At 71.3% G+C, this 456,414-nt stretch carries 389 protein-coding genes, 8 tRNA genes, 3 rRNA genes, 5 pseudogenes and 2 riboswitches (1 of these 407 cut by a window edge); of the genes and pseudogenes, 141 read left to right on the forward strand and 264 right to left on the reverse strand.

Annotation, left to right across the window (positions count from 1 at the left end):
* Positions 1-177: 177 nt before the first annotated feature.
* Positions 178-918, reverse strand: coding sequence for an SDR family NAD(P)-dependent oxidoreductase (locus tag OHB41_RS10310; RefSeq protein WP_266697535.1), 741 nt, complete (start codon positions 916-918; stop codon positions 178-180).
* A gap of 157 nt (positions 919-1,075) precedes the next feature.
* Between OHB41_RS10310 and OHB41_RS10315 the strand changes: the two genes are divergently transcribed.
* The 4 genes from OHB41_RS10315 (at position 1,076) to lnt (ending at position 5,954) form a co-directional block, all read left to right on the forward strand.
* Positions 1,076-2,521 (forward strand): glyceraldehyde-3-phosphate dehydrogenase, encoded by a 1,446-nt coding sequence (locus OHB41_RS10315; RefSeq protein WP_266697536.1) that lies wholly within the window; start codon positions 1,076-1,078, stop codon positions 2,519-2,521.
* 196 nt (positions 2,522-2,717) lie between these two features.
* Entirely contained in the window at positions 2,718-3,713 is a 996-nt protein-coding gene (locus OHB41_RS10320; RefSeq protein WP_266697537.1) for an LLM class flavin-dependent oxidoreductase, read from the forward strand.
* 93 nt (positions 3,714-3,806) lie between these two features.
* The gene (locus tag OHB41_RS10325; protein WP_266697538.1) at positions 3,807-4,292 is read left to right on the forward strand and encodes a nuclear transport factor 2 family protein; all 486 of its coding nucleotides are present in this window, start codon (positions 3,807-3,809) and stop codon (positions 4,290-4,292) included.
* A gap of 69 nt (positions 4,293-4,361) precedes the next feature.
* Positions 4,362-5,954 (forward strand): apolipoprotein N-acyltransferase, encoded by a 1,593-nt coding sequence (gene lnt, locus OHB41_RS10330; protein ID WP_266697539.1) that lies wholly within the window; start codon positions 4,362-4,364, stop codon positions 5,952-5,954.
* On the opposite strand, the gene OHB41_RS10335 is transcribed toward lnt, so the two are convergent.
* Positions 5,872-6,783: a Gfo/Idh/MocA family protein gene (locus OHB41_RS10335; RefSeq protein ID WP_266697540.1), complete on the reverse strand. Its 912-nt coding sequence runs from the start codon at positions 6,781-6,783 to the stop codon at positions 5,872-5,874. The two genes, lnt and OHB41_RS10335, sit on opposite strands and share 83 nt — an antisense overlap.
* Positions 6,784-6,903: 120 nt before the next feature.
* Between OHB41_RS10335 and OHB41_RS10340 the strand changes: the two genes are divergently transcribed.
* The 3 genes from OHB41_RS10340 (at position 6,904) to OHB41_RS10350 (ending at position 8,387) form a co-directional block, all read left to right on the forward strand.
* Positions 6,904-7,416, forward strand: a complete 513-nt coding sequence (locus tag OHB41_RS10340) for a DinB family protein (RefSeq protein ID WP_266697541.1) — start codon at positions 6,904-6,906, stop codon at positions 7,414-7,416.
* A 170-nt stretch (positions 7,417-7,586) separates the two neighbouring features.
* Complete coding sequence (locus OHB41_RS10345; protein WP_266697542.1) at positions 7,587-8,060, forward strand: hypothetical protein; 474 nt, start codon at positions 7,587-7,589, stop codon at positions 8,058-8,060.
* A gap of 78 nt (positions 8,061-8,138) precedes the next feature.
* Positions 8,139-8,387 carry a hypothetical protein gene (locus OHB41_RS10350; protein ID WP_266697543.1) on the forward strand — a complete coding sequence of 83 codons (249 nt, stop codon included), beginning with the start codon at positions 8,139-8,141 and terminating at the stop codon, positions 8,385-8,387.
* A gap of 172 nt (positions 8,388-8,559) precedes the next feature.
* Here OHB41_RS10350 and OHB41_RS10355 read toward each other — a convergent pair whose 3' ends face one another.
* Both OHB41_RS10355 and OHB41_RS10360 read right to left on the reverse strand, forming a co-directional pair.
* Positions 8,560-9,123 (reverse strand): hypothetical protein, encoded by a 564-nt coding sequence (locus tag OHB41_RS10355; RefSeq protein WP_266697544.1) that lies wholly within the window; start codon positions 9,121-9,123, stop codon positions 8,560-8,562.
* A 145-nt stretch (positions 9,124-9,268) separates the two neighbouring features.
* Complete coding sequence (locus OHB41_RS10360; RefSeq protein ID WP_266697545.1) at positions 9,269-9,952, reverse strand: uracil-DNA glycosylase; 684 nt, start codon at positions 9,950-9,952, stop codon at positions 9,269-9,271.
* A 479-nt stretch (positions 9,953-10,431) separates the two neighbouring features.
* Here OHB41_RS10360 and OHB41_RS10365 point away from each other — a divergent pair, with 479 nt between their 5' ends.
* The 3 genes from OHB41_RS10365 (at position 10,432) to OHB41_RS10375 (ending at position 13,284) form a co-directional block, all read left to right on the forward strand.
* On the forward strand, positions 10,432-11,403 hold the full coding sequence (locus OHB41_RS10365) for a 3-hydroxyacyl-CoA dehydrogenase NAD-binding domain-containing protein (protein ID WP_266697546.1): 972 nt from the start codon (positions 10,432-10,434) through the stop codon (positions 11,401-11,403).
* 52 nt (positions 11,404-11,455) lie between these two features.
* Positions 11,456-12,358: an SMP-30/gluconolactonase/LRE family protein gene (locus OHB41_RS10370; protein ID WP_266697547.1), complete on the forward strand. Its 903-nt coding sequence runs from the start codon at positions 11,456-11,458 to the stop codon at positions 12,356-12,358.
* 128 nt (positions 12,359-12,486) lie between these two features.
* Positions 12,487-13,284, forward strand: coding sequence for a crotonase/enoyl-CoA hydratase family protein (locus OHB41_RS10375; RefSeq protein ID WP_266697548.1), 798 nt, complete (start codon positions 12,487-12,489; stop codon positions 13,282-13,284).
* A gap of 200 nt (positions 13,285-13,484) precedes the next feature.
* On the opposite strand, the gene OHB41_RS10380 is transcribed toward OHB41_RS10375, so the two are convergent.
* The 4 genes from OHB41_RS10380 to OHB41_RS10395 form a co-directional block, all read right to left on the reverse strand.
* Positions 13,485-14,246 (reverse strand): SDR family oxidoreductase, encoded by a 762-nt coding sequence (locus OHB41_RS10380; protein ID WP_266697549.1) that lies wholly within the window; start codon positions 14,244-14,246, stop codon positions 13,485-13,487.
* Between the two features lie 17 nt (positions 14,247-14,263).
* Entirely contained in the window at positions 14,264-15,025 is a 762-nt protein-coding gene (gene fabG, locus OHB41_RS10385; protein WP_266697550.1) for a 3-oxoacyl-ACP reductase FabG, read from the reverse strand.
* A 159-nt stretch (positions 15,026-15,184) separates the two neighbouring features.
* Positions 15,185-15,568, reverse strand: coding sequence for a DUF3037 domain-containing protein (locus OHB41_RS10390; protein ID WP_266697551.1), 384 nt, complete (start codon positions 15,566-15,568; stop codon positions 15,185-15,187).
* Positions 15,565-16,428: a HipA family kinase gene (locus OHB41_RS10395; protein WP_266697552.1), complete on the reverse strand. Its 864-nt coding sequence runs from the start codon at positions 16,426-16,428 to the stop codon at positions 15,565-15,567. The genes OHB41_RS10390 and OHB41_RS10395 overlap by 4 nt, the downstream gene beginning before the upstream one ends.
* Positions 16,429-16,980: 552 nt before the next feature.
* Between OHB41_RS10395 and OHB41_RS10400 the strand changes: the two genes are divergently transcribed.
* The gene (locus OHB41_RS10400) at positions 16,981-17,697 is read left to right on the forward strand and encodes an N-acyl homoserine lactonase family protein (protein WP_266697553.1); all 717 of its coding nucleotides are present in this window, start codon (positions 16,981-16,983) and stop codon (positions 17,695-17,697) included.
* A 113-nt stretch (positions 17,698-17,810) separates the two neighbouring features.
* Here OHB41_RS10400 and OHB41_RS10405 read toward each other — a convergent pair whose 3' ends face one another.
* From OHB41_RS10405 to OHB41_RS10420, 4 genes are all read right to left on the reverse strand, one after another.
* Positions 17,811-18,599, reverse strand: a complete 789-nt coding sequence (locus tag OHB41_RS10405) for an ABC transporter permease (RefSeq protein ID WP_266697554.1) — start codon at positions 18,597-18,599, stop codon at positions 17,811-17,813.
* The gene (locus OHB41_RS10410) at positions 18,596-19,579 is read right to left on the reverse strand and encodes an efflux ABC transporter ATPase subunit, DrrA-related (protein ID WP_266705765.1); all 984 of its coding nucleotides are present in this window, start codon (positions 19,577-19,579) and stop codon (positions 18,596-18,598) included. Before OHB41_RS10410 ends, OHB41_RS10405 begins: the two co-directional genes overlap by 4 nt.
* Before the next feature lie 97 nt (positions 19,580-19,676).
* Positions 19,677-20,522, reverse strand: a complete 846-nt coding sequence (locus OHB41_RS10415; protein WP_266697555.1) for a DUF4097 family beta strand repeat-containing protein — start codon at positions 20,520-20,522, stop codon at positions 19,677-19,679.
* An 86-nt stretch (positions 20,523-20,608) separates the two neighbouring features.
* Positions 20,609-21,139, reverse strand: a complete 531-nt coding sequence (locus OHB41_RS10420) for a toxin-antitoxin system HicB family antitoxin (protein ID WP_266697556.1) — start codon at positions 21,137-21,139, stop codon at positions 20,609-20,611.
* Between the two features lie 738 nt (positions 21,140-21,877).
* Between OHB41_RS10420 and OHB41_RS10425 the strand changes: the two genes are divergently transcribed.
* The gene (locus tag OHB41_RS10425) at positions 21,878-22,390 is read left to right on the forward strand and encodes a Rieske (2Fe-2S) protein (protein ID WP_266697557.1); all 513 of its coding nucleotides are present in this window, start codon (positions 21,878-21,880) and stop codon (positions 22,388-22,390) included.
* A gap of 12 nt (positions 22,391-22,402) precedes the next feature.
* Here the strand turns inward: OHB41_RS10425 and OHB41_RS10430 are convergent, their stop codons facing one another.
* Positions 22,403-23,041: a cysteine hydrolase family protein gene (locus tag OHB41_RS10430; protein WP_266697558.1), complete on the reverse strand. Its 639-nt coding sequence runs from the start codon at positions 23,039-23,041 to the stop codon at positions 22,403-22,405.
* 143 nt (positions 23,042-23,184) lie between these two features.
* On the opposite strand from OHB41_RS10430, the gene OHB41_RS10435 reads away from it, so the two are divergent.
* Positions 23,185-23,652 (forward strand): pyridoxamine 5'-phosphate oxidase family protein, encoded by a 468-nt coding sequence (locus OHB41_RS10435; RefSeq protein ID WP_266697559.1) that lies wholly within the window; start codon positions 23,185-23,187, stop codon positions 23,650-23,652.
* A gap of 109 nt (positions 23,653-23,761) precedes the next feature.
* Here OHB41_RS10435 and OHB41_RS10440 read toward each other — a convergent pair whose 3' ends face one another.
* Positions 23,762-24,664 (reverse strand): LysR family transcriptional regulator, encoded by a 903-nt coding sequence (locus tag OHB41_RS10440; protein WP_266697560.1) that lies wholly within the window; start codon positions 24,662-24,664, stop codon positions 23,762-23,764.
* A 75-nt stretch (positions 24,665-24,739) separates the two neighbouring features.
* Between OHB41_RS10440 and OHB41_RS10445 the strand changes: the two genes are divergently transcribed.
* Entirely contained in the window at positions 24,740-25,762 is a 1,023-nt protein-coding gene (locus OHB41_RS10445; RefSeq protein WP_266697561.1) for a DMT family transporter, read from the forward strand.
* Between the two features lies 1 nt (position 25,763).
* Here the strand turns inward: OHB41_RS10445 and OHB41_RS10450 are convergent, their stop codons facing one another.
* A complete protein-coding gene (locus OHB41_RS10450) occupies positions 25,764-27,095 on the reverse strand; it encodes an aminotransferase class I/II-fold pyridoxal phosphate-dependent enzyme (RefSeq protein ID WP_266697562.1) in 1,332 nt (443 codons plus the stop codon).
* Between the two features lie 35 nt (positions 27,096-27,130).
* Here OHB41_RS10450 and OHB41_RS10455 point away from each other — a divergent pair, with 35 nt between their 5' ends.
* Entirely contained in the window at positions 27,131-27,820 is a 690-nt protein-coding gene (locus tag OHB41_RS10455; protein ID WP_266697563.1) for a pyridoxamine 5'-phosphate oxidase family protein, read from the forward strand.
* 118 nt (positions 27,821-27,938) lie between these two features.
* Here OHB41_RS10455 and OHB41_RS10460 read toward each other — a convergent pair whose 3' ends face one another.
* Together OHB41_RS10460 and OHB41_RS10465 are read right to left on the reverse strand one after the other, a co-directional pair.
* A complete protein-coding gene (locus OHB41_RS10460; RefSeq protein ID WP_266697564.1) occupies positions 27,939-28,976 on the reverse strand; it encodes an EamA family transporter in 1,038 nt (345 codons plus the stop codon).
* A gap of 129 nt (positions 28,977-29,105) precedes the next feature.
* Positions 29,106-29,690 (reverse strand): peptidase, encoded by a 585-nt coding sequence (locus tag OHB41_RS10465; protein ID WP_526024907.1) that lies wholly within the window; start codon positions 29,688-29,690, stop codon positions 29,106-29,108.
* A 295-nt stretch (positions 29,691-29,985) separates the two neighbouring features.
* Between OHB41_RS10465 and OHB41_RS10470 the strand changes: the two genes are divergently transcribed.
* On the forward strand, positions 29,986-30,414 hold the full coding sequence (locus tag OHB41_RS10470) for a type II toxin-antitoxin system Rv0910 family toxin (protein ID WP_266697566.1): 429 nt from the start codon (positions 29,986-29,988) through the stop codon (positions 30,412-30,414).
* A gap of 101 nt (positions 30,415-30,515) precedes the next feature.
* On the opposite strand, the gene OHB41_RS10475 is transcribed toward OHB41_RS10470, so the two are convergent.
* Positions 30,516-31,160: a PadR family transcriptional regulator gene (locus OHB41_RS10475; protein ID WP_266697567.1), complete on the reverse strand. Its 645-nt coding sequence runs from the start codon at positions 31,158-31,160 to the stop codon at positions 30,516-30,518.
* 668 nt (positions 31,161-31,828) lie between these two features.
* On the opposite strand from OHB41_RS10475, the gene OHB41_RS10480 reads away from it, so the two are divergent.
* Positions 31,829-32,644 carry a PhzF family protein gene (locus OHB41_RS10480; protein ID WP_266697568.1) on the forward strand — a complete coding sequence of 272 codons (816 nt, stop codon included), beginning with the start codon at positions 31,829-31,831 and terminating at the stop codon, positions 32,642-32,644.
* Between the two features lie 104 nt (positions 32,645-32,748).
* Here OHB41_RS10480 and OHB41_RS10485 read toward each other — a convergent pair whose 3' ends face one another.
* Positions 32,749-33,549, reverse strand: a complete 801-nt coding sequence (locus OHB41_RS10485; RefSeq protein ID WP_266697569.1) for a CPBP family intramembrane glutamic endopeptidase — start codon at positions 33,547-33,549, stop codon at positions 32,749-32,751.
* A gap of 195 nt (positions 33,550-33,744) precedes the next feature.
* On the opposite strand from OHB41_RS10485, the gene OHB41_RS10490 reads away from it, so the two are divergent.
* Positions 33,745-35,514: a substrate-binding and VWA domain-containing protein gene (locus tag OHB41_RS10490; protein ID WP_266697570.1), complete on the forward strand. Its 1,770-nt coding sequence runs from the start codon at positions 33,745-33,747 to the stop codon at positions 35,512-35,514.
* Positions 35,515-35,703: 189 nt separating this feature from the next.
* Here the strand turns inward: OHB41_RS10490 and OHB41_RS10495 are convergent, their stop codons facing one another.
* A complete protein-coding gene (locus OHB41_RS10495; RefSeq protein WP_266697571.1) occupies positions 35,704-37,221 on the reverse strand; it encodes a glutamate-cysteine ligase family protein in 1,518 nt (505 codons plus the stop codon).
* Between the two features lie 541 nt (positions 37,222-37,762).
* On the opposite strand from OHB41_RS10495, the gene OHB41_RS10500 reads away from it, so the two are divergent.
* From OHB41_RS10500 to OHB41_RS10510, 3 genes are all read left to right on the forward strand, one after another.
* Complete coding sequence (locus tag OHB41_RS10500) at positions 37,763-38,347, forward strand: hypothetical protein (protein WP_266697572.1); 585 nt, start codon at positions 37,763-37,765, stop codon at positions 38,345-38,347.
* Positions 38,348-38,781: 434 nt separating this feature from the next.
* The gene (locus OHB41_RS10505; RefSeq protein ID WP_266697573.1) at positions 38,782-38,988 is read left to right on the forward strand and encodes a DUF5999 family protein; all 207 of its coding nucleotides are present in this window, start codon (positions 38,782-38,784) and stop codon (positions 38,986-38,988) included.
* A gap of 427 nt (positions 38,989-39,415) precedes the next feature.
* On the forward strand, positions 39,416-40,675 hold the full coding sequence (locus tag OHB41_RS10510) for a M23 family metallopeptidase (protein WP_266697574.1): 1,260 nt from the start codon (positions 39,416-39,418) through the stop codon (positions 40,673-40,675).
* Positions 40,676-40,837: 162 nt separating this feature from the next.
* On the opposite strand, the gene gcvP is transcribed toward OHB41_RS10510, so the two are convergent.
* Positions 40,838-43,723 carry an aminomethyl-transferring glycine dehydrogenase gene (gene gcvP, locus OHB41_RS10515; protein WP_266697575.1) on the reverse strand — a complete coding sequence of 962 codons (2,886 nt, stop codon included), beginning with the start codon at positions 43,721-43,723 and terminating at the stop codon, positions 40,838-40,840.
* Positions 43,724-43,901: 178 nt separating this feature from the next.
* Positions 43,902-43,997, reverse strand: a riboswitch (glycine riboswitch).
* A gap of 114 nt (positions 43,998-44,111) precedes the next feature.
* Here gcvP and OHB41_RS10520 point away from each other — a divergent pair.
* Entirely contained in the window at positions 44,112-44,483 is a 372-nt protein-coding gene (locus tag OHB41_RS10520) for a PRC-barrel domain-containing protein (RefSeq protein ID WP_266697576.1), read from the forward strand.
* Positions 44,484-44,590: 107 nt separating this feature from the next.
* On the opposite strand, the gene OHB41_RS10525 is transcribed toward OHB41_RS10520, so the two are convergent.
* The 13 genes from OHB41_RS10525 to OHB41_RS10585 all read right to left on the reverse strand — a co-directional run bounded on the left by OHB41_RS10525 (position 44,591) and on the right by OHB41_RS10585 (position 60,249).
* On the reverse strand, positions 44,591-45,997 hold the full coding sequence (locus OHB41_RS10525) for a DNA polymerase IV (protein WP_266697577.1): 1,407 nt from the start codon (positions 45,995-45,997) through the stop codon (positions 44,591-44,593).
* A 121-nt stretch (positions 45,998-46,118) separates the two neighbouring features.
* On the reverse strand, positions 46,119-46,793 hold the full coding sequence (locus tag OHB41_RS10530; protein WP_266697578.1) for a MerR family transcriptional regulator: 675 nt from the start codon (positions 46,791-46,793) through the stop codon (positions 46,119-46,121).
* Between the two features lie 269 nt (positions 46,794-47,062).
* The gene (locus OHB41_RS10535) at positions 47,063-47,536 is read right to left on the reverse strand and encodes a bifunctional nuclease family protein (RefSeq protein ID WP_006123076.1); all 474 of its coding nucleotides are present in this window, start codon (positions 47,534-47,536) and stop codon (positions 47,063-47,065) included.
* A gap of 85 nt (positions 47,537-47,621) precedes the next feature.
* The gene (gene ftsR / locus OHB41_RS10540) at positions 47,622-48,362 is read right to left on the reverse strand and encodes a transcriptional regulator FtsR (RefSeq protein ID WP_266697579.1); all 741 of its coding nucleotides are present in this window, start codon (positions 48,360-48,362) and stop codon (positions 47,622-47,624) included.
* Positions 48,363-48,404: 42 nt separating this feature from the next.
* Entirely contained in the window at positions 48,405-49,370 is a 966-nt protein-coding gene (locus OHB41_RS10545; RefSeq protein WP_266697580.1) for an FHA domain-containing protein, read from the reverse strand.
* Between the two features lie 61 nt (positions 49,371-49,431).
* Positions 49,432-50,292 (reverse strand): DUF881 domain-containing protein, encoded by an 861-nt coding sequence (locus OHB41_RS10550; protein WP_266697581.1) that lies wholly within the window; start codon positions 50,290-50,292, stop codon positions 49,432-49,434.
* Positions 50,293-50,297: 5 nt separating this feature from the next.
* Positions 50,298-50,630, reverse strand: coding sequence for a small basic family protein (locus OHB41_RS10555; protein ID WP_148007916.1), 333 nt, complete (start codon positions 50,628-50,630; stop codon positions 50,298-50,300).
* Positions 50,627-51,523: a DUF881 domain-containing protein gene (locus OHB41_RS10560; protein ID WP_266697582.1), complete on the reverse strand. Its 897-nt coding sequence runs from the start codon at positions 51,521-51,523 to the stop codon at positions 50,627-50,629. Before OHB41_RS10560 ends, OHB41_RS10555 begins: the two co-directional genes overlap by 4 nt.
* Positions 51,524-51,677: 154 nt before the next feature.
* A complete protein-coding gene (locus tag OHB41_RS10565; RefSeq protein ID WP_266697583.1) occupies positions 51,678-54,173 on the reverse strand; it encodes a mannose-1-phosphate guanyltransferase in 2,496 nt (831 codons plus the stop codon).
* Between the two features lie 116 nt (positions 54,174-54,289).
* Positions 54,290-54,898, reverse strand: coding sequence for a cardiolipin synthase ClsA (gene clsA, locus OHB41_RS10570; RefSeq protein ID WP_266697584.1), 609 nt, complete (start codon positions 54,896-54,898; stop codon positions 54,290-54,292).
* 184 nt (positions 54,899-55,082) lie between these two features.
* A 5S ribosomal RNA gene (rrf, locus tag OHB41_RS10575) occupies positions 55,083-55,199 on the reverse strand.
* Between the two features lie 86 nt (positions 55,200-55,285).
* Positions 55,286-58,409: ribosomal RNA gene (locus OHB41_RS10580) — 23S ribosomal RNA — on the reverse strand.
* Between the two features lie 314 nt (positions 58,410-58,723).
* Positions 58,724-60,249, reverse strand: a 16S ribosomal RNA gene (locus OHB41_RS10585).
* Together the 16S, 23S and 5S rRNA genes form the textbook arrangement of a ribosomal RNA operon.
* A 667-nt stretch (positions 60,250-60,916) precedes the next feature.
* On the opposite strand from OHB41_RS10585, the gene OHB41_RS10590 reads away from it, so the two are divergent.
* Together OHB41_RS10590 and ptsP are read left to right on the forward strand one after the other, a co-directional pair.
* Positions 60,917-61,366, forward strand: coding sequence for a PTS sugar transporter subunit IIA (locus OHB41_RS10590; RefSeq protein ID WP_266697585.1), 450 nt, complete (start codon positions 60,917-60,919; stop codon positions 61,364-61,366).
* Between the two features lie 77 nt (positions 61,367-61,443).
* Positions 61,444-63,114: a phosphoenolpyruvate--protein phosphotransferase gene (gene ptsP, locus OHB41_RS10595; protein WP_266697586.1), complete on the forward strand. Its 1,671-nt coding sequence runs from the start codon at positions 61,444-61,446 to the stop codon at positions 63,112-63,114.
* A gap of 71 nt (positions 63,115-63,185) precedes the next feature.
* Here ptsP and OHB41_RS10600 read toward each other — a convergent pair whose 3' ends face one another.
* Together OHB41_RS10600 and OHB41_RS10605 are read right to left on the reverse strand one after the other, a co-directional pair.
* Positions 63,186-64,079, reverse strand: a complete 894-nt coding sequence (locus tag OHB41_RS10600; protein WP_266697587.1) for a DUF8829 domain-containing protein — start codon at positions 64,077-64,079, stop codon at positions 63,186-63,188.
* A 249-nt stretch (positions 64,080-64,328) separates the two neighbouring features.
* On the reverse strand, positions 64,329-66,296 hold the full coding sequence (locus OHB41_RS10605) for an acetoacetate--CoA ligase (protein WP_266697588.1): 1,968 nt from the start codon (positions 66,294-66,296) through the stop codon (positions 64,329-64,331).
* A gap of 213 nt (positions 66,297-66,509) precedes the next feature.
* Between OHB41_RS10605 and OHB41_RS10610 the strand changes: the two genes are divergently transcribed.
* Positions 66,510-68,876, forward strand: a complete 2,367-nt coding sequence (locus OHB41_RS10610) for a glycoside hydrolase family 31 protein (RefSeq protein WP_266697589.1) — start codon at positions 66,510-66,512, stop codon at positions 68,874-68,876.
* A gap of 27 nt (positions 68,877-68,903) precedes the next feature.
* Here OHB41_RS10610 and OHB41_RS10615 read toward each other — a convergent pair whose 3' ends face one another.
* The gene (locus OHB41_RS10615) at positions 68,904-69,437 is read right to left on the reverse strand and encodes an NUDIX domain-containing protein (RefSeq protein ID WP_266697590.1); all 534 of its coding nucleotides are present in this window, start codon (positions 69,435-69,437) and stop codon (positions 68,904-68,906) included.
* 127 nt (positions 69,438-69,564) lie between these two features.
* Positions 69,565-70,374, reverse strand: coding sequence for a M15 family metallopeptidase (locus OHB41_RS10620; RefSeq protein WP_266697591.1), 810 nt, complete (start codon positions 70,372-70,374; stop codon positions 69,565-69,567).
* 278 nt (positions 70,375-70,652) lie between these two features.
* Between OHB41_RS10620 and OHB41_RS10625 the strand changes: the two genes are divergently transcribed.
* The 5 genes from OHB41_RS10625 (at position 70,653) to glpK (OHB41_RS10645) (ending at position 76,807) form a co-directional block, all read left to right on the forward strand.
* Positions 70,653-71,078: a Zn-ribbon domain-containing OB-fold protein gene (locus OHB41_RS10625; protein ID WP_266705767.1), complete on the forward strand. Its 426-nt coding sequence runs from the start codon at positions 70,653-70,655 to the stop codon at positions 71,076-71,078.
* 26 nt (positions 71,079-71,104) lie between these two features.
* On the forward strand, positions 71,105-72,295 hold the full coding sequence (locus tag OHB41_RS10630; protein ID WP_266705769.1) for a lipid-transfer protein: 1,191 nt from the start codon (positions 71,105-71,107) through the stop codon (positions 72,293-72,295).
* 99 nt (positions 72,296-72,394) lie between these two features.
* Positions 72,395-74,020: a GGDEF domain-containing protein gene (locus tag OHB41_RS10635; protein WP_266697592.1), complete on the forward strand. Its 1,626-nt coding sequence runs from the start codon at positions 72,395-72,397 to the stop codon at positions 74,018-74,020.
* 512 nt (positions 74,021-74,532) lie between these two features.
* A complete protein-coding gene (locus OHB41_RS10640; protein WP_266697593.1) occupies positions 74,533-75,273 on the forward strand; it encodes an MIP/aquaporin family protein in 741 nt (246 codons plus the stop codon).
* A 13-nt stretch (positions 75,274-75,286) separates the two neighbouring features.
* Positions 75,287-76,807, forward strand: coding sequence for a glycerol kinase GlpK (gene glpK, locus OHB41_RS10645; RefSeq protein ID WP_266697594.1), 1,521 nt, complete (start codon positions 75,287-75,289; stop codon positions 76,805-76,807).
* Between the two features lie 118 nt (positions 76,808-76,925).
* Here glpK (OHB41_RS10645) and OHB41_RS10650 read toward each other — a convergent pair whose 3' ends face one another.
* From OHB41_RS10650 to OHB41_RS10670, 5 genes and pseudogenes are all read right to left on the reverse strand, one after another.
* Positions 76,926-77,531, reverse strand: a complete 606-nt coding sequence (locus OHB41_RS10650; protein ID WP_266697595.1) for a GTP-binding protein — start codon at positions 77,529-77,531, stop codon at positions 76,926-76,928.
* Positions 77,512-81,148, reverse strand: a pseudogene (locus OHB41_RS10655) (hydantoinase B/oxoprolinase family protein). The gene OHB41_RS10650 and the pseudogene OHB41_RS10655 overlap by 20 nt, the downstream one beginning before the upstream one ends.
* Positions 81,149-81,172: 24 nt before the next feature.
* Positions 81,173-81,568 carry a DUF742 domain-containing protein gene (locus OHB41_RS10660; RefSeq protein ID WP_266697596.1) on the reverse strand — a complete coding sequence of 132 codons (396 nt, stop codon included), beginning with the start codon at positions 81,566-81,568 and terminating at the stop codon, positions 81,173-81,175.
* A gap of 9 nt (positions 81,569-81,577) precedes the next feature.
* Positions 81,578-82,018 carry a roadblock/LC7 domain-containing protein gene (locus OHB41_RS10665; protein WP_266697597.1) on the reverse strand — a complete coding sequence of 147 codons (441 nt, stop codon included), beginning with the start codon at positions 82,016-82,018 and terminating at the stop codon, positions 81,578-81,580.
* Positions 82,015-84,927 carry a nitrate- and nitrite sensing domain-containing protein gene (locus OHB41_RS10670; RefSeq protein ID WP_266697598.1) on the reverse strand — a complete coding sequence of 971 codons (2,913 nt, stop codon included), beginning with the start codon at positions 84,925-84,927 and terminating at the stop codon, positions 82,015-82,017. Before OHB41_RS10670 ends, OHB41_RS10665 begins: the two co-directional genes overlap by 4 nt.
* 823 nt (positions 84,928-85,750) lie before the next feature.
* Here OHB41_RS10670 and OHB41_RS10675 point away from each other — a divergent pair.
* Positions 85,751-86,236, forward strand: coding sequence for a hypothetical protein (locus OHB41_RS10675; RefSeq protein ID WP_526025040.1), 486 nt, complete (start codon positions 85,751-85,753; stop codon positions 86,234-86,236).
* A 270-nt stretch (positions 86,237-86,506) separates the two neighbouring features.
* Here the strand turns inward: OHB41_RS10675 and OHB41_RS10680 are convergent, their stop codons facing one another.
* Together OHB41_RS10680 and OHB41_RS10685 are read right to left on the reverse strand one after the other, a co-directional pair.
* Positions 86,507-87,772 (reverse strand): NAD(P)/FAD-dependent oxidoreductase, encoded by a 1,266-nt coding sequence (locus OHB41_RS10680; protein WP_266697599.1) that lies wholly within the window; start codon positions 87,770-87,772, stop codon positions 86,507-86,509.
* Positions 87,769-88,089 (reverse strand): bifunctional 3-phenylpropionate/cinnamic acid dioxygenase ferredoxin subunit, encoded by a 321-nt coding sequence (locus tag OHB41_RS10685; RefSeq protein ID WP_266697600.1) that lies wholly within the window; start codon positions 88,087-88,089, stop codon positions 87,769-87,771. The genes OHB41_RS10680 and OHB41_RS10685 overlap by 4 nt, the downstream gene beginning before the upstream one ends.
* Positions 88,090-88,302: 213 nt before the next feature.
* Between OHB41_RS10685 and OHB41_RS10690 the strand changes: the two genes are divergently transcribed.
* From OHB41_RS10690 to OHB41_RS10725, 8 genes are all read left to right on the forward strand, one after another.
* Positions 88,303-89,124 (forward strand): IclR family transcriptional regulator, encoded by an 822-nt coding sequence (locus tag OHB41_RS10690; protein ID WP_266697601.1) that lies wholly within the window; start codon positions 88,303-88,305, stop codon positions 89,122-89,124.
* Positions 89,125-89,461: 337 nt separating this feature from the next.
* Positions 89,462-90,547 (forward strand): S-(hydroxymethyl)mycothiol dehydrogenase, encoded by a 1,086-nt coding sequence (locus OHB41_RS10695; RefSeq protein WP_266697602.1) that lies wholly within the window; start codon positions 89,462-89,464, stop codon positions 90,545-90,547.
* A 187-nt stretch (positions 90,548-90,734) separates the two neighbouring features.
* The gene (locus OHB41_RS10700; RefSeq protein ID WP_266697603.1) at positions 90,735-93,188 is read left to right on the forward strand and encodes a GcvT family protein; all 2,454 of its coding nucleotides are present in this window, start codon (positions 90,735-90,737) and stop codon (positions 93,186-93,188) included.
* A 38-nt stretch (positions 93,189-93,226) separates the two neighbouring features.
* Positions 93,227-94,381, forward strand: a complete 1,155-nt coding sequence (solA, locus tag OHB41_RS10705) for an N-methyl-L-tryptophan oxidase (RefSeq protein ID WP_266697604.1) — start codon at positions 93,227-93,229, stop codon at positions 94,379-94,381.
* An 11-nt stretch (positions 94,382-94,392) separates the two neighbouring features.
* Complete coding sequence (locus tag OHB41_RS10710) at positions 94,393-95,538, forward strand: aromatic ring-hydroxylating oxygenase subunit alpha (RefSeq protein ID WP_266697605.1); 1,146 nt, start codon at positions 94,393-94,395, stop codon at positions 95,536-95,538.
* Positions 95,531-96,991, forward strand: coding sequence for an aldehyde dehydrogenase family protein (locus OHB41_RS10715; RefSeq protein ID WP_266697606.1), 1,461 nt, complete (start codon positions 95,531-95,533; stop codon positions 96,989-96,991). The genes OHB41_RS10710 and OHB41_RS10715 overlap by 8 nt, the downstream gene beginning before the upstream one ends.
* 202 nt (positions 96,992-97,193) lie before the next feature.
* Positions 97,194-98,756, forward strand: coding sequence for an APC family permease (locus OHB41_RS10720; RefSeq protein ID WP_266697607.1), 1,563 nt, complete (start codon positions 97,194-97,196; stop codon positions 98,754-98,756).
* A 49-nt stretch (positions 98,757-98,805) separates the two neighbouring features.
* Positions 98,806-100,356 carry a GMC family oxidoreductase gene (locus tag OHB41_RS10725; RefSeq protein ID WP_266697608.1) on the forward strand — a complete coding sequence of 517 codons (1,551 nt, stop codon included), beginning with the start codon at positions 98,806-98,808 and terminating at the stop codon, positions 100,354-100,356.
* 84 nt (positions 100,357-100,440) lie between these two features.
* Here the strand turns inward: OHB41_RS10725 and OHB41_RS10730 are convergent, their stop codons facing one another.
* The 4 genes from OHB41_RS10730 to OHB41_RS10745 form a co-directional block, all read right to left on the reverse strand.
* On the reverse strand, positions 100,441-105,192 hold the full coding sequence (locus OHB41_RS10730) for a coiled-coil domain-containing protein (RefSeq protein ID WP_266697609.1): 4,752 nt from the start codon (positions 105,190-105,192) through the stop codon (positions 100,441-100,443).
* Between the two features lie 61 nt (positions 105,193-105,253).
* Positions 105,254-106,135 (reverse strand): hypothetical protein, encoded by an 882-nt coding sequence (locus OHB41_RS10735; protein WP_266697610.1) that lies wholly within the window; start codon positions 106,133-106,135, stop codon positions 105,254-105,256.
* Between the two features lie 133 nt (positions 106,136-106,268).
* Entirely contained in the window at positions 106,269-107,786 is a 1,518-nt protein-coding gene (locus OHB41_RS10740; protein WP_266697611.1) for a hypothetical protein, read from the reverse strand.
* Between the two features lie 116 nt (positions 107,787-107,902).
* Positions 107,903-108,607, reverse strand: coding sequence for a GntR family transcriptional regulator (locus OHB41_RS10745; protein WP_266697612.1), 705 nt, complete (start codon positions 108,605-108,607; stop codon positions 107,903-107,905).
* A gap of 203 nt (positions 108,608-108,810) precedes the next feature.
* Here OHB41_RS10745 and OHB41_RS10750 point away from each other — a divergent pair, with 203 nt between their 5' ends.
* From OHB41_RS10750 to OHB41_RS10770, 5 genes are all read left to right on the forward strand, one after another.
* The gene (locus OHB41_RS10750) at positions 108,811-110,130 is read left to right on the forward strand and encodes an MFS transporter (protein WP_266697613.1); all 1,320 of its coding nucleotides are present in this window, start codon (positions 108,811-108,813) and stop codon (positions 110,128-110,130) included.
* A gap of 122 nt (positions 110,131-110,252) precedes the next feature.
* A complete protein-coding gene (locus OHB41_RS10755; protein WP_266705773.1) occupies positions 110,253-111,050 on the forward strand; it encodes a putative hydro-lyase in 798 nt (265 codons plus the stop codon).
* Between the two features lie 30 nt (positions 111,051-111,080).
* Positions 111,081-111,839 (forward strand): LamB/YcsF family protein, encoded by a 759-nt coding sequence (locus OHB41_RS10760; protein WP_266697614.1) that lies wholly within the window; start codon positions 111,081-111,083, stop codon positions 111,837-111,839.
* Positions 111,836-112,450 (forward strand): 5-oxoprolinase subunit B family protein, encoded by a 615-nt coding sequence (locus OHB41_RS10765; RefSeq protein ID WP_266697615.1) that lies wholly within the window; start codon positions 111,836-111,838, stop codon positions 112,448-112,450. Before OHB41_RS10760 ends, OHB41_RS10765 begins: the two co-directional genes overlap by 4 nt.
* Entirely contained in the window at positions 112,450-113,319 is an 870-nt protein-coding gene (locus OHB41_RS10770; protein ID WP_266697616.1) for a 5-oxoprolinase subunit C family protein, read from the forward strand. Before OHB41_RS10765 ends, OHB41_RS10770 begins: the two co-directional genes overlap by 1 nt.
* A 33-nt stretch (positions 113,320-113,352) precedes the next feature.
* Here the strand turns inward: OHB41_RS10770 and OHB41_RS10775 are convergent, their stop codons facing one another.
* The 5 genes from OHB41_RS10775 to OHB41_RS10795 form a co-directional block, all read right to left on the reverse strand.
* Positions 113,353-114,270 (reverse strand): SGNH/GDSL hydrolase family protein, encoded by a 918-nt coding sequence (locus OHB41_RS10775; RefSeq protein WP_266697617.1) that lies wholly within the window; start codon positions 114,268-114,270, stop codon positions 113,353-113,355.
* Positions 114,267-115,421, reverse strand: coding sequence for a glycosyltransferase (locus OHB41_RS10780; protein WP_266697618.1), 1,155 nt, complete (start codon positions 115,419-115,421; stop codon positions 114,267-114,269). Before OHB41_RS10780 ends, OHB41_RS10775 begins: the two co-directional genes overlap by 4 nt.
* Entirely contained in the window at positions 115,418-116,581 is a 1,164-nt protein-coding gene (locus OHB41_RS10785) for a glycosyltransferase family 4 protein (RefSeq protein WP_266697619.1), read from the reverse strand. Before OHB41_RS10785 ends, OHB41_RS10780 begins: the two co-directional genes overlap by 4 nt.
* 139 nt (positions 116,582-116,720) lie before the next feature.
* Positions 116,721-118,139: a HEAT repeat domain-containing protein gene (locus tag OHB41_RS10790; protein ID WP_266697620.1), complete on the reverse strand. Its 1,419-nt coding sequence runs from the start codon at positions 118,137-118,139 to the stop codon at positions 116,721-116,723.
* Positions 118,140-118,439: 300 nt separating this feature from the next.
* Entirely contained in the window at positions 118,440-118,832 is a 393-nt protein-coding gene (locus OHB41_RS10795; RefSeq protein WP_266697621.1) for an ankyrin repeat domain-containing protein, read from the reverse strand.
* A gap of 384 nt (positions 118,833-119,216) precedes the next feature.
* On the opposite strand from OHB41_RS10795, the gene OHB41_RS10800 reads away from it, so the two are divergent.
* Together OHB41_RS10800 and OHB41_RS10805 are read left to right on the forward strand one after the other, a co-directional pair.
* Positions 119,217-119,411, forward strand: a complete 195-nt coding sequence (locus OHB41_RS10800; protein ID WP_168527119.1) for a hypothetical protein — start codon at positions 119,217-119,219, stop codon at positions 119,409-119,411.
* 37 nt (positions 119,412-119,448) lie between these two features.
* On the forward strand, positions 119,449-121,014 hold the full coding sequence (locus OHB41_RS10805; RefSeq protein WP_266697622.1) for a hypothetical protein: 1,566 nt from the start codon (positions 119,449-119,451) through the stop codon (positions 121,012-121,014).
* Positions 121,015-121,059: 45 nt separating this feature from the next.
* Here the strand turns inward: OHB41_RS10805 and OHB41_RS10810 are convergent, their stop codons facing one another.
* A complete protein-coding gene (locus OHB41_RS10810) occupies positions 121,060-122,559 on the reverse strand; it encodes an SCO1417 family PLP biosynthesis transcription factor (RefSeq protein WP_266697623.1) in 1,500 nt (499 codons plus the stop codon).
* A gap of 138 nt (positions 122,560-122,697) precedes the next feature.
* On the opposite strand from OHB41_RS10810, the gene yczE reads away from it, so the two are divergent.
* The 4 genes from yczE (at position 122,698) to OHB41_RS10830 (ending at position 126,320) form a co-directional block, all read left to right on the forward strand.
* Positions 122,698-123,510, forward strand: coding sequence for a membrane protein YczE (gene yczE, locus OHB41_RS10815; protein ID WP_266697624.1), 813 nt, complete (start codon positions 122,698-122,700; stop codon positions 123,508-123,510).
* Positions 123,507-124,274 (forward strand): glycerophosphodiester phosphodiesterase family protein, encoded by a 768-nt coding sequence (locus tag OHB41_RS10820; protein ID WP_266697625.1) that lies wholly within the window; start codon positions 123,507-123,509, stop codon positions 124,272-124,274. The genes yczE and OHB41_RS10820 overlap by 4 nt, the downstream gene beginning before the upstream one ends.
* Before the next feature lie 63 nt (positions 124,275-124,337).
* Positions 124,338-125,690: an MFS transporter gene (locus OHB41_RS10825; protein WP_266697626.1), complete on the forward strand. Its 1,353-nt coding sequence runs from the start codon at positions 124,338-124,340 to the stop codon at positions 125,688-125,690.
* Positions 125,691-125,945: 255 nt separating this feature from the next.
* On the forward strand, positions 125,946-126,320 hold the full coding sequence (locus tag OHB41_RS10830; protein ID WP_003977404.1) for an RNA polymerase-binding protein RbpA: 375 nt from the start codon (positions 125,946-125,948) through the stop codon (positions 126,318-126,320).
* A gap of 1,076 nt (positions 126,321-127,396) precedes the next feature.
* On the opposite strand, the gene fxsA is transcribed toward OHB41_RS10830, so the two are convergent.
* The 4 genes from fxsA to OHB41_RS10850 form a co-directional block, all read right to left on the reverse strand.
* Positions 127,397-127,981 carry an FxsA family membrane protein gene (gene fxsA, locus OHB41_RS10835; RefSeq protein WP_266697627.1) on the reverse strand — a complete coding sequence of 195 codons (585 nt, stop codon included), beginning with the start codon at positions 127,979-127,981 and terminating at the stop codon, positions 127,397-127,399.
* Positions 127,982-128,086: 105 nt separating this feature from the next.
* Complete coding sequence (locus OHB41_RS10840; RefSeq protein ID WP_266697628.1) at positions 128,087-128,881, reverse strand: polyprenol monophosphomannose synthase; 795 nt, start codon at positions 128,879-128,881, stop codon at positions 128,087-128,089.
* A gap of 542 nt (positions 128,882-129,423) precedes the next feature.
* Positions 129,424-131,046, reverse strand: a complete 1,623-nt coding sequence (locus tag OHB41_RS10845; RefSeq protein ID WP_266697629.1) for an amidohydrolase — start codon at positions 131,044-131,046, stop codon at positions 129,424-129,426.
* A 47-nt stretch (positions 131,047-131,093) separates the two neighbouring features.
* Positions 131,094-131,534: an Lrp/AsnC family transcriptional regulator gene (locus tag OHB41_RS10850; RefSeq protein ID WP_168527124.1), complete on the reverse strand. Its 441-nt coding sequence runs from the start codon at positions 131,532-131,534 to the stop codon at positions 131,094-131,096.
* Positions 131,535-131,802: 268 nt separating this feature from the next.
* On the opposite strand from OHB41_RS10850, the gene OHB41_RS10855 reads away from it, so the two are divergent.
* Positions 131,803-132,240, forward strand: a complete 438-nt coding sequence (locus tag OHB41_RS10855) for a hypothetical protein (protein WP_266697631.1) — start codon at positions 131,803-131,805, stop codon at positions 132,238-132,240.
* 13 nt (positions 132,241-132,253) lie between these two features.
* Here the strand turns inward: OHB41_RS10855 and OHB41_RS10860 are convergent.
* The 4 genes and pseudogenes from OHB41_RS10860 to OHB41_RS10880 all read right to left on the reverse strand — a co-directional run bounded on the left by OHB41_RS10860 (position 132,254) and on the right by OHB41_RS10880 (position 136,326).
* A pseudogene (locus OHB41_RS10860) lies at positions 132,254-133,367 on the reverse strand (phosphotransferase family protein).
* Between the two features lie 29 nt (positions 133,368-133,396).
* Positions 133,397-134,523 (reverse strand): annotated as a pseudogene (locus OHB41_RS10865) (Rv3169 family protein).
* Positions 134,524-135,397: 874 nt separating this feature from the next.
* A complete protein-coding gene (locus tag OHB41_RS10875) occupies positions 135,398-136,057 on the reverse strand; it encodes a TetR/AcrR family transcriptional regulator (protein ID WP_266697634.1) in 660 nt (219 codons plus the stop codon).
* Positions 136,058-136,179: 122 nt separating this feature from the next.
* A complete protein-coding gene (locus tag OHB41_RS10880) occupies positions 136,180-136,326 on the reverse strand; it encodes an SCO1431 family membrane protein (protein WP_266697636.1) in 147 nt (48 codons plus the stop codon).
* Positions 136,327-136,551: 225 nt separating this feature from the next.
* On the opposite strand from OHB41_RS10880, the gene OHB41_RS10885 reads away from it, so the two are divergent.
* Entirely contained in the window at positions 136,552-138,051 is a 1,500-nt protein-coding gene (locus OHB41_RS10885) for a M1 family metallopeptidase (RefSeq protein WP_266697637.1), read from the forward strand.
* 37 nt (positions 138,052-138,088) lie between these two features.
* Here OHB41_RS10885 and OHB41_RS10890 read toward each other — a convergent pair whose 3' ends face one another.
* Positions 138,089-139,456, reverse strand: coding sequence for a C39 family peptidase (locus tag OHB41_RS10890; RefSeq protein ID WP_266697639.1), 1,368 nt, complete (start codon positions 139,454-139,456; stop codon positions 138,089-138,091).
* A 431-nt stretch (positions 139,457-139,887) separates the two neighbouring features.
* Here OHB41_RS10890 and OHB41_RS10895 point away from each other — a divergent pair, with 431 nt between their 5' ends.
* Both OHB41_RS10895 and OHB41_RS10900 read left to right on the forward strand, forming a co-directional pair.
* Positions 139,888-140,541, forward strand: coding sequence for a uridine kinase family protein (locus OHB41_RS10895; RefSeq protein WP_266697640.1), 654 nt, complete (start codon positions 139,888-139,890; stop codon positions 140,539-140,541).
* Between the two features lie 436 nt (positions 140,542-140,977).
* Complete coding sequence (locus OHB41_RS10900; RefSeq protein ID WP_266697641.1) at positions 140,978-142,843, forward strand: AAA family ATPase; 1,866 nt, start codon at positions 140,978-140,980, stop codon at positions 142,841-142,843.
* Positions 142,844-143,184: 341 nt separating this feature from the next.
* On the opposite strand, the gene OHB41_RS10905 is transcribed toward OHB41_RS10900, so the two are convergent.
* The 10 genes from OHB41_RS10905 to OHB41_RS10950 form a co-directional block, all read right to left on the reverse strand.
* Positions 143,185-144,273, reverse strand: a complete 1,089-nt coding sequence (locus tag OHB41_RS10905) for a hemolysin family protein (RefSeq protein WP_266697642.1) — start codon at positions 144,271-144,273, stop codon at positions 143,185-143,187.
* Complete coding sequence (locus tag OHB41_RS10910; protein WP_266697643.1) at positions 144,270-145,604, reverse strand: hemolysin family protein; 1,335 nt, start codon at positions 145,602-145,604, stop codon at positions 144,270-144,272. Before OHB41_RS10910 ends, OHB41_RS10905 begins: the two co-directional genes overlap by 4 nt.
* A 199-nt stretch (positions 145,605-145,803) precedes the next feature.
* Complete coding sequence (locus OHB41_RS10915; protein ID WP_266697644.1) at positions 145,804-146,259, reverse strand: PH domain-containing protein; 456 nt, start codon at positions 146,257-146,259, stop codon at positions 145,804-145,806.
* 14 nt (positions 146,260-146,273) lie between these two features.
* Positions 146,274-147,131 (reverse strand): ATP phosphoribosyltransferase, encoded by an 858-nt coding sequence (gene hisG, locus OHB41_RS10920; RefSeq protein WP_266697645.1) that lies wholly within the window; start codon positions 147,129-147,131, stop codon positions 146,274-146,276.
* Between the two features lie 67 nt (positions 147,132-147,198).
* Positions 147,199-147,471, reverse strand: a complete 273-nt coding sequence (locus tag OHB41_RS10925; RefSeq protein WP_266697646.1) for a phosphoribosyl-ATP diphosphatase — start codon at positions 147,469-147,471, stop codon at positions 147,199-147,201.
* Positions 147,472-147,505: 34 nt separating this feature from the next.
* On the reverse strand, positions 147,506-147,991 hold the full coding sequence (gene ribH / locus OHB41_RS10930) for a 6,7-dimethyl-8-ribityllumazine synthase (protein WP_266697647.1): 486 nt from the start codon (positions 147,989-147,991) through the stop codon (positions 147,506-147,508).
* A 112-nt stretch (positions 147,992-148,103) separates the two neighbouring features.
* The gene (locus OHB41_RS10935; RefSeq protein ID WP_266697648.1) at positions 148,104-149,441 is read right to left on the reverse strand and encodes a bifunctional 3,4-dihydroxy-2-butanone-4-phosphate synthase/GTP cyclohydrolase II; all 1,338 of its coding nucleotides are present in this window, start codon (positions 149,439-149,441) and stop codon (positions 148,104-148,106) included.
* Positions 149,438-150,082, reverse strand: a complete 645-nt coding sequence (locus OHB41_RS10940; RefSeq protein ID WP_266697649.1) for a nicotinamide mononucleotide transporter family protein — start codon at positions 150,080-150,082, stop codon at positions 149,438-149,440. Before OHB41_RS10940 ends, OHB41_RS10935 begins: the two co-directional genes overlap by 4 nt.
* Complete coding sequence (locus OHB41_RS10945) at positions 150,079-150,714, reverse strand: riboflavin synthase (protein WP_266697650.1); 636 nt, start codon at positions 150,712-150,714, stop codon at positions 150,079-150,081. Before OHB41_RS10945 ends, OHB41_RS10940 begins: the two co-directional genes overlap by 4 nt.
* A gap of 153 nt (positions 150,715-150,867) precedes the next feature.
* Positions 150,868-150,998, reverse strand: a riboswitch (FMN riboswitch).
* Positions 150,999-151,493: 495 nt separating this feature from the next.
* On the reverse strand, positions 151,494-152,705 hold the full coding sequence (locus OHB41_RS10950) for an ROK family transcriptional regulator (RefSeq protein WP_266697651.1): 1,212 nt from the start codon (positions 152,703-152,705) through the stop codon (positions 151,494-151,496).
* Positions 152,706-152,873: 168 nt separating this feature from the next.
* Between OHB41_RS10950 and OHB41_RS10955 the strand changes: the two genes are divergently transcribed.
* Positions 152,874-154,106: an MFS transporter gene (locus OHB41_RS10955; protein WP_266697652.1), complete on the forward strand. Its 1,233-nt coding sequence runs from the start codon at positions 152,874-152,876 to the stop codon at positions 154,104-154,106.
* Here the strand turns inward: OHB41_RS10955 and OHB41_RS10960 are convergent.
* Together OHB41_RS10960 and OHB41_RS10965 are read right to left on the reverse strand one after the other, a co-directional pair.
* The gene (locus tag OHB41_RS10960) at positions 154,066-154,524 is read right to left on the reverse strand and encodes an acyl-CoA thioesterase (protein WP_266697653.1); all 459 of its coding nucleotides are present in this window, start codon (positions 154,522-154,524) and stop codon (positions 154,066-154,068) included. The genes OHB41_RS10955 and OHB41_RS10960 overlap by 41 nt on opposite strands.
* A gap of 98 nt (positions 154,525-154,622) precedes the next feature.
* Positions 154,623-155,897 (reverse strand): alginate lyase family protein, encoded by a 1,275-nt coding sequence (locus OHB41_RS10965; RefSeq protein WP_266697655.1) that lies wholly within the window; start codon positions 155,895-155,897, stop codon positions 154,623-154,625.
* A gap of 121 nt (positions 155,898-156,018) precedes the next feature.
* Here OHB41_RS10965 and OHB41_RS10970 point away from each other — a divergent pair, with 121 nt between their 5' ends.
* The 3 genes from OHB41_RS10970 to OHB41_RS10980 all read left to right on the forward strand — a co-directional run bounded on the left by OHB41_RS10970 (position 156,019) and on the right by OHB41_RS10980 (position 159,328).
* Positions 156,019-157,425: a uracil-xanthine permease family protein gene (locus OHB41_RS10970; protein ID WP_266697657.1), complete on the forward strand. Its 1,407-nt coding sequence runs from the start codon at positions 156,019-156,021 to the stop codon at positions 157,423-157,425.
* Positions 157,426-157,632: 207 nt separating this feature from the next.
* Complete coding sequence (locus tag OHB41_RS10975) at positions 157,633-158,328, forward strand: DUF5995 family protein (RefSeq protein ID WP_266697658.1); 696 nt, start codon at positions 157,633-157,635, stop codon at positions 158,326-158,328.
* A 70-nt stretch (positions 158,329-158,398) separates the two neighbouring features.
* A complete protein-coding gene (locus OHB41_RS10980; RefSeq protein WP_266697659.1) occupies positions 158,399-159,328 on the forward strand; it encodes an LLM class F420-dependent oxidoreductase in 930 nt (309 codons plus the stop codon).
* An 86-nt stretch (positions 159,329-159,414) separates the two neighbouring features.
* Here OHB41_RS10980 and OHB41_RS10985 read toward each other — a convergent pair whose 3' ends face one another.
* The 7 genes from OHB41_RS10985 to OHB41_RS11015 form a co-directional block, all read right to left on the reverse strand.
* Positions 159,415-161,109 carry a flavin monoamine oxidase family protein gene (locus OHB41_RS10985; RefSeq protein ID WP_266697661.1) on the reverse strand — a complete coding sequence of 565 codons (1,695 nt, stop codon included), beginning with the start codon at positions 161,107-161,109 and terminating at the stop codon, positions 159,415-159,417.
* A 47-nt stretch (positions 161,110-161,156) separates the two neighbouring features.
* On the reverse strand, positions 161,157-161,945 hold the full coding sequence (locus OHB41_RS10990) for a carbon-nitrogen hydrolase family protein (protein WP_266697662.1): 789 nt from the start codon (positions 161,943-161,945) through the stop codon (positions 161,157-161,159).
* 450 nt (positions 161,946-162,395) lie between these two features.
* Positions 162,396-163,892 (reverse strand): HAD-IA family hydrolase, encoded by a 1,497-nt coding sequence (locus OHB41_RS10995; protein ID WP_266697664.1) that lies wholly within the window; start codon positions 163,890-163,892, stop codon positions 162,396-162,398.
* A gap of 49 nt (positions 163,893-163,941) precedes the next feature.
* The gene (locus OHB41_RS11000; RefSeq protein WP_526024908.1) at positions 163,942-165,021 is read right to left on the reverse strand and encodes an ABC transporter ATP-binding protein; all 1,080 of its coding nucleotides are present in this window, start codon (positions 165,019-165,021) and stop codon (positions 163,942-163,944) included.
* Positions 165,022-165,023: 2 nt separating this feature from the next.
* Positions 165,024-165,857 (reverse strand): ABC transporter permease, encoded by an 834-nt coding sequence (locus OHB41_RS11005; protein WP_266697668.1) that lies wholly within the window; start codon positions 165,855-165,857, stop codon positions 165,024-165,026.
* On the reverse strand, positions 165,842-166,744 hold the full coding sequence (locus OHB41_RS11010) for an ABC transporter permease (RefSeq protein WP_266697669.1): 903 nt from the start codon (positions 166,742-166,744) through the stop codon (positions 165,842-165,844). The genes OHB41_RS11005 and OHB41_RS11010 overlap by 16 nt, the downstream gene beginning before the upstream one ends.
* The gene (locus OHB41_RS11015) at positions 166,741-167,898 is read right to left on the reverse strand and encodes an ABC transporter substrate-binding protein (protein WP_266697670.1); all 1,158 of its coding nucleotides are present in this window, start codon (positions 167,896-167,898) and stop codon (positions 166,741-166,743) included. The genes OHB41_RS11010 and OHB41_RS11015 overlap by 4 nt, the downstream gene beginning before the upstream one ends.
* Before the next feature lie 211 nt (positions 167,899-168,109).
* On the opposite strand from OHB41_RS11015, the gene OHB41_RS11020 reads away from it, so the two are divergent.
* Positions 168,110-168,850 (forward strand): GntR family transcriptional regulator, encoded by a 741-nt coding sequence (locus OHB41_RS11020; protein WP_266697671.1) that lies wholly within the window; start codon positions 168,110-168,112, stop codon positions 168,848-168,850.
* Positions 168,851-169,073: 223 nt separating this feature from the next.
* Here the strand turns inward: OHB41_RS11020 and OHB41_RS11025 are convergent, their stop codons facing one another.
* The 9 genes from OHB41_RS11025 to fmt all read right to left on the reverse strand — a co-directional run bounded on the left by OHB41_RS11025 (position 169,074) and on the right by fmt (position 179,006).
* A complete protein-coding gene (locus OHB41_RS11025; protein WP_266697673.1) occupies positions 169,074-169,526 on the reverse strand; it encodes an Lrp/AsnC family transcriptional regulator in 453 nt (150 codons plus the stop codon).
* Positions 169,527-169,536: 10 nt separating this feature from the next.
* Positions 169,537-171,003: an amino acid permease gene (locus tag OHB41_RS11030; RefSeq protein WP_266697674.1), complete on the reverse strand. Its 1,467-nt coding sequence runs from the start codon at positions 171,001-171,003 to the stop codon at positions 169,537-169,539.
* A 384-nt stretch (positions 171,004-171,387) separates the two neighbouring features.
* Complete coding sequence (locus OHB41_RS11035; protein WP_266705775.1) at positions 171,388-172,830, reverse strand: GuaB1 family IMP dehydrogenase-related protein; 1,443 nt, start codon at positions 172,828-172,830, stop codon at positions 171,388-171,390.
* A 106-nt stretch (positions 172,831-172,936) separates the two neighbouring features.
* Positions 172,937-173,314: a barstar family protein gene (locus OHB41_RS11040; RefSeq protein ID WP_266697676.1), complete on the reverse strand. Its 378-nt coding sequence runs from the start codon at positions 173,312-173,314 to the stop codon at positions 172,937-172,939.
* Positions 173,311-173,730 carry a guanyl-specific ribonuclease gene (locus OHB41_RS11045; protein WP_266697678.1) on the reverse strand — a complete coding sequence of 140 codons (420 nt, stop codon included), beginning with the start codon at positions 173,728-173,730 and terminating at the stop codon, positions 173,311-173,313. The genes OHB41_RS11040 and OHB41_RS11045 overlap by 4 nt, the downstream gene beginning before the upstream one ends.
* A gap of 145 nt (positions 173,731-173,875) precedes the next feature.
* On the reverse strand, positions 173,876-174,919 hold the full coding sequence (locus OHB41_RS11050; RefSeq protein WP_266697680.1) for a sugar-binding transcriptional regulator: 1,044 nt from the start codon (positions 174,917-174,919) through the stop codon (positions 173,876-173,878).
* A 78-nt stretch (positions 174,920-174,997) separates the two neighbouring features.
* Complete coding sequence (gene rpe / locus OHB41_RS11055) at positions 174,998-175,684, reverse strand: ribulose-phosphate 3-epimerase (RefSeq protein ID WP_266697682.1); 687 nt, start codon at positions 175,682-175,684, stop codon at positions 174,998-175,000.
* Between the two features lie 165 nt (positions 175,685-175,849).
* Positions 175,850-177,283, reverse strand: coding sequence for an RsmB/NOP family class I SAM-dependent RNA methyltransferase (locus OHB41_RS11060; RefSeq protein ID WP_266697683.1), 1,434 nt, complete (start codon positions 177,281-177,283; stop codon positions 175,850-175,852).
* Between the two features lie 790 nt (positions 177,284-178,073).
* A complete protein-coding gene (gene fmt, locus OHB41_RS11065; protein ID WP_266697685.1) occupies positions 178,074-179,006 on the reverse strand; it encodes a methionyl-tRNA formyltransferase in 933 nt (310 codons plus the stop codon).
* Between the two features lie 395 nt (positions 179,007-179,401).
* Between fmt and OHB41_RS11070 the strand changes: the two genes are divergently transcribed.
* Positions 179,402-179,944 (forward strand): hypothetical protein, encoded by a 543-nt coding sequence (locus tag OHB41_RS11070; protein ID WP_266697686.1) that lies wholly within the window; start codon positions 179,402-179,404, stop codon positions 179,942-179,944.
* A 75-nt stretch (positions 179,945-180,019) separates the two neighbouring features.
* Here OHB41_RS11070 and OHB41_RS11075 read toward each other — a convergent pair whose 3' ends face one another.
* From OHB41_RS11075 to pyrR, 14 genes are all read right to left on the reverse strand, one after another.
* Entirely contained in the window at positions 180,020-182,167 is a 2,148-nt protein-coding gene (locus OHB41_RS11075; protein WP_266697691.1) for a primosomal protein N', read from the reverse strand.
* Positions 182,168-182,645: 478 nt separating this feature from the next.
* Positions 182,646-183,854 carry a methionine adenosyltransferase gene (gene metK, locus OHB41_RS11080; RefSeq protein WP_266697692.1) on the reverse strand — a complete coding sequence of 403 codons (1,209 nt, stop codon included), beginning with the start codon at positions 183,852-183,854 and terminating at the stop codon, positions 182,646-182,648.
* 241 nt (positions 183,855-184,095) lie between these two features.
* The gene (gene coaBC, locus OHB41_RS11085) at positions 184,096-185,298 is read right to left on the reverse strand and encodes a bifunctional phosphopantothenoylcysteine decarboxylase/phosphopantothenate--cysteine ligase CoaBC (RefSeq protein WP_266697694.1); all 1,203 of its coding nucleotides are present in this window, start codon (positions 185,296-185,298) and stop codon (positions 184,096-184,098) included.
* 114 nt (positions 185,299-185,412) lie between these two features.
* A complete protein-coding gene (gene rpoZ, locus OHB41_RS11090; RefSeq protein WP_189930582.1) occupies positions 185,413-185,685 on the reverse strand; it encodes a DNA-directed RNA polymerase subunit omega in 273 nt (90 codons plus the stop codon).
* A 37-nt stretch (positions 185,686-185,722) separates the two neighbouring features.
* On the reverse strand, positions 185,723-186,280 hold the full coding sequence (gene gmk / locus OHB41_RS11095; protein ID WP_266697699.1) for a guanylate kinase: 558 nt from the start codon (positions 186,278-186,280) through the stop codon (positions 185,723-185,725).
* Between the two features lie 37 nt (positions 186,281-186,317).
* Positions 186,318-186,641: an integration host factor gene (locus OHB41_RS11100; protein ID WP_016638838.1), complete on the reverse strand. Its 324-nt coding sequence runs from the start codon at positions 186,639-186,641 to the stop codon at positions 186,318-186,320.
* Positions 186,642-187,006: 365 nt separating this feature from the next.
* Complete coding sequence (gene pyrF, locus OHB41_RS11105) at positions 187,007-187,849, reverse strand: orotidine-5'-phosphate decarboxylase (protein WP_266697700.1); 843 nt, start codon at positions 187,847-187,849, stop codon at positions 187,007-187,009.
* A complete protein-coding gene (locus tag OHB41_RS11110; protein WP_266697701.1) occupies positions 187,846-188,952 on the reverse strand; it encodes a quinone-dependent dihydroorotate dehydrogenase in 1,107 nt (368 codons plus the stop codon). Before OHB41_RS11110 ends, pyrF begins: the two co-directional genes overlap by 4 nt.
* Before the next feature lie 71 nt (positions 188,953-189,023).
* Positions 189,024-192,332 carry a carbamoyl-phosphate synthase large subunit gene (gene carB / locus OHB41_RS11115; protein WP_266697702.1) on the reverse strand — a complete coding sequence of 1,103 codons (3,309 nt, stop codon included), beginning with the start codon at positions 192,330-192,332 and terminating at the stop codon, positions 189,024-189,026.
* Complete coding sequence (carA, locus tag OHB41_RS11120) at positions 192,325-193,482, reverse strand: glutamine-hydrolyzing carbamoyl-phosphate synthase small subunit (RefSeq protein WP_266697703.1); 1,158 nt, start codon at positions 193,480-193,482, stop codon at positions 192,325-192,327. The genes carB and carA overlap by 8 nt, the downstream gene beginning before the upstream one ends.
* Positions 193,479-194,114 carry a PH-like domain-containing protein gene (locus OHB41_RS11125; RefSeq protein WP_266697704.1) on the reverse strand — a complete coding sequence of 212 codons (636 nt, stop codon included), beginning with the start codon at positions 194,112-194,114 and terminating at the stop codon, positions 193,479-193,481. The genes carA and OHB41_RS11125 overlap by 4 nt, the downstream gene beginning before the upstream one ends.
* Positions 194,111-195,397, reverse strand: a complete 1,287-nt coding sequence (locus OHB41_RS11130) for a dihydroorotase (RefSeq protein ID WP_266697705.1) — start codon at positions 195,395-195,397, stop codon at positions 194,111-194,113. Before OHB41_RS11130 ends, OHB41_RS11125 begins: the two co-directional genes overlap by 4 nt.
* Positions 195,398-195,402: 5 nt before the next feature.
* Positions 195,403-196,380 (reverse strand): aspartate carbamoyltransferase catalytic subunit, encoded by a 978-nt coding sequence (locus OHB41_RS11135; RefSeq protein ID WP_266697706.1) that lies wholly within the window; start codon positions 196,378-196,380, stop codon positions 195,403-195,405.
* A gap of 127 nt (positions 196,381-196,507) precedes the next feature.
* Positions 196,508-197,098 carry a bifunctional pyr operon transcriptional regulator/uracil phosphoribosyltransferase PyrR gene (gene pyrR, locus OHB41_RS11140; RefSeq protein WP_266697707.1) on the reverse strand — a complete coding sequence of 197 codons (591 nt, stop codon included), beginning with the start codon at positions 197,096-197,098 and terminating at the stop codon, positions 196,508-196,510.
* Positions 197,099-197,351: 253 nt separating this feature from the next.
* On the opposite strand from pyrR, the gene bldD reads away from it, so the two are divergent.
* Positions 197,352-197,852, forward strand: coding sequence for a transcriptional regulator BldD (gene bldD, locus OHB41_RS11145; protein WP_148007825.1), 501 nt, complete (start codon positions 197,352-197,354; stop codon positions 197,850-197,852).
* 190 nt (positions 197,853-198,042) lie between these two features.
* Here the strand turns inward: bldD and nusB are convergent, their stop codons facing one another.
* The 13 genes from nusB to OHB41_RS11210 form a co-directional block, all read right to left on the reverse strand.
* Positions 198,043-198,477, reverse strand: coding sequence for a transcription antitermination factor NusB (nusB, locus tag OHB41_RS11150; RefSeq protein ID WP_168527171.1), 435 nt, complete (start codon positions 198,475-198,477; stop codon positions 198,043-198,045).
* A 2-nt stretch (positions 198,478-198,479) separates the two neighbouring features.
* Positions 198,480-199,046 carry an elongation factor P gene (efp, locus tag OHB41_RS11155; protein ID WP_010988257.1) on the reverse strand — a complete coding sequence of 189 codons (567 nt, stop codon included), beginning with the start codon at positions 199,044-199,046 and terminating at the stop codon, positions 198,480-198,482.
* A 57-nt stretch (positions 199,047-199,103) separates the two neighbouring features.
* Positions 199,104-200,210 carry an aminopeptidase P family protein gene (locus tag OHB41_RS11160; protein ID WP_266697708.1) on the reverse strand — a complete coding sequence of 369 codons (1,107 nt, stop codon included), beginning with the start codon at positions 200,208-200,210 and terminating at the stop codon, positions 199,104-199,106.
* 479 nt (positions 200,211-200,689) lie between these two features.
* Positions 200,690-201,568 carry a Pro-rich N-terminal domain-containing protein gene (locus OHB41_RS11165; RefSeq protein ID WP_266697709.1) on the reverse strand — a complete coding sequence of 293 codons (879 nt, stop codon included), beginning with the start codon at positions 201,566-201,568 and terminating at the stop codon, positions 200,690-200,692.
* A gap of 203 nt (positions 201,569-201,771) precedes the next feature.
* Complete coding sequence (aroB, locus tag OHB41_RS11170) at positions 201,772-202,863, reverse strand: 3-dehydroquinate synthase (protein ID WP_266697710.1); 1,092 nt, start codon at positions 202,861-202,863, stop codon at positions 201,772-201,774.
* Positions 202,860-203,378 carry a shikimate kinase gene (locus tag OHB41_RS11175; protein ID WP_266697711.1) on the reverse strand — a complete coding sequence of 173 codons (519 nt, stop codon included), beginning with the start codon at positions 203,376-203,378 and terminating at the stop codon, positions 202,860-202,862. The genes aroB and OHB41_RS11175 overlap by 4 nt, the downstream gene beginning before the upstream one ends.
* Complete coding sequence (gene aroC, locus OHB41_RS11180) at positions 203,375-204,559, reverse strand: chorismate synthase (RefSeq protein WP_266697712.1); 1,185 nt, start codon at positions 204,557-204,559, stop codon at positions 203,375-203,377. Before aroC ends, OHB41_RS11175 begins: the two co-directional genes overlap by 4 nt.
* Before the next feature lie 198 nt (positions 204,560-204,757).
* A complete protein-coding gene (locus tag OHB41_RS11185; protein WP_266697713.1) occupies positions 204,758-205,597 on the reverse strand; it encodes a shikimate dehydrogenase in 840 nt (279 codons plus the stop codon).
* A complete protein-coding gene (mltG, locus tag OHB41_RS11190) occupies positions 205,578-207,356 on the reverse strand; it encodes an endolytic transglycosylase MltG (protein ID WP_266697714.1) in 1,779 nt (592 codons plus the stop codon). Before mltG ends, OHB41_RS11185 begins: the two co-directional genes overlap by 20 nt.
* A 123-nt stretch (positions 207,357-207,479) precedes the next feature.
* On the reverse strand, positions 207,480-207,944 hold the full coding sequence (gene ruvX, locus OHB41_RS11195) for a Holliday junction resolvase RuvX (RefSeq protein WP_266705777.1): 465 nt from the start codon (positions 207,942-207,944) through the stop codon (positions 207,480-207,482).
* Positions 207,945-207,997: 53 nt separating this feature from the next.
* Positions 207,998-210,670 carry an alanine--tRNA ligase gene (gene alaS / locus OHB41_RS11200; protein ID WP_266697715.1) on the reverse strand — a complete coding sequence of 891 codons (2,673 nt, stop codon included), beginning with the start codon at positions 210,668-210,670 and terminating at the stop codon, positions 207,998-208,000.
* Positions 210,670-211,008, reverse strand: coding sequence for a DUF6167 family protein (locus OHB41_RS11205; protein WP_266697716.1), 339 nt, complete (start codon positions 211,006-211,008; stop codon positions 210,670-210,672). The genes alaS and OHB41_RS11205 overlap by 1 nt, the downstream gene beginning before the upstream one ends.
* Before the next feature lie 7 nt (positions 211,009-211,015).
* Positions 211,016-211,450 (reverse strand): DUF948 domain-containing protein, encoded by a 435-nt coding sequence (locus OHB41_RS11210; RefSeq protein WP_266697717.1) that lies wholly within the window; start codon positions 211,448-211,450, stop codon positions 211,016-211,018.
* A gap of 160 nt (positions 211,451-211,610) precedes the next feature.
* On the opposite strand from OHB41_RS11210, the gene OHB41_RS11215 reads away from it, so the two are divergent.
* On the forward strand, positions 211,611-213,779 hold the full coding sequence (locus OHB41_RS11215) for an ATP-binding protein (protein WP_266697718.1): 2,169 nt from the start codon (positions 211,611-211,613) through the stop codon (positions 213,777-213,779).
* A gap of 33 nt (positions 213,780-213,812) precedes the next feature.
* Here the strand turns inward: OHB41_RS11215 and rpsD are convergent, their stop codons facing one another.
* The 5 genes from rpsD to OHB41_RS11245 all read right to left on the reverse strand — a co-directional run bounded on the left by rpsD (position 213,813) and on the right by OHB41_RS11245 (position 219,311).
* Positions 213,813-214,427, reverse strand: coding sequence for a 30S ribosomal protein S4 (rpsD, locus tag OHB41_RS11220; RefSeq protein WP_153291663.1), 615 nt, complete (start codon positions 214,425-214,427; stop codon positions 213,813-213,815).
* Between the two features lie 340 nt (positions 214,428-214,767).
* Entirely contained in the window at positions 214,768-216,123 is a 1,356-nt protein-coding gene (locus OHB41_RS11225) for a replication-associated recombination protein A (RefSeq protein ID WP_266697719.1), read from the reverse strand.
* 44 nt (positions 216,124-216,167) lie between these two features.
* Positions 216,168-216,803: a vitamin K epoxide reductase family protein gene (locus tag OHB41_RS11230; RefSeq protein WP_266697720.1), complete on the reverse strand. Its 636-nt coding sequence runs from the start codon at positions 216,801-216,803 to the stop codon at positions 216,168-216,170.
* A 518-nt stretch (positions 216,804-217,321) separates the two neighbouring features.
* Positions 217,322-218,584, reverse strand: coding sequence for a histidine--tRNA ligase (hisS, locus tag OHB41_RS11240; protein ID WP_266697721.1), 1,263 nt, complete (start codon positions 218,582-218,584; stop codon positions 217,322-217,324).
* 10 nt (positions 218,585-218,594) lie between these two features.
* Entirely contained in the window at positions 218,595-219,311 is a 717-nt protein-coding gene (locus OHB41_RS11245; protein WP_266697722.1) for an MBL fold metallo-hydrolase, read from the reverse strand.
* 180 nt (positions 219,312-219,491) lie between these two features.
* Between OHB41_RS11245 and OHB41_RS11250 the strand changes: the two genes are divergently transcribed.
* Both OHB41_RS11250 and OHB41_RS11255 read left to right on the forward strand, forming a co-directional pair.
* On the forward strand, positions 219,492-220,340 hold the full coding sequence (locus tag OHB41_RS11250; RefSeq protein WP_266697723.1) for a peptidylprolyl isomerase: 849 nt from the start codon (positions 219,492-219,494) through the stop codon (positions 220,338-220,340).
* Positions 220,341-220,476: 136 nt separating this feature from the next.
* The gene (locus OHB41_RS11255; protein WP_266697724.1) at positions 220,477-221,706 is read left to right on the forward strand and encodes a DUF349 domain-containing protein; all 1,230 of its coding nucleotides are present in this window, start codon (positions 220,477-220,479) and stop codon (positions 221,704-221,706) included.
* Between the two features lie 87 nt (positions 221,707-221,793).
* Here the strand turns inward: OHB41_RS11255 and OHB41_RS11260 are convergent, their stop codons facing one another.
* The 15 genes from OHB41_RS11260 to pgsA form a co-directional block, all read right to left on the reverse strand.
* Positions 221,794-224,313: a RelA/SpoT family protein gene (locus OHB41_RS11260; protein WP_266697726.1), complete on the reverse strand. Its 2,520-nt coding sequence runs from the start codon at positions 224,311-224,313 to the stop codon at positions 221,794-221,796.
* A 224-nt stretch (positions 224,314-224,537) separates the two neighbouring features.
* Positions 224,538-225,086 carry an adenine phosphoribosyltransferase gene (locus OHB41_RS11265; protein WP_266697727.1) on the reverse strand — a complete coding sequence of 183 codons (549 nt, stop codon included), beginning with the start codon at positions 225,084-225,086 and terminating at the stop codon, positions 224,538-224,540.
* Positions 225,083-226,207, reverse strand: a complete 1,125-nt coding sequence (secF, locus tag OHB41_RS11270) for a protein translocase subunit SecF (RefSeq protein WP_266697728.1) — start codon at positions 226,205-226,207, stop codon at positions 225,083-225,085. Before secF ends, OHB41_RS11265 begins: the two co-directional genes overlap by 4 nt.
* Position 226,208: 1 nt before the next feature.
* Positions 226,209-227,978 (reverse strand): protein translocase subunit SecD, encoded by a 1,770-nt coding sequence (gene secD, locus OHB41_RS11275; protein WP_266697729.1) that lies wholly within the window; start codon positions 227,976-227,978, stop codon positions 226,209-226,211.
* 142 nt (positions 227,979-228,120) lie between these two features.
* Positions 228,121-228,621, reverse strand: coding sequence for a preprotein translocase subunit YajC (yajC, locus tag OHB41_RS11280; RefSeq protein WP_266697730.1), 501 nt, complete (start codon positions 228,619-228,621; stop codon positions 228,121-228,123).
* Positions 228,622-228,784: 163 nt separating this feature from the next.
* Positions 228,785-229,855, reverse strand: coding sequence for a Holliday junction branch migration DNA helicase RuvB (gene ruvB, locus OHB41_RS11285; protein ID WP_266697731.1), 1,071 nt, complete (start codon positions 229,853-229,855; stop codon positions 228,785-228,787).
* Positions 229,856-229,934: 79 nt separating this feature from the next.
* Positions 229,935-230,543 carry a Holliday junction branch migration protein RuvA gene (gene ruvA / locus OHB41_RS11290; RefSeq protein ID WP_266697732.1) on the reverse strand — a complete coding sequence of 203 codons (609 nt, stop codon included), beginning with the start codon at positions 230,541-230,543 and terminating at the stop codon, positions 229,935-229,937.
* Positions 230,540-231,133, reverse strand: a complete 594-nt coding sequence (gene ruvC / locus OHB41_RS11295) for a crossover junction endodeoxyribonuclease RuvC (protein WP_266697733.1) — start codon at positions 231,131-231,133, stop codon at positions 230,540-230,542. Before ruvC ends, ruvA begins: the two co-directional genes overlap by 4 nt.
* Before the next feature lie 128 nt (positions 231,134-231,261).
* Entirely contained in the window at positions 231,262-232,014 is a 753-nt protein-coding gene (locus OHB41_RS11300; RefSeq protein ID WP_266697734.1) for a YebC/PmpR family DNA-binding transcriptional regulator, read from the reverse strand.
* Between the two features lie 74 nt (positions 232,015-232,088).
* Positions 232,089-232,694, reverse strand: a complete 606-nt coding sequence (gene pdxT, locus OHB41_RS11305) for a pyridoxal 5'-phosphate synthase glutaminase subunit PdxT (protein WP_266697735.1) — start codon at positions 232,692-232,694, stop codon at positions 232,089-232,091.
* Between the two features lie 12 nt (positions 232,695-232,706).
* Entirely contained in the window at positions 232,707-233,630 is a 924-nt protein-coding gene (gene pdxS / locus OHB41_RS11310) for a pyridoxal 5'-phosphate synthase lyase subunit PdxS (RefSeq protein WP_168527196.1), read from the reverse strand.
* 473 nt (positions 233,631-234,103) lie between these two features.
* Complete coding sequence (locus OHB41_RS11315; RefSeq protein WP_266697737.1) at positions 234,104-234,649, reverse strand: LemA family protein; 546 nt, start codon at positions 234,647-234,649, stop codon at positions 234,104-234,106.
* Between the two features lie 286 nt (positions 234,650-234,935).
* Entirely contained in the window at positions 234,936-236,096 is a 1,161-nt protein-coding gene (locus tag OHB41_RS11320; RefSeq protein WP_266697739.1) for a glycosyltransferase family 4 protein, read from the reverse strand.
* Positions 236,093-237,019: a phosphatidylinositol mannoside acyltransferase gene (locus OHB41_RS11325; RefSeq protein WP_266697740.1), complete on the reverse strand. Its 927-nt coding sequence runs from the start codon at positions 237,017-237,019 to the stop codon at positions 236,093-236,095. Before OHB41_RS11325 ends, OHB41_RS11320 begins: the two co-directional genes overlap by 4 nt.
* Positions 237,016-237,735 carry a phosphatidylinositol phosphate synthase gene (gene pgsA, locus OHB41_RS11330; RefSeq protein WP_266705779.1) on the reverse strand — a complete coding sequence of 240 codons (720 nt, stop codon included), beginning with the start codon at positions 237,733-237,735 and terminating at the stop codon, positions 237,016-237,018. Before pgsA ends, OHB41_RS11325 begins: the two co-directional genes overlap by 4 nt.
* Positions 237,736-237,977: 242 nt before the next feature.
* Between pgsA and OHB41_RS11335 the strand changes: the two genes are divergently transcribed.
* Together OHB41_RS11335 and OHB41_RS11340 are read left to right on the forward strand one after the other, a co-directional pair.
* Entirely contained in the window at positions 237,978-240,176 is a 2,199-nt protein-coding gene (locus tag OHB41_RS11335) for an elongation factor G-like protein EF-G2 (RefSeq protein ID WP_266705781.1), read from the forward strand.
* Positions 240,177-240,386: 210 nt separating this feature from the next.
* Positions 240,387-242,096, forward strand: coding sequence for an AbeC-like domain-containing protein (locus OHB41_RS11340; RefSeq protein WP_266697741.1), 1,710 nt, complete (start codon positions 240,387-240,389; stop codon positions 242,094-242,096).
* Positions 242,097-242,708: 612 nt separating this feature from the next.
* Here the strand turns inward: OHB41_RS11340 and OHB41_RS11345 are convergent.
* The gene (locus tag OHB41_RS11345; protein WP_266697743.1) at positions 242,709-243,269 is read right to left on the reverse strand and encodes an HIT family protein; all 561 of its coding nucleotides are present in this window, start codon (positions 243,267-243,269) and stop codon (positions 242,709-242,711) included.
* 67 nt (positions 243,270-243,336) lie between these two features.
* Here OHB41_RS11345 and OHB41_RS11350 point away from each other — a divergent pair, with 67 nt between their 5' ends.
* On the forward strand, positions 243,337-243,993 hold the full coding sequence (locus OHB41_RS11350; protein ID WP_266697744.1) for a potassium channel family protein: 657 nt from the start codon (positions 243,337-243,339) through the stop codon (positions 243,991-243,993).
* 79 nt (positions 243,994-244,072) lie between these two features.
* Here the strand turns inward: OHB41_RS11350 and thrS are convergent, their stop codons facing one another.
* The 3 genes from thrS to OHB41_RS11365 form a co-directional block, all read right to left on the reverse strand.
* On the reverse strand, positions 244,073-246,058 hold the full coding sequence (thrS, locus tag OHB41_RS11355) for a threonine--tRNA ligase (protein WP_266697746.1): 1,986 nt from the start codon (positions 246,056-246,058) through the stop codon (positions 244,073-244,075).
* A 105-nt stretch (positions 246,059-246,163) separates the two neighbouring features.
* A complete protein-coding gene (locus OHB41_RS11360; RefSeq protein WP_266697748.1) occupies positions 246,164-247,381 on the reverse strand; it encodes a hypothetical protein in 1,218 nt (405 codons plus the stop codon).
* Positions 247,378-247,944, reverse strand: a complete 567-nt coding sequence (locus OHB41_RS11365; RefSeq protein ID WP_153291635.1) for a DUF4365 domain-containing protein — start codon at positions 247,942-247,944, stop codon at positions 247,378-247,380. Before OHB41_RS11365 ends, OHB41_RS11360 begins: the two co-directional genes overlap by 4 nt.
* A 170-nt stretch (positions 247,945-248,114) precedes the next feature.
* Here OHB41_RS11365 and OHB41_RS11370 point away from each other — a divergent pair, with 170 nt between their 5' ends.
* Positions 248,115-248,840: a 3'-5' exonuclease gene (locus tag OHB41_RS11370; RefSeq protein WP_266697750.1), complete on the forward strand. Its 726-nt coding sequence runs from the start codon at positions 248,115-248,117 to the stop codon at positions 248,838-248,840.
* Positions 248,841-248,955: 115 nt separating this feature from the next.
* Here the strand turns inward: OHB41_RS11370 and OHB41_RS11375 are convergent.
* The 5 genes from OHB41_RS11375 to OHB41_RS11395 form a co-directional block, all read right to left on the reverse strand.
* Positions 248,956-249,027: transfer RNA gene (locus OHB41_RS11375), tRNA-Val, on the reverse strand.
* Positions 249,028-249,066: 39 nt separating this feature from the next.
* Positions 249,067-249,513: an SRPBCC family protein gene (locus tag OHB41_RS11380; RefSeq protein WP_266697752.1), complete on the reverse strand. Its 447-nt coding sequence runs from the start codon at positions 249,511-249,513 to the stop codon at positions 249,067-249,069.
* A gap of 143 nt (positions 249,514-249,656) precedes the next feature.
* Positions 249,657-249,791, reverse strand: a complete 135-nt coding sequence (locus tag OHB41_RS11385) for a hypothetical protein (protein ID WP_266697753.1) — start codon at positions 249,789-249,791, stop codon at positions 249,657-249,659.
* A gap of 660 nt (positions 249,792-250,451) precedes the next feature.
* Positions 250,452-250,523: transfer RNA gene (locus OHB41_RS11390), tRNA-Val, on the reverse strand.
* A gap of 106 nt (positions 250,524-250,629) precedes the next feature.
* Entirely contained in the window at positions 250,630-251,064 is a 435-nt protein-coding gene (locus OHB41_RS11395) for a TIGR02611 family protein (RefSeq protein WP_266697754.1), read from the reverse strand.
* 191 nt (positions 251,065-251,255) lie between these two features.
* On the opposite strand from OHB41_RS11395, the gene OHB41_RS11400 reads away from it, so the two are divergent.
* Positions 251,256-251,669, forward strand: coding sequence for an SsgA family sporulation/cell division regulator (locus OHB41_RS11400; protein ID WP_003959770.1), 414 nt, complete (start codon positions 251,256-251,258; stop codon positions 251,667-251,669).
* 451 nt (positions 251,670-252,120) lie between these two features.
* The gene (locus OHB41_RS11405; protein WP_266697756.1) at positions 252,121-252,678 is read left to right on the forward strand and encodes a CGNR zinc finger domain-containing protein; all 558 of its coding nucleotides are present in this window, start codon (positions 252,121-252,123) and stop codon (positions 252,676-252,678) included.
* Positions 252,679-252,797: 119 nt separating this feature from the next.
* Here OHB41_RS11405 and OHB41_RS11410 read toward each other — a convergent pair whose 3' ends face one another.
* Positions 252,798-252,950 carry a hypothetical protein gene (locus OHB41_RS11410; protein WP_194280740.1) on the reverse strand — a complete coding sequence of 51 codons (153 nt, stop codon included), beginning with the start codon at positions 252,948-252,950 and terminating at the stop codon, positions 252,798-252,800.
* Positions 252,951-253,111: 161 nt separating this feature from the next.
* Entirely contained in the window at positions 253,112-253,558 is a 447-nt protein-coding gene (locus OHB41_RS11415) for a hypothetical protein (protein WP_266697758.1), read from the reverse strand.
* Between the two features lie 206 nt (positions 253,559-253,764).
* Between OHB41_RS11415 and OHB41_RS11420 the strand changes: the two genes are divergently transcribed.
* Positions 253,765-254,283, forward strand: a complete 519-nt coding sequence (locus tag OHB41_RS11420) for a DsbA family protein (protein ID WP_266697759.1) — start codon at positions 253,765-253,767, stop codon at positions 254,281-254,283.
* A 5-nt stretch (positions 254,284-254,288) separates the two neighbouring features.
* Here the strand turns inward: OHB41_RS11420 and OHB41_RS11425 are convergent, their stop codons facing one another.
* From OHB41_RS11425 to OHB41_RS11435, 3 genes are all read right to left on the reverse strand, one after another.
* Positions 254,289-255,113, reverse strand: a complete 825-nt coding sequence (locus tag OHB41_RS11425; protein WP_266697761.1) for a GNAT family N-acetyltransferase — start codon at positions 255,111-255,113, stop codon at positions 254,289-254,291.
* A 135-nt stretch (positions 255,114-255,248) separates the two neighbouring features.
* Positions 255,249-256,070 carry an aminotransferase class IV gene (locus OHB41_RS11430; RefSeq protein ID WP_266697762.1) on the reverse strand — a complete coding sequence of 274 codons (822 nt, stop codon included), beginning with the start codon at positions 256,068-256,070 and terminating at the stop codon, positions 255,249-255,251.
* Positions 256,067-257,110, reverse strand: a complete 1,044-nt coding sequence (locus tag OHB41_RS11435) for a chorismate-binding protein (protein WP_266697763.1) — start codon at positions 257,108-257,110, stop codon at positions 256,067-256,069. Before OHB41_RS11435 ends, OHB41_RS11430 begins: the two co-directional genes overlap by 4 nt.
* A gap of 156 nt (positions 257,111-257,266) precedes the next feature.
* On the opposite strand from OHB41_RS11435, the gene OHB41_RS11440 reads away from it, so the two are divergent.
* The 5 genes from OHB41_RS11440 (at position 257,267) to OHB41_RS11460 (ending at position 257,749) form a co-directional block, all read left to right on the forward strand.
* Positions 257,267-257,339, forward strand: a tRNA-Gly gene (locus OHB41_RS11440).
* Positions 257,340-257,379: 40 nt separating this feature from the next.
* Positions 257,380-257,453 (forward strand) — tRNA-Cys (locus OHB41_RS11445).
* 1 nt (position 257,454) lies between these two features.
* Positions 257,455-257,526 (forward strand) — tRNA-Val (locus tag OHB41_RS11450).
* Between the two features lie 37 nt (positions 257,527-257,563).
* A tRNA-Val gene (locus OHB41_RS11455) sits at positions 257,564-257,635 on the forward strand.
* 39 nt (positions 257,636-257,674) lie between these two features.
* A tRNA-Val gene (locus OHB41_RS11460) sits at positions 257,675-257,749 on the forward strand.
* An 83-nt stretch (positions 257,750-257,832) separates the two neighbouring features.
* Here the strand turns inward: OHB41_RS11460 and OHB41_RS11465 are convergent.
* The 4 genes from OHB41_RS11465 to OHB41_RS11480 form a co-directional block, all read right to left on the reverse strand.
* Complete coding sequence (locus OHB41_RS11465) at positions 257,833-258,138, reverse strand: TFIIB-type zinc ribbon-containing protein (protein ID WP_266697764.1); 306 nt, start codon at positions 258,136-258,138, stop codon at positions 257,833-257,835.
* 74 nt (positions 258,139-258,212) lie between these two features.
* Entirely contained in the window at positions 258,213-259,151 is a 939-nt protein-coding gene (locus OHB41_RS11470; protein ID WP_266697765.1) for an aminoglycoside phosphotransferase family protein, read from the reverse strand.
* Positions 259,152-259,383: 232 nt separating this feature from the next.
* Positions 259,384-259,593 (reverse strand): hypothetical protein, encoded by a 210-nt coding sequence (locus tag OHB41_RS11475; protein WP_148007775.1) that lies wholly within the window; start codon positions 259,591-259,593, stop codon positions 259,384-259,386.
* 240 nt (positions 259,594-259,833) lie between these two features.
* Entirely contained in the window at positions 259,834-260,067 is a 234-nt protein-coding gene (locus OHB41_RS11480; RefSeq protein WP_081223398.1) for a DUF8836 family protein, read from the reverse strand.
* Between the two features lie 196 nt (positions 260,068-260,263).
* On the opposite strand from OHB41_RS11480, the gene OHB41_RS11485 reads away from it, so the two are divergent.
* Complete coding sequence (locus OHB41_RS11485; protein WP_266697767.1) at positions 260,264-261,604, forward strand: serine/threonine-protein kinase; 1,341 nt, start codon at positions 260,264-260,266, stop codon at positions 261,602-261,604.
* A 278-nt stretch (positions 261,605-261,882) separates the two neighbouring features.
* On the opposite strand, the gene OHB41_RS11490 is transcribed toward OHB41_RS11485, so the two are convergent.
* The 9 genes from OHB41_RS11490 to OHB41_RS11530 all read right to left on the reverse strand — a co-directional run bounded on the left by OHB41_RS11490 (position 261,883) and on the right by OHB41_RS11530 (position 274,554).
* Positions 261,883-262,701, reverse strand: a complete 819-nt coding sequence (locus OHB41_RS11490; protein ID WP_266697768.1) for a TrmH family RNA methyltransferase — start codon at positions 262,699-262,701, stop codon at positions 261,883-261,885.
* A 64-nt stretch (positions 262,702-262,765) separates the two neighbouring features.
* Positions 262,766-264,022, reverse strand: coding sequence for a uroporphyrinogen-III C-methyltransferase (gene cobA, locus OHB41_RS11495; RefSeq protein ID WP_266697769.1), 1,257 nt, complete (start codon positions 264,020-264,022; stop codon positions 262,766-262,768).
* Positions 264,023-264,250: 228 nt separating this feature from the next.
* The gene (gene cobT, locus OHB41_RS11500) at positions 264,251-268,108 is read right to left on the reverse strand and encodes a nicotinate-nucleotide--dimethylbenzimidazole phosphoribosyltransferase (protein WP_266697770.1); all 3,858 of its coding nucleotides are present in this window, start codon (positions 268,106-268,108) and stop codon (positions 264,251-264,253) included.
* Between the two features lie 344 nt (positions 268,109-268,452).
* Positions 268,453-269,664, reverse strand: a complete 1,212-nt coding sequence (cbiE, locus tag OHB41_RS11505) for a precorrin-6y C5,15-methyltransferase (decarboxylating) subunit CbiE (protein ID WP_266697773.1) — start codon at positions 269,662-269,664, stop codon at positions 268,453-268,455.
* Between the two features lie 291 nt (positions 269,665-269,955).
* Positions 269,956-270,594: a GNAT family N-acetyltransferase gene (locus OHB41_RS11510; RefSeq protein WP_266697774.1), complete on the reverse strand. Its 639-nt coding sequence runs from the start codon at positions 270,592-270,594 to the stop codon at positions 269,956-269,958.
* A 188-nt stretch (positions 270,595-270,782) separates the two neighbouring features.
* Positions 270,783-271,610 (reverse strand): MetQ/NlpA family ABC transporter substrate-binding protein, encoded by an 828-nt coding sequence (locus OHB41_RS11515; RefSeq protein WP_266697775.1) that lies wholly within the window; start codon positions 271,608-271,610, stop codon positions 270,783-270,785.
* A gap of 111 nt (positions 271,611-271,721) precedes the next feature.
* Complete coding sequence (locus OHB41_RS11520) at positions 271,722-272,492, reverse strand: methionine ABC transporter permease (protein ID WP_266697776.1); 771 nt, start codon at positions 272,490-272,492, stop codon at positions 271,722-271,724.
* The gene (locus tag OHB41_RS11525; protein WP_266697778.1) at positions 272,489-273,523 is read right to left on the reverse strand and encodes a methionine ABC transporter ATP-binding protein; all 1,035 of its coding nucleotides are present in this window, start codon (positions 273,521-273,523) and stop codon (positions 272,489-272,491) included. The genes OHB41_RS11520 and OHB41_RS11525 overlap by 4 nt, the downstream gene beginning before the upstream one ends.
* A 383-nt stretch (positions 273,524-273,906) precedes the next feature.
* A complete protein-coding gene (locus OHB41_RS11530) occupies positions 273,907-274,554 on the reverse strand; it encodes an HAD family hydrolase (protein ID WP_266697779.1) in 648 nt (215 codons plus the stop codon).
* Between the two features lie 68 nt (positions 274,555-274,622).
* On the opposite strand from OHB41_RS11530, the gene OHB41_RS11535 reads away from it, so the two are divergent.
* Positions 274,623-274,982 (forward strand): hypothetical protein, encoded by a 360-nt coding sequence (locus OHB41_RS11535; RefSeq protein ID WP_266697781.1) that lies wholly within the window; start codon positions 274,623-274,625, stop codon positions 274,980-274,982.
* A gap of 79 nt (positions 274,983-275,061) precedes the next feature.
* Positions 275,062-275,430 (forward strand): hypothetical protein, encoded by a 369-nt coding sequence (locus OHB41_RS11540; RefSeq protein WP_266705783.1) that lies wholly within the window; start codon positions 275,062-275,064, stop codon positions 275,428-275,430.
* Between the two features lie 93 nt (positions 275,431-275,523).
* On the opposite strand, the gene OHB41_RS11545 is transcribed toward OHB41_RS11540, so the two are convergent.
* From OHB41_RS11545 to OHB41_RS11555, 3 genes are all read right to left on the reverse strand, one after another.
* Positions 275,524-276,021: a GNAT family N-acetyltransferase gene (locus OHB41_RS11545; RefSeq protein WP_266697782.1), complete on the reverse strand. Its 498-nt coding sequence runs from the start codon at positions 276,019-276,021 to the stop codon at positions 275,524-275,526.
* Between the two features lie 58 nt (positions 276,022-276,079).
* On the reverse strand, positions 276,080-276,574 hold the full coding sequence (locus tag OHB41_RS11550; RefSeq protein WP_266697784.1) for a sigma-70 family RNA polymerase sigma factor: 495 nt from the start codon (positions 276,572-276,574) through the stop codon (positions 276,080-276,082).
* A gap of 73 nt (positions 276,575-276,647) precedes the next feature.
* Positions 276,648-277,829, reverse strand: a complete 1,182-nt coding sequence (locus OHB41_RS11555) for a glycerophosphodiester phosphodiesterase (RefSeq protein ID WP_266697785.1) — start codon at positions 277,827-277,829, stop codon at positions 276,648-276,650.
* Between the two features lie 343 nt (positions 277,830-278,172).
* On the opposite strand from OHB41_RS11555, the gene OHB41_RS11560 reads away from it, so the two are divergent.
* A complete protein-coding gene (locus OHB41_RS11560) occupies positions 278,173-278,862 on the forward strand; it encodes a lysophospholipid acyltransferase family protein (RefSeq protein ID WP_266697787.1) in 690 nt (229 codons plus the stop codon).
* 147 nt (positions 278,863-279,009) lie between these two features.
* On the opposite strand, the gene OHB41_RS11565 is transcribed toward OHB41_RS11560, so the two are convergent.
* The 5 genes from OHB41_RS11565 to OHB41_RS11585 form a co-directional block, all read right to left on the reverse strand.
* Positions 279,010-280,572, reverse strand: a complete 1,563-nt coding sequence (locus OHB41_RS11565; RefSeq protein ID WP_266697788.1) for an MFS transporter — start codon at positions 280,570-280,572, stop codon at positions 279,010-279,012.
* A 2-nt stretch (positions 280,573-280,574) separates the two neighbouring features.
* Positions 280,575-281,120 carry a TetR/AcrR family transcriptional regulator gene (locus tag OHB41_RS11570; protein ID WP_266697790.1) on the reverse strand — a complete coding sequence of 182 codons (546 nt, stop codon included), beginning with the start codon at positions 281,118-281,120 and terminating at the stop codon, positions 280,575-280,577.
* A gap of 80 nt (positions 281,121-281,200) precedes the next feature.
* Complete coding sequence (locus tag OHB41_RS11575) at positions 281,201-282,172, reverse strand: aldo/keto reductase (RefSeq protein WP_266697792.1); 972 nt, start codon at positions 282,170-282,172, stop codon at positions 281,201-281,203.
* 213 nt (positions 282,173-282,385) lie between these two features.
* On the reverse strand, positions 282,386-283,819 hold the full coding sequence (gene argH, locus OHB41_RS11580) for an argininosuccinate lyase (protein WP_266697794.1): 1,434 nt from the start codon (positions 283,817-283,819) through the stop codon (positions 282,386-282,388).
* A 99-nt stretch (positions 283,820-283,918) separates the two neighbouring features.
* Complete coding sequence (locus OHB41_RS11585; protein ID WP_266697795.1) at positions 283,919-285,112, reverse strand: argininosuccinate synthase; 1,194 nt, start codon at positions 285,110-285,112, stop codon at positions 283,919-283,921.
* Between the two features lie 162 nt (positions 285,113-285,274).
* On the opposite strand from OHB41_RS11585, the gene OHB41_RS11590 reads away from it, so the two are divergent.
* Together OHB41_RS11590 and OHB41_RS11595 are read left to right on the forward strand one after the other, a co-directional pair.
* Positions 285,275-285,862, forward strand: a complete 588-nt coding sequence (locus tag OHB41_RS11590; protein WP_266697797.1) for a pyridoxamine 5'-phosphate oxidase family protein — start codon at positions 285,275-285,277, stop codon at positions 285,860-285,862.
* Positions 285,863-285,865: 3 nt separating this feature from the next.
* Positions 285,866-286,555 carry a L,D-transpeptidase family protein gene (locus OHB41_RS11595; RefSeq protein WP_266697798.1) on the forward strand — a complete coding sequence of 230 codons (690 nt, stop codon included), beginning with the start codon at positions 285,866-285,868 and terminating at the stop codon, positions 286,553-286,555.
* A gap of 42 nt (positions 286,556-286,597) precedes the next feature.
* On the opposite strand, the gene OHB41_RS11600 is transcribed toward OHB41_RS11595, so the two are convergent.
* On the reverse strand, positions 286,598-288,133 hold the full coding sequence (locus OHB41_RS11600; protein ID WP_526024909.1) for a sensor histidine kinase: 1,536 nt from the start codon (positions 288,131-288,133) through the stop codon (positions 286,598-286,600).
* The gene (locus OHB41_RS11605) at positions 288,130-288,882 is read right to left on the reverse strand and encodes a response regulator transcription factor (RefSeq protein WP_266705785.1); all 753 of its coding nucleotides are present in this window, start codon (positions 288,880-288,882) and stop codon (positions 288,130-288,132) included. Before OHB41_RS11605 ends, OHB41_RS11600 begins: the two co-directional genes overlap by 4 nt.
* 187 nt (positions 288,883-289,069) lie before the next feature.
* On the opposite strand from OHB41_RS11605, the gene OHB41_RS11610 reads away from it, so the two are divergent.
* The 5 genes from OHB41_RS11610 (at position 289,070) to OHB41_RS11630 (ending at position 294,043) form a co-directional block, all read left to right on the forward strand.
* The gene (locus tag OHB41_RS11610; RefSeq protein ID WP_266697800.1) at positions 289,070-290,440 is read left to right on the forward strand and encodes a ferredoxin reductase family protein; all 1,371 of its coding nucleotides are present in this window, start codon (positions 289,070-289,072) and stop codon (positions 290,438-290,440) included.
* A gap of 7 nt (positions 290,441-290,447) precedes the next feature.
* Positions 290,448-290,951: an FMN-binding protein gene (locus tag OHB41_RS11615; RefSeq protein ID WP_266697801.1), complete on the forward strand. Its 504-nt coding sequence runs from the start codon at positions 290,448-290,450 to the stop codon at positions 290,949-290,951.
* An 84-nt stretch (positions 290,952-291,035) separates the two neighbouring features.
* Positions 291,036-292,415 carry a ferredoxin reductase family protein gene (locus tag OHB41_RS11620; protein ID WP_266697802.1) on the forward strand — a complete coding sequence of 460 codons (1,380 nt, stop codon included), beginning with the start codon at positions 291,036-291,038 and terminating at the stop codon, positions 292,413-292,415.
* 19 nt (positions 292,416-292,434) lie between these two features.
* Positions 292,435-293,262, forward strand: coding sequence for an FMN-binding protein (locus OHB41_RS11625; protein WP_266697803.1), 828 nt, complete (start codon positions 292,435-292,437; stop codon positions 293,260-293,262).
* A 43-nt stretch (positions 293,263-293,305) separates the two neighbouring features.
* The gene (locus OHB41_RS11630; protein ID WP_526025041.1) at positions 293,306-294,043 is read left to right on the forward strand and encodes an FAD:protein FMN transferase; all 738 of its coding nucleotides are present in this window, start codon (positions 293,306-293,308) and stop codon (positions 294,041-294,043) included.
* A gap of 173 nt (positions 294,044-294,216) precedes the next feature.
* Here the strand turns inward: OHB41_RS11630 and OHB41_RS11635 are convergent, their stop codons facing one another.
* The 6 genes from OHB41_RS11635 to OHB41_RS11660 form a co-directional block, all read right to left on the reverse strand.
* The gene (locus OHB41_RS11635) at positions 294,217-294,753 is read right to left on the reverse strand and encodes an arginine repressor (protein ID WP_266697807.1); all 537 of its coding nucleotides are present in this window, start codon (positions 294,751-294,753) and stop codon (positions 294,217-294,219) included.
* Positions 294,754-294,770: 17 nt separating this feature from the next.
* Positions 294,771-295,961: an acetylornithine transaminase gene (locus OHB41_RS11640; RefSeq protein ID WP_266697809.1), complete on the reverse strand. Its 1,191-nt coding sequence runs from the start codon at positions 295,959-295,961 to the stop codon at positions 294,771-294,773.
* Positions 295,958-296,869 carry an acetylglutamate kinase gene (gene argB / locus OHB41_RS11645; RefSeq protein WP_266697811.1) on the reverse strand — a complete coding sequence of 304 codons (912 nt, stop codon included), beginning with the start codon at positions 296,867-296,869 and terminating at the stop codon, positions 295,958-295,960. The genes OHB41_RS11640 and argB overlap by 4 nt, the downstream gene beginning before the upstream one ends.
* Positions 296,866-298,017: a bifunctional glutamate N-acetyltransferase/amino-acid acetyltransferase ArgJ gene (argJ, locus tag OHB41_RS11650; RefSeq protein WP_266697812.1), complete on the reverse strand. Its 1,152-nt coding sequence runs from the start codon at positions 298,015-298,017 to the stop codon at positions 296,866-296,868. The genes argB and argJ overlap by 4 nt, the downstream gene beginning before the upstream one ends.
* The gene (gene argC / locus OHB41_RS11655; RefSeq protein WP_266697813.1) at positions 298,014-299,042 is read right to left on the reverse strand and encodes an N-acetyl-gamma-glutamyl-phosphate reductase; all 1,029 of its coding nucleotides are present in this window, start codon (positions 299,040-299,042) and stop codon (positions 298,014-298,016) included. Before argC ends, argJ begins: the two co-directional genes overlap by 4 nt.
* Positions 299,043-299,379: 337 nt before the next feature.
* Complete coding sequence (locus OHB41_RS11660; protein ID WP_266697815.1) at positions 299,380-299,784, reverse strand: DUF5997 family protein; 405 nt, start codon at positions 299,782-299,784, stop codon at positions 299,380-299,382.
* Between the two features lie 58 nt (positions 299,785-299,842).
* Between OHB41_RS11660 and OHB41_RS11665 the strand changes: the two genes are divergently transcribed.
* Positions 299,843-300,652 carry a LysR substrate-binding domain-containing protein gene (locus OHB41_RS11665; protein ID WP_266697816.1) on the forward strand — a complete coding sequence of 270 codons (810 nt, stop codon included), beginning with the start codon at positions 299,843-299,845 and terminating at the stop codon, positions 300,650-300,652.
* 7 nt (positions 300,653-300,659) lie between these two features.
* A complete protein-coding gene (locus OHB41_RS11670) occupies positions 300,660-301,109 on the forward strand; it encodes a DUF6314 family protein (protein WP_266697818.1) in 450 nt (149 codons plus the stop codon).
* Between the two features lie 56 nt (positions 301,110-301,165).
* Here the strand turns inward: OHB41_RS11670 and OHB41_RS11675 are convergent, their stop codons facing one another.
* The 3 genes from OHB41_RS11675 to OHB41_RS11685 all read right to left on the reverse strand — a co-directional run bounded on the left by OHB41_RS11675 (position 301,166) and on the right by OHB41_RS11685 (position 304,322).
* Positions 301,166-301,750 (reverse strand): histidine phosphatase family protein, encoded by a 585-nt coding sequence (locus OHB41_RS11675; protein WP_266697819.1) that lies wholly within the window; start codon positions 301,748-301,750, stop codon positions 301,166-301,168.
* 62 nt (positions 301,751-301,812) lie between these two features.
* On the reverse strand, positions 301,813-302,250 hold the full coding sequence (locus OHB41_RS11680; RefSeq protein ID WP_266697821.1) for a GNAT family N-acetyltransferase: 438 nt from the start codon (positions 302,248-302,250) through the stop codon (positions 301,813-301,815).
* Positions 302,251-302,885: 635 nt separating this feature from the next.
* Entirely contained in the window at positions 302,886-304,322 is a 1,437-nt protein-coding gene (locus OHB41_RS11685) for an aminotransferase-like domain-containing protein (RefSeq protein ID WP_266697822.1), read from the reverse strand.
* On the opposite strand from OHB41_RS11685, the gene OHB41_RS11690 reads away from it, so the two are divergent.
* Complete coding sequence (locus OHB41_RS11690; protein ID WP_266697823.1) at positions 304,321-305,250, forward strand: DMT family transporter; 930 nt, start codon at positions 304,321-304,323, stop codon at positions 305,248-305,250. The genes OHB41_RS11685 and OHB41_RS11690 overlap by 2 nt on opposite strands.
* 92 nt (positions 305,251-305,342) lie before the next feature.
* Positions 305,343-305,537, forward strand: coding sequence for a DUF1918 domain-containing protein (locus OHB41_RS11695; protein WP_168527246.1), 195 nt, complete (start codon positions 305,343-305,345; stop codon positions 305,535-305,537).
* 77 nt (positions 305,538-305,614) lie between these two features.
* Here the strand turns inward: OHB41_RS11695 and OHB41_RS11700 are convergent, their stop codons facing one another.
* Positions 305,615-306,874 carry a glycoside hydrolase family 10-like protein gene (locus OHB41_RS11700; RefSeq protein ID WP_266697826.1) on the reverse strand — a complete coding sequence of 420 codons (1,260 nt, stop codon included), beginning with the start codon at positions 306,872-306,874 and terminating at the stop codon, positions 305,615-305,617.
* 172 nt (positions 306,875-307,046) lie between these two features.
* Between OHB41_RS11700 and OHB41_RS11705 the strand changes: the two genes are divergently transcribed.
* A complete protein-coding gene (locus tag OHB41_RS11705) occupies positions 307,047-307,907 on the forward strand; it encodes a 3-hydroxybutyryl-CoA dehydrogenase (RefSeq protein ID WP_266697827.1) in 861 nt (286 codons plus the stop codon).
* A 204-nt stretch (positions 307,908-308,111) separates the two neighbouring features.
* The gene (locus OHB41_RS11710; protein ID WP_153291574.1) at positions 308,112-308,369 is read left to right on the forward strand and encodes a hypothetical protein; all 258 of its coding nucleotides are present in this window, start codon (positions 308,112-308,114) and stop codon (positions 308,367-308,369) included.
* 104 nt (positions 308,370-308,473) lie between these two features.
* Here OHB41_RS11710 and OHB41_RS11715 read toward each other — a convergent pair whose 3' ends face one another.
* From OHB41_RS11715 to infC, 10 genes are all read right to left on the reverse strand, one after another.
* Positions 308,474-309,019 (reverse strand): NUDIX hydrolase, encoded by a 546-nt coding sequence (locus OHB41_RS11715; protein WP_266697829.1) that lies wholly within the window; start codon positions 309,017-309,019, stop codon positions 308,474-308,476.
* Between the two features lie 99 nt (positions 309,020-309,118).
* Positions 309,119-310,459, reverse strand: coding sequence for an NsdA family TPR-like regulatory protein (locus OHB41_RS11720; RefSeq protein ID WP_266697831.1), 1,341 nt, complete (start codon positions 310,457-310,459; stop codon positions 309,119-309,121).
* Between the two features lie 358 nt (positions 310,460-310,817).
* Positions 310,818-311,990 (reverse strand): PP2C family protein-serine/threonine phosphatase, encoded by a 1,173-nt coding sequence (locus OHB41_RS11725; RefSeq protein WP_526024910.1) that lies wholly within the window; start codon positions 311,988-311,990, stop codon positions 310,818-310,820.
* Between the two features lie 413 nt (positions 311,991-312,403).
* Positions 312,404-314,914 (reverse strand): phenylalanine--tRNA ligase subunit beta, encoded by a 2,511-nt coding sequence (pheT, locus tag OHB41_RS11730; RefSeq protein ID WP_266697832.1) that lies wholly within the window; start codon positions 314,912-314,914, stop codon positions 312,404-312,406.
* The gene (gene pheS, locus OHB41_RS11735; protein WP_266697834.1) at positions 314,914-316,038 is read right to left on the reverse strand and encodes a phenylalanine--tRNA ligase subunit alpha; all 1,125 of its coding nucleotides are present in this window, start codon (positions 316,036-316,038) and stop codon (positions 314,914-314,916) included. The genes pheT and pheS overlap by 1 nt, the downstream gene beginning before the upstream one ends.
* Positions 316,039-316,226: 188 nt before the next feature.
* Complete coding sequence (locus OHB41_RS11740) at positions 316,227-317,405, reverse strand: sensor histidine kinase (RefSeq protein WP_266697836.1); 1,179 nt, start codon at positions 317,403-317,405, stop codon at positions 316,227-316,229.
* Between the two features lie 93 nt (positions 317,406-317,498).
* Complete coding sequence (locus tag OHB41_RS11745; RefSeq protein WP_266697838.1) at positions 317,499-318,359, reverse strand: TrmH family RNA methyltransferase; 861 nt, start codon at positions 318,357-318,359, stop codon at positions 317,499-317,501.
* A gap of 369 nt (positions 318,360-318,728) precedes the next feature.
* Entirely contained in the window at positions 318,729-319,112 is a 384-nt protein-coding gene (rplT, locus tag OHB41_RS11750; protein WP_148007733.1) for a 50S ribosomal protein L20, read from the reverse strand.
* Positions 319,113-319,207: 95 nt separating this feature from the next.
* Positions 319,208-319,402, reverse strand: a complete 195-nt coding sequence (rpmI, locus tag OHB41_RS11755; RefSeq protein WP_003947156.1) for a 50S ribosomal protein L35 — start codon at positions 319,400-319,402, stop codon at positions 319,208-319,210.
* A 154-nt stretch (positions 319,403-319,556) separates the two neighbouring features.
* On the reverse strand, positions 319,557-320,294 hold the full coding sequence (gene infC / locus OHB41_RS11760; protein ID WP_266705789.1) for a translation initiation factor IF-3: 738 nt from the start codon (positions 320,292-320,294) through the stop codon (positions 319,557-319,559).
* A gap of 356 nt (positions 320,295-320,650) precedes the next feature.
* On the opposite strand from infC, the gene OHB41_RS11765 reads away from it, so the two are divergent.
* Positions 320,651-321,007 (forward strand): DUF1844 domain-containing protein, encoded by a 357-nt coding sequence (locus OHB41_RS11765; protein ID WP_168527253.1) that lies wholly within the window; start codon positions 320,651-320,653, stop codon positions 321,005-321,007.
* 84 nt (positions 321,008-321,091) lie between these two features.
* On the opposite strand, the gene OHB41_RS11770 is transcribed toward OHB41_RS11765, so the two are convergent.
* Positions 321,092-321,823 (reverse strand): SseB family protein, encoded by a 732-nt coding sequence (locus OHB41_RS11770; protein ID WP_266697844.1) that lies wholly within the window; start codon positions 321,821-321,823, stop codon positions 321,092-321,094.
* Positions 321,824-321,972: 149 nt separating this feature from the next.
* Here OHB41_RS11770 and OHB41_RS11775 point away from each other — a divergent pair, with 149 nt between their 5' ends.
* Positions 321,973-322,938, forward strand: coding sequence for a serine hydrolase (locus OHB41_RS11775; RefSeq protein ID WP_266697846.1), 966 nt, complete (start codon positions 321,973-321,975; stop codon positions 322,936-322,938).
* Positions 322,939-322,990: 52 nt separating this feature from the next.
* Here OHB41_RS11775 and mycP read toward each other — a convergent pair whose 3' ends face one another.
* Positions 322,991-324,199, reverse strand: a complete 1,209-nt coding sequence (gene mycP / locus OHB41_RS11780; protein ID WP_266697848.1) for a type VII secretion-associated serine protease mycosin — start codon at positions 324,197-324,199, stop codon at positions 322,991-322,993.
* A complete protein-coding gene (locus OHB41_RS11785; protein ID WP_266697850.1) occupies positions 324,196-325,179 on the reverse strand; it encodes a hypothetical protein in 984 nt (327 codons plus the stop codon). The genes mycP and OHB41_RS11785 overlap by 4 nt, the downstream gene beginning before the upstream one ends.
* Positions 325,180-326,750: 1,571 nt before the next feature.
* Between OHB41_RS11785 and OHB41_RS11790 the strand changes: the two genes are divergently transcribed.
* A complete protein-coding gene (locus tag OHB41_RS11790) occupies positions 326,751-327,953 on the forward strand; it encodes an amino acid deaminase/aldolase (RefSeq protein WP_266697852.1) in 1,203 nt (400 codons plus the stop codon).
* A gap of 12 nt (positions 327,954-327,965) precedes the next feature.
* On the opposite strand, the gene OHB41_RS11795 is transcribed toward OHB41_RS11790, so the two are convergent.
* The 5 genes from OHB41_RS11795 to OHB41_RS11815 all read right to left on the reverse strand — a co-directional run bounded on the left by OHB41_RS11795 (position 327,966) and on the right by OHB41_RS11815 (position 333,852).
* Complete coding sequence (locus OHB41_RS11795) at positions 327,966-328,883, reverse strand: DUF2510 domain-containing protein (RefSeq protein WP_266697854.1); 918 nt, start codon at positions 328,881-328,883, stop codon at positions 327,966-327,968.
* 42 nt (positions 328,884-328,925) lie between these two features.
* Entirely contained in the window at positions 328,926-330,182 is a 1,257-nt protein-coding gene (locus tag OHB41_RS11800; protein WP_266697855.1) for a haloacid dehalogenase-like hydrolase, read from the reverse strand.
* Positions 330,183-330,206: 24 nt separating this feature from the next.
* Entirely contained in the window at positions 330,207-330,974 is a 768-nt protein-coding gene (locus OHB41_RS11805) for a 3-oxoacyl-ACP reductase (protein ID WP_266705791.1), read from the reverse strand.
* Between the two features lie 65 nt (positions 330,975-331,039).
* Complete coding sequence (locus OHB41_RS11810; RefSeq protein ID WP_266705793.1) at positions 331,040-332,395, reverse strand: aldehyde dehydrogenase family protein; 1,356 nt, start codon at positions 332,393-332,395, stop codon at positions 331,040-331,042.
* Between the two features lie 86 nt (positions 332,396-332,481).
* A complete protein-coding gene (locus OHB41_RS11815) occupies positions 332,482-333,852 on the reverse strand; it encodes a glutamine synthetase family protein (RefSeq protein ID WP_266697857.1) in 1,371 nt (456 codons plus the stop codon).
* A 96-nt stretch (positions 333,853-333,948) separates the two neighbouring features.
* On the opposite strand from OHB41_RS11815, the gene OHB41_RS11820 reads away from it, so the two are divergent.
* Together OHB41_RS11820 and OHB41_RS11825 are read left to right on the forward strand one after the other, a co-directional pair.
* Positions 333,949-334,695: a FadR/GntR family transcriptional regulator gene (locus tag OHB41_RS11820; RefSeq protein WP_266705795.1), complete on the forward strand. Its 747-nt coding sequence runs from the start codon at positions 333,949-333,951 to the stop codon at positions 334,693-334,695.
* A gap of 97 nt (positions 334,696-334,792) precedes the next feature.
* A complete protein-coding gene (locus tag OHB41_RS11825; protein WP_266697859.1) occupies positions 334,793-335,476 on the forward strand; it encodes a gamma-glutamyl-gamma-aminobutyrate hydrolase family protein in 684 nt (227 codons plus the stop codon).
* 550 nt (positions 335,477-336,026) lie between these two features.
* Here OHB41_RS11825 and OHB41_RS11830 read toward each other — a convergent pair.
* Positions 336,027-337,016 carry a LysR family transcriptional regulator gene (locus tag OHB41_RS11830; protein ID WP_266697860.1) on the reverse strand — a complete coding sequence of 330 codons (990 nt, stop codon included), beginning with the start codon at positions 337,014-337,016 and terminating at the stop codon, positions 336,027-336,029.
* 70 nt (positions 337,017-337,086) lie between these two features.
* Between OHB41_RS11830 and OHB41_RS11835 the strand changes: the two genes are divergently transcribed.
* Positions 337,087-338,211 (forward strand): TDT family transporter, encoded by a 1,125-nt coding sequence (locus OHB41_RS11835; protein ID WP_266697861.1) that lies wholly within the window; start codon positions 337,087-337,089, stop codon positions 338,209-338,211.
* Between the two features lie 2 nt (positions 338,212-338,213).
* On the opposite strand, the pseudogene OHB41_RS11840 reads toward OHB41_RS11835, so the two are convergent.
* Positions 338,214-338,294, reverse strand: a pseudogene (locus tag OHB41_RS11840) (winged helix-turn-helix transcriptional regulator); the annotation flags it as partial.
* A 29-nt stretch (positions 338,295-338,323) separates the two neighbouring features.
* On the opposite strand from OHB41_RS11840, the gene OHB41_RS11845 reads away from it, so the two are divergent.
* On the forward strand, positions 338,324-338,467 hold the full coding sequence (locus OHB41_RS11845) for an SDR family oxidoreductase (protein ID WP_266705797.1): 144 nt from the start codon (positions 338,324-338,326) through the stop codon (positions 338,465-338,467).
* Here the strand turns inward: OHB41_RS11845 and OHB41_RS11850 are convergent.
* The gene (locus OHB41_RS11850) at positions 338,464-340,524 is read right to left on the reverse strand and encodes a restriction endonuclease (RefSeq protein WP_266705799.1); all 2,061 of its coding nucleotides are present in this window, start codon (positions 340,522-340,524) and stop codon (positions 338,464-338,466) included. The genes OHB41_RS11845 and OHB41_RS11850 overlap by 4 nt on opposite strands.
* A gap of 337 nt (positions 340,525-340,861) precedes the next feature.
* Between OHB41_RS11850 and OHB41_RS11855 the strand changes: the two genes are divergently transcribed.
* Complete coding sequence (locus tag OHB41_RS11855) at positions 340,862-341,041, forward strand: hypothetical protein (RefSeq protein ID WP_266697862.1); 180 nt, start codon at positions 340,862-340,864, stop codon at positions 341,039-341,041.
* A gap of 194 nt (positions 341,042-341,235) precedes the next feature.
* Here the strand turns inward: OHB41_RS11855 and OHB41_RS11860 are convergent, their stop codons facing one another.
* From OHB41_RS11860 to OHB41_RS11875, 4 genes are all read right to left on the reverse strand, one after another.
* Positions 341,236-341,976, reverse strand: a complete 741-nt coding sequence (locus tag OHB41_RS11860) for a helical backbone metal receptor (protein ID WP_266697864.1) — start codon at positions 341,974-341,976, stop codon at positions 341,236-341,238.
* A gap of 197 nt (positions 341,977-342,173) precedes the next feature.
* Positions 342,174-342,755, reverse strand: a complete 582-nt coding sequence (locus tag OHB41_RS11865) for a helix-turn-helix domain-containing protein (RefSeq protein ID WP_266697866.1) — start codon at positions 342,753-342,755, stop codon at positions 342,174-342,176.
* 761 nt (positions 342,756-343,516) lie between these two features.
* Positions 343,517-346,129 carry an ABC transporter permease/substrate binding protein gene (locus OHB41_RS11870; protein ID WP_266697867.1) on the reverse strand — a complete coding sequence of 871 codons (2,613 nt, stop codon included), beginning with the start codon at positions 346,127-346,129 and terminating at the stop codon, positions 343,517-343,519.
* Complete coding sequence (locus tag OHB41_RS11875; protein ID WP_266697869.1) at positions 346,122-347,201, reverse strand: quaternary amine ABC transporter ATP-binding protein; 1,080 nt, start codon at positions 347,199-347,201, stop codon at positions 346,122-346,124. Before OHB41_RS11875 ends, OHB41_RS11870 begins: the two co-directional genes overlap by 8 nt.
* A gap of 193 nt (positions 347,202-347,394) precedes the next feature.
* Between OHB41_RS11875 and OHB41_RS11880 the strand changes: the two genes are divergently transcribed.
* Together OHB41_RS11880 and OHB41_RS11885 are read left to right on the forward strand one after the other, a co-directional pair.
* Entirely contained in the window at positions 347,395-348,324 is a 930-nt protein-coding gene (locus OHB41_RS11880) for a 5'-3' exonuclease (RefSeq protein WP_266705801.1), read from the forward strand.
* 193 nt (positions 348,325-348,517) lie between these two features.
* Entirely contained in the window at positions 348,518-349,366 is an 849-nt protein-coding gene (locus OHB41_RS11885; protein ID WP_266697870.1) for a siderophore-interacting protein, read from the forward strand.
* A gap of 156 nt (positions 349,367-349,522) precedes the next feature.
* On the opposite strand, the gene OHB41_RS11890 is transcribed toward OHB41_RS11885, so the two are convergent.
* Positions 349,523-349,696, reverse strand: a complete 174-nt coding sequence (locus tag OHB41_RS11890; RefSeq protein WP_266697871.1) for a hypothetical protein — start codon at positions 349,694-349,696, stop codon at positions 349,523-349,525.
* A 509-nt stretch (positions 349,697-350,205) separates the two neighbouring features.
* Here OHB41_RS11890 and OHB41_RS11895 point away from each other — a divergent pair.
* Both OHB41_RS11895 and OHB41_RS11900 read left to right on the forward strand, forming a co-directional pair.
* Complete coding sequence (locus OHB41_RS11895) at positions 350,206-351,756, forward strand: amino acid permease (RefSeq protein WP_266697872.1); 1,551 nt, start codon at positions 350,206-350,208, stop codon at positions 351,754-351,756.
* Between the two features lie 122 nt (positions 351,757-351,878).
* Complete coding sequence (locus OHB41_RS11900; protein ID WP_266697874.1) at positions 351,879-352,820, forward strand: RluA family pseudouridine synthase; 942 nt, start codon at positions 351,879-351,881, stop codon at positions 352,818-352,820.
* A 22-nt stretch (positions 352,821-352,842) separates the two neighbouring features.
* On the opposite strand, the gene OHB41_RS11905 is transcribed toward OHB41_RS11900, so the two are convergent.
* From OHB41_RS11905 to OHB41_RS11930, 6 genes are all read right to left on the reverse strand, one after another.
* A complete protein-coding gene (locus OHB41_RS11905; protein WP_266697875.1) occupies positions 352,843-354,345 on the reverse strand; it encodes a cytochrome P450 in 1,503 nt (500 codons plus the stop codon).
* 83 nt (positions 354,346-354,428) lie between these two features.
* The gene (locus OHB41_RS11910; protein ID WP_266697876.1) at positions 354,429-355,049 is read right to left on the reverse strand and encodes a GTP-binding protein; all 621 of its coding nucleotides are present in this window, start codon (positions 355,047-355,049) and stop codon (positions 354,429-354,431) included.
* Positions 355,030-355,485, reverse strand: coding sequence for a DUF742 domain-containing protein (locus OHB41_RS11915; RefSeq protein ID WP_266697877.1), 456 nt, complete (start codon positions 355,483-355,485; stop codon positions 355,030-355,032). Before OHB41_RS11915 ends, OHB41_RS11910 begins: the two co-directional genes overlap by 20 nt.
* Positions 355,482-355,889, reverse strand: a complete 408-nt coding sequence (locus OHB41_RS11920; protein ID WP_148007708.1) for a roadblock/LC7 domain-containing protein — start codon at positions 355,887-355,889, stop codon at positions 355,482-355,484. Before OHB41_RS11920 ends, OHB41_RS11915 begins: the two co-directional genes overlap by 4 nt.
* A complete protein-coding gene (locus tag OHB41_RS11925; RefSeq protein ID WP_266697878.1) occupies positions 355,886-357,472 on the reverse strand; it encodes a sensor histidine kinase in 1,587 nt (528 codons plus the stop codon). The genes OHB41_RS11920 and OHB41_RS11925 overlap by 4 nt, the downstream gene beginning before the upstream one ends.
* Positions 357,473-357,766: 294 nt before the next feature.
* Positions 357,767-358,393: a TetR/AcrR family transcriptional regulator gene (locus OHB41_RS11930; RefSeq protein ID WP_266697879.1), complete on the reverse strand. Its 627-nt coding sequence runs from the start codon at positions 358,391-358,393 to the stop codon at positions 357,767-357,769.
* Between the two features lie 216 nt (positions 358,394-358,609).
* Here OHB41_RS11930 and OHB41_RS11935 point away from each other — a divergent pair, with 216 nt between their 5' ends.
* From OHB41_RS11935 to atzF, 4 genes are all read left to right on the forward strand, one after another.
* Positions 358,610-359,434, forward strand: a complete 825-nt coding sequence (locus tag OHB41_RS11935; protein WP_266697880.1) for an urea amidolyase associated protein UAAP1 — start codon at positions 358,610-358,612, stop codon at positions 359,432-359,434.
* On the forward strand, positions 359,431-360,048 hold the full coding sequence (locus OHB41_RS11940) for an urea amidolyase associated protein UAAP2 (protein WP_266697881.1): 618 nt from the start codon (positions 359,431-359,433) through the stop codon (positions 360,046-360,048). The genes OHB41_RS11935 and OHB41_RS11940 overlap by 4 nt, the downstream gene beginning before the upstream one ends.
* Positions 360,045-363,560, forward strand: a complete 3,516-nt coding sequence (locus OHB41_RS11945; RefSeq protein WP_266697882.1) for a 5-oxoprolinase/urea amidolyase family protein — start codon at positions 360,045-360,047, stop codon at positions 363,558-363,560. The genes OHB41_RS11940 and OHB41_RS11945 overlap by 4 nt, the downstream gene beginning before the upstream one ends.
* A 136-nt stretch (positions 363,561-363,696) precedes the next feature.
* Positions 363,697-365,403 (forward strand): allophanate hydrolase, encoded by a 1,707-nt coding sequence (gene atzF, locus OHB41_RS11950; protein WP_266705803.1) that lies wholly within the window; start codon positions 363,697-363,699, stop codon positions 365,401-365,403.
* 185 nt (positions 365,404-365,588) lie between these two features.
* Here atzF and OHB41_RS11955 read toward each other — a convergent pair whose 3' ends face one another.
* The 12 genes from OHB41_RS11955 to OHB41_RS12010 form a co-directional block, all read right to left on the reverse strand.
* Positions 365,589-368,450 (reverse strand): DEAD/DEAH box helicase, encoded by a 2,862-nt coding sequence (locus tag OHB41_RS11955; RefSeq protein ID WP_266697883.1) that lies wholly within the window; start codon positions 368,448-368,450, stop codon positions 365,589-365,591.
* 41 nt (positions 368,451-368,491) lie between these two features.
* Positions 368,492-369,382 (reverse strand): diacylglycerol kinase, encoded by an 891-nt coding sequence (locus tag OHB41_RS11960; RefSeq protein ID WP_266697884.1) that lies wholly within the window; start codon positions 369,380-369,382, stop codon positions 368,492-368,494.
* Between the two features lie 31 nt (positions 369,383-369,413).
* Complete coding sequence (gene tatC, locus OHB41_RS11965; protein ID WP_266697885.1) at positions 369,414-370,358, reverse strand: twin-arginine translocase subunit TatC; 945 nt, start codon at positions 370,356-370,358, stop codon at positions 369,414-369,416.
* A gap of 47 nt (positions 370,359-370,405) precedes the next feature.
* Positions 370,406-370,690 carry a Sec-independent protein translocase subunit TatA gene (tatA, locus tag OHB41_RS11970; RefSeq protein WP_168527282.1) on the reverse strand — a complete coding sequence of 95 codons (285 nt, stop codon included), beginning with the start codon at positions 370,688-370,690 and terminating at the stop codon, positions 370,406-370,408.
* 257 nt (positions 370,691-370,947) lie between these two features.
* Positions 370,948-371,142: a hypothetical protein gene (locus tag OHB41_RS11975; RefSeq protein WP_168527283.1), complete on the reverse strand. Its 195-nt coding sequence runs from the start codon at positions 371,140-371,142 to the stop codon at positions 370,948-370,950.
* A gap of 9 nt (positions 371,143-371,151) precedes the next feature.
* Positions 371,152-371,412, reverse strand: coding sequence for a hypothetical protein (locus OHB41_RS11980; RefSeq protein ID WP_266697886.1), 261 nt, complete (start codon positions 371,410-371,412; stop codon positions 371,152-371,154).
* A gap of 131 nt (positions 371,413-371,543) precedes the next feature.
* Complete coding sequence (locus OHB41_RS11985) at positions 371,544-372,566, reverse strand: helix-turn-helix transcriptional regulator (RefSeq protein WP_266697887.1); 1,023 nt, start codon at positions 372,564-372,566, stop codon at positions 371,544-371,546.
* Between the two features lie 16 nt (positions 372,567-372,582).
* Positions 372,583-373,560: a helix-turn-helix transcriptional regulator gene (locus OHB41_RS11990; RefSeq protein WP_266697888.1), complete on the reverse strand. Its 978-nt coding sequence runs from the start codon at positions 373,558-373,560 to the stop codon at positions 372,583-372,585.
* Positions 373,561-373,862: 302 nt separating this feature from the next.
* Positions 373,863-374,234, reverse strand: coding sequence for an FKBP-type peptidyl-prolyl cis-trans isomerase (locus tag OHB41_RS11995; RefSeq protein ID WP_266697889.1), 372 nt, complete (start codon positions 374,232-374,234; stop codon positions 373,863-373,865).
* Positions 374,235-374,313: 79 nt separating this feature from the next.
* Positions 374,314-375,315 (reverse strand): FKBP-type peptidyl-prolyl cis-trans isomerase, encoded by a 1,002-nt coding sequence (locus OHB41_RS12000; RefSeq protein WP_266697891.1) that lies wholly within the window; start codon positions 375,313-375,315, stop codon positions 374,314-374,316.
* A gap of 128 nt (positions 375,316-375,443) precedes the next feature.
* Positions 375,444-376,805, reverse strand: coding sequence for a Pup--protein ligase (gene pafA, locus OHB41_RS12005; RefSeq protein ID WP_127181046.1), 1,362 nt, complete (start codon positions 376,803-376,805; stop codon positions 375,444-375,446).
* Positions 376,806-376,814: 9 nt separating this feature from the next.
* Positions 376,815-378,074, reverse strand: a complete 1,260-nt coding sequence (locus OHB41_RS12010) for an MFS transporter (RefSeq protein ID WP_266697892.1) — start codon at positions 378,072-378,074, stop codon at positions 376,815-376,817.
* Positions 378,075-378,195: 121 nt separating this feature from the next.
* Between OHB41_RS12010 and OHB41_RS12015 the strand changes: the two genes are divergently transcribed.
* Complete coding sequence (locus tag OHB41_RS12015) at positions 378,196-379,206, forward strand: LacI family DNA-binding transcriptional regulator (RefSeq protein ID WP_266697893.1); 1,011 nt, start codon at positions 378,196-378,198, stop codon at positions 379,204-379,206.
* 150 nt (positions 379,207-379,356) lie between these two features.
* Here OHB41_RS12015 and prcA read toward each other — a convergent pair whose 3' ends face one another.
* The 6 genes from prcA to arc all read right to left on the reverse strand — a co-directional run bounded on the left by prcA (position 379,357) and on the right by arc (position 385,343).
* The gene (prcA, locus tag OHB41_RS12020) at positions 379,357-380,103 is read right to left on the reverse strand and encodes a proteasome subunit alpha (protein ID WP_266697895.1); all 747 of its coding nucleotides are present in this window, start codon (positions 380,101-380,103) and stop codon (positions 379,357-379,359) included.
* A 57-nt stretch (positions 380,104-380,160) separates the two neighbouring features.
* Positions 380,161-381,006 carry a proteasome subunit beta gene (gene prcB / locus OHB41_RS12025; protein ID WP_266697896.1) on the reverse strand — a complete coding sequence of 282 codons (846 nt, stop codon included), beginning with the start codon at positions 381,004-381,006 and terminating at the stop codon, positions 380,161-380,163.
* Entirely contained in the window at positions 380,958-381,209 is a 252-nt protein-coding gene (locus OHB41_RS12030) for an endonuclease VII domain-containing protein (protein ID WP_323138369.1), read from the reverse strand. Before OHB41_RS12030 ends, prcB begins: the two co-directional genes overlap by 49 nt.
* A gap of 237 nt (positions 381,210-381,446) precedes the next feature.
* Positions 381,447-381,665, reverse strand: coding sequence for a ubiquitin-like protein Pup (locus tag OHB41_RS12035; protein WP_127181041.1), 219 nt, complete (start codon positions 381,663-381,665; stop codon positions 381,447-381,449).
* A 165-nt stretch (positions 381,666-381,830) separates the two neighbouring features.
* On the reverse strand, positions 381,831-383,342 hold the full coding sequence (gene dop, locus OHB41_RS12040; RefSeq protein WP_351722054.1) for a depupylase/deamidase Dop: 1,512 nt from the start codon (positions 383,340-383,342) through the stop codon (positions 381,831-381,833).
* A 234-nt stretch (positions 383,343-383,576) separates the two neighbouring features.
* Positions 383,577-385,343, reverse strand: a complete 1,767-nt coding sequence (arc, locus tag OHB41_RS12045) for a proteasome ATPase (protein ID WP_099923559.1) — start codon at positions 385,341-385,343, stop codon at positions 383,577-383,579.
* A 253-nt stretch (positions 385,344-385,596) separates the two neighbouring features.
* Here arc and OHB41_RS12050 point away from each other — a divergent pair, with 253 nt between their 5' ends.
* Positions 385,597-385,902, forward strand: coding sequence for a ferredoxin (locus OHB41_RS12050; protein WP_266697900.1), 306 nt, complete (start codon positions 385,597-385,599; stop codon positions 385,900-385,902).
* A gap of 48 nt (positions 385,903-385,950) precedes the next feature.
* Here the strand turns inward: OHB41_RS12050 and OHB41_RS12055 are convergent, their stop codons facing one another.
* The 3 genes from OHB41_RS12055 to OHB41_RS12065 all read right to left on the reverse strand — a co-directional run bounded on the left by OHB41_RS12055 (position 385,951) and on the right by OHB41_RS12065 (position 389,430).
* A complete protein-coding gene (locus OHB41_RS12055; protein ID WP_266697902.1) occupies positions 385,951-386,526 on the reverse strand; it encodes a hypothetical protein in 576 nt (191 codons plus the stop codon).
* A 227-nt stretch (positions 386,527-386,753) separates the two neighbouring features.
* The gene (locus tag OHB41_RS12060) at positions 386,754-387,656 is read right to left on the reverse strand and encodes a tRNA (adenine-N1)-methyltransferase (protein WP_148007688.1); all 903 of its coding nucleotides are present in this window, start codon (positions 387,654-387,656) and stop codon (positions 386,754-386,756) included.
* Between the two features lie 133 nt (positions 387,657-387,789).
* The gene (locus OHB41_RS12065) at positions 387,790-389,430 is read right to left on the reverse strand and encodes a site-2 protease family protein (protein ID WP_266697904.1); all 1,641 of its coding nucleotides are present in this window, start codon (positions 389,428-389,430) and stop codon (positions 387,790-387,792) included.
* A gap of 175 nt (positions 389,431-389,605) precedes the next feature.
* Between OHB41_RS12065 and OHB41_RS12070 the strand changes: the two genes are divergently transcribed.
* Both OHB41_RS12070 and OHB41_RS12075 read left to right on the forward strand, forming a co-directional pair.
* Positions 389,606-390,511: a RecB family exonuclease gene (locus tag OHB41_RS12070; protein ID WP_266697905.1), complete on the forward strand. Its 906-nt coding sequence runs from the start codon at positions 389,606-389,608 to the stop codon at positions 390,509-390,511.
* A gap of 14 nt (positions 390,512-390,525) precedes the next feature.
* On the forward strand, positions 390,526-391,197 hold the full coding sequence (locus OHB41_RS12075) for a response regulator (protein WP_010988071.1): 672 nt from the start codon (positions 390,526-390,528) through the stop codon (positions 391,195-391,197).
* Positions 391,198-391,291: 94 nt separating this feature from the next.
* Here the strand turns inward: OHB41_RS12075 and OHB41_RS12080 are convergent, their stop codons facing one another.
* The 5 genes and pseudogenes from OHB41_RS12080 to metH form a co-directional block, all read right to left on the reverse strand.
* A complete protein-coding gene (locus tag OHB41_RS12080; protein ID WP_266705807.1) occupies positions 391,292-392,875 on the reverse strand; it encodes an ABC transporter substrate-binding protein in 1,584 nt (527 codons plus the stop codon).
* An 82-nt stretch (positions 392,876-392,957) separates the two neighbouring features.
* On the reverse strand, positions 392,958-394,565 hold the full coding sequence (locus OHB41_RS12085; protein WP_266697906.1) for an ABC transporter substrate-binding protein: 1,608 nt from the start codon (positions 394,563-394,565) through the stop codon (positions 392,958-392,960).
* 447 nt (positions 394,566-395,012) lie between these two features.
* Positions 395,013-395,714 (reverse strand): HAD family hydrolase, encoded by a 702-nt coding sequence (locus OHB41_RS12090; protein ID WP_266697907.1) that lies wholly within the window; start codon positions 395,712-395,714, stop codon positions 395,013-395,015.
* A 471-nt stretch (positions 395,715-396,185) separates the two neighbouring features.
* Positions 396,186-396,296: pseudogene (locus tag OHB41_RS52025) on the reverse strand (hypothetical protein); the annotation flags it as partial.
* A gap of 111 nt (positions 396,297-396,407) precedes the next feature.
* The gene (metH, locus tag OHB41_RS12095; protein ID WP_266697908.1) at positions 396,408-399,938 is read right to left on the reverse strand and encodes a methionine synthase; all 3,531 of its coding nucleotides are present in this window, start codon (positions 399,936-399,938) and stop codon (positions 396,408-396,410) included.
* A 271-nt stretch (positions 399,939-400,209) separates the two neighbouring features.
* On the opposite strand from metH, the gene OHB41_RS12100 reads away from it, so the two are divergent.
* From OHB41_RS12100 to OHB41_RS12135, 8 genes are all read left to right on the forward strand, one after another.
* The gene (locus OHB41_RS12100) at positions 400,210-400,974 is read left to right on the forward strand and encodes an IclR family transcriptional regulator (protein ID WP_168527299.1); all 765 of its coding nucleotides are present in this window, start codon (positions 400,210-400,212) and stop codon (positions 400,972-400,974) included.
* Between the two features lie 539 nt (positions 400,975-401,513).
* Entirely contained in the window at positions 401,514-402,302 is a 789-nt protein-coding gene (locus OHB41_RS12105; protein ID WP_266697910.1) for an MIP/aquaporin family protein, read from the forward strand.
* A 160-nt stretch (positions 402,303-402,462) separates the two neighbouring features.
* Positions 402,463-404,001, forward strand: coding sequence for a glycerol kinase GlpK (gene glpK, locus OHB41_RS12110; RefSeq protein ID WP_266697911.1), 1,539 nt, complete (start codon positions 402,463-402,465; stop codon positions 403,999-404,001).
* Between the two features lie 15 nt (positions 404,002-404,016).
* Positions 404,017-405,633 carry a glycerol-3-phosphate dehydrogenase/oxidase gene (locus tag OHB41_RS12115; protein ID WP_266697912.1) on the forward strand — a complete coding sequence of 539 codons (1,617 nt, stop codon included), beginning with the start codon at positions 404,017-404,019 and terminating at the stop codon, positions 405,631-405,633.
* Positions 405,634-406,007: 374 nt separating this feature from the next.
* A complete protein-coding gene (locus tag OHB41_RS12120; protein WP_266697913.1) occupies positions 406,008-406,679 on the forward strand; it encodes a FadR/GntR family transcriptional regulator in 672 nt (223 codons plus the stop codon).
* A 448-nt stretch (positions 406,680-407,127) separates the two neighbouring features.
* Positions 407,128-408,135, forward strand: coding sequence for a PAC2 family protein (locus OHB41_RS12125; protein ID WP_266697914.1), 1,008 nt, complete (start codon positions 407,128-407,130; stop codon positions 408,133-408,135).
* Positions 408,136-408,621: 486 nt separating this feature from the next.
* Positions 408,622-410,370, forward strand: a complete 1,749-nt coding sequence (locus tag OHB41_RS12130; RefSeq protein ID WP_266697915.1) for a S8 family peptidase — start codon at positions 408,622-408,624, stop codon at positions 410,368-410,370.
* 41 nt (positions 410,371-410,411) lie between these two features.
* Entirely contained in the window at positions 410,412-411,020 is a 609-nt protein-coding gene (locus OHB41_RS12135) for a hypothetical protein (protein WP_266697916.1), read from the forward strand.
* Between the two features lie 75 nt (positions 411,021-411,095).
* Here OHB41_RS12135 and mshC read toward each other — a convergent pair whose 3' ends face one another.
* The 4 genes from mshC to OHB41_RS12155 all read right to left on the reverse strand — a co-directional run bounded on the left by mshC (position 411,096) and on the right by OHB41_RS12155 (position 414,929).
* Entirely contained in the window at positions 411,096-412,325 is a 1,230-nt protein-coding gene (gene mshC, locus OHB41_RS12140) for a cysteine--1-D-myo-inosityl 2-amino-2-deoxy-alpha-D-glucopyranoside ligase (RefSeq protein ID WP_266697917.1), read from the reverse strand.
* Positions 412,326-412,739: 414 nt separating this feature from the next.
* Positions 412,740-413,567, reverse strand: a complete 828-nt coding sequence (locus tag OHB41_RS12145) for an Rv2133c family protein (RefSeq protein ID WP_266697918.1) — start codon at positions 413,565-413,567, stop codon at positions 412,740-412,742.
* The gene (locus OHB41_RS12150; protein ID WP_266697919.1) at positions 413,531-414,121 is read right to left on the reverse strand and encodes an Rv2134c family protein; all 591 of its coding nucleotides are present in this window, start codon (positions 414,119-414,121) and stop codon (positions 413,531-413,533) included. The genes OHB41_RS12145 and OHB41_RS12150 overlap by 37 nt, the downstream gene beginning before the upstream one ends.
* A 121-nt stretch (positions 414,122-414,242) precedes the next feature.
* Entirely contained in the window at positions 414,243-414,929 is a 687-nt protein-coding gene (locus tag OHB41_RS12155; RefSeq protein WP_266697920.1) for a histidine phosphatase family protein, read from the reverse strand.
* Between the two features lie 98 nt (positions 414,930-415,027).
* Between OHB41_RS12155 and corA the strand changes: the two genes are divergently transcribed.
* On the forward strand, positions 415,028-416,026 hold the full coding sequence (corA, locus tag OHB41_RS12160) for a magnesium/cobalt transporter CorA (RefSeq protein ID WP_266697921.1): 999 nt from the start codon (positions 415,028-415,030) through the stop codon (positions 416,024-416,026).
* 133 nt (positions 416,027-416,159) lie between these two features.
* On the opposite strand, the gene OHB41_RS12165 is transcribed toward corA, so the two are convergent.
* Both OHB41_RS12165 and OHB41_RS12170 read right to left on the reverse strand, forming a co-directional pair.
* The gene (locus tag OHB41_RS12165) at positions 416,160-416,948 is read right to left on the reverse strand and encodes a ferritin-like domain-containing protein (protein WP_266697922.1); all 789 of its coding nucleotides are present in this window, start codon (positions 416,946-416,948) and stop codon (positions 416,160-416,162) included.
* Between the two features lie 237 nt (positions 416,949-417,185).
* Entirely contained in the window at positions 417,186-418,241 is a 1,056-nt protein-coding gene (locus tag OHB41_RS12170) for an LLM class F420-dependent oxidoreductase (RefSeq protein WP_266697923.1), read from the reverse strand.
* Between the two features lie 151 nt (positions 418,242-418,392).
* On the opposite strand from OHB41_RS12170, the gene OHB41_RS12175 reads away from it, so the two are divergent.
* Positions 418,393-419,376 carry an aldo/keto reductase gene (locus tag OHB41_RS12175; protein ID WP_266697924.1) on the forward strand — a complete coding sequence of 328 codons (984 nt, stop codon included), beginning with the start codon at positions 418,393-418,395 and terminating at the stop codon, positions 419,374-419,376.
* Positions 419,373-421,709, forward strand: a complete 2,337-nt coding sequence (locus OHB41_RS12180) for a helix-hairpin-helix domain-containing protein (protein WP_266697925.1) — start codon at positions 419,373-419,375, stop codon at positions 421,707-421,709. Before OHB41_RS12175 ends, OHB41_RS12180 begins: the two co-directional genes overlap by 4 nt.
* Positions 421,710-421,823: 114 nt before the next feature.
* On the opposite strand, the gene OHB41_RS12185 is transcribed toward OHB41_RS12180, so the two are convergent.
* Entirely contained in the window at positions 421,824-422,531 is a 708-nt protein-coding gene (locus OHB41_RS12185; protein ID WP_266697926.1) for a hypothetical protein, read from the reverse strand.
* A gap of 47 nt (positions 422,532-422,578) precedes the next feature.
* On the opposite strand from OHB41_RS12185, the gene OHB41_RS12190 reads away from it, so the two are divergent.
* Entirely contained in the window at positions 422,579-422,767 is a 189-nt protein-coding gene (locus OHB41_RS12190) for a DUF5703 family protein (protein ID WP_215186758.1), read from the forward strand.
* Positions 422,768-422,913: 146 nt separating this feature from the next.
* Here OHB41_RS12190 and OHB41_RS12195 read toward each other — a convergent pair whose 3' ends face one another.
* From OHB41_RS12195 to OHB41_RS12205, 3 genes are all read right to left on the reverse strand, one after another.
* Positions 422,914-423,870 (reverse strand): chaplin, encoded by a 957-nt coding sequence (locus OHB41_RS12195; protein WP_266697927.1) that lies wholly within the window; start codon positions 423,868-423,870, stop codon positions 422,914-422,916.
* 181 nt (positions 423,871-424,051) lie between these two features.
* Positions 424,052-424,285 (reverse strand): chaplin ChpH, encoded by a 234-nt coding sequence (gene chpH / locus OHB41_RS12200; RefSeq protein ID WP_266697929.1) that lies wholly within the window; start codon positions 424,283-424,285, stop codon positions 424,052-424,054.
* Between the two features lie 144 nt (positions 424,286-424,429).
* Positions 424,430-425,755: a M20/M25/M40 family metallo-hydrolase gene (locus OHB41_RS12205; protein WP_266697930.1), complete on the reverse strand. Its 1,326-nt coding sequence runs from the start codon at positions 425,753-425,755 to the stop codon at positions 424,430-424,432.
* Positions 425,756-425,944: 189 nt separating this feature from the next.
* Between OHB41_RS12205 and OHB41_RS12210 the strand changes: the two genes are divergently transcribed.
* The 4 genes from OHB41_RS12210 (at position 425,945) to OHB41_RS12225 (ending at position 432,181) form a co-directional block, all read left to right on the forward strand.
* Positions 425,945-426,029, forward strand: a tRNA-Leu gene (locus tag OHB41_RS12210).
* A gap of 305 nt (positions 426,030-426,334) precedes the next feature.
* Positions 426,335-430,210, forward strand: a complete 3,876-nt coding sequence (locus OHB41_RS12215) for a Pls/PosA family non-ribosomal peptide synthetase (protein ID WP_266697931.1) — start codon at positions 426,335-426,337, stop codon at positions 430,208-430,210.
* Between the two features lie 74 nt (positions 430,211-430,284).
* Positions 430,285-431,664 carry a M1 family metallopeptidase gene (locus OHB41_RS12220; RefSeq protein ID WP_266697932.1) on the forward strand — a complete coding sequence of 460 codons (1,380 nt, stop codon included), beginning with the start codon at positions 430,285-430,287 and terminating at the stop codon, positions 431,662-431,664.
* A gap of 142 nt (positions 431,665-431,806) precedes the next feature.
* Entirely contained in the window at positions 431,807-432,181 is a 375-nt protein-coding gene (locus tag OHB41_RS12225; protein WP_266697933.1) for a YchJ family protein, read from the forward strand.
* Positions 432,182-432,208: 27 nt separating this feature from the next.
* On the opposite strand, the gene OHB41_RS12230 is transcribed toward OHB41_RS12225, so the two are convergent.
* Complete coding sequence (locus OHB41_RS12230) at positions 432,209-432,910, reverse strand: FadR/GntR family transcriptional regulator (protein ID WP_266697934.1); 702 nt, start codon at positions 432,908-432,910, stop codon at positions 432,209-432,211.
* 130 nt (positions 432,911-433,040) lie between these two features.
* On the opposite strand from OHB41_RS12230, the gene OHB41_RS12235 reads away from it, so the two are divergent.
* Genes OHB41_RS12235 through OHB41_RS12250 form a run of 4 tightly spaced genes read left to right on the forward strand, consistent with a single transcriptional unit; the run spans position 433,041 to position 436,845 of the window.
* Positions 433,041-433,559 carry a gluconokinase gene (locus tag OHB41_RS12235; protein WP_266697935.1) on the forward strand — a complete coding sequence of 173 codons (519 nt, stop codon included), beginning with the start codon at positions 433,041-433,043 and terminating at the stop codon, positions 433,557-433,559.
* 41 nt (positions 433,560-433,600) lie between these two features.
* Positions 433,601-434,998, forward strand: coding sequence for a GntT/GntP/DsdX family permease (locus OHB41_RS12240; RefSeq protein ID WP_266697936.1), 1,398 nt, complete (start codon positions 433,601-433,603; stop codon positions 434,996-434,998).
* Positions 434,999-435,008: 10 nt separating this feature from the next.
* Positions 435,009-435,767, forward strand: a complete 759-nt coding sequence (locus tag OHB41_RS12245) for an SDR family oxidoreductase (RefSeq protein ID WP_266697937.1) — start codon at positions 435,009-435,011, stop codon at positions 435,765-435,767.
* 34 nt (positions 435,768-435,801) lie between these two features.
* Entirely contained in the window at positions 435,802-436,845 is a 1,044-nt protein-coding gene (locus OHB41_RS12250) for an L-idonate 5-dehydrogenase (protein ID WP_266697939.1), read from the forward strand.
* A gap of 111 nt (positions 436,846-436,956) precedes the next feature.
* On the opposite strand, the gene OHB41_RS12255 is transcribed toward OHB41_RS12250, so the two are convergent.
* From OHB41_RS12255 to OHB41_RS12275, 5 genes are all read right to left on the reverse strand, one after another.
* The gene (locus tag OHB41_RS12255; protein WP_266697940.1) at positions 436,957-437,652 is read right to left on the reverse strand and encodes a cytochrome b/b6 domain-containing protein; all 696 of its coding nucleotides are present in this window, start codon (positions 437,650-437,652) and stop codon (positions 436,957-436,959) included.
* Complete coding sequence (locus tag OHB41_RS12260) at positions 437,636-438,313, reverse strand: molybdopterin-dependent oxidoreductase (protein ID WP_266705809.1); 678 nt, start codon at positions 438,311-438,313, stop codon at positions 437,636-437,638. Before OHB41_RS12260 ends, OHB41_RS12255 begins: the two co-directional genes overlap by 17 nt.
* Before the next feature lie 302 nt (positions 438,314-438,615).
* Positions 438,616-440,205, reverse strand: coding sequence for an APC family permease (locus OHB41_RS12265; protein ID WP_266697941.1), 1,590 nt, complete (start codon positions 440,203-440,205; stop codon positions 438,616-438,618).
* 52 nt (positions 440,206-440,257) lie between these two features.
* On the reverse strand, positions 440,258-441,217 hold the full coding sequence (locus tag OHB41_RS12270; RefSeq protein ID WP_266697942.1) for a hypothetical protein: 960 nt from the start codon (positions 441,215-441,217) through the stop codon (positions 440,258-440,260).
* A 213-nt stretch (positions 441,218-441,430) separates the two neighbouring features.
* Positions 441,431-443,086 carry an FAD-binding dehydrogenase gene (locus OHB41_RS12275; RefSeq protein WP_266697943.1) on the reverse strand — a complete coding sequence of 552 codons (1,656 nt, stop codon included), beginning with the start codon at positions 443,084-443,086 and terminating at the stop codon, positions 441,431-441,433.
* A 290-nt stretch (positions 443,087-443,376) separates the two neighbouring features.
* Here OHB41_RS12275 and OHB41_RS12280 point away from each other — a divergent pair, with 290 nt between their 5' ends.
* The 7 genes from OHB41_RS12280 to OHB41_RS12310 all read left to right on the forward strand — a co-directional run bounded on the left by OHB41_RS12280 (position 443,377) and on the right by OHB41_RS12310 (position 448,783).
* Positions 443,377-444,270: a DMT family transporter gene (locus OHB41_RS12280; RefSeq protein ID WP_266697944.1), complete on the forward strand. Its 894-nt coding sequence runs from the start codon at positions 443,377-443,379 to the stop codon at positions 444,268-444,270.
* A gap of 269 nt (positions 444,271-444,539) precedes the next feature.
* Complete coding sequence (locus OHB41_RS12285) at positions 444,540-445,055, forward strand: NUDIX domain-containing protein (protein ID WP_266697945.1); 516 nt, start codon at positions 444,540-444,542, stop codon at positions 445,053-445,055.
* A 61-nt stretch (positions 445,056-445,116) separates the two neighbouring features.
* Entirely contained in the window at positions 445,117-445,509 is a 393-nt protein-coding gene (locus tag OHB41_RS12290) for a YidH family protein (RefSeq protein WP_266697946.1), read from the forward strand.
* Positions 445,506-445,835, forward strand: a complete 330-nt coding sequence (locus tag OHB41_RS12295) for a DUF202 domain-containing protein (protein WP_266697947.1) — start codon at positions 445,506-445,508, stop codon at positions 445,833-445,835. The genes OHB41_RS12290 and OHB41_RS12295 overlap by 4 nt, the downstream gene beginning before the upstream one ends.
* Positions 445,836-446,028: 193 nt before the next feature.
* A complete protein-coding gene (locus OHB41_RS12300) occupies positions 446,029-446,328 on the forward strand; it encodes a hypothetical protein (protein ID WP_266697948.1) in 300 nt (99 codons plus the stop codon).
* A 211-nt stretch (positions 446,329-446,539) separates the two neighbouring features.
* Entirely contained in the window at positions 446,540-447,562 is a 1,023-nt protein-coding gene (locus OHB41_RS12305; RefSeq protein WP_266697949.1) for a phosphotransferase family protein, read from the forward strand.
* A gap of 6 nt (positions 447,563-447,568) precedes the next feature.
* Positions 447,569-448,783, forward strand: coding sequence for an acyl-CoA dehydrogenase family protein (locus OHB41_RS12310; RefSeq protein ID WP_266697950.1), 1,215 nt, complete (start codon positions 447,569-447,571; stop codon positions 448,781-448,783).
* Positions 448,784-449,024: 241 nt separating this feature from the next.
* Here OHB41_RS12310 and OHB41_RS12315 read toward each other — a convergent pair whose 3' ends face one another.
* The 3 genes from OHB41_RS12315 to OHB41_RS12325 all read right to left on the reverse strand — a co-directional run bounded on the left by OHB41_RS12315 (position 449,025) and on the right by OHB41_RS12325 (position 452,132).
* On the reverse strand, positions 449,025-449,618 hold the full coding sequence (locus tag OHB41_RS12315; protein ID WP_266697951.1) for a TetR/AcrR family transcriptional regulator: 594 nt from the start codon (positions 449,616-449,618) through the stop codon (positions 449,025-449,027).
* 91 nt (positions 449,619-449,709) lie between these two features.
* Positions 449,710-451,371, reverse strand: a complete 1,662-nt coding sequence (locus OHB41_RS12320; protein ID WP_266697952.1) for a class I adenylate-forming enzyme family protein — start codon at positions 451,369-451,371, stop codon at positions 449,710-449,712.
* Positions 451,368-452,132, reverse strand: a complete 765-nt coding sequence (locus tag OHB41_RS12325; RefSeq protein WP_266697953.1) for an SDR family oxidoreductase — start codon at positions 452,130-452,132, stop codon at positions 451,368-451,370. The genes OHB41_RS12320 and OHB41_RS12325 overlap by 4 nt, the downstream gene beginning before the upstream one ends.
* A gap of 275 nt (positions 452,133-452,407) precedes the next feature.
* Here OHB41_RS12325 and OHB41_RS12330 point away from each other — a divergent pair, with 275 nt between their 5' ends.
* Positions 452,408-453,661, forward strand: coding sequence for an exo-beta-N-acetylmuramidase NamZ family protein (locus OHB41_RS12330; RefSeq protein ID WP_266697954.1), 1,254 nt, complete (start codon positions 452,408-452,410; stop codon positions 453,659-453,661).
* Between the two features lie 81 nt (positions 453,662-453,742).
* Here the strand turns inward: OHB41_RS12330 and OHB41_RS12335 are convergent, their stop codons facing one another.
* On the reverse strand, positions 453,743-456,414 hold the 3' portion of the coding sequence (locus tag OHB41_RS12335) for a penicillin acylase family protein (RefSeq protein WP_266697955.1). 121 nt of this gene lie beyond the right edge of the window; only the last 2,672 of its 2,793 coding nucleotides appear in the window; its start codon lies beyond the right edge, outside the window; the stop codon is at positions 453,743-453,745.

Here is a 456,414-nt window from a genome sequence, read left to right on the forward strand (position 1 = left end):
ACGCTCGCACGGAAGCGGCCACGTTCCCAGGGCCGCGGGGGCAGAGTTGCAGCCCCAAAGGCGGTCGTCACCACGTCCGTACGGTCTTCGGCCGAACCCCGGCGGCGAAGTGGATCTGCGCCGGCACCCGCCGAAAACGCCCCGCGAGCCCCGTACCGCCGCGCGTGCGCCGGTGGCTCACCGGCCTCCGGACACCCGCAGCACCGCTCCCGTGGCGTACGAGGCGTCGGGCGACATCAACCACGCGACGGCGGCGGCGACTTCCTCCGCCCGGCCGACCCGGCGCAGCGGGATCGAGGAGGCGGCGCGCTCGGCGCGGCCCGGGTCGCCCATGGCCGCGTGCATCTCGGTGTCGATCATGCCGGGCGCGACGGCGTTGACCCGGATGCCGTCCGGGCCGAGTTCCTTCGCGAGGCCCACCGTCAGGGCGTCGACGGCGGCCTTCGTGGCCGCGTAGTGGACGAACTCCCCGGGACTGCCGAGGGTCGCCGCCGCCGAGGACACGTTCACGATGACGCCGCTCCCCCGGGCCGCCATGGACCGGGCGGCCCGCCGCGAACACAGCAGCGTGCCCAGCAGGTTGACGTCCACCACGCGCCGCAGGTCGGCGGGGTCGGTGTCCGCGAGCCGTCCGAGCGGACCGGTCACACCGGCGTTGTTCACCAGCCCGCTGACGGGCCCGAGACGGTCCGCCGCCGTGTCGAAGAGCCGCTCCACGTCGTCCGCGTCGGAGGTGTCCACCCGTACCGTGACACAGCGCGACCCCGCCGCACGGACGGCCGTCGCGGTCGACTCCGCGGCCGCGCCGTCACGCACGTAGCCCACCACCACATCGTGTCCGTCCGCCGCCAGGCGGGCGGAGATCGCGGCGCCGATCCCCCGGCTGCCACCCGTGACCACAGTGACCGGGCGTGTCATGCGTACCTCCTCCTCGCGGGCACTCCCACATTACGCCCGCTCCCGATCATGACTCCGACCCGCGCACCCCTCCACGACACCGGCCGTACACCCCTCGGATGATCAGAACATCGGACGGGTTACCATATGAGCGCCGCCTAGCTCGAAAGATAGACCTGTGACTGTCAACGACGACTCGTTCACCAACTGGAAGACCCGCGAGGAGATCGCGGAGTCGATGATCCCGATCATCGGGAAGCTGCACCGGGAGCGGGACGTCACGGTCCTCCTCCACAGCCGCTCCTTGGTGAACAAGTCGGTGGTCAGCCTTCTCAAGACCCACCGGTTCGCCCGGCAGATCGCCGGTGCGGAGCTCTCCGTCACCGAGACGCTGCCGTTCCTCCAGGCGCTGACCACGCTCGATCTCGGGCCCTCCCAGATCGACCTCGGCATGCTCGCCGCGACGTACCGGAGCGACGACCTCGGGCTCTCCGTACAGGAGTTCACCGCCAGGGCCGTCGCCGGCGCCACCGGCGCGGGCAAGATCGAGCGCCGCGAGCCGCGCGACGTCGTCCTCTACGGTTTCGGCCGCATCGGCCGGCTCGTCGCCCGCCTGCTGATCGAGAAGGCCGGCTCCGGCAACGGTCTGCGGCTGCGCGCCGTCGTCGTCCGCCAGGGCGGGGACCAGGACATCGTCAAGCGCGCCTCGCTGCTGCGCCGCGACTCCATCCACGGCCAGTTCCAGGGCACGATCACCGTCGACGAGGCGAACAGCACGATCATCGCCAACGGCAACGAGATCAAGGTGATCTACGCCGGCGACCCGAGCGAGGTCGACTACACGGCGTACGGCATCAAGGACGCCATCCTCATCGACAACACCGGCAAGTGGCGTGACCGCGAGGGTCTGTCGAAGCACCTGCGCCCCGGGATCGACAAGGTGGTGCTCACCGCGCCGGGCAAGGGCGACGTCCCCAACATCGTGCACGGCGTCAACCACGACACGATCAAGCCGGACGAGCAGATCCTGTCCTGCGCCTCCTGCACCACCAACGCGATCGTCCCGCCGCTGAAGGCGATGGCCGACGAGTACGGCGTCCTGCGCGGTCATGTGGAGACCGTCCACTCGTTCACCAACGACCAGAACCTGCTGGACAATTACCACAGCTCCGACCGCCGGGGCCGCTCCGCGCCGCTCAACATGGTCATCACCGAGACGGGGGCGGCCTCCGCCGTCGCCAAGGCGCTGCCCGACCTCAAGGCCCCGATCACGGGCAGCTCGATCCGTGTCCCGGTGCCGGACGTCTCGATCGCCATCCTCAGCCTGCGGCTGGGGCGCGAGACCACCCGCGAGGAGGTCCTCGACCACCTCCGCGAGGTGTCGCTGACCTCGCCGCTCAAGCGCCAGATCGACTTCACCACCGCCCCCGACGCGGTGTCGAGCGACTTCATCGGCTCACGCCACGCCTCGATCGTCGACGCCGGTGCCACCAAGGTCGACGGCGACAACGCGATCCTCTACCTCTGGTACGACAACGAGTTCGGCTACTCCTGCCAGGTCATCCGGGTCGTCCAGCACGTCTCCGGGGTCGAGTACCCGACCTATCCGGTGCCGGCCGTCTGATCCGGGCTCAGGACCTGGCGTCCGTACCCGACGTCCCGGTCCCGCGCCTCGTCCGGCCCGTGGGGCAGCCGCGTACCGAACGCGGTTGCCCCCGGCGCCCGTTCGGCCTTCGCGGGCAGGGGGTGGACGCCGAACCGGGCGGACCGGGGCCGGCGGACGCCCACGGCCGCTGAGGGTCGTTTTCTATACTGAGCGGATGATCACTGTGCCGCTCAGCGCGCTGGAAGTAGCCATGGTCCAGACGGACGCCGCGGCCGCCGACACGTTGCGCGACACCACCGAGTTCGCCCGGCGGCTCGAAGACCTCGGATACCAGCGGCTCTGGTATGCCGAACACCACCACTCCCCCGCCATCGGAGCGTTCCCGCCGGTCGTCCTGACCGCGCACGCGGCCGCGTCGACCTCGTCCCTCCGTATCGGATCCGGCGGCGTACTCGCCCCGAACCACGCTCCGATCATGCTCGCGGAGCAGTTCGGCACGCTGGCGGCACTGCACGCGGGCCGGATCGACCTGGGCATCGGCCGCGGACCGGGCACCTTCGACGAGTCCACGGCGCGGGCCCTGCGACGCGGGGCCGGACCGGCCACCGACGACGAGTACCGCGAAGACGTGTCGGAGACCCTGCGGCACCTGGTGGAGGAGGTCGCACTCGACCCGCTCCCGGAGCCCTGGCTGCTGTCCTCGAGCACCGCCGGTGCCGCGCTCGCCGCGGAACTGGGGCTGCCGATCGCCTTCGCCCATCACATCCGTCCCGACAACACCCTCGCCGCGCTCCACCACTACCGGGAGCACTTCTCCCCCTCCCGCTGGTGCGACCGCCCCCGCGTACTGGTCTGCGTGGAAACGGTGTGCGCCGACACGCGGGAGGAAGCCGCCCGGCTCGCGGGCCCGATGGATGTCGTCAAGGCCGGACTGCTCAAGGGGCAGGGCGACATCCCCTTTCCCACGCCCGAGCAGGCGGCCGCCCACTCCTTCACCGCACCGGAGGCGCGGGCCCTGGCGAGCTTCCGCTCCCACCAGGCACACGGCACCCCCGACACCGTCGCGACCCAGCTGACGGACCTGGCGGACGCGACCGGTGCGGACGAACTCATGCTGGTGACACCCGTCTACACGCTGGCCGAGCGCCTGAGGTCCTACGCACTGGTCCGACAGCACGTCATGACGCCGGCGCAGCAGCTCCCGCAGTAGATCGCGGGGTGCGCCGCGGACACTCACGGTCCGGGCGACGAATGTCGCTGCACGCCCCTTGGCTGCGCAGGCCCGGTGGCCAACACTGAGCCGATGACGCAGCGTGTGGAGCTCGCGACCGTGATGGACCGGTTCGCCGTGGACGAACTCGTCACCGAGTACGCGGTGGCCGTCGACGACGGCGACTGGGGGGCGTACCGGCGGCTGTTCGCGCCGGACGGCCGCGCGGACTATCGCTCCGCAGGGGGTATCGAGGGGGACGCCGACCAGGTCGCGGGGTGGCTCGCGCGGAGCATGGAGCTGTTCCCCATGCGCCAGCATCTGATCGTCAACCGACGCGTGCGGTTCGGCGTACTGGACCAGGACAGGGGCGACACGGCCCGGGTGCGGGCCGACTACGTCAATCCGATGCGCCTCGCGGGCGACGACGGGGTATCCACCGCACCGGACTTCGTGTGCGGCGGCCGGTACGCCTTCGGACTGGTGCGTACGGAACTCGGCTGGCGCCTGCGCGAGGTGGTCGTCCAGGAGAAGTGGCGCCGCATGCCGCAGCCGCGTCAGGAACCCGCGGTCACCTGACCGGACGCGCCCTGTCGGAGATCGTCCCCGAAGCGCACACTGGAGGCACCACCGGGGAGGGAGGCACCCATGACGAGGTTCGACCGCTGGCTCACCTCCCCCTGGCGACGTGCGATCGTCGCCGTACTGGCGGGCTCGCTGCCGGTGTTCGCCTTCCCGGCCCCGTCGTGGTGGTGGTTCGCCTACGTCGCCCTCGTGCCCTGGATCCTGCTGGCCCGCACCGCCCCGACGGGGAGACGCGCCGCGTACGACGGCTGGTTCGGCGGCCTGGGTTTCATGCTGGCCGTGCACCACTGGCTGCTGCCCAGCCTCAATGTCTTCACGGTCGTGATCGCGGGACTGCTCGGGACGCTGTGGGCGCCCTGGGGCTGGCTCGTACGACGGTTCCTCGGCGGTGTGCCCTCGGCGGGGCAGGTCGGGACCGCGCTCGTGGTGCTGCCGTCGAGCTGGCTGAGCGTCGAACTCGTCCGGTCCTGGCAGGGATTGGGCGGACCGTGGGGCCTGCTCGGGTCGAGCCAGTGGCAGGTGACGCCCGCGCTGCGGCTCGCCTCGGTCGGCGGGGTGTGGCTGCTGAGCTTCCTGGTGGTGGCCGTCAACGTCGCGGTCGCGGTTCTGACGGCCGTGCGCCGGTCGCGTATGCCCGCCGTCGCCACCGCCGTCACCGGACTCGTCGCCACCGCCGCCGCCACCTCGGCGGCCTGGGTGTGGTCCCCGCGCCCGGACACCGACAGCCAGGTGCGCGTCGCCGTCGTCCAGCCCGGCGTCATGGGCGGCGGCGCCGGAGCGGGCGCGGAGAAGCGCTTCGCGCGCGAGGAGGCCCTCACCCGCACACTCGCCGGGCGCCACGTCGACCTCGTCGTCTGGGGCGAGAGCAGCGTAGGAGTCGACCTGGCGGGCCGCCCCGACCTGGCGGACCGGATCACCGCCCTGTCCCGCGAGACCGGCGCCGACATCCTCGTGAACGTCGACGCGCGGCGCTCCGACCGGCCGGGGATATACAAGAGTTCGGTGCTGGTGGGACCGCAGGGACCGACCGGCGCCCGCTACGACAAGATGCGTCTCGTCCCCTTCGGTGAGTACATACCGGCGCGTTCCCTGCTCGGCTGGGCGACCTCGGTCGGCAAGGCGGCGGGTGAGGACCGCAGGCGCGGCACCGAGCAGGTGGTGATGGACGCCGGGCACGGACTGCGGGTCGGACCGATGATCTGCTTCGAGACGGCGTTCCCGGACATGAGCCGGCATCTCGCGCAGGACGGCGCCGAAGTGCTGCTCGCCCAGTCGTCGACCTCGTCGTTCCAGGACAGCTGGGCGCCCGAGCAGCATGCCTCGCTGGCCGCGCTGCGGGCCGCCGAGACCGGCCGCCCGATGGTGCACGCGACCCTGACCGGCGTCTCCGCCGTCTACGGGCCGAGCGGCGAGCGGCTCGGCTCCTGGCTCGGCACGGACGCGAGCGAAGCGGCGGTGTACGAGGTGCCACTGGCGCGGGGGGTCACCCCGTACGTCCGGTACGGGGACTGGCCGGTGCACGGGGCGCTGCTGGTACTGGCGGCGCTGTGCGCCACGGAGGGCGCCCGCGCGCTCAGGCTGCGGCGGACCGCTCCTGGACCGCTCGCACCACCCGCTCGCACAGTTCATGAGTCGCCAGTGCGTCCCGGGCGCTGAGCACCTTGCCCGCGCGTACGGCGTCGAGGAAGACGAGCACACCCTGCTCGATGCCGCGCTGGCGGGCCACCGGCACCCAGTCCCCGCGCCGTCGCACGCTGGGCTGCCCCTTGTGGTCGATCACCTCGGCGAGGTTGAGCACCTGACGCTTGGTGTCCTGGCCGGACACCTCGAGGATCTCCTCCGCCGAGCCGCTGAGCCGGTTCATCACACCGAGCGCGGTGAAGCCGTCGCCCGCGAGCTGGAGTACGACGTGGTGGAGCAGTCCGCCCTCGACGCGGGCCCGTACCGTCACGTCGTCGACCGGCCCCGGCGCCAGGAACCGCAGGGTGTCCACGACGTGGATGAAGTCGTCGAGGATCATCGTGCGCGGCGCCTCGGGCAGTCCTATGCGGTTCTTCTGCATCAGGATCAGCTCACGCGGATGCTCCAGGCACTGCGCGTACCCAGGTGCGTGGCGCCGGTTGAAGCCGACCGCGAGGCTGACGTCGCGTTCCTCCGCGAGCCGGACCAGTTCCTCCGACGCGTCGAGTTCGTAGGCGAGCGGCTTGTCGACGAACGTCGGTACGCCCGCCTCCAGGAGCCGCGCGACGATCTCGGGGTGCGCCACGGTGGCCGCGTGCACGAACGCCGCGTCGAGATCCTGGGCCAGCAACTCCGTCAGGTCGGTGTGCCGCTGCCCCTGGGGAAGGTGGAGGCCGTCGGCGACCCGGGCGAGCGTCACGGACGTCCGGGTCTGCAGATGCAGCTCGACCCCCGGCTGGACCCCGAGCACCGGCAGGTACGCCTTCTGCGCGATGTCGCCGAGTCCGATGCAGCCGACCTTCACGAGGTCTCCTTCGTTCGCCGATGCGGGCCTGGTCAGAAGCATACGGGCGTCACGGATGCCACCGGTTCCGGGAGGTAAATCCCGTGGCGGCCACCGGCCCCGTCCATGGAAGATGCGGGCATGACAATCAAGCGCACCAAACCCGCCACCGACGCCGGCGAACGAGCCATGCTGGAGGGCTGGCTCGACCACCACCGCCAGACCCTTGAGGCGAAGTGCGAGGGCCTGGACGACGCGCAGCTGAGGACCGCCTCGGTCAAGCCGTCCGAGCTGTCCCTGCTCGGTCTGGTGCGGCACATGGCGGAGGTGGAACGAAGCTGGTTCCGCCGGGTTCTGGTGGCCGACGACGCGGGCCCGATCTACTACAGCGACGAGGACCGGGACGGGGAGTTCCATCTCACCGAGGCGGACACCTGGGACGAGGCGTACGCCACCTGGCAGGCAGAGATCGCGGTCGCCCGGGTCAACGCGGCCCGCTTCGCGCTGGACGACACCACCGAGGGCAGGAGCAGGTTCACCGAGGCCCCGCTCAACCTGCGGTGGATCTACACCCACATGATCGAGGAGTACGCCCGTCACAACGGTCACGCCGATCTGATCCGTGAGCGGATCGACGGAACCACCGGCGAGTAGGACGTGCCGGGCGCCGCGAGGCAGGCGGGACATGCGCAACACGCTCGGGTGCCGCCGCGGGTCATCCTGCGGCCGCCGGCACCCGCCGGAGGAGCGGAAGGATCACCCGTGCGGGGCATCCTGCGCTTGTCGGCTCCCCAAAGCGGCCCGGACGCAGCAGAGTTGCGCCCGTGCATCGAACGACGACGACCGCGACGCTCCTGGTCACCGTGGCGGTCACCGCCCTCGCCGGCTGTGTGACCGTCCAGCGGCCCTCCACTCCCGGCCCGCCACCCGCTCCCTCCCCGTCGTCGCCGCGTCCGGACGACAGAGCCGGGGAGCGGGTCGTGCAGGCTCCGGCGCGGGAGGCGCTCGAGCTCGTCGGACCGCCGCGGAAGCCTTCAGCGGGACCGTCCCGTGCCGCGGCACGACAACACCCCGCTGCGCCCGCCCAGGCCGCACCTCGGGTGCCCGCCCCACGCCACGCCCCCGTCGCGCCGCACCTCCAGCCGAAGCCGCACCGGCCCGCCCACCACGCCGCCGCACCGTCCCCGGCTGCGAAGCCGCCGAAGGTCCAGGACGTGTGCGCCCTCGGCAGGAAGTACGGGGGGTGGAAGCCGGGCAGTCCCGAGGCGGTCATCTGCAAGGGAACGTACGGGAATTGACCCGCCCGTCGCCCAGCCTCCGGCCTCGGCCCCCAGAGGCCCCGTGCCCCACGACCGGCAGCCCCCTCCGACGCCACCATGTCCGACGCCACCACGTCCGGCGGCACCATGTCCGACGCCACCACGTCCGACGCCACCACGTCCGGCGGCACCATGTCCGACGCCACCACGTCCGGCGGCACCATGTCCGACGCCACCACGTCCGGCGGCACTACGCCCGGTGACGTCACGTCCGGCAGCTCGCGTCCGGCGGCCCCGGTCCGGCAGCTCATGTCCGGCGTCACCGCTCGTGGCGCCAACCACGGGACGCCGAGGGCTGTCCCATGAAGGGGCCGTTCCGTGATTCCCGCTGGATCAACGCGTGACGTCGGATGCGGGTGGCCCGCGCGGCGGAGGGACGGCCGTCCTCGTCCGGGCGTGATCGGGCGTGTTAGGGCGTGTTCGGGCGATCCGACGGCGCGGCGGGCTGCCGCAGCCGTCGTCGCGCGCCCGGCGCGGATCAGGGTCGCCGGCGCGGTGGCCCCAGCGTCTCCCCGCCCGGCCCGCCGAACCGGCCGGGGCCCTCCCCCGGCGTCCCCTCCGGCGGTTCTTCCCCGTCGAGCCTCAGCTCCAGCCGGCCGATCGCCGCGCGCACCCCGTCTCCGTAGCGGTCGTCACCGAGGAAACCGACCGCGCCGCGGGCCCGGCGCAGGTGGCTGCGGGCCGCGTCGGAGCGGCCGAGTTTCACGTAGTCGGCCGCCAGGTTCAGGTGCAGCGACGGGTAGAACGCGCGTACCGCGGGCGACCGGTGATGCTCCGCGACCCTGTCGTCCCCGAGTTCGTCGGCCGCCGACAGTGCGCGCAGGTCCCACGCCAGCTCGTCCGAGGGGTCGTCCTGGGTGTCCGCCAGGTAGTGCGCCAGGGTGCAGCGGTGCAGCGGGTCGCCGTCCTCACCGATCTCCGACCACAGGTCCAGAAAACGGCCCCGGGCCTCCTCGCGGTCGCCTCCGTGGTGCAGCATGACGGCCTGGCCGATCCGGGTCATCATGGCGTCCGGCGCCGTCTGCTCCTGCTGCTCCGCCACCGTGTCCTCCAGGCTCGTTCACTGTCTCTTCCGACGCTAACGGCAGCCACTGCCAAACCGGCTCAGGCGCCCCCGTACGCCGCCGGACCGGGCCGGGGAGGGCCGGACCGGCCCCCCGCCCGGCCCAGCCGTCCCGCACCCCGGGTCAGCCGAGGTCCGGGATCCGCCAGTCGATCGGCTCGTGGCCCTGCTGGGCCACGGCCTCGTTGATCTGTGTGAACGGCCGGGAGCCGAAGAACTTCTTGGCGGAGAGCGGCGAGGGGTGCGCGCCCTTCACCACGATGTGCCGGTCCTCGTCGATGAGGGGGAGCTTCTTCTGGGCGTAGTTCCCCCACAGCACGAAGACCGCCGGGTCGGGCCGGTCGGCCACAGCGCGGATCACCGCGTCCGTGAACCTCTCCCAGCCCTTGCCCTTGTGGGAGTTGGCCTCACCGGAGCGCACGGTCAGCACCGCGTTGAGCAGCAGGACGCCCTGCTCGGCCCACGGCATCAGATAGCCGTTGTCCGGGATCGGGGTGCCGAGCTCCTCCTTCATCTCCTTGTAGATGTTCCGCAGGGAGGGCGGGGTCCGCACTCCGGGGCGCACCGAGAAGCACAGGCCGTGTCCCTGGCCCTCGCCGTGGTACGGGTCCTGGCCGAGGACCAGCACCTTCACCCGCTCGTACGGGGTCGCGTCGAGCGCGGCGAAGACCTCCTCGCGCGGAGGGTAGACGGGACCCCTGGCTCGCTCCTCCTCGACGAACTCGGTGAGTTCCTTGAAGTAGGGCTGCTGCAGTTCGTCGCCCAGGACGCCGCGCCAGGACTCGGGCAGCATGGCGGTGTCGGTCACGTCAACTTCCTCCGATGTACGGTCACTTCCAGGCCTCAGAACCTACAGGCGACCACTGACACCGGAGCCCGCACCCCTTGCCACCAGCGGATCCTCCCCTGTCACCCGGCGGATCCCGCCTCCGCGACCGGCAGCTCCGGCCGCCGTCTCCGCCTCCGCGTCCACCCCGCTACCTGGTGGTCTCACGGTGCGGCTCGCACATCACCAGGGTCGTCGACGACGACCCGCCGGGCCTCCGGGGACCGCTTGACGACGGCTCCCCGGCGGCCCCCGAGATGCCCCGGGCGAGCAGGCGCCGCACCCTGGAACTGAGCCCTTACGGCGTCACCGAGCTTCTCCCCCGACGTGGCGGGGCGGGGCTCCCTGCCTGCGACCTACCTACCGGCCGCGCCGCACGACCGGTCCGCCCGCGGACTGCCGCCGCCCGCGTCGCCCGCACCCTCCACAGTCCGCCCGACCCCCAGGAGCGACGACGAGCCATGAACGCACACGGACCCGTCCAACGCGTAGCGATCGTCGGCACCGGCACCATCGGTGCGAGCTGGGCGACGCACTATCTCGCCCGGGGCTTCGACGTCACCGCGACCGACCCCGCCCCCGCCGCGGAGGAGGCGCTCAGGGCGTACGTGGCCGAAGCCTGGGACGCGGCGGCCACGCTCGGTGCCGAGCCCGGGACCTCACCCGACCGTCTGCGGTTCACCTCCGACATGCGGGAGGCCGTCGCTGACGCCGATTTCGTCCAGGAGAACGCGCCGGAACGCCCGGAGCTGAAGGTCGGCCTGTTCGCCGACATCGACGACGCGACGCCGCCGGGCGCGATCATCGCGTCGAGCTCGTCGGGCATCACGATGAGCGTCATCCAGGCCGAGTGCCGGAATCCGCAGCGCACCCTCATCGGGCATCCCTTCAACCCCCCGCACATCATCCCCCTCGTCGAAGTCGTCGGCGGAGCGAAGACCGCCCCGGAGACCGTCCGGGACGCCATGTCCTTCTACACCGCGATCGGCAAGAAGCCGATCCACCTCAAGAAGGAGCTCCCCGGTCACGTCGCCAACCGGCTGCAGGCCGCGTTGTACCGCGAGGTCGTCCATATGATCGATCAGGGGGTGCTGGACGTCGCGGACTCCGACGACGCGGTGTCCTGGGGTCCAGGACTCAGGTGGGGTGTCATGGGCCCCAACCTGCTGTGGCATCTCGGCGGAGGCGCGGGCGGCATCCAGCACTTCATGGAGACCCTCATGCCGGGTATGGCCGGGATGTGGCGGGAACTGGGCGATCCGGAACTCACGCCCGAGCTCAAGGAGAAGATCGTCGGCGGGGTGCTGGAGGAGGCGGACGGCCACTCCGTCGACGAACTGGCCGCCCAGCGGGACGCGATGCTGCTCAGTCTGCTGGCCGTGCGGGCATCCGGCCCGCCCGCCGACACCCTCGGCCTCGGCGGGCAGGCATGAGACCGCACGCGTCATCCCCGGGGCGGCGGGCCCTCGCCCGGGAGGAGGAACCGTGACAGATCGGCGGCAGAAACTGTTCGTGCTCGAACTCAGCGGTGACGGCCGCGTGTTCTCGGTGAACCCCGACGGCACCGACAAGCGGATCGTCGTCTCGGGATGCAGGTTCCCCGATGGTGTGGCCGTCGACGCCGAGGCGGGGCACGTCTACTGGACGAACATGGGTTCCCCGCCGGTCGACGACGGCTCGATCGAGCGTGTCGACCTGGACGGAGGCAACCGGACGACGATCGTTCCCGACGGCGGCACGCACACGCCGAAACAGCTGCACCTCGAGGCCGTCGGCCGCAAGCTCTACTGGGGTGACCGCGAGGGGATGCGCGTCATGCGCTGCGACCTCGACGGCTCGAACCTCGAGACGCTCGTACAGACGGGCCGGACGGACAGCGACCGGCGCGACGAGACCAGGTGGTGCGTCGGAGTCGCCGTGGATCCTGACGGCGGGCACCTGTACTGGTCGCAGAAGGGACCGAGCGACGCGGGACTGGGGAAGATCCTCCGGGCCGGGATCGACCTGCCCGCCGGCGAGTCCCCGGCCGGCCGGAGCGACATCGAGGTGCTGCTCCAGGGGCTGCCGGAGCCGATCGACCTGCAGCTGGACCTGACGGAACGCACGCTGTACTGGACCGACCGGGGGGACCCGCCGCGAGGCAACTCCGTGAATCGCACGCCGGTGGATCCGCCCGGCGGGCAGCGGGAGCCCGAGATCCTGTGGACGCACCTGATGGAAGGCATCGGCATCGCTCTCGATCTGGACGACGGCCGCATGTTCGTGACCGACATGGCCGGGACCGTCTACGCGGCCGACCTCGACGGGTCGAGCCGCCGGGAGATCCTCATCGCGCAGGGCAACCTCACCGGGATCGCCCATGCCGTGCTTCCCGCCGAGGAGCCGTAGCCACGGGTCGCCCGGCAGTGGGCGGGTGACGCCGCCACCGCGGTCCCGAAGCCGAAGGCCGCCACGAACACCCCGAGCCGTCAACGGTCAACAGCCAAGCCCGGGCGGCGAGACAAGGAATGTCCGACATGAACACCGAACCCCCCACCGACACCCCGACCGGCACTCCCACCGTGCGCACCGAAGAGCACGGCGCGGTCTTCGTGATCACGATAGACCGACCGAGGGTACGCAACGCTGTCGACGGCGCCACCGCGCGGGCCCTGGCAGACGCCTTCGACCGACTCGACGCCCGCGACGACCTGCTGGTCGGTGTGCTCACCGGTGCCGGCGGCACCTTCAGCGCGGGCATGGACCTCAAGGCGTACGCGGCCGGAGACACCCCGATCATCCCGGGGCGGGGCTTCGCCGGACTCACCCGGACCCCGCTTCGCAGCCCGCTCATCGCGGCCGTCGAGGGCTGGGCGCTGGGCGGCGGCACCGAGATGGCCCTCGCCTGCGACATGATCGTGGCAGCCCAGGACGCCACCTTCGGCCTCACCGAGGTGACGGTCGGCCTGGTCCCCCCTGAAGGCGGAATCGTGCGTCTGCCCGAACGCATCCCCCGCAACATCGCCGTCGAGGTCCTCCTCACCGGCGATCCCCTGCCCGCCGAACGGGCCCATCAGCTCGGCCTCGTCAACCACCTCACCCCCTCCGGCGAGGCGCTCGCCAAGGCCGTGGAGATGGCTCACCGCATCGCACGGAACGCGCCGCTGTCCCTCGCAGCGGTCAAACGCGCGGTCAACGAGCGGACCGCGTACGGCGACCAGGACGCGTTCCGCCAGCAGGATCAGCTCGTCGCACCGGTCCTCGCGTCCCACGACGCACAGGAAGGGGCCCACGCCTTCGCCGAAAGGCGCTCACCCCACTGGGAAGGCCGCTGACCGCAGTCCCCTTCCCCCGGTCTCGGTCCGCCACGACCAGGCCCCGGCAGATCGTACGGCGGTGCCCCGCCGGGCAACCCGTGTTCCCGGCGGGGCACTTGATCAGCGCGTAGATGACTGCGCAGGCGTGACGGCGGGCGTCCGCGGCGCCCGGACGCGGGCGCCGCCCGGGTCCGTCCACGCCCGCGTCCGGGCGTCCGTCAGCCCACTCCGGCGTTCAGGAAGATGCCGCCGTCGACCACGAGCGTCTGCCCGGTGATCCAGTCCGACTGCGCCGAGGTGAGGAACGCGGCGGCGCCCCCGATGTCGGAGGGCACGCCGAGCCGGCCCAGCGGGTAGGCCGCGGCCGCCTCCTCCTCACGGCCCTCGTACAGGGCCTGCGCGAACTTGGTCTTGACGACGGCGGGCGCGATCGCGTTGACCCGCACCTTGGGCGCGAACTCGTGCGCCAGCTGCACGGTCAGGTTGATCATCGCGGCCTTGCTCATGCCGTACGCGCCGATGAACGGCGAGGGGGAGATGCCCGCGACGGACGCGATGTTGACGATCGCGCCGCCGTTCTCGCTCTGCCAGGCCTTCCAGGTCAGCTGGGCGAAGCCGAGCGCCGAGACGACGTTCGTCTCGAAGACCTTGCGCGCCACGTTGAGGTCCAGGTCGGCCATGGGGCCGAACACCGGGTTCGTACCGGCGTTGTTGACCAGGTAGTCGACGCGTCCGAAGGCCTCCATGGTGCGCTCGACGGCGACGGCCTGGTGGGCCTCGTCGTGCGCCTTGCCCGCGACACCGATGACGCGGTCGGCACCGAGTGTCTCGACGGCCTCCTTGAGAGCGTCCTCGTTGCGGCCGGTGATGCACACACGGTCACCGCGGGCGATGAGGGCCTCCGCGACGCCGTAGCCGATGCCGCGGCTCGCGCCGGTGACGAGGGCGACCTTGCCGGAGAGTTCGGGAAGTGCGGTCATTGTCTTTGTCCCCGGCCTTAGTTGAGCGGTCCGCCGGCCACGTACAGCACCTGGCCGGAGACGAATCCGGCGGCCTCGCCGGTGAAGAAGGCGATGGCGTTGGCGATGTCGTCGGGGTTGCCGACGCGCTGCACGGGGATCTGGGTGGCGGCCGCGGCCTGGAAGTCCTCGAAGCCCATGCCGACGCGGGCGGCGGTGGCGGCGGTCATGTCGGTGGCGATGAAGCCGGGCGCGACGGCGTTCGCGGTGACGCCGAACTTGCCGAGCTCGATGGCGAGCGTCTTGGTCAGGCCCTGCAGACCGGCCTTGGCGGCGGAGTAGTTGGCCTGGCCGCGGTTGCCGAGAGCGGAGGAGGACGACAGGTTGACGATCCGGCCGAACTTCGCCTCCACCATGTACTTCTGGCAGGCCTTCGACATCAGGAAGGCGCCGCGCAGGTGCACGTTCATGACGGTGTCCCAGTCGGACGCGGCCATCTTGAACAGCAGGTTGTCGCGGAGCACGCCCGCGTTGTTCACCAGGATCGTCGGCGCACCGAGCTCCTCGGCGATCCGCTCGATCGCGGCCTCGACCTGGGCCTCGTCGGAGACGTCGCAGCCGACCGCGAGAGCCCGGCCACCGGCAGCGGTGATCTTCTCCACGGTGTCCTTGCACGCGGCCTCGTCGAGATCGATCACCGCGACGGCGCGGCCCTCGGCGGCCAGTCGTACGGCGGTCGCGGCGCCGATGCCGCGCGCGGCACCGGTGACTACGGCGACACGCTGCTCAGTGGTGGACATTGCTGGTTCTCCTCGCCCTTGAAAAGCCCTGCGGCCTGACATGCCCTGCGGCTCACACGGTACGCCCGTCCGGTGAGCGACCGCTTAGTACCTTCAGCAGACGTGACGCTAGAAGCCCTGGCACCCGGTGTCAACGGCACACGGCACGGGTGTGATCCATTACCTGACCAGCAGCGCGAGCAACCGCTCCGTCTCGGCCTCCGGATCGGCGGTGAGCCCCGTGTGCACGGGCCCGGGCTGCAGTACCGTCGAGCGCGGCGCGATCAACCAGCGAAAGCGCCGACCGGCATCGTCCCCCGCAGCCTGACCTGCCGCTTTCCCACCCGCGCAGACCCCTTCCACGGCGCGCAGCGCGGCCCGTACGCCCGCCACGTCGGCCTCCGGGTCCAGTGCCCGCAGCTTCGTCTCGTCCAGATGGGTGCGCGCCGCCACGAAGGACTTGGCGCGGCAGTACACCAGTACGCCCGCGTTGAAGTACTCGCCGCGTTCGACGCGCGGCACCACCCGCAGCAGCGCGTACTCGAAGACGTCCCGCTCGCTCACTCGTCCCCCTCGGTGACCCTGGTGCCCTTGACTCCCCCGCCGTCTCCGGGGCCCGCGGTGCCGCCGGGACGATCGCCGCTCGCGCGGCCCTCCCCGGCTCCGCGGCCCTCGATTCCCCTGACCCGCTCGTGGATGACGGGGGCGCGGGCGAGCAGCGGCTCCGCGTAGGCGCGCCGCAGCGCCTCGGTGGAGTCGAAGCCCGGCTCGTCGGCCAGCCACTCCTCCGGGATCGCGGCGGTCACCTCGGCGAGCAGTTCCGCGGTCACCAGCGGCGCCAGCTCGGCCGCCGCCGCGGCGACGTCCGGGCCGAAGGGCGCGAGCGCGTGGTCGGAGGCGTCGTACGGCTTGGCGGCGGAGGCCTGGGCACCGGGCCAGTGGTGGTGCCAGATCATGGTGGCGCCGTGGTCGATGAGCCACAGGTCGCCGTGCCACATCAGCAGGTTGGGGTTGCGCCAGGAGCGGTCGACGTTGTTGACCAGCGCGTCGAACCAGACGATGCGTCCGGCCTCCCGGGCACTCACCTCGAAGGCGAGGGCGTCGAAGCCGACGGCGCGGGAGAGGAAGTCCATGCCGAGGTTCAGCCCGCCGCTGGACTTGAGCAGTTCCTGGACCTCCTGGTCGGGTTCGCCGAGCCCCATGACGGTGTCGAGGCCGATCGTGACCAGACCGGGCACGCGCAGGCCCAGCCGACGGGCGAGTTCAGCGCAGACGACCTCCGCGACGAGCGTCTTGCGCCCCTGCCCCGCGCCGGTGAACTTCATGACATACGTCCCGAGATCGTCGGCCTCGACGAGCCCCGGCAGCGAGCCACCCTCACGCAGCGGCGTGATGTAGCGGGTCGCGGCGACCTCTTTCAGCACTATCCCCGGCCACCCATCTCTTCAACTCTGCCATCCACGGCCGATTCCACAGGGCTCGGCAGCGGGAACCTCCCGTCGCCGGGCCCGGGGAGAATCCGGGGAGTCTCGGCCGGTCTGCCGATCGCCCCGCTCTCCCCGCTCTCCAAGCAGTCCATCGACGCCAGTGCGTCCCTTGATGCCCGCCTCCGGCACGGAGTGAGCATAGTAACCGAGGGTGATCGCGGGCGAGGAGTGCCCGATCGGCGGGAACACCTTGAGGTGACGTTGCCGTGTGACCGACTCCAGCCCGGATCGTGAGGCCCTACGGCGCGGGTGACTCAGGTGTGGGCAGGGGGCCGTGCGGTCCTCTCCCGGGAGCATTCAGGCGTGCCGCTCGGTGACGCGCGTCTCCGGCTCCACACCGATGCCCTTCCGGTAGACGCGTGCCCCCTCGCCACGGGCACGTAACTGCCTTACGGGAACGGCCCGGTGGCTGTCGCTCGACGTCGTAGTCGCGACTCTGCTGTCGGCAGACCCGCTGGACGGCACATCTCTGCCTGTCAGGATGGCCGCATGGGGAAGAATTCGGCGGTCCGGCGACTCGACCTGGGGTACTTCATCCGGCCGGCTTCAGAGACGGGCGACCCGCAACCTCGGGTTGAACCCGTGCTCGCCTATCTGGTGCGACACGACCAGGGACTGATCCTCTTCGACACCGGCATCGGCAGCGCCGACTCCGAGACCGAGGCGCACTACCGACCCCGGCGCCGTGCACTGCAAGAGGCACTGTCGACCGTTGGAGTCACCCTCGGCGACATCTCTCTGGTCGTGAACTGCCACCTTCACTTCGACCACTGCGGCGGGAATCCCCTGCTGGGCGGCAAGCCGATCCTGGTCCAGGAAGTCGAGCTGGCCACCGCCCGCCGGGGCAACTACACCCTCGACGAGCTTGTCGACTTCCCCGGCGCATCGTACGAGGAACTCGCCGGTGAGACCGAGGTCTGGCCGGGCGTCTGGATCATCCCGACCCCCGGGCATACCCGAGGACATCAGTCGCTGGTCATTCGGCAGGGCGACGGCACCGTGATCCTCGCCGGCCAGGCACACGACTTCGCATCCCAGTTCGCGTCGGGCCAACTGGCCCGCCAGGCCGCACTTCACGGCGTCGAACAGCCGCTTCCCGACTATGAGCATTGGTTGGAGCGACTTGCCGACTTCGACCCGCGACGTGTGCTCTTCGCCCACGACTGCTCGATCTGGGAACCCTCGGACAGCGTCTTCCGGAACTGACCCAGCGACGCCGAACCGCGTCGTTCAGATGTTGCGGTGTCGGAGTACGCCGCCCTGGAGCGGACGGTCCGCGGGCTGCGGCCCACTGACCGCAGCCCGCTGCCCGCTGCCCGCTATTTCGGGTCCCGGTTGAAAACCGACTTGGACCACACGTAGCCGAGCGCGGCCAGTCCCAGGCACCAGCCCACGGCCAGCCATCCGTTGTGGCCGATCCCGGTGCCCAGCAACAGCCCGCGCAAGGTCTCGATGGCCGGGGTGAACGGCTGGTACTCGGCGATCGGCCGGAACCAGCCCGGCATCGCGTCGACCGGGACGAAGGTGCTGGAGATGAGCGGCAGGAAGATCAGCGGCAGTGCGTTGTTGCTGGCGGCCTCGGCGTTCGGACTGACCAGACCCATGCCGACCGCGATCCAGGTGAGCGCCGTGGCGAAGAGCACGAGCAGTCCGAACGCCGCCAGCCACTCCAGGACGGTGGCATCGGTGGAGCGGAAGCCGATGGCCACGGCGACGGCGCCGACGACGACCACGCTGATGACCGACTGCAGGACGCTGCCGATGACGTGTCCGATGATCACGGAGCCGCGGTGGACAGCCATGGTGCGGAAGCGGGCGATGATGCCCTCGGTCATGTCGTTGGAGACGGAGACCGCGGTGCCGATCGTGGTACTGCCGACCGTCATCAGCAGGAGGCCCGGGACGAGATACGCGACGTACTCGGAGCGGTCGGCGCCGCCACCGATGCCCGCGCTCATGGTGTCGCCGAAGATGTAGACGAAGAGCAGGAGCAGCATGACCGGCGTGAGCAGCAGATTCAGCGTCATGGACGGATAGCGCCGCGCGTGCAGCAGGTTCCGCCGCAACATCGTGGACGAGTCACGCACGGCGAGGGGGAGGGAGCTCATCGGACGTCCTCCTTGGTCTTGTCGGGTGTGCCGGAGCCGGTCAGGGCGAAGAACACGTCGTCGAGGTCGGGGGTGTGCACGGTCAGCTCGTCCGCCTCGATGTCTGCCGAGTCCAGCCAGTCGAGGATCGAGCGCAGCTCGCGCTGGCTGCCGTCGCTCGGGATCCGCAACGACAGTGCTTCGTCGTCCCGGGTGGCCTCGCGCAGCGTGGAGGCGGCGGACCGGTACGCGGTCGGGTCGGTGAAGCGGAGGCGGACGTGTCCGCCGGGGATCAGTCGCTTCAGTTCCTCGGCGCTGCCCTCGGCGGCGATCTTGCCGTCGTGCAGCAGGGCGATGCGGTCGGCGAGTTCGTCGGCCTCGTCCAGGTACTGGGTGGTGAGGAAGACGGTGACGCCGTCGGAGACGAGAGCGCGGATGATCTGCCACATGTTGTGGCGGGCGCGCGGGTCGAGGCCTGTGGTGGGTTCGTCGAGGAAGATGATCCGCGGGCTGCCGACCAGGGTCATGGCGATGTCCAGGCGGCGTTTCATGCCGCCGGAGTAGGTGGAGGCCGGTTTCTTCGCGGCCTCGGTGAGGTCGAAGCGCTCGAGGAGTTCGGCGGCGACGCGTCGGCCCTCGCGCTTGGACAGGTGGTGCAGGTCCGCCATGAGGAGCATGTTCTCCTCGCCCGTGATCAGGCCGTCGACGGCGGAGAACTGGCCGGTGACACCGATCGCGGCGCGGGCGGCCTGCGGGTCGACGGCCAGGTCGTGGCCCGCGACGTGGGCCTGGCCGCCGTCGGCGGTGATGAGTGTGGACAGGATCTTCACGGCGGTGGTCTTGCCGGCGCCGTTCGGGCCGAGCAGCGCGAACACGGTCCCGGCCGCGACGGCGAGGTCGATGCCGTCGAGCACGGTCTTGTCGCCGTAGGCCTTGCGCAGCCGGACGGCGGAGACGGCGGCGGACGGCTGCCGCCCGTCGCCCTGTCTGGGCATGGGCATGGACATGGGCATGACAGAAGAAGGCATGGAGTCCTCCCGGTCGAAGGGGTGGTGAGCGGTCGAGTGGCCTTGGCTGTGAAGCGGTCGGGCGGGCGGGTCAGGGCCGGGCGCGGCGGATGTCGATGTTGCCGTAGCGGGTGCGGGCCTTGACCTCGACGGTGTCCTCGGACTCGTCCGGGCTGTCGGACGCGGTGAGCGCGTTGCGTACCTGCCCGTTGGCCGAGCTGACGTCGAGCCAGGCGGCCGTGCCCTTGCGGATGCCGACGTCGATGGCGCCGTAGGAGGTCTCCAACTGGACGGTGCCACGGGCCACGTCCCCCACCCGCAGGGTGCCGTGGGCCGTGGTCGCGGTGACCGAGCTCTCGGCGCGCTGGATGTCGATGTCCCCGTTGGCTCCGCTCACCCGCAGCTCGCCGATCGCGGCGCCGACGGTCGTGCTGCCGTGCGAGTTCTTCAGGACGGCCGGGCCGTCCACCGTACCGACCCGCAGGCTGCCCGAGCTGGTGGTGATCTCGGCCAGGCCCTCGATCTGGTCCACGGTGATCGAGCCGTGCGACGCGGTCAGTTGCAGCGGGCCCGTCGCATCCAGGCGGACGTCACCCGACGATGTCTTCACGCGGACCTCACCGAGCCGGCCCTCGCCGAGCACCTGGGTCCAGGAGCCGGTTGTGTCGACGCGGGAGCCGGTGGGCAGTTCGACCGTCACGTCGACGCTGCCGGTGGGACCGACGAGGTAGCGCCCCTTGGGCGTCCTGATGGTCAGCACGCCGTTCGCGTACGTGACCTCGGTCTGCTCGGCGACCCGCACGTCCTTGTCCTTCTTCGGGTCGCGGGGTCGCACCTCGACGACCGTGTCGAGGCGCTCGCTCGCGGAGAACTGGATGGATCCGGCGGCCACGTTGGCGGTGACCGAGACCGGCTGGGGAGTGTCGAAAGAAGGCATGGCTGTCCCGTCCTCTTGGGTCTTGGCGGTGTCCCTGCTGGTGGGACCTGGTGTGAGTGAAGTGGAGTGGACTTGCCTCGTCCCGGCTAGCGCACCCAGCCCGTGAGGCTCTGTCCGACGGTGCGGGTGGTGCGGGTCTTCTCCGGCGTACGCGGCTGGGTGCCACCGTCGACCGCGGCCGACACGGCTCGTACCAGCCACGCGTTGACCGACAGGCCCTCGCGGCTCGCGGCCTCCTGGGCGCGCGCCTTGAGGTGGGCGGGCAGGCGCAGATTGACGCGGGCGGTGCCGCCGTCGTCGCCCTCTGTGGGCGCCGGTGCCGGGGCCCTGAGCGGCTCGGCGGGCCCGCCCGTGTCCTCGTACACCTCGTCGGCCGCCGGCCGCGTCACCACGAAGTCGGGGTCGAGGCCGCGCAGTCGTACGTCGACCGAGCCGGGGGCGAGTTCACGGGTGATCTCGTCCATCGCGGCGGAGAGCACGTTGAGCAGCGTCAGGCGGGTCGCCGACTCCAAGGGAGCGGTGAGCCGCTCGGCCAGCTCGCGCGCCTCTTCGCCGCCGGCTTCGGCGGCCACCGCGAGTTCACGGCGGAGGTTGTCGACATACGGCATCAGGTCCATGACGCCATAATGGCACCATCATGGCGTCACACGCAAGCAGGTAGAGCGAGCGATCGCGGGTCAGCACCGACCTCATGGCGCTGAGCTGCGAAAACATGCCCGTCATGGAGTTGCATCAAGGCGGCGCCACTGCATTTTCGTGACCCCTCCACAGCCCGACACCGCGAGCGGCACGCGCGCTGCCATCAATGAAGCCCGATGACACCACGCTCGTGCCACTGTGGCGCCACTGGAGGGCGCAGCCCTCCGACCGCATCTGACCGCGATGCACCCCTGAAAGACGCCGAAAGACGCCCGGGGCTCCAGGAAGTGCGCGTCGCGGCTCGTCCCCGTTCTCGCTCCACACCTTCGACCCCAAGCCGTAGGTGGCCGTCGGCGAGCTCCCCTGCCCCCCGTACCGGTCACAGGACTCGTGGTCGCCACAGCCATACGTGCACCATGTGGTCGCCGTCCGCGTGGTGCAATCCACGCTTTTCCGGCGTTGTCGTAGTCTCCCGACGTCGTCCGTCACCACTCCCCCGGCCCGTGACGAGGGTCATTCCGGACGCTGCCCGTGGGCGTCCGGCACACCCGGACACCCTGGGGGCCTCAGCTGTCGGCAAGCTCTCGACCGGGGCGGACAAGCTGTCGGCCCGCTGTGCATCGGGTCAAGAAGTCACCGCCTTCTGAACAGGTCACGACGGCGGGACGTACTTCTGTACGGATCAACCCATCACACCCATCGGAGGGAAAGTCAGCATGACCAGCGAATCGCTTCACCCCGCCCCGGCTCCGGCACGTCGCACCGTCGTGGCGGCGGTCGGCGCGGCAGGGCTCGCCGTCGCGCTGACCGCGTGTGGGTCGGACGACAAGTCCTCCGGCTCCTCCTCCAGCGCGAGCAGCGCCAGCAGCGCCAGCAGCGCGAGCAGCGCGAGCAGCGGAGGTTCGGGCGGCGGCGACAACGGCGAGGCCGGGAACGCGGGCGGCTCGGTCCTCGCCAAGACCGCCGACATCCCGGAGGGCGGTGGCAAGGTCTTCGCCGACCAGGGCGTGGTGGTCACGCAGCCGACGGCGGGCACCTTCAAGGCCTTCTCCTCCAAGTGCACCCACCAGGGCTGCGCCGTGAAGGACATCGCGAACGGCGTGATCACCTGCCCCTGCCACAACAGCCAGTTCTCCGCCACGGACGGCAGCGTGAAGAAGGGGCCCGCGACGCAGGCCCTGGCGGCCGCCGACATCAGCGTGGACGGGGACTCGATCAAGCTCGCGTGACCCCGGCGGGCTTCAGCGGCGCGGTCGCACGAAACAGGCCAGCACGTCTTCGGTGGCGGTGACGGTGGCGACCAGGGCGAGCGTGTTGCGGACCATCGCGGGGGTGTAGTCGGAGGGCACTCCCGCGATGGCATCCGCGGGCACCACGACGGTGTAGCCGCGGTTCACGGCATCGAACACGGCATTCGGGACGGCCACGTTGGCGGAGACACCGGTCACCACGAGGGTGCGGCAGCCCAGGTTGCGCAGCAGCGCGTCGACGTCCGTCCCCGCGATCGGTGACAGCCCGTGCAGACGACGTACGACGAGGTCCTCCTCGGCGACGTCGATCGGGGCGGCGACCCGGACCGCCGCCGTCCCCGACAGCTGGCGCACGGGAAGCCGTTCGGCCGCGCGGAAGAGCCGGGCGTTGCGATTGGCGCCGCGCCCGTCGGGCCGCCGCTCCGCGACCGCGTGGATCACCTGCACCCCGCTCTCGTGCGCCGCGGCCACCAGCCGGGCCACCTGCGCCAACGCCCCCGAGGAGCGGGCCTCTTCGGCGAGTTCGGGCAGTGCGCTGCCGGGGCCCACCACACCCTGCTGGCACTCGACGGTGAGCAGCACGGTGGTGGCGGGAGCGAGGAGCTCACGGAGCTGTTCGTACGACGGCACGGTTCCCCCTTGTCGTCGAGGGTCGGGGCGGGGGAGCGTAACGACCATTGCGTGGGGACGGAAGACACCCCATCCTTTTTCTGACGCGACGTCAGAGGATCTCTGTCGACGTACCAGGCCGACGTGGAAGAAGAGGTGACCGTATGACCGTCACTCAGCGCAGGGGTCGGAAGATCATGATGACTCCCGCCGAGCTGGACGAGTTCCTCACCACCCAGCGCACGTGCCGCGTCGCGACGGTGTCGCAGGACGGCGTCCCGCATGTGAGCGCCCTCTGGTTCGCCTGGGACGGCACCTCGCTGTGGCTGTACTCCGTGGTACGCAGCAAGCGGTGGGCCCAGTTGCGGCGTGACCCTCGGGTCGCGGTGGTCGTCGACTCCGGGGAGGAGTACGACCAGTTGCGGGGCGTCGAGCTGTCCGGGACGGTGGAGTTCGTGGGCGAGGTCCCCCGCACCGGGGATCTGCGCGCCGAACTCGATGTCCCGGAGACCCTGTTCGCCCGCAAGAACTTCGGTCTGGAGGAGATGCCGCACGACGGCCGTCACGCGTGGGCGCGGCTGACTCCGGCGGCGATCGCCTCCTGGGACTTCCGGAAGCTGCCGCCGCTGTAGACAGACGAGGCGGAGGCGCGGACGTCCGGCATCACTCCAGTCGGTCGGGTCGGGTCGGGTCGGTCAGGGGGCCAGGCGCCATGCCCGCCGGCCAGGCCGGTCAGTCAGGTCAGCGGACCCCTGCCCCGGCCGCCCGCAGTGCCTCCACCGCCGCCCTGATGGACGGGCGGCGGTCGGCGTCCGCCCGCCAGACGACGTACACATGGCGCCGGACGCGCTGGCGCAGCGGCACCGTGACGACCCCTTCCGCCATCGGACGACGCCCGAGCACCGGCGCGATGCAGACGCCGAGCCCCGCGGCGACCATGCTGAGCTGGGTGTGCGTCTCGGCGGCGCGGTGGCCGACGTGCGGCTCGACGCCCTTCGAGCGCAGCGTGAACATCAGCCACTCGTGACAGAACTCGCCCTCGCCCCAGGTGATCCACTCGTCCTCGGCGAACTCGGCCAGGTCGACCTCCGCGCGGTCCGCGAGCCGGTGGCCGACCGGCACCGCCACATCGGCCGGGTCATCGAGGATCGACGCCTTCACCAGGCCGTCGGGCAACGGCATCGGCTTGTTGTACCAGTCGAGCACCACCGCGAGGTCGAGGTCGCCGCGCACCACACCCGCGACGCCGGCCTCGGGTTCCAGTTCGCACGAACGCACGCGCAGCCCGGGGTGGTCGGCGCGCAGTGCGGCGAGCGCGGTGGGGAACAGCCCGCGCGCGGCGGTCGGGAACGCCGAGAGCCGCAGCTCACCGACTACCTGGCCGCGCTGTGCCTCCAGGTCGGACTGGGCGAGTTCGACCTGCGAGAGGATGCGCGCCGCGTGGTCGGCGAGAAGCCGGCCCGCGTCCGTGAGCCTGACCCCCCGCCCGTTCTTGGCGAGCAGCTGCTGCCCCACCTCGCGCTCCAGCTTGGACATCTGCTGGGACACGGCCGACGTCGTCACATGCAGCCCTTCGGCCGCGCCGCTCACCGAGCCGTGCCGGGCGAGGGCGTCGAGGGTGCGCAGGCGCTCCAGATTCAACATGTAAGCAATACTACGAGATATCGGTCGAGAAATCTCGCTTGTGCTACGAGATCGTTCTGCTGCATCGTTACGTCCATGACCACCGTCGCCACGCCGGGCACCGCCTCCCCCGAACCGGACTCCCTCGAACCGACCTCCCTTCAACCGGCCTCCGCCGAGCCGATCTCCGCGGAGCCGGCCTCCGCCGCCCCGACCGCGACCGGCCGCGCGCCGGCCCGCCGTGCCGCGCTCGACTGGCGGGTCCGCTTCGGCGCGCTCTCGCTCATCTGGGGGTTCAGCTTCCTGCTCATCAAGGTCGGCACGGAGAGCTACGCGCCGTTCCAGGTCACCCTCGGGCGGCTGGTGTTCGGAACCGCGGTACTCGCAGCCGCGATGGCGGTGAAGCGGGAGCGGCTGCCACGCGGCGCCCGCACGTGGGGACATCTCGCGGTCGCGGCCCTCCTGCTGAACGCGCTGCCGTTCTCGCTCTTCGCCTACGCGGAGCTGTCGATCCCCTCCACGCTCGCGGGCATCTGCAACGCGACCTCGCCGCTGTGGGGCATGGCCCTGTCCCTGGTGGCCCTGTCCGAGGACCGGCCGACCCGGCGCAGGGTCGCTGGTCTGGGCCTCGGCTTCCTCGGCGTCCTGACGGTCCTCGGCGCGTGGCAGGGTTTCCACGGCCTGGACGCCACGGGTACGGCGATGGCCCTGCTGGCCTCGCTGAGCTACCCGGTCGGCTGGATATACGTCCGCCGCACCCTGGCCGGCTCCGACCACTCGCACCTGTCCATGACCGGCGCCCAGCTGCTTCTGGCCACCGCCCAACTGGCCCTGGTCACCCCGCTGTTCACCACCGTGCCGAGCCACTTCCCGCTGATCCCGCTGCTGGCCACGGCCGCCCTGGGTGCCCTCGGCACGGGCTTCGCCGTCCTCGTCCAGTACGGCCTGGTCGCCGAGGTGGGCCCGACCACCGCGCAGATGGTCACGTACTTCATCCCGGTCATCGCCACCGCGGCGGGGGTCGCCGTCCTCGGCGAGTCGCTGACCTGGTCCACGCCGGTCGGCGCGGTGATCGTCCTGGCCGGCGCGGCGCTCACACAGACGAGGGCCCGCCGGTGACTCACACGTAACGGCGGGCGGGCGCGGGACCGGCGGCGGAGGCGACTGCGTCCGCCAACGGTCCGATGTCGTCCGGCGTGAGCGTCGAGACGGTGATCCGGATGCCGGGCGGCGCGCTCATCCGGAAGCGTGCCCCCGGTGCGACCGCCCAGCCCGCGTGCAGCAGCCGCGCGACCGCTCCGGTCTCGTCCGGGACGGGAATCCAGACGTTCATCCCGCTGCGCCCGTGGGCCTCGATGCCACGCTCCGCCAGGGCGGTGATCAGCGCGTCCCGGCGCCGCCCGTACGCGGCCGCCACCGCCGGCACGTCCACCGCACCGCTCGCCCACAGGTGTGCGACCGCCCGTTGCAGCAGCCGGCTCACCCAGCCGGGGCCGAGCCGCTGCCGCCCGTGCACGCGGTCCATGGTGACGGCGTCCCCGGTGAGCACGGCGAGCCGAAGGTCGGGGCCGTACGCCTTGGCCACGGAGCGCACCAGGGCCCAGTGGTGGGTCACCCCGGCCAGCGGATACAGGGGCAGGTCGACGATCCGGTGTCCGTGGTCGTCCTCGACGAGCAGGGTGCGCGGGTACTGCGCCAGCACGGAACGCAGCGCACGAGCGCGCGTGGAGGTCACGGCGGCGCCGGTCGGGTTCTGCGCCCGGTCGGTGACGATCAGCGCGCGGGCGCCCGCCTCCAGCGCACGTCGGACGTCGTCGGGCAGCGGGCCCTCGTCGTCGACGCGCACCGGGACCGTGCGCAGTCCGAGCGCGGGCGCGAGGTCGAACACGCTGCCCCACCCCGGGTCCTCCACGGCGACCGCGTCGCCCGGTTTGAGATGGGCCGCCAGGACGCGCTCGATGCCGTCGAGCGACCCGGACGTGACGACGACGGGGCCCTCCGGCACCCCGTCCGCGTCGAGGTCGGCGCGCGCGAGCCGGCACAGTTCCGGTTCCACGGCGGCGTCCCCGTACAGCACGGGGTCCCGGTCCGACTGTCCCGCCGCCGCCGCGAACGCCTCCGCGAGGCCGGGCAGCAGAGCGCGGTCCGGGTTGCCGTCCACCAGGTTCCGCACACCGTCCGGCACCTCGACCCGGATGTACTCGCGCCCCGTGGTGACGGGCTTGGAGCGGACACGGCTGCCTCGGCGGCCGTCCGTCTCGATCACCCCGCGTTCACGCAGCACGCGGTACGCGGCGGCCACGGTATTGGGGTTCACCCCCAGCTGCGCGGCCAACTCCCGCATCGGCGGCAGCAGTTGTCCCGGTTCGAGCGCACCGGCGCCCACCGCACGCTCGACGCTCGCGGAAATGTCGGCTGCGCGGCGCCCTTCGATCCGATACTCTCCTAGCACAAACCAGATTATGCACTAGTGCAATGGGGAGCGCAATGCCGGAGACGAGCACACAGCCAGGGACGGCACGGCCCGCCGCCTACACCCCGACCGACCGCACCGTCCCCACACGTTCCAAGGAGCGCGCCGCGTACGACCATGAACTGGTCCACGCGATACTCGACGAGGGTTACGTATGCCACCTCGGCTTCGTCCGGGACGGCGCGCCGGTCGTGCTGCCCACCCTCTACGCGCGAGTGGGCCAACGCCTCTACGTGCACGGCTCGACGGGCTCGCGGCCCCTGCGCATGACCGGCGGGACCGAGCCCGGTCTGCCGGTCTGTGTGACCGTCACCCATGTCGACGGTCTGGTCCTGGCCCGGTCCGCCTTCCACCACTCGATCAACTACCGCTCCGTGGTGGTGCACGGCGTCGCCCAGCAGGTGACGGATCCGGACGAGAAGCGGGAGGCCCTGGACGCCCTGGTCGAGCAGGTCGTCCCCGGCCGCTCGTCCGACTCCCGCGCGGCCAACGCCAAGGAACTGGCCGCCACCGCGGTGATCAGCCTCGACCTGGACGAGGTCTCCGCGAAGCTGCGCACCGGCGACCCGAGCGACGACCCCGAGGACCTGGCCCTCCCCCACTGGACCGGCGTCGTGCCCGTCACCAAGGGATACGGCACCCCGGTCCCGGCCGCCGACCTCGCCCCCGGCATCGAGCTCCCCGACTATCTGACGGGCATGTAGCGAGGCACGTCGCGCGGAGGCGTCGCTCCCGCCGCCGCGTCCCCGCCACCCGGTGAGCGTGGTCGCCGGGCGTGACCCTCCCGAGGACGGGAGTCCAACCCGTCCATGACGACGGCCGTCAGTTCCGGGCCTGGGCCGTGCCGCCCCGGGCAGCCAACTCCCTTGCGGGATCGTCCGCCTCGACACCGGCCGCTCCGCCCGGGACCGGCCCGTCCGAAGGCTTCACCGGCGCCGACGACTGCGCGATGAAGGCGCCGGCCAGCACGACGGCACCGCCGACGATCTGCGGAGCGGACAGGTGCTCACCCAGCAGGACCCAGGCGAGCACCGTGGCGATGACCGCCTCCAGACAGGCCACGACGCCCGCCACCTGTGGGGAGAGCCTGCGCACGGAGAGCACCCCGGTGACGTAGGCGACGACGGTCGCGATCAGCACGATCCAGCCCAGGAGCAGGGCGGCCGGAACGGACGTCCCGTTCATGTCCGCGTCGCCGCCGAGGACCGACCAGTCCATCGTCCAGGGCCGTGCGACGACCGTCAGCACGAACGAGCCGACGAGCAGTCCGTACGCGATGACGCCGAGCGGGTCCGGTGCCTCGTCCCCCGCGTCGCTGCCCTGGTCGGACAGCACGAAGTAGCCGACCTGACAGCAGGCGGCGACCAGCGCGAGCAGCAGCCCGAGGGCGTCGAAGCCGAGCCCGGACCACACCTCGACGACACAGGCGAGTCCGCCCACCGCGAGGACGACCCCGAGAGCCGCGGCACGCGTCACGGGCCTGCGCTGCACGAACCGCACCCAGCCGAGCACGAGCGCGGGCGCCAGGTACTCGACGAGCAGCGCGACGCCGACGGGTATCCGGGAGATCGCCGCGAAGTAGCAGGCCTGGACGCCGGCCACGGCGAGCAGACCGAACCCGGCCAGCAGCGCGGGGCGCCGGCGCGGCAGCGCGCGATGGCGTACGGCCAGCGGCAGCATCACCAGGGCGGCGCCCGTGACCCGCAGCCACACCACGTGGAGCGGGTCGAGACCCGCCTCGATCAGCGGTTTCGCCGCGACACCCGATCCACCGAAGGCGACCGCCGACGCGAGGGCGAGGCCCAGGCCGACGCCCTTTCCACGATTGCCCTGACTGCCCTGAGACGTATGCACCGGCACATGATGACAGGCGACGACATGAGCGTCACCCTCGATGACTCCTGTCTCAACGGCTGGACTCCGCGCTCCCGACCCCGCCCGCGTAGCCGTCCCGAACCCGTCGGCTTGTTCGTCCCGGTACCGGTGGACCTATTCGTCCGCGGGTCCGTCCACGTATTCGTCGCGCAGCGCGCTCTCGATCCGCGGCAGCAGCACCCGGACGTCCGCACCCGCGCGCCGGAGCACCTCGACGGCCCGTGCCTGCGGATCGGCGACGATCGCGGCGAGCAGGTCGAGGCAGTGGGCCCGTGCCTCACCGCGGAGTCCGGCGCGTGCGCAGGCACCCTCCATGGCACCGGCCGCCACCGGGGACCAGCCCGCCTCGACCACCACCGGTACGGCACCGGATTCCTCCACGGCGCTCTGCCAGCGCAACCCGTATCCGATGCTGCGCTGGACGAGGTAGCCGAGCAGCCGGGCGACCTGAGGGGCACCGTCGAAGACGGCGCGCACCCGCGGGTCGGACTCCAGCAGCGAGTGCAGCAGATGGGCCGTGTCGATCTGCCGGTCCCCGTCCCGCAACGCCCGCCTGCGCGCGGCGGAGACCACCGAGGCGAGCTCGTCACTGAGCCCTGCCTCGAGTTCCGTACGGTGGGAGCCGCTCTCGGCGGCCGACTGCGAGGAGATACGGGGTGGCACATACCCCACCCCATCAGCCCCCCGGGCCCTGGTCATCCCCGGAGGGCACCATATCCACGTCCCACACAGGGTGGGCAACCATGAGCGAGTTCTCCTCCTCAAGGATGACTTCGCACGGATTTCTCCCCCGGGCGCGCGCCGCCTTGCGCCGCGCCCCGCACGCGACGGTGCCACGGCGGACTGACCGCCGGCCCGCCGTCGCTCACCGCGCTCTCCCCGACGCCTCTGATTTCTGACGGTTCATCAGTCTTGAATCCTCCAGGGCCTGCGGCTACCTTCCGCGACACCGTAGTTGCGCCGGGCGCAGCGCCCGACACGAAGGGGTGGTCACATGGCCGAAGTCAGCGCGGAAGCACGCATTGAGGCGCCGGCCGAGAAGGTGTGGGCGCAGCTCACGGACTTCTCCTCGTACGGCGAGTGGAACTCGACCCACACGAGCTTCCCCAAGGGCGGTCCCGCCTCACTCGAGGTGGGCGGGACGTTCGAGGAGAACATGAAGCTCATGGGGTTCCCGGCCGAGGTCGGCTGGACCATCGAGGAACTGGAGCACGCCCGCGTCCTGGCCATCCGCGGAAAGGGTCCGATGGCCGTCACCGTCGCCACCCGCTACACGCTGACCCCCGACGGCGACGCCACCTCGTTGCGCATCGACGGGGAGTTCACCGGCGCGGCCGTCTCGCTGATGGCCGGCAAGCTCAAGGACTCGGCGACGGCCGCCCTCAACGAGTCGTTGCGCAAGCTGGGCGGACTGGTGACCTGAGTCCCGCACCTGTTCCGAGGCCCGCGCCCAGCTCCCGTAGGCGGAAAGGCGCCCCGCGAAAACACTTCCACGGGGCGCCGTCAGGTACCACAGCATGCCCGTCAGTCCTCGTCGGCGAGGATCAGGTACAGCTTCTTGCGGGCTTCGTTGATGACCGCCAGCGCCTTGTCGCGCTGATCCTTGCTGCCGGTCTTCCAGACCTGGCCGAAGGCCTCCATGAGACCGAAGCCCGCCTGCCGGATCTCATGCAGCGTCTCCCAGTCGACCCCGCGCCCGGCCTCTTCCCAGGGAGCGTCGGGCCCCTCCTCGGCCGCGCCGCGGCCTTCCTCGGTGAGCGAGAACAGCTTCTTGCCGCCCTCGGCCGCGCTCGTGATGAGACCTTCGTCCTCCAGCAGCTGGAGGGTCGGGTAGACCGAACCCGGGCTGGGCTTCCACGCCCCGCCACTGCGCTCGGCGATCTCCTGGATCATCTCGTAGCCGTGCATGGGCCGGTCCTTGAGCAGGGCCAGGATCGACGCGCGTACGTCACCGCGCCGCGCCCTTCCCCGGGGGCCGCCCCGGCCACCGCGCCCGCCGCCCCAGGGGCCCGGGCCGAAGCCGGGTCCGCCGAAGCCGCCGGGGCCGCCCGGACCGAAGGGCCCGAAAGCCCCGCGCCGCCCCTCGAAGAGACCCCGGCCCCGCTGGCCGTGTCCGCCATGTCGGCCGTGTCCACGTTCGAATCCGAATTCCTGTTCTCCGGAACGCATCGCCATCACTCCATCAGTCTGTTCGTTGATCGACCCATCTGTTCGCTGATCGGTCGCGATGCGTCAACGATATATCGGAATAGCTCGCTCGACAACCCTCGGACGCCGGGTGCGTCTGACCTGTCTCAGCGAAGGCGACACGGTTCTCACCGAAGATGAAGGGATGGAAGTTCGTCTCACTGAAGGTTGATCGCGCAGGTCAGAGCCTGCCTCGCCGGATTCGCCACAAGCGGCTGCCCGGTAGCGGCTGGCTCAGCATCACCGGCGCCACCCCTCATCCAGGCCCGCCATCCACCTCGCGGCCTCCGTTGTCCCGCTGACCAGGGCCGGTTCATCTTCGGTGAGACGAACCAGGATCCGTTCACCTTCGTTGAGAACCGCTCAACGTCCACTGAGACGGGTCAGCGTCGGGGACCCGGCGCGGGAGGTTGCCGCCTGCGCATGCGGCCGGAACGAAGGCCGCGGGGACCGCGACGCGGGAGCGACAGCCGACGGGGCGAGCGGGCTCGACCCCGGGCGGTGACCCCGATGCGGGAGCTGGAACACAGGCGCGAGAGCCGGAACCAGGGCCAGACGGCTGGGAACCCGTTCGAAGGGCGGCCCGAACCGGGCCAGAACCCCGGAATTGGCCTTGTCCCCCGGCTCCCCGCGGCGGCTAGCGTCGGGGCATGCGGATTCGAATCGTCGACGCCTTCACCGACCGTCCCTTCACGGGCAACCCGGCCGGGGTCCTCCTCCTCGGCCCCGAAGGCTTCCCCGAGGACGACTGGCTGCAGAACGTGGCTCTGGAGGTCAATCACGCGGAGACGGCGTTCGCGCATCCCCTGCCCGAGGGCGGTGACGCCGACTGGGCGCTGCGCTGGTTCACTCCCGCGAGCGAGGTCGCGATGTGCGGGCACGCGACACTGGCCACCGCACACGTCCTGCGCACGACGGGCACCCACACGGGACCGGTGCGGTTCGCCACCCGCAGCGGCGTACTCCTCGCCACGCCCCAGGAGGACGGGACTCTCACGCTGGACTTCCCGACCGCGCCGCTGACCCCGGTCGACGTACCGGACGGTGTCGCGGAGGCACTCGGCGCCGACCCGCTCACGGCCTTCGACACGGGCCCGAACACCGGAGACCTGCTGATCGAGGTCGCCGACGAGGAGACGGTGCGCGGGCTGGCTCCCGACCTCAGGGCCCTGGCCCGGTACTCGGAGCGCGGCATCATCGCGACGGCCCGCTCAGCGGACCCCGCCCGGGGCTACGACTTCGTCTCGCGGTGTTTCTTCCCGAACGTCGGCATCGACGAGGACCCGGTCACCGGCAGCGCCCACACGGCTCTCGCGCCCTACTGGTCCGAGCGTCTCGGCCGCCCCGACCTGACCGGTCTGCAGGCTTCCCCGCGCTCCGGTCTCGTCCGCACCGGGCTGCGCGGCGACCGTACCCTCCTGACCGGGAGCGCGGTCACGGTCGTCGAGGGCGAGCTGCTCGTCTGACGGTGTGCGGACGACACGCCGACGTCATGCGGACGGCGACGGACGGCGTACGGACGAGACCGGCGCAGCACCCCGCGGCGCGCCGTTCGGGCCGTTCGGGCCGTTCACGCCGTGGGCAGCCACCCCACCTTCCCCGCCAGCAGCGCGTACCCGACGAACGCCCCGATGTCGAGCAGTGAGTGCGCGACCACGAGCGGCCCGACCCGGCCCCACCGCCGGTACAGGTAGACGAAGACGACGCCCATCACCATGTTGCCGACGAAGCCGCCGATGCCCTGGTAGAGGTGGTACGAGCCACGCAGTACCGCGCTCGCCACCAGGGCGGTGCCCGGCGTCCAGCCCAACTGGCCCAGCCGGCGCAGCAGATAGCCGACGACGACGACCTCTTCCAGCACGGCGTTCTGCACGGCCGACAGGATCAGCACCGGGTACTTCCACCACACGTCGGGCAGCGCCTCGGGCACGACCGTGAGGTTGGCGCCGAAGCCGCGCGCCAGCAGATAGAAGGCGATACCCGTGCTGCCGATCACTGCCGCGACCGCGGCCCCGCGTCCGAGGTCGGGCCAGGGCCGCGTGCGGTCGAACCCGATCACGCGCAGCCCCTGGCCCTCCCGCAGCAGAAGGTGCGCGACCAGCGCGACCGGCACCAGGGCCGACGCGATGCCGAACAGCTGCCACGCCAGATCCAGCCAGGGCCGGCCCGGCGCGGCCGAGGCGTTCAGCGTGGCGGCCTGGTCCTTGAGACCGCCCGGTTTGGTGACCGATCCGACAAAGCTGATCAGCGCGGACACTCCGCTCGCACCGAGCGAGAGCCCAAGGACGAGCAGAGTCTCGTCCCGGAAAATCCTTCGCGTCAGCCGCTCCCCAGGAAAAGAACCGGCCGGCGACCCCGCCTCCACCTGCACTCCCGCCTCCAGTTGAGTAATCCCGCCTCATCCCCATCTTCGCCCCGCTAGGGTCTCGAAAGAAGTTGCGAAGATCGTGCGCGACAGGCCGTCGGGGGACGGACGCCGTACGGGCGTGCCTCCCCTTCTCGCCCTCTCCCGGCCTTCATACGGCTGTCTCGCGGCACCGGCTCACCCACGGAGGGCACCACCGTCATGGGACGTCACAGCTTGCCCCACCCTTCCGGGGCGGGCGCGGCCGACCCCCGTCCGCGCCCGCGCCGCCGCACGGTGGCCGTCGCGACGGTGCTGGTCCTGACAGTCGTCGCGGGCGCGGCGGCCGCGGTCAACGGCGGTCTGTTCTCCTTCGGTTCGTCCTGCCAGGACAGCGCCGTGCACGTCACGGTCGCCGCGTCGCCCGACGTGGCGCCCGCCCTGAAGGCCCTCGCCGACCATGCCCGAGAGCGCGACATCACGTCCGACGGGCACTGCATCGACGTCACCGTGACCGCCCGCGAGTCGTACGAGGTCGCCGACTCGCTGCGGTCGGGCAAGCGGGCCGGCATCCAGGCGTGGGTGCCGGACTCCGACGTGTGGGTGGACGGGGTCACCGCACGAAGCGGGGCGACCCAGGTCACCAAGGCGGGCAACGTCGCGTCCTCACCGGTCGGTGTCGCGATGGTCCCGTCCGCCGCCGCGTCGCTCGGGTGGCCCACCAAGACCTACACCTGGGCCGAACTGGCCGACGCCTCGATGCGGGACGACAAGCTCAGGCTGGGCGCGGGCGACCCGGCGCGCAGCGCGACCGGTCTGCTCGCCCTGACCCGGCTCGGCGGCGCCTCGGACGGGAGCGAGGGCGGCGGCATCCGGGCCGCTGCCCTGGCCAAGACGCTCTCGCCGCGCACGTCCGACAACGACCGCCAGGTACTGGACACCCTCCCCCGCGACTCCTCCGGTGCCGAACAGAGCGACCCGAAGCACAACCAGGCACTGTTCCTCTCCGAACAGTCGGCGTTCGTCCACAACTCCTCGTCCGACCGCGGGCTCGGGCTCGACCTGTTCTATCCCAAGGACGGATCACCGCGGCTCGACTACCCCTTCGCCCTCGTCGACCGGCCACGGCTGAGCACCGACGAGAGCCGGGCCGCGCTGCGCTTCATGACGCTCTCGGGCGAGTCGGAGGGGCAGCGGATCCTTCAGCGGTCCGGGTTCCGCACGGACGACGACGAGGTGTCCGGCGCGCTGGTCGCCAAGGCCGGCGGCCGTGCCCCGCAGCCCTTCGACCGCGCCGCGGCCGACCCCCTCCCGGAGAAGGCGGTCGAAGAGACGCTCGGCACGTGGACGATCACGGTACAGAGCGCCCGGATCACCGCCGTCGTCGACGCCTCCGCGTCCATGTCGCAGCCGGTGCCGGGCACCGACCGGACCCGTATGGACGTCACCAAGGCCGCCCTGCTCCAGGCGCTCGGCACCTTCACCACGGAGGACGAGATCGGGCTGTGGAAGTTCTCCACCCGTCTCGACGGCGACCGCGACTACCGGGTGCTCGTGCCGACGGGACGGCTCGGCGACCGCGAGGGCGGCAACGCCCAGCGGGCGAGACTGGCGGCGGCCTTCAACGCCCTGAATCCCGTGCCGAACGGGGCGACGGGCCTGTACGACACCACCCTCGCCGCGTACAAGGCGGCCACCTCCGGCTATGCGAAGGGCAGGTTCAACGCACTGGTCCTGCTGACCGACGGCGTCAACGAGGACCCGGGAAGCATCTCGCGCGCCGCTCTGGTTTCCCGGCTGAGGCAGCTCGCCGACCCGCGGCGCCCGGTGCCGCTCATCGCCATCGCGGTGGGCCCGGACGCGGACAAGGCGGAGGTCGAGGCGATCGCCAAGGCGACCGGCGGCTCGGGCCAGGAGGTCAGCGATCCCTCACAGATCCACTCGGTGATCCTCAGAGCCATCGTGCGGGCGGCCGCCCGCAGCCAGAACTGAAGGCGGTACCCACGGCCGCGGCCGGGGCTGTGGGGGAACCCACACCCGCGGCCGCGGGGCTGCACGCGGTACCCACACCCTCAGCCGCCGCAGGCCGTACCCACACCCTCAGCCGGGACCGCGGTACTCACACCCTCCAGCCGGGGCCGCAGGCCGTACCCACACCCTCAGCCGGGGCCGAGGCGGTGCTCACCCGAGGGGCGCGGGCTCCGGCAGCCCCACCGGCCAGGTGTGCACCGGCTCCCCGAGGTGCATCAACTCGCCGTAGCGCCGGGTGGTCGCGGCCAGCGCGGCCTCCCGGCCCAGTCCCTTCTCCAGGGCCTGGTGGAAGGTGGCCGCCTGCCAGGTCGCCCCGTTGACGCGCAGCCGGCACCGGTCCTCGATCACTCCGAGGTAGAAGTCCCGGTCGACGGGCTCCACCCCCCAGGCGTCCAGCCCCACGGCGGCGAGCGGCAGCAGTTCGTCACGGACCAGGGTGACGGCGTCGACCTCCGCTATGCCGCCGTACCTGCCCCGTCGCGGCCACTCCAGGCGCGCGTCGATGCCGTGGCGGCAGGCGGCGTCGAAGTTCGCGGCGGCGGACGCGAACGGCAGCCGTGTCCACACCGGCCTCGCCTCCTCGGCGAGGGCGCGGACGAGCCCGTAGTAGAAGGCCGCGTTGGCGACGACGTCGGTGACACTGGGACCCGCGGGCAGCACACGGTTCTCGACGCGCAGGTGCGGGACCCCGTCGGCGATGCCGTACACGGGCCGGTTCCAGCGGTACACCGTGCCGTTGTGCAGGACGAGTTCGGCCAGCTTGGGAACGCCTCCGGCGTCGAGGACCTCGAGGGGGTCCTCGTCGTCGCAGATGGGCAGCAGGGGCGGGAAGAAGCGCAGGTTCTCCTCGAAGAGGTCGTACGCCGAGGAGATCCACCGCTCGCCGAACCAGGTACGCGGCCGCACCCCCTGGGCCTGCAGTTCGGGCGGACGGGTGTCGGTGGACTGCTGGAACAGCGGCGGCCTGGACTCGCGCCACAGCTCACGGCCGAACAGGAAGGGCGAGTTGGCGCCGACCACGACCTGCGCGGCGGCCACCGCCTGCGCCGCGTTCCACACGTCCGCGAAGCGTCCGGGGGTGACCTGGAGGTGCAACTGCACCGAGGTGCAGGCGGCTTCGGGCGCGATGGACTTCGACGTACACACCAGGCGCTCCACACCGTCGATGTCGAGCGCGAACTCCTCACCACGGGCGGCCACGATCTGGTCGTTGAGCAGGGTGTAGCGGTCACCGTCCGACAGGTTCGACGACACCAGGTCGTCACGGTCGATCGTCGGCAGAATCCCGATCATCACGATGCCGGCGTCGACCTCGGCGGCTTTCCGGTGCGCATATGCCAGTGAAGTACCTAGCTCCTCCGCGAGCTGGTCGAATACCCGGCCGCCCAACCGGTGTGGAGCTATGTTGACTTCCAGATTGAACATGGCAAGTTCTGTTTGGAAATCGCGGCTGGCAATCCTTTCGAGTACTTGCGCATTCATCATCCTGGGCATGCCGTCGGGTCCGGCGAGATTCAGTTCGATCTCCAGACCCATGAGATTCTTCGGGCGATCGAACCGCTTCTCCTCCAGCAGCCGCGCCAGCCCCGCCAGACACTCCCGGAGCTTGCCGCGGTAGCGCTGGCGATCGGACAGGTCGAACGACCCTGCCACGACCTTCTCTCCCATCGAAGTGTCCCTCCTCGAAGGGCGGGCCGACCCTCGGACCCCCGCCGTCCCGGTGGATAATGCCCCGGCAGGCCGATCGATAACGCCCTGGAGGGCCCCGTCGGCCGCTACGCTGTGAGCAGGGTGTCCAGCGGCACATTCACGAGGCATGGACCACTGCCTGTTTTCAGCCTGACATGATCTCGTGAAAAACGCCGACGAGAATCGGCCGACCGCTCGCGCGAAGTATTCCGAGGTCATCGTCGCACATCGCCGTGGAACCGGGATGAACCCTCTGCTTTCGCCGACCGAATACCGCCTTGCTCTTCATATTCGGACCGACTAGACGAAACACCGTCTGAACACCTGTCGTATAAACTCCGCAAACGAGGCAGAGAGTTGGCGCTCGCGGTCCCAGGTCCTGCCGTCGAGGTGACACGCGGCAGGCGACACCCCCGTCGGCAGATCCAGACCCCCCGCCCCTCCGACCCCGAGAGCTGACAGCGCCGTCCGCCCCCGCCCCCTCGCGCCACTGTGCCTGTCGAATGAGAGGCGACCCACCATGCCGCTGCACGTACCTCCGGCTCCCGCGCCCGCCCTGCGCACCGTTCTCACGGCACTCGGTTCCCCCACCGCAGTCCGCGAGGCCCGCACCCCGTCCCTGCGGATGGCCGAGGGGCCGGTCACCCCCGAACTCCCTCTGCCCGTACATGTCCTGGACCGGAGCGATCCGGCGGGCACGTCCACCACACGACTGGCCGCGTGGCGCTTCCTGATCCGCTGCGGAGAGCGCTCGGTGGCGGCGGCCGACACCATGCTCACCCCCGACGGCTGGGCCTTCTCGCACTTCTTCGAAGGTCCCTACATCACCGCCACCGAGCGCGCCCTGCGTCAGGCGGAGAACATGAAGCAGTCGTTCCAGGCGCGCCTGCTGTCGGTACCCGAGCTCTACATGCTCACCCTCTGGCTGCACGGGGACTGCGCCGCCGACGGCGCCACCGGCCATCCGGCCCCCACCGACCTCCTGGTGCCGCTCGCACCCGCGCCGCCCGGCATCGCCTCCCACCGCCCGCACCGCGTGGCCGAGTTCCTGCCGGTCCTCACCCATCGCCTCACCGCCGCACCACTGCTCAGCTCCCCCGCGTAGTCAGTCGCGCCCGTCACTCACGTCCGTCATCACGTCCGTCCGCGTGCCCCGCAGCCGTTCCTCCGGCCGCGGGGCACGTCGCCGCGCCGCGCGGCGGCCGGCCGGGACACGCGCGGACCGGGTCCGAACCGGCCCGCTCGTTCGGGCCCAGCCCTGCTCGTACGAGGGAGAACGCGTCTGTGACCGTGCCTGACTAGCCCCATCCGACCACCGCGAACCCCCCGAAGGGACCGTGCAGTTGCGATGAACCGTCCGCGCGGGTGACGCGTCTCCAACCTGTGAGGAGCGCTGCTGCGAAATCCCTGCGGATTGACGCCCGTAGGGCAACACTGGGTTCCAAACACACACCACGGGGGGCGGCCATGATCAGTTCGAGCCGCGAATCAGACACCACGACCAGCACACACCTCTCAACCCAGCGAAAGATCCCATCCATGTGCCAGCACCAGCCACCCTGTCCGTCAGCCGAATCAGCCGACCGGGAGTCCGCGCGCCTCGCGGCGCACCACCCGGAGCAGGGATGGAGCCTGCTGTGCAACGGCGTTCTGCTCTTCGAGGACACCGGTGAGCTCCTGCCGGACGGCCAGATCATCGCGCCGCACCGCCCGCTGGGCAGCGAGCACGTGATGACGGCCGCCTGAGCCGCACACACGAAGGGCGAAAGCCCGGACAGAACGAGGGGCCGGCCGGAGACCCACTCTCCGCACCGGCCCCGACGCATGTCCGGACGTGATCACTCTGCGTGACTCGCCGGGAACCCTCCGGTCCGGACGTCCGGACGGGGTCCACGCGCCACCCCGCCCCCCCGCGCCTGCCTGCCTGCCTGCCTGCCTGCCTGCCTGCCTACCTACCTGCCTGCCTGCCTGCCTACTACGGTCTGCCCGAACGGACATCCCCCTCTGCCTCTCCACCTCCTGAAGTCCCGCGGACGAAACGCTAGCGTCCCTTCGTGAGCGTCCCGGCGTCCGGGGAACCGTGCCGGCCCCGGCCCCGACCCCGGCCCCGGCCCCGGCCCCGACGGCATCCGGTTCACCTCTACGGACCTCCCCAGAAGCGAGCAAGGCGGTCATGGGACTCCTGCACTCCCCCGATCGTGGGCAGCACCACCCGACGTCCGGTGACCGCACGGCCCAGGAGGATCCCGCGGCGCACGAGGCACTGGCGAACGATTCGGCGCTGGGCGCGGCTCGAACGGGCGCGCCACCGGTGGGCGTGGGGCCTGCCGGCGTCGGGCCGGTGAGCGGGGCGCCGTCGGACGAGCGACCCGAGCGCACGCGACGTCGTCGCCGCCCCGGCCCGTTCACCCTGCTGGCGCTGCCCGGGCTGACCGTCGTGCTGGGCTTCGCGGGGTTCATGGCCGCGACGGGCCATCTGCCCTCGGCCTGGTCGGAGGACTCGGACTCGCACGCGACGACCGCGGGCAACACTGAGACGGACCGTGTCGACGCGTCTTACCTCCCGTGGCTGCGCGAGGCGGCCAGGACCTGCGCCCTCCTGAAACCGTCCGTCCTCGCCGCCCAGATCGACCGGCGTTCCGGCTGGAACACCGACCCGGCCACGCTCTCTGGCACCGTGGGCATCGCCGGGTTCACCGAGAGCCAGTGGCGGACCTGGGGCAAGGACGCCGACGGCAACGGAAAGTCCTCGCCGCGCGACCCCGTGGACGCCATCATGGCGCTGGCCCGGCAGGACTGCGCTCTCGCCGAGGACGTCACCCGGCTCAGAACCCGTGGCACCGTGTCGGGGGACCTGCTCGACCTCACCCTGGCCGCCTACACGGTGGGCACGGACTCCGTGACACGGGCGGGACGCGTGCCGGTGACGGCGCGGAGCTATCTCACCGAGGTCAAGGGCCTGTCCGCGCGGTACAGGAGCTTCGACCGCGAGGAGAACACGAACCCCGGCAGCGGCAAGACGAGCGGAGTACTGGCACCGCCGGTGACCACCCTGGTGATCAGCTCCCCCTTCGGATCGCGCAAACACCCCCTCACCGGCGTCACCAAGCTGCACACCGGCGTGGACTTCGCCGCTCCGCGGAACGCGCCGGTGTCCGCCGCACGGCAGGGCCGGGTCGTGTTCGCGGGAATGACCAAGGCGTACGGCAACCGCGTCGTGATCGATCACGGCATGATCGGCGGCAGGCGGCTGGAGACCACGTACAGCCACATGTCGTCCCTGCTGGTCAGGGCGGGTCAGAGCGTCGAGAGCGGAGCCGCGGTCGGGTTCGTCGGCTCCACGGGCCTGTCGACGGGCCCGCACCTGCACTTCGAGGTGCTCGTCGACGGCGCGTACTCCGACCCGATGCCATGGCTCGCCGTCGCCCACTGACCGGCGGAAAGACGGACGCGGAAAAGGGGACGTGCCCCGGCAGGAGCCGGGGCACGTCCCCTTCTGGTCCCGAACGAGTCCGGTCCCCTGAGCTGAGGGTCCCGTAAGTCGTTCTTGGTCCGTGAGGGCCGGTCCTCAGGTCTTCGGCCGGCCCTCGTCGGCCTAGTCCTCGTAGGCGTCCAGCGGCGGGCAGGAGCAGACCAGGTTCCGGTCGCCGTACGCCTGGTCGATTCGGCGCACCGGCGGCCAGTACTTGTCCGCGGCCGCGACACCGGCCGGGAAGACGGCCTGCTCACGCGTGTACGCGTGCTTCCACTCACCGCCGAGCGCGGCGGCGGTGTGCGGCGCGTTCCGCAGCGGGTTGTCGTCCACCGTCCAGTCGCCCGAACCGACCTTCTCGATCTCCGCGCGGATGGCGATCATCGCCTCGCAGAACCGGTCGAGCTCGACCAGGTCCTCGGACTCGGTCGGCTCGATCATCAGCGTGCCCGCGACCGGGAAGGACATGGTGGGCGCGTGGAAGCCGTAGTCGATGAGCCGCTTGGCGACGTCGTCGACGCTGACGCCGGTCGCCTTCGTCAGCGGACGCAGATCGATGATGCACTCGTGGGCGACGAGCCCGCCGGGACCGGTGTACAGCACCGGGTAGTGCGGCTCCAGACGCTTGGCGATGTAGTTCGCCGACAGCACGGCGACCTGCGTCGCCCGCTTGAGGCCCTCGCCGCCCATCAACCGGACGTACGCCCACGAGATGGGCAGGATGCCCGCGGAGCCCCAGGGCGCGGCGGAGATCGGGCCGACACCGGTCTCGGGACCGGCGGCGGGCTGCAGCGGGTGGTTCGGCAGGAACGGCGCCAGGTGCGCGCGCACGCCGACCGGGCCGACGCCCGGACCGCCGCCGCCGTGCGGGATGCAGAACGTCTTGTGCAGGTTGAGGTGCGAGACGTCACCGCCGAAGTGGCCCGGCTTGGCGAGGCCCACCAGCGCGTTGAGGTTGGCGCCGTCGACGTACACCTGCCCGCCCGCCTCGTGCACCTGGGCGCAGATGTCGGCGACATGCTCCTCGAACACACCGTGCGTCGAGGGGTACGTGATCATCAGCACGGCGAGCTCGTCGCGGTGCTGCTCGATCTTGGCACGCAGGTCCGCGATGTCGATCTCGCCGTCTTCGGCGGTCTTCACGACGACGACCTTCATGCCGGCCATCACGGCGCTCGCGGCGTTCGTGCCGTGCGCCGAGGACGGGATCAGGCAGACGGTGCGCTGCTCGTCGCCGTTGGCCCGATGGTAGCCGCGGACCGCGAGCAGACCGGCCAGCTCGCCCTGCGAACCGGCGTTGGGCTGCAGCGACACCTTGTCGTAGCCGGTGACCTCGGCGAGCCGCGTCTCCAGCTCCTCGATGAGCGTGAGGTAACCCTGCGCCTGCTCGGCGGGCACGAAGGGGTGCAGCTGGCCGAACTCGGGCCAGGTGACCGGCTCCATCTCGGTGGTCGCGTTGAGCTTCATGGTGCAGGAGCCCAGCGGGATCATGCCGCGGTCCAGCGCGTAGTCGCGGTCGGAGAGTTTGCGCAGGTAGCGCAGCATCGCGGTCTCGGAGCGGTACTGGTGGAACACCGGGTGCGTGAGGTAGTCGTCGGTGCGCAGCAGCGCCGCGGGCAGGGTGTCCTCGGTGCTCTCGTCCAGCGCCTCGATGTCGCCCTCGACGCCGAACGCGGCCCACACGGAACCCAGTTGCCTGCGTGCGGTGGTCTCGTCACAGGCGATCGACACGTGGTCGGCGTCGACGAGGTGGAGGTTGACACCCTGGTCTCGCGCGCTCGTCACGATGTCGGCGGCGCGGCCCGGCACGCGGACGGTCAGCGTGTCGAAGTACGCGCCGTGCACGACCTCGACGCCGCCGGCCTTCAGCCCCTCGGCGAGGAGCGTGGCGTAGCGGTGGGTGCGACGGGCGATCGTCCGCAGTCCGTCCGGCCCGTGGTAGACGGCGTACATGCCGGCCATCACGGCGAGCAGCACCTGCGCGGTGCAGATGTTGCTGGTGGCCTTCTCACGGCGGATGTGCTGCTCGCGCGTCTGCAGAGCGAGCCGGTACGCCTTGTGCCCGTCCGCGTCGACGGAGACGCCGACCAGCCGGCCGGGCAGGCTGCGCGCGAACTTCTCGCGAACCGCCATGTATCCGGCGTGCGGACCGCCGAAGCCCATCGGAACGCCGAACCGCTGGGTGGTGCCGACCGCGATGTCGGCGCCGAGCTCGCCGGGCGAGGTGAGCAGGGTCAGGGCGAGCAGGTCGGCGGCGACGGTGACGACCGCTCCGAGCTCGTGCGCCTGCTCGATGACGGGCTTGAGGTCGCGTACGGCACCGGAGGCACCCGGGTACTGGACGAGCACGCCGTTGATCTCGCGCTCGGCGATCTCGGCCGGGATGCCCTCGCTCAGATCGGCGACGACGACCTCGACGCCGGTGGGCTCGGCGCGGGTCTCGATGACGGCGACGGTCTGCGGCAGGGCGTCCGCGTCGATCAGGAAGAGGCCCTTCTTGTTCTTGCCCATGCGCCGGGACAGCGCCATCGCCTCGGCGGCCGCGGTGCCCTCGTCGAGCAGCGAGGCGCCGGAGGTGGGCAGCCCGGTCAGCTCGGCGACCACGGTCTGGAAGTTGAGCAGCGCCTCCAGGCGGCCCTGCGAGATCTCCGGCTGGTACGGCGTGTAGGCGGTGTACCAGGCCGGGTTCTCCATGACGTTGCGCAGGATCACCGGCGGCGTGAAGGTGCCGTAGTAACCGAGGCCGATCATCGGGTCGAGAACCTGGTTGCGGTCCGCGAGGGAGCGCAGCTCGGCCAGGACCTCGGCCTCGGTGCGCGCGCCCGGGAGCTCGAGCGCCTCGGCGTTCTTGATCACGTCCGGCACGGCGGCGGCCGTCAGCTCGTCCAGCGAGCCGTACCCGACCTGCGCGAGCATCTTGGCCCGTGCTTCCGGGGCGGGCCCGATGTGGCGCTGCTCGAAGGGGATTCCCTGTTCGAGCTCGGAGAGCGGAATGCGATGGGCGGTCATTGCGGAGGCCTCCTGGTCACACACGACCTTCGAGGGGCACCACGGCGCGGGTGCCCCGACGGCCTCCCCCTCTGTCATCTGACCTGAGAGCTTCACCGGTCCGCCCGCTCGCTGCGACCCGGCTTTCACCGTCGGTGAGAGCGGAAGGCGTCAGCCCCGCCCTGCTTTCCAGAGTGACCTCGTCCGTGCGGTACGTGAGCCTGAGAGATTCCGGGGAGGATTTGCTCCTTCGGCGCCTCCGATGGTGTCTGGAGGACTCTCCCGCACGGGATCAGCAGCCGCTTGCCAGGGTACCAGCGAGAACAACGCACGGGCTTTCGAGTGGCCACCGTCACGAATGTGCTCTTTCGTAGTGCCTACGGATGAGTTGCAATCGAGTGGAGGGCCCGTGCAGACCGACATCGATCCGCGCAATCTGATCGGCCGCAAGGCGCTCGACCGCAATGGCGCCAAGATCGGCACGGTCGACGAGGTCTATCTGGACGACGCGACCGGCATACCGGAGTGGGCCGCCATACGTACGGGCCTGTTCAGCAGGGACGCCTTCGTGCCGCTGGAGCCCAGCGAGTTCGTCGAGGGCAGCCTGCGCGTCCCCTTCGAACGCGCCCTGATCAAGGACGCCCCCGATTTCGGCGTGGGCCGTCATCTCTCTCCGGAGCAGGAACTCCAGCTGTATCACCACTACGGTCTCGACGTGACGCCCCCGGCTCCTCCGCCGGACCGCGACTTCGGCCGTCTGGCGGGAACGGACGATGCCTGAGGCACCCCTTCGGCAGCGCGGGTGACCGCCTCCGGCCTACGGCGGACCGGGCGACCGTCCGGGAACGGCCCGCGGTGCCCGGCCCGTCGCCGGTGCCGTGCCGGGTCTCATGCCCTCCCGGGCGCACCGGCGGACACCCCTGACGAACCCTCGGGTCTTCGGGGCACCAACGGCAGGGGATCCGCCGGCTCCAAGGCCGCGTCGTCCGTACGGAACGTCCGCACCCGCCCCGGTTCCGAGTCGGGCGTCTCGAATCGCACCGTCACCCTTCCCAGCCCGCTGCCCTGCACCCACCCGTGCCCGTACTCGGCGTGGTGCACGTCGTGCCCCGCGGGCCAGCGCCGCTCGACCGCCGGCACCTGCTCGACGGCCGACTCCTCAGCCGCCTCCTCGTCGGGGTGCTCCTGCGCCGCCGTCTCCTCCTCCGCGGCCCTGGCCTGCGCCTGGGCCTGCGCGAAGAGGTCCTCCTGCGTGTAGTCGGCGAGCCCCGAGACACCGACACCCAGCAGGCGTACGCCCCCCGTCGTGTCCACCGCCTCCAGGAGCCGCCCGGCCGCCTCCCGGACGACCGCGGGGTCGTCCGTGGGCCCCCGAAGCGTCTCGGACCGCGTCAGCGTCGAGAAGTCGTACCTGCGCACCTTCAGCACGATGGTCCGTCCCGACAGCCCCGCCCGGCGCAGCCGCTGCACACACCGGTCAGCGAGCCGCTGCACCTCGAGCCCGACCCGCACCCGGTCATGGATGTCCACGTCGTACGTGTCCTCGACCGACACGGACTTCGTCTCCCGCTCGGCCACCACGGGCCGCTCGTCGCGCGCCAGCGCCATCGCGTACAGCGCGTGGCCATGGGCCTTGCCCAGCAGCCGTACGAGCTCGTCCTCCCCCGCCTCGGCGATCTCGTCGACCGTGTTGATCCCGCCCCGCCGCAGATGGTCCCCGGTGGCGGGCCCCACGCCCGGCAGGGTCCGCACCGGCATCGGTCCGAGCATCGCGCGCTCCGTCCCCGGCTCGATCACCACCAGGCCGTCGGGCTTGGCCTGCTCGGAGGCGATCTTGGCGAGCATCTTGGAGGCCGCGAGCCCCACGGAGCCCGTCAGGCCCGTGACGGCCCTGATGTCCGCGCGCAGCTTCACCCCGGCCAACCTCGCCGAGGCGTCGTCCCAGGCCGTCCCGCCGGCCTCCAGATCGACGAACGCCTCGTCCAGGCTCAGTGGCTCCACCAGGGGGGACAGCGTCCGCAGCAGCCCCATCACCTGGTCGCTGATCTCCCGGTAGAGCCCGAAGCGCGGCACGAGATACGCCGCGTTCGGTGCGAGCCTGCGCGCCTGGGCCATGGGCATCGCCGAGTGCACCCCGAAGACACGGGCCTCGTAGGAGGCGGTGGCGACCACGCCGCGCAGCCCGAGGCCGCCGACGACGACGGCCTTCCCCCGCAGGCTCGGCTTGGACGCCTGCTCCGCCGAGGCGAAGAAGGCATCCATGTCGAGATGCAGGATCGTGGGCGCGTTTCTCACACCCCCGATGCTGCCCTACGCCACTGACATTGCCCCGGGACTCCGGCGCCCCGCCCCACCGCGCCGCCCACCGGACCGCACCGGCCCCCGGGCCGCGCGGACCGTCGGGCCGCCCCGCCCGTCAGACCGCGCGGTTGCGCCGACGTGCCAGCTCGTCCGCGGGGTTGTGTCCGACGAGCGTCTCGCCCGTGTCCACCCGCTCCCCGTGCAACTGTGAGAGGGCGTTCTCGACGTCCCGCCACACCACGCCCACGGCGATCCCGAAAACGCCCTGGCCGCCCTGGAGCAGGGCGTGGACCTCGTCGGGCGAGGAACACTCGTAGACGGTCGCGCCGTCGCTCATCAGCGTCATCCGCTCCAGGTCCCGGAAGCCTCGCTCCCTGAGGTGCTGGACCGTGGTGCGGATGTTCTGCAGCGACACTCCCGTGTCGAGGAACCGCTTCACGATCTTCAGGACCACCACGTCCCGGAAGCTGTACAACCGCTGCGTCCCCGACCCGTAGGCGGGCCGCACACTCGGCTCGACCAGACCGGTCCTCGCCCAGTAGTCGAGCTGCCGGTAGGTGATGCCCGCGGCGGCACACGCCGTGGGCCCCCGGTAGCCGATCTCCTCGGCCGCCGTCCCGCCCTCGCCCGGCACCGCTGTCGGCCGCTGTGGAGCGTGGTCGGCCGTGCTGTCGTGGTGGGGGTACCCCCTGCTCGAGCCGAGCCGAGAGCTTGGGGGAGGGTACGGGCCGCTCTCCCCCAGACCGCGTCCGGGGGCACCCCCAGCCGTACCGTCGCCGCTGCTTCTCACGCCGACCTCCGTCCTTGACCTGCCTTCTCGACGGTAGGCAGTCACCAGGGGCGCGTCAACGATCGCCACACTCGGCACGCCGAGTGATAATCACCCTGAGAGTGGTTTCCCGTGTCCCACCGCGGGGAAAGGCTAGCCGAATGCTCTCGGAGTGAGCCGCAGCGCGCCACAGTCGCCACGGGCAATTGCCGCCCGGACTACTCCGATCCCGTGACACGGCACAGCTGCGGGAACGGGTGTCCGGGCGCCCGCCGGGGGCACCCGGCCCGTCACTGGCTGTTGGTCCCGAAGTCCTCGGGCGAGATCTGGTCGAGGAACTCCCGGAACTTCTCCACCTCGTCCTCCTGCTCGTCCGGAATCGCGATTCCCGCGTCGTCGAGCACCCCGTCACTGCCGTAGATCGGCGTTCCGGTGCGCAGCGCCAGCGCTATGGCGTCGGACGGACGGGCGCTGACCTCGACCCCGCTGGCGAACACCAGCTCCGCGTAGAAGACCCCCTCGCGCAGATCGGTGATGCGCACCTCGGTGAGCTCCTGGCCGACGGCTTCCAGCACGTCCTTGAACAGGTCGTGGGTCAGCGGTCGCGCGGGGGCCATGCCCTGCTGGGCGAAGGCGATCGCCGTCGCCTCCCCCGGTCCGATCCAGATGGGGAGGTAGCGATCGCCTCCCACTTCACGCAGGAGCACGATCGGTTGGTTGGAGGGCATTTCGACCCGGACACCTACGACATCGAGCTCGTTCACACAGCAACCCTAGGCCGTGCCCGGGACGTTTGGGTAGTCGAGCACAGAACGGGTGGGCGATCCGGCCGACTGTCAGGGCCCGAGGTCAGGGCAGCCTTACGCCCAGCGCGGTCTGCACGAGTGCGGCGTGCAGCCTCACCGTGAGCCCCGCCAGCTCCTTCGTACGCGCTTCCGCGTGCGCCCTGGTCTGCGGATTGCGGTGGCGCCTCAGCGGGGCCACCACCTGGTCCACCAGCCCCGCGTCCCGTTCGGCCGCGGCCTTCATCGCCCGCAGATGGCGTGGCTCGATACCGAACCGCCCCAGCTCGACGACGAGCGCTGCGACCGTCACCGCCTCGGCGTCGTACGTCCCCTCCGCCAGTGGGGCGATGAGCCCGTACGACTCCCACTCCTGCAGTTCCCGCTCGCCGATCTCCGCGGCGGCCAGCAGCTCCGAACGGCCCACCCGCACCGCCGTGGGCGCGTCGGGCTCCGGCAGCTCCGCGTCGCCCCCGTCGCGCTGGCGTCCCAGGGACGGCAGCCGTACGGGCTCGCCGCGCTCCAGGGCGTCCAGATGCTCGCGGATGACCTTCAGCGGAAGATAGTGGTCCCGCTGCATCCTCAGGACGTGCCCGAGCCGCTCGACGTCGTCCGCGCTGAACTTGCGATACCCCGAGGGTGTCCGCCGCGGCTCGATGAGCCCCTCCGACTCCAGGAACCGGATCTTGGAGATGGTGACCTCGGGGAACTCGTCACGCAGCGCGTTCAACACCGCGCCGATACTCATCAGCCCACTGTCCGCTGCGGCGGTACCGTTGCCGGCACCGCCGCTCGGTGATCGAAGCATGGACCTTCCTGGGGGTCCCCCCGGACGGAGTCTGGGGAAGGGTCAGATACCCCGCTGGCTCGCGTAGAAGACCAGCCGGTACTTACCGATCTGCACCTCGTCGCCGTTCGACAGCGGAACCGAGTCGATCCGCTCCCGGTTGACGTACGTCCCGTTCAGGCTGCCCACGTCGGCGACCGTGAACGAACCGTCCGCGGCACGACGGAACTCCACATGACGACGCGACACGGTCACGTCGTCGAGGAAGATGTCGCTCTGCGGATGGCGCCCGGCCGTGGTCAGCTCACCGTCCAGGAGGAAGCGGCTGCCCGAGTTCGGACCGCGGCGGACCACCAGGAGCGCCGAGCCGAGCGGCAGGGCGTCCACGGCGGCCTGCGCCTCCGGAGAGAGCGTGGGCATCTGCGTCTGACCGGTGACCTCGGCATCGTAGGCCTCCAGGCCCGAGATGGAGATCGTCGACGTCGTCTCGGACGCACGCTCCGGGACGGCCCCGGGCCGCAGCGGCGCACCGCAGTTCGAACAGAAGCGGCTGTTTTCCGCGTTGCGGTTACCGCACCTCGTACACACCAGGGCCGACATGGGATCCTCCTGCCGCGGCTGCCCCCCGGGGACATGAGACGCGTACGGGTCGGCAGCGAACCCTCCACCCGTACTTGAGGCTGACGGTTCCCCGAAACCTATGCGGCCGGACTGGGCAGGGTCAACAGACGGCGCGCCCTGACCACCGGAAATGTCGCCGCCCGGACCAGCGACCTGGTCCCGGAACAGCGGGCGCTCGCCACCCTGGCCCTCCACGTCTCCATGGCGTGGTGCACGGTGCCGGGCGTTGTCGCCGCCCTCGCGTGCGCTCTTGCCGAACAACTTCGCAAACAACTTCACGGGCGATTCCCCTTGACCGAAACAGACCCGCCCGTGGGGCAGGACGAACCCTGATTGCACACACCGGTCGACCCGGACATCCTCACAACGTCCGTATCCACCAGACAGTTTCCACCACGCACCACCCATTCGGTGCGCCGACCCCCCGCAACCTCATGCCCTCGCCGCACCACCCGCATGCGCCCCCGGCTCACTGGGAGGAGGACCGAGCGTAGTCAGGCAGCTTCGCGGCCCGCAAGGCGTCCACAACGATCTTCGTCGCACGCTCCACCGTGACGGTGGCCTGCTCCTTCTCCAGAGTCTGCACCACGCCTCCGGGGATGTTGAGCGCCGGCTCGAGGTCCTGCGGCTTGCCGATGACCTTGAAACGATAGGGCTGGGTGATCTTGTTCCCGTCCACGCTCACGCCCTTCCCGGAGTCGCTCAGATACGTGCTGGCGACGACCCGCACACCGTTCACCTGAATCGCCTCCGCACCGGCCGCGCGCAGCTCCTGGATCGCGTCAAGCAGCATGTCCGCCTTGACCGTCCCCTTCGTATCGTTGATCGTCAGCGTGATGCCGGGTCCCTGCGCCGCCACCGTGCCCGCCAGAATGCCGAGTTGCTTCTCCTTCTCGGCCGTCTGCTTGCGCGCCTCGGCAGCCTGGTTCGAGCTGTTCTCCAGCTCGGTGCGCTGATCTTCGAGACCCTGCTTCTCGTCTTCAAGACGCTGAGTACGGTTGTCGAGTTCATCGAGGATACGTACGAGATCTTCTTGACGTGCGCCACGCAGCGCGCTGCCGCTGTCGCTGTTGGACGCCACCTGGACGGCCAGACCGAAGCCGAGGCCGAACAGCAGCAGCGCGACGATGAGTTGCGCACGGGACACTCTCGGCGGCCACAGCCCCTTCACCAGCCGCTGACGGCCGGTCAGCGCCGTGGCGGCCTCCGCGTCCTCCGGCGGGGGCGCGCCCTGCTGCTGGGGAGCCGAGCTCTCGGCGGCCGCGGCCGGAACCTCTTCGGGAAGTTCCCTGCGCAGTCGGTTGTCGGGGGTCTCACCCTCGTTGCTCATCGGCCTCACGCCCGGAACACGTGCCGGCGGATCGCCGCGGCGTTGGAGAAGATACGGATACCGAGGACGACCACGACACCGGTGGAGAGCTGGGCGCCGACGCCCAACTTGTCGCCCAGGAAGACGATCAGCGCGGCGACGACCACGTTCGACAGGAACGAGACGACGAAGACCTTGTCGTCGAAGATGCCGTCGAGCATCGCGCGCAGGCCTCCGAAGACGGCGTCGAGCGCCGCCACGACGGCGATCGGAAGGTAAGGTTCCACGATCACCGGAACCTCGGGCCGGACCAACAATCCAGCCACGACTCCCACGACGAGGCCCAGTACGGCGATCACGATGTGCCCTTCTCTGTGCTCGGCTGTGCTGTACGTACGATCACACTTGGTGCAGCGGACAACCGGACGTCGTCGTCGACGGAGATGCTGGTCCGGATGCCGTAGTTCTCCTGAAGGGCGTGAAGATACAGCCCGTCGGCACTGTTCTGGAACCTGGTGCTGAGCCGCTCGCCGTCCCCTACCGCGAGCACCGTGTAGGGCGGCACCAGCGGCTTGTTGTCGACCAGTATCGCGTCTCCCGCGGCCCGGATCGCCGAGAGCGCCGTCAGCCGCTGTCCGTTGATCGACACGGCCTCCGCACCGGACTCCCAGAGCCCGTTGACGACCCGCTGCATGTCACGGTCACGGACCCGGCCGGTATCCGAGAACCCGTTGGTCTCACGCGGATCGCCGTCACCGCCCTGGGTGGCTTCCTTGGCGTCGTTCACGACCAGCTTCACGCCGGGACCGTGCACGGCGACGGCACCCGACAGGATGCCGACCAGGTCGGCCTGGTCGCCGCCCCCCTGCTTTTTCAGCGCCTCGCGCTGCCGGGCGCTCACGTCGTCGCGCAGGGTGTCGACACTGCTCTCGAGCTTGTCCGCGGACGAGGTCTCGCGCTGGATCCGGTCGATGAGTTCCTGGCGCTCCTTGGCCACCACGGGCGCCGCGATCCGGGCGTTGGCCGCTCCCACGGTCACGACCAGGGCGGCGAGCACGAGACCGGCGGCGAGACCGAGCTTCGCCCGTACCGTCTTCGGCATGCCGCCGGCGCCTTCGGTCTTCCTGCGGGCGGCCGCCTCGGCGTATCCGTCGTCGAGGCTGTGGTCCATGACGTTGGTGAGCAGCGACATGGAGGCGTCCGGGCGCGGGGGGCGCGGAGGTGTGCTCCGAACGGGGGGCTGCTGCGGCATGCCGCACATCGTCGCACGTCGTGGGTGCTACCTCCGAATGGCCCCACCCGCGTGCCGGACAGGCCCCCCTTGGGGACACCTGTCCGGCACGCGCGTGTGCCTGCCTCGAACCAGGCGACGCTCGCGCGACGGGGCGAACGCCGCCTGTTTGCGGCTAGCGGCCGGCGCTGTCCACGACGGCCGCCCACTCGTCGAGCAGGGCCTCAGCCGACGCGACGTCGGGACCTTCGGCCCAGAGATGCGTCACGGCCTCGGCGGGGTCGGGCAGCACCATCACCCAGCGCCCGTCGGCCTCCACGACCCGAACACCGTCGGTGGTGTCCACGAACCGGTCCCCCGCCTCCTCCACGACTCGGCGCATCACGAGGCCCTTGACCGCCCAGGGAGTCGCGAGGTCCCGCTTGAGGACGTGCGCCCGCGGAATCCGCGCGTCGATCTGGCTGAGCGTGAGCTGCGTCCGCGCCACCAGTCCGATGAGGCGGACGAAGGCGGCCGCCCCGTCGAACACACTGCTGAACTCCGGGATGATGAAGCCGCCGCGGCCGTCACCACCGAAGATCGTCGACTCGTCCCGTCCGACCCGGGTCAGGTCGTCCGGCGACGTGGTCGTCCACTCCACCTGGGTACCGTGATAGGCCGCCACCTGCTCGGCGATGCGCGTAGTGGTCACCGGCAGCGCCACTCGCCCGCTGCGCCGTTCCGCGGCCACCAGGTCGAGCATCACGAGGAGAGCCCGGTCGTCCTCGACGATCCGTCCCTTCTCGTCGACCAGCGAGAGCCGCTCGCCCACCGGGTCGAAGCGCACTCCGAACGCGGCGCGCGCGGACGCGACGATCTCGCCGAGCCGCACCAGTCCGGCCCGCCGGGTGTCGGCGGTTTCCGTCGGCCTGGACTCGTCCAGGCCGGGGTTGATGGTCAGGGAGTCGACACCGAGCTTGCCCAACAGGCTGGGAAGCACCAGCCCGGCACTGCCGTTCGAGGCGTCCACGACGACCTTCAGCCCCGACTCGGCGACACCCGTCGTGTCCACGTTCCTGAGCAGGGAGCCCGTGTACGAGTCGAAGACGCTGGCCGGGAAGTACAGATCCCCGATCTCACCCGGGAACGCGCGCCGGTACTCCTGTCGCGCGAACACCCGGTCGAGCTTCCGCTGCCCACCCTGTGACAGGTCGGCACCTTCCCCGTCGAAGAACATGATGTCGACGGAGTCCGGCACCCCGGGTGTCGTGCGGATCATGATCCCGCCCGCGCTGCCTCGCGCCGTCTGCTGCCTGGCCACAGGCAGCGGTACGTTCTCCAGGTCGCGTACGTCGATGGCGCTGGCCTGCAGCGCCGAGATGACCGCCCTCTTCAGCGCCCGCGCACCTCGGGAGTGGTCACGGGCAGTGGTGACCGTGGAGCCCTTCTTGAGCGTCGTCGCGTAAGCGCCCGCGAGTCGCACCGCCAGTTCCGGAGTGATCTCCACATTCAGGATGCCGGACACACCGCGCGCTCCGAAGAGATGCGCCTGACCGCGCGACTCCCAGATCACCGAGGTGTTGACGAAGGCGCCGGCCTCGATGGTCTTGAAGGGATAGACGCGTACGTTTCCCTGAATGATCGATTCTTCGCCGACGAGGCATTCGTCGCCGATGACGGCGCCGTCCTCGATCCGTGCGGCCCGCATGATGTCGGTGTTCTTGCCGATGACACAGCCCCGGAGATTGCTGTGCTGGCCGACGTACACGTTGTCGTGCACGACGGCTCTGTGCAGGAAGGCACCGCTTTTGACGACGACGTTGGAGCCGATGACCGTGTGTTCACGGATTTCGGCGTCCGCCTCGACCTTCGCGTAGTCCCCGATGTAGAGCGGCCCGCGCAGCACGGCGTCGGGGTGCACTTCGGCGCCTTCGGCGACCCACACGCCCGGGGAGATCTCGAAGCCGTCGATCTCGACGTCGACCTTGCCCTCCAGGACGTCGGCCTGCGCCTTCACGTAGCTCTCGTGGGTGCCCACGTCCTCCCAGTAGCCCTCGGCGATGTATCCGAAGACCGGCTTTCCTTCCTTCATCAGTTGAGGGAAGACATCGCCTGACCAGTCGACCGAGACATCCGCCTCGACGTAGTCGAAGACTTCGGGCTCCATGACGTAAATACCCGTGTTCACCGTGTCCGAGAAGACCTGACCCCAGGTCGGCTTCTCCAGGAAGCGCTCGACCTTGCCCTCTTCGTCCACGATGGTGATGCCGAATTCGAGGGGGTTGGGGACACGCGTCAGGCAGACGGTGACCAGCGCACCCTTTTCCTTGTGGAAATTGATGAGATCGGTGAGGTCGAAGTCGGTCAGGGCATCGCCGGAGATCACCAGGAAGGTGTCGTCCTTCAACGCCTCTTCGGCGTTCTTGACGCTACCGGCAGTACCGAGTGGCTTCTCCTCATTGGCATAGGTGAGCTCCATGCCGAGCTCCTCGCCGTCACCGAAGTAGTTCTTGACCAGAGAGGCCAGGAACTGAACAGTCACAACGGTCTCGTTGAGCCCATGCCTTTTGAGCAGCCTGAGCACGTGCTCCATGATCGGGCGGTTGGCCACGGGCAGGAGCGGCTTGGGCATGCTTGAGGTCATGGGACGAAGGCGAGTACCTTCGCCTCCGGCCATCACTACGGCCTTCATGTCGGAAGCGTCCTCCTTTAAGAGACGACGGACTAGCCGACTTCACCCGTCCAGATTGTCCCGCAGTTTTCGAGCGCGGGCCATCGGGGCGCTTCAACTGCCCCCTCGGGCCGAGCTCAATCGGCGATGGTGTCCGCCCGGACAAGCCGGCGGACCTGCACCATGTACAGGACTCCTGCCCACCAATAGAGGGTTGTACCCCACCCGGCGAACGCCCATCCGAAAATCGCACCGAGTGACGCGATCCATCCGTGTCCGTCGCTGAGCAGCAACAACGGGAAGGCGTACATCAGGTTGAAGGTGGCTGCCTTCCCCAGGAAGTTCACCTGCGGCGGCGGATAGCCGTGGCGCCTGAGGATGCCCACCATGACCAGCAGTACCAGTTCACGCGCAAGAAGTGCGGCGGTCAGCCAGATCGGCAGAATCTCGCGCCAGGTGAGGCCCACGAGAGTGGACAGGATGTAGAGGCGGTCGGCCGCGGGGTCCAGCAGCCGGCCGAGGCTGCTGATCTGGTTCCAGCGCCGTGCGAGCTTCCCGTCGAGATAGTCACTGATGCCGCTCAGCATGAGCACGAGCAGGGCCCAGCCGTCGCTCTTGGGGCCTCCGAACTCCGGCCTGAGGATCAGCCACAGGAAGATGGGTACGCCGACCAGGCGTGCCATGCTGAGGATGTTCGGGATGGTGAGGACCCGGTCCGTCTGAACGCGGGTCTCCTGGACCTCCACCCGGGGGCCTCCTGTGGGAAATGTGCCAACGATGCCCCCTGACCTTACCCGCAGCCCTGACACCGCGACGCGGCGGGTGTGCGCCCCGCCGCAAAACGCGTTGCGAGGACGGCTGGGAAAGCCCGGAAAACAAAAAAGCTCCGGCTCTCGAGCGTATTGCCCGAGAGCCGGAGCTCTAAATTTTGTTCGGCGGCGTCCTACTCTCCCACAGGGTCCCCCCTGCAGTACCATCGGCGCTGTAAGGCTTAGCTTCCGGGTTCGGAATGTAACCGGGCGTTTCCCTCACGCTATGACCACCGAAACACTATGAAACTGTCAACCGGAGCCGTGGCAAAGCTACGACGGTTGTTCGTGGTTTCAGAACCAACACAGTGGACGCGAGCAACTGAGGACAAGCCCTCGGCCTATTAGTACCGGTCACCTCCAGCGGTTACCCGCCTTCCAGATCCGGCCTATCAACCCAGTCGTCTACTGGGAGCCTTAACCCCTCAAAGGGGGTGGGAATACTCATCTCGAAGCAGGCTTCCCGCTTAGATGCTTTCAGCGGTTATCCCTCCCGAACGTAGCCAACCAGCCATGCCCTTGGCAGGACAACTGGCACACCAGAGGTTCGTCCGTCCCGGTCCTCTCGTACTAGGGACAGCCCTTCTCAATATTCCTACGCGCACAGCGGATAGGGACCGAACTGTCTCACGACGTTCTAAACCCAGCTCGCGTACCGCTTTAATGGGCGAACAGCCCAACCCTTGGGACCGACTCCAGCCCCAGGATGCGACGAGCCGACATCGAGGTGCCAAACCATCCCGTCGATATGGACTCTTGGGGAAGATCAGCCTGTTATCCCCGGGGTACCTTTTATCCGTTGAGCGACGGCGCTTCCACAAGCCACCGCCGGATCACTAGTCCCGACTTTCGTCCCTGCTCGACCCGTCGGTCTCACAGTCAAGCTCCCTTGTGCACTTACACTCAACACCTGATTACCAACCAGGCTGAGGGAACCTTTGGGCGCCTCCGTTACTCTTTAGGAGGCAACCGCCCCAGTTAAACTACCCATCAGACACTGTCCCTGATCCGGATCACGGACCCAGGTTAGACATCCAGCACGACCAGACTGGTATTTCAACGACGACTCCACCATGGCTGGCGCCATGACTTCAAAGTCTCCCAGCTATCCTACACAAGCCGAACCGAACACCAATATCAAACTGTAGTAAAGGTCCCGGGGTCTTTCCGTCCTGCTGCGCGAAACGAGCATCTTTACTCGTAGTGCAATTTCACCGGGCCTATGGTTGAGACAGTCGAGAAGTCGTTACGCCATTCGTGCAGGTCGGAACTTACCCGACAAGGAATTTCGCTACCTTAGGATGGTTATAGTTACCACCGCCGTTTACTGGCGCTTAAGTTCTCAGCTTCGCCAAACCGAAGTTTGACTAACCGGTCCCCTTAACGTTCCAGCACCGGGCAGGCGTCAGTCCGTATACATCGCCTTACGGCTTCGCACGGACCTGTGTTTTTAGTAAACAGTCGCTTCTCGCTGGTCTCTGCGGCCACCCCCAGCTCACCGAGTAAATCGGATCACCAGTGATGGCCCCCCTTCTCCCGAAGTTACGGGGGCATTTTGCCGAGTTCCTTAACCATAGTTCACCCGAACGCCTCGGTATTCTCTACCTGACCACCTGAGTCGGTTTAGGGTACGGGCCGCCATGAAACTCGCTAGAGGCTTTTCTCGACAGCATAGGATCATCCACTTCACCACAATCGGCTCGGCATCAGGTCTCAGCCTTGATGTGCGACGGATTTACCTATCACACGGCCTACACCCTTACCCCGGGACAACCACCGCCCGGGATGGACTACCTTCCTGCGTCACCCCATCACTCACCTACTACAGGTCTGGACCATCGGCTCCACCACTCCCCTTTGCCCGAAGGCTCCAGGGCGGCTTCACGGACTTAGCATCGCCTGGTTCAATGTTTGACGCTTCACAGCGGGTACCGGAATATCAACCGGTTATCCATCGACTACGCCTGTCGGCCTCGCCTTAGGTCCCGACTTACCCTGGGCAGATCAGCTTGACCCAGGAACCCTTAGTCAATCGGCGCACACGTTTCTCACGTGTGTATCGCTACTCATGCCTGCATTCTCACTCGTGAACCGTCCACCACTGCCTTCCGGCGCGGCTTCACCCGGCACACGACGCTCCCCTACCCATCACAGCAGGCGTTGGCCCTATTGCTGCAATGACACGACTTCGGCGGTACGCTTGAGCCCCGCTACATTGTCGGCGCGGAATCACTAGACCAGTGAGCTATTACGCACTCTTTCAAGGGTGGCTGCTTCTAAGCCAACCTCCTGGTTGTCTGTGCGACTCCACATCCTTTCCCACTTAGCGTACGCTTAGGGGCCTTAGTCGATGCTCTGGGCTGTTTCCCTCTCGACCATGGAGCTTATCCCCCACAGTCTCACTGCCGCGCTCTCACTTACCGGCATTCGGAGTTTGGCTAAGGTCAGTAACCCGGTAGGGCCCATCGCCTATCCAGTGCTCTACCTCCGGCAAGAAACACACGACGCTGCACCTAAATGCATTTCGGGGAGAACCAGCTATCACGGAGTTTGATTGGCCTTTCACCCCTAACCACAGGTCATCCCCCAGGTTTTCAACCCTGGTGGGTTCGGTCCTCCACGACCTCTTACAGCCGCTTCAACCTGCCCATGGCTAGATCACTCCGCTTCGGGTCTTGAGCGCGCTACTAAATCGCCCTATTCGGACTCGCTTTCGCTACGGCTTCCCCACACGGGTTAACCTCGCAACACACCGCAAACTCGCAGGCTCATTCTTCAAAAGGCACGCAGTCACGACGCACTGAGTAAACTCAATGCGCGACGCTCCCACGGCTTGTAGGCACACGGTTTCAGGTACTATTTCACTCCGCTCCCGCGGTACTTTTCACCATTCCCTCACGGTACTATCCGCTATCGGTCACCAGGGAATATTTAGGCTTAGCGGGTGGTCCCGCCAGATTCACACGGGATTTCTCGGGCCCCGTGCTACTTGGGTGTTTCTCAAACGAGCCGTTGACGTTTCGACTACGGGGGTCTTACCCTCTACGCCGGACCTTTCGCATGTCCTTCGCCTACATCAACGGTTTCTGACTCGTCTCACGGCCGGCAGACCGTGAAAGAGAAATCCCACAACCCCACATACGCAACCCCTGCCGGGTCTCACACGCATATGGTTTGGCCTCATCCAGTTTCGCTCGCCACTACTCCCGGAATCACGGTTGTTTTCTCTTCCTGCGGGTACTGAGATGTTTCACTTCCCCGCGTTCCCTCCACTTGCCCTATGTGTTCAGGCAAGGGTGACAGCCCATGACGACTGCCGGGTTTCCCCATTCGGAAACCCCCGGATCAAAGCCTGGTTGACGACTCCCCGGGGACTATCGTGGCCTCCCACGTCCTTCATCGGTTCCTGGTGCCAAGGCATCCACCGTGCGCCCTTAAAAACTTGGCCACAGATGCTCGCGTCCACTGTGCAGTTCTCAAACAACGACCAACCACCCATCACCCTGCCCCGAAGGGAAGTTCACTGGGGCCGGCACTGAAGGCAGCCAACAATCGGCCGTACCTTCAGACACCCAACAGCGTGCCCGACACCCTCGCCACTCATGATCAGCTTTCCACGCTCCGAAGAGCAGTACTGGCAGCCCGAGATGACTGAAAGTGCCGAATAATCAACGTTCCACCCATGAGCAACCACCGTCGAACGTGTGCCGACGTAATGGCCCTGGACCACCAGGCAAGCCTGGCAGCCTAGATGCTCCTTAGAAAGGAGGTGATCCAGCCGCACCTTCCGGTACGGCTACCTTGTTACGACTTCGTCCCAATCGCCAGTCCCACCTTCGACAGCTCCCTCCCACAAGGGGTTGGGCCACCGGCTTCGGGTGTTACCGACTTTCGTGACGTGACGGGCGGTGTGTACAAGGCCCGGGAACGTATTCACCGCAGCAATGCTGATCTGCGATTACTAGCAACTCCGACTTCATGGGGTCGAGTTGCAGACCCCAATCCGAACTGAGACAGGCTTTTTGAGATTCGCTCCGCCTCACGGCTTCGCAGCTCATTGTACCTGCCATTGTAGCACGTGTGCAGCCCAAGACATAAGGGGCATGATGACTTGACGTCGTCCCCACCTTCCTCCGAGTTGACCCCGGCAGTCTCCTGTGAGTCCCCATCACCCCGAAGGGCATGCTGGCAACACAGAACAAGGGTTGCGCTCGTTGCGGGACTTAACCCAACATCTCACGACACGAGCTGACGACAGCCATGCACCACCTGTACACCGACCACAAGGGGGGCACTATCTCTAATGCTTTCCGGTGTATGTCAAGCCTTGGTAAGGTTCTTCGCGTTGCGTCGAATTAAGCCACATGCTCCGCTGCTTGTGCGGGCCCCCGTCAATTCCTTTGAGTTTTAGCCTTGCGGCCGTACTCCCCAGGCGGGGAACTTAATGCGTTAGCTGCGGCACCGACGACGTGGAATGTCGCCAACACCTAGTTCCCACCGTTTACGGCGTGGACTACCAGGGTATCTAATCCTGTTCGCTCCCCACGCTTTCGCTCCTCAGCGTCAGTAATGGCCCAGAGATCCGCCTTCGCCACCGGTGTTCCTCCTGATATCTGCGCATTTCACCGCTACACCAGGAATTCCGATCTCCCCTACCACACTCTAGCTAGCCCGTATCGAATGCAGACCCGGGGTTAAGCCCCGGGCTTTCACACCCGACGTGACAAGCCGCCTACGAGCTCTTTACGCCCAATAATTCCGGACAACGCTTGCGCCCTACGTATTACCGCGGCTGCTGGCACGTAGTTAGCCGGCGCTTCTTCTGCAGGTACCGTCACTTTCGCTTCTTCCCTGCTGAAAGAGGTTTACAACCCGAAGGCCGTCATCCCTCACGCGGCGTCGCTGCATCAGGCTTTCGCCCATTGTGCAATATTCCCCACTGCTGCCTCCCGTAGGAGTCTGGGCCGTGTCTCAGTCCCAGTGTGGCCGGTCGCCCTCTCAGGCCGGCTACCCGTCGTCGCCTTGGTGAGCCACTACCTCACCAACAAGCTGATAGGCCGCGGGCTCATCCTTCACCGCCGGAGCTTTCAACCCACCCAGATGCCCAGGCAGGTATTATCCGGTATTAGACCCCGTTTCCAGGGCTTGTCCCAGAGTGAAGGGCAGATTGCCCACGTGTTACTCACCCGTTCGCCACTAATCCACCCCGAAGGGCTTCATCGTTCGACTTGCATGTGTTAAGCACGCCGCCAGCGTTCGTCCTGAGCCAGGATCAAACTCTCCGTGAATGTTTTCCCGTAATCGGGACGACACCACGAGAGCGGAACCAGGAAGAGGAATAATCCTCCCGGTTCACAGCGTCCTCGCTGTGCGCCTACCCCGAAGGGGCAGGACTTTTTCAAAGGAACCTCGTCCCAGCCGATCGGCCGGAGACGGGGTATCAACATATCTGGCGTTGATTTTTGGCACGCTGTTGAGTTCTCAAGGAACGGACGCTTCCTTTGTACTCACCCTCTCGGGCTTTCCTCCGGGCGCTTCCCTTCGGTCTTGCGTTTCCGACTCTATCAGACCGTTTCCGTATCCGATTTCCTCGGTGCTTTCCAGGTTTCCGCTTTCGCGTTTCCCTTTCCGGCGGTTCCAAAACACTATCAGTGTTTTTCCGTCTCTCTGACCACCATCCTGCAGACATGCAGAAGAGGACCCCGAGATAGGATCTGACAAGTTGGGTGCTGCCAGGCAACGACGCTTGGACGCGCCGCTCAGCCTCAAGCAGGAGTACGACTGTACAGGGGGCCTCGGAGCGGGCGCAAATCGTTTGCGCCGTGCTCTACGTCTGTCAACCGGAACCTCTCGTGCAGAACCGGCACTTCATATGACATACCCTGCTCAAACAGTGCGCCGTCCCGGACAGGCAGTGACGGCCCCTCATGAATCTCCACCTCTGGGAGGCTTCCCATGACCACCGTTACGTCCCCTCTTGCGGGACGCGCCATCGGACTCGCCGCGGTACCGGACCCCGTCTTCTCCGGGGCGATGGTCGGCCCCGGTACGGCGATCGATCCCCTACGTGAGCCCTCGGAGGCCGTCGCTCCCGTGGACGGAGTAATCGTGTCGCTCCACCCCCACGCCTTCGTCGTCGTCGACGACCAGGGTCACGGGGTGCTCACGCACCTGGGCATCGACACCGTGCAGCTCAACGGCGAGGGCTTCGAGCTGCTCGTCAACAAGGGAGACACCGTGACGCGCGGTCAGGCCGTGTTGCGCTGGAACCCGGCTGCCGTGGAGCAGGCCGGCAAGTCGCCGATCTGCCCGGTCGTCGCACTCGAGGCCACGGCCGACTCCCTCTCCGACGTCCGCGAGGACGGCGACGTGAAGTCCGGCGACACCCTCTTCGCCTGGCAGTGACCTCTGTGCCGTCCTCGACGGCACATCGCAAAACCACCGCGGCGGCGGGACCCGCCGCACTATCGGAGACGGGTGAGATGGAGACAACGCTGCGAGGCGTCGGCGTGAGCCACGGTGTGGCGATCGGCGAGGTTCGGCACATGGGAACGGCGGTCCTCGAACCGCCTGCCAAGCAGATCCCGGCAGAAGACGCGGAGCGCGAACAGGGGCGCGCCCGCAAGGCCGTCGAGGCCGTGGCGGCCGACCTGGTTGCGCGCGGGAATCTGGCGGGGGGCGAGGCCCAGCACGTGCTCGAGGCGCAGGCCATGATGGCCCAGGACCCCGAGCTGATGGCGGACGTCGACCGGCGTATCGCCGTCGGCAGCACGGCCGAGCGCGCGGTCTACGACGCGTTCGCCTCCTACCGGGCTCTGTTGGCCGGTGCCGGCGAGTACCTCGCCGGTCGTGTCGCCGACCTCGACGACGTGCGGAACCGCATCGTCGCCCGGCTGCTCGGCGTGCCCATGCCGGGTGTCCCGGACAGTGACGAGCCCTACGTCCTCATCGCCCGTGACCTCGCCCCCGCGGACACGGCGCTGCTCGACCCCACCCTCGTGCTCGGCTTCGTCACCGAGGAGGGCGGACCGACCAGCCACAGCGCGATCCTGGCGCGGGCACTCGGCGTGCCCGCCGTGGTCGCACTGCCCGGCGCCGGCGAACTCGCCGAGGGCACCGTGATCGCTGTGGACGGCAGCACCGGTGAGATCTTCGTGGAGCCGAGCGCGGAGAAGAAGGCGCAGCTTCAGGCCGCCGCCGAGGAACGCAGGGCGGCGCTGTCCGTCTCGACCGGTCCCGGCGCCACCTCCGACGGACACAAGGTGCCGCTGCTCGCCAACGTCGGTGGACCCTCGGACGTGCCGGCCGCTGTGGAGGCCGGCGCCGAAGGTGTCGGTCTGTTCCGTACCGAGTTCCTCTTCCTGGACGACAGCAAGCAGGCGCCCTCGGAGGAGAAGCAGGTAGAGGCGTACCGGCAGGTGCTCGAGGCGTTCCCCGAGGGGCGTGTCGTGGTACGGGTGCTGGACGCGGGCGCGGACAAGCCGCTCGAGTTCCTGACTCCGGCCGACGAGCCGAACCCGGCGCTGGGCGTGCGCGGTCTGCGTACGCTGCTCGACCACCCCGACGTGCTGCGCACGCAGCTGACGGCGCTGGCGAAGGCTTCGGAAGGGCTGCCGGTCTACCTCGAGGTGATGGCTCCGATGGTCGCGGACCGGATCGACGCCAAGGCGTTCGCCGACGCGTGCCGTGCCGCCGGACTGCGAGCGAAGTTCGGTGCCATGGTGGAGATCCCGTCGGCAGCGCTGCGGGCGCGATCGATCCTCCAGGAGGTCGAGTTCCTGTCCCTGGGCACGAACGACCTCGCGCAGTACACCTTCGCCGCGGACCGGCAGGTGGGCGCGGTGTCCCGGCTGCAGGATCCCTGGCAGCCGGCGTTGCTCGACCTGGTCGCGCTGTCCGCCGAGGCGGCGAAGACCGAGGGCAAGAGCTGTGGTGTCTGCGGTGAGGCCGCATCGGACCCGCTGCTCGCGTGTGTCCTGACCGGCCTGGGGATCACCTCCCTGTCGATGGGTGCCGCGTCGATTCCCTACGTCCGGGCGACGCTCGCCAAGTACACGCTCGCGCAGTGCGAACGTGCCGCCGCGGCCGCACGTGCCGCGGACACGGCCGAGGAGGCGCGCACGGCGGCTCAGGCGGTGCTCTCCGGCGAGTGACGGGACTCCTCGCCCAGCGAGGGTCGTCCGACGAGGGGCGCTCCACCTGCGGGTGGGGCGCCCCTTCGCGTTCAGTGGGTGTGGTCCGTCGTCCCTCCTTCGGGTCCGAGGTCGGGCGGTACGCAGTAGTCGACGCCCGATTCCGGCGGGACGAGGTCTCCGGACACGGCATCGGTGCAGTAGGCGTCGAAGACCTCGCCGGCGGTGAGGGGCTCCAGTCCGTCGGCGCGCAGGCGCCATCCGTAGACGCGGTCGGTCGTGCCGGGGGCGGTGGTGCGCATGACGAGGCCGCCGGCGCTCCCGGTGGCGATGCCGAGGGCGAGGACCGTGGTGAATTCCAGGGCTTCCGCTTCGTCGAGGCGGGCGGTGCCCTCGGCGTCGTCGTGGGCTCGGAGCGCAGCGACGAGTGCTTCGGGTGCCGTCGAGACGCTGCACACGAGATGGCGCTCGCCGGGACCCGCGGTGTCGAGGACCCGGGCGAGAAGGTGTGAGGCCCGCGCGAAGGACGCGCGTCCGATGTCCTCACCGCAGGAGGCGCAGTTGCCGACGCGGGCCAGGAGCGTCGTCGCGTACTCCCAGGTCGCTTTGCGGACGGCTTCGTCGATCAGGTCCGGGACGAGTTCGGCGAGAGGCTGGCCACGATAGGGAACGGTGGAGCCGGTGGAGGCCAGTTCGGCGGTGAAACGGGTGCGGCTGGCGGCGGCGTCGGGTTCCAGGCCGTTGTGGACGCAGAACTCCGCGTACTCCTCGGGGTCGAAGAGTGCCACCGTGGTGTGGCTGCCCTGGGCCGCGAGGGTCCGCAGCAAGGATTCCACCTGCTGGAGGTAGGCCGTGTGGTCGTCGAAGGTGAAGGTGCGGTAGCGCCGCATCGCCGTGAAGTCGTGCGCGTCGGTCAGGAGACCGATCGTGCCGGCGATTTCACGGCGCAGGACGCGTCGCATGGTCTGGTGTTCGGTGTGCGCCATTGTTTCCCCCTGTGTGCACAGTCGATCAATGCTCACTCACAGTAACCGGCGGCACTGACAACGGCCCGGGGGCGACGTGCCCGTGGCCCATTCCGTGAGGGAACAGGCAGGTCACGGGGGTGGACGTGTCGCGACCGTCCAGCCGACGGGCGCGGCTGGACGGTCGCGGTGACAGCGAGTGGACCGGTGCCGCGCCGGGCGGACGGTGCGAGTCCGAGGCCGCCCGAGCGGGTTGGCCGCGCAGGCTGGTCAGCCGCGCTTGCGGGCCAGTTCCTCGTAGAACCTCAGCAGTTCGACGTTGTCCACGGAGCCGACGTTCACCGCCTTGTCCAGAGGAGCGCCCTGCAGCAGGCGCTTGACCGGGACCTCGATGCGTTTGCCCGTGAGCGTGTGCGGGACGCCCGGGACCTCGATGACCTCGTCGGGGACATGGCGCGGGGAGAGCTGTTCGCGGATCGTCCGCTTGATGCGGTTCAGCAGGGCTTCGTCGAGTGCGGCTCCGGGGACGAGGTGGACGAAGAGGGGCATCCAGTAGCCGCCGTCGGGCTGTTCGATGCCGATGACGAGCGACTCCTTGATCTCGGGGAGGCGTTCGACGGCTTCGTAGATGTCGGCCGACCCCATGCGCACGCCCTGGCGGTTGAGCGTGGAGTCGGAGCGGCCATGGATGATCACGGAGTCCCGCGAGGTGACGGTGATCCAGTCGCCGTGACGCCACACTCCGGGATAGGTGTCGAAGTAACTGTCGTGGTACCGGCTGCCGTCGGGGTCGTTCCAGAAGCGGATGGGCATGGAAGGCATCGGGTTGGTGACCACGAGCTCACCGACTTCGTCGATGAGGGGCTTGCCGCTGGGGTCCCAGGACTGGAGGTCCGTGCCGAGGCCCGCCGCCTGGAGCTCGCCGATGTACACCGGGAGGGTGGGCACGGCTCCCGCGAAGCAGGAGCACACGTCGGTCCCCCCGCTGACGGAGGCGATCCACAGGTCCTCCCGCACCTCGTCGTGCAGCCAGCGGAAACCGTCGGGCGGCAGGGGCGAGCCGGTGGTCGCGACGCATCGCACGCGCGTGAGGTCGACGTCGCGCGAGGGGTGCACCCCCGCCTTGCGGCACGCCATGACGTACGCCGCGGACGTACCGAAGAGGGTCGCTCCCGTACGTTCGGCGATACGCCACTGGGCGCCGGTGTCCGGGTAGCCGGGGCTGCCGTCGTACAGGACGATCGTGGTGCCCGTGAGCAGGCCGGAGACGAGGAAGTTCCACATCATCCAGCCGGTGGACGTGTACCAGAAGAAGCGGTCCTCGGTGCTCAGGTCGCAGTGCAGCCCGAGCTGCTTGAGGTGTTCGACGAGGATGCCGCCCTGGGACTGGACGATCGCCTTGGGCAGGCCGGTCGTTCCCGAGGAATAGAGCACCCACAGGGGGTGGTCGAACGGCACCGGCTCGAAGACCGGTTCCACGTCGGCGGAGGTCAGCGTGGACCAGTCCAGGGCTCCTTCGGGGGCCTCGGTGCCGAGCAGCGGGATGTGCACGACGGCGCGCAGGGTGGGCAGTTCGCCACGCAGCTCGGCGACCACGTCGCGACGGTCGTGTTCCTTGCCGCCGTAGCGGTAGCCGTCGACCGTGAAGAGCACGACGGGTTCGACCTGCTGGAAGCGGTCGAGGACGCTGCGGGCTCCGAAGTCGGGAGCGCAGGAGGTCCACACGCCTCCCACGGCGGCCGTGGCGAGCAGGGCGACCACGGCCTGCGGAACGTTCGGGAGATAGCCGCTGACGCGGTCGCCCGGGTGTACGCCGAGGGCGCGCAGCTCGGCGGCCAGGGAGCCGACCTGGCGGCGCAGCTCGGACCAGCTCACGGGGGCCGGCTCGTGGGTCTCGTCGACGTACAGGAGCGCCGGTTCGTCCGCGCGGGTTCCGGCCGCGCGCAGGGCGTGCTCGGCGTAGTTGAGGGTCGCTCCCGGGAACCATTCGGCGCCGGGCATCGACCGGTCGCCGAGCACGCGCGCGTAGGGGGTCGAGAAGCGTACGTCGAACCACTCGGTGACGGCTTTCCAGAACGTGTCCAGTTCGTCCACCGACCAGCGGTGCAGTGCCGCGTAGCCACCGTGGGACGGGGCTCCGTGGTGCTCGGCCGCCCAGGCCTGGAACTTCGTGATCCGTGCCTGGGCGATGCGCTCCGGATCGGGCTCCCAGAGCGGTGAGGGGTTCGCGGTGGACATGGGGCGGCTCCCGGACTGTGCGCGTCGTGTGCGTCGGTCGCGCACGAGCTGGGGTGTGCGCGTCGCGCGGCTGACAGGGACGATGCCATGTGATCGACTTCAGCACCAGGGTGCGCCACACATAGTCGCCGACGTGAAGATGTGCCCTCACCACGGGTGAACGGAAGTTGAACGACTCACCCGTTCGGTGGAGGCAATGGCAGGGTGAGCAGCATGGATGGTCGTGACCTGGTGCGTTCGGTGAAGGCGGTCGGTTCGACGGGGGCGGCCCAAGGGTTGCGGACCGTGCGGGCCGCATGGCGCAGGCGGCGTGCCGATGCCGCCGGGCTGCCGCGACGGGGAGCCGAGCGTGCGCGGGTACCGGGCCCGGTGCAGGCCGTGGAACCTGGGCCGGGCGGCGGTGTCGTCCGGTTCACCCGATCCGAACTGCGGATCATGGTCGCGGTGAGTGGGGCGGTGTTCTGGGGCTGGGACGGCGCCGGTCCGGAGCCGTCGTACGGGCTCGCCGGCCGTTGTCCGGAGCCGGACCCGCGGGCCGTCCTGGAGCCCGACAAGGACGGCGGGTGGCGGGTGGTGGCCGAACGGGTGACGGTCGTCGTCTCGCGGCACGGCGCCGTCGAGGTGCGCACCCCTGGTGGGGTGATCCTGCGCCGCGACCCGCCGCCCCGCTGGTGGGAGCCGGTCGGCGGGGGTGCGGCGCGCTGGATGCAGCGTTCGGAAGTGGCCGCCGACGCCCGGTTCTTCGGTCTGGGCGGGCGGGCGGCGGGTCCCCGGCTGCGCGACGGCACGTACCGGTTGTGGAACACCGATCCGCGGCGCGCCTTCGCGCCCGGCGAGGACCCGCTGTACATCACCATGCCCGTGCAGATGGTGGTCGCGGACGCGGGCACCCATCTCGTGTTCCACGACACCTCGTGGAACGGCACCGTGGCCCTGCGCGAGGGCGAGGAGGGTGCGGGCTCCGGCCATGACCGGGCCGGGACGTGCGAGCTGCGAATGGACGGCGGGCCACTGCGCTGCTGGGTGATAGTGGGCACCCCGGCGCGCGTACTGAACGCCTGGGTGTCGCTGGCCGGGGCGCCCGCGCTGCCGCCCGCCTGGGCGCTGGGGCACCATCACGCGCGCTGGGGCTTCGGCAGCGAGCAGGAGGTGCGGCGGATCGTCGCGGGCTACCAGGAGCGTGATCTGCCGCTCGACGCGGTTCATCTGGACATCGACCACTACGACGCGCATCAGGTGTTCACGGTCGACCGGGAACGGTTCCCGAAACTGCCGGCGCTCGCCGGGGATCTGCGTCGTGACGGCATCCGGCTGGTGTCGATCGTCGACGCGGCCGTCAAGGCCGAGCCGGGCAACGCGGTGTACGACAGTGGCGTCGCGGAGAACGCCTTCGTGAGGGATGCCTCGGGCCGGCCCGTACGCAGCGTCGTGTGGGCCGGGGACTCGGTCCATCCGGACTTCACGGACGCGCGCGTGCGGGAGTGGTGGGGCGGTCTCTACGAGGAGCGGCTCGCGCAGGGGTTCGCGGGGTTCTGGCACGACATGAACGAGCCGACGTCGTTCACGGCCTTCGGGGAGTCGACGCTGCCGCGGTCGGCGCGGCACTCTCTGGAGGGGCGCGGGGGTGACCATCGGGAGGCTCACAATGTGTACGCCCTGGGGATGGCCCGGGCCGCGTACGAGGGTCTGCGCCGGCTGGCTCCCCAGGAGCGGCCGTTCCTCTTCTCGCGCTCCGGGTGGGCCGGAATGCAGCGCTACGGAGGGACCTGGTCCGGGGACGTGGCCACCGGCTGGCCGGGTTTGCGGGCGTCGCTGTCGTTGGTGCTGGGGCTCGGTCTGTGCGGGGTGCCGTACTCGGGGCCGGACGTGGGGGGCTTCGACGGGAGTCCGTCGCCGGAGTTGTATCTGCGGTGGTTCCAGCTCGGCGCGTATCTCCCGCTGTTCCGTACGCACGCGGGTCTGCGGGCGGGGCGCCGGGAGCCCTGGGAGTTCGGTGCCGACGTTCTGGAGCACGCGCGTGCGGCGCTCGTCGAGCGGCGGCGGCTGTTGCCCTACTTCGTGACGCTCGCGCATCTGGCGGCCCGTACCGGAGCACCGTACGTGCGTCCGGTGTGGTGGAGCGCGCCCGAGGACCGGGCGCTGCGCGACTGCGAGGACACCTTCCTGCTCGGTGACTGTCTCCTCGTGGCACCGGTGCTGGACCACGGGGCGGACCGGCGTGCGGTCCAGCTGCCGCGGGGGCGCTGGTACGACACCGTCACCGAGGAGGCGTACGAGGGGCCGGCCCAGGTGCTGCTCGACGCCCCCTTGTCGCGGATTCCGGTTCTGGCGCGCGCGGGTGCCGTCCTGCCCGTCCGGGGCGATGACGGCGCTCTGGAGCTGGAGGTGTGGGCTCCCGCGCGCGGGCGGGCCGGTGGTGGCCTCGTGGTGCCTGACGAGGGCGACGGCTGGGAGGAGCCGGAGGTGGAACGCTATGTGACGCGCTGGGAGGGGAAGCGCGTGGTCGTCAGGCGGGAAGGGGACAGCGGCACGAGCGAGCCGGGGCGTCCCGTTCGGATGCGGGGCCTCGGGACGCTCTGAAGGGCCCTGCGGGGGCCGAGGAGCCCCTCAGTACCGTCCCTCGAACCATGCCCTGGCCGCCAGAGTGTGCAGCGGGAAGGCGAGTTCGGCCGGTCTGCGCAGCAGGTGCCAGCCCTCGGTCTCGTCCGTGGCGGCGGAGGCAGGAAGGTCGGCCGCCGGGCGCTCAGGGAGGAGGCCGAAGAGCAGCAGGTGGCCGGCGGGAGAGCTCATCGCGTCGGCGAGGCGTACCTCGCGGCTGGCGGCGTCGATGCCCGTCTCTTCCCTGAGTTCCCGGACGACGGCATGTCGCCAGTCCTCCCGGTCGTCTATGAAGCCACCGGGCAACGCGATGCCCCCGCGCGCGGGGGTGATGGTCCGGGTGATGACGACCAGGGCGGTGCCCTGGGCGTCGTAGACGGGTTGCAGGGCCACCGCGACCGGCAAGGGGTTGCGGTAGGCGACGGCTCCACAGGCGGCACAGGTGCGGGGCCAGCCGGAGATGCCCTCTCCGTAGGGTGCTCCGCAACTCGAACAGTGCGAGTCGGGGGCGAAGTCGGCAGGCGGGTGCGGGGTTTCGGACACGCCGGGACTGTAGCCGATCACCCGGCTCCGGCTTCGGGCGCCTCCGTCTTCGGTGCGCCTTCGGTCCGTCCTCGGCCGCGGTGCCGTACGGCGTGCCCGCCCGTCGTCACGGGGCGGGCGGACCGGCTCAGCGGGTAGAGGTCAGCGACCTCTCGGACACGGGGAAGTCGAAGTAGGTGTCCGGATAGGGCTCGGGCTTGTAGGTGTAGTGCCACCATTCCTCGGCGAGGTTGACGAACCCGAGGCCTTCGAGGGTGTCCTTCAGGAGCAGCCGGTTGGCGCGCTGCACTCCCTGGACGCGCGGGTCCAGGGTGTGGGCGAGCGTGTCGAAGCAGTCGAAGCCGGTGCCCATGTCCAGGGAGTTGTCCGGGAAGCGCTCGCCCTTGGACGCGTAGCAGGGCACGAGGGGCTGTCCGGGAACGTAGGGCCTGGTGGGCTTCGCCGGCAGTCTCACGATTGTGAGGTCCATCGTCGAACCGCGGCTGTGTCCGGACTTCTCGGCGATGTAACCGTCCTCGAACAGACGGGTCTTGTCGACCTGCGGATAGAACTCGGGCTTCATCGTCTGGTCGTCGAGGTCCTCGGCCCAGCGGACGAAGTGGTCGACGGCCCGTTGCGGCCGGTAGCAGTCGTACACCTTGAGGGTGTAGCCCCGTCGCAGCAGTCGCGTCTGGGCCTTGTGGAGGGCCTCGGCGGCGGGCCGGGTGAGGATGCAGACGGGCTGCCGGTAGCCGTCGATCCGTTCGCCCACGAAGTTGTGCGGGGTGAAGTAGCGCATCTCCTGGACGATCGTCGGGTCCACGGACCTCAGGGCGACGAAGCCGTCGGGGGCCTTCGGCTCGGGCGTCGCACGGGCGGTGGCGGAGGCGGCGGTCACGGCCAGCAGGGCGGCGAGTGTGGTCATCAGGCCGCGCACGGCGCTGGAGAGTCGTGTCATGTCCCCTGCGTCTACCAGGTGAGGGCTTCGACGGGGAAGAGGCCGTGTACGGCCGGGCCGTGTCGAGCGACCGATTCGCCGCGGGTCCCGAGCCTCACCGCCGGAGCGACGGCCGGAACCACCCCCGTGGGCCCCGGCCGCCCCTCCTGTACTCCGACGCCCCGGAGGTCCGCGTGGTTCTCTTCCGACGCTGCCCATTTTCCGTTGCCCGTGGCACACTTCTGACGTTCCGTCAGATCCACTGCCATGGAGGGGTCTTGTCGCGTACACGCACACCCGTGGTCGCCGGATGGTTCGCCGGAGACGGGGACGGGTTCCACCTGCTCGGCACGCGCTGCTCGGCGTGCACCTCGGTCTTCTTCCCCCGCGAGGACGCTTTCTGCCGCAATCCCGGCTGCCCGGGCGGCGACCTGACCGAGGTCCCGCTCTCCCGACGCGGTCGTGTCTGGTCCTACACGGACAGCCGGTACCGGCCTCCGTCACCGTATGTGACCGATCCGGAACTCTCGTGGGAACCCTACGCGTTGATCGCTGTGGAGCTGGAATCCGAGCGGATCGTCGTCCTCGGCCAGACGGTTCCCGGTGTCTCCACCGTCGATCTGGCGGTGGGCATGGAGGTGGAGGTCGTCCCCGGCGTGCTCAACGAGGACGAGGAGACGACGTGGACGACGTGGCACTGGCGGCCGACAGGGGTGACGGCATGAGCGGCATGCGGCACGGGGGTGACGGCTTGAGCGGCGAGGTGGCGGTGCTCGGCGCGGGCATGCACCCATGGGGCAAGTGGGGACATCGCTTCGTCGAGTACGGGGTCGCGGCGGCCCGCGCGGCGCTGGCCGACGCGGGAGTCGACTGGCGCGACGTCGACTCGGTCGTGGGCGCGGACACCGTGCGCGGAGGCTATCCCGGGCACGTGGCGGGCGCGACCGTCGCGAAGGCGCTCGGCTGGCAGGGTGCCCGGGTGACGAGCGTGTACGCGGCGTGCGCCTCCGGAGCGCAGGCCGTCGGCACCGCGCGGGCGCAGATCCTGTCGGGTCTCGCGGACCTGGTGCTCGTGGTGGGCGCGGACGCGGCGCCCAAGGGGTTCTTCCGTCCGGCGGGCGGGGACCGGCCGGACGATCCCGACTGGCTGCGGTTCCGTGTCCTCGGCGCGACGAATCCGACGTACTTCGGGCTGTACGCGCGCCGGCGGATGGCCGTGCACGGGGACACGCTGGAGGACTTCGCGCAGGTCAAGGTGAAGAACGCCGCCTTCGGGGCGCTGAACCCGAACGCGCGGTACCGCAGGAGGGTCACCGCCGAGGAGGTGGCCGGCTCCGCGGTCGTCGCCGATCCGCTGCGGCTGCTCGACATCTGCGCGACCTCCGACGGTGGTGCCGCCCTGGTGCTGTCGAGCATGGAGTTCGCACGACGGCACGGGACACCGGACCCCGTGCGGATCCGCGCGGTGTCCACGGTGACGCCGCGGTATCCCAACACCGTGCTGGATCTCCCGGACATCGCCACGGACTCCGCGGTCGCGGTGGAGCCCGCGGCGGACACCTTCCGCGCCTCGATCGCGCGAGCGGCCTACGAGGAGGCGGGCATCGGCCCCGAGGACCTGTCGCTGGCCGAGGTGTACGACCTGTCCACGGCGCTGGAGTTGCAGTGGTACGAGGATCTCGGACTGTGCGCGGAGGGCGAGGCGGCGAAGCTGCTGCGGGAAGGCGCCACGGCGCTCGGCGGCCGGATACCGGTCAACGCCAGCGGCGGCCTGGCCTCGTTCGGTGAAGCCGTGCCTGCACAGGCCATAGCCCAGGTGTGCGAGCTGACCTGGCAGCTGCGGGGCCACGCGGGCGACCGGCAGGTCACGGGAGCACGCGTGGGGATCACCGCGAACCAAGGGCTGTTCGGACACGGGTCGTCGGTGGTCGCCGTCCGCTGAGTCGGCAGACTTTCGCACTCTCTGTGACGACTCGGGAATCCCGCGTGAACAGCTCGTGAATCGAGCCCGGGCACGCGCGTACGGCGCCAGTATGCTTCCGTGCCCTCCTGGACGGATACTGTCCGCTTCGCCTTCCAGCCGGTCGTCAACCTGACGACCGGAGGGGTCGCGGCGCTGGAGATGCTCGCCCGTCCGGAGGCCGGCGACATCCTCGCGCAGGCCCGTCGCGATCCCGAACTCGACGGCCGGCTGGCCGCGTTGGCGATTCGCGCGGCGGCCCGCAAGGAGACGCTGCTGCCGCTGCACGTCAACGTGTTCGCCGGGACGCTGGCCGATCTCGGCGGCCTCGCGGCGCTGCGCGAGACGGTCCGCGCGGCCGGGCGGCTGCCGTGGGAGGTGACGGTCGACATCGGTCCGCCGTACACCCATGTCCCGCAGCACGCCCTGCTGGAGGCGGTCGCCACGCTGCGCGGCGACGGCTTCCGGATCTGCGCGGACGGCGTGGGGGACGGCGACGTACCGCTGCGCCTGCTCACGGATCTCGCACCCGACCTGGTAAAGCTCGACGTGTCCCTGCTGGCGCGCCCCGCGGCCGTACGGGCGATGCGGACGCTGTGCGAAGAGTTGGGCGCGCTGTTGTCCGTGGAGGGCGTCGAGACGGAGCTGCAGTGCGCGGCCGCGGTGTCGGCGGGCGCTCAGCTGGCGCAGGGCGACCTGTTCGCGCCGCCCGCCCGGCTGCCCGCCGCTGACGTATACGTTCCGGCCCTCTCTCCCGGCGTCACCCCGACGCCCCCGTCCGGGCCTTCGGTGCTGCAGTTCGTCCGGCCCGCCGCGCTGCTGCCCGCGACGGCGTCCGCGGAACGGGTACGCGCGCTGCTCACCGGGTCGCCCGACGTGTCCGGGGTGTTGCTCGTGGACTCCGCCGGTATCCCGGTCCGCTCGGTGCACCGGTCACGATTCCTGTTGTCCATGTCCGGTCCCTACGGGCACGCGCTGTACGCCGACCGCCCGGCCGCCAAGCTCGGTGATCCGCCGCGCACGGTCGGCGTGGACGCCACCGCGTGGGAGGTCCTCGACGTGGTGGCGGACGGGGAGCGGGACCGTACGTCCGACGATGTGGCGGTCGTCGACCGCTACGGGCGGTGCGTGGGGGTCGTACGCCTGGCCGATCTCGTACGAGCGCTCTCCGAGAGCCGGGTCGAGGAGGCGGCGGGGCTCAACCCGTTGACGAGGCTGCCCGGTTCGGACGCGATCACCACGGAGGTGGACCGGCGGATCGCCCACGGCCTGGTGTTCGCGCTCAGCTGGCTCGACGTCGACCATTTCAAGCAGGTCAACGACGGGGCCGGGTTCGCGGCCGGCGACGAGCTGATCCGCGCGGTCGGGCGGGCTCTGCAGCTCGCGGCGTCCGAGGCCACACGAGTGGGGCACATCGGTGGCGACGACTTCCTGGTCCTGGCGGACCCGGACATGCTCGACCCGCTGGCCAGTTCCGTGCTCGACGCGCCCTGGTCGGCGGGCGGACGGTCCGTCACGCTGTCGCTGGCCACGGTCCTGTGCGCGCCGGGAAGCGTGAGCGACCACCGGCAGGCGGCGGCCTGCCTGGCGCCGCTCAAACAGGCGGCGAAGGCACTGAACGGGGCGAGCTGGGTGCTGGGGCGTGCGGGTCTGCCGGGCTGTGAGGTCCGCCGCGGCTCGGGCGCGGCGGCGGCGCAGGCGGGCTGAGCGGCATGGCGGCCGGGGAGGCGTGATTCTCCCGCGGGCCGGTGCGGCGGCCGGGTACCGGGTGACTTTCGGGAACGCGGGAGCCGCACGGAGCGTGGGGACACGAGAGCCGCGTGACGGGCGAGGACACGGAAGCCGTGGGACGGGCGGTGCCCTGGGGGCGGTCGGCCCGGGACGAGTGGGCCGGAATGCCCGTGCCGCGTGCCGATCTTGGCTCGTTCACGGCCCTCAACCGTTCCCGTCACCGACCTTGACGCCCCCTGGGCACCGGTGAACACTTCCGGGTGTCAGTCGGCATCGCCGCGTTCGGGCCTCTCCAGGCAACGCGCCGCTCGGGTTCCCGACCTGTACCAAGGCCGTACCCCCACAGGCGATTCCGCTGCGACGGCACGCTCGTCACGGACGCCGGGCGGGGCGCGGGATCTCCCTGCCCTCGGCTGAAGTAGCCATGGGAAACGCACCCTGCACGGTGGCCCGGGGCGGTCCGCTCCGGGCGAGGCCTAGGAGCCGCCATGAGCAACGGCGACATATTTGTCGGCGAGTTGATCGGCACTGCGATTCTGATTCTGTTCGGCGCGGGCGTCTGCGCCGCTGTCACACTCGACAAGTCCAAGGCGCAGGGCGCCGGCTGGGTCGTCATCGCCTTCGGGTGGGGATTCGGCGTGCTCGCCGGCGCGTACACCGCCGCTCCGCTGTCCGGGGGCCAGATCAACCCGGCCGTGACCATCGGGTTCGCCATCGAGGGCTCGACCAAGTGGGAGGACGTGCCCTTCTACCTCCTGGGGCAGTTCGCCGGAGCCGCCATCGGCGCCACGCTCTGCTGGCTGCTCTACCTCGGCCAGTTCAACCTCAACGCGGACGAGGACAACGCCATCGAGACGCTGGGCATCTTCTCGACCCGGCCCGAGATCGACAACCCGGTCCAGAACCTCATCACCGAGACCATCGCCACCGTCGGCCTGATGCTGCCCATTCTGGCCATGGTCGGCGGCCACAAGCACGTGGCGGGGATCGGCGACGCGGGACTTCCGGTACAGCTCATCGCGTTCCTCGTCGTCGGTATCGGCCTCTCGCTGGGCGGCCCCACCGGGTACGCCATCAATCCGGCCCGCGACCTGGGACCACGCCTCATCCACGCACTGCTGCCGATTCCCAACAAGGGCACCTCGCAGTGGAGCTACTCCTGGATCCCCGTGGTCGGCCCGATCGCGGGTGCCGCCATCGGGGCCGCGATCTACAACGCAGCCTTCTGACGAAGGGGACGTCATGACGGACAACGCCGAGAAGTACGTCGCCGCAATCGACCAGGGCACCACCTCGAGCCGCTGCATCATCTTCGACCGGGGCGGCGCGATCGTCGCCGTCGACCAACGCGAGCACCGCCAGATCTTCCCCAAGCCGGGGTGGGTGGAACACGACGCCACCGAGATCTGGTCCAAGGTGCAGGCGGTGGTGGCCGGCGCGATCGCCAAGGCCGGCCTGCGCGCCGACCAGCTGAGCGCGCTCGGCATCACCAACCAGCGCGAGACGACGGTCCTGTGGGACCGCGCCACCGGCAAGCCCGTGCACAACGCGATCGTCTGGCAGGACACCCGGACCTCCGCGCTCTGCCACGAACTGGGCGGCACGGACGGCCAGGACCGCTTCCGCGAGCAGACCGGTCTGCCGCTGGCCAGCTACTTCTCCGGGCCCAAGGCCGCCTGGCTGCTGGACAACGTGCCGGGCCTGCGCGCGCGTGCCGAACGCGGCGAGATCGCCTTCGGCACCATCGACTCCTGGCTGATCTGGAACCTGACGGGCGGCACGAACGGCGGACGACACGTCACGGACGTCACCAACGCCGGGCGCACCATGCTGATGAACCTGGAGACCCTCCAGTGGGACCCGTCCATCCTCTCCGCGATGAACGTCCCCGAAGCGGTGCTGCCCGAGATCAGGTCCTCCGCCGAGGTGTACGGCACCGCCGTGGGCCAGCTCGCGGGCGTCCCCGTGGCGTCGGCGCTCGGCGACCAGCAGGCGGCGGTCTTCGGGCAGGCCTGCTACGACGTGGGGACGGCCAAGAACACGTACGGCACGGGCAGTTTCCTCCTGCTCAACACCGGCAACCGGCCCGTCCCCTCGAAGAACGGGCTGCTCACCACCATGGGGTACAAGATCGGCGGTGAGGCGCCCGTCTACTGTCTCGAGGGGTCGATCGCGATCACCGGCGCCCTGGTGCAATGGTTCCGCGACCAGCTCGGCATCATCCGTACCGCCGACGAGATCGAGCCGCTGGCCGCGAGCGTCGAGGACAACGGCGGCGCGTACATCGTGCCCGCGTTCTCCGGCCTGTTCGCTCCCTACTGGCGCTCGGACGCCCGCGGTGTCGTCACCGGCCTCACCCGGTACGTCACGAAGGCGCACCTCGCCCGTGCGGTCCTGGAGGCGACGAGCTGGCAGACCCGGGAGGTCGTGGACGCCATGTTCCAGGACTCCGGGGTACAGATCACCACCTTGAAGGTGGACGGCGGCATGACCAAGAACAACCTGCTGATGCAGCACCAGGCGGACGTCCTCGGCGTGCCGGTGATCCGTCCGAAGGTCTCCGAGACGACGTGTCTGGGAGCGGCCTACGCGGCCGGGCTCGCCACCGGCGTGTGGAACGACCTCGACGAGCTGAAGTCGCACTGGCAGAAGGACGTCGAGTGGACACCGGCCATGGAGGCCTCCGTACGCGACCGCGAGTACCACAACTGGCGCAAGGCGGTGGAGAAGAGCTTCGGCTGGCACACGGACGACGTCGGCTGATGACGAGGTCCACGCGCGCGTGGCCCGGGTGAGGAGCACGCGCGCGTGCGCAGCTGCGGCCCGTACCCCGGTCGGCGGGGGTACGGGCCGCGTCCGCCGTGCCGCCCGTGGACCCGGGTCAGATCGTGACCGGTTCGCGTCGGTCGGCCGCGGTGGTCAGCGCGTGCTGAACGACCTCGATGAGAACCTCCTTGGCCGACTCCCGGTCCCGTGCGTCGCACAGGACGAGCGGCACGTCCGCGTCGAGGTCGAGGGCCTGACGCACCTCTTCGACCGGGTGGCGTGCCACTCCTTCGAAGCAATTGACCCCCATCACGAACGGAATGGAGCGCCGCTCGAAGTAGTCGACGGCGGCGAAGCAGTCCTCCAGGCGGCGGGTGTCGGCGAGCACGATCGCGCCGAGCGAACCGGTGGCCAGTTCGTCCCACAGGAACCAGAAGCGGTCCTGTCCGGGCGTCCCGAAGAGGTACAGCACCAGGTCCTCGCGGAGCGTGATGCGGCCGAAGTCCATGGCGACGGTGGTGGTGTTCTTGCCCTCCACACCGCTGGTGTCGTCGACGGGCCGGCCCGCCTCGGTGAGCACCTCCTCGGTGCGCAGCGGTTTGATCTCACTGACCGCGCCGACCAGGGTCGTCTTGCCCACGCCGAAGCCGCCGGCCACCAGGATCTTGAGCGTGACGGGTTCGACCGGGGGCTTGCCGCGCTCAGAACGCCCGAAGATCATCGATCTCTACTCCTGCTTGATGGGGAACCGTGCGGCGGTGGTGGGCCGTAGCCCCCGCCGCCAGGGGTTTCGATGACGAGTACGTCGCCGGGGCCGACATCCGTCGTAGCACTTCCGCCAAGTTCGGTGACCGTGCCGTCGGCGCGCTCCACCCGGCCCGCGCCGAGTGCCCCCGGCTCGCCGCCCGCCATGCCGTAGGGCGCCATCCGGCGGTGCTGGGAGAGCGTGGAGACGGTCATCGGCTCGAGGAAACGGATCCGGCGCACGGCACCGTCCCCGCCGTTCCAGCGTCCCCGGCCTCCGCTGCCGTGCCGGACCGCGAACTCGTCGAGCCGGACCGGCAGCCGCCATTCCAGCACCTCGGGGTCGGTGAGCCGCGAGTTGGTCATGTGGGTCTGCACGACGGACGCCCCGGGGAAGCCGTCGCCGGCGCCCGATCCGGAGGCCACGGTCTCGTAGTACTGGTAGCGCTCGTTGCCGAACGAGACGTTGTTCATCGTGCCGGAGCCCTCGGCCTGTACGCCCAGGGCTCCGTACAGCGCTCCGGTGATCGCCTGGGACGTCTCCACGTTGCCCGCGACCACGGCGGCCGGGGGCTCGGGGGCGAGCATCGAGCCGGGCGGCACCACGATGTCGAGGGGCCGCAGACAGCCTTCGTTGAGTGGGATGTCGTCGTCGACCAGGGTGCGGAAGACGTAGAGGACCGCGGCGTCGACCACGGAGAAGGGCGCGTTGAAGTTGGTGGTGAGTTGCGCGGACGTACCCGTGAAGTCGATGGTCGCGGAGCGCTCGCGGCGGTCCACCCGCACGCTGACCCGGATGACGGCCCCCGAGTCGGTCTCGTAGGCGAACTCGCCGTCCTCCAGGGCGTCGATGACGCGTCGCACGGCTTCCTCGGCGTTGTCCTGCACGTGGCGCATATACGCCTGGACGACGTCGACGCCGAAGTTCTCGATCATGCGGGCGACTTCGGTGACGCCCTTCTGGTTGGCGGCGATCTGGGCGCGCAGGTCGGCGAGGTTGGTCTCCGGGTCGCGCGAGGGGTAGGGCGCCTCGGTCAGCAGGGCCAGTGTCTCCGCCTCGCGGAACCGGCCGTTCTCGGCGAGCAGCCAGTTGTCGAAGAGGATGCCTTCCTCGTCGATGGTGCGACTGTTCGCGGGCATGGAACCCGGCGCGATGCCGCCGATCTCGGCGTGGTGGCCGCGCGAGGCGACGTAGAAGAGGATCCGGTCACCCTCCGTGTCGAACACGGGGGTGATCACGGTGACGTCCGGCAGGTGTGTACCGCCGTGGTACGGGTCGTTGACCGCGTAGGTGTCGCCGGGCCGCATGCTGTCGCCGCGCCGCCGGACGACCTCCTGCACGCTGGTGCCCATGGAGCCCAAGTGCACCGGGATGTGCGGTGCGTTGGCCACCAGGCTGCCGTCGGGGTCGAAGAGGGCGCACGAGAAGTCCAGGCGCTCCTTGATGTTCACCGACTGGGCGGTGGACTCCAGTCGGGCGCCCATCTGCTCGGCGATGGACATGAAGAGGTTGTTGAAGACCTCCAGGAGGACCGGGTCCGCTTCCGTGCCGAGATCGGAACTCTGCGTAACCGCCACGCGTTCCATGACCAGATGCCCGTCGTCGGTCGCCGCGGCCCGCCAGCCGTCGTCGACGACGGTCGTCGCGCTGGACTCCGTGATGATCGCGGGTCCGGTGACGGTCTGCCCGGGGGGCAGTTCCTCGCGGCGGTGCAGGGGCACGTCGCGCCAGGCGCCTCCCGTGTGGAGGCTGACCGTCTCCGGCGTACCGGGGGCGGACGAAGAGGTGACGAGGGCGGAGAGATCGGGGGGTTCGGTGAGACCGGTGGCCTCCACGGACAGGGCTTCCACGACGACCGGACGATCGAGGGTGAAGGAGTAGGTGGCGCGATGGAGTTCCTCGAAGGCCCGGGTCATGGTGTCGGGCCGCGTCAGCTCGACGGTGAGCGCCGTGTCGGTGCCGTCGTAGCGGAGCTGGGCGCGGCGGGTGACACGGATGCGGTCCCCGGGCACGTCCTCGGCGAGGAGTTCGGCGCGCGCCGCGCCTTCCAGGTCGTCGGCGGTCTTGAGGACGCCGGGCATCGCGGAGGCCGCCAGGGGTACCTCCACGGACTGCTCGCGCATGGCCGTGGTGTCGGCGAGCCCGATGCCGAGGGCGGAGAGGACACCGGCCATGGGCGGTACGAGGACCGTGCGGATGCCGAGCGAGTCGGCCACCATGCACGCGTGCTGACCGCCCGCGCCGCCGAAGGTGGTGAGCGCGTACCGGGTGACGTCATGGCCCTGCTGGACCGAGATCCGCTTGACGGCGTTGGCGATGTTGGCCACGGCGATCCGCAGGTACCCCTCGGCCACCTGTTCCGGGGTGCGGTCGTCGCCGGACTTCTCGCGGATCTCGCGCGCGAGAGCGGCGAACCGGTCGCGGACGAGAGTGTCGTCGAGGGGCTGGTCGCCCTCGGGGCCGAACACCTTGGGGAAGTACGTCGACTGGATGCGGCCGAGCGCCACGTTGGCGTCGGTGACCGTGAGCGGGCCGCCGCCGCGGTAGGAGGCGGGGCCGGGAGCGGCGCCGGCCGAGTCGGGTCCGACGCGGTAGCGGGAGCCGTCGAAGTGAAGCACGGAGCCGCCCCCGGCGGCGACGGTGTGGATGTCCAGCATGGGCGCGCGCAGCCGGACCCCGGCGATCCGCGTGGTGAAGACGCGTTCGTACTCGCCCGCGAAGTGCGAGACGTCCGTGGAGGTGCCGCCCATGTCGAAGCCGATGACGCGGTCGAAGCCGGCGAGCTGCGACATCCGGGCCATGCCGACGATGCCACCCGCGGGCCCGGACAGGATGGCGTCCTTGCCGCGGAACTGGCCGGCTTCGGTGAGCCCTCCGTTGGACTGCATGAACATCAGCCGTACGCCGCGGAGTTCGTCGGCGACGTGCTCGACGTAACGGCGCAGCACCGGCGACAGGTACGCGTCCACGACCGCCGTGTCGCCCCGCGGCACCAGCTTCATCAAGGGGCTGACCTCGCTGGAGAGCGAGATCTGCGGGAATCCGACCGTGGCGGCGAGTTCGCCGACGGCCTGTTCGTGGGTGGGGTGGAGGTGACTGTGCATGCAGACGACGGCGACGGCGCGGATGCCGGCGTCGTACGCCTCCTGGAGGGGCGCGGCGAGGGCGTCGAGGTCCGGGGCGCGCAGGACGGTGCCGTCGGCGGCGATCCGCTCGTCGACCTCGACCACGCGTTCGTACAGCAGCTCGGGCAGTTCGATGGCGCGGGCGAAGATGCGGGGGCGGTTCTGGTAGGCGATGCGCAAGGCGTCCCGGAAGCCGCGGGTGATGACGAGAAGGGTGCGTTCTCCCTTGCGTTCCAGGAGGGCGTTGGTGGCTACGGTGGTGCCCATGCGGACGGCGTCGACGGGCGTGACCCGGGGATCCCGGCCGTCGTCGCCCAGGAGTTCGCGTACGCCCGCCACCGCCGCGTCGGTGTACCGGGCGGGGTTGTCGGACAGCAGTTTGTGCGTGAGCAGGCGGCCGTCCGGGCGGCGCGCGACGATGTCGGTGAAGGTGCCACCCCGGTCGACCCAGAACTGCCAGCCAGTCACTTATGTTCCCCGCTTCCGCCCAGCTCAGAGCGCTCGGAGGCCGTTGATCACGTCGCGCAGAATACTCTCGTCCGGAAGCTCGGCAGGGGGTACGGGACGTGTCACATGGACCATTTCCTCGTGCACGAGGTCGCCGATCAGGACCCGTACCACCCCGATGGGGAGGTCGAGCTCGGCGGCGAGTTCGGCGACCGACTGGGGCGTGTCGCGGCAGAGTTCCACGATGTCCACGTGTTCCGGGGACAGGTTGTGGTCCGCTTCGGGGTCGTCCGCGTGGGGTTCGGCGACGACCACGGCGATCAGGTCGAGGCGGTGCTGGGCCGGGCTGGTGGTGCGGCCGCGCGTCATCGCATAGGGCCGGACCACCGGTCCGGCGTCGTCGTCGAACCAGTGGCTTCTTCCCTGACCGTCTCCGCTCATGCCATCCCACTACCCGCCGGAGGGCAGATCGGTGCGTGGAGCGGCGGCCAGATGTGCGCCGACCCGCTTCACCAGGAGTGTCATTTCGTAGGCGACCTGCCCTACGTCGGAGTCGGCGTCCGAGAACACGGCGAGGCAGCTGCCGTCGCCGGCTGCCGTGACGAAGAGGAAGGCGTTCTCGAGCTCGACGACGGTCTGCCGCACGCCGCCCGCCTCGAAGTGTCGTCCGACCCCCTTGGCCAGGCTGTGGAAGCCGGAGGCGACGGCGGCCAGGTGCTCGCTGTCCTCCCGGGTCAGGTCCTTGGACGCCCCGGTGGGCAGGCCGTCACCGGAGAGCACGATCGCCTTGCGGATACTGGCGACGCGGTCCACCAGATCGTCGAGGAGCCAGTTGAGCTCTCCCGCCGCCGTGCCGGTCTCGGTGGGCCCTGTTGTCTTCGGCGCGGTCATCGGCCGTCCCCCTCTGTGGTTCCTGGTGCTGTGCCGTCCTGGGCCTGGTCGCCCACGGCATTCTCCTCGCGGCCGCGCCGCCAGCCACGCTGGAGCGAGGCCATCCGGTTGCGTACCTCTTCGGCGTCACGGTCGGCGGGCTCCGGCCCACGGAGGGCGCCGGCCCCCTCGCGCTCCCCGCGCCGCTCGGGTCCGTCCTTCAACTGCGGTGCCAGATGGGCCTGTCGGACGCGACGGGGCAGCGGGCTGGTACCCGGTTCGGCCCCTTCGGGCACGGTGTCGGAACCCGGGCCGGTCCCGGGCGTACCCGGTCGGGAGGTGCGACGGGTGCGTCTCGGCAGCGCGGGGGTCTCCTGGCCCGGGCCTGGAGTCTCGGACCGGGGGCCCGGCAGGCCGGAGCGGGGACCCGCGCCCTGGGCGCGTTCGCCGTTGCGACGCGCAGAGGTGTCCGTGCGGTCGGCGCGCCGGACGGCCGTCGGCTTCGCGCTCTCGCGCTCGGTCACGCCCGCGACACCGGGCAGTTCGACCGGCTCCGGGCCCTTGGCCGGATCCGAAGCCTCGGCGGTCCGCTCGTCCGTCTCAGCCGTCCGCTCGTCCGTCTCGCCACGACGGGGCCGCGTCCGGGTCACGGGACGACCGTGCGAGCTGACCAGTTGGGGGGACCTGCGCCGCGGCAGCGGCACCGGGGCGCCCGGACGGTCCTCATCGGTGCGGGCCGTCTCGTCCTGCCCCTCGGGGGCCGGCTGCTGGTGCTCGACCGGTCCACCGGCGATGGAGCGGCGCGGCCCGAACAGACCATCATGTCCGGCGTCCTCGTCGAGGGCGTCTGGGAATCCGCCGAGGGCGTCCAGCTCCACCGGCGCCTCCAGTTCGACCGGCCCGTCCAGGATCGAGGCGGGCAGGCCGGGCAGGCGCACCGGGACCTCGGACAGCGCGGTCTTGCGGTCCGCCTCGGCCTTGCCCTCCTTCGAGGGCAGCGTGCGGTCCAGACGGAAGCCGATGCCGTTGGTGTCCGGGACGTCGTCCGTGAGCAGCGCGTCCGGAAGGAAGACGATGGCGGTCGTACCGCCGTACGGGGACGGCTGGAGGGAGACGCGCACGTTCTGCCGCTGGGCGAGCCTGCTGACGACGAAAAGACCGAGCCGGTCGGTGTCGGAGAGCTCGAACTCGGGGGTTTCGGCGAGCCGCAGATTGGCGTCGAGGAGTGCTTCGGCCGCCATACCGAGGCCGCGGTCGTGGATCTCCAGGGTGAAGCCGTTGGCGACGCGTTCGCCGATGACCTGCACGGCCGTGTGCGGGGGCGAGAACACCGTGGCGTTCTCCAGGAGTTCGGCCACGAGGTGGGTGATGTCGGCCACCGCCGGTCCGGTGGCGGCGACGCGGGGCAGCCGGCGCACCTCGATGCGCTCGTAGTCCTCCACCTCGGCGACGGCGGCGCGGACGATGTCCATGAGCTGAACAGGCTTGCGCCACTGTCGGGAGGGGGCGGCGCCGGAGAGGATGACCAGCCCCTCGGCGTGCCGGCGCATGCGCGTGGTCAGGTGGTCCAGGCGGAACAGGTCGGCGAGTTCGTCGGTGTCCTCGGTCCTGCGCTCCATGGTGTCGAGGAGGGTGAGCTGTTTGTGGAGCAGGACCTGGCTGCGGCGGGCGAGGTTGACGAAGACCTCGGAGACGCCGTCGCGCAGTTCGGACTGTTTGACGGCGGCCTCGACGGCGGCGCGCTGGAGGGTGTTGAGGGCCTGGCCGACCTCGCCGATCTCGTTCTTGTCGTACTCAAGGCGCGGTGCTTCGGTCTCGACGTCGACCTGTTCGCCCGCGGAGAGCCGGCGCATCACGCTGGGCAGCCGGACGCCCGAGACCTCGTGGGCCTCCAGGCGCAGTCGGCCCAGGTCGCGGATGAGGCCCCGGCCGATGCGGACGGACATGATGACCGAGACCAGCAGGGCGACGAGCCCGAGGACGCCCGCGATGGCCGCCTTGACGACGACTCCCGTGGCCACGGGCCGGACCCGGTCGTGATAGCGGTCGCCCGCCGTGTCGTCGAGGTCGCCGAGTTCGTCGAGCACATGCCCGGCTGCCCGGTCCCAGCTCTTCGCGGTGACGCCGTGGGGCGATCCGGCAGGGGAGGTGACGACGGCTTGCTCGGCGACGCGCAGGGGTGCCGTGTCGGCGTTCTTCCAGTAGCTCTCGTAGCGCTCGCTCTCCGATTCGGGCAGCAGCGGCAGGCTGACGTCGTAGAGCAGCGTGCGCTGGGCCACGAGATCGGAGATGTCACGGATCTCGTCGCCGGTGACGCGGCCCGCGACCAGCGCGGAACCGAGGAGGGCGTCCTCGCGGGAGAGCAGCTCGCGGGCGATGTCGATGTTGACGAGGGCGCGGCCCTGCTTGTCCATCTCCACGTTGTCGACGAGGTGGAGGTTGGAGACCAGGGTGTAGCAGGGATCGACGAGACGGTTGTAGAGGTCAAGGGCCTGGGCCCGGTCGACGGTGCCCTCCTCGACGCTGCGGCGCAGCGAGTCGATGCCGTCGAGGGCGTCCAGCATGACGGTGAGGCGCTCGGCGGTGCCCGCGCCCATCTTCTCGTGCATGCCGTCGCTCTTGGCGTTCCTGCGGACCTTCGCCACGGCCCGGTCCGTGACGGTCCGGCTGTGCCGCAGCGCCGCGAGCGCGTCGGACGCGCGGGGATCGGCGAGATAGACGAGTGTCTGGCGGCGCTCCTGCTGGAGGACACCGACGGCGTCCTCGGTGGGGTAGCCGATCTTCTCGACGACGTCGGACACGTTGAACAACTGGTTCGCCTCGCGCCCGGTGATGACCGTCGCGAAGGCCCAGATACCCGTCAGGGAGAGGAGCGGCACGAGGAGCAGCGCCACGATCTTCCGGCGGATGGACTTCCCGCGAAAGCGCATGGCCTCCCCCAGCTCGGCCCCCTCCGGCCCGGGGGCACACCTGTGCGTCAACAAACGGCGTGAGCCTACTACTGACTCACAGGTAACTCGAAGGGCTGTCCGGGCGGCCGCCCGGCGCGAAGGTCACGGACCTACGCGCTTCCGGGAACCGGAGATGGGCAGTTGTCCGTTCATTGGGGGAGATTGCCTCCCCGATTCCAGCACGCGTGAGCGAATCGCATCGGACCGGTGAACTTGGTCAGTTGGCCGGATTTTTTCTCTGGTTGGGAATCTTCGGGGCACTCCGTTCGTCTTTCTTTGCGGGAGATGGGGGCGGAATCGGCCACAGGGGTCGCATGCCGCGTCCAGGCGGCGTAAAGCAGCGCAAGCCGGGCAGCCACTGGGGAGCAGGTGTCGTACGGCACCCGTGCGAGAGGTCTGCTGGGCGGTGGGGAGTGACGAGTTGATGGGCACGGCGGAGCGGCACGGGACGTCCGGGAGCGGTGTTGCGGCACCGGTGGCGGAGCGTGGAACCGCACAGGCACCTGATCGCGACAGCCCGTTGGACGGGCGCGACGGAGTGGACGGGCGGCACGCGGCGACGGGCGGAACCGGCGAAGCGGGCGGACAGGGAGTGGCCACGGCCGAGCGCGAGCGGTCGAGCGGGCGGGGCACCTCGCATCAGGAGCAGGACCCCGTGATCGGGCGGCAGGCCGCCTCCCGGGACGGAGGCACCCACACCGGCGTCGGGAGTGGAACCGCACGACGGGGTGGCCCTGCCACGGCGTCGCGTGAGCACGAGCACGCGGGCAGACCGGGCGGTGCGGCCGACGGATACCGGCATGTGAAGGAGACGGGAGCGGCCGCCGGGGTGCAGGGGGCGGCGAGCGGGCGCGGCGCGGTCGGCCGGGGCATCGCCGCACACGAAGAGCAGGCGTACTACCGGCCGTTGTGGATCGAGGAGCCGGCGCGCCGTCGGCGGTTGCCCGACCCGGTGAGGACGGCGGCGGTGCGGGCGGTCCTCGTCATCGCCGTGACACTGATCCAGGCCGTGACCGCCTTCCTGTCCACGATGGCGGAGTCCTGGCTGGCCTTCCCCATGGTCCTGAGCAGCGTGGCCAGCACGGTCGTGGCGACCTGGGCCGTGCTCGACGTCTGGGTCACCCGACAGGTGTGGAACCAGCGGAACGGGGTCGTGTCGGAGCCGAGCAGCACCGCCAGGGCCCTGCGGCGCGAGCGTCGTCGGGCGCGGCGCCAGGCGCGCTCGACGGAGCGGGCGCAGGAGCGGATACAGCGGCGGGGCGGCGCCGGGCGGTTGTCGCACCCCTGAGGCGGAGGCCCTGAGGTCGGCGTCGTCGGCACCTCTGAACTCTGGGGTTTACGCCCCGAGGTCGGCATGGTCGACAGCTCTGATGTCCGTGCCCGACGCCGGCTCTCGCGACGCGGGACTCCGGGGGCTCGCGCTCCCGGGGTCGCGTCCCGGACACCGGCCCTGGGCCGGTCGGTCGGTCGGACCGGCCCGCGCCTCGCGCTCGCCCGGCCGCCGGGCCGCCGGGCCGCCGGGCCGCCGGGCCGCCGTCAGATCGTCGTCGAGACGCCGTCAGAGGTTCGCGGCGGCTTCGACCTGCTCCACCGGGCCCTTGTCGTAAGCCAGTTGACGCCGCGCCCTCATGAAGGGGCGCGGGCGGTCGACGGAGAGCACGGCGGTGGTGCGGCCGTCGCGCTCGTACAGGGCGAGGAGGCCGCCCTCGCCCGGTGCGCCGTCCTCGACGGTGCCCTCGGCGATCCGGACGGTGTCCGCCTGCTGGCGGCGCCCCGCGAACTGGATGCGCGCACCGTACTGATCGGACCAGAAGTAGGGCAGGGAGCGTACGGTCCCGACGGTGCGTCCGGCGAGCAGGTTGCCCACCGCGACGCGGGGTTGTTCCGTGGCGGAGGTCCAGTGCTCGGCCCGGGTGCCTCCGACGCGGGCGACGTCTCCGACGGCGACCACTTGGGGCAGCCCGGTGACGCATCCATCGTCGCACAGCACGCCGTCGTGCAGTGCGAGTGTCGAGCCGGCCAGCCAGCCGGTGTTGGGGGTGGCGCCGATACCGACGATCACGACGTCGGCGGGCAGGACCCGGCCGTCGGAGAGTTCCACTCCGGTGACGGTGCGACCGGCCGGGCCGTCCTGGGCGCGCCCCGGACCGGTCGTGTCCCGGTCCCGGCTCACGCCGGCTCCGTTCCTCCCCCGCAGCGCGGCGACCCCGGTGCCGGTCACCAGCTCGACGCCGCCGCGCCGGTGCAACGCGGCGCACAGCGTGGCCATTTCGGGGCCGAGTGGGGCGACGAGAGGCAGCGGGGCGGCCTCGACGACGGTGACCTCGTGACCGAGTCCGGCGCAGGAGGAAGCGGTCTCGGCGCCGATGAAGCCGCCTCCGACGACGACGACGCGGCGCGGACCCTGGATGAGTTCCTCGCGCAGGGCGCGGGCGTCGTCGAGGGTGCGCAGGGTGTGCACACCGGTGAGGCCGTCACCCGGAAGACGGCGGGCCGAGGCGCCGGTGGCGATGACCACGCCGTCCGTGGAGACGGTACGGCCGTCACCGAGGAGGACGGTGCGGCCGCGGGCGTCGAGGCCGCGGGCACGGACGCCGAGCAGCCACTCGGCGTCGAGTCCGGCTCTCTCCTCGGCGTCGGTCAGGGCGAGTCGGGCCTCGTCGGCGCGGCCGGTGAGGAAGTCCTTGGACAGGGGCGGACGGTCGTACGGGGCATGGGCCTCGTCGCCGACGATCACCAGGCGGCCGTCGAAGCCCTGGGCCCGTAGTTCCCGGGCGGCGTACAGACCGGAGAGCGAGGCACCGACGACGGTCACGGTCCTCATGCGGCGGTGCCCTCCTCCGCGACCAGGTGGACATGGATGATTCCGTCGTCGACGGTGACGCGGTGGGTGCGGACGGGGCGCCGTGCCGGAAGACATGTCGGCTGCCCCGTACGGAGATCGAAGGAGGCGGCGTGCAGGGGGCACTCGACCAGACAGCCCTCCAGCCAGCCCTCCGAGAGGGAGGCGTCCTGGTGGGTGCAGGTGTCGTCGACGGCGTAGAGCTCGCCGTCGGCGTTGAACACGGCGATGGGTGGCGTGGTGTCGACACGGACGGATGCGCCCGCGGGGAGGTCGGCAAAGCGGCAGACGGGAATCATGGGCCCCCCTCTCGGTCCGGGACTCTGCGTCCGGACCTCCTGGTCCAGATGGTCCGGACACCTTTCCGGTTCCGGACGCTTCGGTAACATGATGTTTCGCATGGCGCACGAGGGAGCGCTATGCGCAACAGAATCCGTGCGGGGGTCCCGTCACGTCAAGGGCTTCCCGCAGATGCGGCCCAAACAGGGCTGCCAGGTGGTGAGAGTTGAGCTATGACCCGCACGCAGAAGCAGGCTGAGCACTCCGAGGGTTTTCCCGAGAAGCGGAACGGCAGGGGCGCGGGCAGTGCCGTCCAGTCGGTGGACCGCGCCGTGAGCGTGCTGGAGATCCTCGCCCGGCTCGGCGAGGCCGGTGTCACCGAGATCGCCGAAGAGCTGGACGTGCACAAGTCCACCGCCTTCCGCCTCCTCGGCGTCCTGGAGAACCGCGGTCTGGTGGCCCAGGCCAAGGACCGCGGGAAGTACTACCTGGGGGCCGCCGTACTGCGCCTGGCGGGAGCGGCGGCGGTGCGTCTGGACATCTCCCAGGAAGGCGTCCCGGTCTGCCGCGAACTCGCCGACGAGCTGGGCGAGACGGTCAACATCGCGGTCCTCGACGACGACGCGGCGGTCAACATCATGCAGGCCCGTGGCACCGCGTCGGTCACCGCGCAGAACTGGCTGGGCAGACGCACCCCGCTGCACGCCACCTCCAGCGGCAAGGTGCTGCTCGCGCACATGCCGCCCACGCTGCGCGAAGGCCTGCTCGCGAGGCCGCTGCCGCGCTTCACGGAGCGGACGATCACGGGCCCCTCCAGCCTGCGCGCCGAGTTGGAGGCCGTGATCGAGCAGGGCTACGGCGTCACCATCGAGGAACTGGAGTTGGGACTCGCCGCCGTGGCCGCGCCGGTCCGCGCGCACGACGGCAAGGTGATCGCCGCGATCAGCGTGTCGGGGCCGGTCTACCGGCTGAACGCCGACCGCCTGCCGGAGCTGTCCAAGCGGACGGTGGCTGCGGGGGCCGAGTTGTCGCGGCGTATGGGGTACGGCTTCTGAGAGTCGCCCAGGTCGCCGGCGGGACCGCCGCGCGGACGGGGACACCGGCGACGGGACATGCACCGGTTCCGGCGCATCCCCTCGCCCCGTCGAGGCCCGCGCGCGACCCCCAAGGGGCGGGCGCCGCGGCGGAATCGAGCGGATCCGCCGCCTCACCACCACACGGGGCCCGGGCCGGTACCGGGCCCCGCCGCCCTGTGTGTCCGTCAGGTTTCGGGCACCCCGTTCCTTTTGCCAAGGGTTAACTCCCACCTCTTGACGGCTCGCTGACGGCGTTCTCAAGATGTTCCTCATCGCGCAACCCATAGTGCAATGCGCAACAGCAGAGGAGCTTGTCGTGCCACACGAGGTCCGTGCCGTAGTCGCTGTCAAGAAGGGTGCACCGGTGGAGGTGCGGACCGTCGTCGTCCCCGACCCGGGCCCCGGCGAGGTGCTCGTCGACGTCCAGGCCTGCGGGGTGTGCCACACGGATCTGCACTACCGGGAGGGCGCGATCACCGACGACTTCCCCTTCCTCCTCGGCCATGAGGCGGCCGGCACGATCGAGGCGGTCGGCGAGGGCGTCACCGACCTGGTCCCCGGCGACTACGTCGTCCTCGCCTGGCGGGCACCGTGCGGAACCTGTCGCTCCTGTCGCCGTGGCCGCCCCTGGTACTGCTTCGACTCACGCAACGCCACCCAGCCCGTGACGCTCCTCGACGGCACCGCGCTCAGCAACGCCCTCGGCATCGGCGCCTTCGCCGAGAAGACCCTCGTGGCGGCCGGACAGGCGGTGAAGATCGACCCGGCCGCCCGCCCGGAGGCCGCGGGCCTGATCGGCTGCGGTGTGATGGCCGGATACGGCGCCGCGGTCAACACCGGCAACGTGGGCCGTGGTGACACCGTCGCCGTCATCGGATGCGGCGGTGTCGGCAACGCGGCGATCGCGGGCGCCTGTCTCAACGGCGCCATGAAGGTCATCGCCGTCGACATCGACGACAAGAAGCTCGACCAGGCGGAGAAGTTCGGCGCGACCCACACGGTGAACTCGCGCGGCACTGACCCGGTCGAGGCCGTGCGGGCCCTCACCGGCGGCTTCGGAGTCGACATCGCCATCGACGCGGTGGGCCGCCCGGAGACGTACAAACAGGCCTTCTACATGCGCGACCACGCGGGTGTGCTCGTCCAGGTCGGCGTCCCCGACCCCGAGATGAAGATCGACCTTCCGCTGATCGACCTGTTCTCGCGCGGCGGGGCGCTGAAGTCGTCCTGGTACGGGGACTGCCTGCCGAGCCGGGACTTCCCGTACCTCATCGACCAGTACCTGTACGGACTGCTGGACCTCAACGCGTTCGTCTCCGAGACCATCGCGCTCGACCAGGTGGAGGAGGCGTTCGCGAAGATGCGGCGGGGTGAGGTGCTGCGCTCGGTGGTGGTCCTGTGACCGCCGCGGCCGCCGAGCGGTCCGACGCCCTCGCTTCCTAGGTCCCACCCGGTCCCGCACCCACGCCCGTTCCCACATCCACCCCCGTTCCCACATCCACGCCCGCTCCGGTCGGCGTCCGCTCCACCGGGGCGCTCCCCGCCCGTACCCCCAGCGCGTTCCGCTCCCCACCCCGGCAAGGAGGGGCATGTCCAGCACGCCCGCAACCCGTCCCCGTGTGGTCGTCATCGGCGCCGGCATCGTCGGCTGCTCCCTGGCCGACGAGCTGACCGCCCGCGGCTGGACGGACGTCACCGTTCTCGACCAGGGGCCGCTACCCGCCCCGGGCGGCTCCACCTCGCACGCGCCGGGCCTGGTGTTCCAGACCAGCCCGTCCAGGACCCTGACGGCGTTCGCCCGCTACACCGTGGAGAAGTTCACCTCCCTCCAGGTCGACGGCGTCGCCTGTTTCGACCCGGTCGGCGGTCTGGAGCTCGCCACCACGCCGGAGCGCCTCGCCGACCTGCACCGCAAGGCCGGTTACGCCGCCGCCTGGGGCGTCCGTGGCGAGATCGTCAGCGCGGCGCGCTGCGGGGAACTGTGGCCGCTCATCGACCAGTCGGTGGTGCTCGGGGGTTTCCACACCCCCGACGACGGCCTGGCCCGCGCGTTGCTCGCGGCCCGCGCCCAGATGGAGCGCGCCACCACGCGGGGCGCCCGCCTCCTGGACCGCCACACGGTCGTCGGCATCGAGCGGGAGGAGGGCAGGGTCACCGCCGTCGTCACCGACCGTGGCACCTTCCCCGCCGACCACGTCGTCTCGGCGGCCGGATTCTGGGGGCCGGTCATCGGGCGGATGGCCGGTGTCGACGTACCCCTGCAACCGCTCGCACACCAGTACGCGAAGACCAAGCGGCTCCCCGAGCTGGCCGACGCCACCGCCGAGGCCTCGAAGCCCATCCTCCGCTTCCAGGACCGCGACCTCTACTTCCGCGAGCACACCGACCGCATCGGCATCGGCAGCTACGCCCACAAGCCGCTGCCCGTCGACCCGTTCGGCGTCCTCCCCTACGACGAGGCGCGCGCGAACGACATGGCGATGCCGTCCTCGTACCCCTTCACCGAGGAGGACTGGGCGCCGAGCTGGGAGGACTGCCGCCGGCTGCTGCCCGCCCTGCGCGGGACGGAGATCGAGGAGGGCTTCAACGGCGTCTTCTCCTTCACCCCGGACGGCATGCCGGTGCTCGGCGAGTCGCGCGCCCTGCGCGGCTTCTGGCTGGCCGAGGCCGTCTGGGTCACCCACTCCGCGGGGGTGGCGAAGGCCGTCGCCGAATGGATGGTCGACGGTCGTGCCTCGCTCGACCTGCACGAATGCGACCTCACACGCTTCGAGGACGCGCAGCGCTCACCGTCATACGTCCGTGAGCGCGGTGCGCGGCAGTTCGTCGAGGTGTACGACGTGCTGCATCCGCTCCAGCCGATGGAGGAGCCCCGGCCACTGCGCGTCAGCCCCTTCCACACGAGGCAGCGGGAGCTCGGCGCGTACTTCCTGGAGGGCGGCGGCTGGGAGCGCCCGCACTGGTACGAGACGAACGCCCCCCTGCTGGACGGCCTCGAACTCCCCGCACGCGACGCCTGGTCGTCGCGCTACTGGTCGCCGATCGCGGCGGCCGAGGCGAAGGCGACCCGCGAGAGGGTCGCGCTGTACGACATGACCCCGCTGCGCCGCCTCGAAGTCACCGGTGCCGGTGCCCTCGACTTCCTCCAGCGCATGACCAGCAACAACCTCCGCAAGAAGCCCGGCTCGGTCACCTACACCCTGCTGCTCGACGAGACGGGCGGCATACGTTCCGACCTCACCGTCGCGCGCCTCGCCCCCGACCGGTTCCAGGTGGGCGCCAACTCCCCCGCCGACCTGGACTGGCTGACCCGGCACGCCCCCGGCGACGTGCACATCCGGGACATCACCTCCGGCACCTGCTGCATAGGCGTCTGGGGCCCGCTCGCCAGGGACCTCGTCCAGCCACTGACGCGCGACGACTTCTCGCACGAGGGCTTCGGCTACTTCCGCGCGAAGGAGACGTACCTGGGGCACGTCCCGGTGACGGCGATGCGGCTGTCGTACGTGGGGGAGCTGGGCTGGGAGCTGTACACCACCGCGGATCTGGGGCTCAGGCTCTGGGACACCCTGTGGGAGGCGGGGCAGCCGCACGGCGTGGTCGCGGCCGGCCGGTCGGCCTTCAACAGTCTGCGGCTGGAGAAGGGGTACCGGGCCTGGGGCACCGACATGACGGACGAGCGCAACCCGTTCGAGGCGGGCGTCGGCTTCGCGGTCCGTATGGACAAGGACGGTTTCGTCGGCCAGGAGGCGCTGCAGGGCCTCGCGACGGCGGAGCCCGCCCGCCGGCTGACCGCGCTGCTCCTGGACGACCCGGCGTCCGTCGTGCTCGGCAAGGAGCCCGTCCACGTCGACGGCGCCCCGGCGGGGTACGTGACCAGCGCCTCCTACGGCTACACCCTGGGCCGCTGTGTCGCCTACGCCTGGCTGCCGGCGCTCCCGTCCGGCACAGGCGTGCACATCGAGTACTTCGGCGCGAAGATGCCGGCCACCGTCGCCGACGAGCCGCTCTTCGACCCGAAGATGACCCGCATCCGCCGCTGAGAAGCCCGCACACGCCCCAACACGCCCAGGAGGTCCCTGTGTCCCCCACCTACGACGTGATCGTGATCGGTCTCGGCGGCATGGGCAGCGCCGCCGCCCACCATCTGTCGGCACGCGGCGCCCGCGTGCTCGGCCTGGAGAAGTTCGGCCCGGTCCACAACCGCGGCTCCAGCCACGGTGGTTCGCGCATCACCCGGCAGTCCTACTTCGAGGACCCGGCGTACGTACCCCTGCTGCTGCGCTCCTACGAGCTGTACGAGGAGTTGGAGCGGGCGACGGGCCGGGAGATCGCCACGCTCTGCGGCGGTGTGATGATCGGCCGTCCCGACTCGCGGACGGTCTCCGGCTCGCTGCTCTCCGCCCAGCGGTGGGGCCTGCCCCACGAGATGCTGGACGCCCCGGAGATCCGCCGCCGCTTCCCGACCCTGAACCCGGACGACGACGAGGTCGCGCTGTACGAGGCGCGGGCCGGGCTCGTCCGCCCCGAGAACACCGTCGCCGCGCACCTCCAGCTCGCCACCCGGCAGGGCGCCGACCTGCACTTCGAGGAACCGATGACGCGCTGGGAGCCCTACCGGGACGGGGTGCGCGTCCACACCGCCGAGAACACCTACACCGCGGGCCGGCTGGTGATCTGCCCGGGTGCCTGGGCGCCGCGGCTGCTGACCGACCTCGGGGTGCCGTTCACCATCGAGCGGCAGGTCATGTACTGGTTCCAGCCGAAGGGCGGGGTCCGGCCGTTCCTGCCCGAGGACCATCCCATCTACATCTGGGAGGACGCCACCGGGGTCCAGGTGTACGGCTTCCCGTCCATCGACGGGCCGGAGCTGGGCGCCAAGGTCGCCTTCTTCCTCAAGGGCGTCGTGACCACCCCGGAGACCATCGACCGGACGGTCCACGAGGACGAGATCCACGCCATGGCGGATCACATGTCCCGCTGCATCCCCGACCTGCCCGGCGCCTTCCTCAAGGCCGCCACCTGCATGTACTCCAACACCCCCGACGAGCACTTCGTCATCGCCCGCCATCCCGCGCACCCGGAGACCGTGACCGTGGCCTGCGGGTTCTCCGGGCACGGCTTCAAGTTCGTGCCTGTCGTCGGCGAGATCCTCGCCGACCTCGCGCTGACCGGCACCACCGATCACCCGATCGGGTTGTTCGATCCCCACCGCCTCGCCGCCGCGCCCGCCTGAGGAGTACGCACGTGACGACGATCCCCGTCTCCCGGTCCCCTCTCCCCCCCAGCCTGATCGCCACCCTGCCCGGCCACTACTACACCGACCGGGAGATCTTCCGACAGGAACAGGAGTCCCTGTTCGAGTCGATGTGGTTCTGTGCCGTCCGCTCCGCGGACCTCGCGCGGCCCGGTGCCTTCCGTACCGTGCAGGTCGGCCGGGAGAGCGTCCTGATCACCCGCTCACGCACGGGTGAACTGCGTGCCTTCCTGAACGTCTGCCGGCATCGCGGGGCCCGGCTGTGCACGCAGGAGTCGGGCGAGGTCCGCCGCAATCTCCAGTGCCCGTACCACGCCTGGACCTACGGCCTCGACGGGAAGCTGGTCGCCGCGCCGAACCTGGTGAAGATGCCGGACATCGACCGCGTCGCGTACGGCCTGATCGGGGTGGCGCTGCGGGAGTGGCTCGGCTACGCCTGGGTGTGCCTGGCCGACGAGCCGCCCTCCTTCGAGGAGACGGTGCTGGGCGCGGCCGTGGAGCGACTGGGCGACGCGGCCGCGATCGAGCACTACGGCACCGAGCAGCTGGCGCTCGGCAGGCGCGTCCGGTACGACGTGAAGGCGAACTGGAAGCTGATCGTCGAGAACTTCATGGAGTGCTACCACTGCGCCACGATCCACCCCGAGCTCACCGACGTGCTCCCGGAGTTCGCCGAGGGGTACGCCGCCCAGTACTACGTGGGGCACGGCGCCGAGTTCGGCGAGGACGTCCGGGGGTTCACGGTCGACGGCAGCGAGGGCTTCGGCCGGCTGCCGGACATAGCGGACGACCAGGACCGCCGCTACTACGCGATCACGGTGAAACCGACGGTCTTCGTCAATCTGGTCCCGGACCATGTCATCCTGCACCGCATGTTCCCGCTCGCCGAGGACCGCACGGTCGTCGAGTGCGACTGGCTCTACGCGCCGGAGGTCGTGGAGTCCGGCGCCGACGTGTCCAGGTCGGTCGAGCTCTTCCACCGGGTCAACGAACAGGATTTCGAGGCCTGCGAACGTACCCAGCCGGCCATGGCGTCGCGGGCCTACCGGAACGGTGGTGTCCTGGTGCCCACCGAGCATCACATAGGGATCTTCCACGAGTGGCTGATCCGGCAATTGGGAGGCGCCAGTGCCTGACCTGTTCATCGACGGTACGTGGCGGGGCGCTCTCGACGAGCGCACCCGGGAGATCCGCTGCCCCGCCGACGGCTCCCTGGTCGGGGTCGTCGACGAGGCGGGCGGCAAGGACACGGTGGAGGCGATCGCCGCGGCGCGCCGTGCCTTCGACGAGGGGCCGTGGCCCTCGACCCCGGCGACGGACCGCGGCGACCTGCTGCTGCGCGTCGCCGACCTCCTCGTACGGGACAAGGACGCGCTCGCCCGCGCCGAGTCGCTCGACACCGGCAAACGGCTCGTCGAGAGCGAGTACGACATCGACGACATCGCGAACTGCTTCCGCTACTTCGGCCGGGCCGCCTCCGCCGAGACGGGCCGGGTCGTGGACACGGGCACGGCCAGCGTCGACAGCCGGGTCGTGTACGAGCCCGTCGGGGTCTGCGCGCTGATCACGCCCTGGAACTATCCGCTGCTGCAGACGGCCTGGAAGGTCGCTCCGGCGCTCGCGGCGGGCAACACCTTCGTGCTCAAGCCGAGCGAGCTCACCCCGCACACGGCTATCCATCTGATGCGGCTCCTCGAAGAGACCGGGCTGCCGGCCGGAGCGGCCAACCTCGTGCTGGGCGCGGGACCCGAGGCGGGCGCGCCGCTCGCCGACCACCCGGACGTGGACCTCGTCTCCTTCACCGGCGGCCTGCACACCGGGCGGCGGCTGATGGCCGCGGCGGCCAGGACGGTGAAGAAGGTCGCCCTGGAGCTCGGCGGCAAGAACCCCAACATCGTCTTCGCCGACGCGGACTTCGAGACCGCGGTCGACATGGCGCTGACCGCGGTCTTCCTGCACTCCGGGCAGGTCTGCTCGGCGGGGGCCCGGCTGCTGGTCGAGGACACGCTGCACGACCGGTTCGTCGACGAGCTCGTCCGCAGGGCCGAGCTGATCCGGCTCGGCGGACCGTTCGACGAGCAGGCGCAGACCGGGCCGCTGGTCTCGGCGGCGCACCGCGCCAAGGTCGAGGCGTACGTCGAGCGGGGCGTCGCGGAGGGCGCGGCGCTGCGCTGCGGCGGAAGGCGACCCGAGGGGCTCGACGAGGGGTTCTACTATCTGCCCACCGTGCTGGACGAATGCACGGGTGACATGTCCGTGGTCCAGGACGAGTCCTTCGGTCCGGTGCTGACCGTGGAACGCTTCCGCGACGAGGCGGACGCCGTGCGGCTCGCCAACGACACGATCTACGGCCTGGCCGGCGCCGTGTTCACCACGGACGAGGCCAAGGCACAGCGGGTGGCGGCGCGGCTGCGGCTCGGGACGGTCTGGATCAACGACTACCACCCGTATGTCCCGCAGGCCGAATGGGGTGGCTTCAAGCAGTCCGGTTTCGGCCGGGAGCTCGGACCGGCCGGCCTCGCCGAGTACCGCGAGGCGAAGCACATCTGGCGCAACACCGATCCGTCTCCGCAGGGCTGGTTCGCGTGATCCACCGGTGATCCCCTGACGGTCGCCCGATCCACCACCCGGATCCAACACCTGGATCCATCACCCTGCCGCCGCAACCTCCCGAGTCCCCCTGTCCCCCTCTGTCTCCCTGTCACCCGACTCCCCTGTCCACGCACCCGCCGCCACCCCCCGACTCCACCCGCACGAGCCGCGTCCCTCTCCCCGATCCAGGAGGCCGCTCATGACCACCCTTCCACCGACCACCGACCAGAACGACGACGCCGAACTCTCCGAGTTCGGCTACAAGCCGGAGCTGAAGCGCACCCTCGGCAACTTCCACACCTTCGCCGCGGGCATCAGCTACATCTCCATCCTCACCGGTACCTTCCAGCTCTTCTACTTCGGCTACGGCAGCGGCGGTCCCGCCTACTGGTGGTCCTGGCCGATGGTGTTCATCGGCCAGTTCATGGTCGCGCTCTGCTTCGCCGAACTCGCCGCCCGCTACCCGGTGGCCGGTTCCGTCTACAACTGGTCGAAGAAGGTGGGCAATCCGCACATAGGCTGGCTCGCAGGCTGGATGATGCTGCTCGCGTCGATCGTGTCGATCGCGGCCGTCGCACTCGCCTATCAGCTGACGCTTCCGCAGATCTCCTCCACCTTCCAGTTCGTGGGCGACGGCACGGGAAAGTACGACGTCGCCACCAACGCCGTACTGCTGGCGGCCGTACTGATCCTGTTCACCACCCTGGTCAACGCGTTCGGCGTGAAGCTGATGGCGACCATCAACACCGCGGGTGTCTTCATCGAGCTGATCGCCACCGTCGTGCTGATCATCCTGTTCGCGGTGCACATCACACGCGGCCCCCAGGTGGTGATGGACACCCAGGGCACCGGCGACGGGCAGTCGTTCGGCTATCTCGGCGCGTTCCTGGTGGCCTCGCTGGCGTCCGCCTACGTGATGTACGGCTTCGACACGGCCTCGTCGCTCGGTGAGGAGTGCCTCGACCCCTCGCGGAACGCGCCGCGCGCCATCATCCGCGCCATCGTCGCCTCCTTCGTCCTCGGCGGGCTCGTGCTGCTCCTCGCGCTGATGAGCGTCTCCAGCCTGAAGGGCGAGAAGCTCTCGACGGACGGGCTGCAGTACATCGTCCTCGACGTGCTCGGCCCGACGGCCGGCAAGGCGATGCTGTGGTGTGTGCTGATCGCGGTCACGGTGTGCGCGCTGGCCGTGCACACGGCGGCGGTCCGGCTGGCCTTCGCGATGGCCCGCGACACCAACCTGCCCGCCTCCTCCAAGCTGGCAAAGGTCAACCCGCGGTTCCGGACGCCTGTGCTCCCGACCGTGATCATCGGGCTCCTCGCGCTGGCGATCCTGGTGGTCAACATCCGTCAGCCGCAGATCTTCACCGTGGTCACCAGCATCGGCATCATCATGATCTACCTGGCGTACCTCATGGTCACCGGGCCCATGCTGGTCGCCCGGCTGCGCGGCAAGTGGCAGCCGGCGGGCGACGGCAAGTTCTCGCTGGGGCGCTGGGGGCTGCTCGTCAACATCGTCGCCGTCGTCTGGGGCGCGGCGATGACGGTCAACCTCATCTGGCCGCGTTCCGCGGTCTACAACGCGAGCGCCCCGTACCACTGGTACCTGCGCTGGGGCGCCGTCCTGTTCGTGGCCGTCGTCGCCGGCGGCGGCTTCGCCTACTACTGGTTCGTGCAGCGGCACCGCACCGGGGTGCTCGCCGAGCACCAGCTCCGGTCCGACACCTCAGCCGCCACCCCCCTGATCGCCCCCGCCGCCGAGTGAGGTCCGGCGGACAACCGGCCGAAGAGCAACCCGAGGAGGTCGACTCTCCATGAGTGTCGATGAGTTCGACTATGTAGTGGTAGGCGGCGGTACGGCGGGCAACGTGGTGGCGGCCCGGCTCTCGGAGGATCCCTCCGTCACCGTGTGCGTGCTGGAGGCGGGGCCCAGCGACGTCGGCGACGACGACGTCCTGAAGCTGGAACGCTGGATGGGACTGCTGGAGTCCGGCTACGACTGGGACTACCCCGTCGAACCGCAGGCCAGCGGCAACAGCTTCATGCGGCACGCCCGCGCCAAGGTGCTCGGGGGCTGCTCCTCGCACAACTCCTGCATCGCCTTCTGGGCCCCCGCGGAGGACCTGGACGACTGGGCCGCGGCGGGTTGTACGGGATGGAGCGCGGCCGAACTCTTCCCGCTCTACCGGCGGTTGGAGTCCAACGACGCTCCCGGCGACCACCACGGCCGCACCGGCCCGGTGAAACTGCGCACGCTGAAGGGCGAGGACCCGTGCGGTACCGCACTCCTCGAGGCGTGCGCGCAGGCGGGCATTCCGACCACGGCCTTCAACACCGGCACGACCGTGGTCCGAGGCGCCAACTGGTTCCAGATCAACTCCGACGAGAACAACATCCGCCAGTCCTCGTCGGTCGCGTATCTGCACCCGGTCATGGGCAAGCGGCCGAACCTCTCGGTACGGACGGGGGTGCGCGCCAAGAAGCTCGTCCTGGAGGGGCGGCGGTGCGTGGGCGCCGAGTACCTGGACCCGGACCTGATCCACACCCGGGCGGTGCGCGCCCGCCGCGAGGTGATCGTGTCCTGCGGGTCCATCGACACGCCCAAGCTGCTGATGCTGTCGGGCATCGGGCCGGCGGCGCATCTGCGCGAGGTCGGTGTCGACGTCGTGGTGGACTCGGCGGGTGTCGGCGAGAACCTCCAGGACCATCCCGAGGGCGTCATCATGTGGGAGGCCCGGCAGCCGATGACCACCACGTCCAGCCAGTGGTGGGAGGCGGGCATCTTCTACGACACCGAACCGGGCCTGGACCGGCCCGACCTGATGTACCACTACGGCTCGGTGCCGTTCGACATGAACACCGCGCGGCACGGATTCCCCACGACCGAGAACGCCTTCTGCCTGACCCCGAACGTCACCCGCGCGAAGTCACGCGGCACCGTGCGGCTGCGCACCCGCGACTACCGGGACAAGCCGATGGTCGATCCGCGCTACTTCACCCACGAGCACGACGTGCGCGTGATGACGTACGGGCTGAGGCTGGCCCGGGAGATCGTGTCGCAGCCCGCGCTGAGCGGCTGGGCGGGGGCCGAACTGGCCCCCGGCCCGGACATCCGGACGGACGACGAACTGCTCGACTACATCCACAAGACCCACAACACCGTCTACCACCCGTCCTGCACCGTGAAGATGGGCGCGGACGACGACACCTCGGCCCCGCTCGACGCGCGACTGCGGGTCAAGGGGGTCGAGGGTCTGCGGGTCGCGGACGGCTCGGTGATGCCGGATCTCATCTCCGTCAATCCCTGCATCACGACGATGATGATCGGCGAGAAGTGCGCGGACCTGTTGAAGGAGGACGCGTAGGAGCACTCCGCAAGGGGCGCGGGGCCGTGGCCGCCATGCGGCGGTGCCGCGAACGGCCCGCGGCTCCCCACGGCCCTCCTCCCCCTAGGGAGCGATCGGCGCCGGGCGCTTGAACATCCGCGTCGCCGTGATCTCCGTGTGCACGGCCTCCCCGGCGGGAGCCTCACGCGGAAGTCCCGGCCGGAGGTGTTCCTCCACGCTGATGTACTTCAGCCCGGCGCGCAGGTCGGCGTCGTTGCGCAACCGGATGACGAGGGGGAACTCGGCGAGCGCGGTCGTGTCGAACAGGCCGGTGGTGTAGAGGAGTTGGACGCCGAGCGCGTCCGAGACGGCCCGCTGCAGCTCCAGCAGGTACGTCGCGTTGGCGCGCCCGATGGGGTTGTCGAGGAAGAGCGTGCCGGCGTGCCGGTGCTTGTCGCGGCCCCGATCGTTGCTGCGCAGTGCCGCCATCGTGCAGTAGAGCGCGATGGCGGCGGTCAGCAGCTGCCCGCCGGAGAACACGTCGCCCATCTGCCCGACGGGTACCCGCTCGGCGCGCAGCACCGCGTCCGGCTTCAGGATCTCGACCGCGACACCCTTGGGCCGGAGCGCCGCGCCGACGCCCCTCAGCAGGAGCGACATGCCGTCGCGGCGCATGTCGGAGTTCTTCTTGACCGCCGCGCGGGTGGCCTCGTCGACGACCTCGCCGAGCCGTTCGGTCAGCGTGGCCTGGTCGGGCTCCTCGAAACGGATCCGCAGGAACTCCTGGCCTGACCACTCGCCGAGCCCCTCGGGCAGCCGGGACAACCGCTGGGCGGAGCGCAGGGTGGCGAGGGAGGACTCCACGAGCCCGCGCAGCCGGTCGACGATCGAGTCCCGGTTGCGCTCCAGCTGCTCCAACTCGTCGGTGAGGACCCGCAGCCGGGGCGCGAAGGCGTCCGCCCACTTCTGGGCGTGCTCAGGCAGCGCGGACGCGGGCAGCTCGCGGATCTGCTGCCGGGCGGGCGTGCGCACCTGCTCGTAGCGCGTGGAGTTGGCGTGCCGTACGAGGATGTCGCCGGCCTCACGGACGGCGCCCTCGGCGGCGGAGAGGTCGGCGGCACAGCCGCGCAGGGAGCGGCGGGTCTCGGTGGCGGCGTGCCGTGCCTCTTCGAGACTGCCGGGGTAGGGCTCCTGCTCGTCCTGCTCCTCGTCGGAGTGCTCGCGCAGCAGGTCGCGCAGGAGGGCCGCCGTCTCGTCGAAGCCGCCGGCCGCGTCCTCGGCGGTGCGGTGGGCGTCGAGCAGTTCGGCGTGCGCCGCCCGGGCCTGGTTCAACGCCTCGGCGCGGGCGGCGAGTTCACCGGTGGCCGTGCGCAGCAGGGTCTGGGCGTGCTCGGCGTCGCGCGGGACCAGCTCCTCCGACAGTTCCGTGTGGACACCGCCGTCCTCCGGCGCGTGCCGTTCGGCCTCGCCGCGCAGCCGCCCGAGCTGCTCGCTCGCGGTCGACATCCGGGTCTCCAGGAGCTGTACGAGCTCCTCGGCGCGGGCGGCGGCGGCCTGCCGGGACGGCCCGTCGGAGCCGTCCGGAGACTCCAGCAACTGTGCCGCGCGGGTGCGGACCTTGTTGCTGAGCCGGTCCAGTTCGGCCAGTGCCGCGCTCTCGTCGCTCTCGGCCCGCGCCTGCTCGGCCCGCAGGTCGGCGCCGACACCGACCTTCTCGTACAGCTGCGACGCGGCTCGGTAGGCCTCGCGCAGGGCGGGCAGCGACGACTTCGCGGCGTCGGGCGCGTCCTGCGGTACGTCGTCGGGGGCGCCGGCGATCTCCGCGCGCTCGGCGCGCAGCGCGCGGGCGGTGCGGCGGGCGTCGTCGGCGGCGCGCTGGGTGGCGCGGCGGTCCTCGTCGGCGGCGCGGGCGCGCTCCAGGCAGGCCTGGGCGCGGGCCTCCGACTCCGTTGCCTCGTCGGCGAGTTCGCGCAGCTTCACCTGCCAGCCCGCGCGTTCGCGGAGCCGGAAGGCGAGGCCCGCGAGCGCGTCGGCGGCGCGCCGGGCGCGCTGGGCGGTGTCCTGGCGTTCGTCGCGTACGAGGGCGGCCTCGGCGGCCGTCTCGTCGGCCTCGGCCCGCACCGTACGCGCCTCCGCGAGTTCGGCCTCGGCCTCCTCGGCGAAGGCGCGGGCTTCCTGGGCGGCGCCGGCGAGTTCGACGAGCCGGCCGGACGGGCATCCGGTGCGCCAGGACGCGAGCCGCGCCGCCAGCTCCCGGTCCTTGGCGAGGCGGCCGGCCAGGACGCGGATCTCCTCGTCCCGACCGGTGGCGCGGGCACGCAGCGTCTGCCGTTCCTCGTCGGCGGCGTGCTCGTCGTGCATGGCCGGGTTCGGGGGGACGAGGAACACCCCGCTGTCTCCGGCGCCGACGGCCGGGGTCGGGGCGAGCAGCGCGGCGGCGGTGCCGACGGCGACGGCGGAGCGCGGCAGCAGCGCCGCCTCTCCGAGTGCCTCGCGGGCCCGTGCGTGCGTGTCCGGGTCGGTGATGATCACGCCGTCGACGAGTTCCGGGCGGGCGGCCAGCACCCGCGCGTGGTCGACCGGGTCGACGGCCTGGGCGAGATAGCGCCAGCCGGGCAGTGCCGGGATGCCGTGCTCGCCGAGGTACTCCACCGTGGCCAGCACGTCCGGGCCGGGCGGCAGCAGGCCGCCGTCACCGAGGGCACCGAGGATGCGTGCGTCGTCGGCCGCGGCGGTCCGCAGCTCGAACAGCTGGCGTTCGGCGGAGGAGACGCCGTCGTCGAGGAGCGTGCGCAGCTCGTCGGCGTACTGGTCCAGCTCCTCGGGGGTGAGGGCGCCTTCGGCCGCGGTCCAGGGTTCGGCGGAGGTGTCGCCGCCGGCTCCGCCGTGGGCGCCGGACGCGGAGTGCCCGGTGCGCCCGGCCGGGTCGTCGCCCGCGCCCGTCTGCCGGCCGAGGCGGCCGGTCGTGGCGTCGGCGGTGTCCGCGCCCGCCCGGGGCAGCGGCACCCCGCCGCGGGCCCTGGCTCCGGCGCTCGGCAGGCTGAGCAGTTCCGCGAGCCGCTCCTCCCCCGCCAGCCCCTCCGCCGTACGGCGCTCCCCGTCGTACGCCCGCTCGGCCGCCGCCGCCGCGTCCGCCGCGCGGGCGGCCGTCAGCTCGGCGCGGGACTCGGTGGACGCCGCCTCCCGGGCGTGCTCCGTGGCCCGTCGCGAGGTCTCGCGGGCGGTGTCCCAGGCCGCGACGGCGGTCTTCTCGGCGTCGCTGGCGGCGAGCGCGGCGCGGGCCGGGTCGGCGTCGGGGGCGGTGTCGTCGAGCCAGCCCGCGCGGACCGCCTCGGCGGTCTCCTGCTCGACCTCGCTCAGTCGCTGGCGCAGGTGTCCGATCTCGCTGCGGGCACGCTGGGCGGCGGTGGCCGCGGCGGTGGAGTCGGCGTACGCGGTCTCGCCGACGTCCTGCAGCCCGGCGGAGCGCTCCTCCTCCTCGTTGGCGAGTGCCTCGGCGCCCTCGGCGGCGCGGTGCAGGGCGCGGACGAGGTCGACGGCGGCCCGGGCGCGGGCGGCGAGCGCGGGCGCGGCGTCCCGCTCGGCCTCGAGGATCGCGGCGGCCACGCGCGCGGAGCGGTCGGCGGCGGCCCGGTGGCGCAGGACGAGTTCGGCGGCCTGCCAGGAGGCGTGCAGGGTGCGCGCGTCGGCGAGTTCGCGCTTCTGCGCGGCCGCCGACTTCTCCGCTCCGGCGAGCGCCAACGAGGCATGCCGGTAGGCGAGTTCCGCGGCGATCAGCGCACTGCGCTCGCGGGCGCCCTCGGCATGGGTGACGGCGTACGCGGCGGCGGTGACGCGCTGCGCGAGCTCTCCGGCGCGCACCCGCTCCCGCACGGCCCGCGCGGACAGGCGCCGGGCCAGAGTCCGGGTGCGCCGCTCGGCGGCCGCGTGGATGTCACGGGCGCGGGAGCGGGCGTCGGCGGCCTCGACGATGCGTCCGAGCAGGTCCGCGGAGCCTGCCGTGAAGTCCCGCTCGGCGATCAGCTCGGAGCGCCGGCCCAGTTTGTTGCCGAAGCCGCCGACCAGGTCGGCGAGGCCGTCCGTGTCGCGGGTGTCGGTGACGGCGCGCAGCAGCAGGTCGGTGAAGTCGGAGTCCTTCTTGACGGCGAAGAGACCGGCGGCCTCGCCTTCGTCGGCGTTCATCTCCCGCTGGTAGCGGAAGAGTTCGGGGTCGAGGCCGAGGTCACCGAGGTGTTCGTTCCAGCGGTCGTGGATCTCCTCCCAGTGCACCTCCAGGTGCGGGTAGGCCTTGCCCGCCTCGGTGATGGCGTCCCGGAAGCCCTTCATCGTGCGGCGCCGGCCCTGCGCGCCGGACACTCCCTCGGCGGACGGACGGACGGTGGTCGCCTCGGCGACGGGCAGACTGTCCAGGCTCAGGCCCGGTCCGGGCCGGAAGGAGTACCAGGCCTCGGCGAACTTCCGCGGGTCGTTGGAGACCTGTCGTCCACGCCACTCGCTGGCCTTGCCGACCACGACGCACTCGCCGGTCAGGGTGTGCTGCCATTCCAGCGCGACATGGCCGCAGTCGTCGGCGAGCAGGAACTTGCGCAGCACACCGGAGCTGGCGCCGCCCAGTGTGTTGCGGTGCCCGGGCAGCATCACCGAGAAGATCAGCTTGAGCAGTACGGACTTGCCGCCGCCGTTCTCCAGGAAGAGCACGCCCGCGGGCGCGGGGCGGCGCGGCGGGCCGACGGGCTCGTCCTCGAAGAACTCCGCCTGGATGGGCGCGGGGTCGGGCACGGGCTCACCGACGCCCCGCAGATCCAGCACGGTGTCGGCGTAGCGCGCACCGGCCGGCCCGATGGAGTAGAGGCGGACCCGGGACAGCTCGTACATGGCGGCGGACTCTCGTCGTCAGTCTTCGGATACGTGGGGGGTTCTTCGGATACGTGGGGGTTCAGGAGTGGAACGGCAGCCCGGCGCCGGCCACCGGCTCCAGTTCGTCGCCGTCCTCGGCGGGCAGCAGACTCGCGGAGCCGTCGGTCACCGGGACGACGCCCAGCTCCAGCAGCTCGGCCATCGCGGCGCTGCCCGCCATGTCCCGGACCTGGAGCTGGTAGCGGGCCGTCGTCCGGTACGTGCCGCCCGCGTCGTCGCCGGTGCGCTGCAGGAAGCCGGAGTCGGTGAGGAACGCGACGGCCTTGCCGACGATGCCGGTGGTGGAGCCGGCCAGTCTTCGCGCGTCCTTGGTGGCACCGGTGGAACTGCGCCGCGCCCAGATCCGCCAGGCCGCCTCCAGTCCCGGGGCCTCGGTCGCCGGATCGGTGTTCTCGCCCAGTTCCTCGGCCCGCTCCTCCAGCCGGCGGCAGGCCTGGCGTACGAACGCGTCGACGCCGTTGACCGAGACGCGCCCGATGTATCCGTCGTCGGCCAGGTCCTCCGGCCGCGGGAAGGCCAGGGCGGCCACGGCGAGGTGGGCGAGGCCGTGCAGGAAGCGGTCCACGGAGTCGGCGGAGGTACGACGCGCGTAGTCGCCCATGCGGACGGCGAAGACGGAGTCCTCGGCGGCCGTGACCGCCATCCCCGCGCGTGCGGACACCTCCAGGACGACCAGTCCGAGCCCGGCGGCCACGGCGTCGGCGAGGCGCGCGAAGGGCGGGTCCTCGCGGTAGCGCCGCAGCAGCTCCGCGTACTCCTGGTCGCGCGCGGGCTGCAGTTTGGGCTGCAGTCCGAAGGCGACGAGCCGCGCCGCGTCGGCGGCGTCGGCGGGCGTGACGGGGGCGTTCGCCGGCGCGGCGACGACGTCCGGCTCGCTCCACTCGACGTGCTGCTCGGTCACGGAAGGGGCTCCTTGTTCAGAGGTACGGGGGCGGGGGCGCCCCGGTGCGGGGTGCGGCGAGCCGCGCGGCCGGCCACGACCGTCCGGCGGGCCGCGCACGACCCGCGGCTCCCCGGCGCCTGCGACGAGGTGTTCACTTCCGGTCCGCCGCCATCCCCGCCGCGTCCAGCAGGGCCATTCCCACGATGAGATCGGCGCCGCCGAACTCCGGATCGTCCAGCTCGGTCCCGTCGTCCACGGCGAAGAGCAGTTTCTCCTCGCCCTGCCGGTAGGCGGTACCGACCGGCGGGCTGGCCGCGTGGACGGCCAGCAGCGCGACCAGATAGGGCAGTTCGGGATCGCGGTGGCGCGCCTCCGCCAGCAGCCCGGACAGCCGCCGGGGCGCGTCGGCGGGCAGGTCGAGCAGCTCCATGGCGCTCGCGAGCTGCTCCTCGCTGAAGCGGCTGTCGTCCGGGGTGGCGATCAGGTCCGGCTCGGGCATCTCGGCGCCGAGGTGCTCCCGCTCGACGGGCGGGGTCAGCAGGAGGTCGACGAGGTCCCCGACGCGGACGGAGACGGGGGTGCGCAGACCGGTTCCGCGCGCGAAGAAGGCGTCGGTCACGCGGCGCGCCTGCTCGACGGGCAGCGGCAGCAAGGGGGCCACCAGGTGGCCGTAGAGGTCGATGCCCGCGGTCGTCATGGGGGTGGCGAAGGCCTGCCGGTCCTGCTCGGCGCGGAACAGCGGGCCGGCCTCCAGGAGCCGGGACTGGAGCTGTGTGTGCCGGCGGATGCAGTCCTTGACGATGTCGACGAGCTCGGCGGCGCGGCGCTTCTGCTCGGGGTCCTCGGACTCGTCGCGGGCCTTGCGGATGTTGGTGAGGATCGCGTTCTCGTGGCGATAGCGGTCCGCGACGTGGTCGAGGGCCTCGGCGATCATGTCGGGCACGGCCCGGAGCCAGTCGACGGCCCGCACGTTGCGCCGGGTGGCGTCGAGCGCCCTGCGGAGCGTCTCCGAGTACTGCACGGTCCGGTAGCGGGCCTGTTCGGCGGCGAGCTGGGCGTCGGCGAGCCGGCCACGGCTGATCAGCACCTCCAGCTTCACCTCGGCGGCGATCTGCGCGCTGGTGACGTCGGTGTCGAGGGCGCCGACGAGGACGTTGACCGCCTCGTCCGTCGTACGGAGGTAGACGGTCCCCCCGTACCCGGGGACCTCCTCGATCAGCTTGAAGTCGTAGTCGCGGCGCACATAGGAGCCGTCGGGCGCGAACGTGCCGTACACGGCCCGGAAGCCGCGGTCGACGCTGCCGACGTTGATCAGGTTCTCCAGGACCCAGCGGGCCACCCGCTCGTGCTCGGCGACGGGCCGCCGGGGTGCCTGCGCGGCGATACGCGGGATGAGCCGGGCCACTATCTGGTCGTGGTCGGCTCCGGTGTCGAAGTCCATGTTCAGGGTGACGAGGTCGATGGCGGCGAGGGCCACCTCGGCCATGCCGTAGACCGTGTACTCACCCGCGAGATTCACCTTGCGCACGTCCAGGTCGTGCAGCGGCGCGGTGCAGGCGAGCGCGCGCAGCCGCCGCGCCAGGCCCTCGTCGGCGGCCGGTCCCGGAGCAGGGCGCGGCGCCGCGCTGAGCTGGGGCGGAACACGGTCCGTCGATGCAGGCGAAGTCACGGTGCACAGACTAGGTCCTCGGTCTGACAACGGTCGAAACGGCGCAGAAGCGACCGCCGTCACCGGGTGCGCGGCGCGCCCCTCGCCCGCCCTGCCCCGACGGCCCGCCCTTGCCCTCAGTCGATGCCCTGCGCGCCGTCCGCCACCCGCCGCGCGTAGACCTCCACGACCCTTTCGAGCGAGTCGTCGAGATAGACCGCGAGCAGGTGCTCGGCCGCGTCGCGGTCGCCCGCCTGAAGCGTCTCGAGGATCTCACGGTTGCGGGCGAGGTACGGCTCGTGCAGCCGCCGCGGGTCGTCCACCACGTGGAAGGCGAGGCGCAGTTCGGCGAAGACGCTGCGCATCACCTCGTCGGTACGGGAACTCCCGGCGAGCGCGACCAGCTCCCGGTGGAAGTGGATGTTGGCCGTGCCCACGGCTTTCCAGTCACCTTCGCGTGCCGCCCGCTGCCCCTCCTCGACGGCGCGGGCGAGATCGTCGAGGGCGTACGGCGGCTCGCCGAGCCCTCGGACCACGGCGCACTCGACGAGGGTGCGGGTGCGGTAGATGTCCTCGACGTCCTCGACCGTCAGCACCCGCACGAACACACCGCGGTTGAGCTCGTGGACGAGCAGCCGCTCGTGCGTGAGCAGCCGGAACGCCTCGCGCAGTGTGTTGCGCGACACACCCAGCGCCCCGCCGATGCTGTCCTCGGACAGACGCGTCCCGGGCAGGAAGTACCCCTCGGCGACACGGCTCCTGAGGATGTCCGCCACCCTCTCGGCGGTGCTGGTGCGGCCCAGCAGGGCACGGTCGTCGGCCAGTCCGGTCAGCTCTGCCATGCCCGGAATTCAATCGTAGATACAGGAACGAAACAACACGGGTATTGAAGGATCGTTCAACGATCCTCTACCTTGGCGGGCAGACGGCGCCGCAACGGCCCCACCGCCCGCTCGAACGCGGCGCCCGTCCCATCCGCACGGCACGGCACCGCACGGCACGGCTCAGTCCACACGCACCCTTCGTCCCTCACTGCGAGGTGCCCATGAGCACGACCCCTCCCTCCCAGTCCCTGACGGCCGACACCCGCCCAGGTACGGGTGAACCCGGCACCCAGGAAGGCGCGTTCACCTGGCTGCGCGCCCTCGGCCCACGGGGCCGCCGGGCCTTCGCCGGCGCGTTCGGCGGCTACGCCCTCGACTCGTACGACTACTTCACCCTGCCGCTGAGCATGGTCGCGCTGGCGGCGTACTTCGGTCTGGACAGCGGCCAGACCGGTCTGTTCACCACCGTCACACTGGTCGTCTCGGCGGTCGGCGGCGCGATCGCCGGGGTGGTCGCGGACCGGATCGGGCGCGTCAAGGCACTCATGATCACCGTGATCACGTACGCGGTGTTCACCGTGGCCTGCGGATTCGCGCCGAACTACGAGACGTTGCTGGTCTTCCGCGCCCTCCAGGGCCTCGGGTTCGGCGGTGAGTGGGCGGTCGGCGCGATCCTGGTCGCCGAGTACGCGAGCCCCAAGCACCGCGGGCGCACGCTCGGCGCGATCCAGAGCTCCTGGGCCGTCGGCTGGGGGCTGGCGGTGCTCGTCTACACCCTCGTCTTCCAGTTCCTCGGCGACGACCTCGCGTGGCGCGTGATGTTCTGGACCGGCGCGCTGCCCGCGCTGCTGGTCCTCTGGGTGCGCCGCCGGGTGCAGGACGCCCCTGAGGCGGCCGCCGCGCGCGAGAGGAGCGCGGACAAGGGCTCGTTCGCGGCGATCTTCAAGCCGGCCACGGGCGAGGACCCCGGTCTGCTGCGCACCACGTTCTTCGCGGTGCTGCTCTCCACCGGAGTCCAGGGCGGCTATTACACGCTGGCCACCTGGGTACCCACGTACCTGAAGACGGAGCGCGGCCTGTCCGTCGTCGGCACCGGCAGCTATCTCACGTTCCTGATCTCCGGGGCCTTCATCGGCTACCTCACCGGCGGGTATCTCACCGACAGGCTGGGCCGCAAGCGGAACATCCTGCTCTTCGCGGTCCTCTCCGCGGTCTGCGTCCTCATCTACGCCAACCTCCCGAGCGGCGCCAACACCCTTCTCCTCGTGCTCGGTTTCCCGCTCGGCTTCTGCATGTCGGCGATCTTCAGCGGCTTCGGCTCGTTCCTCAGCGAGCTGTATCCGTCGGCGGTGCGCGGCACCGGGCAGGGCTTCACGTACAACACCGGGCGCGCCGTGGGTGCCGTCTTCCCCACCCTGGTCGGCTTCCTGGCCGACAGCTGGGGTGTGGGCGGCGCCCTGGTCTTCGGCGCGATCGGCTACGCGCTCGCCGCCCTGGCGCTGATCGGCCTCCCCGAGACCCGTGGAAAGGAACTCCTGTGACGTCCGTGGCTTCCCCGGCCTCCCCGGCCTCCCCGGCCTCCCCGGGTGCCGCGGCCTCCGCGGGTGCCGCAGCACCCGCAACTCCCGCACCTCCCGCCCAACGCACGTCCCAGGAGCGCCCGTTGCACCCGCTCGGCGAGCACGCACGCGCGTGGACCCCCAAAATGGCGCGCGCCCGGTTCCGTTCGGGCGTGTCGGGGCCGACGGCCGGGATCGCCGCGGGGCACACCCAGGCCAACCTGATCTCGGTGCCCGCCGACTGGGCGTACGACATGCTGCTGTTCTGCCAGCGCAACCCGGGGCCCTGCCCGGTCCTCGACGTCACCGACGCCGGCTCCTGGACCACCCCGCTCGCCGAGGGCGCGGACCTGCGCACCGATCTGCCGCGCTACCGGGTGTGGGAGGACGGCGAGTTGGTGGACGAGCCCACGGACGTCGTCGACCGCTGGCGCGACGACCTGGTCTCGTTCCTGATCGGGTGCAGCTTCACCTTCGAGTGGGCGCTCACCGAGGCGGGCGTCCCGCTGCGCCACATCGAACAGGGCCGCAACGTCTCCATGTACGTGACCGCGCGCCGGTGCCGGCCGGCCGGGCGGCTGCACGGCCCCATGGTGGTGTCGATGCGTCCGGTCCCGCCCGAACACCTGGCCGCGGCGATCCGGGAGAGCAGTCTCATGCCCGCGGTGCACGGCAGCCCCGTGCACTGCGGGGAGCCCTCGGGGCTGGGCATCCGCAGCCTCGCGCACCCCGACTTCGGTGAGGCGGTGGACGCCGAACCCGACGACATCCCGGTGTTCTGGGCCTGCGGAGTGACTCCGCAGGCGGCCGTGATGGCGTCCCGCCCACCGTTCGCGATCACCCACGCGCCCGGTCAGATGTTCCTCACCGACGCCCGTGACGAGCAGTACCGCGTGGCCTGAAGCGGCCCGGAAAAGGAGAGACTGCGCCTCATGAGCCCGATCGATCTCAACGCCGACCTCGGCGAGGGTTTCGGCCGCTGGCGGCTGACCGACGACGAGCAACTGCTGTCCGTCGTCACCAGTGCCAACGTGGCCTGCGGATTCCACGCCGGGGACGCGGTCACCATGCGGCGGGTGTGCGAGCTGGCGGCCGAACGGGGCGTACGGATCGGCGCCCAGGTCTCCTACCGCGACCTGGCGGGTTTCGGGCGGCGCGCGATGGACGTGCCGCCCGACGAACTGACGGCCGAAGTGGCCTACCAGATCGGCGCCCTGGAGGTCTTCGCGCGCGCCGCGGGCGCGCGCGTGGCGTACGTGAAGCCGCACGGCGCTCTCTACAACCGCGTCGTGCACGACGAGGAGCAGGCGGCGGCGGTCGTCGACGGCGTCCTGCTCGCGGACGCCGGACTGCCCGTCCTCGGTCTGCCGTCCTCCCGCTTCCTGAAGCTGGCGGAGCGGGCCGGACTGCCCACGGTCACCGAGGCGTTCGCGGATCGCGCCTACACCCCGGAGGGCACCCTCGTGCCGCGCACCCGGGAGGGCGGGGTGATCACGGACACCGAGGAGGTCGTCGAACGCTCCCTGGGCCTGGCCCGGTTCGGCACGGTGACGTCCCACACCGGGGAGCGCGTCCCGGTCCGCGCCCGCTCGCTGTGCCTGCACGGGGACACCCCCGGCGCGGTGGAGCTGGCGCGCCGGGTCCGCGCGCGTCTGGAGTCCTCGGGTGTCCACGTGGAGGCCTTCGTATGAGGGCGTTGCCGGTCGGGGAACACGCCCTGCTCGTCGAAGTCGCCTCCGGCGAGGCGGCCCAGGCGCTGCACGCCGAGCTGCTGCGCCGCCGCGCGGACGGTTCCCTGTCCGTCCGGGAGATCGTCCCGGCGGCCCGCACGGTCCTGCTGGACGGCCTGGACGACCCGGTGGGCCTGGCGTCACGGCTCCCGGGGTGGGAGATCCCGCCGCTGCCCGGGCGCGCGGAGGGCGCGATCGAGATCCCCGTACGCTACGACGGCCCCGACCTGGCCGACGTGGCGGCGCGGTGGGGAGTGGCGGAGCGCCTGGTGCCTGAGATCCACGCGGCGGCCGAGTTCCGTGTCGCCTTCTGCGGGTTCGCGCCCGGATTCGGCTACCTCACCGGCCTGCCCTCCCGGTACGACGTGCCGCGCCGGGCGACTCCGCGTACCTCGGTCCCGGCGGGTTCCGTGGCCCTCGCGGGTCCGTACACGGGCGTGTACCCGCGCTCGTCGCCGGGCGGCTGGCAGCTGATCGGCACGACGGACGCGGTGCTGTGGGACCACGCGCGCGTGCCGGCAGCGCTGCTCGCCCCGGGCACCCGGGTCCGGTTCGTAGCGGCGGGGTGCTGATGAGCGACCGGGCCCTGTCCGTCGTGCGGGCCGGGGCCCTGACCACCGTCCAGGACCAGGGCCGTCCCGGCCACGCGCACCTCGGTGTCCCCCGCTCCGGCGCGCTGGACGCGCCCGCGGCGGCCCTGGCCAACCGTCTCGTCGGCAACCCCGTCGAGGCGGCCGTTCTGGAGACGACCCTCAACGGCTGCGCCCTGCGCCCGCGTTCGGCGGTCACGGTGGCGGTCGCGGGCGCGCCCTGCCCGGTCACGGTGAACGGACGTCCGGCTCCCTGGGGTGCGCCGGTACGCGTTCCCGCCGGGGCGCTGCTGGACGTCGGCGCCGCTCGCGCGGGACTGCGCAGCTACGTCGCCGTGTCCGGCGGAGTCGCCGTGGACCCGGTCCTCGGCAGCCGCTCCACGGACCTCCTCTCGGGCCTGGGCCCACCGCCCCTCACGGACGGCGCGGTGCTGCCGCTTGGGCACCCCGGCGACGTGCCCGCGCGCGTGGACGTGGTTCCGCACCCGGGTCCGCCCGCCGAGCTCGTCCTGCGGGTGACACCGGGGCCGCGCGACGACTGGTTCACCGCCTCCGCCCTGCGCACCCTGACGACGGCCGCCTACCGGGTGGCCTCGGCGAGCAACCGCATCGGGCTGCGTACGGAAGGGCCCTCACTGGAGCGGGCCGTTTCCGGCGAACTCCCCAGTGAGGGCATGGTCCTGGGCGCCGTGCAGGTGCCGCCGGACGGCAGACCGGTGGTCTTCCTCGCCGACCATCCGACCACCGGGGGATACCCGGTGATCGCGGTGGTCCGTACGGCCGACCTCCCCGCGGCCGCTCAGGCGGTCGCGGGCACGCCGGTCCGTTTCCTGGTCGTACGCCGCCGCTGAGAGGCCGGCGGTCCGCCCCGCTTCCTCATGGGGTCATGCGGCGTCCGGCTGTTCGCCCCCCGACAGAGCGGCCAGCGCGGACGCCACGGCGTGCGAGGCACCGAGGTCGAGCCGGGCGCTGGTGCCGCGTGCCCGGTGGCGGACCTCGGCGGCGGCCAGGGTGAGCAGTTGCGGCAACAGGTCGGTGCACCGCCGTGCCACCCATCCCGTCCCCGCGGTGGCCAGCCACCACAGGCTCGCCGAGCGGGTGGGCACGGGGAACTCGGGCTCGGCCGACGGGGCGGGCCCGGTGGCGACGCCCTGTTGTGCGAGGGACGCGTGGAAGCGCAGGGCGAGCTGCCGGTGCCCGCGCTCCCCCGGGTGCAGCCGGTCCGCGCTCCACAACGCGCGGTCCGTCAGCCAGGCGCCCTCCGCCGCGTGCACATGCACTGCCCCGTAGCGCTCGGACAGCGCGTGCACGACCGCGTTGACGGCCCGCTGGCGCCGGGCCAGCGGACGGGCGAGCGCCCCCGGCAGCCCGAGCATCGCACCGGGATCCGGCAGACAGGCGGTCAGGAGCACGGCGCCCTGGTCCCGGAAGGCCGCGTACACCTGGTCGAGCCGGGCGGCCACGGCGTGGATGTCGAAGGTGCACCGCAGGGTGTCGTTCACCCCGATCACGACGGACACCACGTCCGGGCGCAGGGCCAGCGCCTCCGGCGTCTGCCGTTCCAGGACGTCACGTGTCTGGGCGCCGCTCACCGCGAGGTTGGTGAACTCGACGGACGCCCCGGGGCGGTCGGACGGTCCTCCTCCGAGCTCGAGGGACACCCCACCAGGCACCCCCTCGGGCACCCCGCCGGACAACCCCTCGGCGAGCAGCGCCGCCCAGCCCCGCCAGGCCTCTCCCACGGGGTCGCCCACGCCCTCGGTCAGCGAGTCCCCGAGGGCCACGAACCGAAGGGGTCTCATCCGACGCCCTCCTGAAGTCGGGGCCGCGTCTCGACGGACGCGTCGTGCGCCGCGAGGAAGGCCTTCACGGCGGTGTCCCAGCCGAAGCACTCGGCACGCGCGCGTGCCGCCTCCCGGCGCTCGGTCTCGGTACGCCCCAGGAGCAGCCGCACCGCGTCCGCGAAGGAGTCGCCGCTGTCCGCGGCGGTGGCCCCGGCGGACCCGACGATCTCGGGCAGCGCGGACAGCGCGCTGGCCACCACGGGGGTACCGCAGGCCATCGCCTCCAGGGCGGCGAGCCCGAACGTCTCGGCGGGCCCCGGCGCCAGACACACGTCGGCCGAGGCCTGCAGCGCGCCGAGCAGCGCACGGTCGGCGACATGGCCGAGGAAGGTGACGGGCAGCCGCCGTTCGGCGGCCCGCTGTTCGAGCCGGGCCCGCAGCGGCCCGTCCCCGGCGACGACGAGCACGGCCCGCTCGCCGCGCCGCAGGAGTGCCTCCAGCGCGTCGAGCGCGGTGCCGGGCCGCTTCTCCACGGACAGCCGGGAGCACATCACCAGCAGGACCTGGTCCGCGCGCGCGTACCGGTCGCGCACCGCGGGATCCCGCAGCGCGGGGTGCCGGCCGGCCAGGTCGACGCCCAGCGGTGCCCGTACGACGTTGCGGGCGCCGATGCGGACGAACTCACGCTCCGCGAACTCCGTCGTGCACACGACCCGCGCGTAGGAGTGCGCCGTACGGATGTTGAGGGCGTCGGCGGTCCTGCGGGCCATCGCCTCGGAGAGCCCCCAGGTCCGCAGCACGCCGTCGGCGGTCTCGTGGGAGACCATCACCGCGGGCACCCGGGCCCGCCGTGCCCACACCCCGGTCCAGCGCAGGGTGGTCCGGTCGGAGACCTCCAGGCGGTCGGGGGCGAGCGACTCCAGGAGGCGGGCGACGCGCCGCTTGTCCGTGAGCACGCGATAGCCGCCGGTTCCGGGCAGCAGCGGACCGGGCAGCGTGATCACCCGTCCCTGCTCGGTCTCGGTGTCGCTCACACGCTCGCCGGGGACGACCAGTACCGGCTCGTGCCCCGCGGCCCGGTAGCCGGTGCCGAGCTCCCGCAGGGCGGTCCGCAGGCCTCCGGAGGCGGGGGCGACGAAGTTGGCCAGCCGCACGATGCGCAGGCTCATGCCGCCACCACCGTCCGTGCGGAGAGCACCTCGGCGTAGTGGCCGATGAGCTGGTCACCGACGGCCGCCCAGGTGCGGCCCTCGACGGTGGCCCGCCCGGCGGCGCCGTAGTCGGCCCGGCGGACCGGATCGGCCGCCAGGGCCGCCACGGCGTCGCGTACGGCGTCCGCGTCGCGGGGCGGCACCAGCAGCCCCGTCCGGCCGTGGGCCACCAGGTCCAGCGGTCCGCCCGCGGCGGGTGCGACGACGGGGATCCCGCTGGCCATGGCCTCCTGCACGGTCTGGCAGAAGGTCTCGAAGGGGCCGGTGTGCGCGAAGACGTCCAGCGAGGCGAAGATCCGGGCGAGTTCGCCGCCGGTACGCCGCCCGAGGAAGACGGCGCCGGGCAGTGCCTCACGCAGCGACGTCTCGCTGGGCCCGTCGCCCACGACCACGACGCGTACGCCGTCCAGGCCGCAGACCCCGGCGAGCAGTTCGACCTGCTTCTCCGGGGCGAGCCGGCCGACATAGCCGACGATCAGCTCGCCGTTGGGCGCCAGTTCACGCCGGAGCGCCTCGTCCCGGTGGTCGGGCCGGAAGCGGACGGTGTCCACACCGCGCGGCCACAGCCGTACCCGGGGCACTCCGTGTGCCTCCAGGTCGTGCAGGGCCGCGCTGGAGGGGGCGAGCGTCCGGTCGGCGGCGGTGTGGACGGAGCGGATACGCCGCCAGGCGGTGGATTCGCCCGCACCCATGTACGTACGGGCGTATCCGGCCAGGTCGGTCTGGTAGACGGCGACGGCGGGGATGCCGAGTTTGGCGGCGGCCGCCATGCCGCGCACGCCGAGGATGAACGGGCTGGCCAGGTGGACGACGTCCGCCCGGTGTTCGACGAGGGCGGCGGCGACGCGTCGGCTGGGGAGGGCGACGCGGACCTGGGGGTAGCCCGGGAGCGGAAGGGAGGGGACACGGACGACGGGACACGGCGCGAGGGCGTCGGGCCCGCCCCCGACGGGGGCACCACCCTGTTCGAACGAAGCCGCGAACTTGGCGGAGGTGGTCGGAGCGACGACAAGGGGAGCGTGACCGCGATCGACGAGGTGCCGGGCGGTCTGGAGCGCGCAGTGGGCCACGCCGTTCACATCGGGGGGAAAGGATTCGGTCACGATGACGACACGCATACCGGTGTTCTCGCCGTGCTGGACGTGGCCGCGTCAACGTGGATCTTTCCAGCCGGGGAACGCACCGTGAGCGTTGTCTCGCACACCTGTCCAGGTCAGCCCGCGGCCATGCCCTCCTGACCCCCGGGTCACTTCTCGTTCATACGGCGGGTGCGTCGGGCCCGATACGGCTGCGCACGGCTGTCTGGACCTCCGCCTCCTCGGCTGGATCCGATGCGAGCCGGCGCAGCTGATCCACGACGCGGGCGTCGCCCGTCTCGGCGTGCCGCGCGGCCACTTCACGGGTCGACTCCTCACAGTCCCACAGGCACTCGACGGCGAAGCCCGCGGGGAAGGAGGGGTCGGTGGCGGCGAGCGCCCGGGCGGCTCGCCCGCGCAGATGGGACGAGGCGGTCTCGCGGTAGATGTGCCGCAGTACGGGAGCGGCGCAGACGATGCCGAGCCGCCCGGCGCCGTCCACCAGGGTCCACAGCGTCGGCGCGTCGGGGCCTTCACCCCGTACGGCCTCCCGCAGCGCGCCCAGGACCAGTTCGCTGTCCTTGGTGCCGCCGCGGCAGGCGAGCATCCGGCCCGCGGCGGCGCCCAGGGCGTCGGGCCGGTGCGCCCAGCCGCGTGCCCGGTCGACGGCGGCGACACTGCGCATGCGTTCGAACGCGTCGACGGCGGCCTCCGCGACCGCCACCGTGCCGTCGCTCGCGGCGGCCTCGATCAGCGCCAGGGCGTCCGGATCGTTGCTGTCGGCGAGATAGCGCAGGGCGGTGCACCGGGCTCCGTCGCCGCCGCCACGGGCGGCCTCGACGATCTCGGGCCGGTCCTCGGGGCCCGCGACGGCCGTCAGACAGCGCGCGGCCGGCACATGGAGTGCGGCGCCGCGGTCCAGGCCCTGCTGCGCCCACTCGAACACGGCTCGTACGCTCCAGCCCGGGCGGGGGCCGGCCGGCCGCATCTGCCGTTGCCATCGGTCGAAGGAGCCCTGCTCCTGGGCCGCGCGCACGCGTGCGGCGATCGCCGCACGGGGATCGTCGGCCCACAGCCGCCAGGGCCGGGGTTCGAAGGCGTCGCGCACCTGGGCGGCGAGCGCCGCCTCGCCCTCCGGGTCGGCGGGGAAGCGGGCCAGCACGGGCTCGGCGAGGGCCCGCAGACCCGCGTCGTCGTCGCGCAGGGCCAGCTCGTCCAGGGCCCAGGCCCAGTTGGTGCCCGAGGCGGCGTACCCGCGCAGCAGCTCCAAGGCGTCCCGCCGGCCGTACGAGGCGAGGTGCCCGAGCACCGCGAGGGCGAGCCCCGTGCGTGACTCGCAGTCGTCGAGGATGTCCTCGGCGTCGAAGAGGTGCCGCTCGATCTCGTCGAGCTCACCGCTCAGATCGAGGTAGAGACGGGCGTAGTAAAGGGAGCGGTTCTCCACCTGCCAGTCGTGGCGGGGATCACTCAGCACACAGTGGTTCAGTGCCGCGAGCGCCTCGGCCCGCGGTGCGGTGAGCGCGTGCAGCGTGCCGTCGCCGCGGCCCCTCTGGAGCAGGCCGAGCAGCGTTCCGCTGGGCGCTATGACCGGATCGAACATGGGAAACAGCCTCACATCAAGCGTCGACGCAACCGGGATCCTGCATTACCTGGCCGCGTGACAACACGTCGGAGCGTCCGCCGTTTCTTGCTTGCTGTAGACCATCTTCCTCTGCCTCTCGTCGGTGGCCCATGCGGGCCGCATCACGGCCCGCGCGGTGCGGCAACACCTGCCCAGCCATCGCGTCCGTGAATCACGACGTCATGATGACTCGGCAGTTCTTCCTGCCGCGACCGTATTTCCGGCGGCCCCGTACCGCCTCCCCCGTTTTCCGTGTCGAACCTGGTCAGCGTGGTCGGATCAGTGTGCGCCGAACAGTTCGAGCAGTTCCGTCCTGCCGAACATCCGGGCCGTGTCGACGGCCGAGGGGGTGCCCGCGGCCGGATCGGCGCCGCTGTCGAGGAGCGCGCGGATGACCGCTTCCTCGCCCTTGAAGACCGCCCCGGCGAGCGGCGTCTGACCCCGGTCGTTGATCCGGTCGGCCTCGGCGCCGCGCTCCAGGAGGGCGCGCACCGCCCCGGCGTGACCGTGGTACGCGGCGAGCATCACGAGGGAGTCGCCACGGTCGTTGGTGAGGTTGGCAGGAACGCCCGCGTCGACGTACGCCACGAGCGCCTCGGTCTCGCCCCGGCGTGCCAGATCGAAGATCTTGGTCGCCAACTCCACGACCTCGGGGTCGGGGGCTTCACTCATCGGCCGGACCACCTCTCACAACAGCGACGACGACAGGAACTGCAACAACGACTGACCACGGACTGCGGGAGCCTACGACAACGCGCGGAGTGTCATGCGCAGGTTCGTACGACAGCGGGATGTGCGGCCGTACGGGTGAATCGTCAGCGTACTGGCTCCGGCGGCACATGACCGGCCCCCACCGAGGCAAGGATCACCACGATTCCACCGGGAGAAACCGGGAGACAACGGGATTCGACAGGCCCGCGTCGTCACACCAGAACATCTCAGCCGAACGAGTGAAATCCCGAGAAATCGACCCATTTGCACCTTTTATCGTATGGATACATCCTGTGATCCTGGAACAACTCATGGTGACTGTCCCCGCGAACCAGGAGAGCACAAATGATTCTGTCCATGTCAGGCGTCGTCCTGCTCGGCATCATCGTCTTCCTCTTTTTCCGCAAGGACGGACTCAAGGCGTCGCACGCCATGACGTCCGCGCTCTTCGGCTTCTACCTCGCCAGCACGGCCATCGCGCCGAGCATCAAGGCCGGCGGCGAGAGCCTGGCGAGCCTCCTAGGCGGGATCAAGTTCTGACGTCCCCGCCCCTCGCACGCACCTCCAGGAGACAGCAGTGGCCCGGCGCCCCCTCCCCCGCATCCTCAGCAACGGCAGCGCGCAGATCGCCCGAAGCCGGGAGCTGGCCCGGACGGCAGCCGACAGCGCCACCGACGTTCTCCAGCCGCTGATCACGGTCGCCCGAGGACTGCGCCACCTGGCAGGTGCCGCGCAGCGCAAGTGGGCCGAGACCCCCAAGGACCGGCGCGGGCCGCTGCTGTTCCTGGTGGCCTCGGTGATCCTGGTCGTGGCACTGGTGTCGTACGGACCGCTGCTCGCCGCCATCGCCCTGATGGCGGCGGCAGCCTGGTACGGCCGCGACCGCACCCCGCCGGCGCCCACGGGCCCCGACGAGGCGCAGGTCCAACGCCTCCAATCGCTCTACGAGGCACTCGTCCCGTACTTCTCCGTGGCCGAGGACCCCGCTCCCCTCTTCGCCCACGGCGGTGACTGGGAGAAGGCCTTCCCCGCCCACGAGTTCGACGAGGACGGACGTGTCTCCCGCCTCCTCGTCCGCTATCCGGCGTACTTCAGGGACGGGGAGGCGATCTGCCGGGCCCGGATCGAACAGTTGCTGCAGGCCAAGTCGGGCCGTGGCCGGGAGTACCACTTCGCGTGGGAGCAGGAGGGCAACGAACTCACGGTCACCGTGCTGCCGCCGCTCCCCACCGACATCGCCGCCCAGCGGTTCGTCACCGCGCCCGGTGAGACGGTCCTCGGCTTCACCGACCCGGCCGATGTCCAGCGCACGCTCCCCCTCGGTTTCGGCGAGGCCCGGCGCGACGTCCCGCCGGTCGTCTGGCGTACCGGCGCCCGCTCGACGGAGCCGCATCTGCTGGCCGCGGGCGAGCCGGGCAGCGGTCTGTCCACGCTGGTGCGCTCCATCGCCCTGCAGGCCCTTCAGTACGGTGATGTGGTCATCGTCGACGGCGGCGGCACCGGCGAGTACGCGTGCCTGACCGGCCGGGACGGTGTGCTCGCCGTCGAGTCCGGCCTCGCCGGGGCGCTCGCCAGTCTGGAATGGGCGGCGCACGAGACGGAGCGGCGGCTGCTCTCCGCGAACCACGCCCGACAGGCCGGGCATCCCGCGCCGGAGGACACCAAGAACCCGCTCTGGATCCTGCTGGACCGTCCGGGCACGCTGGGGCACCTCGCCGCCGCCGACGGCCACCGGGATCCCCAGGACCTTCTCGAGGTGCCGCTGCGGCACGGGCGCGCGGCGGGCGTCACGGTCGTCGTGGCCGAGCAGTTCGACGGCCTCGACACCCTCGGCGAGGCCGTCCTCCAGCACACCCGCGCGCGCGTGGTGCTCGGTTCCGCGACGGGCCCGCAACTGGAGGCCGTACTCGGCGCGCCGCCGCACACCACCCCGCCCCAGAACGTGCCGCCCGGCCGCGGATACGCCCGGCTGGGCGCCGGCCCCGTCCTGCGCCTCCAGGTCCCGGCCACCCCGGACCCCTACGACGACGCGACGAGCGAGACGCAGCGCCGCGCGGTACTGGACCTCCTGCCGGTCCGGACAGCCCCGGCCGACCCGGAGCCGGTCCCGGCCGCGGCGGAGCCGGCGGCGGCGGAGGGCTGACCCTCCCCCTCGGACAAAGCGCGGGCCGGCCACGCCGGCCCGCCCTCAGGCCACGAACGTGCGAGGACCCTCGGTCCCCGCACTCGCCCCCGTCTCCACCAACCGCGCCGCCGCGGCCAGCCGCACCGCCGCCTCCTCCGCCACGGCGCCCCCGACCGTGAACGGCAGCCGTACATACCCCTCGAACGCCCCGTCGACCCCGAAGCGCGGCCCGGACGGCACCCGCACACCCACCCGCTCGCCCACCTCGGCGAGCCGCGACCCCGACAGCCCCCCGGTGCGCACCCACAGCGTCAGCCCGCCCCGCGGAACGGAGAACTCCCAGTCCGGCAGCTCCCGGCGTACCGCGGTGACGAGCGCGTCCCGGTTCTCCCGGGCCTGCTCCCGCCGGACCGCCACCGCCTGTTCCCAACCTCCCGTACTGAACAGCCAGTTCACGGCCAGCTGCTCCAGTACGGGCGTGCCGAGGTCGGCGTACGCGCGCGCCGCGACGAGACTGCGGATCACGTCGGGGGCCGCCCGCACCCAGCCGATCCGCATCCCCGCCCAGAACGCCTTGCTGGCCGACCCGACCGTGATGACCGTGGACCCGGCGGGATCGAAGCCGCACACGGGGCGGGGCATGGAGAGCCCGTCCTCCAGGTACAGCTCGCTCATCGTCTCGTCGACCACCAGGACGGTCCCGGCGGAACGGGCGGCGTCCACCAGCCGGCGGCGCTGGTCCTCGTCGGCGAGGGCCCCCGTCGGGTTGTGGAAGTCCGCGACGACATAGGCGAGCCGGGGCGCCGCGTCGCGCAGGACCTGCCGCCAGCGGTCCATGTCCCACCCGGCGAGCCCCTCGGCCATCGCGACGGGCACGAGCCGCGCACCGGCCTCCCGCATCAACTGGAGGATGTTGGCGTACGAGGGCGACTCGACGGCGATGCGCTCGCCGCGCCCGGCGAAGAGATGGCAGATGGCGTCGATCGCGCCCATCGCACCGGTGGTGACCATGATCTGCTCGGGCATGGTCGGAATGCCGCGCCGGGTGTACCCCTCGGCGATCATCGCGCGCAGCGCGGGCAGCCCCGCCGGGTAGTCGCCGTGCGTGTGGGCGTACGGGGGCAGTTCCTCCAGGGCGCCCTGCACGGCACGGGTGAGCCACGGCTCGGGCGCGGGCAGCGACGCGCAGCCGAGGTCGATCATGGACCCGAGGGCCTCGGGGGGCAGCGGCTCCAGGCCGCGCGCGGGCAGCGGGTTCCCCGCGGGTACGGCGGTCCAGCTGCCGGCTCCCCTGCGCGACTCCAGGAACCCTTCGCCGCGCAGGGCCTCGTAGGCCGCCGCGACCGTCGTACGGCTGACGGACAGGGCCAAGGCGAGTTCCCGCTCGGCGGGCAGCCGCGCGGCGACCGGTACCCGGCCCTCCAGCACGAGCAGCCGCACACCGTCGGCGAGCGCGCGGTAGGCGGGCGGACGTCGGGTGCCGGGCCCCGGGGGGCGTTCCTGCTGGGAGTTGAGCAGCCGGGCGAGCTGCGCGGCGCCCATCGCCGATGTCCACTGCGCCATGGTTTCCAGTCCACCTTCCCCGGATTGGCCTTGGATGGCGTCCTCCATCAAGCCACAGAATGGCACGAGCCAGGCCACTGGCACCACTGCACGCATCACCACCAGCACCACTACGGGCATCACCCAGGGGGGCACGTCATGTCCACACCCGCCGACTCCGCGCCGGCCAACTCCGCACCGGCCGCGCCCGCCGCCGGCTCTCCGGCCGCCGACTCCGCACCACCCGCATTCCCGACACCCGACTCGGCCCCCGCCGAACCCCCGCGCGCCCAGCCCGCGGGCACCGGGCCCGCCCGCCCCGAAGCCGGACGCGGCCTCCCGCGACGCCTCGTCCAGTTGTACGTCGGCCTCGCGCTGTACGGCGCGAGTTCGGCCCTGCTCGTGGAGGCGGGGCTCGGTCTGGAGCCCTGGAACGTGCTGCATCAGGGGCTGGCCGAGCTGACCGGTCTGACGATCGGCGTGGTGTCGATCTTCGTGGGCGCGGCGGTGCTGCTCCTGTGGATCCCGCTGCGTCAGCGACCGGGCCTCGGCACGGTCTCGAACGTGTTCGTGGTCGGCATCGCGATGGACGGCACGCTCGCCCTCGTACCGGACACGCACACGCTGGCCGTACGCATCCCGCTGATGCTGGCGGGCATCGTGCTGAACGGACTCGCGACGGGTCTCTACATCTCCGCCAGCTTCGGCCCGGGTCCGCGCGACGGTCTGATGACGGGCCTGCACCGGCGTACGGACCGCTCGATCCGACTGGTGCGCACGGTCCTCGAAGTCGCCGTGGTCGCGACCGGCTTCGTGCTCGGCGGCACCGTCGGCATCGGCACCGTGCTGTACGCCGTCGCGATCGGCCCCCTCGCCCAGCTCTTCCTGCGGGTGTTCGCCGTCCGCCGGGCACCGACCGGCAGCACGGTCGTTGCCACCGGTCAACCGGAGGGCGCGATACTTCCAGGGTGAGCACGCGCATACGCCATCCGTACCTGGACCACCCCGGCCCGATCGCCTTCGCCCACCGCGGCGGGGCGGCGGACGGCCTGGAGAACACCGTCGCCCAGTTCCGGCGGGCGGTGGAGACGGGCTACCGCTACATCGAGACGGATGTGCACGCGACGGCGGACGGCAAGCTCGTCGCCTTCCACGACTCGACCCTCGACCGGGTCACGGACGGCGCGGGCCGCATCGCGGACCTCCCGTGGGAGGACGTGAGCCACGCGCGCGTGGCGGGCAAGGAACCGGTCCCCCTCTTCGAGGAACTCCTCGAGATCTTTCCCGAGGTGCGCTGGAACGTGGACGTCAAGGCGGAGCCCGCCCTCCATCCCCTGCTCAACCTCATCGGCCGCACCGACGCCTGGGACCGCGTCTGCGTCGGCTCCTTCTCCGAGGCACGCGTCTTCCGCGCCCAGCGCCTGGCGGGGCCGCGCCTGGCCACCTCGTACGGCACCAAGGGCGTCCTGGGGCTGCGGCTGCGGTCGTACGGCATACCGGCCACGCTGCGCGACTCGGCGATCGCCGCCCAGGTGCCCGAGTCCCAGTCGGGCGTGCCGGTGGTCGACCGGCGCTTCGTGCGCGCCGCCCACGCGCGCGGCCTGCAGGTCCACGTATGGACGGTGAACGATCCCGATCGCATGCACCGGCTCCTGGACCTGGGAGTCGATGGCATCATGACCGATCACATCGACACGCTGCGCGGGGTCCTGGAGGACCGGGGCACCTGGGTCTAGCCCACTCGCGCGGTCCGTTCGGGGTTCGTTCAGGGATGGTTCAGCCGGAAGCGAGGGGCACGGGTGAGCACCGACACCGTGCGGGCACGGGCGACCGACGAGGTCGCCGAGCGACGCCGTGAGCAACACGGCTGGTACTTCTACGACTGGGCCTGCTCCGTCTACTCGACGAGCGTGCTCACCGTGTTCCTGGGTCCCTATCTGACGTCGGTCGCCAAGCACGCGGCGGACGCGGACGGATTCGTGCACCCTCTGGGGATCCCGATCCGGGCCGGCTCCTTCTTCGCCTACTCGGTCTCCGCCTCCGTCATCCTGTCGATCTTCGTGATGCCGATGGCCGGCGCGGCGGGCGACCGCACGGGCCGCAAGAAGCCGCTGCTCGCCGCCTCCGCCTACCTGGGCGCCGCGGCCACGACGGGCATGTTCTTCCTGGACGGGGACCGCTACCTGCTCGGCGGGCTGCTGCTGGTCGTCGCCAATGCCTCGGTGGCCGTGTCGATGGTGCTCTACAACTCCTACCTGCCGCAGATCGCGCCGCCCGAGGAGCGCGACGCGGTCTCGTCCCGCGGCTGGGCCTTCGGCTACGCGGCGGGCTCGCTGGTCCTGATCGGCAACCTCGTCCTGTTCACGGCCCACGACTCCTTCGGCGTCTCCGAGTCGACGGCTGTCCGCATCTGTCTGGCCTCGGCCGGCATCTGGTGGGGCGCCTTCACGCTCGTGCCGCTCAAGCGGCTGCGCGACCGCCGTACGGCGCCCGGCGGCGGAAGGGCGCCGGCGCACGGCTGGCGGCAGCTGGCGGCCACCGTGCGCGACATGCGCGGCAAACCGCTCACCCTCTCCTTCCTGTTGGCCTACCTGGTCTACAACGACGGCATCCAGACGGTGATCTCGCAGGCGTCTGTGTACGGGTCCGAGGAGCTCGGCCTGAGTCAGTCGACGCTGATCGTCGCCGTACTGCTGGTGCAGGTGCTCGCGGTCGGCGGCGCACTGGGCATGGGACGGCTGGCCCGCACGTACGGGGCCAAACGGACCATCCTCGGTTCACTCGTCGCCTGGACGGTGACACTCGCCGCCGGGTACTTCCTGCCCGCCGGCGCGCCGGTGTGGTTCTTCGTCCTCGCCGCCGGCATCGGCCTCGTCCTGGGCGGCAGCCAGGCCCTGTCGCGCTCCCTGTTCTCGCACCTCGTACCGAGCGGCAAGGAGGCCGAGTACTTCTCGGCCTACGAGATGAGCGACCGGGGGATGAGCTGGTTGGGCCCGCTTCTGTTCGGTTTGACCTACCAGCTGACGGGAAGTTATCGGGACGCGATCATCTCGCTCGTGGCCTTCTTCGTCATCGGATTCGCGCTGCTGGCGAGGGTTCCGGTGCGGCAGGCGATCCGCGACGCGGGAAATCCCGTACCGGACAGGATTTAGCACCGGAGGCCAAAGGACGGTAGTGTACGCGTTTGGCCTGCCAGGCGTACCGTTACTGCGCGTCAAAGATACTGAAGCGTTGGGTGACATCTGCTGCCAGATGTGACAAACCGGGTGCCGGTGGGTACAACAAGGGGCGGCTACGACGGCGACGCATGACCCGGAACGGGAATCTTTACCGCCGACCGGACGTTGACCGGATGACGACGACAGCGACACCTGTCCTGTGGGCGACAAGCCCGGGAGGCACGATTCATGAGTGAGCGAGCTCTTCGCGGCACGCGCCTCGTGGTGACCAGCTACGAGACGGACCGCGGCATCGACCTGGCCCCGCGCCAGGCCGTGGAGTACGCATGCGAGAAGGGGCACCGGTTTGAGATGCCCTTCTCGGTCGAGGCGGAGATTCCGCCCGAGTGGGAGTGCAAGGTCTGCGGGGCCCAGGCACTCCTGGTGGACGGCGACGGCCCTGAGGAAAAGAAGGCCAAGCCCGCGCGTACGCATTGGGACATGCTGATGGAGCGGCGCACCCGAGAGGAACTCGAAGAGGTCCTCGAGGAGCGCCTGGCCGTTCTGCGCTCCGGCGCGATGAACATCGCGGTGCATCCGCGGGACAGCCGCAAGTCCGCGTAGTCCCTTCCGGGGGCTGGGTGGCATACACCGCACGCCGAGACCGCGAGCGCCGTACGTTCTCCGTACGGGGCCCGCGGTCTCGTGCGTTTCGGCGCCGCCGTTGTCACGGGTTTCACGGGTGAGCGTGGGCCCCCGGCGCGCTCCCGGGTGCCCGGCGGTCGCTCCCGGGTGCCCGACGGTAAGGAGGGTCTCCGACGGGAGCGTGGCGCTACGCCGGGGCGCCTGGCGACCGCGGGCGGTCCCCGACGGGGGCCGACGGCGCGGATGCTCCTCGACGGGAGCCCGGCGCCGCGGGGTGCCCGGCGACAGCCCGGCCCCACGTCCCGGAGAGCTCGGCGGCAGCCCGTCCCGGCCTCCGGGATTCAGGTGGCAGCCCGGCCCGATGCTCCGGAGAGCCCGGCGGTGCGGACGACCCCCGGCGGTAGCCCGGCCCGGCTCAGGGGCACCGGCGGTGCGGGCGGTCCTCGACGGGATGCCAGCCCCCCAGGCGCCCAGTGACGCGAGCGGTCCGGCGGCAGCCCGGCCGGCTGCAGCGGGCCCGTCCAGACGCTCCGGAGGGCTCGGCGGCCCGGACGACCCCGGCAGCAGCTCGGCCCTGCTCTTGGCGGCGCGGATGATCCTCGACGGGAGCCCGGCCCGGCGCTGCGGGGTGCCCGGCGACAGCCCGTCCCGACACCGAGAGCCCGGCGATAGCCCAGCCCTCCTCCGGGGCATCGGCGACGCGGGCGGCCCCCGACGGTCATCCCGCCAGTGTGGCCGGGGCCGGACGGCTCCGGTTCCCTGTCACCCGGACGAGGTCGACTCTCGCGCTCCGGACGCACAGCAGACGGACAGCGGTACGTCGGCCGGTGGCTCAGGAACGTGTCGAGCGGCCCGCGCGGCCGGGCTGGGCCGCCCGCCCCGCAGGGTCGGTCCGACCAGCCCGCGCACGCTCCTCCGGCCGACCGGTCCACCGGTCAGCGGCTCGGCCGTCCCCGGTCAGCGGCCCACCGGCCGCCGACTCGCCAGCCCGTCAGCCCGTCAGCCCGTCAGCCCGTCAGCCCGTCAGCCCGTCAGCCCGTCAGCCCGTCAGCCCGTCAGCCCGTCAGCGGAGGGTGCGGTCCCGGGCGGGAGGCCGGGCCCGGGCTCCGGGGGGTGTCGTCCCTGATGACCTCACCCTGGACCACCTTGCCGTCCGGGCGATGGATGCGTGCCTGCTGGAAGGCGTCACCGACGCTGCCGGGGGCGGCCTCGCGGATCTTGCGTTCGATGGCGCGCTCGGTGTACCGGCTCAGCGCCTTCTGGACGGGCGGGATCAGCAGGAGCAGGCCCACGACGTCCGAGAGGAGGCCCGGCAGCATCAGGAGCAGGCCGCCGAGCATCATCAGCCCGTTGCCGTCGCCGCCTCCGCTCGTGGGGGCCGCACCGCTCTGCTGCTGTTGCAGCGTCTCGCTGAGGTTGCGGAAGGCGCGACGGCCGGCCCGTTTGACGATCACGGAACCGAGCACGAAACCGGCGACCAGCAGCAGGAGGACCGCGAAGCCGCTCGCCGCACCCGCGACCACGGTCAACAGCCAGATCTCCAGCACCAGCCAGACGGCGATACCGAGCGGCAGGAACGTACGCAGCCGGGATCGCCGCGGCCGGGCGGGGTGCGTGGGAGTGGGTGCGCCAGTCGTCATGCACCCAGTGTGCCTGGGCGCGGCTCAGTACGGGATAAGCGGATGATCAGCCCCGACCGTGGACGGGACGCGGGTCCGCGGAACCTCGGGAACGTCCGGAAGGCCCTACTCGGACGGCTTGCGTCCGGTGATCCGGCCGACCCGCTCCCCCACACCCCACGTGGTGACCCGCCACAGGGCCTCCACGAGGATGTCGCGGCTCATCTTGGAGTCACCGAGTTCACGCTCGACGAAGGTGATGGGCACCTCCACGACGTGGTAGCCCGCCTTGACGGCACGCCGGGCCAGGTCCACCTGGAAGCAGTACCCCTGGGACGCGACCTCGCCGAGTCCGAGGCCCTCCAGGGTCTCCTTCCGGAAGGCGCGGAAGCCGCCGGTGACGTCCCGGATGGGTACGTCGAGCATGAGGCGGGAGTACATGCTGCCGCCGCGCGAGATGAACTCGCGGGACTTCGGCCAGTTCACCACCCGCCCGCCCGGCACCCAGCGCGAGCCGAGAACGAGGTCGGCGCCCTTCAGCGCGGTGAGCAGCCGGGGCAGCTCCTCCGGCTGGTGCGAACCGTCCGCGTCCATCTCGACCAGGACGCCGTAGCCGTGCTCCAGGCCCCAGCGGAAGCCGGCGAGATACGCGGCGCCCAGGCCTTCCTTGCCCTTGCGGTGCAGTACCTGGACGTGGTCGTCCTCGGCGGCCAGCTCGTCGGCGAACTTGCCAGTGCCGTCGGGGCTGTTGTCGTCCGCCACCAGGACGTGCGCGTCGGGCACCGCGGCGCGCACCCGGCCCACGATCTTCTTGATGTTCTCCGCCTCGTTGTAGGTCGGAATGATCACCAAGGCCGTGCCGAGCGGGCCGAACCGCCTCGCCTGGGCTCCTGCCGCGAGGGTCCCGTCGCCGTCGTTCACTACTGCCCCTTCAAGTCCGTACGCAGGGGTCCACCATAGTGGTCACAGCCTGCACTGACGCGTCGGTGCGTCAGTACAGGGGTGTCGATTCGACAAGAGCCGGGTAAGAAGCGCCCTTCCCGCGCCGGAGCACCACGCCTGCGGATGGGGGCCCGGCGCCCTTCGGGCCGACCAGGGACCCGCTGGCTGCGGGTCGACCGAAAGCCGTTGTCTACTGGACGTCCGGGCCCCACCCGGGTCACACCCTGCCGACAGGGGGTGAACGTTCCCCCGCCGTGGCGCCGCCGCTGAGCCTGGCTCCCAGTGGTGGTGCGCCGGTGCGGCACACCACCCCTGACCCAGCGGCGCTCCGGCGACTGGCTGGAAGTTCTCCGGTCGGACGTCCGGTGGTGGACCCGGCCGAACCTACCGGCCCGCTGCGGCCAGCTGTCAACACTCTCCTGAACTGCGGACTTTCCGTCTTTGACCTGGTCAGCGAGGAGGATGCGCAGGTCGCGCGACGGGACGGCGGGGGCCGGTCACCACCCCGCCGCCCCAGGAGATCACTCGCCCGGCCGTACGAAGACCGTCCGTCCGCCCACGACCGTGCGCAGACAGACGGGCAGGTCGCCGCCGGGGCTCAGGTCCGGCAGTCCGGGGGTGCCGGAGCGCGGGTCGGTGGACCAGCGGGCGACCCGGTCGTCGGGGGCCTGCACCACCAGTTCCTCGGTGCGCCACACCGCGTAGTCCGCGGGCGCGCCCGGCACCAGGACACCGGCGTCGTCGCGTCCGATCGCGCGCCATCCGCCCCGTGTGTGCGCCGTGAAGGCGGCGCGCACCGACACCCGGTGCTCCGGGGTGCGGTGGAAGGCCGCGGCCCTGACGGTCCCCCACGGGTCGAGGGGGGTGACGGGGCTGTCGGAGCCGAAGGCCAGCGGCACGCCGGTGCGCAGCAGGGCCGCCAGCGGGTTGAGGGTGCGGGCCCGCTCCGCACCGAGGCGCTGGGCGTACATGCCGTCCTCCCCGCCCCACAGGGCGTCGAAGGCGGGCTGCACGGACGCGGTGAGGCCGAACTCGGCGAAGGAGGCGATCGTCTCCGGCGTCAGCATCTCGGCATGCTCGACGCGGTGCCGGGCGGCCCGGACGCGGGCCAGGCCGACCTTCTCGGCGGCCGCGCGTACGCCCACGACCACCGAGGTCACGGCGGCGTCCCCGATGGCGTGGAAGCCCGCCTGGAGGCCCGCCTCGGTGCAGGCGATCACATGCGCGGCCACGGCGGCGTCGTCCAGGTACGCGGTGCCGGTGTGCCCGGCGTCGGCGTAGGGCTGGTGCAGACAGGCGGTGTACGAGCCGAGGGAGCCGTCGACGAAGAGGTCGCCGGCGGCGCCGATCGCGCCCAGTTCGCGGGCCTTCGCCACGCCCTCCTCGCCCTGCTCGGCCCAGTAGCCGACGACCCGGGGGCGGCGCTCCTCGGCGGCGAGCCGCAGCAGACCGGTGAGGTCGTCCTCGGAGGAGATGTCCGGGCCCGCGCATTCGTGCACGGAGCCGATGCCGAGGGAGGCCGCGTGGGCGAGGGCCGCGCGCTGGGCCTCGGTGCGCTGCGACGCGGTGACGGCGCCGAGGGCGGCGGCGCGGACGGCGTGGTGGGCGTCCCGGGTCAGCGGGCCGTCCTGGTACCCGGCGCGACCGGTGATGCCGGGCACCAGGTCCAGGAGCGCGGTGGTGGCCACGGCGGAGTGCACGTCGATGCGGGAGAGGTAGAGCGGACGGCCGCCGGTGGCCTCGTCGAGTTCGGCGCGCGTCGGGGGACGGCCGCCCGGCCAGCGAGCCGCGTCCCAGCCGTGGCCGAGCAGGACCCGGTCGGCGGGGCGGGCGGCGGCGAAGTCGCGTACAAAAGCGAGGGCGGCGTCCAGGGACGGCGCGTCGCTGAGGTCGAGGCCGGTGAGCGCGAGGCCGGTGGCGGTGGTGTGCACATGGGCGTCGGTGAACGCCGGCGTGACCAGCGCGCCTTCCAGGTCCACGACCTCGGCGACCCCGTCGGCGAAGGCGTCGGCAGCGCCCTCCGAGCCGACCCAGGCGATCTGACCGCGTTCGACGACCATCGCGGTGGCGAAGGGGTCGGCGGGGCTGTGGACTTCTCCACCGCGCAGCAGCACGGTGTCGGACGGGGCGGTGCTCTCACTCATGGGGAACAGTCTCGCGCCTGCCGGGCACCGTTCGTCGCCCGGGTGGGTCAGATGCGGGGCGGCCGTGCCTCGTACGGCGTCGACAGGACCACCGTCGTCCGGGTCGACACGCCCGCGAGGGTGCGCAGCCGGGCCAGCAGCTCCTCGAGTTCGTGCGGGGTCGAGACCCGCACCTTGAGGATGTAGTTCTCGTCGCCCGCGACGCTGTGGCAGGCCTCCAGCTCCGGTACGTCCGCGAGGCGTTCCGCGATGTCGTCCGGGGCGCTCGGGTCGAACGGTTTCACCGAGATGAAGGCGGTCAGGGGCAGCCCCACGGCCTCCGGGTCCACGACCGCCGCGTAGCCGCGGATCACGCCGCGCTGCTCGAGCCGGCGCACCCGCTGGTGCACGGCGGACGTGGAAAGACCCGTGGCCTTGCCCAGGTCGGTGTAACTCATCCGCCCGTCTGCGACGAGCAGCTGCACGATCTGTCGGTCCAGCTCCTCCATGGCGCAAGAACCTACAGTGCGCCTGATCGCGTCGGATACCTCAGCAGTGCAGGTCATACCCTGTTCGTGATGTGCGCAGGCGCGGCTCGCGGGCGGCCCGGGGGGACAAATCCACCGTGCAGGGCATCTGCGGGCGGCATGTGACGAACGACACAGTGTCTCAACCGGGTCCGTGATGTTCTCGTGATTACCGCGGAGACGGGACGGGAAATGCTTGCTGTGGTCGAGGTCGCAGTGCCTTGTCGGCCCACCCGAGGGGGAGAAACCCATGCAGAGTCTCAAGCGCCCTGGTCGTACCGCGTTCAAGCGGCAGCAGGCCGCCGCCGAACCCGAGCCGGAGGGCGTCGACGCGGACGCCGTCGACGGCGAGGACTTCGACGCCTACGACACTTTCGAGATGGTCCGGGTGATCTGCCCGGACTGCGCGCAGCCCATCGCGCTGCTGGCGGACGAGGAGGTCCTGCCGGAGCACGCGCTGTGTGCCTCGCCGTGGAACCCGTTCGGGCTCACGGTCTGCGCCGGTACCGGCCGTGCCGCGGCCGATGCCCGGTCCGCCGACGAGACCATGGAGCTTCAGGAGCAGGACACCGCGCTCCTGTTGACGCTCCCTCAGGGTCTCGACTGGCGGACGCAGCCGTTCTCGCACGTCGGCGGCCCGGGCTCGCGCCCGATGCGGGTCCCCGAGATGCGGCGCCAGGCCGCCTGAGCCGCGCGAGCGTTCAACGGCCGGCCTCCGCACCGTCCCAGTAGCCGCCCTGCACCATGGCCCGCAGGCTGTCGTGGTGCAGGATCAGGGTGTCCGGGTCCGGGGGGACCGCGATCTCACCGAAGTGCGCCTGGCGGTAGGCGATGCGCGGCATGACGACGGCGTGCCGCAGGGCCGCGTTCAGCGTGTAGAAGTCCATGTCGCGCGGTACGTGGCCGGTGAGTTCGGCATAGCGTCGCTCCACCCGGTCGCGGCGCAGGAGCCCGGGCAGTCCGCGCCGGCCGAAGCTCACCGTGAGGTCCTGGAAGAAGCGGTGCAGATAGACGGTCCGGCCGAGGTCGACCTCGCGCGGGGCGGGCGCCGCCATCTCCCAGTCGAGGACGGCCGCGGGTTCGAAGCCGTCGTAGACGACGTTCCCGATGCGCGCGTCGCCCCAGTTGCGCACCGCCTCGCCCTCGTCGCGCGGCCACAGCTCGTCGAGCCGGTCGAAGGCGCTCTCGATGAGGGGTGAGCGCGCGCGTCCGTCGACGACCCATGCGTAGTAGGCGCGTTGGGCCTCCACGTGCCGGTGCAGGGGGCTGCCCTCACCGGGAAGGGACAGGAACACCGCTACGGCGATGGGTACTTGGTCGTGGAGGCGGGCGAGCAGTCCCACCGAGGCGGCCTCCAGTCGCGCCCGCTCCCGGTCGCTCGCCGCGTGCAGCCAGTTCCCCTCGTACGTATAGGGCATGACGTCGGGCGGTACGCGCCCCTCGACCCGTTCCATGACGAAGAAGGGCGCGCCGAGCGGTCCGGGGTCCGCCTCGAGCCACAGCACCCGGGGCACGGGAAGGTCGGTGTGCTCGGCGACCAGCCGCATCGTGCGGTACTGCCGGGGCAGGTCGTACACGGGGACGACGGTGTACGCCGCCGGGTCCGCCGCCGGTCTCAACGCACAGGCCACCAGGGGCGGTTCGGGGTGCTCGATGTCGAACAGCAGGGTCTCGCTGGACATGCCGTTTGGACGCGGGGACGGTGATGTCGACCGCCTTGGCGCCGGGGAGGCGTACGCCGAGCCAGGCGGTCAGCCGCCGGCCGAGCTCGTCCCGGTCGCGGGTGGTCGTGCGCGGGCGGGGTGCCGTGGCCATGTCCACTCCCTTCGGGGCGCGTCCGGGGGTCAGGGCGCGACCGACTCGAATCCGGTGAAGCCGCTCGGGTCGTGACGGCCGAACGAGCCGTGTTCGAAGATCCCGTGACCGACCTGACCGTCCAGCGTGCAGCGTGCGGCGTGGTCGACGACCCCGTACGCGGCGCGCGGGTGCGCGGCCGGGTCGGAGAGGTCGTAGGTGCGGCGGTCGGTCCAGCCGCGCCCGCGCCAGGTGCCGTGCTGCCAGTCGTCGGCGGGCGGATGGCCCGCCCCCACGGCGAGCGGCGAGGAGGTGAGTACCTCGACGTCCAGCCGCAGCGGTGACCGGTCCCGCGGCCGGGTGAGGTGGATGACGGCGGAGGTGGGTCGGCGGGTGCCGGACCGATAGGTGATGTCGGCCTGAGGCCAGCAGAGTTGGAGGTCGCGCACGCCGTCGCGCACGAGCGTCGCGTCGTTCAGCGACCGATGGCCGTCGGCGTCCTCCTGGACGACGACCATCAGGAACCGGTCCTCGAACCGGACCGGGCACCACACCCAGTGGAAACCCTCCACCGGAGCCTCTTCCGCGAACCTGCCGCCCTCCTCCCCCGGGACCGGCCGCACGCCCCAGCTGCGGTCGCGGGTGCCGGTCCACCGGCCCGGGGTCAGGAGGATCTCCTCGCCGCCGCCGCGGATCCTGCCCTCGCAGTGGCCCGCCTGCACGAAGCGCCTCCCTTCCAGGGTGAGCCGGTCGCCACGCCCTGGAGGTGGTGCGACTCCCAGAGCGCGGGGAAGTCCGCCGTCCAGGTGATCTCGTACGACAGGCCGTCGGGGTCGTCGGGATCGGCCGCGCAGCTCAGCACGAACTCCTTCAGGGGACGCTCGACGCGGATCCGGAGCGGACCGACGACCAGTTCCGTCCGGTCGTCCCCGAGCGCGTCCGAAGCCCGCACCGCGTGCAGGAGGTCGCCCCGCCGCAGGGTGGCGTACGCGTCGATCACCCCGAGGTTCGGATAGACACCGAGCCCCAGGATCAGCAACGCCCCTCCCTGGTGGTCGAAGACGTGGAAGATGCAGCGGTCGTAGGCGTTCCGGTCGCCGGTCGCGACGTGCTTCATGGACAGGGGCACCTGGTGCACGGGGTACTCGTCGAGAGCGACGGGGCGGTCGTCGGACATGTCAGGCCTCCCTGGGGGCACGGCAGTCGACCTCCGGGCGAAGGAACACGTCCCCCCGGCACAGAAATTGTCGGTACGTCAGGTACGGTCCGGGGGCCAGACGCCGTACCCCGGCCCGTACGCCCCACGGCAGTCGGCGGCTCTCGCGCCGACCGATCGCGCCACCCCCCCTACGGACCGGTCCCGAACCCCGCCGCACGAGCCGGTCCCGAACCCGGCGCGGGGACCGGTCCCGCCCCCCGTACGAGCCGGTCGCGAACGCACGCCCGATTGCGCGGGCCGGTGACCTGTCCGGCCACCCGCGCGTTGCCCCGGTATGACCCCCACATATTCGGCGACCGGGCGTGGGCGCCAGATCTTCATCCCCGTGTCGGCAGAATCGGTTCGGCAGGTCCCCCCTCCCCCGCCGGTCCCGGATCCGCCCATCTACCGGGCCCTGCTCCGCACCTGGGCCGACCGCGGCCGTACGCTGCCGGGGCTGCACGACCCGGAGTGGGTCCGGCTGGCGGCGCCTCCGGTCGGCCCGTAGCAGTTCAGCGCGGGTCGGGACCCGCGAGATGACGGGCGATGAGCATCCGCCGGCTCCGACGGGTGCCCTCGACGATCTGCGGCACCGGGACAGCAAGATGCTCAGCGCGAGCCGGCCGGCGACCGGCACCGTCAGCGGCACGGCCTGCGCCAAGTGCGGGGCCGAATACCGGAGTTACGACAACCCGTCGGCCGTCGCCGGGAGGGCGACGGACAGGAACCCGCAGGGTCTGGGCGGCACGTGCTGTGCGGAGCTCAGCGGCGACACCTCGAACGGCGAGCCGATCAGCTCGGTCAACCAGCCACCGGGGCAAGGCACTCGGAGGCACCGGCCCCCACCCTCCGCTCAGGAGTCGCGGCGGGCGGGCTGCGGGGCCCGGTAGGAGGGGTCGATCTCCTCGACCGCGCGCATGGCGCCGCCCAGCGTCTTCACCAGCAGCTCGCGCATCGTGTCGCGGGGCAGGTTCGGCCGGCCGATCCAGTCGAGGGTCGCGCCCTCGACGCTGTAGAGCCAGGCGAGCAACGCCATACGGGGCAGCGGCGCGATCTTGCGCCTGCCGTAGGCCCCTTCCGCGATGGTCTCGACGATGACCTCGCGCACGCCCTCCCGGATGGCCTGCACCTCGGTGTCGAAGCCGACCCCGCCCGTGATGATCGTGCGGTACGCGGCCTGGTTGTGCTCGGCGTAGCGGAGATAGCCGTCGATGGTGCGGTGCACCCGCTCGGCCGGGGGCAGTTCGAGGCCGCCCGCCGCCCGGGAGACCAGGTCCGCGACGGAGTCCTCGACGATCGCGAGGTAGTAGCCGCGCTTGGACTTGAAGTAGTAGTAGATCAGTCCTTTGGCGACGTGCGCCTGTCGCGCGATGTCGTCCATCGACAGTGCGTCGTAGGACGTGTCCGCGAACAACTTCCGCCCGATGGCGATCAGTTCGGTACGGCGCGCCAGCGAACGATCGGTGCCGCGCGCCCGGGGGCGGTCGACAGCACGCTGTTGACTATGATTCAATTCCGGCCCTAGTCTCCGACTGCCAGCGGGACGTTGGCAGTATGACAGAACGATGCCACCTGCTCATTCGACTCCGATCGACTGGCCGGACCCGCTTTCGGCGGGGTGCCGGAGCGATCAGCTCACAGCAGGCCCAGCTGGGTGACGAGCATCGCCAGGACCACGACAAAGGTCCAGCCCACGACGTGTTCGAGGATCTTGGGGCCGTCGTCCTTGGGGCCGCCGGTGCGGGCGCGGACACGGGGGGCGGTGGCGGAGGTCGCGGTCATGGCTTCTCGCAGACGTAGTGGTGCGGTCGTTTCCCCGCCCCTCACCGGCTCCCCACCGACCCGACCACCTTGCCACCGGAACGGGTTTCACCGGTAGAGACCTTGGTCACCCCTCGCCGCGCCCGGACACTTCGACCACCGTCGAATCGCTGGGATTTCCGCAACAGTGTGCCAGGGGTGTGGGTCTCCTCACAGGACAGTGGTCAGCCAACCGAAAGGTCCTCGATGAGCACGTTCCGGACGCCTCGCCGCAGAGCCCGCCTCGCTCTGGCGGCGGCGATCACGGTGGCAGCCGCCCTGACGGGTCCGGTCTCCCAGGCCGCGACCTCCGCACCCGCCGGCTCCTCCCCCTCCGCCGCGCCCTCCCCGGGTGCCGCGGGCCTCGGCGACCCGGTCTTCCCGCTCGACGGCAACGGCGGCTACCGGGTCAGCCGCTATCTCCTCGACTTCGACTGGCAGGCACCCGGGACGCCGTTCGAGGCGGCCACGACGGTCAAGGCGACCGCCACCCAGACCCTGTCCCGCTTCGACCTGGACTTCGCGGGCAACACCCTGCACACGGTGACCGTGAACGGGACGACGGCCACGGCCGTGCGCGACGGCGACGAGCTGGTGATCACCCCGGCCGAGCCGCTCGCGCAGGGCAAGCCGTTCACGGTCAAGGTCACCTACACCGCCGATCCGACCCAGATCCGCCACCGCGACGACGCCATCGAGGACTACGGCTGGATCCCCACCCCCGACGGCACGGTGCTCTATCCGCAGCCCGACGGCGCCAAGATGATCTTCCCTTCGAACGACCACCCGAGCCGGCGCGCCCCGATCACCTTCCACATCACCACCCCGCCCGGTCTGACCGCCGTGGCCAACGGGAAGCTCACCGGCCGCACCGAACAGGCGGACGGCCGTGTGCGGTGGACGTACGACTCCGGGCAGCCGCTCGCGACCCAGCTCGCGCAGCTCGCGATCGGCCGGTTCACCTTCGTCGACGGCACCGGCCCGCACGGGCTGCTCCTGCGCGATGTGGTCCCGGACGGTCTGGTCGCGGCCACCGACCAGTACCGCAAGCTCACCGCGGACCACATCGCGTGGCTGGAGGAGCGGCTCGGCCCCTACCCCTTCGACCGGTACGGCCTGCTCGTCGGCGACACCGACCTGGGAGTCGCCCTGGAGACCCAGACGCTCTCCCTGATCCCGAAGGCCGACCTGCTCGGCGACCGGGTGAGCGCCGAACGCAACCTGGTGCACGAGCTCACCCACCAGTGGACCGGCGACAGCGTCGGCATCAAAACCTGGTCCGACCTGTGGCTGAGCGAGGGACACGCCCGCTTCTACGAACGCCTGTACTCGGAGGCACACGGCGGCGACAGCTTCGAGGCCACGATGAAGACGGCGTACGCCGCCCACGACCAGTGGCGCCACGACTACGGAGCCCCGGCCGAGCCGACCGAACCGAACCTCTTCAAGCGGATGCGGTACGACGGCTCGACCCTGGTCCTGTACGCCCTGAGGGAGAAGGTCGGCCAGACGGTCTTCCGGAAGATCGAGCGGGCCTGGGTCACCCAGTACCGCGGACGGATCGCCGGCACGCAGGACTACATCGACCTGGCCTCGAAGGTCGCGGGCCAGGACCTGGACGGATTCCTGCACCCGTGGCTGTACGGCGCGAAGACCCCGCCGATGCCGAACCACCCGGACTGGGTGGTCGACCCGGTACAGGGCTGAACCGAGGGGGCGGCCCGCTTCCGGGGCCGCCCCCTCCTCACCGGATGCCGACCGCCGCGAGCGCCTGACGCTGCCCCGCCGTCGGCTGCGCGGGGAAGTACAGGTAGCAGACGCCACCGGTACCGGAGACGACGTTCCCGGAGGCGTTGTACCGCTTGGTGCGCAACCAGATCGTCTCCCACTCCGACCGCCGGTAGACGCGGCGCACCGCGGCGTCGTCGGGCGAGGCCGGGTCGTTGGCGATCACGTCGCCGTCCGCGGTGAAGCCGACGACCGTCATGAGATGGCCCGAGGTGCCGTAACCCGCCCCGGTCAGCTCCGACTTGAGGAAGGACTGGGACGTTATGGCCGGGATGCCGGCCGCGATCAGGGTCTCCAGGTCGGCGAGCGAGCCGAGGCGCGTCACCACGCCCTGCAGGTCCTTGTACGTCGCCGCGTAGGCGGCGTTGAAGGGCCAGTTGCCGCAGCCGTCGTACTGGTAGTCGTAGGTGTAGCGGGCCGCGTGGCACACCTGCGGGTCGGCCAGACCCGGTTCGATCCAGGCCAGTTGTTCCGCCGTCGGCCTGCGCCCCCAGTACTCGATGATCATCTGCGAGGAGGTGGGACTGCACCAGGCCTCGCCGCCGTTGTCGTATTCGGGGTACTGGCCGGCGTGGATCTCCTGCGAGTAGCGCGGCACGGTCAGCTCGCGGGCGAGCCCGGGAGTGGAGGCCGGGACGGTGAAGCGGTCGGGGATGTCGGAGCCCATCGCGCCGAGCCGCCACACGGTGGGCGTGGCCCCGGAGCCCGGCGCGCGGTACAGCGTCAGGCGCAGCCGGTACGAGACGAGCCGCAGGCCCGAGGCCGCGTCGTCGATGGCGAAGGTGTCCGTCCAGATACTGCTTCTGCCGTCCTTCTGGCCGTCGACGGAGGTCCGCCTGATGTCCTGGTCGCCGGCCGCCCAGCGTCCCATCACGTACCAGGGCGTGGTGGTGCCGTCGGAGTACGTGCCGGTGAGCTCGACCTGGAGCCAGGTGCCCGCGGGGGTGTGCGCGTTCCAGGAGGCGATGGCCTCGGTGGCGGGGACGGCGAGCCGGTGGACCGGGGAGGTCCAGGTCGCGTACTCCCAGGTGGCCGTCCTGCCGGTGTGCGGATCCGGGTAGGCGACGGTGCCGGCCGGGGAGGCGATCACGAGACCCGGCCGGGCGCCCGACACGGCCCGCGTGCCCTTCGCGGTGCCGGAGCGCCAGTCGGTGTACGAGATCCAGGCGTGGTTGTCCACGGCGCGCGCGGGCGCGTGCCCCCGGCGCGCCTCCCGGGAGCGTGCTTCCGCCGCCTCGGCCGGAGTGGCCGCCGCACCGGTCGCCGCCGCGGCCACCGCCGCGGCCAGAATGGTTCTGCGGGACGGCTCTGAAGCTCTGGTCATGGGTGGGTGACCCCCGTTCGTCCGGTAGCGGCAATTCCCAACTATGGACGGGGTGAGGCGACTTCTGCCAGCACTTCGGGCCGTGCCACGCCCACCAATATTGGTCGGGACCACTGGCGTGACCTGCGACGCCGACGGACGACCGGACGCCGACCATGCCGAACGGCCGGGAATTTCCCATATCGGCGCGGATTTCCGTCCGCTTTTCCCGGAAACCCCGGGGGGACTTCCCCCCGCGGCTCCTCCTGGCCGTTCTCCGCCTCTTCCCGGCCTCCTCTCCGACTCCTCCACGTCTCTTCTCCGGCTGTCCCCCGAGTTTTCCGGCAACCTCTTCCATGTGTCTTCTCGACGTGTTTTCCCGCCCGCTGATCCGGTCGAAATCGGCCCGGCCTAAAATGATCCCGGATATACCCGCACACACCTCACACCTCATGCCTCACACCTCACCGGACCCGGGACCCCCCATTCACGAATTCGCCTCCCACCTGCGCCGGCTGCCGCCCTCCCGCGGCCCCGTCCGTCTGATCGGCGTCGACGGGCATGCGGGCTCCGGGAAGAGCACGTTCACCGGACGGCTGGCCGCGGCACTGGGCGGCGCGCCCGTACTGCACCTCGACGACATCGCGACGCACGAGGAGCTCTTCGACTGGACGGCTCGTCTGCTGGACCAGGTGATCGAGCCGCTGAGCCGGGGCACGGCAGGGCGCTACGCCCCGTACGACTGGACGGCCAGAGCCTTCGGCCCGGTGCGTGAGCTGCCGCCCGCGCCCGTGGTCCTGCTGGAGGGCGTCGGGGCCGGACGCCGCGCACTGCGCCCGCATCTCGCGCGGCTGCTGTGGATGGAGGTGCCTCGCGACGAGGCCTGGACGCGGGGGCGCCGGCGGGACGGCGAGACGCAGAGCGCGTTCTGGACCGAGTGGGTCGCCGCAGAACGTCGGCATTTCGCCGAGGATCCCTCGAGGCCCTTCGCGGATCTTCTGGTGCGGCAGTGTTCCGAGGGATACGAGGTGTTTTCGGGGCCTGCCGGGACTCCTGGCCCGGACCAGTTCCTCACGCACGGTGACGGACCATCCGCAATGTGCTGAACTCGTGAAGACCCTTGCCGGAGAACTTCCGCCAGTGCTTCAACTCGGCTTGACCGGGGGGCCGTACAGGACTTACGTTCTGAATGTGCGGCCCTCCGAGGTCGCCCCGCAGACGCGAAGCCCCCGATTGTTCCCCCGTGATCGGGGGCTTCGTTCTGCCCACACCCTTTCTTTTCGGGCGCCGCGCGCCGCCATTCGCTCACCCTGGGTCACCGGGTGAAGTGCGCCCCATCTGCTCCCACCTCGTGCAACGGTGCTGTCGGCACCCTTCGGCAGGCCCATGCGGCGCAGGTACCATGCCTCTCGGTGCGACCTTCGGACGGCTTGCTCTGCGCACCGGTGCAACTCCCGTCCGCGGCACAGCGGTTCGACCAAGCTGCCGACGGGCACCGGCCCGCTCGGAGAACCATCGGGGGCACGGTTTGTGGGGGACGTGATGGACTTCGGCACGCAGGGCCCGGAGGCCCCGGCCGACCTCGCCTGGATGCGAGGTGTGGACGCCTACACGATGGGCGCCTATCCGCAGGCGGAGGAGGAGTTCCGCACCGCGGTCCGGATGGATCCCGGCATGGCGGACGGCTGGCTCGGACTGCACGCGCTGCGCGTGGACACGACGACCGCGCTGCTGCGCATGTTCCGGCATCGGGACCGCTTCGGCGAACAGCGCTCCCGGCACCGACGCACCCTGAACTCCTGGTACTGGCTGGGCTGGTGGGTGCAGCCTGTGCTCGAGAGCCCGCGCGATCTGCTGCTCGCGCACGCCTCGCACTGGCTGGACGGCCGCCATGTCCCCGAACTTGACCGGGCGTTGGCCGGTCTGCCACCGGTGGACGCGGATCCCCAGGTGCGCTTCCTGCATGCCTGTCGGGCCTATCTCGTCAAGGACTGGGAGCAGTTGGTGCGGCACACGGACCCGCTGATCGACGATTCGATGCTCGGCATAGAGGCCGGTCTCTTCGGCGGCATGGCCCGGGTCCGACTGGAGATGTTCGGGCAGGCGGAGCCGCTGCTGTCGTCGGCGCTGATGCGCTGCCGCAGCGAGCAGCCGCAGCGCAAGGAGCTGCGGTACTGGCTGGCCCGTGCGCACGAGGGCACCGGCCGTTCGGCCGCCGCGCTCCCCCTGTACCGGGCGGTGCACCGCGTCGACCCCGCCTTCATGGACACCTCCGCGCGACTCGCCGCGATCTCCGAGGGCGATGGGTACGACGATGCCGCCGCCGACCTGGCGGCGATCACGCTCACCGGGATCGGGCAGGACGTGATGGACGGTCCGGACGGCCTGGATCCGCTGTGGGGAGGCGAGGGCCGCGACCTCCGGCTTCCCGAGGCGGACCCGCTGCCGCCCGGCGCGGTGTCGCCGGAGACCGACGTGGTGCGGGAGAAGGCCGTGGTGCCGGTGCGACCGCTGCCGGCCGGTCCGACCGACCCGGCACTGCTCGAGGAGGCGCTCGCCGAGCTGGAGCGCATGGTGGGACTGGAGCCCGTGAAGCGCCAGGTCAAGGCGTTGTCGGCGCAGTTGAACATGGCGCGGCTGCGGGCCGGGCAGGGACTGCCGGTTCAGCCGCCGAAGCGGCACTTCGTCTTCTCCGGTCCCTCGGGCACCGGCAAGACCACCGTGGCCCGCATTCTCGGCCGGGTCTTCTACGCGCTCGGTCTGCTCGGCGGCGATCACCTCGTGGAGGCGCAGCGGGCGGATCTGGTGGGCGAGTATCTGGGCCAGACCGCCGTCAAGGCCAATGAGCTGATCGACTCCGCGATCGGCGGGGTTCTCTTCGTGGACGAGGCGTACTCGCTGTCCAACTCGGGATACGGGAAGGGCGACGCGTACGGCGACGAGGCCCTGCAGGTGCTTCTGAAGCGGGCCGAGGACAACCGCGACCACCTGGTCGTCATCCTCGCCGGCTATCCGGAGGGCATGGACCGTCTGCTCGCCGCCAACCCCGGGCTGTCCTCGCGCTTCACCACCCGCGTCGACTTCCCGTCCTACCGTCCCCTCGAACTCACCTCCATCGGCGAGGTGCTGGCCGCGGAGAACGGTGACATCTGGGACGAGGAGGCGCTGGACGAGCTGCGCTCGATCGCGGGGCACGTCGTCGATCAGGGGTGGATCGACGAGCTCGGCAACGGGCGGTTCCTGCGGACGCTGTACGAGAAGAGCTGCGCGTACCGGGATCTGCGGCTGTCCGGGTATCCGAACACGCCGTCGCGGGACGATCTGTCCACGCTTCGGTTGCCGGATCTGATGCAGGCGTACGGGGAGGTGTTGTCGGGGCGAGGGCCCCAGGACCCGTCGGCCCTGTGACCGAGGGTTTCGCCCCCGCCGCCCCTACCCTCCCCCATGCTCTCGGCTTCGCTCGAGCGGGGGGACCCGCATCGTCCCTGAGGGCTGCGCCCCCAGACCCCCGCCAGGGGTGCTGCGCCCCCTGGACCCCTAGTTCGCCCGAAGGGCTCGCCTCAAACGCCGGACGGGCCGGAGACGCGCGCCCGCGCTGAAACGGTTCCGGCCCGGCCGAGGGTGCCCGCCCGCCCTCGAAGCTGACGGCTGGGTCAGGCATTTCAGCCCGTCCGGCGTTTGAGGACGAGGCCGTTCAGGCCGAAGCGGGGGTCTGGGGGGCGGCAGCCCCCCCAGGGACCGTCGACGGCTCAGGTCGCCAGCGCCTCCTCCGGAGCCTCGCTGAGCGCCGTCCGCAGCGTCGCAGCCACCACGGTGACATCCCGGTGCGCCGGATCCCGTACCTCGCCGACCAGCAGCTCCAGTACGTCCTCCAGCGCCACGAGCCCCAGCACCTTCCCCGACGCGTCGGCGACCTGCGCGAGGTGCGTGGCGGCGCGGCGCATCACGGTCAGGGCGTCGTCGAGGGGGAGTTCCGACCGCAGGGTCGTCATGTGCCGCCAGATCTGCTGGGGCACCGCCCGCTCGGACTCCTCCAGGTCGAGGACGTCCTTCACATGCAGGTATCCCATGAAGGCGCCGTTCTCCGCGACCACCGGGAACCGGGAGTACCCGGTGCGCGCGGTGAGGGCGACGACCTGGCCCGGGGTGACCGAGGCGCCCACGGTGACCAGGGACTCGCGGTCCAGGAGGACGTCCGTCACCGGTCGGGAACCCAGCTCCAGGGCGTCCTCGAGGCGCTCCTGCTCCTCCGGATCCAGCAGACCGGCCTGGCCGGAGTCCTCGACCAGGCGGTTGAGCTGCTCGCTCGTGAAGACCGCCTCGACCTCGTCCTTGGGCTCCACCCGGAACAGCTTCAGGATCAGTCGCGCGCACGCGCCGAGGGCCACCGTGACCGGCCGGCACAGGCGGGCGAAGGCGACCAGCCCCGGGCTCAGCCACAGCGCGGTCTTCTCCGGCGCGGCCATCGCCAGGTTCTTCGGGACCATCTCGCCGATGACGAGGTGGAAGAAGACGACGAGGGCGAGCGCGATGACGTATCCGAGGGGGTGGATCACGCCGTCCGGTAGATGGACCGCCTCGAAGAGGGGCTCCAGGAGATGGGCGACGGTCGGCTCGGCGACCGCGCCGAGCGTCAGCGAGCAGACGGTGATGCCGAACTGGGCCGCGGCCATCATCTGCGGCAGCCGCTCCAGCCCGTACAGCACCTGTCGGGCGCGGGCTGACTCCAGCGGCTCGATCTGGCTGCGCCGCACGGAGACGAGCGCGAACTCGGCCCCCACGAAGAAGCCGTTGGCGAGCACCAGGAGAACGGCGAAGAGAAGTTGGAGCACGCTCATCGGACGGCCTCCGGGGTGAGGGCCGCGTCCGCGATCCTGACCAGCCGGACCCGTTCGGCGCGGTAGTGCCCGACCTGGCGCACCGAGAGGCGCCAGCCCGGAAGCTCCGCCCTGTCACCGGGTGCGGGGATGCGGCCGAGCAGATCGGCGACGAGACCCGCCACGGTCTCGTACGGGCCCTCGGGTACATCGAGTCCTATGCGCTGCAGGACGTCGACACGGCAGCTGCCGTCGGCGTCCCAGGCGGGCCGTCCCTCCTCGGGCGGTGCCACGGCGAGTTCCGGCAGGTCCTGTCCGTCGTGCTCGTCGCGGACCTCGCCGACGAGTTCTTCGACGATGTCCTCCAGGGTGACGACGCCCGCCGTACCGCCGTACTCGTCGACGACGACGGCGATGGGCTGCTCGCTGCGCAGCCGTTCCAGGAGCGGCTGCACGGGCAGGGTCTCCGGGACGAGCAGCGGGGGCTGGGCGATCCGGCCGACGGGCGTGCGCAGCCGGTCGTGCGAGGGCACCGCGAGGGCGTCCTTGAGATGGACCATGCCGACCACCTCGTCGATCCGCTCCCGGTAGACGGGGAAGCGGGACAGGCCGGTGGCCCGGGTGAGGTTCACGACGTCCTCCGCCGTGGCCGTCGACTGGAGGGCGCTGACCCTCACCCGCGGCGTCATGACGTGCTGCGCGGTCAGGTCGGCCAGCGAGATGGTCCGTACGAAGAGATCCGCGGTGTCCTGCTCCAGCGCGCCGGCCTGGGCCGAGTGCCGGGCCAGGGAGACGAGCTCGCCGGGGGTGCGGGCGGACGCCAGCTCGTCGGCGGGTTCGACGCCGAGTGCCCGTACGAGCCGGTTGGCGACCGTGTTGAGCGCGGCGATCACCGGCCGGAACAGGCTGGAGAAGACGTGCTGCGGGCCCGCGACGAAGCGGGCGACCTGCAGCGGCTTGGACACCGCCCAGTTCTTCGGGACGAGTTCGCCGACGACCATCTGCACGGCCGCGGCGAGCAGCATGCCGACCACCACGGCCACGCCGGACACGGCGCCCTCGGGCAGGCCGAGCGCGGTGAACGGTCCGTGCAGCAGCTCGGCGAGCGCCGGTTCGGCGAGCATGCCGACGACGAGCGAGGTGATGGTGATGCCGAGCTGGGTGCCGGAGAGCTGGAAGGACAGCTCCTTGAGCGAATTGACGACGGTACGGGCCCGTCGGTCGCCTTCGGCCGCGGCCTTCTCGGCGTCCGGCCGCTCGACCGTGACGAGGCCGAACTCCGCCGCCACGAAGAAACCGTTGGCGAGGATCAGCAGGAACGCCGCCGCGAGAAGCAGCAGGGGGATGGTCATGCCGCCGCCTCGATGGGTCGGGAGGGGGCGGCGCAGGTACTACAGGACGATCCGTCCATCGCTGGAGGGAGTCACTCCTCGGGTAGCAGGGGGCCTCTGAATACCGGGTGGTATGTCAGTGGCGGAGGCGCAACGAAAACGCCTCCGCCAACAGGTTAATCAAGACATGGGCCCGCGGGGCAGGGTGGAAGGCCGAGAGTCAGCCGTGATGTTGCTCCGGGTCGCCGATGGAGCGGGCCTCGGCGAGCGCCCGCAGGGTGCGGGCGTCGTCGATCGCGCGCTGTCGGGCGATGCCCGGCTGGATGCCGAGCGCCGGAAGACTGGTGCCGTCACTGAGGTTGAGGAACACCCAGGGGTCGCCGGGGCGCAGGTTGACCTGGAGGATCTCCGCCCAGTCCAGGTGCCGGCTGCTGGCGATGTTGACGACTGTGACTCCGCTCTCATCGGCCACGACCTTGGGCCGGGACAGCAGCATGAGCACCCCGAGAAGCAGCGCGGCGGTGAAGACGAAGCTGACGCGCTCCCCCGGGCTGAGCTGCTCCAGGAGCATCGCGACGGTCGTGATGACCACGAAGATCGCGACACCCGCGGTGAGCAGGACCGCCCGGGTCCGGGACGGCCGGAACGTGACGGGGAGTTCGGGAAGGTGGGACATGGGTCGGACGGTCCTCAGAGGCGGCAGGCGTGGATGGCCGTGGTCAGGATGGCCCGCGCGCCGAGCGCGTACAGGTCGTCCATGATCCGCTGCGCCTCCTTGGCGGGCACCATCGCGCGGACGGCCACCCAGCCCTCGTTGTGCAGCGGCGAGATGGTCGGCGACTCCAGGCCCGGGGTGAGCCCGACGGCCTGCTCCAGGTGCTCGGCGCGGCAGTCGTAGTCCATCATCACGTACGTGCGTGCGACCAGGACGCCCTGAAGGCGGCGCAGGAACTGCTGGACCTTGGGCTCGGCGTCCTCGGAGGTGTCGGCTTCGACGCGGCGGATGACGACGGCCTCGGACTTCATGATCGGCTCGCCGAAGACCTCCAGGCCCGCGTTGCGCAGCGAGGTGCCGGTCTCGACGACGTCCGCGATGACCTCGGCGACACCGAGTTCGATCGCGGTCTCGACGGCGCCGTCGAGGTGGACGACGGAGGCGTCGATGCCGTGGTCGCCGAGGTGACCGGCGACGATGCCCTCGTAGGAGGTGGCGACCGTCAGGCCGGCGAGGTCCTCGACGCTCTTGGCGGCGCCGGGCTTGCCGGCGAACCGGAAGGTGGAGCGGGCGAAGCCGAGCGGGAGGATCTCCTCCGCCTTGGCTCCGGAGTCGACGAGCAGGTCGCGGCCGGTGATGCCGATGTCGAGGCGGCCCGAGGAGACGTAGATCGCGATGTCGCGGGGGCGGAGATAGAAGAACTCGACCTCGTTGCCCGGATCGACGATCCTGAGCTCCTTGGACTCCCGGCGCTGCCGGTAGCCGGCCTCATGCAGCATCTCCGCCGCAGGTCCTGACAGGGAACCCTTGTTGGGGACGGCGATGCGCAGCATGAGGTCGGCTTCCTTTGTTAGTGCGTACGTCTGGTGGTTCGTACGTCGGCGGGGTGCGGGGCGTGGCTCAGAGGTGGGCGTACACGTCGTCGAGGGAGATTCCGCGCGCCACCATCATCACCTGGACGTGGTACAGGAGCTGGGAGATCTCCTCGGCGGCGGCGTCCTTGCCCTCGTACTCGGCGGCCATCCAGACCTCTGCGGCCTCTTCGACGACCTTCTTGCCGATGGCATGGACGCCCTTGCCGACCAGCTCGGCGGTGCGTGAGGTGGCGGGGTCGCTGTTGGCGGCCTTGTGCTGGAGCTCGGTGAAGAGCTCCTCGAACGTCTTCTTGGACATGGTGCTGCCCACCCTACGCGCCCGAGCCGGTGTCTCAGCGCCAGGGTTCGGATACTGAGCGCAGCGTGGCCGCGGTCGCCACGGCCGCCGTCACCGCCTCGTGCCCCTTGTCCTCGCGGGAGCCCTCGATGCCGGCCCGGTCCAGGGCCTGCTCCTCGGTGTCACAGGTCAGTACGCCGAAGCCGATGGGGACGCCGGTGTCGATGGAGACCTGGGTGAGGCCCTGGGTGACGCCCTGGCACACGTACTCGAAGTGGGGTGTGCCGCCCCGGATGACGACGCCGAGCGCGACGATGGCGTCGTAGCCGCGGCCCGCGAGGACCTTGGCGACGACCGGGAGCTCGAAGCTGCCCGGGACCCTCAGCAGGGTCGGCTCGTCGATCCCCAGCTCGTGCAGGGCGCGCAGCGCGCCGTCCACGAGGCCGTCCATCACCTTTTCGTGCCACTGTGCCGCGATGACCGCGACGCGCAGGTCGCCGCAGTTGCGTACGGACAGTTCGGGTGCACCCTTGCCGCTCACGTCTCTCCTCAGTGCCTCTGTGCCGTGTTGCCGGTTGTGCCGTTGTCACTGGATTCCGTCGTTGCCGGATTCCGTTGTTACTGGATTCCGCGGGTGTTGCCTCCCGCGGGTGTCACTGGTTGCCGCAGGCGGCCGGGGTGGGCGTCTCCAGCCAGGGCAGGTCGTGCCCCATCCGGTCCCGCTTGGTGCGCAGGTAGCGGAGGTTGTGTTCGCCCGCCTGGACGGGCATCGGCTCCCGCCGGGTGACCCGCAGGCCGTGCCGGACGAGCGCGTCGGTCTTGTCGGGGTTGTTGGTCATCAGGCGCACGCTGTGGACGCCGAGGTCCTCCAGGATCTGCGCGCTCGCGCCGTAGTCGCGGGCGTCGGCGGGCAGGCCGAGTTCGAGGTTGGCGTCGAGGGTGTCCCGGCCGCGTTCCTGGAGCTCGTAGGCGCGTAGCTTGGACAGCAGTCCGATGCCCCGCCCCTCGTGTCCGCGCAGATAGACGACGATGCCGCGGCCCTCGGTCTGGATGCGCCGCAGGGAGGCCTCCAGCTGGGGGCCGCAGTCGCAGCGCAGCGAGTGGAAGACGTCGCCGGTCAGGCACTCGGAGTGGACGCGGACGAGGACGTCCTCGCCGTCGCCGATCTCGCCGTGGACGAGGGCGACGTGCTCGACCCCGTCCACGGTGGAGCGGTAGCCGTACGCCGTGAACTCGCCGAAGAGGGTGGGCAGCTGTGTCCTGGCCTCGCGGCGGACCGTGGGTCCGGACGGGGCCGCCGCCTGGTCGAGCGGGGCCGGGACCTGGAGAGAGCGCCGGTAGGCGATCAGGTCCTCGATGGAGATGATGGTCAGGCCGTGCTTGCGGGCGAACGGGATCAGTTCGGGGAGGCGCAGCATGCGGCCGTCCTCCCCCGCGATCTCCACGATGGCGCCCGCGGGGCGCAGGCCGGCGAGCCGGGCCAGGTCGACGGCCGCCTCGGTGTGTCCGTTGCGGACGAGGACGCCGCCGGGCCTGGCGCGCAGCGGGAAGATGTGGCCCGGCCGCACGAAGTCGCCCGCCCCGGCCTGGCCTCCGGCCAGCAGCCGCAGTGTGGTGGCGCGGTCGGCGGCCGAGATGCCGGTGGTCACGCCGTGGGCGCCGGAGGCGTCCACCGAGACCGTGAACGCGGTCCTCATCGACTCGGTGTTGTTCTCGACCATCTGGGGGAGCTGGAGGCGGTCGAGTTCGTCGCCTTCCATGGGTGCGCAGATCAGGCCGCGGCACTCGCTCATCATGAACGCGATGATCTCGGGGGTCGCCTTCTCGGCGGCGATGACGAGGTCTCCCTCGTTCTCCCGGTCCTCGTCGTCGACGACCACGATCGGGCGGCCGGCCGCGATGTCGGCGATGGCCTTCTCGACCGGGTCGAGCGCGAAGTCCGAGGCATCTTGGTCGTGCCCGGTGCTGTACCAGACGGGGGCGGCGGTCATGCCGGGACTCCTTCCAGGACGGGCTGCCCGGCCTTGCGGGAGCGCAGCCACCAGTCGCGCATGCCCCACAGGACGAGCGCGCCGTAGAGGACGTAGACGAAACCGGAGAAGGCGAAGCCGTTGGCGAAGTTGAGCGGGACGCCCACCACGTCGACCAGCAGCCAGGCGAACCAGAACTCGACCATGCCGCGCGCCTGGGCGTACATGGCGATGACCGTGCCGACGAAGATGTAGGCGTCCGGCCAGGGGTCCCAGGACAGCGACGGGTACGCGTGGAACAGGGCGCTGACCGCGAGGGTGCCGACGGCCGCGGCGCCGGCCAGGCAGGCGCGCTCGCGCCAGGTGGCGAACCGTACGGCGATGGAACCGTCCTGGCCCTGGCCCCGGCCGCGGTTCCACTGCCACCAGCCCCACAGGGCGACGACGATGACCACGAGCTGCTTTCCGGCGCTGCCGGAGAGATGGGCCGAGGCGAAGGCCGTGAGCAGGATGACGCCGGACAGGAGCTGTACGGGCCAGCTCCAGATGGAGCGCCGCCAGCCGAGCGCGAGACCGATCAGACCGATCACGTTGCCGATCATGTCCGACCACTTGATGTGCTGTCCGAAGAGGGTGAAGGCCTCGGAGTTGAGCCAGTTCACGGCCGGCTCCCGGAGGTGTCCGGCAGCGCGACCGGCTGCTCGCCCCGGGCGCCGAGCAGCCGCTCGACGTACTTGGCGATGACGTCCACTTCGAGGTTGACCGGGTCGCCGGGCTGCTTGCGGCCGAGCGTGGTCAGGTCGAGGGTGGTGGGGATGAGGCTGACGGTGAAGTGGTCCGGGCCCGCGTCGACCACCGTCAGGCTGATGCCGTCGACGGTGATGGAGCCCTTCTCGACCACGTAGCGGGTGAGGTCCGCGGGGAGCGAGATCTTCACGATCTCCCAGTGCTCGGACGGCTTGCGCTCGATGACCGTGCCGGTTCCGTCGACGTGGCCCTGGACGATGTGTCCGCCGAGGCGGTCACCCACGGCCATGGGGCGTTCGAGGTTGACGCGGGAGCCGACGGTGAGGGCACCGAGGCTGGAGCGGTTCAGGGTCTCCGCCATGACGTCGGCGGTGAATTCGTCGCCCTCGTGGTCGACGACCGTGAGACAGACTCCGTTCACGGCGATGGAGTCGCCGTGCCGTGCGCCCTGCGTGACGACGGGTCCGCGCAGGCGGAAGCGGGAGGCCTCGTCGAGATTCTCGACGGCGGTGACCTCACCCAGCTCTTCGACGATTCCGGTGAACACTTCCCGGGTCCTCCTGCCTCATGGGGCACGGACTCCGGGGCCTGTCGATGACGACAGAACGAAACGGACTACGGCACCGGGGACGATGCCGAAAGGGGACCTGTCCCGCAGGACACGTCACGACAACCGGCAGCGCGCACGAATGCCCGCCCGCCGCGCACTGCCTCCCATCCGGACTTTAACCGTCGGTCCAGGAATTTCACCTGGTCAACCGGCCGCTGGAAGCGACCGGGTCGCGGACTGTAACCGCCGGTTCGGACTTTCACCGACCCCGGAGTGCGCTGCTTCTGGTACAGCATCAGTGTGCCATGCCCTGTCCATGCCCATGCGGGTGAAGTTCTGTGGGGTGCCTCACAGGTCGCCCGAATGGACTTCCGCGGCGCCACGGGGGCGGCCAACTCCCGTGAGGGCTCGCACGCCTGACGGCGATACGGATATTGGTCCATACCTATTGACGCTCTGGTCTAGTCCTCTTAGGCTCGGCGATCAAGGTTCGCGGAAGCCGAGGGCCGTCGAGGTCCGCAGGAGCCGAGGGCGATCAAGGTTTGCGGAAGCCGAGGTGGCCTACTCGCCCCCTGAGCGACCCGGCGGCGGTGACGGAGGCCCTTGCCCCGCCGCCGGGTCTCCCCATCGGGGAGAGGAAGTCCGCCGGGCGCCTCCGGGAACTCCGCTCCGGGGCCCCGGGCTTCGCGCTTCCGGCCGCGGGGCGGCGGGGGCCGGGCGGCGGGGGCCGGGCGCCGGGGCGGAACGCCCGGGGACGGGTGCGGCGGCGCGGCGGATCACCGCGGATGCGGTGTGAAAAGGTCGTCCTGGGCCGACTCCCGGGCGGTCAGGAGGGCCCCTCGCAGCACCGCGCCGCCGCCGAGCGTGCCCGCCCGCACCTCGGCGGGCAGCGGGGACATCCGGGCCAGCCGCTCGCCGACCCGGGCGGCCAGTGCCGCTCCGCCCGCCTGCCCCACCTCACCGCCGAGCACCACACAGCCGGGGTCGAGGACGGCCACGACCGACGCGGCGCCGACGGCGAGGCGATCGGCGAGGGCGGAGAGGAAGCGGTCCGCGAGGTCGTACAGGAAACGCTCGGTACCGGAGGAGGACGCGGCGGCCACCGCCGCGCGCACCAGTGCCGCCGCCCGTGGTTCACCGGGTGACTCGACCGCCTCCAGCCCGTACCCGGCGGCGAGTTCGGCGATCGCGGCAGCACCCGCCAGCGAGTGGAAGCCTCCCTCGCAGTCGGTCGCAGACGGCAGCGTGGTGGTGCCCGGAACCGGCAGGAACCCGATCTCGCCGGTGCCGCCGGAGGCCCCGCGGCGGAGTCTGCCGTCGAGCACGACGGCCGCACCGGTGCCGTGGCCGAGCCAGAGGAGGACGAAGGTGTCCCGGTCCCGGGCCGCTCCGTCGCGCTGCTCCGCGAGGGCGGCGAGGTTCGTCTCGTTCTCGACGATGACCCGGGCGGGCAGCCGTTCCTGGAGGGCCGCGACCAGACGGCGGTGCCATTCGGGCAGGCCGGAGGAGTCCCGGAGTTCGCCGGTGGCCGGGTCGATGAGGCCGGGCGCGCCGATGCCGACGGTGTGCAGCCGCTCGGCCCCCGCCTCCTTCGCGGCCCGCTCCACCAGGGCGACCGCCTGCTCGACGGCGGGCCCCGTGCCGGCGTCGTCCGCGATGGGCACCGACGCCCGCGTGAGCTCCGCGCCGAGCAGGTCGGCGACGACGACCGTGACGCCCTCGGTGCGGACGTCGAGGGCGGCCAGCTGCGCCCGGTCCGCGACGATCCCGTACAGCCGGGCGTTCGGGCCGCGCCGTTGCTCCCCCGACTCCCCCACGACCGAGATCAGCCCGGCGGCGGTCAGGCGTTCGACGAGGTCGGCGACGGTGGGCCGGGACAGTCCCGTGAGCTGCTTCAGCTGTCCGGCCGTCAGCGGGCCCTCCTGCTGGAGCAGTCGCAGGGCGAGCCGGTCGTTGATGGCCCGGGCCGTGCTCGGAGATGCGGGCATGCCGGGATCTTCCCAGATCACGGAGTCCTCCCAGATCGGTGGGGCCCGCCGACGCGGGACCCGGGGCGTGGGGCTGCCGGCCCCACGGCCGGTATATCGCCTATCTATCAGGCAGGGTCCCTGATAGTTTACGGCGGCAGCATGGGGAGTGGCGCCGGGAGGGTGGGAATGACAGGGACGACGGGAACACCGGGTGACGTGGCCCAGGACTCGGTCGAAGTGAAGCGGGCCCGGTACGCCGTGGCGGCCGTGTTCGCGGTGCACGGAGCGGTGACGGGCTCGTTCGCCACCCGCGTGCCCTGGATCCAGGACCACGCGTCCGTCAGCACCGGCCAGCTCGGGCTCGCCCTGGCGTTCCCGGCCATCGGCGCCTCCCTCGCGATGCCGCTGGCGGGCCGGATCAGCCACCGCTTCGGCGCGCGCACCGCGCTGCGCGGGCTGATCTCCCTGTGGACGCTGGCACTAGTCCTGCCGTCCGTCGCGCCGAATCTCTACACCCTGTGTCTGGCCCTCTTCGTCTACGGCGCGACGGCGGGCATGGCGGACGTGGCGATGAACGCGCTCGGCGTCGAGATCGAGAACCGCCTCGGCAGGTCGATCATGTCGGGGCTGCACGGCATGTGGAGCGCGGGTGCGCTGGTCGGATCGGCGGGCGGCACCCTCGCCGCGCATCTCGGTTCGGACGCGCGTCTGCACCACGTTCTGGCGGCCGGGGTCCTGACGGTCCTGGGTCTCACCGCGTGCCGATGGGTCCTGGACCTGCGGCCGACCGAGGACGAGGTCCCCCCGCCGCGCTTCGCGCTGCCGCCGAAGTCCGCGCTGCTCATCGGCGCGATCGGCTTCTGCGCCGTGTTCGCCGAGGGCGCGAGCCTGGACTGGTCGGCGGTCTACCTCAAGGACGAACTCGGCACCTCGGCCGGGCTCGCGGCGGCGTCGACGACCGGCTTCATGCTGACCATGGCGCTGGCCCGGCTCGTCGGCGACGCCGTGGTGAACCGGTTCGGCGCGGTGCGCACCGTGCGGGCGGGCGGGGCGCTGGCCGTGCTCGGCGGACTGCTCGTCGTCGTCGCGGGCAACCCCGCGGTGGCGATGGGCGGCTTCGCCCTGCTGGGCCTCGGGATCGCGGTCGTCGTCCCGCTCTGCTTCGCCGCGGCGGGCCACGCCGGCCCCAACCCCAGCCAGGCCATCGCGGGCGTCGCCACCATCACGTACACCTCGGGTCTGGTCGCGCCGAGCGCGATCGGCTCGCTGGCCCAGGCGACCAGCCTGGTGGTCTCGTTCGGACTGGTCACGGTCCTGGCGAGCGGACTCGCCGTGTTCGCGGGTGTGCTGCGCGCGGGCGAGCGCGACCGTCCGAAGGTCAGTCGCCCGAGCGCAGCAGTTCCCGACCCACGGCCCTGAAGCGGCCGCTCCACGACGTCGGACGCAGCGTGCCGGCGTCGAGCCGGACCAGGACCCGGGTCCCGTGCGCGTAGGCGACCGCGCCGTCGGCCGAGCAGAAGCGGAAGCCGTACGTCAGTCCGGTGTCGCCCAGTCGCTCCAGCCACAGGTGCACGGCGTACGCGCCGGGCCGGTTCACCGGTGCGTCGTAGCTGATCCGGAGTTCCCTGACCGCGTTGCAGAAGTCGCCCGCGGCTTCCCAGTCGCCCTCGAAGCCGAAGCCGTTCTCGTTCCAGAGCGCGGTCCAGGCGCGTTCGACCAGCACGGGGTAGCGGGCGTTGTGGAGCAGCCCCAGCGCGTCGAGGTCGTCGAAGTGGACGGTGACGGGGAGCAGTCTCCCGTACGGGAGGGCGGGGGCGACGGGGGCTTCGGCGGTCACGGGCGGGGCTCCTGAGGGTGCCGGGAGGGGCGGTGGGGGCACCCCATCCTAAGCAGCCGCTCAGGAGCCCCTGATCAGGGTGTTCGTGCGGCGTCGGGTCAGCCCGCGATCGAGTCGAGCTGCTCCGCGGCCGGCCGCAGCGCCCACAGGTCGCCGCCGGGCGGCGCCTCCAGCTCCGGTACGGCGGCACGTGCCGCCCGGTCCCCCGCGTCGGCGGCCGCGTGCACGACGTCGCTCGCCGCGAAGCGGTGGAACTCCAGTTCCGGGTACGGCCACGGGGCGGCTCCCGTGGCGGCGGGCAGCAGTTGGTCGACCGCCTTGAACAGGCTCTGCCCGTCCGGCCCCCGGTACGCCCACAGGTCCACTCCGACATGCCGGCCGATGGCCGCGAGGCGGGTGTAGGCGACGAGGTCGAAGGTCGAGTAGTGCCAGCTGCGGGTGCGGGTGAGTTCCTGGGGCTGGGTGCCGTCGGCGGCGATCTGCGGGTCGATGCGCCTGGATCGCGCGTCGAGCACGGTCCGCCGGGCCAGGTCCCTGTCGCCTGTCGCGTACGCCAGGGCGGCGAGCTGCATGTCGTAGAAGGTGCCGTGGTTGTTCGCGGCGGCGCCCTCCTCGACGCCGAAGGCGCTGTCCACCAGCCAGTCGCGGAGGTCCGTGTTCCAGGAGCGCATCGCCGTGCGGTCGCTCCTGGACCAGCCGGGGGCGCCGGTGTCGAGGATCGCGACGGCGTCCAGGACGCTGGTGTAGGACTGCGAGAAGTCGATGATGCCGATCGCCCGGCCGTCGTACTTGCACGGGATGAACTGCCCGTGGTCCAGGTTGGCGTTCATCCGGGTGGCCGGGTCGAGGAACCAGGTGCGCAGGACGGTGGCGGCCTTCTGGGCGTACTGCTTTCTGCCGGTGTAGTACCAGGCGAGTGCGAGGTCGTACGTCGAGTCGAAGACCTTCTCGACGTCCTGGCGGTCGGTGCCGGTGTCGACCTCGGGGTTGCGCTGCCCGTCGCGCTGCACGTAGGGGCAGCCCCACGGGTTGTCGGCGGTCGCGGGCTGCGAGGGCCACCAGTACGGGGCCTGGCTCAGGTAGTCGTGGACATCGCCGCCGGGGGCGGGCTTCGGTTTGTCGACGACCGTCCAGGGACCCTGGTCCAGCCAGGCGTCGGCGCGGGCCGTGAGGTTCGCGACGGCGTGCCGGAGTCCGGCGTCGCCGTGGTCCAGGCGGATCTTCGTCCGTTGCAGCCGGGTGCCGTCGAGGACGGCGGTGGCGGGGGCCTTCGGTGTCGAACGGCCCTCGTGGGCCGAGGCGGTCGGGACGACGGCGGCCGCGAGGGCGACCACGGCCGCCAGGACCACGCCCGCACGGGGTCTTCTACCCATCGAGCACTCCGATCATACATGTGAACGCAGTTCATGAGTGGGACCGTGTGAGCGTAGAACCGCCAGTTGGCCCTGACAATGGTCCGGACCGATTCACGTACAGAGAAAGCGAAGCCGCACCATGGATCTCGGCGTGCACTGGAAACTGCACGGCGACGGACGCAACCCCGCGCCCGGAGCCGTCGTCCGCCCCGATGAACGCCTCTCCTGGCCGCGCACGATCGGACTCGGCGCCCAGCACGTGGTGGCGATGTTCGGGGCGTCCTTCGTGGCGCCCGTCCTGATGGGGCTCGACCCGAACCTCGCGATCATGATGTCCGGTGTGGCGACGGTCATCTTCCTGCTCGCCACCCGCGGCCGGGTGCCCAGCTATCTCGGCTGTTCGCTCTCCTTCGTGGGCGTCGCCGCGGTCATCCGAGCGCAGGGCGGCACCAGCGCGACGGTGACGGGCGCGGTGTTCGTCGTGGGCGTCGTCCTGTTCCTGGTCGGGCTCGCCGTGCAGCGGTTCGGGGCACGGATCATCCACGCCGCGATGCCGCCGGTCGTCACCGGCGCGGTCGTCATGCTGATCGGTTTCAACCTGGCTCCCGTGACCGCGTCCACGTACTGGCCGCAGGACCAGTGGACGGCGCTGCTCGTGATGCTGTTCACGGGACTGTCCGTGGTCTGCCTGCGCGGCTTCTGGTCCCGGATCGCGATCTTCCTCGGCCTGCTGTTCGGATATGTGATCTCCTGGGCCTTCGACCGGATCTTCGGGAAGATCCACTCGGTCGACGCGGGCGGCAAGGTCACCGACCACTGGCGACTGGACCTCTCCGGTGTCGGCAGGGCGGACTGGATCGGGCTGCCGCACTTCCACGGCCCCTCGTTCCAGTGGTCGGCGATCCTCGTCGCGCTCCCGGTCGTGATCGCCCTGGTCGCCGAGAACGCGGGCCACGTCAAGGCGGTGGGCGAGATGACCGGCGACCCGCTGGACGACAGGCTGGGCTCCGCGATCTCCGCGGACGGCGCCGCCTCGATGCTCTCCACGGCGGTCGGCGGCCCGCCCAACACCACCTACTCCGAGAACATCGGCGTGATGGCCGCGACACGCGTCTACTCGACCGCCGCCTACTGGGCCGCCGCGGGATTCGCCCTGCTGTTCGGCGTCTGTCCCAAGTTCGGTGCGGTCGTCGCGGCGATCCCGGGCGGCGTCCTCGGCGGCATCACCGTCATCCTGTACGGCATGATCGGTCTGCTCGGCGCCCAGATCTGGCTGCACGGCCGGGTCGACCTGCGCAATCCGCTGAACCTGGTGCCGGCCGCGGCGGGCATCATCATCGGCGTCGGCGGCGTCACGCTGAAGTTCTCGGACACCTTCTCGCTCAGCGGCATCGCGCTCGGCACGCTCGTCGTGATCACCGGGTACCACGCGCTGCGGGCGATGGCTCCGGCCCACCTCAGGACCCAGGAGCCGCTGCTCGACTCGGGCACGTCGGCCTACGACCAGGACGGCGCCGCCGAGGGCCCGGATCAGCGCGCCGACTGACAGGCGCGACGTAGATCAAGCCGGCCGTCACCGCGCCGGGCCGCGCGTACGCGTTCCGCTCCGCGTGCGGCCAGGCGCAGGGCACGTATCCCTGACCCGGGTCGCTCCCCCGCTCGCGACACTCCCGGCAAGGGTGTATTCCCTCGTTCTGGGGACGCGCCCGGCCAGGCGGCACGCCCACCGGGCCACGGCTGGGACCCTTCCCCCATGGCGCAGTTGGAACAGCTCATCGCTCCCGTGCACACGGTCGTCTCCCGGATGCGGGCCCTGGAGGCGGCCCTGCCGGAGCGGGACGGGGTCGCGGTCTTCAACCGCGTCTACCTCACCGTCACCGAGGAGATCGACCGGCGCCTGGACGCCGGGGAGTTCCCGGATCCCGGGGCCGCGGCCACCCTGGACGTACGTTTCGCCGAACGGTATCTGACGGTGGCCGAGGAGGGGTGCCCGCCCGCCTGCTGGCGGCCGCTGCTGCAGTTCCGGCGCCATCCCGGAGTAAGCCCCCTGCAGTTCGCGCTCGCGGGCGTCAACGCGCACGTCGGACACGATCTGCCACTGGCCGTCGTGGACAGCTGTCGAGCGCTCGGTTGCGAACCGGCTGATCTGGAGGACGAGTTCGAGCGCGTGGGCGACCTCCTCGTATCGATGGAGGAGCGCATCCGCGAGGATCTGATGCCGGGACCCGACCTCCTGGAGGTCGCCGACCCGCTCACCCATCTGCTGGGCGCGTGGAGCCTGGAGCGAGCGCGCGACGCCAGTTGGTCGGCGGCGCGGGCGCTGTGGGCGCTGCGCGGACTCCCCGGCCTCGCCAGGGAGTTCGACGACCGTCTCGACGCGACGGTGGGCCTGACCGGACGCATGATGCTGACCCCATTGGGGGACCGAACCGGCCACTGGGGACCGTAGGCCGGTGAACCTCCCCGTGATCGCTGTACGTTGACCGGACGGCTCACCGACGTGCAAAGGGGCGACAGGTATGGCGATCCGGCTCGGACTCGGCCTTCCGCAGATGAAGCAGTACGACCTCGGGCGCGATGTGCCGGCGGTGGCCCGTGCCGCGGAGGAGACCGGCTACGAGAGCCTGTGGGTGTTCGAGCGGGTACTCTTCCCCGACCCCGCCACGCAGGGGCTGTACGGGATTCCGGGGCTGGCCTGGCCCGACACCTACCGCTCGGTCGCCGAGCCGCTGGTGACCCTGACCCTGGCCGCCGCGTCGACCGGGCGGGCCCGTCTCGGCACCAGCGTGCTGGTGGCGCCGCTGCACATCCCCTTCCAGCTGGCACGCGCGCTCGCCACGCTGGACGCGGCCAGCGGCGGCCGGGTGGTGGCGGGCCTCGGCACCGGCTGGTCCCACGACGAGTACGCGGCGGCCGCCGTGGCGCCCTTCGAGAAGCGCGGCAAGGTCCTCGACGAGCTCCTGGACGTCTGCGCGGCGGTCTGGGGACCGGACCCGGTGTCGTACGAGGGTGAACTCACCAGAATCCCCCCGTCCGAGGTCGGGCCGAAGCCCGCGCGTCCGATCCCGGTGTACCTGCCGGCGAACAGCCCGAAGGCGGCGCGGCGGCTGGTCGACCGCGCGGACGGCTGGATGCCGACCGCCCAGGGCGTCGGCCGGCTCACCGAGGAGTGGACCCGGCTCCAGGAACTGGCCGCCGAGCGCGGCAGGTCAAGGCCGATCGAGGTCTGCGTCCGCGTCAACGCGGGGTACACGGCCAAGCCCTACGAGGGTGCCGCACGTCCCCTGTTCACGGGCAGCGCGGCACAGATCGCCGAGGACCTGGCCGCACACCAGGTGGACGGGGTCGGGGAGTTCCTGCTCGATCTCCAGGCACCGCTCCGCGACGCCTCGGAACTGGAGGACGTCGCGGCGGAGGTGTACGGGCTCGCCCGCGCGGCCGGAGTCTGAGCACCGCGACCGCCGGCACGGCACCGCGGCCGGGGTCCGAGAACCCCGGCCGCCCCGGCGCGCCCGCGGCCCCGGGCCGTGGACCCTCAGTCCTCGGGCAGTTCGACCGGCGCGATCTCGTCGTAGACGTCGCCCGGCCCGGGGTTGGTCGCGTCGGTCGCTCCGCCCAGCTGGTGCATGACGCCCCAGACCGCGTTCAGCGCCGTCTGCACGGCGCCCTCGGCCCAGCCGGCCGTCCAGGAGATGTCGTCGCCCGCGAGGAAGATGCCCCGCTTGTCCTCGGGCAGCGCGTCCTGCATGAAGTGCGTGAACAGACGCCGCTGGTAGCGGTAGTGGCCGGGCAGGTTGGCCTTGAACGCCCCCATGAAGTAGGGCTCGTTCTCCCAGGAGACGGTCACCGGGTTGCCGATGATGTGCTTCCGGATGTCGACCTTCGGATAGATCTCGCCGAGCGATTTCAGCATGACCTCCATCCGCTCGTTCGCGGACAGCGGCAGCCACTTCAGGCTGTCGTCGCACCACGTGTACGAGAGACAGATGACGGCGGGCCTGTCCGGACCCTCGTCCAGGAGGTAGGTGCCGCGGGTCATCCGGTCGGTGAGCGTCATCGACATGACGTCACGCCCGGTCGTCTCGTCCTTGTCGAGCCAGAACGGACGGTCGACGGGCACGAAGAGCTTGCTCGACTCCATGTAGTGGGTCCGCTCCATCGCCGTCCAGTGGTCGATGGGGAAGAGCGAGTCGTCGCAGGCGATCTTCGAGAGCAGCAGCCAGGACTGCGCGGTGAAGATCGCCGCCTGGTAGGTGCGGATGTCGCCGTTGGCGTCCGTCACGGTGATCCGGTTGCCCGACGTACGGTTCAGCCGGGTCACCGCCGGACGCGGGGCGCCGTCGTGCAGCGAGGCCAGCGAGGTCCCGGGCGCCCAGTGGACGATCTTCACCGGCTCCCGCTCCCACAGCCGCAGCGGAAGCTGCTGGGAGCCGCCGACGATGCCGCGGTGGTGGTCGTCGGCCTCCGTGTAGACGACGCGCAGGATCTCGAGGATCGAGTTCGGGAAGTCGGTGTCCCAGCCGCCCGTGCCGAAGCCGACCTGGCCGAAGATCTCACGGTGCCGGAAGGACCTGAAGGAGTCCGAGTCGCACAGGAAACCGTAGAAGGTCTGGTTGTCGAGCTTCTCCACGAGCTTCGCCCAGATCTCACGGATGCGCGGGACGTCGCGCTCGCGCATGGCCCGGTTCATGTCGGAGAAGTCGGCGCCCTCCTCGAGACAGGCGTTCCACGCGTTCATCACGTCGCGGTAGACCTGCGGCAGGTCGTCGACGGTGGTCGCGTAGTGCGACTCGCCCTTGAGATCGACGACCGTCGAGGGCGTGCTCTCCGCGAGCGGGTTGGGGAACGGCCGGGTCTCCAGTCCCACCAGGTCGATGTAGTGCTGGAGGGCGGTCGAGGACGGCGGGAAGCGCATGGCGCCCATCTCGGCCGTCAGCGAGGGGTCGCACCCCTCGAAGCCCACCGTGCGCAGCCGGCCGCCGATCTCGTCGGCCTCGTACACGACGGGCTTGAGGCCCATCTTCATCAGTTCGTAGGCGGCCACGATGCCGGAGAGGCCGCCGCCGATGACCGCGACCTCGGTGCCGTGCTCGGTCGCGGGTATCTGCCCGAGGCCCGCGGGATGCGCGAGGAAGTCGTCGTACGCGTACGGGAAGTCCGGGCCGAACATGGTGATCGGCGGCTGCTGCACGTCGGTGTGCTGGACGGCGGTGGGCACCGTGGACGTCATGGGGTACGGACTCCTTGCGACAAAGCTTCGGGGGGAGGGCTGGAAGTTCAGACGAGCGACCCGTAGAGGCCGGGGCGGCGGTCCTTCAGATACGGGTTCGCCTCGCGCGAGGCCGCGAGGAAGGCGGGGTCGGCGTCGGCGAGGACCAGCTCCTCGGCGCGCCCGGCGCGGGTGCGGGCGACCCCGTCGGGCCCGGCCAGCGTGGACAGCCCGACGAACTCGAACTCCCCCTCCACGCCGACCCGGTTGACGTAGGCGACGTACATCTGGTTCTCGAAGGCGCGCACCGGGACGACGGACTCGGCGACGAACTGGAAGGGGTGCATCTGCGCGGTCGGCACGACGAGGAGGTCGGTGCCGGCGAGTGCGTGCGCCCGGACGTTCTCCGGGAACTCCACGTCGTAGCAGATCATCAGGCCGACGCGGAGGCCGTTCAGCTCGGCCTGGACCACCGGCTGGTCGCCCGGGGTGAAGTGGTCGCGCTCGAAGCAGCCGAAGAGGTGGGTCTTGCGGTAGTTCGCGAGCCGGGTGCCGTCGGCGGAGATCAGCTGCGCGGAGTTGTGGACCCGCTCGCCGGAGCGCTCGGGGTAGCCGTAGGCGACGGCCACGCCGTGGCGGGTGGCGATCTCGGCGATCGCGTCGGCGGCGTCGCCGTCGGCGGGCTCGGCCAGACGTGCGATGTCGTCGCCGATGGCGTAGCCGGTGAGGAACATCTCGGGTGCGGCCAGCAGCCCGGCGCCGGCGGCAGCGGCGCGGCCCGCGGCGGCGTCGAGGACCTTGAGGTTCTCGACGACGGAGCCGGGGCGGCCGGAGCTCTGGAGCAGGGCTGTGCGCATGCGTGTTCCTCACCGGTACGGATGGGTTTGGGGGCCAGGTAGACGGTACGGTCGCCGGGCCGGCGTGGACAAGGAGGAGCCGTTGCGTGCCGGTGAACGAATCGTTGCGTGCGGGGGCCGTCCGGCGGTGATTTGTTGCGGGGTGTCCTGGAGGGGGCCTCGGGTGCCGGTTCCGGGGCTTCCGCCCGGGCCCCAGGGGTGCGGTGTCGGGTGCGGGTGCGTGGGGGCTGGGCGCGCCGTTCCCCGCGCCCCTGGGACGACACCGTGCGACGTCAGGTGCCGGTGCGTGAAGGCTGGGCGCGCCGCTCCCCGCGCCCCTGGGACAACACCGTGCGATGTCGGGTGCCGGTGCGTAAGGGCGCGCCGTTCCCCGTGCCCCCGAAAGGCTGGTCCCCGCGCCCCCGAGAAGGGGCTTCCGGCGCGCGGGGAGCCGGGGCTCGGTGGGGGCGTCTAGTCGAGGGTGAACGTGGTGAGTACTGCCGCGTGGTCCGAGGGCCAGGCGTTGTCCGCGACGTGGGGCCAGGTGCGCGGGGTGCCGGCGACGACGGTGCGGGAATCCCGTACGCGCAGGCCGCGTCCGTCGTGCAGGACGAAGTCGATGCGGTCCTGCGGCTCGGGGCGGCCGCTGCCGTCCTCGTGCTCGGTGTGGATCGGCGACCAGGTGTGGCCCGGGTCCCGCACCGGGTCGGGGTGCGCCTCACGGTAGGAGTCGCGCAGGCCGGCCTCCTCGGCCGCCCGGGTCACCGGCCACTCGACGTCCGGCCAGTCCAGGTGGGAGGGGCTGTTGAAGTCGCCGACCAGGATCACGGGGACGCCGGGGACGGCCGCGGTGTCGATCTCGCGCAGGATCTCCCGCATCTGGCCCAGCCGGCCGGCCTCGTGGGCGATCAGTCCGGCCGCGGGGAGCCCGTCGAAGCGGGCCTCGTACGGTCCGTACGGCGTGTAGTCGAGGTGGGTGCTCCAGACGGCCACCTCCTGGCCGCCGTCCAGCCGGATCCGCACCCCGGTGCCGCCGTAGAAGCCGACCTCCGGGTCGCCGAGGCGGGCGGTGATCGGGTGGCGGCTGATGATCCCGAGGTTGTCCCCGGCCCGGTGGTGGTGCCAGCCGAGGGCCTCGGCCAGCTCCTGTGCCGCGTTCCCGTACGTCTCCTGGAGGCCGACCACGTCCGCGCCGGTCTCCGTGATGACCTTGAGCTGCTTCTCGCGGTGGTCATCGACCTCGGTGCCGCCGTACCAGAGGTTCCAGCTCATCACCCGCAGCTCACGGGGCGCCAGCATGCCCCGCAGCCGGTCCGGCGTCACCTCCTCCAGGCTGGTGAGGACCGTGCGTCCGGGGGCGGAGTCGATCGGCGCGAGCGAGGGCACGGCGAGCACCGCGCACCCCGCGGCCTCGGCGGAGGCCACGCCGGTCTCGGTGTCCTCGACGGCCACACAGAGGGCGGGGTCGACACCGAGGGCGCGGCAGGCGGCGAGGTAGGGATCGGGGGCTGGCTTGGTGCGCTCGGTGTCGTCGGCGGTGACGGAGGTGGCGAAGTGCGCGGCGCCGAGCGCGTCCAGGACGGTGTCGGCGACGGCGCGTGGGGAGGCGGTCACCAGGGCGGTGGGGACGCCCTCGCGTGCCAGGTCCCCGAGGAGCCGCAGCGCGCCCGGACGGGGCACGATCCCGGTCCGTACGCGGTCGGCGAACTCCCGGTGCAGCCCGGCGGCGATGCCCTCCGCCGGAGTCCCCGTGACCGCGCCCAGCCAGTCGGCGGTGTACTCGACGGGCCGCCCGAGGACCTCCGGCTGGTCCGCCCCGGTGAGCGGGCGCCCGAGCCCGACGGCCACCGTTTCCACCGCCTCCCACCACAGTCGCTCGGTGTCCACGAGCGTGCCGTCCATGTCGAACAGGACGGCCTGGAGCGGGAGTCGGGGGGTGGCGCGGTGGGTCACGGTGTTCTCTTTCATCAGTGGGGGGAGGCCCCGGCGAGGGGGAAGGGGCCGGGAGCGGAGTCGGTCAGTGCGCGCGCTCGGCGACCAGTACCGGCCGCTCCGGCAGGCGCACGGTGACGGCCGCGCCGGGACCGAGCGTGGCGGCCTCGTGCGTGGGCAGGTCGGCCTTCACCTCGGTGCCGTCCGCGAGCCGCACGGTGACCCGGGTCGCGGCCCCGAGGAACGCGCCGGCCACGACCCGGGCGTCACCGGCGTCGTCGGCCTGCACCCGTACCGCCTCGGGCCGTACCAGGACGTCCACCTCCCGCGCGTCGGGCGCGTCACCGTCGACCGGCAGCCGCTGTCCGAGCACCTCGACCGTCGTGGCCTCGAGACGCCCCGGGATGCGGCTCATCGTGCCTACGAACTCGGCGACGAACGCGGTGGCCGGCCGGCCGTACAGCTCGGCGGGTGCCGCGCACTGTTCGAGCCGTCCGGACCGCATCACGGCGACGCGGTCCGCCATGGACAGCGCCTCCTCCTGGTCGTGCGTCACGAACAGGGTGGTGATGCCGAGTTCCTGCTGGAGCCTGCGGATCTCCTCGCGCAGGCTGAGCCGCACCTTCGCGTCGAGCGCCGAGAGCGGCTCGTCGAGGAGCAGGACTCGCGGGCGCAGGGCGAGCGCGCGGGCCAGCGCGACGCGCTGCTGCTGGCCGCCGGAGAGCTGGTGGGGGAAGCGCTCGCCCTTGTCGGCCAGGCCCACGAGGTCGAGCAGTTCGGCGGCGCGGGAGCGTCGCTCCGCCGTCCGCACCTTGCGCATGCGCAGGCCGAAGGCCACGTTGTCGAGGGCGCTGAGGTGCGGGAAGAGGCTGTACGACTGGAAGACCATTCCGGCGTCGCGGCGGTGGGCGGGGACGCGGGTGATGTCCTCGCCGTCGACCAGCACCTCACCGGAGTCGGGGTGTTCGAAGCCGGCGAGCATCCGCAGCGCGGTGGTCTTGCCGCAGCCGGACGGGCCGAGCAGGGCGAGGAGTTCGCCGGGCCGGGCGGGCAGGTCGAGCCCGTCGAGGGCGACGGTCGTGCCGAACGACCGGCGCAGGCCTCGGAATTCGACGGTGGCGGCCTTCTCCACGGCCGGGGCGGTCTTGTGCGTGGTGAGGGTCATGGTCATCCCCGGGAAGCGGTACGGGAGCGCCCGCCGAGTCCGGCGAGCGAGAGGAGCAGTGCCCAGGTGACGAGCAGACTGAGCACGGAGACGGCGACGGAGAGCTGGGCCTGCGAGCCGCCGATGCTGTAGATCCACACGGCGAACGGCTGGAAGCCGAGCAGCTGGGCGACGGTGAATTCGCCGAGCACCAGCGCCAGGGTGAGGAAGGAGGCGTTGAGCAGTGCCCCCCGCAGGTTGGGCAGCACGACCCGCACCAGCGCCTGCGGCCAGTTCGCCCCGCAGCTGCGGGCGGCCTCGACGAGGGTGCGTACGTCGACGGCGCGCAGTCCGGCGTCCAGAGCCCGGTACACGAAGGGCAGGGCCATCACGACGTAGGCGAGGACGAGCACGAACGGGAAGTCGGGGTTCTGCAGTGCCACGAACGTCTGGAAGAGCGGGGTGCGGGAGAGGTGTTCGGGCCCAAACTTGAGGACGGTGGAGATCCCGGCGACGAACGCGATCGGCGGGACGACCAGCGGCAGCGAGCAGATGACCTCGACCACGGGCCGCAGTTTCGGGGCGCTCAGCCGCAGGGCGACCATCGCCGGCACCATCAGCAGCAGGACCACGGCGATGGTGGCGGCGGCCAGTTCCAGCGAGAGCAGCAGGCTGGAGGTGAAGCCGTCGGCACCGACGATCTGGCTGTACGCGTCGAAGGTGATCCCCTGGTTCGGCACGTCGACCGTGAAGACCAGGGACGCGGCGAGCGGGACCAGGAAGTAGAGCCCGGCGAAGGCCAGGACGACGCCGCGCCAGGGGCGCACACGCGGGGACTTGTTCACGCTTCCAGCCATCGCGCGCTCCGTCGTTGCAGGGGCAGGTACACGGCCATGACCAGGCCCGCGACGAGGACCATGTCGAGGCTGAGGGCGAGTGCCACGTTCTCCTGGCCCACCAGGACGTTGCCGGAGATGGCGTCGGCGATCTGCAGGGTGACCAGCGGGACCGCGCTGCCCACCATGGCCGCGGCGGTGGCGTACGCCGCGAAGGCGCTGCCGAAGAGCAGCACCAGACCGCCGAGCAGTGAGGGCGCGAGGACGGGGAGGGCGACATGGCGCCAGTACTGGACCCCGGTGGCGCCGTTGTTCTGCGCGGCCTCGCGCCACTGGGAGCGCAGTCCGTCCAGGGCGGGCGTGATGGTGAGGACCATCAGCGGGATCAGGAAGTAGAGGTAGACGATGACCAGTCCCCAGAAGCTGTAGAGGTTCCAGCCCTTGTCGGACAGGCCCAGGTGCCGGGTCAGGACGCCCGCGTTGCCGAGGGTGGCGACGAACGCGAAGGCCAGCGGGACACCGCCGAAGTTGGCGAGGACACCGGACGCGGTCAGCACGGCCTCGCGCAGCGCGCGGAAGCGGGAGGTGACCACGGCCTGGGCGAGCAGCAGTCCGAGCACGGTCGCGAGGGCGGCCGAGACGGCGGACAGCTTGACGCTGCCGACCAGGGCGGTGAGGTACGCGCCCTGGAGCGAGGCGGTCAGGTTGGCCGTGGTGTACGAAGTGGCACCGGTGGCCTGGTCCTTGACGGTGAAGGCGCCGTTCAGCATGGCCAGGGCGGGGACCCCGAAGGCGATGGCGACGAAGGCGAGCAGCGGAAGGACGGCGAGCGGGCCGACGGCGCGGCGCCGCCGCTGCCGTGGGGCAGCGGCGGGCACCGTGTCGGCCTCGGTGAGGGCGACGGTCATCCGGAGACGGCCTTGCCCCAGCCCTGGGCGAGGACGCCCTTGGCCTTGTTCTGCTGGTCCTCGGTCGGGAAGCTCGGCGTGCCCGAGACCTTGGGAAGCGCGGCGGCGGCGGTCTTGTCGAGCGTGCCCGCCTTGTCCATGGCCGGCATCAGGGCCGGGCGGGCGTATCCCTTGACCCAGAGGTTCTGGCCCTCGGTGCTGTAGAGGTACTCCTGCCACAGGCGGGCCGCCGCCGGGTGCGGGGCGTCCTTGTTGATGGCCTGGGAGTAGTACTGGGAGAACTGGCCGTCGGAGGGGACCGTGACCGTCCAGTCGAGACCCTTGGAGTTGAACTCGTCGGCGTAGCCGGCGTTCAGGTAGTCCCAGTCGATGCTGATCGGCGTCTCGCCCTTCTCGACGGTGGCCGGGGTCGACTCGACGGGCGTGTAGTTGCCGTTCTTCTTCAGCTTGCCGAAGAAGTCGATGCCGGGCTGGATGTCGTCGAAGGAGCCACCGTTGGCGAGGGCGGCCGCGTACACGCCGGCGAACGCCGAACCGGACTTGGTGGGGTTGCCGTTGAGGGCGACCTGGCCCTTGTACTCCGGCTTGAGCAGGTCCGCGAAGGTCTTGGGGCACTCCTTGACCTTCTTGGCGTCGCAGCCGATGGAGACGTAGCCGCCGTAGTCGTTGAACCACTGCCCCTTCGGGTCCTTCTGGGCCTCGGGGATGTCGGCGAACGCGGTCACCTTGTAGGGCGCGAGCAGCCCCTGCTGGGCGGCGCTCAGCGCGAACGAGCTGCCCAGGTCGAGGACGTCGGGCGCGCGGTCCTGGCCCTTGCGCGAGGTGACGGCGTTGATCTCGTCCTGGCTGGTCCCGGCCGGGTTCTCCACGTCGATCTTGATGCCGTACTTCTTGGTGAAGCCGTCGATCAGCGCGCCGTAGTTGGCCCAGTCACGGGGCAGCGCGATCGCGTGCAGCGTGCCCTCCTTCTTCGCCGCCTTCACGAGGGCGTCGAGACCACCGAAGTCGGCGGCGGAGGTCGCGGTGGCCGCGCTCTTGCCGTCGGCGGTGGTCGCCTTGTCGTCGGGGGCCGCGCCACAGGCGCTGAGGGCGAGGGCGGCGGCGACGGCGAGGCCGCCGGTGAGGACGGCGGTCCTCGGCAGGAACACGGTCACGGTCTCTCCAGGAGTACGCACGAGGGTGTGATGGAGCGGAGAACTTGTCTGAACAAGTTGACCCCAGTAGGCCCGGCTCCGGTGTCCTGTTCGTAAACACTGGCGAAACCCTGAACCCCGATTCCCTGCACAATCCCGAGCTGCCCAGATCACCGTCCGATCTCGATTACGCTGGTCACGCTGTGCACTGCAGCCGGATCAGAGGGGAAGCATGGGGGCGCGACACGAGGAGATCGCCGACGAGCTGCGGCGGGCGATCGACCGCGAGGAGTACACGGTGGGCAGTCTGCTGCCCGCGGAGACGGACCTCGCGGCGCAGTACGGCGTGGCGCGCGGCACGGTCCGGCAGGCCGTCGCGGCCCTGACCGCCGAGGGCCTGATCGGGTCCCGCCAGGGCGCGCGCCGGGTGGTGCTGGCCAGCCGCCGCAGCCAGAGCTTCGCCGAACTGCGCAGCTTCGCCGAGTGGGCACGCACGATGGGGCGGGAGGCGACGGGACGCGTGGTCGAGCAGACCTACCGTCCGGCGACCGCCGAGGATGCCGTGCGCCTCCAACTGCCGGAGGGGACAGCCGTGTTGCACGTGCTGCGGGTGCGTGGCCTGGACGGTGAGCCGGTGCTCCTGGAGCGGACCGTGTACGCCGACTGGATCTCCCCCGCCGTCGAGGCCATCGAGCCCGACTGCCCCTCCGTGACCCAGCGGCTCTTCGAGGACACGGGCCTGGTCTTCGCCTACGGCGAGCACGTCATCGACGCGGTGGCGGCCGGCGCCCAGGACGCCGACCTTCTCGGCATCCGCCGCACCAGCCCCCTGCTCCGAGTCCGCCGCGTCACCACGACCCGCGAAGGCCGCCCGGTGGAATGGTCGGACGACCGCTACCGCTCCGACGCCGTGAGCTTCAGCGTGCACAACTCGATAGGGAACAACGCCATGGCGAGGAAGACGGCGGAGTAGAGACCGAGTTGAGACGGACGCCCCGCGCCCGTCAGGGGCGCAGGCGACCGCGCCATTCATGACCACGGTCAACGCGCGCTCGCCAGCACCGCTGACAACCCGCGCCCCGTCAACGCCGCGAGCAACCCGCGCCCTGAGTGGGGCGGGGAACTGCGCGACCAGCCACGGACCACCCGCAGGCCCCGACCCGCCCCGGCCCCGACCCTGGTCCCGGCCACAGGCCCTACGTGGGCGACCCCGAAGAGAACCTCCGCAGCAACGGCGAAAGCACCAGCACGGACTTCGTCCGCTCCACGAACGGCTCCCCCGCGATCCGCTCCAGCACGCGCTCGAAGTGCCGCATGTCGGACGCGAAGACCTGGACGACCGCGTCCGCCTCCCCGGTGACCGTGGAGGCGGCCACGACTTCCTGGTAGCGCTCCAGCCCCCGCTGGATCGTCTCCGGCGAGGTGTTGCGCCGGCAGTAGATCTCGACGAACCCCTCCGTCTCCCAGCCGAGCGCGGCCGGGTCCACCCGTACCGTGAACCCCGTGATGGCCCCGGTCGCCCGCAACCGGTCCACCCTGCGTTTCACGGCCGGCGCGGACAGGCCGACCAGGTGGCCGATGTCGGCGTAGGAGCGGCGGGCGTCCTCGGCGAGGGCGTGCACGATGCGTTCGTCGAGATCGTTCAGCACTGCGGGTGGTTCACTTCTCTACGGTGGCGATACGGGAGCGGCGGTAGCCGTAACTGAAGTAGAACACGAGCCCGGCGGCCATCCAGACTCCGAAGACCACCCAGGTGACGGCCGAGAGGCTGCCCATCATCCAGACGCAGAGCGCGAACCCGATCGCGGGCAGCACCGGCGACAGCGGTACCCGGAAAGTGCGCCGCATGTCCGGGCGCGTCCGGCGCAGCACGACGACGGCGACGTTGACCAGCGCGAAGGCGAAGAGCGTACCGATGCTGGTGGCGTCGGCAAGCTGACCGAGCGGGATCGCCGCGGCCAGGACACCGCAGAACAGCGAGACGATCACGGTGTTGGCGCGGGGCGCGCCGGTCTTCGGGTGGACCCGCGAGAACACCTTGGGCACGAGTCCGTCGCGGGACATGGCGAAGAGGATGCGGGTCTGGCCGTAGAGCACGGTCAGGACGACGCTGGCGATCGCGATGACGGCACCGGCCGCGAGCAGGGTGCCCCAGAAGGTCTGTCCGGTGACGTTCTTCATGATCTCGGCGAGGGCGGCCTCCGAGTCGTTGAACCGCCGCCAGGGCTTCGCTCCGACGGCGACGGCCGCGACGACGACGTACAGCGCCGTCACGATGACCAGCGAGAGCATGATCGCGCGGGGCAGGTCGCGCTGCGCGTTCTTCGCCTCCTCACCGGCCGTGGAGGCGGCGTCGAAGCCGATGTACGAGAAGAAGAGCGTGGCCCCGGCCGCGCTGACGCCCGCCATGCCGAGCGGCATGAAGTGCTCGTAGTTTCCGGACTTGAAGCCCTGGATGCCGATGGCGCAGAACAGCAGCAGCGCGACGATCTTCACGGCGACCATGATCGTGTTGGCGCGCGCGGACTCCTTGGCGCCGCCGAGCAGGAAGGCCATGGCGAGCAGGACGACGATCAGCGCGGGCAGGTTGAAGACCCCGCCGTCGCCGGGCGGCGCGGAGAGCGCGTCCGGGATGGTGACGCCGATGGTGCCGTCGAGCAGTTCGTTCAGGTACTCGCCCCAGCCGACCGCGACGGCGGCCACCGAGACGCCGTACTCCAGGACCAGGCACCAGCCGCAGATCCAGGCGATCAGTTCGCCCATCGTTGCGTACGCGTACGAGTACGAGGAGCCGGCGACCGGGATGGTGCCCGCCAGTTCCGCGTACGAGAGAGCGGAGAAGAGCGCGGTGAGCCCGGCGATCACGAAGGAGAGGGTGACCGCGGGTCCGGCCTTGGGGACGGCCTCACCGAGGACCACGAAGATTCCGGTGCCGAGGGTGGCACCGATGCTGATCATCGTCAGCTGCCACAGGCCGAGGGAACGCCGCAGGGTGCCGCCCTCTCCCTGGCCGACCTCGGCAACCAGGCGTTCCACGGGCTTGCGGCGCATCAGACGCGCGCCGACACCCGGGGACGGTGGGGCGGTCTGTGTGCGGGACTGCGGGGGTGCGCCGGGATCGAGCACGCGCTGGCTCCTTCATCACTGCCGGTCGAGAAGGCGGGGACCGGCGGCACCCCTGACAGGAGGGACCCACCGAGCGGAGTCCCCGCCACGCCATGTACAGCGCTCGACCCTATGAGCCGGGCCTTCACCGGCGTAATGCGGCAACCTTGCGCGTCTCCGTAAGATCATTGCGTTCATCCCGGCTCGGCGCGTGTTCGTTGCGCGGGCCCTTTCGATGGTTGCGCACACCGTCCCCGGGCCGCCGGACGAGCCGGTGCCGGCCCCGGTCGGCCGGGGGGTGCCGGCCGGTGCGCGAACGCGTCGGCCTGGGGGCCGCCGGCCGGTGCGCGAACGCCGAACGGCCCGCGCGGACGCACCGCGGGGGCCGTTCGGAAGGGGAGCGGGTCAGCTCCAGCTGGCGTGCAGCGGCTTGCCCTCGGCGTATCCGGCGGCGCTCTGGATGCCGACGACGGCCTTCTCGCCGAACTCCTCCAGCGAGTTGGCACCGGCGTAGGTGCAGGAGGAGCGGACGCCCGCGATGATCGAGTCGATCAGGTCCTCGACGCCCGGACGGGCCGGGTCGAGGAACATCCGCGAGGTGGAGATGCCCTCCTCGAACAGGGCCTTGCGGGCGCGGTCGTACGCCGACTCCTCGCTGGTGCGGTTGCGGACGGCGCGGGCGGAGGCCATGCCGAACGACTCCTTGTACAGGCGCCCGTTGGCGTCCTGCTGGAGGTCGCCCGGGGACTCGTACGTCCCGGCGAACCAGGAGCCGATCATGACGTTGGACGCGCCCGCGGCCAGTGCCATGGCGACGTCGCGCGGGTGGCGGACCCCGCCGTCGGCCCACACGTGCTTGCCGTACTTCTTCGCCTCGGCGGCGCACTCCAGGACGGCGGAGAACTGGGGCCGGCCGACGCCGGTCATCATCCGGGTGGTGCACATGGCGCCGGGGCCGACACCCACCTTGATGATGTCCGCGCCCGCCTCGACGAGGTCCTTGACGCCCTCGGCGGCGACGATGTTGCCGGCCGCGATCGGGACGTGCGGGTCGAGCGCGCGCACGGTCCTGATCGCGCTGATCATCGACTCCTGGTGGCCGTGCGCCGTGTCGATGACGAGGGTGTCGACGCCCGCGTCGAGGAGCTGCTTGGCCTTGCCCGCGACGTCGCCGTTGATGCCGACGGCGGCGGCGATGCGCAGCCTGCCGTCGGCGTCGGTGGCCGGGGTGTAGAGCGTGGCGCGCAGGGCGCCCTTGCGGGTGAGGATGCCGGCGAGCCTGCCGTCCCGGTCGACGGCGGGGGCGTAGCGGCGGTTGGCCCCGTCCAGCTTGTTGAACGCCTCGCGCGGCTCGATGTCGGCGTCGAGCAGCAGCAGGTCCCGGGACATGACCTCGGAGAGCTGGGTGAAGCGGTCCACACCGGTCAGGTCGGTGTCGGTGACCACGCCGACCGGGCGGCCGTCCTCGTCCACGACGACGCCCGCGTTGTGCGCGCGCTTGGGCAGCAGCGCGAGGGCGTCGGCGACGGTCTGGTGGGGGGCGAGGATGATCGGGGTGTCGAGCACCAGGTGGCGTCCCTTGACCCAGGTGACGACCTCGGTGACGACCTCGATCGGAATGTCCTGCGGGATGACGACGAGGCCGCCGCGGCGGGCGACGGTCTCGGCCATCCGGCGGCCGGCGATGGCGGTCATGTTGGCCACGACCAGCGGGATCGTGGTGCCCGTCCCGTCCGGGGCGGCGAGGTCCACGCCCTGCCGGGAGCCGACCGCCGAGCGGCTGGGCACCATGAAGACGTCGTCGTACGTCAGGTCGTACGGGGGCTGGATGTCGTTGAGGAAACGCACGTGCTGCACATCCCGGTGGATCAGAGGTGGCCCCCGGACAGGTCAGCCAGGGGGAAAGCACGTACTTCATTGTCCCATGGCGGCCCTGGTGGGATACCCGGACACATCATCCAGGCCGGCCGGTCCGGCCGTCGTCGGATCCTCCAAGAGCGAGGACGACCTGGAGCGCCCCCGCGGTGCCACGCCCGTGGTCGGTGGCCTCGGCGAACACCTCCTGCGCGATGCCCCACTCCCGTGGCGCGGCTCGGGCGAAGTCCCGCCAGCCGGTGACGACGAGCAGCCGTCCACGGGCGGGCGGGGCCCAGGACAGGTCTCCGAGGCAGTCGGCGAGGGCGTCCCAGTTCCGCCCGAACCAGTCGGGCAGGTCGAGGGCGCGGGCGCAGCGGTCCATGAACGCGGGTTTGTCGGTGACCCCGGCGAGGTCGAGCCGGAAATGGGCCCAGCCGGCGGCGGCCAGGACGTCCGCGAGGGTGCCGTCGATCATCTCAACACCGCCCGGAAGGACTTGTAGTGATCATCGGTGTAGTAGATCTCACCGCCCTGCCCGGTGACAATGCGCCGGGCTCCCCGGTCCCCTTCGCCCGGCGTCCTGGCGGTGTACTCGTGGTAGTAGCCGCGCTGGTGGAGCGGCAGCAGCCGCTCGAGGTTGCCGAAGACGACGCCGTCCCTGGCGTACGGGAAGGGGCCGCCCCGGTCGATGAGGGCGAGGGTCGCGCGCGCTTCCGCGGGGAGGCGGGCCTCCCGCACGGTGCCCATGCCGTGCGTCCGGCCGGGCGCGGAGATGCCGGGGGCGGTGTCCGCCGGGGAGGGGGGCGAGGGAGCCGGGGAGCACCCCGTGAGCAGGGCCGCCAGGCACAGGACGAGACCCGCGACGAGCCTGGGCACCGACCGCGGCGGCATGACGTCGATGCTGCCACGGCCGGCCGTGGGCGGCGCGCGTAAGGGCCCCGGAGAGCGCCTCACGAGCCGCCTGCCGTCCATGGGGCGCGATGGGGCGCCGGAGGGCGCACGGCGCGCTCCGAGGGCGCCGTGCGCCCCCTTGCGGTCACGGCCCGTCCGGGTCCTGGCGGGACAGCGCCGGGCGTGGTGCCGGGCCCGCCGTCATCAGGTAGTCCGCGGCCGAGGTGTCCGTCACCAGGCTGGTGACGAGCCCGGAGCGCAGTACGGCGTCGATCGCGGCCGCCTTGCGCTGTCCGCCCGCGATCGCGACGACCTCGGGGATGCGGCGCAGCCGGTCGGCCTCGACGGTGATGCACCGCTCGCCCAGGTCCCGGCCGACCCGCCGGCCCTCGGTGTCGAACAGGTGAGCGGACATCTCGGCGGCGACTCCGAGGGACGCGTAGTGGGCACGCTCCTCGTCACTGAGCATGTCGTGCACCGTCGAGATGCCCGGCTCCCAGGAGCCGATGGAGACACAGGCGACGGTGACCTTGTCGAAGTACTCGAAGGCGCGTGCGATCCCCGTCTGGCTGCGCAGCGCCGCCGCGGTCGCCGCGTCGGGCAGCAGCATCGGCGCGTAGATGGGGTGGGCGTCGCCGCCCGACACCTGGGCGGCGCGGCGTACCGCCTCCACCGAACCGCGCTCGGCGGTCCCGGCGTCGTAGACGCCCGTCAGCTGCACCACCGTGCACGGCGGAAGCCGGTCGAGGGCCGCGGCCATGTGAATGGTGGAGCGGCCCCAGGCGAGACCGAGGACATCGCCCTCGTTGACGAGCTCGCCGAGCAGGTCGGCGGCCACCTCTCCGAGGTTCTCGGGGTCGGGCGACTCCTCGGCGTCGGCCGGGGACTCGACCACCACCGCGTGCCGGAGGCCGTAGCGGGCGCGCAGCGCGTCGGAGCGCTCCGCGTCCAGCTCGGCCGGCACCCGGATCTCGATCCGCACGAGATCCCGTTCGAGAGCGGTCTCCAGGACCCGGGCCACCTTGAAGCGGCTGACGCCGAACTCCTCGGCGATCTGGATCTTGGATTTGCCCTCGAGGTAGAAGCGGCGGGCCATGGCCGCCGCCTGGACCAGCTCAGCGGGTCCCATCCGCATGGCTGACCGGCCCGCCGACATACCCGACACGGCGCTCTCCTCACTGCTGTTCACACTCTGGATTCGCCGTTCATCCTTGCAGATCCGGCGTACTTGATCAGCCCAGATGGGCGGCGTTCACGTTCCCTTGGTTCAGTGGTCGCACGCCCACGCCGCATGAGCCGTCGCCTCCTGTGCCTGGGTGCGCAATGCACGTACCGCCTGGGCCGGGTCCGATGCCCCGTAGACCGCCGAACCCGCGACGAAAACGTCCGCGCCCGCCTCGGCGCACCGCTCGATGGTGGAGGCCGAGACACCGCCGTCGACCTGGAGCCAGAGTTCGAGTCCGTGCTTGCTGATCAGCTCACGGGTGCGGCGGATCTTCGGAAGCATGATGTCCAGGAACGCCTGGCCCCCGAAACCCGGCTCCACCGTCATGACCAGCAGCATGTCGAGCTCGGGCAGCAGATCCTCGTACGGCTCGATCGGGGTGGCGGGCTTGAGCGCCATGGAGGCGCGGGCGCCCATGGCCCGGATCTCGCGGGCGAGCCGCACCGGCGCCGCGGCCGCCTCCACGTGGAAGGTGACGGAACCCGCACCCGCTTCGACGTACTGGGGCGCCCACCGATCGACGTCCTCGATCATCAGATGGCAGTCCAGCGGCGTGTCCGTCGCGCGGGCCAGGGATTCCACGACCGGCACCCCGAGCGTGAGGTTCGGTACGAAGTGGTTGTCCATGACGTCGACATGGAGCCAGTCCGCTCCCTGCACCGCCTGTGCCTCCTGGGCAAGACGGGCGAAGTCGGCGGAGAGAATGCTGGGGTTGATCTGCACGGCCATGCCCCAAGACTGCCATGCCCGGCACCGGTTGCTCTCCCCGGTCCGGAACGGGGCCGGCGCCGGGATGCCGCGCGGTGGTCCGCCATGCCGTGCGGGGCCGCCCGGGGGCCCCGTCCGACACGGCCACGGAGGCCCGTATCGGACGGTGGGCTCGGCGTGCGGGGCTCAGGCGGTCCGCCTGATCAGCGCCAGGTACATCGCGTCCGTCCCGTGCAGATGCGGCCACAGCTGGACGTCGGGGCCGTCGCCGAGCGCCGGTACGTCCGGGAGCAGCGGACGGGCGTCGAGCAGTTCGGCCGAGCCGTTCTCGTAGTGCTTGAGCACGTCGTCCACGACCGCGCGGGTCTCGGCGAGGTGCGGCGAGCAGGTCGCGTATCCGACGACGCCGCCGATCCGGACGGAGTCGAGCGCGGTGCGCAGCAGCCCGCGCTGCAACGACGCGAACCCGTCCAGGTCCTCCGGGCGGCGCCGCCAGCGCGCCTCGGGACGGCGCCGCAGGGCGCCGAGGCCGGTGCAGGGCACGTCCATGAGGACGCGGTCGAACGTCCCGGGCAGCCACGGCGGACGGGTGCCGTCGGCGGCGATGACCTGGTAGGGGCCGGGGTTCCCGGCCAGCGCCTTCGCCACGAGCCCGGCCCGGTGCGGCTGCTTCTCCGAGGCGAGCAGCACTGCACCGCGCTCGGCGGCGAGACCGGCGAGCATGGCGGCCTTGCCGCCGGGGCCCGCGCAGCCGTCCAGCCAGGCCTTGTCGGGCCCGTCGAGCGGCGCGTTCGCGAGGGCCAGGGCCACCAGCTGGCTGCCCTCGTCCTGGACGCCCGCACGCCCCTCCCGTACGGCGTCGATGGCACCCGGTTCGCCGCCCTCGCTGAGCCGCACGGCATACGGCGACCAGCGCCCCGGCAGGGCGGACTCCTCCCCCAGGGCGTCGAGGAGTTCGCTCGCGGTGGCGCGTCCGGGCCGGGCGACGAGGGTCACCTCGGGCCGTTCGTTGTCGGCCTCCAGCAGGTCCTCGATCCCGGCCCGCCCGCCGCCGAGCGAGTCCCACAGCGCGGAGACGACCCAGCGCGGGTGGGAGTGCACGACGGCCAGATGGTCCTCGGGGTCGTCGTCGTAGGGCGGCGCGACCTGCTCCAGCCAGCCGTCGAGATCCTGCCGCGCGACCTTGCGCAGCACGGCGTTGACGAACTTGGCGCGCCCGTCGCCGAGCACGACGCGGGCGAGTTCGACCGAGGCGGACACGGCGGCGTGCGTCGGGATGCGTGTCCCGAGCAGCTGGTGGACGCCGAGGCTGAGGACGTCCAGCACCGGCGGGTCGACCTCGCGCAGCGGCCGGTCGACACAGGCCGAGATGACGGCGTCGTACGTGCCCTGGCGACGCAGCGTCCCGTACACGAGCTCGGTCGCCAGCGCCGCGTCCCGCCCGTCGAAGTCGCCCTTCTCCCGCGCCTTGCGCAGCAGCGGGGGCAGGACGAGGTTGGCGTACGCGTCCCGCTCGTCCACGGCCCGCAGCGCCTCGAAGGCGAGGAAGCGGACGGGGTCCTTCTGGGGGCGGCGGTAGGGCTTGCCGGGCTTGCTCGGCCGACGGGACTGCTCACTCACGAAAAAGGTGCTCCGGATCCAGGAAAAAGGTGCGCCTCTCAGCGTACGCCGCGGACGGGGGTCCGGCGCCGGGCGCTCCGCGCAGCCGGGGCCCCTCGGAAGTACCGGGCATGCCGCCCCGGACGGGCGGCCCCGGCAGGACGGGACCATGGCAGGCCCGGGTTGCCGGGCCCATGGCGGACCTGTACGGCTCCGGCCGACCGAGACCTTGGCGGGCCTGACCGGGGGCCTTGGCGGGCGCGACCGGGGGCCTGGCGGGCGCGACCGCGGGGCCTTTGACGGGCCCGACCGGGGACCTCCGTGGACCCGACCGACGGGGGACCTTGGCGGACCCAACCCGGGGCGAGACTTCGACAGGCCCGACCGGGGACCTCGGAGGACCCAACCCGAGCGAGACTTCGACAGGCCCGACCGGGGCCCATGGCGGACCCAACCCGAGCGAGACTTCGACGAGCCCGACCGGGGACCTCGGAGGACCCAACCGGGCCGAGACCTTGGCGGCCCCGACCGGGGCCAGATTCTTGCAGGCCCGCCCCGGGACCTGGCGGGCCCGACCGCACGGCCCGAGCCGCGCGAGGGCGCCGGGCGGCGCGGCAGCCTGACCCCGATGCCGAGCCCCGGTGCAATGGCGGGATCGGGCACGGAGACCGGACCCCGGAGCAATGGCGACCCGGTGCGTGGCCAAGCGCAGGTTCAGCGACCCGGACCCAGGCGGGCTACCCGCCCCGGTTGCGTGCCGGCCGGGTGCGGTGCCGGAGGCCCAGCTCGGTGCCGGAGGCCCCGGCGCGGCTCAGACCCCGAGCCCCTCTCCGGAGGAGATCCGCACGCCACGTGCCCAGTCGGCGGCGCGCATCGGCTTCTTGCCCTGGGCCTGGACCCAGAGCAGTTCGACGGCGTACGAACCGGTTCCGACGTACACGTTGTTCTTGCCGACGGACAGCTCGCCCGGGGCGAGGTCGGTGCGCTCGGGCACCGGCGCGACCTGCACGAGCTTGAGCCGCTCGCCGCGGAAGACGGTCCAGGCGCCCGGCGCGGGGGTGCACCCGCGTACCACCCGGTCCACGCGCAGCGCCGGCGCGGACCAGTCGACGTGGGCGTTCTCGACGCTGATCTTCGGCGCCAGGGTGACGCCGTCGGCCGGCTGCGGTACCGCCTTCAGGGTGCCGTCCTCGATGCCGTCCATGGTCGCGAGGAGCAGCCCGGAACCGGCGAAGGCCAGCCGGGTCAGCAGGTCCCCGCTGGTGTCGGTGGGCCGGACCTCCTCGGTGACGGTCCCGTACACGGGCCCCGAGTCGAGCCCCTCCTCGATGAGGAAGGTGGAGGCACCGGTGATCTCGTCGCCCGCCATCACCGCGTGCTGCACCGGGGCGGCGCCGCGCCAGGCGGGCAGCAGCGAGAAGTGCAGGTTGACCCAGCCGTGGGCGGGCACGTCGAGGGCGACCCGGGGCAGCAGCGCCCCGTAGGCCACCACGGGGCAGCAGTCGGGGCCGATCTCCCGCAGGCGCGCCAGGAACTCCTCGTCCCGCGGCCTGGCCGGCTTCAGCACCTCGATCCCGGCCTCCGCCGCGCGCTCGGCGACCGGACTCGCGACGAGCCGGCGCCCCCGCCCGGCGGGCGCGTCGGGTCGCGTGACGACGGCGGCCACCTCGTGCCGCCCGGACGCGATCAGGGCGTCCAGAGCGGGAACGGCGACCTCGGGGGTACCTGCGAAGACGAGCTTCATGGGTGGCGGTTGGCCTCTCGGGCGGGAACTCTTCAGACCCCGCGAGCACGCCGGCGGGGCCGGGATACGGGGCGACGCACCAGTCTATGCGTCGTGGGGACACCCGACCCGGACGCTCCCGGACATCCCGCGCCGACGCCGGCTCCAACGCCCGTACCGCCAGGACCCGCACCGCCGACAGCCCTCGCCCCGCACAGGGCGTAAGGACCGTGATCGCCGCCGTACGGGCCGTGCGCACCGGGGGCGTACGCCCCCGGACGCGCCCTCTGCATATGCCCCTACGCCCCCGCAGCGTGACCACTCACCCGGAAACGCGTTGGTCAAGAGAGAGTTGACCACCAACGGGCCGTGATCGCGGCCCGATCCTTTTCAACGCCGGTTCGAGAGGCTTGTTCATGGCCGACCACGCAACCCACGACGCCCAGGCTCGGGCCAGCCTGCACTTGCTGGTGCGGGACATCGAGCGGGTCCGCCGGCAGGTGGACGCACTGCGCACGCTCACCGCCCAACTGGGCAACGTCTACCGCCCGCGCCGCTCCGGCCCCGCCACGGGCTTCGTCGTCTACGGGCGCGCCCCCGCCCCGACCGTCCGCCTCGCCCAGGAGCTGCGCGACAGCGTCGAGACGCTGGTCACGGCCGCCGTGGACTTCGACCGCTCGCTGGGCTTCTCGTGGGACGCGGTGGGCTCGGCCCTCGGGGTCACCAAGCAGGCGGTGCACCGCCGTTACGGCGCCCGCCGCGCCGCCGCCCAGGCCGCCGCGGAGGCCGAGCGCGCCACCGAGGCATCGAGCGCCCGCACGGTCGCGGTCACCACCGGCATCCCCGCGGTGCCCACGGTCCCCGCCGCCCGCTCCATGCCGACGCAGCCGACAGCGGGCAGCCCCACACTCCGCGACGAGGTGCGGCCCACCGCGTTCCCGGGCCCGCGAAACGGCTGAACCCGGTTCCCCCGTCCCACGCTCCGCCCTGCCTCCCGGCGCCGCCGCCCCGGGAGGCAGCCCCTCGTCCACTCGTCACCCGATGTCCGGCGGATCGATCCGAATCCGTACGGGCTCGCTCCCCCCACGCGCCATCCGCGCCGCCTGTGCGGCCTTCAGCGCGGCCGCCAGTACGGCACCGCTCCCCGGCGGCACTCGGACGAGAGCGCGCTCCCACCGCTCTCCCGGAGGCGGCGCCCCCACCCGACGCGGTCGCCCGGCATCCGTGACGGGCAGCGGCACCGGCCCCAACACCTCGGCGTCGCCCGGAAGTTCGACCACCGCGAGAAAACCGGCGAGCGCCTCCGCCGTACCCGACACCGCCGCCATCCGTGACACCGGCGGAAATCCCAGCTCGGCCCGCTCGGCGAGCTCACGCACCGCGTGCCCGACGGGGTCCCACCGTACGAGTGCCTGTACGGGCCGCAGTGTCGGCTCCGCGACGACCACCACGGTGCCGCCCGCTCCCTGCCCGCGCACCAGCGCCGAGGCCCCGATCCAGCGCCGCAGCGCCTCCTCGCCGGCCCGCAGATCGGGCCGCGACAGCATCGCCCAGCCGTCGAGCAGCAGCGCGGCCGCGTACCCGCCCTCCGCGACGGGTTCGGCGCCCGGGGTGGACACGACGAGCGCGGGTGCTCCCGGCACCGTGTCGAGCACCTGCTCGCGCCCCGAGGTCCGGACCGGCACCGCCGGAAAGGCCCGGCCCAGCTCCTCGGCGGTCCGCCGGGCGCCCACGATCTGCGCGCGCAGCCGGAACCCACCGCACTCGGGACAGTGCCAGGCCGCCTCGTCGCGCCCGCACCACGTGCACCGCAGCGCGCCCGCGTCCTGCGCCTCCAAGGGGCCGGCGCAGTGCCGGCAGCGGGCCGGAGCCCGGCACTGCGCGCAGGCCAGCCGCGGCACGTAGCCGCGCCTCGGCACCTGGACCAGCACAGGCCCGTGCCGCAGCCCCTCCCTGACCACCTGCCAGGCCAGGGTGGGCAGCCGGGCGGCCCGGGCCGCCTCGTCCCGTGCGAGATCCCCGTCACCCACGGTCCGTACGAGCGGCGCACTCGCCCTCACCTGGTCCCGCTCGGCGGCCAGCGGCAATGCCCAGCCGCTCTCGACCAACTGCGCGGCCTCCACCGTGCAGCTCCAACTCCCCAGCAGAAAGGCACATCTGTCATGGGCGGCCCGCAGCAGCAGGACCTCCCGCGCGTGCGGCTGGGGTGCGTGCGGCTCGCTGTGGCTGCCGTCCCCGTCGTCCCAGAGAACGACGAGTCCGAGGTCACGCACCGGAGCGAACATGGCGGCGCGCGTCCCCACGACCGCCCGTACGGACCCGCGCCGCACGGCGAGCCACTCCCCGTAGCGCTTCTCGGGTCCGGCCTCGGCCGTGAGGACCGCGTGCCGCCCCTCCCCCAGCAACGAGGTCAGCGCCGCGTCCACACGGGAGACGGTCCGGCCGTCCGGCACGACGACGAGCGCGCCCCGTCCCGAGGCGAGCGTCGCGCCCACGGCCCGCGCCAGTTCCTCCGCCCATCCGGGCCCCGGCAGCGCGTTCCACACGGCCCGCGGGGAGCCGCCGCGGGCGAGCGACTCCACAAAGGCCGCGCCTCGCACATACCGCGTCCAGGACTCCGCCGTGGGCGCCTCGGGAGCGGGCAGGGGCGCCGGAGAGGGCTTCGCCTCGGCCCGGGCGTTGCGCGGCGGCACGGCGAGTTGCAGCACATCGGCGAGGCTGCCCGCGTACCGGTCGGCGACGGCCCGGGCCAGGCCCAGCAGCTCGGGGCCGAGGACCGGTTCGGGAGACACCACCTGGGCCAGCGCGGCGAGCGGTCCTGAGTAGTCGGACTCGGCCAGCCGCTCGACGAGGAAGCCGTCGATGAGGCCCCCGCCCTCGCGCCGCCCGTCCCGCACCCGGTGCCGCCCGGCCCCGAACCGCACCCGGACCCGGACACCGGGCTGAGCCTGGGCGTCGAGCTCCTCGGGCACGGCATAGTCGAAGTACCGGTCGAGATGCAGCACGCCCTTGTCGACGAGCACGCGCGCGACGGGCAGCTCCTTGGCCAGCGCGGCGCCGCGCCAGGTCCGCGGCTTCGCCTTCGGTGCCCTGGCCTGCCGCACGCCCTCGCGGATCAGCGCAAGCTGCTCGGGCGGCGCGCCCTCCGCGTCACCCTCACCCCGCCCGTTCGCGCTGCTCACAGCAGTATTCCTACCAGACCGCACTGACACCGCCGCGCGCCCGGGATCGGGCCGGCCGTGGACCGCGAACGCCCCCGGGCGAGGCCGGCGCCCCCGCGCCGTGCCCGCGCCCTCGCGCCGTCCGACCGACAGGAAGGGCGGCCGCGACGTCGGCTCTCCCGAGATCCAGGCGGCAGCGGCCCATGATGCTTCCAGTTTCACCGCACGCCCGAGGGACGCACTCCGCCGAAGTAGCCGCGGCCATCGCACCGGGAGATCCTCAGCGTAGGAACGGCGAGCGGTCCGCGCCAGGCGTTTTCCCGGCCGGCGCGACCCGTCGGCGGACCGGTCGGCCGCCGGCACGGGCGCCGGGCCGAAGCCGGCGGCGCGGGACCAACCAGCACGGCGCGGGGACCACGAGCGGGGCAGGAACCACGACGAGGCCCGGCACCCCCTCGGGGGCACCGGGCCTCGGCAGGTCGCGGCGAGCCGCGGACGACTACAGGCCGACGGCCCTGCGCAGCGCGTCCACCCGGTCCGTCCGCTCCCACGTGAAGTCGGGCAGCTCCCGGCCGAAGTGACCGTACGCGGCCGTCTGGGAGTAGATCGGGCGCAGCAGGTCGAGGTCACGGATGATGGCCGCCGGGCGGAGGTCGAAGACCTCGGTGATGGCGGTCTCGATCTTCTCGGCGTCGACCTTCGCGGTGCCGAAGGTCTCGACGAAGAGACCGACGGGCTCGGCCTTGCCGATGGCGTAGGCGACCTGGACCTCGCAGCGCGTGGCGAGACCCGCGGCGACGACGTTCTTGGCGACCCAGCGCATCGCGTACGCGGCGGAGCGGTCGACCTTGGAGGGGTCCTTGCCGGAGAAGGCGCCGCCGCCGTGGCGGGCCATGCCGCCGTAGGTGTCGATGATGATCTTGCGGCCGGTCAGGCCGGCGTCGCCCATCGGGCCGCCGATCTCGAAGCGGCCGGTCGGGTTGACCAGCAGGCGGTAGCCCTCGGTGTCCAGCTTGATGCCGTCGTCGAGGAGGGCCTTCAGCTCCGGCTCCACCACGAACTCGCGGATGTCGGGTGCGAGCAGCGAGTCCAGGTCGATGTCGCTCGCGTGCTGCGAGGAGACCACGACCGTGTCCAGGCGGACCGCCTTGTCACCGTCGTACTCGATGGTGACCTGGGTCTTTCCGTCGGGACGGAGGTAGGGGATCGTGCCGTTCTTGCGGACCTCGGACAGACGGCGGGAGAGCCGGTGCGCCAGGTGGATCGGCAGCGGCATCAGGTTGGGCGTCTCGTCGGTCGCGTACCCGAACATCAGCCCCTGGTCGCCCGCGCCCTGCTTGTCGAGCTCGTCCTCGTCACCCTCGACGCGGGACTCGTACGCCGTGTCGACACCCTGCGCGATGTCCGGGGACTGGGAGCCGATCGACACCGAGACACCGCACGAAGCGCCGTCGAAACCCTTCTTCGACGAGTCGTAGCCGATCTCCAGGATCTTGTCCCGGACCAGCTGGGCGATCGGCGCGTACGCCTTGGTCGTGACCTCTCCGGCCACGTGCACCAGGCCGGTCGTGATCAACGTCTCCACGGCGACCCGGGACGTCGGGTCCTCCCGCAGAAGCGCGTCGAGAATGGTGTCGCTGATCTGGTCAGCGATCTTGTCGGGGTGACCCTCGGTCACGGACTCCGAGGTGAACAGGCGACGGGACACAACGCTCCCTGTGGTTGCAGCGGCTGCTGGCTGATCATTGGCGGACGGGACGGGAGCTGCGCCCGGCGTCGTCCGAGAACAGTTTATCGGTCGCGCTCGCCGGCAGGCCCCCCTGTCTCGCTTCTCGGAAGCGCTGTGACCTGCGGCACGGGCATTCTGCGCTACGGAGATCGCTCTCCGCCAGGGTCACCGCGAGCGAATTTCGCGCGGACGGGGGCGCCTGTTGAGGTGACGGGAACCTCTACCTCAGACGGCGTGTCACCAGATCCCACACGGTCTCGGCCAGGGCTTCCTTGGGTCCGTACGGCACCGCGGTCTCACTGCCGTCGGCACCCAGCACCACGGCCTCGTTCTCCTCGGAGCCGAAGGTCCTGCGCTCCCCCACCTCGTTCACCACGAGGAGATCGCACCCCTTGCGTTCCAGTTTCGCGCGGCCGTTGGCGAGGACGTCGTCCGTCTCGGCGGCGAAACCGACCACGATCTGGCCGGGACGCGAACGGTCCGCCGAGATCTCGGCGAGGATGTCCGGATTACGGACCAGGACGATCGGCTCCGGCTCCTGGCCGTCCTTCTTCTTGATCTTCCCCGCCGCGTACGCGGCGGGGCGGAAGTCCGCCACGGCCGCCGCCATGACCACGGCGTCGGCGTCCGGGGTCGCCTTGAGCACCGCCTCGCGCAGCTGCACGGCCGTGCCGACCCGCACCACGTCCACGCCCGCCGGGTCCGGCAGTCCGGTGTTCGCGGCGATCAGCGTCACCCGGGCCCCTCGCGCGGCGGCGGTGCGGGCGAGGGCGTACCCCTGCTTGCCGGAGGAACGGTTGCCGAGGAAGCGGACGGGGTCGAGCGGTTCGCGGGTACCGCCGGCGCTGACGACGACATGGCGGCCGGCGAGGTCGGGTTCCCGCACGCCCCGCGCCAGCACCCGGCGGCAGACCTCGAAGATCTCCGTGGGGTCGGGCAGCCGGCCCTTGCCGGTGTCCACGCCGGTCAGGCGGCCCACCGCGGGCTCGATGACGACGGCGCCGCGGCGGCGCAGCGTCGCCACGTTCTCCTGGGTGGCCGGGTGCTCCCACATCTCGGTGTGCATGGCGGGCGCGAAGACGACCGGGCAGCGGGCGGTGAGCAGGGTGTTGGTGAGGAGGTCGTCGGCGAGACCGTGGGCGGCCTTGGCGAGCATGTCCGTCGTCGCGGGGGCCACCACCACCAGGTCCGCGTCCTGCCCGATGCGGACGTGCGGGACCTCGTGGACGTCCGACCAGACCTCGGTGGAGACCGGGTGTCCGGAGAGCGCGGACCAGGTGGCGGCGCCCACGAAGTGCAGCGCGGACGCGGTCGGTACGACCCGCACGTCGTGCCCCGACTCCGTCAGCCTGCGCAGCAGCTCGCACGCCTTGTACGCGGCGATGCCACCGCTGACCCCCAGTACGACCTTCGGCTTGCCCACCGGGCCTCCCCACACTCGACACCCGTACGCCCCGGCTCGATGACGTACGACTCCATGACACACCACGGGCCCGGCAGTCGTACTGCCGGGCCCGGGATGAAGTGGAACAGCGGACTACTGTGCGGGGCCCTCAACGGCCTCGGACGTCAGCAGACCCGCGTTGATCTCGCGCAGGGCGATGGAGAGCGGCTTCTCGTGGACGTGGGTGTCGACGAGCGGACCGACGTACTCGAGGAGGCCCTCGCCGAGCTGCGAGTAGTACGCGTTGATCTGACGGGCGCGCTTGGCCGCGTAGATCACGAGGCTGTACTTCGAGTCGGTGGCCTCGAGGAGCTCGTCGATCGGAGGGTTGATGATGCCCTCGGGAGCGGTGGTGGAAGAGGACACGCTCTGCCTTCCGAAAGGTGGAAATTGACCTGGAATATCAAACAACTTCCATCAAGGCTAGCAGCTCACGCGCCACGTCCTCGACGGAGGTGTTGACCAGGGTGACGTCGAACTCCGGCTCGGCCGCCAGTTCGATCTTGGCGGCCTCCAGACGGCGTTCGATCACCTCGGGCGGTTCGGTGCCCCGCCCGGTGAGCCTGCGCACCAGCTCCTCCCAGGAGGGCGGAGCCAGGAACACGAGCAGCGCCTCGGGCATGGACTCGCGGACCTGCCGGGCGCCCTGGAGGTCGATCTCCAGGAGGACCGGCACACCCGTCTCCAGGTGCTCGAGGACAGCGGCGCGGGGTGTCCCGTAGCGGTTGCCGGCGAATTCGGCCCACTCCAGGAGCTCGCCGTTGGCGATCAGCTTGTCCATCTCGTCGTCCGAGACGAAGAAGTAGTGGACCCCGTGCTTCTCACCCGGGCGCGGCTTGCGGGTCGTCGCCGACACCGAGAGCCAGACCTCGGGGTGTTCCTTGCGCATATGAGCGACGACCGTGCTCTTGCCGACCCCTGAGGGGCCGGAGAGCACGGTCAGCCGCGGACGTTCACTCATGCGGCGATTATTCCAGCAATCCCGGAGTGCCCAGGACTCAGGCGCCGGAACCGCCGAACTCACGCTCCAAGGAGGCGATCTGGTTCGAGCCGAGCCCGCGCACGCGGCGGCTCTCGGAGATCCCGAGTCGCTCCATGATCTGCTTGGCGCGGACCTTGCCCACGCCCGGCAGGGACTCGAGGAGAGCGGAGACCTTCATCTTTCCGATGACGTCGTTCTCCTGGCCCTGCTTGATGACCTCGTGAAGGGAGGCGCCGGAGTGCTTGAGTCGATTCTTGACCTCGGCCCGCTCCCGGCGAGCCGCGGCGGCCTTTTCGAGCGCGGCTGCGCGCTGTTCAGGGGTAAGGGGCGGAAGAGCCACGCCTACGTCACCTCGGATGTCGAACTGTCGGATACGGACCGGTGAGGAACCTAGTCGCCCCACACCTGGGGAGCTGCGAGCAACACGCTTGCCCGTTCTCCCCCACTACCTAGAGGGCGTGGGAGGTGCCCCCACTCGACGGAGACTAGCGGGCAAGTCCGCCAGAGTCAGCGAGAACAGCGGAAAAGTCCTGGTCAGCCTCCCTGGAGACGGGCATTTGCGACATACTGCCCCGGATTTGAGGATGTATTCAGACTCGGGCCGCTCCGGACGCAGTCGTCGGACGACTGCCGAGGGTCCGCCGAGGACTCGCGGAAAGCCGGCCCGAGGTCCCGAAGGCCCCGGTAGGACCCGGAAAGGGCGGCTCAGGCGGCCTCGACCGCGGACCTGATCTCCTCCGCGAAGCGGTCCGCGGACTCCCGCAGCGCGAGAAGGTCGGGACCGTGACGAAGAACACCCCGGCTCACGTTCGGGACGACGTTGCGCACCGCCGCCCCGAAGACTCCCGCGAGATCGGCCGCGGTGGCCCCCTGGGCGCCGATTCCCGGCGCCAGGAGCGGCCCGTTGATGTCCAGGTCGTAGGAGGAGAGATCGCCCAGGGTGGCGCCGACGACCGCGCCGAAGGACCCCAGGGGCGACTCCCCGGCGTTCTCGGCGGCGAGATGGGCCAGCATGGTCGCCCCGACGGTACGGCCGTCCTCGCGGACCGCGTGCTGCACCTCGCCGCCCTCCGGGTTGGAGGTGAGGGCGAGCACGAAGAGTCCGGCACCGCTCTCGCGCGCCAGCTCCACCGCGGGCTTCAGCGAGCCGTAGCCCAGGTAGGGCGACACGGTCAGCGCGTCCGAGAACAGCGGCGCGTCCTTGCGCAGGAAGGTCTCCGCGTACGCGGCCATGGTCGAACCGATGTCACCGCGCTTGGCGTCCATGACGACCAGCGCCCCGGCCGCCCGCGCCTGCTCGACCGACCTCTCCAGGACGGCGATGCCGCGCGAGCCGAAGCGCTCGAAGAACGCGCTCTGCGGCTTGAGGACCGCGACCCGCTCGGCCAGCGCCTCGACGACGGTGCGGCTGAAGCGCTCCAGTCCGGCGATGTCGTCGGTCAGGCCCCAGTCGGCGAGCAGGGAGGCGTGCGGGTCGATACCGACGCACAGGGGGCCGCGCTCGTCCATGGCGCGGCGCAGGCGTGCTCCGAAGGGTTCCAGGCTCATACGGACTTCCTCACGTCGGCGCCGACGGCGTCGGCGAGGGTGGCGTACGGGCTCGTACGCAGGCGGCCGGCGAGGCCCTTGTGGATCGCGCGGCCCCAGAAGGGACCCTCGTAGACGAAGGCGCTGTACCCCTGGACCAGCGTGGCGCCGGCCAGGATGCGCTGCCAGGCGTCCTCGGCGTTCTCGACGCCGCCCACGCCCACCAGGGTGATCCGGTCGCCCACGCGCGCGTAGAGGCGGCGCAGCACCTCCAGGGAGCGAGCCTTCAGCGGTGCGCCGGAGAGTCCGCCGGTCTCCTTGACGAGGGAGGGTCCGGACTTCAGACCGAGTCCCTCGCGCGCGATGGTGGTGTTCGTGGCGATGATCCCGTCCAGGCCGAGTTCGACGGCGAGGTCGGCGACCGCGTCGATGTCCTCGTCGGCGAGGTCGGGAGCGATCTTGACGAGGAGCGGCACACGCCGGTCGGACACGGCACGGTCGGCGGCCTCGCGGACGGCGCTCAGCAGGGGCCGCAGCGCCTCCGTGGCCTGCAGGTCGCGCAGACCGGGGGTGTTCGGGGAGCTCACGTTGACCACGAGGTAGTCGGCGTGCCGGGCGAGCCGCTCGGCCGACTTCACGTAGTCGCCGACGGCCTCCGCCTCGGGGACGGCCTTGGTCTTGCCGATGTTGACGCCGACGACGGTCCTGAAGACGGGCGTACGGGCCGCCAGGCGCTCGGAGACGGCCGCGGAGCCCTCGTTGTTGAACCCCATGCGGTTGATCAGCGCCCGGTCCGGCACCAGCCGGAACAGCCGCTTCCTGGGGTTGCCCGGCTGCGGCTCCCCCGTCACCGTGCCGATCTCGACGTGGTCGAAGCCGAGCATCGACATCCCGTCGATGGCGACGGCGTTCTTGTCGAAGCCTGCCGCGAGCCCGAAGGGGCCGTGCATGCGCAGCCCGAACGCCTCGGTGCGCAGCTCCTCGAAGCGGGGGGCGAGCGCGGCGGCGACGAAGGTGCGCAGGACGGGGACGCGGGCGGCGAGCCTGATCCAGCGGAAGGCGAGGTGGTGGGCCCGCTCGGGGTCCATCCGCTTGAAGACGAGGTTGAAGAAGATCTTGTACATGTGTCCTCACGAAGACGTGGAGCCCTCACGAAGAGGGGGACACCGTTTCCGGTGTCCCCCTCTCCGGGCTGCTAGTCGCGGGCCGCGGTCAGATGCTCGGCGTGTTCCTGGAGGGAGCGCACGCCCACGTCACCGTGGTTGAGCGCGTCGATGCCCTGGACGGCGGCGGCCAGCGCCTGGACCGTCGTCAGGCACGGCACGGACCGTGCCACGGCGGCCGTACGGATCTCGTAGCCGTCGAGGCGGCCACCGGTGCCGTACGGGGTGTTGACGATGAGGTCGACCTCGCCGTCGTGGATGAGCTGGACGATGGTCCGCTCACCGTTCGGGCCGGTGCCCTCGGACTGCTTGCGCACGACGGCGGCGTTGATGCCGTTGCGCTTGAGCACCTCGGCCGTGCCGGACGTGGCGAGCAGCTCGAAGCCATGGGCGACGAGCTCGCGCGCCGGGAAGATCATCGAACGCTTGTCGCGGTTGGCGACCGAGATGAAGGCGCGGCCCTTGGTCGGCAGCGGACCGTACGCGGCCGCCTGCGACTTGGCGTAGGCGGTGCCGAACACCGAGTCGATGCCCATGACCTCACCCGTGGAACGCATCTCCGGGCCGAGGACGGTGTCCACGCCGCGCCCGTGGATGTCGCGGAAGCGCGACCACGGCATGACGGCCTCCTTGACGGAGATCGGCGCGTCGAGGGGCAGTTCGCCGCCGTCGCCGTGCGCCGGGAGCAGCCCTTCGGCCCGCAGCTCCGCCACGGTCGCGCCCAGCGAGATCCGGGCGGCGGCCTTCGCCAGCGGCACCGCGGTCGCCTTCGAGGTGAAGGGGACGGTGCGCGAGGCGCGCGGGTTGGCCTCGAGGACGTACAGGATGTCGCCCGCCATGGCGAACTGGATGTTGATCAGGCCACGGACGCCGACGCCCTTGGCGATGGCTTCCGTGGAGGCCCGCAGGCGCTTGATGTCGAACCCGCCGAGGGTGATCGGCGGCAGTGCGCACGCGGAGTCGCCGGAGTGGATGCCGGCCTCCTCGATGTGCTCCATGACGCCGCCGAGGTAGAGCTCCTCGCCGTCGTAGAGCGCGTCGACGTCGATCTCGATCGCGTCGTCGAGGAAGCGGTCGACCAGGACCGGCCGGGAGGGGCTGATCTCGGTCGACTCGGCGATGTACGAGGACAGCCGGGTCTCGTCGTAGACGATCTCCATGCCGCGTCCGCCGAGGACGTACGAGGGCCGTACGAGGACGGGGTAGCCGATCTCGTCGGCGATGGCCTTGGCCTCGACGAAGGTGGTGGCCGTGCCGTGCTTGGGGGCCGGCAGGCCGGCCTCCGCGAGGACGCGTCCGAAGGCGCCGCGGTCCTCGGCGGCGTGGATCGCCTCCGGGGAGGTGCCCACGACCGGAACGCCGTTGTCCTTGAGGGCCTGTGCCAGCCCGAGCGGGGTCTGGCCGCCGAGCTGCACGATCACACCCGCGAGGGGACCGGCCAGCGACTCCGCGTGCACGATCTCCAGCACGTCCTCCAGCGTCAGCGGCTCGAAGTACAGGCGGTCGGAGGTGTCGTAGTCGGTGGAGACGGTCTCGGGGTTGCAGTTGACCATCACGGTCTCGTAGCCCGCGTCGCCGAGCGCGAAGGAGGCGTGGACGCAGGAGTAGTCGAACTCGATGCCCTGGCCGATGCGGTTCGGTCCTGAGCCCAGGATGATGACCGCGGGCTTCTCGCGCGGGGCGACCTCGGTCTCCTCGTCGTAGGAGGAGTAGAAGTACGGCGTCTTCGCCGCGAACTCGGCGGCGCAGGTGTCGACCGTCTTGTACACCGGACGCACGCCCAGCGCGTGCCGCACCTCGCGCACGACGTCCTCGCGCAGCCCGCGGATCTCGGCGATCTGGACGTCGGAGAAGCCGTGCCGCTTGGCCTCGGCGAGCAGTTCGGGGTGGAGCTTGTCGGCGCCGGCCAGCTCGTCCGCGATCTCCTTGATCAGGAAGAGCTGGTCCACGAACCACGGGTCGATCTTCGTCGACTCGAAGACCTCCTCGGGCGTGGCGCCCGCGCGGATGGCCTGCATGACGGAGTTGATGCGCCCGTCGGTCGGCCGCACGGCCTCGGCCAGCAGCTCGGCCTTGTCGCCCGGCTCGCCCACGAAGGTGAACTGCGAGCCCTTCTTCTCCAGCGACCGCAGCGCCTTCTGCAGCGCCTCGGTGAAGTTGCGGCCGATCGCCATGGCCTCGCCGACCGACTTCATGGTCGTGGTGAGGGTGGAGTCGGCGCTCGGGAACTTCTCGAAGGCGAACCGCGGGGCCTTGACCACCACGTAGTCGAGCGTCGGTTCGAAGGAGGCCGGGGTCTGCTCGGTGATGTCGTTCGGGATCTCGTCGAGCGTGTAGCCGACGGCGAGCTTCGCGGCGATCTTGGCGATCGGGAAGCCGGTCGCCTTGGAGGCCAGCGCCGAGGAGCGGGAGACGCGCGGGTTCATCTCGATGACGATCACCCGGCCGTCCTCGGGGTTCACCGCGAACTGGATGTTGCAGCCGCCGGTGTCGACGCCGACCTCGCGGATGACGGCGATGCCGATGTCGCGCAGGATCTGGTACTCGCGGTCGGTGAGCGTCATCGCCGGGGCGACGGTGATCGAGTCACCGGTGTGCACGCCCATGGGGTCGAAGTTCTCGATGGAGCAGACGACCACGACGTTGTCGTGCTTGTCGCGCATCAGCTCCAGCTCGTACTCCTTCCAGCCGAGGATGGACTCCTCCAGGAGCACCTCGGTGGTCGGGGAGAGCGTCAGGCCCTGGCCGGCGATGCGGCGCAGTTCTTCCTCGTCGTGCGCGAAGCCGGAGCCGGCGCCGCCCATGGTGAAGGAGGGGCGGACGACGACGGGGTACCCGCCGAGCGTCTCGACGCCCGCCAGCACGTCGTCCATGGAGTGGCAGATGACGGAGTTGGCGGACTCGCCGTGCCCGATCTTCTCGCGCACGGCCTCGACGACGCCCTTGAAGAGGTCGCGGTCCTCGCCCTTGTTGATCGCCTCGACGTTGGCGCCGATGAGCTCGACGCCGTACTTGTCGAGCGTTCCGGCGTCGTGCAGCGAGATGGCGGTGTTGAGGGCGGTCTGACCGCCGAGGGTGGGCAGGAGCGCGTCCGGCCGCTCCTTGGCGATGATCTTCTCGACGAACTCCGGGGTGATCGGCTCGACGTAGGTGGCGTCGGCGATCTCCGGGTCGGTCATGATCGTCGCCGGGTTGGAGTTGACCAGGACGACCCGCAGGCCCTCGGCGCGCAGGACGCGGCACGCCTGGGTGCCGGAGTAGTCGAACTCGGCGGCCTGGCCGATGACGATCGGGCCGGAGCCGATGACCAGGACGGACTGGATATCGGTGCGCTTAGGCACGCTGGCCCTCCATCAGGGATACGAAGCGGTCGAACAGGTAGGCGGCGTCGTGCGGGCCGGCTGCCGCTTCGGGGTGGTACTGGACGCTGAAGGCCGGCCGGTCGAGGAGGTGGAGCCCCTCGACCACCTGGTCGTTCAGGCAGACGTGGGAGACCTCGGCGCGGCCGTACGGGGTCTCGGAGACCTCGTCGAGCGGCGCGTCGACGGCGAAGCCGTGGTTGTGCGCGGTGACCTCGACCTTGCCGGTCGTGCGGTCCTGGACGGGCTGGTTGATGCCGCGGTGGCCGTACTTCAGCTTGTAGGTGCCGAAGCCGAGCGCGCGGCCGAGGATCTGGTTGCCGAAGCAGATGCCGAAGAGGGGCGTCCTGCGGGCGAGCACCTCCTGCATCACGGAGACCGGGCCGTCGGCGGTGGCCGGGTCGCCGGGACCGTTGGAGAAGAACACTCCGTCGGGGTTCACGGCGTACACGTCCTCGGCGGTGGCCGTGGCGGGGAGTACGTGCACCTCGATGCCGCGCTCGGCCATCCGGCGCGGGGTCATGCCCTTGATGCCCAGGTCGACGGCGGCGACGGTGAACCGCTTCTCGCCGATCGCGGGGACGACGTACGCCTCCTTGGTGGCGACCTCCGCGGCGAGGTTCGCGCCCTGCATCTCGGGCGCCTGGCGCACCTCGCCGAGCATCGTGCCCTCGTCGGGCAGCGCGTTGCCGGAGAAGATGCCGACGCGCATGGCGCCGCGCTCGCGGAGGTGGCGGGTGAGGGCACGGGTGTCGACGCCGCTGATGCCGACCACGCCCTGCGCGCGCAGCTCGTCGTCGAGGGAGCGGCGGGAGCGCCAGTTGGAGGGCACGCGCGCGGGGTCGCGCACGACGTAGCCGGCGACCCAGATCCGCTTCGACTCGGGGTCGTCGTCGTTCACGCCGGTGTTGCCGACGTGCGGGGCGGTCATGACGACGACCTGGCGGTGGTACGACGGGTCGGTGAGGGTTTCCTGGTAGCCGGTCATCCCGGTGGAGAACACGGCCTCGCCGAAGGTCACCCCCGTGGCCCCGTAGGCGCGGCCGCGGAAGGTCCGGCCGTCCTCCAGGACGAGTACGGCGGGAGCTGCCTTGTGCCTCTGCGAGGCGGCTCCCTGGATGGAGGTCGTCATCGTGCGCCTTCCGTGTCGGTGCTCTTGCTGATCATGTTGTTCAGGGTGTCGACCCACTCGCCGTGCTCGGCCGCGCGGTCGGAGCGGAAGCCGGAGTCGATCAGCCGCTCGCCGTGTGCCCAGGTGACGACGAGCAGGCCGCCCTCGGTGAGGACCTTGCCGGCGATGCCCTTGTCGAGCCGGGCCTCGCGCAGTGCCCCGGCGGGGACGAAGAAGTCGGTCGCGCCGGGGCGTACGACGTCCAGTCCCGCGTCCGTCAGCGTGAGCTCGACCCGGCTGCGAGTGCCCAGGCCGTGCGCGACGATGCGGTCGAGCCACTGTCCGGCGGTGGTGGAGCCGTGGTACCGGCCGCTCATGCCCAGTTTCGCCGGACCGGGGTCGCCCGGCATTCCGGACAGCGGCGGCTTGCCGCCTCCGTCGAGGGTGGTGGCGGCCGACGGCCGGGTGGGCAGCTCCGGCAGGTCGCCCTGGAGGGTGCCGCGCCACTTCCAGCCCTCGCGCATCAGCCAGTAGACGAGGGCGACGAAGAGGAGGAGTCCGACGAGCCAGCCGATCCGGGCGGCCCAGTCGGTCACTTCGGCCGACTTCTGTTCGGCAGCCAGGGAGGCGGCCGTCGGGATGAGAGGTGTCACGCGAGCTTCCCGTCGACGAGGGTGGCCTTGCCCCGCAGCCAGGTGTGGGTGACCCGGCCCGGCAGCTCACGGCCCTCGTAGGGGGTGTTGCGGCTGCGCGAGGCGAAGCCCGCGGGGTCCACGGACCCACGGTATGCGGTGTCGACGAGCGTGAGGTTGGCGGGCTCGCCTGCCGAGACGGGGCGGCCGTGCCCGTCGGCGCGCCCGATGCGGGCGGGTGCGGAGGACATCCGGTCGGCGACGCCGGCCCAGTCGAGCAGACCGGTCTCGACCATCGTCTGCTGGACCACGGACAGCGCGGTCTCGAGGCCCACCATGCCCATGGCGGCGGCGGCCCACTCGCAGTCCTTGTCCTCGTGCGGGTGCGGCGCGTGGTCGGTGGCGACGATGTCGATCGTGCCGTCGGCGAGCGCCTCGCGCAGGGCCGTCACGTCACGCTCGGTCCGCAGCGGCGGGTTGACCTTGTAGACCGGGTTGTAGGTGCGGGCCAGCTCGTCGGTGAGGAGGAGATGGTGCGGGGTGACCTCGGCGGTCACGTCGATGCCGCGGGACTTGGCCCAGCGCACGATCTCGACGCTGCCGGCGGTCGACAGGTGGCAGATGTGGACGCGCGAGCCGACGTGCTCGGCGAGCAGGACGTCCCGGGCGATGATCGATTCCTCGGCCACCGCCGGCCAGCCTCCGAGGCCCAGCTCGGCGGAGACGACGCCCTCGTTCATCTGGGCGCCCTCGGTGAGGCGGGGTTCCTGCGCGTGCTGGGCGACGACGCCGCCGAAGGCCTTCACGTACTCCAGCGCCCGGCGCATGATCACCGCGTCGTCCACGCACTTGCCGTCGTCCGAGAAGACCGTGACGCCGGCGGCGGACTCGTGCATGGCGCCGAGTTCGGCGAGCTTCCTGCCCTCCAGGCCCACCGTCACGGCGCCGATGGGCTGCACGTCGCAGTAGCCGTGCTCCCGGCCGAGCCGGTAGACCTGCTCGACGACACCGGCGGTGTCGGCGACCGGGAAGGTGTTGGCCATGGCGAACACGGCGGTGTAGCCGCCGCTCGCCGCCGCCCGCGTGCCGGTCAGGACGGTCTCGGAGTCCTCACGGCCGGGCTCGCGCAGATGGGTGTGCAGGTCGACGAGGCCCGGCAGGAGCACCTTGCCGTCCGCCTCGACGACCTCGGCGTCCTCCGCCGGCAGTCCGGTGCCGACCGCGGCGATCGTGTCGCCGTCGATCAGGACGTCCTGCGGCTCGCCGCCGAGCACCTTCGCACCACGGATCAGGATCTTGCTCATTCTTCTTACTTCTCCTCGGTGCGGGTGTGGGTGACGGCGGGCTCGTTGCCGCCCAGCAGGAGGTACAGGACGGCCATGCGGACGGAGACGCCGTTGGCGACCTGCTCCACGACGGTGCAGCGGTCGGAGTCGGCCACCTCGGCGGTGATCTCCATGCCGCGGACCATCGGGCCGGGGTGCATCACGATGGCGTGCTCGGGCATCTTCGCCATGCGGTCGCCGTCGAGCCCGTAGCGGCGCGAGTACTCGCGCTCGGTCGGGAAGAAGGCCGCGTTCATCCGCTCGCGCTGGACGCGCAGCATCATCACCGCGTCGGACTTGGCGAGCGTGCTGTCGAGGTCGTACGAGATCTCGCAGGGCCAGGACCCGACGCCCACCGGCACCAGCGTGGGCGGTGCGACGAGGGTGACCTCGGCGCCGAGGGTGTGCAGCAGGTCGACGTTGGAACGGGCGACGCGGCTGTGCAGGACGTCACCGACGATCGTGATGCGCTTGCCGGCCAGGTCCTGGCCGATCCCGGCGTCTCGGCCGACCAGGCGGCGGCGCATGGTGAAGGCGTCCAGCAGGGCCTGCGTGGGGTGTTGGTGGGTGCCGTCGCCCGCGTTGATCACGGCCGCGTCGATCCAGCCGGAGGTGGCGAGCCGGTACGGGGCTCCGGAGGCGCCGTGCCGGATGACGACGGCGTCGACGCCCATGGCCTCGAGGGTCTGGGCGGTGTCCTTGAGGGACTCGCCCTTGGAGACGCTCGAGCCCTTGGCGGTGAAGTTGATGACGTCCGCGGAGAGGCGCTTCTCGGCGGCCTCGAAGGAGATCCGGGTCCGGGTCGAGTCCTCGAAGAAGAGGTTGACGACGGTGCGGCCGCGCAGGGTCGGCAGTTTCTTGATCGGCCGGTCGGCGACCCGGGCCATCTCCTCGGCGGTGTCGAGGATCAGGACGGCGTCGTCGCGGGTGAGGTCGGCGGCCGAGATGAGATGACGCTGCATCTGTCAGGCTCCGTAAGGCAGTTCAGTTCGGGAGGCGGGCGCCGCGGGGGTGTGCCCCGGGAGCGCCGCGGCGGGCGGGCGCGCAGGCGCACTCGGAGGGCGTACCGCGGTGACGGACGCCGGAGTGCTACTGCTGTGCGTCCGGGGAGATCCGCTTCGCACCGAGCAGCACGGTGTCGCGACCGTCCTCCTCGGCGAGCTGGACCTTGACCGTCTCCCGCAGCGACGTGGGGAGGTTCTTGCCGACGTAGTCGGCGCGGATGGGCAGTTCGCGGTGACCGCGGTCGACGAGGACCGCGAGCTGCACGGCGCGCGGGCGGCCGATGTCGTTCAGCGCGTCCAGCGCGGCGCGGATCGTGCGCCCCGAGAAGAGCACGTCGTCCACGAGGACGACCAGCCGTCCGTCGATGCCGTCGCCCGGGATCTCGGTACGGGCCAGCGCTCGCGGCGGATGCATGCGCAGGTCGTCGCGGTACATGGTGATGTCGAGCGAGCCCACCGGGATCTTGCGGCCGGTGATCTCCGCGAGCTTGTCGGCCAGCCTGCGGGCCAGGAAGACGCCCCGGGTCGGGATGCCGAGGAGCACCACGTCGTCGGCGCCCTTGGCGCGCTCGACGATCTCGTGGGCGATGCGGGTCAGCACCCGCGCGATGTCGGGGCCCTCGAGGACGGGCCGCGCGCCGGCTGCGTACTGCTGCTTTTCCTGCTCAGAGTCCATACGAAACGGACCTCCTTCTCCGCCTCACGGGACGGATCATTAAAGGACGTCGGATTTGCGCCATCCACGGTACCAGCCCGGCAACGCGCCTGATCACCCCCCTTTGAGCCACCCCGGGTGACCCCTGTGGAGCGGTCGGTCCGGACCATTCGGCTTGACGGGGGAGAGTAACGCTGCGTAACCTCACAGTGAGTCACCAGAGTCACCAGCCGCGCGGCCGAGCCGCACGTTGATACAGCGTCCGGGGAGCTATATGTCCAGCGAATACGCCAAACAGCTCGGGGCCAAGCTCCGGGCCATCCGCACCCAGCAGGGCCTTTCCCTCCACGGAGTCGAGGAGAAGTCCCAGGGACGCTGGAAGGCGGTCGTGGTCGGTTCCTACGAGCGAGGCGACCGCGCCGTGACCGTGCAGCGTCTTGCCGAACTGGCCGATTTCTACGGTGTCCCCGTGCAGGAGCTGCTGCCCGGCACCACTCCGGGCGGGGCCGCCGAGCCGCCGCCGAAGCTCGTCCTCGACCTTGAGCGCCTGGCCCACGTGCCGGCCGAGAAGGCGGGACCCCTGCAGCGCTACGCCGCGACGATCCAGTCGCAGCGCGGTGACTACAACGGCAAGGTGCTCTCGATCCGCCAGGACGACCTGCGCACCCTCGCCGTCATCTATGACCAGTCGCCCTCGGTCCTCACCGAGCAGCTGATCAGCTGGGGTGTGCTGGACGCGGACGCGCGCCGCGCCGTCGCCCACGAAGAGGTCTGACCCCTTCGGACAGCTCAGCAGAAACGTGCCGCCGGGGTGGCCGGGACCATGAGGTTCCGGCCACCCCGGCGGCTTTCTGCGGGCCTCGGGGCCCTCGGGGGCACAGGGACGCCGGAGGGCCCGCAGCGAACGCGCTGCGGGCCCTCCGGCAATTTCCCAGCCGTTTCCCGGCTGTGCGGACGAGCCGCGGTCAGGCCTCGTCGCGGCGGAGCGACGGCTTCAGGTCCTTGAGCCGGCCCAGCAGTCCGTTGACGAACGAGGGCGACTCGTCCGTGGAGAACTCCTTGGCCAGCTGCACCGCCTCGTCGAGCACCACCGCGTCGGGGGTTCCGTCGACCCAGATCAGCTCGTAGGCGCCGAGGCGCAGGATGTTGCGGTCGACGACCGGCATCCTGTCCAGCGTCCAGTCGACGGCGTACGTCGCGATGAGCTCGTCGATCCGCTTCGCCTTGGTGGCGTAGCCCTCGACCAGCTCCATCGTGTACTCGCTGACCGGTGGCTGCCGGGTGTCGTTCCGGGAGTGCCGGATCCAGTCCGCGAGGACCGTCAGGACGTCCACGCCGCGCTGGTCGCCCTCGAAGAGGATCTGGAAGGCGCGCTTGCGGGCCGTGTTGCGGGCAGCCACGGTTAGCTGTTCACCCGGCCGAGGTAGTCGCTCGTGCGGGTGTCGACCTTGATCTTCTCACCGGTGGTGATGAAGAGCGGGACCTGGATCTGGTGGCCGGTCTCCAGGGTGGCGGGCTTGGTGCCACCGGTGGAGCGGTCGCCCTGGACACCCGGCTCGGTCTCCTGGATGACGAGCTCGACGGCGGCGGGCAGCTCGACGAAGAGCACCTCGCCCTCGTGCTGAGCCACGGTGGCCGTGAAGCCCTCGATCAGGAAGTTGGCGGCGTCGCCGACGGACTTGCGGTCGACCATGAGCTGGTCGTACGTGTCCATGTCCATGAAGACGAAGTACTCGCCGTCCATGTACGAGAACTGCATGTCGCGCTTGTCGATCGTGGCCGTCTCGACCTTGACGCCGGCGTTGAACGTCTTGTCGACGACCTTGCCGGAGAGCACGTTCTTCAGCTTGGTGCGCACGAAGGCCGGGCCCTTGCCGGGCTTGACGTGCTGGAACTCGACGACGGACCAGAGCTGGCCTCCGTCGAGCTTGAGCACCAGGCCGTTCTTGAGGTCGTTCGTGGAAGCCACGGTTGCGGAATCTCCTGGACTGACGTGGACGACCCCGGGACACGCGCACAGCCGGGGCTAGAGCGCGAGCAGTTCCTTGGTCGTGATGGTGAGTAGCTCGGGTCCGCCGTCCGCCTCGGGGCGCACGACGAGCGTGTCATCGATCCTGACACCGCCCCGGCCCGGGAGGTGGACCCCCGGTTCGACGGTGACCGGCACGCAAGCGTCCAGTTTACCCATGGCCGCGGGGGCCAGCTGCGGGTCCTCGTCGATTTCGAGCCCGACACCATGCCCCGTCAGTGAGGGAAGGGCCTCCGCGTACCCCGCGGAGTCGAGCACCTGGCGTGCCGCGCGGTCCACGTCGCGGTAGGCGACGCCGGGCACCAGCGCCTCGCGTCCGGCCCGCTGGGCGGCGAAGACGAGGTCGTAGAGGGCGATCTGCCAGTCCGCGGGCGAGGTGCCGATCACGAAAGTACGGCCGACCTCGCAGCGGTAGCCGCGATAGGTCGCGCCGAGACAGACGGACAGGAAATCGCCCTCCTCGACCCGCCGGTCCGTCGGCCGGTGCCTGCATCTCCCGGAGTTCGGCCCGGTACCCACCGAGGTCGCGAAGGCCGGTCCGTCGGCGCCGTGGTCGACCAGACGGCGCTCCAGTTCGAGGGCGAGATGACGCTCCGTCCGGCCGACGAGAATGGATTCGAGGAGTTCCCCGAGCGCCTGGTCGGCGATCTCCGCGCCGATGCGCAGACAGGAGATCTCCTCCTCGTCCTTGATCACCCGCAGCTGTTCGACCGCGGCGCCCAGGTCGCTCAGGCGCAGCCGCGGTGCCACCGACCCCATGGCCCGGTGCCGGCTCACGGTCAGGTGGTGCTCCTCCACGGCCAGCGAGTCGGCTCCCTGAGCGGTGGCGACATCGGCCGCGGCGACGGCCGGGTCGCCGCCCGCACCCGACAGCGCCTGTACGCGCAGCGTCTCGTCCGGACGTCCCGCGCCGGCCTCGTCGGCCGGCGGACCCGTGCAGAGCAACAGGTCCTCGCCCCTGCCCAGCAGGAGGACGGCACCGCGCGGGGCCGCCCCCGCGAGATACCTCACGTTGGCGGGGCGCGTGACGAGCGCGGTCGCGCTGCCGCCCGCCGTACAGCGCTCCCTCAGCCGCTCGCGGCGAGCCGCGTACACCTCTGACATGGATCGAGCCTACGAGCGCCGACCGGATACCGCCGGTTCAGCGGGGCCGGACGGGCGCGTGGGGGTGCGGGGCGCACGGAGACCCGGGTTGCCGGAGGTACGGCCGTGGGTGCCGACGCGTCCCGGCCCGGCACCGGAAGGAGGGCCGGGGGTGCCGGAGCGCGTACCCGGCCTGCGTCGGAGACGCGGCCCGAGGTGGTGCCGACGCGCGTACCGGCCGGCGTCGGTGCCGGCCCCGTACCCGGCCTGCGTCCGAGATGCGGCCCGAGGTGATGCCTGGCGCGCGCACCCGGCCGGTGTCGGACGTACGGCCGGGGACGGTGCCGGCGCGTGTGCCCGGCCGGCGTCGGTGGATGCCCGCGCGGCGCCCGCGGACGCGTACGACACCGCCGGCACGGCGCCGCGGGACCCCCGCCGGACGCCGTGCGGTCGGGGTGGCCGGGCTACCACTGTCCGGACGCCGTGCCGTCAGGGCCGGGCTACCACTGCGGGGGGCTGGCGATCGAACGGGCGAGTACGTCGTCCAGGACCCGGGCCGTTGCCGGTACGTCGAGCTGCGAGTTGTCGATGATGGGCAGCCCGGAGCCGTACCAGCCGGCCATCCGGCCGTGGATGCGGGCCACTTCCTCGTCGGTGAGGCGGCGGTTTCCGGAGCGCTCCGCGTTGCGCTCCAGAACTATCTCCAGGCCAGGCAGCAGGACGACGGGCAGCAGTCCAGGACCGACGTGCCGCTTCCAGCCGCCGAGGCCGACGACCGGGCGGTCCGGGAAGACGGCGTCGTCGAGGATGCAGGAGATGCCGTTCGCCAGGAAGTTCCGGGCGGCGAAGCCGCAGGTGCGGCGGGCCAGGCGGTACTGCGCCTCCGAGTGGTCGTTCCACCCCGACTGGGGGTCGGCGAACCCGGAGCGGACCCATTCGCGTACGTCGTCGAGGCTGATGTGGGCGGTCGGGACGCGGCGGTGCTCCGCCCAGTACTTGGCGACGCTGGTCTTGCCCGCGCCCGCGGGGCCGATGAGCAGCACGGCGAGCGTGGTCGCGGTGGGATCGGGGGCGCCCGTGGCGGGGGGTGCGCTCGGCATGGCGACCGGGCCGCCCGGGGGCAGCTGCACATGCCCCGTGGTGTCGGGCACGGGCGGTACGGGTGCGTGCTGCGGGGGCGCGGGGTGCGGCAGGTGCGCCGGCGGCGCCGGAGGTCCCGGCGGCGGGCCGGCGAAGCCGGGCGCGGGTGCGTTCGTGGGTGCCGGGCCGGGGTGTCCGCCGGGGTGCCCCGGGTGCTGCGCGGCCGGCGACCAGCCGGCGCCCGGTCCGTGCCCCGGCTGGTGGGGCGGCGGCAGCGGAGCCCCCACTGCGTGCTGCATCCGGTGCCACTCCGTCTCGTACAGGCGATGGGCGCTGGCGAGCGGAGCCTTGGTCCCGACCCGCTCTCCCCCACCCTAGAGGGCGCGGGAGGCGCCCCTACCGAACGGTACCTTCCCCGGCCGCCGTTGTGTGAACGGCCGGGAAAGGCGGGAAGTGCCCATGAGGCGAGGGCAAACCTGCCCAAGTGAGGGCCCGTTGGGCGTTACTCCCCCACTTCGCCGTACGCGGCGAGGAGCACGGCCGGGTCGGGACCCTCCAGGACGGTCGGCTTGGCCAGCCCGTCGAGGACGATGAAGCGCAGCAGGTCGCCGCGCGACTTCTTGTCGACCTTCATGTTCTCCAGGAGCTTGGGCCACTGGTCGTGGCGGTAGCTCAGCGGGAGACCCACGGATTCGAGGATCGTGCGGTGCCGGTCGGCGGTCGCGTCGTCCAGCCGGCCCGCGAGCCGGCCGAGTTCGGCGGCGAAGTGCATGCCGACGGCGACGGCGGCGCCGTGCCGCCACTTGTAGCGCTCGTTCTTCTCGATGGCGTGCGCGAGGGTGTGCCCGTAGTTGAGGATCTCGCGCAGCCCCGACTCCCTGAGGTCGCCGGAGACGACCTCGGCCTTGACCTTGATGGAGCGCTCGATCAGCTCGGCGGTGTGCGGGCCCGCGGGTGTGCGGGCCGCCTCCGGGTCGGACTCGATGAGCTCCAGGATCGCCGGGTCGGCGATGAAGCCGGCCTTGATGATCTCGGCGAGGCCGGAGACGAAGTCGTTGACCGGCAGCGAGTCGAGCGCGGCCAGGTCGCAGAGCACGCCCGCGGGCGGGTGGAAGGCGCCGACGAGGTTCTTTCCCTCTGCGGTGTTGATACCGGTCTTGCCACCGACCGCCGCGTCCACCATGCCGAGCACGGTGGTGGGGACGGCGATCCAGCGCACCCCGCGCAGCCAGGTCGCCGCGACGAAACCGGCCAGGTCGGTGGTGGCGCCGCCGCCCACGCCGACGATCACGTCGGTACGGGTGAAGCCGGACTGGCCCAGCGCCTTCCAGCAGTAGGCGGCGACCTCTGCGGTCTTGGCCTCCTCGGCGTTCGGCACCTGGATGGCGACGGCCTCGAACCCCTGCCCGGCCAGATCGGCGCGCAGCGCCTCACCGGTCTCGGCGAGCGCCTCGGGGTGGACGACCGCGACGCGCTTGGCCCGGTCGCCGATCAGTCCGCCGAGCTCGCCGAGGAGCTGCCGGCCGACCAGGACCTCGTAGGGGTCGGTGCCCGCGGTGCCGCCGACCTGGATACGCGTCACTGCCTCGCTCATGCTTCCTTCAACTCCAGTGCGTCGAGGACGGCTTGGGCGACCTCTTCGGGGGTGCGGCCGTCCGTGGGCACGACCGCGCTGGCGACTTCGGTGTACAGGTGGCGCCGTGCCTCCATCAGCTCGCGCCACTGCCGCCGCGGGTTGACGGCGAGCAGCGGCCGGGCCACGTTCAGGCCGGTGCGCTGGACCGCCTCGTCGACCTCCATCGAGAGGTAGACGACCCGGTGCCCGGTGAGCAGCGTGCGCGTGTCCTCGTCGAGGATCGAGCCGCCGCCGAGCGCCAGTACGCCGTCGTAGCCGGCCAGCGCGCGGCCGACCGCGCTCTTCTCGATGGCGCGGAAGGCCGGCTCGCCGTCGTCGACGAAGATGTCGGCGATGGTGCGGCCCTGTTCGGCCACGATGTCGTCGTCGGTGTCCCGGTAGGCGCAGCCGAGCCGGTCGGCGAGCAGCGCGCCCACCGTGGTCTTGCCGACCCCCATCGGGCCGACGAGCACGACCAGCGGTCCCGCGGTCACCGTACGACCAGGTTCTCGAGGTACGACTCGACGTTGCGCCGCGTCTCGGGGACGCTGTCGCCGCCGAACTTCTCCGCCACCGCGTCCGCGAGGACCAGGGCGACCATGGCCTCGGCGACGATGCCCGCGGCCGGGACCGCGCACACGTCGGAGCGCTGGTGGTGGGCCTTGGCGGCCTCTCCGGTGGCCACGTCGATGGTGGCCAGCGCGCGCGGCACGGTCGCGATCGGCTTCATCGCGGCGCGGACGCGCAGCAGTTCGCCGGTGGTCAGACCGCCCTCGGTGCCGCCGGAGCGGCCGGTGGTGCGGCGGATGCCGTCCTCGCTGTGCACGATCTCGTCGTGGGCCTTGGAGCCGGGCACCCGGGCCAGTTCGAAGCCGTCTCCGACCTCGACGCCCTTGATGGCCTGGATGCCCATGAGCGCGGCGGCGAGCCGGGCGTCGAGCCGCCGGTCCCAGTGGACGTGGGAGCCGAGGCCCACGGGCACGCCGTACGCGAGCACCTCGACGACCCCGCCGAGCGTGTCGCCGTCCTTGTGGGCCTGGTCGATCTCCGCGACCATCGCCTTCGACGCGTCGCTGTCGAGGCAGCGCACCGGGTCGGCGTCGAGCTTCTCGACGTCGGAGGGCCTGGGGTAGACGCCGTACGGTGCCTTCGCCGCGGCGAGCTCGACGACGTGCGAGACGATCTCGATCCCGGCCGTCTCCTTGAGGTACGAGCGGGCCACCGCGCCCAGGGCCACGCGGGCGGCGGTCTCCCGGGCGGAGGCGCGCTCCAGGATCGGGCGGGCCTCGTCGAAGCCGTACTTCTGCATGCCCGCGAGGTCGGCGTGGCCGGGCCGGGGCCGGGTCAGCGGGGCGTTGCGGGCGAGGTCGGCGAGGATCTCCGGGGCGACCGGGTCGGCCGCCATGACCTGCTCCCACTTGGGCCACTCGGTGTTGCCGACCATGACGGCCACCGGCGAGCCGAGGGTGAGCCCGTGCCGGACTCCGCCCAGGAAGGTGACCTCGTCACGCTCGAACTTCATCCGGGCACCGCGTCCATAGCCCAGGCGCCGCCGGGCGAGGTGGTCCGCCACCATGTCCGTGGTGATCGGAACGCCGGCGGGAAGACCCTCCAGCGTCGCGACAAGTGCGGGACCGTGGGATTCCCCCGCGGTCAGCCAGCGCAACCTGCTCAACGGTGCTCCTCATGCTCGCGCCCTGGTACTGCTGCTGCGTACACGCGTCCTTGCGTACGGCGACGGCGCGACCGGGTGCGCGGCCCTGGCCCGCCACCCCCGATCCTCCCATGGCCGGGCCCCCCGTCCGGCCTCAGGTCCATCAGACGGACGTGCCCGGTCCGGCCGGAGGGTGCTCGGCCGGACCGGACGAGGTGTTCAGCGTCTGGCGAGCGCGTGCTCGCCCGCCTTGCGCATGGCGCCCAGGGGGGCCGGGGAGCGTCCGGTCATCTGCTCGACCTGCAGCACGGCCTGGTGCACGAGCAGGTCGAGGCCGCCGACGACGGCGCCGCCGTACGCCGACCAGCGGGCGGCGAGTTCGGTGGGCCACGGGTCGTAGAGCACGTCGAAGAGGGTCGCGGGGCGCTCGGGGACGGCGGCGGCCAGCGCGTCCGTGGTACCCGCCGGGGTCGTGGCGATCACCAGCGGGGCGCGCAGGGCCCGCTCGGCGTCCGCCCAGTCCGCGATACGGACCGTCACGTCGAGCCGTTCGCCCCACTGAAGCATCTCGGCGGCGCGCTCGGCGCTGCGAACGTACGCGACGACTTCTCCGGTGCAGATGCGTGCCAGCGCGGCCAGCGCGGACGAGGCGGTGGCCCCGGCGCCCAGGACGGCGGCGGACTCCACCTGCTCGATGCCGTGCTCACGCAACGCGGCGACCATCCCCGGGATGTCGGTGTTGTCCCCGAGGCGACGTCCGTCGTCGGTGAGGACGACGGTGTTGACCGCCTCGACGGAGGCAGCCGTCTCACTGATCCCGTCGAGCAGCGGGATGACGGCCCGCTTGAGCGGCATGGTCAGCGAGAGGCCCGCCCATTCGCCGCCGAGCTCCTCCAGGAAGCCGGGCAGCCTCTCCTCGTCGACCTCGAAGCGGTCGTAGGACCAGTCGTCGAGTCCCAGTTCCCGGTACGCGGCGCGGTGCAGCACCGGCGAGAGGGAATGGGCGATCGGCGAACCGAGGACCGCCGCCCGCCGGGCGTCAGCGGCCCGAACTCTCATTGAACTTTTCCTTGAGCCTCTGGAATTCGGCATAGGTCTTGGCGAATTCGGTGTTGTTCTGGCCGTCGGTCGCCACGAAGTAGATCCAGCCGTCGTCCGTCGGGTTCAGCGCCGCCTTGAACGCGTCGTCGCCGGGGTTTCCGATGGGACCGGGCGGCAGGCCCTTGCTCGTATAGGTGTTGTACGGGTCCTTGTTGCTGTTGATCTCGGACTCGCTGATGTGGATGTTGCTCTGGCCCTTCAGGTAATTGAAGGTCGAGTCGAACTGGAGCAGCTGGTTGGTCTCCGTGTTCGTCGACTTGAGGCGGTTGTAGATCACCTCGGCCATCTTGCGGAAGTCGTCGTGGGTCTTGCCCTCGGCCTGGACCAGGCTCGCGACCGTGACGAGCTGCAGCGGGTCGGCGAGGTCGAATTCCTTGGCCTTCGCCTCGAGGTTCAGCTTCCTGTAGTTCTCCACGGCCTGCGCGACCATCTGCTTCAGAACGGCCTCGGGCTTCATCCCCTTGGCGGCCGGGTAGGTCGCCGGGTAGAGGAATCCTTCCAGCGGTTCCTTGATCTCCTTGTTGTTGTTCGCCCAGCTGGGCAGTCCGAAGCTCTTGTATTCCTTCCTGGCCACCTTGGCGGTGGTGCCTTCGGGAAGGGAGAGCTTCTCGTCGATCTTCTTGTAGATGGTGACAGTGCGCTCGCCGGGAGCCACGACCACGTTGTTCTGGCTCTTGGGGTCGAGCATGAGCTTGACGGCGCTGGCGGCCGACATCTCTTTCTTCAGCAGATAGGCCCCGGCCTGGATCTTCGTCCCGTCGGGGTTGGTCTGCTGGGCGGACACGAAGGCGTCGACGCTCTTGATGACGCCGGCCTGTTTCAGCGCCTGCCCGATAGCGAAACCGCCCGCGCCCTTGGGGATGTTGACCGTCACCTCGCCGGTGCCGTCGCCCACGTAGTCCGGAGCCGGGCCGAAACGTTTTTGGTAGAACTGGTAGCCGAAGTATCCGACACCGCCGACCCCACCGCCGAAGACGAGCACGACCACCAGGCAGGCGCAGCCGCTGCGGCGCTTCTTGGTCGTGCCGCCTTTGCCGCCCCGGCCCTTCCGGTCGCCGCGGCCGGCTTTCGGATCGTCGTCCTCGGAGTCTTCGTCGTCGCCCGCGAAGAAGGCGTGCTCGCCCTGGTCCGGACCCGGATCCCAGTCGGTCGGGGCCGGTTCGGGCTCGGCGCGGCGGCGCGCGGGCGGTTCGGGCGGCGGGTACGCGTCGGGGGTGTTGTAGAAGTCGGGCTGCTCACCACCGTAGGCGGCGGCCTGGTTCGCGTAGGGGTCGGTCGGGTCGGGAGCGTACGCGACCTGGTGCTGCTGGGTCCCGTTGTCCCAGCCGCCGTCGTGGTACTGCTGCTGGTCCTGGCCGAGGTACTGCTGCTGGGCCGGGTCGACGTACTGCTGCTGGTCGTGGCCGGTGTACTGCCCCGCGTACGGCTGCTGCCCCTGACCGCCGTACTGCTGCTGTCCCTGGTCGTGGTACTGCTGCTGTCCCGGGTGCTGCGGGCCCGCGGCATCGAACTGCTGCTGGCCGTAGCCGCCCTGCTGACCCTCGCTCCAGTCGCCGTACTGCGCCTGCTGCTGTTGCGGCTGCTGCGGATTGTGCTGCGGCTGGCCGCCGTAGGGGGACTGGCCGTCGGCGGCCTGTCCTCCCCATCCGCCGTCCCCGTACAACGGGTCCTCCGGATGCCACGGTTCGGAGCCTGGGCCCCGGCCATACTCAGTCATCGATCCCCTAGAGCCGCGAGGCGGTGGCTGCTGGCGCTGTGGCTCGGCTCCCGTTTCGCCTCTTTTGCTGTGCGGTGGCTGTTCGAACACCACCACATCGCGCGGAACGTTACCGTATCGCGATCAGATGACCACTTCGACGCCCTCGCCAGGTGGATTACCTGACACCCGTTCGGATTCCAAGGCCTGTTGAAGGATGATCACAGCGGCCGCCTGATCGATGACCGACCTGCCCTTCTTGGACTTCACGCCCGAGGCACGCAGTCCCTGACTGGCCGTCACCGTGGTCATTCTCTCGTCGAGGAGTCTCACCGCGACCGGCGCGATCGACCGGGCGAGGTCCTGGGCGAAACCACGGACCTTCACGGCGGCCGGACCCTCGCCCCCCTTGAGGGAGCGAGGCAGTCCGACGACGACCTCGATCGGCTCGTACTCCTCGACCAGCTGCCTCAGGCGGCGCTGGGCGGCGGGCACGTCCCGTCCCGGTACGGTCTCGACCGGAGTCGCGAGGATCCCGTCGGGGTCGCACGAGGCGACCCCGATCCGCGCGTCCCCGACGTCGATCGCGAGCCGACGGCCGCGGCGCATGCCCCGGCCGTCCCCGCTGCCCGGACCGTCCGTGCTCACGTGCCCGTCCGCGCTCACTTGGCCGTCTCGCCGACCAGGCGTTCGACGGCGTCCATGGCCTCACCGATGGCGGCCGGGTTCTGGCCGCCGCCCTGCGCGACGTCCGGCTTGCCGCCACCGCCGCCGCCGAGGGTCTTGGCGGCCGTACGGACCAGGTCGCCGGCCTTGAGACCGCGCTCGCGGGCCGCCTCGTTGGTGGCGATGACCGTGAGCGGCTTGCCGCCCGCGGTGGTGAACAGGGCCACCACGACGGCCCGGCCGCCCTGGATGCGGCCCCGTACGTCGAGGACCAGCTTGCGCAGGTCGTCCGCTCCCGTGCCGTCCGGGACCTGGCCGGTGACCAGAGCGACACCGCGGACGTCCTTGGCGGACCCGGCGAGACCGGCGGCGGCCTGCAGGACCTTCTCCGCGCGGAACTTCTCGATCTCCTTCTCGGCGTCCTTCAGCTTGCCGAGCATGGCGGAGACCTTCTCCGGGAGCTCCTCCGGACGGCCCTTGACCAGCTCCTGGAGCTGGGCGACGACCGTGTGCTCCTTGGCGAGGAAGTTGTAGGCGTCGACGCCGACCAGGGCCTCGATGCGGCGCACACCGGAGCCGATCGAGGACTCGCCGAGCAGCTTGACCAGGCCGAGCTGGGCGGTGTTGTGGACGTGCGTGCCGCCGCACAGCTCCTTGGAGAAGTCGCCGATGGTCACCACGCGCACGCGCTCGCCGTACTTCTCGCCGAACTCGGCGATGGCGCCCTGCTTCTTGGCCTCGTCGAGGCTCAGGATCTCGGCGTGCACGTCCAGGTCCCGGGCGAGCACCTCGTTAATCTTCTGCTCGACGTCGGTCATGACGGCCGTGGGGACGGCCGAGGGCGAACCGAAGTCGAAGCGGAAGCGGCCCGGCTGGTTCTCGGAACCGGCCTGGGCGGCCGTCGGGCCGAGGGCGTCGCGCAGGGCCTGGTGGGTGAGGTGCGTGGCCGAGTGGGCGCGGGCGATGGCCGTCCGCCGACGGGTGTCGATGGTGGCCTGGGCCTGGGCGCCGACCGTGACCTCGCCGACCTGGACGACGCCCTTGTGGACGTACACGCCGGGGACGGGCTTCTGGCAGTCGCGGACCTCGACGATCGCGCCGTTGTCCACCCGGATGCGCCCGGTGTCGCCGATCTGGCCGCCGCCCTCGGCGTAGAACGGGGTGCGGTCGAGGACGATCTCGACCTCGTCGCCCTCGGTGGCGGCGGGCGACGACACGCCGTCGACCAGGATGCCGACGATCGTCGACTCCCCCTCGGTCCGGTCGTACCCGATGAAGTCGGTCTCACCGGCGGCGTCGGCGATCTGCCGGTAGGCGCCGAGGTCGGCGTGACCGGTCTTCTTGGCCCGGGCGTCGGCCTTGGCCTTGTCCCGCTGCTCCTTCATCAGGCGGCGGAAGCCGTCCTCGTCCACGGAGAGGCCCTGTTCGGCGGCCATCTCGAGGGTGAGGTCGATGGGGAAACCCCAGGTGTCGTGGAGCAGGAAGGCCTTGTCGCCGGCGAGAACCGTGCCGCCGGAGTCCTTGGTGTCCGTGATGGCCGTGTCGAGGATGTTCGTGCCGGCCTTCAGCGTCTTGAGGAAGGCGGCCTCCTCGGCGAGGGCCACGGTCTCGATCCGCCGGCGGTCGCTCACCAGCTCCGGGTACTGCTGACCCATCATCTCGATCACGACGTCGATGAGGTCCTTGACGACGGGACCGGTGGCGCCGAGCAGCCGCATGTTGCGGATGGCGCGGCGCATGATGCGGCGCAGGACGTATCCACGGCCCTCGTTGCCCGGGCTCACGCCGTCGCCGATGAGCATCACGGACGTCCGCATGTGGTCGGTGACCACCCGCAGCGAGACGTCGGAGTCGTGGGCGGCGCCGTACTCGACGCCCGTCAGCTCGGTGGCCTTCCTGATGACGGCCATGGAGGTGTCGATCTCGTACATGTTCTGCACGTCCTGCAGAATCATGGCGAGGCGTTCCAGGCCGAGGCCGGTGTCGATGTTCTTGCTGGGCAGCTCGCCGAGGATCTCGAAGTCCTCCTTCGAGGTGCCCTCGCCGCGCTCGTACTGCATGAAGACCAGGTTCCAGATCTCCACGTACCGCTCGTCGTTGACGGCCGGGCCGCCCTCGACACCGAACTCGGGACCGCGGTCGTAGTTGATCTCGGAGCACGGGCCGCAGGGACCCGGGACGCCCATGGACCAGTAGTTGTCCTTCTTGCCGAGGCGCTGGATGCGCTCGGACGGGACACCGATCTTGTCGCGCCAGATGGACTCGGCCTCGTCGTCGTCGAGGTAGACCGTGATCCACAGCCGCTCGGGGTCGAGCCCGTAACCACCCTTGTCCTGGGGCAGCGTGAGCAGCTCCCAGGCGTAGGTGATGGCGCCTTCCTTGAAGTAGTCGCCGAAGGAGAAGTTGCCGCACATCTGGAAGAACGTGCCGTGGCGGGTGGTCTTGCCGACCTCTTCGATGTCGGGTGTGCGCACGCACTTCTGCACGCTGGTGGCGCGCGGCCACGGCGGCTTGACCTCACCGAGGAAGTACGGCTTGAAGGGGACCATGCCCGCGGGGACCAGGAGCAGAGTCGGGTCGTCCGCGATGAGCGACGCCGAGGGGACGACGGTGTGACCGCGCTCCTCGTAGAAGCTCAACCAGCGGCGGCGAATCTCGGCCGACTCCATCAGTGGTCCTCATTCCGGTTGTGCGAGTACGTCGACCTCTCGACATACCTCGGATCGTTACGGTTCTCGATGGCGGCGTACCGCCTGGGGGCGGGGAGTTCACGGTCGACGGACGCGCCCAGCCCGAGCGCCTCGTCGAGTTCGGCCTCCCGCTGGGCCATGCCCTCGCGGACGTCGAGCGCGAACTCTTTGAGCCGGTGCCCTGCCTCGACCGCCTTGTTCGCGGCCTGGGCGGCGAGGCTCTCGGGAGTCAGCTGCTTGAGCTTGCGGTTGACCTTGGTGGTGGCCCACACGCCCGCGGCTGCGCCGGCGGTGAACCAGAACGTACGGCGGAACATCGCTGCGTCAGTCCTTCTTCCGCTTTCCCCGTCGCGCGGACGGGACGGTGCGGCCCACGATCACGGTACGCCGGGACGCTTTGGGGGGCACGTTCTCTCGGCGGCCGCCGATGGCCCGGCGGACGCCGTAGCCGAACGCCGCGACCTTGACCAGCGGGCCGCCGAAGGTGGAGGCGACGGTCGTGGAGAGCGCCGACGCGTTCGACGTGACCTCCTGGACGTCCGACGCGATGGCGTCGACCCGGTCGATCTGGGTCTGTGCGGAGCGCACCGCCTCCGAGGCGTCGGCCAGCAGCGGGACGGCCTGGTCGGTCACGTCCGCCACGAGCTTGGTGGTCGCTCTGAGCGTCTGGGCCAGCCTCGCCAGCGCGACGGCGAGGAACGAGACCAGGATCGCCCAGAAGACGGCCACCAGGATCCCGGCCACCTCTCCACCGGACACTGTCGCACCCGCTCCCTAGTACGTGCCTGAACATCGAAAAGTCGTCCTCCGACCCTATCGCGCCGGGGCCGCCGCTCCGTACCGCATTAACGGCCGGGGAGGCCGGAATTAGACGAAGCGATTGTACGGAACGCATACGAGTCAGTACTCTCCGTTTGCCATGCAGCAATTTGACCGGCCCCGGTCCTCCGGCGGTACGCCGCACGGCAATCTGCCCCTGGAACTCGACGCGTTCGTCGGGCGCTCGACCGAACTCACGCGGCTGGCCGAGGCGCTGGAGGGGTCCCGGTTGGTCACGGTGACCGGCATGGGCGGCGTCGGCAAGTCGCGCCTCGCCGCGCGGACGGCGGCGCGCACGGACGCGCGGGACGGCGTGTGGCGGGCGGAACTGGCCGCCGTACGGGATCCGGACCTCGTCGCGTACGCGGTCGTGGAGGCCCTGGGTCTGACGGACCAGACGTCGCGGGCGCCGCGCGAACTCCTGCTCGACCGTCTCGCCGGTCGCCAACTCCTCCTGGTCGTCGACGGGTTCGAGCATCTGGTGGACGCCTGCGCCGCACTGGTGGGCGAGCTGTTGCGGCACACACCGGGACTGCGGGTCCTCGCGGTGGGACGCAGACCGCTGGAGATCGAGGGCGAACGGCTGTTCCCACTGGCGCCGCTGGACGACACGGAGGCCCTGGAACTGTTCGACGAGCGGGCGGCGGCCCGGGTGCCCGGATTCGTGCTGGACGACGCCAACCGGCCGGACGTGCGGGAACTGTGCCGCCGTCTCGACGGGATCCCGCTCGCCGTCGAACTGGCCGCGGGCCGGCTGAGCGCCCTCTCCCCCGCCCAGCTGCTGGCCCGCCTCGAGGACCGCTTCCGGCTGCTGACGGGCGGCGGGCGGGACGCTCTGCCCCGGCACCAGACACTGCGCACGGCGATCGGCTGGAGCCACGAACTGTGCACCTCCGAGGAGCGGCTGCTGTGGTCGCGGCTCTCGGTGTTCGCCGGCCGGTTCGACCTGGAGGCCGCCGAGTACGTGTGCGGCGGCGACGGCCTGCACGCCGACCAGGTCCTCGACGTGATCGGGGCGCTGCTCGCACAGTCCGTACTGGCGCGCGAGGAGACGCCCACGGGCCCGCGCTACCGGATGCTGGACTCGGTCCGGGCGTACGGCGCGGACTGGCTGGCGGCGTCGGGGGACGCGGACCGGCTGCGCCGCCGCCACCGCGACTGGTACATGGGCCTGGCGACCTGGTGCGAGCTGGACTGGTTCTCGCCGCGGCAGGCCGAGGTGGCCGTGCGGGTCGAGGAGGAGCTGCCGAATCTGCGCCACGCCCTGGAGTACTGCCTGACCGAGCCGGGCGAGACGCATCTGGGCCAGTACCTCGCGGGCAGCCTGTGGTTCTACTGGGTGGGCTGCGGCCGGCTGGCGGAGGGGCGGCACTGGCTGGAACGCGGCGTGGAGCTCGACAGCGACCGTGACCAGTCGCGGCTCAAGGCCCTGTGGGTGCTCGGCTATGTGGCGATCCTGCAGGGCGACACCGTGTCCGCGCTGACCGCGCTCCAGGAATGCCGCGAGGAGGCGCTGCGCACCGGCAGCCCCACCGCGCTCGCCTACGCCGAGCACCGCGCCGGCTGTCTCGCGCTGGTCACCGACGACATGCGGCGGGCGGAGACCCTGCTGCGCTCGGCGCTCGACCGCTATCACGAGATCGGCGAGCTCAACAGCAACGTACTGATGGGGCAGGTCGAGCTGGCGATGGCGCTGGCGTTCCAGGGCGACATGCCGGCGGCGGTGAAGCTGTGCGAGGACGTCCGCCGGGTGTGCGAGGACCACGGGGAGCGCTGGGCGCTGGCGTACGCGCTGTACGTGCTGGCGTACGAGGGCCTCGCCGCGGGCGATCCGGCACGCGCCCGGGAACTTCTGGTCCGGTGCCTGGACATCGCGCACACCTTCCACGACCTGCTCGGCACGGTCCTCGCGCTGGAGCTGCTCGCGCTGGTCACGACGGTGCAGGGCGATCCGGCCGAGGCCGCGGTGCTGCAAGGTGCGGCGGCCCGGCTGTGGCCGTCGGTCGGGCTGCCGCTGTTCGGCTCGGCGTACTACAACGTGCCGCACGAGCGGTGCGAGGCGGGCGCCCGGGAGCGGCTGGGCGACGAACGCTACGAGGAGTGCGTACAGGCCGGGGAGCGGCTCGGCCGGGAGGCGGCAGTGGTGCGGGCGCTGCGGCGGCCCGGACAGCGGCCGCTGGGTGCGGTGCCCGCACCGCGCAGGCTGGCCCCGGACACGCAGAAGCCCGCCGTCTCGCGCACCTCGCAGGGTGGCGGGACGACGGGCTGACGCGCAGGTGGTGCTACGTCCGCGGGATGGGGATCAGCGGGCGTAGTACTCGACGACGAGCTGCTCGTCGCAGATCACCGGGATCTCCTTGCGGTTCGGCTCGCGGTCCAGGCGGAACGCCAGGGCGCCGAGGTTCACCTGGAGGTAGCGCGGGGTCTCACCGTCGGGGGCGAAGCCACCGGCGCGGGAGACCTCGAACAGCGTCTTGCTGCGGCTGCGCTCGCGGACCATCACGACGTCGTCGGGACGGACGCGGAACGAGGGCTTGTCGACCTTCTGGCCGTTGACCTCGATGTGGCCGTGGACGACCATCTGGCGGGCCTGGTAGATCGTGCGGGCGATGCCCGAACGCAGGACCAGCGCGTCGAGACGGCGCTCGAGCTCGATGATCAGGGCCTCACCGGTCTTGCCCTGGACCTTGGAGGCACGCTCGTAGGCGCGGACGAGCTGGCGCTCGGACACGTCGTACTGCGCGCGCAGACGCTGCTTCTCGAGCAGACGGACCTTGTAGTCCGAGTTCTGCTTGCGGCCGCGACCGTGCTCACCCGGCGGGTAGGGGCGGGCCTCGAAGTACTTGACGGCCTTCGGGGTCAGCGCGATGCCGAGGGCACGCGACTTCTTGACCTTGGGGCGGGACTGGTTCGCCATGAACCAAACACCTCATGTTTCCGATGCGAATACGGCTTCACCAGGGTTAGGGGAGGTCGCAATCCGCAGCCCGGGAAACCCTCCTCGCCGTTGTGGGGATCCACGTGGGCGGGGCGGGCAGCCGCTCCTGGGTCTGGGCACATACGTGCAGCACGCGAGTGGCCCACCGACCTGTCCCGGAAGACCGGGTGGTGGTGGGCTGCCCGCGACACCTTCGACGGTGCGCGACGCTCCTGGAATCCCCCCGTGGAGGCAGGGGCTCCGGCTGGATGTCCCGTTCTGGTGGTGCCGACCGGAGCCGGACACGGGACGCAGCGCTTCGCGTCATCCTACAGGGTGGTCAGGAGCGTCCTCGACCGAGGTGCTTGCGGGTCCACTCCACCGCGTCCGCGTAGCGCGCCTCCGTGCCGTGCCGGGTCGGCGTGTAGTACTCCCGGTCGCTGAGCTCCTCCGGGGCGTACTGCTGGGCGGCGATGCCCTCGGGCAGGTCGTGCGGGTACACGTACCCCTGGGCGTGCCCGAGCTTGGCCGCGCCCTTGTAGTGCCCGTCGCGCAGGTGCATCGGGACCGGGCCCGCGTGGCCCTTGCGCACGTCCTCCATGGCGGCGCCGATCGCCGTCGTCGCGGCATTGGACTTCGGCGCCAGCGCCAGGGCGATGGTGGCGTGGCTGAGGGTGAGCGCGGCCTCGGGGAAGCCGATCATGGCGACGGCCTGGGCGGCGGCGACGGCTGTCGGCAGCGCGTGCGGGTCGGCCAGGCCGATGTCCTCGCTGGCGGAGATCATCAGCCGGCGGGCGATGAAGCGCGGGTCCTCGCCGGCCTCGATCATGCGCGCCAGGTAGTGCAGCGCGGCGTCCACGTCCGAGCCGCGGATGGACTTGATGAGGGCGCTCGCCACGTCGTAGTGCTGGTCGCCGTCACGGTCGTACTTGACGGCGGCGCGGTCGACGGTCTCCTCCAGGGTCTGGAGGGTGATCTCCGGCTCGCCCTTGTCGAGCGCGGATCCCGCCGCCGCCTCCAGGGCGGTCAGGGCGCGGCGGGCGTCACCGCCGGCGATCCGCATCAGGTGCTGCTCGGTGTCCTCGGGGAGGGTGACGGACCCCTTGAGGCCGCGCTCGTCGCTGAGCGCCCGGCGCAGCAGTCCGCGCAGGTCGTCGTCGGTGAGCGGTTCGAGGGTGAGCAGGAGGGAGCGGGAGAGCAGGGGGGAGATCACCGAGAAGTAGGGGTTCTCGGTGGTCGCCGCGATGAGGGTCACCCAGCGGTTCTCGACGGCCGGGAGCAGGGAGTCCTGCTGGGCCTTGCTGAAGCGGTGGATCTCGTCCAGGAAGAGGACGGTCTCCTTGCCGAAGCCTCCGGTGGCGCGGCGGGCGCTCTCGATGACGGCGCGCACTTCCTTGACGCCGGCGGTGATCGCGGAGAGCTCCACGAAGCGCTTGTTCGTGGCCTTGGAGACCACGTACGCCAGGGTCGTCTTGCCGGTGCCGGGCGGGCCCCAGAGGATCACGGAGGACGGTCCGGCGGGGCCGCCGCCGCTCTCGCCGACCAGTCTGCGCAGGGGTGAGCCCGGCTTCAGCAGATGTTGCTGGCCCACGACCTCGTCGAGGGTGCGCGGGCGCATCCGGACTGCCAGGGGTCTCCCGGAGGGGTCCTTCTCCTGGCGTTCTTCGGCTGCGGCGGTGAACAGGTCGGGCTCCACGGACGAAACCCTATGTCACCCCACTGACAATCCCCTCGGCGCTGTCAGCTCGTCCAGAAGTCCCACCAGCGGGTCAGGATCAGCATGCCGATGATGCCGATGTGCACGACGGGCAGGACCCAGGTGAACTCGCCGAAGAAGCTCTTCAGCCGGCGCGGGGCGGGCAGGAAGCTGTGACGGACGTTGAACGAGGTCACGTACCAGAACATGATGATCGTGGCGACCCAGGCCAGCGAGCACCACAGGCACAGCGAGTTGATGCGGTACAGCGACTGGAACTGCAGCCAGGTGCAGAATCCGACGCCGAAGAGGGTGCCGGCGTTGAAGGTCAGCCAGTACCAGCGCGGGAAGGTGGCCCGCGCCAGCAGGCTCACTCCGACGCAGATCACGATGCCGTACGCCACCAGGCCCAGCATCGGATTGGGGAACCCGAAGGCCGAGGCCTGGTCGCTCTTCATGATGTTGCCGCAGGAGACGACCGGGTTCAGACTGCATCCCGGCACGAAGTCCGGGTTCTCCAGCAGCTTGAACTTGTCGATCGTGATGACCCACGCGGCGAGCAGGCCGGCCGCACCGGTGATCATCAGCAACAGGGCGAGCGCACGGCTGCCGCCGACCGTCCGGGGACCGTCGACGCGGTCCGGGTCGGTGGAGACGTCCTTGACTGTCGTCTTGCTCATCACGCCGTTTCCGTAGCTTCGAAGGGCCTGCGGGCACCGACATTGTGCCGCACGCGCGGGTGTGTCCACCGTTCGATGGACATAAGGAGGTACGTGCGGTCGTCCCGGAGCGTTCGGTTCGGCGGGAGGCTCGGGGCCATGACATCGCCCGCGGCGGAGCCCGCGGTGGACGTACGAGGGCTGCCGAGCGGTACGGGGACGCGACCGGCGTCGACGGCGTCGGTCTCGGCAATCGCCGGGGCTAGGTGTTCGGCCTGGTCGGAACCCGTGGCGCGGGCAGGGGCACGACGGTGGAGGCCCGCCAGGGCCACCGCGCCCGGGACACGGGCGAGGTCTCGATCCCGGGCTCGGACCCGGCGCCGGGGACGCGCGCTGGCGCTCTCGGGTCGGCATCGTCCGGCAGGACGAATCCGCGTCCACCGAGTTGACGGTGCGCGAGGCCGCGCGCACCGCCCCCGCCGCCCGCGCCCGTGGAATCACCTCACGGGCGGGGCCGGCAGGGGCGGAGAACCGCGCGCTCAGCCGAGCCGGACCTCGAGTTCCGCCACGATCTCGTTGACGCCGACGGGGGTCTGCTCGCCGGACTCCATGTCCTTGAGCTGCACCACGCCCTCGGAGAGGTCCCGCTCGCCGGCGACGATCGTGTAGCGCGCCCCGGACCGGTTCGCGTTCTTCATCGCGCCCTTGAGCCCCTTGCCGCCGTACGAGAAGTCGGCGGCGATCCCCAGCTTGCGCAACTCCGTGACCTTGGCGAAGAGCACCCGGCGGGCCTCCTCGCCCAGCGGCACCGCGAACACACTGGTGGACGCGGGGAGTTCGAGCTCCACTCCCTCCGCCTCCAGCGCCAGCACCGTGCGGTCGACGCCCAGGGCCCAGCCGACCGACGGCAGTTCGGGGCCGCCGATCATCTCGGAGAGCCCGTCGTAGCGGCCGCCGCCGCCCACCGCGGACTGCGAGCCGAGACCGTCGTGGACGAACTCGAAGGTGGTGCGGGTGTAGTAGTCCAGACCGCGCACCAGCTTGGCGTCGTCCTCGAAGACGACCCCCGCGGCCGTGAGCAGCTCGCGGACCTCCTCGTGGTACGCCTTGCACGCGTCGCACAGGAAGTCGCGCAGGAGCGGCGCGCCGACCAGCTGCTTCTGTACGTCGTCGCGCTTGTCGTCGAGGACCCGCAGGGGGTTGATCTCGGCCCTGCGGAGGGTGTCCTCGTCGAGTTCGAGACCGCGCAGGAAGTCCTGGAGCGCGGCCCGGTACACGGGACGGCACTCCTTGTCGCCGAGCGAGTTGAGAAGGATCCGGAAGTTCCTCAGCCCCAGCGACCGGTACGCCTGGTCCGCCAGGATGATCAGCTCGGCGTCGAGCGCCGGGTCCTCCGCGCCGATGGCCTCCGCGCCGACCTGCGAGAAGTGGCGGTAACGGCCCTTCTGGGGGCGCTCGTAGCGGTAGTACGAGCCGGAGTACCAGAGCTTCACGGGGAGGTTGCCGAGCTTGTGCAGGTTCGCCTCGAGCGCGGCGCGCAGCACGGACGCGGTGCCCTCGGGGCGCAGCGCCAGCCGGTCGCCGCCCTTGGTCTCGAAGGCGTACATCTCCTTGGTCACGATGTCGGTGGACTCACCGACCCCACGCGCGAACAGTTCGACGCTCTCGAAGCCGGGCGTCTCGATGTAGCCGTAGCCGGAGTTGCGCAGCGGCGCCGCGATGGCCTCGCGGACCGCGAGGTACTTCGCGCTGTCCGGCGGGATCAGGTCGTACGTGCCCTTGGGGGCCTTGAAGGTGCTCACGAAAGTCTCGTCACATTCCTCGTCGGGGAGCCGGCCGCGCGCCGGGCTCTTGACGGTCTGCCGCCACCTGCCGCAGGTACGGGTTGGTGGCGCGCTCCTGGCCGATGGTGGTCTGGGGACCGTGCCCCGACAGCACCACGGTCGAGTCGTCGAGCGGCAGGCACACGCGGGCCAGCGAACCGAGCATCTCGTCCATGTCACCGCCGGGCAGGTCGGTGCGTCCGATGGAGCCGGCGAACAGCAGATCCCCGGAGAAGAACACGGACGGAACGTCCGCGCTCTCGGGCATCCGGAAGGTCACCGACCCCTTGGTATGACCGGGCGCGTGCGCGACGGACAGCTCCAGACCGGCCAGCTCGAGCCCGACACCGTCGGCCAGTTCCTTGACGTCGTCCGGCTCACCCACCGTCAGCTCCCCCATCAGCGGCATGCCGATGGACCGGCCGAGGGCCTTCTCGGGGTCGCTCATCATGTACCGGTCCTCGGGGTGGATCCACGCCGGTACCCCGTGCGCTCCGCACACCGGGACGACCGAGGCGACATGGTCGATGTGGCCGTGGGTGAGGATGACCGCGACGGGCTTGAGCCGATGCTTCTCGAGCGCGTCCTCGACTCCCTGGGTGGCCTGATGGCCCGGGTCGATGATCACGCACTCCTCACCCGCGGCGGGGGCGACCAGGTAACAGTTGGTCCCCCAGGCCCCGGCGGGGAACCCGGCAATGAGCACGATCGTCCTTCGGGGTGGCGTACGCGATGTGTCGTACAGGGTGGGCGGCTGTGATTCAGAGCCTACCGGCGCTGCCGTTTCCTCAGCCAACCCATATACGGTACGGGGCACACGCAGGCGATCGGCTCACCAGACGCACGCGTCCCACTTGACGTACGAGACGCACGAGGAGATAACCCGGTGGTCACCCAGGAACAGCGGCGGCGTCAGCTCGCCCGGGAGAAGTTCTTGCGGCAGCAGCAGCGGCGCACGGCCGCGCGGCGCAAGTCACACATGCGCAACACGGTGGTCGCGTCGGTCCTCGGCGTGGTCGTCGTCGGCAGTGTGGTGTCGTACGCGACCGGGGTCTTCAAGAACGACGACAAGAAGGCCAACGCCGGCGCGGAGGTCACGCCGAGCGCCTCCCCGACCAGCAAGGCGCCGGATCCGTGCAACAAGCCGGCCGCGGGCGCGGTGAAGTCGCTGAGCTGGAAGAAGGAGCCGGCGATGACCATCGACAAGTCCGCGGACTACACCATGAAGATGGCCACGACCTGCGGAGACGTGGACATCGCGCTCAACGCGGCGGCGGCTCCGCACACCGTGAACTCGTTCGACTTCCTCGCGGGCAAGGGCTACTTCGACCACACGAAGTGCCACCGGCTCACCACCGACGGCATCTACGTGCTGCAGTGCGGCGACCCGCAGGGCACCGGCGCCGGGGGCCCCGGCTACACGATCCCGGACGAGAACCTGAAGGACAAGAGCCTCAAGGGCAACGTGTATCCGGCGGGCACCGTCGCGATGGCGAACCAGTACAACGCCCAGACGAAGCAGGGACGCCACACAGGTGGCAGCCAGTTCTTCCTCGTCTACCAGGACAGTCAGCTGTCGCCCGACTACACACCGTTCGGGACGGTGTCCGGCGCCGGGATGAAGGTCCTCAAGAAGATCGCCGCCGCCGGCGCGCAGCCCGCCGACCCTCAGTCGGGCAACACCGCACCGAACGCGACCGTGGTGATCAACAAGGCTACGGTCTCGAAGTCCTGACCCGTCAACCGGGGAACTTCGGTCGCGCGGGATGCGGACAGCCGCCCCGCCGGTCGCCTATGTTGGCCGTGACGAAACTGTGGACGATGCCCGGGGGCCCTGAAGCCCCTCGCAGGCATCATGTGGAGGAGGCGCTGTGAGCAGCGACCCGTGGGGCCGCGTCGACGAGACGGGGACCGTGTACGTGCGTACGGCCGACGGCGAGCAGGTCGTCGGTTCCTGGCAGGCCGGCTCCCCCGATGAGGCGCTGGCCTACTTCGAGCGCAAGTACGAAGGCCTGGTTGTGGAGATCGGCCTCCTCGAGAAGCGAGTGAAGACCACCGACCTGTCGGCGAAGGACGCCCAGACCGCCATCGACCACATCCGCGCGCAGGTGGACGCCCACCACGCGGTCGGTGATCTGGCGGCACTGAAGGTACGGCTGGACAAGCTCGTCGAGACGGTGGACGCGCGCCGTGAGGAGCGCAAGGTTCAGCGGGCGAAGCAGTCCGACGAGGCCCGGCACTCCAAGGAGGCGCTGGTCACCGAGGCGGAGGAGCTGGCGCAGAGCGACCAGTGGCGGGCGGCCGGTGAGCGGCTGCGCTCCCTGGTGGACACGTGGAAGGGGCTGCCGCGACTCGACCGCAAGTCGGACGACGAGCTGTGGCACCGCTTCTCGCACGCGCGCTCGGCGTTCTCCAAGCGCCGCAAGGCGCACTTCGCCTCGCTGGACGCGCAGCGCGAGGACGCCCGCAAGACCAAGGAGAAGCTGGTCGCGGAGGCCGAGTCGCTGTCCGCCTCGTCGGACTGGGGTCCGACGGCGGCGCGCTACCGCGAGCTGATGGCGGACTGGAAGGCCGCGGGCCGCGCCCAGCGCGAGCACGAGGACGACCTGTGGAACCGCTTCCGCGGCGCCCAGGACGTGTTCTTCGCGGCACGCGGTTCGGTCTTCGCCGAGCGGGACGCGGAGCAGTCGGAGAACCTGAAGCTCAAGGAGGAGCTGGCCGAGGAGGCCGAGAAGCTCGTCCCGGTGCAGGATCTGAAGGCGGCCCGGGCCACCTTCCGCTCGATCAACGAGCGCTGGGAGGCCATCGGCCATGTGCCGCGTGACGCCCGCCCGAAGGTCGAGGGCCGGATGCACGCGGTGGAGCGGGCTCTGCAGGAGTCCGAGGAGGCCGAGTGGCGCCGGACCAACCCGGAGGCACGCGCGCGTGCCGAGGGGCTGACCGGTCAGCTGCAGGCCGCCGTGGACAAGCTCCAGGGCCAGATCGAGGCGGCGCGCTCCGCGGGCAACAGCTCGAAGGCCGACAAGCTCCAGCGGGAGCTCGACGGCCGCCAGGCGCTGCTCGACCAGGCGCTGAAGGGCCTGCAGGAGTTCGGCGGCTGAGCAGGCCGTCGCCCTCCGCGCAAGGGCGTACGAAAGGGGCTCCCGTACTGGTGTACGGGAGCCCCTTTCGTACGCCGGCGAGCGCGACTACGGCCTGCGCGCCGAGGTCACCCGGTACACGTCGTACACGCCCTCCACGCCCCGTACCGCCTTCAGGACGTGGCCCAGGTGCTTGGGGTCGCCCATCTCGAAGGTGAAGCGTGAGGTGGCGACACGGTCGCGGGAGGTCTGGACGGCCGCGGACAGGATGTTGACGTGCTGGTCGGACAGGACGCGGGTGACGTCGGAGAGCAGCCGGGAGCGGTCCAGGGCCTCCACCTGGATGGCGACCAGGAAGACCGAGGACTGGGTGGGCGCCCACTCCACGTCGAGGATGCGCTCCGGCTCGCGCGACAGGGACTCCACGTTGACGCAGTCGCTGCGGTGGACCGAGACACCGCTGCCCCGGGTGACGAAGCCGATGATGGGGTCGCCGGGGACCGGGGTGCAGCAGCGCGCGAGCTTGACCCAGACGTCGTCGACGCCCTTGACGACCACACCCGGGTCGGCGTTGGAGCGCCGCTTGCGGCCGCGTCCGCGGGCGGGCGGGACGCTCTCGTCGATCTCCTCGGTGGCCGCCTCCTCGCCGCCGAGGGCCTGCACCAGTTTCTGCACGACGCTCTGCGCGGCGACATGGCCCTCACCGATCGCCGCGTACAGCGAGGAGATGTCGGGGTAGCGCATCTCGTGCGCGAGCGTCACCAGGGAGTCGCCGGTCAGGATGCGCTGGATCGGCAGGTTCTGCTTGCGCATCGCGCGGGCGATGGCGTCCTTGCCCTGCTCGATCGCCTCGTCGCGGCGTTCCTTGGAGAACCAGGCGCGGATCTTGTTGCGGGCGCGCGGGGACTTGACGAAGCCGAGCCAGTCCCGGGAGGGTCCGGCGCCGGCCGCCTTGGAGGTGAAGACCTCCACCAAGTCGCCGTTGTCCAGGGTGGATTCGAGGGGGACGAGGCGTCCGTTGACCCGTGCGCCTATGGTGCGGTGGCCGACCTCCGTGTGGACCGCGTACGCGAAGTCCACGGGGGTCGCGCCCGCCGGGAGCGCTATGACGTCGCCCTTGGGCGTGAAGACGAAGACCTCGTTGCGGGACAGGTCGAAGCGCAGGGACTCGAGGAACTCGCTGGGGTCCTCGGTCTCCTTCTGCCAGTCGAGCAACTGGCGCAGCCACGCCATGTCGTTGACCGCGTCCTTGTCCTTGCTGACGCTCTTCGGGGCGTCCGTGCGCACCTTGGAGGCGCCGGCGGAGGGCTCCTGCTTGTACTTCCAGTGCGCGGCGATGCCGTACTCGGCACGGCGGTGCATGTCGAACGTCCTGATCTGGAGTTCGACCGGCTTGCCGTTCGGACCGATGACCGTCGTGTGCAGCGACTGGTACATGTTGAACTTGGGCATCGCGATGTAGTCCTTGAACCGGCCGGGTACCGGGTTCCATCGCGCGTGCACGGTGCCGAGGGCCGCGTAGCAGTCCCTGACGGTGTCCACGAGGACACGGATGCCCACCAGGTCGTAGATCTCCGCGAAGTCACGGCCTCGGACGATCATCTTCTGGTAGACGCTGTAGTAGTGCTTCGGGCGGCCGGTGACGGTCGCCTTGATACGGGCCGCGCGCAGGTCGGACTGGACCTCGTCGGTCACTATGGCGAGGTATTCGTCGCGCTTGGGGGCGCGCTCGGCGACCAGGCGCACGATCTCGTCGTACATCTTGGGGTAGAGGATCGCGAAGGCGAGGTCCTCCAGCTCCCACTTGATGGTGTTCATGCCCAGGCGGTGGGCGAGCGGCGCGTAGATCTCCAGGGTCTCGCGCGCCTTCTTCTCCTGCTTCTCGCGCTTGAGGTAACGCATGGTGCGCATGTTGTGCAGGCGGTCGGCGAGCTTGATGACCAGGACACGGGGGTCCTTGGCCATGGCGACGACCATCTTGCGCACGGTCTCGGCCTGCGCGGCCTCGCCGAACTTGACCTTGTCCAGCTTGGTCACGCCGTCGACGAGCAGGGCGACCTGGTCGCCGAAGTCGCGCTTGAGGGTGTCCAGGCCGTACTCGGTGTCCTCGACGGTGTCGTGCAGCAGGCCGGCCATCAGTGTCGCCGGGTCCATGCCCAGCTCGGCCAGGATGGTGGTGACGGCGAGCGGGTGCGTGATGTACGGGTCGCCGCTCTTGCGCTTCTGGCCGCGGTGCCAGCGCTCGGCGACCTGATAGGCCTTCTCGACCTGCCGGAGCGTGGCCGTCTCGATCTTGGGGTCGTTGCTGCGCACTATCCGCAGCAGGGGCTCCAGGACCGGGTTGTACGGGTTCGAGCGCTGCACACCGAGCCGCGCCAGGCGGGCGCGGACGCGGTTGGAGGAGCCACCGGTGCGCGCGGGCTGGCTCGGGGCCGAACGGACCGCCGGGGTGCTCGCGGCGCGCTCGGGAGCGGCCGGCTTGGGGCGGGACTGCCCGGCCGCCTTGTCGTCGCGCGCGGACTGGGCGTGCTCGACCGGCCCGGGAGCGGCGCTCTTCGCGGGCGTGTCCGCGCCACCCGAGGCGGGCTCGGGCTTGGCGGCGGTGAGTGGCTGGGCCTCGTCTGGCAAGAGGGCTCCTCGTGCGCGTTCCGGGTCCCCCGGTCAGGCTCCGGAGACCCCATGGTAGCGATCCTGGGCGCCGGGCTCGCTCTGGGCCGTGGGGACGGCCCGTACAGGAGGAACGCGAGAGGCGGGCTCCGGATTCCTCCGGGCCCGCCTCCGACGGTGTCCCACGGGTGTCCCAGGCCTTTCCCGAAGGTTTCCTGGGTCTTTCCCGGGCCGATCCGAATCGCTCAGATCTGGAGCAGTGCCTCCAGCGGAGCGCCCGCGAGAGCGGGCTCCAGACGGCCTCGGCCGCCGAGGAAGCCGAGCTCCATCAGCACGGCGACGCCCGCGACCTCGGCGCCCGCCCGGCGGACGAGCTGGAGCGAGGCCTCGGCGGTGCCGCCGGTGGCGAGGACGTCGTCGACGACCAGGATGCGGTCGCCCGCGTCCAGGTCCTCGGCGTGCACCTCGATCTCGGCCGAGCCGTACTCCAGGTCGTACGTCTGCGACAGGGTCGCACCGGGGAGCTTGCCCGCCTTGCGTACCGGGATGAAGCCGAGCCCGGCGCGGACGGCGACCGGGGCACCGAGGATGAAGCCGCGGGCCTCCAGGCCGACGACCTTCGTCGCCCCGGTGCGGACGGCGATCTCCGCGAGCGCGCCGGTCAGCGCCTCGAAGGCCACCGGGTCGGCCAGCAACGGCGTGATGTCCTTGAACGTCACGCCCGGCTCCGGGTAGTCGACCACGTCGCGGATACGGCTGAGCAGCAGCGTGGAGACGTCCGTCAGCTCAGTCATCGGCGCTTCCCCGAAGGTCGGCCGCGGCCCCGGTTGCGGGACGCGGGCTGGTTACGCGGACCGACGACCGCCGGTGTGGCGCCCTCCGGCTCGTCATCGTCGTCGAACGGGACGGCCGAGACCGGCTCGTCCAGGGGTTCGCCCTTCGCGGCCGCCTGGGCACGCTTGGCGAGGACGCGCTTCCTGAGCGCCTTCATCTGCGGCTCGCGCTCCTTGAGGTCGGCGACGAGCGGCGTGGCGATGAAGATCGAGGAGTACGCACCGGCCGCGAGGCCGACGAACAGCGAGAGCGAGATGTCGTTGAGCATGCCCGCGCCGAGCACGCCGCCACCGATGAACAGCAGGCCACCGACGGGCAGCAGCGCGACCACCGTGGTGTTGATCGAGCGGACCAGGGTGCCGTTGATCGAGCGGTCGGCGACCTCGCTGTACGTGTAGCGGGTCTGCTTGGTGATGTCCTTCGTCTGCTCCTTGAGGCTGTCGAAGACGACGACCGTGTCGTAGAGCGAGTAACCGAGGATCGTCAGCAGACCGATCACGGTGCCCGGGGTGACCTCGAAGCCCACCAGGGCGTAGATGCCGACCGTGATGGTGATGTCGTGGATCAGGGCGACCAGGGCGGCCACGGCCATGCGCCACTCGAAGGCGATCGCCAGATAGATCACGACGAGGACCATGAAGATCGCCAGGCCCTCCCAGGCCTTGTTGGCGATCTGGTCACCCCAGCTGGGACCGACCAGGTCGGCGTTGATCTTCTCCGAGTCGACCTTCAGGTCCTTGGAGAGCTGGTCCTTGATCTGGTCCGACTTGTCGGTGTCGATGCCCGCGATCTGGATGCGCAGGCTGCCGTCGCCGAGCTTCTGGACGATGGCGTCGTGACCGGAGGCGTCCTGCGCGTACGTCTCGGCCTGGGTCACCGAGGACGTCATGTGCTTCGGAGTCGTGAAGACGGCTCCGCCCTGGAACTCGATGCCCATGTTCAGGCCGCGCACCGTCAGACCGAGGATGGCCGTGATGGTGATCAGGATCGAGATGGCGTACCAGATCTTGCGCTTGCCGACGAAGTCGTAGCCGATCTCACCGCGGTGGAGCCGGGCGCCGAGGGTGCCGAGTTTCGACATCTCACGCCTCCTTCGTGTCGACGGGGGCGGACGCGCGACGGGTGCGGCGCAGCGGCGGCTGGGCGCCCAGTCGCTTCGGGTCGAGTCCGGACCAGCTGTGGCCGCTCGCGAAGAACTTCTTGCGGGCGAGGATCGTCATCAGCGGCTTGGTGAAGAGGAAGACGACGACCACGTCGAGCAGGGTGGTCAGACCGAGGGTGAACGCGAAGCCCTGGACCTTGCCGACGGTGACGATGAAGAGCACCGCGGCGGCGAGGAACGACACGAAGTCGGAGACCAGGATCGTGCGCCGGGCGCGCGGCCAGGCCCGCTCGACGGCGGGGCGCAGGCTGCGGCCCTCGCGGATCTCGTCCCGGATGCGTTCGAAGAACACGATGAACGAGTCCGCCGTGATACCGATCGCGACGATCGCGCCGCAGACGGCCGGCAGGTTCAGCGCGAACCCGATGGCGGGGCCGAGCAACGCCATGATCACGTACGTGAGGACGGCGGAGACCATCAGGGAGGCGATGGCGATGATCGACAGGCCCCGGTAGTAGACCACCAGGTAGATGATGACCAGGCCCAGGCCGATCGCGCCCGCGATCAGACCGGCGTGCAGCTGCTCGCCGCCGAGGGCCGCGGTCACGGTGGTGACGCTCGCCTCCTTGAAGGTGAGCGGCAGCGCGCCGTACTTCAGCATGTTGGCCAGGTCCTGCGCCTCGGTCTGCGTGAAGCTGCCGGAGATCTCCGCGTTGCCGCCGGTCAGCGCCTGGCTGACGTACGGGTCGGAGACGACCTCGCCGTCGAGGACGATGGCGAACTGGTTCTGCGGGGACTGGTTCTGCGCGAGCTTGCCGGTGATGCTGGCGAACTTCTTCGAGCCACCGGACGTGAAGTCCATGGTGACCTTCCAGCCCGCGGCGCTCTGGGTGTCGAAGACGGCCGCGGCGCTCTTGATGTCCGTGCCGGAGACCTCGGCGGGGCCGAGCACGTACTTCTGCCACTGACCCGAGGAGTTCTGGCCACAGGCCACGGTGGGGTCGGTGGGCTTGACGCCGTCACCGGCCTTGGCGCGGACCGCCTTGTCGGTGCAGTCGAGCGCGGCGTACTGGGCCTGGAGCTTGGCGGCCGCGGGGTCGACGCTGCCGCTCGGCGACGGCGTGGTGCCGGTGGACGCCGACGACTTCGCCGAGGCGCTCGCGGACGGCGTGGCGTCGGCCTTCAGGGCGTCCGTGACCGCACGGCCCTGGGAGGTGGCCGTGGCCGACGGAGTCGCGGAGCTCGACGACGTCGGCTTGCCGGTCGCCTTGTCGCTCGCCTTGTCCTTCGAGGAGTCGCTGCTGGAGGCGCTCGGCGAGGGGCTGGCCGTCGCGGCGTTCCCGGAGACCTCGGTGGCCAGCACCGGGCGGAAGTAGAGCTTGGCGGTGGTACCGACCTGCTCCCGGGCCTGCTTGGAGTTCGTGCCCTTGGGGATGTTGACGATGATGTTGCGATCGCCCTGGGTCTGGACCTCTGCCTCGGAGACACCAAGACCATTGACACGGCGGTTCATGATGTCGACCGCGGTGTTCATGTTGGTCTTGTTGATCGCGTTCGGCTGGCCCGGCTCGTTCTTCGCCTCCAGCGTGATGCTGGTGCCACCGGCGAGGTCGATGCCGAGACGCGGGGTGGAATGCCCGGAGAGGAACATCCCCCCGGTGAGCGCCACGATGGCGATCAGGATGAGGGCAAGCGAGCGCCCCGGCCTGCTCTGGGCACTCGCGCTCCGGCCCTTCTTCGGTGCTGCCACCTTCTCGTACTCCCTCTCGGGCCGCCTCGCGCGGGGTCAGCGCGTGGGCGGCCATGACATGGTGTCGGGACTCCGTGCGACAGAGGCACATCCCTGGGGTTCACGGGGCGCGAGCGGATCGCGCCGTGTTCCCCCGGGGATGCTACTTCGCGCCGGACTCGCCGTCGGTCTTCTTCGGCTCTGCTTCGTCGCCCTCGGCCGCCTTCGCGTCGGCGGGCTCGTCCGCGGCGTCCTTCTTGCCGAGGTCGATGGGCTTGTCGTCGGAGGCGTCGGAAGCGGCGTCGGCGGCGGGCTCGTCGGTCTCGGTGAGGGAGGAGGCGTCGTCCGGGACAACCGAACCGTCGGCCTCGAGGTCGTGCTCGATGCCGTGCACGATGCGGTTGTACTCGTCGTCGGTGAGGACGGCGCCGATCGAGTTCTTCGCGAAGAGGAGGTCCACGCCGGGGCCCGCGTCAAGAAGGACCGAGTCCTCGTTGACCTCCTTCACGGTGGCGTACATGCCACCGATCGTGCGCACGCCGGAGCCGGGCTGCATCTCATTGCGCATGGAAGCAGCCTGCTGCTGCTTCTTCTTGGCAGACCGGGTCATCAGGAACATGGCCCCGATGAGCACGATGAACGGGAGGAGGGTCACGAGACTCACGGGTCGGAACTTCCTTCTTCGACCGCGATGGTGAGCGGCCTGCTGGATGGGGGTATGTATGTCGCCGACAAGGGCGGCATCGGCGGAGTCTAAGCGAGTCCGCACTCAGGGAACAACGCTCAGCATGGCACCGGGGTTCCTGACCCCGCGAGTGCCCGCGCCGTCACGCCCCGAACAGGTCCCCTTGTCCGTTTCCCCCCATGGCCCGCTGCGGCGGGGTGAGTCCGAGATGTGCCCATGCCGCCGGAGTCGCGACGCGACCACGGGGCGTACGGGCGAGCAGTCCCTCGCGTACCAGGAAGGGCTCGGCGACCTCCTCCACGGTCTCCCGCTCCTCCCCCACGGCGACCGCGAGCGTGGACAGCCCCACCGGGCCGCCGCCGAAGAGCTTGAGCAGGGCTTCCAGGACCCCTCGGTCGAGGCGGTCGAGACCGCGGGCGTCGACCTCGTAGACCTTCAGCGCGGCGGAGGCGATCTCGCGGGTGATGATGCCGTCGGCCTTGACCTGCGCGTAGTCCCGGACGCGGCGCAGCAGACGGTTGGCGATTCGGGGCGTGCCGCGGGAACGGCCGGCGATCTCGGCGGCGCCCTCGGTGCCGATCTCCACGTCGAGGAGGTTCGCGGAGCGGTGGATGACGCGCTGCAGCTCGGCGGGCTCGTAGAACTCCATGTGCGCGGTGAAGCCGAAGCGGTCGCGCAGCGGGGGCGGCAGCAGTCCTGCCCGGGTGGTGGCGCCGACCAGGGTGAACGGCGGCAGCTCCAGGGGGATCGCGGTGGCCCCCGGGCCCTTGCCGACGATCACGTCGACCCGGAAGTCCTCCATCGCCATGTAGAGCATCTCTTCCGCGGGCCGGGACATGCGATGGATCTCGTCCAGGAAGAGCACCTCGCCCTCCTGGAGCGAGGAGAGGATCGCGGCGAGGTCCCCGGCGTGCTGGATGGCGGGACCGCTGGTGATGCGGATGGGGGCGCCCATCTCGGCCGCGATGATCATCGAGAGGGTGGTCTTGCCGAGGCCGGGGGCGCCGGAGAGCAGCACGTGGTCGGCGGTGGCGCCGCGGGCACGGGCGGCGCGCAGCACGAGGTCGAGCTGCTCGCGGACCTTCTCCTGGCCGATGAACTCGTCCAGGTCCTTGGGGCGCAGGGCCGCCTCTACGGCCTGGTCCTCACGGTCGGCGGACGCGCCGACGAGCCGGTCGGCGGCGGTCTCGTCGGTCGTGTCGTCCCAGTTCATTGCGTGTGCCTCGCGGTGTGGTGGTGGGGCGGCCGGTGGGTCGGCGGGCGCAGGTCGGGTCGGGTGGCGGGCCGCCGGGTCAGCGGGCGCGGTTGAGGGTCTGCAGGGCGGCCTTCAGGAGCCGGCCCACCTGGGGTGTGCCCTCCTCGGCCTCGGCCTGCGGGGCGACCGCGGAGACCGCCTCGTCGGCCTCGCGCGTGGCGTATCCGAGGCCGATCAGCGCGGCGTGCAGCTGCTCGCGCCAGCCGGTACTGACCGGGGCGCCGATCCCGGTGCTCGTGCCGAGCGGCTCGCCGAGCCGGTCCTTGAGCTCCAGCAGGAGTTTCTGGGCTCCCCGCTTGCCGATGCCGGGTACGGCGGTGAGTGCCTTCTCGTCACCCGTGGCGACCGCCCGGCGCAGGGCGTCGGGGGTGTGCACGGCGAGCATGGCCTGGGCGAGGCGCGGGCCGACACCGCTCGCGGTCTGCAGCAGCACGAAGGTCCCGCGCTCGTCGTCGTCCGCGAAGCCGTACAGGGTGAGGGAGTCCTCGCGGACGACCAGGGAGGTGGCGAGCCTGGCCGGCTGGCCCATGCGGAGCGTGGCGAGGGTGCCGGGCGTGCACTGGACGGCGATGCCGATGCCGCCGACCTCCACCACCGCTGAGTCGGGGGCGAGAGCGGCGACCGGGCCGCTGACGAAGGCGATCATGCGGTACGGCCTTTCGATGCGTGGTGCGGTGCGGCCTGCGACGCCGCTTGCGCCGCGTGCAGGGCGGCCGCCTGCTGGAGTCGGTTCTGCGCGACGGCCTGCTGGAGTCGGTTCTGGGCGGGCGCGCGCCAGATGTGACAGATCGCCAGCGCGAGGGCGTCGGCGGCGTCGGCGGGCTTGGGCGGCGCGTCCAGCCGGAGCAGCCGGGTGACCATCGCGCCGACCTGGGCCTTGTCCGCGCGTCCGCTGCCGGTGACGGCGGCCTTGACCTCGCTCGGGGTGTGCAGGGCGACGGGGATGCCGCGCCGGGCGGCACAGAGCATGGCGACGGCGCTGGCCTGGGCGGTGCCCATCACCGTACGGACGTTGTGCTGGCTGAACACCCGCTCCACCGCGACGCATTCGGGCGCGTACTCGTCGAGCCACCGCTCGATGCCCTGCTCGACGGCGACGAGGCGCAGGCCCAACTCGGCGTCGGCCGGGGTGCGTACGACACCGACCCCGCGCATCGTCAGGGGCCGGCCCGCGACTCCTTCGACCACGCCGACGCCGCATCGGGTCAGCCCGGGGTCGACACCCAGTACCCGCACCCCGGTCCCCCTTCGTCGATCTCCCCGGTCACCCACTGGTGACAGCTGTTTGTGCAGGCTATCGGGTGCCACTGACAAAGCGACGGGCCGACGGGTGTGTCCCGTCGGCCCGTTCGGCTGTCGGCGGCTCAGGCGTCGACCTTCTCCATGACCTCGTCGCTGACGTCGAAGTTGGCGAAGACGTTCTGCACGTCGTCGCTGTCCTCGAGCGCGTCGATCAGCTTGAAGATCTTCCGGGCGCCCTCCTCGTCCAGCTCGACCTGCATGGTCGGGACGAAGTTGGCGTCCGCGGAGTCGTAGTCGATCCCGGCGTCCTGGAGGGCGGTGCGCACGGCGACCAGGTCGGTCGCCTCGGAGATGACCTCGAAGGACTCACCGAGGTCGTTGACCTCCTCGGCGCCCGCGTCGAGCACGGCACCCAGGACGTCGTCCTCGGACAGGCCGCCCTTGGGGACGATGACGACGCCCTTGCGGTTGAAGAGGTACGAGACCGAACCCGGGTCGGCCATGTTGCCGCCGTTACGGGTCATGGCGACGCGGACGTCCGAGGCGGCGCGGTTACGGTTGTCGGTGAGGCACTCGATGAGCACCGCGACACCGTTCGGGCCGTAACCCTCGTACATGATCGTCTCGTAGTCGGCGCCACCGGCTTCGAGGCCGGCGCCGCGCTTGACCGCCGAGTCGATGTTCTTGTTCGGGACCGAGCTCTTCTTGGCCTTCTGGATGGCGTCGAAGAGCGTCGGGTTGCCGGACACGTCGGCGCCGCCCGTGCGGGCCGCCACCTCGATGTTCTTGATCATCTTCGCGAAGAGCTTGCCGCGCTTGGCGTCGATCACGGCCTTCTTGTGCTTCGTCGTAGCCCATTTAGAGTGGCCGGACATCTGCCTGTCTCCTTCGCGTAACCCATCCTGTACGAACTCCCCCACACTTTAAGAGCCTGGGGGACCCCCAGATCCTACAAGGAGCCGGGTGTCCGGTTCGCGCGCACCATGTCGACGAACAGGCCGTGCACGCGGTGGTCTCCGGTCAGTTCGGGGTGGAACGACGTGGCGAGCGCGTTGCCCTGGCGCACGGCGACGATGTGGCCCTCGTGCATGGCCAGCACTTCCGCCTCCGCACCCACGGACTCGACCCAGGGGGCACGAATGAAGACGCCCTCCACAGGATCGCCCCCGACGCCCTCGACGTCGACCGCCGCTTCGAAGGACTCGTTCTGGCGTCCGAAGGCGTTGCGGCGCACGATCATGTCGATGCCGCCGATCGTCTCCTGCCCCGAGCGCGGGTCGAGGATCTTGTCGGCGAGCATGATCATGCCGGCGCAGGTGCCGTACACGGGCATGCCTTCGCGCACGCGCGCGCGGAGAGGCTCCATCATGCCGAAGAGGTGGGCCAGCTTGGAGATGGTGGTGGACTCGCCACCGGGGATGACCAGGCCATCCACCTCGGCGAGTTCCTCGGGGCGCCGTACCGCCCTGGCCACGGCGTCGGCCGCGGCCAGGGCGATGAGGTGCTCCCGTACGTCACCCTGGAGGGCCAGGACGCCTATGACGGGGGTGCTCATGAGTGGTGTGTCCTACCAGCCGCGGTTGGCGTAGCGCTCGGCCTCGGGGAGGGTGTCGCAGTTGATGCCGACCATGGCCTCGCCCAGGTTGCGGGACGCGTCCGCGATGATCTTCGGGTCGTCGTAGAAGGTGGTGGCCTTCACGATGGCGGCGGCGCGCTTGGCCGGGTCGCCGGACTTGAAGATGCCGGAGCCGACGAAGACGCCCTCGGCGCCGAGCTGACGCATCAGCGCCGCGTCGGCCGGAGTGGCGACGCCGCCCGCGGAGAACAGCACCACCGGGAGCTTGCCGAGCTCGGCGACCTCCTTGACGATCTCGTAGGGGGCGCGCAGTTCCTTGGCCGCGGCGTACAGCTCGTTGTTGTCGTAGCCGCGCAGCCTGGCGATCTCGTTCTTGATCTGGCGCAGGTGGCGGACGGCCTCGACGACGTTGCCGGTGCCGGCCTCGCCCTTGGAGCGGATCATGGCGGCGCCCTCGGCGATGCGGCGCAGGGCCTCGCCCAGGTTGGTGGCACCGCAGACGAAGGGGGTGGTGAACGCCCACTTGTCGGAGTGGTTGACCTCGTCGGCCGGGGTGAGGACCTCGGACTCGTCGATGTAGTCGACGCCGAGGGACTGCAGGACCTGGGCCTCGACGAAGTGGCCGATGCGGGACTTGGCCATCACCGGGATCGAGACGGCGTCGATGATGCCCTCGATCATGTCCGGGTCGGACATCCGGGCCACGCCGCCGTCCTTGCGGATGTCGGCCGGGACCCGCTCCAGGGCCATGACGGCGACGGCGCCCGCGTCCTCGGCGATCTTCGCCTGGTCCGGGGTGACGACGTCCATGATCACGCCGCCCTTGAGCTGCTCGGCCATGCCGCGCTTCACTCGGGCGGTGCCGGTCGCCGCGTTGTCTTCGGGGCGGGCGGGGGTGGGGAGCGTGCTGGACACGGGTTGACCTCACTCGGTGAAAGAGGGTTTCTGCAGTACCGAGGAAACGGGAGTGGACCAGGCCACTGCAAGGGCCAATGGGGACCCGGTGGATCGTTTTCCGCCCCCGCCGCCCCTACCCTCCCCCAAGCTCTCGACTTCGCTCGAGCAGGGGGAACCCCCATCGTCCCCGGGGCTCCGCCCCGGACCCCGCCAGGGGCGCTGCGCCCCCCGGACCCCCGCCATCGCCCGAAGGGCTCGTCCTCAAACGCCGGACGGGCTGCAATACATGACCCCGGCCGGAACCATGCAGCACACGCCGACACCCCCAGCACAAGCCCGCATCTTCAGCGCAGGCCCGCACCTTCCGCACAGCCCGCATCTCCAGCGCAGGCCCGCATCTCCAGCCCGTCCCGCGTTCGAGGACGAGGCCGTTCAGGCCGAAGCGGGGGTCTGGGGGCGGCAGCCCCCAGGACGGCGGGGCAGCAGGCGGCTCAGTTCGTGGGCCGGTCAGCCAACGCGGTAGGCGGCTCGTCGTCCATCTCGAAGGCCATCGGGAAGGCGGCATGACCGGCCAGCCGGAACCACCGCACCTTGCGATGCCTGCGCAACGCCCGCGCCGCCCGCACGGCGTCGTTGTGGAACCGCCGGGCCATCGGCACCCGCCGTACCGCCTGCGCCAGCTCGCTCGCTGCCGCGTCCCCGCCCGGTGCCTCCCGCACCGCCTCCATCTGCTGCACCTCGCCGAAGACGGCCCGCAGGGCCTGGCTCAGCTCGCTCTCGGCGACCTCGCGCTGCTCCTCCTCCGCCTGCCGGGCGGCGTGCGCCGCCTCGTACAGCACGATGGAGGCGGCCGGGTCGAGCACCCCGGAGGTCGCCAGCTCCTGGGCGACCGAGGCGCGGCGCAACAGCTGCGCGTCGAGTGCGGCGCGCGCGGCGTCGATCCGGGCGTGCAGCCGGTCGAGACGCCCCGCGGTCCAGCTCAGGTAGAGGCCGATCGCGGCGAGGCCGACGAGGATCCAGATCAAGGTTGCGGTCACGGGCGGCAAGGCTACTCGGGCGTGGCCACCCGCCCCTCACGTCCCCTGCGCACGCGTCCGCCACGGAGAGGAGCGTCCGCGCACTCCCCCTCCCTAAGGGCTGTCCCGTAAGCCCGGCGAGCGCACGACGACAGCCACGGGCACCTCGCCGCGTTGTCGGATCGCCCGGATACACCCAGTACGAGGACGACCCTCCGCCTTGCGATGCACCGCATCCGACGCCGAGCGCCGATCCACCGGGGATCACGGGACAGCCCTTAGCCCCCCGCGTGCCACTCCCCGGCGCTCATTCCCGCGCCAGCCCGAACCGTGCCCGCAGCCCCGTCCGTTCGTCCGCGGCCACCGCCGCCGCCCCGTCCGTCACCGTCTCGTACACGGACAGGATGTCGGCGCCGACGGTCGACCAGTCGAAGCGCCGTACGTGAGCGCTGCCCCGCACACGCAGCTCGGCGCGGCGCTCGGGGTCGCCGAGCAGGCGTACGGCGGAAGCGGCCAGCGCGTCCGCGTCCTCGTTGGCGAACAGTTCCCCGGCCGCTCCCTGGTCGAGCACCTGGGCGAAGGCGTCGAGGTCGGAGGCGAGCACCGGCGCCCCCGCGGACATGGCCTCCACCAGGATGATCCCGAAGCTCTCGCCGCCGGTGTTGGGTGCCACGTACAGGTCGACGCTGCGCAGGAAGCGGGCCTTGTCCGCGTCGCTGATCATGCCGAGGAACTCGACGCGTGAACGCATCTCGGCGGGCAGCGACTCGACGGCCTCCTCCTCGTCGCCCCGGCCGGCGACCAGGAGTCTGGTCGACGGGCGTTCGGCGAGGATCTTCGGGAGTGCCTTCATGAGGACGGGCAGACCCTTGCGGGGCTCGTCGATGCGGCCGATGAACCCGAGGGTGTCGCCCTGCCACTCCTGCTGGGTCTTGGCGCGGGCGAAGAAGTCGACGTCGACGCCGTTCGGGATGACGACCGCGTCGCCGCCCAGGTGCTCGACGAGCGTGCGCCGCGCGTACTCGCTCACCGCGATCCGCGCGCTGATCTTCTCCAGCGCGGGCTGCAGGATCGGGTACGCGGCGATCATCGCCCGGGAGCGCGGGTTGGAGGTGTGGAAGGTGGCGACGATCGGCCCCTGCGCGGCCCAGCACGCGAGCAGTCCCAGGGACGGCGAGGTCGGTTCGTGGATGTGGATCACGTCGAAGGTGCCGTCGTGCAGCCAGCGCCGCACCCTGGCCGCCGACAGGAAGCCGAAGTTCAGGCGCGCCACGGAGCCGTTGTAGGGCACCGGGACCGCGCGGCCCGCCGAGACGACGTACGGCGGCAGGGGCGTCTCGTCGTCCGCGGGGGCGAGGACGGAGACCTCGTGCCCGAGGCGGATGAGGTGCTCGGCGAGGTCGCGGATGTGGAACTGGACGCCACCCGGCACGTCCCACGAGTACGGGCAGACGATGCCGATCTTCACGGCCGCTCCCCGTCGGACGGTGCGGGGCGGGGCTCCAGATCAGCGAGCCACAGGCGCTGCAGCATGTGCCAGTCCTCCGGATGGTCGGAAATACCCGTGGCGAAGGCGTCGGCCAGCGCCTGTGTCATGACAGACGTCTTCTCGGCCCGGGTACCTGTCTCGGGGACCTCGACGGGGGGATGCACACGGCCCTGCATCACCGGTGAGTCGTCGTACCAGAGCGTCACCGGGAGGAGCAGCGCCCCGGTCTGCTGGGCCAGCAGCGCCGGGCCCGCGGGCATCCGGGTGGCCTCTCCGAAGAACTTGACCTCGACGCCGGACGCGGACAGGTCGCGTTCGGCTACCAGACAGACCAGGCCTCCGTCGCGAAGCCGCCGGGCCAGGGTGCCGAACGCGGTGCCGCCGCTGTGCGGGAGGACCTCCATACCGAGGCCCTCGCGGTAGGCGACGAAGCGGTCGTACAGCGATTCCGGCTTGAGGCGCTCGGCCACGGTGGTGAACGGCGTCTCCAGCTTGGTGGTGACCCACGCGCCCGCGAGGTCCCAGTTGCCCATGTGCGGGAGGGCGAGGACGACACCCCGGTCCGAGGCGATGCCGTCCGTCAGGTGGTGCACGTCCCTGGGGTCGAATCCGTCCCGCACGCGCTCCCGGCTCCAGGCGGGAAGGCGGAAGGACTCCATCCAGTAACGCAGGTAGGAGCGCATGCCCGCCCGGGAGAGTTCCGCGAGCCGCTCCGGGCCCGCGTCGGGCACCACGCGCGCGTAGTTGCTCTCCAGGCGCAGTACGCCCTTGCCGCGTTTCCTCCAGGCGGCGTCCGCAATGGCGCGGCCTAGACGTACGGCGACCGGCTCCGGGAGCGTCTTGACGGTGCTCCAGCCGAGCGCGTACGCCCCGTCCACCAGTCTGTCCTGGAGGCTGGTCACGAGGTGGCCCCGCTGCTGTGCGCGGCGGCCGCGTCGGCCTCGGCGGACTCCCGGCGCACCGTGACGACGCGCTGGACCAGCGTGACCAGGCTGCCGACGGCGACGATCCACAGGGCGACGGGCAGCAGCCACTGGATGCCGGGCACCCCGAACTGGTGCAGCCCCGCGAGGCCCGCCGCGACCAGCGAGATCACCAGGCGTTCGGCGCGTTCCACCAGACCGTTGACGGCGACCGGCAGGCCGATCGACTCGCCGCGGGCTTTGGTGTACGAGACCACCTGGCCGCTGGCCAGACAGAAGATCGAGACGGCGCAGAGCACGTTGTCGTCGCCGTTGCCCGCGTACCAGAGGGCGAAGCCGCCGAAGATGGCCCCGTCGGCGACCCGGTCGAGCGTGGAGTCCAGGAAGGCACCCCACCGGCTGGAGCGGCCGAGCTGGCGCGCCATGTTGCCGTCGACCAGGTCGGAGAAGACGAAGAGCGTGATGCCGATCGTGCCCCAGAAGAACTCTCCCCGGGGGTAGAAGACCAGCGCGCCCGCCATCACTCCGGCCGTGCCCAGGAGGGTGACCGTGTCGGGGCTCACCCCCCGGCGGATGAGAAACGCGGCGAACGGTGTGAGGACACGCGTGAAGAATGCACGCGCGTACTTGTTCAGCATGGCCTTCCCGAGGGTCGGTGTCGCCGGACGGCCCCTGCTGGCCCCCGGCTGGCCCATCGTAGTCACGCGCGCGGATGTGCGACGGTCGGGCACCCGCACCCCGTGTCACGCGGGACACCCCGGGCGGCACGGCGCGATCGCGTCCGCCGTATGGACGCACCGTGACGCGAGTGCAAAGCTCGAAGTCACCGCGGGCGTCATCGGAGCCGTACCGCTGGGGGTACCCCGGACCTGGTTCCGGGGCAGGATCCGTCGTGCCCGCGCCCACAGAGACCTCACCGTGCACGGGAGGCAAGGCCATGGGCGACAAGGCGAACACACACCCCGGAGCCGCCGGCAGGGCTACGGCGGCCGACCACCCCGCGTCCGTACGGAATGTGGTGCTGGTCGGCCACAGCGGATCGGGCAAGACGACTTTGGTGGAGGCTCTCGCGCTGACCGCGGGAGCCGTGAACCGGGCGGGCCGGGTGGAGGACGGCACCGCCGTATCCGACTACGACGAGATCGAGCACCGGCAGCAGCGCTCGGTGCAGCTCTCCCTGGTACCCGTCGCATGGGACGGGTACAAGATCAACATCCTCGACACCCCCGGATACGCCGACTTCGTCGGGGAGCTCAGGGCCGGTCTGCGCGCCGCGGACGCGGCCCTCTTCGTGGTCTCGGCCTCGGACGGCGTGGACGGCTCGACCCGGATGGTCTGGGACGAGTGCGCGGCGGTCGGCATGCCGCGGGCCATCGTGGTCACCCACCTCGAATCGGCCCGCGCCGACTTCGACGCGATGACCAGGATCTGCGCGGAGGCCTTCGGCGCCGACGACCCCGACGCCGTACTGCCGCTCTACCTGCCGCTGCACGGAGAGTCGGGCCCCGACGGGCACGCGCCGGTGACCGGGTTGATCGGGCTGCTGTCGCAGCGGCTGTTCGACTACTCGTCCGGCGAGCGCGAGGAGGCCGAGCCGGTGGACGGGCAGCTGCCGCTGATCGCGGAGGCGCGCAACCGGCTGATCGAGGGGATCATCGCCGAAAGCGAGGACGAGACCCTCATGGACCGCTATCTGGGCGGCGAGGAGATCGATTTCAAGACACTGGTGCAGGATCTGGAGCGGGCCGTGGCGCGCGGGGCGTTCTTCCCCGTGCTGGCCGCCGCGCCCGCCGCCGAGGGCGCCCGGCAGGGTCTCGGCACGGTCGAGCTCCTGGAGCTCGTCACCGGCGGCTTCCCGACCCCGCTGGAGCGCGCGGCACCCACGGTGACCACGCCGGACGGCGCGGCGCGGGAGGTCAGGGCCTGCGACCCGGACGGGCCGCTGGTGGCGGAGGTCGTGAAGACGGCGAGCGACCCCTACGTCGGCCGGGTCTCGCTCGTCCGCGTCTTCTCCGGCACCCTGCGCCCCGACGAGACGGTGCACGTCTCCGGACACGGGCTCACCGACCGCGGCCACGAGGACCACGACGTCGACGAACGCGTGGGCGCGCTGTCCGCGCCGTTCGGCAAACAGCAGCGCGCCCTCACCCACTGCATCGCGGGCGACCTGGCGTGCGTGGCGAAGCTCAACCGGGCGGAGACCGGGGACACGCTCTCGGCCAAGGACGACCCGCTGCTGATGGAACCGTGGCAGATGCCCGACCCGCTGCTGCCACTCGCCATCCAGGCCCACAGCAAGGCCGACGAGGACAAGCTCTCGCAGGGTCTCGGCCGGCTGGTCGCCGAGGACCCCACCATGCGCCTGGAACAGAACCAGCACACCCACCAGGTGGTCCTGTGGTGTCTGGGCGAGGCGCACGCGGACGTCGCCCTGGAACGGCTGCGCAGCCGGTACGGCGTCCAGGTCGACGTGGTCCCGCACAAGGTTTCCCTGCGGGAGACGTTCGCGGCCAGGTCCGCGGGGCGCGGGCGCCATGTGAAGCAGTCCGGCGGCCACGGCCAGTACGCGATCTGCGAGATCGAGGTCGAACCCCTCCCGAACGGGTCGGGCATCGAGTTCGTGGACAAGGTCGTCGGCGGGGCCGTGCCACGGCAGTTCATCCCGTCCGTCGAGAAGGGCGTGCGCGCCCAGGCGGCCCGGGGCGTGGCCGCGGGCCATCCGCTCATCGACGTACGGATCACCCTGCTCGACGGCAAGGCGCACTCGGTGGACTCCTCCGACGCCGCCTTCCAGACCGCGGGCGCGCTGGCGCTGCGCGAGGCCGCCGCCGAGGCGAGGATCCATCTGCTGGAGCCGGTCGCCGAGGTGACCGTCATGGTCGGCGACGACTACGTGGGCGCCGTCATGAGCGACCTGTCGGGGCGGCGTGGCCGGGTCGTCGGCACGGAGCAGACGAGCGGCGGCCGCACGCTCGTACGGGCCGAGGTGCCGGAGATGGAGATCGGGCGGTACGCCGTCGATCTGCGCTCGCTCTCGCACGGCACCGCGCGTTTCCAGCGCAGTTACGCGCGGCACGAGCCTATGCCGCCGCAGATCGCCGAGAGGATGCGCGAACAGACGCGGGAGGCCTCGTAATTCACACCGGACAGGCTTCGGTTCACCCTCGGCGGGCGGCTTCGGCCGTCCGCCGACGAAGGCCGCCGCCTGCCGATACGCTGATGACCTGATCAAGCTGATGGCTGATGACGTGGCGAGTCGATCACCATGACAGGCTGATCAACAGGTGTGCGGGGCAGGGAAGTCGGGAAAAGCCGCAGAAGCGACACCGCGGCGATGGGGGCGGGAATGACGGTTCCAACCGGTTTCGAGGACATCTTCGGGCCACAGGTGCCACGTTCGGGTTCGGACGAGATGGCGACCTACGCCCTGGCCTCGGCCGCGTACCGGGACGACGAGGTCGGGAAGATCCTCGAGGCCAACAACGAGTGGCACGAGTCGAAGGTCAGCCCGAGCCGCAAGTGGGCGACGATCTTCCGGCCCAACCTCGGCGAGGCCTTCGCCCAGTCCGTGGTGAACCGGATGCTGGGTGTCGGCCGCAAGCCGGTCGTCCAGTCCTTCGGCATCGAGCCGCAGGCGGTGGTCGAGCACTGTCTGGCGGCCAACCGCCTCCGCAGGGAGCGCGACACCCGCCTCACGGTCGTGATGGCGGTCTGCGGCCTGCTCTTCCTGCCGGGCCTCCTGCTGTGGCTGCTGGTCTTCCAGATACGGACCGCCGTCTCCAAGCGCGAGGACAAGCGTGCCTCCGCCCTCGCCACCGCTCTCCTCGTCGCCGTGGGCGTCGTCGCCGTGATCGCCATGATCCGGCTGCCCTTCACCGGTCCCCTGGCCTGGTACGTGCGGGGCGCGATCGTCGCCCCGGTCGTCGGCTGGCTGCTGGCGAAGCAGATCTGCGAGCGCACCGCGAAGGACCTGCGCGCCCGCTGGAACAACCTCCTGTCCGGCAGCACCGTGGGCGCCCGGGTCCCCGAGTCCGTCCCCAGCAGCCCCGGCGACACCCGGGCCGAGCGGCTGCGTCAGGCGTTCGGCGAGCTGCGGGACGAGCAGCGGTCGAACTCGGTCTTCTACGCCGGCCCCAAGGGCATCCTCGGCATGGGTACGCGCTGGGGGCACTGGCACCTCGCCGAGGATCTGGTGCCGGTCGTCTCGGACCAGGTGCAGAAGGTGGGGTCGCTCAGCGCGGAGCTCGCCAAGCACCTGGTGCCGCCCCCGGAGATCAACAGGTTCCAGAGCTTCGACGTCGTGAGCGCCATCGAGCGGGCGCTGGAGCGGCTCAACACGAGCCCGCTGACCACGGGCGGTTTCCCCAAGCCCGAGATCCGGCACTGGGTCGTCACGCACATCCCGGCGACCGCCAAGGAGGTCACGCGCCCGAGCGGCAGCACGGCTCACCAGGTCAACCTCCAGCAGATACGGGACATCTGCAACAAGCAGCAGTACAACAGCGGCCAGCGGCACTACCTCGGGGTCCAGTGGACCCTCTTCGACGGCCAGTTGGTGATCAGCATGCTCGTCTCGGTGACGGTGCTGCACAAGACCCTGCGCATCGAACTCACCGGCCACGCCCTGGGACCGGTCAACGGCCTGTTCATGGGGAAGCCGGCGGCCAAGGAGAAGAAGGTCGCCAAGACGGTCAAGTTCTGGGAGACCCGCACGGTGAAGCTCCCGCTGGTCGGCAACGACGAGGTCGTACGGCTCGCGGCCCGCGCCCCGTTCACCTGGTACCCGCCGTTCCTGAACTGGCTCGGCGGCTCGCTGACGCTTCCCGAACCCTTCGGACTGCGGCACGCCTGGGCCGACCAGCCCTGGAAGAACCGCTTCATGACCGACGACGTCCTGCGCTCCGCGACCCCCGTGCTCCGTGTCGTGCACGAGGCGGTCATCGAGTTCCTCAAGGGCCACAACGTGGACACCACGAAGTTCGACGGCCGCACGTCCGTGCTCAGCGGCGCGGTACAGGACCCGACACCGAAGAAGGACGACGTCTACGACGCGTAGGCCTCCGGCGGCTCAGCAGGAGGCGGCGGCTCCCGTGCGCGCCGTCACGGGGCGCGGACGGGCGCCGTGCTCGCCGGGGGCGGGCGCGGGCGGGCGCCGCGCGGGTCCCGGGCGGGTGCCGTTCGGGTCAGGCGCGGGCGCCGTGCGGGGCGAAGTGCGGGGCGCGGACGGGCGCCGTACGGAGCACGGCCGGCGCCGCACAGGTCACGAGCGGGCGCCGTGCAGGGCTGAGTGCGGGACACAGGCAGGCGCCGTACGGAGCACGGCCGGGCGCCGTACGAGTCACGAGCGGGCGCCGCACGGAGCACGGGCAGGCGCCCGCACGAGTCACGAGCGGGCCGTACGGAGCACGGGCAGGCGCCCGCACAAGTCACGAGCGGGGCGCCGTACTGAGCACGGCCGGGCGTCGTACTAGTCACGATCGGGCTTTACCTAGCACGGGCAGGCGCCGCACGAGTCACGAGCGGGCCGTGCCGGGCGACGTGCGGGGCACGTGCACGCGCCGTGCCAGGCGTGGGCGTGCGCCGTGCGGGGCGCCGGGGCCGGCCCGTGGGAGCGGTCGGGGCGTGGATTCCCACGCCCCCTTTCCGCGCCCTTACGGGCCCGGCAGGGCTACGGCTTGGGCCAGGCCTCCGCGAGCATCTTGCGGGTGTCCGCGAGCAGTTGGGGCAGGACCTTGGTGTGACCGACGACCGGCATGAAGTTGGTGTCGCCGCCCCAGCGGGGCACGACGTGCTGGTGGAGGTGGGCGGCGATACCCGCGCCGGCCACAGTCCCCTGGTTCATGCCGATGTTGAAGCCGTGCGCACCGGACGCGGCCCGCAGCGCGGTCATGGCCTGCTTGGTCAGCTCGCCGAGCTCGGCGGTCTCCGGGCCGGTCAGGTCGGTGTAGTCCGCGACATGGCGGTAGGGCACGACCATGAGATGGCCGCCGTTGTACGGGTAGAGGTTGAGCACCGCGTACACCTGCTCACCGCGCCTGACGATGAGCCCGTCCTCGTCGGACTTGGCAGGGATCGAGCAGAACGGACAGCCGTCATCGGCCCCCGGGCCGGTGGGCTTGTTCTCGCCCTGGATGTAGGCCATCCGGTGGGGCGTCCACAAGCGCTGGAACGCGTCCTGCGTCCCCACTCCGATCTGCTGCTCCGGCTCACTCGTCATGTGGTGCAGCATATTGCTTCGCCCGTTCGCGGCGTGTCGGCGGGGCTCGCCCGAATGCGCCCCGGGCCAAGCTGGGCCTGTGGACGACGACAGCCCGCAGGCCCGCTGGGAACGGCGCACCGAGGTCCCGCTCGGTCTGTGCTCGCTGCTGTTTCTCACCGCCTACGCGGTGCTGGTCCTGGGCCACGGTCTGCCGCCCGCCGCGCGGGACGCGTGCCTGGCCGCGATGCTGGCCGCCTGGGGTCTGTTCCTGGTCGACTACGGAGTGCGCTGGCGGCTGAGCGGCCAGGGGCCCCGCTTCGTACCGGCCCACTGGCTGGACACGCTGGTGCTCGTCCTGCCCCTGCTGCGCCCGCTGCGCGTCGTCAAGGTGTACGAGGCCGTGCAGCGCCGTCGCGGACAGCCCCGTCTCGCCCTGCACGCGCGCGTGGTCTTCTACGCGGGTCTGTCGGTGCTGCTGCTCGGCTTCGCCGGGGCTCTCGCCGTCTACCAGCAGGAGCACTCGGCACCGCACGCGACGATCCGCACCTTCGGGGACTCGGTGTGGTGGACGTGCTCCACCCTCGCGACGGTGGGTTACGGGGACGCCGTCCCGGTGACCCGGCTGGGACGCACGATCGCGGTGGGTCTGATGGCGTGCGGTCTGGCGCTGCTCGGCGCGGTCACAGGGTCGTTCTCGTCGTGGCTGCTGCACGTCTTCGCGCGCGAGGACGACGAGAGGCCCCCGGGGTTCTGAACTCCCCGGGGGCCCCTCGCCGTGTGCGTCGGATCACTCTCCGCGTCGGATCGCTCTCCGCGTCGGATCACTCCGCGCGTCAGACCTGCGTGCGCTCCTCGACGATCTTCGCGATCTTGGCGATCGCCTCGTCGACCGGGATGCCGTTCTCCTGCGAGCCGTCGCGGTAGCGGAAGGAGACGGCGCCGGCCGCCATGTCCTCGTCGCCCGCGATGACCATGAAGGGCACCTTCTGCTTCTGCGCGTTGCGGATCTTCTTCTGCATGCGGTCGGAGGAGGAGTCGACCTCGACGCGCAGGCCCTTCTTCTTCGCCTCGGCGGCGAACTTCTGGAGGTACTCCACGTGCGCGTCGCCGATCGGGATGCCGACCGCCTGGACGGGCGCCAGCCAGGCCGGGAACGCGCCCGCGTAGTGCTCGAGGAGCACCGCGAAGAAGCGCTCGATGGAGCCGAACAGCGCGCGGTGGATCATCACCGGACGCTGCTTGGAGCCGTCGGGACCGGTGTACTCGAGGTCGAAGCGCTCGGGCAGGTTGAAGTCGAGCTGCACGGTCGACATCTGCCAGGTCCGGCCGATGGCGTCCTTGGTCTGGACGGAGATCTTCGGGCCGTAGAACGCGGCGCCGCCCGGGTCGGGGACGAGCGGGAGGCCCTGCTTCTCGGCCACCTGCCGCAGCGTCTCGGTGGCCTCCTCCCAGACCTCGTCGGAGCCGACGAACTTCTCCGGGTCCTTGGTGGACAGCTCCAGGTAGAAGTCGGTGAGGCCGTAGTCGCGCAGCAGGTTCAGGACGAAGGTGAGCGTCTTGTCGAGCTCGTCCGCCATCTGCTCCTTGGTGCAGTAGATGTGCGCGTCGTCCTGCGTGAAACCGCGGGCGCGGGTCAGGCCGTGCACGACGCCCGACTTCTCGTACCGGTACACGGTCCCGAACTCGAAGAGACGCAGCGGCAGTTCGCGGTACGAGCGGCCGCGCGCGTCGAAGATCAGGTTGTGCATCGGGCAGTTCATGGGCTTGAGGTAGTAGTCCACGCCCTCGTCGAGCTGCATGGGCGGGTACATGCCGTCGGCGTACCAGTCCAGGTGGCCCGAGGTCTCGAAGAGCTTCCCCTTGGTCGCGTGCGGGGTGTAGACGAACTCGTAGCCCTCCTCCTCGTGCCGCCGGCGCGAGTAGTCCTCCATGACCCGGCGGATGATGCCGCCCTTGGGGTGGAAGACGGCGAGGCCGGAGCCGATCTGGTCCGGGATGGAGAAGAGGTCCAGCTCGTTGCCCAGCTTGCGGTGGTCGCGCTTCTCGGCCTCCGCGAGGAAGTCCAGGTGCGCCTTCAACTCGTCCTTGGACGGCCAGGCGGTGCCGTAGATGCGCTGGAGCATCGGGTTCTTCTCGCTGCCACGCCAGTACGCGCCGGCGTTGCGCATGAGCTTGAACGCCGGGATGTTGCGGGTGGTGGGCAGGTGAGGACCGCGGCAGAGGTCCTTCCAGCACAGCTCGCCGGTCTTGGCGTCGAGGTTGTCGTACATGGTCAGTTCGCCGCCGCCGACCTCGACGTCCGCGCCGTCGGTCCCGTCCTGGGCGGCCGCGGTGCCCTTGATGCCGATGAGCTCCAGCTTGTACGGCTCCGTGGCGAGCTCCTCGCGGGCGGCCTCGTCGGTGACCACACGGCGGGAGAAGCGCTGGCCGCGCTTCTGGATCTCCTGCATCTTCTTCTCGATGGCCTTGAGATCCTCGGGCGTGAACGGCTTCTCGACGTCGAAGTCGTAGTAGAAGCCGTCCTTGACCGGCGGGCCGATGCCGAGCTTGGCCTCGGGGAAGAGCTCCTGCACGGCCTGGGCCATGACGTGCGCGGTGGAGTGGCGCAGGATGTTCAGGCCGTCCTGGGAGGAGATCTCGACCGGCTCGACCTCCTCGCCGTCCTTCACCTCGTACGCGAGGTCCTTCAGCTCGCCGGCCACGCGCGCCGCGACGACGGTGCGCTCACCGGTGAAGAGATCGGCGGCCGTAGTGCCCGTCGTCACCACGCGCTCTTCCCGCTCGGAATCGCGTTGGATGATCACACGGACGTCTGACACCGGACTCTCCTGCCTGAAGGTGGGCGCGCCGCGACACGCGGGCGCAGACAGGAATCGTACCGAGCCGAGGCCCCCCTCCGCGAAACGGTTCCCGCCGGTCCGGGCTCAGTCCCCGCTGCAGGCCTCCTCGAAGAAGTCCAGATTCTCCTGGAGCGACTTCATCAGCCGGTCGCGTTCGGCCTCGTCGACCTGCACGGGTGCGACCCCGGAGGCGTCCGTGAGTCTGCGGAAGCCGCCGCGGCTCTCCAGCCGCCCGTGCACCCGCACCGGCAGCCCGACGAGATGGGCCTGCCCCGCTATCCGGTACGCCTCCTCGTCGAGGGTCACACGTACGTACGGGACCTCGGCGCCCGCGATGACCCGCAGCCGTACGGTGCCCTCGCCGCGCGGCTCCGACCTGCGTATCCGCACCACGGCGCCGGTGATCCGGACCGGCACGGACGGTTCCTCGCGCAGGTAGCGCGCCGCGGCCTCGCGCAGCACGGGCACGTCGCCGGGCGAGAACTCGACGGCCTCGTCGGGCGACGCGCAGCCCTCGGGTACGCCGGCGGCGGGCGCCCACTCGACGGCGATGCGGGCGCCCTCGGTGCCGCGTACGAGGGCGACGACGGCCTCGGTGAGTTCATGGCTGACGCCTGCTTCGACGGCCGCGTCGAAGGCGTCCATGCCGCCGGTGGCCCGCTGGTAGTCGATGGCCTCGCGGGCGGCGTACAGCGCCTGGTGCAGGCGTATGGCCATCGGCCGGCCGGTGTCCACGGGTACGAAGGCGGTGAGCCGGCGTCCGTCGGGGTCGGCGCCGACGAGGACGTTCTCCAGGGAGGCGGCGGCGGGCCTGCGGTACCGGATGCCGTAGTAGCCGGCCCGCGCGCGGGTGGCGAGGGCGGCCGCGAGCAGCATCTGGCGGGCGGCCGAGCGCAGCCGCTCCTCGACGCTCCAGGGCGTGGCGCCGACCGGGCCCCTCGGGACGTCGCGCCACCAGCGGATCTCGTCGCTGGGCACGGCGAGCGCGACCAGGACGTCGCGCGCGGAGGGGGAGCCGCTGCGGGAGAGTGCGTCGAGGGCCTCGCCGAGGAGGTCGTCGCTGTCGGGGAAGGCCCGGTTCTCGGGCACGAGCAGGCTGGTGCCCGAGCCGCCGGGCCCGGGTGGGGTCCACCTGCCGTACCGTCCCGCGGCGCCGCCGCGGCGCTGCCAGCCGTGCCGGTGCAGCAGCGCGCTGAGCACGGCGGGGTCGACCTGGCCGGGCTCGGGCGGCTCGGTCCAGTGGGCCTCCGCGGGGTGCGGCCTGACCGGCCGGAGGGGCTCGTCGATCGGACGGTGCGTCATGGTCTGCCTCCCGTCCCGACCCGCGTCATGATCTCGCACAGGGCCCGGTCGTCGAAGATGCGCGAGGTCGGTATGCGGACGGTGGTTCTGCGCCGGCCCGTGACGGGCTGCCCGGCGAGGTTGGTCCAGTAGCAGCAGTGCCGCAGGTCGAGGCGGTCGTGGCTGGCGCGCAGCCAGTCGTCCTGGGACCGGGGCACGAGCATCACGACCAGGATCTTGTGCACCGAGACCGGGGTGCGGGCGAGCTTCGCCAGGTGCTCGTTGTCGAGCGTGAAGGAGAAGGCGGGTCCAGGGGGGTTCGGCGGGATCTGGTACGTGCACTTGAGCTGCACCTTGATGGTGACTTCGTCGTCGACCGTGTGTCCCGGGCCGCTGTGACTGACGTGCCAGTCGATCCCGTTGTCCGGAAAGGGCTGGGACAGCGAGCAGCCGGCCGCGGCGGCGACGGCGTGCAGGTAGCCGACCTGCAGTGTCTCCATGCAGGCGGTGGTGGCGAGCGTGCCGCGATGGGGTGCCGTCCGCTGGGGCAGCAGCCCGCCCCGCTCGGGCTGCGCGATTGCCATGAGTCCAACAGCCTTCCAAGCCAAGAGAATCCCCGCGACGGGCCGCTGAACTGCAAAGACCCGTACCTCTGTTGTCTCCTTCCGGCGTACGGCGCAAACAGCCCGGGTATCACCAAACGGGCAGAAGACGGTGCGTCAGCTGCCGTGGGTGAACGAGGAGTTGTGTGCGTATGACGTGCTGGTACGAGGGCCCCTTGGCCGCGTTCGACACGGAGACCACGGGCGTGGACGTCGAGACCGACCGGATCGTGTCGGCCGCCGTCGTCGTCCAGGACGCCGCGGGTTCCCGCCCCCGGGTGACCCGGTGGCTGGTGAACCCGGGGGTGCCGGTTCCCGAGGGTGCGACGGCGGTGCACGGGCTGACGGAGGAACATCTGCAGCGCAACGGCCGCTGGCCGTCGCCGGTGATGGACGAGATAGTCCGGGTGCTGGACGAGCAGGCGGCGGTGGGCCGCCCGCTGGTGGTGATGAACGCGCCGTTCGATCTGACGCTCCTGGACCGGGAGTTGCGCAGGCATCGGGCGTCCTGTCTCGACCGCTGGTTCGAGTCGGCGCCGCTGCGCGTGCTCGATCCACGGGTCCTGGACAAACATCTGGACCGCTATCGCAAGGGCCGGCGCACACTCACCGACCTCTGCGCTCACTACGGCGTCGCCCTGGAGGGCGCGCACGACGCGGCGGCGGACGCGCTGGCCGCGATGGAGGTGGTACGTGCGGTGGGACGCCGGTTCGCGCCCCGGCTGGAGCGGCTCTCCCCCGCCGAACTGCACACCTTGCAGTCCGTGTGGCACGCGGCGCAGGCACGTGGGCTGCAGGCCTGGTTCGCGCGCAGCGGCTCGGAGGAGTCGGTGGATCCGTCGTGGCCGCTGCGGCCGGAGCTGTCCGCGGCGGCCTGAGCGCGGGCGCGCGTGGCGGGCCGACGCGAGCGTGGGACGGCCCGCGTGGACACCGGCACCGGCCGTCCGGCATGCAAGAAGGCCGGTCCGTCTGCGACGGACCGGCCTTTCCCGGTGGGCGATACTGGGTTCGAACCAGTGACCTCTTCGGTGTGAACGAAGCGCTCTCCCACTGAGCTAATCGCCCGGGAACGGACTGAACAATACAGGTCCTGGCGGGTGTCGTTCAAACCGCTCGCAGAGAGGCCCTCAGTCCGTGCTGCCCGGCACGCATCATCAGCGCGTGGTTGAGCCTGAACAGAGGCCGTCCCGGCACCGCGAGCCGCCGCAGCAGGGGCTTGCGCACGTCGACCTCCTGGTCGTACCGGGCGCGGGTGCCCGGCCCGTCGGCGCGCACGGTCCAGCAGGCCCAGCCCTCGATGTCGCCCGACATCGCGATCTCCAGGACCCCGGCGACCGGGTCGCTCCGCACCTCGTGTGCGGTGAAGACCAGGTCGTACGGCAGGAGCGAGCGGACCCGGATGATGCCGCTCCGGTCGCCGGCCGGGCGCACCTCGCGGACCTGGGGCCACCAACGCGGGTAGTCCTCGGCCTGTTCGAGAGCACGGTAGACGTCGGCGGGCGGCGCGGGCAGGGCCCACAGGCTGCGGAAGCGGTAGTGACACCAGTCCATGGACCGAGTGTGCCGGTCCGGGGATCCGCGGACGAGGCCGGTACGTGCCGACTTCTGCCACCGGGGACCGCGGACTCGGTTTCGACGAGGCCGATCTGACGGGGTGGTGGACGGACGGCCGCAACCGCGTCGCTGCTGCCGGGTCAGTCCGTGCCGCCGGGCACCTTCCGGATGTCGTGGATCTTCCTCGGGGCGGTGCGGCATCCGTCCCGGGTCCAGTCCCGCCAGGGCGTGATGCCCGCCTTCTCAAATACCCCCTCGCCGACGGCAAGTGACATCGTGTCGGATCGGAAGGAATACCGAGTTGCTTTACGTTGACTTGACCGGCCTTCTCGACTCCGGCATTTCCGGCGTCTATCCGCGGCCCGGGGTCGGGCAGCACTCCTCTCTTGTCGTACTTCCGCAAGAAGGGGACCGCGTTCCGGAATATGTCCGACCGATTTCCACGGGCGGCTCCGGTCCGGAACTTCTCCCAAAAGGCCACATAATCCTGGAAGTCCGTCTTCACCCCGATCTTCGGGCGTTGGAGTGTTCGTGGCGGGGCGGGGGCACGGGGGAGGGCACCCGGGCGGTGGTGTGCGGGGCCGACACAAGGGCTGACGGCAGGTCATCCGGGAGCGGGCACCGGGGACGCTGTCGATCGTGGCCCACCTCGCCCACCCCGGGCGGCGGCGCCAACACCTCGCGGGCGCGGCCCGCACCCGTCCGGCACCGCCGCGGAGACCGGCACCGGGCATCGAGCCCCATGCCCCGAGGCCGAGGCCCTCTTCGTTCGCCCTGGACGTCGCTGTCCGGCCACATGGCCCCATGGCCGAGATACCGCGGTACGCGGCGCCGAGACGCTACACAGAGTGACCTGACGCGTCGTGACCTGGCTCGGAAACGACGAAGGCGGCCCTGTCCACGTATCCGTGGATCTGGGCCGCCTGCCGTGCTTGTGGGCGATACTGGGATCGAACCAGTGACCTCTTCGGTGTGAACGAAGCGCTCTCCCGCTGAGCTAATCGCCCGGGCGCAGGGAGAACATTACCCCATGTCAGGGGGTGACTCCGACCGGCCGGAGGCGCTCAAGGCCGCCCCGGGGGACGCCTCACCGTCACCCCTTGTCACCCCTTGTCACTCCTTGATGTTCCAGGGCATCTCGAAGCCGAACTTCCAGAGGTAGACGGCACAGAGGGCCGCGACGATCACCAGGCCGACGCTCGTCAGGATGATGTTGCGACGCCGGACCGCGGGGTCGAGCGCCCGCTGCGTCGCCTCCGTGACCTTGCGCTTCGTCCAGCGCAGCACCAGCTGCGCCCAGACGAACTCGGTCGCCCAGATCGCCATGCCCCCGAAGATCACCAGCCAGCCGGGGCCCGGCAGCGGAAGCATGATCACGCCCGCGACGACCACCGCGAGCCCCACGACGAAAACGCCCACCTGCCAGCTCAGGTGCAGCGCGCGACGCGCCTTGATGAATTCCGGCGCCCGCGAACCGAGCGGCTGCTCGGCCTTCCTCTCGCCATCAGCCATGGCGGCCTCGCCCGGCTCGTCACTCCCCGTATTCATACGACCAAACCCTACCGGAGAGAAACCAGTCACCGGAATGGCCCTATCCGGCGAAGGCACCCTCGGCCGGATGAGTTACGTAAAGGCACGCAAAACACTCAGAGGGGTTTACAACGGCACCGTAGGTGGCATGTCGATTTCGCCGACGTGCGAATCCCCGAGCGCACACTGAGCGAAAGGCCCTGGCGCTTATGAACACCACGGTCAGCTGCGAGCTGCACCTGCGCCTCGTTGTGTCGAGCGAGTCCTCACTGCCTGTTCCCGCAGGACTGCGGTATGACACGGCCGATCCCTACGCCGTGCACGCCACCTTCCACACCGGAGCCGAGGAAACCGTCGAGTGGGTGTTCGCCCGCGACCTCCTCGCGGAGGGCCTCCATCGGCCCACCGGTACCGGCGACGTCCGAGTCTGGCCGTCCCGAAGTCATGGTCAGGGCGTCGTATGCATCGCCCTGAGCTCCCCGGAGGGCGAGGCTCTGCTCGAGGCCCCGGCGCGGGCCCTGGAGTCCTTCCTGAAGCGAACGGACGCCGCCGTGCCGCCAGGCACGGAACACCGGCACTTCGATCTCGACACGGAGCTCTCACACATCCTGGCCGAGAGCTAGCGACTCCACAGAGCCGCCCGGCGCCGTCCACTCGGGGAGACGGCTCGGGCTAACACAACCGCATAGGGCACAACCGAGTTAGGCACAACAGCATGTGGCACAACCGCACAGATCACGAACACCGGCGCCGTCGCCGCGGACTCCCGCGGCGACGGCGTCGGTGCGTGCAGGGACGGGCGCCCTGGGTACCAAGGTCGTGACGTGAGGTGACGTCGTCGGACCGGGACCGGGCACCGTCAGCACGGGGCAGCGTCCGTCCGGTTCCTCCGCACCGTCCCTCCGGTTTCTTCGCGCCGTGCGCCCGGTCACGCAGTGCACACGCCCGCCCGCCCTCCGGGCCGCCCGGAGGCATGCCGACCGGGCCGTCCCCGCTCCCCCGCGGCCGGGAAGCCACTACCATCGGCCAGCATCGGCGGGCGGCCGCCCGACCCTCAGGCCAGGGAGCAAAAACGTGCTGATCACCCACGACACCCGGTGCGCCCTCGACACCGTGGTGGATCTGGTGAACACCGCGCCGGAGGACGACACGGCGGACGGACTCGCGGATGTCCCGTCCCTCGCCGATTTCGTACGAAAGCACGAAATCAGTGATGTCGGTGTGCTGTCGGCGCAGGATCTCGCGGCCGTACGCGGGGTCCGCGGCCGGTTCGCCGGGGTCTTCGCGGCCGACGAGCCGCGGATCGCCGCCGGGCTCATCAACGAGCTGGTCGCCGCGGCGGGCACCACGCCCCGCCTCACCGACCACGACGGTTACGACTGGCACGTGCACTACTTCGCGCCGGGTGCCTCGGTCGCCGACCACCTCGCGGCCGACTGCGGGATGGCGCTGGCGTTCTTCGTGGTCGCCGGAGAGCAGGACCGGCTGCGCCGGTGCGAGGCGCCGGACTGCCGGCGCGCCTTCGTCGATCTCTCGCGCAACCGCTCGCGCCGCTACTGCGACAGCCGGACGTGCGGAAACCGGCTCCACGTGGCCGCGTACCGGGCACGCCGGAAGGAAGCGGCGGGCTGAGGGGTCGCCGAGGAGGCCGCGGAAAAAGGGTCGACATGCGGCGGACCGACGTGTGACGGACTGGACGGCGGCGGGCTACGGAGCCCTCGGCGGGTGACGCCAGGGGCTCCGTGTACGGCTCAGAGCAGCAGCAGGTCGTGCAGCGAAGCCATGAGCAGGAGACAGCCGATCACCGCCAGGAAGATCATCAGCGGTGGCTGGGAAAGTGCGAAGAGACAACCTCGCCGCTCCTCGGGCGGCGCGGCGGGGTCGCTCTGTGTTGTGTCCAGCATCTCGCGGCGATGATGACGCAGCCACCACCCGCTTCGCGATCAACACGCCCGGGATGACAGGGAGTTCGCCAATATCCGCAATATCCGCGATGAGCAGGAACGAACGTGATCGTTTCCGCGACCCGCATGATCCGCCGTGTCGCTTCAGACCGTGCGGGGCGTCATATGCCGTGCTTCTTCAGGATGGCCTCGATGTCGCTGAAGTCGTCCCCGGCGCCCGAGGCCCTGGGGGTCGTGGCGGGGCGCGCGGCCGGGCGGGAGCCCTGGCTCAACGAGGGCGCCGAGGCGGTGGGGGCCACCGCCTCACGCTGGGCGGCGCGGGCGGCCGCCTTGCGTTCCTTGCGGGTTCCGCCACCGCGCCGCTCCACGGCCCGCACCGTCATGAACAGCAGCCAGGCCGCGGCGAGCACGGCGAAGCCCGCCCAAGCGGTCGGGCTGAACGCGGTGTCGGCCAGCCAGCCGACGACCCCGGTCATCACCAGTCCGACCGGCACCAGCGCGTAGGCGGCGATGCGGGCGGCGGCGAGGAAGCGCTTGCGGTAGGCCGTGACCGCGGCGATGCCCAGGCCGGCGGCGGAGACGGCGGAACAGACGGTCTCGGCAATCATCCGGTCCTCCAGGGCAGGGCTCGACGGGGCGGGGGCGGTTCGTCCCTTCCATCCTGCACCGCCCCGCGCCCGATATGCCATGCTCCGGGCATACCTCAGGGACATCTCCGGGTCGGGGTCCTCCCCAGGTCCCGGTCCGCACGTCACCGGCCCGCGCCCCTCGGTCCCGTGTCGGCGACCGGGCCCGGGACTGGGAGACTGGGGGCATGAACGACTCCTCCGCAGCCCGGCCCACCGCCGTCCTGGACGTCTGGTGCGAACTCCAGTGCCCCGACTGCCGCGACGCCCTCGACGACCTGCGCGCGCTGCGCGCTCGCTACGGCGACCGGCTGGAGCTGCGGCTGCGGCACTTCCCGCTGGAGAAGCACCGGCACGCCTTCGCCGCCGCGCAGGCCGCCGAGGAGGCCGCCGAGCAGGGGAGTGCCTGGCCGTACGTGGAGGCGGTGCTCGGCCGTGTCGAGGAGCTGGACCGCGGGGGCGAGCCCTTCCTGATCGAGGTCGCCCGTGAACTCGGCCTGGACGCGGAGGAGTTCGACACCGCTCTGATCGACGGTCGGCACATCCTGATCGTCGACGCCGACCAGGCCGAGGGCAAGGCCATCGGCGTGACCGGCACCCCGACGTACGTCATCGGCGGCGAACGGCTCGACGGCGGCAAGAGCCGGGAGGGCCTGCGCGAGCGCGTCGAGGAGATCGCCGACCGGCTGCTGGCCGGGAGCGAGTAGCGCCCTCAGAGCAGGTTCTTGTAGAGGTGGTACGAGCTCGTGGTGTAGCCGAGCGACTCGTAGAGCTTCTCGGCCGGGGTGTTGCCCGCGAACACGTTGAGGCCTATGCGGTCCCGCCCGCCGGTCACGGCCTGGGCCTCGGCCAGCAGCATCAGGGCCCGACCGTGGCCACGGCCCCGGTACGCCGTGTCGGCCTCGACGTCGAGCACGTACGCCATGTCGGGCCACAGCCCCACCCACAGGGTGCCGACCGGGGTTCCCTCCTGCTCCAGGACGCTGATCAGCGTGTTCTCACTGGCCAGGCCGTCCGGCATGAACCTGGCGTGCCCCAGGTCGGTCTTGGTGTACGCCTCCGCCTCGGGCACGCCCCGCTCGATCAGGGCGCGGGCGAACGCCTCGCGTTCGCGGGCCAGCCAGGGGACGTACTCGGCCTCGGTCATGGGCCGTCCGACGCTCCCGGCGGGCAGTCCGGGCGGCGGCCCGTCCAGGCGCTTCGTCATGTTGCGGTTGCTGAGGACGTATCCGAGCGTCGTGGCGAGCCGGAGTGCGGCCTCCGCGTCCCCGGGCACCGAGGTCTCGACGCGTCTGCAGCCCCAGCCGCGCGCCACCTCCTCGGCCGCGAGCACGGCCACCGTGCCCCGGCCACGGCCGCGGTCCGGTTCGTCGATGCTCAGCTCCCCGACCCGGCCCACGGTGGGCCCGTACTCGGCATGGGTGGAGAGATGGATCCCGCCCACGGGGCGGCTGTTCACGCACACCTGGTAGTGGCGGGACAGCGCCCCGTCGGCTCCGCGCTGAAGCGGCTCGGTCGGCCGCAGGGTCGTGGTCATCAGGGGTGTTCTACCCGCCCCACGGTCCCCCGTCATCCCGTTTTACGACCGCCGGCGGACCGTCCACCGCCGACGACGGACCGGGCCAGGGGCTCCGGGCCGTGGGCGTGGAGCGCGTGGACCGGTCCGCCCGTCCTACGGATCGAGGTCGTTTCCGGCCCGCTCGTCGAAGATCCGCATCGCCTTCGCCGTCACCGGTCCGGGCGCGCCGGGGAGTTCACGTCCGTCGACCCGGTGCACGCCCTGCACGTCCCGCAGGGTGGAGGTCAGGAAGATCTCGTCGGCGCGCTCCAGGACGTCCAGCGGCAGGTCGGTCTCCCTGGCGCCGGTCCACTCGACGGCGAGCGCGCGGGTGATGCCGGCGAGGCAGCCGGAGGCCACCGGCGGGGTGTGGATCTCGCCGTCGAGCACCACGAAGACGTTCGACCCCGTGCCCTCGCACAGCTGCCCGACCGTGTTGGCGAACAGCGCCTCGGACGCGCCCTGTTCGCGCGCGCGGGCCAGCGCGACCACGTTCTCGGCGTACGAGGTGGTCTTGAGGCCGGTGAGGGCGCCGCGCTCGTTGCGGGTCCACGGGACGGTGATCACGGCGGTGGAGTCGGGGCGCCGCGCGGACTCGCCGAGGGCGACGACCAGGGTCGGTCCCCGGTCTCCCCGGTCGGAGCCGAGCGGGCCGTGGCCGCCGGTGTACGTGATGCGCAGGCGGCCGAGCGGCACCGGGTTGGCGTCCAGGACGGCCGCGCAGGCGCGGCGCACCTCGTCGCGATCGGGGTCGGGCAGCCCGAGGCCGTGCGCGGACCGGGCCAGCCGGTCGAGGTGCCGGGTCAGCGCGAACGGCCGCCCTTCCACCGCCTTCACGGTCTCGAAGATGCCGTCGCCCACGGTCAGTCCGTGATCGAAGACGGAGACACGGGCGGACTCGATGTCCTGCAGCCCGCCGTCGAGCCAGATCTTCACGTCAGGATCCCTTCACTCACCTCGAATGCTCCCGACGCTACAGCGAGCAGTCGGGACGCCTTCAGCTCGGTCTCGCGCCACTCGCCCTCCGGGTCGGAGCCCCAGGTGATGCCCGCGCCGGTGCCGAACCGCAGGACGCCCTCCTCCCGGTCGGCCCAGAAGGTGCGGATGCCGACGGCGAGTTCTGCGGTGCCGCGGTCCGCGTCGACCCAGCCGATGCCCCCGCAGTACGGGCCGCGTGGGGCGGTCTCCAGGGCCTCGATGATCTGCAGGGCGCTGGCCTTGGGGGCGCCGGTGACCGAGCCGGGCGGGAAGGCGGCGGCGAGGAGCTCGGGCCAGCCGGCGTCCTCGCGCAGCTCGCCGCGGACGGTGGAGACGAGGTGGACGAGCCCGGGATGCTTCTCGACGGCACACAGGTCGGGCACGGTCACGCTGCCGGTGGCGCAGACCCGGCCGAGGTCGTTGCGGACCAGGTCGACGATCATCACGTTCTCCGCGTAGTCCTTCCGCAGCAGGTCGGCCTCGGTGCGTCCGGTGCCCTTGATCGGGCCGGACTCGACCGTGCGGCCGGTCCGGCGCAGGAAGAGTTCGGGTGACGCGGTGGCGATCTCGACTCCCTGCCGGGGCAGCCGGACGGTGCCGGCGTACGGGGCCGGGTTGCCGCGGGCCAGCAGGGCGGTCAGGGCGTCCAGGTCGGCGCCGGGGGCGAGCGGCGCGGACAGGACGCGGCAGAGGTTGGTCTGGTAGACCTCGCCGGCGGCTATGTGGTCGCGGATGCGGCGGACGCCGCGGGTGTACGCGGCGCGGTCGAGGGACGACGTCCAGTCACCGGCGACTGGACCGCGCCACTGGCCGGGCACGGGGGCGGGCACGGGCTCGCGCCGTACGTCGGCGAAACGGGCGCAGACCAGACGTCCCTCGAAGTCCGCCGACACGGCCCAGAAGCCGGTGGAGTCCAGGGCCGCGGGGTCGCCGGTGACATCGAGGAGACCGGTCGCGACGAGGTCACCGAAGCGGGCGAGAGGAGGGAGGTCGAGCACGCAGTCGAGTCTAGGACGGGTGACCTGCGGGTGCCCTGGCCGTGTCCTCGGGCGGACAGACCGCAGCACGCTGCGCAAACGCGTTTTTGTACTGGCCCGGGAATCCGCTAGAGTTCAACACGTCGCCGGGACGCGCAAGCCGACCGGAAACGACAAGCGGACGTAGCTCAGTTGGTAGAGCGCAACCTTGCCAAGGTTGAGGTCGCCAGTTCGAACCTGGTCGTCCGCTCGCAGGACAGTGGGGGATCCACCCGAACCCCCGCGCTCCTGGTGGAGTGGCCGAGAGGCGAGGCAACGGCCTGCAAAGCCGTCTACACGGGTTCAAATCCCGTCTCCACCTCCAAGGACGATTAGCTCAGCGGGAGAGCGCTTCCCTGACACGGAAGAGGTCACTGGTTCAATCCCAGTATCGTCCACTGGATCGCCCCGCACTGGTGTGCGAGATCCGAACCCGCGCGATTAGCTCAGCGGGAGAGCGCTTCCCTGACACGGAAGAGGTCACTGGTTCAATCCCAGTATCGCGCACGCAGTACGCCCCGGATCCTGTACGTTGAGGTCCGTCCCGCGCGATTAGCTCAGCGGGAGAGCGCTTCCCTGACACGGAAGAGGTCACTGGTTCAATCCCAGTATCGCGCACCAGCCAGAAGCCCCCGGCCGTCTCGTACGGTCGGGGGCTTCGTCGTGTTCGCCACGCCCGGCCGGGGACACCCCGGCCGGCACGATCACGACGAGAAGAGCATGTGCCCGAAGCTCTTGTGACGGTGGTGTCCGCCGTGGCCGCCACCGTAGTGACCGCCGCCGTGGCCACCGCCGTGCGGGGCGCCCCAGGCGGGCGCGGGAGCACCCGGGTACGCCTGCGGGGCGGCCGGGGGCGGCGGCGCGGGCTGCGACCACTGCGACTCCACGCGGGTCAGCGCCTCCAGCTCGCCGTAGTCGAGAAAGATCCCGCGGCAGCCGCTGCACTGCTCGATCTGGACACCGTTGCGGTTGTACGTGTGCATCGGCGCATGGCACTTCGGACACTGCATGCTCGGCTCAACTCCTCGCCGGTCGGTACTGCTTCCGCCAGGACAGACACTGCCCGGCCTCGATCGGTTGCACCCTACGTCGTCGGACCGGGTCCCAACTGCGGCGGGACGGCTCCCATTCGGCCGCAGGCGTCGATCACGGCCTGCTGCACCTCGTCCAACGGGCGGTCCGCCGCGACGGACTTGGCGATCGCCAGGGCCGCGGTCTGCACCGTGAGGGCGCGGGCGGCCGTGTCCAGGGCGGGCCAGGGGTCGCCGTCGGCGGGGACCGCCGGGCCGGCCGCGCCCCGGTAGGCGGTCAGGAAGCGGGTCCAGTCGTCGGGCGGGAGCAGGCCGCAGGCGTACCAGGCGGCCGGTCGGGCCAGGTCCCAGGCCGGGACGCCCACCCCGAGGTCGTCCACGTCGATGAGGAGCCAGCGGCCGGCCGGAGCGGGGTGCCGGACGAGCTGGCCGAGATGCAGGTCTCCGTGGCACAGGGTGTCCGGCCCGGGCATGGCCGCCTCGGCGCGGGCCCAGGCCGGGAGGACCGCCCAGGCGCGCAGGACCGGGGCGGAGGCCGGATGCGGACCCGCCGCCCGGAGCCGGGCGATCGCCCGGGCCGCCTTGACGGGTCCCCGCATGGGCGGCACGCCGGCCGGAGCGGGAGTGCGGTGGAGGCGGGCCAGCAGGGTCGCGGCCGCCTCCCAGGGGGCCGCCTCGGGGACCTCGGGGTCGACAGGGGTGCCGTACGGCCAGAAGGTGACCGGCCGCCCGTGGAGGTCGGCGGGCTCCGGGCGCAGCGGGGTGAGGAGGATGCCGGACAGGGCGGGGTGCGCGGCGACCGCGAGGCGGCGGGCGAGGTCGGCGGGATCCGTGCCGGGCGCGTGGGCCTTGGCCACGGTGTCGCCGTGGCGTACGACGGTGCCGTCGGCCCGGTCGGCGAGCACACTGTCCCGGTGCGCGCAGGCGCCGGCCGCGGGGTGGGCCGCGCTCCGCGCCCCGGCGGTCAGCGCGGGCAGCACGTCTGCGGTCACGGGTCCCCCTGGGTGCGTTCGGTACCGGGCGAGCGTACGCAGCGGGACGCACCGCGACGAATCCGCCGTCCCCGGCGCCCGCTGTCGTGCCTCCCCGGGCGGCCGCAAAACAATGCCCGCGCAGCTCCCCAGCTGCGCGGGCATTTTTTGCCGTCCGCCGCACCCCCGTCCCCACGGGGTTTCATGGCCGGATGTCCCCGCCCGGACCGCTCTTCCGGGCCTGGGGCGCCGCTCAGCGCCCCAGCATCACGCCCACGGACGACGCTTGTGTGACCACTGACTCCCAGCCGCCGAAGACGACTACGAGCAGGGCCGCCAGAGGAAGGACCATCGCTGTCGCCACCAAGGGGTGGCGCTGACCCTGGCGACGCGGGCGGAACGCGGCGCTGTATGCCCTGCGTCCCTGCGTGCGGATCGCCGTCCGCGGTGCCGTGTGGGCCATGGTCCCTCTCCTGACCGAGCATCTGTGTGGTTGGCAGCGGCGGGTGTCTGACCTCGGGGGACGAGTGCTGCACCCGCCGCTTGACCTCAAATCTATGGGCGCGACGGCACCGGGTCGTCATGCCCTCGTACCGATTGCCGGGCCTCCCGGAGGATGAGCGATGACCTGCGGTGTACTCCCCTGGGTGGAGACGAGGACCTAGGTCTCAGGGTCTTCCCGGAGGGGGCGGCCGGTGCGCCCCTACTGCTCCGAGCTGTCCTCCCTGGGCACCGGCTGCTCGACCAGCGCCAGCACCCGCGTCGCCATGAAGCGCGCGGTGCGCACGACTGATCCACTTCGGGTGACTTCGCTCACTTCCACGACACCTCGGCGTACCGCTGTCTCCACCCTGCGGCCCGCCCTGCTCGCCACCACCTCGTACGTACGCGTCGTGTCCCCGGCGTCCACGACTATCTCCACGCGATCACCCTTCACGGGCTCAATCCCCCTTCTGCGACGGGTGGTTGGGATCACTGCCGGCCCAAGGCCGTGCTGTTCGCGCACTCCCTGACCACCTCTCAAGTTTCCCACCCGGCACTGACAATCGATCGGGCCGCGAGGGCGCGGCCTCTGCGCGCTCCCGGCCGCGGAAACGTAAGCTGTGGCTCGTCAAACGGACCGGGCAGCGGGGATGGACATGGCGATGATGCGCCTGAGGCGCGAGGACCCGCGTGTCGTCGGCTCGTTCAGGCTTCACAGGCGGCTCGGCGCGGGTGGGATGGGCGTGGTCTACCTGGGCTCCGACCGCCGCGGTCAGCGGGTCGCGCTCAAGGTGATCCGGCCGGATCTGGCGGAGGATCAGGAGTTCCGGTCACGGTTCGCGCGCGAGGTCTCGGCGGCCCGGCGGATCAGGGGCGGCTGCACGGCCCGGCTCGTGGCCGCCGATCTCGACGCGGAGCGGCCCTGGTTCGCCACGCAGTACGTGCCCGGGCCCTCGCTGCACGACAAGGTCGCCGAGGAGGGCCCGATGGCGGCCGCCGACGTGGCGGCCGTGGGCGCCGCGCTCTCCGAGGGACTCGTGGCGGTGCACGAGGCGGGGGTCGTGCACCGTGACCTGAAGCCGTCCAACATCCTGCTGTCCCCGAAGGGGCCGCGGATCATCGACTTCGGCATCGCCTGGGCGACGGGGGCCTCCACCCTCACCCATGTCGGCACGGCCGTCGGCTCGCCCGGCTTCCTGGCGCCCGAGCAGGTGCGCGGCGCTGCCGTCACCCCGGCCACGGACGTCTTCGCGCTGGGGGCCACCCTGGCGTACGCGGCGACCTCCGACTCGCCCTTCGGGCACGGCAGTTCCGAAGTGATGCTCTATCGGGTGGTGCACGAGGAACCGCAGCTGCACGGCGTTCCCGACGCACTGGCTCCGCTCGTCCGGGCCTGCCTCGCCAAGGACCCCGAGGAGCGCCCCAGCACGCTCCAACTGTCCTTGCGGCTCAAGGAGATCGCCGCTCGCGAGGCACAGGGCATGACGGACGTCCGGCCGCCCACGCAGCGCAACGACCCCGACCGGCCGACGGGGCGCCTCGCCGAGCAGTACGCCGAACAGCCCACCCAGCGCCGCCCGCAGGGCACTCCCCCGCCGCGCACCGGCGGGACGAACGGCGGCGGCTCCCGGCCGGCCCCGTCGGGTTCGCGTCCCACGCCCTCCCGGAGCACCGGGCGCTCCGGCAGCCGCCCCGCTCCCCGCAGCGGGGCCGGGCGGCAGGGGCCTCGGACCACCGGGACCGGGCGCCGGGGGCCCGCCAATCCGCGGCTGCTGCGGCAGCGGCTCTTCGTGTTCGTCGTGGTGACGCTGCTCGTCGCCCTGGGCATCGCGGTGGCGCAGGGCTGCCAGGGTCCGGCGCGCGGGCTCGGCGACGGGGGCGGGCACCAGGTCGTACGGGTCCTCGGACAGGAGCGGCCGTCGCCCTGGCCGGGGCCCACCGGGGACGTGGGGGGCGAGCGGCACCTGGGCGTCGAGGGGACGGCCGGCTAAGGGCTGTCCCGTAATCCCCGGTGGATCGGCGCGCGGCGTCAGATTCGGTGCATCGCAAGGCGGAGGGTCGACCTCATACTGGGCGTATTCGGGCGATCCGACAACGCGGCGAGGTGCCGTGGCTGTCGTCGTGCGCCCGCCGGTGATCACGGGACAGCCCTTGGGCCGACGCGCCCGGCCGCACGGGACGCCCGGAGATCCGGGCGTCCGGGTGACGTCCGTGCATCCGGGACGAAGACCGGGACAGCTCACGTGCCCCGCGACCGGGCAACGGCCGGTCAGACGCCGGGGCGCCCCGTCGCCACCGCGTAGAACGCGACCGCGGCCGCCGCACCCACGTTGAGCGAGTCGACGCCGCGCGCCATCGGGATGCGGACCCATTCGTCCGCCGCCATCAGGGCCTTCGTGGAAAGGCCGTCGCCCTCCGCGCCGAGCATCAGCGCGACCCGGTCCATCCGGTACGGGGCCGCCTCGTCGAGGGATCGCGCCTTCTCGTCCGGGGTGAGGGCGAGCAGCGTGAAGCCGGCCTCGCGGACCGACTCCAGGCCCCTGGGCCAGCTGTCGAGACGCGCGTACGGGACGGAGAAGACCGCGCCCATGGAGACCTTCACGGAGCGGCGGTAGAGCGGGTCGGCGCAGTCCGGGGAGAGCAGCACCGCGTCCATGCCGAGGGCGGCGGCGGAGCGGAAGATCGCGCCGATGTTGGTGTGGTCGTTGACCGACTCCATGACGACCACCCGGCGGGCGGATCCCAGGAGTTCGTCCGCGGTCGGCAACGGTTTGCGCTGCATGGAGGCGAGCGCGCCGCGGTGCACGTGATAGCCGGTGACCTGTTCGGCGAGCTCCGGGCTGACCGCGTAGACCGGGGCCGGCAGCTCGTCGATGACATCGCGCATGACGTCGACCCACTTGGCGGACAGGAGCATGGAGCGCATCTCGTATCCGGCGTCCTTGGCCCGTCTGATGACCTTCTCGCCCTCGGCGATGAACAGGCCTTCGGCGGGTTCGCGCTTGCGGCGCAGCTCCACGTCGGTCAGGCCCGTGTAGTCGCGCAGACGCGGGTCGTCCGGGTTCTCGACGGTGATGAGATCGGCCACAGGGTGATACTGCCTTGTCCTGAGTGCGGTGCCAACGGCTGGGAAAGGGTTGGGTTACCCCGGGTTACTCGGATACTTCCGGAGCCGGCCCTACCGGTTGTCCGGGGCCGACGTTCACGACCTCGCCGACGACGATCACCGCGGGCGGCCTCACGTCCTGTGCGACGACGGTCTCGGCGACCGTCGCCAGGGTCGCGTCGACCCGGCGCTGCGCGGCGGTCGTGCCCTCCTGGACCAGGGCGACGGGGGTGTCGGCCGGCTTGCCGTGGGCCATCAGGGTCTCGGCGATCCGGCCGATCTTGTCGACGCCCATGAGGATGACGAGTGTGCCGCGCAGTTCGGCGAGGGCCGGCCAGTCGACGAGGGAGCGTTCGTCGTCGGGGGCGACATGACCGCTCACCACGGTGAACTCATGTGCGACACCCCGGTGGGTGACCGGGATGCCGGCCGCCCCGGGCACCGAGATGGAGCTGGAGATGCCGGGGACCACGGTGCAGGCGATGCCCGCCTCCGCGAGTGCCTGGGCCTCCTCCATGCCACGGCCGAAGACGAAGGGGTCGCCACCCTTGAGACGGACGACGGACTTGCCCTGTTTCGCGTGCTCGATCAGCGCGTGGTTGATCGCTTCCTGGGCCATGTACCGGCCGTACGGGATCTTCGCCGCGTCGATGACCTCGACATGCGGCGGAAGTTCGGCCAGCAGGTCGCGCGGGCCGAGGCGGTCGGCGATGACCACGTCGGCCTCGGCGAGCAGACGGCGGCCGCGGACCGTGATCAGGTCCGGGTCGCCGGGACCGCCGCCGACCAGGGCGACACCCGGGGCGCGGGTGCGGTGGTGCGGCGCCACCAGGGTCCCGTCGCGGAGCCCCTCGACCACCGCGTCACGGATCGCCGCCGTGTGCCGGGGGTCGCGGCCCCGCGCGTCCGTCGTGAGGACCGCGACCGTCACGCCCTCGCTGTGTCCCGTCGCCGGCGTCCAGGCCGTCGCCGCGTCGGCGTCGTCGGAGCGGACGCACCAGACGCGGTGCCGCTCGGCCTCGGCGGAGGCCGCCGCGCTCGCCTCGGGATCACTGGTGGCGATCAGGGCGTACCAGGCACCGGCGAGGTCGCCGTCCTCGTAGGGACGCCTGGTCCAGGTGATCTCGCCCGCGTCCGCCATCGCCTCGACGGAGGGGGTCGCCTCCGGTGACACGAGGTGGATGTCCGCGCCCGCGGCGATGAGTGCGGGGAGACGGCGCTGGGCCACCTGGCCGCCGCCGAGGACGACCACGCGGCGGCCGGTCAGGCGGAGACCTACGGGGTAGGCGGGGTGTTCGGCCATGGCGGTGCGGCTCCTCGTACGGACGGTGCGGTGGGGCGCGCCGCGGCTGTGGAGCGGCCCTGACGTGCGGATTTTAGGCGCCGGCCCGGTGAACGGGCCGGGTGGGGGTTGCTTCCCGGGCCCGCCTCCCCCCGAAACCGGGGCTGTGCCGCGGGCGGGCGCGCGGGCGGGGCGCGGTGGTGGGCAGGTCCTCCGCACCGCGGAACGCCTGCCCACCACGTCGGCCGGCTACTTCTCGGTGACGCCCGCGGAATCGAACGTCGCCACCTCGTGCATGGCGCGCGCCGCGCTCTGCACCACGGGCAGGGCCAGCAGCGCGCCGGTGCCCTCGCCGAGGCGCAGGTCGAGGTCGATCAGCGGGCGCAGGCCCAGCTTGTTCAGGGCCGCCACATGGCCCGGCTCCGCGCTGCGGTGGCCCGCGATGCAGGCGGCGAGCACCTCGGGGGCGATGGCGCGGGCCACCAGGGCCGCCGCGCCTGCGCTGACACCGTCCAGGATCACCGGCGTACGGAGGGAGGCACCGCCCAGCAGCAGGCCGACCATCGCCGCGTGTTCGAGGCCGCCGATGGCCGCGAGGACGCCGATGGGGTCGGCCGGATCCGGCTGGTGGAGTTCGACGGCGCGGCGCACGACCTCGGTCTTGCGGGCCAGGGTCTCGTCGTTGATGCCGGTGCCCCGGCCCGTCACCTCGGACGGGTCGGCGCCGGTGAAGACCGAGATCAGCGCGGCGGACGCGGTGGTGTTGGCGATGCCCATCTCACCGGTCAGCAGTGCCTTGTTGCCGGCCGCCACCAGGTCGCGGGCCGTCTCGATGCCCACCTCGATCGCCGCGGTGACCTCCTCGCGGGTCATCGCGGGGCCGGTGGTCATGTCGGCGGTGCCCGCGCGGACCTTGCGCGGCAGCAGCCCCGGCGTCGCGGGGAGGTCGGAGGCGACGCCCACGTCGACGACGCAGACCTCCGCGCCGACCTGGTTGGCGAACGCGTTGCAGACCGCGCCGCCCCCCAGGAAGTTGGCCACCATCTGGGCGGTGACCTCCTGCGGCCACGGGGTGACGCCCTGGGCGTGCACGCCGTGGTCGCCCGCGAAGATCGCGACGGCGGCGGGCTCCGGGATCGGCGGCGGGCACATCCGGGACAGGCCCGACAGCTGCGCCGAGATGATCTCCAGCATGCCCAGCGCGCCCGCGGGCTTGGTCATCCGCTTCTGCCGCTCCCAGGCCTCGCCGAGCGCCTTGGCGTCCAGCGGGCGGATGTTGGAGACGGTCTCGGCGAGCAGGTCGTGCGGCTCCTCGCCGGGCAGCGCGCGTCGGCCGTACGTCTCCTCGTGCACGACCCAGGACAGCGGACGGCGCTTGGACCAGCCCGCCTGCATGAGCTCGGGCTCCTCCGGGAACTCGTCGACGTAGCCGACGCAGAGATACGCCACGACGTCCAGGTGTTCGGGCAGGCCGAGGGCGCGGACCATCTCGCGCTCGTCGAAGAAGCTGACCCAGCCGACGCCGAGGCCCTCGGCGCGCGCCGCGAGCCACAGGTTCTGGACGGCGAGCGCGGACGAGTACGGGGCCATCTGCGGCTGGGTGTGCCGGCCCAGGGTGTGGCGGCCGCCGCGGGTCGGGTCGGCGGTGACGACGATGTTCACCGGGGTGTCGAGGATCGCCTCGATCTTCAGTTCCTTGAACTGCTTGGCACGGCCCTTGGGCAGCGACTTGGCGTACGCCTCGCGCTGGCGTGCCGCCAGTTCGTGCATCGTGCGGCGGGTCTCGGCGGAACGGATGACGACGAAGTCCCAGGGCTGGGAGTGGCCCACGGACGGCGCGGTGTGCGCGGCTTCCAGGACCCGCAGCAGGACGTCGTGCGGGATCGGGTCGTTGCGGAAGCCGTTGCGGATGTCGCGGCGCTCGCGCATCACGCGCAGGACCGCCTCGCGCTCGGCGTCGTCGTAGCCGGGGGCCGCCGGGCCGGTGGACTCTCGTACGTCTTCCACTGCGGCCGTGCTCTCTTCCTGGTCGGCGACCTGGGTGTCCAGGTCCTCCGCTTGCTGTGCGACTACGGGTTCCGGGTCCGCGTCGAGCGGTTCCGGTACGGGGAGTGCCTCGGCCTCGCGGGGTGCGGGCACCGGGGCGACGGGCTCCTCCTCGTGGGCGGGAGCCTCCGGGGTCTGTCCGGGTGCGGCCTCCGGCAGGTCGGCGAGGACCGGGGCCTGCTCCTGGGCGGAGTCCCCGGCCGGGAGCCACTCCTGCGTGGGCAGCGGCGGCACGGTCATGGCGTGCGGCGGGGTCGGGGCCAGGTGCGGGGTCGTCGGCACCTGGCCGTCGACGGGTACGAACCGGCCGAGCGAGTCGTCCGCCGAGGGCTCCGCGGAAACGCTCCGGAAGCCGGCCTCGCCCCGCGCCTCGCCGGAGAGGTCCTCGTCGTGCGGCTGGTTCGCCGCGTGGGACGCATCGCCCTGCGACTGGTTGCCGGCCGCGTGGGACGCCTCGGCGGGCGCGGCGACGCCGGCAGGAACGCCGGCGGCGGCCTCGGCGAACGCGGCGTGCGCCTCGGCGGAGGGCGCGAACTGGGCAGCCTGGAGCGGGAAGGCCCCGACGCCGGGAACCGCCTGGCCGTACGAGTCGTCCGCGGTGTCCGCGGCCGGTGTCCGCGCCTCGGCGGGCTCGTGCGTCAGGGAGGGCATGTGGGGGTGCGGGGCGGGCGCGGGCTGCGCGGCCCCGGCGAATCCGACCTCCGCCCCGCCCGCTCGGCCACCTGCCGCGACGTCCGCGAACTGGACGGCCGACTCCGGGATGTGGACACCGGCGTCGACGAACCGGACCGCGCGGTCCGGGAACCGCGCCGCCTGCTCGGCCGCGTGGGCGGCCTGCTCGACGAAGGGGACGGCTTGGTCCGTGAAGTGTGCGGCCTGGTCGGTGACGTGGCCCGCCGGGTCGGCGAGGTGGACGGACGGGTCCGCGACCTCCGGGGCGGTCTGGTGAGCCGCCTGGTCCTGGGCCGCGGCCCCGTCCTGGACGGGCTGGTCCTGCGCGGCCTGGAACGCCTGGTCGGGGGTCAGGTTCCCTTCGTCCACGGCAATCCCCGCCGGGGTGACGGCGTGCCCGGCCGCGTGGGCGTCGGACACCTGCTCGGCGGCGTCGTCCGCGGTCGGCTCCGTGTGCGGAACGTCCCCGGCCGCCGTGAAGGAGGCGGCGTCGGGGGTCTCCGGGGTCCGAAAGTCCGGCGAGCCCTCCGGCGCGTGGGTGGCCTCCGGTCCCTGCTCCGCACCCGCGTGGGCGAGGTGGTCCTGTGCCGCCTCGGCCGTGCGGTCGCCGTCCGGTGCCGCGAGAGCCGCGTCCGCGGCCGCAGCATCGACGGCGGCGGGGGACGCGAGTCCCACGTGCCCGGCCTCTTCCATGGTCGGGTGCGCCAGGGGGGACGCCGCGGACTCCGAGGCTTCGCCAGGCGTCGGCGCCGCCCCGAACGCCGTTTCCGTTCCGGCGGCGAAGCCGGCCTCGGAGCCCTGTCCCGCGGCCGGGACGACCGTTTCTTCAGCCGTCGGCCCGGGACCGGCGGGCGGAGCCCCCCAGGGCACCGCGCCCTGCGGCGGGATCTCGGAGAGCTGCGGCACGTCGAGGTACTCGGGCCCCGCCGTCGGCGGACCGGCGTGCCGGACCGCGGCCGCGGGGTTCATCGCGTGGGCGGGGGTGGCGAGCGGTGCGGAGGCGGGGCCGCGGTCGGCGAGCGAGCGCACCGGGCCCGCGGAGACGTCCGGGGTCGGAGGGCCGAGGTGCAGCGGGCGGCGCGGCGTGACCGGCTGCGCGGCGGGCGCGGGGCTGGCCCCGCGGACGGCGCTGAGGTCGACCGAGCCGCTGTCCCGGCCCGCCGTCTCGTGCGGCCCGGGTTCGTGGACGAGGGGCTGGGGGGCCGGTGGGCCCACCTCGTTGCCCCAGGCGCCCTGGGCACCCGGCATGAGGAGCAGGTCGTCGTCCTCGGCGTGATTCTCGGAGGGGTCGAGGAAGGTGTACGCGTCCGGGGCGGGGGCGCCCGGCTGCTCCACCATGCCTGCGTTCTCCGGCAGTCCCTCGCCCGGGACCTGGCCGGTGTCGGTCATGCGTACCCCTCGCCCATCGGTTAGTGCTTCCAAGTCCTGCTCGCCCGGAACGGCGCACCGACCGCCCCACAGTGAAGAACGAGCGGGCGTGCCCAGCGGCACGAACGACCGGCCAACAAAGACGACAAAGCCATTAACTGGCATTGTCCCGGTCGTCCGACCCTCGCGACAGCTTGATCCGCGACGGCCCGCTGTGGACTGCGCCACGTTGCGCGTCCTCCGGTTCTGCCGTACCACACTCGCCTCAAAACGGGCGCGTTTTCCGGACATTGGCCTACGAAAGGCCGAGCGTCCGGAGCGGTACAACGATCGGCCAGCCTACCGCGCGCGGTACGACAACAGGATCACGGGTTGCGATCGGGAAGCCGGCCCGTGAGCAGGAACGCGACGCTGCGCTCCGTCTCCGTCCAGGCCCTCGTGTCGAGTTCGACGGACTGGATGAGGGCGCACTCGACCTGGTAGCCGTGCTCGGTGAGGTTGCGGCCGATGAGTTCGGCCGCGTCGCGGGTCGCCGCGTGCGTCACGATGCGCTGCGGACGGCGGTCGGCGACCGCGGAGACGACGTCCGCTCCCCCGCCACCCACCCGCACGACGTCCGGTTCGGGGAGGTTCTCCAGGACGTGCGGGGCGTCGCCGTGCACGATCTGCATCTGCACGCCGTAGCGGCGGGCGGAGTCCTCGGTGCGCGTGCAGGCCACCAGGTCGCGGTCGACCGCGAGGACCGCGGCGCCGGTGCGCGCGGCCTCGGTTGCGAAGGCACCGCTGCCGGAGCCGATGTCCCACACCAGGTCCCCCAGGCGCGGACCCAGGCGGGCGAGTTGCGCGGCGCGCAGCAGATCCGTTTCGCCTTCTCCGAGCGCGCCGCCGTACGCCTCGGCGGGCAGCGCCCAGCCGCGCGGTTCGGTGGCCGGGTCGCGTCCGGCGATCCAGCCGCCGTCCTCGGCCGCGGCCACGAAGCCGCCGATGACGATGACGACGTTGGGGTCGCGCCAGGTGTGGTCGGCGGCCTTGTCGGAGGTGAGGATCGTGACCCGCTCGCGCGCGGTGCCGAGTTCCTCGCAGATGACGAAGGTGCGGTGGACACCTTCGAGGAGCAGGCCGAGCTCGGCGGGACCCGCACCGGGTGAGGTGAGGACGGCCACCTTGGTATGCGCTCGGCATACGTTCACCGCGCGTCGCAGGGAGCGGCCGTGTGCCACGACCACATGTGCGTCGTCCCAGGGCATTCCGGCGCGGGCGAAGGCGGCGGCGACCGAGGAAACGGCGGGCACGACCTCGACCTCGAGGCCGAACTCGGGAGCGCGCAGGGTGCGTACGACGCCGAAGAAGCCGGGGTCCCCGTCGGCGAGGACGACGGCGCTGCCCCGGTGGCCCGCGATGCGGCGGGCGGCGAGGGCGACGCTGCCGAGCCGGATGCGCTCGGCGGCCCCGGGCACCTCGGGGAGCGTCAGATGGTGTGCCGCTCCGGCCACCAGGGTGGCCGCGCCGAGGGCGGAGCGTGCCGCCGCGGTCAGGGGGGAGCCGTCCCAGCCGATCACCGTGACCCGGTCGGCCATCGTCGTCAGTCTCCAGGGGGTCTTCGCAGGTCGTCAAGGGGCAGCCCGTGGGTGGGCTCCGTGAGGGTACCTGGCGTTGCCCGACGGGGCCGCGCGCGGGTCCCACCGGGTGTGAACGGTGCCGTCGGGGGGAGCGGTGGGTCGGGGCGGGAGGGGTTCCGAAGGGCGCGCGCGGTTGCCCGGCTCCGGCAGCGGGAGCCCCCGGGGTTCGGGTCCGGGTCGCCTTCGTGTTCAGTCATCTGTTCAGTTGTGCGATCCGTCCCGTGTTCCGTTATGTGTTCCGTTGCGTCTTCAGTTCCAGTCGGAGAACGACGTGAAACCGCTGGAGTCGGCGAGTTGTTCGCCGACGCCGTCGAGATCCTCCGGGAGGAGGCTCCAGACGATGAAGTCGGTGCGGTGGTCGACCCAGCGGCCGTCCTCGGTGCGGCTGTGCGCTATGCACGCGTTGCGCAGCACACCCTCGCTGATGCAGCCGATCTTCTGGGCGACCTGCTGGGAGGCGGTGTTGTCGGCCGCCGTGCGCACCTCGATGCGCTCGAACTTCTGCTCCCTGAACAGCCATTGGGCGGTGGCGAGCGACGCCTCGGAGGCGTAGCCCTCGCCGCGGGCCCAGGGGGCGATGACGTAGGAGAGTTCGGTGGAGCGGATGTGCCAGTTCGTCCTGCCGAGCTGAATGATGCCGACCAGCCGCTGGGTGAGGAACTCGGTGACGGCGAGGTCGAGGCCGCGGCCCGCGGTGCGTTCCGCGGGCGCGTACTCGCTGATCCAGGTGCGGGCGCCGTCCTCGGTGAAGGGCTGGGGCACGTCGGTCCAGGCCGCGACCTGCTCGTCGTTCATCATTTCGGCCAGGGCGGGGACGTCGTCCTCGTCGAGCGCGCGCAGGACCAACCGCTCCGTGCTGATGGAGATGTCGGGGAAGGTGCTAGTCATGCGCCGCTCCGTAACCGTCGGGGACTTCGGGCCGTCGGAACCTGCGGGCCCGCTGAACTGCCCAGCATGCAGCATGAAAGCACCGAACCGCACCACGGGGTCCTCCCCCAACTGCCCGAAGGGGAGCAGGGAAGGACCACCGGGTGCGGTTGTGGTCGCCGCGCGGCGGCACGGTGCGCCGGGACGGATCAGAACGAGGGGATGACCGAGCCCGCGTACTTGTCCTCGATGAACTTCTTGACCTCGGGCGAGGTGAGGAGCTTGGCGAGCTTCTTCACCCGCGGGTCGTTCTCGTTGCCCTTCTTGACGGCGAGGAAGTTGCCGTACGGGTTGTTCTTCGCCGACTCCAGGACGAGGGCGTCCTTGGCGGGCTTGAGGCCGGCGGATATGGCGTAGTTGCCGTTGATGACGGCCGCGTCCACGTCGTCCAGGGAGCGCGGGGTCTGGGCCGCCTCGACCTCCTTGAACTTGAGGTTCTTCGGGTTCTTGGAGATGTCCTGCGGGGTCGCCTCGTTGCCGGCGCCGTCCTTGAGGGTGATGAGCCCCTTGGAGGCGAGCAGCTTCAGGGCGCGCGCCTCGTTGACGGCGTCGTTCGGGACCGCGACGGTCGCACCGCTCTTCAGGGCGTCGGCGCTCTTCACCTTGTGGGAGTAGAGGCCGAGCGGCTCCAGGTGCACCGTGACGACGGGCACGATGTGGGTGCCGCGCTTCTTGTTGAAGTCGTCCAGGTACGGCTGGTTCTGGAAGTAATTGGCGTCCACCGAGCCGTCCTCGGTCGCCGTGTTCGGGACGATGTAGTCCTGGAACTCCTTGACCTCCAGGTCGAGGCCCGCCTTCTTCGCCAGGTTCTTCTTGACGAAGTTGAGGATCTCGGCGTGCGGGGTCGGGCTCGCGGCGACGATCAGCGGGCCGCTCGTGTCGGAGGCGGAGTCCTTGTCCGAGCCGCAGGCGGAGAGGCCGAGGGTGAGGGCTCCGGCGGCGAGGACGGCGGTGGTGATCTTGGCAGTGTTACGCACGAAAAGTGCCTTTCCTGAGGGGTGGAGCGTCCCCGTGTTCGGGTGGGACGGGGAAGTCTGCGGGTGGGGGTGAGGTATGCGGGTGGGGGTGAGGAGTTCGGGCGGCCCGGCTCAGACGGCCTTGCCGGCGTCGGCGGTGGCGGCCTCCGCGGTGGCGCCGGCCTCCGCGGTCGTCGGCGTCCCGGCCTTCAGCAGCCGGAGCTTCGGCGCGGCGCCGGAGTGGCCGCCTCGTCGGTGCAGACGGCGGGCGGCGTAGTCGCCGGCGAACTGGATGACGGAGATGACCACGGCGAGGATCGCCACGGTGATCCACATCAGTCCGGTCTCGAAACGCTGGTAGCCATAGCGGATGGCGATGTCGCCGAGGCCTCCGGCGCCGACGGTGCCCGCCATGGCCGAGTAGCCGATGAGCGCGACGACGGTGGTGGTCGCCGAGGAGATCAGCGAGGGCAGCGACTCCGGTACGAGCACCCTGCGCACGACGGTCCAGGTGTTGCCGCCCATGGACTGCACGGCCTCGACGAGGCCGCCGTCCACCTCGCGGACGGCCGTCTCGACGAGCCGCGCGAAGAACGGGATCGCACCGATGGCGAGCGGCACGATCGCCGCCTCGCGACCGATCGTCGTTCCCGTGATCGTGCGCGTGAAGTTCATCAGCGCGACCATCAGGATGATGAACGGGAGCGAGCGGGCGATGTTCACGACCTGCCCGATGACCTTGTTCGCGGCGATGTTCTGCAGGAGTCCGCCGCGGTCGGTGAGGACGAGCAGGAGGCCGAGGGGCAGCCCCCCGACGACCGCGATCAGCGTGGACCAGCCGACCATGTAGAGCGTGTCCCAACACGCCTGGGACAGCAGCGGCTGCATCTCCGACCAGGTCACTTGGCACCGTCCTTCACGAGTGCGGGCTCCTGGCCCTGGATGTCGATCTGCAGGCCCTGCTCGCGCAGGAACCCGATCGGCACGACGTTCTCGTCGTAGCGGCCGGGCAGTTCGATGCGCATCCGGCCGACCTGCTTGCCGCCGACGGTGTCCATCGCGGCACCGAGGATCGAGATGTCGATGTTGTAGGTGCGGGAGAGCTGCGAGATGACGGGCTGTGTCGCGGCCTCTCCGTGGAAGGTGACGTCGATGACCGTGCGGTCGTCGCCGGAGGCGTCGCCGCTGACCGGGAAGAGCGCGGAGGCCAGCTCGGATCCGGGCGTCGCGAGCAGTTCACCGACCGTGCCCGACTCGACGATGCGGCCGTTCTCCATCAGCGCGGCCGAGTCGCAGACCGTCTTGACGACGTCCATCTCGTGGGTGATGAGCAGGACGGTCAGACCCAGCTGCCGGTTCAGGTCGCGGATCAGCTGGAGGATGGAGCGGGTGGTCTCGGGGTCGAGGGCGCTGGTGGCCTCGTCGGAGAGCAGCACCTTGGGGTCGCCGGCCAGGGCACGGGCGATGCCGACGCGCTGCTTCTGGCCGCCGGAGAGCTGTGCGGGGTAGACCTTCGCCTTGTCGGACAGACCGACCAGGTCGAGCAGACCGAGCGCCTTGGCGGAACGCTCCTTCCCGGAGATGCCGAGGATCTCGAGGGGCAGCTCGACGTTCTCCTGGACGGTCCGCGAGGACAGCAGGTTGAAGTGCTGGAAGACCATGCCGATACGGCTGCGCGCCTGGCGGAGCTCCTTGCCGGCGCGCGGACCGCGTCCGACGAGCGCGGTGAGGTCCTGTCCGGCGACGGTGACCGTGCCGGCGGTGGGGCGTTCCAAGAGGTTGACGCAGCGGATGAGCGAGGACTTGCCGGCGCCGGACTGGCCGATGACGCCGTACACCTCGCCTTCGCGGACATGCAGATCGACGCCGTCGAGGGCGGTCACTTCTCGGCCGCGCGAGCGGTAGACCTTGGTGAGGCCCGTTGTCGTGATCACTGGGGTTTCCGTCACTGTCGAGTGCAGGGCGTGGGTGTGCTCCGGCACGGGTGCATTCGGTCTTGAACGCGGCACGGTTCTCGCGCTGGCGATGGCGATGGAACCGGAGGGAACCGGGAGGAGAACGTGTGCGCGGGGCAGCCCCTGTCGCGTACGCGGTACGGACTCAGGGCGCGGCGGTCCCGCTTCGGGGCGCGGGATCAGGCGGTGGTGCGGGGGCCCTCTAGAAGGCGCACATTCGACACATACAGCGAGCACCGGGCGTCATGGTCGCCTCGGTCGCAAGGGTGCGGCTGCTCGTCGTGGTCATGGAGTGAAGTAAAGCAGACGCGGTGGCTCGGCCCGGAACCGCTGTCCGCATCGTGGACAGCGGTGGACACTTCTCAGCCGCGGACGGAGATCTCCACTCCCCCGTGTGTGACCAGTGCGGACAGGGCCGAGAGGTCCTTCACCACCAGGTCCGCGACCAGCTCGGACGCCGCGTGGGTTGTGGCCAACGCCACGGTGGTCATACCGGCGGCGCGGCCCGCCTGGAGGCCGGCCGGAGCGTCCTCGAAGACGACACAGCGGGCCGGGTCGACACCCAGCTCACGGGCGGCGAGAAGGTAGGGCTCCGGGTCGGGCTTGCCGCGGGTGACGTCGTCGGCGGAGATCAGGGTCTTGGGCCGGATGCCGGCCTCGTCGAGCCGGGCCTCGGCCAGCCGCCGGGTGGCGGAGGTGACGACGGCCCAGCGCTCGGCGGGCAGCGAGCCGAGGAACGCGGCGGTTCCGGGCAGCAGCAGGACGCCGCCCGGCACGTCCTCGACCTCCAACTGCTCGATGCGCGCGAGGGCCTCGGGGACGACGTCGGCGGGCAGCAGGTCGGCGGCTATCTCGACCGCGGGGCGGCCGTGCAGTTCGATCCGGGCGAAGTCCTCGGCGGTGATGCCGTACTCCCGCGCCCAGCGGGTCCAGCAGCGGTTCACCGACTCCAGGGACGAGACGAGGGTTCCGTCGTTGTCGAACAGCAGGGCGTCAGCGTGGATCTTCATGCCCCCGACCCTACGGCGCGGCCGGGGGCAAGGGCATCGGGCCTTTTGGCCCGTAATAGGGTCACGGCATGCTTGATGCCCTGACGGTCGCGACCGCCGTCGCCGCGCTCGCGCTCGCCGCCTGGTGCGGCTGGGCCGCCTACCGTGATCAGCCCACCAAGGACTGGCACTTCATCGGCATGGCCGTGGTGTCGCTGCTGGCCGCGGTCCAGCTGGTGATCGGCATCGTCCAGCTGGTACGCGGCGAGAAGGCGGAGCAGGGCACGACGATCTTCGTCGCCTATCTGCTCGGAGCCTTCGCGTGCGTACCGGCCGTGGCCTTCATGTCGCTGGCGGAGCGCACCCGCTGGGGTTCGGTCACGGTGGCGGCCGGCGGCGTGGTGCTCGCCGTCCTCGAAGTGCGCCTGTACGACATCTGGGGAGGCTGACGTGACGAAGGCCGAGGTCACCGTGACCGGGGAAGAAGCGACCGGGCAGAAGCGGACGCGGCTCATCAGCGGTCCGGGCATGCTGCTGGTCTGGCTGTACGGCGTGATGGTCGTCGGCGCCGTGTCGCGCTCCGCCGTGCAGATCTCGACGGAGTTCGACAAGGCCCCGCTCGCCTACTCGCTGTCGGCGGTCGCGGGCCTCGTCTACGGCTTCATCACGTACTCGCTCGTCCGGGGCGGCGAGAAGGCCCGCAGGGCGGCGCTGGTGTGCTGCGCCGCCGAGCTCGCGGGTGTCCTGATCGTGGGTACCTGGACGCTGGTCGAGCCGTCCGCCTTCCCCGACGCCACCGTGTGGTCGGACTACGGCATGGGGTACCTGTTCATTCCGGTGCTGCTGCCGCTGTCGGCCATGTACTGGCTGCGCGGGCGCTCCGCGGGGAGCCGGTAGTCCGGCCGCGGGCCGGCGGGAGGTGCGGGCCACCGGCCGCCGGTCACGCGTCCCCCGGCGGCCTGTCGTGCCGCGTCCGCCGGGCGGGGGTGGTCACGCCGTCGTCGCGTAGGTCTCCGCGGGCTTCTCCAGAACGATCACGGTGACGCCGTCGTCGCCCTGCGACGTGCCGACCGTCTCGTAGCCCACGCTTCGGTACAGCCGCAGGTTGCCACCGCCGCGCTGGCCGGTGTGGAGCTGGATCCTCTTGGCGCCGTGCTCTCCCACGAGGGCCGCTTCGGCGGCGCGCAGGAGCCGGGCGCCGATCCCGTGGCGCTGCATGCGCGGGTGGACGATGAGCTTGTTGATCCGGGCCGTGCCGTCGGGGTCCACGGTTCCGCGGACCGAGGCCACCACCTCCTGACCCAGCCGGGCCACCAGGACCGTACCGTCCGCCAGCTCCGCCCTGAGGGAGTCGAGCGGCTGCGTGAGCGGCTCGATGCCGTAGTCGCCGGAGAGCTCCGCCTCGCTCTGGTAGCAGAGGTACTGCAGCTTGAGGATCTGCTCTGCGTCCTGCTCGGTCGCCCCCGAGATGGTCACACTCATGCCCATGTGTGCATGCCTCCCGCTCACTTGTTCCACCGGTTGTCCCCCACTCCTATCCCCGCGGTCAGCGGGCCGCAACCACCGGTGCCAGCAATCTCCGCAGACATCCCAGGCATCTGGAACGTTCCGGACCGAGGCTGCCCTGTGAGATACCCAACTCACCTGCGATCTCGCGGTAGGTGAGGTCCTGTGGGGAGAGCAGCGCCGCCATGAGGCGCGGGCAGCGGCCGGGCAGCCTGCGAACGGCGTCGTGCAGGGCGCGGCGGGAGTCGGCGGTCATCGCGCGCTGCTCGGGACCGGCCCCGCCCGGGTCGGCGGGTTCGGAGCCGTACGGCTGTTCCCGGCGGGCCGTGCGGCGGGCGCGGCGGGCCTCGGAGCGCACCGCGCGGCGCAGCCATCCGTGCGGGTCGGTGGGTGGGCCGGCCGAGTCGAGGCGCTCCAGGAGGCGCAGCCAGACGGCCTGTTCGAGGTCGCTCTGCTCGGTCCCGGTCGCGTGCGCCTCCGCCGAGGCCTCGGCGGCGAGCAGGGGACGCAGCGCGGAAACCATCTCGTGGGTCATGTGCGGCGGGACGCGGCCGCCCCGGCGGAAGGTTGCCGGGGCGGCCGGGTCTCACCCCATCGGGGCGACGGGGTCATCCGTTGACGAAGTCCTCGCGGGCGAGCAGCGCGGTGTCCGCGTTGTCGGAGAAGACGCCGTCGATGCCGGTGGCGAAGTAGGTCCGGAAGGCGCCGAACGCGTCGCCGTAGGCGTTCGGGTCGGTGCCGCGGCGGAAGTCGGCGGGCAGGAAGACGTTCTCGTTGCGCATGGTGTACGGGTGAAGGATCAGGCCGGCGCGGTGCGCGTCGGCGACCAGGGTGGTCGGCGTGGCGAGGGCGCCGTTCGCGTCCTTGGGGATGACCAGGTCGAGCGTGGGGCCGATGCCCTGGGCGTACGAGGCCATCCACTTCAGGCCCGCGGGCTTGACGAGGTCCGCGACCGTGCGCGGGTCCCCGGTCGCGACGAAGTCCCAGGGACGGGTGTTCGCGGCGGAGAGCAGGACGACGAGCGGGTTGTCGACGAGCTTGTCGAGACGCTGGATGCTGGTCGGTTCGAAGGACTGGATGATGACGGGCGCGTTCTTCCCGTCCTTGCCGTGCTTGCGCAGCACCTTGGCGAGGCGCTCCTCGAGGCCCAGACCGAGCGCCCGGAAGTAGGTGGGGTGCTTGGTCTCGGGGTAGATCCAGACCTGCTTGCCGCGCTTGCGGGTCTGCTCGTCCTGCCAGTGGAGCACCTCTTCGAAGGTGGGTATCTCCCAGCGGCCGTTGTACAGGGTGTTGTTCGGCCGGTTGCCGGGGATGCGCTCGACGGCCCGCAGGGTCTTCAGCTCGGCGAGCGTGAAGTCCTCCGTGAACCAGCCGGTGGTGGGGACGCCGTCGAGGGTCTTGGTGGTCTTGCGGCCGGCGAACTCCGGGTGCGCCGACACATCGGTCGTTCCGCCGATTTCGGGCTCGTGCCGGCAGACGCGGTGACCGTCCTTGGTGGGGACCAGGTCGCCGGCCTCGACGACGTCGGCCCCCATGTCGAGGGCCAGCTGATAGGAGCCGAAGGTGTGTTCGGGCCGGTAGCCGCTGACCCCGCGGTGTCCGATCACGGTCGGCTTCGGCAGACTCCGGTACCCGCCGCCGTGACCGCCCCCGTGACGCTCGTCGGCTCGCGCCGCGCCGGACAGTCCGAGGACCGCTCCGCCCGCACCGAGCACGGCGGCTCCGAGCAGTGCCCGCCGCCCCGTGCCGCGGTCCTGCCCGTTCGACTCCTGCGACTCCTGCGTCCCCATGTGCACTCCTCTGCGTACCCGCCCTGCACCTGTCAAAGCGGGTCGATCGTAGGGGCCCCTGTGTGACGGGAGGGAGACCCGCGGCGGAACACCTGGGCTCCGCCCGATGTCGTCCGGGAGGCGGGTGGTGACGGATCGTCGGACGAGGGTGGCGAACGGGGGAGCCTTGCGCCGTCCGGGGGCGACTTCCGTCACATCGTGTCGAACGGGTGACACGTGCTCGTCCGCAGGCCACGGCAGGTAAACATTGGTCAACACTGCGTATCCGGACGGTGAACCCGATGTGCAATCACCCGGGACCCGCGAGTATCGTCCTCACCTGCACAGACTCATACCGAATCCCTTGACACCGGAGGGCCCGTTGTCCCGCTTCGTGCTCATCAAGGCAGTGCTCGGACCGATCATGCGCCTGATGTTCCGCCCACGGGTGGAGGGCGTGGAGCACATCCCGGGCGACGGTCCTGTCATCCTGGCCGGCAACCACCTCACGTTCATCGACTCGATGATCCTGCCCCTGGTCTGCGACCGGCAGGTGCTCTTCATCGGCAAGGACGAGTACGTCACCGGCAAGGGGTTCAAGGGCCGGCTCATGGCCTGGTTCTTCACCGGCGTCGGCATGATCCCGGTCGACCGCGACGGCGCCAACGGCGGTGTCGCGGCGCTGATGACCGGCCGTCGCATCCTGGAGGAGGGCAAGGTCTTCGGCATCTACCCGGAGGGCACCCGCTCCCCCGACGGCCGTCTGTACCGGGGCCGTACCGGCATCGCCCGCCTCACCCTGATGACCGGCGCGCCGGTCGTCCCGTTCGCGATGATCGGCACCGACAAGCTGCAGCCCGGCGGTGCCGGGATGCCGCGTCCCGGCCGGGTCACGGTCCGCTTCGGCGAGGCCATGGAGTTCTCCCGGTACGAGGGCATGGACCGTGACCGCTATGTCCTGCGCGCGGTGACCGACTCGGTGATGACCGAGGTCATGCGGCTGTCGGGCCAGGAGTACGTGGACATGTACGCCACGAAGGCGAAGGCCGCGTAGGCGCTCGGGCAACCGGCCGGCGAAGGATCCTCCGCCGGCGCCGCGACAGGCGACGTTCACCCGGGTGAGCGTCGCCTGCTGTCGTTGTGGACCGCGTCGTTGTGGATCGCGTCGTTTCTGGACCCGGCCGTTCCGGCCCCCGTCGTCCTAGACCCCGGTCTCCAACTTCTGTCCCTTCAGCAGGAACCATGCCGCTGCCGCCGTGGCGAGCAGTACCACCGCTCCGAGGCCCGAGGCGAAGGCCAGGCCCTCGACGAAGGACGTACGGGCCGCGTCCAGCAGGGCCTGTGAGGTGTGGGCGGGAAGCGTCGCGGCCGCCTCCACCGCGCCGCCGAGGGACTCGTGAGCCCCGGCCGGGGTGCCCGCCGGCCCGGTGAATCCCGCGTACACACCCGTGACGACGGAGCCCAGCAGGGCGATGCCGAGGGCGGCACCGAGTTCGTACGCCGTCTCGGAGACCGCGGAGGCCGCGCCGGCCTGCTCCTTGGGCACGCTGGAGAGGATCACGTCGGCGGTGACCGTGAACGAGAAGCCCGCGCCGACGCCGACCGCCAGCAGCGCGGTACCGAGCAACGAGTAGCCGGTGGACTGGCTCAGCACGGTGAGCGCGGCGAGCGCGAGACCGACCGCGGCGAGTCCGCCGGAGACCACGGCACGCACCGAGTACCGCCGGGCGGCCGAGCCCGCGACCAGGCCCGCCCCCACCGCGCCGACGGCGGCGGGCAGCTCGGCCAGACCCGCCTCGAACGGCCCCCTGCCCTGCACCAGTTGCAGATACTGCGAGAGGAAGAAGACGAGCCCGGACATCCCGAAGACGGTCAGCAGGTCGGCTGCCACGGCCGCCGAGAAGCCCCGGTTGCGGAACAGCCGCATGTCCAGCAGCGGTATCGGCATGCCGAGCTGGCGCCGTACGAACCCGTACAGGGCCCCGGCGCCCAGCAGGCCCACGGCCACCGGCTGCCAGGCGAACCCGTGCATGGCCAGTTCCTTCACCGCGTACACGATGCCGATCATGCCGACGAGCGAGAGCGCGACGCTGGCCAGGTCCCAGGGGCCGGGGTGCGGGTTGCGCGACTCGGGCAACAGCTTGATGCCGACGGGCACGAGGACGAGCATCACGGGCACGTTGATCAGGAAGACCGAGCCCCACCAGAAGTGTTCGAGCAGGAAGCCGCCGACCACGGGACCGACGGCCGTACCGGCGGACGCCGTGGCGCCCCAGATGCCGATGGCGAGGCTGCGCTCGCGCGGGTCGTGGAAGAGGTTGCGGATCAGGGCGAGCGTGGCGGGCATCAGGGTCGCGCCCGCGACACCGAGCAGCGCCCGCGCCAGGATCATCAACTCCGGTGTCGTGGCGTAGGCGTTGAGCACGGATATCGCGCCGAACGCGGTGGCGCCGATCAGCAGCAGCCGCTTGCGTCCGATGCGGTCGCCGAGGCTGCCCATGGAGACGAGCAGACCGGCGATGACGAAGGAGTAGACGTCGCCGATCCACAGGAGCTGGGTGCCGGACGGCTCCAGGTCCTCGCTGATGTAAGGGGTCGCGAGACCGAGCACGGTCGCGTCGACGGCCACCAGCAGCACGGCGAGAACGAGGACCGAGAGCGCGAGCCAGCGGCCCGGTCGCTTCTCCGCCTCCGCCGTGTACTCCCCCGCCTTCCCGGCTTCCTCCGAGCCGGGGACACCCCCGTGCCGCAGGGTGCTGGTCATGATCACTCTCTCCGTAGCGCGCCGCCGAGCAGCAGCTCGACGATCATGAAGGTGAAGTCCTTGGTGGCGACCCGCCCCTCCAGCACCGCCCAGGCGCCCGAGGCGATCAGCCCGTAGAGCGCCTCGGTGAGCCAGGCGGGGGTGAGGTCGATGCGGAATTCGCCGCTGTCCTGGCCGCGCCGGAACAGCGCGGCGATACGGGCGTCGAGCCGGGCCCAGCCCTCGTTCTGCCCCTCGCCCTCGAACAGCTGGTTCTCGGTGTAGAGGAAGGCGAGGAGTCCGGCGGCCTTCTCCAGCTCGTTCACCAGCCGGCGCAGCGCCTCCTGCGCGGTGCCGTCGTCGAGGCGGGCGGCGTCCAGGGCCGCCTCGCACTCGTCGATGCCGAGCGCCTCCAGCGCCCGCACGAGCGCGTCGCGTCCGGCGAACTGGCGGTGCAGCGTGGCCCTGCTGATCCCGGCCGCCCTGGCCACCTCGTCCATGGTTGCGGTGGATCTGCGGGTGAGGAGGGCGGCTGCGCTGCGCAGCACGTGGTCACGGTCGACAGCCATGAGACAAGGATAACCCATGTGAGACATCTGTGTCTCATTAGGGGCGTGCACGTCTCACGCGCGCCGTGCTCGCCGGGTGGTCAGTGCCAGGGCAGCTGAGCGCGACCGTCCCAGTAGGCCCGCGGCTCCTCGGCGAGGGCGTCGAGGCGGGCCAACTGGTCCTCGTCGAGATCGACGACCGCGGCGTGCAGGTTCGAGGCGAGCTGGTTGGCGGTGGCCGCGCCGGAGAGGACGACTCCGGCCCAGGGCCGGCACAGGACGAAGGCGAGGGAGACGGCGTCCGCGCCCAGCCCCGTCTGCGCGGCCACGGCGGCGACCGCGTCCGGCGCGTGCCCGGTGGCGAGGCGGCCGTTGGCCATGGCCTCCTTGACGATCACCGTGAGTCCGGCGTCGTGCGCCTCGGCGAGCGCGGGCGCGGCCGAGGTCTCCAGGACGTTGTACGTGGACTGGACGGTACGGAACAGGGGCGCGCCGTCGACCGACACGGCGAGCGCGGCGCGGATCGCGTCGGCCTGCGCCGGCCCGCTCGTGGAGAAACCGATGGAGAGGCCCCCGGCCGCGGCTTCGGCGAGCTCGGCGTGCAGCTTCCGGTCGGTGAGGGCGGGGCTGTCCGGGGTCACCGAGTGGATCTGGTAGAGGTCGAGCCGGTCACCGAGCAGCTCCGCGGTCTCGGCGCGCTGCCGCTCGTAGGTGGCGAGGCCGTGGTCCTTGACCTCGTGCGCCTCGGCGTCGGTGCGCCAGTCCGCCGTGTACGTGTAGCCCCACTTGCTGCCGATCACGACGTCGTCGGCGTCGGGACGGGAGCGGAGCCAGTCGGCGAGGAACTCCTCGGAGCGGCCGTACGAGCGGGCCACGTCGTAGTAGCGCACGCCCTGGGCGTAGGCGGCGTCGAGGAGTTCGCGGGTGCGCTCGCGCAGGGCGTCGACACTGCGTACGGCCGGGAGGTCGTCCTCACGGCCGAGGTTGATGTAGCCGGGGCGGCCCACTGCGGCCAGGCCGAGCCCGATGTGCGCGGTGGGAGTCGTGGCTGAGGCGAGGCGGGCGAAGGGCATCGCGGGCTCCGTTTCGATCGGCTCCGTACGGCTTCCGACCAACGTAACCCGCGACGCCCCTGTCCCACCGGACCCGCTGCCTCTTCAGCCCGGCGCGGCCACTTCCTGTCCGAAACCGCCCGGGCCCGCCCGGTGTCGCTCGCACTTGCCCGGCGTTGTCTGTTCTCGACCGGGGGTCGCCTCGCGTCCGGCGCCGACCGCTCCCGGCCGGCGTTACTTCCTCTGCTTCGCCGTGGCCCAGGTGTGCTGGGCGGTCACGTCGGACCTGATCTCCGCGAGCTGCACGGCGACCGCGCTCGGCGCCGTACCGCCACGGCCGTCGCGGGAGGCGAGCGCGCCCGGCACGTTCAGGACTGACCGCACCTCGGGCGTCAGGTGCGGGGAGATCTTCGCGAACTGCTCGTCGCTCAGACCGTCGAGTTCGATGCCCTCGGCCTCGGCGACCTTCACGCACTCGCCCGCGACCTCGTGCGCGACACGGAACGGCACGCCCTGCCTCACCAGCCACTCGGCGATGTCGGTGGCGAGCGAGAAGCCGGCCGGGGCCAGCTCCTCCATCCGCTCGCGGTGGACGGTGAGGGTGGCCATCATGCCGGTGAACGCGGGGAGCAGGACCTCCAGTTGGTCGCAGGAGTCGAAGACCGGCTCCTTGTCCTCCTGGAGGTCGCGGTTGTACGCGAGGGGCAGCGCCTTGAGCGTGGCCATCAGGCCCGTCAGGTTGCCGATGAGGCGCCCCGACTTGCCGCGCGCCAGCTCCGCGATGTCCGGGTTCTTCTTCTGCGGCATGATCGACGAGCCGGTGGAGAACGCGTCGTGGAGCGTGACGAAGGAGAACTCCTTCGTGTTCCAGATGATGACCTCTTCGGCGATCCGGGAGAGGTTCACACCGATCATCGCGGTGATGAAGGCGAACTCGGCGACGAAGTCGCGGGACGCCGTGCCGTCGATCGAGTTCGCGACCGAGCCGTGCTCGAAGCCGAGGTCCTTGGCGACCGACTCCGGGTCGAGGCCGAGGGAGGAACCGGCCAGCGCGCCCGACCCGTACGGCGAGACGGCCGTGCGCTCGTCCCACTGCCGCAGGCGCTCGGCGTCCCGGGACAGCGACTGGACGTGTGCGAGGACGTGGTGCGCGAAGAGCACGGGCTGCGCGTGCTGGAGGTGGGTGCGGCCGGGCATCGCGACGTCCGGGTGGGCCTCGGCGAGGCCGATCAGCGCGTCCTGGAGATCGGCGACCAGCCCGCCGATGATCCGTGCGTGGTCGCGCAGGTACATCCGGAAGAGGGTCGCCACCTGGTCGTTGCGGGAGCGGCCCGCGCGCAGCTTGCCGCCGAGGTCGGGGCCGAGGCGCTCCAACAGGCCGCGTTCCAGGGCGGTGTGGACGTCCTCGTCGGCGATGGTGCCGACGAAGGAACCGTCCGCCACATCGGCTTCGAGCCGGTCCAGGCCGTCGAGCATCCGGGTCAGCTCGTCGTCCGTGAGGAGGTCCGCCCTGTGCAGCACGCGCGCGTGGGCACGCGATCCGGCGATGTCGTAGGGCGCGAGCCGCCAGTCGAAGTGGACGGACGCGGACAGCTTGGCCAGGGCCTCGGCGGGACCGTCGGCGAAACGGCCGCCCCAGAGCCGTACGTCACCGCTGTTGCTGCTCACTTGCGTTGCTCCTCAAAGATGGCGGTGTGCGGACGCCTCCGCACCCAGGAACGTGAGGAGGCGGCCGTCAGGCTGGTGCGTGCGGGGTGGTCCTCGGTGTCACCCCAGGTCGCGCTTGGCGGCGATCTTCGACGACAGACTGTAGATGTCGATGAAGCCCTTGGCGGCCGCCTGGTCGAAGGTGTCGCCCGTGTCGTAGGTCGCCAGGTCGAAATCGTAGAGCGAGGTGTCGGAACGCCGGCCGGTGACGACCGCGCGGCCGCCGTGGAGGGTCATCCGGATGTCGCCGTCGACCTGCTGGTTGGCCTCGTCGATGAAGCCGTCCAGAGCGCGCTTGAGCGGGGAGAACCACTGGCCGTCGTAGACGAGTTCGCCCCAGCGCTGCTCGACCTGCCGCTTGTAGCGGGCCAGTTCGCGCTCCACCGTGACGTTCTCCAGCTCCTGGTGCGCGGTGATCAGCGCGATCGCGCCCGGAGCCTCGTACACCTCGCGGGACTTGATGCCCACGAGCCGGTCCTCGACCATGTCGATCCGGCCGATCCCCTGCCCGCCGGCCCGCTCGTTGAGCAGCTGGATGGCCTGCAGGACGCTGACGGGCCTGCCGTCGACGGCGACCGGAACACCCGCCTTGAAGGAGATGACGACCTCGTCGGCCTCGCGGGGCTCGGCCGGGTTCGCGGTGTACTCGTAGATGTCCTCGATCGGCGCGTTCCAGATGTCCTCGAGGAAGCCCGTCTCGACGGCCCGGCCGAACACGTTCTGGTCGATGGAGTACGGGGACTTCTTGGTGGTGGCGATCGGGAGCCGCTTCGCCTCGCAGAAGGCGATCGCCTTTTCGCGGGTCATCGCGCAGTCGCGGACCGGGGCGATGCACTTGAGGTCGGGGGCGAGGGCGACGATGCCGGCCTCGAACCGCACCTGGTCGTTGCCCTTGCCGGTGCAGCCGTGGGCGACCGTGGTGGCACCGTGTTTCCGCGCGGCCGCGACGAGGTGCTTGACGATCGTCGGCCGGGAGAGCGCGGAGACCAGCGGATAGCGGTCCATGTAGAGGGCGTTGGCCTTGATCGCCGGGAGGCAGTACTCGTCGGCGAACTCGTCCTTCGCGTCCGCGACCTCGGCCTCGACGGCACCGCAGGCGAGCGCGCGCTTGCGGATGACGTCCAGGTCCTCGCCGCCCTGGCCGACGTCCACGGCGACGGCGACGACCTCGGCGCCCGTCTCCTCGGCGATCCAGCCGATGGCGACGGAGGTGTCCAGACCGCCGGAGTAGGCGAGTACGACGCGCTCGGTCACGGGATTCTCCTTCGCAGTGCATCCGCTGGTATGCATGAGTATGCAGTAGTCCGCATGATTCGTCAATCAGGACCCACCCATCGGGGGCCGGAGCGCCCCGGACCGGACACGCCGGAGGAATTCCTTAGACAGGCGAAGGATCTTGCTCAATAATCGTTAGACATGGGAAAGACCTACGAACGCATCGACGGCCGGCTGCGCACGTTCATCGAGGCCCAGCCCCTCTTCTTCACCGCGACCGCACCGCTGTCCACGGACGGCACGATCAACCTCTCCCCCAAGGGCATCACCGGTTCGTTCGCCGTGCTCGACGAACGGACCGTGGCCTACCTCGACTTCGCCGGCAGCAACGCGGAGACCATCGCGCATCTGCGGGAGAACGGCAGGATCACCCTCATGTGGTGCGCCTTCCAGGGGCCGCCCAACATCGTCCGGGTGCACGGTCACGGCGAGCCCGTCTTCCGTGACGACCCCCGCTTCAAGGAACTGCTCACGCACTTCCCCGGCGTCGACCCCACCCCGCACGGCCTGCGCGCGATCATCGTCGTGACGGCCGAACTCGTCCGTGACACCTGCGGCTACGCGGTGCCCTTCATGTCGTACGACGAGGACCGCGACCTGCACGCCCAACGCTTCGCCCGCGAGGACGACACCTCGCTGAACACCTACTTCACCAAGAAGGAGCACATCGCGACCAGCCTGGACGGCCTACCCGGGCTGCCGCTCCCGCTGCCGCCCACTACCGTCTGAGCCATGCGCCTCGGAGCCGTCGCCCTCGCGTCCGCGTCCCTTCTCGCCCTCGCCCCGAACGGGCCGCCACCGCTCCCCGGGCAGCTCGCGGACACCGGCGGCGGCAGCCAGCTGATCACGGCGCGGGCGCCGCGCGCCGACGCGACGTCGGGCACGCTCACCTGGTGGGACCGGCGCGACGGGCACTGGGTGAAGGCCGGATCCGCGGTGGCGCGTTTCGGGGCCAGGGGGCTGGTCGAGGGCGGCTCACGCAGACAGAGCACGAACACGACACCCACGGGGCTGTACGCCCTCCCGTACGCGTTCGGCATCCGCAAGGCGCCGGACGGCACCCGGGCCCCCTACCGCCGGGTGCGCCAGGAGTCCTGGTGGTGCGAGGACATCGGGTCCCGCTCCTACAACCGCTGGACCGAGCCCCGCCCCGCCGACTGCCGCGCCACCGAGTCCGAGCAGCTGATCACGTACGACCCCCAGTACGCGTACGCCCTCGTCGTCGGCTTCAACTACGACAAGCCGGTACGGGGTCGCGGCGCCGGCATCTTCCTCCATGTCGACGGGCGCGGGGCGACCGCCGGCTGTGTGTCGGTGCCGGTGGACGCCATGCGGCGGATCCTCTCCTGGGTCGATCCCTCGCGAGCGCCCCACATCGCGATCGGAACGGACGGCGGAGCGACCGCGATCACGAGGTACTGACCGCCGGGGAGACAGCGGGTACCGCATTCCCCTCGGCGCACCTCAGCGGGCGCCGAGCCGGACCGTGAACGTCGTCGCCCCTGGCCGGCTCTCCAGCGCGACCGTGCCACCGTGCGACTCCACCACCGCGGCCACGATCGACAGGCCCAGCCCCGCGCCGCCGCCCCCGCCCCCGCCCCCCGCACGACGGCGGTCGGCCCGGGTGAACCGCTCGAAGACGCGGGGCCGGACGTCCTCCGTGACTCCCGGCCCGTTGTCATGGACCGTCAGCACGGGCCCGGTGCCGTCGGTCTCCAGACGCACCCTGACCTCGGTGCCGACGGGCGTATGCAGACGCGCGTTGGCCAACAGGTTGGCCAACACCTGTTGGAGTCGGTGGGCGTCCCCCGTCACCGTCACCGGTTCCTCCGGGAGTTCCAGCGTCCAGCGGTGGCCGGGACCGGCCGCCCGCGCGTCCGTGACCGAGTCCAGGACGAGGTGGGTGAGGTCGACGGGGAGGCGTTCCAGGGGGCGCCCCGCGTCGAGGCGGGCGAGCAGGAGCAGGTCGTCGACCATCTCGCCCATCCGCGCCGACTCCGCGGCGATGCGTTCCAGGGCGCGGGTGACCTCCGGCGGCACCGGACCCGGGTGCAGCAGGGCCAGCTCGGCGTGACCCCGCACCGACGCGACCGGCGTGCGCAGCTCGTGGCTGGCGTCGGCGGCGAAGCTGCGCAGCCTTTCCTCGCTCGCATGCCGCTTGGTCAGCGCGTCCTCGACATGACCGAGCATCCGGTTCACCGCACCGGCGACCCGGCCCACCTCGCTGCGCGGATCGGGTTCGGGCACCCGCGCCGGCAACGCGACCTCGCCGCTGGCGAGCGGGAGCTCGCTGACCCGGGTCGCGGTCGCGGCCACCCGGTTCAGCGGGCGCAGCGACCAGCGCACCCACAGGGCGCCGGCGACTCCGGCGACGACGAGGGCCACGCCGAAGACGCAGCCCGCGACCAGTTCCAGGCGGTGGACGGCGGCCCGGACCGGCTCCATCGGCAGCCCGGTGATCAGGACGTCGCCGTCCCGGCCCCGGACCGCCATCACGCGGTAGTCGCCGAGCGCGGACAGACAGACGGTGTGGCCGAGGCCGTTCTCCGGGACGGCCGCCAGGGTCCGGCGGTCGGCGGGGGTCACCTTCACATAGAGATTGGTCGTGTCGTCGCCGGGGCGGACGACCGCCGCGTTGCTGACGTCCGTGCCGACCAGCCGGGCGCCGAAGGTGCCGGTGCTCTGCCGACGGGTGTCGCCGTTCTCGTCCCCGTCATGGTCCGACTCCACCACCTTCCCCCCGTGCTCCAGGCTCGCCGGGAAGCGCGGCCCCACGTCCCGCAGCTGCTGGTCGACACGGCCGGTGAGGAAGCCGTTCAGCTCGTACACGGCGGCCACGCCGACGGCCGCGCAGCCGACGGCGAGCAGCACCAGCAGCCCCGCCGTCAGCCGCGCCCGTATCGTCCGGGGGAACGGGACCCCACGGACGAGGGCCCGCGCTCCCGACCGCCCCCGTCGCACCGCGCTCCCCCACCGCGCGCTTCCCCACCGCACGCTCATCCGCCCGCCGCCGGTTTGAGCACGTATCCGGCGCCCCGCACGGTGTGGATCATCGGTTCACGGCCCGCGTCCACCTTCTTGCGCAGATAGGAGATGTACAGCTCCACCACATGGGCCTGGCCGCCGAAGTCGTACGACCAGACGCGGTCGAGGATCTGCGGCTTGCTGAGCACCCGGCGCGGATTGCGCATCAGGAAGCGCAGCAGCTCGAACTCGGTCGGTGACAGCTCGATCAGCCCGCCGCCACGCGTCACCTCACGGGCCTCCTCGTCCATGACGAGGTCGCCGACGATCAGGCGCGGGCCCTCGTCGAGCTGCCGGGCCATGCCCGCGCGGCGCAGCAGTCCGCGCAGCCGGGCGACGACCTCTTCCAGGCTGAACGGCTTGGTCACGTAGTCGTCGCCGCCCGCCGTGATGCCCGCGACACGGTCCTCGACGGCGTCCCGCGCGGTGAGGAAGAGCACACAGACCTCGGGCCGCACGGTGTGCAGGGTGCGCAGTACGGCGAAGCCGTCGGTGTCCGGGAGCATCACGTCGAGGACGACGGCGTCGGGCATCAGCTCGCGCGCCTCGGTGAGGGCCGAGGCGCCGTCGGCCGCCGTCCGTACCTCCCAGCCCTCGTAGCGCAGGGCACCGGAGAGGACCTCGGCCAGGTCCGGGTCGTCGTCGACGACCAGGACCCGGACCGGGGTGCCGTCGGGCCGGGTGAGCGCGGGCAGGCCGGTGCCTCGTGAGCGGGGAGTGTTCATCATGTCGTCTTCCAGGATCGCCCCTCACCGGAGGTGGCAGCACCCCTCCCGCCTCTGAGTTTCCTCTGAGTGAGCCGCCTGGGCCGCTCTCCGTTACCTGTGAATCCGCGTCGGGGGCGCCCATTCAGAGGCTACTCAGAAGTTACCGAAGCACAGTTTCCTCCCGGACAGCCGGAAGGACGGACATATGACCACGGTGTACGAGCGGACAGCGGTTCCTCGCCCGTCACGCGGACGCAGACGACCGCGCCGCTCGCCCGCCGGGCCCCTGCTGGCCCTGCTGTGGGGCGGTGCCGGGGCGGTCGTCGCCTTGTGGTGGTACGACACGCAGTCGGTGGTGGGCCTTGCCGGGTGGCTGACCGACGCCGGCCGGATCGCGGGGCTGCTCTGCGGCTACACCTGCGCGGTCCTCGTCGCGCTGATGGCCCGGGTACCGCTCCTCGAGCGGCGGGTCGGCTCGGACCGGGTGGCCCGCTGGCACGCCATGGCCGGCCGGTACACGGTCAGCCTGCTGGTGGCGCATGTCACGCTGATCCTCTTCGGGTACGCCGCCCAGGACGGGGCGAGCATCGTGCACGAGACGCTGAGCATGGTGTTCGACTACCCGGACATGCTCAAGGCCACGACCGGCACCGTCATCCTCTTCGCCGTCGGGATCACCTCGGCGCGCACGGCCCGCCGCCGGATCAGCCACGAGTTCTGGTACTACCTGCACCTGCTGACGTACGTGGCCGTGTTCCTCACCTTCTTCCACCAGCTCGCGCTGGGCTCGGACTTCGTCGGCAACACCGCCGCCCAGGCCGCCTGGTACGTGCTCTACCTGGGCACGGCCGCCCTGGTCGTCCGGTTCCGGCTGCTCACCCCGGTACGGCTCAACCTGCGCCACAAGCTGCGCGTGGAGGACGTGCACCGCGAGGCGCCCGGCGTCTTCTCCATCGTCGTACGCGGGGAACGGCTGGACGAGCTGAACGCTCAGGCAGGGCAGTTCTTCCGCTGGCGGTTCCTCTCCGCCGGGATGAGGTGGACCTCGACGCCGTACTCGCTCTCGGCCCCGCCGCGCCCCGACCTGATGCGGATCACCGTGAAGGCGCTCGGCGACCACAGTGCCGCCGTGGGGCTGCTGCGGCCCGGCACCCGGGTGTGGGCGGAAGGCCCCTACGGCGCGCTGACCGCCGATCGGCACACCGGACGCAAGGCGCTGCTGATCGCCGGCGGCGTCGGCATCACGCCGCTGCGCGCCCTGTTCGAGACGCTGCCCGGCGGGCCCGGCGATGTAACGCTGCTCTACCGGGCGAGCACGGCCGAGGACCTCGCGCTCGGCGCCGAGCTGGAGGCGATAGCGCAGTGGCGTGGGGCGCGCGTCCTGTACGCGGTCAACGGCGCAGACGGGACACGTCCGAGATTCACCGCCGATTCCCTGCGGGAGGCCGTGCCCGACCTCACCGGGCATGACGTCTATCTGTGCGGTCCGCCCGCCATGGCCAGGGCCCTGTACGGCGCGCTGCGCGCGGCCGGGGTCCCCGACCGCCGTATCCACCACGAGTCGTTCGAGCTGTGAGGCCGTCATGCACGCCCTGAAGAAGCACCGTCCGCTGCGCCGCGTGACGCTGGCGGCCGCGACCACCGTCACGGGTGTCGTCCTGCTGCTGTCGCTCAAGCCGCACACGCCGCCGACCGTGGCACAGGCGTCGTCCTCCGCCGGACAGTCACAGTCGACGTCCCGGTCACCTTCGCCCGGAGGCTCTTCCGGAGGCTCCTCGGGAGGCTCGTCCGGGAGTGCGAAGAGCACGGGCACCAAGACCATCACCGGTGACACGGTCCAGACCCGCTGGGGCCCCGTCCAGGTGCGCGTCACGCTGAAGAACGGCAAGATCACCGATGTGACCGCGGTCTCCTATCCCTCGGACAACTCACGGGACCAGGAGATCAGCAGTTACGCAATTCCCCAGCTCAGGAGGGAGGCGCTGGCCGCGCAGAGCGCCCAGATCGACTCCGTCTCGGGGGCCTCGTACACCAGCGACGGATACAAGCAGTCCCTCCAATCGGCACTGGACTCGGCAGGCCTCTGAACGCACGGCCGCCGGGCCCCGTATCTCTGGGCCAGGGGACCCCTCCCCTCACCCCGTCCCCAACGGACGCCCACGGAGGAACCGTTGTCCACGATCGCCGGTGGCCGCGCCGCGCGGCGCCAGACCCTGCGCCGAATCCGCCCACTACGCTCCCCCGCCGTCCCCCTGCTGCTCGCCGTCTGGGCGGGCGCGGCCGGGGTCATCTGGCTGTGGTGGAGCAACACCCCGTCCATCGCGGACGACAACAGCAAGATCCTCAACGCGGGCCGCATCACGGGGCTGCTCGCCGGGTACCTGATGGCACTGGTCGTGCTGCAGATGGCCCGGGTGCCCGCCCTGGAGCGCCGGGTGGGATCGGACCGCGTCGCGCGCTGGCACGCGATGAGCGGCCGGTACACGATCTGTCTGGTCCTCGCCCACCTCGTCCTGATCATGTGGGGCTACGCGCTGCAGGCGGGCAAGAGCTTCGGCGACATCGTCCAGCAGACCATCGACTCGATCAACCAGCTGCCCGACATGGGCAAGGCGGCGATCGGCACCGGTCTGCTGCTCGTCATCGGTCTGCTCTCGATGGGTCCGGTGCGCCGCAGGATGGGATACGACACCTGGTACCACATCCACCTGCTCACCTACGCCGCCGTCTTCCTGACGTTCTGGCACCAGCTGTCCACGGGGAACGAGTTCGCCGTCGACCCGACCGCGAAGACCGTCTGGTACGGGCTGTACGGATCGGTGACGGCGCTGGTGCTCTGGTACCGGATCCTCGCCCCGATCCGGCTGAACCTGAAGCACCGGATGCGGGTCGAGGCGGTCGTCGAGGAGACGCCCGGCATCGTCTCGGTGCTGATCAGCGGCCGGAAACTGCATCGCATGGGTGCGGAGGCCGGGCAGTTCTTCCGCTGGCGCTTCCTGGCACCGGGCATGCGGCTCAGCTCGCACCCGTACTCGCTGTCGGCGGCGCCGCGCCCCACCATGCTGCGCATCACGGTGAAGGCGATCGGCGACCACAGCTCCGCGCTGCGCGACCTGCGGCCCGGCACCCGGGTCTGGGCCGAGGGCCCCTACGGGGCGCTGACGGCGGCCAAGCGCAGCCGCGGCAAGGTGCTGCTGGTGGCCGGCGGTGTCGGCATCACGCCGATGCGGGCGCTGTTCGAGACACTGCCCGGCTCGGCGGGCGATCTGACGCTGCTCTACCGGGCCAACACCACCCAGGACCTGGCCCTGTGGGACGAGCTGGCCTCGATCGCCGAGGAGCGCGGGGCCCGGCTGATGTACGCGGTGAACAGTCCCGAGGGGGAGCGTCCGGACATCTCGGCGGAGACCCTGAGCCGGAAGCTCCCGGACATCGACCGCCACGACGTCTTCATGTGCGGGCCGCCCGGCTTCGCGCAGCAGGTCTACCAGGCACTGCGCGGCGCGGGGGTTCCCGCCCGCCGCATCCATCACGAGTCGTTCGAGATGTGAGCGACGGGAGTCAGGAGCGATGAAGAAGAGCCACCCCATTCGACGTGCCGTGCTGGCCGGTGCCGCCACCGTGTCCGGGATCGTCCTGCTGCTGTCGCTGAAGCCCGCCTCCGACCCGGCGTCGGCGCAGGGCGCGGCCGCACCGCGGCAGTCGGCGGCGCAGGAGTCGCCCCAGGGCGGCAGCGCGCAGCAGTCGTCCTCGGGGGCAGGGACCGTCACCGGCGACGTCGCCCAGACCCAGTACGGTCCTGTCCAGGTCCGTATCACCGTCAGGGGCGGCAAGGTCACCAGGTCCGAGGTCGTCCAGATCCCGAGCGGTGGCCGCAGTACCGAGGTGAGCAACAGCTCGGTGCCCAGGCTCAACCAGGAGGCCGTCGCCGCGGGCAGCGCCGACATCGACGCCGTGTCCGGTGCCACCTACACCAGCGCCGGGTACAAGAAGTCGCTGCAGTCGGCGCTCGACAAGGCGAAGGCCCAGGGCAGCGGGGCGTCAGGGTCGGCGGGGTCCACCGGTGCCGCGGGCTCGACGGGCTCGTCCGGTGCCTCCGCGGCGCCCCAGGCCCCCGCCACGCAGGCCCGCACCGTCACCGGAAGCGTGGCCCAGACCCAGTACGGCGCCGTCCAGGTCCGTGTCAGCGTCAGCGGCGGCAAGATCACCAAGGCCGAGGCCGTCCAGGCGCCCAAGGGCGGTCTGAGCGACCAGAAGACCGCGATGGCCGTTCCCAAGCTCAACCAGGAGGCCGTCGCGGCCGGAAGTGCCGACATCGACGCCGTGTCCGGTGCGACCTACACCAGCACGGGATACAAGCAGTCCCTGCAGTCGGCCCTGGACAAGGCCGGTGGCTGACCCCTCCCAGGAGCCGCACGCGCTGCGGCACGCCGAAGAAGTCATGGGCACCGTCTTCTCGTTCGACGTGCGCGGCGGCGAACCAGACCTCGTCCGGGCCGCGTTGGACGAGGCGGTCGCCGAACTCCACAAGGTGGACGAGGTGTTCAGCACCTATCGCGAGGACAGCCAGCTCTCCCGCCTGGCACGCGGTGAGTCGAGCGTCGAGGAGTGCGATCCGGAGGTCGGCGAGGTGCTCGACCTGTGCGCCGAGGCGGAGCGGCTGAGCGCGGGCTGGTTCAGCACGAGGTACGGGGGGCGGCTCGACCCGACCGGTCTCGTGAAGGGCTGGGCGACCGAGCGTGCGGCCCGTCGCATGGCGGCGGCCGGCGCGAGCGGGGTGAGCGTGAACGGGGGCGGTGACGTCCAGCTGTTCGGGGCTCCCGGCACCCACCGTCCCTGGCGGGTCGGCGTCTCGGATCCGCTGCGTCCCGGTGGGCTCGCGGCCGTGGTCTCCGCCGCCGGTGTGGAGGAGCTGGCGGTGGCCACCTCCGGCACCGCCGAGCGCGGCGCCCACATCGTCGACCCGAGCACCGGCCGCTCCGCGGTCACCGACCTGGTCGCCGTGACCGTGGTGGGTCCCCGCCTGACCTGGGTGGACGCCTGGGCGACGGCCGCCTTCGCGATGGGTTCCCGGGAGGCCCTGAGCTGGCTGGAGTCCCTTCCGGACATCGAGGCCCTGCTCATCACGGCGGGCGACGAGGTGAGATGCACCGGGGGCCTCGCCCAACGGCTGGGGTGACCTGAGCGCCCCCGTCGGGGCACCGTGGCCCTGGCAGGGGCGCGGGCCACTGCGCGGCCGGCCCCGGGGGCCCCGCGGTCGAAGGCGGACGGACGCGAGTGGAGGGGCACCCCCGGGTCGGGGGTGCCCCTCCACTTCCGTACCCTCCAGTGGTTGTTCTGGGTCCGTACCCGTCAGTGGTTGTTCTGGGCCAGCCGCAGCAGATGGTCGGCGAGCGCCTGTCCACCCGTCGCGTCCCGGCTGATCAGCAGCAGTGTGTCGTCGCCGGCGATCGTCCCGAGGATGTCCTGCAGTTCCGCCTGGTCGATCGCCGAGGCGAGGAACTGCGCGGCCCCCGGAGGGGTGCGCAGGACCACGAGGTTCGCGGACGCCTCCGCGGAGATCAGCAGTTCGGAGGAGAGCCGGCGCATCCGCTCCTCCTTCGCCGACTCCCCCAGGGGCACGCGCGGGGTGCGGAAGCCGCCCTCGCTCGGTACCGCGTAGATGAGGTCGCCGTCGTTGTTGCGGATCTTCACCGCGTTCAGCTCGTCCAGGTCCCGGGAGAGCGTCGCCTGGGTGACGTTCAGCCCATCGTCGGCGAGGAGCTTCGCCAACTGGCTCTGTGAGCGCACCGGTTGCCGGTTGAGGATGTCCACGATCCGGCGGTGGCGTGCGGTCCGGGTCTGCGGCACGGCAGGCCCGGCATGCTCGTGGTCCTGCGCCTGGCTCATCGTCGTCGTCCCATTTCTCAGGATCCATCCCCGTTGACTGCGTCGAGGACGCCGGGAAGGGCTCCGAGCAGGACGTCCACCTCGTCGTCGCTCAGGTTCAGCGGGGGCATCAGCCGTACGACATCGGGGGCGGGCGCGTTCACCAGGAGACCGGCGTCCTGAGCCGCCTGCTGCGCCTGAGGCGCGAGCGGCTCGGTGAGCACGATACCCAGGAGCAGGCCGGCGCCCCGGACGTGGTCGACCAGCGGGTGCCCGAGTGACTCGATCCCGTCCCGCAGCCTGGCGCTCGTACGCTTCACGTTCTCGAGGAGTCCCTCGGACTCGATGGTGTCGAGTACGGCGAGTCCGGCCGCGCAGACGACCGGGTTGCCGCCGAAGGTCGTGCCGTGCTGGCCGGGCCGCAGCAGCTCGGCGGCCCGGCCGAACGCGACGGTCGCACCCAGCGGCAGTCCGCCGCCGAGGCCCTTGGCGAGCGTGACGACGTCCGGCAGGACGCCCTCGTGTGCCTGGTACTCGAACCAGTGGCCGGTCCGGCCGATTCCGGTCTGCACCTCGTCGAGGACCAGCAGCGAACCGCTGGCGGCGGTGATCGCGCGGGCCGCCTTGAGGTAGCCGGCCGGGGGCACGACCACACCGTTCTCGCCCTGGATCGGCTCGATGACGACGAGCGCCGTCTCGTCGGTGACGGCCGCGGCCAGCGCCTGCGCGTCGCCGTACGGAACGTGTGTGACGTCACCGGGCAGCGGCCGGAAGGGCTCCTGCTTGCCGGGCTGGCCGGTGAGCGCGAGGGCGCCCATGGTCCGGCCGTGGAAACCGCCCCGGGTCGCCACCATGTGCCCGCGGCCGGTCAGCCGGCCGATCTTGATGGCGCCCTCGTTGGCCTCGGCACCCGAGTTGCAGAAGTAGACCCTGCCGTCGCGGCCGAAGAGCTGGAGCAGCCGTTCGGCGAGCGCGACGGGCGGCTCGGCGACGAAGAGGTTGGAGACATGGCCGAGCGAGGCGATCTGGTTGCTGACCGCCTCGACGATCGCCGGGTGGGCGTGGCCGAGGGCGTTGACCGCGATGCCGCCGACGAAGTCGAGGTACTCCTTGCCGTCGGCGTCCCACAGCCGGGTGCCCGCGCCGCGGACGAGGGGCAGCCGCGGGGTGCCGTAGTTGTCCATGAGGGAGCCCTGCCACCGCTCGGTCAGTTCCTGGTTGGCGGTCATACGGCGTCCCCCTGGTGCGCGTCCGGCACGACCATCGTGCCGATCCCCTCGTCGGTGAAGATCTCCAGCAGGATCGAGTGCTGGACCCGGCCGTCGATGACGCGGGCCGTGGTGACGCCGTTGCGCACGGCGTGCAGACAGCCCCGCATCTTCGGCACCATGCCGCTGGCCAGCTCGGGCAGCAGCTTCTCCAGCTCGGAGGCGGTCAGGCGGCTGATCACCTCGTCGCTGTGGGGCCAGTCCTCGTAGAGGCCCTCGACGTCCGTGAGGACCATGAGGGTTTCGGCGCCAAGTGCCGCAGCGAGTGCCGCAGCCGCCGTATCAGCATTGACGTTGTAGACATGTCCGTCGTCCTGGGAGCGGGCGATCGAGGAGACGACCGGGATCCGGCCGTCGACGAGCAGCGCCTCGATGGCACCCGTGTCGATGTCGGTGATCTCGCCGACCCGGCCGATGTCGACCAGTTCGCCGTCGATCTCGGGCAGGTGCTTGGTGGCGGTGATGGTGTGCGCGTCCTCGCCGGTCATGCCGACGGCGAGCGGTCCGTGCTGGTTGAGCAGTCCGACCAGCTCGCGCTGCACCTGTCCGGCAAGCACCATCCGTACGACGTCCATGGCGTCCTCGGTGGTCACCCTGAGGCCGGCCTTGAACTCGCTGACGATGCCGTGCCGGTCGAGCTGTGCGCTGATCTGCGGCCCGCCGCCGTGCACGACGACGGGCTTGAGCCCGGCGTGGTGCAGGAAGACGACGTCCTGTGCGAAGGCGGCCTTCAGCTCCTCGTCGATCATGGCGTTGCCGCCGAACTTGATGACGACGGTCTTGCCGCGGTGGCGGGTCAGCCAGGGCAGCGCCTCGATGAGGATCTGGGCCTTGGGGAGTGCGGTGTGCTTCCGCGTCATGTGGCTCATGAGGAGTAGGCGCTGTTCTCGTGGACGTAGTCCGCGGTGAGGTCGTTGGTCCAGATGGTGGCGGTGGCGGCGCCCGCGGCGAGGTCGGCGACGATGTGGACCTCGCGGTAGCGCATGTCGACGAGCTCGCGGTCCTCGCCCACCCCGCCGTTCTTGCAGACCCACACGCCGTTGATGGCGACGTTCAGCTGGTCCGGCTCGAAGGCGGCCCCGGTGGTGCCGATGGCGGACAGGACACGCCCCCAGTTGGGGTCCTCGCCGTGGATCGCGCACTTGAGGAGGTTGTTACGGGCGATGGAGCGGCCCACCTCGACGGCGTCCTCCTCGGTCGCGGCGCCCACGACCTCGACCTTGATGTCCTTGCTGGCACCCTCGGCGTCCCGGATGAGCTGCTGACCGAGGTCGTCGCAGACCGCCCGTACGGCCTCGGCGAACTCCGCGGGGTCGGGGGTGATCTCCGAGGCGCCGGAGGCGAGCAGCAGCACGGTGTCGTTGGTCGACATGCAGCCGTCGGAGTCGACTCGGTCGAAGGTGGTGCGGGTGGCGGCGCGCAGGGCTCCGTCGAGGGTCTCGGTGTCCACGTCCGCGTCGGTCGTGAGGACGACGAGCATGGTGGCGAGGCCCGGTGCGAGCATGCCCGCGCCCTTGGCCATGCCGCCCACGGTCCAGCCGTCGCCGGTGCGCACCGACGTCTTGTGCACGGTGTCGGTGGTCTTGATGGCGATGGCGGCCTTCTCGCCGCCGTGCGGGCCGAGCTGGGCCGCGGCCGTCTCCACGCCGGCGAGCACCTTGTCCATCGGCAGGAGGACGCCGATGAGTCCGGTGGACGCCACCGCGACCGCGCCGGCGTCGACGTCGAGCACCGCGGCGGCCTTCTCCGCGGTGGCGTGGGTGTCCTGGAAGCCCTTGGGGCCCGTACAGGCGTTGGCGCCGCCGGAGTTGAGGACGACGGCGGAGACCCGGCCGCCCTTGAGTACCTGTTCGGACCAGAGCACCGGCGCGGCCTTCACGCGGTTGGAGGTGAAGACGCCCGCGGCGGCCAGACGGGGCCCGTTGTTGACCACGAGGGCCAGGTCCGGGTTGCCGTTCTCCTTGATGCCTGCGGCGATGCCGGAGGCGGTGAAGCCCTTGGCGGCGGTGACGCTCACGGTGCCACTCCGATCGTGGTGAGACCCAGCTCCTCGGGGAGCCCGAGGGCGATGTTCATGCTCTGGACGGCCCCGCCGGCCGTGCCCTTGGTCAGGTTGTCGATGGCGCTGATCGCGATGATGCGGTGCGTGGCTTCGTCGTGTGCGACCTGGATCTGAACGGCGTTGGAACCGTAGACGGACGAGGTGGCGGGCCACTGCCCCTCGGGCAGCAGCCGGACGAACGGCTCGTCCGCGAACGTCTTCTCGTACGCGGCCCGCACGGCCTCGGCGGTGACCCCGGCCCTGGCCCTGGCGCTGCACGTGGCGAGGATGCCGCGGGGCATCGGGGCGAGAGTCGGGGTGAAGGAGACGGCGACGGGCTCGCCCGCGGCACCGCTCAGGTTCTGGATCATCTCGGGGGTGTGCCGGTGGCCGCCGCCGACGCCGTACGGGGACATGGAGCCCATGACCTCGCTGCCGAGCAGATGGGGCTTGGCCGCCTTGCCCGCGCCGGACGTTCCCGAGGCGGCGACGATCACCGCCTCGGGCTCGGCGAGTCCGCCCGCGTAGGCCGGGAAGAGCGCGAGGGAGACGGCCGTCGGGTAGCAACCGGGCACCGCGATGCGCTTGGACCCCTCCAGCGCGGCGCGGCCGCCCGGCAGTTCGGGAAGGCCGTAGGGCCAGGTGCCGGCGTGCGGCGACCCGTAGAACCTCTCCCAGTCGGCCGGGTTCCTGAGCCGGAAGTCGGCGCCCATGTCGACGACGAGGACATCCGGTCCGAGCTGCTCGGCGACGGCCGCGGACTGCCCGTGGGGCAGCGCGAGGAACACGACGTCGTGCCCGGCCAGCACCTCGGCGGTCGTCGGCTCCAGGACGCGGTCGGCGAGCGGCAGCAGATGCGGCTGGAGCGCGCCCAGGCACTGGCCCGCGTTGGAGTTGCCGGTCAGGGCGCCGATCTCGACCTCGGGGTGCGCCAGGAGCAGGCGCAGCGCCTCGCCGCCCGCGTACCCACTCGCTCCCGCCACTGCTGCGCGTACCGCCATGGAACCCTCCTCCTAGATGGCATGACTATACGTATCGATGCACGTTTATGCAACGAGGTCATGGGGAGACCCATGACACGGGTCACGGGTCACGGGTCGGCGAGGTGTGCGCGAGGTGCGCGGAGTCGGCAGGACCGGCGGAGCCCGGACCGGCGGTCATCGGAAACGCGCGCGGGGCTCGGTCCGGTCACTCACCACGTGGTCCCACCCATGCGCACAGCGTAGGCCGCGGCACGGGTGGCCCGGTCCTCCCTGCCCCGGGAAGGAAACCAGCGAACGAAACCAGCGAAGGAAAAAGGGAGGCGGGGAAGCGGAGCCCGGGAGGTGGTGGCGGAGGTCAGGAGCGTGCGTCGCGGGGCTGGGCGGCGCGCTGCGCGTTCCGCTCCTTGATGCGCTCCTCTTCCTTGCGGACCTCGGCCTGGGTGGCGCGCTCCCGGCGCAGCCACCCGGGGTCGTCCTGCTTCAGCGCGTCGATCTGCTCCGTGGTGAGCGGCTCGGTGACCCCGCCGCGCGCGAGCCCGGCGATGGAGATGCCCAGCCGCGCGGCGACCACGGGCCGGGGGTGCGGGCCGTTGCGTCGCAGTTCCTGCAGCCACGCGGGCGGGTCGGTCTGCAGCGCGTTCAGCTCGGCGCGCGAGACGACGCCCTCCTGGAACTCGGCGGGGGTGGCTTCGAGGTACACACCCAGCTTCTTCGCCGCGGTGGCGGGCTTCATGGTCTGGGTGGTCTGGTGCGACGTCATGGTGTCAAGGGTATCGAGCGTGTGCGCGACCTCCGACCACGACCGATAGCCTGGCGAGGTGACAGGCTCGGAAGTACCTCCTTCGTTCCGGCTCGCCTATGTCCCGGGAGTGACGCCCACGAAGTGGGTGCGGATCTGGAACGAGCGGCTGCCCGACGTCCCCCTGACCCTCGTCGCGGTGTCCGCCGCCGAGGCGTTCGACGTGCTGCGGGACCGCGGCGCCGACGCCGGATTCGTACGGTTGCCGGTCGACCGGGAGGACCTCAGCGCGATCCCGCTCTACACCGAGACCACGGTCGTCGTGGTCCCCAGGGATCACGTCGTGGCGGCGGTCGACGAGGTGACCGCCGAGGATCTGGCCGACGACATCGTGCTGCACCCGCTCGACGACACCCTCGGCTGGGAGCGGCCGCCGGGCCGGCCCGCGTTCGAGCGTCCCGCCACCACCGAGGACGCCGTCGAGCTCGTCGCGGCGGGCGTCGGGCTGCTCGTCGTGCCCCAGTCGCTCGCGCGCCTGCACCACCGCAAGGACCTCACCTACCGGCCGCTCACGGACGCCCCCGAGTCGCGCGTCGCGCTGTCCTGGCCGGAGGAGGCGACCACCGATCTGGTGGAGGACTTCATCGGGATCGTCCGGGGCCGGACCGTCAACAGCTCACGCGGACGCTCGCAGACGTCGGCGTCCGCATCGGACGCGGCTTCTGGCGCGACATCGGCTTCGGGCAAGGGCAAGCGTCCCGAGGCGGGCGGCGGGCGGAAGAAGCCCGCGGGCGGCAGGGCGGGCGGCACGGCGGGCGGCAAGAGCTCCCGCGGCGGCTCCGGTGGCGCCAAGAGCGGTCGGCGGGGCAAGCCCCGCCGGCGGTCGTGAGCAGCCCGTGGGTGAGTTCTGGCCGGTGCCCGACGTACTGGCGTACCTGACCGGGAACTGGCGGGTCGAGCGCTCGGTGCGGGATCGCGCGAGCGGCGCGGACGGGCGCTTCACCGGGACGACCGCTTTCTCGCCGCTCGACGACGGGGGCGACGGCCTGCTCCATCACGAGTCCGGCGTCTTCAGCTGGCAGGGCACGTCCAGACCGGCGGAGCGCACGCTGTGGTTCCTGCCCGGACAGCGCGCGGGCACCGCGGCCGTCCGGTTCTCCGACGGCCGTCCCTTCCACGACCTGGACCTGACCACCGGCCGGCACGTCGCCGACCACCCCTGCGCGGCGGACCTCTACCGGGGCGAGTTCACGGTGTTCGACGCGGACCGCTGGCGCACGGTGTGGCGGGTGGGCGGCCCCGCCAAGGACCTGATCCTCACCACCGAGTACACGCGGCCGCACTGAGAACGGCCCGGAGATCAGCGCCCGGAACGACGTAGAGGCGCGCTGGTGCCGCGGCACTAGACACCTTGCGTCGACGCCTCCAGGCGCAGGTTCCAGCGGCCGTTGTGCCCGGTGAGGGTCATCGTCGACAGGGGGCGGACGTCGATGTTCCAGTACGTCGTCGGCTGGGCCCGCAGCGCGTAGACGAGCGCGGCCCGCACCACGGACGGCTCCGCGACCGCGACGATCCGGCCGCCGTCGTCCGCCGGGCGGGTGTCGAGCCAGCTGCCGACACGGGAGATGAAGGACATCAGGGACTCGCCGCCGTGCGGGGCGGAGCGCGGGTCGGCCAGCCAGGCGTCCACGGCCGACGGCTCGCGGGCCATCGCCTCGCCCAGGGTGAACCCGCGCCAGCGGCCCATGTCGCAGTCGCGCAGCGCGGGTTGGACCAGCGGCGCGTAGCCGAGCGCGTCGCCGGTGGCGCGGCTGCGCGGGGTCGGTGAGCAGTAGCGCAGCTCGGCCGCCGCCAGCGGCACCAGTTCGGGGGCGGCGCGCTGCACCTCGTCCCAGCCGGCCTGGTCCAGCGGCCGGTCGTCCTCGAAACGCTCGGCGAGCAACGACGAACTGCGCGCGGCAGCGACGAACGTGACCCGAAGATGCATGCGCAGATCGTGGAGCGCGGGACTCCGCAGGTCAAGGGGTGCTACGCACGGTATTCGCGGGCTTACCGCGGTACGAGGGCCATCCACCGGTCGGGGCGGTCCAGCGGCCTGAAGCCGATCTTCTCGTAGACGCCGTGCGCATCGTGCGTGGCGAGCAGGACCCGGGGCACGCCGAAGGGTTCGAGGTGGTCGCGGACCGCTGCCACCAGGGCTGAGCCCAGCCCCTTGCCGCGGACGGACGGGACGACGTAGACGTCGCACAGCCAGGCGAAGGTCGCCTCGTCGGTGACCACTCGGGCGTACGCCACCTGCTCGCCCGACGAGCCGTCGTACACCCCGAAGTTGAGCGAGCCCGCGATCGCGCGCTCCTGCCTATCGCGGGGCCGGCCGAGGGCCCAGTACGCGTCCGTGGAGAGCCAGTGGTGCACGCGGGCGACGTCGATGCGGGCCGGATCGGCGGAGATCTCGTAGCCGCCGGGGAGCTGCTGTGGGTCGGTCATGCGGGGAGGGTCGCAGGCCGGGGCGGTGAGGTCGAGCGATTTTCGTCCCGCGCGAGAAGCAGGGGGCTGCGTGGCACGCCGTCGGGGGGAGGCGCGGATTCGCCGCGGCGACTCGTCCCGGACGGCGCGACGCCTCGCCGCAGGTGGCACCGGCTCAGCGCAGCGACACGTCACGGACAGCGAGGGTCGGTACGGCATCCCGTCACGGACGGCACAAGTCAGCACGGCAACTCGTCACAGGCGGCACCGGCTCAGCGCAGCGACACGTCACGGACAGCGAGGGTCGGTACGGCATCCCGTCACGACGGCACAAGTCAGCACGGCAACTCGTCACAGGCGGCACCGGCTCAGCGCAGCGACACGTCACGAACGGCGAGGGTCCGTACGGCATCCCGTCACGACGGCACAAGTCAGCACGGCAACTCGTCACAGGCGGCACCGGCTCAGCGCAGCGACACGTCACGAACGGCGAGGGTCCGTACGGCATCCCGTCACGACGGCACAAGTCAGCACGGCAACTCGCCGCAGGCGGCACCGGCTCAGCGCAGCGACACGTCACGAACGGCGAGGGTCCGTACGGCATCCCGTCACGACGGCACAAGTCAGCACGGCAACTCGTCACAGGCGGCACCGGCTCAGCGCAGCGACTCGTCGCAGGCGGCGCGCAACCGTCGTACGCCCTCCGTGATCTCCTCCGTGCCGGCGACCGCCGCGAAGCTCAGGCGGAGGTGGGCGGCCGGGGGTTCGGCGCTGAAGTAGGGGCGGCCGGGGGTGACGGCCACGCCCGCCCGCAGGGCCGCGGCGGCCAGCGCGGACTCGTCGGTGCCGTCGGGCAGCCGGAGCCACAGGTGGTAGCCGCCGGACGGGATGTACGGCAGGGCGAGTTCGGGCAGCCGTAGCCGCAGCGCGGCGGTCATGGTGTCCCGCCGGTTTCTCAACTCGGCGGAGACGGACCGCAGATGACGCGGCCAGGCCGGCGATCCGACGAGTTCGAGCGCGGCCTCCTGAAGCGGACGCGGCACGAAGAAGGTCTCGACGACCTGGATGGCGCGCAGCCGCTCCAGGACCGGTCCGCGCGCGGCCAGCACGCCGACCCGGAAGCTCGGCGAGGTCGCCTTGGTCAGGGAACCGACGTGCACCACGACACCGTCGGCGTCCTCGGCGGCCAGGGGCCGCGGCAGCGGTCCCGCGTCCTCGTGCACGAGCCGGCGCACGAAGTCGTCCTCGACCACGAACGCGCCGGCCTCGCGCGCGATCCGCAGCACCGCGCCCCGCCGCTCGGGGGCGAGCACGGCCCCGGTGGGGTTCTGGAACAGTGGCTGGCAGACGAAGACCCGGGCGCCGGAGGCTCTGAAGGCGTCGGCGAGGAGGTCCGGCTTCACCCCGTCGGCGTCCACCGGGACCGGCACGGGGCGCAGTCCGGCCGCGCGGGCGATGGCCAGCATGCCCGGGTAGGTGGGGGACTCGACGAGGACCGGTGCGCCGGGCGGGGCGAGCGCGCGCAGGGTGGTGGTGAGCGCCGACTGACCGCCCGCCGTGACGAGCACCTCCGCGGCCGTGACCGCACCGCCGATCCCGCGCGCGAACCACTCGCGCAGCTCCGCGAGCCCCTCCACCGGCGGCCGGGACCAGGCGCCGGGGCGGCGGCCCGCCCGGGACAGGGCCGCTCCCATGGCCCGCTCGGGCTGGAGCGAGGGGTGCAGATAGCCACCGTTGAACTCGACGACACCGGCCGGCGGGGCGGCCAGCGTGGCCAGGACTCCGGAGGCGTCCACCGTGCGCGGGACGAGTTCGGCCGCGGCGTCCGCGCTCAGCGTGACCTCCTGCCAGGAGGTGTCCCCCGCCGGCGGGGCGGGGGGCCGGGGGCTTGCCCGGAAGGCGCCGGCCCCCGGTCTGGTGACCACCAGCCCCTCCGCGACGAGCTGCGCAAGCGCTCGCGACACGGTCACCGGGCTCACCCTGAACCGCTCCACGAGAGCTCTGCTCGACGGCAGCTTTCCACCAGGCGAGTAGCGGTCGACTTCCCGTCGCAGCTGCTTCGCCAATTCCGCCACGCTGCTACTCTGCTGCATGAGAGCACAGAGTAGCGCTATCCAGGGGTCGGAGATAGCGGTCACCACCCCCGAGGTGGACACCCGGGCCGACCGCCGCTCCGGCACCCTCCAGGCCGCCCTCGGCGTCACCGCCTTCTCCCTCACCTTCCCCGCGACCGCCTGGGGCCTGGAGGGCTTCGGTCCCTGGTCGCTGGTCGCCGTGCGCAGCGCCCTCGCCGCCGTCGTCGCGGGCGGCTGCCTGCTGGCGCTGCGCGTGCCCGTACCGGCACGGGAGTACCGGGCGGGGCTCGCCGTGGTCGCCGCGGGCGTGGTGCTGGGCTTCCCGTTGCTGACGACGCTCGCGCTGCGGACGTCCACCACCGCCCACGCGGCCGTGGTCGTCGGCCTGCTGCCCCTGACGACGGCGCTGTTCTCGGCGCTGCGCACCGGCGCGCGGCCCTCCCGGCTGTTCTGGGGCGCCGCTCTCGCGGGCGCGGCCGCCGTGATCGCGTTCACCGTGCAGCAGAGCGGCGGAGCGCTGACCAGGGCGGACGCCTACCTCTTCGGCGCGCTGCTGATCTGCGCGGCGGGCTACACCGAGGGTGGCAGGCTGGCCCGGGCGATGCCGGGGTGGCAGGTGATCGGCTGGGCACTGGTCCTGTGCCTGCCGCTCTCGCTGCCGGGCGCGCTGATGGCGCTGTCGTACGAGCCCGCGCGGCTGTCGGCGCACAGTGTGACGGGGCTGCTGTGGGTGGCGGTCGGCTCGCAGTTCCTGGGGCTGGTCGTCTGGTACCGCGGCATGGCGGCGATCGGGATCCCGAAGGCCAGCCAGTTGCAGCTCGCGCAGCCGCTGCTCACACTGGTGTGGTCGGTACTGCTCCTCGGCGAGCGGCTCACACCGGCCGCGCCCCTGACGGCGGCGGCCGTGCTGGTCTGCATCGCCCTCACCCAGCGAGCGCGGGGCTGAGCAGCACGCGGGTGCCGGTTCGACCGGCACCACCAGCCGTGGGCTTCACGGCCACGGTCCACCACTCCCGCAACTGGCGAGGGAGACCTCAGATGCGCGCAACCGAGGGCGACCAGCTCGTGCAGCACGGCAGGGTTGTCGGACAGCACGACAAGGTCGCGGAGATCACCCAGGTCATGGGCAAGGAGGGGACTCCCCCGTACCGCGTCCGTTTCCCGGACGGGCACGAGGCAGTCTGCTCTCCCGGCCCCGACTCCGAGATCCGGCACAAGGACCCCATGCGGTAGTCCCGCCACCAGGGCGTGCCCGCACGGTCACTGCGTCCGGGGCGCTCCCCATTGGGCCGGTGACCCCGTGCGGGGATTCAGCGCACGGGTGTCGCCGGCTGCCCGTAGTGGTCGGCGACGACCCGTGTCATCGCGCCGAGGGGATCGGAACCGACCCCCCTGGCGGAGAAGAAGACGTGCCCGCGCACCTCCGCGTACTTCCGTGCGAAGGTGAGGTGCCGGGAGAGCTCGGCCGGGTCCTGCCAGGCCGCGGGCTGCGCCGGGTCCCCGGCCTTGTAGACCGCCTCGCCGACGTACAGCCGCACGCCGGTGCCCTGGGTGACGGCCGCCCACCAGGGCACGAGCTTCGCGTAGTCGGCGGCGGCGAAGCCGAGATTCCAGTAGACCTGCGGGCAGATGTAGTCGACCCAGTGTTCACGGACCCACTTCCTGGTGTCGGCGTACAGATCGTCGTACGTCTGCACGCCGGCCCGGGTGTCCGAGCCGTGCGGGTCGCGCGCGGCGTTGCGCCACACTCCGAACGGGCTGATGCCGAAACGCGTGCCGGGGCGGATCTGCCGGACGCGGTCGCCCATCTCCCGCACCAGTCTGTCGATGTTGTCGCGCCGCCAGGCGGCCCGGTCCGGGAAGCCCGCGCCGTACGCCGCGTACGCCGCGTCGTCGTCGAAGGCCTGTCCGGCGACCGGGTACGGATAGAAGTAGTCGTCCCAGTGCACCGCGTCGACCGGGTACTTGCGCACCGCGTCGAGCATCGCGTCCTGCACGAACGTCCGCACGGCCGGCAGTCCGGGGTTGTAGTACATCTTCCCGCCGTACCGGACGACCCAGCCGGGGTGCGTGCGCGCCGGATGGTTCGGCGCCAGCCTGCCCGGGTCGGTGTGCGGGGCGATCCGGTACGGGTTGAACCAGGCGTGCAGTTCCAGACCCCGCGCGTGGGCCTCGGTGACCGCGGTACCGAGCGGGTCCCAGCCGGGGTCCCGGCCCTGGACGCCGGTGAGGTACTGCGACCACGGCTCGTACGCCGAGGGCCACAGGGCGTCGGCGGCGGGGCGCACCTGGAACATCACGGCGTTGAGACGGCAGCGGACCGCGGTGTCGAGGTGGCCGACGAGTTCGGCACGCTGTCGGTCCGGGGAGAGCCCGGTCCGCGAGGGCCAGTCGCGATTCAGGACGGTCGCCAGCCACATGCCGCGCAGCTCCGCGGGTGCGGCCCTCCTCCGGCCGGGCGGCCCGGGGGTGCCCGCGATCCCGGTTCCCGCCACCGAGTCGCCCGTGGTGGCCGAACCCGCGAACGCCGCCGCGGCCACCGTGAACGTCCGCCGTGACACCCGCCCCATCCGCGCACTCCTCTTACCCTGTGGACCCGCCCGGTCACGGATCGTTCCGCCGTCGCCCAGCATGCCCGCCCCGGGCGATCGATCATCGATACTTCGGAGTAACGTGCACGATCGGAGCAGGCACCGAACAACGGGGGACCTGCCAGGCCCGTAGATCAGCGAAGGGGACGATGTGACCGACATCGAACGCGTCGGAGTGGTGGGCTGCGGCCAGATGGGAGCGGGCATCGCCGAGGTGTGCGCCCGTGCGGGTCTTGACGTCAAGGTCGCCGAGACCACGGGCGAGGCCCTGGAGATCGGCCGTACCCGGCTGTTCAACTCCCTCTCCAAGGCGGCCGAGCGCGGGAAGATCTCCGCCGACGAGCTCGCGGCCACCCAGGACCGGCTGAGCTTCACCACCGACCTCGGCGAGTTCGCCGACCGCGACCTGGTGATCGAGGCCGTCGTCGAGAACGAGCAGGTGAAGACCGAGATCTTCCAGGTCCTCGACCAGGTGGTGACCCGGCAGGACGCGATCCTCGCTTCGAACACCTCCTCGATTCCGCTGGTCCGGCTCGCCGTCGCCACCTCGCGCCCCGACCAGGTCGTCGGCATCCACTTCTTCAACCCGGCGCCGGTGCAGCAGCTCGTCGAGCTGATCCCGGCACTGACCACCTCCGAGGGCACCCTCGGCCGGGCGCAGCTGTTCGCCGAGAAGGCCCTCGGCAAGCACGCGATCCGCGCCCAGGACCGCTCCGGCTTCGTGGTCAACGCGCTGCTGATCCCGTATCTGCTCTCCGCGATCCGGATGTTCGAGTCGGGCATCGCCAGCCGCGAGGACATCGACAACGGCATGGAGCTGGGCTGCGCCCACCCGATGGGCCCGCTCAAGCTCTCCGACCTGATCGGCCTGGACACCGTGGCCTCGGTCGCGTACTCGATGTACGAGGAGTACAAGGAGCCGCTGTACGCCGCGCCCCCGCTGCTCCAGCGCATGGTGGACGCCGGACGGCTCGGCCGGAAGTCGGGTTCGGGGTTCTACACCTACGCCTGACCTCCCCCTCCCGCCGTCCGACCACGTGGGTCGATGCTCACGCGGGCCCGGCACCGGTCGCGGTGCCGGGCCCGCGCCATTCACACGCCGTGTGCGCGCCGGGCCCGCATATGCCGCTCGCACACGCTCCCCACGTACCCACCAGGCGAGTTGACTTTCCGTGCACATGTAAGGGATGTGACGACTACGGAAAGGAGCGGACACGTGACCGCCGACCCGGAGCATCCCGTGGTCCATGGAGAACTCGCAGAGTTACGCCGCAGACTCGACGTGGCACAGGCCCGCGTCGAGGGAGGACTGACCCTGCTCAGTCACCGCGCCGAACAGACCGCCAAGGACGTGGACGACCTGAGCACACGCGTCGTCGCGATGGAACACACCCGCTGGCCCCTGCCCGCGGTCGCGGCCATCACGGCCGTCGGCGCACTCGCCGTGGCGGTCTGGCAGGCTCTGGGCCACTAGGGCCTGTCGTCCGGATCAGGTGGCACCGAGGCGCGGTGCCTTGTCGGCGTCCCGCCGCATGATCCAGACGACCGGCCCTGCGGCCCCGGACGCCGGAGGATCGATCAGGGCAACGCGTCCTGCCCGAGCCTGAGGTGGTGCAGGAGGAGTAGCGCGGCAGCCATGTTGGCGGCCGGGACCTCGCCGCGGGCGACCATGTCGGGGACGAGTTTGAGGGGAACCCATTCCCGACGGTCGGACTCGAAGTCGTCCACGGGGTGTCCGATGTACGTGCCTTCGTCGGCCCAGAAGATGTGGTGCCGGGCGTCGGTGAGCCCGTTGGAGGGCTCGACGCTCATCAGATGGCGCAGGGGTCCCGGTCGCCAGCCGGTCTCCTCCTCCAGTTCGCGGGCCGCCGCGACGGCGATGTCCTCGCCGTCCTCGACGACGCCCGCCGCGAGTTCCCACCCCCAACTGTCGGTGATGAACCGGTGCCGCCACAGGAGCAGCACCTCGTTGGCGTCGTTCACCACGGTGGCCACGGCCACGGGCCGCAGCCGTATCAGGAAGTGATCGAGATGCCGGCCGTCCGGCAACTCGACATCTGCGAGATTGACGCTGAACCAGCGGTTTTCGTACACAGTTTGTTCGTTCAGTTTCGTCCACTGCACGGTTCTGCCACCTTCCGCCGAGTAGATGGCAATATCGCAGCAGAAGCGGCCTGACAGCAGGCGCACAGCGGCGCACGGTGCGGGGGCGGACCCGGTGGTCTAGAGCGGTACGCGCAGTGCTCCGTCGATGAGTTCGGCTGCCTCGGCCGTGCCCGCACAGCCGCTGCGCACCAGGTGTTCGCGTACCGCGCGCAGTCTGTCCCGCAGCCGTTGGGACTCCATTCCGCGCGCCTGCTCGGCCATCTGGACGGCGGTGGCCACCGCCTTGTCGGCATTGCCCTGGCGCAGCTCGATCTGGCTCAGCATGGCGAGCCGGTGCACCCTCCCCCGGTCGTGCGCCGGGGTGTCCACGGCCGCGGCGGCGTGCGCGGCCGCGGCCACCAGGTCACCGAGGCTGAGCAGCGCCTCCGCCACTTGTACGTTGACCAGACCTGGCTGGACATAGCCGGTCTCGTCGGGCTCGTAACCGCGCCGGATCCGCTCGGCGGCCTGCTCTGCGCGCCGGATGCAGGACAACGCGCTGCTGCCGTCGCCGAGGTGGGCGTACGCCTTGGCCTGCATGGCGTAGAGGTCGGAGGCGAGCGCGGGGGTGATGTGGCGTCCGGCGGCGCGCAGCGCGGCCTCCGCGAAGGCGACGGACTGCCGGTACTCCCGCATGAACAGCGACTGGTTGACCAGCAACGCTATGACGTAGGCGCCCAGCCCACGGTCCCCGCTGGCCTTGGCCAGCCGCAGCGCCTGGTGGAAGTAGCGCTGGGCGAGCCCGTGCGCGTCGGAGTCGTAGGCGCAGATACCGGCGACGGCGACGAGGCCGCCCGTCGCACGGTGCAGTTGGCGGCCGGTGGCGTCGGTGTAGCCGCCGCGCAGCAGGGGCGCGGTCTCGGCGTTGAGGAAGCCGACGATCCGGGTGCGGGTCGCGACGCCGCCGGCCTTGCGGTACATCTGCTCGTAGTGCGCGCGGGCCGAGCGCAGCATCTCGATGTCGGCCATGCTCACGTGATGGCGCCCGCCGCGCGAGACGTCCACGTCCTCGGGCGGGTTCTCCCACTCCCACACCGGCATCACGGCGGGCGTACCGGTGACGGCCGGTGCGCCGAGGATGTGCGGGCGCTGCTGTTCGTCGGAGCGCCACAGGGCGGTGGCCCGCTCGACGAAGCCGGAGAGGGAGGTGGCGTGCGGAGCGGACGGCTCGCCCGGTACGCCGAGTCCGATGTCGTCGAGCGTGACGGGCCGGTGCAGGCGCGCCGCGAGCACTTCACAGATCAGGTCGGGCACCTGGCCGCGCGGGCGCTGGCCCTTCAACCACCGCGCCACGGCCGTGTGTTCGTACCTGAGGGCGAGGCCGCGTGCCCTCCCCGCCTGGTTGACATGGGCCGCCAGTCCCGCGTGCGAGATGCCGGCCTCGTCGAGAATCGCGTCGAGGAGAGTGTTGGGCTGCATGAGGGCCCCCCGGGTGGCTCGGTGCCGTCGGTGCCGTGCCGTCGCTGCGGTCGGCGTCGTCAGGGTAGTGCGTCCCGCTTCACACGGGGTGTGAACGGAATGCCCGTATCCGTGCCGTGCGCGCGCTGTCGCGGTGTGTGCCGGGCCGGTTGACTGAAATGCCTCGCAAGAGGCCGGCCGGGCCGCCGGCTCCCCCTCGTACAGTGCGGCGGCCCGCTACCGCGCCGTCCGCCCAGCCGCCTGCCCGACACTCCGTGGCGGGGCGGACGGCTCCGCCGGCTGTACGGCGTCATGGTGACGGTCCGTCAACTGCGAGCGTCTCGTGGCTCGTCACTCGGTCCCGGCGTCCGCGACACCGCTAGCGGGGCATCTGATGAGCGACCGGGCGGTCCTGCCGCACGGGGGTGCGCGGGCGGTCGTTGCGCAGAACCAGGACGGCCACGTCGTCGGCGGGTCTGCCGCGCGTGTGGCGCAGCAGCCCCTTGAGAACACTGTGCAGGACGAACTGGGGTGCGGCGGGCTGGATCCGGACGGCTTCGGTCAGCGCGCTCGACAGCGGGAAGAACCGGCCGTGGCCGTCGCGTGCGTCCTCCACGCCGTCGGTGTGCAGGAACAGCCCCTCGCCCGGCAGCAGTCGACCGCAGTGCACGAGGGTCAGCTCCGCCGGGAGCGGGAACGGCCCGAGCGGCGGCAGGGGTTCGGCGGCCGACAGCCGCTCGACGCGGCGGTGGCCGCCCGCCGGTGCGGCGTGGCCGGGCAGCAGATACGGCCAGGGGTGACCGCAGTTCAGCGCATAGATCTCGCCGTCCCGGCGGATCTCCAGCAGCAGTACGGTGACGAACTCCTCGGCGACCGGGCTCTCGGGGTCCGGGCCCGCCGCGGGGTGCTCGGCCTTCGCCCGCTCGCTCAGATGCCGGGCCAGGGCACGCTCCAGACGCCCGAGCACACACCCGAGTGAGGGCTCGTCGTGCACCGCCTCGCGGAAACTGCCGAGGACGGCGGCGACGGTCCCGAGCGCGCCGAGGCCGTGCCCGCGGACGTCACCCATGACGACCCGCACCCCGTGCTCGGTGGCGATCACCTCGTAGAGATCACCGCCGATGTTCGCGCCGCGGTCCGCGGAGAGCTGGGCCGCGGCGACGTTCAGCCCGTCGACGCGCGGGGGCGGCGGGCGCAGCAGCACGCTCTGGGCGACGCCCGCGACCTCGCGGACCTGTCTGAGTTCGCGCAGGAGCGTCCACCTGACGTGGAGTATCAGTCCCGTTCCCACCACCAAGAAGACGGCGCTGGACGCCATCCGGGGCCCCAGCGCGTCCTGCTGGCCCAGCGGACAGGTCATCCTGTACGTGATCGCGATCGCGCCCCAGACGGTGGGCAACCCCAGACTCAGCGCCCGCCGCAGGGGCGGTCGGTCGGCCCGCCGGACCGACCGGTCGAGATCGCCGCGCAGGCCGACGCCCGTCCGGGCGGGCCCTCGCGCATGCGTCCGGAACCGCGCCCTGCCGGGGGCCCCAGCCTTGATACGGATCATGCCGATGGCCCCCTAATAGGCCCGACAGCGCAGACGGCCTCCGTGAGACCGGTCCGATTCTGTCGACCGCATACCCCGATCGGGCCACAAGGCCCGAACTTCCCACCCGAACGAGTGAGGCACTTCCCCTCGCGTGCATTTATGCAGGTGACCGCCCTCGCGGTGGCCCTGCGCGGGGGGGGCGAGGGCAGGGGGGCGCAGCCTGTCGGGTGCGGGTGGTTCGTGGCTGGTCGCGCAGTTCCTCGCGCCCCTGAGGGGCGGGTCCAGCACCCCGGGTGGATCAATGGGCGTACATCGGGCTGCCCACCCAGCTGGGCAACACGCCCCGAAAGGCGGGCGGGGAACTGCGCGACCGGCCACGAACCACCCGCAGCCGATCAAGGACCCGCAGTTCCCCGGCGCACCCCGCGGAGCTAGGCCCGCAACACCGCCCCGACCCGCTCGCCCGCGAGGGCCACCGCCGCGTCCCGGGCCGCCGACGCCTCGTCGACGGTCAGGGTGCGGTCGGCGGCGCGGAAGCGCATCGCGTAGGCGAGGGACTTCTTGTCCTCGCCCAGCTGCTCGCTCTCGTAGACGTCGAACAGCCGGATGGACTCCAGGAGGCCGCCCGCGCCTTCACGCAGCGCCGCCTCCACCTCCGCGTGCGGAACGCCTCGGTCGACGACCAGGGCCACGTCCTGCGTGGCGACCGGGAACCCGGAGATCCGCGGCGCCTGCAGGACCCCGGCGCCCGCCTCCTCCAGCCGGTCGAGGTCGAGTTCCATCGCACAGGTGCGCCCGGGCAGGTTCAGCGCCTTCAGCACGCGCGGGTGCAGCTCACCCGCGTGACCGATGACCCGCTCCTCGCCGTCGAGCACGACGGCCAGCTCGGCGCAGCGGCCCGGGTGCCACGGCCCGTAACGGCCCGCGCGGACGACGAGCTCGGCGCCCGCCTCACGGGCGACGGTCCGTGCCGCCTCCACCGCGTCGGCCCAGTCGGCCGGACGGCCCTTGCCCCACCAGCCGGCCTGCTCACGGGCGCCCGTGAGGACGACCGCGACGTGCCGGGGCTGGACGGGGAGGGTGGCGGTGAGCGCCGCGATCTCCTCGTCCGTGGGACGCCGGTCCACCGGGAGCCGGGAGGCGACGCGCTGTTCCCCGCGGGGGTGGAAGACCAGTCCGGTCTCGAACAGCGCCAGGTCGTGCGACCCGCGGCCGTCGTTGCGGCGCAGCGCGCCGAGCAGGCCCGGCAGCAGCGTCGTACGGAGGGCCGGCTCCTCGTCGGACAGCGGGTTGACGAGCGTGACCACCCGGCGGTTCGGGTCGTCCGCTTCCAGACCGAGCTGGTCGAAGACGTCCTCGCTGAGGAACGGGTAGTTCAGGGTCTCGACGAGTCCGGCTCCGGCCAGCGCGCGCCCGACCCGGCGGTGCAGCCGCTGGCGCTCGGTCAGACCGCGGCCGGCGGGCGGCCGCGGCAGCGTGGAGGGCAGGTTCTCGTAACCCTCCAGGCGGATGACCTCTTCGGCCAGATCGTTCGGCGCCATCAGGTCGGGTCGCCAGGACGGCACGGTGACGATCAGTTCGTCCTGCCCGTAGACGTCGCAGCCGACCTGCTGGAGACGGCGTACGACGGTCTCGCGGCCGTAGGCGACACCGGCCACCTTGTCCGGGTGGTTCGCCGGGGCGGTGATGGTGTGCGGCGCGGACGGCGTGATGACCTCGGTGACCCCGGCCTCGGCGCTGCCGCCCGCGAGGAGGACCAGCAGGTCCACGGTGCGCTGCGCGGCGGCGGAGGAGGCCTGCGGGTCGACGCCCCGCTCGAAGCGCTTGGACGCCTCGGAGGCCAGCTTGTGACGGCGTGCGGTGCGGGCGATGGAGACCGGGTCGAAGTGCGCGGCCTCGATCACGACGTCACTGGTGGCACGCGTGGTGTCCTCGTGGTCGGCGATCTCCGTGTCGGCACCGCCCATGACGCCCGCCAGGCCGATGGGCCCGCGGTCGTCGGTGATCACCAGGTCCTCGGCGTCGAGGACCCGCTTGGTGCCGTCCAGCGTGGTGAGGCGCTCGCCCCGCTCCGCCCTGCGCACGCCGATCGTCCCCTGGATGAGCGAGCGGTCGTACGCGTGCAGGGGCTGGCCGAGCTCCAGCATCACGTAGTTCGTGACGTCGACGGCGAGCGAGACGGGACGCATCCCGGCCTTCTGCAGCCGGCGCCGCAGCCAGATCGGGGAGCGTGCCTCGGAGGACAGGCCGGTGACGGTGCGGGCGGTGAAGCGGTCGCAGCCGAGCGGCTCGGAGACCTGCACCGGGTAGCCGAAGGCGTTCGGGGCCGGTACGTCGAGCAGCGCCGGGTCGCGCAGGGGCAGCCCGTACGCGATGGCGGTCTCGCGGGCGACACCGCGCATCGACAGGCAGTCGCCGCGGTTGGCGGTGACGGCGATGTCCAGGACCTCGTCGACGAGTTCCAGGAGCTCGATGGCGTCGGTGCCGACCTCGTGCTCGGGCGGCAGGACGATGATGCCGCCGCTGCCGTCGTCGCCCATGCCCAGCTCGTCGCCGGAGCAGATCATGCCGTGCGACGTCCTGCCGTACGTCTTGCGTGCGGCGATCGCGAAGTCGCCGGGCAGGACGGCGCCCGGCAGGACCACGACGACCTTGTCGCCGACGGCGAAGTTGCGGGCGCCGCAGACGATCTCCTGGGGCTCACCGGTGCCGTTGGCGGTGCCGACGTCGACGGTGCAGAAGCGGATGGGCTTCTTGAAGCCCTCCAGCTCCTCGATGGTCAGCACCTCGCCGACGACGAGGGGGCCCTTGAGGCCCGCGCCGAGCTGCTCGACGGTCTCGACCTCGAGGCCGGACGAGATGAGCTTGGCCTGGACGTCGCGCCCGGTCTCCGTCGCCGGCAGGTCGACGTACTCCCGCAGCCAAGAAAGCGGGACCCGCATCAGATCTCCATCCCGAACGGCCGGGTGAACCGGACGTCACCCTCGACCATGTCTCGCATGTCTTCGACGTTGTGGCGGAACATCAGCATCCGTTCGATGCCGAACCCGAAGGCGAATCCGCTGTACTTCTCGGGGTCGACGCCCGCGGCGACCAGCACGCGGGGGTTGACCATGCCGCAGCCGCCGAGTTCGATCCAGCCCTCGGAGGAGCAGGTGCGGCAGGGCCGGTCGGGGTTGCCGACGGAGTCGCCGCGGCAGACGTAGCACACCATGTCCATCTCGGCGGACGGCTCGGTGAACGGGAAGAAGTTCGGGCGCAGCCGGGTCTTCATGTCGGAGCCGAAGAGCGACTGGACCATGTGGTCGAGGGTGCCCTTGAGGTCGGCCATGGTCAGGCCCTCGTCGATGGCCAGGAGCTCGACCTGGGTGAAGACGGGCGTGTGCGTGGCGTCCAGCTCGTCGGAGCGGTACACGCGGCCCGGGCAGATCACGTAGACCGGGGGCTCGCGGTCGAGCATCGAGCGGATCTGCACCGGCGAGGTGTGGGTGCGCAGCACGATGTTCGACTCCTCTTCGCGGCCCTTGGGGCCCTTCACGAAGAAGGTGTCCTGCATACCGCGCGCCGGGTGGTCCGGGCCGATGTTCAGGGCGTCGAAGTTGAACCACTCGGCCTCGACCTCGGGGCCCTCGGCGACCTCGTAGCCCATGGCAACGAAGACGTCCTCGATGCGCTCCGACAGCGTGGTCAGGGGGTGGCGCGCTCCGGCCGGTACCCGGTCGTACGGCAGCGTGACGTCCACCGCCTCCTCGACCAGTACCCGGGCGTCACGCTCGGCCTCCAGCTCGGTCTGGCGGGCGGTGAGGGCCTTGTTCACGGCGCCGCGGGCCTGGCCGACGAGTTTGCCGGCGGCGGCCTTGGCGTGCGGGGGCAGGGCGCCGATCTCGCGGTTGGCGAGGGCCAGCGGTGAGGTGCCGCCGGTGTGGGCGACCTTGGCCTCCTGGAGCGCGTCGAGGTCACCGGCGGCGGCGAAGGCGGCGAGCGCCTCGTCCCGCATGCGCTCGATCTCTTCCGGTTTCAAGGCCTCGACCTCTACAGGGTCGTACGACTTATTCGGTGCCGACATCTCTTCCCGTGCTTCCGGTTGGCTGGCGGATGGTCCCCGTCCCGACTCGGGGGACGCGCATCGTCCCTGAAACATGAAACGGGGACGCAAAGGTGCCAAAGGCCGAGTCTAACGGGGTGGGAGGCCGTGCCGGACTGCGTGTCCCGGCCGGGCTCCCCTGCGCGTGCGCCCGTGGGGCCTCGTCGGCGTTACAGCAGATACGCCGGGGTGCTCACGGGCAACGTAAATCGGAACTCGGCGCCGCCGCCGGGGGCGCGGCCGACCGTGATCGTACCGCCGTGGGCTTCGACGATTCCCTTGACGATGTACAGCCCGAGGCCCGTGCCGCCGCGCTTGCTGCCCCGCCAGAAGCGGGTGAAGACGCGGTTCATGGATTCCTCCGGGATGCCGGTGCCCTCGTCGCTCACGGTCACCGAGGTGGCGGCGTGCGCGGCGGTTGCGGCGGTTGCTTCGTCCTCCCGCTCCCGCGGGGACGCCGAGGGCGTGATGTCAATGGTGACGGTTCCCTCGCCGTGGCGCACCGCATTTTCGAGCAGGTTGCTGAGCACCTGGTCGATCTTGTCCGGGTCGGCCCACAGCGGGGGCAGCGGCTGTTCGATGCGCAGCAGGAAACGGTCGGCGGGCTGGCCGGAGGTGACGTAGGCCTGGATGTGGCGGCCGACGGCCGCGCCGATGTCGACGGGCTGGCGGCGCACCTCGAGCCGCCCGGAGTCGATGCGGGAGATGTCGAGCAGCTCGGCGATGAGGCGGGTGACCCGGTCCGCGTCGGCGTCCACCGTCTCCAGCATCAGCTTCTTCTGGTCGTCGGTGAAGCGTTCCCACTTGGCGAGCAGCGTGGCGGTGAAACCCTTGACGGAGGTGAGCGGGGAGCGCAGTTCGTGGGCGACCGTGGCGATCAGTTCGGCGTGGCTGCGCTCGGTGCGGCGGCGGGCCTCGGTGTCGCGCAGCGAGACGACGACGCGGCGGACGGGCCCGGTGGGCCGGCCGCGGACGTACCGCGCGGAGACCAGGACCTCGCGTCCGCCGGGCAGCAGCAGGTTGCGTTCGGGCTGGCCGACGCGGATCGCGAGCCCGCCGTAGGGGTCGGTCAGCTGCCACCACCGGCGGCCTTCGAGATCCTCGAGCGGGAGGGCCGCTTCCAGCTGCCGGCCGAGGGCCTCGGACGCGGGGACCGCGGTGATGCGGGCGGCGGCGGCGTTGAAGGAGATCACCCGGCCGTGCTCGTCGGCGACGACGAGTCCGTCGGGCAGGTCGTCGGGGTCGACACCGAGGCCGGCTCCGAGTTGCTCCTCGCCCCGGGGCGCGGGCGCGTCGCGCACGTCCCGTGCGCGCGGTGCGCCGTTCGCACCGCTCGTGCCGACACCCATCCCCGTATCCCACCTCTCGTCTGGCGGTGGGGGCACCTCCCTGCTCGAGCGAAGCCGAGAGCTTGGGGGAGGTCCCCCGAGCCCGTCACCCTACTAGCCGTCAGTGACGGAGCGGCACCCTCCGGAGGCACGCTGTGCACGGGCGGACGCGTAGAGACATACGGCGGCGGCGGTCGCCAGGTTCAGACTCTCGGCCTTTCCGTGGATCGGGACGCGCACGACGGCGTCGGCCAGCGCGCGCGTCTCCTCCGGGAGCCCCCAGGCCTCGTTCCCGAACACCCACGCGGTGGGGCCGCCCATGGTCCCCCCGTCGAGCTCGTCGTCGAGGTCGTCCTGCCCGGCGCCGTCCGCGGCGAGGATCCGTACACCGGCGGCCTTCAGCCCCCGTACGGCGTCCTCGACCGGGATCCCGACCGCGACGGGCAGGTGGAACAGGGATCCCACGGAGGCCCGTACGGCCTTGGGGTTGTACAGGTCGACGGAGGCGTCGGTGAGGACGACGGCCTCGGCACCCGCGGCGTCCGCGCACCGCAGCACGGTGCCGGCGTTCCCGGGGTCGCGGACGTGCGCGAGGACCGCGACGAGCCTGGGCCGTGCCGCGAGGATCTCCTCGAAGGGGGTGTCGAGGAACCGGCAGACGCCGACGAGGCCCTGCGGGGTGACGGTGGTCGAGATGTCGGCGATCACCTCCTCGTCGGCGAGGTGCACACGGGCGCCGGCCTCGCGGGCGTCCCCGACGATGTCGGCGTAGCGCTCCGCGGCTTCGGGGGTGGCGAACAGTTCGACGAGCGTGGGGGTCGCGTCGACACGGTGGGCCGCCGCCTCGCGCACCGCCTGCGGGCCCTCGGCGAGGAACAGCCGCTCCTTGCCCCGGAAGTTCCGCCGGGCCAGCCGCCGCGCGGCGGAGACGCGGGGCGACCGCGGGGAGATCAGCTCGACGGGGGCGGCGGGCATGGGGTCACCTCAGGGGGTCTACGAAGGGTGGAACGACGGTCCGTGCTGCGGGCCCGCGGGCCGCGGGGTGTACGAGCGGTGTACGAGCCGCGGGCTGCACCTTTGCGGGAGGGCGGGTGGCCGGGCGGCCCGGCGGCGGGGTGACCGGACGACCGGCGACCCGACGTCACAGAGCCACGGAGCCACGGAGCAGAGAGCCACGCACCGAAGAACCGCGCACCGAACACGGCCCACCGAAGAACCGAGGGCACCCCGCGGGGAGGACGGCACGTCTCCCCCGCCGAACCCGCGGAGCGCGAACGCACAGGGACCCGCAAGCCGTGAGGCAAGCGGGTCCACAGATACGTCCGGCTCAGGCCAGTACGAGCGTCACGCGGCCTTCGGCGCGTTGACGTCCGCCGGCAGCGCCTTCTGCGCGACCTCGACGAGCGCGGCGAACGCACCGGCGTCGTTCACGGCCAGCTCCGCCAGGATCTTGCGGTCGACCTCGATGTTCGCGGCCTTCAGACCCTGGATGAAGCGGTTGTAGGTGATGCCGTTGGCGCGGGCAGCGGCGTTGATGCGCTGGATCCACAGCTGACGGAAGTCGCCCTTGCGCTTCTTGCGGTCGTTGTAGTTGTAGACCAGGGAGTGGGTGACCTGCTCCTTGGCCTTGCGGTACAGGCGCGAACGCTGACCGCGGTAGCCGCTGGCGGCTTCGAGGATTGCCCGGCGCTTCTTGTGGGCGTTGACTGCCCGCTTGACGCGTGCCACTTGTTAACTCCTTGTAGCGGGGCCGCGGTGATGGTCACACGGCCCGAATTCGATTGGGTCCCGGTCCTGACGTACGGCGGCGAGGCGCCCGTACGTCACTTGCCGAGAAGCTTCTTGATCTTCTTGGCGTCGCCCGGGGCCATCTCGGCGTTGCCGGTCAGGCGCCGCGTCAGACGGGACGACTTGTGCTCGAGCAGGTGGCGCTTGCCGGCGCGCTCACGGAGCACCTTGCCGGAGCCGGTGATCTTGAAGCGCTTGCTGGCACCGCTGTGCGACTTGTTCTTCGGCATAGCGCCGTTCTCTCCTCGTCAGTGGCGTTCCGGTGCCCGGTCGCGAAACCGGGCACGGTGGAACGTCATGTCTGTATCGGTTGGCATCCCCTGACTCGTCTCCCGGGAGGTCCAGGACTCTCGTCCCGGGCTCCCCGGAGCCTTCGCCCTGGGATCAGGCCTCGGCGGAAGCCTCGGCCGGGGCCTCGGCGGTCTCGGCCTCGGTGATCCCACCCTCGGTGGTCTCGCCCTCGGTGGTCTCGCCCTCGGTGTCGGAAATCTCACCGTCGGCGGCGTTCTGCGAGCGACCGGGGTTGGCCTTCGCTTCGGCCTTGCGAGCCGCCTGGGCCTCACGGGCCTCGGCCATCGCCTCGGTCTTCTTCTTGTGCGGACCGAGAACCATGATCATGTTTCGGCCGTCCTGCTTCGGGTTCGACTCGACGAACCCGAGGTCCTCGACGTCCGAAGCCAGACGCTGCAGCAGTCGGTAGCCGAGCTCCGGCCTGGACTGCTCGCGACCGCGGAACATGATCGTGATCTTGACCTTGTCGCCCTGCTTGAGGAACCGGACGACGTGACCCTTTTTGGTGTCGTAGTCGTGCGGGTCGATCTTCGGCCGGAGCTTCATTTCCTTGATGACCGTGTGCGCCTGGTTCTTGCGCGCCTCACGGGCCTTCATGGCCGACTCGTACTTGAACTTCCCGTAGTCCATGAGCTTGCAGACCGGCGGGCGTGCGCTCGCCGCCACCTCGACCAGGTCGAGGTCGTACTCCTGCGCAAGCTCCAGGGCCTTGGCAAGCGGAACAATCCCGACCTGCTCGCCGCTGGGACCGACAAGTCGCACTTCGGGAACGCGAATCCGGTCGTTGATGCGGGGCTCGGTGCTGATGGATCCTCCTCGGTAGCACCACACGGCGGTCTGGCGGACAGCCGCGTATGTCTCTGATGACAATGGACCAACCGCCGCGGCACATGAAAAATGCCCCGGACGGGACACAGGCGGGGCTCCATGGACTACCGGAGCACCGCCGCGGTCAACCGCGGGGCGCACTTTCGGGCGACTCCACCGTCCGTACGGAACGGTGGTGGCCGCCTGACCGGGTGACCTGCCGTCCCGGAGGACAGTCAGGTGGGAGATCGGAGCCTCCACTTGTGGGCCGAGCACATACATGTCCGGCCGGTCGTTACACAAGGTTAGCAGCTCGGGCCGATATCGGCTAACCGAGGCCAACTGGGGCGGGCGACCGCCCGGGACCTATCGTGTGGGGCATGAGTGACACCCCTCCCCAGAACCCCGACTTCGACAGCATGACCCGCGACATCGCCGAGGTCCCCGCGGTCGAGGTCCTCGTGACGGTCGCGGTCAACCTGATGAGCGCCGCCGCCGTGAAGCTCGGTCTGACCGAGGAGGGCGACAAGTACAAGGACCTCGACGAGGCCCGGAAGCTGATCCACGCGCTGGCCGGACTGCTCGACGCGAGTGCCACCGAGATCAGCTCCTTCCACGCGTCCCCGCTGCGCGACGGCCTGAAGTCGCTCCAGCTGGCGTTCCGCGAGGCGTCCCTGGTCCCGGACGAGCCCGGCCAGGGCCCCGGCGAGAAGTACACGGGCCCCGTCTACGGCTAGTCCGTCCCCTCCCTTACCGCTCTCCGCCGACGCACGTCCTGCCGCTCTCCGGCGACGTGCGTCCTTCCACATGCGCGTGTCGTTCTACGGACGTACGTACAGGGGCTCGCCGGGTGGCGTCGTCCCGGCCGGCAGCAGTGCCAGGTCGAGGCCGCGCACCAGGCGGGCCCTCAGTGTCTCGTCGGCGGCCAGCCGGCCCGCGACCGCCCGGGCGGCCTCGGCCGGTGTCGCGGAGGCGTCCAGGACGAGCGCGAGGGTGCCGTCCGCCCGGCCGGGGCCGAGGTGGGCACGCACGACGGCGGGCTCGGCGGCCACGGCGGCGCGTACCGCCTCGACCACGGCGGGATCGGCGAGCGGGTCCGCCGAAGTGCGCCCTTCGGCGAGGGCCAGCAGCGCGGACCCGGTCAGCTCGTAGGGGACGGGGCCGGCCAGGTCGAGGACGAGCGTGTCGGCCTTCTCGTGCGCGGCGGCCTGCAGGGCCTGGTGCAGGGGTACGGCGACCGGGCGCGCCGCGGGGTCCCAGCGGGCCAGCGTCTCGGTGGACGTGAAGGCGGGCAGGGCCGTACGGCCTCCGGCCTTCAGGGTCGGCACCGCCATGTCGCTGGTCTTCTCGTGGCGCAGTCCGTTCTCGTCCTCCTCCACCTCGCCGAGGACGGCCACGACGGGCACCAGCAGCCGGGCGCCCTTGAGCGCCTCCAGGACCGGGCCCACGGCGGTGCGGTCCTCGGCCCAGGCCGCGAGCGCCGCGCTCAGCCGGGGATCGGTGGAGCCGTCGTCGTCGGGGAAGCCGGAGTCGGGAATGTTCTTGTTCGCCACGGTCCCCGACCCTATCGGGGGGATGCTGCTGCGCTTGTGCGGCCCCGGAAACCTGGTGGTGACAGCTCTCACCGGATTCTCAGCTCCCGCTGACACAGCTTTCACGCACGCCTAACGCCGGGCACAGCCGAGGCCTCGAGCATCGCGGGATGGCCCCTCACAGAGCTCGTCGGCGGCGCGCCCGCCCCTCCTCCGGACGAAGGACCGTCCTGTACGCGGTGGTGGCGTCCGCCGTGCTCGTCGGCGGTACCGCGGCCGGAACCGTGTACGTGAAGGCACAGGCGCACGACGGCGGTGGCCTCGTATCCTCCTCCTCGGCGGCGTCCGGCGCGTCGCCGACGGCATCGGAACCGACGAGCGGGGAGGCCTCGGTGGAACCCGTCACGGAGCCCTCGGTGGACCGCACCGCGCTGCTCACCAAGGGGATGGGGGCCGTGACCGTGCCGCCCGGCGCCAAGGTGTCCGTCGCGGTGCTCGACCTCGACTCCGGGGAGAGCGCCGCGTACGGCGCGGGAAGCTTCGACACGGCGAGCATCGTCAAGGTCGACATCCTGGCGACGCTGTTGCTCCAGGCGCAGGACGCGGACCGGCGTCTGACGGCTCAGGAGAAGACGTACGCCACCGCGATGATCACCGACAGTGACAACGCGTCAGCGTCCGCCCTGTGGGACACCATCGGGCAGGCGCACGGTCTCGACGCGGCGAACGACCGCTTCGGCCTGAACGGCACCGCGGGCGGGGACGGCGCGCTGTGGGGGCTGACCCGGACCACGGCCCCGGATCAACTGGCCCTGCTCCAGCAGGTGTTCGGGGACGACTCGCAGCTCACCGAGGCTTCGCGGACGTATCTCCAGGGGCTCATGGGCGAGATCGCCGCCGACCAGCGGTGGGGGGTCTCGGCCGCGGCCGACGGATCCGGGTGGGCCCTGAAGAACGGGTGGCTGCCGCGCAGCACGACGGGGCTGTGGGACGTCAACAGCATCGGGCGGATCACCGCCGCCGGCCACCGCTATCTGGTGGCGGCCCTGACCGACGGCAACTCGACCAAGGCGAAGGGGATTTCGCTGGTGGAGGCGGCGGCACGGGCGGCGGTCTCCGCGTTCTCCGCCACCTGAGTCCGCGGAGCGGCGCTCGGTCCCTGGAGCGGTGCCTCGGCGGAGCCGTGCCTCAGCCCCGGCCCCTGGAGCGGCGCCGCAGTCCCTGGAGCGGTGCCCCGGTCCCGTGGCCTCTCCACAGCAGCACCGCGGCGGCCAGCAGGACCACGCCCGCCCCGCCCGCGACCGGGCCCACCCAGCCGGAGGCCTCGTGGTCCTCCCGGGGTGCGTCGGGGCCCGCGCCGAAGTACTTCCGGCCGTACGCCGCCGGGTGCAGGTCCTCCCCCTTGAGCCGCCCGGCCGCCTGGATGGCGGCCGCGGGGTCGATGAAGCCGAAGCCGCGGGAGTCGTCACGCCCGCCGTCGGGAGCGTTCCGGGCGGTGTCCTCCAGGAGCTTCTTGATCTGCGCCGGGGAAAGGCCCGGGTGGGCCGCCTTGATGAGCGCGACCGCGCCGGAGACGAAGGCGGAGGCGGCACTGGTGCCCCAGCCCTCGTAGTACCTGTCGTCCGGGTCGGCGATGACGACGTCGACACCGGGAGCGCTGACGGTGGCGTACCAGCGGCGGGTGGAGAACGAGGCGTGGGTGCCGTACCGGTCGACGGCCGCGGCGGCGATCACGCCCGGGTAGGCCGCCGGGTAGGAGATGTGGTCGCCCTTCTCGCCGCCGTTGCCGGCCGAGGCGACCACGGCGGCGCCCTTCCTCAGGGCGTACTGGACGGCGGCGTCCTCGGCGGGCTCGGGGTGGGCGGACTTGGAGTCGTCGCCGAGGGAGAGGTTGATGACGTCGGCGCCGTGGTCGGCGGCCCAGCGGATGCCCTCGGCGAGGGCGTTGCCGCGGGTGCTGCGTGCTCTCGTACGGGAGGAGTCGCCGTCCTCGAGGATGACGCGGACGGGGAGGATCTTCGCCTCGGGTGCGATGCCGAGGACGCCGTCACCTCGGCCCGCGCCGTGTCCGTGACCCGCGATGATCCCCGCCATGGCGGTGCCGTGCCGGGCCCACGCGCGGTCACCGCGGTGTGCTCCGAAGCCGACCATGTCCTTGCCGGGGAGTACGTTGCCGGCCAGGTCAGGGTGCTGGTCGTCGACGCCCGTGTCGAGGACCGCGACGGTGATGCCGCTGCCCTTGGTCGTGCGCCAGGCCTGCTGGGTGTGCATGGCGTCGAGGGCCCACTGCTGGGCCCGTATGCCGTCGGCGTACGCGGTGGTGGACGGGAGCAGCGCGAGGGAGGCGGCCAGCAGGACACCGAGGAGTGCGGCCCGGCGGGTGGGGGTGCGGGTCATGACGGCTTCTCCGAGGCCGAGCCGACGGTCCTGCGCAGGCTTCGCTCGACGCGGTCGGCGAGGCCCTGCGCGTCGTTGCCCAGGCCGGCCTGGGCCGGGGCCGTCGTCGCACCGGGCTTCACGGCCTCCGCGGCGGGCTGCGGGGCGGTGACGATGCGTCCGTCGGCGAAGCCGGAGACGGCGTAGACGACGACGGGGGCGTCGGTGAGGACCGACACCGTCCAGGACGCGCGCTGGGCGTCGCCGAACCCGGCCGCGACGGTGTCCTTGACGGGGTACGGACGGGGCATCAGGTCGGTGCGCCGGTCCAGTCCCTGCTGCTGGAAGCGGGCCTTCAGGGATGTCATGGTCGCCGCGTCCGCCTTGGTGAACAGCAGTCCCACGGTGGTGACCTGACTGCGTGTCACATCGGTGTAGGTGGCGCGCAGCAGCCGCAGACAGCCGACCGGAGCCAGGGCCTGGCGCAGGAGCGGGTCGAAGGCGTCGGCGCAGCCGCTGTCCGGGGCGACGGCGATACGGGTCCAGGTGCGGTCGGCGCCGCCGGGTCCGGCGCCCTGGCCGTCGACGGTGGGCGGGAAGAGCTGGTCCACGGGCACGCTGTGCCACAGGCCGCCGGCCGCCGTGAAAGAGCTGAGCGCGCCGTCCGCGCCCGCGCTGTCCCCGGTGAGCCAACTCCCGGTCACCGCACCGCCGATGAGCCCGAGGCCCAGCACGAGACAGGCCGCGGCGGCGACGAGCCGGGGCCGGGTGCGGATCCGGGTGCGGACGGGGCGCAGGCGCGTGGTGGCCTGGTCGAGGGGGTCATAGCTGTCGAAGGTGTCGAAACCGCCGAAGCCGTCGCTGGTCCCGGGCTCCGCGAACGACACGAAGGGGCGTCCGGTGCCCGGCGCCGGGCCGGCGGGGGTGGCGGGTTCGGCGGGCGTACGCCCCGGGGTGGGCCGCAGCCGTCCGGTCGTCTCCGTGATCCCGTCGTCGGGCACGCCGGACCGCGGCGCGGCGGGTGGCGCGTCGGGGAAACGGGCGGAGGCAGGGGGCGGGGGCGGGGGCGGGTTCGTGGGGGCGGTACGGCGGCCGGGGACGCGCGGACGGACCGTCTCGCGGTTCGGGGCCGGGGCACGCGGGGGTTCGGGGGTGTGGGTGACACTCGGCGCTGATGCTGATGCTGACGCGGAAGGGGAAGCGGACACGGAAGGGGACAGGATCTCCGGGGAGGACCCGGTGGGCCCGGAACCCCCCGTGGACCCGTCGGAGGCCGAGGGCCCGGAGAACCCTGCGGACCCCCAGATCCCCGTGGACCCTGTGGACCCCGAAGCCTCCGGGGTTCCCGAGGCCGCCGAAGAGGGGTCCGGAAGGAGCCGGAAGGGCCGTGACGACGTACGGGATCCGCCGTCCGCGTGCGGGCCGGCGTCCTTGTGGGCGCCCGACGCCAACGTCCCACGGGAGCCGGACGCCTCGTCGACGGCGGAGCCGCCCGGTGTCTGTCCCCGGAGGTCACCGCCGGGGCGCGGGACGGTCGCCGGGGGCGGTTCCTCGGGGCTGGGCAGCGACCAGGGCTCCCCGCCCACGGGTTCCGCCGGACGGGGTCGCCAAGTGGCCCCCGTAGGAGGGTGGTCGGGGCGGGGCGGCACCGCGGAGCTCGTCTCGGGGGACCGCTCGGGCCACGGCGGGGCCGCCGGACGCTGCGGCATCGCTTCCCCGCCGGTGGGCGAGGTCCCGGACCCGGGCGGGGCCACCGGACGACCGGGCCCGGCGTCTTTTTGCGCGCCGGCCCGAGGGGGCGTCGCCGGCCGGGGCGGCACCGTGTCCGCCCGCGCCGGGTACCGCTCGGTCAGGAACGGGGCGGCGTCCCGGCTCTCGGAGGCACGCTCGGCACGTCCCGGTCGCGCCGGTCGGAAGAGCCCCGCGTCACCCGGCTCCGGTGACCGCTCCGGACGTGACGGACCGGCGTCCCCGCTCTCGGGGTCGCGCTCGGAACGGTCCCGGGGCGTCCGTCGGAAGAATCCCGCGTCGCTCGGCCCGGACGACCGCTCCGGGCCGGACGCCGGTGCGGCCGGCGGGCGGTGTGCCGCGGTGCCGTGGTCCGTGCGGGACCCGGCCTCTTTGTGAGGCGCCGTCCCTGCGCCCGTCGCTGTCGTTTCGGGAGACCCCGTCCCTTCGGGAGTCCGGTCCCCCTCGGGGGATCGGCCCGTGGCGGGCGGCTCTTCCGGGCGGGGTGGGACGGCCGGGCGCGGCGGGATGGAGGCGCGACGCGCTTCCGTGCTCATGCACCCCCCGTTTCCTCGTGCCCGGGCAACCGATCAGGACCGGAGTCCGCCGGGCCGTCCACCTGTACGTAAGGGACCACCCCGGCGACTCATCCGTCACGGGACACGCATACCCGCGCCGACGGACCGTCATCCCGGGCAGGCGCCGCCCGGACAAGGTCGCTCGCCCCTCGTCCGCGTCACTCTACGGGTTGACGTGGGCCTGGAGGGAACCAGTCCGAGACCCCGGGGCATCTGCCCGGAACGTCCCCCTACCCTGCGGTAATCGAGTCTGGCAGGCTTCGGTCATGACTGCCCGCGCCGCAGACCGGGCCCGCTTCGACCGGGCCACCGCTCACCTCGACGCCCCTCTCGCGATCGTGGACCTGGAGGCCTTCGACGCGAACGCGGACGACCTCGTCCGCAGGGCCGGCGGAAAGCCGGTCCGGGTCGCCAGCAAGTCCGTACGCTGCCGGGCCCTGCTCGAACGCGTCCTGGCCCGGGACGGCTTCGCGGGAATCATGTCCTTCACCCTCGCCGAGTCGATCTGGCTGGCCCGCTCCGGTTTCGACGACGTCCTGCTCGCCTATCCGTCGGTGGACACCGCGGGGTACGCGGAGCTGACCGGCGACCCCAAGCTCGCCGCCGCCGTCACCGTCATGGTCGACGACCCCGCCCAGCTCCGTCTCATCGACGAGGCCCGCCGGGGCGGCACCGAAGTCGTGCGGGTCTGCCTGGAGTTGGACACCTCGCTCAAGCTGCTCGGCGGCCGGGTCCGGGTCGGGGCGCTGCGCTCGCCGCTGCACTCGGCCGAGCAGGTCGCCGAGATGGCGCGGGCCGTCGTCGGCCGGCCCGGCTTCGAGCTGGTGGGGATCATGGCGTACGAGGGCCACATCGCGGGCGTCGGCGACGCCGTCGCGGGGCGGCCCTTCCGCTCGCGCGCCGTCAGGCTCATGCAGGCCACCGCCCGCAAGGAGCTCGCGGGGCGGCGCGCCGAGGTCGTCCGCGCGGTACGCGCGGTGGCGCCGGGCCTGGAGTTCGTCAACGGCGGGGGCACCGGCAGTGTGCAGCAGACGGCCGCCGAGGACGCGGTGACCGAGATCGCGGCGGGCTCCGGGCTCTACGTTCCCCGGCTGTTCGACAACTACACGTCCTTCAGCGGACGTCCCGCCGCGCTCTTCGCGCAGCCCGTCGTGCGCCGGCCCGGTGTCGGGGTCGTCACGGTGCTCGGCGGCGGCTATCCGGCCTCGGGGGCGGCCGGTCCCGACCGGCTCCCGGTGCCCTACCTTCCGGAGGGGCTGCGGTACGACCCGCAGGAGGGGCCGGGCGAGGTGCAGACCCCGCTGCTCGGCTCCCCCGCGGACGACCTGCTCATCGGTGACAGGGTGTGGTTCCGGCACGCCAAGGCCGGGGAGCTGTGCGAGCGGTTCGAGGCGCTGCACCTGGTGGAGGGCGACGAGGTGACGGCGACCGTACCGACGTACCGCGGAGAGGGCCGGACCTTCCTCTGAGGCGCGGGACCGCTACCGGGAGGGGCCGATGCTGCTGCCCACTCCCCCGCCGGTGCCCGCGTCGCCCGTCGGCCGGATCCCTTCGGTGATCCGGTCCATGTCGGCGAGCGGCGGTCCGTCGGCGCCGGCGTCGAAGGCGAAGCGGACGATGACGGGCGACTCCGAGCCCACGCTGGAGGCGAACGCCAGCGACTCGACGTATCCGCCCGGTCCCACCCCGGTCCGGACCCGCCAGCGCACCAGGTAGCCGGCGCGGCCCGCGACGGCGACCGAGCCCGCTTTCAGGAGCCGGTGGGACGTGATGCCCCGGAAGGGGCGGCTGCCGAGCACGTCACGGTCGTAGGCGGTGTTCGCGGCGTCGTCGATGTCCTGCTCGGCGAGGGCCTTCGGGGAGCGTTCGGAGTTGGCCGTGACGGTGCGCGAGACGACCCTGCCGTGGCGGCACAGGCCGGGGTCGCCGGGGCAGTCGTACGTTCCGGGGGTGGTCATCACGAGGTCGTCCTCGGCGACGTCGCCGGGTGCGACCCAGCCCTTGGGCAGCGGCAGCGTGATGCCGTTGAGCTCGTCCACGACGACGGACGCGCCGCCGGAGTGCGGTGCGGCGGAGGAGGCGCCGGTCGGGGGGAGCGCCCCCGGAGGTGCGGAGGGGGTGGCGGGCGGTGTGGTCCGTGCCGCCGCGGCGCCCCCTCCGTCGTCGCCGAGGACGAAGACGCCCGTGACGATCGAGGTGACGAGTACGGCTCCGGCGGCGACGAGCGCCACGGCCCTGGCGCGGCCGGGGCCGTGGCCGGCCGGTTCCGGTGGGGCGAGGGGCACCGGGACGGACCCGGGCTGCCGCCGGTGATCGGTCCACGCGGTGCCGTCCCACCAGCGCTCGACGAGCGGGTACGACGGGTCGCGGTACCAGCCGGGCGGGGGCGTCATGCTCATCCCCGCACTCTAGGACGCGCCCCGAACGTCAGTACATGGTGTTCAGTGGACGGAGTCCTTCTGGTCGGGTACGACCGAACCGTCGTCCCTCAGGACGGGTTCCCCGCCGCCGTCGGTCGCGTTGTAGGCGCTCGTCGAGCACGGGTACGGCTCCGGCCTGCGCGGCAGCGGCTCGATGAACATGGGATTGATCAGCCAGCGGCCGTCGGCGTCGTCGTAGGCCCGGCACATGAGTTCGTTCTTGTTGCGGTTGAGCACGAGATGCGCGCCGGTGGCGTCCCCGACGAAGGTGACGTCGGTGTCCGCGTCGCCGGCCGCGAGCGCGACACGGTGGTGCGGGTCCTGCCGCTGCCAGGCCGCGGCGCCGTGGACACCGTAGATCTCCTGGTTGATCCAGCAGCGCTTGCCGTCGATGTAGGGGATGGCCTCGCCCCGGGTCGCCGGTACGCCGCCGCAGCCCTGGTTCCAGGGGGTGATCCGCCCGTGCCGGTCGAGGACGGACCGGATGGCGATGGTGTGCCGTGCGTCGACGCCGACGCCGCGCGACCAGACCTCGGTGACCGGTTCGGAGCCCGCCGAGACGATGTAGACGTCGAAACCGGCCCGTTGGAGCGTACGGATCAGGTCGCGCTGCTGCGTGTACTGACGGACGTACGCCGGAAGGGTGTGCGTGCCCACGGTGCGGGTCGAACCGACGGGCGCCGCCAGGGCCTCGGTACGGGCACGGCGGGCGTAGGAGGTCAGTTCGGCGACGGTGTGTCCGGCGAGGAGCTGGGGCACCCAGGCGTACTGGGGAACGGTGCGCCGGCGGTTCCAGTCCCCGGCGAAGGCGGCGGCGCCGCTCATCGTCCGCCCGGTCTCGCGGATCTCGAGGATCTCGTCGGCGCAGCGGGGGCCGGCCGAGGTGGTGAGGGGAGCACCCACGGGGGTGGCGGTGCCGCAGGCGGTGGTCAGGGCCCGGTCGGCCGCGTCGGTGAGCCACTCGCTGGTGTCCTTCCAGCGCGCCGGCCGCAGGATCCGGTCGTGCCGCAGGATCCAGGCGAGGGTGGTGTCGGTGACGTCGTTCTTGGTGACCGTGTTGTCCCAGTCGAACGCGGCGACGGGGGTGTTCCCGCTCCCGGAGCAGGTGCCTCGCGTGTCGATCAGCCGTTGCAGGCGGGCGCGGTTGTCGCCGTACCAGCTCCCCGTGAGCCGCGGGCAGTCGGCGCGGGGCCCGGAGGGGGCGGCGGTCGCGGCCGCCGGGGTGGCGGCCGCGACCAGGGCCCATACGAGAGCGGCACGGACGGATCGGAATCGCATGGGTCGTGCATACACCGGCGTGGTCTACAGGGGCGTGACGTACGCGCCCGAGATCCCTCCGTCCACCAGGAAGTCGGAGGCGTTCACGAAGGAGGAGTCGTCGCTGGCGAGGAAGGCGACCGCCGCGGCGATCTCCTCGGCCTCGGCGAACCGGCCGACCGGGATGTGGACGAGACGGCGCGCGGCGCGCTCGGGGTCCTTGGCGAACAGCTCCTGCAGGAGCGGGGTGTTGACCGGTCCGGGGCACAGTGCGTTGACCCGGATGCCTTCGCGGGCGAACTGCACACCCAGCTCGCGGGACATGGCCAGCACGCCGCCCTTGGAGGCCGTGTACGAGATCTGGGAGGTCGCCGCGCCCATCCGGGCCACGAAGGACGCCGTGTTGATGATGGAGCCCCTGCCCTGGCGGCGCATGTAGGGGATCGCGGCCTTGCAGCACAGGTAGACGGAGGTGAGGTTGACCTCCTGGACGCGCTTCCAGGCCTCCAGGCCGGTGTCCAGGATGGAGTCGTCGTCGGGCGGCGAGATGCCCGCGTTGTTGAAGGCGATGTCGACCGAGCCGTACGTGTCGTAGGCCGCCTTGAAGAGCGCCTCGACCTGGTCGGGGTCGGTGACGTCGACCTTGACGAAGATCCCGCCGACCTCGTCGGCGGCGGCCTTGCCGCGGACCTCGTCGACGTCGCCGCAGACGACGTGGGCGCCCTCGGAGGCGAGCCGGCGCGCGGTGGCGAGTCCGATGCCGCTGCCGGCGCCGGTGATGACGGCGGTGCGGCCGACCAGGCGGCGGCAGATGTTCCCTGCGGTGGCTTCGGACGCTTCGGTACCTGCGGACGCCTCGGTACCTGCGGTGGCTTCGGTCACTGTGCGGGGCCCTCCGTGCTGATGAAGACGTTCTTGGTCTCGGTGAAGGCGGTGAGCGCGTCCGGGCCGAGCTCGCGGCCGATCCCCGACTGCTTGAAGCCGCCGAAGGGGGTCCAGTAGCGGACGCTGGAGTGGGAGTTGACGGAGAGGTTGCCGGCGCGGACGGCTCCCGAGACGCGCAGCGCCCGCCCGACGTCACGGGTCCAGACGGAGCCCGCGAGGCCGTAGTCGGTGGCGTTGGCGAGCCGGACCGCGTCCGCCTCGTCCTCGAAGGGCAGGACCACGGCGACCGGACCGAAGACCTCCTCGACGGCCACCCGGGCGTGCGGCTCGACGTCGGTGAGGACGGTGGGCGGGAACCAGAAGCCGGGACCTTCGGGGGCCTTCCCGCGGATGCCGGGGAGGTCGGCGGGGACGTACGACCGGACGCGCTCCAGCTGCGCCCGGGAGATCAGCGGGCCCATCTGCGTCGCCTCGTCGGACGGGTCGCCGACCACGACGGACTCGATCGCGGGGGCGAGGAGCCCGAGGAAGCGCTCGTACACGGAGCGCTGGACGAGGATGCGGGTGCGGGCACAGCAGTCCTGGCCGGAGTTGTCGAGGAAGGACATCGGGGCGGCGGCCGCGGCGGCCTCGATGTCGGCGTCGGCGAAGACGATGTTGGGGCTCTTGCCGCCGAGCTCCAGGGTGACGCGTTTGAGGAGGGCCGCGCCCTTCGCCAACACCTGTTTGCCCACGATCGTGGACCCCGTGAAGACGATCTTCGCGACGCCGGGGTGCTCGACCAGCGCGTTGCCCGCGACGGGGCCCGCTCCGGGAAGCACCTGCAGCAGGTGCTCCGGGAGACCTGCCTCCAGGGCGAGTTCGGCCAGCCGCAGTGCCGTCAGGGGGGTCGTCTCGGCGGGCTTGAGAACGACCGCGTTGCCGGCCGCCAGCGCCGGGGCGGTGCCCCAGGCCGCGATCGGCATCGGGAAGTTCCAGGGCGCGATGACGCCCACGACACCGAGGGGTTCGAGGAGGGTGACGTCGAGGCCGCCCGGGACGGGGATCTGGCGGCCGGTCAGCCGCTCCACTCCCCCGGCCGCGTAGTCGAGCAGATCACGGACGTTGCCCGCCTCCCAGCGGGCGTTGCCGATGGTGTGCCCGGCCTCGCGGACCTCGAGCCGGGCGAGTTCCTCACGGTGTTCGTCGACGACGACGGCGAACCGGCGGAGGAGCCGGGCCCGGTCACCGGGGGCCAGCGCGGTCCACCGGAGCTGCGCCCGGCCCGCCCGCTGGACGGCGGCGTCCACGTCGGCCGCGGTGGCGGCCGGGACGGTGGCGACGACCTCCTCGGTGGCCGGGTCGAGCACGTGGAGCTCGTGGCCGCCGTGGAGCGGGGACTCGTGCGTCTCATGCGTCCCGTGCGACTGGTGCGACTCGTGCGACAAGAAGGACCTCACATGCGTTCGAAGGAGCGGCGCAGCTCCCAGTCGGTCACCGCGGCGTCGAAGGCCTCCAGCTCGACGCGCGCCATGTTGCGGTAGTGCGCGACCACCTCGTCGCCGAAGGCGGCCCGGGCGATGGGGCTGTTCTCCCAGAGCTCGGCGGCCTCGCGCAGGGTGGTCGGCACGTGCTCGTACGCCGCGGTGTACGCGTTCCCGGCGCACGCCTCGGGCAGTTCGAGCTTGTGCTCGATGCCGTACAGGCCTGCCGCGACGAGTCCGGCGACGGCCAGGTGCGGGTTGACGTCGCCGCCGGGCAGCCGGTTCTCGAAGCGCATCGAGCGGCCGTGACCGACGACGCGCAGGGAGCAGGTGCGGTTGTCGTACCCCCAGGCGACGGCGGTCGGCGCGAAGGAGCCGGGCTGGAAGCGCTTGTACGAGTTGATGTTGGGCGCGTAGAGGAGCGAGAAGTCCCTGAGCGCGGCGAGCTGTCCGGCGAGGAACCGGCGCATGGTCTCGGACATGCCGCCGGGGTCCTGGGGGGAGCCGGCCATCACGTTCGTGCCGTCGGCGTCCGCGAGCGAGAGGTGGATGTGGCAGGAGTTGCCCTCGCGCTCGTCGTACTTCGCCATGAAGGTGAGCGAGACGCCCTCCTGGGAGGCGATCTCCTTGGCGCCGGTCTTGTAGACGGCGTGCTGGTCGCAGGTGACGAGGGCCTCGTCGTACTTGAAGGCGATCTCGTGCTGGCCCGGGTTGCACTCGCCCTTGGCGGACTCGACGGTCAGGCCCGCGGCCTGCATCTCGTTGCGGATGCGGCGCAGCAGCGGCTCGATACGGCCGGTCCCGAGCACCGAGTAGTCGATGTTGTACTGGTTCGCCGGGGTGAGGCCCCGGTACCGGGCGTCCCAGGCCTGCTCGTAGGTGTCCTTGAAGACGATGAACTCGAGTTCGGTGCCGACCTGGGCGGTCAGGCCCCGTTCCGCGAGCCGGTCGAGCTGACGGCGCAGGATCTGGCGGGGGGCCGCCACCACCGGCGAACCGTCGTTCCAGGCGAGGTCGGCGATGAGCAGGGCGGTGCCCGCGTTCCAGGGGACGCGCCGCAGGGTGCCGAGGTCGGGGTGCATGGCGAAGTCACCGTAGCCCCGCTCCCACGAGGACATGGCGTAGCCGTCGACGGTGTTCATCTCGGTGTCGACGGCGAGGAGGTAGTTGCAGCCCTCGGTGCCGTGTTCGAGGACCTCCTCCAGGAAGAAGCGCGCGGCGAACCGCTTGCCCTGGAGGCGTCCTTGCATGTCGGGGAAGGCCAGGACGACGGTGTCGATCTCGCCGCCCGCGACGAGGGCGCGCAGTTCCTCGACAGCGAGCGGGGGTGTGCGGTCTGCCACCGGAAAAGCCTCCTTGGGTCAGCCGAGAGCCATAAGGTATTGCCGAGAACCATTGCTTGGGAAGGGGGCACGACCATGGGAAGGGGGCACGACCGGATGACACAGGCGGGTCCTGACCGTGGTCAGGGAAGCGCGGGGGACGGGCTGGCGCCGGTGCTGCGCCCGGTGCGGGCGGGCAACGGCTTCGAGGAGGCGCTGGAGCAGATCCTCCAGGTGGTCCGGCTCGGCCTGGTGCCGGCCGGGGAACGGCTGCCCGCCGAACGGGAGCTGGCGGAGCGGCTCGGGATCAGCCGGGTGACCCTGCGCGAGGTGCTGAAGGTGCTGCAGGACCAGGGTCTGGTCGAGTCGCGGCGCGGGCGCTACGGCGGCACGTTCGTACGGCCGAAGGCCACGGCCCCCGGCCAGGACGAACTGCGGCGCCGGACCGCGGGGGTCGACATCGAGGACGTGCTGCGCTTCCGGGAGGTGCTGGAGGTGGGCGCGGCCGGACTGTGCGCCGCGCACGGACTCGACGAGGACCGGGCCGGCAGGCTGCGCGAGGCGCTCGCCCGCACCCATGACGCGCCGCTCGCCGACTACCGGCGCCTGGACACGATGCTCCATCTCACCCTCGCGGAGCTGGCCGGCTCCCCGTCGCTGACGGCCCAGTACGCGGCCGTCCGCGCCTCCGTCAACGACCTGCTCGACTGCATTCCGCTCTTGGTACGGAACCTGGAGCATTCCCAGCGCCAGCACACCGCGCTGGTCGAGGCGGTGCTCGACGGGGACGCGGACGGGGCACGGGAGATGATGCGCGAGCACTGCGCGGGAACGGCCGCGCTGCTGCGGGGCTTCCTGGCGTGAGCGCCGGGTGGCGTGATGCCCCGCCGCCCGCCCCGCGAGGTGAGAGCATCCACCAAAGGCATGATTCCGTTCCATTGGATCCGACAGGGAGCGCAGAGTGGGCAGCAGACCGCTGATCGGCGTGAGCACGTATCTGGAGTCCGGGGCGCGCTGGGGCGTGTGGGAGCTGGAGGCCGTGCTGCTGCCGGCCGGCTATCCGCGGCTGGTCCAGCGGTCCGGGGGGCTCGCCGCGCTGCTGCCGCCGGACGAGCCCTCGCTGGCGGCCTCGGCGGTCGCCCGTCTCGACGCGCTCGTCGTCGCGGGCGGCCCGGACGTCGACCCGCTCCACTACGACGCCGAGCGCTCCCCGCGAACGGGTCCGCCCGCTCCCCGGCGCGACGCCTGGGAACTCGCCCTGATCCGCGCCGCGCTGGACGCCGGGACCCCGCTGCTCGGCATCTGCCGGGGCATGCAGCTCCTCAACGTCGCCCTCGGCGGCACCCTCGTCCAGCACATCGAGGGCCATGTGAAGGACGTCGGGGTCTTCGGCCGGCACGACGTGACACCCGTACCGGGCTCTCTGTACGCGGAGATCGCGCCGGAGGCCTGCGCCGTGCCGACCTACCACCACCAGGCGGTGGAACGTCTCGGACAAGGCCTGACGGCGTCGGCGCACGCCGCGGACGGCACCGTCGAGGCGGTCGAACTACCGCGCCCCGACTGGGTGCTGGGCGTGCAGTGGCACCCGGAGATGGGGGAGGACCTCCGGGTCGTACGGGCGCTGGTGCGGGCCGCGTCCTGAGCCGACACCGCACGAGCGCCGGCGCGAGCCGCATCTTGAGCCGACACCGCACGAGCCGTGGTGCAAGCCGCGCGCTGACCGACGCCGTACGAGCCCTGGTGCAAGCCGCGCGCTGAGCCGACGCCGTACGCCCTGGTGCCACTCGCGTCTTCAGCCGGCACCGTACGAGCCCTGATGCGGCCCTCCCGAGCCGACACCGCACGAGCCGCGACCCGCGCGGTCCGCAGACACCGCCGTACGAGCGCCGGCGCGAGCGGCTCTTGAGCCGACGCCGTACGCCCTGGTGCCACTCGCGTCTTCAGCCGGCACCGTACGAGCCCTGATGCGGCCCTCCCGAGCCGACACCGCACGAGCCGCGACCCGCGCGGTCCGCAGACACCGCCGTACGAGCGCCGGCGCGAGCGGCTCTTGAGCGGACGCCGCACGAGCCCCGGCGCGACCCGTGCCCCGAGCCGGCCGGGGGCGGTGCCGCCCTCGTACCGCCCCCGCCCGACGCGCGGTATCGCCCCGCGGCGCGCTGCCGGCGCCCCGCGCTCCGCGCGCTGTCGCTCTACACCCCGCGCGTCAGCGACAGCAGGTCGCGGGCCGGGCCCGTGGGGCGGTGGCCCGTGGGCCAGACCGCCCGCAGCGCTCGGCGGAGTTCGACACCGGAGAGCGGGACGCTCACCAGGCGGTGGGTGGAGAGTTCCTCGCCGAGGGCCAGCTCGCTCAGGACGGCGGGGCCCGCGCCGCTCACCGCGGCGGCCTTGACCGCCGTCGTCGAGGACAGCTCGATCAGCGGCCGGGCCAGACCCCCGAGCGCCGCGTCGAGCACCTGGCGGGTGCCCGAGCCCTCCTCCCGCAGGATCAAGGGGGTCGCCGCGAGTTCCGGCCCCTCCAGCGGCGCCCGGCGCCGTGCCCACGGGTGTCCCGGCGCCGTCACCACGATCAGCCGGTCGTGCGCGATGACCGCCGAGTCCAGTCCGGCGGGAACCGAGAGCCCCTCCACGAAACCCAGGTCCGCCTCGCCCGTGAGGAGGCGTTCGGCGACGGCGGTGGAATTGCCCGCGAGCAGGGAGACCGCCGTGTCCGGGCGCTGCCCGCGCAGCGCGATCAGCCAGCCCGGCAGCAGATACTCGGCGATCGTCATGCTCGCCGCCACCCGCAGCCGCGAGTCGCGCCGGTCCCGCAGCGCCTGGGCCCCCGCGTCGAACGCCTCGGCCGCCTCCACGACCCGCCGCGCCCAGTCCGTGACCAGCGCGCCGGCGTCCGTGAGGCGCGAACCCCGGGGTGAGCGGTCGACGAGCGCCACGCCCAGCTGCCGTTCCATGGAACGGATCCGGCTGCTGGCCGCGGGCTGGGTGATCCCCAGCTCCCGCGCCGCCCGTCCGAGGCTCCCGAGCCGGGCCACCGCGAGCAGCAGCTCCAGCGCTCCGAGGTCGGGCACCCGGTGCGCGATCCCGACCGCGGCCGGCTCACCGGCGCCGCGGCCCCCGCCCCGCACCGGCTCACCGGCCTGCCCCGCCCTGCCGACCGTCGGTTCCTCAGCGCTCGTACTCATAAAGGCAGCTTATGCCCCCATAGACCGGTGCTCCCTGGCGGGAACCCCGTGCCGGCGGGACCGTGGAGCCATGGTCGCCGCAGCCCATCCCGTCCTCCCGCTCACCGCCGCCGGAACCCGGCGTCCGCGCGCCGCCGCCGTCCGCCATCTCGGCCCGAACTGGTACGCCTCGGTCATGGGCACGGCGATCGTGGCCACCGCGGGGGCCGGACTCCCTGGCGCCGTCCCGGGTCTGCGGACCTTCTGCCTCGCCGTCTGGGCGCTCTCGGCCGTCCTCCTCATGACGCTCCTCGGCGCCCGCGCCCTGCACTGGACGCACCATCGCGACCAGGCCCGCGCCCACCTCCTCGACCCGGCCATGGCCCCGTTCTACGGCTGCCTCGCGATGGCCCTGCTGGCGGTGGGCGGCGCCACACTCGTCGTCGGCCGGGACTGGATCGGCACCCCCGCCGCGGTCGCCGTGGACGCCGTGCTGTTCGGGGTGGGGACGGTGGCCGCACTCGCCGCCGCCCTGGCCGTCCCGTACCTGATGATCGTGCACCACCGCATCCGGCCCGACCAGGCCACTCCCGTCTGGCTGCTCCCCCTCGTCGCGCCCATGGTCTCCGCCGCCCTCGGGCCGCTGCTCGTGCCGCACCTCCCGCCGGGCCAGGCCCGTGAGGCCCTGCTGCTCGGCTGCTTCGCGCTCTTCGGGCTCAGCCTGCTGGCCACCTGCGTGATGCTGCCGGTGATCTTCGCCCGGCTCCTCACCGGGGGGCCGCTGCCGCTCGCCCTCACCCCCACGCTGTTCCTCGTCCTCGGTCCGCTCGGCCAGTCCACGACCGCGGTCGGCAAGTTCGCCGACTTCGCGCCGGGTGCCGTACCGGCCCCGTACGACCAGGGCTTCGCCCTCCTGGCGGTGCTCTACGGCGTGCCCGTCATGGGCTTCGCACTGCTGTGGCTCGGACTGGCCGCCGCGATGGTGGCGCGGGCCCGCCGCCGGGGCATGAGGTTCTCGATGACGTGGTGGGCGTTCACCTTCCCGGTGGGAACCTGCGTCACCGGAGCCGAGTCGCTGGCCCGGCACACGGGACTGCTCGCCTTCGACTGGCTCGCGGTCGCCCTGTACGCGCTCCTCGTCGCCGCCTGGTCCGTGGCCGCCGTCCGCACGGTGCGCGGCGTGGCCGGCCGCGCGCTGCTCGCACCACCTAGATAGCCCAGCAGGGAGGCGCCGAGGCCAGTGAGGGAGTATTCGACGCGGGGCGGCACCTCCGCGTAGGCGGTGCGGTCGACCAGTCCGCCGTGAGGCCCTGTCGGAGAAGACCGCGCTGCCGAGGCTCGGTGAGCCCGAGCACCTCGCCTCGATGATCGCCTGCCTCCTGTCCGTGGAGTCCAGCTGGACCACCGGCCGGATCCTGTCGGTGGACGGCGGCCTGACGGTGTACGAAGTCCCTCTACGGGACAGCCCTTAGTCCACCTCGATGCCGAAATCCTGTAGGAGTTCCTCCAGGCCACCGGTGTAGCCCTTGCCGCCCAGGACGAAGTCCCAATCCGCGTTCGGCCTTCGACGGAAGGAGCCGAGCACCAAGGCGGTTTCGCGGGACCGGCCGTCGGAAACCTCGAGTTGTCCCAGCTCGGTCAGCCGCGGGTCGAGCAGACGGATGCGGGCGTCCGTGAATCCGGAGAGGTCGGCGTCCGGGTTGACCTCCGGGTCGATCGCGGCCACGAGGACGAACCGGTCGGCTTCATCCGGCAAGCCGTCGAACGAGACGCAGATCGCGGCCTTGTCAGGTGCGGTGGGGGCCAGGGCCCTCACGGAACCGTCGGCTGTCCGTGGGTTGTTGTAGAAAACGAAGTGATCGTCGCTGAGGACTCGGTTGCCACGGCAGACCAGAGCGCACACATCCAATGCCACGCTGCCGGTCCACGACATGCCCAGGACGTTGTAGTCGTGGGGCAATCGAGTGTCAGGGGTCGTCGGCGTCGGCGGTGCCGCGGTCTGACGGCCTCCCTCACCCAGGCGCCCACGCAGCCCGTGCCGATGCAGCAGGTCAACAAGCTCAGGGCCCGAGATCAGCTCCAGCGGCTTGCCGTTGGCGAAGGTGTGCGAGCCAGGGCCGAACCCCGACGTCGTCACGAGGACACCCTTGTTGGCGCCGGCGTCCTGCACAGTTCCGTACAAGTCACGTACGGCAGTGGGCGGCACCGTGTTGCGGTAGCGCTTCACCTGAACGACGATCTTCCCGCCTCGGATCGGTGCCGGATCCAGCGCGTCGACGTCGACACCGCCGTCGTTGGAGCGCTGGGTCGTGACCGCCTGCATCCCCATGGCCCGGAAGAGATCGGCGACGAGATTCTCGAAGGCGGTCGGATCCATGTCGTACAGGTCAGGTTCCTCATCGCTGCCATGCGCGACCACACGGTTCCCGACATCCTGCGGCCGACGACTCGGCCGTACCGGCGAGAGTTGGTCCGGGCGGGCCGAGAGCTGTCCGCGGAGTGCGTCGGCCAGACAACTGCTCGCGTCCACCTGCGCCAGGTGCAGGCCACGGAACATCGAGACCGAGGCCATCACGGTCGCCAGGTGGATCTGGCCACGCCGGCCCGTCGTAGGGTCATGCCCATCCACGAACCCGTTCAGTGTCACCGACTCGAGCGCGCCCAGCTCATCCGCGGCGAAGAGCTCGTGCAGAACGAGAAGCACGCACTGCGCGAGCACCTCCCGGTACAGGGCGCGACGCCGGCCCACTGGGCGCGCGGTCTCCTTGTCCTGGTCGGTCCCAGACACGTATCGAACGGACTTGACGTCAGGGACCACGCTGTAGGCGGGCAACTCCCAGTCCAGCACCAGCTGTCGAGCTGCCGCGTCATAGGCTGCCGTCACCTGACGTGGAAATCCCTCCGGCCATGCCGCCGAGGCATAGAGAGCGGCGGAGAAGTACTCCACGACCGAGTCAGGATCACGACGTCTCACTCCATCGGTCACCTGGACGATGCCGGCGTTGTGCCGTCTCACCTCGGCCAGTTGTGCGTCGGCCCACTGCTCGTACTCCCGCTGGTACGACGCCAGCTGTTGTTGCCGCTGGGCCTCCGCCGTCCGGGCCGCGTGCCAATCCCGCTCGAAGCGAGCCCGTGCTTCAGCCTGTGCCTGGGCCCGGCGGCTGGGCGTCCACCCGCTCTGCGTCTGGTACTGGCTGACGTCGGGCATGGCCACCGGCTGCGCCAACGGGCCTGGAGCGAAGGGCTGGACCTCTTCACGCCTCATGAGTGAGGAGACTCTGAAGGCCGGAGCCCGACAACCCAAGGAGAGAATGCCCTGCAGCGACGCAACTTGTGCGTCCAGCTCTTCTGTGCGACGTAGCGCTTCCGCCTGCCTGTACTCGCGGTGGTCCTGGGCGGCCCGCCGCTGGTAGGCACGTGCTTGCTGAGCTTCCTGTCTCCGCCGTCTGGCCTCTGCTTCCATCTGGCGTTGCTGCTGCCGTTGCATCTCCGCCCAGACACCTACGAAGCCAGTGGAGCGACGACTCATTTGCTGCAGGCCCTCCCCGATGCGCTCTGGCTGTCCCCACAACCAGGTGTGACGAGACGACTCTATCCAGCGACGGCCGTCCCGCATATCCGCTTGCCAAGGGCAACAGGATCCCGCCGTCCCCGCAGGTCGAAGCAACTTGAGCGTGAGCCTGTGTGCGTCCGGCCGAGGTATCCGGACTGCCCAAGTCCGGGCTTGTTCCAGCCCGCCCGCCCCGACCGAATGGTCTGTGAACGCGGATTGCCGTGAGTCGCGGGTGGCCTCCCGCGCGTCGGACGGTCGTCAGCCCAGGCTCTGCGTTCGGCGGCGGCGCACGACGAGGAGCGTGCCCGCACCCGTGACCACCGCCGCGCCGGCCGCGCTCGTGATCGGCAGCGTCGACGCCGCCGTGACCGCCCTCGCCCGCCTGTCCGGCGTGCGGCAGGACTCGCGGCGCAAGCACCTGGGATCCCGGAGACCGCCCCCCGGCCCCGCCCAGCGAGCGCCTGCTCCTCCCGGCCGACGGCGGATTCCCTAGCTCCGGCACCTACGGAGAGCCGACGCATGACAGGAACGTGCGTGCCTCGGCCTTCGTGCCCTTCTCCGGCCATGGCCGCATTCTGCTCCCACGACGGCAGTCAGAAATCCCTGCCGCACGTCACCGACTGGCTCCTCGCCGAGGCCTAGTTCGAGGTGGGTGTCGGGCCGGACCCGGGCGAGGAAGTTGCGGCGTCAGGGAACACGCAGCGCCTCGCCGAGCACCCGCGGCGCCCGCGCCAGCGACGGCCCGTACCAGGTCAGGTGTCGTCCGTCGACGAGGGCACAGGGCACGTCCCCGAAGGCCTCGGGTCCGTCCTCGGCGGTGAAGCGGTACGGCTCGTCGGGCAGTACCACGAGCTCCGGGGCCGCCGCGCGGAGCTCGGCGAGCGGAATACGGGGATAGCGGTCCTCGTGCCGCGCGTACACGTTGTCGACGCCCAGCCGCGCCAGGACGTCCCCGGCGAAGGTGTCCCGGCCGAGGACCATCCAGGGGCGCCGCCAGATCGGCACGACCGCGGCCGTCCGACGCTCCGGGTCGGGCAGCCCGGTCCATACCGACTCCGCCTCGTCGAGCCAGCGGGGCCGGGTGCGCGCACCGCACGCGGTGAGCACCCGGTCCAGTTCGCGGAGCGCTCCCGGCACGTCCCGGACCTCCGTGACCAGCACCTCGATCCCGGCCGCGCGCAGGGCGTCGAGATCGGGGCCGCGGTTCTCCTCCTCGTTGGCCACCACCAGGTCGGGGCGGAGCTCCACGATCCGGTCGACCCGGGGGTTCTTGGTGCCGCCGACACGGACGACGTCGAGGCCCGGCGGATGGCTGCACCAGTCCGTCGCGCCGGCCAGGGCGCCGGGGACGGTGACCGCGACGGCCTCGGTGAGCGAGGGCACGAGCGACACGACCCGTGGTGCGCCGATGCTCGTCGTCCCGGTCACGGGCGCGTCCCCCCTGCCGTGGACAGCGGGTGCGAGGTGGCCGCGGCGTGGTCGAAGACGTGACAGGTGGTCCCGGACATGGCGTCAGTATCGCAGCGGCGCCCGGTCCGGATCGGGGCGCAGGGGTCAGTGCCGGTCAGAGGCGGACCGGTCCGGGCGCTGCACGGCCCGCGCCCCGCGATCGGCCTCCGGCCCGCTCAGCGCCTGCCGAAGCCGTGACGCTCCTCCACCGCCTCGATGTGGTCGGCGACCTCGACCACGATCACCCGGGTGTCCGGCACGGTGGCCCGCCACCGATGGCGCACTCCGCCCGTGAGGTACAGCGTGTCACCGCGCCCCAGACGGTGGGCGCGGCCCTCGGCCTCGACCTCGACGGCACCGTCGGCGACGTACATCAACTTGTCGTTGCGGTGCTGGAGTTCGCGGCCCTCCTCGTGGTCACCGACGAACTCCGTGGCGTGCAACTGGTGGTGACCGCGCACCAGGGGGCGCGTGCGGGCTTCGGAAGCGCAGTCGGCGCCGTCCTCGGCGCGCACGACATCGACACTGCACGCCGGGTCGGCCGCGGCGAGCAGCTCGACGGCCGTGGTGCCCAGCGCGTCGGCGACTCGCTCCAGGGAGCCACGGCTCGGCCTCGCCCGTTCGTTCTCCACCTGGCTGAGGAACGGGACCGACAGGCCGCTGCGCTCGGCCACGACGGCGAGGGTGAGCTCCAGTGCCCGGCGCCGCCGCCGGACTGCCGCGCCCACCCGAAGGGGCTGTTCTTTGTGGTCGCCCATCGCTCCGGCTCCCTCCCACGCGTCGTCGGTCCACTGCTTCGGTCCACGCTTCGGGCCCCTTGCCCCTGAAGAGTTGTTTGCACCCTACGCATGTTCGGCAAACCGTTTCATGCGGCCGTCATATCGCTGTCACGTCAAGGGAGGGCGAGGGTCACAATTCGCGCCAACAGCCGAGTTGCCCCGGCTCCCCCGGCGCCACGGCCACCCCTCGGACGAAAGGGCTGACCAGGAGGGCCGGACGTCCTTCCGGAGTTGCCCGACGTCGCCCTTGACCAGCCGTCAGGACCGCCTGCTCGCCGTGGTGTTCCGCGGACGGTACCGGTCATCTCTGTCACCACGCGCCCCCAGGACTTCAGGGCCCGGTCCGGCCGCGGCGGCGGGCTGCCTGCCGCGACGTGAAGTCAGCACGTGCCGCGTGGAGTTGGCGACAGGTGTCGCGGCGCGCACGGTCGTGGCCGGTCAGCCAGGCCGTGCCGTCGTGAGGAACGACGACGTGCGTACCGCGCCCGGCACGGCGTGAGTCGGTGCGGGACGCGGCGCGGGCGCGGGTCGTCCTCGGGCCGGCCGGGGTCCGGGGCGGGGGCGGCCACGTACGGCGATGTGGTTGTCCGGATCCTGTGTGTACGCGTCGACATACCCGCTCCGGTCGTCCACGGCGCCCCGGCGGGCGGCGGACAGCGCGAGGGGTAGGCCCCGCCGCCCGGCATCTCACGGATGCTCGGCGGCGGGGCCCACCCCTCGGTCGGCCGGGTCCGGTCGGGCTACCGCGGCGCCATCCGGTCCACCACGTCCGGGTGTTCCTTCAGCCAGGCCGCGACGGCGTCCTCCTCGTGGCCCTGGCCGCGCTGCTTGATCTCGCTCTCCAGGGTGCCGAGTTCACCTTCGCTCATCTTGAAGTTCTTGATCCAACGGGCGAGTTGCGGGTACTGCTCCGGGAACTTCTCGCTGGAGATGGTCCGGATCGTGTTGCCCTCGCCGAAGAGCTTCTTGTCGTCCGCGAGCTTGGTGAGCTTGTACTCGCTGTAGGCCCAGTGCGGGGACCACAGGACGACGGCGACGGGCTGCTTCTTGGCGTACGCGCGCTTCAGCTCGGCCAGCATGGCGGGCGTGGAGCCGTCGACGACCTTGTACTCCTTGTCCAGGCCGTAGCCCGGGAGCACCTTCTTCTTGAGCAGGTTCATCTCACCGGTGCCGGGCTCGATGCCGATGATCTTCCCGTCGAAGGTGCCGGCCTTGCCCTTCAGGTCCGCGAGGGACTTGACGCCCTTCACGTAGGACGGCACGGCGATCTCCAGCGAGGTCGGCGCGTACCAGGTGCCCAGGTCCTTCAGGTCGTTCTTGTGCTGGTCCCAGTAGTTCGACTGGGCGTAGGGCAGCCAGGCGTCGAAGTTGAGGTCGAGGTCGCCGGAGGCCAGTCCCGTGTAGACGGGGCCGACGTCCATCTGCTTGAGGTTCAGCTGGTAGCCGCGCCGTGCCAGCACGTTCTTCCAAAGGTAGCTGACGGCGACGTCCTCGTCCCAGGGGAACCAAGCGACGTCCAGCGGACGCTTCGCCTCGGCCGGGGCGGCGGACGCCTTCCCGGTCGGGGCCAGCTTGTCGACGACGCCGGGGTTCTTCTTCAGCCAAGCGCGCACGGCGTCCTGCTGCTTGCCCTTGCCGACCTTGTTGATCTCCGCCTCAAGACCCGTGAGCTGCTTCTCGGTCATCTTGAAGTTCTTCAGCCACCGGCCGACGACCGGGTTGTCCTGAGCGAAGCCCTTGCGGGAGAGCGTGTGCACCCCGTCGCCCTTGCCCCAGGCGCCCTTCGGGTCCTTGAGCTTCTTCAGGTCGTAGTCGCTGTACGCCCAGTGCGGCGACCAGAGGGTGACGACGACCGGCTGCTTCTTGGCGTACGCGCGCTTCAGCTCGGCCAGCATGGCGGGCGTCGAGCTGTCGACGACCTTGTACTCCTTGTCGAGCCCGTACTCCTTGAGCACCTTGCTCTTGAGGAGGCCCATCATCCCGGCGCTGGACTCGATGCCGGTGATCTTCCCGCCGAAGGTCCCGGCCTTGCCCTTGAGGTCCTCCAGCGAGTCGATGCCCTTCATGTACGAGGGCACGCTCAGCTCCAGCGAGGTGGGGCCGTACCAGGAGCCCAGGTCGTCCAGCTGCTTGCCGTACTTCTTCCAGTACTCCGCGTGCGTGGTCGGCAGCCACGAGTCCGTCTCGAAGTCGACGTCGCCCTGGGCCAGGGAGGTGTACAGGGGGCCCGCGTCGAACTGCTTGGTGTCGACGTCGAAGCCGCGCTCCTCCAGGATCTCCTTCCAGAGGAAGGTGGAGGCGACGCCCTCGTCCCACGGGATGTAGCCGATGCTGATCTTCTTGCCCTGGCCGACGTTCTCGCCGTCGGCCGCGGTGGACGTCGAGTCCGTACCGCCGAAGATGCCCATACCGCCCGCGACCAGCGCGAGGACGACGACGCCCACCACCGCGACGGCGGGACGGGGCCGGTAGGACCAGATCCGCAGGCCCTGCGCGGCCCGCAGTTTGGCGGCGGCGCGGCGGCCGAGCGGGGAGACCTGGGTGCCGAGGGCGCCGGTCATCCGGTCGAGGTAGATCGCCAGGATGACGATGGCGACGCCCGCCTCGGAGCCCAGGCCGACGTTCAGCTGGCCGATGGCCTCGTTCACGTCGCCGCCGAGGCCGCCGGTGCCGACCATGCCCGCGATGGCGGCCATGGACAGGCCCAGCATGATGACCTGGTTGACGCCGGCCATGACGGTGGGCAGGGCCAGCGGCAGCTGGATGCGCAGCAAGGTGTCACGGGGGGTGGTGCCGAACGCGTCGGCGGCTTCGACGAGTTCCTTGTCGACCTGCCGGATGCCCAGCTCGGTCATGCGGACGCCGGGCGCCAGCGCGAAGATCAGGGTGGCCACGATGCCGGCGGGGGCACCGGTGCCGAAGAACAGGATCGCCGGGATGAGGTAGATCATCGCGGGCAGGGTCTGCATGAAGTCGAGCACCGGGCGGACGATCCCGCTGACCCGGTCGGAGCGCGCCGCCCAGATGCCCACGGGGACGGAGACGACGAGCGCGATCAGGGTCGCCACGAGGACGAGCGAGAGGGTCACCATCGCGTCCTCCCACAGTTCGAGGGAGTCGATGAAGGCGAATCCCACGAAGGTGAGGACACCCGCGGAGGTGCCGCGCAGCCAGAACGCGATCACCGCGAAGATGCCCGCGAGCAGGAGCGGCTGGGGAGCCTGGAGGACGGCGTTGATGCCGTCGTAGGTGCCCGAGAAGACGGTCTTGAGGAAGTCGAAGAGCCACGCCATGTGGTTCAGCAGCCAGTCGACGACGTCGTTGACCCAGTCACCGAAGGGAATCCTAGGCATCGGCCGTCACCGCCTCGCCTCGGGGCTGCTCACAGCGGCCGGGTGTGTCCTGTTCGTCGCCCAGGAAGGCGACGAGCCTGCGGCGCGGCACGACACCGACCAGTTCGCCCTGGGGGTCGAGCACCGCGACCGGGTGCGTGAGGCGCGCGCTGATCGCGCACAGATCCACGAACGAGGTGTCGGGCAGCGCGGTCTCGCAGTCGCAGTCGGCCTCGTCGCCGTGTACGTCGGTGTCCATGACGGCGCCCGCCGTCAGCACCCGGGAGCGGTCGACGTCCTGGGTGAAGGAGGCGACGTAGTCGTCGGCGGGACGCACGAGGATGTCCTCGGCGCTGCCGATCTGGACGATGCGGCCGTCGCGCATGACGGCGATCCGGTCGCCGAGCCGCATGGCCTCGTTGAGGTCGTGGGTGATGAACACGATGGTCTTCTTGAGTTTCTTCTGGAGCTCGATGAGCTGGTCCTGCATGTCGCGGCGGATCAGCGGGTCGAGCGCGCTGAACGACTCGTCCATCAGCAGCAGGTCGGCGTCGGTGGCGAGCGCGCGGGCGAGGCCGACGCGCTGCTGCATCCCGCCGGACAGCTCGTCGGGCCAGGACTTCTCCCAGCCCGCGAGTCCGGCCAGCTCCAGGGCCTCGGTGGCGCGCTTCCTGCGCTCGGCGGCCGGTACGCCCTGGACCTCCAGGCCGTACGCCGCGTTCTCCAGGACGCTGCGGTGCGGGAAGAGCGCGAAGTGCTGGAAGACCATGCTGATCTTCTTCGAGCGGACCTCGCGCAGGTCACGGGCGCTGAGCGCGGTGAGGTCCTCACCGTCGAAGCGCACCTGTCCCGCGGTCGGTTCCAGAAGCCCGTTGAGCATGCGCAGCAGCGTGGACTTGCCGGATCCGGAGAGGCCCATGACGACGAAGATCTGGCCCGGGTCGACCGTGAAGGAGGCGTCGATCACTGCGGCGGTGGTGCCGTCGGCGCGCAGTTCCTCCCGGTCGGTTCCCTGGCGGAGTCGTTCCACCGCCTCTTCCGGTCGTCTCCCGAACACCTTGTACAGATGCTCGGCCTCAAGCCTGGATGACACGTGTGCCTCTCGTTCGGACGCTTCGATCGGTGTGATCGGTGCGACGGGTCAGATCGGTGCGACCGCTGTGATCGCCGTGATCGATGTGGTCGGTTGAACAAGCAACCGGGCGCTTCCCGAGGCCGCGCCTGCCCTCACTTACCCGGAGCAAACACAAGAGTGGTCCAGGTCACTGTCAGTGGCGTACGGCATGATGCGAGGCGTGACCAGACGCCTGATGCTGCTCGACACCGCCTCCCTGTACTTCCGGGCCTATTTCGGAGTCCCCGACTCGGTGAGGGCCCCCGACGGCACGCCCGTGAACGCCGTGCGCGGGCTGCTCGACTTCATCGACCGCCTGGTCAAGGACCACCGTCCGGACGACCTGGTGGCCTGCATGGACGCGGACTGGCGCCCGCAGTGGCGGGTGGACCTGATCCCCTCGTACAAGGCGCACCGGGTGGCCGTGGAGACCGAGACCGGTCCGGACGAGGAGGAGGTGCCGGACACGCTCTCCCCGCAGGTGCCTGTCATCGAGGACGTCCTGGACGCGCTGGGCATCGCGCGCGTGGGGGTCGAGGGGTACGAGGCGGACGACGTGATCGGCACGTTCACCGGACGCGCCACCGGCCCGGTCGACATCGTCACCGGCGACCGCGACCTGTACCAACTCGTGGACGACAAGCGGGGAGTGCGCGTCCTGTATCCCCTCAAGGGCGTCGGCACCCTCCAGCTCACCGACGAGACGTGGCTGCGCGAGAAGTACGGGGTCGACGGCTCGGGATACGCGGACCTGGCGCTGCTGCGCGGCGACCCGAGCGACGGCCTTCCGGGGGTGCCCGGGATCGGCGAGAAGACGGCGGCCAAGCTGCTCGACGCCTTCGGGGACCTGGCCGGGATCATGACCGCCGTGGACGACCCGAAGTCCGGGCTGACGCCCTCTCAGCGCAGGCGGCTCGACGAGTCCCGGCCCTACGTCGCCCTGGCACCCGAGGTCGTACGGGTCGCCGGTGACGTCCCGCTGCCCGACGTCGACACGGCGCTGCCGCACACCCCGCACGACCCGGCCGCCCTGGACGCGCTCGCGGCGCGCTGGGGCCTGGGCGGATCCCTGCAGCGTCTGCTCACGACGCTCGGCACCTGAGAAGCCCCGTCCCCACGGCGAGAACGGGGCGTCCGGGTGAGGGCATCGTCACTGTTTGGAGGGAGGCTCGATCCTCACCACGGGGGAACTCGAATTCCGGTACGAGGAGCGCGAAGGCCCCTCCTGCGAAGGGCGCCAACCGGGACAGGGATGCTAACTTAGGTGAGCCTAAGCATTGAACGAGGAGGCCGTCATGGCAGAGCGTCCGGCACGCAGGCCCAGGAAGCCCCACTCCGCGCACGTCGTGCGGACCGAGCGGCTCACTCCGCACATGCAGCGCATCGTCCTGGGCGGCGAGGGTCTCGCCGAGTTCACCGCGGGCACCTGCACCGACCACTATGTGAAGTTGCTCTTCGCCGCGGAGGGCGTCACCTATCCCGAGCCCTTCGACATGGAGCGGATCCGCGAGGAGTTCCCGCGCGAGCAGTGGCCCGTGACCCGGACGTACACCGTACGGGCCTGGGACCCCGAACTGCGCGAGCTGACGCTCGACTTCGTGGTCCACGGCGACGAGGGCCTGGCCGGCCCCTGGGCGGCCCGGGTCCAACCGGGCGAGACCGTACGGTTCATGGGCCCCGGCGGCGCGTACGCACCCGACGCGAGCGCCGACTGGCATCTGTTCGCCGGTGACGAGAGCGCGCTGCCCGCGATCGCCGCCGCGCTGGAGACGCTGCCGGAGGGCGCCGTGGCCCATGCCTTCCTGGAGGTCTCGGGCCGCGACGAGGAGCAGAAGATCGACTCCGACGTGGACGTGGTGTGGCTTCACCGCGGGGACCGGCCCGTCGGCGAGGCCCTGGTGGAGGCCGTGCGCGCGCTCGAGTTCCCGGAGGGCCGGATACACGCGTTCGTGCACGGCGAGGCGACCTTCGTGAAGGAGCTGCGCCGGCTGCTGCGGGTGGAGCGGGAGATCCCGCGCGAGGACCTGTCGATCTCCGGCTACTGGCGCCTGGGGCACAACGAGGACGGCTGGCAGGCGGCCAAGCGGGAGTGGAACGCGCAGGTGGAGGCGGAGCAGGAGCCGACCTCGGCGGCCGCTTCCTGAACCTCCCCGTACCGGGGCGCACGGCCCCCCGGTACGACCTGAGCGTACGGATCGACAGCCACACGGCCGCCGCGACGTGCGCGAGCGGCCCGCCCGCACGGCCGGGCACGACGCCCCGTCCGCGGTGCCCGGGCCTCGCCGGACGCGCCGCCACCCTCACCGGGTCGAGCGGCGGAAATGGGCGACGCCTCGCGTCCGGCCGGGCGTGCCGGACCGCGCCATCTTCCCGAAGAGGCTGCCGAGCGGGAACAGCCGGACCGCAGGCTGGATCAGTGTGATCAACGGGGGCGCGGACTCCCGCACGAACAGCGTGCGTTGACGTCCCGTCATGCGCGGGGCCGGGGAAACGACCACGCTCGCCGCGCACCCCGGTGAGGGCCGCGCCGTCGGCGCCTCGCACCTCGGCCCCGGCCTCCCGTGACACCGGCCCTCTGACAACGGCCCACGTACGCCCCGGCAGCCGGTGGGAGCGCCGTCCAACAGCGCACGGCCGGTCTCCCCGAGCGCCGCCCCCGGCGCCAGGCGCACGGCCCCGCCCCGGAGTTCGCCCTTGAGGGCGCCCGGGTCCCCCGACGACGTCACCGCCCTGGTCCGCGATCGCGACCGCCCGAGGGAGCCGGTCGGCCTCCCCCGGGCCGCGCGTGGTGAGCGGTGCGGTCAGCCCCGCTTCACCGACGAGGCAGACGACCTCGCCCCCCGTCGCGGGTACGCGCCCCGGGTTCCGGACAGGGGCGTGAGCACTTCGGCGCGACCCGGACACGGCCGCGTCACGCGAGCGAAACAGGGTCTCCCTAATTTCTGTCACCCGACAGGAATCCGCGCCGAAGGCAGGTGCCACCGTGACCACCACCGCCCCCTCCGACGTCCGCCCCGATCCGCCCCGCTCCCCCGACGACGGCTCGCTCACCCCGTTCGGCTACCGCCAGGAACTGCGGCGCAGCCTCGGCCGCTACGCCTCGTTCGCCGCCGGCTTCTCCTTCATCTCGGTGCTGACGACCGTCTTCCAGTTCTTCGCCTTCGGGTACGCGTTCGGCGGCCCGGTCTTCTTCTGGACCTGGCCGGCCGTCCTGGTGGGCCAGCTGACGGTCGCCGCCTGCTTCGCCGAACTGGCCGCGCGCTACCCGCTCTCGGGCGCGATCTACCAGTGGTCCTCGCGTCTGTCCAACCTCTCCTTCGGCTGGTTCGCCGGCTGGATCATGGTGATCGGACAGATCGTGGTGGTCGCCGCGGCGGCCCTCGCACTGCAGATGGTGCTGCCCGCGATCTGGTCCGGCTTCCAGCTGGTGGGCGACGATCCGGCGCCCACCAGCCCCGACGGCGCGGCGAACGCGGCGGTCCTCGGCGTCGTCCTGCTCGTCCTGACCACGCTGGTGAACGTCGTCGACAACCGTGTGATGTCGGTGATCAACCGCGTCGGCGTCACCGCCGAGATCATCGGCGCCGTTCTGATCATCGTTCTCCTGTTCACCCACTCCGAACGCTCCCCCGGCATCACCTTCCACCCGGGTGAGGGCGGATCGGGCCTGTTCGGGGCGCTGATGGTGGGCTCCTTCACGGCGGCCTACGTGATGATCGGCTTCGACAGCGCGGGCGAGATGAGCGAGGAGACACACAACCCGCGGCGCACCGCGCCCCGTACGATCCTCACCGCCCTCGGCGCGGCGGGTCTGCTCGGCGGACTGATCGTGCTCGGCGGCCTGCTGGCCGCGCCCAGCCTCACCGACGGGCACCTGGGCGTGGACGGTCTGAGCTACGTGCTGACCAGCAGCCTCGGGGACGGGGTGGGCCGGGCGCTGCTCGCCGACGTGGTGGTGGCCGTCGCGGTGGCGACGCTGGCGATCCAGACGGCCGCCTGCCGCATGCTCTTCTCGATGGCCCGGGACGGCCGGCTCCCCTTCTCCCGCCGGCTCGCGAGGGTCAACCCGCGCACCGGTATGCCGAGCGTCCCCGCCCTCACCGTCGGTGTCCTCGCCGCCGCCCTGCTGCTGCTCGACTTCGCCTCCCCCGAGGCCTTTCTGGCGATCGGCACCACCTGCATCGTGATGCTGTACCTGGCGTACGCGATGGTGACCGGGCCGATGCTGGTGCGCCGGCTGCGCGGCGAGTTCACCGCCGACGGGACAGACGAGACGGGCGCCCCGCTCTTCTCGCTGGGCCGCTGGGGCGTGCCGGTCAACGCGATCGCCCTCGTCTACGGTCTCCTCATGAGCGTCGACCTCGCGTGGCCGCGCGCCGCGGTGTACGACCCGGCGGGCGGACACTGGTACTTCCAGTGGTTCACCGTGCTGTTCCTGGGGTCGACCGTGCTCGCGGGTGCGGCCTACCGGGCGTACCGGGCGCGGACGACGGCGGCGGAGGCTCCCGAGGCGGCCCCGGCCTCGTACGCCTGAGCCCGGAGCGACCGCCCCGCCGCCGTCTCGTACGCCTGAGCCCGGAACGACCGCCCAGGCCTCCGCCTCGGACGTCTGAGCGGTGAGCGCCCCGGCCCGTCGCCGCCCGTAGGCTTGAGCGGGTGAGACGCAAGCCCAGAATTCCGCCCTCCCCCCTGCCGCAGCGCGACGGCGTCGACCCCGTGCGCGTCAGACTGCCGCAGGCCGGGGGGTGGGCCACCGTGCGGGAGCATCTGGTGGAGCGGCTCGCGGCGGGGACCGGGGTGATCGACACGATGCTCGCGGACGGGCTGATCGTGCGGGCGGACGGGCGGCCGGTGGAGCCCGGCACGGCGTACGAGCCGGGGATGTTCGTTTGGTTCCACCGGGAGTTGCCCGACGAGGAGCGGGTGCCGTTCGCCGTCGACGTCGTGTACCGCGACGCGCACATCGTGGTGGCCGACAAACCGCATTTCCTCGCCACCACACCGCGCGGCAGCCATGTCGTCGAGACCGCGCTCGCCCGGCTGCGGCGGGAGCTGGACATCCCGGCCCTGGGCGCCGCACACCGCCTCGACCGGCTCACCGCCGGGCTCGTGCTGTTCACCGTGCGGCCCGAGGAACGCGGTGCCTACCAGTCGCTGTTCCGCGACCGCCTCGTCGCCAAGGAGTACGAGGCGGTGGCCCCGTACGACGCGGGGCTCGCCCTGCCGCGCACGGTCCGCAGCCGGATCGTGAAGGAGCGCGGGGTGCTGGCCGCGCAGGAGGTGGCGGGCGAGCCGAACGCGGTGAGCCGGGTCGAACTCCGCGACCACCGTGACGGGTTGGGACGCTACCGGCTGGTTCCGCACACCGGGCAGACCCATCAGCTCCGGGTGCACATGAACGCGCTGGGCGTTCCCGTCCTCGGTGATCCGCTCTACCCGGTGGTGACCGGCCCCGTGCCGGCCGGCGACTTCCGGCGTCCGCTCCAACTGCTCGCGCGGAAGCTGGAGTTCACCGATCCGGTCACGGGGCTGGCGCACCGGTTCGTCAGTGGGCGGGATCTTCAGGCCTGGTCCGCGCACGACGACTGGGCACGGTAGCCGGGGGGCCCGGCCCGACCGCTCAGTACCCGCGCCACCAGGCCAGGAAGCGCTGCCAGGCCCCGGCGGGGCGGACGGGCGCGGGTGCCGGCGCCTGTGCCGGAGGCGTCGACATCGGCGCGGGCGCCGACATCGGCAGGGACGGCTCGCGCCACGGCGCGGACGCCGTCGGCCGGTCGCCGCCGACCTGCCAGGGCTGCCGCGGCGACGGAACCGGCGAGGCGGGCGACACGTCCTGGACCTCCTCCGGCGGCCGCGGCTCGAAGTAGACCGGAAGCTCCACCAGGTGCCGCGACGACATCGACGAACGCCAGCGCAACTCGTCCTCGTCGCCGTCGAGTTCGACGTCGGGCAGGCGCATCAGCAGCGCCTCGACGCCGACGTCGGCGATGGCACGGCCGATGTCCTGTCCCGGGCACTCGTGGGGTCCGCCGCCGAAGGCCAGGTGGGACCGGTTGCCCATCATGTTCGCCTTGAGGTCGGGCCGCACCCGGGGATCGATGTTGCCCGGCGCGATGCCGAGGATCAGACCGTCGCCCCGCCGGATGGTCCGGCCGCCCAGTTCGGTGTCCTGCTTGGCGAAGTAGCCGAGGACGGCGCTGAACGGAGGCTCGTCCCACAGCGACTGCTCGACCGCCTCGGGAACCGTCATCTGCCCGCCGTTCAACCGGGCACGGAAGCGCGGGTCGATGAGGACCACGCGCAACACGTTGGCGAGCAGGTTGGCCGTGGCCTCGTACGCGGCCAGCAGTACCAGGCGCAGATGCTGGGCGACCTCGTCGTCGGTGAGCCCGGCCGGGTGGTTGATGAGATGGCCGGTGAAGTCGTTCCCGGGCTCGTCGCGGCGGCGGGCGGTGTGCCGGATCAGGATGCCCATGACGTACTCGTTGCTGGCGATCGCGGTCGCGGTGCCCTTGAGCAGGTCACGGGTGGCCTGCACCAGACGGTCGTCGTACTCGTCGGGCATGCCGAGGATCTGGCACAGCACGGCCATCGGAAGGTGCTCGGCGAACTGGCCGACGAGATCCGCCCGGCCCTTCTCGCAGAAGCGGTTGACCAGGATCTGGGTCGCCCGGTTGATGTGCCGCCGGATGGTGCGGTGGTTGATGGTCGACATGGCGCCCATGACCGCGCCGCGCAGCCGCAGGTGCTCGTCGCCCTCGGCGTGGGAGCAGATGGGCTGCCAGGCGATGTGCGGCGCGAGCGGGTGTTCGGGGCCGGCCGTGCCGTCCTTGACGGCGGTCCACAGCCGGCTGTCCCGCGAGAAGTGGGTGGGCGTACTCACCATGTGCAGGTTCTCGGCGTGGCCGAGCACCACCCAGATCGGCACGTCGTTGTGGAGCAGCACGGGTGCGACCGCACCGTGCTCGTCACGGAGTTCCTCGTACAGGGCTCCCAGGTCCTCCGCCTCGGGGCCGTAGAGCCGGTGGAGCCCGCCGGCACCTCGGCCGTGGGCGGGGCAGCCCGGCGGCGGGTCGAGGGCGAGGTCGTCCGTACCGGCCGGTGAGTGGGGTTCAGGCGTCACGATGATCGCTCCGAAACTTAAGTGGGTCCGGTGTCTTTGGGGGGTGGGAGTGGGGATGTGGGGCTCGCGGCCACCGGCGGGCGTCAGGCCCGCGAGGAGGACATCGCCAGCGAGTGCAGGAAACGCATCAGCGTCATCAGGACGTCGCGGCTGGAGGCCCGTCGGCGCGCGTCGCACTTCACGATCGGGATCTCCTCCGCGAGGTCGAGCGCGGTGCGCAGGTCCTCGATCGGATAGCTGGGCGCGTCCGGGAAGTCGTTTATGGCGACGACGAACGGCACGCCGCGTTCCTCCAGCCGGCCGATCACGTCGAAGCTGACTTCCAGGCGGCGGGTGTCGATGAGCACGACCGCGCCGAGCGCGCCCTCGAACAGGCCGTTCCACAGGAACCAGAAGCGCTCCTGGCCGGGGGTGCCGAAGAGGTACAGCACCAGTTGTTCGGTGATGCTGATGCGGCCGAAGTCCATGGCCACGGTGGTGGCCGTCTTGGTCTCGGAGCCGTAGTTGTCGTCGATGCCGATGCCGGCCTGCGTCATGGTCTCCTCGGTGGTCAGCGGCTTGATCTCGCTGACGGCACCCACCATGGTCGTCTTGCCGACCCCGAAACCGCCCACGATCACGATCTTCACCGCGGCGGTCGCCGTGTGCGGCAGGTGGTCCTCGGCGCGCGGGCCGGTGATCGTGTCAGAGCTTTTGAAGTCCATGCATCACCGCTTCGAGGAGGGAACGGTCGGGCAGCGCGGAGCGGACGATCGGGGCGCGCGCCTGTACCAGTTCGGCCGTCAGCAGCTCGGTGAGCAGGACGGTCACCACGCTGAACGGCAGATTGAGATAGGCCGAGAGCTCGGCCACGGACAGAGGGGCCTTGCAGAGCCGCAGCAGCACCGACTGCTCGGGCTGGGTGGTGGGCGCCGGAGGGTCGGCGCGCGCCACGATCAAGGTGACCAGGTCGAGGTCGGCCCGGTCGCCGCCCTCACCCCCGCCGGTGAGCACGTACAGGCGCCCAGGGATCTTGGGGTCCTGTTCCTGGCCCTCCTGGGGGGTCCCCTCCGGGGAGGCTCCCTCGTGCGGGGGGCCTCCCTGGGGGACCTCGCGGGGCTCTTGGGTGGGGTGGCGCCGACGGCGTTGCGGAGGAGTCATACGGTCTGCCCGTTGCGGCGCGGCGGGCTGGTGAGATGCGCGCCGATCCGTGCGACGAGGTCGCGCATGCGGTTGCTCATCAGGCCGGGCTCCGCGGTCTGGTTGGCGAGGACCGCGAGATAGGCGTTGGCCCCGGCGGACATGAGATAGAAGTAGCCCCCGTTGATCTCGATGATGACCATCCGCATGGTGCCGTCGCTGCGGGGGATCTCGCCCGCGACGGCTCCGGCCAGGCTCTGGAGTCCCGCGCAGGCGGCGGCGACGCGGTCGGCGGCGTCGGGGTCGCCGCCGTAGCGGGCGATGCGCAGTCCGTCGGCGGAGAGCACCACGATCTGCTGGATGCCCGGGACGCCGTCGGCGAGATCTTTGAGCATCCAGTCGAAGTTGCCTCGCTGCTGGATCACTTGAAGTCCCCCTCGTCGTCGGCCTCAGCGGGGGCCGGCTGATGGCTCTGGGTGAAAGCGGTCGGGTCGGGGTCGCCCTTGAGGCCTTCCATGAACGCCTCGACCCACATCCCCGGCGGGGGCTCCTCCTCCTTCGGGGCGGGCGCGGCGGCCCAGGGCGCCGCTGCCGCCGCGGCCTCGGCCGCCACCTCGGCGGCGCGGGCCTCCGCGATCCGCTGGCTGAGCGGGACCTTGACCCTGCTGCGCCGCTGCGGCAGGCCGTTGGGCGTCCACTCGGTGACCAGCGGGGCGTCGTCGTCCTGGGAGCCGTCGTGCGGCGACGGGATACGAGGTCCGGTGGTCGGACGGCGCTTCTTCGGCTTGCGCTTGGGGCCCTCGACGCCGTCGGTGTCCATCGTGGGCACCGCGTTCACGCCGATGCCGTGGGCGAGACCGGGGGCGGGGTCCTTGGTGAGCATGTTGCTCGGCACGACGATGACGGCGCGGACCCCGCCGTACGCGGACTGGCGCAGCGAGATCTTCATGTCGTACATCTTCGAGAGCCGCCCGACGACGGCCATGCCGAGCCGGGGGGCCTCGCCGAGGATGTTGAGGTCGACGCCGGCCGCGGCCTGCCGGAGCAGTTCCTCGATCTTTCCGCGGGCCTCGTCGCTGAAGCTGACGCCGGAGTCCTCGATCTCGATGGCGACGCCGGTCTGCACGACGAGGGCGGTGAGATGCACCTTGGTGGTCGGCGGCGAGTAGCGGGTCGCGTTGTCGAGCAGTTCGGCGACGGCGTGGATGACCGGTTCGACGTGGATGCCGTTGACGGCGACGTCTGCGATCGAGTGCAGTTCGATGCGGCGGTACTCGAGGATCCGGGACATGGCGCCGCGCATCACGCTGAACAGCGGGACGGGCTCGGGCCAGTTGCGCCCCGGACGGCCGCCGCCGAGCACGGCGATGGAGTCGGCGAGGCGGCCGATCAGCGCGGTGCCGTGGTCGATGCGCAGCAGGTCGTCGAAGACCTCGGGGTTGCGCCCGTGGTCCTCCTCCATCTCGCGGAGTTCCTTGTTCTGCTGGTGGACGATCGCCTGGACGCGCCGGGCGATGTTGACGAAGGAGCGCTGGGAGGAGTCGCGCAGCAGGTCCTCGTCGTCCACGACCTTGAGCACGGCGCCGAGCAGATCCCGTTGTGCGGCGGGGAGTTCGCACGGGTCGCCCTTGCCGCGGCCGAAGGTGCGGGCCACGTCCTCGGGGTTGACGCCGCCCCGCATGCGGCGGAGCGCGATCGGCAGGACCTCGGTGCGCAGGCGCACGAAATCCTGGTCGTGCGTGGCGATGCGCTGTTCGAAGTGCGCGGTGCTGCGGGCGAGTTCGGCGCGCAGGTCACGGGCGTCGCGGCCACGGCGTACGGCTTCCGCCGCGACGGTGACGACCAGCAGCGTGGCGATGGCGCCGCACCAGCCGACAGCGAACCTGGCCGGGCTCGTCACCACGGCGACGGCGGTCCCGGTCACCGCGGCCATCAGTATGGCCGGCAGCAACAGGACGCGCGCGTAGGGAAGTTCACGGCCACCGGGAGGCGATTGAACACTCACCATGTATGCCCTCTGAGACAAGTCGGCGGGGGGTCGGGGGGAGTTCGTGGGGGAAACTGCGTGGTCAAACGGAATCTTCGGAACTTTTGGGAACAAGCGCACGATTACATCTCAACTCGGTGCGCTGCGGGCGAGCTTAGTCCGACCGGATCATCGCCGTGTCATATTCAGCAAGCGCCTGAAATCGCCCGCGCGACAGGAGTACCCTCGGGCCATTTATACGCTCAGAACTCACTCGCACACCCTGAGTAACGGCGTACGGGCAGCCGAAAACCCCTCCCCCCGCCGGGCGGTATGTCAGATTCCGGCGATCCGCAGCGCGGCGTCGGCGGTGGCCTCGGCGAACGCGGACACGGGGCGGTCCGGGTCGGAGCGGTGCACGAGAATCACCCCTTCGATGAGGCCGAACAACAGGTCTGTCCGCAGATCGAGTTCACTCTTGGCGAGCGCGCCGCCCGCAGCCGTCGCGGCCAGCAACTGCCGGTAGGTGTCCTTGAGTTCGGCCCGTACGGCATGGAATCCGGCGAAGCGCTCGGCACGCACCTCGGGCAGCAGGTACAGCCCGCCGAGGTTGTGCGGGCCACCGCAGAGCAGTTCCACGTCGGTGCGGCACAGCTGCCACAACCGGCCCTCGGGCGCAGCCGCGTCGTCCGCCAGGAGCTCCCGGGCGAAGGCCAGCGAGGGCGTGACCGTGGACTCCAGGAGCTCGGCGAGCAGCTCCTCCTTGCCGGAGACGTAGTGGTACATGGACGCCTGACGCATGCCCGCCCGCTCGGCGACGGCCCGGGTGGTCGTCGCCGCGTAGCCGCGTGTCGTGAACAACTCGGCGGCCGCGTGGAGCAGTTCGTCGCGCGGCGACAGACCGCTGTCCGGCCGCTGCGTCGCACGCGGCCGGCCGACCCGTCGTCCGCCACCGGCTCCCATGCGTTCGATCCTCGCACATGACGCCGGTACCCGGTCGCGCCCCGGAGGAGACCGCGAAGGCGCGTGACCAGCCGCGTCCGCTCCGGCCGCCGCCGCGCGGCGGGCGCGGGTGAGGGATCGGTAACCGGGCGGCAACGCCGGAGACACGGCGTCGTACTCCGGCGCTCCTAATTTCTGTCGGGCGACAGAAATCACCCCGGAGCCGGAGGACCCGCGATGGCGACAGCGACCACGCACGGAGCACGCGATCACGCCCGTGCCCAGGAGGGCACCCGCGCCGAGGCCATGCCCGTCGTCCCGGCGAGCAAGTGGCCCGCGCCCCCCTGCGAGGCGGGCCACCTGGTGTGGGCGGAGACGGTGGCCGGCGGCAACTACACGCACCGGGTGCTGGCCCGCGGCACCGAACTGAGGCTGACCGACCTGCGCGGCGACGCCTGCGCGCACCTCCTCCTGTTCGCCGCCGGCCGTCCCTGGGAGCGCCTGAACGTGGCGGACACGGTCAAGGTCCAGTGGAACGCGTACCTGGGCGAGGGGCAGTTGCTCCTCTCCGACCAGGGCCGTGTGCTCGCCTCGCTCACCGCCGACACCTCCGGGCGGCACGACGCGCTGTGCGGTACCTCCACGCTCGTACGCAACACACAGCGCTACGGGGACGGCACGCCGCAGTCCGCCTCCCCCGCGGGACGCGAGCTGTTCAAGCTGGCCGCGGCCAAGAACGGCCTCGGACCACGTGATCTGCCGCCCTCGCTCTCCTTCTTCCAGGGCGTGGCCATACGCGACGACGGCTCCCTGGACTTCACCGGTTCGGCGGGACCGGGCGGCAGCGTGACGTTGCGCGCCGAGCAGGACGTCACCGTGCTGATCGCGAACGTGCCGCACCCGGTCGATCCGCGCCCCGCCTACACCAGCACCGCCCTCGAGGTGCTCGCCTGGCGGTCGGCGGCGACGAAGCCGGGCGACCCGCTGTGGGAGGCGACGCCCGAGGGCCGCCGCGCCTTCCTGAACACCGTCGAGTTCCTTGCCGCGAGGGGGCACGCATGAGCGCGGTCACGAGCGCCGCCACGACCGTGGTTCCCGCGCGCGCCGCCTGGTCGTCCGTCGTCCGCTCGGGCGGCACACTCACCATCACCGACCTGCACGGCAACCAGGCCGTCGACTTCCTCGCCTACGACGCCCACGACCCGTCCGTCCGCTACAGCGCGCCCGACACGATCCAGGCACAGGGGAACATCTTCCTGACGGCCGGCAGCGTGCTGATGTCCAACGAGCACACGCCCCTGATGACCGTGGTGTCCGACGACGTCGGCCGGCACGACACGGTCGGCGGCGCCTGCTCGAAGGAGTCGAACACGCTGCGGTACGGCCACCACACCTGGTCGCAGCACGCCTGCGTGGACAACTTCCTCGCGCAGGGCGCCCGGCACGGCCTCGGCAAGCGCGACCTCGTCTCGAACGTCAACTGGTACATGAACGTGCCGGTCGAGAAGGACGGCACGCTCGGCATCGTCGACGGTCTCTCGGCCCCGGGCCTGGCCCTGACCCTGCGCGCCGAACGCGACGTGCTCGTCCTGGTCTCCAACTGCCCCCAGATCAACAACCCCTGCAACGGCTTCGAACCGACCGCCGTTGCGATGAGCGTCGGGACGGCGGAATGAGCTTCGACACCCTGCTGGTCGCCAACCGCGGCGAGATCGCGGTCCGGATCATCCGCACCGCGCGCGAACTCGGGCTCCGCACGGTCGCGGTGTACTCCGACCCCGACCGCTCGGCACCGCACGTCCGGCTCGCCGACGAGGCCGTCCGGCTGGGCCCGGCCCCCGCGAAGGAGTCGTACCTCGACGCCGACCTGGTGCTGAAGGCGGCCAAGGACACCGGCGCGGGGGCGATCCACCCCGGCTACGGCTTCCTGTCCGAGGACGCGGCCTTCGCACGGCGCTGCGAGGACGCCGGGATCGTGTTCGTGGGACCCACGCCCCGGCAACTGGAACTGTTCGGGGCGAAGCACACGGCGCGGGCGGCGGCCCGGGCGGCCGGTGTGCCGCTCGCCCCGGGCACGGGGCTGCTGCCCGGCCTTCCGGAGGCCCTGGAGGCGGCCGGGGGCATCGGCTATCCCGTGATGCTGAAGGCCACCGGCGGCGGGGGCGGCATCGGCATGGCGGCCTGCCGCTCCGCCGCGGAACTGGCCGAGGCCTGGGAGCGCGTGCAGCGTGTCGCCGCCGCGTCCTTCGCCTCCGCCGGGGTCTTCCTGGAGCGTCTGGTCGAGCACGCCCGCCATGTCGAGGTGCAGGTCTTCGGCGACGGCCGGGGCCGCGTCGTGACCTTCGGCGACCGCGACTGCTCGCTCCAGCGCCGCAACCAGAAGGTCGTGGAGGAGGCCCCGGCCCCCGGCCTCCCGGCCCACGTACGGGAACGTCTCGCCTCCCGCGCACGTGACCTGTGCGCGAGTGTCCGCTACCGCTCGGCCGGCACGGTCGAGTTCGTGTACGACGCCGCACGCGAGGAGGCGTACTTCCTGGAGGTCAACACCCGCCTCCAGGTGGAGCATCCGGTCACCGAGGAGATCTACGGGGTCGACCTCGTCGCCTGGATGCTGCGGCTCGCACGCGGTGAGTCGGAGGTCGTGCGGGACCCGGGGGCGCCGCGTGGTCACGCCGTGGAGGCCCGGCTGTACGCCGAGGACCCCTCGCGCGAACACCGGCCGAGCGCGGGGCTGCTGACCCGGGTCGAGTTCCCCGGCGGCGTCCGGGTCGACGGCTGGGTGGAGACGGGCACCGAGGTGACCACCGCGTACGACCCCATGCTCGCGAAGATCGTCGCGTACGGCCCGGACCGCGCGCACGCCCTGGAGCGGCTGGACGAAGCGCTGGCCAGGACCCGGGTCGACGGCGTGGAGACGAACCTGGGGCTGGTGCGGGCGGCGCTCACCGACCCGTCCTTCCGGCGAGCGGCGCACTCGACGGCCACGCTGGCCGGGGTCACCGATCCCACGGCCCGCGTCGAGGTGGTCTCCGGCGGCACGCTCACCACGGTCCAGGACTGGCCGGGCCGCACCGGCTACTGGCAGGTGGGCGTGCCGCCGTGCGGCCCGATGGACGACCTGTCCTTCCGGCTGGGCAACCGCGCCCTCGGCAACGACGAGGGGGCGCCCGGTCTGGAGTGCACCCTGCGGGGGCCGACCCTGCGCTTCACGCACGCCGTCACGGTCTGTGTCACCGGCGCCCCGGCACCGGTCACCGTGGACGGCACGGCGGTCGCCCAGTGGGAGCCGGTGACGGTGCCCGCGGGAGCGGTACTGGACGTCGGCGCGCCCGGCGGACACGGCCTGCGCACCTACGTCCTCTTCGCCGGCGACGGCCTCGACGTCCCGCCGTTCCTCGGCAGCGCCGCCACCTTCACCCTGGGCCGGTTCGGCGGGCACGGCGGCCGGGCACTGCGGACGGGGGACGTGCTGCACGGCGGGGCACTCACCGGTGCGACGGCGCCCGTACCGCCCGCCGACCGGCCCGTATTCACGTCCGGGTGGCGGGTCGGCGCGCTCGAAGGTCCGCACGCCGCACCGGAGTTCTTCACCGAGGACGACATCCGCGACTTCTACGCGGCCGACTGGAAGGTCCACTTCAACTCGGCGCGCACCGGCGTACGACTGGTCGGCCCCAAGCCCCGCTGGGCGCGTGCGGACGGCGGCGAGGCGGGGCTGCACCCGTCCAACATCCACGACACGCCGTACTCGGTCGGCGCCGTCGACTACACCGGCGACATGCCGGTGCTGCTCGGCCCGGACGGCCCCTCGCTCGGCGGCTTCGTCTGCCCCGCGACGGTCGTCAGCACGGAGCGCTGGAAGCTCGGCCAGCTCCGCCCCGGTGACACCGTGCGTTTCGCGCCCCTCGCCGACGACGGCTCGGCGCGGGCCCCGGTCGTGGACGGCGGGGTGCTGGCCCGGGACGGCGACGTGACGTTCCGCCGCAGCGGCGACGACAACCTGCTGGTCGAGTTCGGGCCCATGCAGCTGGACCTGGCGCTGCGCATGCGGGTCCACGCGCTGATGGAGGCGGTGGCCGCGGCGGACCTCGACGGCGTCACGGACCTGACCCCCGGCATCCGCTCCCTGCAGATCCAGGCGGATCCGCGCAGACTCCCGCAGCGCGCACTGCTCGCCGCCGTACGGGAGACGGCCCGCGCCCTCCCGCCCAGCGACCGGCTCGTGGTCCCCTCCCGTACCGTGCACCTCCCGCTGTCCTGGGACGATCCGGCGACCCGCGAGGCCATCGACCGGTACATGGCGGGGGTCCGCGACGACGCGCCCTGGTGCCCGTGGAACATCGAGTTCATCCGCCGGGTGAACGGTCTGGACTCGGTGGACGACGTGTACCGCACCGTCTTCGACGCGGAGTACCTCGTGCTGGGCCTGGGCGACGTGTACCTGGGCGCGCCGGTCGCGACTCCGCTGGACCCGCGGCACCGTCTGGTCACCACCAAGTACAACCCGGCCCGCACCTGGACCGCCGAGAACTCCGTCGGCATCGGCGGCGCCTATCTCTGCGTCTACGGCATGGAGGGTCCGGGCGGCTACCAGTTCGTGGGCCGGACCACCCAGGTGTGGTCGGGGTGGCAGCAGCGCGGTGCCTTCGAGCCGGGCTCGCCCTGGCTGCTGCGCTTCTTCGACCGCATCAAGTGGTACGCCGTGGAGCCCGACGAACTCCTCGGTCTGCGCGCCGACATCGTCTCGGGGCGGTTCGTGCCCCGGATCGAGGAGGGCGAGTTCTCCCTGGCGCGCCACCAGGACTTCCTCGCCGCCCATGCCGAGTCGATCGCGCGGTTCCGGGCCCGGCAGGGCGCCGCGTTCGGCGCGGAGCGGGATGCCTGGGAGGCGGCGGGCGAGTTCGCCCGGGCGGACGCCGCCGCCGCGCCCGTGGCCGCGGTCGCCGAGGTGACCGTCCCGGCGGGCGGCCGGCTCGTCGAGGCCGAGTTCACCGCGTCCGTGTGGCAGTTGAATGTCGAGCCGGGCGACCGTGTCACCACCGGCCAGCCCCTGCTGGCGCTGGAGGCGATGAAGATGGAGTCCAGGGTGACCGCTCCGATGGACGGAGTCGTGCGGCAGGTCCTCACCAGGCCGGGCGCCCAGGTGGAAGCGGGCACGGCCCTGGTGGTCCTGGCGCCCGCCACCTGACAGCACGCGGGTGGTCCGTGGGCGGCCGACGGGCACCGACCACCCACCCGATCACGCCCGGCGAACATCGACGAACATGGATGAACGCTGACGAACGCCGACGAATGCCGACGAACGCCAGTGAACACCGCCGAATATCGACGAGCACCGACGCACGGTCACAAGCGCCGACGAACAAGGAGCAACCATGTCCGCCCTCGCCCGAGTGCAGTCGGCCTACGCCCGCATCGAGGCGGTCGACCGCCCCGAGATCTGGATCGATCTGCGCCCCCGGGCAGAGGTCGAGCGGGAGGCCGAGGCTGTCGACGCCCGTCTCGCGGCGGGCGAACACCTCCCCCTCGCCGGCCGGCTCCTCGCCGCGAAGGGCAACATCGACGTGGCCGGCCTGCCGACCACCGCGGGCTGCCCGGCGTACGCGTACACCCCGAAGGAGGACGCCCCCGCGGTCGCCCGCCTGCGAGCGGCCGGCGCGCTCGTCCTGGGCACCACGAACCTGGACCAGTTCGCGACCGGTCTGGTCGGTACCCGTTCCCCGTACGGCGCCGTGCGCAGCGCCCTCGACCCGGCCCGCGTCAGTGGCGGGTCCAGCTCCGGATCGGCCGTGGCGGTAGCTCTGGGCCTGGTCGACCTCGCCCTCGGCACCGACACGGCCGGTTCCGGCCGCGTTCCCGCCGCGTTCAACGGCATCGTCGGCCTGAAGCCGACCCGCGGCCTTGTCCCGACCACCGGCATCGTCCCGGCCTGCGCCTCCCTGGACTGCGTGACCGTCTTCGCCCGTACGCTCCCGGAGGCCGAACAGGCCCTCGCGCACCTGGCCCGCCCGTCCGGACGCGCGCTGCCGTCCCTCCCCCAGCGCGTCCCCGGCCCCTGGCGCGTCGCCGTCCCCCCGACGGCACAGCTCGGCGAGCTGGACGCGGGCTGGGCCCAGGCGTACGAGGACACCGTGGCGCAGCTCGTCGCGGCGGGGGCCGAGGTGCGCCCCCTCGACCTCACCCCGTTCACCGAGGCCGCGGCGATGCTCTACGAGGGCGCGTTCGTCGCCGAGCGCTACACCGCGGTGGGGAGCTTTGTCGACAAGTTGCTCCGTGAGGGGGGTGCGGGTCTCGACCCGACCGTCGCGGGGATCATCACCCGCGCCCGGGACATCCCTGCCCACCGGCTCTTCGCCGACCAGGACCGGCTGGCCGCACTGCGCCTGCGGGCCGTCGCCGGGCTCGGTGACGCGGACGCCCTGCTGCTGCCGACCGCGCCGGGCCATCCGACCCTGGCGGAGGTCGCCGCCGACCCGCTGGGCGCCAACGCCCGCCTGGGGCGTTTCACCAACTCCACGAACCTCTTCGACCTCGCCGCGGTCGCCGCTCCCGCGGGCACCGTGGACGGGCTGCCCTTCGGCGTGATGCTGATCGGCCCCGCGTTCACCGACGAGCGTCTCGCCCGGATCGCCGCCCTGCTCCGGCCGCGGACACGCGTCGCCGTGGTCGGCGCCCATCTGTCGGGCCAGCCCCTGAACCCGCAGCTCCTCGCCCTGGGCGCCGAGTGGGAGCGCACGACGACGACGGCGGCCGCGTACCGGCTGCACGCCCTGGCCACCACCCCTCCCAAGCCGGGCCTGGTCCGCACCGGCGTGGGCGGGGCCACCGTCGAGGCGGAGGTGTGGCGGCTGCCCGCCGAGGGCCTCGGGCGCCTGCTCGCCGAGCTGCCCCGTCCGATGACACTCGGCCGGGTCGAACTGGCCGACGGCACCCATGTACCCGGGTTCCTGTGCGAGCCCTGCGCGCTCGAGGGTGCCGAGGACATCACGGAGTACGGCGGCTGGCGCGGCTACCTGCGGGCGCGCGACTGAGCCGCTGACGTCGCGGCCCCGGTGACCGGCATACCGCGGTACCCACGTACCGGCGTGCTCACGTGGCGACGTATCGATGAATCCACGTACCGGAGTACGGAAGTAGCGGGGTACCGGAGTACGGAAGTACGCAAGTGCGCCGCCCCCGGCATCGGGGCGGCGCACCACGGGCGAAGGGGCTCGGATCAGCCCACCGACGAGTAGGCGACCACCCCGCGCAACAGCCCGTCGACCGCCTTGCGCGCGTTCTTCGCGACCGTCGAGCTCTCTCCGCCGGAGACGGGCGCGGCGGCCGAGATCTGGCCCAGCACGTCGATGACCTGCTTGCACCAGCGGACGAAGTCGCCGGCCGGCATCTCCGCCTCGCGCAGCACCTCGTCGAGGCCCTTGCCGGAAGCCCACTCGTAGGCCGCCCAGGCGAAGCCGAGATCCGGTTCGCGCTGGCCCACGCCCTCGGACTGGGTGATCCGGAAGTCCTCCTCCAGGGCGTCCAGACGGCCCCAGATGCGGACCATCTCGCCCAGCGCGGCCTTGGCCTTGCCGGAGGGCAGCTTCGGCGCCATCGCGTCGTCGCCGACCCGCGACTCGTAGACCAACGCCGAGACGCACGCGGCGAGTTCGGCCGGGTTCAGTCCCTCCCAGACGCCGGCCCGCAGGCATTCGCTGGCCAGCAGGTCGAGTTCGCCGTACAACCGGGCCAGCCGCCTGCCGTGTTCGGTGGCCTCGTCGCCGCGCAGGTAGTCCAGCTCGGTGAGCAGGGCGACGATACGGTCGAAGGTGCGGGCGATGGTGTTCGTCCGGCCCTCGATGCGGCGCTCCAGCTGCGAGGTGTCGCGCTGCAGCCGGTGGTAGCGCTCGGCCCAACGGGCGTGGTCCTCGCGGTCGTTGCACCCGTGACAGGGGTGGGCGCGGATCGCCGTGCGCAGCCGGGCGATCTCACGGTCGTCGGCCGCCTCGGAGCGCTTCTTGCGCAGCCGGTCGGGGACGATATGCCCGGCCTTGGTGCGCAGGGCGGACGCGAGGTCGCGACGGGACTGCGGGGAACGCGGGTTGAAGGACTTCGGGATGCGCATCCGCTCCAACGCCTCCACCGGCACCGGGAAGTCCATCGAGGCCAGCCGCTTGACCTGGCGCTCGGCGGTGAGCACCAGCGGGCGGGGGCCGTCGTGTTGCTCGAAACCGCGGTGCCCGTTGGACCGGCCCGCGGGCAGGCCGGGGTCGAGCACCAGCGCCAGACCGGCGAACTTGCCGGTCGGGACATGGATGATGTCACCCGGCTTGAGCTTCTCCAGCGCGACGGCCGCCTCCGCGCGGCGCTGCGCCACGCCCTGCTTGGCGAGTTCGGTCTCGCGGTCCTTGAGCTCACGGCGCAGCCGTGCGTACTCCTCGAAGTCCCCGAGGTGGCAGGTCATGGACTCCTTGTAACCCTCGAGCCCCTCCTCGTTGCGCTGCACCTGCCGGGAGATCCCGACGACCGACTTGTCGGCCTGGAACTGGGCGAAGGAGGTCTCCAGGAGTTCGCGCGAGCGGTGCCGCCCGAACTGCTCGACCAGGTTCACCGCCATGTTGTACGACGGCTTGAAGCTGGAGCGCAGCGGGTAGGTGCGGGTGCCCGCGAGACCCGCCAGGTGGTCGGGGCTGAAGCCGCGCTGCCACAGCACGACGGCGTGGCCCTCGACGTCGATCCCGCGGCGCCCCGCCCGGCCGGTCAGCTGGGTGTACTCGCCGGGAGTGATGTCGGCGTGCTGTTCGCCGTTCCACTTGACGAGCTTCTCCAGCACCACGGAGCGGGCGGGCATGTTGATCCCGAGCGCGAGGGTCTCGGTGGCGAACACGGCCTTCACCAGCCCGCGTACGAAGAGCTCCTCGACGACTTCCTTGAACGTCGGCAGCATGCCGGCGTGGTGGGCCGCGATGCCCCGCTCCAGGCCCTCCAGCCACTCGTAGTACCCGAGGACGTGCAGGTCCTCCGGGGGGATGGAGTCCGTGCGCCTCTCGACGATCTCGCGCACCTTCACGCGCGCTTCCTCGTCGTTGAGCCGCAGGCCCGCGTACAGGCACTGCTGGACGGCGGCCTCGCAGGCGGCGCGGCTGAAGATGAAGGTGATGGCGGGCAGCAGGCCCTCGGTGTCGAGCCGTTCGATGACCTCGGGGCGGCCCGGCGTCCAGATCCGCGAGCGCTGCCGGCGCTCGCGCTCCCGGTCGGCCTCGCGCATGGCGCGGCCGCGCCTGCGGTCCTGGTACGACGGACGGCTCGCCTCCATGCGGGCCAGGCGCGTGAGGTCGGGGTTGACCGCCTTCTTGTGGCCCTCGCCCTCCTCGAAGAGGTCGTACATCCGGCGTCCGGCGAGCACGTGCTGGAACAGCGGCACCGGACGGTGCTCGGAGACGATCACCTCGGTGTCGCCGCGCACGGTGTCCAGCCAGTCCCCGAACTCCTCGGCGTTCGACACGGTCGCCGAGAGCGAGACGAGCGTGACCGAGGCGGGAAGGTGGATGATCACTTCCTCCCACACGGCGCCGCGGAAGCGGTCGGAGAGGTAGTGCACCTCGTCCATGACCACATGGCCGAGGCCGAGAAGGGTCTGCGAACCCGCGTACAGCATGTTGCGCAGCACCTCGGTGGTCATGACGACCACCGGGGCGTCGGAGTTGACGCTGTTGTCCCCGGTGAGGAGACCGACCTTGTCCGCGCCGTAACGGCGGGAGAGGTCGGCGTACTTCTGGTTCGACAGCGCCTTGATCGGCGTCGTGTAGAAGCACTTCTTGCCCTGCTGGAGGGCCAGGTGGACGGCGAACTCGCCGACGATCGTCTTGCCCGAGCCGGTGGGCGCCGCGACGAGCACACCCTTGCCCGCCTCGAGCGCCTTGCAGGCCTCGATCTGGAAGGGGTCGAGGCCGAAGTCGTACATCTCGCGGAAGGAGGCGAGCGCGGTGGCCTGCTCGACAGCGCGCTTCCGTGCTGCCGCGTACCGCTCGGCCGGTGAGAGGTCCTCTGTCATCGTGCCTTCGAGACTACCGGCAGCCACTGACAACAGGACGATCAATATCCGGATCCGTTGCCGGTGAAACCCCGGATCCCCGCAGCTCAGGGAATGGCCACCCGCACCGCACCGGGCACGCACCGCGCCGTGAGCGGCAGCGGCCCCAGCGGCTCCCCGTCCGCGTACCCGGTGAGGCCGTCGGCGACGAGCTCGACGCGGGCCGCCCGGTGCACGCTCACCACGGGGTGGGAGAGATGGGTGCCCCGGTACACCTTCGGGAACACCCTGAGCAGCGTCCTGCGCGTGCACGGCCCGACGACCGTGATGTCGAACAGACCGTCGCCGAGGTCCGCGCCCGCGCAGATCTTCATGCCGCCGCCGTACGACGAGCCGTTGCCGACCGCGACGAGGGTCGCCTCGATCTCGCGGGTCTCGCCGTCGTCCAGGGTCATCTGGTACCGGACCGGCCGGAAGGCCGCCAGCTCGGCGAGCATCGCCAGGTCGTACTTGACGCGTCCGGAGGGCCGGCGCATGCGGTTGCCGCGGTCGTTGACCCGGGAGTCGAAGCCGGAGGCGAGGACGGTGCCGAACCAGGTGCCGTTCACGCGGCCCAGGTCGACGTCCTGGAACCGGGCGCCCTTGAGCGACTCGGCGATCTGCCGCCCGGCGGCGGCCGGGTCGCGCAGGGGCAGGCCCAGGGCGCGCGCGAAGTCGTTCCCGGTGCCGGCGGCGACCAGGCCGAGCGGGGTGCGGGTCCCGGCGACGGCCTGCAGGGCCAGATGCGCCATGCCGTCGCCGCCGACGGCTATCAGGGCTCCCGTGCCGCGCTCGACCGCGTCGCGCGCGCGGGTGAGGGCGTCGGCGGCGTTCTCCCCGAGCACCGTCCGTACGGAGAATCCCGCCGCCCGCAGAGCGGAAGCGGCCGGCTGCGCCGCGCGGGCGCCCCGGCCGCGCCCTGCGGTGGGGTTGACAAAGAGGGTGATCTCGCTGGTCACGGGCCTGACCCTACGAGATCTTCGCGCCTTGTCAGGTCACGTCGTCATAACCGTTGACCCGGTCCGGGGACGCCTGCCCGGGCAGTGCCCTGCTGGCCGACACCGTCTCGACCTCCCCGATGTCCTCGGGCGTGAGGTCCAGCTCGGAGGCTTCGTCGTCGTCGGGGCCCTCGGCCTCGCGGCGGCGCTTGCGCCGGTCGTTCAGCAGCGAGAAGGCGGTCGCCATGAAGTACAGCACCCAGATCGGCCCGGCCAGCGCCAGCATGGTCAGCGGGTCGGTGCTGGGCGTGGCCACGGCCGCGAAGACCGTGATGCCCATGATCATGCCGCGCCACCAGCCGAGCATGCGCCGGCCGGTGAGCACTCCGGTCAGGTTCAGCATGACCAGCAGCAGGGGCAGCTCGAAGGAGAGCCCGAAGACGAGCACCATGCGGACGATGAGGTCCAGCAGGTCGTCGAGGGGCAGCTGGTTGTCGAGGTCCGCGGGCGAGAAGCCGAGGAGGACCGTCGCCATCGTCGGCAGCGTCTTGTACGCGAAGAAGGCGCCGCCCAGGAACAGCGGGACGCCCGTGCCCACGAACGCCAGCGCGTACTTCTTCTCGTGCCGGTGCAGGCCGGGAACGATGAAGGCCCACAGCTGGTAGAGCCAGATCGGGGACGCGAAGATCACACCGGCCATCAGCGAGACCTTGAGCGCGAGCGTGAACGGCGTCAGCAGGCCGTTCAGCACGATGCGGGCGCAGGTGCCGCTCCGCTGCTGCGCGAGTTCCGACAGGGTGGACCGGCAGCCCACCGCGTCCAGAATCGGGTTCGTGAAGAACTCGATGATGTTCTTGTAGTAGAAGGCGGCCACGACGGTGACGACGACGATGGCCAGAACGGCCTTCGCGAGCCGGTTGCGGAGCTCACGAAGGTGCTCCGCGAGGGGCATCCGTCCCTCGGGGTCCTTCTCCTTCTTGCGGGCAGACTTGAGCAACCCACGTCCTCATCTCGTGCGGCGGGCCGGAGACGTCCGGCCCTGCGTCAGCGCTTGGTCGTGTCCGTGGGCTCGCTGACCGGACGGGCGCTGGTCACGTCGCCGGGCGCGGCCTGGATGGTGCGCTGGGCCGGGGTCTGCTCGTCGGTGCTGGGCGGGCCGGCCGGGGCGGGGTTGCTGCCCTCGTCCTTCATGGCCTTGGCCTCGCTCTTCAGAATGCGTGCGGACTTGCCGAGGGAGCGCGCCATGTCCGGAAGCTTCTTCGCGCCGAACAGCAGGATGATGACGACGAGGATGAGAATGATCTCGGGAGCTCCGAGCCTTCCGAACATAAGTCTTTACCTTCTCACCGAGGCTGCAGGGGCGGGGTACTGCCCGATCGGTCGGACATGTGTCCGGTCGTCGTGTTGACAGCGATCGTAACGCTCAGGGGTGAACGCGAGGCAATCCCTGAGCGTACTCCCGGTCGCGGCCCGCGCCTCTTTCTTCGGACCGCGATCAGAAGCCTACCTGTCCACACTGGCAAGTTGACAGGCTCGAATGACGCATTGCGCAACCCTGGAACGACTCTTACCGGGCGCCTGCGAGGTCACAGGCCGTCCACGGAGCGCGCGGCCCCGACGGTCGCCCGCTCCAGGTCGTCGGCCGCCCTGTTGATACGGCGTGCGGAGTCCGTCACCTGCCGTCCCAGGCGTTCCGCCTCCAGGAAGACACGGACGGCGAGCACGCCGAGAACGGCCATTCCCAGGAAACCCACAGCGATCGCACACATCGGCCAGAACATGGGGCGAGCCTAGAGCGTCGAGTGCAGGCGCAGCGTCCGCACCCCGCCTCCGGTGAGGAGTTCGACGATCCGCTCGCCCGCGGGCTTGCGGACCGCGGCGCCGCACTCGGTGCAGGTGAACGAGTAGAAGGTGGTCCGGCTCGAGGCGCCGATCGCCAGCATCAGGGCGTTCGCCCGGAGCTCCAGCCGGGCCCGGCAGTCGGGGCAGCCGGCCTTGAACAGCACGTCGGCCACCCTGCGCATCCCGGCGAACGCGCTGACCACCGTCATCTCGGCGGCGCTGGGTGTCCCCCCGGCCCTCACCGCTCCCCCGGCCCTCACCGCTCCCCCGGCTCTCTCCGGCCTCCCGGCCCTGGCCGTGACACCGGCCCTCTCCGACCCACCAGACGTCGCCGACGTGGTCAAAGCCCCTGCTCCTGCCTGTCGTACGGTCGGTCCTGGACTCCGTCGTCGTCGAGCCCGTCGTAGGCCGCCAGCGCCTCACGGGCCGCCTGTCGCGCGCTGTCCGCCAGCTCCGGCGGTGACACGATCCGGCCGTCACGGCCGAGGCGCAGAGCCAGCCGCCGCAGCGACGCGGGGTCGGGGGTCCGCAGAGTGATACGCAGCCCGCCGTCCGGCAGTTCATCCGCGCTGTCGTGCGGGTAGTACTCCGCGACCCAGCGCCCGCCCGGTCCGACCTCGATCACCACCTCGGGATCCTCGGCGGCGGGCTGCACCAGCCCCTCGGACAGATCCCTCAGCTCGACCTCGGGCGGCGCGGAGGGCTCGTCGAGAATGCGGATCTCGGCGACCCGGTCGAGCCGGAAGGTCCGGCGCGCCTCGGAGCGCCGGCACCAGGCCTCCACGTAGGTGTGGCCGACGCTGACCAGGCGGATCGGGTCGATCTCGCGCTCGGTGAGCTCGTCGCGCGAGGGCGAGTAGTAGCGGATCCACAGCCGGCGGCGCTCGGAGATCGCCCGGTCGACGTCCGCGAAGACCCCGCCCTCGGACTCGAAGGTCACCGAGAGCCGGGAGCTGGCGCCCGCCGCCTCTCCCGAGGCGGCCTCCACCTTGGCGGTGGCGCGCAGCAGCGCCTGCCGGTCGCCCTCCCGCAGCCCGGGGAGGGTGGAGACCGCGCGGGCGGCCACCAGCAGCGCGGTCGCCTCGTCCGCGGCGATACGGAGCGGTGAGGCGACGTCGTCCGGGTTGTGCCACCAGATGCGGTCGCCGTCGGTGTCGATGTCGAGCAGGTCGCCGCCGCGGAAACTCGTCCCGCACAGCGGCAGCACGTCGAGGTCGGAGATCAGTTCGTCCTCGGTGGTCCCGAAGGCCCGGGCGACGTCGCCGACGCGCGCGCCGGGGCGCTCGCGCAGGTAGGTCACCAGGGAGAGCATCCGCCGGGTCTGGTCGATCGCGTTCGTGGGCCTGGCCGGTTTTCCTGCCACTTTCCTACGTTCCCCCTCAGCCCTTGGCCACGGCGCGCAGCCGGTCCAGCACGTCGGCCCGCAGCTCGGCGGGTTCCAGGACGACGACGTCGGGCCCGAACTCGACGAGCCACGCGTCCAGACCGTGCCCGTACGGAATCTCCAACTCGTCCCAGCCGTCTCCCCGTTCCCGGACCGAGACGGCCTTGGCCCGCAGCGGGTATCCGGAGCCGGTACGCAGCCGGATCCGCGCGGAGCGGTCGGCGATCTCGCCCGCCCAGCCCGCGACCGTCTCCCGCACGGTGACGACGTCGGGCACCTCGGCCGTGTAGCGGCCGGCCCGGGCGCGGACCTTGCCGGTGATCCGCGAGAGCCGGAAGACGCGCTCGGCACCGCGGTCGCGGTCCCAGCCCGCCAGGTACCAGTGGCCGCGCCAGCATTCCAGGGCCCAGGGCTCGACCTGCCGGGTCTCGGGGTGCGCGGCGGTGGCCTTGCGGTAGTCGAAGACGACCGGGCGGCGGTCGCGGCAGGCCAGCATCAGCGGCTCGAAGGCCGCCTCGTGCACGGGGATGTGCGGCTCCAGGGCGCCGTGGGCCTCGTACGGGTCCACGTCCTCGGGGAGGCCCGCGGCACGCAGTTTCTGCAGGGCGCCGCTCGCCGCGCCGGCCAGCCGCGCCTGCTGCCAGACCTTGGCGGCGAGGCCGAGGGCGGCGGCCTCCTCGGCGTCGAGGGTGATGGGCGGCAGACTGTTGCTGTCGCGGCGGGCGAGGTAGCCCACCTCGCCGTCCAGGTTCTCCACGGTCTCGATGACCAGGCCGAGCTCGCGCAGGTCGTCCTTGTCGCGTTCGAACATCCGGTTGAAGGAGTCGTCGGACGAGGCCGCTCCCCTGCCCGGCCTGAACGCCTCCACATAGGCCTCGATGGAATCGCGCAGTTCGCGCTTGCTGAGCGGCCGTCGTGTCCCGAGCAGACACAGCGCCAGGTTCATCAGCCGCTCGGCCTTGGCAATGGCCATCGACGCCCTTCCTATGGTGCTTCCGACCGATGACCGTACCGCTCCGGGGTGTCGTGGCAAAAGCCGAGGGCCCATGCCCGGACAGGCATGGGCCCCAGATGATCGAATCCGGTCGTATCCCGATCACACGGTGTACGAAGATCGGACCAGGGTGCGACCTTCACGATGATCGGACCGGAGTCACCGACCCCTCGGTCGTCGCATCGGAAACAGCGCTCCGCGATCGTCCGGTCCCGGAGCGCTCCCCCGGGACCGGTCGCCCGGTCCCGGGCGATGGGGAGCCGTGGCTCCCCATGCCGCTGTCAGACCGCGACCAGGTCGCAGACGAAGATCAGCGTCTCGCCGGGGGCGATCCGGCCGCCGGCGCCGCGGTCCCCGTAGGCGAGGTGTGCCGGGATGGTCAGCTGACGGCGGCCGCCGACCTTCATGCCCTGCACGCCCTGGTCCCAGCCGCTGATGACCTGGCCGACACCGAGCTGGAACTCCAGCGGGTTGCCGCGGTTCCAGGAGGCGTCGAACTCCTCGCCGGTGGAGAAGGCCACGCCCACGTAGTGGACCTTGACGAAGTCCCCGGCCTTGGCGACCGGGCCGTCGCCCTCCCAGATTTCCTTGATCTCGAGGTCCGCCGGGGGCTCGCCGCCCGGGAAGTCGATCTCGGGCTTCTCGATGCTCACGTCTCTCGCTCCTGCTTGTTCGCGTTGGTTCGCGTGGTGCCCTTGAGGCACCACCGACAGTCTCACATCCCTGACGGGCTCACATCTTCGCCAGGATGTCGACCGTGAAGACCAGCGTGGAGTCCTTCTTGATGCCGCTGCCGCTCGGCGGGTTGTCGGCGTAACCCAGGGCCGGCGGGATGACGATGAGGACGCGGCTGCCGACCTTCTTGCCCGTCAGGCCCTGCCCCCAGCCCTTGACGACCTGCTGGAGCGAGAACGAGGTCAGCTGACCGCGGCTGTACGTGGAGTCGAACTCCTTGCCGCCGTCCCACAGCACGCCCTTGTACTGCACCAGGACGCTGCTGTCCGCCTTGACCTCCTCGCCGTCGCCCTCGATGACGTAGTCCGCCACGAGCTTCGTCGGGGCCTTCACCTTCGGCACGTCGATGGAGGGGGCCTTGCCGTCGGTGTTCGTGCCGACCTTCGGGAGGTTCGCGTCGTCCTGCGCGACGACCTTGCCCTTGGCGGAGCTCTTCGCGTTGAAGGTGTTCTCGATGTCGACGACGAACACCAGCGTGTCGGTGCCCTTGATGCCCGCCTGCGTGTTGCCCTGTTTGCCGTAGCCCCAGGTCGGCGGGACGGCCATCTCGACGCGGCTGCCGACCTTCTTGCCCACGAGGCCGTAGCGCCAGCCGTCGATGATGCTGCCCTGCGCGAGCTGGATGACCAGCGACGTCTTGCGGTCGTAGGAGTTGTCGAAGACCTTCCCCGTGCTCCAGACCTGGCCGAGGTAGTTGGCCTGGACGTAGTCGTTCTCCGCGACCGTCCCGCCGTTGCCCGCGATGACCGTCCTGACCGCCAGGTCCTTCGACGGGTCTCCGCTGCCCTTGGCCACGGTCGGCTTCTCACCGAACTTCGTCCCGGCCGTGATGGCCGGCAGCGGACCGTCCACGATCTTCGGCGGCGGTACCGAGGAGGCGGAGGGCGAAGGCGACGGGCTGCTGCTGGACTTGGCCCGGTCCGACTTGTTGTCGTCACCGCATCCGGCGAGAGTGACCAGTCCTGCGGGTACGGCAAGGAGAAGTGAGCGTCGGCGCACGGTGGGGGCCTCGTATCGATCGATCTTGGTTGATGGCGTGCGCGCAACTCTACGACGTGAGAAGGGCGCCGTACGGAAAACGTACGGCGCCCCGCGTTGCGTTCCGCGTCACTCGCGGAACGCCCGGCTCACATTCCGGCGATCAGCTTCTCCACCCGGTCGTCGACCGAACGGAACGGGTCCTTGCACAACACGGTGCGCTGTGCCTGGTCGTTGAGCTTGAGGTGGACCCAGTCGACGGTGAAATCGCGGCGCTGTTCCTGGGCACGCCGGATGAAGTCACCGCGCAGCCGCGCCCGTGTGGTCTGCGGCGGCACGGACTTGCCCTCGAAGATCTTCAAGTCGTTGCAGATCCGCGCGGCTTGTCCCTTCCTCTCCAGCAGGTAGTACAGACCACGACGACGGTGGATGTCGTGGTAGGCGAGGTCTATCTGAGCGACCCTCGGATGCGACATCGTCATGTTGTGCTTGGCCCGGTACCGCTCGATGAGCTTGTACTTCATGACCCAGTCGATCTCGGTACCGATCCGGTCGAGGTCCTCCGCCTCGATCGAGTCGAGCGTGCGGCCCCACAGTTCGAGAACCTGCTCGACGGTGCCCGTGCGGATGCCGCGGCGCTCGCAGAAGTCCACGGCCTTCTCGTAGTACTCGCGCTGCACCTCGAGGGCGGAGGCCTCACGGCCACTGGCCAGCCGCACCTTGCGGCGGCCCGTGATGTCGTGGCTCACCTCGCGGATCGCCCGGATCGGGTTCTCCAGAGTGAGGTCGCGCATCACCGTGCCGGCCTCGATCATGCGCAGCACCAGGTCGGTGGCGCCGACCTTCAGGAGCATGGTCGTCTCGGACATGTTCGAGTCGCCCACGATGACGTGCAGCCGGCGGTAGCGCTCGGCGTCGGCGTGCGGTTCGTCGCGGGTGTTGATGATGGGCCGGGAGCGGGTCGTCGCGGAGCTGACGCCCTCCCAGATGTGCTCGGCACGCTGGCTGACGCAGTACACGGCGCCGCGCGGAGTCTGCAACACCTTGCCGGCCCCGCACAGCAGCTGCCGCGTGACCAGGAACGGGATGAGGATGTCCGCGAGTCGGGAGAACTCCCCGTGGCGGGCCACCAGGTAGTTCTCGTGGCACCCGTACGAGTTGCCGGCCGAGTCGGTGTTGTTCTTGAACAGGTAGACGTCGCCCGCGATTCCTTCCTCGTGCAGGCGTCGTTCTGCGTCCACCAGGAGTCCTTCGAGAATGCGCTCGCCGGCTTTGTCGTGGGTGACGAGTTCCGTCACGTTGTCACATTCGGGTGTCGCGTATTCCGGATGTGATCCCACGTCGAGATAGAGGCGGGCACCGTTCCGCAGAAAGACATTGCTGCTGCGGCCCCATGACACGACACGGCGGAAGAGGTACCGCGCCACCTCGTCGGGAGACAGGCGCCGCTGTCCCCTGAACGTACACGTGACGCCGTACTCGTTCTCCAGCCCGAAAATGCGGCGGTCCATGACTGAACATTACGCCCGATCCCCCGAGCTGAAACGGGGTTCGACGGCACGGTTTGGATCATTTTCCGATGAGACCGCAACTACCGCACCGTCCCCGGTAGCTGCGAGGACCCGCCCCGTGGCCAGCAGAACCACCAGCGCGGCGGCTCCCGCGACGCCCGGTACGGCGAAGCCCCAGACTGCCCCGCCCCACTCCACGACCGGACCCGCGAGGCCCGTTCCGACCGACGCGCCCACGGTGAACGTGGTCACAAGCCAGGAAAACGCCTCGGTGACGGTGCCCTTAGGGGCATGCCGGTCCACGATGATGAACGCGCACGCGATGCAGGGCGCGAGGAACACTCCGGCGAGGGCCGTGAGGGCCGTCATGGCGACCGCGCCCGGCATCAGCAGGAGCGGCAGGTAACACACCGCCAGGAAGGCCACCAGCACGCGCAGTCGCCGCTCGGGCGCGCCGGTCCACTGCCGCGCCCCGTACACCGTGCCGCCGACGAGCGCGCCGAGGCCCAGGGCCGCCATCAGCCAGCCGTACACCGCGTCCCCGCCGTGGTCGTCGGCGTACGACACGGCGGCGACCGTGATCGAGCCGAGCGCGGACCCCACGAACAGGAACGCGCCGAGCAGGGCCAGCAGCCCCGGCGAGCGCAGCGCGCCGAGCCAGTGCGCCTCCCGGGGCGCCGAGCGCCACGCGCGCGAGGGGGGAGAGACGACCACCCACAGGGCGCCCAGCACCCCGATGCCGTTCAGGATCAGCAGCGCGGCCTGCGCGGACCAGAGCGACACGAACAGCGTCACCAGCAGGGGCCCGACGGTGAACATGACTTCCTGGGCCACCGCGTCCATCGCGTACGCGGTGTGCACCTGGTCGTCACGGCGCAGCACGGAGGGCCACAGGGCACGCAGACCGCCTTCCAGCGGCGGCGTGAAGAGTCCGGCGACCACCATGGAGGCGTAGGCGACGGGCAGCGGGTCGGTGCCCGAGAGGGCGAAGACGGCCATGCCGAGGGCCGAGACCAGCGCGGCGGGCAACTGGACGCGCGGCTGCCCGTAGAGGTCCACGAGCCGCCCGAGCAGCGGCTGCCCCACGGCGTTGGCCACCCCGTACACGGCGGCGAGCGCCCCGGCCAGACCGTACGTGCCGCCCTCGGCCCGGATGAACAGGACGACCGCGATGGCGGCCGTCGCGTTCGGCAGCCGCCCGGTGAGCGTGCCGGCGAGCAGCCGGGCGGCATGCCTCGCCCTGAGGATCTCCAGGTATCCCGCGGCCATGTTCCCGCCTTCTCCGCCGGGCGCCCGAGGCGACCCGAAGCTACCAGTGTTACGTATAACGTCCCGTGCCATACGTACCATGTGCGCAGTCCGCGAGTCCAGACGAAGGAGCAGGTCGCCGGTGGCACGAGCCAGCACGCGCCCCACGAGCCGGGACGTCGCCCAGGCCGCGGGGGTCTCCCAGGCCGCGGTCTCCCTGGTGCTGGGGGAGAAGTGGCGCGGCCGGGTCTCCGAGGCGACCGCGGACCGTGTCCGGGAGGCCGCCCAGGAACTCGGCTACCGGCCGAACCTGGCCGCCCGCAACCTCCGCCTCGGCCGCACTCGCACGGTCCTCCTGGTGGTCCCGGCGCTCACGACGGAGTTCTTCGCGGGTGTCTACACCGGCGCGGCGCGAGTGGCCTCCGCACATGGCTTCGGTGTGGTCCTCTACCCCTCACCCGAGGGCATCGGCCCCGCCCGCGACCCGTTCGGCTCCGCACGGGCGGCTCTGGACGGCGTCATCGCCTCCTCCATGGCCGCGGACGCCCTCACGGCGATCCGGGGCGACCAGCTGCCCCTCGTGATGCTGGACAGCGACCCGGCGGGCAGCCTGGGCGCGGCCACCGTCAACCTCGACATCCGGGACGGCGTACGCCAGGTGGCCGACCACCTGCTGGCCCTCGGACACCGGCGTTTCCTGCACCTGGGGGCGGACATCGCGTCCTGGACCTTCGAGGTGCGCGCCCGCGAACTGGCCGCCCGGCTGGCGAGCGTCCCTGGCACACGGCTGCGCACGGCCCGCGCCCCGATCTCCATCGAGCACTCCCGCGCGGCCGCCGAGACGGCCCTGTCCGCGCCCGGACCCCGGCCCACGGCCCTGGTCTGCGACGACGACAACCTCGCGGCCGGCGCCTACAAGGCGGCCCGCCGTCTGGGCCTGCGGGTGCCCGACGACCTCTCGATCACGGGTCTCGACGACCTGGCGCTCGCCCGCGCCATCGACCCCGAGCTGACCACGGTCCGCCTGGACGCCGAGCTGTTCGGTGAACGGGGCATGGAGGCCCTCCTCGCCGTCCTGGACGGCCGCACACCGCCCGAGGGAGACATCCCGGTCGAACTGGTCGTACGGGGCTCCACGGCCCCGCCCGGCTAGCTCCTCCCACCGCCACGCCCCGCCCAGCCGGCTCCTCCCGCCCATCCGACGGGGCTCCACGGCGCCGCGCGGGCCCCTCGCTGTCCGAGGCCGCCCGGACATGGCTGCGCCCCGCCCACCGGACGGCCGGTGCGCGGGGCGCGAGCGGGATCACTCGTCGTCTTCGGGGTCCTCGGCCTCGGTGGCGGTGGACGCGCCGCCCTCCTCGAGCAGGCGGGCCAGCTGGCGCCCGACGATGCGCTTGAACTTGCGCTGCTGCGGGCGCGTACGGTCCAGGATCGCCACCTCCAGGCGCTCGGCGGGGATCTCCCGCTCGCCGCCGTTCGGCTCCCGCGACAGCGACTGCACGGCCAGCTTCAGGGCCTCGGCCAGCGACATGCCGTCCTGGTGGCGCTGGTCCAGATAGTTGCTGATCTGCTCGGCGTTGCCGCCGACCGCGACCGACCCGTGCTCGTCCACGATCGATCCGTCGTGCGGCAGCCGGTAGATCTGGTCCCCGTCGGGGGTCTCCCCCACCTCGGCGACCACGAGCTCCACCTCGTACGGCTTCTCGGCCGCGCTGGAGAAGATCGTGCCCAGCGTCTGGGCGTACACGTTGGCCAGACCGCGCGCGGTCACGTCGTCGCGGTCGTAGGTGTAGCCGCGCAGATCGGCGTAGCGCACACCGCCGATCCGCAGGTTCTCGTACTCGTTGTACTTCCCGGCGGCCGCGAAGCCGATCCGGTCGTAGATCTCGCTGAACTTGTGCAGCGCGCGGGACGGGTTCTCGCCGACGAACACGATGCCGTCGGCGTACTGCAGCACGACGAGGCTGCGACCGCGGGCGATGCCCTTGCGGGCGTACTCCGCACGGTCGGCCATGGCCTGCTGGGGTGAGACATAGAACGGCGTCGACACCGGTTATCCGTCCCTTTCTGTCGAAGTCACAGGGTCACCTGGGTAGAGAGGCCGGGCTCAGAGCAGCGCGGCCCGCGGGCCGTCCGGCTGCTCCAGGCGCCGCTCGAGGATCGCGCGGGCGATCTCTGAGGACTCCTCGTCGGTGAGACGGCGGAATCCCTCTTCGGTGATCACGGTGACGATCGGGTAGATCCGGCGGGCGACATCGGGACCGCCCGTTGCCGAGTCGTCGTCGGCCGCGTCGTACAGCGCCTGGATGACCAGGGTGGTGGCCTGCTGTTCGGTCAGGTCGTTGCTGTAGAGCTTCTTCATGGCACCGCGCGCGAAGATCGAGCCGGAGCCGGTGGCGGCGTATCCGTGCTCCTCGGAGCGTCCGCCTGTGACGTCGTACGAGAAGATGCGGCCCTTCTCGCGGTCCACGTCGTAGCCGGCGAAGAGGGGCACCACGGCGAGGCCCTGCATGGCCATGCCGAGGTTGGAACGGATCATGGTGGAGAGGCGGTTGGCCTTGCCCTCCAGGGAGAGCGTGGCGCCCTCGACCTTCTCGAAGTGCTCCAGCTCCAGCTGGAACAGCTTGACCATCTCGACGGCCAGGCCTGCCGTACCGGCGATGCCCACCGCCGAGTACTCGTCGGCCGGGAAGACCTTCTCGATGTCGCGCTGGGCGATCATGTTGCCCATGGTGGCCCGCCGGTCGCCGGCGAGGACGACTCCGCCGGGGAAGGTGACGGCCACGATGGTCGTGCCGTGCGGCGCCTCGATCACGCCCTGCACGGGCGGCAGCTGCCGCCTGCCCGGAAGCATCTCCGGCTGGTGCTCGGACAGGAAGTCCATGAAGGACGACGACCCGGGCGTCAGGAAGGCAGCCGGTAGACGCCCGGTGCTACGAGTGTTGGCTTCCACGGGGATCCTTCCAAGTAGGCGGCAGCCCGACGAACAGCGTCGGGATCATCTCCCAACTTGCCGATGGCCGAATTGCAGTTGAAGCACAGTACGCCACGGACCCTACCCGTCTCGTGGCAGTGATCCACGTGAACTGAGGGAGCTTTCAAACAGATCACACGGAGCCCCGTCCAAGAGGCCACCCGCTCGTTCCGTTCGGCCACCGTGATGTCGTAGTGGCGCTTCAGCGGGCCGGCACGCCCTTCGACAGCTCGGCGGCCCTGCGACGCGTCGACGGGCCGTCAGAGGCTGTTCCGGTGCTTGAAGGTCGTCGCGCATCGCCATGTCATTCGCGAAGGCCGCTCGCGGCTTGTGCTGCTTGCACCGCGAGCAACGCTTCACGTCTTCCTGGTCGAGTAACCCTCACACTGCCGCTTGCATCCTTCGAACCAGAGGGGAAATCACTCCCCACCCTTCTGAACGAAGGAGCGCACGAAGTCCTCGGCGTTCTCTTCCAGGACGTCGTCGATCTCGTCCAGAACCGAGTCGACATCGTCGCTCAGCTTCTCCTGGCGCTCCTTGAGGTCGTCCGTCGCCTGCGCGTCCTGCGCCTGCTCCTCGACCTCTTCGGTGGAACGCGTGGCCTTCTGCTGTCCGCCGCCGGTGTCCTTGGTCGCCATAACCCTCACCCCGCTCGGTTCGACGTTCTTGATCAGACCCTACAAGCAGGGTCCGACATCGGCCCCGCAGTTGCTACAACGTCCGGGGACCATCTCGATGATTCCCGGACGTCGCCTCTTCCACCCCGATGCGCCGACGGGGCCCCAGGGCCCCGTACGGCCGGCTCAGCCGCCCGCGAGGACCTTGACCAGGTCTTCCGCCGTGCGGCAGCGATCGAGGAGCTCCTTGACGTGATTACGCGTTCCGCGAAGCGGCTCCAGGGTTGGAACGCGCTGGAGCGAGTCCCTGCCGGGCAGATCGAAGATCACCGAGTCCCAGGAGGCCGCCGCCACGTCGTCCGCGTACTGTTCGAGACACCGGCCGCGGAAGTACGCGCGGGTGTCCTCCGGCGGCTTCGTCCGGGCGCGCTCGACGTCCGACTCGTCCAGCAGCCGCTTCATCTTGCCGCGGGCGGCCAGACGGTTGTAGAGGCCCTTCTCGGCCCGTACGTCGGCGTACTGGAGGTCGACCAGGTGCAGCCGGGCGGCGTCCCAGTCGAGGCCGTCACGGCGCCGGTAGCCCTCCATGAGCTCCCGCTTGGCGACCCAGTCGAGCTCGCCGGACAGGCTCATCGGGTCGTTCTCCAGGCGGTTCAGCGTGTCCTCCCAGCGGACCAGGACGTCCTTGGTCTGGTCGTCGGCGTCCGCCCCGAACCGCTCCTCCACGTACTTGCGCGACAGCTCGAAATACTCCATCTGGAGCTGTACCGCGGTCAGCGTGCGTCCACTGCGCAGCGTGACGAGCCGCTTCAGGGTGGGGTCGTGCGAGACCTGGTGCAGTGTGCGCACCGGCTGGTCGACCGCCAGGTCGACGGCGATGAAACCGTCCTCGATCATGGACAGGACCAGGGCCGTCGTGCCCAGCTTCAGGTACGTCGAGATCTCCGACAGGTTCGCGTCGCCGATGATCACGTGCAGCCTGCGGTACTTCTCGGCGTCCGCGTGCGGCTCGTCGCGGGTGTTGATGATGGGGCGCTTCAGCGTGGTCTCCAGGCCCACCTCGACCTCGAAGTAGTCGGCCCGCTGACTGAGCTGGAAGCCGTGCTCGTGTCCGTCCTGGCCGATACCCACGCGGCCCGCTCCGGTGACGACCTGGCGGGACACGAAGAACGGCGTGAGGTGGCGCACGATGTCCGAGAAGGGGGTCTCCCGCTTCATCAGGTAGTTCTCGTGCGTGCCGTACGAGGCGCCCTTGTTGTCGGTGTTGTTCTTGTAGAGGTGGATCGGCTGGGCGCCGGGGAGCTGGGCCGCCCGTTCCGCGGCCTCCGCCATGATGCGCTCGCCGGCCTTGTCCCACAGGACCGCGTCCCACGGGTTGGTGACCTCGGGAGAGCTGTACTCCGGGTGCGCGTGGTCCACGTACAGCCGTGCGCCATTGGTGAGGATGACATTGGCCAGGCCGATGTCCTCGTCGGTGAGCTGGCTGGCGTCGGCGGCCTCGCGGGCGAGGTCGAAACCTCGCGCGTCCCGCAGCGGGTTCTCCTCCTCGAAGTCCCAGCGGGCGCGGCGCGCCCGGTGCATCGCCGCGGCGTACGCGTTGACGATCTGGGACGAGGTGAGCATGGCATTGGCGTTGGGGTGGCCGGCGACGGAGATCCCGTACTCCGTCTCGATGCCCATTACTCGCCGTACGGTCATGCGGCCCTCCTTGCCCGGCGGCGCCCTCGGTCGGGGGCGCTGCTCAAGTACCGCTGGTGCTCCGGTGCGTGTGCGGTGCCCGTCCCCGCAACGCGCGACTCGGCGGTACGAAAGAGCCTAGAACGGCTCTGCGCTGGTGGGGAGATCATTTGCGTCATTGCTGTGCTCCAGCCGTGCCCCGGAAAGCAGTCGGCTGCGGATACCCGTGGAGGGCACCCGCAGCCGCCCTGGCTTTTACAGGTACTGACCGGTGTTGGCCACCGTGTCGATGGAGCGGCCGGTGTCCGCGCCCTGCTTTCCGGTGACGAGCGTACGGATGTAGACGATCCGTTCGCCCTTCTTTCCGGAGATCCGGGCCCAGTCGTCCGGGTTGGTGGTGTTCGGCAGGTCCTCGTTCTCCTTGAACTCGTCCACGCACGCCTGGAGGAGGTGGGAGACCCGGAGGCCCTTCTGGTTCTGTTCGAGGAAGGCCTTGATGGCCGCCTTCTTGGCGCGGCCCACGATGTTCTCGATCATGGCGCCGGAATTGAAGTCCTTGAAGTACAGGACTTCCTTGTCGCCGTTGGCGTACGTGACCTCGAGGAAGCGGTTTTCCTCGGATTCGGCGTACATCTGCTCCACGGCGGTCTGGATCATGCCGTGGACGGTGGCCGCCCGGTCCCCGCCGTGCTCTCCGAGGTCGTCGGAGTGCAGCGGGAGGCGCTGGGTGAGGTACTTCGCGAAGATGTCCTTGGCGGCCTCGGCGTCCGGGCGCTCGATCTTGATCTTCACATCGAGTCGTCCGGGGCGCAGGATCGCGGGGTCGATCATGTCCTCACGGTTCGAGGCACCGATCACGACCACGTTCTCCAGGCCCTCCACGCCGTCGATCTCGGCGAGCAGCTGGGGGACGATGGTGTTCTCCACGTCCGAGCTGACGCCCGATCCACGGGTACGGAAGAGGGACTCCATCTCGTCGAAGAAGACGATGACGGGGGTGCCCTCGCTGGCCTTCTCACGAGCACGCTGGAAGACGAGGCGGATCTGTCGCTCGGTCTCACCGACGTACTTGTTCAGGAGCTCGGGGCCCTTGATGTTGAGGAAGAAGCTCTTGCCGGTGGCTTGGCCGGTGACCTCGGCGACCTTCTTGGCCAGCGAGTTGGCGACCGCCTTGGCGATGAGCGTCTTGCCGCATCCGGGGGGCCCGTAGAGCAGCACACCCTTGGGCGGCCGCAGTTCGTGCTCCTTGAAGAGGTCGGGGTAGAGGTACGGGAGCTCGACCGCGTCGCGGATCAGTTCGATCTGGTTTCCCAGGCCGCCGATCTGCTCGTAGCCGATGTCCGGGACCTCTTCGAGGACGAGCTCCTCGACCTCGCTCTTGGGAACGACTTCGTAGACATAGCCGGAGCGGGGTTCGAGAAGCAGGGCGTCGCCGGGACGGATGGTGACGTCCAGCAGCGGCTCGGCGAGCCGTACCACCCGTTCCTCGTCGGTGTGCCCCACCACGAGGGCACGCTCGCCGTCCTCCAGGATCTCCTTGAGGGTGACGATGTCGCCGACGCTCTCGTACTCCATGGCCTCGACCACGTTGAGGGCTTCGTTGAGCATCACTTCCTGGCCGCGCCTGAGCTCCTCGAGCTCCACGCTGGGGCTGACGTTCACCCGGAGCTTGCGGCCCCCGGTGAAGATGTCCGCCGTGCCGTCCTCGTTCGCCACGAGGAAGACACCGAAGCCCGCCGGCGGCTGTGCGAGCCGGTCGACCTCTTCCTTGAGGGCCACGATCTGGTCGCGGGCCTCACGGAGCGTGTTGGCGAGCCGCTCGTTCTGCGCGGACACGCCGGCCAGGTTGGTCTGCAGCTCGACGATCCGCTCTTCGAGAATCCTCGTGTGCCGCGGAGAGTCGGCGAGCTTGCGTCGCAGGACGGCGATCTCCTGCTCAAGGTAGGCAACCTGCCCGGCAGGGTCATCGGACCCTCGTCCCGGGCGGATGCCGCGGTTCATGTCGTCGTCGTGGGCTGCCACGGTCCTCACCTCCTCCAAGGGGAGCTGGACGCTTCCAGACCCTACCTGGGTGGGTGTCGATTGAAACCCCTAGATCACAAAGACTGTCGAGGTGTGTCCGATCTTCACCCTTGCGCTCTCCCTCACGCCAGGGGAATACCCACCCAACATGATTGGGAAGCCGACGGAGGTAGGCTCAAAGTGTTCAACACCCGTCAGAGCTGGCCCGATTCCCCAGTCTTCGGATCGCTCGACGCAGAAAACGGCAGGAGAAATGACCGTGCAGCAGGAGGCCGGAGCAGGCGAGCAGGCGCTCGAGGTCTGGATCGACCAGGATCTCTGTACCGGAGACGGGATCTGTGCCCAGTACGCGCCGGAGGTCTTCGAGCTGGACATCGACGGTCTGGCCTACGTGAAGAGCGCCGACGACGAGCTGCTGCAGGCCCCGGGGGCCACAACGCCCGTACCGCTGACGCTTCTGCGTGACGTGGCCGACTCGGCCAAGGAGTGCCCGGGTGACTGCATCCATGTACGTCGGGTTTCGGACAGGGTCGAGGTCTACGGCCCCGACGTGGAGTGACCCGGAAGCCACTCCACGTGACGGATTGTCTCTTTTCTCACATTCTTCTCATACGCTCTGGGCGGCCGAAGGCGTCGAGCGGATGAACGCTCCGTTCCTCCACTGCCACTTGGCCCGGTCCTTCACGTCCGGGCAGCAACTCGGCACGTCGGCCGACGAGTAGCCGAGCAGGGTCGCGGTGACGGCGCCGTCACGTACCGCGAAGCCCGTGACGCTCAGCCGGTCCTTCGGGTCGACCAGGGTGGCCACGATCCGGGGTTTCTTCGCCACCCCGCCCTGGGTGAGGACGTAGACACCGTTGGGCGGGGTGCCCGAGCCCGCGTCGCAGCGGACCACGGCGACCGTCTCCGGGCTGCCGTCGCCGTCGAGGTCCCCGGACGCCTTCTTCTGTACGACGACCTCGGCGGGCCCGCACTCGAGCGGGAACGTGACGGCCGCGGGGTCCGGGGGCGCGATCGCGGCCGGGGCGGCCTTCGCCCCGGGGCCGGGCTGGGCCGCCGTGGCCGGTCCGGGCTGGACGACCGAGGAGAGGGCGACGACTCCGGCCAGGGCGGTGGCCGTCGCCAGCCAGTGGATGGGACGGGTGTGCGTGTGTGCCAGTTCCGGGACGACGGATTGCTGCACTGGGAGCGTCTCCTGGGAGGGCTGTGCCGGTGGGGGTGGAGTGGCCAGCATGGTGCCACACGTCACAGTCGGGTGGAACGGCGGGGTCCGGACTTCTGGCGGCGCGTCAACACGAACGCGCCCTGCCCCAGTTGCGGAAAGGCCTGTGGCCGGGTCCCGGGTGTCTCCGGGAACTCGGCCACAGGGGTGGAGCGTTGGGTACGGGCGCGGCGGGGACGCCGGCCGGATCAGCGGGCGGTGCCGCCGTCGGCGTTGGGCCCGGCGTAGTCCTCGCCGTAGGCGCCCTTGGCGGGGCGGCGGCGGCGCATGGGCGGCTCGACGCCGTCCGCGAGTCGGCGGGCGGTGAGCAGGAAGCCGGTGTGACCGATCATCCGGTGGTCCGGACGGACGGCGAGGCCCTCGATGTGCCAGTTGCGGATCATCGATTCCCAGGCGGTCGGCTCGTTGAAGGAGCCGATCTCGCGGATGGACTCGACGGTCCGCGCGAGCTGGGTGGTCGTCGCCACGTAGCAGCACAGGATGCCGCCGGGGACGAGCGCCTTGGAGACGGCCTCCAGGCACTCCCAGGGGGCGAGCATGTCGAGGATGACGCGGTCGACCTCGGTGTCGCTCAGGTTGTCCTGGAGGTCGCCGACGGTGAGCTGCCAGGCGGGGTGCGGGCCGCCGAAGTAGCGCTCCACGTTCTGCTGGGCGATCTCCGCGAAGTCCTCGCGGCGCTCGTAGGAGTGCAGCATGCCCTGGTCGCCGATGGCGCGCAGCAGGAAGCTGCTGAGCGAGCCGGAGCCGACGCCCGCCTCCACGACGCGTGCGCCGGGGAAGATGTCGGCGAAGGCCAGGATCTGCCCCGCGTCCTTGGGGTAGACCACGGCGGCACCGCGGGGCATGGACAGGACGTAGTCGGGGAGCAGGGGGCGCAGCGCGAGATAGGCGACGTTCCCCGTGGTGCGGACAACGCTGCCCTCGGGAGCACCGATCAGCTCGTCGTGCGGGAAGGAACCCTTGTGGGTGTGGAAGTTCTTCCCGGCCTCGAGCGTGAACGTGTAGTGGCGGCCCTTGGGGTCGGTCAGCTGAACCTGGTCCCCGACCTTGAAGGGCCCGCGCCTGCGGGCGGCACCGGTCGGTTCGGACATGTGAACAGCCTACCGGTCCCCGCGCGGGGCGCCGACCATGGCCGGTGCGGGGAGCCACCGTGGGTGGCGTGTGGCCGGCGGCGCCCACGAGGCAGCGCCGCGCACCGCACGGCCCCGCAGCGCACGGGGGAGCTCAGGAGGGCCTGGCCATCGCCTTGACGAAGGCGCGCTCGACGTCCGCCGCCGAGAGGACCCCGTAGATCTCGCCCGAGTCCTCCACCACCAGGTACTCGGTCGCGGGGGTCGCGCGCAGGACGTCGAGGAGGGGCTCGCCCGCGAGCTCGGCGGAGACGCGCATGCCGTCGGTGATGTCCTGGGCGAGGCCGCTGACGGCGACCCAGGGGCGGCGGTGTTCCGGTACGCCGACGATGGCCGCCTCGCGCACCAGGGAGACGGGCTCGCCGTTGGCGTCGACGACGACCAGGGCGCGGGCGCCCGCGGCGTTGGCGCGGCGCAGCGCCTCGGAGAGGGGGGTGCTGGTCTCGACCGGGACCGCTCGCCGGGTGAGCGAGCGGGCCCGCAGTTCGGGCAGGTGTTCGCGCAGCCGGGCCATGCGGAGGCTGTTGCCGGCGCCGGTCCAGATGATGGCGGCGAGGATGGCGGCCAGCAGGGCGTCGGTGACCGTGTCCATGCCGCCGATGTTGTCCTGGGTCTCGCCGAGCGCTCCGGACTGGGTGAGCAGGGGCAGCCCGATCAGGACGGAGACGGCGAGCGCGCGGCCGACCCAGGCCGCCGCGATCGTGCCGCTCATCGGCCTGCCGGTGATCTTCCAGACGACGGCGCGGAGCATCCGGCCGCCGTCCAGGGGCAGACCGGGGAGCAGATTGAAGGCGGCCACGATCAGGTTGGAGACCATCAGGCCGGCCAGCAGGACACCGGGGACCGTGCCGGGCTCGACGGCAAGCATGGCGAGGTAGAAGAGGCCGGAGAGGACCAGCGAGAGCAGCGGTCCGACGAAGGCCAGCACGAACTCGCGGCCCGGGGTCTCGGCCTCCTTCTCGATCTCGGACACCCCGCCGAAGAACTGCAGCTGGATCCGGCGGACCGGCAGCTTGAAGCGCAGGGCGGCGACCGTGTGGGCCAGCTCGTGGACCAGGACGGAGGCGTAGAAGGCGACCGCGAAGAAGAGGGAGACGAGGTAGCGCAGGGCGCCGAGTTCGGGCAGCACACGGTCGAGCTGGCCACCGAAGACCCAGGTGATCAGCGCGGCCACGAGGAACCAGCTGGGCGCCACGTACACCGGTACGCCGAACGGACGCCCCATCAGCAGCCCGCCACCGGGTTCCCGGCCGCGGCGCGGGGGCTTCGGCCTGCCACCGCCACCGCCGTCCGTACCGGTTCCGGTTCCGGACTGGGCGAGGGTGCGGTGGTGTGCGGTGTCCGTGCCGGTGGGCCGGTCGGGTTCGTGGGGCGCCGGGGGCGGGGACACGGCTCCGGGGCCTGCCTCGCCCGAGGCGCCGTCGCGCGTTCCCGGGCCGGGTGCGGGGGCGGCGGGCGGCGTGGTCCCGTCCGACGTGTCACCGTCCGTGCCGGGTCCGTTGTCGGAGGTGCCGTGCTGCTCGGGTCGGCTCGTGGGCTCCGGGTGGGCGCGGGTCGCGTCGGAGGCGGGGGCGTTCGGGTCGGCGGGCGGCTGCCCCGTGGGGCGCTCGTGCCGGTCCGCTCCGGGTCGCGTGGCGTCCGCGGCCGGGCCGGCGGGGGCCTGGGACCCCTCGTGGCGCTCGGTCGCTTCGTCGGTGCCGGATCGCGGCTGCCCGCTTCCGCCGCTCTCGTCCACGATGTCCCCTCGTTCGAAGCGTCTCCCGCTCCCGATCGTGCGAAGCAGGGTCTGTGGTCGATGGTATGCGTCGGTCGCGACACGTTCCGCCCCGGCACCCCCTCTGTTTTCCGTGCCGTCGCACCAGCCCCATGCGTGCACTCACTGTCAGTGGCGGGCCGTAAGGTCTTGGGACATGGAGACCAGCACCGAGGGCGCCGTCCCGCCCGAGCCGACCGCGGCTGTCACGGCCGTGCCGCCGGCGTCCCTGTCGCCCTCGCGCGCCAGCGATTTCATGCAGTGCCCGCTGCTCTACCGGTTCCGGGTGATCGACAAGCTCCCCGAGAAGCCGAGCGAGGCGGCCACCCGCGGCACGCTGGTGCACGCGGTGCTGGAGCGGCTCTTCGACTCCCCGGCGACGGAGCGGACGGCTCCGCGTGCCAAGTCCCTCATCCCCGGCCAGTGGGACCGGCTGCGCGAGACACGGCCCGAGGTCGTGGAGCTGTTCGCCGACGACCCCGAGGGCGAGCGGCTGGCGCGGTGGCTCGGCGAGGCGGAGCAGCTGGTGGAGCGCTGGTTCAGCCTGGAGGACCCGACCCGGCTCGAACCCGCCGAGCGAGAGCTGTTCATCGAGGCCCGGCTCGACTCCGGGCTGAAGCTGCGCGGCATCATCGACCGCGTCGACGTGGCGCCCACGGGCGAGGTCAGGATCGTCGACTACAAGACGGGCAAGGCGCCCCGGCCCGAGTACGCCGAGGGCGCGCTGTTCCAGATGAAGTTCTACGCCCTGGTGGTGTGGCGGCTGAAGCAGGTGGTCCCGCGCCGCCTCCAGCTCGTCTATCTCGGCAGCGGCGACGTGCTGACGTACGACCCGGCGATCGAGGACCTGGAGCGGGTCGAGCGCAAGCTGCTCGCGCTGTGGGAGGCGATCCGGCAGGCCACCGAGACGGGCGACTGGCGGCCGCGTCCCACCAAACTCTGCGGCTGGTGCGACCACCAGGCGGTGTGTCCGGAATTCGGCGGTACTCCCCCGCCGTATCCACTCCCGGTCAGGGCGCCCGAGTCGGGCGGTACCGAGCAGGGCAGAATGGGGCCGGACTAGCGAAGGAGACTTACGTGGCCATCCGCGTCCTACTGGTCGACGACCAGCCGCTGCTGCGCACCGGCTTCCGGATGATTCTGGAGGCCGAGCAGGATCTGGCGGTCGTCGGCGAGGCCGGTGACGGTCTCCAGGCACTGGATCAGGTGCGTGCCCTGCAGCCCGATGTGGTTCTGATGGACATCCGGATGCCGCGGATGGACGGGGTGGAGGCGACCCGGCAGATCACCGGTCCGGGGCGCGACGGCCCGGCCAAGGTGCTCGTCCTGACCACCTTCGACCTCGACGAGTACGTGGTGGAGGCGCTGCGCGCCGGCGCCAGCGGTTTCCTTCTGAAGGACGCTCCGGCCAACGAGCTGGTGCAGGCGATCCGGGTGGTCGCCGCGGGCGAGGCGATGCTCGCCCCGAGCATCACGCGTCGGCTCCTGGACAAGTACGCGGGTCATCTGCCATCCGGCGACGAGCCCGTGCCGGACACCCTGCACACCCTCACCGAGCGGGAGGTGGAGGTGCTGAAGCTGGTGGCGCGCGGCCTGTCGAACGCGGAGATCGCCGCCGACCTGTTCGTCAGCGAGACCACCGTCAAGACGCATGTGGGTCACGTCCTCACCAAGCTGGGTCTGCGCGACCGGGTGCAGGCCGCGGTGTACGCGTACGAGAGCGGGTTGGTGCGCCCCGGCGCGCAGTGACCCCGCCGGTGGTGCGACCGTGGGCGCCTTCCTCCTGTACGTCCTGGAGGAAGGCGCCCACGGTCGTGTACGGGCGGGGTGCGTACGGGTGTGCTCAGTCCTTGCTGATCTCCCAGAACCGGAACACGGTCGAGGAGTCGAGACAGTTCTCCACGCCGTAGACGTTGTCCCGCGTGACCGCGTACTGCTTGCCCTGCCAGACCGGGATGACCGGGATCTGCTCGGCCACGATGTCCTGGAGCTTGTGGTACGCGGCCTCGGTGGAGGAGCGGTTGATCTGCGCGGACGTCTTCGGGAGGAGACGACCGGTGACGGTGCTGTTGCTGTAGTTGTTCTGCAGCACGTTGCCCTTGCCGAAGAAGGGGGCCGTGAAGTTGTCCGGGTCCGGGTAGTCGGGCACCCAGCCCTTCACGTAGACGCCGTACTTGCCGCGGGCGATGTCCTTCTCGTACCGGTCGTAGCGGACGGACTTCACCGTCGCGTGGAACAGCCCGCTGGCGTTGAGCTGCTGGGCGATCGCCCTGAACTCCTGGTCGGTGGCAGGGCCGTAGCGCGACGGGGTCGACCAGAGCGTCAGGGCGACCTTGCCGGTGATGCCCTGGTCCTTGAGCGCCGCGGCGGCCTTCTCCTTCGACGGGTGGGCACCGTAGGTGTTGGAGAACGCCGTGTCGTGGCCCGTGATCCCGGCCGGGATGATCGAGTAGAGCGGCGTCGCCGTGCCCTGATAGACCTTGTCGACGAGGGCGTCGCGGTCGAGCAGATAGGCGATGGCCTTGCGTACCCCGAGCTTGCCGGCCACCGGGTCGTCCATGTTGAAGACCAGGTGCTGCACCTCGGCGCTGGTGCCCTCGACGACGTCGACGCCCTTGCCGGTGGAGGTGTCGTTGGTGATGTCCGCGATGCCGTCGGCGGCCAGCCCCCGGTAGGCGACGTCGATCCGGTGGTCCAGCACCGCCGTCCTCAGACCGTCCTGGTCGCCGTGGAAGAACTTCAGCGTGACACCGGAGTTCTTCACCCTGGCGGTGCCCCGGTAGCTGTCGTTGACCGAGAAGACGGCCTGGTCCTTGCCGAAGGAGTCCAGCTTGTACGGGCCCGAGCCGACCGCCTGGTGGTCCCCGCGCAGCCCGTTCCCGGCGTACTGCCGGTGGTCCACGATCGAGCCGGCACCAGAGGCGATCTTGCTCGGGAAGGTGGCGTCGGCGTACTTGAGCTTGAAGACGACCGTCCTGGCGTCCGGGGCCCGCACCGTGTCGAGCATGGGGAACATGACCGCGGGACCGGTGGGGTCGGCGATGTTCAGCATGCGGTCGAAGGAGAACTTGACGTCCTTCGAGGTGAGGGGGTCACCGTTGCTGAACTTCAGGCCGTCCCTGAGGGTGCAGGTGTAGACCGTCGTCCCGCTGCCCGAGAAGGAGCACTCCTTGGCGGCTTCGGGCGTCGGCTCCGTGGCGCCGTTGGAGAAGCTCAGCAGGGACTGGAAGACGTTGTTGAACAACAGCCAGGATCCGGGGTCGTACCCGGACGCCGGATCGGTGGCCAGGACGTCGTCGGACATCCCGATCACGAGGGAGGAGCCGGTGCTGCCGGTGCCGCCCGTTTCCGAGCCGCAGCCTGCGAGCAGGCCGATGGCCAGCCCCGTCACGACGGACAGGACTGGCCATTGGTTGCGCATGTTCACGAGGAGGTGCCTTGTCATCGGTTCTCTGGAGCGCCGGTCCGGCGGACGCCGGCCCGGGGCGGCCGACGCCCCTGAGGACCGATCAGCTGCCCACGCCGCGACCGAGCTCCCACAGCTGCAGCGTCGAGGAGGAGTTGAGGGCCCACTCGGCGCCCGTGATGTCGTCCCGCGCGGCGATGTACTGCTTACCCTGCCACAGCGGCAGGATCGGCACGTCATCGGCCACTATGTTCTGGATGTCCGTGAGGCTCTTCGACGCGGTGAGGCGGTCGGCCTCGCGACGCGAGTCCGGGATCAGCGTGCCGCGGATCCGGGTGTTCACGTACGGGGAGCCGAGGGTGTTGTCCTTGTCGAGGAACGGCGCCAGGTAGTTGTCGGCGTCCGGGAAGTCGGGGAACCAACCCATGCCGTAGACCTGGTACGCGCCCTTCTGCTCGGCCGGGCGGAACGTGTCCCAGGGCGTGCCCTTGATGTCGACCTGGAACAGGCCGGTGGTGTTGAGCTGCTGCTTCAGCACCTCGAACTCCTGCTTGGTGACCGTACCGTAGTGGTCGGTCGTGTAGTGCAGGGTGAGCTTCACCGGCGTGGTGATGCCGGCCTTGGACAGCGTCGTGGTGGCCTTGGCCACGCTCGGGTCGCCGTACTTGTTGAAGAACGAGTTCGAGTGGCCGGTGATGGTGGCCGGGACGAGCGAGTACAGCGGCTCGGCCTGGGAGCCGTACACCTTGGCGACGAGGTCGCCGCGGTTGACGACCTCGGCCATCGCCTGTCGGACGGCCTTGCTCTTCACCGACGGGTCGTCGGTGTTGAAGCCGAGGTAGCGGATCTCGAGGCCGGGCATCTCGACGAGATCGATGTTGCTGTCCGTGCCGAGGTTGCCGAGCTTCTGGATCTGGGCCGGCGTCATCGAGCGGGTCATCAGGTCGATGTCGCCCTTGTTGAGCGCGGCGCCCATGGCGTCGGCGCTGTCGAAGGACCGCATCTCGACCTTGTTGTTCTTCGGCTTCAACAGACCCTTGTAGTTCGGGTTCTTGGTGAAGACGACCTTGACCGCCGCGTCGTTCTTGACATCGGCCTCGAGGGTGTACGGGCCGGAGCCGTCGACCTGGAAACCGTCGCGCAGCTTGCCCTTGTCGTAGTCCTTGGGGTTCACGATGCCGGCGACCGGGGTCGACAGCTTGAACGGGAAGGTCGCGTCCGCGGTCTTGAGGTGGAAGATCACCTCGCGGTCGCCCTGGGCCTCGACGGTGTCGACGGTGGACAGCAGCGCGAACACACCGCTGTCGGCCTTGATCGCCATCGCGCGGTCGATCGAGAACTTCACGTCCTTGGCGGTGATCGGGTCACCGGTCGCGAACTTCAGGCCCTCGCGCAGCTTGCAGGCGTAGCGCTCGTTGCCGGAGTCGGTGAAACCACAGCTCTCGGCCGCCTCGGGCTGGGGGTCGCCGTCACCGCGCGGCTGGACCATCAGCGTCTGCACCGTCTGACGCAGGATGTTCCAGGTACCGACGTCGTACGCGTACGCCGGGTCGAGAGGAGCCGGGGCATCCTTCGATGCGGTGAACCGGTCCGTGGTGCCGACGACGATCGCGTCGCCGCCGTTGCCCCCGCTGTCGGAACCGCCACACGCGGCGAGCACCGGGGCGAGCAGGCCCACAACGGCCGGCAGCACCAAAGTCTTGCGGTTCATGCTCGAGTTTCTCCAGAGCTGTCGTGTCCGTGCACACGCCATACAAGGGGTGGTGCGGGCGAGTCACGGGGGTTATGGCGAGGTTCTCGCGATGACATTAGTCCGCACCGCCAGGACAGCCCCCAGAGACCGGAGTTGAGTTCCCATCACGCTGCGAAACCGGGCGTGGACGCACCGATAACCCAACAGCGGAAGGATTCGTGCAGCGTTCCACCAATCGGGACACAAGGACGTCCCGATCACGCCCGAAAAGGGGACAACGGCACATGCCGGGTTCCCTGTCGACCCCCTGTCATGTGACGAACATCACACGGTCAACTTGGCCCGGGCGTACCGGAATTCGGCCATCCGTCCGCAGATCGAATTACCCCACGACGACTTCGTTCCGCTTACCCGCGGATACCCCACGGCAATCCGAGCATTCGGATACGCACGCTGGGTGAACGACTAGCGCATTTCCGTCATCAGGCCGCGGAGAAAGGCCAGGTCGACCTCTTCCAGCGAGGTCACGACCGTGCGCCCGGCCGCGGGGGCGATGGGCGCGATCGAGGGTACGGCAACCACCTGGCAGCCCGCGGCCTCCGCGGCCGCGACGCCGGTGGCGGTGTCCTCGATGACCGCGCATCTGGCCGGATCCGCACCGAGACCGGCGGCCGCCAGCAGATACGGGTCGGGGAACGGCTTCGTCCGCTCCACCTCGTCGCCCGCGACGGTCAGCGTGAAGTACTGGGGTCCGAGCGAGGCCAGGATCCGGTCGATGATGCGCCGGTGCGAGGCGGAGACCAGGGCGGTGGGAATCTCGTGCGCCGCGAGCTCCGCGAGGAGCCGGGACGCGCCCGGCATCAGCGGCAGGGCCACGCCGATACGTCGCTCGAAGCCGTCGTTCAGCAGCACCGAGAGCTCGTCGAAGGCGATGTCGGCTCCGGTGGCCTCGATCAGGAAGTTGGCGCTGCGGGTCATGGGGCCGCCGACGACCACCTGGCGCCAGGAGTCGTCGAGGGTGTGCCCGAGAGTCCTGAAGATCTCGACCTCGACGTCCCACCAGAAGCCCTCGGTGTCCACCAGGGTGCCGTCCATGTCGAGGAGTACGGCTTGCAGTGCGGAGCCTTCGGCCGTACGGGTACCGAGCGCGGGGACCGTGCTGGTCATCCTGGCGCACCTCCTTGGGGGACGATCAGGCCGGTCACCCTTCGAAGAGCGAAGGGCGACCGGCCTGCGGTGGACCGACCAGTGTACGTCGCCCGTGGCCGGAGTGCCTCCCGACACCCGCGCGGCGCGTGGCGCGGCGTCCGTCCGGCGTTTCCGCCGGACGGACGGCACGAAGGGACCGGCACCCCGTGGTGCCGCGGCGGGCACCGTCTGCGCCACGGGGCGCACGGTGCCTGGCACGGCACTGGGGCGTGTCCGCGACGTCGCGCCCGCCTCCCGGCGTCCGGCACGCTCCCCCACTGCCTCAAGGGCGTGGGAGGTGCCCCCACTCGCCGCACCGGACACAGCGCCGAGTGCCGGTTCCAGTGCCGTGCCCGTCGCACCGACAGCACGCACCGGACGCGGCATGTCACCCAGACCGGCGATCCGGTACCGCACGAACCGCGCTCGCCAGCGGCCCACCGCATGGGGAGTCGAGCCGAGTCGAGCCGCCACGTCTTTGTTCGAAGCGCCGTCGGCGCAGGCCAGGATGATCCGACACCCAGGGCCCACGCCTGCGGCGTGGAACGGCGCCGCACCCACCCCTCGAGCGCAGCCCGCTCCTCGTCCGACAACGTCAACTCGGCCTTCGGCCGCCCCGTCCGCGCCATACCGCAGGCCTGCACATCTGAACAGAGTTCCTGACTCAGATGACTAGCGCGCGTTGAAGTACTTCGCCTCGGGATGGTGGATCACGATGGCGTCCGTGGACTGCTCGGGGTGCAGCTGGAACTCCTCGGAGAGGTGGACACCGATGCGCTCGGGCTCGAGCAGCTCGGCGATCTTCGCGCGGTCCTCCAGGTCGGGGCAGGCGCCGTAGCCGAGGGAGAACCGGGCGCCCCGGTACTTGAGGGCGAACATGTCCTCTACGGCCGCCGGGTCCTCCCCCGCGAAGCCGAGCTCCGAACGGACGCGGGCGTGCCAGTACTCGGCGAGCGCCTCCGCCAACTGCACGGACAAGCCGTGCAGTTCGAGGTAGTCGCGGTAGGAGTTCGACTCGAAGAGCTTGGCGGTCTCCTCGCCGATCCGGGAACCGACGGTGACGACCTGGAGGCCGACGACATCCGTCTCGCCGGACTCCTCGGGACGGAAGAAGTCGGCCAGGCACAGCCGCCGTCCGCGGCGCTGGCGCGGGAAGGTGAACCGGGTCCGCTCGTTGCCCTGCTCGTCCAGCAGGATCAGGTCGTCGTCCTTGGACACGCACGGGAAGTAGCCGTAGACGACGGCCGCTTCGAGCAGGTTGTCGGTCTGCAGCTTGTCCAGCAGCCCGCGCAGCCGGGGCCGGCCCTCGGTCTCGACGAGCTCCTCGTACGTCGGTCCCTCGCCCGTACGGGCCTGCTTGAGACCCCACTGGCCCTTGAACAGCGCGCCCTCGTCCAGCCAGGACGCGTACTCCTTGAGCTGGATGCCCTTGATGACACGGGTGCCCCAGAACGGCGGAGTGGGCACGGGGTTGTCGACGGCGATGTCGGAGCGGATGTGCCCCTCCTCCGGGCGCTCCTCAATAACGGTCTGCGGGGCGGCGGCCCGCACCCGGCGCTGCTTCAGTTCCGGCAGCACGGCGCCGGGCACGCCCCGCTTGACCCCGATCAGCGCGTCCATCAGGCGCAGGCCCTCGAACGCGTCGCGGGCGTAGCGGACCTCGCCCTCGTAGATCTCGTACAGGTCCTGTTCGACGTATGCCCTGGTCAGGGCCGCGCCGCCGAGGATGACCGGGTAGTCGGCGGACAGGCCGCGCTGGTTGAGCTCCTCCAGGTTCTCCTTCATGATCACCGTGGACTTGACCAGCAGGCCGGACATGCCGATGACGTCGGCCCGGTGCTCCTCGGCGGCGTCCAGGATCGCGGAGACCGGCTGCTTGATGCCGAGGTTGACGACGTTGTAGCCGTTGTTGGACAGGATGATGTCGACGAGGTTCTTGCCGATGTCGTGGACGTCTCCGCGAACGGTGGCCAGGACGATGGTGCCCTTGCCCTCGGCGTCCGACTTCTCCATGTGCGGTTCGAGGAAGGCCACCGCGGACTTCATGACCTCGGCGGACTGGAGCACGAACGGCAGTTGCATCTGGCCGGAGCCGAACAGTTCGCCGACCACCTTCATGCCGTCGAGCAGCGTCTCGTTGACGATGTCGAGGGCGGGGCGGTCCTGGAGGGCCTCGGCGAGGTCGTCCTCCAGTCCGTTCTTCTCGCCGTCGATGATGCGCCGCTTGAGCCGTTCGTCCAGGGGCAGCGCGGCGAGCTCCTCGGCCCTGCCCGCCTTCAGCGACTTGGTGGTGGCGCCCTCGAACAGCGCCATCAGCTTCTGCAGCGGGTCGTATCCCTCGGCGCGCCGGTCGTAGATGAGGTCGAGGGCGGTGGTGACCTGTTCGTCGTCGAAGCGTGCGATGGGCAGGATCTTGCTCGCGTGCACGATCGCGGAGTCGAGGCCCGCCTTGACGCACTCGTCGAGGAAGACCGAGTTGAGCAGGACGCGGGCGGCCGGGTTGAGGCCGAAGGAGATGTTCGAAAGGCCCAGCGTGGTCTGGACGTCGGGGCGGCGGCGCTTCAGCTCGCGGATCGCCTCGATCGTCGCGATGCCGTCCTTGCGGGACTCCTCCTGGCCGGTGCAGATGGTGAAGGTCAGGGTGTCGATGAGGATGTCCGACTCGTGGATGCCCCAGTTCGCCGTCAGGTCCTCGATCAGCCGTTCGGCGATGGCGACCTTGGTCTCGACGGTGCGGGCCTGGCCCTCCTCGTCGATGGTCAGCGCGATCAGCGCGGCGCCGTGCTCCCGGGCGAGCCGGGTCACCTTCGCGAAGCGCGACTCGGGACCGTCGCCGTCCTCGTAGTTGACGGAGTTGATGACGGCCCGGCCGCCGAGCTTCTCCAGGCCGGCGCGGATGACCTCGACCTCGGTCGAGTCGAGGACGATCGGCAGCGTCGAGGCGGTGGCGAAACGTCCGGCGAGCTCCTCCATGTCCGCGACGCCGTCCCGGCCGACGTAGTCGACGCAGAGGTCGAGCATGTGGGCGCCCTCGCGGATCTGGTCGCGGGCCATCTCCACGCAGTCGTCCCAGCGTCCCGCGAGCATCGCCTCACGGAACTTCTTCGAACCGTTGGCGTTGGTGCGCTCGCCGATCGCCATGTACGCGGTGTCCTGGCGGAACGGCACGGTCTGGTAGAGCGAGGCGGCGCCGGGTTCGGGCTGCGGGTGACGTCCGGTGGGCTCGACCCCCCGTACCCGCTCGACGAGCTGACGCAGGTGCTCGGGCGTCGTACCGCAGCAGCCGCCGACCAGGGACAGGCCGTAGTCGCGGACGAAGTTCTCCTGCGCGTCGGCCAGACCCTCGGGCCCGAGCGGGAAGTGCGCGCCGTCCTTGGTCAGGACCGGCAGACCCGCGTTCGGCATACAGAGCAGCGGGATGCGGGAGTGCCGGGTGAGGTAGCGCAGGTGTTCGCTCATCTCGGCGGGGCCGGTCGAGCAGTTCAGGCCGATCATGTCGATGCCGAGCGGCTCCAGCGCGGTGAGCGCGGCGCCGATCTCGGAGCCGAGCAGCATCGTGCCGGTCGTCTCGAACGCCATCGAGCACAGCAGCGGCAGGTCGAGTCCCAGCGCCTCCATGGCGCGGCGGGCGCCCAGCAGGGAGGCCTTGGTCTGCAGCAGGTCCTGGGTGGTCTCGACGATCAGGGCGTCGGCGCCGCCCGCGATCAGTCCCTCCGCGTTCGCCTGGAAGCCGTCGCGCAGTGTGCCGTAGGCGACGTGGCCGAGGGTCGGCAGCTTCGTGCCGGGGCCGATGGAGCCGAGGACCCAGCGCCGGCGGCCGTCGCGGGCGGCGAAGTCGTCCGCGACCTCGCGGGCCAGCCGGGCTCCCGCCTCGGACAGTTCGAGGACACGGTCGGCGATGTCGTACTCGGCCATGGCCGAGTGGTTCGCCCCGAAGGTGTTCGTCTCGACGCAGTCGACGCCCACATCGAAATAGGCTGTGTGGACCGAACGGACGATGTCGGGCCGGGTGAGGTTCAGGATCTCGTTGCAGCCTTCGAGGTTCTCGAAGTCCTCCAGTGTCGGGTCCTGAGCCTGCAGCATCGTGCCCATCGCGCCGTCGGCCACCACGACACGGTCCGCGAGGGCCTCGCGCAGTGCGGCGATACGGGTCCGGTTCTCGGCGAGCTCGGACGGAGGGGACGGGTTCGGCAACGAAGCCATGAAGGTGCTCCCTGGAGTGCGACGGCTGTCGGCTTTGCGCTTCCCATGGAAGGCGCACGCCGTCAGGGTAGCCCGGAGCACCACCGGAGGGTCAGTGGCGTCCAGGGGACGGACGCACGTGGCGAAGGCGACCGGGGTGTTAAGACAGACGCGACATCTTGCGACCACCTATTAGCGGGAGCTCGTCGACGACCGGTAGTGTTCGACATTGCCGAACGGCGGCAGCGCAGGGGCCCGCCGACGGCCCAAGGGGAACGGAGGCAGCACGGCGATGGCACGGAACATCCAGTCGCTCGAACGGGCGGCGGCGATGCTGCGCCTGCTCGCGGGCGGCGAGCGACAGCTCGGCCTGTCCGACATCGCCTCGTCGCTGGGCCTGGCCAAAGGTACGGCCCACGGCATACTGCGCACCCTTCAGCAGGAGGGCTTCGTCGAGCAGGACACCGTCTCCGGGCGCTACCAGCTCGGCGCCGAACTGCTGCGCCTCGGGACCACCTACCTGGACGTGCACGAACTGCGGGCGCGGGCGCTGGTGTGGACCGACGACCTGGCCCGTTCCAGCGGGGAGAGCGTCTACCTGGGGGTCCTGCACCAACAGGGGGTGCTGATCGTGCACCACGTGTTCCGGCCCGACGACAGCCGCCAGGTGCTGGAGGTCGGGGCCATGCAGCCGCTGCACTCCACAGCACTGGGCAAGGTCCTGTCGGCGTACGACCCGGTGGCGCACAGCGAGGTCCTGGAGGCCGAGCGCAACGAGTTCACGGCCCGGACGGTCAGCGCGCTGGAGCAGTTCGAGGGGGTTCTCGACCTGACCCGGGCACGCGGCTACGCGGACGACGTCGAGGAGACCTGGACGGGCGTCGCCTCGGTCGCGGCCCCGATCCACAACCGGCGGCGCATGCCGGTCGGCGCGGTGGGCATCACCGGCGCCGTCGAGCGGGTCTGCAAGGACGGGGAGCTGCGCCCCGAGCTGATCGCGGCGGTGCGCGACTGCGCCCGCGCGGTGTCGCGGGACCTGGGGGCCGGGCGGTTCTGACGCCCGCCCGCCGGCGGCGGCACGCGGGCACCCGCGCGCGGTGGCTCGCGCGTTCCCGTGCGCCCTCCCGCGCGTTCCCCTGAACCATCGGGCCGGTACGTCGCCGACGTACCGGCCTTTCGCACGGTCGCGCGCGCCCACGAGGAACGTGCCCCGGTGCTGACGCCCCGCACCCCGCGGCACGTTCCGGGCACCCCGCCGAAACGTGCCCCGCACCTCCACGGAACGTGCCCCGAACGCATGCGGAACGTGCGCCGCGCACACGCGACGTACCCGTTCGCGTGCGATGCGCTCCCGCTCGAAGATCGATAGCTCACAGCAATCAATAACGATCGTGTTTTCGATAACGGAACCCTTGACGAGCTGGTAACACCGGAGCAAGACTCCCGTCCATCGGTCGACATTGTCGAACACCTGACGACAAAAGCGTTAGGGTGTGGCAGTGCCAGCGGCCGTCATCGCTCTCACCCCCGAGGGCGCGAACCACCGGAGGGACCCGGGGTTCGGCTTCCCCTGGACGAAGGACAAAGGAGTCGCGGGTGTCCAGCTCCGACATCTTCATCGGCGAGACCATAGGTACCGCCATACTCATCCTGCTCGGTGGTGGCGTCTGCGCCGCCGTCACGCTGAAGGCCTCGAAGGCCCGTAACGCCGGCTGGCTCGCCATCGCCTTCGGGTGGGGTTTCGCAGTCCTCACGGCCGTCTACACCTCCGCGCCGCTGTCGGGCGCGCACCTGAACCCGGCCGTGACGCTGGCGCTCACCATCAAGGACGGCGGCTGGAACAACCTGCCGGTGTACTGGGGCGGCCAGTTGCTGGGCGCCATGATCGGTGCCACGCTGGTCTGGGTCGTGTACTACGGACAGTTCCGTGCGCACCTGACCGACCCCGAGATCGTCGGCGCGGCCGAGGAGGGGGCCTCCAAGGCCGTCGAGGCCGAGGAGCCGGCCGCCGGCCCGGTGCTCGGCATCTTCTCCACCGGTCCCGAGATCCGCCACGCGGTGCAGAACCTCGCCACGGAGATCATCGGCACCGTCGTGCTGGTGCTCGCGGTCCTCACCCAGGGTCTGAACGACAAGGGCAACGGCCTCGGCCCCCTCGGCGCCCTGATCACCGCGCTCGTGGTCGTCGCCATCGGTCTCTCCCTCGGTGGCCCCACCGGCTACGCGATCAACCCGGCCCGTGACCTCGGTCCGCGCATCGTGCACGCCCTGCTCCCCCTGCCGAACAAGGGTGGTTCCGACTGGAGCTACGCCTGGGTCCCCGTCGTCGGTCCGCTGATCGGCGGCGCGATCGCCGCAGGCCTCTACAACGTCGCCTTCGCTTAGGAGCATCGCCGAAGCACCGCTCGGGAACACCGCCCAGGAGCACCGCCGAAGAGCCGAACGCCTCGAGGCACGCCCGAAGCACCGCTTACCGCACCTCCAGAGCAGCGCGACGTAAACACGTAGACACCGCCCTTCCATTCGGAACCTTCAGGAGCACACCGTGACCGACGCACACACCGCCGGCCCGTTCATCGCCGCGATCGACCAGGGCACCACCTCTTCCCGCTGCATCGTCTTCGACCGCGACGGCCGCATCGTCTCCGTCGACCAGAAGGAGCACGAGCAGATCTTCCCGAAGCCGGGCTGGGTCGAGCACGACGCCACCGAGATCTGGACCAACGTCCAGGAAGTCGTGGCCGGGGCCATCGAGAAGGCCGGCATCACCCGCGACGACATCAAGGCGATCGGCATCACCAACCAGCGTGAGACCACGCTGCTGTGGGACAAGAACACCGGCGAGCCCGTCCACAACGCCATCGTCTGGCAGGACACCCGCACCGACGCGCTCTGCAGGGAGCTCGGCCGCAACGTCGGCCAGGACCGCTTCCGCCGCGAGACCGGCCTGCCGCTCGCGTCGTACTTCGCCGGCCCCAAGGCCCGCTGGCTGCTCGACAACGTCGAGGGCCTGCGTGAGCGCGCCGAGGCCGGAGACATCCTCTTCGGCACGATGGACACCTGGGTCATCTGGAACCTGACGGGCGGTGTCGACGGCGGCCACCACGTGACCGACGTCACCAACGCCTCCCGCACCATGCTGATGAACCTGCACACCCTCGAGTGGGACGAGAAGATCGCCGAGTCCATCGGCGTCCCGCTGGCGATGCTCCCCGAGATCCGCTCCTCCGCCGAGGTCTACGGCGAGGTCACCGGAGGCCCGCTCGGCGAGCTGCTCGGCGGCATCCCGGTCGCCTCCGCGCTCGGCGACCAGCAGGCGGCCCTGTTCGGCCAGACCTGTTTCTCCGAGGGCGAGGCCAAGTCCACATACGGCACCGGCACGTTCATGCTGATGAACACCGGCGACAAGATCATCAACTCGTACTCGGGCCTGCTGACCACCGTCGGCTACCGCATCGGCGACCAGGCTCCGGTGTACGCCCTCGAGGGCTCCATCGCCGTCACCGGTTCGCTCGTGCAGTGGATGCGCGACCAGATGGGCCTGATCAAGTCCGCCGCCGAGATCGAGACGCTCGCGTCGTCGGTCGAGGACAACGGCGGCGCCTACTTCGTACCGGCCTTCTCCGGCCTGTTCGCCCCGTACTGGCGCTCCGACGCCCGCGGTGTGATCGCCGGTCTGACCCGGTACGTCACCAAGGCGCACATCGCGCGCGCCGTCCTGGAGGCCACCGCCTGGCAGACCCGCGAGATCACCGACGCCATGACGAAGGACTCCGGCGTCGAGCTCACGGCCCTCAAGGTCGACGGCGGCATGACCTCCAACAACCTGCTGATGCAGACCCTCGCCGACTTCCTGGACGCCCCCGTGGTGCGCCCGATGGTCGCCGAGACCACCTGCCTCGGCGCCGCCTACGCCGCCGGCCTCGCCGTCGGCTTCTGGTCCAACACCGAGGACCTGCGCGCCAACTGGCGCCGGGCCGCGGAGTGGACCCCCAACATGGACGCGGACACCCGCGACCGTGAGTACAAGAGCTGGCTCAAGGCCGTCGAGCGGACCATGGGCTGGATCGAAGACGAGAACTGAGGAGCAAGAACCCGCATGACCAGCCAGCCCACCCTGCAGACCGTGCCTGCCCTCGGTACGCACCCGGCCTCCGGCTCCAACCCGAGCCGCGCCGAGACCCGGGAACAGCTCTCCAAGGCGACGTACGACCTCCTCGTCATCGGCGGCGGCATCCTGGGCATCTCCACCGCCTGGCACGCCGCGCAGTCCGGTCTGCGGGTGGCCCTGGTCGACGCCGGCGACTTCGCCGGCGCCACCTCCTCCGCCTCCTCCAAGCTTCTCCACGGCGGTCTGCGCTACCTGCAGACCGGCGCGGTGAAGCTGGTGGCGGAGAACCACTTCGAGCGCCGTGCGGTCTCCCGTCAGGTGGCTCCTCACCTGGCGAACCCGCTCACGTTCTACCTCCCCGTGTACAAGGGCGGGCCGCACGGCGCGGCGAAGCTCGGAGCCGGCGTGTTCGCGTACTCGGCGCTCTCCGCGTTCGGTGACGGCGTGGGGCACCTGCTGAGCCCGTCGAAGGCGGCACAGGACGTGCCGGAACTGCGCACCGAGAACCTGAAGGCCGTCGCGGTGTACGGCGACGACCAGATGAACGACTCCCGGATGGCGCTGATGACCGTCCGCGCCGCCGTCGAGTCGGGCGCGGTCGTCCTCAACCACGCCGAGGTGACCGGTCTGCGCTTCACCCGGGGACGGGTCACCGGCGCGGAGCTGAAGGACCGTACGGACGGTGCCGAGTTCGGCGTCGACGCGCGCCTCGTCCTCAACGCCACCGGCCCCTGGGTCGACCACCTGCGCCGGATGGAGGACGCGAACGCCGCGCCGTCCATCCGCCTGTCCAAGGGCGCGCACCTGGTCCTCAAGCGCACCTCCCCCTGGAAGGCCGCGCTCGCGACCCCGATCGACAAGTACCGCATCACCTTCGCCCTCCCCTGGGAGGACATGCTGCTGCTCGGCACCACCGACGAGGAGTACGAGGGCGACCCGGGCGAAGTCGCGGTCAACGAGAAGGACATAGCCCAGATCCTCGACGAGGCCGCGTTCTCCATCCGCGACCAGCAGCTCTCCCGTGATCTCATCACGTACTCCTTCGCCGGTCTGCGGGTGCTGCCCGGCGGCCCCGGCGACACCTCGAAGGCGAAGCGCGAGACGGTCGTCACCGAGGGCCGTGGCGGCATGCTGTCCGTCGCGGGCGGCAAGTGGACCACGTTCCGGCACATCGGCCGTACGGTCATGAAGAAGCTGGAGTCGCTGCCGGGCCACCCGCTGGGCGAGGACTTCGAGCCGATCTCCGCGCTGCCGAAGAAGCTGCCGCTGCCGGGTGTCGCCAACCCGCGGGCGGTCGCCCACCGGCTGCTCGTCGACGGCCCGGCACCCGGCCCGCGCATGGGCGCCGACACCGCCAGGCACCTCGCGACGCACTACGGTTCGCTGGCCTTCGACATCGCGCGGCTGGCGAACGAGGACGCGGCGCTCGGCGAGCGCGTCCACCCGGACGCCCCCGAGATCTGGGCGCAGGTCGTGTGGGCCCGGGACCACGAGTGGGCCGAGACGACGGACGACGTGCTGCGCCGCCGTACGACGCTGACGATCCGTGGTCTCGCCACGGACGAGATCCGCGCCAAGGTGCAGGACCTGCTCGACAAGAAGTAGGAAGTGGCCAGAACGCACCGGTCTCCCCTATTGCGTACATTGCGCCAGCGGTTCGAGGAATAGTTCGAACCCTGCCGAAGGGGCGGCTCCCACGGGGGGAGCCGCCCCTTCCGCGTGCCACGGCACCCCACAGCAGGCCACGGCACGCCTCCGTACGGCCGGCTTCACAAGGGAACCTCCACCGGCCCCCGGGTCCGGGCGCCTCGCGCACGTTCACCGCCATGAGGGGGTACGCCGATGCCCTCGGGCCCGCGATCCGGGGGCGCCCGCCCGATCCGGCCAGGGATTCTGTGTCCGTTCAACCCGCTGACCCCACATAATGGCCTGATACATCGGAGGTCTGAGGGACATCCGGAGTGACAGGGAGGTCCGCCATGGCAGTCACCGATGAGGCGATCGAGAAGATCAAGGGCATGATCGTCTCCGGCACGCTGCGCCCCGGCGACCGGCTTCCCAAGGAGAGCGAGCTCGCCGCGGACCTCGGCCTGTCCCGCAACTCCCTGCGGGAGGCGGTGCGCGCCCTCTCCCTGATCCGCATCCTGGACGTGCGCCAGGGCGACGGCACGTACGTGACCAGTCTGGACCCCCAGCTCCTCCTGGAGGCGCTGAGTTTCGTCGTCGACTTCCACCGCGACGACACGGTGCTGGAATTCCTCGCGGTGCGCCGCATCCTGGAGCCCGCGGCGACCGCGATGGCCACGTCCAGGATCAGCGAGCAGCAGCTGGACGCGCTGACCTCCCAACTGGACGTGCTCGGCGCCGCGCCATCGGTGGAGGAACTCGTCGCCGCCGACCTGGAGTTCCACCGGGGAATCGTGCAGAGCTCCGGGAACTCGGTCCTGTGCTCCCTGCTGGACGGCCTGTCCGGGCCCACCACCCGGGCACGGATCTGGCGCGGTCTGACCCAGGAGGACGCGGTCAGCCGCACCCTCCACGAGCACCGGGCCATCCTGACCGCGCTGCGCGACCGTGACGCGGAGGCGGCCCGCTCCTGGGCGACGGTGCACATCGCGAGTGTGGAGCAGTGGCTGCGCAGCACGCTCTGACCGGCCGCCGCACGGGTCCGCCACCGGTCCGGTCGGCACACGGATCCGCCGCCGACCCGGCCGGCGGCGCGGGCGCACCCCCTGCCCGGGCCCCCGGCCCGCGCACCGCTGCCCCGCCCTTTCCCGCAGGTTCGGGGCGCCCTTTTCCCGCGAGCCCCACGCGCCTCTTTCCCCAGGTCCGGGGCGCCCGGTTCCGGAAGCGGGCGGACAGCGTCCGCGCGTCGTACGCACCGCTCCCCCGGTCATCGGACGTATCACCCGTCCACGGGGCGGCGCGCTCGGTCACCGGCGAAGTTGACCAAGGACAGCTCGGATGACTCGAGGGTGTTTCGGGGTGAGGAACGGGGCAGTGATCCGTTCACTCCCCTGTGCAAGGGGGCTGCGGAGGCACCCTCGGCACGCCGTAAGGTTGGGGCGTACGCGAGGGCACGTCGGAAGGAGGCGCTGGGTGATCGAGCTGGAGGGGGTTCCCGAGCTGATCGACCCAGTCATGGTGGCCGCGTTCGAGGGCTGGAACGACGCCGGCGACGCCGCCTCCACCGCGGTCGCGCACCTGGACAGGGAGTGGAAGGGCGAGGTCTTCGCGGCACTCGACGCCGAGGACTACTACGACTTCCAGGTGAACCGCCCCACGGTGTGGCTGGACGGCGGCGTGCGCAAGATCACCTGGCCGACCACGCGTCTGTCGGTGGTCCGGGTCGGCGGCGAGAAGCCGCGCGACCTCGTGCTGGTGAGGGGCATCGAGCCGTCGATGCGGTGGCGCTCGTTCTGCAACGAGCTGCTCGGCTTCGCGCACGAGCTGGGTGTGGAACTGGTGGTGATCCTGGGCGCACTGCTCGGCGACACCCCGCACACCCGTCCGGTGCCGGTCAGCGGGGTCACCTCCGATTCCGACCTGGCCCGCACGATGGACCTGGAGGAGACCAAGTACGAGGGCCCCACGGGCATCGTCGGCATCCTCCAGGAGGCGTGCACGCACGCGGGCGTACCGGCGGTCTCGCTGTGGGCGGCCGTACCGCACTACGTCTCGCAGCCACCGAACCCGAAGGCGACGCTGGCCCTCCTCAACCGCCTGGAGGACCTGATCGACCTGCGGATCCCGCTGGGCGAGCTGCCCGAGGACGCGCGGGCCTGGCAGCTGGGCGTCGACCAGCTGGCCGCCGAGGACAGCGAGGTCGCCGAGTACGTGCAGACGCTGGAGGAGGCCCGGGACACCGCCGAGCTGCCGGAGGCGTCGGGCGAGGCCATCGCGCGCGAGTTCGAACGGTATCTGCGGCGACGGGACGGCGGGGGTCCGGCGGGCCCGGCTCCCGGCGGTCACGCCACGGCCGACGGCAGTGACAGCGCGTCCTATCTGCGGGACAACCCGGGCGCGCGCCCGAAGCCGCCCAAGCCCCCGAAGCCGGACACCGAGACCGACAGCGGCAGCGGGGACGAGGACTCGTCGGAGGACTGAGCGGACGGACGGCTCGCGGGGGCGATACGAACCGGCGATACGACCCGGCGATTCGAACGGACGGGGCGGTGCGCACACGGCGCGCCGCCCCGCCGCACGTCCGGCACCGCGTCGACGGGGGTGTGCGGCGCCGCATCACGTACGGGTCCGGTCCGGGACGCACGGTGGTGGTCACGCCGCTCGGGGTCAACTTCCCCCGGCCGCACGGCACATGACCCACGTCCCGCAACCTTTGGCCTGATTCCTGCGTGACATCTCTTTCAGGACGGATTGCACAGGTTTCCCCATTCAACTTGTTTTCAAACCCGGTTCGCGAAGGCGGGGTGGACGAGCCGCCGTGGGCGTGCCAGGTTGTGCCCCGAAGGCGCGGCCCGGAGACGGGAACTGACACCGCGTCTCCCCGCGACACAGCACCCGCACGGACCGAGCGGCGCAGCCGCGGGCGCCCGACAGCGCGCCCGCGGGGACCGAAGGGAGCGGCACGCGATGACCGACCAGGGACAGTCGGCGCAGGGCCCGGGAACAACCGGGCCAGGGCCCGACGGAGCGGGATTCACCTATCGAGGGGCCGAAGAGGAGCTGATCGTCGTCGCCCGCCCCGAGGCCCGGCTGCGCGCCCGGGCCGAAGGCGTCCACTCGGCGGCGGGCGCCGACGTCTCGGCCGTCAACATGTTCCTCAGTGACGAACAGCTCACACTGGAGCCGCTGTTCGGCGGCGAGGAGCGAATCCGGCAGGCCGCCGCGGCGGGCGGCGACGGCAGCCCCGACCTCACGCTCTTCTACCGGGTGCGCGGCGTCGGGAACCGCGCCCAGGAACTGCGCTCCCGGATCGCCGCGCTGCCCGAGATCGACACGGCGTACGTGAAGCCCGGCGCCGTTCCCGCCTCGGCCAGGGCCGCCGGGCACACCGCGGAGGGCGCCGACGGCGGCCGGCGGGTGAAGGAGGGCGCGCCCGTCACGCCGGACTTCACCAGCCGTCAGGGCTATCTGCGTCCGGCGCCCGAGGGCATCGACGCGTACTGGGCCTGGCAGCGGCCGGGCGGTACGGGCCGGGGCGTGACGGTGATCGACGTGGAGGGGGCCTGGCAGCTCGGCCACGAGGACCTGGCGGCGAAGCTGGCCGGTGTCGTCGTCGGCACCCCGATGACGGACCTCGCCTGGCGCAACCACGGCACTGCGGTCATCGGGGTCATCGGCGCCGACCGCGACGAGTCCGGGGTCACCGGCATCGTGCCGGACGCGGTGACCGCGGCCGCGTCCTTCGAGGGCATCGGCACGGCGGCCGCGATCCACGCGGCGGCCGACCGGCTGGGTCCCGGTGATCTCCTGCTGGTCGAACTGCACGCGCCCGGGCCGCGGTTCGACTTCGAACAACGCGACGACCAGCGGGGGTACATCCCGATCGAGTGGTGGCCGGACAATTTCGCGGCCATCCGCTACGCGACCGCCAAGGGCGTCCTGGTGGTCGCGGCGGCGGGCAACGGCGCCGAGTCGCTCGACGACGCGTTGTACGAGCGCCGCCCCGCCGAGTTCCCCGTGTGGTGGCGCAACCCCTTCAACCCCTCCCAGCAGTCGTCCGGCGCGGTACTGGTCGGTGCGGGCGCACCGCCGCCCGGCACGCACGGCCGCGACCACGGCCCGGACCGCTCACGTCTGGCGTTCTCCAACTACGGCGCACGGGTGGACGCCCAGGGCTGGGGGCGCGAGGTCACGACCACCGGCGGCTTCTGGGACCGGCCGGGCGATCTGCAGGGCGGCGCCGAGGAGATCGGCTGGTACACGGACACGTTCTCGGGGACCTCTTCCGCCTCCCCGGTGGTCGCCGGGGCGCTGGCCGCGCTGCAGGGCATGCTCAGGACGGCCGGGCAGCAGCCGATGTCCCCGGAGCTCGCCCGCGCGGTGCTGCGGGCCAGCGGCTCCCCTCAGCAGGACGCGCCCGGCCGGCCCGCCTCCCAGCGGATCGGCAGCCGGCCGGACATCAAGGCCGCGGTCAACCGTCTGCTGCCGGAGGCGGTCGGCTCGGGCCGGGCCGAACGGTACTGGGACGAGCTGCTGCCGTACCCGCGCGAACTCCCGCCCCGGCTCCGGCTGTTCGTGGCCGGTGACTGGCGCACCCTGAACAACCCGTCCCCCGAGATCCGCCAGGCGGTGCACTCCGCCTTCGCGGGCGGACGGCCCGACGTACGTGTCTGGTTCTCGGACGACGAGATCGTCGGCCTGGTGGTCACGGGCTGACGTACCCGCACAGTCCACGATTCACGGAAGGTGGCACCCGTATGAGCACCACCCCGCAGATGAGTCAGCAACAAGGACACCAGCACAACCAGCCCGACCAGCAGCAGGGCCCGAGCACGGCACCGCCCCAGCCCTTCAGCCAGCAGCCTTGGCAGCAGTTCGGGCAGCAGCCCCAGCAGCCGTTCGGACAGCACCCGTTCGGACAGCAGCAGCCCGGGCAGCAGCAGACGCCTCCGCAGATGTCGCCTCAGCAGATGGGGCAGCAGGTCCCGCAGCACCTGCGGCAGCAGCTCCAGCAGATCGGGCAGCAGCAGCCCTTCCAGCAGCTGCTTCAGCAGCTCGGCGGGCAGCAGCAGGGACAACTGCCCGGGCAGATGCCGGGACAGGGGCAGCCGCCGGTGCCGATGAGCGGCGTCGCCTCGCAGGCGCTGGTGAGCGGGACCGCCCAGCACTTCTGGGACGTGGTCACCCCGCTCCCGGGCCAGCCGTCCGTCCTCCACCTGTTCATCGACAACGCCTGGCGTCCCCTGGTGAACCCCGACCGGGTGACGCACGACGCGGTCCGGCAGGCCTTCGCGCACGGGCAGCAGGTCGTCGGTGTCTACGACGGCAACAGCAACACGGTGCAGGCCGTCATCGTGAACCAGTGACGGTCTGAGCGGACGACAACAGGGCGCCGGGCGGCACACCACCGCCCGGCGCCCCACGTGTACGGAGCCGACGGGTTACAGGGCAACACCCAGCAGGGCGTCCACGGCGCGCGAGACCACACCGGTGGCGCCCACGTCCGTTCCGCCCCGCTCGTGCTGGAGCGACGCCCAGCGGTCCACCGCGGCGAGCGCGGCCGGCGCGTCCAGGTCGTTCGCCAGGGCGTCGCGGATCTCCTCGACGAGCGCCTCGGCGGGCGGTCCGTCGGGCCGGGACACGGCGGCGCGCCAGTTCTCCAGGCGGGCGACCGCGTCCGCGAGGACGGCGTCCGTCCACTCCCAGTCGGTGCGGTAGTGGTGGGCGAGGAGCGCGAGCCGGATGGCGGCCGGGTCGACCCCGTCGCGCCGCAGTCCGGACACGAAGACGAGATTGCCCTTCGACTTCGACATCTTCTCGCCGTGCAGCCCGACCATGCCGGCGTGGACGTACGCCTTGGCCATAGGGAACTCGCCGGTGAGTACCTGGGCGTGCGAGGCGCCCATCTCGTGGTGCGGGAAGGCGAGGTCGGAGCCGCCGCCCTGGACGTCGAAGCCCATCCCCAGGTGATCCAGGGCGATGGCCACGCACTCGATGTGCCAGCCGGGCCGGCCGCGCCCGAGCGAGCCTCCGTCCCAGCTGGGCTCACCCTCCCTCGCGGTCATCCAGAGCATCGGGTCGAGCGGGTTCTTCTTGCCCGGGCGGTCCGGGTCACCGCCCCGCTCGGCGGACAGCAGACGCATCGCGGCGGCGTCCAGGCCGGACACTTTGCCGAAGTTGGGGTCGGCCTCGACGGAGAAGTACACGTCCCCTTCGAGCTCGTACGCGGCCCCGGCGTCCCGCAGCCGCTCGACGAGCGGCACGATGCCGGGTATGGCCTCGACGGCGCCTATGTAGTGCCGCGGCGGAAGCATCCGCAGGGCGGTCATGTCCTCACGGAAGAGGGCGGTCTCCTGCTCGGCGAGTCCCACCCAGTCGACGCCGTCGCGCTCCGCCCGCTCCAGGAGCGGGTCGTCGACGTCGGTCACGTTCTGGACGTAGTGAACCTGCCGCTTGGTGTCGAGCCACACGCGCTGAACGAGGTCGAACGCGTTGTAGGTCGCCGCGTGACCCATGTGGGTCGCGTCGTACGGCGTGATGCCGCAGACGTAGATACGGGCGACGGGACCGGGGTCGAGTGTGACGAGACCGCCGGTCGCGGTGTCGTGGATCCGGAGGTCGCGGCCCTCGCCGGGCAGGGCGGGGACCTCAGAAGCGGGCCAGGCATGCATGTCATGAGCCTAACCGGACGGAACTTCCGTATACGAACCGGACCAGGCCTGATGGCTCGGAAGGCCCTCTTGTGCGGGGCGTCGCACTGTGCATCGGCGCCCTTCCCGGCCGGCATGGGGGCGACGGGCCCCCGTCTCCCCGGAGTCGCTATGGCCACATACCTGCACATATCGGTTCATACGCACCTATGCCCGGTGTGACGTTGCACCAGTCTGCGCCAGGGGCACCGAGAGACAGCGGCGCCGCGAGGCGTACCGGGCGGGCGCACCCACCCGGCGGCATCCTCCGCGTCGGGTTCCTCACACCGGCGGCGACCAAGCCAGGCCTGACACGGCTTCAGACCAGCGGCGCCGACACAGGTGGCCCACCTCGGCCCCGGTCGCCTTCAGACCGGTGGCCCCGGACCGGAGGCCTCAGACCGGAGGCCAGGGAATCGCCGGCCACTCCCCGCTCGGTTCCGGGTGCTTCCCCGACGCGAGCATCGCCTCGACGCGGTCGCGCGTGGCGTCGATCTCGGCGGTGGTGATGAGTTCGGCCAGCCGGGTGGCGAGGGGTGCGCTGGGCGCCAGACCGTCCCGCAGCGAGGTGAGGACGTCGACCGCCTCCGGGGTCAGCGGCTCCCCGGCCCAGCCCCACAGCAGCGTGCGCAGCTTGTTGTCCGCGTTGAAGGTGACCCCGTGGTCGATGCCGTACAGCAGCCCCTCACCGGTGGGCAGCAGATGACCGCCCTTGCGGTCGGCGTTGTTGATCACCGCGTCGAGCACGGCGAGCCGGCGCAGCCGCGTGTCGTCGGCGTGCACGAGCAGCGCGGTACGGCCCTCGCCCACCTCGGCGAAGCCGATGGCCTTCCAGCCCTCCGCGGGCTCCTCGTCGTCCACCAGGGCGAGCAGACCGGCCCCGTCGTCCTCGGGGGACGCCTCGACCCACAGCTGGCACATGCCCTCGCCGTAGGGTCCGTCGCGCAGCACGGTGGTCGGGACCAGCCCCCACCCGGTCGCCTCGGAGACCTCGTACGCGGCGACCTCGCGCTGTGCCAGGGTGCCGTCCGGGAAGTCCCACAGGGGGCGCTCCCCGGCGACCGGTTTGTAGACGCAGAACACGTCGCGGCCCTCGTACGAGACGGAGCAGTACAGCACCGCGTTCGAGGCCTCACGGATCCGTCCGCGCACCTTCAGCTCGCCCTGGGCGAGCAGCTCGGCCGTGGTCACGCTCCGCGGCGGTATCCGTTCTGGCGCGGACATACGTGTCCTTCCGGGTCGAGCGGGAGGCTGCACAGCGGGCAGGGCGGCCGGCCCGCGTTGACGACGTCGAGGGCGCGCTTGGCGAACGCCCGCGCCTGCACTCCGGTGAGCCGGACGCGGAGCATCGGCGGACCGTTCTCCTCGTCCTGGAGGAGCCGTTCCTCGGCCTCGGCGAGGTCCTCGTCGGAGTCGGCGTCGAGCTCCACGAGGGCCTGCGCCTCGACGATCATGCGCTGTTCGTCACCGTCCCAGGCCAGCGCCATGGTGCCGACCCGGAACTCCTCCTCGACGGGCGTGTCGAGGGGGGCGGTGTCGGACACCTCGGTCGAGGCCACGGCCGGGACCGGGGCGATGCCGCCGGTGCGCCGTACGACCTCGTCGAGGAGTTCGTCCATGCGTTCGGCGAGTGCGGCGACCTGGGTCTTCTCCAGCGCCACGCTGGTCACGCGGGGGCCCGAGGAGGCCTGCAGGAAGAAGGTACGGCGCCCGGGCAACCCGACCGTACCGGCCACGAAACGGTCCGGGGGGTCGTAGAGGAACACCTGACGGGACACGTCCTGTCTCCATTGGATTCGGCATGCGGACCGGCTGACTGCGTCGGCCCGCATCGGTTGCTGACGACTTGCTGACAACTGATGCGCTGCTTCGACCGCTTCACCCTACTGCGGCCGACGATCACGGTGCGCCCGCACCGCCCCCGACCGGGGCGTCGCCGCTCGGGGGCTCCTCGCGCGGCGCCAGGGAGGCGAGATCGCCGGTGTCTCCGAGGCGGACGAGGAAGGGGCGCAGTCGTGTGTAGCGGATCGCGGTGATGGAACACGGTTCCACAGAAATCCGCTGGAAGAGATCCAGGTGAAGTCCGAGTGCGTCGGCGACGAGCGACTTGATGATGTCGCCGTGCGAACACATGAGGTAGACGGCGTCGCTGCCGTGGTCGCGCTCCACGCGCGCGTTCCACTCGCGTACCGCCTCGGCGGCGCGGGTCTGCATGGCCCGCATCGACTCACCGCCGGGGAAGGCGGCCGCGGAGGGATGCGCCTGGACGACCTCCATCAGCGGCTCGTCCTTCAGCTCGGCGAGCTTGCGGCCGGACCAGTCGCCGTAGTGCGCCTCCCCGATGCGCTCGTCGGTGTGCGCGCGCAGCTCGGGCCGGGCGTCGAGCAACGGCTGCACGGTCTCCTGGCAGCGCTGCAGGGGGCTGGTGACGACTTCGGAGAGCGGCAGCGCGGCGAGCCGCCCGGGCAGCGCCGCGGCCTGCTGGGCCCCGCGCTCGTCGAGGGCGACGCCGGGGGTCCAGCCGGCGAGCAGACCCGCAGTGTTGGCGGTCGAGCGTCCGTGCCGGACGAGGATCAGGGTGGGCATGCGAACCAGCGTAAACGGGTGACGCCCGGACCCGTCCGGGCCTGTGGACGACCGGCGTCGGCGTGCGCGCCGGCCGAGGCGGGGGGAGAATACGCTCCGTGATCGTCGACTGGGCCATCTACCGCCATGGGCACCGGTCCGAGGGCCCGGAGGACCTCTCCGACGCCCTGGACACGGCGCGCGCCGAGGGTGACGCGTTCGTCTGGATCGGTGTGAACGAACCGACGGAACAGGAGTTCGACCTCGTCAGCAGCGAGTTCGGGCTGCATCCGCTGGCGGTCGAGGACGCGCTGAAGGCGCACCAGCGGCCCAAGCTGGAGGTCTACGACGACTCGCTGTTCATGGTCCTCAAGCCGGTCCGTTACGAGCCGGAGAGTGACGTCGTCACCGCGGGCGAGGTCATGGTCTTCATCGGGGATTCGTTCGTGGTGACCGTCCGGCACGGCGAGAGTTCACCGCTCGCGGCCGTACGGCGCCGTCTGGAGGCGGACCCCGAGTCGCTGCGGCGCGGACCGACGGCGGTGCTCTACTCGATCGCCGACGCGACGGTGGACCACTACCTGGAGGTGGCGACCGAACTGGGGACCGATCTGGAGGAACTGGAGGCGGAGGTCTTCTCACCGTCCGTCGGGGGCTCCCGGCACACCGCGTCCAGGATCTACGCCTTCAAGCGGCAGGTCATGGAGTTCCGCCGGGCGACGGTCCCGCTGACCGTCCCGCTGACCCGGCTCTCCGGAACGGGCGGGTCCGCTACGTCGGTGCCGTTCGTGGACGCCGCGGCGCAGCCCTTCTTCCGGGACGTCAACGACCATCTGGCGCGGGTGAACGAGTCGGTGGAGGGTCTGGACCGGCTGGTCTCGGACATCCTCTCGGCGCATCTCGCGCAGATGAGCGTGCGGCAGAACGACGACATGCGGAAGATCTCCGCGTGGGCGGCGATGGCCGCGATCCCCACGCTGATCGCCGGGATCTACGGCATGAACTTCGACCACATGCCGGAGCTGCACTGGCTGTGGTCGTACCCGGCGGTGGTGCTGGGGATGATCACACTGGAGATCCTGCTGTACCGGCTCTTCAAGCGGCGGGGCTGGCTGTAGCGACGGGCTCGCCCACCGGCGGAGTGCCGGCGGCGGGAACGCCCGTCGATCGACGTGCCGGCGGCGGGAACGCCCGAAAACAGGCGCGTGGGCCGGGTCGACCGGGTCGCCGGCCGGGGCGCCCGGCCGGCGATCACGCGAACTCGTGTGCCGCGGCCGGAGGACCGCCCAGCGCGTCTCGCCGCTCGGGCATCCTCAGGGAGACCATGCGCCGCCAGCCGCCAGCCCGCTCGTAGGCGTAGACGGCGTGGATGCCCGCGGTGAGCGTCGACGCCTTCCCCCGGGGCCAGCCGAGGATGCGCCCCATGTGGGCAGTCACGGCGAGACTGACGTCCCGGTAGACGCGAATCTCGGCGAGCGCGCAGGCGCGCAGCGTCCGCTGGATGGCGTGGCCGTGCCCGGCCGAGGCGAAGCGCAGCAGCTCCTCGTGGCAGTAGGCGAGATGCCTGTCCTCGTCGTCGGAGATCATCCGGACGGCGCGGCCGAGCTCGGGATGGTCCGCGAAGTGCCTGCGCAACAGGTCCATCTGCTCGGAGGCGCGCTGCTCGGTGACCCTGCTGTGGGCGAGATACGTGACGATGTCCCGCACACTGAGCGGCTGCTCGCTCCTGAGCTTCTCGTGGGCGAGACCGATGCCCCGGCGTTCGAGGAGGATCGTGTAGTCCGTGTCGGCCGGGACGGCGACCGGGGCGAGACCCCGCTTCTTCATCAGGGCGTTGAAGATCCGCCCGTGCTTGTCCTCGTCGGCGCCGTGCCGGGCGATCTTCGGCGCGAGCCCGCGTTCGCCCGGGGGGACGAGCGCGGCGATGCGCCCGTTCTCCCAGCCGCCCTGCGATTCCCCGCTGGCGGCGATGGAGCAGAAGAGCCGGAACGACTCGTCGTTGTCGAGGATCTCCTGGAACAGACTCTTGGCCGAAAGCATGACTCGCACCTCTCCGCAGTTTCCGCGCAGAAAACGAGTCAAATCGGATGCCGGGGACCCGGCAACCGATGTGTCGGACAAATCCGCCGAACGAAGGAGGGACCGGGAGGCCGGGGCGCGTAACCGAGCGGGCTCCCGCGCGTTGTTCACGGTGACGGCCGTGGCGGGGAAGACCCCCGAGCCCCCACCACGGCCGCGGAACTCTCCGGTCGGAGTATGTCGAAGTAATCCGTCGCGTTACGCCAGACCGGCCCGCTCCAGGGCGTCGGAGCCGGCGCGGAGCGAGGCGATGCGGTCGTCGAGCGTGAAGCCCGCGGGCGCCAGGGTGAGCGTGGTGACGCCGGCCGCCGCGTACGCCTGCATACGGTCGGCGATGCGGCCCACGGAGCCGAGCAGCGTGGTCTGGTCGATCAGCGCGTGCGGGACGGCGGCCGCGGCGCCCTCCTTGTCGCCGGACAGGTACTTGTCCTGGATCTCGGCGGCCTCCTTCTCGTACCCCATACGCTGGGCGAGCTGGTTGTAGAAGTTCTGCTTGCGGCTGCCCATCCCGCCGACGTACAGCGCGGTGTACGGGCGGAACGTGTCGGCGAGCGCCGTCACGTCCTGGTCGGCGCCGACGGCGAGCGGCAGCGTCGGGCAGACGTCGAAGCCCTCCATCGTCAGGCCCGCCTTCTCCCGGCCCGCGCGCAGGAACTTGATCGCGGTGTCCTCCAGATGCTCGGCCGACGGGAAGATCAGCAGCGCGCCGTCGGCGATCTCACCGGTCTGCTCCAGGTTCTTCGGGCCGATCGCGGCGACGTACAGCGGGATGTGCTCGCGCTCCGGGTGCACGGTCAGCTTGATCGGCTTGCCCGGGCCGCCCGGCAGCGGCAGCGTCCAGTGCTCGCCCTCGTACGAGAGCCGCTCCCGGGTCATCGCCTTCCGCACGATCTCCACGTACTCGCGGGTCCGGGCCAGCGGCTTGTCGAACTTGACGCCGTACCAGCCCTCGGAGACCTGCGGCCCGGACACACCGAGGCCGAGGCGGAAGCGGCCGCCGGAGAGCGAGTCGAGGGTGGCGGCGGTCATCGCGGTCATCGCCGGCTGGCGGGCCGGGATCTGGAAGATGGCCGAGCCGACGTCGATGCGCTCGGTCTGTGCGGCGACCCAGCTGAGCACGGTCGCCGCGTCGGAGCCGTAGGCCTCGGCCGCCCAGCAGACGGCGTATCCGAGCCGGTCGGCCTCCTGGGCGACGGCCAGATTGTCCGCGTCCATTCCGGCACCCCAGTAGCCGAGGTTGATCCCGAGCTGCATGGCCGATCCCCTTACCGATCAGTAACGTCCCTTGTGCGGGAGACCCTAGCGCGCGGGCGGGCGTTCTGACCGGAACGGGTTCCGGCTCTGATCATCCGGGTTGTCCACAGGGCCACCACGAGGTGAGTTCTGGCCAGTAATCTCGGCGTCCATGGAGCAGAGGCATCTCGGCCGTACCGGCCTGCGTGTGTCCCGGATCGGACTCGGCACCCTCACCTGGGGGCGGGACACCGACGAGCACGACGCCGCGGAGCTGTTGAAGGTGTTCTGGGAAGCGGGCGGGAACCTCGTCGACACCGCGGACGTGTACGGCGACGGGGAGGCCGAGTACGTGCTCGGACAACTCATAGAAGGGCTGGTGCCGCGCCGCGACCTGGTCATCTCCACGAAGGCGGGCAGCGTGCCCGACCCGGACCGGCGGTTCGACGGCTCGCGCGGACACCTCCTGTCGGCACTCGACGCCTCGCTCCAGCGGCTGGGCACCGACTACGTGGATCTGTGGCACGTGCACGCCTTCGACCCCGGCACCCCGCTGGACGAGACCCTCCAGGCACTCGACCTCGCGGTCAGCAGCGGCCGCGCCCGGTACGCGGGCGTGTCGAACTTCTGCGGCTGGCAGCTCGCCAAGGCGGCGACCTGGCAGCTCGCCGCGCCCGGCACGCGGACCCGGCTGGCAAGTACGCAGATGGAGTACTCCCTGCTCCAGCGCGGCGTCGAGCGGGAGGTGCTGCCCGCCGCCCTCGACCTCGGCGTCGGGCTGCTGCCCTCCTCCCCGCTCGGCCGGGGCGTGCTCACCGGGAAGTACCGGGGCGGCACGCCGTCCGACTCCCGGGGCGGCTCGGAGCACCTCGCGCCCTTCGTCGCGCCGTACCTTGACGACGCGGCGAGCAGCATCGTGGACGCGGTGACGACCGCCGCGGACGGCCTCGCGGTCACGCCGCTCCAGGTCGCGCTCGCCTGGATCCGCGACCGCCCGGGAGTCGCCGCCCCGATCGTCGGCGCGCGCAACGCGCAGCAGCTCATGGGCGCTTTGTCAGTGGAGGCCCTTAGTCTTCCTGACGAGATCTGCCGGGCGCTCGACGATGTGTCGGCACCCGTGCACCACTATCCCGATCACGACTGGAGCACGCTGTGAGCACGGAGCCCGAGACCACGGAGGAAGCGGAGCCGGGGGCCCTGGGCGCCGCGGCGGAGACCGACGCCCCCGGGGCCGGCGATGCCCCGGGTGCCGATGACGTGCCCGGGACCGGTGACGGGCCCTCCGCGAGCGGGGACACGGACGGGGACGGGGACGCCGAGGGCGGGTCGGAAATTGCCGAGGGCCTGACCGAGGAAGCCTCGGACGGGACCGAGGAAGCGGCGGACGGGACCGAGGGGGCCGCCGCCCAGCTGTCCGAGGCCGAGGCCGAGTTGGCGGCCCAGCGGCTGGAGCGGGAGCGGATCGAGCGGCGGAAGGCGGAGAAGCGGGGTCCGATCGCCGCCGGTACCGGGCTCAGCGGGACGGCCGCCGACCTGCTGGCGGCGGTACGGGCCGTGGAGAGCGGCGCGAAGCCCGTGGCCGCCGCCTTCCGCGAGCCCGAGCCGGCCCCGCGCGCCACCGCGCCGGAGCCCGCGCGACGCCCGCTGCCGGTGTCCGCCCCGGCCGCGTCCCCGGCCGCTCCCGCCGCGCGGACCGTCGAGGCCGTTCGTGCCGTCCTGACCGGCGGCGGCGCTCCCGACGGGCTCGCACCGCAGGTCGTCGCCACCCTGGGCGAGGGCGCGGACGGGCAGCTGCGCGAGGACCCCTGGCAGTTGCTGCGGGTCGCCGGGGTGCGGCCCGAGCAGGCCGACGGGTTCGCCCGGGCGCTGCTCGGCACGGAGTGCGGTCCCGACGACGAGCGACGCGGCCGCGCGCTCACGGTGTGGCTCCTCGAACAGGCGGCGCTCGCCGGACACACCGCCCTCGACGCTCCCGCGCTCACCGCCGCGCTCTCCCAGCGCGCCGTCCCGGACCCGGACGCGGCCGTGCAGAGCACCCTCGCCGAGGGCGACGCGCTGGTCTTCCAGGACGCGCTGGAGACGGCGGCCCCCGTGGCGGCCCCCGCGCGTGACGACGCCGAAGAAAGCGCCGAGGAGGGCGAGGAGCGCCCGGTCCGCGTCCTCGTGGGCCTGGAGCGGTACGCGCTGGCCGAGGAGAGTCTCGCCGACGGACTGGCCCGGGTGATGAACTCCGTACCGAAGGACGACGGTTCGGCGGCCGACTGGGAACGGGCCGCCGCCTCCGCCGGCCGCTCCGCCGCCGAACTGATCCGCACGGCCGCGGGTCACGGCCTGGTCCTGCACACCGGTGGGGACGCCTCCCGGGCCGAGGCGGCGGCCCTGCTGCATGCCGCGCGCGGTCTCGGCCTGCGCGCCTGGGCCGCCACGCACACCGCCGACGGCCGTGACCTGCGCGCCTCCGGGCCGGCCCCGCACGACCTGCCGGACGGCCCCGAGGGCGGGGAGGACACCACCGTCGTCACCGTCGAGGACACCGCCGTCGTCACCGTCGCGGATCTGCTGTCGGGCGCCGAGGGCCCGGGCCGGGACGCGGACGGCGCCCTGGACCTCGACCTCCTCGTCGTCCTCGACGCGCCCCAGCTCGACGTGGAGACGGCGGCCGTGCTCGCCGAGTCGCTGCCGGACGGCGCGCGGCTGGTGCTGAGCGGGGACCCGGGGGTGCTGTGGTCGGCGGGTCCCGGCAGGGTCTTCGCGGACCTGCTCGCCGCCCGCGTGTGCCCACAGGTCGCCTCGCGGACGCCGGACCCGGGACCCGTCGGGGAGCTGGTCTCCGGGGTCGGGATCGGCGAGCTGAACCAGGTCGAGGCTCCCGGCAAGGAGGTCGTGATCGTGCCGGTGCGCGACGCCGGCGAGGCGGTGCACCGCACCGTGCAGCTGGTCGCGGACTCGGTGCCGCGCGCGATCGGCATCCCGGCCGAGCAGACGCAGGTGATCACTCCGGGGCACGGCGGCGCGGTGGGCACGCGCGCGCTCAACACCGCGCTCAAGGAACGGCTGAACCCGGGCCCCGGCCGCTTCGGGGGCTTCGACCCGGGCGACCGGATCGCGTACTCCCCCGTGCCGGGCCGGACCCTGCCGGGTCAGGTGGTGAAGGCCGACGCCGACGGGCTGCACCTGGACTGCTCGGGTGCCCCCGTCGTCGTACCGAAGGAGCGGGTGGAGCAGTCCGTTCGGCTCGGGTGGGCACTCACCGCGCACCAGGCGGTCGGCCTGCGCTGGCCCGCCGCGGTCGTGGTGCTGCCGGGCGACGCGGCGGCAGCCCTGACCAGGCCGTGGGTCTACACCGCCTTCGGCCGCGCCGAGCGCCATCTGTCCGTGGTCCACGGGGTGGAGCAGGCGCTGCAGCGGGCGGTGGCCGAGGTGCCGCAGAAGCCGCGCACCACGCGCCTGCCGGCTCTGCTCAGGGCACAGGTCCCGACGGCGGGCTGAGCCTCACGGACGGGCCTCCGGGCGGTGCTCACCGGGGAAGCCCACCGACGGAGCTCATGGACAAAAAGGTGGCGGCCACCGGGCTCCGGTGACCGCCACCTCCTCACGCCGGGGTCAGCGATCGGCGTCCAGGGGCTCCAGGTCTCCGTCCTCGTCCAGCTCGGCGTCCGTGTCGAGGTCGTCGTCCAGTTCCTCGTCGTCCGACTCGTCGTCGAAGACCGCGCTGACGTCGAAACGGCAGACGACGCGCTGGGGGTCGATCGCCTCGAAGGGGGTCTCCAGCCACTCGCCGGGCTCGGCCGGGTCGTCCGCGGCCGTGACCCAGAGCGTGGAGTCGCCCTCCTCCAGACCGAACTCCTTGTGCCGGGAGGCGATCTCGTCCGGTTCGAACTCGCCGAACAGGACACCGAGCGCCCCGTGCACCGTGCCGGACGCCGCGTCGAAGCCCGCGGCCGCGGTGGCGCCGTCCTCCTCCACCGCCTCCACCCGCTGGGCCTGCGCCAGGAGTCGCTGGGGCTCCACCACCGCGTAGTCCCGGCGGATCAGGACGCTCAGGGCGTTCGGCTCCTCGGGGCCCGTGTACGGCGGCAGCGTGTCGTCGCCGGAGGGGATCTCGAAGGGGGTGACCTCGTCGTAGCGGTCGTAGAGCAGCTCGTCGTACTCCTCGGCCGCGGCGGCCAGCTCGTTGAACGCCTCGTAGACGGCCGGGTCGTCATCGCCCGACCTGCGCTCGACCGCGGCCAGGTGGCGGTCGAGTGCGGTCTTGACAGCCTCGGCGGCGGCGCGTACCTCGGCAGCGGTGGGCTGCACAGCATCAGACATAGTGCAGACGCTATCCGTACACGGCCTCTGCCCGCACAATAGATGCGATGCCGGAATACGAATTTGTCGACGTGTACGTTCCGCGCGGGGTTTCCCGCAAGGACGCCACACGCCTGCTGACGGACCATGCGGAGTACGGACACTGGGAGTTGGACCGCCTCACGCTGCATCGCGACGGCAGCCGCAGGGTGCGGTTGCGCCGGCGGATCATCCGCCAGGTGCGTGCCACGTGGTGAGCGGAAGCGACTGAGACGGAGAGGGCCCCGCCGGTGCGGGGCCCCTCCGGTCGCGGCGCCACCGGGGAACGCGGGTGGTGTCGCGATGACGCCTGTGCCGGTGCCACCGCGCGCGCCCCTGTCCCCCGGCCTGTCCGTCGTGCCGGTTACGCGCTCGCGCGCGCCCGGCGGTAGAGCACGGCGCCCGCCAGGAGCGCGCCCGCGCCGACCGGGATCACCGCGCCGAGCGGCAGCTCACTGCCGGTGTGGGCGAGCTGCGCGGCGCTGTGCGGCTGGGAGACGGACTGCGTCCCGGGGTGGGCGGGGTACGCGGTGGACGGCGTTCCGGGCTGACCCGGGGTACCAGGAGTTCCGGGCCGGCCCGGGGTTCCGGGAGTTCCGGGAGTTCCGGGCTGGCCCGGAGTACCCGGCTGACCGGGGTGGCCAGGGTGACCCGGATGTCCGGGGTGACCGGGGTGACCCGGGTGCCCAGGCTGACCGGGAGGACAAGGCTCACCCGGGTGACCGGGGTGTCCCGGGTGGCCGGGCTGACCCGGATATCCGGGGTGCCCCGGGTGGCCGGGCTGACCCGGGTGACCGGGATGCCCGGGGTGACCAGGCTGACCCGGGTGACCGGGGTGACCCGGAGGAGGTGTCTGGTGGTCGCCGACGCCGTTCCCGCACGCGTTGCCCAGTGCCCCGTTGCCGATTCCGACCACGTTCACGCTGTTGCCGCAGACGTTGACCGGCACATCGATCGGTACCTGGACGTGGTTGCCCGAGCCGACCCCCGGGGAGCCGACCGCGTGTCCGCCGGCGTGCGCGCCCCCACCGCGAGCACCCCCGTAACCCCCTCCGTGACCGCCGGAGGACGCGCCGCCGCCCTGATTGACGCATGTGTTGCCGACCGCCGGGTTCAGCAACCCGACGACGTTCACGGTGTTTCCGCAGACATTGACCGGCACGTGCACCGGCGCCTGCACCGTGTTGCCCGACAGCACGCCGGGCGAGTTGGAACCGAAGCCGCTCGCACCCGAGTCGGCGTGCGCGTAGCCCCCGGTCGCGGCGAGCACGCCGGTCGCGGCCGCCACGGTCATCAGGCCCTTGCGGGTGACCTGTCGCATAGCTGTTTTCCCTGCCTTAGTCCTCGGCTTGGACCATCCGGAAAGCGCGCGCACCCATACCGGCGCGTGCGCGGAAGCCGGTCGGCCCCGGGGCGCGTGGCGCGCGCTCCGGGGCCGACCGCTCAGCCCCTCGTGAAGCCGGGCCCTCGCGGAGCCGGACGTCAGGGGGTGGGGCACAACGTCAGTTGTTGATGCAGGTGTTGCCGAAGGCGGGGTTCAGCAGCCCGATCACGGAGACCGTGTTGCCGCAAACGTTCACCGGGATGTGAACGGGCACCTGAATGACGTTGCCGGAAACGACGCCCGGGGAGTGCACAGCGGCACCCTGAGCACCCGAGTCGGCGACGGCCAGGCCCGCACCCGCGAGAACCAGACCACCAGTGGCAGCCGCAGCAGCGACGACCTTCTTGATCATTATTCCTCCTTGTTGGCAATGCGATCCCAGCTTCGGATCGCATCACCTGTAACGAGGAAGGAGTAATGGAGCTACGAGCTTATCGTCGGATTCACTCGTCCCGGGCGACCTCCGTACACACGGTCGATTGCGGGGGTCAACACGTCAGGACGCCTCGATGAACCGGTCGAGCACCCGCACACCGAACTGCAGCGCATCCACCGGCACCCGCTCGTCGACCCCGTGGAACATGCCCGCGAAGTCCAGCTCCGGCGGCAGCTTCAGCGGGGCGAAGCCGAAGCAGCGGATCCCGAGGTCGGCGAAGGACTTGGCGTCGGTGCCGGCCGAGAGCATGTACGGGACGGCGCGGGCGATCGGGTCCTCGGCGGACAGCGCGGTCTGCATGGCGTCGACCAGCGCGCCGTCGAAGGTGGTCTCCAGCGCCTTGTCCGCGTGCACGTCCTCGCGCCTGACCCGCGGGCCGAGGATCCGGTCCAGATCGGCCAGGAACTCCTCCTCGTACCCCGGCAGATAGCGCCCGTCGACGTGGGCGGTCGCCTGCCCGGGAATCACGTTGACCTTGTACCCGGCACCCAGCTGGGTCGGATTGGCGGTGTTCTGCAGAGAGGCGCCGATGAGCTTGGCGATGCCGCCGAGCTTGGCCAGCGTCTCGTCCATGTTCTCCGGGTCGAGCTCGGTGCCGAGCGCGTCGCCGAGCTCGTCGAGGAAGTGCCGCAGGGTCTTGGTCACCCGCACCGGAAACCTGTGCCGGCCCAGTCGGCCGACGGCCTCGGACAGCTCGGTGATGGCGTTGTCCCGGTGGATCATCGAACCGTGCCCGGCGGTGCCGTCCACGGTCAGCTTCATCCAGTGCATGCCCTTCTGCGCGGTCTCGACGAGATACAGCCGCAGCTTCTCGTTGACCGTGAAGGAGAACCCGCCGACCTCGCCGATCGCCTCCGTGACGCCCTCGAAGAGGTCCGGATGCTTGTCGACCAGGTGCCGGGCGCCCCAGGTGCCGCCGGCCTCCTCGTCCGCCAGGAAGGCGAGGACGATGTCACGGGGCGGCTTGCGGCCGGTGCGCAGCCGGTCCCGTACGACCGCCAGTGTCATGGCGTCCATGTCCTTCATGTCGACCGCGCCGCGGCCCCAGACCATCCCGTCGGCGATCTCGCCGGAGAACGGGTCGTGGGTCCAGTCCGCCGCGTTGGCCGGCACGACGTCCGTGTGCCCGTGGATGAGCAGCGCGGGGCGCGAGGGGTCCTCCCCCTCGATACGGGCCACCGTGGAGGCACGGCCCGGGTGGGACTCGAAGATCTGCGGTTCGAGCCCGACCTCGGCGAGCTTCTCGGCCACGTACTCCGCCGCCTTGCGCTCACCCGGCCCGGAGTGGTCGCCGTAGTTGCTGGTGTCGATCCGGATCAGCTCGCGACAGAGGTCCACGACCTCGTCCTCGCCGGAGACGCTCCTGGTCGTGTTCGACTCGCTCACGCTGCTTCCTCCCACTGTCACTGCTGGTGGTCCCCCCTCATCCTCTCCCCCACCCCCTGCCCGGCCCAAGGCCGGACCCGGTCCGTCACGCGCCGTTCACGCGGCGACGGGGTGTGATCGGGAGGCCCTCGAAAGCCTGGTAATGTTTCCTCTGTCGCCGCGAGGGAAACCCCGCGCGACAGACACCTTGTCCGGGTGGCGGAATGGCAGACGCGCTAGCTTGAGGTGCTAGTGCCCTTTATCGGGCGTGGGGGTTCAAGTCCCCCCTCGGACACACAGTGACGAGCGAGGGCCGCGACCATCAGGTCGTGGCCCTCGCTCGTTGTGTTCGCCGCGTCACGGACGGATGTGGGGCAGATCTCGTCAGGCTGACATACCCCCACGTCAGAGCGTCGCCCCCACGCCGGAATGATCGGTTCCGATGCATCGGGCGGCCTCCTCGCATGGCTGATGACCAGGCACGGGGCTAGCGTCGTACTAAAATTCCACGCTTGTTTGGAGCTGGACCGGAATATCCCCAGGCATACCTGCGGGCCCCCCAGCGCCCCGGACGCTCCGGGATCAACTCGTGAGGACCTGATGGCAGCCCTCGAGCAAGGCCCCGCTTTCGCACTGTTCGACGAGGAGGTGCGCGCGGAGTTCGGCGACCCGGCGCGCTTCTCCGCCTCCGGCGCCGCCTCTCCCCGCACCCTGGTCGACATCCTCGACGCCTCCGTCCGGGCGTACCCCGACGAGCCCGCCCTCGACGACGGACACCGCAGCCTCACCTACCGCGCCCTGTCCGTCGAGGTCGAGACCCTGCGCACGCGGCTGAGCGACGCCGGGGTGGGCCTCGGCGACCGCGTCGGCGTCCGCGTCCCCTCGGGCACGAACGATCTGTACGTCGCCGTCCTCGCCGTACTGGCGGCCGGCGCGGCCTACGTGCCGGTGGACGCCGAGGACCCCGACGAGCGGGCCGAGCTGGTCTTCGGCGAAGCCGGGGTGCGCGCGGTCGTCGGGGCCGGGCACCGGCTGACCGTCAACGGCGTCTCGGAGGTTCCCGCCGCGCGGCCCGGAGTCGATCACGACGCGTGGATCATCTTCACCTCCGGCTCCACCGGCCGGCCCAAGGGCGTGGCCGTCAGCCACCGCAGCGCCGCCGCCTTCGTCGACGCCGAGGCGGACCTCTTCCTCACCGAGGACCCGATCGGTCCCGGCGACCGGGTCATGGCGGGCCTCTCCGTCGCGTTCGACGCCTCCTGCGAGGAGATGTGGCTGGCCTGGCGGTACGGCGCCTGCCTGGTGCCGGTGCCGCGCTCCCAGGTCCGCAGCGGCGCCGACCTGGGGCCCTGGCTGGTCGAGCAGGAGATCACCGTCGTCTCCACCGTGCCCACCCTGGCCGCCCTCTGGGAGGCGGAGGCCCTCAACGAGGTCCGGCTGCTGATCTTCGGCGGGGAGGCCTGCCCGCCCGAGCTGGTGCAGCGTCTGGTGACCGAGGGCCGCGAGGTGTGGAACACCTACGGACCCACCGAGGCCACCGTCGTCGCCTGCGCCTCCCTTATGACCGGCGAGGAGCCCATCCGTATCGGCCTGCCCCTCAACGGCTGGGAGCTCGCCGTCGTCGACGAGGCCGGCGAGCCGGTCGCCATGGGCGACAGCGGCGAGCTGGTGATCGGCGGGGCCGGGCTCGCCCGCTATCTCGACGCCGAGAAGGACGCGGAGAAGTACGCGCCGCTGGAGTCGCTCGGCTGGCAGCGGGCCTACCGGAGCGGTGACCTGGTCAAGGCCGAACCCGAAGGACTGGTCTTCCTCGGGCGGGCCGACGAGCAGATCAAGCTGGGCGGCCGCCGGATCGAGCTGGGCGAGGTGGACGCGGCCCTGCAGTCCCTGCCGGGCGTCGCCGGCGCCGCGGCCGCCGTCCGCACCGCCCGCGGCGGCAACCAGCTCCTCGTCGGCTATGTCGTCACCGGGGACGACTGGGACCACGCGAGCGCCGTCGAGAAGCTGCGCGCCGCGCTGCCGGCCGCCCTCGTCCCGCTGCTCGCTCCCGTCGAGGACCTGCCGACCCGGACGTCCGGCAAGGTCGACCGCGCCGCGCTGCCCTGGCCGCTGGAGGGCCTGGAGACCGGCGGGGCGAAGGAACAGCTCTACGGCACCGAGGCCTGGCTCGCCGAGCAGTGGAGCGAGGTCCTCGGCATAGCCGTGGGCGGCGCCTCCGACGACTTCTTCGCGATCGGCGGCAGCAGTCTCGGCGCCGCCCAGCTCACCACCCGGCTGCGCGCCCGCTACCCGAGCGCCGCCGTGCTCGACATCTACCAGCAGCCCGTGCTGCGCAAGCTGGCCCGGCACCTGGAGAAGTCCGCGCAGGACGACGGCGCCGAGCGCGTCATCGCGCCCGTACCGCTGCGCGCCAAGGTCGTCCAGCTGCTCGTGCTCGTCCCGCTCTTCACCCTGCTCGGGCTGCGCTGGACCGTGGCGCTGGCCGCGCTCGGGAACGTGCTGCACTGGTTCGGCCCCTATCCCTGGGCGCCGGGCACCTCGTGGTGGCTCGTCGGCGCCGGGGCCCTCGTCCTGTTCAGCCCGCCGGGGCGGCTCGCGATCGCGGCGGGCGGGGCCCGGCTGCTGATGCGCGGCGTCAGGCCCGGCCGTCATCCGCGCGGCGGCAGCGTGCACCTGCGGCTGTGGACGGCCGAGCGGCTGGCCGAGTTCAGCGGCGCGACCTCGCTGACCGGTTCCTGGCTGGAGCGGTACGCACGCGCCCTGGGCGCCAAGGTCGGCACGGACGTGGATCTGCACTCGCTGCCGCCCGTGACCGGCCTGCTCAAGCTGGGCCGGGGTGCCGCCGTCGAGTCCGAGGTGGACCTGTCGGGGCACTGGCTGGACGGTGACCGCCTGGAGATCGGCGCGGTGAAGGTGGGCGCGCACGCCGTCGTCGGCACCCGCAGCATCCTCTTCCCGGGGGCGCGGGTCGGCAAGCGGGCCGAGGTGGCGCCCGGCTCGGCCGTCGCCGGACAGGTCCCCACCGGGCAGCGCTGGGCCGGAGCGCCCGCCGTGAAGCTCGGGAAGGCGAAGCGCGCGTGGCCCAAGGAGCGCCCGCGCCGGGGCACGTACTGGCGCGCGATGTACGGCGCGACGGGTTTCGCGCTCACCGCGCTGCCGCTGCTCGGCGGCCTGGCCGCGCTTCTCGTGGCGAGCCGGTTCGTCACGCCGGACGCCGGTCTCGGCGAGGCCCTGCGGGGCGCCGCGGTCGCGCTGGTGCCGGCCACGCTCGCCTTCGGGCTCACGTACGCGCTGCTGATCATGGTCGGCGTACGGCTGCTCAGCCTCGGACTGCGTGAGGGCACGTACCCGACGCACAGCCGGGTCGGCTGGCAGACCTGGACGGTCACCCAGCTGATGGACCGGTCCCGCGACACGCTGTTCCCGCTGTACGCCGGACTGATCACACCGGTGTGGCTGCGGCTGCTCGGGATGAAGATCGGCCGGGGCGCCGAGGTCTCCACCGTGCTGGCGCTGCCGAGCCTGACCACCGTCGGCGAGGGCGCCTTCCTCGCGGACGACACCCTGACCGCGCCGTACGAGCTCGGCGGCGGCTGGATGCGCATCGGGCGGGCCGAGATCGGGCGCCGCGCGTTCCTCGGCAACTCCGGGATGACCGCGCCGGGCCGCAGCGTGCCGGAAGGCGGTCTGGTCGGCGTGCTCTCCGCGACCCCGAAGAAGGCCAAGAAGGGCAGCTCCTACCTCGGACTGCCGCCGGTGAAGCTGCCGCGCGCGACGCAGGACGGCGACCAGAGCCGTACCTACGAGCCGCCCGCGCGGCTGCTGTGGGCCCGCGGTCTGGTGGAGCTGTGCAGGATCGTGCCGGTGTTCTGCTCGGCCGCGCTGGCCGTGCTCACCGTCGCCGCGCTCAGCGCGCTCGGGGCCTGGGCCTGGGCGCTGAGCGGAGTGGTGCTGCTCGCCGCGGGCGCCGCCGCCGCGGTGCTCTCCATCGTCGCGAAGTGGCTGCTGGTGGGCCGGCACCGGGCCGGCGAGCACCCGCTGTGGAGCGGGTTCGTGTGGCGCAACGAGCTGGCGGACACGTTCGTCGAGGTGGTGGCCGTGCCGTGGCTGGCCGGATCCGTGCCCGGTACGCCGTTGATGACCGCGTGGCTGCGCGGCCTGGGCGCCCGGATCGGCAAGGGCACCTGGATCGAGAGTTACTGGCTGCCCGAGACGGATCTCGTCACCCTGGAGGACGCCTCCACGGTCAACCGCGGCTGTGTGCTGCAGACCCACCTCTTCCACGACCGGATCTTGCGGACGGATAATGTGGTCCTCCGTGAGGGCGCCACCCTGGGCCCGGGCGGAATCGTCCTTCCCGGCAGCACAGTCGGGGCGCGCAGCACACTGGGACCCGCGTCGCTCGTCATGGCGGCGGAATCCGTTCCCGACGACACCCGCTGGCTGGGCAACCCGATCGAGGCATGGCGTTCCTAGGCGCGGCCCGTACGGCGTCCGGGGACGGTGCACCGGCACGTCGTACGAGCACAGCGCAGGGAGCACACGCAGCAGTGAGCGTTCAGCAGACAGTGGGATCGGACCCGTACTTCCCGGCCAACGGTGATCCCCGCTACCGGGTGCACCGGTACGAGCTCGCGCTGGACTACCGCCCCGGCCCGAACCGGCTCTCCGGCACCGCGCGGATCAACGCGATAGCCGGCCGGGGCGCGCTCGCGGAGTTCCAGCTCAACCTGGCCGACTTCCGGATCGGCCGGATCCGGGTCGACGGCAAGGCGCCGCACTACACGCACCGGGGCGGCAAGCTGCGGGTCCGCCCGGCGAAGCCGATCCGGGCCGGGGCCGCCTTCACCGTGGAGGTGCACTGGGCGGGCAACCCCAAGCCGGTGAACAGCCCCTGGGGCGGGCTCGGCTGGGAGGAGCTGGAGGACGGGGCGCTGGTGGCGAGCCAGCCGGTGGGCGCGCCGTCCTGGTATCCGTGCAACGACCGGCCGGCCGACAAGGCCTCGTACCAGATCTCGGTCACGACGCCGTCGGCGTACACGGTGGTGGCGGGCGGCAGACTGCTGACCCGTACGACGAAGGCGTCGACCACCACCTGGGTGTACGAGCAGGCGGCGCCGACGTCCAGCTATCTGGTCGGGCTGTCGATCGGGAAGTACCAGACGGTGCTGCTGGGCGACCCGGGGCTCGGTGGTGTGCCGCAGTCCGGGCATCTGCCCGCGGATCTGCTCGCCGAGTTCTCCCGCGACTTCGCGCGGCAGCCCGCGATGATGGAGCTGTTCGAGGAGCTCTTCGGGCCGTATCCGTTCGGGGAGTACGCCGTGGTGGTGACGGAGGAGGAGCTCGACGTCCCGGTGGAGGCGCAGGGACTGTCGCTGTTCGGCGCGAACCACGTGGACGGGTCGCGCGGTTTGGAGCGGCTGGTCGCGCACGAGCTGGCGCACCAGTGGTTCGGCAACAGTGTCTCCATCACGGACTGGCGGCACATCTGGCTGAACGAGGGGTTCGCGAAGTACGCGGAGTGGCTGTGGTCGGAGCGGTCGGGCGGCCGCACGGCACAGCAACTGGCCGCGGTGGCGCACCGGAAGCTCGCCGTGCGGCCGCAGGACCTGGTGCTGTCCGACCCGGGCCGCAAGCTGATGTTCGACGACCGGCTGTACGAGCGCGGCGGGCTCACCCTGCACGCCCTGCGCTGCGCGATGGGCGACACGGCCTTCTTCCGCATGCTGCGCGGGTGGGCCGCCCTGCACCGGGGTGGCGCCGTCAGCACGGCGGCGTTCCTCGCGCATGTCGCCCGGTACGCGGCGGAGCCGCTGGACGACCTCTTCGGGGCGTGGCTGCACACGCCGAAGCTGCCGCCCCTGCCCGTCCTGACGGCACCGCTTCCGGCGCGGCCCACGTACCCGCCGACGAACGCGGACTCGGCGTAGGGCGGATCGACCCCACCGGCCCCACCGGCCCCACCGGACGCCGTGGGGGCGCCGCACGTCGCCGCCTCCGCGTCCGCCCCCGCCCGCCCGCCGGTCCGACGCGCGGGCGGGGGCGGACGCGGCCTGGGGGACAATGGCGGCCATGACCAGTCGTACCTGTCCGTGCGGGCTGCCCGAGCCGTACGCGAAGTGCTGTGGGCGCTTCCACCGTGGTGAGGCCGCCGCGCCGACCGCCGAGGCGCTGATGCGGTCGCGGTACAGCGCGTTCGTCCAGCGGGACGAGGGGTATCTGCTGCGGACCTGGCATCCGCGGACGCGGCCGCCCCGGGTGGAGTTCGACCCCGGGACCAGGTGGACGGGTCTGGAGATCCTCGGGACGGGTCAGGGGTCGGCCTTCCACGCCACGGGGACCGTGACGTTCCGGGCGTCCTACCGGGGCGGCTCACTGCACGAGCGGAGCCGTTTCGAGCGGGTCGACGGCGCCTGGGTCTACGTGGACGGCGAGTTCGCCGAGTAGTCCCGGCAGGTCACGGCCGTGGGGCGGTCACGGCGCCAGGATGTCGAGTTCCTGGAGGGCGCCGACCGTGATCTCGCGGGTGAGCTCCTCGGCGCGGGCGGCGTCACCCCCGCGGACCGCCTCCGCGACCTGGACGTGCAGGGTGACGGCGGCGGGGTCGGGGTCCTCGAACATGATCTCGTGGTGGGTACGGCCCGCCAGCACCTCCGCCACGACGTCGCCGAGGCGCGCGAACATCTCGTTGCCCGACGCGTTGAGGATCACCCGGTGGAAGGCGACGTCGTGGACGAGATACCCCTCCAGCTGGTGACCGCGTGAGGTGGCGACCATGCCGAGGGCGCACTCGGTGAGTTCGGCGCACTGCGCGGCGGTGGCGTGCCGGGCGGCCAGTCCCGCCGCGACGGGTTCGAGGGCGGAGCGCAGCACGGTGAGCGAGCGCAGCTGGTGGGGGCGGTCGGCGCCGGCCAGCCGCCACCGGATGACCTGCGGATCGTAGACGTTCCACTCGACCTTGGGACGGACGGTCACACCGACCCGGCGGCGCGACTCCACCAGGTGCATGGACTCCAGCACCCTGACCGCCTCGCGCATCACGGACCGTGACACCTCGAAGCGCTGGGCCAGCTCGTCGGTGCGCAGCACGCTCCCCGGGGGGTACTCGCCGGCGGTGATGGCCGGTCCGAGGGAGTCCAGTACCTGTCCGTGCAGCCCCCGGCCCCGTGTGCTCATGGGGTCAGGGTACGAGGCCGAGCTCACGGATAAAAAGTCAGACTTATATGTCACACGTACTTGAATTAGTCGTACCTAATAGGTTTCAGTGTCGTCGACATCAGATGTCGACGAAGACGGTGAGGCAGCGATGAGCACCCCCCATGTCGTCGTGGTCATGGGCGTCGCAGGGACCGGAAAGACCACAATCGGTCCCCTGCTCGCGGCCCGGCTCGGCGTTCCGTACGCCGAGGGCGACGACTTCCACCCCCAGGCCAACATCGCCAAGATGACGGCCGGGACCCCCCTGAGCGACGAGGACCGGTGGCCGTGGCTGGACGCCATCGGCCGCTGGGCGCACGAGCGCGAGGGACTCGGCGGGGTCGTCAGCAGTTCGGCGCTCAAGCGCGGCTACCGCGACCGGCTGCGGGCCGCGGCACCCGGGATCGTCTTCGTGCATCTGACCGGTGACCGCGCGCTCATCGAAAACCGGATGTCGCACCGTCAGGGGCACTTCATGCCGACGGCGCTGCTGGACTCGCAGTTCGCCACCCTCCAGCCGCTGGAAGCCGACGAGGCGGGCGTCCGCGTGGACGTCTCCGGCGGCCCCGACGAGATCACCGAACGGGCCGTGGCCGCGCTCCGGTCCCTCGACCAGCCCTCGCAGTAACCCCACCTGTCCGAAGACCTTTCTCAGAGCAAGGGAAAACCGTGACCAGACTCAGCGTCGAGATGCTGGCAGCGGACGCCGTCGAGCCGATCACCTCCGCGGGCCATGCCCAGCTGGGGGTCGCCGTGCTGGCGGGCATCGCCGTCATCGTCCTGCTGATCACCCAGTTCAAGCTGCACGCCTTTCTGGCCCTGACCATCGGCTCGCTCGCGCTCGGCGCGGTCGCCGGGGCGCCGCTCGACAAGGTGATCGTCAGCTTCACCACCGGCCTCGGCTCCACCGTCGCCGGTGTGGGCGTCCTGATCGCCCTGGGCGCGATACTCGGCAAGCTGCTCGCCGACTCGGGCGGAGCCGACCAGATCGTCGACACGATCCTTGCCAAGGCGGGCGGCCGCGCCATGCCGTGGGCGATGGTGCTGATCGCCTCCGTGATCGGACTGCCGCTGTTCTTCGAGGTCGGCATCGTGCTGCTGATCCCGGTCGTCCTGATGGTCGCCAAGCGCGGCAACTACTCCCTGATGCGCATCGGCATCCCGGCGCTGGCCGGCCTGTCCGTGATGCACGGCCTGATCCCGCCGCACCCCGGCCCGCTGGTCGCGATCGACGCAGTCAAGGCCAACCTCGGCGTCACGCTCGCGCTCGGGGTCCTGGTCGCCATCCCGACGGTGATCATCGCGGGCCCGGTCTTCTCCCGGTACGCGGCCCGCTGGGTGGACGTACCGGCCCCCGACCGCATGATCCCCGCCCGCGCCTCCGAGGAGCTGGAGAAGCGCCCCGGCTTCGGCGCCACCCTCGCCACCATGCTGCTGCCGGTCGTGCTGATGCTGTCCAAGGCGCTGGTCGACATCGTCGTGGACGACCCCGCGCACAAGGTGCAGCGCGTCTTCGACGTCATCGGCTCGCCGCTGGTCGCGCTGCTGGCGGCCGTGCTCGTGGGCATGTTCACGCTGGGCCGGGCGGCCGGTTTCACCAAGGACCGCCTTTCCACCACGGTGGAGAAGTCCCTCGCGCCGATCGCGGGCATCCTGCTGATCGTGGGTGCGGGCGGCGGCTTCAAGCAGACGCTGATCGACTGCGGTGTGGGCCAGATGATCCTGGACATCTCCAAGGACTGGTCGATCCCCGCGCTGCTGCTCGCCTGGCTGATCGCGGTGGCCATCCGGCTCGCGACCGGTTCGGCGACCGTCGCCACCATCTCGGCGGCCGGCCTGGTCGCCCCCCTCGCCGCCGACATGTCGACCGCGCACACCTCGCTCCTGGTCCTGGCGATCGGCGCCGGCTCGCTCTTCTTCAGCCATGTCAACGACGCCGGTTTCTGGCTGGTCAAGGAGTACTTCGGGCTGAGCGTCGGCCAGACGGTCAAGACCTGGTCGGTGATGGAGACGATCATCTCCGTGGTGGCCGGCGGACTGGTCCTCCTGCTGTCACTCGTGATCTAGGGGTACGGGGATGGGTCACCCTCTGTTCGACATCAGCGGCCGTACGGCCCTGGTCACCGGCTCCAGCCGCGGCATCGGACTCGCACTCGCCCGCGGGCTCCTGGAAGCGGGCTGCACGGTCGTCCTCAACGGACGCGACGCCGACCGCCTCGACCAGGCCGCCGCCGAACTGCCCGGCGACGTGCGCACGGCGGTGTTCGACGTCACCGACGGCCCCTCGGTGGCCGCCGGCATCGCGGACGTCGAACAGCGGGTGAGTCCCCTCGACATCCTGGTCAACAACGCGGGCATGCAGGTGCGGGCCCCGCTGCTGGAGTTCACGGACGCGGACTGGCACCGGATCCTGGACACCAACCTCACGAGCGCGTTCCTGGTCGGCCGGGAGGCCGCGCGCCGGATGACCGGACGTGGCCACGGCAAGATCATCAACATCTGCTCGCTGCAGAGCGAGGTCGCGCGTCCGGGCATCGCCCCGTACGCGGCCACCAAGGGCGCGCTGAAGATGCTCACCAAGGGCATGTGCGCGGACTGGGGGCCGCACGGGGTACAGGTGAACGGACTGGGTCCCGGATACATCGAGACCGAACTGACCCGGCCCCTCGTCGAGGACGAGGAGTTCAGCGCCTGGGTGCGGCGGCGCACCCCGGCCGGGCGGTGGGGCCGTACCGAGGACCTGGTCGGCGGCCTGCTCTTCCTCGCCTCGCCGGCGGCGGACTTCGTCGGCGGGCAGGTGCTGTACGTCGACGGCGGCATGACGAGTGTGCTCTGAGAGGTCCGAGAGGGATTCCGGAAGGGATACGGCGATGCTCGGTTGTGTGATCCACGCGCAGGGCGGTCTGCGGGTCGAGGAGCTGCCCGTGCCGTCCGCCGGGCCCGGGCAGGCGCTGGTCGCCGTCCGGTACGGCGGGATCTGCGGGTCCGATCTGCACTACTGGCGGCACGGCGGCGTCGGGGACTTCCGCCTGCGGGAGCCGATGGTGCCGGGCCACGAGATCGTCGCAACGGTGGTGTCGTACGGCGCCGGGGCCTCGGGCCCGGCACCCGGTACGGCCGTCGCCGTGCACCCGGCGACGGCGTGCGGAACGTGCCCCGAGTGCGCCGACGGGCGGGCGAACGTGTGCCGGGACACCCGCTACCTGGGCAGCGCGGCGCGTACGCCGCACGTCCAGGGCGGGTTCTCGGCCCTGCTGGCGGTACCCGCCGCGCAGCTGCGGGCGCTGCCCGCGGGACTCGACCCGCGGCGGGCCGCGCTCGCCGAGCCGCTGTCGGTCGCCCTGCACGCCGTGCGCCGGGCCGGGGAGGTGCGGGACCGGCATGTGCTGGTCACCGGGGCCGGGCCGATCGGCTGCCTCGTGGTGGCCGCCGCGAGAGCCGCGGGCGCGGCACGGGTGACGGTCACCGATCCGCTGGCACGGGCTCTGGAGTACGCGTCCCGGGCCGGGGCCGACACCCTCGTACGGGCCGACGACCGGGCCGATCCCGGGTGGCCCGCGGAGACCGACGTGGCCGTCGAGGCGTCCGGGGTGGCCGCGGGGCTGGACACGTGTCTGCGCCTCGTACGGCGCGGCGGGGTCGTGGTCCAGCTCGGCATGCTGCCGCCCGGGAGCAGCCCGTTCGCGGGGAACCTGCTGGTGAGTCGCGAGATCGAGCTGCGGGGCGCGTTCCGTTTCCACGCGGAGTTCGACGAGGCGCTGGCACTGCTCGCCGCCGAGCCCCGATTCGACGCGCTGATCAGCGCGGTCGTGCCGCTGGCGGACGCCGAGTCGGCGTTCGCGCTGGCGGCCGACCGCAGCCGCTCGTGCAAGGTGTTGCTGGACTTCGGGGAGCAGGCCCTGCGGGAGCTGTAGGCGCTGATGCCGGTCGCAGTCGAACCCGGTGGGACCGTTGCCGGCCGAGGTCGGAGTGTCTGGGGCAGGGCCCGTCTGACCAGTGCCTGTCGGGGCAGGTGCCTGTCCCGGCTAGTGCCTGTCGGGGCCAGGGCCCGTCGGGGCTGAGGCCTGTCGGGGCTCATGCCTGTCGTCGGGCCGCCACAGCGGGTGTTCCCGCTCCGCCCAGTCCCGGCTCACCGTGCCGGTGCGCATCCCCCGCCGGGCCTCCGGGTCACCGAGGGCCATCCCGATGTGGCCGCCGAGGACGATGCCGATCGTCAGGGCCAGCCAGTCGTGGACGAAGGTCGCCGAGGTCCGCCACATCAGCGGGGTGAGGTGCGTGAACCACATGAGCAGCCCGGTGGCGAGCATGACCAGACTCGCGCCCGCGATCCAGGCCGCGTAGGTCTTCTGGCCCGCGTTGAACTTGGCCGCCGGCCGGGAGGAGCGGAGCGGGTCCCGCCGCAGGGCCGCACGCATCCACCGGCGGTCGTGCGGACCCCAGCGGTTCAGCCGGCCCAGGTCCGCGCGGAAGGCCCGGGAGGCCAGGCCCGCCAGGACCGGCACCGGAAGCAGCAGGCCCGCGAACTCGTGGACCCTGACGACGAGTTCACGGCGGCCCACCAGCTCGGCGAAGAACGGGAGGTACAGGCACGCCGCCGTCGCCACACACACGCCCATCAGCAGGGCCGTCAGGCGGTGCACCCAGCGTTCCGCCCGGCTGAAGCGGTGTACGCGCGCCGTGGGCGCCGAGACGGCCGGGGTGTCGTCAACTCGTGGGTGCATCGTCGCGTCCGTTCGAACGGCCGACCCATGCGTCCACGTCGTAGCCCCGGTCCTCCCAGTACCCGGGACGCACGTCCTCGGTGACGGTGATGCCGGAGAGCCACTTGGCGGACTTGTAGAAGTACATGGGGGCGACGTAGAGGCGGACCGGGCCGCCGTGGTCGTGGCCGAGGGCCTTGTCCTGCATCCGGTGGGCCACCAGGACGTCGGGGCGCCGGGCCTGCCGCAGCGTGAGGCTCTCCGTGTACGCCCCGTCGAAGCAGGTGAACCGGATCGCGCGGGCCGTGGGGCGTACGCCCGCCGCGTCGAGGATCTGCGAGAGGCGCACCCCTTCGAAGGGCGTGCCCGGCACCCGCCAGCCCGTGACGCACTGCACGTCGTGGACGAGCCGGGTCTGGGGCAGTGCCTTGAGGTCGGCCAGGGTGTAGCTGCGGGGGCGGTCGACCAGGCCGTCGATGGTGAGGCGGTAGTCCGCGGGGCCCTTGTGCGGGACGGAGGAGGTCACGGAGTAGTAGCGGAAGCCGCCGCCGTTGGGGAGCAGGCCGGTCAGACCCGTGGGGTCGCCGGCGAAGAGCGACTCGAGACCGCGCTGGAGCGGGGGCGCGGTCAGCACGCCGAGTGCGCCGAGTCCGAGGGTGCCGAGCAGGAGCCGGCGGCCGATGGGCGTGCCGGGCTCGTCCGGGCGCTCCGGTTCCCGTTCAGCGGGCCGCTCCGGCGAGCGCGCCGGTGGGGCCTGCGAGGTACGCGCCCGCGGCCGGTCCTGTCCCTGCTCTCGGGAATGTTCAGGGTTCACACACCCATACGAGCACCCGCGACCCCCTTCAGGCCAGCGGCAGCGGGTGCCCGTCAGAATTCCGTCATCACTTTCTCAGCTTTCTCAGACACCGACGGGCGTCCGGGACGCGCCGCGGGCCTGCCCGCTCCACGGCGTCTCCTCGCCTCTCGGCGCCTCCACGCGACTCCTCAGGCCCCGGACCCGGAGTCGGCCCCGGACCTGGAGTCCGCCGCCTTGTCCAGCTGGAAGGCCTCGTTGCCGAGTCCGATCCTGGCGTGTGCCTCGGGGGCGCGGGAACGCAGCACCAGACCCTGGACCAGGCCGACGACCAGGGCGACCGCGACGAGGGCGGGCAGCAGCCGGCTCAGTACGGAGTCCGGGCCGGTGCCGACCAGGACGTCGAAGTCCTTCACGGTGTAGCCCGCGATCACGAGCAGGGCGAGACCCGAGACGGCCGCGGTGACCAGGCGCCAGGCCTGGGCCCGTGCGGCGCCTCGTCGGACGAAGAAGACGATGACGGAGAGAGAGGCCGCCGCCATCAGCAGGATGACGCCGAGCGCGCCGACGTTGCCGCCCCAGGTGAACAGGTGCAGCACGGGCGCGGTCGGGTCGCCGGTCGGCTTGTCGTCGGTCACGGCGAAGGCGGCCAGAACGATCACGGAGACGGCGGTCTGCAGGAGCGAGCCGGTGCCGGGGGCGCCGCTGGCTCCGGTGGTCCGGCCGAAGGCCTTGGGCAGCAGCCCCTCGCGGCCCATGGCGAAGGCGTACCGCGCGACGACGTTGTGGAAACTGAGCAGCGCCGCGAACATACCGGTCACGAAAAGCACGTGCAGGACGTCCGTGAAGGTGCCCCCGAGGCGGGACTCGGTGAGGAAGAACAGCAGTCCCGCGCTCTGCTTCCGGGAGGCGTCGACGATCCCGGAGGGTCCCGTGGCGACGGTCAGCGCCCAGGAGCTGATCGCGAAGAAGACGGCGACGAAGCCGATCGCCAGGAACATCACCCGGGGGACGAGGATGTGCGGGCGGCTCGTCTCCTCCGCGTACACCGGCGCCTGTTCGAAGCCGGTGAAGGCGGCGATGCAGAAGCACAGCGCGGTGCCGACCCCGGCCCCGGTGAGGGTGTCGGGGTTGAAGGCGTGCAGCGAGAGCCCCTGCTTCGCGGGATCGGCGACGGCCGCGACGTCGAAGACGACGACGAGCGCCACCTCGACGATCAGCAGGACGCCGAGCACCCGCGCGTTGACGTCGACCTTCAGCCAGGCGAGCGCGCCGACGACCAGCACGGCCACCAGGGCAGGTATCCACCAGGCCATGTCGACGTCGAGGTAGGTGGAGAACAGCCTGGACACCTCGAAACCGAAGATGCCGTAGATGCCGACCTGGAGCGTGCTGTAGGCGAGCAGCGCGACCGCGGCGGCGCCCGCGCCGGCGGTGCCGCCGAGACCGCGGGCGACGTAGGCGTAGAAGGCGCCCGCGTTGTGGACGTGGCGGCTCATCTCGGCGTACCCGACGCTGAAGAGCACCAGCACCACGCCGAGGATGACGAAGAGCAGTGGCTGTCCGACGATGCCCATCACCGCGAATGTGGTGGGCATGACACCCGCGACCACCATGAGGGGGGCCGTCGCGGCGAGGACGGACAGGAGCAGCCCGCCGGTGCCCAGCCGGTTGGCCTTCAGGGCGCGGTCCTGCCCCTTGAAGGTGCTGATGCCGCCGTCGGCCGCGGCAGGTCTTCCCGTGTTCGCACTGCTCGATGTGCTCGAACTGCCCGTCGTCATCGCGGGGTCGTCCTTTCGGATGTCCGGTGGTCCGGTTCTCTGGAGCGGTCGTTCACGCCGTGCCGAGCGCGCTGTCGCGGGCGGCACGGAATGCCTTGTACGGGTCGCGGTCCGGGTACGACCAGGGCACCGGGGTGGCGTGCGGCCCGATGCGGTGGAACAGCGCGGCGGCCTCGGCGCCCCGGCCCTCGCAGGACTTCGCGTGGGCGAGGAAGTTGAGGTCGAGGAGACGGCGGGGGTGGTCGTCGTGCTCCCACTCCAGCCACCAGTCGAAGGCGGCCTTCATCACCTGGCGGGCCCGGCGCCCGACCCAGTGTCCGGAGGCGGCCGGGTCGGCGGGTTCGCTCCCCGCGGTGGCGAGCACGCGGTAGCGCTCGGCGTGGGCGACGACGGGCAGGATCGCGAGCGGCGAGTCCGCGGGAGCCTGCTCGGCCGCCCAGTTGGCGAAGTCGTAGACCTCGTGGAGCGGGTCCTGCCCCGCCTGGGCGCGGCGCTCGGCGAGGCGGGCGACCATCAGGTGGTGGGCCTGGTGGTGCTCGGGATGGCGGTGGCGCACCTCGTCGAAGAGCCGGACCACGTCGGCCTCGGCGCCGAGTGTGCGCTCCAGTGTCAGCAGGCCGAGCCAGGGCGTGGGGTCGGCGGGAGCGAGCGCGGCAGCGGCGTGACAGGTCTCGCGGGCCCGTTCGGGACGGTCCTTGCCGTCCAGCGCGCGCTGGACGGTGGCACAGGCGAGGAGCACGGAGGCGTCGGCGGACTCGGGCTCGGCTAGTTGCCAGTCGCGCGCCCAGGCGAGGGTGGTGGACTCCTGCGCGAGGACGGTGACGCGGTGTCCGCGCCGGTCCCACTCGTCGCCGGTCACGGCGAGCAGCGAGCGGACCGCGGTCCAGCGGCCCTGCGCCAGCGCGGAGCGCGCGACGACGAGTTCGGCGTCGTCGAGTGCGGCGTCGAAGACCTGGGCCGAGCCTTTGCGGCCGCGGCCGAGGGGAGGAGGGGGTGGCGGGGGTGGCGGCACCGCGAGGTTTCCTCACAGACGCGGCTGGTCAGTGGCGATCGCGGACAGCAAACCCTTGGCTGAGGGTTCACGTCAAGGGCCGTCCGCTGTCCTACACGTGTCAACTCCTCCGATGTGAGCACGAGTTGATGACGGGCCCGGGGGATGCGCAGGGCGGCGGGACGTGCGGACGGCTCACTCGCGTCCGCACGTCGGGGGCGACCGCGGAGGTGCTCAGCCCACCGCCTCGGCCGCCGCGCGGCCTGCCGTGCGGCCGGAGAAGAGGCAGCCGCCCAGGAACGTGCCTTCGAGGGACCGGTAGCCGTGCACTCCGCCGCCGCCGAACCCGGCGACCTCCCCCGCCGCGTACACGCCCTCCAGCGGATCCCCGCCCTCGGTCAGGACCCGCGACGAGAGGTCCGTCTCCAGGCCGCCGAGCGTCTTGCGGGTGAGGATGTGGAGGCGCACGGCGATGAGCGGGCCCGCCTTCGGATCGAGGATGCGATGCGGCGTGGCCGTGCGGATCAGCTTGTCGCCGAGGTAGTTGCGGGCCCCGCGGATCGCGGTCACCTGGAGGTCCTTGGTGAACGGGTTCGCGATCTCCCGGTCGCGCGCGACGATCTCGCGGCGCAGCGCGGCCTCGTCGATCAGGGGCTCCTTGGTGAGCGCGTTCATGCCGCGCACGAGCGCGCCGAGGTCCTTCTCGACGACGAAGTCGGCGCCGTTGTCCATGAACGCCTTGACCGGCCCGGGCACGTCGGCGCGCGCCCGTCCGACGACACCCTTGACCGACTTGCCGGTCAGGTCGGGATTCTGTTCCGAACCCGAGAGCGCGAACTCCTTGCCGATGATCTTCTGGTCGAGCACGAACCACGTGTAGTCGTAGCCGGTCCGCATGATGTGTTCGAGCGTGCCGAGCGTGTCGAAGCCGGGGAAGAGCGGCACCGGAAGCCGGTTGCCGCGCGCGTCCAGCCAGAGGGAGGAGGGGCCGGGCAGGATGCGGATGCCGTGGTTGTCCCAGATGGGGTTCCAGTTCTGGATCCCCTCGGTGTAGTGCCACATGCGGTCGCGGTTGATGAGGCGCGCGCCGGTCTCCTCCGCGATCCCGAGCATCCTGCCGTCGACGTGCGCGGGCACCCCCGAGATCATCCGCTCGGGCGGGGTGCCCAGCCGCTCGGGCCAGTTGGCGCGCACCAGGTCGTGGTCGCCGCCGATACCGCCCGAGGTGACGATCACCGCCTGCGCCTTCAGTTCGAACGCGCCGGTCACGGTCCGCCCGCTGGCCTGGCCGCGCTCGATCCCCGACGGCTCGAGGATCTCGCCGGTGACGGTGTCGACGGCGCCCGCGCTGCGGGACAGACCCGTGACCCGGTGGCGGAACCTGAGCTCGACGAGGCCGCGCGCGACCCCGGCGCGCACCCGCCGCTCGAAGGGGGCGACCAGTCCCGGCCCGGTTCCCCACGTGATGTGGAAGCGGGGTACGGAGTTCCCGTGGCCGTTGGCGTCGTAGCCGCCGCGTTCCGCCCAGCCCACCACCGGGAAGAAGCGCACCCCCTGCTGGTGCAGCCAGGACCGCTTCTCGCCGGCCGCGAAGTCCACGTACGCCTCGGCCCAGCGGCGCGGCCAGTGGTCCTCCGCGCGGTCGAAGCCCGCCGTGCCCATCCAGTCCTGGAGGGCGAGCGCATGGCTGTCCTTGATGCGCATCCGGCGCTGCTCGGGCGAGTTCACGAAGAAGAGACCGCCGAAGGACCAGTGCGCCTGGCCGCCGATCGACTGCTCGGGCTCCTGGTCGAGGAGGATCACTTTGCGGCCCGCGTCGACGAGCTCCGCGGTCGCCGCGAGCCCCGCGAGCCCCGCTCCGATCACGATCACATCTGCGTCGTAGGCCATGGGCCCGTCCTCTCGGCATGACGACGCGCATGTCGGCTTCGTCACAAGTCACCGTCGTCACGGCTGGTTGACAGGAAAATGGCGATCAGGGCATCGGCGGGGACCGATCGGGACAGCCGATGACCGGCCCGCCGTGGTTACTGATCGGTCAGATCCTTCGGCAAGAAGAGTGACCGAGTCAACCGCCCCGTTGCGGGTACTCCGTGGGCAGGGCCTGGAGGGTGGCACTACAGTCGGCGGGATACGCACCCGTGACCCGATCTGACTCCGGATGTATCGAGGTACCCAGCGTGTCGGTTCTCGTTCTGATTCTCTCGGTGAGCGCGGCCTGTTGCCTGGGTTTCGGTTTCGTGCTCCAGCAGAACGCCGCGTCACGCGCCCCGCTGAACGACTTCCTCTCCCCCCGTCTGCTGCTGGACCTCATCCGGGTGCCGCGCTGGCTCGGCGGCATCGGGCTCATGGTGTGCGGCATGGTTCTCGGCGCGATCGCCCTGGGCAAGGGCGAGGTCTCCCTGGTGGAACCGCTCCTGGCGACCAACCTGCTGTTCGCGCTCGGCCTCTCCCGCCACCAGACGAAGAAGCCGCTGGGCCGTCAGGGCTGGTCCGGGCTCGCCCTGCTCGCGGGCGGAGTGACCGCGTTCATCCTGGCGGGCCGCCCCAAGGGCGGTGACGCGGTGTCCGATCCGCTGCGGCACTGGCTGATCATCGGCGTCATGATCGGGCTCGCGCTCCTCCTCACCGCCTACGCCAAACGCTCCCGGCTGGGCGCCGCTCCGGTACTGCTCGCCCTGGCCGCGGGGGTGCTGTACGGGGTGCAGGACGCGCTCACCCGGGTGAGCGGGCAGCGGTTCGGCGAGGGCGGCTGGAGCGAACTGCTCATCAGCTGGCAGCCGTACGGGGTGCTGGTGCTCGGCGTGTCGGGGCTGCTGCTGGTGCAGAGCGCCTTCGAGACGGCGGAACTGCGGATGTCGCTGCCCGCGCTCACCGCCGCCCAGCCGCTCGCCGGGATCCTCTGCGGGGTGGGGTTCCTCGGGGACCGGCTGCGGACCGACGTGGGCGCGCTGACCTGGGAGGCGGCCGGACTCGCGGCGATCGTGACGGGCATCGTGCTGCTCGGGATGCACCCCGCGATGCCGGCCGGCGCGAAGAACACGGAGCTCGCGCCGGACCTCCAACGGCGCTGAACCGCCTCGGCCGAGCACGACGGCGCCTGCGCCCGGTGAGCCGCACCGCGGGCCCGTGAGCGGCACCGCCCACGGGCGGCGGACACCCGATCGGCCCAACGGCACGCACCGCCCCGGAAAACCCGGTCGGCGGAGCGGTACGCCGCGACCCGGGCGCATCGCGTGGCCGGCCGGAACTCCGCGGAGGGGCCGGGGGCGCGTGTTCCCCGGGGACGTCCCGGAGGCGGGCCGACCCGGGGCCGGTCGAACGGGGCTGGTTGGATGGAGACATGAGCGCCGCTGACGAGATCCTCGACATCGTGGACGAGAACGACGTGGTCGTCGGGGAGTCCCCGCGCGGAGAGGCGTACGCGCGCGGACTCCGCCACCGGTGCGTGTTCATCCAGGCCCGGGACTCGGTCGGCCGGCTCTTCGTCCACCGCCGCACCGCCACCAAGCTGGTCTTCCCGTCCCTGTACGACATGTTCGTCGGCGGGGTCGTGGGCGCGGGCGAATCCTACGACGCCGCGGCCCTGCGCGAGGCCGAGGAGGAACTGGGCGTCTCCGGACTCCCGAGCCCCGTCCCGCTCTTCAAGTTCCTCTACGACGACGGCGCGGGGCACACCTGGTGGTCCGCCGTCTACGAGGTCCGCTGCGACCTCCCCGTGAACCCCCAGACGGAGGAGGTCGCCTGGCACGCCTTCCTCACCGAGGAGGAGGTGGAGCGGCGCCTGACGGAGTGGACATGGGTGCCGGACGGACTGGCGGCCTACGAACGCCTGCGCGAGCACCGGGCGACGGGCTGACCCTTCGCGGCGCCCGACGGTGGCGGCCGGCACCGCGGAACAGCCGAGTAGGGTCCCGGACGTGATCGAATTCGTACGGAACGTCCGGCTGTGGTTCGCGCCCGAGGAGGTCCGGCAGGAGGGCCGCACTCCCGACTACCGGTTCTCCCTGGCCAACGAGCGCACCTTCCTGGCCTGGCTGCGCACCGCCCTGGCGCTGATCGGGGGCGGCTTCGCCGTGGACCAGTTCCTGCCGGACCTGCGCTGGGCCTGGCGAGTCGGTCTCGCGCTGGCCCTGTTGGCGGCGGGCGTGCTGTGCTCGCTGCGGGCCGTCAACCACTGGGTGCGGTGCGAGCGGGCGATGCGGAGGGGAGACGACCTCCCCGTGTCGCGCTTCCCGGCGCTGCTGAGCATCGCCGTCGCGGTGGTCGCGGTCGCGATGGTCGTCGTCGTCCTCGTCGGCTGGGAAGGATGACCGTGCCCGTCCCCGAGCGGGACCCCGGGCTGCAGCCGGAGCGCACCCGGCTCGCGTGGCGACGTACGACCCTGTCGAGCACCGTCGCCGCGGTGCTGGCGGCGAAGGCGGCGCTGCACGGCGGTCCCTCGGCGACCGGCGTCGTGGTGGGTGTCCTGTGCGGCGCGCTGTGGCTGGGGCTCCTGGCGCTCGCGCACCACCGCATCCGGGTGCTGGCCGCGTCCGGCACCGCCGGCGGCCCGCCCACCCTCACACCGCGGCACGCCACGGCCGCGACCTTGTGCACGGTCGCGCTGGCCGTCTGCGCGGCGGCGCTGGTGTTCTGAGAAGCCGGGGGCCGGGCACGGCCACGACTGCCCCCCGGATACCGGGCACGGCCGTGACCCCCTCCACCCGTACGCCGGCCCTCCGCCCTCCCGGGCGGCACACCTGCCCGAATGATGGTGAATGGACGGAGATGTGACGCTTTCTGGCGCTAGCCTGAGCCGTCGCTTCCCGCCACGCACGAAGGTGAGCACCATGACCACCCTCCATCCGGAGCACTCGGCCCACCAGCACACCCACGGTCCGGCCTGCGGACACACCGCGGTGCCGCACGGGGACCACGTCGACTACGCACACGACGGGCACCTGCACCGCGAGCACTCCGGACACTGGGACGAGTGCGAGCCGAGCGGCCACACGGCGCACGACGACCACGGGGGCCACCAGCACGGCGACGGCTGCGGTCACCCGGCGGTCGAGCACGGCGACCACCTCGACTATCTGCACGACGGACACCGGCACGCCGAGCACGACGGCCACTGGGACGACCACTAGTGACGCGGCGGCGGACGGGACGGCCGACCCCCGGGGCCTCCTCCCCGTAACACCCCGGGAGCCCTCCCTCCGGCGGCTCTCCTCGATGCCCTCCCGGCGTCTCCCCCGGCCTCCGGAGGAGACGCCGATCACGTTTGGCGTACACCCTGGACGACATACCGACTGGTCGGCATCATGGTCACGTCCCGCTCCCTCGCGTGTAGGAGAAACGATGAGTCCCGACCACCCGCCAGGTCTCGATCTCGACCGGCTGCGCGGCCTGCTCGACGGCGAGCGGCCCGGCCTGGCGCGCGGCCCGCTGACCGGCCGGCTGATCGAGGGCGGACGGTCGAACCTCACGTACGCGGTCACGGACGGCACCACACGATGGGTCGTACGGCGGCCTCCGCTCGGCCATGTGCTGGCCACCGCGCACGACATGAAGCGCGAACACCGGGTGATCAGCGCCCTGCATCCGACGGCCGTCCCGGTGCCGCGCCCGGTGCTGCTCTGCGAGGACGCGGAGGTGCTGGGCGCTCCCTTCTACGTCATGGAGTTCGTGGACGGCACGCCGTACCGCACCGCCGAGCAGCTCGCCCCGCTCGGCCCGCAGCGCACGCGGGACGCGGTGCTCGGGCTGGTCGACACGCTCGTCGCACTGCACGCCGTGGATCCCGCCGAGGTGGGCCTCGCCGACTTCGGCCGCCCCGAAGGCTTCCTGGACCGTCAGCTGCGGCGCTGGGGCAAGCAGTTGGACGCCTCCAGAAACCGTGAGCTGACCGGGATCGACGAGCTGCAGGCGGCCCTGGGGCGCGCGCTGCCGCACTCCCCCGCGCCCACCGTCGTGCACGGCGACTACCGGCTCGACAACGTACTGATCGGCGAGGACGACCGGATCAAGGCGATCCTGGACTGGGAGATGTCCACGCTCGGCGACCCGCTGACCGACCTGGGCCTGCTGGTGATGTACAGCGCGCCCCTCGAACTGCCCGACTCCCCCATCAGCACGACCGCTTCGGCCGCCGGACACCCGGACCCGGCCGAGATCGTCGAACGGTACGCCGCGCGCTCGGGGCGCGACGCGTCCGACGTCGCCTGGTACACGGCGTTCGCCTGGTTCAAGCTCGCCGTGATCCTGGAGGGCATCCACTACCGCTACACGCTCGGCCAGACGGTCGGCGCGGGCTTCGACCGCATCGGTGATCTGGTGCCGTTCTTCATCGAGCACGGCCTGACCACTCTTCAGGAAGGCTGATCCGCCATGGACTTCGCATTCGACGCGCGCACCGAGGAACTGCGCGACAGGCTGCTCGCCTTCATGGACGAGTACGTGTACCCGGCGGAGGCGGTGGCGGAGGAGCAGCGCGCCCGGCTGGCCTCGCCGTGGGACACGCCCGCCGTGGTCGGGGAGTTGAAGGCCGAGGCACGCAGGCAGGGGCTGTGGAACCTCTTCCTGCCCGACGCCGAGCACGGAGCCGGACTCACCAACCTCCAGTACGCGCCGCTCGCCGAGATCACCGGCCGCAGCCCGCACCTGGCGCCCACCGCGCTGAACTGCGCGGCGCCGGACACCGGCAACATGGAGGTGCTCGCGCAGTTCGGCGACGAGCGGCAGAAGAAGCAGTGGCTGGAGCCGCTGCTCGCCGGTGAGATCCGCTCGGCGTTCGCGATGACCGAGCCGGAGGTGGCCTCCTCCGACGCGACCAACATCACCACACACATCCAGCGGGACGGCGACGAGTACGTCGTCACCGGCCGCAAGTGGTACATCTCCGGGGCCATGAACCCGGACTGCAGGATCTTCATCGTGATGGGCAAGACGGACCCGGACGGCCCGGACATCCGCCGCCAGCAGTCCATGGTCCTGGTCCCGCGCGACACGCCGGGGGTCGAAGTCCGGCGCGCCATGCAGGTGTACGGCTACGAGGACCATTCCCACGGCGGGCACGCGGAGGTCGTCTTCGACGGGGCCCGCGTGCCCGTCACCAACCTGGTCGGCGAGGAGGGCGGCGGCTTCGCCATCGCCCAGGCGCGGCTCGGCCCCGGCCGTATCCACCACTGCATGCGGCTGATCGGCATGGCCGAGCGGGCGATCGAGCTGATGTGCCGGCGGGCGGTGTCCCGGACGGCGTTCGGCAAGCCGCTGGCACAGCAGGGCGTGGTCCAGAACTGGATCGCCGACGCGCGGGTGGCCGTCGAGCAGCTGCGGCTGCTGGTGCTGAAGACCGCGTGGATGATGGACACGGTCGGCAACCGGGGCGCCCACACCGAGATCCAGGCGATCAAGATCGCCACTCCGCGTACGGTCGTCGACATCCTCGACAAGGCGGTGCAACTGCACGGTGCCGGGGGTGTGAGCCAGGACTTCCCGCTGGCGGAGCTCTGGGCCAGTGCGCGCACCCTGAAGCTCGCGGACGGGCCGGACGAGGTGCACCAGCGGTCGCTGGCGCGGCGGGAGATCAAGAAGTACGTGTGACACCGGGGGCGGTGGGGGGTGTTCGCCCCCGCCGCCCCTGCCCGTCCCGTAACTGGGGGCTCCGCCCCCAGACCCCCGCATCGGCCTGAACGGCCTCGTCCTCAAACGCCGGACGGGCTGACATACCCAGCCCGTCCGGCGTTTGAGGACGAGCCCTTCGGGCGAAGCGGGGGTCCAGGGGGCCCGGGGTCGCAGCGCCCCTGGCGGGGTCTGGGGCGGAGCCCCATGGACGGGGAGGAGACTACGGCCGCAGCGCACGCAGCAGCAGGTCGGCCAGGTGCTCGGCGACTTCCTGCGGAGTGAGCGGGCCGTCCGGGCGGTACCACGTCGACAGATGGTGGACCGATCCGAAGTGGTAGTCGACGACCAGGTCCGCCGGGGTGGCCGTGGAGAAGACGCCCTTCCTCTGGCCCTCCTCGATCAGCGCGCGGAAGCGCTCGTGGTAGCGGCGCCGCTCGGACCGCACCTGCTTGAGCTTCTCGGGGCTGAGATGGTGCATCGAGCGGAAGAAGATCGAGGCGTCGTCGAGATTGTCGATGGTCGTGACGACCACGTCCGCCGCCGCGCCCCGGACCCGCTCCTCCACCGGCGCGTCGGACTCCGCGAACGCGTCCAGCCGCTCCTGCTGGATGCGCAGCACGCGTGCGTACACCTCGTGCAGGAGGTCGTCCTTCGAGCCGAAGTAGTGGTAGAGCGCCCCCTTGGTGACGCCTGCCGCCTCGACGATCTCCTGCACGGAGGTCCGGTCGTAGCCCTGCTCGGCGAAGAGCCGGGTGGCGGCGGCCAGGAGCCGCTGCGGGACGGGCGTACCGTCGCCGTCCGTCGTTCTGGGCACTGCCGCCACCTGCCTTCCGTACGTGGTTCGATGAAAGCGCCGCTCGGTGGAGGACGCTGCCCGGAGGCACGCCGTCCACTGAGATTGTTCTCTACTCCGGGGCCTGCGAGCGCGTACGCAGTTCCCGACGGAGGATCTTCCCACTCGCCGTCTTCGGCAGGTCGGGCAGGATCTCCACGTACCGCGGATACTTGTAGGCGGCCAGTCTCTCCTTGCAGTACGCGGCGAGCGCGTCGGGGTCCTCCTCGGCGCCCGGCCGCAGGCTGATGTACGCCTTGACGGTCTCGCCGCGGTAGCCGTCGGGGATGCCCACGACGGCCGCCTCGCGGACCGCCGGATGGGTGTAGAGCACGTCCTCGACCTCGCGGGGCCACACCTTGAAGCCGGACGCGTTGATCATGTCCTTCTTGCGGTCGACGACGTAGAGCCAGCCCTCCGGGTCCATGAACCCGATGTCGCCGGTGCGCAGCTCACCGTCCGGGAAGGTCTCGGCGGTGGCCTCGGGGCGCTGCCAGTAGCCCGGCACGACCTGCGGTCCCGTGACGAGGATCTCGCCCTGTTCCCCGAACGGGACCTCCCTGCCCTGCTCGTCGACGATGCGTACGACGCTGTCGGGGCCCGGCAGGCCGACGGCCAGCGTGCCCGAGACCGGGTCGACGGGGGCCTCCCGGCCCGGCGGTACGGAGGCGCACGGCGCGGTGCATTCGGTGAGCCCGTAGCCGTTGCGGATGTAGGGCCCGAATCCGGCGCGGAACTTCTCCACCAGGGCCGGCGGCAGTGGTGCGCCGCCGGAGGAGATGTTCACGAAGGACGAGAAGTGGTCCGGTGTGACGGACGGATGGGCGGCCAGGGCCATGAAGGCCGTCGAGGGGCCGACGGTGTAGAGCGGCCGGTGCTCGGCGAACGCGTCGAGCACGACCCCCGCCTCGAAGCGGTAGGCGAGGACCAGTGTGCCCGCGCTGTTGAGGCAGGCGGCGAGCTGGCAGACCATGCCGGTGATGTGGAACAGGGGCGCCATCGCGAAGTACACCGGCGCCTCGGGCAGCCCGAGACCGGTCCGCTGCCGCTCGGCGTTGTACATGATGTTGCCGTGCGTGTTGGTGGCGCCCTTGGGGGTGCCGCTGGTGCCGGACGTGTAGCTGATCAGCGCGATGTCCGAGGGACCCGCGTCGCGGTCTTCGGGGGCCTTGTGTCCCCGCGCGGCGACCGTCCCGAGGTCGTCGGCGTCCGCGGCACCCGGAAGTCGCTCGAAGGTCAGCACGCGCGCGTCGTCACGGCTCTGGAAGTCCAGTTCGCAGCCCGTGAGGACGATGCTCACGGCCGAGTCGGCCGCCGTCTCGCGCAGGTACGACTCCCACGCGCGGTCGGAGCAGACCAGGGCGCGCACGTCCGCGTCGTGCAGGACGTGGCGGACCTCGCCCGACTTGTACATGGGGTTGACCGGCACGACGGTCGCGCCGGCCTTCCAGGCGCCGAGCAGCGCGAGCACGAAGTGCGGGGAGTTCTGCAGCAGGATCGCGACCCGGTCGCCCCGCTCCAGTCCGCGCGCGGCGAGATGCCCGGCGACCGAGTCGCTCAGCTCGTCCACCTCGCGGTAGCTGAGCCGGCCGTCGAAGTAGGCGAGCGCGGTGCGGTCCGGAACGTCCGCCACGGCCGCGCGCAGGGCGTGCACCAGGGAGTCGGCGGGGGTCACGGGGGCGCGCTGCGCGTCGCTGAGGAGGGCCACCCAGGGGCGGTCGGCATAGGTGGTCACCGGCCCGCCTCCCACTTCTGCTGGATGTGGTTCATGTTCGTCAGCCAGCGGTCCGGTTCCGTGGCCCGCACCTGGTAGTAACCGGCCACCTCGGGGTGCGGCAGGATCAGGAAGCGGTCCTCCTCGATCCCCGCGAAGAGGGCGTTCGCGACGTCCTCCGGCTCGATGGCGGTCGGCTGGAGCACCAGGTCGCCGGCGCTGCCGGTGGCGTCGAGCATGTCGGTGCGCACCCCCTGCGGACAGATCGCGTGCACCTTCAGGCCCCGGTGACGGTAGGTCAGCGACAGCCACTCGGCGAAGGCGTACGCGCCGTGCTTGGTGACGCTGTAGGGGGCGGCGCCGATCATGGTGAGCAGTCCGGCCGCGGAGACGGTGGAGACGAAACGGCCGCTGCCGCGCTCCAGCCAGGCCGGGAGCAGTTCGTGGGCGGCCCGGACGTGGGCCATCACGTTGACGTCCCAGGCGAGCTCCCAGACCTTCTCGCCGGCCGCCTCGGTGCCGCCCGAGGCGACGCCCGCGTTGGCGCAGTAGACGTCGATCGTGCCGCCGAGGGCGTCCCGGGCCTCGGTCACGATCGTGGACGCGTCGCCGGGGACCGCGATGCCGCCGATCTCCTCGGCCACGGCGCGGGCGTTGGCGGCATCGAGGTCGTTGACGACGACTCTGGCTCCCTCCGCGGCGAAGCGGCGGGCCAGCGCGGCTCCGATGCCGCCTCCCGCACCGGTGACGACCACTCCCGCATCCTGCACGGCTTCCACCATCGGTCTCCTTCGACGCGACGCCAATCGGCTCTGCGAGCAGTCGGCTCCGCACGCGGTCGGCTCCGTCCGCAGTCGGCTCTGCTGCGACGTCAGACTAACCAGTCGGTATGTTGCAAGGGAAGGGGTGTCCGCTCCCCGCGGGGCGCCCGGGAGTGTGACATTGTGCGGCCCCGCCGCGCGGGCCCGACCAGGCAACGGGCACCGGCGGCTTCCGCACGCCGGCGGTTGCGCATAGCGTGCCGGTGCCCACCTTCCGCGATCACGGAGGTCCCCCCATGCGCCTCTCCCGGCGAGCCCTTCTCACGGCCACCGCGGCGGCCGGCCTGGCGACTGCCCCCGCCGTCCCCATCCCCGCCCCGGCCCCCGTGGCCGCCACCGGTGACCGCCTCCGCACCGGCTTCGAGCGCCTACGAAGCGACGGCTACTCGCTCCTGCGCGGCCACAAGGTCGGGATCGTGACGAACCCCACCGGCGTCACCACGGACGTACGCCACATCGTCGACGTCATGCACGCCGACGCCCGCGTGAAACTCGTCGCCGTCTTCGGCCCGGAACACGGCTTCCGCGGCACCGCGCAGGCGGGGGGCTCGGAGGGCCGCTACGACGACCCGGCGACCGGGCTGCCCGTCTACGACACGTATCTCAAGAGCGGACAGCCGCTCGCCGACATCTTCACCGCCTCCGGCGTGGACACCGTGGTCTTCGACATCCAGGACGTGGGCGCGCGCTTCTACACGTACATCTGGACACTGTACGACTGCATGGAGGCGGCCCGGCTCGCGGGCAAACGGTTCGTGGTGCTGGACCGGCCGAACCCGGTGACCGGGCGGGCGGCGCTGGGGCCGGTGCTGCACCGGGAGTTCGCGAGCTTCGTCGGCCGGCAGCCGATCGCGCAGGCGCACGGGATGACGGTGGCGGAGCTGGCGCGGCTGTTCAACAAGGAGTTCCTGACCAAGCCGGTGGCGCTGGAGACCGTCCTGATGTCCGGTTGGAAGCGGTCGGACTTCTACGACGCCTCCGCGCTCCCCTGGGTGCCGCCCAGCCCCAACATGCCGACGGCCGACACGGCTCTGGTGTACTCCGGCACCTGTCTCTTCGAGGGCACGAACCTGTCGGAGGGACGGGGTACCACGCGGCCGTTCGAACTGCTCGGCGCGGAGGGTCTGGACGGCCGGTGGGCCGAGTCGGTCGGTGGCCTCGGGCTGCCCGGCGTGCACTTCCGGGAGGCCTACTTCGCCCCCACCTTCTCCAAGTTCGAGGGCAAGACCATCGGTGGCGTGCAGATCCATGTCGCCGACCGGGCCGCGTTCGACCCCGTCCGGACCGGCATCGCGCTCCTGGTGACCGCCAAGAAGGTCTGGAGCGGCTTCGCCTGGCGTTCCGACCAGTGGATCGACAAGCTGACCGGCTCCACCGGCGTGCGCACGATGATCGACGCGGGGGCGACGGCCGACGAGGTCGTGGCGTCCTGGCGGGACGAGCTGGCGGCCTTCCGGCGGACGCGGAAGGAGTACCTCCTCTACGGATGACTCGTGGCGTACGGCGGGTGCCCGGCGGCGGGTCGGGGGCTCCGACCCGCCGCCGGGCGGGAGTTGACGGTGCGACCGGGGTCAACGGTGCGACGTGTACTCCACGACCTGCTGGTACGTCGGCCGGTTCTGCCAGGTGATCCTGCCGTGCTTGATGCCGCCGAGCGCCCGCTGGACGATCGAGTCGGCGCACCACTGGTCACCCGCCGAGCACTGGTCGTCGCCGGGGTAGACCTGGGCGGCGGTCAGGCCCGCGGCCGTCTTGAGCGTGCTGATGAGGATGTCCCGGCAGGCGCTCAGGCTGCCGCCGCCGCAGTACTTCTGCGCCAGTCCGCCCTGCACCGACTGGCCCAGCACCGCCCTGATGTCCTTGTCGACATAGCTCCACCAGCCGTACTGGAAGGAGCTGCCCGCGTGCGCGCCGGTCGGGCCGTGCGCCGCCGACGGTGATTCGTCGACAGGCAGGTTGGCGGTGAAGGCGGTGTACAGGTCGGTGCCGAGGCCCGGTGCGAACTCGGCCTTGACCATCAGCGGCCACCAGGCGTCCAGGATGCGGATCGCGTCGGCGTCGGCGTAGGTCTTCGAGCCGGCCGAGGTCTCCTTGCGTCTGGCTCCGGCCGTCACCCAGTCCGACAGCTTGGTGACCGCCGCCGCGGCCGCGGTGTCCGTGACCGGCGAGCTCCTGACGACCTGCAGCAGCTTCGGCAGCACGTCCTCGGCCCGCAGGTCGGCCAGCGCCGCGTCGGCCATCGCCCGGGTCAGCGAGGACCTGGTCACCCCGCCCGCGGCGACCAGCTTCTTCACCCGGTCCTCCAGGAGGTTGCCGCGGTGCACGGAGCCGTTGCCCCAGGGCGCCGTGGTGTAGTCCTTGGCCTGCTTGTTGTTCCAGGAGATGTAGTAGTCCTGGTCGACGGAGTTGGGGTGGGCGGACGGCGGGGTGTAGGCGGCGGTGTTCGTGGCCGGGTCCCAGTTCTGCCACTCGTTCGCGGCCTGCGCCCAGACCGGGAACTCGGCGTCCACGCCGCTCGCCCGCACCGGGTTGTCGCCGCTGTTGTAGTACGCGGTGTGCGCGGAGTCGGCGTAGAACCAGTTGAAGGTGTAGTTGATGTGCTGCACCGCGCTCTGGAAGGTCCCCGGGCTCTTCACGTAGTCCGGGTCGTTGAGCATCTGGAAGCCGATGATCGAGTCGGCCTCGTGCATGTAGGAGGAGCGCAGGGTGGTGTAGGCGACCTTCTTGCCGCCGACCGTCGCGCGGTACTCCACGGGGCCGTACTTGGTCCGGTAGACCTGCATGCGGTACGAACCCGCCGCCGTGCCGTCGGCCGTGGTCGGCTTCCAGGAGTTGGTCCGCTCGACCTTGTCCATGGCGGTGCAGGTGCCGTGGTAGAGGTAGTGGTAGTCGTCCTGGCACAGCTCGACGGCGTAGGTGTCGATGATGTCCTGGCCGGACGTCGTCGCGCTCCACGAGTAGTCCTGGCCGCGGCCGAGCTCGACGTACATGCTCAGTCCCGCGAAGGAGGCGCCGCGTGCGCTGAGGCCCGGGCCCTGGATCTCCTGGAGCATGAGGAGCTGTGGCGCGAAGTAGCCGGTCTGCGGGCCGAAGACGGCGATCGGGTGGCCGCTGGCGGTGGCCTTGCCGCTCACCACGAGGGCGTTGGACATCCCGCGTCTGGCCGAGCTGAGACTCGTCGCGGCCGCCGTGGCCGAGGTACCGGTGGCCTTGGCGGTGGCGGCGCTGCCGGTGCGGTCGTAGACCAGCGGCTCCTGGGCCACCGTACCCGCGTCGGGCAGCGCCTCGCCCTGCGCGGTGCCGGGCTTGGTGGCGTACGGGAAGCTCTCGCCGTTGTGGACGGTGAGCACGGCCTCGGGGTCGTTGCGTTCGCGGAAGGACTCCCAGACCTTGGTGCCCTCGGTCACGCCGTACTGGGACTGGGCGGCGAGCAGCGAGAGCGCGTTGTTGACCTCGCCGCCGCCTCCGGAACCGAAGAGCGCGCCGATCACGGAGGCCAGCGCGACCAGGTCGGTGAGTTTGAAGTGGTCGATCGTGCCGGCATTGGTGATGGCGTCCTTGTGGCCGGTCAGGACGTACTCACCGGGGAAGTAGCGGCCGCTGTCGGAGGCGTCGATGTAGGCGTTGACGCCGTCGATGTAGGCGTTGGCGTCCGCGAGGGCCTGGGTGCCGCGGGCGCCGGCGTTGGCGGTGGCGCTGTCGATCTGGGTCTGCAGATCGGCCTCGGTGTAGGGCGCGTTGCGCCAGAACTCCTGCTCGAGGCCCTGGTTGGAGGGGGCACCGCCCGCGAAGGAGGTCAGCTGACCGCGGCCGACGTGCCGGAAGACGTCCATCAGCCACAGCCGGTCCTGGGCCGCCGCATATCCGGCGCCGTACTCGGTGCCATAGCGGGTAGTACCTGTGATGTGGGGCACTCCGGACTTCTTGTCGCGCACGATCGTCACGTCCGTGCGGCCGCCCGGCTTGGTGGTCGAGGCGACCTGGTCGGACGCGACGCCGAAGGAGGCGTCGTTGAAGAAGGTGTTGATCTTGTCGTCGGTGAGCGTGGAGTAGCCCGCGGCGAGGTTGCTGTAGGGGCCGAGCTGGTCCTCGGCGTGGTCGGGCTGGGTACCGAAGACCTGGTTGAGGAGGACCTGGGCGAGGGTCGCGTTGCCGTTCTCCCCGGGCGGGAGGATGTCGGAACACTGACCGCCGCAGTAGTCGTTCGAGGCGAGTCCGGCCGCGCCGCCCGCGGCGGCGGCCT

The organism is Streptomyces sp. NBC_01571 (assembly GCF_026339875.1).
Lineage (GTDB): Bacteria > Actinomycetota > Actinomycetes > Streptomycetales > Streptomycetaceae > Streptomyces.

What these genes read in the sequence shown, in the direction of transcription:
- metH (WP_266697908.1), bottom strand. Translation starts at nt 399,938, where the DNA reads ATGGCTTCGTTGCCGAACCCGTCCCCTCCGTCCGAGCTCGCCGAGAAC.
- OHB41_RS10720 (WP_266697607.1), top strand. Translation starts at nt 97,194, where the DNA reads ATGACCACCCTTCCACCGACCACCGACCAGAACGACGACGCCGAACTC.
- OHB41_RS11000 (WP_526024908.1), bottom strand. Translation starts at nt 165,021, where the DNA reads ATGACCCTCACCACGCACAAGACCGCCCCGGCCGTGGAGAAGGCCGCC.
- OHB41_RS11550 (WP_266697784.1), bottom strand. Translation starts at nt 276,574, where the DNA reads ATGACCCACGAGATGGTTTCCGCGCTGCGTCCCCTGCTCGCCGCCGAG.
- OHB41_RS11910 (WP_266697876.1), bottom strand. Translation starts at nt 355,049, where the DNA reads ATGGACTTCAAAAGCTCTGACACGATCACCGGCCCGCGCGCCGAGGAC.
- OHB41_RS10600 (WP_266697587.1), bottom strand. Translation starts at nt 64,079, where the DNA reads ATGGCGCACACCGAACACCAGACCATGCGACGCGTCCTGCGCCGTGAA.
- OHB41_RS11565 (WP_266697788.1), bottom strand. Translation starts at nt 280,572, where the DNA reads ATGACCAGCACCCTGCGGCACGGGGGTGTCCCCGGCTCGGAGGAAGCC.
- OHB41_RS12165 (WP_266697922.1), bottom strand. Translation starts at nt 416,948, where the DNA reads ATGCTTTCGGCCAAGAGTCTGTTCCAGGAGATCCTCGACAACGACGAG.
- mshC (WP_266697917.1), bottom strand. Translation starts at nt 412,325, where the DNA reads ATGCATGCCTGGCCCGCTTCTGAGGTCCCCGCCCTGCCCGGCGAGGGC.
- pdxT (WP_266697735.1), bottom strand. Translation starts at nt 232,694, where the DNA reads ATGAGCACCCCCGTCATAGGCGTCCTGGCCCTCCAGGGTGACGTACGG.
- OHB41_RS10935 (WP_266697648.1), bottom strand. Translation starts at nt 149,441, where the DNA reads ATGACCGCCGCCCCCGTCTGGTACAGCACCGGGCACGACCAAGATGCC.
- OHB41_RS10620 (WP_266697591.1), bottom strand. Translation starts at nt 70,374, where the DNA reads ATGACACGACTCTCCAGCGCCGTGCGCGGCCTGATGACCACACTCGCC.
- OHB41_RS11340 (WP_266697741.1), top strand. Translation starts at nt 240,387, where the DNA reads ATGACGGTTCCAACCGGTTTCGAGGACATCTTCGGGCCACAGGTGCCA.
- OHB41_RS11725 (WP_526024910.1), bottom strand. Translation starts at nt 311,990, where the DNA reads ATGATCCGTATCAAGGCTGGGGCCCCCGGCAGGGCGCGGTTCCGGACG.
- OHB41_RS11600 (WP_526024909.1), bottom strand. Translation starts at nt 288,133, where the DNA reads ATGAGCGTGCGGTGGGGAAGCGCGCGGTGGGGGAGCGCGGTGCGACGG.
- OHB41_RS12155 (WP_266697920.1), bottom strand. Translation starts at nt 414,929, where the DNA reads ATGCCCACCCTGATCCTCGTCCGGCACGGACGCTCGACCGCCAACACT.
- OHB41_RS11545 (WP_266697782.1), bottom strand. Translation starts at nt 276,021, where the DNA reads ATGGGCATGAGTGTGACCATCTCGGGGGCGACCGAGCAGGACGCAGAG.
- OHB41_RS11425 (WP_266697761.1), bottom strand. Translation starts at nt 255,113, where the DNA reads ATGACCACGACCCTGCGGCCGACCGAGCCGCTTCAGCGCGGAGCCGAC.
- fabG (WP_266697550.1), bottom strand. Translation starts at nt 15,025, where the DNA reads ATGTCCACCACTGAGCAGCGTGTCGCCGTAGTCACCGGTGCCGCGCGC.
- argB (WP_266697811.1), bottom strand. Translation starts at nt 296,869, where the DNA reads ATGAGCCACATGACGCGGAAGCACACCGCACTCCCCAAGGCCCAGATC.
- OHB41_RS11555 (WP_266697785.1), bottom strand. Translation starts at nt 277,829, where the DNA reads ATGGGGACGCAGGAGTCGCAGGAGTCGAACGGGCAGGACCGCGGCACG.
- OHB41_RS10950 (WP_266697651.1), bottom strand. Translation starts at nt 152,705, where the DNA reads ATGCCCGCATCTCCGAGCACGGCCCGGGCCATCAACGACCGGCTCGCC.
- rpsD (WP_153291663.1), bottom strand. Translation starts at nt 214,427, where the DNA reads ATGGCGAACCAGTCCCGCCCCAAGGTCAAGAAGTCGCGTGCCCTCGGC.
- OHB41_RS10995 (WP_266697664.1), bottom strand. Translation starts at nt 163,892, where the DNA reads ATGAAAGAGAACACCGTGACCCACCGCGCCACCCCCCGACTCCCGCTC.
- OHB41_RS11775 (WP_266697846.1), top strand. Translation starts at nt 321,973, where the DNA reads ATGGCCCCTCACAGAGCTCGTCGGCGGCGCGCCCGCCCCTCCTCCGGA.
- OHB41_RS10405 (WP_266697554.1), bottom strand. Translation starts at nt 18,599, where the DNA reads ATGAGCTCCCTCCCCCTCGCCGTGCGTGACTCGTCCACGATGTTGCGG.
- OHB41_RS11300 (WP_266697734.1), bottom strand. Translation starts at nt 232,014, where the DNA reads ATGTCCGGCCACTCTAAATGGGCTACGACGAAGCACAAGAAGGCCGTG.
- OHB41_RS10795 (WP_266697621.1), bottom strand. Translation starts at nt 118,832, where the DNA reads ATGAGTGAAGCCCCCGACCCCGAGGTCGTGGAGTTGGCGACCAAGATC.
- OHB41_RS11215 (WP_266697718.1), top strand. Translation starts at nt 211,611, where the DNA reads ATGCAGCAATTTGACCGGCCCCGGTCCTCCGGCGGTACGCCGCACGGC.
- OHB41_RS10900 (WP_266697641.1), top strand. Translation starts at nt 140,978, where the DNA reads ATGGACTTCGGCACGCAGGGCCCGGAGGCCCCGGCCGACCTCGCCTGG.
- OHB41_RS11890 (WP_266697871.1), bottom strand. Translation starts at nt 349,696, where the DNA reads ATGACGGGACGTCAACGCACGCTGTTCGTGCGGGAGTCCGCGCCCCCG.
- OHB41_RS10800 (WP_168527119.1), top strand. Translation starts at nt 119,217, where the DNA reads ATGATTCTGTCCATGTCAGGCGTCGTCCTGCTCGGCATCATCGTCTTC.
- OHB41_RS11880 (WP_266705801.1), top strand. Translation starts at nt 347,395, where the DNA reads ATGCGAGGCGTGACCAGACGCCTGATGCTGCTCGACACCGCCTCCCTG.
- OHB41_RS11940 (WP_266697881.1), top strand. Translation starts at nt 359,431, where the DNA reads ATGAGCGCGGTCACGAGCGCCGCCACGACCGTGGTTCCCGCGCGCGCC.
- OHB41_RS10905 (WP_266697642.1), bottom strand. Translation starts at nt 144,273, where the DNA reads ATGAGCGTGCTCCAACTTCTCTTCGCCGTTCTCCTGGTGCTCGCCAAC.
- OHB41_RS11230 (WP_266697720.1), bottom strand. Translation starts at nt 216,803, where the DNA reads ATGAGCAAGACGACAGTCAAGGACGTCTCCACCGACCCGGACCGCGTC.
- dop (WP_351722054.1), bottom strand. Translation starts at nt 383,342, where the DNA reads ATGACCGTACGGCGAGTAATGGGCATCGAGACGGAGTACGGGATCTCC.
- OHB41_RS11485 (WP_266697767.1), top strand. Translation starts at nt 260,264, where the DNA reads ATGGACATGGCGATGATGCGCCTGAGGCGCGAGGACCCGCGTGTCGTC.
- OHB41_RS10975 (WP_266697658.1), top strand. Translation starts at nt 157,633, where the DNA reads ATGGCGCAGTTGGAACAGCTCATCGCTCCCGTGCACACGGTCGTCTCC.
- ruvB (WP_266697731.1), bottom strand. Translation starts at nt 229,855, where the DNA reads ATGAACTGGGACGACACGACCGACGAGACCGCCGCCGACCGGCTCGTC.
- OHB41_RS11630 (WP_526025041.1), top strand. Translation starts at nt 293,306, where the DNA reads ATGGGCACCGTCTTCTCGTTCGACGTGCGCGGCGGCGAACCAGACCTC.
- OHB41_RS11745 (WP_266697838.1), bottom strand. Translation starts at nt 318,359, where the DNA reads ATGCCCGCCGCCCCCGTCGAGCTGATCTCCCCGCGGTCGCCCCGCGTC.
- OHB41_RS12070 (WP_266697905.1), top strand. Translation starts at nt 389,606, where the DNA reads ATGGAGACCAGCACCGAGGGCGCCGTCCCGCCCGAGCCGACCGCGGCT.
- OHB41_RS10745 (WP_266697612.1), bottom strand. Translation starts at nt 108,607, where the DNA reads ATGGCAGAGCTGACCGGACTGGCCGACGACCGTGCCCTGCTGGGCCGC.
- OHB41_RS12215 (WP_266697931.1), top strand. Translation starts at nt 426,335, where the DNA reads ATGGCAGCCCTCGAGCAAGGCCCCGCTTTCGCACTGTTCGACGAGGAG.
- OHB41_RS12295 (WP_266697947.1), top strand. Translation starts at nt 445,506, where the DNA reads ATGACCGTGCCCGTCCCCGAGCGGGACCCCGGGCTGCAGCCGGAGCGC.
- mycP (WP_266697848.1), bottom strand. Translation starts at nt 324,199, where the DNA reads ATGACCCGCACCCCCACCCGCCGGGCCGCACTCCTCGGTGTCCTGCTG.
- OHB41_RS12130 (WP_266697915.1), top strand. Translation starts at nt 408,622, where the DNA reads ATGACCGACCAGGGACAGTCGGCGCAGGGCCCGGGAACAACCGGGCCA.
- OHB41_RS12120 (WP_266697913.1), top strand. Translation starts at nt 406,008, where the DNA reads ATGGCAGTCACCGATGAGGCGATCGAGAAGATCAAGGGCATGATCGTC.
- OHB41_RS11420 (WP_266697759.1), top strand. Translation starts at nt 253,765, where the DNA reads ATGAACGACTCCTCCGCAGCCCGGCCCACCGCCGTCCTGGACGTCTGG.
- OHB41_RS11205 (WP_266697716.1), bottom strand. Translation starts at nt 211,008, where the DNA reads ATGTTCCGCCGTACGTTCTGGTTCACCGCCGGCGCAGCCGCGGGCGTG.
- OHB41_RS10925 (WP_266697646.1), bottom strand. Translation starts at nt 147,471, where the DNA reads ATGTCCAAGAAGACGTTCGAGGAGCTCTTCACCGAGCTCCAGCACAAG.
- OHB41_RS10880 (WP_266697636.1), bottom strand. Translation starts at nt 136,326, where the DNA reads ATGACCGCGACCTCCGCCACCGCCCCCCGTGTCCGCGCCCGCACCGGC.
- OHB41_RS12085 (WP_266697906.1), bottom strand. Translation starts at nt 394,565, where the DNA reads ATGAACCGCAAGACTTTGGTGCTGCCGGCCGTTGTGGGCCTGCTCGCC.
- OHB41_RS10640 (WP_266697593.1), top strand. Translation starts at nt 74,533, where the DNA reads ATGAGCAACGGCGACATATTTGTCGGCGAGTTGATCGGCACTGCGATT.
- OHB41_RS10420 (WP_266697556.1), bottom strand. Translation starts at nt 21,139, where the DNA reads ATGGACCTGATGCCGTATGTCGACAACCTCCGCCGTGAACTCGCGGTG.
- OHB41_RS12265 (WP_266697941.1), bottom strand. Translation starts at nt 440,205, where the DNA reads ATGACGACGGGCAGTTCGAGCACATCGAGCAGTGCGAACACGGGAAGA.
- argC (WP_266697813.1), bottom strand. Translation starts at nt 299,042, where the DNA reads ATGGCGGTACGCGCAGCAGTGGCGGGAGCGAGTGGGTACGCGGGCGGC.
- OHB41_RS11395 (WP_266697754.1), bottom strand. Translation starts at nt 251,064, where the DNA reads ATGAATACGGGGAGTGACGAGCCGGGCGAGGCCGCCATGGCTGATGGC.
- OHB41_RS11185 (WP_266697713.1), bottom strand. Translation starts at nt 205,597, where the DNA reads ATGAGAGTTCGGGCCGCTGACGCCCGGCGGGCGGCGGTCCTCGGTTCG.
- OHB41_RS10310 (WP_266697535.1), bottom strand. Translation starts at nt 918, where the DNA reads ATGACACGCCCGGTCACTGTGGTCACGGGTGGCAGCCGGGGGATCGGC.
- OHB41_RS11660 (WP_266697815.1), bottom strand. Translation starts at nt 299,784, where the DNA reads ATGACGTCGCACCAGACCACCCAGACCATGAAGCCCGCCACCGCGGCG.
- fmt (WP_266697685.1), bottom strand. Translation starts at nt 179,006, where the DNA reads ATGAAGCTCGTCTTCGCAGGTACCCCCGAGGTCGCCGTTCCCGCTCTG.
- OHB41_RS10340 (WP_266697541.1), top strand. Translation starts at nt 6,904, where the DNA reads ATGACAATCAAGCGCACCAAACCCGCCACCGACGCCGGCGAACGAGCC.
- OHB41_RS12330 (WP_266697954.1), top strand. Translation starts at nt 452,408, where the DNA reads ATGCGCCTCTCCCGGCGAGCCCTTCTCACGGCCACCGCGGCGGCCGGC.
- OHB41_RS10610 (WP_266697589.1), top strand. Translation starts at nt 66,510, where the DNA reads ATGGATGGTCGTGACCTGGTGCGTTCGGTGAAGGCGGTCGGTTCGACG.
- OHB41_RS10970 (WP_266697657.1), top strand. Translation starts at nt 156,019, where the DNA reads ATGGATCTCGGCGTGCACTGGAAACTGCACGGCGACGGACGCAACCCC.
- OHB41_RS12035 (WP_127181041.1), bottom strand. Translation starts at nt 381,665, where the DNA reads ATGGCGACCAAGGACACCGGCGGCGGACAGCAGAAGGCCACGCGTTCC.
- ptsP (WP_266697586.1), top strand. Translation starts at nt 61,444, where the DNA reads ATGGAGACAACGCTGCGAGGCGTCGGCGTGAGCCACGGTGTGGCGATC.
- OHB41_RS10725 (WP_266697608.1), top strand. Translation starts at nt 98,806, where the DNA reads ATGAGTGTCGATGAGTTCGACTATGTAGTGGTAGGCGGCGGTACGGCG.
- OHB41_RS12100 (WP_168527299.1), top strand. Translation starts at nt 400,210, where the DNA reads ATGGCACGGAACATCCAGTCGCTCGAACGGGCGGCGGCGATGCTGCGC.
- bldD (WP_148007825.1), top strand. Translation starts at nt 197,352, where the DNA reads ATGTCCAGCGAATACGCCAAACAGCTCGGGGCCAAGCTCCGGGCCATC.
- OHB41_RS11010 (WP_266697669.1), bottom strand. Translation starts at nt 166,744, where the DNA reads ATGACCGTCGCCCTCACCGAGGCCGACACGGTGCCCGCCGCTGCCCCA.
- cbiE (WP_266697773.1), bottom strand. Translation starts at nt 269,664, where the DNA reads ATGGCCGACCGGGTCACGGTGATCGGCTGGGACGGCTCCCCCCTGACC.
- OHB41_RS10500 (WP_266697572.1), top strand. Translation starts at nt 37,763, where the DNA reads ATGCCGCTGCACGTACCTCCGGCTCCCGCGCCCGCCCTGCGCACCGTT.
- carA (WP_266697703.1), bottom strand. Translation starts at nt 193,482, where the DNA reads ATGACGACCTCCATCCAGGGAGCCGCCTCGCAGAGGCACAAGGCAGCT.
- OHB41_RS10885 (WP_266697637.1), top strand. Translation starts at nt 136,552, where the DNA reads ATGAGCACGTTCCGGACGCCTCGCCGCAGAGCCCGCCTCGCTCTGGCG.
- OHB41_RS10480 (WP_266697568.1), top strand. Translation starts at nt 31,829, where the DNA reads ATGCGGATTCGAATCGTCGACGCCTTCACCGACCGTCCCTTCACGGGC.
- OHB41_RS11465 (WP_266697764.1), bottom strand. Translation starts at nt 258,138, where the DNA reads ATGCAGTGTCCGAAGTGCCATGCGCCGATGCACACGTACAACCGCAAC.
- OHB41_RS10470 (WP_266697566.1), top strand. Translation starts at nt 29,986, where the DNA reads ATGGCCGAAGTCAGCGCGGAAGCACGCATTGAGGCGCCGGCCGAGAAG.
- OHB41_RS10680 (WP_266697599.1), bottom strand. Translation starts at nt 87,772, where the DNA reads ATGAGGACCGTGACCGTCGTCGGTGCCTCGCTCTCCGGTCTGTACGCC.
- OHB41_RS11475 (WP_148007775.1), bottom strand. Translation starts at nt 259,593, where the DNA reads ATGGCCCACACGGCACCGCGGACGGCGATCCGCACGCAGGGACGCAGG.
- OHB41_RS10660 (WP_266697596.1), bottom strand. Translation starts at nt 81,568, where the DNA reads ATGAGCGGAGACGGTCAGGGAAGAAGCCACTGGTTCGACGACGACGCC.
- OHB41_RS11690 (WP_266697823.1), top strand. Translation starts at nt 304,321, where the DNA reads ATGAGAGCACAGAGTAGCGCTATCCAGGGGTCGGAGATAGCGGTCACC.
- OHB41_RS11070 (WP_266697686.1), top strand. Translation starts at nt 179,402, where the DNA reads ATGGCCGACCACGCAACCCACGACGCCCAGGCTCGGGCCAGCCTGCAC.
- OHB41_RS10910 (WP_266697643.1), bottom strand. Translation starts at nt 145,604, where the DNA reads ATGACCATCCCCCTGCTGCTTCTCGCGGCGGCGTTCCTGCTGATCCTC.
- OHB41_RS10790 (WP_266697620.1), bottom strand. Translation starts at nt 118,139, where the DNA reads ATGTTCGATCCGGTCATAGCGCCCAGCGGAACGCTGCTCGGCCTGCTC.
- OHB41_RS10730 (WP_266697609.1), bottom strand. Translation starts at nt 105,192, where the DNA reads ATGTACGAGCTGTCCCGGGTCCGCCTCTACTCCATCGGGCCGGCCGGT.
- OHB41_RS10685 (WP_266697600.1), bottom strand. Translation starts at nt 88,089, where the DNA reads ATGATTCCCGTCTGCCGCTTTGCCGACCTCCCCGCGGGCGCATCCGTC.
- OHB41_RS10760 (WP_266697614.1), top strand. Translation starts at nt 111,081, where the DNA reads ATGAGCCCGATCGATCTCAACGCCGACCTCGGCGAGGGTTTCGGCCGC.
- OHB41_RS10765 (WP_266697615.1), top strand. Translation starts at nt 111,836, where the DNA reads ATGAGGGCGTTGCCGGTCGGGGAACACGCCCTGCTCGTCGAAGTCGCC.
- OHB41_RS10915 (WP_266697644.1), bottom strand. Translation starts at nt 146,259, where the DNA reads ATGTCCCACCTTCCCGAACTCCCCGTCACGTTCCGGCCGTCCCGGACC.
- OHB41_RS11930 (WP_266697879.1), bottom strand. Translation starts at nt 358,393, where the DNA reads ATGGGAGCCGGTGGCGGACGACGGGTCGGCCGGCCGCGTGCGACGCAG.
- OHB41_RS10750 (WP_266697613.1), top strand. Translation starts at nt 108,811, where the DNA reads ATGAGCACGACCCCTCCCTCCCAGTCCCTGACGGCCGACACCCGCCCA.
- alaS (WP_266697715.1), bottom strand. Translation starts at nt 210,670, where the DNA reads ATGGAGTCGGCCGAGATTCGCCGCCGCTGGTTGAGCTTCTACGAGGAG.
- OHB41_RS11885 (WP_266697870.1), top strand. Translation starts at nt 348,518, where the DNA reads ATGGCAGAGCGTCCGGCACGCAGGCCCAGGAAGCCCCACTCCGCGCAC.
- OHB41_RS12010 (WP_266697892.1), bottom strand. Translation starts at nt 378,074, where the DNA reads ATGGCCGCGGGATACCTGGAGATCCTCAGGGCGAGGCATGCCGCCCGG.
- OHB41_RS11680 (WP_266697821.1), bottom strand. Translation starts at nt 302,250, where the DNA reads ATGACCGACCCACAGCAGCTCCCCGGCGGCTACGAGATCTCCGCCGAT.
- OHB41_RS11575 (WP_266697792.1), bottom strand. Translation starts at nt 282,172, where the DNA reads ATGCCCTTCGCCCGCCTCGCCTCAGCCACGACTCCCACCGCGCACATC.
- OHB41_RS10965 (WP_266697655.1), bottom strand. Translation starts at nt 155,897, where the DNA reads ATGGGTAGAAGACCCCGTGCGGGCGTGGTCCTGGCGGCCGTGGTCGCC.
- OHB41_RS10830 (WP_003977404.1), top strand. Translation starts at nt 125,946, where the DNA reads ATGAGTGAGCGAGCTCTTCGCGGCACGCGCCTCGTGGTGACCAGCTAC.
- OHB41_RS10415 (WP_266697555.1), bottom strand. Translation starts at nt 20,522, where the DNA reads ATGCCTTCTTTCGACACTCCCCAGCCGGTCTCGGTCACCGCCAACGTG.
- OHB41_RS10770 (WP_266697616.1), top strand. Translation starts at nt 112,450, where the DNA reads ATGAGCGACCGGGCCCTGTCCGTCGTGCGGGCCGGGGCCCTGACCACC.
- OHB41_RS10440 (WP_266697560.1), bottom strand. Translation starts at nt 24,664, where the DNA reads ATGTTGAATCTGGAGCGCCTGCGCACCCTCGACGCCCTCGCCCGGCAC.
- OHB41_RS11830 (WP_266697860.1), bottom strand. Translation starts at nt 337,016, where the DNA reads ATGAGTACGAGCGCTGAGGAACCGACGGTCGGCAGGGCGGGGCAGGCC.
- OHB41_RS12275 (WP_266697943.1), bottom strand. Translation starts at nt 443,086, where the DNA reads ATGGCCTACGACGCAGATGTGATCGTGATCGGAGCGGGGCTCGCGGGG.
- OHB41_RS11990 (WP_266697888.1), bottom strand. Translation starts at nt 373,560, where the DNA reads ATGGCCATTGCCAAGGCCGAGCGGCTGATGAACCTGGCGCTGTGTCTG.
- OHB41_RS11165 (WP_266697709.1), bottom strand. Translation starts at nt 201,568, where the DNA reads ATGCAGCACGCAGTGGGGGCTCCGCTGCCGCCGCCCCACCAGCCGGGG.
- yczE (WP_266697624.1), top strand. Translation starts at nt 122,698, where the DNA reads ATGTCCACACCCGCCGACTCCGCGCCGGCCAACTCCGCACCGGCCGCG.
- OHB41_RS11130 (WP_266697705.1), bottom strand. Translation starts at nt 195,397, where the DNA reads ATGAGCAAGATCCTGATCCGTGGTGCGAAGGTGCTCGGCGGCGAGCCG.
- OHB41_RS11040 (WP_266697676.1), bottom strand. Translation starts at nt 173,314, where the DNA reads ATGATCGACGGCACCCTCGCGGACGTCCTGGCCGCCGCCGGCTGGGCC.
- OHB41_RS12090 (WP_266697907.1), bottom strand. Translation starts at nt 395,714, where the DNA reads ATGACCAGCACGGTCCCCGCGCTCGGTACCCGTACGGCCGAAGGCTCC.
- OHB41_RS12230 (WP_266697934.1), bottom strand. Translation starts at nt 432,910, where the DNA reads ATGAGCACACGGGGCCGGGGGCTGCACGGACAGGTACTGGACTCCCTC.
- OHB41_RS10350 (WP_266697543.1), top strand. Translation starts at nt 8,139, where the DNA reads ATGTCCGACGCCACCACGTCCGGCGGCACCATGTCCGACGCCACCACG.
- glpK (WP_266697594.1), top strand. Translation starts at nt 75,287, where the DNA reads ATGACGGACAACGCCGAGAAGTACGTCGCCGCAATCGACCAGGGCACC.
- OHB41_RS11695 (WP_168527246.1), top strand. Translation starts at nt 305,343, where the DNA reads ATGCGCGCAACCGAGGGCGACCAGCTCGTGCAGCACGGCAGGGTTGTC.
- OHB41_RS12255 (WP_266697940.1), bottom strand. Translation starts at nt 437,652, where the DNA reads ATGCACCCACGAGTTGACGACACCCCGGCCGTCTCGGCGCCCACGGCG.
- OHB41_RS11570 (WP_266697790.1), bottom strand. Translation starts at nt 281,120, where the DNA reads ATGGCTGTCGACCGTGACCACGTGCTGCGCAGCGCAGCCGCCCTCCTC.
- OHB41_RS10780 (WP_266697618.1), bottom strand. Translation starts at nt 115,421, where the DNA reads ATGAGCCTGCGCATCGTGCGGCTGGCCAACTTCGTCGCCCCCGCCTCC.
- OHB41_RS12195 (WP_266697927.1), bottom strand. Translation starts at nt 423,870, where the DNA reads ATGCGACAGGTCACCCGCAAGGGCCTGATGACCGTGGCGGCCGCGACC.
- OHB41_RS10985 (WP_266697661.1), bottom strand. Translation starts at nt 161,109, where the DNA reads ATGACGTCCACGGTGCCCACCGCCGTCCAGCACACCGACGTGCAGCAG.
- OHB41_RS12225 (WP_266697933.1), top strand. Translation starts at nt 431,807, where the DNA reads ATGACCAGTCGTACCTGTCCGTGCGGGCTGCCCGAGCCGTACGCGAAG.
- OHB41_RS12305 (WP_266697949.1), top strand. Translation starts at nt 446,540, where the DNA reads ATGAGTCCCGACCACCCGCCAGGTCTCGATCTCGACCGGCTGCGCGGC.
- secF (WP_266697728.1), bottom strand. Translation starts at nt 226,207, where the DNA reads ATGTCGAAACTCGGCACCCTCGGCGCCCGGCTCCACCGCGGTGAGATC.
- OHB41_RS10400 (WP_266697553.1), top strand. Translation starts at nt 16,981, where the DNA reads ATGGGGAAGAATTCGGCGGTCCGGCGACTCGACCTGGGGTACTTCATC.
- lnt (WP_266697539.1), top strand. Translation starts at nt 4,362, where the DNA reads ATGACGAGGTTCGACCGCTGGCTCACCTCCCCCTGGCGACGTGCGATC.
- OHB41_RS11610 (WP_266697800.1), top strand. Translation starts at nt 289,070, where the DNA reads ATGACCACGGTGTACGAGCGGACAGCGGTTCCTCGCCCGTCACGCGGA.
- OHB41_RS12190 (WP_215186758.1), top strand. Translation starts at nt 422,579, where the DNA reads ATGCCGGAATACGAATTTGTCGACGTGTACGTTCCGCGCGGGGTTTCC.
- OHB41_RS12170 (WP_266697923.1), bottom strand. Translation starts at nt 418,241, where the DNA reads ATGCAGCTCGGGATCAACCTCGGCTACTGGGGTGCCGGAATGGACGCG.
- rpmI (WP_003947156.1), bottom strand. Translation starts at nt 319,402, where the DNA reads ATGCCGAAGAACAAGTCGCACAGCGGTGCCAGCAAGCGCTTCAAGATC.
- OHB41_RS11345 (WP_266697743.1), bottom strand. Translation starts at nt 243,269, where the DNA reads ATGCTGCACCACATGACGAGTGAGCCGGAGCAGCAGATCGGAGTGGGG.
- OHB41_RS10980 (WP_266697659.1), top strand. Translation starts at nt 158,399, where the DNA reads ATGGCGATCCGGCTCGGACTCGGCCTTCCGCAGATGAAGCAGTACGAC.
- OHB41_RS11820 (WP_266705795.1), top strand. Translation starts at nt 333,949, where the DNA reads ATGACACAGGCGGGTCCTGACCGTGGTCAGGGAAGCGCGGGGGACGGG.
- OHB41_RS10325 (WP_266697538.1), top strand. Translation starts at nt 3,807, where the DNA reads ATGACGCAGCGTGTGGAGCTCGCGACCGTGATGGACCGGTTCGCCGTG.
- OHB41_RS11135 (WP_266697706.1), bottom strand. Translation starts at nt 196,380, where the DNA reads ATGCAGCGTCATCTCATCTCGGCCGCCGACCTCACCCGCGACGACGCC.
- OHB41_RS11850 (WP_266705799.1), bottom strand. Translation starts at nt 340,524, where the DNA reads ATGAGTCGTCGCTCCACTGGCTTCGTAGGTGTCTGGGCGGAGATGCAA.
- OHB41_RS10365 (WP_266697546.1), top strand. Translation starts at nt 10,432, where the DNA reads ATGAACGCACACGGACCCGTCCAACGCGTAGCGATCGTCGGCACCGGC.
- rpe (WP_266697682.1), bottom strand. Translation starts at nt 175,684, where the DNA reads ATGGCCGTGCAGATCAACCCCAGCATTCTCTCCGCCGACTTCGCCCGT.
- OHB41_RS11510 (WP_266697774.1), bottom strand. Translation starts at nt 270,594, where the DNA reads ATGACTAGCACCTTCCCCGACATCTCCATCAGCACGGAGCGGTTGGTC.
- OHB41_RS11530 (WP_266697779.1), bottom strand. Translation starts at nt 274,554, where the DNA reads ATGAAGATCCACGCTGACGCCCTGCTGTTCGACAACGACGGAACCCTC.
- OHB41_RS11740 (WP_266697836.1), bottom strand. Translation starts at nt 317,405, where the DNA reads ATGGGTGTCGGCACGAGCGGTGCGAACGGCGCACCGCGCGCACGGGAC.
- OHB41_RS10690 (WP_266697601.1), top strand. Translation starts at nt 88,303, where the DNA reads ATGACCCGCACGCAGAAGCAGGCTGAGCACTCCGAGGGTTTTCCCGAG.
- OHB41_RS11635 (WP_266697807.1), bottom strand. Translation starts at nt 294,753, where the DNA reads ATGAGCCAGGCGCAGGACCACGAGCATGCCGGGCCTGCCGTGCCGCAG.
- OHB41_RS11700 (WP_266697826.1), bottom strand. Translation starts at nt 306,874, where the DNA reads ATGGGGCGGGTGTCACGGCGGACGTTCACGGTGGCCGCGGCGGCGTTC.
- OHB41_RS11865 (WP_266697866.1), bottom strand. Translation starts at nt 342,755, where the DNA reads ATGGGCGACCACAAAGAACAGCCCCTTCGGGTGGGCGCGGCAGTCCGG.
- OHB41_RS11640 (WP_266697809.1), bottom strand. Translation starts at nt 295,961, where the DNA reads ATGACCGCCAACCAGGAACTGACCGAGCGGTGGCAGGGCTCCCTCATG.
- OHB41_RS11615 (WP_266697801.1), top strand. Translation starts at nt 290,448, where the DNA reads ATGCACGCCCTGAAGAAGCACCGTCCGCTGCGCCGCGTGACGCTGGCG.
- OHB41_RS12115 (WP_266697912.1), top strand. Translation starts at nt 404,017, where the DNA reads ATGACCAGCCAGCCCACCCTGCAGACCGTGCCTGCCCTCGGTACGCAC.
- OHB41_RS11360 (WP_266697748.1), bottom strand. Translation starts at nt 247,381, where the DNA reads ATGACGCACCGTCCGATCGACGAGCCCCTCCGGCCGGTCAGGCCGCAC.
- OHB41_RS11800 (WP_266697855.1), bottom strand. Translation starts at nt 330,182, where the DNA reads ATGCGATTCCGATCCGTCCGTGCCGCTCTCGTATGGGCCCTGGTCGCG.
- OHB41_RS12050 (WP_266697900.1), top strand. Translation starts at nt 385,597, where the DNA reads ATGACCGTGCAGCAGGAGGCCGGAGCAGGCGAGCAGGCGCTCGAGGTC.
- OHB41_RS12250 (WP_266697939.1), top strand. Translation starts at nt 435,802, where the DNA reads ATGCTCGGTTGTGTGATCCACGCGCAGGGCGGTCTGCGGGTCGAGGAG.
- OHB41_RS11980 (WP_266697886.1), bottom strand. Translation starts at nt 371,412, where the DNA reads ATGACGGTGGTCAGCGCGTTCGCCGGGATGCGCAGGGTGGCCGACGTG.
- OHB41_RS11020 (WP_266697671.1), top strand. Translation starts at nt 168,110, where the DNA reads ATGGGGGCGCGACACGAGGAGATCGCCGACGAGCTGCGGCGGGCGATC.
- OHB41_RS11005 (WP_266697668.1), bottom strand. Translation starts at nt 165,857, where the DNA reads ATGGCTGGAAGCGTGAACAAGTCCCCGCGTGTGCGCCCCTGGCGCGGC.
- pheT (WP_266697832.1), bottom strand. Translation starts at nt 314,914, where the DNA reads ATGCGGGTCCCGCTTTCTTGGCTGCGGGAGTACGTCGACCTGCCGGCG.
- OHB41_RS12060 (WP_148007688.1), bottom strand. Translation starts at nt 387,656, where the DNA reads ATGTCCGAACCGACCGGTGCCGCCCGCAGGCGCGGGCCCTTCAAGGTC.
- OHB41_RS11945 (WP_266697882.1), top strand. Translation starts at nt 360,045, where the DNA reads ATGAGCTTCGACACCCTGCTGGTCGCCAACCGCGGCGAGATCGCGGTC.
- hisG (WP_266697645.1), bottom strand. Translation starts at nt 147,131, where the DNA reads ATGCTGCGCATCGCCGTCCCCAACAAGGGTTCCCTGTCAGGACCTGCG.
- OHB41_RS11410 (WP_194280740.1), bottom strand. Translation starts at nt 252,950, where the DNA reads ATGCTGGACACAACACAGAGCGACCCCGCCGCGCCGCCCGAGGAGCGG.
- OHB41_RS11795 (WP_266697854.1), bottom strand. Translation starts at nt 328,883, where the DNA reads ATGAGCATGACGCCCCCGCCCGGCTGGTACCGCGACCCGTCGTACCCG.
- OHB41_RS10320 (WP_266697537.1), top strand. Translation starts at nt 2,718, where the DNA reads ATGATCACTGTGCCGCTCAGCGCGCTGGAAGTAGCCATGGTCCAGACG.
- OHB41_RS11595 (WP_266697798.1), top strand. Translation starts at nt 285,866, where the DNA reads ATGCGCCTCGGAGCCGTCGCCCTCGCGTCCGCGTCCCTTCTCGCCCTC.
- ruvX (WP_266705777.1), bottom strand. Translation starts at nt 207,944, where the DNA reads ATGCGCCGCGGCCGTCGGCTCGCGATCGACGTCGGGGACGCGCGGATC.
- OHB41_RS10510 (WP_266697574.1), top strand. Translation starts at nt 39,416, where the DNA reads ATGGGACTCCTGCACTCCCCCGATCGTGGGCAGCACCACCCGACGTCC.
- OHB41_RS10495 (WP_266697571.1), bottom strand. Translation starts at nt 37,221, where the DNA reads ATGGGAGAGAAGGTCGTGGCAGGGTCGTTCGACCTGTCCGATCGCCAG.
- pafA (WP_127181046.1), bottom strand. Translation starts at nt 376,805, where the DNA reads ATGGACCGCCGCATTTTCGGGCTGGAGAACGAGTACGGCGTCACGTGT.
- OHB41_RS12325 (WP_266697953.1), bottom strand. Translation starts at nt 452,132, where the DNA reads ATGGTGGAAGCCGTGCAGGATGCGGGAGTGGTCGTCACCGGTGCGGGA.
- OHB41_RS10775 (WP_266697617.1), bottom strand. Translation starts at nt 114,270, where the DNA reads ATGAGACCCCTTCGGTTCGTGGCCCTCGGGGACTCGCTGACCGAGGGC.
- OHB41_RS11790 (WP_266697852.1), top strand. Translation starts at nt 326,751, where the DNA reads ATGACTGCCCGCGCCGCAGACCGGGCCCGCTTCGACCGGGCCACCGCT.
- OHB41_RS10590 (WP_266697585.1), top strand. Translation starts at nt 60,917, where the DNA reads ATGACCACCGTTACGTCCCCTCTTGCGGGACGCGCCATCGGACTCGCC.
- OHB41_RS11400 (WP_003959770.1), top strand. Translation starts at nt 251,256, where the DNA reads ATGAACACCACGGTCAGCTGCGAGCTGCACCTGCGCCTCGTTGTGTCG.
- OHB41_RS12145 (WP_266697918.1), bottom strand. Translation starts at nt 413,567, where the DNA reads ATGTCCGCGCCAGAACGGATACCGCCGCGGAGCGTGACCACGGCCGAG.
- OHB41_RS11540 (WP_266705783.1), top strand. Translation starts at nt 275,062, where the DNA reads ATGCTGCTGGTCTGGCTGTACGGCGTGATGGTCGTCGGCGCCGTGTCG.
- OHB41_RS11110 (WP_266697701.1), bottom strand. Translation starts at nt 188,952, where the DNA reads ATGTACAAGATCTTCTTCAACCTCGTCTTCAAGCGGATGGACCCCGAG.
- OHB41_RS11385 (WP_266697753.1), bottom strand. Translation starts at nt 249,791, where the DNA reads ATGTCACTTGCCGTCGGCGAGGGGGTATTTGAGAAGGCGGGCATCACG.
- OHB41_RS11160 (WP_266697708.1), bottom strand. Translation starts at nt 200,210, where the DNA reads ATGTCAGAGGTGTACGCGGCTCGCCGCGAGCGGCTGAGGGAGCGCTGT.
- OHB41_RS11975 (WP_168527283.1), bottom strand. Translation starts at nt 371,142, where the DNA reads ATGTTCTGGCCGATGTGTGCGATCGCTGTGGGTTTCCTGGGAATGGCC.
- pyrF (WP_266697700.1), bottom strand. Translation starts at nt 187,849, where the DNA reads ATGAGCCTGGAACCCTTCGGAGCACGCCTGCGCCGCGCCATGGACGAG.
- ftsR (WP_266697579.1), bottom strand. Translation starts at nt 48,362, where the DNA reads ATGCTTCGATCACCGAGCGGCGGTGCCGGCAACGGTACCGCCGCAGCG.
- OHB41_RS10700 (WP_266697603.1), top strand. Translation starts at nt 90,735, where the DNA reads ATGTCCAGCACGCCCGCAACCCGTCCCCGTGTGGTCGTCATCGGCGCC.
- OHB41_RS10425 (WP_266697557.1), top strand. Translation starts at nt 21,878, where the DNA reads ATGACCAGCGAATCGCTTCACCCCGCCCCGGCTCCGGCACGTCGCACC.
- OHB41_RS10410 (WP_266705765.1), bottom strand. Translation starts at nt 19,579, where the DNA reads ATGCCCATGCCCAGACAGGGCGACGGGCGGCAGCCGTCCGCCGCCGTC.
- OHB41_RS10380 (WP_266697549.1), bottom strand. Translation starts at nt 14,246, where the DNA reads ATGACCGCACTTCCCGAACTCTCCGGCAAGGTCGCCCTCGTCACCGGC.
- OHB41_RS10855 (WP_266697631.1), top strand. Translation starts at nt 131,803, where the DNA reads ATGCAGAGTCTCAAGCGCCCTGGTCGTACCGCGTTCAAGCGGCAGCAG.
- OHB41_RS12285 (WP_266697945.1), top strand. Translation starts at nt 444,540, where the DNA reads ATGAGCGCCGCTGACGAGATCCTCGACATCGTGGACGAGAACGACGTG.
- OHB41_RS10560 (WP_266697582.1), bottom strand. Translation starts at nt 51,523, where the DNA reads ATGCCGCAGCAGCCCCCCGTTCGGAGCACACCTCCGCGCCCCCCGCGC.
- OHB41_RS11045 (WP_266697678.1), bottom strand. Translation starts at nt 173,730, where the DNA reads ATGCCGCCGCGGTCGGTGCCCAGGCTCGTCGCGGGTCTCGTCCTGTGC.
- OHB41_RS12235 (WP_266697935.1), top strand. Translation starts at nt 433,041, where the DNA reads ATGAGCACCCCCCATGTCGTCGTGGTCATGGGCGTCGCAGGGACCGGA.
- OHB41_RS10445 (WP_266697561.1), top strand. Translation starts at nt 24,740, where the DNA reads ATGACCACCGTCGCCACGCCGGGCACCGCCTCCCCCGAACCGGACTCC.
- OHB41_RS10455 (WP_266697563.1), top strand. Translation starts at nt 27,131, where the DNA reads ATGCCGGAGACGAGCACACAGCCAGGGACGGCACGGCCCGCCGCCTAC.
- OHB41_RS10990 (WP_266697662.1), bottom strand. Translation starts at nt 161,945, where the DNA reads ATGCGCACAGCCCTGCTCCAGAGCTCCGGCCGCCCCGGCTCCGTCGTC.
- OHB41_RS10890 (WP_266697639.1), bottom strand. Translation starts at nt 139,456, where the DNA reads ATGACCAGAGCTTCAGAGCCGTCCCGCAGAACCATTCTGGCCGCGGCG.
- OHB41_RS10475 (WP_266697567.1), bottom strand. Translation starts at nt 31,160, where the DNA reads ATGCGTTCCGGAGAACAGGAATTCGGATTCGAACGTGGACACGGCCGA.
- OHB41_RS11915 (WP_266697877.1), bottom strand. Translation starts at nt 355,485, where the DNA reads ATGACTCCTCCGCAACGCCGTCGGCGCCACCCCACCCAAGAGCCCCGC.
- pyrR (WP_266697707.1), bottom strand. Translation starts at nt 197,098, where the DNA reads ATGGACTCTGAGCAGGAAAAGCAGCAGTACGCAGCCGGCGCGCGGCCC.
- OHB41_RS11765 (WP_168527253.1), top strand. Translation starts at nt 320,651, where the DNA reads ATGAGTGACACCCCTCCCCAGAACCCCGACTTCGACAGCATGACCCGC.
- OHB41_RS10605 (WP_266697588.1), bottom strand. Translation starts at nt 66,296, where the DNA reads ATGTCCACCGCGAACCCCTCACCGCTCTGGGAGCCCGATCCGGAGCGC.
- chpH (WP_266697929.1), bottom strand. Translation starts at nt 424,285, where the DNA reads ATGATCAAGAAGGTCGTCGCTGCTGCGGCTGCCACTGGTGGTCTGGTT.
- OHB41_RS10490 (WP_266697570.1), top strand. Translation starts at nt 33,745, where the DNA reads ATGGGACGTCACAGCTTGCCCCACCCTTCCGGGGCGGGCGCGGCCGAC.
- OHB41_RS10785 (WP_266697619.1), bottom strand. Translation starts at nt 116,581, where the DNA reads ATGCGTGTCGTCATCGTGACCGAATCCTTTCCCCCCGATGTGAACGGC.
- OHB41_RS11370 (WP_266697750.1), top strand. Translation starts at nt 248,115, where the DNA reads ATGACGTGCTGGTACGAGGGCCCCTTGGCCGCGTTCGACACGGAGACC.
- tatA (WP_168527282.1), bottom strand. Translation starts at nt 370,690, where the DNA reads ATGTTCGGAAGGCTCGGAGCTCCCGAGATCATTCTCATCCTCGTCGTC.
- OHB41_RS10505 (WP_266697573.1), top strand. Translation starts at nt 38,782, where the DNA reads ATGTGCCAGCACCAGCCACCCTGTCCGTCAGCCGAATCAGCCGACCGG.
- OHB41_RS11925 (WP_266697878.1), bottom strand. Translation starts at nt 357,472, where the DNA reads ATGGTGAGTGTTCAATCGCCTCCCGGTGGCCGTGAACTTCCCTACGCG.
- cobA (WP_266697769.1), bottom strand. Translation starts at nt 264,022, where the DNA reads ATGGCCGAACACCCCGCCTACCCCGTAGGTCTCCGCCTGACCGGCCGC.
- aroB (WP_266697710.1), bottom strand. Translation starts at nt 202,863, where the DNA reads ATGAGCGAGGCAGTGACGCGTATCCAGGTCGGCGGCACCGCGGGCACC.
- OHB41_RS11685 (WP_266697822.1), bottom strand. Translation starts at nt 304,322, where the DNA reads ATGCAGCAGAGTAGCAGCGTGGCGGAATTGGCGAAGCAGCTGCGACGG.
- OHB41_RS11625 (WP_266697803.1), top strand. Translation starts at nt 292,435, where the DNA reads ATGAAGAAGAGCCACCCCATTCGACGTGCCGTGCTGGCCGGTGCCGCC.
- OHB41_RS11335 (WP_266705781.1), top strand. Translation starts at nt 237,978, where the DNA reads ATGGGCGACAAGGCGAACACACACCCCGGAGCCGCCGGCAGGGCTACG.
- OHB41_RS10955 (WP_266697652.1), top strand. Translation starts at nt 152,874, where the DNA reads ATGACAGGGACGACGGGAACACCGGGTGACGTGGCCCAGGACTCGGTC.
- OHB41_RS11590 (WP_266697797.1), top strand. Translation starts at nt 285,275, where the DNA reads ATGGGAAAGACCTACGAACGCATCGACGGCCGGCTGCGCACGTTCATC.
- OHB41_RS11265 (WP_266697727.1), bottom strand. Translation starts at nt 225,086, where the DNA reads ATGACTGAGCTGACGGACGTCTCCACGCTGCTGCTCAGCCGTATCCGC.
- OHB41_RS12135 (WP_266697916.1), top strand. Translation starts at nt 410,412, where the DNA reads ATGAGCACCACCCCGCAGATGAGTCAGCAACAAGGACACCAGCACAAC.
- fxsA (WP_266697627.1), bottom strand. Translation starts at nt 127,981, where the DNA reads ATGACGACTGGCGCACCCACTCCCACGCACCCCGCCCGGCCGCGGCGA.
- OHB41_RS10895 (WP_266697640.1), top strand. Translation starts at nt 139,888, where the DNA reads ATGCCTCACACCTCACCGGACCCGGGACCCCCCATTCACGAATTCGCC.
- OHB41_RS10550 (WP_266697581.1), bottom strand. Translation starts at nt 50,292, where the DNA reads ATGAGCAACGAGGGTGAGACCCCCGACAACCGACTGCGCAGGGAACTT.
- gcvP (WP_266697575.1), bottom strand. Translation starts at nt 43,723, where the DNA reads ATGACCGCCCATCGCATTCCGCTCTCCGAGCTCGAACAGGGAATCCCC.
- OHB41_RS11870 (WP_266697867.1), bottom strand. Translation starts at nt 346,129, where the DNA reads ATGCCTAGGATTCCCTTCGGTGACTGGGTCAACGACGTCGTCGACTGG.
- OHB41_RS10810 (WP_266697623.1), bottom strand. Translation starts at nt 122,559, where the DNA reads ATGGCGCAGTGGACATCGGCGATGGGCGCCGCGCAGCTCGCCCGGCTG.
- OHB41_RS10670 (WP_266697598.1), bottom strand. Translation starts at nt 84,927, where the DNA reads ATGCGCTTTCGCGGGAAGTCCATCCGCCGGAAGATCGTGGCGCTGCTC.
- OHB41_RS12300 (WP_266697948.1), top strand. Translation starts at nt 446,029, where the DNA reads ATGACCACCCTCCATCCGGAGCACTCGGCCCACCAGCACACCCACGGT.
- OHB41_RS11380 (WP_266697752.1), bottom strand. Translation starts at nt 249,513, where the DNA reads ATGGACTGGTGTCACTACCGCTTCCGCAGCCTGTGGGCCCTGCCCGCG.
- mltG (WP_266697714.1), bottom strand. Translation starts at nt 207,356, where the DNA reads ATGACTGAGTATGGCCGGGGCCCAGGCTCCGAACCGTGGCATCCGGAG.
- OHB41_RS10665 (WP_266697597.1), bottom strand. Translation starts at nt 82,018, where the DNA reads ATGACCGCGCCGAAGACAACAGGGCCCACCGAGACCGGCACGGCGGCG.
- OHB41_RS10850 (WP_168527124.1), bottom strand. Translation starts at nt 131,534, where the DNA reads ATGGAGGAGCTGGACCGACAGATCGTGCAGCTGCTCGTCGCAGACGGG.
- cobT (WP_266697770.1), bottom strand. Translation starts at nt 268,108, where the DNA reads ATGACCGACACCGGCCAGGTCCCGGGCGAGGGACTGCCGGAGAACGCA.
- OHB41_RS12185 (WP_266697926.1), bottom strand. Translation starts at nt 422,531, where the DNA reads ATGTCTGATGCTGTGCAGCCCACCGCTGCCGAGGTACGCGCCGCCGCC.
- OHB41_RS11535 (WP_266697781.1), top strand. Translation starts at nt 274,623, where the DNA reads ATGCTTGATGCCCTGACGGTCGCGACCGCCGTCGCCGCGCTCGCGCTC.
- gmk (WP_266697699.1), bottom strand. Translation starts at nt 186,280, where the DNA reads ATGAGTGAACGTCCGCGGCTGACCGTGCTCTCCGGCCCCTCAGGGGTC.
- OHB41_RS10545 (WP_266697580.1), bottom strand. Translation starts at nt 49,370, where the DNA reads ATGGGTGGTGCGTGGTGGAAACTGTCTGGTGGATACGGACGTTGTGAG.
- OHB41_RS10845 (WP_266697629.1), bottom strand. Translation starts at nt 131,046, where the DNA reads ATGAGTGAGAGCACCGCCCCGTCCGACACCGTGCTGCTGCGCGGTGGA.
- ruvA (WP_266697732.1), bottom strand. Translation starts at nt 230,543, where the DNA reads ATGATCGCCTTCGTCAGCGGCCCGGTCGCCGCTCTCGCCCCCGACTCA.
- OHB41_RS11415 (WP_266697758.1), bottom strand. Translation starts at nt 253,558, where the DNA reads ATGATTGCCGAGACCGTCTGTTCCGCCGTCTCCGCCGCCGGCCTGGGC.
- OHB41_RS12310 (WP_266697950.1), top strand. Translation starts at nt 447,569, where the DNA reads ATGGACTTCGCATTCGACGCGCGCACCGAGGAACTGCGCGACAGGCTG.
- pgsA (WP_266705779.1), bottom strand. Translation starts at nt 237,735, where the DNA reads ATGGGCCAGCCGGGGGCCAGCAGGGGCCGTCCGGCGACACCGACCCTC.
- OHB41_RS11835 (WP_266697861.1), top strand. Translation starts at nt 337,087, where the DNA reads ATGGTCGCCGCAGCCCATCCCGTCCTCCCGCTCACCGCCGCCGGAACC.
- OHB41_RS11605 (WP_266705785.1), bottom strand. Translation starts at nt 288,882, where the DNA reads ATGAACACTCCCCGCTCACGAGGCACCGGCCTGCCCGCGCTCACCCGG.
- OHB41_RS10435 (WP_266697559.1), top strand. Translation starts at nt 23,185, where the DNA reads ATGACCGTCACTCAGCGCAGGGGTCGGAAGATCATGATGACTCCCGCC.
- pheS (WP_266697834.1), bottom strand. Translation starts at nt 316,038, where the DNA reads ATGTCGGCACCGAATAAGTCGTACGACCCTGTAGAGGTCGAGGCCTTG.
- OHB41_RS11675 (WP_266697819.1), bottom strand. Translation starts at nt 301,750, where the DNA reads ATGCATCTTCGGGTCACGTTCGTCGCTGCCGCGCGCAGTTCGTCGTTG.
- OHB41_RS12245 (WP_266697937.1), top strand. Translation starts at nt 435,009, where the DNA reads ATGGGTCACCCTCTGTTCGACATCAGCGGCCGTACGGCCCTGGTCACC.
- OHB41_RS11935 (WP_266697880.1), top strand. Translation starts at nt 358,610, where the DNA reads ATGGCGACAGCGACCACGCACGGAGCACGCGATCACGCCCGTGCCCAG.
- OHB41_RS10650 (WP_266697595.1), bottom strand. Translation starts at nt 77,531, where the DNA reads ATGATCTTCGGGCGTTCTGAGCGCGGCAAGCCCCCGGTCGAACCCGTC.
- OHB41_RS12175 (WP_266697924.1), top strand. Translation starts at nt 418,393, where the DNA reads ATGGAGCAGAGGCATCTCGGCCGTACCGGCCTGCGTGTGTCCCGGATC.
- OHB41_RS10465 (WP_526024907.1), bottom strand. Translation starts at nt 29,690, where the DNA reads ATGACCAGGGCCCGGGGGGCTGATGGGGTGGGGTATGTGCCACCCCGT.
- OHB41_RS11365 (WP_153291635.1), bottom strand. Translation starts at nt 247,944, where the DNA reads ATGGCAATCGCGCAGCCCGAGCGGGGCGGGCTGCTGCCCCAGCGGACG.
- OHB41_RS11720 (WP_266697831.1), bottom strand. Translation starts at nt 310,459, where the DNA reads ATGCAGCCCAACACTCTCCTCGACGCGATTCTCGACGAGGCCGGCATC.
- OHB41_RS10375 (WP_266697548.1), top strand. Translation starts at nt 12,487, where the DNA reads ATGAACACCGAACCCCCCACCGACACCCCGACCGGCACTCCCACCGTG.
- OHB41_RS10565 (WP_266697583.1), bottom strand. Translation starts at nt 54,173, where the DNA reads ATGAAGGCCGTAGTGATGGCCGGAGGCGAAGGTACTCGCCTTCGTCCC.